At 46.7% G+C, this 374313-nt stretch carries 383 protein-coding genes, 1 tRNA gene, 2 other RNA genes, 3 pseudogenes, 3 riboswitches and 3 other annotated features (1 of these 395 cut by a window edge); of the genes and pseudogenes, 70 read left to right on the top strand and 319 right to left on the bottom strand.

Annotated features, from left to right (window positions below; translation table 11 throughout):
- Window positions 1-756: 756 nt before the first annotated feature.
- The 9 genes from fni to prsW form a co-directional block, all read right to left on the bottom strand.
- Window positions 757-1812, bottom strand: coding sequence for a type 2 isopentenyl-diphosphate Delta-isomerase (gene fni, locus ACQCVH_RS03330; RefSeq protein WP_426834423.1), 1056 nt, complete (start codon window positions 1810-1812; stop codon window positions 757-759).
- A 12-nt stretch (window positions 1813-1824) separates the two neighbouring features.
- Window positions 1825-2982 (bottom strand): 30S ribosomal protein S1, encoded by a 1158-nt coding sequence (rpsA, locus tag ACQCVH_RS03325; RefSeq protein ID WP_426834422.1) that lies wholly within the window; start codon window positions 2980-2982, stop codon window positions 1825-1827.
- A 160-nt stretch (window positions 2983-3142) separates the two neighbouring features.
- Complete coding sequence (locus ACQCVH_RS03320; RefSeq protein ID WP_426834421.1) at window positions 3143-3724, bottom strand: lysophospholipid acyltransferase family protein; 582 nt, start codon at window positions 3722-3724, stop codon at window positions 3143-3145.
- On the bottom strand, window positions 3721-4401 hold the full coding sequence (gene cmk, locus ACQCVH_RS03315; RefSeq protein ID WP_426834420.1) for a (d)CMP kinase: 681 nt from the start codon (window positions 4399-4401) through the stop codon (window positions 3721-3723). Before cmk ends, ACQCVH_RS03320 begins: the two co-directional genes overlap by 4 nt.
- Window positions 4402-4553: 152 nt before the next feature.
- The gene (locus ACQCVH_RS03310; protein WP_224900858.1) at window positions 4554-4733 is read right to left on the bottom strand and encodes a YpfB family protein; all 180 of its coding nucleotides are present in this window, start codon (window positions 4731-4733) and stop codon (window positions 4554-4556) included.
- 61 nt (window positions 4734-4794) lie between these two features.
- Complete coding sequence (locus ACQCVH_RS03305) at window positions 4795-5454, bottom strand: flagellar brake protein (protein ID WP_426834419.1); 660 nt, start codon at window positions 5452-5454, stop codon at window positions 4795-4797.
- A gap of 183 nt (window positions 5455-5637) precedes the next feature.
- Window positions 5638-6987, bottom strand: a complete 1350-nt coding sequence (gene ypeB / locus ACQCVH_RS03300) for a germination protein YpeB (RefSeq protein ID WP_426834418.1) — start codon at window positions 6985-6987, stop codon at window positions 5638-5640.
- Window positions 6988-7001: 14 nt separating this feature from the next.
- On the bottom strand, window positions 7002-7865 hold the full coding sequence (gene sleB, locus ACQCVH_RS03295; protein WP_426834417.1) for a spore cortex-lytic enzyme: 864 nt from the start codon (window positions 7863-7865) through the stop codon (window positions 7002-7004).
- Window positions 7866-8006: 141 nt separating this feature from the next.
- Entirely contained in the window at window positions 8007-8696 is a 690-nt protein-coding gene (gene prsW, locus ACQCVH_RS03290) for a glutamic-type intramembrane protease PrsW (RefSeq protein ID WP_426834416.1), read from the bottom strand.
- Between the two features lie 162 nt (window positions 8697-8858).
- Here prsW and ACQCVH_RS03285 point away from each other — a divergent pair, with 162 nt between their 5' ends.
- Window positions 8859-9836, top strand: a complete 978-nt coding sequence (locus ACQCVH_RS03285) for an asparaginase (protein ID WP_426834415.1) — start codon at window positions 8859-8861, stop codon at window positions 9834-9836.
- A 36-nt stretch (window positions 9837-9872) separates the two neighbouring features.
- Here ACQCVH_RS03285 and ACQCVH_RS03280 read toward each other — a convergent pair whose 3' ends face one another.
- From ACQCVH_RS03280 to ACQCVH_RS03225, 12 genes are all read right to left on the bottom strand, one after another.
- On the bottom strand, window positions 9873-10847 hold the full coding sequence (locus tag ACQCVH_RS03280; RefSeq protein WP_426834414.1) for a YpdA family putative bacillithiol disulfide reductase: 975 nt from the start codon (window positions 10845-10847) through the stop codon (window positions 9873-9875).
- A gap of 153 nt (window positions 10848-11000) precedes the next feature.
- Entirely contained in the window at window positions 11001-12278 is a 1278-nt protein-coding gene (locus ACQCVH_RS03275) for a Glu/Leu/Phe/Val family dehydrogenase (RefSeq protein ID WP_426834413.1), read from the bottom strand.
- A 369-nt stretch (window positions 12279-12647) separates the two neighbouring features.
- Window positions 12648-13232: a genetic competence negative regulator gene (locus ACQCVH_RS03270; protein ID WP_426834412.1), complete on the bottom strand. Its 585-nt coding sequence runs from the start codon at window positions 13230-13232 to the stop codon at window positions 12648-12650.
- 137 nt (window positions 13233-13369) lie between these two features.
- Window positions 13370-14275, bottom strand: coding sequence for a MerR family transcriptional regulator (locus tag ACQCVH_RS03265; protein ID WP_426834411.1), 906 nt, complete (start codon window positions 14273-14275; stop codon window positions 13370-13372).
- A gap of 100 nt (window positions 14276-14375) precedes the next feature.
- The gene (locus ACQCVH_RS03260; RefSeq protein WP_426834410.1) at window positions 14376-15158 is read right to left on the bottom strand and encodes a metallophosphoesterase; all 783 of its coding nucleotides are present in this window, start codon (window positions 15156-15158) and stop codon (window positions 14376-14378) included.
- Between the two features lie 28 nt (window positions 15159-15186).
- Window positions 15187-15510 carry a hypothetical protein gene (locus ACQCVH_RS03255; RefSeq protein WP_426834409.1) on the bottom strand — a complete coding sequence of 108 codons (324 nt, stop codon included), beginning with the start codon at window positions 15508-15510 and terminating at the stop codon, window positions 15187-15189.
- A gap of 111 nt (window positions 15511-15621) precedes the next feature.
- Window positions 15622-16254 (bottom strand): CBS domain-containing protein, encoded by a 633-nt coding sequence (locus tag ACQCVH_RS03250; RefSeq protein WP_426834408.1) that lies wholly within the window; start codon window positions 16252-16254, stop codon window positions 15622-15624.
- A gap of 120 nt (window positions 16255-16374) precedes the next feature.
- On the bottom strand, window positions 16375-16833 hold the full coding sequence (locus ACQCVH_RS03245; RefSeq protein WP_426834407.1) for a YpbF family protein: 459 nt from the start codon (window positions 16831-16833) through the stop codon (window positions 16375-16377).
- A 573-nt stretch (window positions 16834-17406) separates the two neighbouring features.
- Window positions 17407-18135, bottom strand: coding sequence for a LysM peptidoglycan-binding domain-containing protein (locus ACQCVH_RS03240; protein ID WP_426834406.1), 729 nt, complete (start codon window positions 18133-18135; stop codon window positions 17407-17409).
- On the bottom strand, window positions 18113-18739 hold the full coding sequence (locus ACQCVH_RS03235) for a CPBP family intramembrane glutamic endopeptidase (RefSeq protein ID WP_426834405.1): 627 nt from the start codon (window positions 18737-18739) through the stop codon (window positions 18113-18115). The genes ACQCVH_RS03240 and ACQCVH_RS03235 overlap by 23 nt, the downstream gene beginning before the upstream one ends.
- A gap of 9 nt (window positions 18740-18748) precedes the next feature.
- The gene (locus ACQCVH_RS03230) at window positions 18749-20248 is read right to left on the bottom strand and encodes a RecQ family ATP-dependent DNA helicase (RefSeq protein ID WP_426834404.1); all 1500 of its coding nucleotides are present in this window, start codon (window positions 20246-20248) and stop codon (window positions 18749-18751) included.
- Window positions 20226-21290 (bottom strand): YpbB family protein, encoded by a 1065-nt coding sequence (locus ACQCVH_RS03225; protein ID WP_426834403.1) that lies wholly within the window; start codon window positions 21288-21290, stop codon window positions 20226-20228. Before ACQCVH_RS03225 ends, ACQCVH_RS03230 begins: the two co-directional genes overlap by 23 nt.
- 311 nt (window positions 21291-21601) lie before the next feature.
- Here ACQCVH_RS03225 and ACQCVH_RS03220 point away from each other — a divergent pair, with 311 nt between their 5' ends.
- On the top strand, window positions 21602-21850 hold the full coding sequence (locus ACQCVH_RS03220) for a ferredoxin (RefSeq protein WP_009794805.1): 249 nt from the start codon (window positions 21602-21604) through the stop codon (window positions 21848-21850).
- Window positions 21851-22078: 228 nt separating this feature from the next.
- Here the strand turns inward: ACQCVH_RS03220 and ACQCVH_RS03215 are convergent, their stop codons facing one another.
- Both ACQCVH_RS03215 and ACQCVH_RS03210 read right to left on the bottom strand, forming a co-directional pair.
- Complete coding sequence (locus ACQCVH_RS03215; protein ID WP_426834402.1) at window positions 22079-22663, bottom strand: ECF transporter S component; 585 nt, start codon at window positions 22661-22663, stop codon at window positions 22079-22081.
- A 170-nt stretch (window positions 22664-22833) separates the two neighbouring features.
- Window positions 22834-22972, bottom strand: a riboswitch (FMN riboswitch).
- A gap of 181 nt (window positions 22973-23153) precedes the next feature.
- Window positions 23154-23678, bottom strand: coding sequence for a type 1 glutamine amidotransferase domain-containing protein (locus ACQCVH_RS03210; protein ID WP_426834401.1), 525 nt, complete (start codon window positions 23676-23678; stop codon window positions 23154-23156).
- A 192-nt stretch (window positions 23679-23870) separates the two neighbouring features.
- On the opposite strand from ACQCVH_RS03210, the gene ACQCVH_RS03205 reads away from it, so the two are divergent.
- The 3 genes from ACQCVH_RS03205 (at window position 23871) to serA (ending at window position 29033) form a co-directional block, all read left to right on the top strand.
- Window positions 23871-24380, top strand: a complete 510-nt coding sequence (locus ACQCVH_RS03205) for a MerR family transcriptional regulator (RefSeq protein WP_426834400.1) — start codon at window positions 23871-23873, stop codon at window positions 24378-24380.
- A 948-nt stretch (window positions 24381-25328) separates the two neighbouring features.
- Window positions 25329-25549: a binding site (T-box leader), on the top strand.
- Between the two features lie 388 nt (window positions 25550-25937).
- Window positions 25938-27275: a sodium-dependent transporter gene (locus tag ACQCVH_RS03200; protein ID WP_426834399.1), complete on the top strand. Its 1338-nt coding sequence runs from the start codon at window positions 25938-25940 to the stop codon at window positions 27273-27275.
- A 183-nt stretch (window positions 27276-27458) separates the two neighbouring features.
- A complete protein-coding gene (serA, locus tag ACQCVH_RS03195; protein ID WP_426834398.1) occupies window positions 27459-29033 on the top strand; it encodes a phosphoglycerate dehydrogenase in 1575 nt (524 codons plus the stop codon).
- A gap of 51 nt (window positions 29034-29084) precedes the next feature.
- Here the strand turns inward: serA and ACQCVH_RS03190 are convergent, their stop codons facing one another.
- The 18 genes from ACQCVH_RS03190 to ACQCVH_RS03105 form a co-directional block, all read right to left on the bottom strand.
- Complete coding sequence (locus ACQCVH_RS03190; RefSeq protein WP_426834397.1) at window positions 29085-29897, bottom strand: histidinol-phosphatase; 813 nt, start codon at window positions 29895-29897, stop codon at window positions 29085-29087.
- Between the two features lie 66 nt (window positions 29898-29963).
- Window positions 29964-30893: a peptidoglycan DD-metalloendopeptidase family protein gene (locus ACQCVH_RS03185; protein WP_426834396.1), complete on the bottom strand. Its 930-nt coding sequence runs from the start codon at window positions 30891-30893 to the stop codon at window positions 29964-29966.
- 304 nt (window positions 30894-31197) lie between these two features.
- Window positions 31198-32475 (bottom strand): hypothetical protein, encoded by a 1278-nt coding sequence (locus ACQCVH_RS03180; RefSeq protein WP_426834395.1) that lies wholly within the window; start codon window positions 32473-32475, stop codon window positions 31198-31200.
- Complete coding sequence (gene sigX, locus ACQCVH_RS03175; RefSeq protein ID WP_426834394.1) at window positions 32447-32998, bottom strand: RNA polymerase sigma factor SigX; 552 nt, start codon at window positions 32996-32998, stop codon at window positions 32447-32449. The genes ACQCVH_RS03180 and sigX overlap by 29 nt, the downstream gene beginning before the upstream one ends.
- Before the next feature lie 197 nt (window positions 32999-33195).
- The gene (locus ACQCVH_RS03170; RefSeq protein ID WP_426834393.1) at window positions 33196-34968 is read right to left on the bottom strand and encodes an ATP-binding protein; all 1773 of its coding nucleotides are present in this window, start codon (window positions 34966-34968) and stop codon (window positions 33196-33198) included.
- On the bottom strand, window positions 34965-35681 hold the full coding sequence (locus ACQCVH_RS03165; RefSeq protein WP_129612011.1) for a response regulator transcription factor: 717 nt from the start codon (window positions 35679-35681) through the stop codon (window positions 34965-34967). Before ACQCVH_RS03165 ends, ACQCVH_RS03170 begins: the two co-directional genes overlap by 4 nt.
- A gap of 125 nt (window positions 35682-35806) precedes the next feature.
- Entirely contained in the window at window positions 35807-36994 is a 1188-nt protein-coding gene (ccsB, locus tag ACQCVH_RS03160; protein WP_426834392.1) for a c-type cytochrome biogenesis protein CcsB, read from the bottom strand.
- A gap of 2 nt (window positions 36995-36996) precedes the next feature.
- Complete coding sequence (resB, locus tag ACQCVH_RS03155) at window positions 36997-38652, bottom strand: cytochrome c biogenesis protein ResB (protein ID WP_426834391.1); 1656 nt, start codon at window positions 38650-38652, stop codon at window positions 36997-36999.
- Window positions 38653-38667: 15 nt separating this feature from the next.
- Window positions 38668-39195, bottom strand: a complete 528-nt coding sequence (resA, locus tag ACQCVH_RS03150) for a thiol-disulfide oxidoreductase ResA (protein ID WP_426834390.1) — start codon at window positions 39193-39195, stop codon at window positions 38668-38670.
- A gap of 183 nt (window positions 39196-39378) precedes the next feature.
- On the bottom strand, window positions 39379-40119 hold the full coding sequence (locus tag ACQCVH_RS03145; protein WP_426834389.1) for a pseudouridine synthase: 741 nt from the start codon (window positions 40117-40119) through the stop codon (window positions 39379-39381).
- A 166-nt stretch (window positions 40120-40285) separates the two neighbouring features.
- Window positions 40286-40816, bottom strand: coding sequence for a spore maturation protein (locus tag ACQCVH_RS03140; RefSeq protein WP_426834388.1), 531 nt, complete (start codon window positions 40814-40816; stop codon window positions 40286-40288).
- 6 nt (window positions 40817-40822) lie between these two features.
- Complete coding sequence (locus ACQCVH_RS03135) at window positions 40823-41410, bottom strand: nucleoside recognition domain-containing protein (protein ID WP_426834387.1); 588 nt, start codon at window positions 41408-41410, stop codon at window positions 40823-40825.
- A complete protein-coding gene (locus tag ACQCVH_RS03130; RefSeq protein WP_426834386.1) occupies window positions 41403-42554 on the bottom strand; it encodes a D-alanyl-D-alanine carboxypeptidase family protein in 1152 nt (383 codons plus the stop codon). Before ACQCVH_RS03130 ends, ACQCVH_RS03135 begins: the two co-directional genes overlap by 8 nt.
- Before the next feature lie 165 nt (window positions 42555-42719).
- A complete protein-coding gene (locus ACQCVH_RS03125) occupies window positions 42720-43610 on the bottom strand; it encodes a superoxide dismutase (RefSeq protein WP_426834385.1) in 891 nt (296 codons plus the stop codon).
- A 143-nt stretch (window positions 43611-43753) separates the two neighbouring features.
- Complete coding sequence (locus ACQCVH_RS03120; protein ID WP_224900744.1) at window positions 43754-44242, bottom strand: YpuI family protein; 489 nt, start codon at window positions 44240-44242, stop codon at window positions 43754-43756.
- 150 nt (window positions 44243-44392) lie between these two features.
- Window positions 44393-44815, bottom strand: coding sequence for a hypothetical protein (locus ACQCVH_RS03115; protein WP_426834384.1), 423 nt, complete (start codon window positions 44813-44815; stop codon window positions 44393-44395).
- Between the two features lie 134 nt (window positions 44816-44949).
- Window positions 44950-45537 carry an SMC-Scp complex subunit ScpB gene (gene scpB / locus ACQCVH_RS03110; RefSeq protein ID WP_426834383.1) on the bottom strand — a complete coding sequence of 196 codons (588 nt, stop codon included), beginning with the start codon at window positions 45535-45537 and terminating at the stop codon, window positions 44950-44952.
- Between the two features lie 3 nt (window positions 45538-45540).
- Complete coding sequence (locus ACQCVH_RS03105; protein WP_426834382.1) at window positions 45541-46293, bottom strand: segregation/condensation protein A; 753 nt, start codon at window positions 46291-46293, stop codon at window positions 45541-45543.
- A gap of 263 nt (window positions 46294-46556) precedes the next feature.
- On the opposite strand from ACQCVH_RS03105, the gene ACQCVH_RS03100 reads away from it, so the two are divergent.
- Window positions 46557-46658 (top strand): YjcZ family sporulation protein, encoded by a 102-nt coding sequence (locus ACQCVH_RS03100; protein ID WP_129612023.1) that lies wholly within the window; start codon window positions 46557-46559, stop codon window positions 46656-46658.
- Window positions 46659-46787: 129 nt separating this feature from the next.
- Entirely contained in the window at window positions 46788-47318 is a 531-nt protein-coding gene (locus tag ACQCVH_RS03095; RefSeq protein WP_426834381.1) for a DUF309 domain-containing protein, read from the top strand.
- Window positions 47319-47352: 34 nt separating this feature from the next.
- On the opposite strand, the gene ACQCVH_RS03090 is transcribed toward ACQCVH_RS03095, so the two are convergent.
- Entirely contained in the window at window positions 47353-47700 is a 348-nt protein-coding gene (locus ACQCVH_RS03090) for a GNAT family N-acetyltransferase (RefSeq protein WP_426834380.1), read from the bottom strand.
- Between the two features lie 480 nt (window positions 47701-48180).
- Here ACQCVH_RS03090 and ACQCVH_RS03085 point away from each other — a divergent pair, with 480 nt between their 5' ends.
- Entirely contained in the window at window positions 48181-49029 is an 849-nt protein-coding gene (locus ACQCVH_RS03085; RefSeq protein ID WP_426834443.1) for a DUF1002 domain-containing protein, read from the top strand.
- Window positions 49030-49089: 60 nt separating this feature from the next.
- Here the strand turns inward: ACQCVH_RS03085 and lysA are convergent, their stop codons facing one another.
- The 16 genes from lysA to spoIIM all read right to left on the bottom strand — a co-directional run bounded on the left by lysA (window position 49090) and on the right by spoIIM (window position 63754).
- Complete coding sequence (gene lysA / locus ACQCVH_RS03080; RefSeq protein ID WP_426834379.1) at window positions 49090-50409, bottom strand: diaminopimelate decarboxylase; 1320 nt, start codon at window positions 50407-50409, stop codon at window positions 49090-49092.
- 200 nt (window positions 50410-50609) lie between these two features.
- Window positions 50610-52094 (bottom strand): spore germination protein, encoded by a 1485-nt coding sequence (locus tag ACQCVH_RS03075; RefSeq protein WP_426834378.1) that lies wholly within the window; start codon window positions 52092-52094, stop codon window positions 50610-50612.
- Entirely contained in the window at window positions 52081-52656 is a 576-nt protein-coding gene (spoVAEA, locus tag ACQCVH_RS03070; RefSeq protein ID WP_426834377.1) for a stage V sporulation protein SpoVABEA, read from the bottom strand. Before spoVAEA ends, ACQCVH_RS03075 begins: the two co-directional genes overlap by 14 nt.
- A 28-nt stretch (window positions 52657-52684) precedes the next feature.
- Complete coding sequence (locus tag ACQCVH_RS03065) at window positions 52685-53104, bottom strand: stage V sporulation protein AB (RefSeq protein WP_426834442.1); 420 nt, start codon at window positions 53102-53104, stop codon at window positions 52685-52687.
- Window positions 53094-53714 (bottom strand): stage V sporulation protein AA, encoded by a 621-nt coding sequence (locus ACQCVH_RS03060; RefSeq protein ID WP_426834376.1) that lies wholly within the window; start codon window positions 53712-53714, stop codon window positions 53094-53096. The genes ACQCVH_RS03065 and ACQCVH_RS03060 overlap by 11 nt, the downstream gene beginning before the upstream one ends.
- Before the next feature lie 146 nt (window positions 53715-53860).
- Window positions 53861-54619, bottom strand: a complete 759-nt coding sequence (sigF, locus tag ACQCVH_RS03055) for an RNA polymerase sporulation sigma factor SigF (RefSeq protein ID WP_426834375.1) — start codon at window positions 54617-54619, stop codon at window positions 53861-53863.
- 12 nt (window positions 54620-54631) lie between these two features.
- A complete protein-coding gene (spoIIAB, locus tag ACQCVH_RS03050; protein ID WP_129612029.1) occupies window positions 54632-55072 on the bottom strand; it encodes an anti-sigma F factor in 441 nt (146 codons plus the stop codon).
- 2 nt (window positions 55073-55074) lie between these two features.
- On the bottom strand, window positions 55075-55425 hold the full coding sequence (spoIIAA, locus tag ACQCVH_RS03045) for an anti-sigma F factor antagonist (protein ID WP_426834374.1): 351 nt from the start codon (window positions 55423-55425) through the stop codon (window positions 55075-55077).
- 188 nt (window positions 55426-55613) lie between these two features.
- Window positions 55614-56774 carry a D-alanyl-D-alanine carboxypeptidase family protein gene (locus ACQCVH_RS03040; protein ID WP_426834373.1) on the bottom strand — a complete coding sequence of 387 codons (1161 nt, stop codon included), beginning with the start codon at window positions 56772-56774 and terminating at the stop codon, window positions 55614-55616.
- 815 nt (window positions 56775-57589) lie between these two features.
- The gene (locus ACQCVH_RS03035; RefSeq protein ID WP_426834372.1) at window positions 57590-58894 is read right to left on the bottom strand and encodes a pyrimidine-nucleoside phosphorylase; all 1305 of its coding nucleotides are present in this window, start codon (window positions 58892-58894) and stop codon (window positions 57590-57592) included.
- Between the two features lie 23 nt (window positions 58895-58917).
- Window positions 58918-59739, bottom strand: a complete 822-nt coding sequence (locus ACQCVH_RS03030) for a purine-nucleoside phosphorylase (protein WP_426834371.1) — start codon at window positions 59737-59739, stop codon at window positions 58918-58920.
- A 114-nt stretch (window positions 59740-59853) separates the two neighbouring features.
- Window positions 59854-61035 (bottom strand): phosphopentomutase, encoded by a 1182-nt coding sequence (deoB, locus tag ACQCVH_RS03025; RefSeq protein ID WP_426834370.1) that lies wholly within the window; start codon window positions 61033-61035, stop codon window positions 59854-59856.
- A gap of 214 nt (window positions 61036-61249) precedes the next feature.
- Window positions 61250-62143 carry a site-specific tyrosine recombinase XerD gene (gene xerD / locus ACQCVH_RS03020; RefSeq protein ID WP_257991725.1) on the bottom strand — a complete coding sequence of 298 codons (894 nt, stop codon included), beginning with the start codon at window positions 62141-62143 and terminating at the stop codon, window positions 61250-61252.
- A 7-nt stretch (window positions 62144-62150) separates the two neighbouring features.
- Window positions 62151-62378 carry a YqzK family protein gene (locus ACQCVH_RS03015; RefSeq protein ID WP_426834441.1) on the bottom strand — a complete coding sequence of 76 codons (228 nt, stop codon included), beginning with the start codon at window positions 62376-62378 and terminating at the stop codon, window positions 62151-62153.
- A gap of 122 nt (window positions 62379-62500) precedes the next feature.
- A complete protein-coding gene (fur, locus tag ACQCVH_RS03010; RefSeq protein ID WP_224900697.1) occupies window positions 62501-62965 on the bottom strand; it encodes a ferric iron uptake transcriptional regulator in 465 nt (154 codons plus the stop codon).
- Between the two features lie 144 nt (window positions 62966-63109).
- A complete protein-coding gene (gene spoIIM / locus ACQCVH_RS03005) occupies window positions 63110-63754 on the bottom strand; it encodes a stage II sporulation protein M (protein ID WP_426834369.1) in 645 nt (214 codons plus the stop codon).
- A gap of 152 nt (window positions 63755-63906) precedes the next feature.
- Here spoIIM and ACQCVH_RS03000 point away from each other — a divergent pair, with 152 nt between their 5' ends.
- Complete coding sequence (locus tag ACQCVH_RS03000) at window positions 63907-64473, top strand: GNAT family N-acetyltransferase (RefSeq protein ID WP_426834368.1); 567 nt, start codon at window positions 63907-63909, stop codon at window positions 64471-64473.
- A gap of 86 nt (window positions 64474-64559) precedes the next feature.
- On the opposite strand, the gene ACQCVH_RS02995 is transcribed toward ACQCVH_RS03000, so the two are convergent.
- Both ACQCVH_RS02995 and ACQCVH_RS02990 read right to left on the bottom strand, forming a co-directional pair.
- Window positions 64560-65732, bottom strand: coding sequence for an endonuclease Q family protein (locus ACQCVH_RS02995; RefSeq protein WP_426834367.1), 1173 nt, complete (start codon window positions 65730-65732; stop codon window positions 64560-64562).
- Window positions 65729-66283, bottom strand: coding sequence for an NUDIX hydrolase (locus tag ACQCVH_RS02990; protein WP_426834366.1), 555 nt, complete (start codon window positions 66281-66283; stop codon window positions 65729-65731). Before ACQCVH_RS02990 ends, ACQCVH_RS02995 begins: the two co-directional genes overlap by 4 nt.
- Window positions 66284-66356: 73 nt before the next feature.
- Between ACQCVH_RS02990 and mciZ the strand changes: the two are divergent.
- Window positions 66357-66435, top strand: a pseudogene (gene mciZ, locus ACQCVH_RS02985) (Z-ring formation inhibitor MciZ); the annotation flags it as partial.
- Window positions 66436-66592: 157 nt separating this feature from the next.
- Entirely contained in the window at window positions 66593-67513 is a 921-nt protein-coding gene (locus tag ACQCVH_RS02980) for an aldo/keto reductase (RefSeq protein WP_426834365.1), read from the top strand.
- A 40-nt stretch (window positions 67514-67553) separates the two neighbouring features.
- On the opposite strand, the gene ACQCVH_RS02975 is transcribed toward ACQCVH_RS02980, so the two are convergent.
- The 6 genes from ACQCVH_RS02975 to ACQCVH_RS02950 all read right to left on the bottom strand — a co-directional run bounded on the left by ACQCVH_RS02975 (window position 67554) and on the right by ACQCVH_RS02950 (window position 71499).
- On the bottom strand, window positions 67554-68111 hold the full coding sequence (locus tag ACQCVH_RS02975; protein WP_426834364.1) for a GrpB family protein: 558 nt from the start codon (window positions 68109-68111) through the stop codon (window positions 67554-67556).
- Complete coding sequence (locus tag ACQCVH_RS02970; protein ID WP_257991732.1) at window positions 68108-68353, bottom strand: YqkE family protein; 246 nt, start codon at window positions 68351-68353, stop codon at window positions 68108-68110. Before ACQCVH_RS02970 ends, ACQCVH_RS02975 begins: the two co-directional genes overlap by 4 nt.
- A gap of 81 nt (window positions 68354-68434) precedes the next feature.
- Window positions 68435-68806 carry a VOC family protein gene (locus ACQCVH_RS02965; protein ID WP_426834363.1) on the bottom strand — a complete coding sequence of 124 codons (372 nt, stop codon included), beginning with the start codon at window positions 68804-68806 and terminating at the stop codon, window positions 68435-68437.
- Between the two features lie 62 nt (window positions 68807-68868).
- Window positions 68869-69537 (bottom strand): CoA transferase subunit B, encoded by a 669-nt coding sequence (locus ACQCVH_RS02960; RefSeq protein ID WP_426834362.1) that lies wholly within the window; start codon window positions 69535-69537, stop codon window positions 68869-68871.
- A 25-nt stretch (window positions 69538-69562) separates the two neighbouring features.
- Window positions 69563-70252 carry a CoA transferase subunit A gene (locus ACQCVH_RS02955; RefSeq protein ID WP_426834361.1) on the bottom strand — a complete coding sequence of 230 codons (690 nt, stop codon included), beginning with the start codon at window positions 70250-70252 and terminating at the stop codon, window positions 69563-69565.
- 59 nt (window positions 70253-70311) lie between these two features.
- Window positions 70312-71499, bottom strand: coding sequence for an acetyl-CoA C-acetyltransferase (locus tag ACQCVH_RS02950; protein ID WP_426834360.1), 1188 nt, complete (start codon window positions 71497-71499; stop codon window positions 70312-70314).
- 359 nt (window positions 71500-71858) lie between these two features.
- Between ACQCVH_RS02950 and ACQCVH_RS02945 the strand changes: the two genes are divergently transcribed.
- The 3 genes from ACQCVH_RS02945 (at window position 71859) to ACQCVH_RS02935 (ending at window position 74299) form a co-directional block, all read left to right on the top strand.
- Window positions 71859-72779 carry a hydroxymethylglutaryl-CoA lyase gene (locus ACQCVH_RS02945; protein WP_426834359.1) on the top strand — a complete coding sequence of 307 codons (921 nt, stop codon included), beginning with the start codon at window positions 71859-71861 and terminating at the stop codon, window positions 72777-72779.
- Window positions 72780-72852: 73 nt separating this feature from the next.
- Window positions 72853-72984, top strand: coding sequence for a hypothetical protein (locus tag ACQCVH_RS02940; protein WP_009794737.1), 132 nt, complete (start codon window positions 72853-72855; stop codon window positions 72982-72984).
- Between the two features lie 382 nt (window positions 72985-73366).
- Window positions 73367-74299: an alpha/beta hydrolase gene (locus ACQCVH_RS02935; protein WP_426834358.1), complete on the top strand. Its 933-nt coding sequence runs from the start codon at window positions 73367-73369 to the stop codon at window positions 74297-74299.
- Between the two features lie 86 nt (window positions 74300-74385).
- Here ACQCVH_RS02935 and ACQCVH_RS02930 read toward each other — a convergent pair whose 3' ends face one another.
- The 5 genes from ACQCVH_RS02930 to ACQCVH_RS02910 form a co-directional block, all read right to left on the bottom strand.
- Window positions 74386-74934, bottom strand: a complete 549-nt coding sequence (locus ACQCVH_RS02930) for a hypothetical protein (protein WP_426834357.1) — start codon at window positions 74932-74934, stop codon at window positions 74386-74388.
- 193 nt (window positions 74935-75127) lie between these two features.
- Window positions 75128-75454: an iron-sulfur cluster biosynthesis family protein gene (locus ACQCVH_RS02925; RefSeq protein ID WP_426834356.1), complete on the bottom strand. Its 327-nt coding sequence runs from the start codon at window positions 75452-75454 to the stop codon at window positions 75128-75130.
- 140 nt (window positions 75455-75594) lie between these two features.
- Window positions 75595-75741 (bottom strand): hypothetical protein, encoded by a 147-nt coding sequence (locus ACQCVH_RS02920; protein ID WP_224900651.1) that lies wholly within the window; start codon window positions 75739-75741, stop codon window positions 75595-75597.
- 61 nt (window positions 75742-75802) lie between these two features.
- Complete coding sequence (locus tag ACQCVH_RS02915; protein ID WP_148974502.1) at window positions 75803-76138, bottom strand: YolD-like family protein; 336 nt, start codon at window positions 76136-76138, stop codon at window positions 75803-75805.
- A gap of 12 nt (window positions 76139-76150) precedes the next feature.
- Window positions 76151-77410 carry a Y-family DNA polymerase gene (locus tag ACQCVH_RS02910; RefSeq protein ID WP_426834355.1) on the bottom strand — a complete coding sequence of 420 codons (1260 nt, stop codon included), beginning with the start codon at window positions 77408-77410 and terminating at the stop codon, window positions 76151-76153.
- 269 nt (window positions 77411-77679) lie between these two features.
- Between ACQCVH_RS02910 and ACQCVH_RS02905 the strand changes: the two genes are divergently transcribed.
- Window positions 77680-77886: a YqzH family protein gene (locus ACQCVH_RS02905; RefSeq protein WP_426834354.1), complete on the top strand. Its 207-nt coding sequence runs from the start codon at window positions 77680-77682 to the stop codon at window positions 77884-77886.
- A gap of 217 nt (window positions 77887-78103) precedes the next feature.
- Here ACQCVH_RS02905 and ACQCVH_RS02900 read toward each other — a convergent pair whose 3' ends face one another.
- Together ACQCVH_RS02900 and ACQCVH_RS02895 are read right to left on the bottom strand one after the other, a co-directional pair.
- Window positions 78104-78898 (bottom strand): SDR family NAD(P)-dependent oxidoreductase, encoded by a 795-nt coding sequence (locus tag ACQCVH_RS02900; protein ID WP_426834440.1) that lies wholly within the window; start codon window positions 78896-78898, stop codon window positions 78104-78106.
- A gap of 12 nt (window positions 78899-78910) precedes the next feature.
- Window positions 78911-79876, bottom strand: coding sequence for an MBL fold metallo-hydrolase (locus tag ACQCVH_RS02895; protein WP_426834353.1), 966 nt, complete (start codon window positions 79874-79876; stop codon window positions 78911-78913).
- Window positions 79877-80576: 700 nt separating this feature from the next.
- Here ACQCVH_RS02895 and proC point away from each other — a divergent pair.
- The 3 genes from proC (at window position 80577) to namA (ending at window position 83720) form a co-directional block, all read left to right on the top strand.
- Window positions 80577-81422, top strand: a complete 846-nt coding sequence (gene proC / locus ACQCVH_RS02890) for a pyrroline-5-carboxylate reductase (protein ID WP_426834352.1) — start codon at window positions 80577-80579, stop codon at window positions 81420-81422.
- Between the two features lie 55 nt (window positions 81423-81477).
- Window positions 81478-82620 carry a glycosyltransferase family 2 protein gene (locus ACQCVH_RS02885; protein WP_426834439.1) on the top strand — a complete coding sequence of 381 codons (1143 nt, stop codon included), beginning with the start codon at window positions 81478-81480 and terminating at the stop codon, window positions 82618-82620.
- An 83-nt stretch (window positions 82621-82703) separates the two neighbouring features.
- Window positions 82704-83720 carry an NADPH dehydrogenase NamA gene (namA, locus tag ACQCVH_RS02880; RefSeq protein WP_426834351.1) on the top strand — a complete coding sequence of 339 codons (1017 nt, stop codon included), beginning with the start codon at window positions 82704-82706 and terminating at the stop codon, window positions 83718-83720.
- Between the two features lie 383 nt (window positions 83721-84103).
- On the opposite strand, the gene ACQCVH_RS02875 is transcribed toward namA, so the two are convergent.
- From ACQCVH_RS02875 to rnz, 3 genes are read right to left on the bottom strand one after another with little or no spacing between them, the layout of a single operon-like run.
- Window positions 84104-84319, bottom strand: coding sequence for a hypothetical protein (locus ACQCVH_RS02875; RefSeq protein WP_426834350.1), 216 nt, complete (start codon window positions 84317-84319; stop codon window positions 84104-84106).
- On the bottom strand, window positions 84295-84651 hold the full coding sequence (locus ACQCVH_RS02870; protein ID WP_426834349.1) for a histidine phosphatase family protein: 357 nt from the start codon (window positions 84649-84651) through the stop codon (window positions 84295-84297). The genes ACQCVH_RS02875 and ACQCVH_RS02870 overlap by 25 nt, the downstream gene beginning before the upstream one ends.
- Window positions 84648-85589 carry a ribonuclease Z gene (gene rnz, locus ACQCVH_RS02865; protein WP_426834348.1) on the bottom strand — a complete coding sequence of 314 codons (942 nt, stop codon included), beginning with the start codon at window positions 85587-85589 and terminating at the stop codon, window positions 84648-84650. The genes ACQCVH_RS02870 and rnz overlap by 4 nt, the downstream gene beginning before the upstream one ends.
- 431 nt (window positions 85590-86020) lie before the next feature.
- Between rnz and zwf the strand changes: the two genes are divergently transcribed.
- Entirely contained in the window at window positions 86021-87523 is a 1503-nt protein-coding gene (gene zwf / locus ACQCVH_RS02860) for a glucose-6-phosphate dehydrogenase (protein ID WP_257991747.1), read from the top strand.
- An 82-nt stretch (window positions 87524-87605) separates the two neighbouring features.
- Here zwf and gndA read toward each other — a convergent pair whose 3' ends face one another.
- The 6 genes from gndA to mce all read right to left on the bottom strand — a co-directional run bounded on the left by gndA (window position 87606) and on the right by mce (window position 94550).
- A complete protein-coding gene (gndA, locus tag ACQCVH_RS02855; RefSeq protein WP_426834347.1) occupies window positions 87606-89012 on the bottom strand; it encodes an NADP-dependent phosphogluconate dehydrogenase in 1407 nt (468 codons plus the stop codon).
- A gap of 162 nt (window positions 89013-89174) precedes the next feature.
- Complete coding sequence (locus ACQCVH_RS02850; protein ID WP_426834346.1) at window positions 89175-90473, bottom strand: DNA polymerase IV; 1299 nt, start codon at window positions 90471-90473, stop codon at window positions 89175-89177.
- A 208-nt stretch (window positions 90474-90681) separates the two neighbouring features.
- Window positions 90682-91161 (bottom strand): chemotaxis protein CheW, encoded by a 480-nt coding sequence (locus ACQCVH_RS02845; protein ID WP_426834345.1) that lies wholly within the window; start codon window positions 91159-91161, stop codon window positions 90682-90684.
- Window positions 91162-91317: 156 nt separating this feature from the next.
- Window positions 91318-92439 carry a M20/M25/M40 family metallo-hydrolase gene (locus ACQCVH_RS02840; protein WP_426834438.1) on the bottom strand — a complete coding sequence of 374 codons (1122 nt, stop codon included), beginning with the start codon at window positions 92437-92439 and terminating at the stop codon, window positions 91318-91320.
- Between the two features lie 147 nt (window positions 92440-92586).
- Window positions 92587-94137: an acyl-CoA carboxylase subunit beta gene (locus ACQCVH_RS02835; RefSeq protein WP_426834344.1), complete on the bottom strand. Its 1551-nt coding sequence runs from the start codon at window positions 94135-94137 to the stop codon at window positions 92587-92589.
- Window positions 94134-94550: a methylmalonyl-CoA epimerase gene (mce, locus tag ACQCVH_RS02830; protein ID WP_426834343.1), complete on the bottom strand. Its 417-nt coding sequence runs from the start codon at window positions 94548-94550 to the stop codon at window positions 94134-94136. The genes ACQCVH_RS02835 and mce overlap by 4 nt, the downstream gene beginning before the upstream one ends.
- 141 nt (window positions 94551-94691) lie before the next feature.
- Here mce and prli42 point away from each other — a divergent pair, with 141 nt between their 5' ends.
- Window positions 94692-94787, top strand: a complete 96-nt coding sequence (gene prli42, locus ACQCVH_RS02825) for a stressosome-associated protein Prli42 (RefSeq protein ID WP_022544171.1) — start codon at window positions 94692-94694, stop codon at window positions 94785-94787.
- 248 nt (window positions 94788-95035) lie between these two features.
- Here the strand turns inward: prli42 and ACQCVH_RS02820 are convergent, their stop codons facing one another.
- From ACQCVH_RS02820 to ACQCVH_RS02740, 17 genes are all read right to left on the bottom strand, one after another.
- Complete coding sequence (locus ACQCVH_RS02820; protein WP_426834342.1) at window positions 95036-95578, bottom strand: L,D-transpeptidase; 543 nt, start codon at window positions 95576-95578, stop codon at window positions 95036-95038.
- 53 nt (window positions 95579-95631) lie between these two features.
- Entirely contained in the window at window positions 95632-96600 is a 969-nt protein-coding gene (locus ACQCVH_RS02815; RefSeq protein WP_426834341.1) for an aromatic acid exporter family protein, read from the bottom strand.
- A gap of 156 nt (window positions 96601-96756) precedes the next feature.
- Complete coding sequence (locus tag ACQCVH_RS02810; protein ID WP_426834340.1) at window positions 96757-97479, bottom strand: amino acid ABC transporter ATP-binding protein; 723 nt, start codon at window positions 97477-97479, stop codon at window positions 96757-96759.
- Entirely contained in the window at window positions 97472-98131 is a 660-nt protein-coding gene (locus ACQCVH_RS02805) for an amino acid ABC transporter permease (RefSeq protein WP_426834339.1), read from the bottom strand. Before ACQCVH_RS02805 ends, ACQCVH_RS02810 begins: the two co-directional genes overlap by 8 nt.
- A 157-nt stretch (window positions 98132-98288) precedes the next feature.
- Complete coding sequence (locus ACQCVH_RS02800; RefSeq protein WP_426834338.1) at window positions 98289-99092, bottom strand: transporter substrate-binding domain-containing protein; 804 nt, start codon at window positions 99090-99092, stop codon at window positions 98289-98291.
- Window positions 99093-99388: 296 nt separating this feature from the next.
- Complete coding sequence (locus ACQCVH_RS02795; protein WP_224899281.1) at window positions 99389-99826, bottom strand: BrxA/BrxB family bacilliredoxin; 438 nt, start codon at window positions 99824-99826, stop codon at window positions 99389-99391.
- A 255-nt stretch (window positions 99827-100081) separates the two neighbouring features.
- Window positions 100082-101203 (bottom strand): methylmalonyl Co-A mutase-associated GTPase MeaB, encoded by a 1122-nt coding sequence (meaB, locus tag ACQCVH_RS02790; protein WP_426834337.1) that lies wholly within the window; start codon window positions 101201-101203, stop codon window positions 100082-100084.
- On the bottom strand, window positions 101203-103398 hold the full coding sequence (gene scpA / locus ACQCVH_RS02785; RefSeq protein ID WP_426834336.1) for a methylmalonyl-CoA mutase: 2196 nt from the start codon (window positions 103396-103398) through the stop codon (window positions 101203-101205). Before scpA ends, meaB begins: the two co-directional genes overlap by 1 nt.
- Window positions 103391-105250, bottom strand: a complete 1860-nt coding sequence (locus ACQCVH_RS02780; RefSeq protein ID WP_426834335.1) for a methylmalonyl-CoA mutase family protein — start codon at window positions 105248-105250, stop codon at window positions 103391-103393. The genes scpA and ACQCVH_RS02780 overlap by 8 nt, the downstream gene beginning before the upstream one ends.
- Before the next feature lie 192 nt (window positions 105251-105442).
- A complete protein-coding gene (locus ACQCVH_RS02775) occupies window positions 105443-106747 on the bottom strand; it encodes a dihydrolipoamide acetyltransferase family protein (RefSeq protein WP_426834334.1) in 1305 nt (434 codons plus the stop codon).
- A gap of 315 nt (window positions 106748-107062) precedes the next feature.
- Window positions 107063-108046, bottom strand: coding sequence for an alpha-ketoacid dehydrogenase subunit beta (locus ACQCVH_RS02770; protein ID WP_224899266.1), 984 nt, complete (start codon window positions 108044-108046; stop codon window positions 107063-107065).
- Between the two features lie 12 nt (window positions 108047-108058).
- Window positions 108059-109054, bottom strand: a complete 996-nt coding sequence (locus tag ACQCVH_RS02765; protein ID WP_257991761.1) for a thiamine pyrophosphate-dependent dehydrogenase E1 component subunit alpha — start codon at window positions 109052-109054, stop codon at window positions 108059-108061.
- Between the two features lie 292 nt (window positions 109055-109346).
- The gene (gene lpdA / locus ACQCVH_RS02760) at window positions 109347-110768 is read right to left on the bottom strand and encodes a dihydrolipoyl dehydrogenase (protein WP_426834333.1); all 1422 of its coding nucleotides are present in this window, start codon (window positions 110766-110768) and stop codon (window positions 109347-109349) included.
- Window positions 110769-110779: 11 nt separating this feature from the next.
- A complete protein-coding gene (gene buk / locus ACQCVH_RS02755) occupies window positions 110780-111886 on the bottom strand; it encodes a butyrate kinase (protein ID WP_426834332.1) in 1107 nt (368 codons plus the stop codon).
- Between the two features lie 129 nt (window positions 111887-112015).
- Window positions 112016-113110 carry a branched-chain amino acid dehydrogenase gene (bcd, locus tag ACQCVH_RS02750; protein ID WP_426834331.1) on the bottom strand — a complete coding sequence of 365 codons (1095 nt, stop codon included), beginning with the start codon at window positions 113108-113110 and terminating at the stop codon, window positions 112016-112018.
- A gap of 31 nt (window positions 113111-113141) precedes the next feature.
- Complete coding sequence (gene yqiS, locus ACQCVH_RS02745; protein ID WP_426834330.1) at window positions 113142-114044, bottom strand: phosphate butyryltransferase; 903 nt, start codon at window positions 114042-114044, stop codon at window positions 113142-113144.
- A 134-nt stretch (window positions 114045-114178) separates the two neighbouring features.
- Complete coding sequence (locus ACQCVH_RS02740; RefSeq protein WP_426834329.1) at window positions 114179-116257, bottom strand: sigma-54 interaction domain-containing protein; 2079 nt, start codon at window positions 116255-116257, stop codon at window positions 114179-114181.
- Window positions 116258-116404: 147 nt separating this feature from the next.
- Here ACQCVH_RS02740 and ACQCVH_RS02735 point away from each other — a divergent pair, with 147 nt between their 5' ends.
- Both ACQCVH_RS02735 and ACQCVH_RS02730 read left to right on the top strand, forming a co-directional pair.
- A complete protein-coding gene (locus tag ACQCVH_RS02735; protein WP_426834328.1) occupies window positions 116405-116665 on the top strand; it encodes a DUF2627 domain-containing protein in 261 nt (86 codons plus the stop codon).
- Window positions 116666-116827: 162 nt separating this feature from the next.
- Complete coding sequence (locus ACQCVH_RS02730) at window positions 116828-116962, top strand: YycC family protein (RefSeq protein WP_009794970.1); 135 nt, start codon at window positions 116828-116830, stop codon at window positions 116960-116962.
- 6 nt (window positions 116963-116968) lie between these two features.
- On the opposite strand, the gene ACQCVH_RS02725 is transcribed toward ACQCVH_RS02730, so the two are convergent.
- From ACQCVH_RS02725 to accB, 14 genes are all read right to left on the bottom strand, one after another.
- Window positions 116969-118543, bottom strand: a complete 1575-nt coding sequence (locus tag ACQCVH_RS02725; protein WP_426834327.1) for a flagellar assembly protein A — start codon at window positions 118541-118543, stop codon at window positions 116969-116971.
- 345 nt (window positions 118544-118888) lie between these two features.
- The gene (gene spo0A / locus ACQCVH_RS02720; RefSeq protein ID WP_257991768.1) at window positions 118889-119680 is read right to left on the bottom strand and encodes a sporulation transcription factor Spo0A; all 792 of its coding nucleotides are present in this window, start codon (window positions 119678-119680) and stop codon (window positions 118889-118891) included.
- 264 nt (window positions 119681-119944) lie between these two features.
- Window positions 119945-121240 (bottom strand): SpoIVB peptidase, encoded by a 1296-nt coding sequence (gene spoIVB / locus ACQCVH_RS02715; protein WP_426834437.1) that lies wholly within the window; start codon window positions 121238-121240, stop codon window positions 119945-119947.
- Between the two features lie 112 nt (window positions 121241-121352).
- A complete protein-coding gene (gene recN / locus ACQCVH_RS02710) occupies window positions 121353-123044 on the bottom strand; it encodes a DNA repair protein RecN (protein ID WP_426834326.1) in 1692 nt (563 codons plus the stop codon).
- Window positions 123045-123060: 16 nt separating this feature from the next.
- Entirely contained in the window at window positions 123061-123510 is a 450-nt protein-coding gene (ahrC, locus tag ACQCVH_RS02705; protein WP_009794964.1) for a transcriptional regulator AhrC/ArgR, read from the bottom strand.
- Between the two features lie 157 nt (window positions 123511-123667).
- Window positions 123668-124513, bottom strand: coding sequence for a TlyA family RNA methyltransferase (locus ACQCVH_RS02700; protein ID WP_426834325.1), 846 nt, complete (start codon window positions 124511-124513; stop codon window positions 123668-123670).
- A 3-nt stretch (window positions 124514-124516) separates the two neighbouring features.
- On the bottom strand, window positions 124517-126409 hold the full coding sequence (gene dxs / locus ACQCVH_RS02695) for a 1-deoxy-D-xylulose-5-phosphate synthase (protein WP_426834324.1): 1893 nt from the start codon (window positions 126407-126409) through the stop codon (window positions 124517-124519).
- Window positions 126410-126764: 355 nt separating this feature from the next.
- Complete coding sequence (locus ACQCVH_RS02690) at window positions 126765-127661, bottom strand: polyprenyl synthetase family protein (protein WP_426834323.1); 897 nt, start codon at window positions 127659-127661, stop codon at window positions 126765-126767.
- Window positions 127661-127894, bottom strand: a complete 234-nt coding sequence (locus ACQCVH_RS02685) for an exodeoxyribonuclease VII small subunit (protein ID WP_426834322.1) — start codon at window positions 127892-127894, stop codon at window positions 127661-127663. The genes ACQCVH_RS02690 and ACQCVH_RS02685 overlap by 1 nt, the downstream gene beginning before the upstream one ends.
- Window positions 127895-127899: 5 nt before the next feature.
- Window positions 127900-129240 (bottom strand): exodeoxyribonuclease VII large subunit, encoded by a 1341-nt coding sequence (xseA, locus tag ACQCVH_RS02680; RefSeq protein ID WP_426834321.1) that lies wholly within the window; start codon window positions 129238-129240, stop codon window positions 127900-127902.
- Between the two features lie 199 nt (window positions 129241-129439).
- Window positions 129440-129832, bottom strand: coding sequence for a transcription antitermination factor NusB (nusB, locus tag ACQCVH_RS02675; protein WP_426834320.1), 393 nt, complete (start codon window positions 129830-129832; stop codon window positions 129440-129442).
- A 217-nt stretch (window positions 129833-130049) separates the two neighbouring features.
- Complete coding sequence (locus ACQCVH_RS02670; RefSeq protein ID WP_426834319.1) at window positions 130050-130454, bottom strand: Asp23/Gls24 family envelope stress response protein; 405 nt, start codon at window positions 130452-130454, stop codon at window positions 130050-130052.
- Between the two features lie 14 nt (window positions 130455-130468).
- Window positions 130469-131827, bottom strand: a complete 1359-nt coding sequence (gene accC / locus ACQCVH_RS02665; RefSeq protein ID WP_426834318.1) for an acetyl-CoA carboxylase biotin carboxylase subunit — start codon at window positions 131825-131827, stop codon at window positions 130469-130471.
- 12 nt (window positions 131828-131839) lie between these two features.
- Window positions 131840-132337 carry an acetyl-CoA carboxylase biotin carboxyl carrier protein gene (gene accB / locus ACQCVH_RS02660; RefSeq protein WP_426834317.1) on the bottom strand — a complete coding sequence of 166 codons (498 nt, stop codon included), beginning with the start codon at window positions 132335-132337 and terminating at the stop codon, window positions 131840-131842.
- 128 nt (window positions 132338-132465) lie between these two features.
- On the opposite strand from accB, the gene ACQCVH_RS02655 reads away from it, so the two are divergent.
- Window positions 132466-134043, top strand: coding sequence for a methyl-accepting chemotaxis protein (locus ACQCVH_RS02655; protein WP_426834316.1), 1578 nt, complete (start codon window positions 132466-132468; stop codon window positions 134041-134043).
- Between the two features lie 328 nt (window positions 134044-134371).
- Here ACQCVH_RS02655 and ACQCVH_RS02650 read toward each other — a convergent pair whose 3' ends face one another.
- From ACQCVH_RS02650 to spoIIIAA, 8 genes are read right to left on the bottom strand one after another with little or no spacing between them, the layout of a single operon-like run.
- A complete protein-coding gene (locus tag ACQCVH_RS02650; RefSeq protein ID WP_224899202.1) occupies window positions 134372-134935 on the bottom strand; it encodes a SpoIIIAH-like family protein in 564 nt (187 codons plus the stop codon).
- Between the two features lies 1 nt (window position 134936).
- Window positions 134937-135602, bottom strand: a complete 666-nt coding sequence (spoIIIAG, locus tag ACQCVH_RS02645) for a stage III sporulation protein AG (protein WP_426834315.1) — start codon at window positions 135600-135602, stop codon at window positions 134937-134939.
- Window positions 135602-136222, bottom strand: a complete 621-nt coding sequence (gene spoIIIAF, locus ACQCVH_RS02640) for a stage III sporulation protein AF (RefSeq protein WP_426834314.1) — start codon at window positions 136220-136222, stop codon at window positions 135602-135604. The genes spoIIIAG and spoIIIAF overlap by 1 nt, the downstream gene beginning before the upstream one ends.
- A gap of 11 nt (window positions 136223-136233) precedes the next feature.
- Window positions 136234-137433, bottom strand: coding sequence for a stage III sporulation protein AE (gene spoIIIAE, locus ACQCVH_RS02635; RefSeq protein WP_224899195.1), 1200 nt, complete (start codon window positions 137431-137433; stop codon window positions 136234-136236).
- A 38-nt stretch (window positions 137434-137471) separates the two neighbouring features.
- Window positions 137472-137861: a stage III sporulation protein AD gene (spoIIIAD, locus tag ACQCVH_RS02630; protein ID WP_224899334.1), complete on the bottom strand. Its 390-nt coding sequence runs from the start codon at window positions 137859-137861 to the stop codon at window positions 137472-137474.
- A 14-nt stretch (window positions 137862-137875) separates the two neighbouring features.
- Complete coding sequence (gene spoIIIAC, locus ACQCVH_RS02625) at window positions 137876-138082, bottom strand: stage III sporulation protein AC (RefSeq protein ID WP_009794945.1); 207 nt, start codon at window positions 138080-138082, stop codon at window positions 137876-137878.
- A gap of 56 nt (window positions 138083-138138) precedes the next feature.
- A complete protein-coding gene (spoIIIAB, locus tag ACQCVH_RS02620; protein ID WP_426834313.1) occupies window positions 138139-138654 on the bottom strand; it encodes a stage III sporulation protein SpoIIIAB in 516 nt (171 codons plus the stop codon).
- On the bottom strand, window positions 138651-139580 hold the full coding sequence (gene spoIIIAA / locus ACQCVH_RS02615) for a stage III sporulation protein AA (protein WP_426834312.1): 930 nt from the start codon (window positions 139578-139580) through the stop codon (window positions 138651-138653). Before spoIIIAA ends, spoIIIAB begins: the two co-directional genes overlap by 4 nt.
- A gap of 187 nt (window positions 139581-139767) precedes the next feature.
- Between spoIIIAA and ACQCVH_RS02610 the strand changes: the two genes are divergently transcribed.
- Window positions 139768-140493 (top strand): hypothetical protein, encoded by a 726-nt coding sequence (locus ACQCVH_RS02610; protein ID WP_426834311.1) that lies wholly within the window; start codon window positions 139768-139770, stop codon window positions 140491-140493.
- 69 nt (window positions 140494-140562) lie between these two features.
- Window positions 140563-141228 (top strand): SIMPL domain-containing protein, encoded by a 666-nt coding sequence (locus tag ACQCVH_RS02605; RefSeq protein WP_426834310.1) that lies wholly within the window; start codon window positions 140563-140565, stop codon window positions 141226-141228.
- 41 nt (window positions 141229-141269) lie between these two features.
- Here the strand turns inward: ACQCVH_RS02605 and ssrS (ACQCVH_RS02600) are convergent.
- A non-coding RNA gene (gene ssrS / locus ACQCVH_RS02600) (6S RNA) lies at window positions 141270-141452 on the bottom strand.
- A 125-nt stretch (window positions 141453-141577) separates the two neighbouring features.
- Here ssrS (ACQCVH_RS02600) and ACQCVH_RS02595 point away from each other — a divergent pair.
- The gene (locus ACQCVH_RS02595; RefSeq protein ID WP_426834309.1) at window positions 141578-141739 is read left to right on the top strand and encodes a hypothetical protein; all 162 of its coding nucleotides are present in this window, start codon (window positions 141578-141580) and stop codon (window positions 141737-141739) included.
- A gap of 59 nt (window positions 141740-141798) precedes the next feature.
- On the opposite strand, the gene efp is transcribed toward ACQCVH_RS02595, so the two are convergent.
- From efp to ACQCVH_RS02575, 4 genes are all read right to left on the bottom strand, one after another.
- Window positions 141799-142356, bottom strand: a complete 558-nt coding sequence (gene efp / locus ACQCVH_RS02590; protein WP_009794939.1) for an elongation factor P — start codon at window positions 142354-142356, stop codon at window positions 141799-141801.
- Window positions 142357-142380: 24 nt separating this feature from the next.
- Complete coding sequence (locus tag ACQCVH_RS02585) at window positions 142381-143442, bottom strand: M24 family metallopeptidase (RefSeq protein WP_426834308.1); 1062 nt, start codon at window positions 143440-143442, stop codon at window positions 142381-142383.
- A gap of 1 nt (window position 143443) precedes the next feature.
- Entirely contained in the window at window positions 143444-143884 is a 441-nt protein-coding gene (gene aroQ, locus ACQCVH_RS02580) for a type II 3-dehydroquinate dehydratase (protein ID WP_426834307.1), read from the bottom strand.
- Between the two features lie 77 nt (window positions 143885-143961).
- A complete protein-coding gene (locus tag ACQCVH_RS02575) occupies window positions 143962-144477 on the bottom strand; it encodes a YqhR family membrane protein (protein WP_224899174.1) in 516 nt (171 codons plus the stop codon).
- 242 nt (window positions 144478-144719) lie between these two features.
- Here ACQCVH_RS02575 and ACQCVH_RS02570 point away from each other — a divergent pair, with 242 nt between their 5' ends.
- Both ACQCVH_RS02570 and ACQCVH_RS02565 read left to right on the top strand, forming a co-directional pair.
- A complete protein-coding gene (locus ACQCVH_RS02570; RefSeq protein WP_426834306.1) occupies window positions 144720-145664 on the top strand; it encodes a DUF1385 domain-containing protein in 945 nt (314 codons plus the stop codon).
- 47 nt (window positions 145665-145711) lie between these two features.
- On the top strand, window positions 145712-146092 hold the full coding sequence (locus tag ACQCVH_RS02565) for an SA1362 family protein (RefSeq protein ID WP_426834305.1): 381 nt from the start codon (window positions 145712-145714) through the stop codon (window positions 146090-146092).
- A gap of 91 nt (window positions 146093-146183) precedes the next feature.
- Here ACQCVH_RS02565 and ACQCVH_RS02560 read toward each other — a convergent pair whose 3' ends face one another.
- The 4 genes from ACQCVH_RS02560 to ACQCVH_RS02545 form a co-directional block, all read right to left on the bottom strand.
- Complete coding sequence (locus ACQCVH_RS02560) at window positions 146184-147071, bottom strand: patatin-like phospholipase family protein (protein WP_426834304.1); 888 nt, start codon at window positions 147069-147071, stop codon at window positions 146184-146186.
- A 102-nt stretch (window positions 147072-147173) separates the two neighbouring features.
- Window positions 147174-148202, bottom strand: a complete 1029-nt coding sequence (gene splB / locus ACQCVH_RS02555) for a spore photoproduct lyase (protein WP_426834303.1) — start codon at window positions 148200-148202, stop codon at window positions 147174-147176.
- A gap of 354 nt (window positions 148203-148556) precedes the next feature.
- Window positions 148557-151106: a vitamin B12-dependent ribonucleotide reductase gene (locus tag ACQCVH_RS02550; protein WP_426834302.1), complete on the bottom strand. Its 2550-nt coding sequence runs from the start codon at window positions 151104-151106 to the stop codon at window positions 148557-148559.
- 478 nt (window positions 151107-151584) lie between these two features.
- A complete protein-coding gene (locus ACQCVH_RS02545; RefSeq protein WP_426834301.1) occupies window positions 151585-152421 on the bottom strand; it encodes a lipoate--protein ligase family protein in 837 nt (278 codons plus the stop codon).
- Window positions 152422-152661: 240 nt separating this feature from the next.
- Here ACQCVH_RS02545 and ACQCVH_RS02540 point away from each other — a divergent pair, with 240 nt between their 5' ends.
- Window positions 152662-153045, top strand: coding sequence for a rhodanese-like domain-containing protein (locus ACQCVH_RS02540; RefSeq protein WP_224899156.1), 384 nt, complete (start codon window positions 152662-152664; stop codon window positions 153043-153045).
- A gap of 140 nt (window positions 153046-153185) precedes the next feature.
- On the opposite strand, the gene gcvPB is transcribed toward ACQCVH_RS02540, so the two are convergent.
- Genes gcvPB through gcvT form a run of 3 tightly spaced genes read right to left on the bottom strand, consistent with a single transcriptional unit; the run spans window position 153186 to window position 157109 of the window.
- Window positions 153186-154649 (bottom strand): aminomethyl-transferring glycine dehydrogenase subunit GcvPB, encoded by a 1464-nt coding sequence (gcvPB, locus tag ACQCVH_RS02535; RefSeq protein WP_426834300.1) that lies wholly within the window; start codon window positions 154647-154649, stop codon window positions 153186-153188.
- Entirely contained in the window at window positions 154642-155988 is a 1347-nt protein-coding gene (gcvPA, locus tag ACQCVH_RS02530) for an aminomethyl-transferring glycine dehydrogenase subunit GcvPA (RefSeq protein WP_426834299.1), read from the bottom strand. The genes gcvPB and gcvPA overlap by 8 nt, the downstream gene beginning before the upstream one ends.
- Before the next feature lie 14 nt (window positions 155989-156002).
- Window positions 156003-157109: a glycine cleavage system aminomethyltransferase GcvT gene (gene gcvT / locus ACQCVH_RS02525; protein ID WP_426834298.1), complete on the bottom strand. Its 1107-nt coding sequence runs from the start codon at window positions 157107-157109 to the stop codon at window positions 156003-156005.
- A gap of 117 nt (window positions 157110-157226) precedes the next feature.
- Window positions 157227-157304, bottom strand: a riboswitch (glycine riboswitch).
- Window positions 157305-157307: 3 nt separating this feature from the next.
- Window positions 157308-157395, bottom strand: a riboswitch (glycine riboswitch).
- 249 nt (window positions 157396-157644) lie between these two features.
- Here gcvT and ACQCVH_RS02520 point away from each other — a divergent pair.
- On the top strand, window positions 157645-159333 hold the full coding sequence (locus ACQCVH_RS02520) for a DEAD/DEAH box helicase (protein ID WP_426834297.1): 1689 nt from the start codon (window positions 157645-157647) through the stop codon (window positions 159331-159333).
- A complete protein-coding gene (locus ACQCVH_RS02515; RefSeq protein WP_426834296.1) occupies window positions 159311-160105 on the top strand; it encodes a YqhG family protein in 795 nt (264 codons plus the stop codon). The genes ACQCVH_RS02520 and ACQCVH_RS02515 overlap by 23 nt, the downstream gene beginning before the upstream one ends.
- 288 nt (window positions 160106-160393) lie before the next feature.
- Here the strand turns inward: ACQCVH_RS02515 and ACQCVH_RS02510 are convergent, their stop codons facing one another.
- Genes ACQCVH_RS02510 through comGA form a run of 9 tightly spaced genes read right to left on the bottom strand, consistent with a single transcriptional unit; the run spans window position 160394 to window position 165093 of the window.
- Window positions 160394-160588 carry a YqzE family protein gene (locus ACQCVH_RS02510; RefSeq protein WP_426834295.1) on the bottom strand — a complete coding sequence of 65 codons (195 nt, stop codon included), beginning with the start codon at window positions 160586-160588 and terminating at the stop codon, window positions 160394-160396.
- 38 nt (window positions 160589-160626) lie between these two features.
- Window positions 160627-161127: a shikimate kinase gene (locus ACQCVH_RS02505; protein WP_426834294.1), complete on the bottom strand. Its 501-nt coding sequence runs from the start codon at window positions 161125-161127 to the stop codon at window positions 160627-160629.
- A gap of 15 nt (window positions 161128-161142) precedes the next feature.
- The gene (gene comGG, locus ACQCVH_RS02500) at window positions 161143-161532 is read right to left on the bottom strand and encodes a competence type IV pilus minor pilin ComGG (protein WP_426834293.1); all 390 of its coding nucleotides are present in this window, start codon (window positions 161530-161532) and stop codon (window positions 161143-161145) included.
- Window positions 161519-162001 (bottom strand): competence type IV pilus minor pilin ComGF, encoded by a 483-nt coding sequence (gene comGF, locus ACQCVH_RS02495; protein ID WP_426834292.1) that lies wholly within the window; start codon window positions 161999-162001, stop codon window positions 161519-161521. Before comGF ends, comGG begins: the two co-directional genes overlap by 14 nt.
- Window positions 161946-162266 (bottom strand): phosphatase, encoded by a 321-nt coding sequence (locus ACQCVH_RS02490; RefSeq protein WP_426834291.1) that lies wholly within the window; start codon window positions 162264-162266, stop codon window positions 161946-161948. Before ACQCVH_RS02490 ends, comGF begins: the two co-directional genes overlap by 56 nt.
- Window positions 162253-162690 (bottom strand): competence type IV pilus minor pilin ComGD, encoded by a 438-nt coding sequence (comGD, locus tag ACQCVH_RS02485; RefSeq protein WP_426834290.1) that lies wholly within the window; start codon window positions 162688-162690, stop codon window positions 162253-162255. Before comGD ends, ACQCVH_RS02490 begins: the two co-directional genes overlap by 14 nt.
- Window positions 162683-162994: a competence type IV pilus major pilin ComGC gene (comGC, locus tag ACQCVH_RS02480; protein WP_426834289.1), complete on the bottom strand. Its 312-nt coding sequence runs from the start codon at window positions 162992-162994 to the stop codon at window positions 162683-162685. The genes comGD and comGC overlap by 8 nt, the downstream gene beginning before the upstream one ends.
- 13 nt (window positions 162995-163007) lie before the next feature.
- A complete protein-coding gene (gene comGB, locus ACQCVH_RS02475; protein ID WP_426834288.1) occupies window positions 163008-164039 on the bottom strand; it encodes a competence type IV pilus assembly protein ComGB in 1032 nt (343 codons plus the stop codon).
- Window positions 164026-165093 carry a competence type IV pilus ATPase ComGA gene (comGA, locus tag ACQCVH_RS02470; protein ID WP_426834287.1) on the bottom strand — a complete coding sequence of 356 codons (1068 nt, stop codon included), beginning with the start codon at window positions 165091-165093 and terminating at the stop codon, window positions 164026-164028. Before comGA ends, comGB begins: the two co-directional genes overlap by 14 nt.
- Window positions 165094-165219: 126 nt before the next feature.
- Between comGA and ACQCVH_RS02465 the strand changes: the two genes are divergently transcribed.
- Window positions 165220-165291, top strand: a tRNA-Gln gene (locus tag ACQCVH_RS02465).
- Window positions 165292-165343: 52 nt separating this feature from the next.
- Here the strand turns inward: ACQCVH_RS02465 and ACQCVH_RS02460 are convergent.
- Entirely contained in the window at window positions 165344-165724 is a 381-nt protein-coding gene (locus tag ACQCVH_RS02460) for a Spx/MgsR family RNA polymerase-binding regulatory protein (protein ID WP_224899111.1), read from the bottom strand.
- Window positions 165725-165926: 202 nt separating this feature from the next.
- Here ACQCVH_RS02460 and ACQCVH_RS02455 point away from each other — a divergent pair, with 202 nt between their 5' ends.
- Entirely contained in the window at window positions 165927-166628 is a 702-nt protein-coding gene (locus tag ACQCVH_RS02455; RefSeq protein ID WP_426834286.1) for a helix-turn-helix transcriptional regulator, read from the top strand.
- A gap of 84 nt (window positions 166629-166712) precedes the next feature.
- Complete coding sequence (locus ACQCVH_RS02450; protein ID WP_009794909.1) at window positions 166713-166958, top strand: DUF2626 domain-containing protein; 246 nt, start codon at window positions 166713-166715, stop codon at window positions 166956-166958.
- Window positions 166959-167091: 133 nt separating this feature from the next.
- On the opposite strand, the gene ACQCVH_RS02445 is transcribed toward ACQCVH_RS02450, so the two are convergent.
- Entirely contained in the window at window positions 167092-168156 is a 1065-nt protein-coding gene (locus tag ACQCVH_RS02445; RefSeq protein WP_426834285.1) for a class I SAM-dependent methyltransferase, read from the bottom strand.
- Window positions 168157-168183: 27 nt separating this feature from the next.
- Window positions 168184-168816, bottom strand: coding sequence for an MBL fold metallo-hydrolase (locus ACQCVH_RS02440; protein WP_426834284.1), 633 nt, complete (start codon window positions 168814-168816; stop codon window positions 168184-168186).
- Window positions 168817-168930: 114 nt separating this feature from the next.
- Here ACQCVH_RS02440 and ACQCVH_RS02435 point away from each other — a divergent pair, with 114 nt between their 5' ends.
- Together ACQCVH_RS02435 and ACQCVH_RS02430 are read left to right on the top strand one after the other, a co-directional pair.
- A complete protein-coding gene (locus ACQCVH_RS02435; protein WP_426834283.1) occupies window positions 168931-169419 on the top strand; it encodes a hypothetical protein in 489 nt (162 codons plus the stop codon).
- An 83-nt stretch (window positions 169420-169502) separates the two neighbouring features.
- Entirely contained in the window at window positions 169503-169676 is a 174-nt protein-coding gene (locus ACQCVH_RS02430) for a DUF2759 domain-containing protein (RefSeq protein WP_009794905.1), read from the top strand.
- An 87-nt stretch (window positions 169677-169763) separates the two neighbouring features.
- On the opposite strand, the gene ACQCVH_RS02425 is transcribed toward ACQCVH_RS02430, so the two are convergent.
- The 15 genes from ACQCVH_RS02425 to ACQCVH_RS02355 all read right to left on the bottom strand — a co-directional run bounded on the left by ACQCVH_RS02425 (window position 169764) and on the right by ACQCVH_RS02355 (window position 185721).
- Entirely contained in the window at window positions 169764-170084 is a 321-nt protein-coding gene (locus tag ACQCVH_RS02425; RefSeq protein WP_257991805.1) for an MTH1187 family thiamine-binding protein, read from the bottom strand.
- A 95-nt stretch (window positions 170085-170179) separates the two neighbouring features.
- Complete coding sequence (locus ACQCVH_RS02420; RefSeq protein WP_426834282.1) at window positions 170180-171346, bottom strand: YqgU-like beta propeller domain-containing protein; 1167 nt, start codon at window positions 171344-171346, stop codon at window positions 170180-170182.
- Window positions 171347-171470: 124 nt separating this feature from the next.
- Window positions 171471-172658, bottom strand: a complete 1188-nt coding sequence (locus ACQCVH_RS02415) for a M14 family zinc carboxypeptidase (RefSeq protein ID WP_426834281.1) — start codon at window positions 172656-172658, stop codon at window positions 171471-171473.
- 109 nt (window positions 172659-172767) lie between these two features.
- Window positions 172768-174645, bottom strand: a complete 1878-nt coding sequence (locus tag ACQCVH_RS02410) for an LTA synthase family protein (protein WP_426834280.1) — start codon at window positions 174643-174645, stop codon at window positions 172768-172770.
- A gap of 370 nt (window positions 174646-175015) precedes the next feature.
- Window positions 175016-175981 (bottom strand): ROK family glucokinase, encoded by a 966-nt coding sequence (locus tag ACQCVH_RS02405; protein WP_426834279.1) that lies wholly within the window; start codon window positions 175979-175981, stop codon window positions 175016-175018.
- Window positions 175982-175999: 18 nt separating this feature from the next.
- A complete protein-coding gene (locus tag ACQCVH_RS02400) occupies window positions 176000-176203 on the bottom strand; it encodes a YqgQ family protein (protein ID WP_426834278.1) in 204 nt (67 codons plus the stop codon).
- Between the two features lie 315 nt (window positions 176204-176518).
- Entirely contained in the window at window positions 176519-177976 is a 1458-nt protein-coding gene (locus ACQCVH_RS02395) for a spore germination protein (protein ID WP_257991811.1), read from the bottom strand.
- Window positions 177977-178363: 387 nt separating this feature from the next.
- Entirely contained in the window at window positions 178364-179896 is a 1533-nt protein-coding gene (locus ACQCVH_RS02390) for a rhomboid family intramembrane serine protease (protein WP_426834277.1), read from the bottom strand.
- A gap of 226 nt (window positions 179897-180122) precedes the next feature.
- Window positions 180123-180314 carry a hypothetical protein gene (locus ACQCVH_RS02385; protein WP_224899072.1) on the bottom strand — a complete coding sequence of 64 codons (192 nt, stop codon included), beginning with the start codon at window positions 180312-180314 and terminating at the stop codon, window positions 180123-180125.
- Between the two features lie 83 nt (window positions 180315-180397).
- Entirely contained in the window at window positions 180398-181189 is a 792-nt protein-coding gene (locus tag ACQCVH_RS02380; protein ID WP_426834276.1) for a DUF92 domain-containing protein, read from the bottom strand.
- The gene (locus ACQCVH_RS02375) at window positions 181179-181736 is read right to left on the bottom strand and encodes a 5-formyltetrahydrofolate cyclo-ligase (protein WP_426834275.1); all 558 of its coding nucleotides are present in this window, start codon (window positions 181734-181736) and stop codon (window positions 181179-181181) included. The genes ACQCVH_RS02380 and ACQCVH_RS02375 overlap by 11 nt, the downstream gene beginning before the upstream one ends.
- Window positions 181737-181879: 143 nt before the next feature.
- The gene (gene rpmG / locus ACQCVH_RS02370; protein WP_022544192.1) at window positions 181880-182029 is read right to left on the bottom strand and encodes a 50S ribosomal protein L33; all 150 of its coding nucleotides are present in this window, start codon (window positions 182027-182029) and stop codon (window positions 181880-181882) included.
- 113 nt (window positions 182030-182142) lie between these two features.
- Window positions 182143-182718: a hypothetical protein gene (locus ACQCVH_RS02365; RefSeq protein ID WP_426834274.1), complete on the bottom strand. Its 576-nt coding sequence runs from the start codon at window positions 182716-182718 to the stop codon at window positions 182143-182145.
- Between the two features lie 59 nt (window positions 182719-182777).
- Complete coding sequence (locus ACQCVH_RS02360) at window positions 182778-185024, bottom strand: glycosyltransferase (protein WP_426834273.1); 2247 nt, start codon at window positions 185022-185024, stop codon at window positions 182778-182780.
- A 46-nt stretch (window positions 185025-185070) separates the two neighbouring features.
- The gene (locus ACQCVH_RS02355) at window positions 185071-185721 is read right to left on the bottom strand and encodes a DUF4912 domain-containing protein (protein WP_426834272.1); all 651 of its coding nucleotides are present in this window, start codon (window positions 185719-185721) and stop codon (window positions 185071-185073) included.
- A 323-nt stretch (window positions 185722-186044) separates the two neighbouring features.
- Between ACQCVH_RS02355 and ACQCVH_RS02350 the strand changes: the two genes are divergently transcribed.
- Together ACQCVH_RS02350 and ACQCVH_RS02345 are read left to right on the top strand one after the other, a co-directional pair.
- Window positions 186045-186416, top strand: a complete 372-nt coding sequence (locus ACQCVH_RS02350; RefSeq protein WP_426834271.1) for a hypothetical protein — start codon at window positions 186045-186047, stop codon at window positions 186414-186416.
- Window positions 186413-186934, top strand: coding sequence for an endolytic transglycosylase MltG (locus tag ACQCVH_RS02345; RefSeq protein WP_426834270.1), 522 nt, complete (start codon window positions 186413-186415; stop codon window positions 186932-186934). The genes ACQCVH_RS02350 and ACQCVH_RS02345 overlap by 4 nt, the downstream gene beginning before the upstream one ends.
- 94 nt (window positions 186935-187028) lie before the next feature.
- On the opposite strand, the gene phoU is transcribed toward ACQCVH_RS02345, so the two are convergent.
- The 10 genes from phoU to ACQCVH_RS02295 form a co-directional block, all read right to left on the bottom strand.
- On the bottom strand, window positions 187029-187688 hold the full coding sequence (gene phoU, locus ACQCVH_RS02340; protein ID WP_426834269.1) for a phosphate signaling complex protein PhoU: 660 nt from the start codon (window positions 187686-187688) through the stop codon (window positions 187029-187031).
- A 53-nt stretch (window positions 187689-187741) separates the two neighbouring features.
- The gene (gene pstB / locus ACQCVH_RS02335; RefSeq protein WP_426834268.1) at window positions 187742-188569 is read right to left on the bottom strand and encodes a phosphate ABC transporter ATP-binding protein PstB; all 828 of its coding nucleotides are present in this window, start codon (window positions 188567-188569) and stop codon (window positions 187742-187744) included.
- Window positions 188570-188664: 95 nt separating this feature from the next.
- Window positions 188665-189543, bottom strand: coding sequence for a phosphate ABC transporter permease PstA (gene pstA / locus ACQCVH_RS02330; protein ID WP_009794880.1), 879 nt, complete (start codon window positions 189541-189543; stop codon window positions 188665-188667).
- Entirely contained in the window at window positions 189543-190517 is a 975-nt protein-coding gene (pstC, locus tag ACQCVH_RS02325) for a phosphate ABC transporter permease subunit PstC (protein ID WP_426834267.1), read from the bottom strand. The genes pstA and pstC overlap by 1 nt, the downstream gene beginning before the upstream one ends.
- A gap of 52 nt (window positions 190518-190569) precedes the next feature.
- Window positions 190570-191559: a PstS family phosphate ABC transporter substrate-binding protein gene (locus tag ACQCVH_RS02320; protein ID WP_426834266.1), complete on the bottom strand. Its 990-nt coding sequence runs from the start codon at window positions 191557-191559 to the stop codon at window positions 190570-190572.
- Window positions 191560-192020: 461 nt separating this feature from the next.
- Window positions 192021-194189 carry a peptidoglycan D,D-transpeptidase FtsI family protein gene (locus tag ACQCVH_RS02315; RefSeq protein ID WP_483964303.1) on the bottom strand — a complete coding sequence of 723 codons (2169 nt, stop codon included), beginning with the start codon at window positions 194187-194189 and terminating at the stop codon, window positions 192021-192023.
- 143 nt (window positions 194190-194332) lie between these two features.
- Window positions 194333-195550: an MFS transporter gene (locus tag ACQCVH_RS02310; RefSeq protein WP_426834265.1), complete on the bottom strand. Its 1218-nt coding sequence runs from the start codon at window positions 195548-195550 to the stop codon at window positions 194333-194335.
- A 128-nt stretch (window positions 195551-195678) separates the two neighbouring features.
- Window positions 195679-196287 (bottom strand): superoxide dismutase, encoded by a 609-nt coding sequence (locus tag ACQCVH_RS02305; RefSeq protein ID WP_426834264.1) that lies wholly within the window; start codon window positions 196285-196287, stop codon window positions 195679-195681.
- Window positions 196288-196471: 184 nt separating this feature from the next.
- Complete coding sequence (locus tag ACQCVH_RS02300; protein ID WP_426834263.1) at window positions 196472-196954, bottom strand: DUF456 domain-containing protein; 483 nt, start codon at window positions 196952-196954, stop codon at window positions 196472-196474.
- 81 nt (window positions 196955-197035) lie between these two features.
- On the bottom strand, window positions 197036-198670 hold the full coding sequence (locus ACQCVH_RS02295; RefSeq protein ID WP_426834262.1) for a Na/Pi cotransporter family protein: 1635 nt from the start codon (window positions 198668-198670) through the stop codon (window positions 197036-197038).
- Window positions 198671-198895: 225 nt separating this feature from the next.
- On the opposite strand from ACQCVH_RS02295, the gene ACQCVH_RS02290 reads away from it, so the two are divergent.
- Window positions 198896-199669 carry a DUF1189 domain-containing protein gene (locus tag ACQCVH_RS02290; RefSeq protein ID WP_426834261.1) on the top strand — a complete coding sequence of 258 codons (774 nt, stop codon included), beginning with the start codon at window positions 198896-198898 and terminating at the stop codon, window positions 199667-199669.
- Between the two features lie 93 nt (window positions 199670-199762).
- On the opposite strand, the gene ACQCVH_RS02285 is transcribed toward ACQCVH_RS02290, so the two are convergent.
- A complete protein-coding gene (locus ACQCVH_RS02285) occupies window positions 199763-201523 on the bottom strand; it encodes a methyl-accepting chemotaxis protein (RefSeq protein WP_426834260.1) in 1761 nt (586 codons plus the stop codon).
- 168 nt (window positions 201524-201691) lie between these two features.
- Here ACQCVH_RS02285 and ACQCVH_RS02280 point away from each other — a divergent pair, with 168 nt between their 5' ends.
- Window positions 201692-202030, top strand: coding sequence for a hypothetical protein (locus ACQCVH_RS02280; RefSeq protein ID WP_426834259.1), 339 nt, complete (start codon window positions 201692-201694; stop codon window positions 202028-202030).
- Window positions 202031-202176: 146 nt separating this feature from the next.
- Complete coding sequence (gene ispG / locus ACQCVH_RS02275; RefSeq protein ID WP_426834258.1) at window positions 202177-203292, top strand: flavodoxin-dependent (E)-4-hydroxy-3-methylbut-2-enyl-diphosphate synthase; 1116 nt, start codon at window positions 202177-202179, stop codon at window positions 203290-203292.
- Window positions 203293-203368: 76 nt separating this feature from the next.
- Here ispG and ACQCVH_RS02270 read toward each other — a convergent pair whose 3' ends face one another.
- Window positions 203369-203800 (bottom strand): hypothetical protein, encoded by a 432-nt coding sequence (locus tag ACQCVH_RS02270; RefSeq protein WP_426834257.1) that lies wholly within the window; start codon window positions 203798-203800, stop codon window positions 203369-203371.
- A 386-nt stretch (window positions 203801-204186) separates the two neighbouring features.
- On the opposite strand from ACQCVH_RS02270, the gene ACQCVH_RS02265 reads away from it, so the two are divergent.
- Complete coding sequence (locus ACQCVH_RS02265) at window positions 204187-204759, top strand: hypothetical protein (protein ID WP_426834256.1); 573 nt, start codon at window positions 204187-204189, stop codon at window positions 204757-204759.
- 32 nt (window positions 204760-204791) lie between these two features.
- Here ACQCVH_RS02265 and zur read toward each other — a convergent pair whose 3' ends face one another.
- The 3 genes from zur to ACQCVH_RS02250 are packed head-to-tail and all read right to left on the bottom strand — an operon-like array spanning window position 204792 to window position 206914.
- Complete coding sequence (zur, locus tag ACQCVH_RS02260) at window positions 204792-205205, bottom strand: zinc uptake transcriptional repressor Zur (RefSeq protein WP_224899003.1); 414 nt, start codon at window positions 205203-205205, stop codon at window positions 204792-204794.
- Between the two features lie 57 nt (window positions 205206-205262).
- Window positions 205263-206126: a metal ABC transporter permease gene (locus ACQCVH_RS02255; RefSeq protein ID WP_426834255.1), complete on the bottom strand. Its 864-nt coding sequence runs from the start codon at window positions 206124-206126 to the stop codon at window positions 205263-205265.
- On the bottom strand, window positions 206123-206914 hold the full coding sequence (locus ACQCVH_RS02250) for a metal ABC transporter ATP-binding protein (RefSeq protein WP_426834254.1): 792 nt from the start codon (window positions 206912-206914) through the stop codon (window positions 206123-206125). Before ACQCVH_RS02250 ends, ACQCVH_RS02255 begins: the two co-directional genes overlap by 4 nt.
- A 167-nt stretch (window positions 206915-207081) precedes the next feature.
- On the opposite strand from ACQCVH_RS02250, the gene ACQCVH_RS02245 reads away from it, so the two are divergent.
- Window positions 207082-207336, top strand: a complete 255-nt coding sequence (locus ACQCVH_RS02245; protein ID WP_426834253.1) for a DUF2624 domain-containing protein — start codon at window positions 207082-207084, stop codon at window positions 207334-207336.
- A gap of 389 nt (window positions 207337-207725) precedes the next feature.
- On the opposite strand, the gene ACQCVH_RS02240 is transcribed toward ACQCVH_RS02245, so the two are convergent.
- Together ACQCVH_RS02240 and ACQCVH_RS02235 are read right to left on the bottom strand one after the other, a co-directional pair.
- The gene (locus tag ACQCVH_RS02240; protein WP_224898992.1) at window positions 207726-208622 is read right to left on the bottom strand and encodes a deoxyribonuclease IV; all 897 of its coding nucleotides are present in this window, start codon (window positions 208620-208622) and stop codon (window positions 207726-207728) included.
- Between the two features lie 28 nt (window positions 208623-208650).
- On the bottom strand, window positions 208651-209961 hold the full coding sequence (locus ACQCVH_RS02235; protein ID WP_426834252.1) for a DEAD/DEAH box helicase: 1311 nt from the start codon (window positions 209959-209961) through the stop codon (window positions 208651-208653).
- Between the two features lie 379 nt (window positions 209962-210340).
- On the opposite strand from ACQCVH_RS02235, the gene vrrA reads away from it, so the two are divergent.
- Together vrrA and ACQCVH_RS02225 are read left to right on the top strand one after the other, a co-directional pair.
- Window positions 210341-210913, top strand: a complete 573-nt coding sequence (gene vrrA, locus ACQCVH_RS02230) for a VrrA/YqfQ family protein (RefSeq protein ID WP_426834251.1) — start codon at window positions 210341-210343, stop codon at window positions 210911-210913.
- Window positions 210914-211109: 196 nt separating this feature from the next.
- Complete coding sequence (locus tag ACQCVH_RS02225; RefSeq protein ID WP_009791417.1) at window positions 211110-212051, top strand: 4-hydroxy-3-methylbut-2-enyl diphosphate reductase; 942 nt, start codon at window positions 211110-211112, stop codon at window positions 212049-212051.
- A 36-nt stretch (window positions 212052-212087) separates the two neighbouring features.
- On the opposite strand, the gene ACQCVH_RS02220 is transcribed toward ACQCVH_RS02225, so the two are convergent.
- The 28 genes from ACQCVH_RS02220 to rpsU form a co-directional block, all read right to left on the bottom strand.
- Window positions 212088-213203: a Nif3-like dinuclear metal center hexameric protein gene (locus tag ACQCVH_RS02220; RefSeq protein WP_426834250.1), complete on the bottom strand. Its 1116-nt coding sequence runs from the start codon at window positions 213201-213203 to the stop codon at window positions 212088-212090.
- Window positions 213190-213912 carry a tRNA (adenine(22)-N(1))-methyltransferase gene (locus ACQCVH_RS02215; protein WP_426834249.1) on the bottom strand — a complete coding sequence of 241 codons (723 nt, stop codon included), beginning with the start codon at window positions 213910-213912 and terminating at the stop codon, window positions 213190-213192. Before ACQCVH_RS02215 ends, ACQCVH_RS02220 begins: the two co-directional genes overlap by 14 nt.
- 169 nt (window positions 213913-214081) lie before the next feature.
- Complete coding sequence (cccA, locus tag ACQCVH_RS02210; protein ID WP_009791414.1) at window positions 214082-214447, bottom strand: cytochrome c550; 366 nt, start codon at window positions 214445-214447, stop codon at window positions 214082-214084.
- A gap of 66 nt (window positions 214448-214513) precedes the next feature.
- Window positions 214514-214663, bottom strand: a complete 150-nt coding sequence (locus ACQCVH_RS02205) for a hypothetical protein (RefSeq protein WP_426834248.1) — start codon at window positions 214661-214663, stop codon at window positions 214514-214516.
- Window positions 214664-214850: 187 nt separating this feature from the next.
- On the bottom strand, window positions 214851-215990 hold the full coding sequence (locus ACQCVH_RS02200) for an acyl-CoA dehydrogenase family protein (RefSeq protein WP_426834247.1): 1140 nt from the start codon (window positions 215988-215990) through the stop codon (window positions 214851-214853).
- 96 nt (window positions 215991-216086) lie between these two features.
- Complete coding sequence (locus tag ACQCVH_RS02195) at window positions 216087-216608, bottom strand: hypothetical protein (protein WP_426834246.1); 522 nt, start codon at window positions 216606-216608, stop codon at window positions 216087-216089.
- Window positions 216609-216704: 96 nt separating this feature from the next.
- The gene (gene rpoD / locus ACQCVH_RS02190; protein WP_009791410.1) at window positions 216705-217829 is read right to left on the bottom strand and encodes an RNA polymerase sigma factor RpoD; all 1125 of its coding nucleotides are present in this window, start codon (window positions 217827-217829) and stop codon (window positions 216705-216707) included.
- Window positions 217830-217877: 48 nt separating this feature from the next.
- Entirely contained in the window at window positions 217878-219689 is a 1812-nt protein-coding gene (gene dnaG, locus ACQCVH_RS02185; protein WP_426834245.1) for a DNA primase, read from the bottom strand.
- A gap of 43 nt (window positions 219690-219732) precedes the next feature.
- Window positions 219733-220200: a YaiI/YqxD family protein gene (locus ACQCVH_RS02180; protein WP_426834435.1), complete on the bottom strand. Its 468-nt coding sequence runs from the start codon at window positions 220198-220200 to the stop codon at window positions 219733-219735.
- 278 nt (window positions 220201-220478) lie between these two features.
- Window positions 220479-221297 carry a pyruvate, water dikinase regulatory protein gene (locus ACQCVH_RS02175; RefSeq protein WP_426834244.1) on the bottom strand — a complete coding sequence of 273 codons (819 nt, stop codon included), beginning with the start codon at window positions 221295-221297 and terminating at the stop codon, window positions 220479-220481.
- Window positions 221298-221321: 24 nt separating this feature from the next.
- Window positions 221322-221954 carry a transcriptional regulator CcpN gene (gene ccpN, locus ACQCVH_RS02170; RefSeq protein ID WP_009791406.1) on the bottom strand — a complete coding sequence of 211 codons (633 nt, stop codon included), beginning with the start codon at window positions 221952-221954 and terminating at the stop codon, window positions 221322-221324.
- Between the two features lie 188 nt (window positions 221955-222142).
- Entirely contained in the window at window positions 222143-224215 is a 2073-nt protein-coding gene (gene glyS, locus ACQCVH_RS02165) for a glycine--tRNA ligase subunit beta (RefSeq protein WP_426834243.1), read from the bottom strand.
- Window positions 224202-225098, bottom strand: a complete 897-nt coding sequence (gene glyQ / locus ACQCVH_RS02160; protein ID WP_022544204.1) for a glycine--tRNA ligase subunit alpha — start codon at window positions 225096-225098, stop codon at window positions 224202-224204. Before glyQ ends, glyS begins: the two co-directional genes overlap by 14 nt.
- A gap of 590 nt (window positions 225099-225688) precedes the next feature.
- Window positions 225689-226450 (bottom strand): DNA repair protein RecO, encoded by a 762-nt coding sequence (gene recO / locus ACQCVH_RS02155; protein WP_426834242.1) that lies wholly within the window; start codon window positions 226448-226450, stop codon window positions 225689-225691.
- 29 nt (window positions 226451-226479) lie between these two features.
- Window positions 226480-226623, bottom strand: coding sequence for a YqzL family protein (locus ACQCVH_RS02150; RefSeq protein WP_224898955.1), 144 nt, complete (start codon window positions 226621-226623; stop codon window positions 226480-226482).
- Window positions 226624-226779: 156 nt separating this feature from the next.
- Window positions 226780-227709, bottom strand: a complete 930-nt coding sequence (era, locus tag ACQCVH_RS02145; protein WP_224898952.1) for a GTPase Era — start codon at window positions 227707-227709, stop codon at window positions 226780-226782.
- Window positions 227702-228100: a cytidine deaminase gene (locus ACQCVH_RS02140; protein WP_426834241.1), complete on the bottom strand. Its 399-nt coding sequence runs from the start codon at window positions 228098-228100 to the stop codon at window positions 227702-227704. The genes era and ACQCVH_RS02140 overlap by 8 nt, the downstream gene beginning before the upstream one ends.
- A gap of 288 nt (window positions 228101-228388) precedes the next feature.
- Window positions 228389-228784 carry a diacylglycerol kinase family protein gene (locus ACQCVH_RS02135; RefSeq protein ID WP_426834240.1) on the bottom strand — a complete coding sequence of 132 codons (396 nt, stop codon included), beginning with the start codon at window positions 228782-228784 and terminating at the stop codon, window positions 228389-228391.
- Complete coding sequence (gene ybeY, locus ACQCVH_RS02130) at window positions 228762-229232, bottom strand: rRNA maturation RNase YbeY (RefSeq protein ID WP_426834239.1); 471 nt, start codon at window positions 229230-229232, stop codon at window positions 228762-228764. Before ybeY ends, ACQCVH_RS02135 begins: the two co-directional genes overlap by 23 nt.
- The gene (locus tag ACQCVH_RS02125) at window positions 229229-231409 is read right to left on the bottom strand and encodes an HD family phosphohydrolase (RefSeq protein WP_426834238.1); all 2181 of its coding nucleotides are present in this window, start codon (window positions 231407-231409) and stop codon (window positions 229229-229231) included. The genes ybeY and ACQCVH_RS02125 overlap by 4 nt, the downstream gene beginning before the upstream one ends.
- Window positions 231410-231601: 192 nt before the next feature.
- A complete protein-coding gene (locus tag ACQCVH_RS02120) occupies window positions 231602-232564 on the bottom strand; it encodes a PhoH family protein (protein WP_009791396.1) in 963 nt (320 codons plus the stop codon).
- Window positions 232561-233754: a sporulation protein YqfD gene (yqfD, locus tag ACQCVH_RS02115; protein WP_426834237.1), complete on the bottom strand. Its 1194-nt coding sequence runs from the start codon at window positions 233752-233754 to the stop codon at window positions 232561-232563. Before yqfD ends, ACQCVH_RS02120 begins: the two co-directional genes overlap by 4 nt.
- A gap of 73 nt (window positions 233755-233827) precedes the next feature.
- On the bottom strand, window positions 233828-234112 hold the full coding sequence (yqfC, locus tag ACQCVH_RS02110; RefSeq protein ID WP_022544206.1) for a sporulation protein YqfC: 285 nt from the start codon (window positions 234110-234112) through the stop codon (window positions 233828-233830).
- Window positions 234113-234194: 82 nt separating this feature from the next.
- A complete protein-coding gene (locus tag ACQCVH_RS02105; RefSeq protein ID WP_426834236.1) occupies window positions 234195-234662 on the bottom strand; it encodes a hypothetical protein in 468 nt (155 codons plus the stop codon).
- Window positions 234663-234697: 35 nt separating this feature from the next.
- Window positions 234698-235696 (bottom strand): flotillin-like protein FloA, encoded by a 999-nt coding sequence (gene floA / locus ACQCVH_RS02100; RefSeq protein ID WP_224898926.1) that lies wholly within the window; start codon window positions 235694-235696, stop codon window positions 234698-234700.
- 51 nt (window positions 235697-235747) lie between these two features.
- On the bottom strand, window positions 235748-237088 hold the full coding sequence (locus tag ACQCVH_RS02095) for an NfeD family protein (RefSeq protein WP_426834235.1): 1341 nt from the start codon (window positions 237086-237088) through the stop codon (window positions 235748-235750).
- A 223-nt stretch (window positions 237089-237311) separates the two neighbouring features.
- The gene (locus tag ACQCVH_RS02090) at window positions 237312-237755 is read right to left on the bottom strand and encodes a GatB/YqeY domain-containing protein (protein WP_148976513.1); all 444 of its coding nucleotides are present in this window, start codon (window positions 237753-237755) and stop codon (window positions 237312-237314) included.
- A 17-nt stretch (window positions 237756-237772) separates the two neighbouring features.
- The gene (gene rpsU, locus ACQCVH_RS02085) at window positions 237773-237946 is read right to left on the bottom strand and encodes a 30S ribosomal protein S21 (protein WP_009791389.1); all 174 of its coding nucleotides are present in this window, start codon (window positions 237944-237946) and stop codon (window positions 237773-237775) included.
- Window positions 237947-238188: 242 nt separating this feature from the next.
- On the opposite strand from rpsU, the gene ACQCVH_RS02080 reads away from it, so the two are divergent.
- Window positions 238189-239109, top strand: a complete 921-nt coding sequence (locus tag ACQCVH_RS02080) for a Na/Pi symporter (protein WP_426834234.1) — start codon at window positions 238189-238191, stop codon at window positions 239107-239109.
- 51 nt (window positions 239110-239160) lie between these two features.
- On the opposite strand, the gene deoC is transcribed toward ACQCVH_RS02080, so the two are convergent.
- From deoC to gpr, 13 genes are all read right to left on the bottom strand, one after another.
- Entirely contained in the window at window positions 239161-239832 is a 672-nt protein-coding gene (gene deoC, locus ACQCVH_RS02075) for a deoxyribose-phosphate aldolase (RefSeq protein WP_426834233.1), read from the bottom strand.
- A 230-nt stretch (window positions 239833-240062) separates the two neighbouring features.
- Window positions 240063-241415 carry a tRNA (N(6)-L-threonylcarbamoyladenosine(37)-C(2))-methylthiotransferase MtaB gene (gene mtaB / locus ACQCVH_RS02070; protein WP_426834232.1) on the bottom strand — a complete coding sequence of 451 codons (1353 nt, stop codon included), beginning with the start codon at window positions 241413-241415 and terminating at the stop codon, window positions 240063-240065.
- Window positions 241416-241420: 5 nt separating this feature from the next.
- Window positions 241421-242167: a 16S rRNA (uracil(1498)-N(3))-methyltransferase gene (locus ACQCVH_RS02065; protein ID WP_426834231.1), complete on the bottom strand. Its 747-nt coding sequence runs from the start codon at window positions 242165-242167 to the stop codon at window positions 241421-241423.
- Between the two features lie 140 nt (window positions 242168-242307).
- The gene (gene prmA / locus ACQCVH_RS02060; RefSeq protein WP_426834230.1) at window positions 242308-243246 is read right to left on the bottom strand and encodes a 50S ribosomal protein L11 methyltransferase; all 939 of its coding nucleotides are present in this window, start codon (window positions 243244-243246) and stop codon (window positions 242308-242310) included.
- Window positions 243247-243267: 21 nt separating this feature from the next.
- Window positions 243268-244389 (bottom strand): molecular chaperone DnaJ, encoded by a 1122-nt coding sequence (gene dnaJ / locus ACQCVH_RS02055; RefSeq protein WP_426834229.1) that lies wholly within the window; start codon window positions 244387-244389, stop codon window positions 243268-243270.
- A gap of 206 nt (window positions 244390-244595) precedes the next feature.
- On the bottom strand, window positions 244596-246425 hold the full coding sequence (dnaK, locus tag ACQCVH_RS02050; protein ID WP_426834228.1) for a molecular chaperone DnaK: 1830 nt from the start codon (window positions 246423-246425) through the stop codon (window positions 244596-244598).
- A gap of 30 nt (window positions 246426-246455) precedes the next feature.
- The gene (grpE, locus tag ACQCVH_RS02045; protein WP_426834227.1) at window positions 246456-247079 is read right to left on the bottom strand and encodes a nucleotide exchange factor GrpE; all 624 of its coding nucleotides are present in this window, start codon (window positions 247077-247079) and stop codon (window positions 246456-246458) included.
- Window positions 247080-247210: 131 nt separating this feature from the next.
- Entirely contained in the window at window positions 247211-248242 is a 1032-nt protein-coding gene (gene hrcA, locus ACQCVH_RS02040) for a heat-inducible transcriptional repressor HrcA (protein WP_426834225.1), read from the bottom strand.
- A gap of 84 nt (window positions 248243-248326) precedes the next feature.
- On the bottom strand, window positions 248327-249466 hold the full coding sequence (gene hemW, locus ACQCVH_RS02035; protein ID WP_426834224.1) for a radical SAM family heme chaperone HemW: 1140 nt from the start codon (window positions 249464-249466) through the stop codon (window positions 248327-248329).
- A gap of 362 nt (window positions 249467-249828) precedes the next feature.
- The gene (lepA, locus tag ACQCVH_RS02030; RefSeq protein WP_426834223.1) at window positions 249829-251664 is read right to left on the bottom strand and encodes a translation elongation factor 4; all 1836 of its coding nucleotides are present in this window, start codon (window positions 251662-251664) and stop codon (window positions 249829-249831) included.
- Between the two features lie 141 nt (window positions 251665-251805).
- The gene (locus tag ACQCVH_RS02025; protein WP_426834222.1) at window positions 251806-252144 is read right to left on the bottom strand and encodes a YqxA family protein; all 339 of its coding nucleotides are present in this window, start codon (window positions 252142-252144) and stop codon (window positions 251806-251808) included.
- Between the two features lie 14 nt (window positions 252145-252158).
- A complete protein-coding gene (gene spoIIP, locus ACQCVH_RS02020; RefSeq protein ID WP_426834221.1) occupies window positions 252159-253349 on the bottom strand; it encodes a stage II sporulation protein P in 1191 nt (396 codons plus the stop codon).
- A gap of 70 nt (window positions 253350-253419) precedes the next feature.
- Window positions 253420-254544 (bottom strand): GPR endopeptidase, encoded by a 1125-nt coding sequence (gene gpr, locus ACQCVH_RS02015; protein ID WP_426834220.1) that lies wholly within the window; start codon window positions 254542-254544, stop codon window positions 253420-253422.
- Window positions 254545-254835: 291 nt separating this feature from the next.
- On the opposite strand from gpr, the gene rpsT reads away from it, so the two are divergent.
- Window positions 254836-255102: a 30S ribosomal protein S20 gene (rpsT, locus tag ACQCVH_RS02010; RefSeq protein WP_009796269.1), complete on the top strand. Its 267-nt coding sequence runs from the start codon at window positions 254836-254838 to the stop codon at window positions 255100-255102.
- Window positions 255103-255183: 81 nt separating this feature from the next.
- Here rpsT and holA read toward each other — a convergent pair whose 3' ends face one another.
- Window positions 255184-256224, bottom strand: coding sequence for a DNA polymerase III subunit delta (gene holA, locus ACQCVH_RS02005; RefSeq protein ID WP_426834434.1), 1041 nt, complete (start codon window positions 256222-256224; stop codon window positions 255184-255186).
- Window positions 256225-256525: 301 nt separating this feature from the next.
- On the opposite strand from holA, the gene ACQCVH_RS02000 reads away from it, so the two are divergent.
- Window positions 256526-256660: a YqzM family protein gene (locus tag ACQCVH_RS02000; protein WP_009796271.1), complete on the top strand. Its 135-nt coding sequence runs from the start codon at window positions 256526-256528 to the stop codon at window positions 256658-256660.
- A gap of 107 nt (window positions 256661-256767) precedes the next feature.
- Here the strand turns inward: ACQCVH_RS02000 and ACQCVH_RS01995 are convergent, their stop codons facing one another.
- The 3 genes from ACQCVH_RS01995 to ACQCVH_RS01985 form a co-directional block, all read right to left on the bottom strand.
- Window positions 256768-259092 (bottom strand): DNA internalization-related competence protein ComEC/Rec2, encoded by a 2325-nt coding sequence (locus ACQCVH_RS01995; protein ID WP_426834219.1) that lies wholly within the window; start codon window positions 259090-259092, stop codon window positions 256768-256770.
- Between the two features lie 17 nt (window positions 259093-259109).
- On the bottom strand, window positions 259110-259697 hold the full coding sequence (locus ACQCVH_RS01990; RefSeq protein ID WP_426834218.1) for a ComE operon protein 2: 588 nt from the start codon (window positions 259695-259697) through the stop codon (window positions 259110-259112).
- An 83-nt stretch (window positions 259698-259780) separates the two neighbouring features.
- On the bottom strand, window positions 259781-260416 hold the full coding sequence (locus tag ACQCVH_RS01985) for a helix-hairpin-helix domain-containing protein (RefSeq protein ID WP_426834217.1): 636 nt from the start codon (window positions 260414-260416) through the stop codon (window positions 259781-259783).
- An 85-nt stretch (window positions 260417-260501) separates the two neighbouring features.
- On the opposite strand from ACQCVH_RS01985, the gene comER reads away from it, so the two are divergent.
- Window positions 260502-261326: a late competence protein ComER gene (comER, locus tag ACQCVH_RS01980; RefSeq protein ID WP_426834216.1), complete on the top strand. Its 825-nt coding sequence runs from the start codon at window positions 260502-260504 to the stop codon at window positions 261324-261326.
- Window positions 261327-261444: 118 nt separating this feature from the next.
- On the opposite strand, the gene ACQCVH_RS01975 is transcribed toward comER, so the two are convergent.
- Genes ACQCVH_RS01975 through ACQCVH_RS01940 form a run of 8 tightly spaced genes read right to left on the bottom strand, consistent with a single transcriptional unit; the run spans window position 261445 to window position 266483 of the window.
- Window positions 261445-262191, bottom strand: a complete 747-nt coding sequence (locus ACQCVH_RS01975; RefSeq protein WP_426834215.1) for a class I SAM-dependent DNA methyltransferase — start codon at window positions 262189-262191, stop codon at window positions 261445-261447.
- The gene (rsfS, locus tag ACQCVH_RS01970; protein WP_009796232.1) at window positions 262188-262544 is read right to left on the bottom strand and encodes a ribosome silencing factor; all 357 of its coding nucleotides are present in this window, start codon (window positions 262542-262544) and stop codon (window positions 262188-262190) included. The genes ACQCVH_RS01975 and rsfS overlap by 4 nt, the downstream gene beginning before the upstream one ends.
- On the bottom strand, window positions 262545-263114 hold the full coding sequence (yqeK, locus tag ACQCVH_RS01965; RefSeq protein WP_426834214.1) for a bis(5'-nucleosyl)-tetraphosphatase (symmetrical) YqeK: 570 nt from the start codon (window positions 263112-263114) through the stop codon (window positions 262545-262547).
- Window positions 263104-263673, bottom strand: coding sequence for a nicotinate-nucleotide adenylyltransferase (locus ACQCVH_RS01960; protein ID WP_426834213.1), 570 nt, complete (start codon window positions 263671-263673; stop codon window positions 263104-263106). Before ACQCVH_RS01960 ends, yqeK begins: the two co-directional genes overlap by 11 nt.
- A gap of 45 nt (window positions 263674-263718) precedes the next feature.
- Window positions 263719-264009, bottom strand: a complete 291-nt coding sequence (yhbY, locus tag ACQCVH_RS01955) for a ribosome assembly RNA-binding protein YhbY (protein ID WP_426834212.1) — start codon at window positions 264007-264009, stop codon at window positions 263719-263721.
- Window positions 264003-264842, bottom strand: coding sequence for a shikimate dehydrogenase (gene aroE / locus ACQCVH_RS01950; RefSeq protein WP_426834211.1), 840 nt, complete (start codon window positions 264840-264842; stop codon window positions 264003-264005). Before aroE ends, yhbY begins: the two co-directional genes overlap by 7 nt.
- 18 nt (window positions 264843-264860) lie before the next feature.
- Entirely contained in the window at window positions 264861-265964 is a 1104-nt protein-coding gene (gene yqeH / locus ACQCVH_RS01945) for a ribosome biogenesis GTPase YqeH (RefSeq protein ID WP_426834210.1), read from the bottom strand.
- A 3-nt stretch (window positions 265965-265967) separates the two neighbouring features.
- The gene (locus ACQCVH_RS01940) at window positions 265968-266483 is read right to left on the bottom strand and encodes a YqeG family HAD IIIA-type phosphatase (RefSeq protein WP_101550594.1); all 516 of its coding nucleotides are present in this window, start codon (window positions 266481-266483) and stop codon (window positions 265968-265970) included.
- A 417-nt stretch (window positions 266484-266900) separates the two neighbouring features.
- Between ACQCVH_RS01940 and ACQCVH_RS01935 the strand changes: the two genes are divergently transcribed.
- Window positions 266901-267041: a sporulation histidine kinase inhibitor Sda gene (locus ACQCVH_RS01935; protein WP_009796240.1), complete on the top strand. Its 141-nt coding sequence runs from the start codon at window positions 266901-266903 to the stop codon at window positions 267039-267041.
- A gap of 95 nt (window positions 267042-267136) precedes the next feature.
- Here ACQCVH_RS01935 and ACQCVH_RS01930 read toward each other — a convergent pair whose 3' ends face one another.
- Window positions 267137-267967, bottom strand: a complete 831-nt coding sequence (locus tag ACQCVH_RS01930) for a phosphatidylserine decarboxylase (RefSeq protein WP_426834209.1) — start codon at window positions 267965-267967, stop codon at window positions 267137-267139.
- Window positions 267968-268047: 80 nt separating this feature from the next.
- On the opposite strand from ACQCVH_RS01930, the gene pssA reads away from it, so the two are divergent.
- Window positions 268048-268587 (top strand): CDP-diacylglycerol--serine O-phosphatidyltransferase, encoded by a 540-nt coding sequence (gene pssA / locus ACQCVH_RS01925; protein WP_094767014.1) that lies wholly within the window; start codon window positions 268048-268050, stop codon window positions 268585-268587.
- Window positions 268588-268641: 54 nt separating this feature from the next.
- Here pssA and ACQCVH_RS01920 read toward each other — a convergent pair whose 3' ends face one another.
- The gene (locus ACQCVH_RS01920; RefSeq protein ID WP_426834208.1) at window positions 268642-270438 is read right to left on the bottom strand and encodes a M3 family oligoendopeptidase; all 1797 of its coding nucleotides are present in this window, start codon (window positions 270436-270438) and stop codon (window positions 268642-268644) included.
- A 738-nt stretch (window positions 270439-271176) separates the two neighbouring features.
- On the opposite strand from ACQCVH_RS01920, the gene ACQCVH_RS01915 reads away from it, so the two are divergent.
- Entirely contained in the window at window positions 271177-272145 is a 969-nt protein-coding gene (locus tag ACQCVH_RS01915; RefSeq protein WP_426834207.1) for a F510_1955 family glycosylhydrolase, read from the top strand.
- A 44-nt stretch (window positions 272146-272189) separates the two neighbouring features.
- Here ACQCVH_RS01915 and ACQCVH_RS01910 read toward each other — a convergent pair.
- Window positions 272190-272585, bottom strand: a pseudogene (locus ACQCVH_RS01910) (sigma-70 family RNA polymerase sigma factor); the annotation flags it as partial.
- 665 nt (window positions 272586-273250) lie between these two features.
- Here ACQCVH_RS01910 and ACQCVH_RS01905 point away from each other — a divergent pair.
- The 6 genes from ACQCVH_RS01905 to ACQCVH_RS01880 all read left to right on the top strand — a co-directional run bounded on the left by ACQCVH_RS01905 (window position 273251) and on the right by ACQCVH_RS01880 (window position 276675).
- Window positions 273251-273481, top strand: coding sequence for a helix-turn-helix transcriptional regulator (locus tag ACQCVH_RS01905; RefSeq protein ID WP_426834206.1), 231 nt, complete (start codon window positions 273251-273253; stop codon window positions 273479-273481).
- 16 nt (window positions 273482-273497) lie between these two features.
- Window positions 273498-274094: a hypothetical protein gene (locus ACQCVH_RS01900; protein WP_426834205.1), complete on the top strand. Its 597-nt coding sequence runs from the start codon at window positions 273498-273500 to the stop codon at window positions 274092-274094.
- Between the two features lie 85 nt (window positions 274095-274179).
- Window positions 274180-274575 carry a hypothetical protein gene (locus tag ACQCVH_RS01895; RefSeq protein WP_426834204.1) on the top strand — a complete coding sequence of 132 codons (396 nt, stop codon included), beginning with the start codon at window positions 274180-274182 and terminating at the stop codon, window positions 274573-274575.
- Window positions 274576-274627: 52 nt separating this feature from the next.
- A complete protein-coding gene (locus ACQCVH_RS01890) occupies window positions 274628-274960 on the top strand; it encodes a hypothetical protein (protein ID WP_426834203.1) in 333 nt (110 codons plus the stop codon).
- Window positions 274961-274984: 24 nt separating this feature from the next.
- Window positions 274985-275620, top strand: coding sequence for an HNH endonuclease (locus ACQCVH_RS01885; protein ID WP_426834202.1), 636 nt, complete (start codon window positions 274985-274987; stop codon window positions 275618-275620).
- Window positions 275621-276348: 728 nt separating this feature from the next.
- The gene (locus ACQCVH_RS01880) at window positions 276349-276675 is read left to right on the top strand and encodes a YnfA family protein (protein ID WP_426834201.1); all 327 of its coding nucleotides are present in this window, start codon (window positions 276349-276351) and stop codon (window positions 276673-276675) included.
- A 557-nt stretch (window positions 276676-277232) separates the two neighbouring features.
- Here ACQCVH_RS01880 and ACQCVH_RS01875 read toward each other — a convergent pair.
- Together ACQCVH_RS01875 and ACQCVH_RS01870 are read right to left on the bottom strand one after the other, a co-directional pair.
- Window positions 277233-278753: a recombinase family protein gene (locus ACQCVH_RS01875; protein WP_426834200.1), complete on the bottom strand. Its 1521-nt coding sequence runs from the start codon at window positions 278751-278753 to the stop codon at window positions 277233-277235.
- Between the two features lie 278 nt (window positions 278754-279031).
- Window positions 279032-279376 (bottom strand): annotated as a pseudogene (locus ACQCVH_RS01870) (sigma-70 family RNA polymerase sigma factor); the annotation flags it as partial.
- A gap of 192 nt (window positions 279377-279568) precedes the next feature.
- On the opposite strand from ACQCVH_RS01870, the gene ACQCVH_RS01865 reads away from it, so the two are divergent.
- The gene (locus ACQCVH_RS01865) at window positions 279569-279733 is read left to right on the top strand and encodes a hypothetical protein (protein WP_165352526.1); all 165 of its coding nucleotides are present in this window, start codon (window positions 279569-279571) and stop codon (window positions 279731-279733) included.
- 898 nt (window positions 279734-280631) lie between these two features.
- Here ACQCVH_RS01865 and ACQCVH_RS01860 read toward each other — a convergent pair.
- The 6 genes from ACQCVH_RS01860 to ACQCVH_RS01835 form a co-directional block, all read right to left on the bottom strand.
- Window positions 280632-280772 (bottom strand): YrzI family small protein, encoded by a 141-nt coding sequence (locus ACQCVH_RS01860; RefSeq protein WP_009796252.1) that lies wholly within the window; start codon window positions 280770-280772, stop codon window positions 280632-280634.
- 439 nt (window positions 280773-281211) lie between these two features.
- Window positions 281212-281472, bottom strand: coding sequence for a YrhC family protein (locus ACQCVH_RS01855; RefSeq protein ID WP_129612083.1), 261 nt, complete (start codon window positions 281470-281472; stop codon window positions 281212-281214).
- Window positions 281473-281814: 342 nt separating this feature from the next.
- Window positions 281815-282951 carry a bifunctional cystathionine gamma-lyase/homocysteine desulfhydrase gene (locus ACQCVH_RS01850; RefSeq protein WP_426834199.1) on the bottom strand — a complete coding sequence of 379 codons (1137 nt, stop codon included), beginning with the start codon at window positions 282949-282951 and terminating at the stop codon, window positions 281815-281817.
- Window position 282952: 1 nt separating this feature from the next.
- On the bottom strand, window positions 282953-283876 hold the full coding sequence (locus ACQCVH_RS01845) for a PLP-dependent cysteine synthase family protein (RefSeq protein WP_426834198.1): 924 nt from the start codon (window positions 283874-283876) through the stop codon (window positions 282953-282955).
- Window positions 283877-283904: 28 nt separating this feature from the next.
- Window positions 283905-284609: a 5'-methylthioadenosine/S-adenosylhomocysteine nucleosidase gene (gene mtnN / locus ACQCVH_RS01840; protein ID WP_426834197.1), complete on the bottom strand. Its 705-nt coding sequence runs from the start codon at window positions 284607-284609 to the stop codon at window positions 283905-283907.
- 15 nt (window positions 284610-284624) lie between these two features.
- On the bottom strand, window positions 284625-285263 hold the full coding sequence (locus ACQCVH_RS01835; protein ID WP_426834196.1) for a class I SAM-dependent methyltransferase: 639 nt from the start codon (window positions 285261-285263) through the stop codon (window positions 284625-284627).
- A gap of 217 nt (window positions 285264-285480) precedes the next feature.
- On the opposite strand from ACQCVH_RS01835, the gene ACQCVH_RS01830 reads away from it, so the two are divergent.
- The gene (locus tag ACQCVH_RS01830) at window positions 285481-285696 is read left to right on the top strand and encodes a YrzA family protein (RefSeq protein WP_426834195.1); all 216 of its coding nucleotides are present in this window, start codon (window positions 285481-285483) and stop codon (window positions 285694-285696) included.
- 248 nt (window positions 285697-285944) lie between these two features.
- Here the strand turns inward: ACQCVH_RS01830 and ACQCVH_RS01825 are convergent, their stop codons facing one another.
- The 23 genes from ACQCVH_RS01825 to ACQCVH_RS01715 all read right to left on the bottom strand — a co-directional run bounded on the left by ACQCVH_RS01825 (window position 285945) and on the right by ACQCVH_RS01715 (window position 308287).
- Window positions 285945-286643 carry a DUF1510 family protein gene (locus tag ACQCVH_RS01825; RefSeq protein ID WP_426834194.1) on the bottom strand — a complete coding sequence of 233 codons (699 nt, stop codon included), beginning with the start codon at window positions 286641-286643 and terminating at the stop codon, window positions 285945-285947.
- 109 nt (window positions 286644-286752) lie between these two features.
- Window positions 286753-288513, bottom strand: coding sequence for a peptidoglycan D,D-transpeptidase FtsI family protein (locus ACQCVH_RS01820; RefSeq protein ID WP_426834193.1), 1761 nt, complete (start codon window positions 288511-288513; stop codon window positions 286753-286755).
- Between the two features lie 72 nt (window positions 288514-288585).
- Window positions 288586-289062 (bottom strand): transcription elongation factor GreA, encoded by a 477-nt coding sequence (gene greA, locus ACQCVH_RS01815; RefSeq protein WP_009791707.1) that lies wholly within the window; start codon window positions 289060-289062, stop codon window positions 288586-288588.
- Window positions 289063-289228: 166 nt separating this feature from the next.
- On the bottom strand, window positions 289229-289864 hold the full coding sequence (gene udk, locus ACQCVH_RS01810; RefSeq protein WP_426834192.1) for a uridine kinase: 636 nt from the start codon (window positions 289862-289864) through the stop codon (window positions 289229-289231).
- A 4-nt stretch (window positions 289865-289868) separates the two neighbouring features.
- Window positions 289869-291137, bottom strand: a complete 1269-nt coding sequence (locus tag ACQCVH_RS01805; RefSeq protein ID WP_426834191.1) for a peptidase U32 family protein — start codon at window positions 291135-291137, stop codon at window positions 289869-289871.
- Window positions 291138-291181: 44 nt separating this feature from the next.
- On the bottom strand, window positions 291182-292111 hold the full coding sequence (locus ACQCVH_RS01800) for a peptidase U32 family protein (RefSeq protein ID WP_426834190.1): 930 nt from the start codon (window positions 292109-292111) through the stop codon (window positions 291182-291184).
- Window positions 292112-292116: 5 nt separating this feature from the next.
- Complete coding sequence (locus tag ACQCVH_RS01795; protein WP_426834189.1) at window positions 292117-292755, bottom strand: O-methyltransferase; 639 nt, start codon at window positions 292753-292755, stop codon at window positions 292117-292119.
- Window positions 292756-293160: 405 nt separating this feature from the next.
- The gene (mltG, locus tag ACQCVH_RS01790) at window positions 293161-294294 is read right to left on the bottom strand and encodes an endolytic transglycosylase MltG (RefSeq protein WP_426834188.1); all 1134 of its coding nucleotides are present in this window, start codon (window positions 294292-294294) and stop codon (window positions 293161-293163) included.
- Between the two features lie 369 nt (window positions 294295-294663).
- Window positions 294664-294951, bottom strand: a complete 288-nt coding sequence (locus ACQCVH_RS01785; RefSeq protein ID WP_009791701.1) for a DUF1292 domain-containing protein — start codon at window positions 294949-294951, stop codon at window positions 294664-294666.
- A gap of 12 nt (window positions 294952-294963) precedes the next feature.
- Entirely contained in the window at window positions 294964-295380 is a 417-nt protein-coding gene (gene ruvX, locus ACQCVH_RS01780) for a Holliday junction resolvase RuvX (protein ID WP_094766997.1), read from the bottom strand.
- A 6-nt stretch (window positions 295381-295386) separates the two neighbouring features.
- Window positions 295387-295653, bottom strand: a complete 267-nt coding sequence (locus ACQCVH_RS01775) for an IreB family regulatory phosphoprotein (protein WP_009796225.1) — start codon at window positions 295651-295653, stop codon at window positions 295387-295389.
- 129 nt (window positions 295654-295782) lie between these two features.
- The gene (alaS, locus tag ACQCVH_RS01770) at window positions 295783-298416 is read right to left on the bottom strand and encodes an alanine--tRNA ligase (protein WP_426834187.1); all 2634 of its coding nucleotides are present in this window, start codon (window positions 298414-298416) and stop codon (window positions 295783-295785) included.
- 418 nt (window positions 298417-298834) lie between these two features.
- On the bottom strand, window positions 298835-299905 hold the full coding sequence (locus ACQCVH_RS01765) for an AI-2E family transporter (RefSeq protein WP_426834186.1): 1071 nt from the start codon (window positions 299903-299905) through the stop codon (window positions 298835-298837).
- A gap of 74 nt (window positions 299906-299979) precedes the next feature.
- Window positions 299980-300114, bottom strand: a complete 135-nt coding sequence (locus ACQCVH_RS01760; protein WP_022544219.1) for a YrzQ family protein — start codon at window positions 300112-300114, stop codon at window positions 299980-299982.
- Between the two features lie 17 nt (window positions 300115-300131).
- Complete coding sequence (locus tag ACQCVH_RS01755; RefSeq protein WP_426834185.1) at window positions 300132-300323, bottom strand: hypothetical protein; 192 nt, start codon at window positions 300321-300323, stop codon at window positions 300132-300134.
- A gap of 55 nt (window positions 300324-300378) precedes the next feature.
- Window positions 300379-300852: a PRC-barrel domain-containing protein gene (locus ACQCVH_RS01750; RefSeq protein ID WP_426834184.1), complete on the bottom strand. Its 474-nt coding sequence runs from the start codon at window positions 300850-300852 to the stop codon at window positions 300379-300381.
- Between the two features lie 350 nt (window positions 300853-301202).
- Window positions 301203-301364 carry a hypothetical protein gene (locus ACQCVH_RS01745; RefSeq protein WP_426834183.1) on the bottom strand — a complete coding sequence of 54 codons (162 nt, stop codon included), beginning with the start codon at window positions 301362-301364 and terminating at the stop codon, window positions 301203-301205.
- A 61-nt stretch (window positions 301365-301425) separates the two neighbouring features.
- Window positions 301426-303846, bottom strand: a complete 2421-nt coding sequence (recD2, locus tag ACQCVH_RS01740) for an SF1B family DNA helicase RecD2 (RefSeq protein ID WP_426834182.1) — start codon at window positions 303844-303846, stop codon at window positions 301426-301428.
- A 42-nt stretch (window positions 303847-303888) separates the two neighbouring features.
- The gene (locus ACQCVH_RS01735) at window positions 303889-304539 is read right to left on the bottom strand and encodes a tetratricopeptide repeat protein (protein WP_426834181.1); all 651 of its coding nucleotides are present in this window, start codon (window positions 304537-304539) and stop codon (window positions 303889-303891) included.
- A 201-nt stretch (window positions 304540-304740) separates the two neighbouring features.
- Window positions 304741-305853, bottom strand: a complete 1113-nt coding sequence (mnmA, locus tag ACQCVH_RS01730; protein ID WP_426834180.1) for a tRNA 2-thiouridine(34) synthase MnmA — start codon at window positions 305851-305853, stop codon at window positions 304741-304743.
- Between the two features lie 87 nt (window positions 305854-305940).
- Entirely contained in the window at window positions 305941-307083 is a 1143-nt protein-coding gene (locus ACQCVH_RS01725; protein WP_426834179.1) for a cysteine desulfurase family protein, read from the bottom strand.
- A gap of 95 nt (window positions 307084-307178) precedes the next feature.
- On the bottom strand, window positions 307179-307598 hold the full coding sequence (gene cymR, locus ACQCVH_RS01720) for a cysteine metabolism transcriptional regulator CymR (RefSeq protein ID WP_009796213.1): 420 nt from the start codon (window positions 307596-307598) through the stop codon (window positions 307179-307181).
- Window positions 307595-308287 carry a YczE/YyaS/YitT family protein gene (locus ACQCVH_RS01715; protein WP_426834178.1) on the bottom strand — a complete coding sequence of 231 codons (693 nt, stop codon included), beginning with the start codon at window positions 308285-308287 and terminating at the stop codon, window positions 307595-307597. The genes cymR and ACQCVH_RS01715 overlap by 4 nt, the downstream gene beginning before the upstream one ends.
- 247 nt (window positions 308288-308534) lie before the next feature.
- Here ACQCVH_RS01715 and ACQCVH_RS01710 point away from each other — a divergent pair, with 247 nt between their 5' ends.
- Complete coding sequence (locus ACQCVH_RS01710) at window positions 308535-309806, top strand: replication-associated recombination protein A (RefSeq protein ID WP_426834177.1); 1272 nt, start codon at window positions 308535-308537, stop codon at window positions 309804-309806.
- 109 nt (window positions 309807-309915) lie between these two features.
- Entirely contained in the window at window positions 309916-310398 is a 483-nt protein-coding gene (locus ACQCVH_RS01705) for a hypothetical protein (RefSeq protein WP_426834176.1), read from the top strand.
- Window positions 310399-310975: 577 nt separating this feature from the next.
- Here the strand turns inward: ACQCVH_RS01705 and ACQCVH_RS01700 are convergent.
- The 5 genes from ACQCVH_RS01700 to ACQCVH_RS01680 form a co-directional block, all read right to left on the bottom strand.
- On the bottom strand, window positions 310976-311740 hold the full coding sequence (locus ACQCVH_RS01700; protein ID WP_009796209.1) for a tRNA threonylcarbamoyladenosine dehydratase: 765 nt from the start codon (window positions 311738-311740) through the stop codon (window positions 310976-310978).
- A 198-nt stretch (window positions 311741-311938) separates the two neighbouring features.
- Window positions 311939-312126: non-coding RNA, 6S RNA (gene ssrS / locus ACQCVH_RS01695), on the bottom strand.
- A 63-nt stretch (window positions 312127-312189) separates the two neighbouring features.
- On the bottom strand, window positions 312190-313965 hold the full coding sequence (aspS, locus tag ACQCVH_RS01690; RefSeq protein WP_426834175.1) for an aspartate--tRNA ligase: 1776 nt from the start codon (window positions 313963-313965) through the stop codon (window positions 312190-312192).
- Window positions 313966-313968: 3 nt separating this feature from the next.
- Complete coding sequence (gene hisS / locus ACQCVH_RS01685; RefSeq protein WP_426834174.1) at window positions 313969-315243, bottom strand: histidine--tRNA ligase; 1275 nt, start codon at window positions 315241-315243, stop codon at window positions 313969-313971.
- 100 nt (window positions 315244-315343) lie between these two features.
- Window positions 315344-315583, bottom strand: a binding site (T-box leader).
- A gap of 109 nt (window positions 315584-315692) precedes the next feature.
- Window positions 315693-315869 carry a hypothetical protein gene (locus tag ACQCVH_RS01680; protein ID WP_165352527.1) on the bottom strand — a complete coding sequence of 59 codons (177 nt, stop codon included), beginning with the start codon at window positions 315867-315869 and terminating at the stop codon, window positions 315693-315695.
- Window positions 315870-316074: 205 nt separating this feature from the next.
- Between ACQCVH_RS01680 and ACQCVH_RS01675 the strand changes: the two genes are divergently transcribed.
- On the top strand, window positions 316075-317814 hold the full coding sequence (locus ACQCVH_RS01675; RefSeq protein ID WP_426834173.1) for an N-acetylmuramoyl-L-alanine amidase family protein: 1740 nt from the start codon (window positions 316075-316077) through the stop codon (window positions 317812-317814).
- A gap of 70 nt (window positions 317815-317884) precedes the next feature.
- On the opposite strand, the gene dtd is transcribed toward ACQCVH_RS01675, so the two are convergent.
- The 8 genes from dtd to ACQCVH_RS01635 all read right to left on the bottom strand — a co-directional run bounded on the left by dtd (window position 317885) and on the right by ACQCVH_RS01635 (window position 328011).
- Complete coding sequence (dtd, locus tag ACQCVH_RS01670) at window positions 317885-318325, bottom strand: D-aminoacyl-tRNA deacylase (RefSeq protein WP_426834172.1); 441 nt, start codon at window positions 318323-318325, stop codon at window positions 317885-317887.
- A 12-nt stretch (window positions 318326-318337) separates the two neighbouring features.
- Entirely contained in the window at window positions 318338-320533 is a 2196-nt protein-coding gene (locus ACQCVH_RS01665; RefSeq protein ID WP_426834171.1) for a RelA/SpoT family protein, read from the bottom strand.
- A gap of 312 nt (window positions 320534-320845) precedes the next feature.
- Window positions 320846-321358 carry an adenine phosphoribosyltransferase gene (locus ACQCVH_RS01660; RefSeq protein ID WP_022544223.1) on the bottom strand — a complete coding sequence of 171 codons (513 nt, stop codon included), beginning with the start codon at window positions 321356-321358 and terminating at the stop codon, window positions 320846-320848.
- Complete coding sequence (gene recJ, locus ACQCVH_RS01655; protein WP_426834170.1) at window positions 321349-323715, bottom strand: single-stranded-DNA-specific exonuclease RecJ; 2367 nt, start codon at window positions 323713-323715, stop codon at window positions 321349-321351. The genes ACQCVH_RS01660 and recJ overlap by 10 nt, the downstream gene beginning before the upstream one ends.
- A gap of 109 nt (window positions 323716-323824) precedes the next feature.
- Window positions 323825-324145 carry a LapA family protein gene (locus tag ACQCVH_RS01650; protein ID WP_426834169.1) on the bottom strand — a complete coding sequence of 107 codons (321 nt, stop codon included), beginning with the start codon at window positions 324143-324145 and terminating at the stop codon, window positions 323825-323827.
- An 18-nt stretch (window positions 324146-324163) separates the two neighbouring features.
- Complete coding sequence (locus ACQCVH_RS01645; RefSeq protein ID WP_426834433.1) at window positions 324164-325024, bottom strand: cation diffusion facilitator family transporter; 861 nt, start codon at window positions 325022-325024, stop codon at window positions 324164-324166.
- Between the two features lie 169 nt (window positions 325025-325193).
- Complete coding sequence (gene secDF, locus ACQCVH_RS01640) at window positions 325194-327455, bottom strand: protein translocase subunit SecDF (RefSeq protein ID WP_426834168.1); 2262 nt, start codon at window positions 327453-327455, stop codon at window positions 325194-325196.
- 262 nt (window positions 327456-327717) lie between these two features.
- The gene (locus ACQCVH_RS01635) at window positions 327718-328011 is read right to left on the bottom strand and encodes a post-transcriptional regulator (protein ID WP_426834167.1); all 294 of its coding nucleotides are present in this window, start codon (window positions 328009-328011) and stop codon (window positions 327718-327720) included.
- Between the two features lie 129 nt (window positions 328012-328140).
- Here ACQCVH_RS01635 and spoVB point away from each other — a divergent pair, with 129 nt between their 5' ends.
- Window positions 328141-329703, top strand: coding sequence for a stage V sporulation protein B (gene spoVB / locus ACQCVH_RS01630; protein ID WP_426834166.1), 1563 nt, complete (start codon window positions 328141-328143; stop codon window positions 329701-329703).
- 42 nt (window positions 329704-329745) lie between these two features.
- Here spoVB and ACQCVH_RS01625 read toward each other — a convergent pair whose 3' ends face one another.
- Window positions 329746-330393: a DUF421 domain-containing protein gene (locus ACQCVH_RS01625; protein WP_426834165.1), complete on the bottom strand. Its 648-nt coding sequence runs from the start codon at window positions 330391-330393 to the stop codon at window positions 329746-329748.
- Between the two features lie 213 nt (window positions 330394-330606).
- On the opposite strand from ACQCVH_RS01625, the gene ACQCVH_RS01620 reads away from it, so the two are divergent.
- Window positions 330607-330996, top strand: coding sequence for a TIGR04086 family membrane protein (locus ACQCVH_RS01620; RefSeq protein WP_426834164.1), 390 nt, complete (start codon window positions 330607-330609; stop codon window positions 330994-330996).
- 234 nt (window positions 330997-331230) lie between these two features.
- Here the strand turns inward: ACQCVH_RS01620 and yajC are convergent, their stop codons facing one another.
- Genes yajC through ruvA form a run of 5 tightly spaced genes read right to left on the bottom strand, consistent with a single transcriptional unit; the run spans window position 331231 to window position 335454 of the window.
- Window positions 331231-331515, bottom strand: coding sequence for a preprotein translocase subunit YajC (yajC, locus tag ACQCVH_RS01615; RefSeq protein ID WP_022544225.1), 285 nt, complete (start codon window positions 331513-331515; stop codon window positions 331231-331233).
- A 25-nt stretch (window positions 331516-331540) separates the two neighbouring features.
- The gene (gene tgt / locus ACQCVH_RS01610) at window positions 331541-332680 is read right to left on the bottom strand and encodes a tRNA guanosine(34) transglycosylase Tgt (RefSeq protein ID WP_426834163.1); all 1140 of its coding nucleotides are present in this window, start codon (window positions 332678-332680) and stop codon (window positions 331541-331543) included.
- Window positions 332681-332707: 27 nt separating this feature from the next.
- A complete protein-coding gene (queA, locus tag ACQCVH_RS01605) occupies window positions 332708-333736 on the bottom strand; it encodes a tRNA preQ1(34) S-adenosylmethionine ribosyltransferase-isomerase QueA (protein WP_426834162.1) in 1029 nt (342 codons plus the stop codon).
- Between the two features lie 53 nt (window positions 333737-333789).
- The gene (gene ruvB, locus ACQCVH_RS01600) at window positions 333790-334791 is read right to left on the bottom strand and encodes a Holliday junction branch migration DNA helicase RuvB (RefSeq protein ID WP_426834161.1); all 1002 of its coding nucleotides are present in this window, start codon (window positions 334789-334791) and stop codon (window positions 333790-333792) included.
- A 51-nt stretch (window positions 334792-334842) separates the two neighbouring features.
- A complete protein-coding gene (gene ruvA, locus ACQCVH_RS01595) occupies window positions 334843-335454 on the bottom strand; it encodes a Holliday junction branch migration protein RuvA (protein ID WP_224898733.1) in 612 nt (203 codons plus the stop codon).
- 133 nt (window positions 335455-335587) lie between these two features.
- Here ruvA and ACQCVH_RS01590 point away from each other — a divergent pair, with 133 nt between their 5' ends.
- Window positions 335588-336106 (top strand): endonuclease, encoded by a 519-nt coding sequence (locus tag ACQCVH_RS01590; RefSeq protein WP_426834160.1) that lies wholly within the window; start codon window positions 335588-335590, stop codon window positions 336104-336106.
- A gap of 53 nt (window positions 336107-336159) precedes the next feature.
- Here the strand turns inward: ACQCVH_RS01590 and ACQCVH_RS01585 are convergent, their stop codons facing one another.
- The 7 genes from ACQCVH_RS01585 to nadB all read right to left on the bottom strand — a co-directional run bounded on the left by ACQCVH_RS01585 (window position 336160) and on the right by nadB (window position 343944).
- Complete coding sequence (locus tag ACQCVH_RS01585; RefSeq protein WP_426834159.1) at window positions 336160-336684, bottom strand: BofC C-terminal domain-containing protein; 525 nt, start codon at window positions 336682-336684, stop codon at window positions 336160-336162.
- Between the two features lie 270 nt (window positions 336685-336954).
- Window positions 336955-337572 carry a YhcN/YlaJ family sporulation lipoprotein gene (locus ACQCVH_RS01580; RefSeq protein WP_426834158.1) on the bottom strand — a complete coding sequence of 206 codons (618 nt, stop codon included), beginning with the start codon at window positions 337570-337572 and terminating at the stop codon, window positions 336955-336957.
- An 87-nt stretch (window positions 337573-337659) separates the two neighbouring features.
- Window positions 337660-338649 carry a phosphotransferase gene (locus ACQCVH_RS01575; protein ID WP_426834157.1) on the bottom strand — a complete coding sequence of 330 codons (990 nt, stop codon included), beginning with the start codon at window positions 338647-338649 and terminating at the stop codon, window positions 337660-337662.
- The gene (gene safA, locus ACQCVH_RS01570; RefSeq protein WP_426834156.1) at window positions 338633-340207 is read right to left on the bottom strand and encodes a SafA/ExsA family spore coat assembly protein; all 1575 of its coding nucleotides are present in this window, start codon (window positions 340205-340207) and stop codon (window positions 338633-338635) included. Before safA ends, ACQCVH_RS01575 begins: the two co-directional genes overlap by 17 nt.
- 230 nt (window positions 340208-340437) lie before the next feature.
- On the bottom strand, window positions 340438-341544 hold the full coding sequence (gene nadA, locus ACQCVH_RS01565) for a quinolinate synthase NadA (RefSeq protein ID WP_426834155.1): 1107 nt from the start codon (window positions 341542-341544) through the stop codon (window positions 340438-340440).
- The gene (gene nadC / locus ACQCVH_RS01560; protein WP_426834154.1) at window positions 341541-342392 is read right to left on the bottom strand and encodes a carboxylating nicotinate-nucleotide diphosphorylase; all 852 of its coding nucleotides are present in this window, start codon (window positions 342390-342392) and stop codon (window positions 341541-341543) included. The genes nadA and nadC overlap by 4 nt, the downstream gene beginning before the upstream one ends.
- The gene (gene nadB / locus ACQCVH_RS01555; RefSeq protein ID WP_426834153.1) at window positions 342361-343944 is read right to left on the bottom strand and encodes an L-aspartate oxidase; all 1584 of its coding nucleotides are present in this window, start codon (window positions 343942-343944) and stop codon (window positions 342361-342363) included. The genes nadC and nadB overlap by 32 nt, the downstream gene beginning before the upstream one ends.
- A 104-nt stretch (window positions 343945-344048) precedes the next feature.
- Between nadB and ACQCVH_RS01550 the strand changes: the two genes are divergently transcribed.
- On the top strand, window positions 344049-345206 hold the full coding sequence (locus ACQCVH_RS01550; protein ID WP_426834152.1) for an IscS subfamily cysteine desulfurase: 1158 nt from the start codon (window positions 344049-344051) through the stop codon (window positions 345204-345206).
- Between the two features lie 64 nt (window positions 345207-345270).
- On the top strand, window positions 345271-345813 hold the full coding sequence (locus ACQCVH_RS01545) for a transcription repressor NadR (RefSeq protein ID WP_257991936.1): 543 nt from the start codon (window positions 345271-345273) through the stop codon (window positions 345811-345813).
- Between the two features lie 57 nt (window positions 345814-345870).
- On the opposite strand, the gene pheA is transcribed toward ACQCVH_RS01545, so the two are convergent.
- The 29 genes from pheA to ACQCVH_RS01400 form a co-directional block, all read right to left on the bottom strand.
- Window positions 345871-346749: a prephenate dehydratase gene (pheA, locus tag ACQCVH_RS01540; protein ID WP_426834432.1), complete on the bottom strand. Its 879-nt coding sequence runs from the start codon at window positions 346747-346749 to the stop codon at window positions 345871-345873.
- A gap of 156 nt (window positions 346750-346905) precedes the next feature.
- Window positions 346906-347361 carry an ACT domain-containing protein gene (locus tag ACQCVH_RS01535; protein ID WP_035403585.1) on the bottom strand — a complete coding sequence of 152 codons (456 nt, stop codon included), beginning with the start codon at window positions 347359-347361 and terminating at the stop codon, window positions 346906-346908.
- Window positions 347362-347475: 114 nt separating this feature from the next.
- Window positions 347476-348765: a GTPase ObgE gene (gene obgE, locus ACQCVH_RS01530; RefSeq protein ID WP_426834151.1), complete on the bottom strand. Its 1290-nt coding sequence runs from the start codon at window positions 348763-348765 to the stop codon at window positions 347476-347478.
- Window positions 348766-348883: 118 nt separating this feature from the next.
- On the bottom strand, window positions 348884-349432 hold the full coding sequence (locus tag ACQCVH_RS01525) for a Spo0B C-terminal domain-containing protein (protein WP_426834150.1): 549 nt from the start codon (window positions 349430-349432) through the stop codon (window positions 348884-348886).
- 360 nt (window positions 349433-349792) lie between these two features.
- The gene (gene rpmA, locus ACQCVH_RS01520; RefSeq protein WP_009796105.1) at window positions 349793-350083 is read right to left on the bottom strand and encodes a 50S ribosomal protein L27; all 291 of its coding nucleotides are present in this window, start codon (window positions 350081-350083) and stop codon (window positions 349793-349795) included.
- A 12-nt stretch (window positions 350084-350095) separates the two neighbouring features.
- Window positions 350096-350428 carry a ribosomal-processing cysteine protease Prp gene (locus ACQCVH_RS01515; RefSeq protein ID WP_009796104.1) on the bottom strand — a complete coding sequence of 111 codons (333 nt, stop codon included), beginning with the start codon at window positions 350426-350428 and terminating at the stop codon, window positions 350096-350098.
- Between the two features lie 11 nt (window positions 350429-350439).
- A complete protein-coding gene (rplU, locus tag ACQCVH_RS01510) occupies window positions 350440-350748 on the bottom strand; it encodes a 50S ribosomal protein L21 (protein WP_009796103.1) in 309 nt (102 codons plus the stop codon).
- Window positions 350749-350761: 13 nt separating this feature from the next.
- Window positions 350762-350846, bottom strand: a sequence feature (ribosomal protein L21 leader region).
- 82 nt (window positions 350847-350928) lie between these two features.
- The gene (locus tag ACQCVH_RS01505) at window positions 350929-352407 is read right to left on the bottom strand and encodes an Rne/Rng family ribonuclease (RefSeq protein WP_426834149.1); all 1479 of its coding nucleotides are present in this window, start codon (window positions 352405-352407) and stop codon (window positions 350929-350931) included.
- Between the two features lie 53 nt (window positions 352408-352460).
- On the bottom strand, window positions 352461-353327 hold the full coding sequence (locus ACQCVH_RS01500) for a M50 family metallopeptidase (protein ID WP_426834148.1): 867 nt from the start codon (window positions 353325-353327) through the stop codon (window positions 352461-352463).
- Window positions 353320-354096 carry a peptidoglycan DD-metalloendopeptidase family protein gene (locus ACQCVH_RS01495; RefSeq protein WP_426834147.1) on the bottom strand — a complete coding sequence of 259 codons (777 nt, stop codon included), beginning with the start codon at window positions 354094-354096 and terminating at the stop codon, window positions 353320-353322. Before ACQCVH_RS01495 ends, ACQCVH_RS01500 begins: the two co-directional genes overlap by 8 nt.
- Window positions 354097-354557: 461 nt before the next feature.
- Window positions 354558-355361, bottom strand: a complete 804-nt coding sequence (gene minD, locus ACQCVH_RS01490) for a septum site-determining protein MinD (protein WP_426834146.1) — start codon at window positions 355359-355361, stop codon at window positions 354558-354560.
- Window position 355362: 1 nt separating this feature from the next.
- The gene (minC, locus tag ACQCVH_RS01485; protein ID WP_426834145.1) at window positions 355363-356043 is read right to left on the bottom strand and encodes a septum site-determining protein MinC; all 681 of its coding nucleotides are present in this window, start codon (window positions 356041-356043) and stop codon (window positions 355363-355365) included.
- Between the two features lie 479 nt (window positions 356044-356522).
- Window positions 356523-357047, bottom strand: coding sequence for a rod shape-determining protein MreD (gene mreD / locus ACQCVH_RS01480; RefSeq protein WP_009796094.1), 525 nt, complete (start codon window positions 357045-357047; stop codon window positions 356523-356525).
- Window positions 357048-357049: 2 nt separating this feature from the next.
- A complete protein-coding gene (mreC, locus tag ACQCVH_RS01475) occupies window positions 357050-357916 on the bottom strand; it encodes a rod shape-determining protein MreC (RefSeq protein ID WP_224898680.1) in 867 nt (288 codons plus the stop codon).
- An 86-nt stretch (window positions 357917-358002) separates the two neighbouring features.
- A complete protein-coding gene (locus ACQCVH_RS01470) occupies window positions 358003-359022 on the bottom strand; it encodes a rod shape-determining protein (protein ID WP_224898677.1) in 1020 nt (339 codons plus the stop codon).
- Between the two features lie 159 nt (window positions 359023-359181).
- Window positions 359182-359853 carry a RadC family protein gene (radC, locus tag ACQCVH_RS01465; protein ID WP_009796091.1) on the bottom strand — a complete coding sequence of 224 codons (672 nt, stop codon included), beginning with the start codon at window positions 359851-359853 and terminating at the stop codon, window positions 359182-359184.
- Window positions 359854-359922: 69 nt separating this feature from the next.
- A complete protein-coding gene (locus tag ACQCVH_RS01460; RefSeq protein WP_426834144.1) occupies window positions 359923-360498 on the bottom strand; it encodes a Maf family protein in 576 nt (191 codons plus the stop codon).
- A gap of 177 nt (window positions 360499-360675) precedes the next feature.
- Window positions 360676-361791, bottom strand: coding sequence for a hypothetical protein (locus tag ACQCVH_RS01455; protein ID WP_426834143.1), 1116 nt, complete (start codon window positions 361789-361791; stop codon window positions 360676-360678).
- Window positions 361792-361922: 131 nt separating this feature from the next.
- Entirely contained in the window at window positions 361923-362684 is a 762-nt protein-coding gene (locus ACQCVH_RS01450) for a pilus assembly protein PilO (RefSeq protein WP_426834142.1), read from the bottom strand.
- Window positions 362681-363295: a PilN domain-containing protein gene (locus ACQCVH_RS01445; protein WP_426834141.1), complete on the bottom strand. Its 615-nt coding sequence runs from the start codon at window positions 363293-363295 to the stop codon at window positions 362681-362683. The genes ACQCVH_RS01450 and ACQCVH_RS01445 overlap by 4 nt, the downstream gene beginning before the upstream one ends.
- Complete coding sequence (pilM, locus tag ACQCVH_RS01440) at window positions 363295-364269, bottom strand: type IV pilus biogenesis protein PilM (RefSeq protein ID WP_426834140.1); 975 nt, start codon at window positions 364267-364269, stop codon at window positions 363295-363297. Before pilM ends, ACQCVH_RS01445 begins: the two co-directional genes overlap by 1 nt.
- 19 nt (window positions 364270-364288) lie before the next feature.
- On the bottom strand, window positions 364289-365044 hold the full coding sequence (locus tag ACQCVH_RS01435; RefSeq protein ID WP_426834139.1) for a prepilin peptidase: 756 nt from the start codon (window positions 365042-365044) through the stop codon (window positions 364289-364291).
- A 37-nt stretch (window positions 365045-365081) separates the two neighbouring features.
- On the bottom strand, window positions 365082-365504 hold the full coding sequence (locus tag ACQCVH_RS01430) for a type II secretion system protein (RefSeq protein ID WP_426834138.1): 423 nt from the start codon (window positions 365502-365504) through the stop codon (window positions 365082-365084).
- Between the two features lie 142 nt (window positions 365505-365646).
- A complete protein-coding gene (locus tag ACQCVH_RS01425; protein ID WP_426834137.1) occupies window positions 365647-366852 on the bottom strand; it encodes a type II secretion system F family protein in 1206 nt (401 codons plus the stop codon).
- Entirely contained in the window at window positions 366852-367892 is a 1041-nt protein-coding gene (locus ACQCVH_RS01420) for a type IV pilus twitching motility protein PilT (protein ID WP_426834136.1), read from the bottom strand. The genes ACQCVH_RS01425 and ACQCVH_RS01420 overlap by 1 nt, the downstream gene beginning before the upstream one ends.
- 12 nt (window positions 367893-367904) lie before the next feature.
- Window positions 367905-369566: a GspE/PulE family protein gene (locus ACQCVH_RS01415; protein WP_426834135.1), complete on the bottom strand. Its 1662-nt coding sequence runs from the start codon at window positions 369564-369566 to the stop codon at window positions 367905-367907.
- A 21-nt stretch (window positions 369567-369587) separates the two neighbouring features.
- The gene (locus tag ACQCVH_RS01410) at window positions 369588-370973 is read right to left on the bottom strand and encodes a G5 domain-containing protein (RefSeq protein WP_426834134.1); all 1386 of its coding nucleotides are present in this window, start codon (window positions 370971-370973) and stop codon (window positions 369588-369590) included.
- Window positions 370974-370991: 18 nt separating this feature from the next.
- Entirely contained in the window at window positions 370992-371753 is a 762-nt protein-coding gene (locus ACQCVH_RS01405) for a PRC-barrel domain-containing protein (RefSeq protein WP_426834133.1), read from the bottom strand.
- A gap of 54 nt (window positions 371754-371807) precedes the next feature.
- Window positions 371808-373427 (bottom strand): putative sodium/potassium/calcium exchanger, encoded by a 1620-nt coding sequence (locus tag ACQCVH_RS01400; RefSeq protein WP_426834132.1) that lies wholly within the window; start codon window positions 373425-373427, stop codon window positions 371808-371810.
- Between the two features lie 188 nt (window positions 373428-373615).
- Here ACQCVH_RS01400 and ACQCVH_RS01395 point away from each other — a divergent pair, with 188 nt between their 5' ends.
- Together ACQCVH_RS01395 and ACQCVH_RS01390 are read left to right on the top strand one after the other, a co-directional pair.
- The gene (locus ACQCVH_RS01395) at window positions 373616-374032 is read left to right on the top strand and encodes a type IV pilus modification PilV family protein (RefSeq protein WP_170939390.1); all 417 of its coding nucleotides are present in this window, start codon (window positions 373616-373618) and stop codon (window positions 374030-374032) included.
- Window positions 374029-374313, top strand: the 5' portion of a protein-coding gene (locus ACQCVH_RS01390) for a prepilin-type N-terminal cleavage/methylation domain-containing protein (protein ID WP_426834131.1). 213 nt of this gene lie beyond the right edge of the window; the window shows 285 of its 498 coding nt (coding positions 1-285); its start codon is at window positions 374029-374031; its stop codon lies off the right edge, out of view. Before ACQCVH_RS01395 ends, ACQCVH_RS01390 begins: the two co-directional genes overlap by 4 nt.

The following is a 374313-nucleotide window of genomic DNA, read 5'->3' as shown; positions in this document are numbered from 1 at the left end:
CGGAGGCGACTGTTCAGGTGCGACAAGCATAAGACGAGCAGGACGGAAGGTTGTTCTTTAACCTTCTGGCCTGCTTGGCTTATGACTCGAGCACCTAGGAGCCGGAGCTGGACAATAGAAAAGCGGAAAAGCCTTAACCAATAAGGGAACGCAGACTAAAAACGCCACGTCCTGTGGCAATGCCTGCATGACCCGCATCCTTTGGGCTTTGTTCTACCTAGTCTTGAGAATTTCAGGATGGCTGAGGCCATTGTTTTTTTCTTTTGGCAGAATAGTGGTTCTAGCCCTGTTGGCTGGCACCACTATTTTCTTCTTTTGACAGAATAGTGGTGCCAGCTCTGTTGGCTGGCACCACTATTTTTTCTTTTGCCAGAATAGTGGTCCTAGCTTCGTTGGCTGGAACCACTATTTTCTCTTTTTGCCACAATAGTAGTCCTAGCTCCGTTCGCTGGAACCACTATCTTCTCTTTTTGCCATAATACTGGTCCTAGTTCCATTCGCTGGAACCACTATCTTCTCTTTTTGCCGCAATAGTGGTCCTAGCTCTGTTCGCTGGAGCCACTATTTTCTCTTTTTGCCGCAATACTGGTCCTAGTTCCATTCGCTGGAACCACTATCTTCTCTTTTTGCCGCAATAGTGGTCCTAACTCCGTTGGCTGAGACCATTGTTTTCTCTTTTGCCAGGATAGTAGTCGTCTATGTTTTACCTATGTGCAATGCAAAAAAGCTCCCGCCTCAATGAGCAGGAGCCACTTCTTATATACTTCTTTGACTAAAGGCCTTTGTGTCTATCCCCCGTTCAGACAGCCAATGATGGGTTTTGCCTGATAAGATAATTGGGGCTCTCCGAAGATCCTTTATCGATACAGCGCCGAGCGCAGCCATAATAAAGGCAAGCTCCTCATGGAGTGTATGTATTTCATTGATCAGCTGTTCAGGACCTTCGCTCACCAGAATCTTCAGAAAGTATCCGGCCATCGCAACAGCATCTGCACCGCAGGCTATGGCTTTTGCTGCATCAAAAGCTGTCTGGACGCCGCCGGAACCTATGATACTGACTCCAGCTCCTTCTGCATTTACTTCAAGGATAGAGGAGGCAGTGGGTATTCCCCAGCCATTAAAAAACGAAAGGAGCCTTTCTCTTCTTTCATTTTCAATCCTGGCAAAGTTAGTGCCGCCAAAGCCGCCGACATCAATCGCTGAAACACCGGCAGCTGCAAGCTTTGCAGCACTTTCCCTGCTGGTTCCGAATCCAACCTCTTTTACAATTACAGGCACATGGACGTTTTTACAAATAGACTCGATCCTTTTCAGGGCATCCCTGAAGTCCCGGTCTCCTTCTGGCATCGTCAGTTCCTGCACCACATTCAGATGTATCTGCAGGGCATCAGCTTCAATCATGTCGATGGCCCTGTTAGCCTGTTCGGCATCTGCTTCACTTCCGAGGTTGCCGATGACAATCCCTTTTGGATTTTCCCGACGCACAATCCTGTATGACTCTCGTTCAGCAGGATCCTTCAAAGCTGCCATTTGCGAGCCTACAGCCATAGCAAGGCCTGTTTCGGCCGCAGCCAAGGCAAGCTCCTGATTGATTTTAAGTGTTCTTTCACCGCCGCCGCCTGTCATCGCATTTATTAAAATTGGCGAACTTAAAGTAAGTCCGCCAATTTCAGTTTCTATTTTCACTTGATCCACAGCAGAATCAGGCAAGCTTTGGTGAATAAAATCAATATCGTCAAATCCGGCAATGCGCTTTTGTCCTGTTGAAAGGGCAAATTCTATGTGATCCCATTTCCGTTTTGATCTTGACAAATTATATCACCATTATTTTTTTAGATTCTTTAACTGATCGCCGATCATTTCGCCAAGCTGGAAGCCTTTTGTTTCTTCAGGCATCTCATAAGTCGTATCATACTCAGCTTCTTTTTCTTCGAGATCCTTGATGCTTAGAGACAGGCGCTGATCGTTTTCATTTACATCCAGGACCTTTACTTGTACCTGCTGGCCTTCTTCAAGGACCTCATGCGGAGTTCCGATATGCTTATGTGAAATCTGGGAGATGTGTACAAGACCCTCGACTCCAGGGAATACTTCAACAAATGCTCCATAAGATACAAGGCGCCTCACAACTCCGTCAAGAGTGCTGCCTTTCGGAGCCTTTTCTGCAATATCAGACCATGGCCCAGGCAATGTTTCCTTGATGGATAGGGAAATGCGCTCATTATCCCTGTCTACGCTCAGCACTTTCACCTGTACCTTTTGTCCTTCTTCCACTACATCGGAAGGCTTTTCTACATGCTCATATGATAGCTGGGAAATATGGACAAGTCCGTCAATTCCGCCGATATCGACAAACGCGCCGAAGTCAGTAATGCGCTGGACAGTACCGTCAAGAACCTGGCCTGCCTGCAGGTTAGCAAGGATATCCTGCTTCTGCCTGCCCTTTTCTTCCTCCACAACAGCTCTGTGTGAAAGGATCAGGCGGTTTTTCTCCTTATCCAGCTCCACAATTTTGAACGAAAGGGTCCTTCCCTTGTAATCAGAAAAGTCTTCGACAAAATGTGCTTCAACTAGCGAAGCAGGTACAAAGCCGCGAACGCCAAGGTCCACTACCAGGCCGCCTTTGACCACGTCTTTAATTTCAGCGTCAAAAACCTCGCCGCTGTTGAATTTCTCTTCAAGTGTGTCCCAGGCCTTTACTGCATCCACTTTACGCTTTGACAGGATGAGTGCCTCTTCTTCCACCTTGAGTACTTCCAGGTCAAGTTCATCTCCTTCAGCCACAGCATCCTCAGCTTTTTCGATGTGAAGGCTTGAGAGCTCGCTGATCGGGATAATCCCGTCAAGCTTGCTGTCCTGGATATCCACGACAACCTGCTTTTCTTCCACTTTGGTGACTTTCGCGGTTACGCGGTCGCCCACCTCAAAGTTTTTCACTTCAATTGAATTCATTTCTTCTGATTGATTCATCTCTTCTGACATATGTAATCCTCCTTAATCCAATGACTGCTTCCAATTTTTATAGTAGATGTGATATTTTCACAGCGGAAAACAAGGTCCCAAATTAAAGACATAGAATATTCTAAAAAGATGCCTTTCCTCTAACTTCTTACAAATAGCTTTATTTGTCAAGCAAGAAGACTTATCTGTGCTGCTCAATAAGCTGGCGGATTTCTTGCATTATCATCTCCGTCACTTCGTCAGCGGACGCCCTGTTTTTCCGTGCTTCTTCCATGTCCAGAGGCTTCCCGTACACTACCTTCAATCTTTTAAATGGCTTGTAAGGGCCAATGATTGCACAGGGTACTACATGGGCCGGTGCCCTTAAGGCGAAGAAGCCTGCCCCTGCAAGGCCTTTTCCCAATTCCCCTGTTTTACTTCTTGTACCCTCAGGAAAGAGCCCTAAAACATTTCCTTCCTTCAAAAGGGCGATCCCTTTCCTTAAAGCTTCCCTGTCGCTCATGCCCCTTTTTACCGGAAAGGCGTTTAGATTCCTGACTACCTTACCAAGTACCGGCAGGTTAAAAAGTTCTTCCTTGGCCATGAAATGAACCGGCCTTGGAGCAGTAATCCCCACAACGGGGGGATCAAGATTGTCGATATGGTTGCTGCACAGCAGCACGCCGCCTTCAGCGGGAAAGTTCTCTCTCCCGATCACCTCAAACCGGTATATCGGTTTGAGCGCACCGTAAACGGCTGACCTTACAAAAGAATAGAATGTCAAGTCAATCCGATCCTTTCTTCAGCAAGCAGCATGATTTTCTCGACCACTTCCGGAATAGCAAGCGAGGTAGTATCGATTACCACTGCATCATCAGCTTTTTTCAGCGGCGCTACTTCCCTTTCAGAATCCAGCTTGTCCCGGTAAGCAATATCGGTTTTCAGCTGTTCTAGGTCAGACGGGTAGCCTTTCTTAATATTCTCCTGATGCCTCCTCATAGCCCTCTCATCAACTGATGCAAGCAGGAATACCTTTACCTCTGCATGGGGAAGGACATGAGTCCCGATATCCCGGCCGTCCATTACTACACCGCCGCCCACCGAGAACTCTTTTTGCCTTCTGACCATCTCTTCACGGACCTTCCGGTGCTTCGCAACAATGGATACAGAATTGGTGACAGCTGCTGTCCTTATCACTTCTGTAACATTTTCACCGTCCACCAGGATAATTTGCCCCTGGTCACCTGGAAGCAAGTCGATCTGGATGCCTGTGAGGATATCCATCAGCTTATATTCATTTTCAAGGTCGGCGCCTGCTTCTATGGCTTTATATGTCAGTGCCCTGTACATAGCACCTGTGTCTATATAAATATATGATAGCTTTTCAGCTGCAATTTTTGCCACAGTGCTTTTACCTGCTGCTGCAGGGCCATCAATGGCAATTGAGATTTTTTTGATCATATTTCCTCCTGTTACGCTTCCAGTTGGGTTTCTCTAAAACTTACAAGAACCATTTTAACATATTATCCGCTTGTTTTTTATCAATATTTTGTCCCTTAACCAGCTGCTGAAGGGGTTTAAGCATACAAAAAAAGCAGGCCTCTTATGCCCGCTCATTTTCCGCTGAAAGTTTCCAGCAGCTCCTCAAAGCTATTCTTCGCCACACCTTCGTACTGGGCAAGCTGCTTCAGCTCAGGCATGATATCATATTTATGGAGCAGTACCTGGGCTGCGAGCAAAAAGAGCAGTTGAATAATGACTGCTTTCACGATCAGCCGTTCTAGCATCTTCATTTTCATCCCCGCCTGTTGACAATCTTATTATCATTATTGGCATCCAGGCAGGAATTATTCGTTAAGCCTCCAGTCCTTTTTTCTTAAGGGCAAGCTGCCTGTCAAAACAGAAGCGGAGAAGAATCTGTCTGTCGGATGGGCCCAGATCTGCAAATTCAATAGACGCCTTATTTTTCAGTTCATTGTGTTCTATGATTCTCACAATTTTTGCATCTGCTTTCAGATAATGATAGTCTCCATTCTGAAGGGCCAGCACCAGCAATACTTTAATAGATATGCCTGCATCAAGCGGGATGTCTTTATCCACCAGCAGACTTGCCCCGCCGGCACTGATGTCTTCCGTCACAGCCTTAAAGGGCGGGAATTCCCCTCCAATCGGCTGTACTGCTGCATCGATGGATGCTTCGATCCTCACGTACTGCCGCCTCTGGATTTTGATAAGCTGCTTTGAACCCGGAAAGGATAGTATCAATAACGGGATATTCTGCTTGACCCTCCCTTTTACTTCTGTAGTAAATAAGAATACGGACCCGTCATCTGAGACGAATGAGGCTTTAAGCTGTGTGCCGTCCAGCAGGAAGGCTGTTTTACCTGACTTTACATTGACCGGGTAATCAATGAACAGAGTATTTTCTTCCCTTTCAGCCAGCTTGCATCTATATGTTTCTTCTTTATGGCCATTCACTGTTTCAAGTGTTATTGAATCTCCAATATTTATCATGCTGACCCACTCTCTCTTGCTCTCTCTTAATAAAAACTTTCCCCATTCATAAAATCAAAAGGATAATCCTGTCATTTAATTATGACACGGGACCCACGGATGAATCAAGACATTATATAGTTCTAAATACCTGTTTTCTTATGCGGAAAAGCCCGGGATTTTCCCCGGGCCTGCAGCGCTTTATTATACAACATCTTCGTAAACTGGCTCTGCATTCTGCAGCTTATCCACTTTTTCTTCGATGCCTGAATCAGCATTGATATAAATGCGGTAAGTGTCGTCACCCATGGTACCCAGGAATTCATGGCATAATACTTCCTGATTAAGATCATTGACGATGACGGCAAGTCTCGATTCCTGGATCTTCAGATTAGGATTGATCTTGCCCCTGGCCGCTTCCTGGCTTAAATCTGCTTCAGGCAGTTCCCTTATGTGGTGGGACTTAAGATAATCTTCTGCTGAAAAGCCGATCATTTGCCCATTATCAAGGGCTACCTTTACTTTTATTGAATCAGGATAGACCCTGATATCATCCTGTTTGGATACAAAAGTAAATACTCCGACATTATCGTATTGTGTACTTTCAAACATGTCCAAATCCTTAAATCCATTGTCACTGAGGAATTTAATGGCTTTATTCCCGGCATCATTCAAACTGACAGCCTGATCGTTTACATCCCTGCTTAAAATATACCAGATCGGATATCCGCCTTTTTTTGTTATATCCATATTGGCTTCCCTGCCGCTCTTCGGGTCCTGGACAGAGACGCTGTAGAAGCCGAAGTCAGAGCCTTTTCCATTTTCGGTCACTTTTACAGCCGCCTTTTTCCCCATTCCCGCATATTTCACAGCAATAGAGCGGGCTTTATCTTTTGAAATAGCCTCTCCCTCTAAGTATTTATAATTAGAATCTTCTTTCTGCATATTGACCATGGCAGGGCCAAAATCAGTCTCGCCATAGCTTTCAACCGTCTTTTCCACTGTTTTGAACCCGTCAATGATTGTGTTGTCCATTGGCTGTTTATTGGAGGCCAGCGCCATTTCAACGTCCATCCACCTTAGATTATTCTTCAGGACCATATGCTGGACCTTGCGGAGCTCCTGCTGAATATCAGCTGATTCTTTATACAGCCCTTGAAGCGCCTTATACTCTTTATCTGACAAAGGTTCTTTGTCCAGATCCCTGACCGCTGTGCGGTAGCTGAAATCCCCAATCTTCGCCAGGAAATCTTCCGTCTTATTGAATGGCATAAGGGTAAGCGGCAGCTGACCAACATCACTATGGGCAGTGGATGTTATTTTCCAGACGTCAGCAAGCGCCGGTGAAAGGGATTCCCTGGAATTCATGGCTAATGTAGTGCCTATTTTGTCATGCAGCAGGTCGGTTTGGTATGTCAGGTCATGAAAGGCCCTTTGATAGCTGTTTTCTGCATTAATAAGTATCGCATTCTTTTCCCTGTGCTCCTGGTATCCCCAAAAGCCTGCACCAGCAGCTCCAAGGGCGAGTACCGCAATAAGTATCCCTCTAATCACTGTAAACCACCTCTCTATTCACAGAAAATATGTTTTCCGATCTTTTTGATTTGCGGCCGCGTCCAAATCCATCCGCTTGTCGCCGTATCAGGATTGAAATAATAGAGCGCATTGCCGGTTGGGTCCCAGCCGTTCATAGCGTCCATTACTGCTTCTTTGGCAGTTTCATTCGGCGTCAGCCATATCTGGCCGTCTGCAACTGCTGTAAAAGCACGCGGTTCAAAAATCACGCCTGAAACTGTGTTGGGGAAGGTTGCGCTTTGAACCCGGTTCAAGATGACTGCGGCCACAGCCACCTGGCCTGTGTAAGGCTCTCCCCTTGCTTCTCCATAAACTGCGTTTGCCATCAGCTGGATGTCATTCTGCGAGAACCCAGATGGGATATTGGCAGCAGAAGGCTGCTTGGCTTCAGGTTTTGCCGGGGCGCTTTGGCCACCGCCTCCGCCACCGCCTCCGCCCTGTCCAGCACCTCCGGACGGCTTTTTCTGCTTGTCCAGATCAACACCGCCATAGTGGGTGAATTTATTGCCTTTGTTGACTTGTTCTTTTACAAACTGTTCATTGTACTTAGAAGCTTTTGCGAGCTTGGCCTTTGTTTCCTGGCCTGCCAGCCCATCAATCGGCAGCCCGAATTCGTATTGAAAATTACGGAGGGCCCAGTAAGTTCCCCATCCAAATACCCCGTCGATTTTCCCGTTATAAAAACCGAGGTACTGAAGCCTTGACTGAAGTTCAATTACATCATCGCCCACAGCTCCATGCTGGATGACCTGGGCTGAAAAAGCATCTGCTTTTTCCGAAGGCCCCAGCAGCGGGAGTGCAGCTGCAAAAAGCGGAATAAGCAGAACCAGCTTAATCACCAATAATTTGTTTTTCATGGTTAGCAACCCCCAGATGATAATCTAATTAACATTAACTCTATTTTTTTCAGATGCTGGGTTTTTATGCAAATGAGAGCAATTTGACGATAGTAAATATATGGAATTCCGTTCCGTTATCCCAACAAAAAAACCCTTCACCTAGGGGTAAAGGGTTTTCTGATAATCAAAGCTCTCGTCAATCCGTTTCATGCTCATTGCTCTGGCCATCTTGACCTTTTTGAGGCCATACCACCAGAGGAAAATCATGAAGGGAACCATAATAAACTTCCAGTGTTCCTGGGATACGAGAATAAAATCATAGGTTCCATGGAGGATAAAAGGCAAAAAGAGTGAGAGGCTGATCCATTTTTTCCTTGATTCAGCCGTAAACTTGCCTTTTCCAATATAGTAGCCCATTATGACACCGAATAAAGCATGGCTTGATACCGGCAGCAGGGCACGGCCAATCGCATATTCCAGCCCATTGGCAATCAAATAGAGAATATTTTCCGCTGTGGCAAAGCCCAGGGATACACTTGCACCATAAACAATGCCATCATACGGCTCATCAAAGCTTATATGCTGATAAACTGTATAGAATAAAATAAACCATTTAAAAAATTCCTCGAGCATACTTGCGGAAAAGAATGCACTGACAATATCAGATTGGACAATCTGCTCGGTTTCAAGGACATACTGGATGAACATGATCGGGAACACCAGCAGAGCACCAAAAAGAAAAGTCCTGAACACCATTGAAACTGGCTCGGAATCGTATTCGTCCTTTAAATAAAAGTAGCTAAGCAAAGCCAGACCAGGAGCTATTCCGGCAGATAATATTCCCAGCATGAGCTGTCCTCTTTTCAATCTGTTTTCTTAATCGTATCATGATATTATGATAATGAAAATGGATTAATCAAAGATCAAGCTTATTTTATAGGGAAAAGGCAGCGGTACAGGATTCCCATGGATTCTGCCTTTTTCCTGCAAATCATCCTGGAGGCTATAGAAATGACAAAGAAAAAAATACTCATCATCCATACAGGCGGCACGATTTCAATGAGTGAAGATGCTTCAACCGGTGCCGTCGTTCCTACAGAAAAAAATCCTATGACAGATAAAACAAATGAGCTGTTTGAACTGGCAGATATCATTGTAGAAGAGCCCTTTCATCTGCCTTCCCCCCATATTACACCAGTTGAAATGCTTGTACTGAGGGATTTGATAGACAGGCATTACCAGCTTGGGAAAATAGACGGAGCAGTTATCACCCATGGAACTGATACACTCGAGGAAACTGCTTATTTCCTTGACCTTACCCTCCAGGCGCCGATCCCTGTGATTGTTACGGGTGCCATGCGGTCAAGCAATGAGATAGGATCGGACGGCCTGTATAATCTGATTGCCTCGCTGCGGGTGGCTGTAAGCAGCGAAGCAATGAATAAAGGGGTCCTGGTTGTTCTGAATGATGAGATCCACACAGCGGAGAATTGCACTAAAACCCATACCAGCAATGTCTCAACTTTCCAAAGTCCCCAATATGGACCGATCGGGATCGTCACTAAAAGGGGGGTGCTCTTCCACCACTCGCCACTCACCAAGGAAAGCTACCAGATATCCGATGTGTCCAAAAAGGTTGTGATTGTAAAAGCGCATGCCGGGATGGATTCCTCATTGCTGATGGCAATTAAAGACCTGAAGATGGACGGGGTTGTAATTGAAGCGCTTGGACAGGGCAACTTGCCGCCTGCCGCTGCTATTGGGGTCCAAAGCCTGATAGAAGCCAATATACCCGTAGTCCTTGTGTCCAGATGCTTCAACGGGATTGCCCAGGACGTATACGGCTATGAGGGCGGCGGCAAACAGCTGAAAGAGCTTGGAGTTATTTTTTCAAACGGCCTGAACGGTCAGAAAGCTCGCCTGAAACTGTTGATTGCCCTGACCCTCACTGATGAAATGGAGCATATTGAAAGGCTTTTCCAAGTATAAAAAAAGGGGCACCCGCTGGCGGTGCCCCTTTCATATTCAGCTGTCCGATTCACGATTTTTTATAGCTTCCGCAATGATCCCGCCATGGAAACGGCCATTTTCAATGAAAATTTCATTTGCATTATTGCCGGCTGCAATTACGCCAGCTATAAAGATTCCTTTAATATTTGTTTCCATCGTTTCTTCACTAAAATGCGGCCGTCCTGAAGCCGGGTCGATATCGACCCCCATCTTTTTGAGGAAGGTGTGATCGGGATGGTAGCCTGTCATAGCAAAAACAAAATCATTTTTAACAGCAGTCTGTCTGCCGGCTTTTTCATAAATAACTTCGCTCTCGGTAATTTCCTTCACTTCCGCCTCAAATTCCATCTTCACCTGTCCTGACCTTGCAAGGGATTCAAATTCAGGCAGGATCCACGGCTTGATGCTTGGAGAATATTCGCTTCCCCTGTACAAAACCGTTACCCGGGCGCCCGCTTTGTTCAGCTCTATGGCTGCATCCACACTTGAGTTCTTTCCGCCAATCACCACTACATCTTTGTTGAAATATGGGTGGGCTTCCTTGAAATAGTGAAAAACCTTTGGAAGGTCCTCCCCTGGGATATCAAGATAATTAGGATTATCATAGTAGCCTGTTGCGACAATTACATATGGAGCCGTATATATGGCTTTATCTGTCTGGACGATGAAGCTTCCCTCTGGGTCCTTCGTTACCCCAAGGACTTTTTCATACGCACGGATTTTCAATTGCTTCCTTTTTGCCACTTCCCTGTAGTAAACAAGAGCCTGGTTCCTCTGCGGCTTATAATTTTCAGTAACAAAAGCCACCCCGCCGATTTCGAGTTTTTCAGCCGTACTGAAAAAAGTCTGATGGGTCGGATAATGATAGATGGCATTGACGATATTTCCTTTTTCAATAACAAGCGGTTCCTTTCCCGCTTCCTTTAATGCAATGGCTGCTGCAAGTCCGCAGGGGCCTCCTCCTATTATAATCGCATCTTCCGATTTCATATGTCTGCGCTCCTTACTTAAGCATTCTCTTTTTTGCCCCGCCAGACCGGCAGGGTTTCCTTAATATTTATCCTTCACATCGTTAAATAAAAAATCTCCCATCAATTTATGATAGGAGATTTTTATGAAACATTCAATGATATGAGCTTCTTCTTACACCCAGCCGCGGAATCTGGAGGCTTCAGCTGTTTTGCGGACGCCAACCATATATGCAGCAAGCCTCATATCCACTCTTCTTGTCTGGGCCGTATCGTAAATATTATTGAACGATTTGCACATAATCTTTTCAAGTTTTTCTTCCACTTCTTCTTCAGACCAGTAATAGCCCTGGTTATTCTGAACCCATTCGAAGTAAGAAACGGTTACTCCCCCGGCAGAGGCCAGAACATCCGGCACGAGCAGGATGCCCCTTTCTGTGAGTATCTGGGTTGCTTCGAGGGTAGTAGGCCCGTTAGCAGCCTCGACTACGATGCTTGCCCTGATATTATGAGCATTTTCTTCAGTAATTTGATTTTCTATGGCAGCAGGAACAAGGATATCGCAATCAAGTTCCAATAGCTCTTTGTTGGTGATTGTATTATTGAAAAGCTTGGTTACCGTCCCAAAACTGTCACGGCGGTCAAGCAGATAGTCAATGTCAAGCCCCTCGGGATCATGCAGGCCGCCGTAGGCATCAGATATGCCCACAACCTTTGCACCGGCATCATGCATGAATTTGGAAAGAAAGCTTCCGGCATTTCCGAAGCCCTGTACAACGACTCGCGCTCCCTCCAGGTTGATGCCTTTTTTTCTGGCTGCTTCCCTGATGCAGATCGTGACTCCTTTCGCAGTTGCAGATTCCCTTCCATGGGAGCCCCCGAGAACAAGCGGTTTTCCTGTAATAAAGCCAGGAGAGTTGAATTCATCTATTCGGCTGTATTCGTCCATCATCCAAGCCATGATTTGAGAGTTGGTAAATACATCTGGAGCCGGAATATCTTTAGTAGGACCCACAATCTGGCTGATTGCACGGACATAGCCTCGGCTGAGCCTTTCCAGCTCACGGAAGGACATATCTCTTGGATCGCAGACAATCCCGCCTTTTCCGCCGCCATATGGCAAATCGACGATACCGCACTTAAGGCTCATCCATATGGAAAGGGCTTTTACCTCTTTTTCCGTTACGCCCGGATGGAAGCGGATGCCGCCCTTAGTCGGCCCAACAGCATCATTATGCTGCGCCCGGTAGCCAGTAAAGACTTTAACAGACCCATCATCCATTCTGACAGGTATTTTAACTGTCATCATGCGGATCGGCTCTTTCAGCAGTTCATATACCTCTTCGGGATATCCAAGCTTTTCGAGAGCCTTATGAATAACAGTTTGAGTTGACTTTAAAACGTCATGTTTGTCTTCTTTATTTGTGTTTCCAGTACCGTTCTCGGCTACCATTTGTAAACCTCCTAAAAAAATCACTTTGCATTTTGTCCGTATTCATGACATAGTATACACCTTTGTTTAATTTATGCAAGAAGAAAAATGCACTTTTCGGCATTTTTTGATTACTTGTTGAAAACGCTGCCAACACTGATATAATGGGAATTTTCAGTTATTTTCACATTAACACTTTTCCCTTATTCACGTAAAAAAAACACCTTATTTACGATATCTGAAAAATGGGCTCAAAGCTATAGCAAAAAAGTTTATGGAAACACAAAAAGACAGGCTGTCATCAAAGAATCCCAACCTGTCTTCTTCTATTGTATTCTCCCGGGAAAATGGTTCCATTTAAACAACCATCGCCATTCCGACTCAGTACTCTCAGAAATAACGGCTCAGAGTTTCGATTGCGCTATCCGCTATGACTTCCTTGCCATATTCAAGAAGTCTCCAGCGGGTGACAAGAGATGTGCTGCCATATTCAGCAAGCATACTGGCGAGCTTCTCTGCATCTTCTGCCAGGATATCATCGAACAATAAGTAATAGCGTCCCTCCATATGATAGAGGCTTCCGCCATTCAATCCCATACCGGCCAGCCTTCTGGAAAGCTGCATGACATCCTCCACATCATTAAAGACAAAAAGGAGATCTTCGTTGTCATCTATTACAACCTGCATGTCAATAAAGCCTTCAGAATGAAGAAAGTCTTCTTCTTCATCCTCCTGCTCCTGCATAGTCACAATCATAACCATGCCCTGAGCCTGCATAGAGAAAATCTCCACCGCGACAGACCCCTGAATGTCTACACCAAATTCATCACTGGCTTCTTCGAGCATCTCATGAAAAAGCTGATGCCATTTCAGGGAGTCCTTCCAAATATCTTCCTTTGTCAGGCCCCGTTCTGTTAAGTCATCTAAAGTCAGGAAAATCTTGATTTTATTGTAATTTAACCTTTCCAAGCGCATGACAATGCCCCCTGCCGTGACCAACTCTTAGTTTAGTGTATGAAGGTTATAAAAGATGGTGAGTCGTCTTACTATTTATTCAGCCAGTTTCAGCAGAAGATGAGTTACCTGCCGGTCCAGGCCGGCTCGTTTTTAGCTCAGGACATTTGTTCCTTTATCCAATGTTCCCACTCACTTTTACTATTCCCTAAAATATAGGAGGCATATTTGTCTTTCTTTTCCTGCGGCATCCGCCCTACTGCAAAACCTCCGAGCCCGATGCTCAGACCGGAATGCTCCGAATACAGTTTCTCCGCTAATTCAAGAGTGCCTTGAAGATTTTCCTTCATTGTACAGGAAAAGAACAGGAATTTGGGGTTCACTGTTTCAATGACCACATCAATATCTTTCTCGTCAATGCTGGCACCAAGATAGACAACTTCAAATCCCTTCCTCCTCAGGAACAGCGTGAAAATGAGCAAGCCCAGTTCATGCCACTCGTTTGGCCCGCACACAGCCACTGCCTTTGGCAGGATTGAATTATGGGGAAAAGAATGGAGGATGATGCCGATCCTTGACCGCAGGATAGAAGAAGCAAAATGCTCATGGGCAGTGGTGATCTCGCCTCTTTCCCATAAGTCCCCTATCTTGACCAATAAAGAGCCCAGTATATCAACCAAAACCTTATCAATTGTATATAAACTGAATGCCTGATTGATCAGATCATGTGCTTTGGATTCATCGAATTGCAATAATGCGTCCAGGAGCCTGTCCCCCAGGATTTCAGCATGATTCCCTCCATCAGCGGGCTCTTCAGGGTCTGATTCAAGGACATTATTTTCCAGCAGGGATACTGCCTGGCTGATTGTAAATCCCTGGTCGATCTTACTGAGCAGCCATCTCAGCGTCTTGACATGTTCTTCTGTATAAAGGCGATGGCCTGATTCGTTCCGCTTAGGTGCGACCATCTGATAGCGCCTTTCCCAGGCTCTTAAGGTGCCAGGCTGGATGCCGAGCATCTTAGAGACAGCTTTGATGTTATATTTTCCTTCTTGATTGGCCATTTATTATCCTCCGTTTACAGCGTACAGTTCCATACATCCATTATAGGTATCCTCGGGATGTGTGTAAACTTTGTATAGGCTATGGACATCCTTTGTTAAATCAGCCTTTTCGCCCTAGACGGACTAAGTGGGTCTCCGCTCTGGCACCGAGCCTCAAAGGAAGCGCAGTAGTTCCATATCCATTGCTGATGAGCAGAGTTGCCGCATCCATTATTTTTACCTTCCCTTTTTCATAAGGGCTGTAACCTAGAATGTGTATTTGCCCTCCATGGGTATGTCCGCTCAATACCAGACGGATTCTATGTTCTTTCTCAAGTTTGCCAATAATGGCAGGATTATGGCAGGCCAGGATCCTGAAACCTGATGGCCCGGCATCCTGAAGAGCCAGGTCCAGCCGGTCTCTCCCTTTCCCGACATCGTCCACACCCATGAGGGTCATTGTATCCCCATTTTTCGCTTCGAAAGATACAGCTGTGTTATCAAGTATTTTAACACCGCTTTCCAGCAGGAGCGCGTCCAGCTCCCTATGATCAAGCTCATAGTCGTTATTGCCCCAGACAAAGTAAGCCGGACCGACTGTTTTTAGTTTTTCAATATTCTCCTTCACTAAGGAGAAGGGCACTCCTTTTTCAGCCAGATCTCCGCCTATCAGAACCAAATCAGCTTTCCCTTTGACCTGTTCCAGCAGCTTATCTGAAACTTTGCGGCGGTGGATATCGGAAATGAAGAATATTGTGACGCTTTCAAACCCTGCCGGGAAATCTTCAAACTCCAGTTCATTATGTATGACCCTGTCCTGAAAGGCTTCTCTAACCATATAGCCAAGGAGGCAGGCCCCAAATATCATGAGGATTATTATGATTGCAATTATATAAATGTCCATACCCGCTCCCCAAAGTAACAATCTCTTTTTACCGCTTCCGGTAAAAGTCTATAGAAATAATACCATATAAAAAGGAAAAAATGAAAAGCAGGAATCCCTTCCAAAACCCCATAAAGAATAAAGCCAGAAAGCAGACCAGCAAAGCTCCGATTCCGCAAGCGGCCGCAAACCCTGAGGCTGCCCTGCCCTCAAGCCGCCTCCCGTTTTCCAGTACCGCATTCAGGCATGAGGCAAAGCTCAAAAAGCTGATGCTGAAGGCAAATGCAGCGGCCAGGAATTCCCCTGGGCTTAAAAGCAGCTGTGCCAGTGCAGCCCCCGGTTCACCAGGAAGCGAAACAGGCAGCCAAATCATAAATAGGCATCCGCTGGAAAAACCCGACAGGAGCCTGATCATAAAGAAAAGCACAAAAAAATCCCTCCCACACCAATGTATGAAAGAGGGCAGTGTTTGTGCTTTACTTATCTAATCTTCATAAATATCCAAAACCCTGAATCCGGATTCCTCCAGCTTCTTGATGAATTTATCAATATTATCTTTCTTTTCTATTTTCATGACGATCCTGCGGACCAGCTTATCTGTTTCATCGAATGTAACCAGAGAAATGATATGTTCATGAAAATGCCGGGCAATTTCGGAAAGCCGGGCAATCCTTCCCTCCGTTTCGACTGATGTAAACGCGATTCTCACCCCGGGACGGTTGGTTCCGAATGCCGACTGAAACTGGACCATAACATCGAAGCGGGTCACAGCGCCGAGGAATTTGCCTTCTGCATCCACAACTGCAAGCAGAGGGAAGTCTTTAAGGTCAAGAAGGAGCCTTTCAAAAATCTCATTGCCGCGGAGGACCACTTCTTTATGATCCGCGATGTCCCTGACCTTAGTCCCTGCTAAATATGTCTCTTTTTCCTGACTGGAATTAAAATAGCTTTCATAAATTCCGTACCTTGTAATGATGCCGGCATATTTCTCTCCATCCAGAACCGGCAGGCCGTCGATTTGATGCTTTTCAAACTGATCAAGAGCACTTTGCAGCGTCTCCTCACAGCCTATCGTATAGCACGAGTGTTTAGGAATCATAACGCTTTTAACAAACATGGCCATCCCCCCAAAAGTAACTGACATCCATATATATTCCCTGTTTTCCGTCAAATTCCTTTATTTTAGGGTGTTTTTATTTTTAATTAAGGACAATTCGTGCTGTCCATTACTTCCCAGCTATTTATTTTCATGGTAAAGATTAATATCATAGTTTTTTTTCATCATTTCGAATACGATATGACGGTTTTTCCATTCCTCTTCCTTTTTCCAGAGATCCTTGCTTCTGTCAACGATTTCGCAGCGGAGTGCATGATACTCCTTTTCAGCCTTGTCCTTCTTTTGCTTAAAGAGATTCATAGTCCCGTAAAGCCCTCCTGCCAAAAACAGCAAGTATAAATTGGCGCTGTTCGAGGCAAAGGCGGAAAACATGCTTGCAAACGAATACGAATAAGGTTCCATAACCGTGTAATATAAATAGATAAGATAAAAAAAAGACACAAACACGCCAGCCCACATTACTGCCAGGTGCCTGGCTTTGTATTTATCAAACTTGCGTTTCCGCTCCACTACCTTCTGCAGCATCTGCCTCGCTGCCTGATCTGTCCGCCCATCCAGCATTTTTATAGACGTTTCCATACAATCCCCCTCCCCTGACAGTATATGAGCCTGCCGGGGGGATATTCCTATGAAATGCGGAGGGCGCTTGATCAGCCCCGACAAGCTTAAGACAAACAGAGCGAAAGGTTTGCTCTTTAACCTTTTGATCTGTTTGGCTTAAGACCTCGAGGGGCTAGCGCCCGGAGCTGGACAATCGAAATGCGGAGGGCGCTTGCTCAGCCCCGACAAGCATAAGACGCACAAGAATAAAAGGCGTTCTTTGCCTTTAATTCTTGGGTGGCTTATGACTCGAGGGGCTAGCGCCCGGAGCTGGACAATCGAAATGCGGAGGCGGCTATTTAAATAAGGAACAGCTAAGCTATTGGGGTTCGTTTTTTCTTTTTCCCCATACAGAGGATTCGGGTTCTTCTTACTAAGACCCTCTGTTTGCTTTTTTCCCGTACAGAGGGGTCCAGTTCTCCTCACTAAGCCCCTCTGCTTCTCTTTTCCCTAACATTAAATTCGCCCTCCTCAAGCCAATCCGCCAGTACTTCTCCTGATTGGTCCCAGGACTTCCCAAAACAAAAAAACCGGCCCTTAAAGGTACCGGCATTACTGGTTTTGCGGTATTTTCAATACTTGTCCCACGTGGATTTCATTGCCGGACAGCCCGTTTGCCTGCCTGATGATTTCTATCCCGTCCTGTGACTTGAAGTATTTCATTGAAATTCTGAACATGGTTTCGCCTGGCTGTACTGTGTGCGTTACAAACCCTCCAGACGTTTCCTTTTGTTCAGTTGCGGGCTTGGCCTGGGCCTCTCCGGCAGCTTTTTCTTTATCGGCTGTTTTTTCCGGTTCTTTGGAACCTGTTTCAACAGCCGCTGCATCAGATGATTTTTCCGGCTCTGAAGTGCCTGTATCCTGTTTTTCTTCTTGGTTGGCATCTTTATTTGATTTTTCTTTTGCCTGCTCTTCGCCAGCTGAAGCTTTTTTCTCTTCTTCTGCTTTCTGCTCCTCTGATGCCTCCGGTTCATCAGCTGTCTCGCCAAAGTCGACCGTCTCATAGCTCGTTTTGCTTGCTTCTGCAGCTTCCCCGCCAGGCTCATTGCCAATAGAGGTATATATACTGAAAATCGCAATCGGCAGCAGAATAAAGAAGATGGCCAGCAGGCTCATAACCGGATATTTCAGCTTCCATTTAGTCTTTTTCTTCTTCTTATGATGGTGAAGGCTGCTCCTCGGGGGGAGTGCTTCTTTTTTCCTGTCCTTTTGTTCTGTGCCGCCGTCTATTTTCTTGCGCAGGCGTTCAGCCTGGTCTCTATAAGGGTCCTCTCTGTTCATCCAAATCCCTTCCTGTTTCCTCTATATTGTCCTGCTTCCGATATCTGATGGAGATGCCCAGTAAAAAATCAATCAGAAAATGCATAGCGACCGTGACAGCAAGGTTGCCTGTCTTTAAATAAATGATCCCGATTAAAAAGCTCAACACAGTAATATTGATAAACAGGAACCAATTAAATAAATATCGATAATGGACAACTGCAAAGATAATGCTTGAAACCAGCAGCCCGAAATGTGTCTGAATGATTCCCCTGAACAGCAGCTCTTCACAAAAAGCGACAATAGCTGCAATTACAGCAATATGCAAAGGGTTCCGGTTCCGGAATATCCTTTCATTTAGTCCGCCATCATCATAATACGAAGCAGGAACGACTTTCATTAACAGCAGGTCTGCCAGAACAACCGCAATCCCGGCACCTGCCCCTATATATAAAATATTTAAATCTTCCCAAAAAAACAAGTCGAAAAAGGAAGAAAAATCATTAAATAATATAAACCCTAAAATTGCGGATATGACAAGGAGCAGCAGCTGTGTTGCATACAAGTGGAACAAAAGGTCTTTATCGGATAATTCCTTGATTATTTCCATATGCTTTTTTTTCATTATGATCGCTCACTTATTGATTAGCATTCCGGAAAGGAGTTCTTTCCAGCCAGGCCTGGCCTGTCCGGCAGGCTCCTCTGCCTGTCCAAAATATTTTTCCAGATCCAGACCGCATATATCACAGCAGGAAATAGTTTCAGGCTTTTTGCCTTCCTGAAAATATTCTATGATTTTTTCCCTCCGGCATGATTTGGAGTGAATCCAGCGTCCCACTTCCGCAATTTGCCCGTTTTTGATACGAACCCTTCTGCGGAGAAACTCATTGATCCTGACCGGAAGATTGTCTGCCTCCTCACCCCCCAGTCTGTCAGCCAGCTCGGTCAGCACCCGCCACTGAATATCAGTCAGCCCTGCAGGCAGGCGGATTTCACTTTCATTCTTTGCCAGCTCTGAAGCGCCAATTCCCTGAGCTTTAAGCAGAGAAAAAACGTAATCAACCTGATGTTCAGACGGAAGCTCAGCTTCAGCAAGCTGCAGGGGCAGCTGCTCATCACCCGGCGCCCAAAGAAGGACGGCTGCACTTGCCTTGCCATCTCTCCCGGCCCGGCCGATCTCCTGCAAATAGGACTCCAGCTGGAGAGGCATATGGAAGTGGACGACAAAACGGATATCGCTTTTGTTGATCCCCATGCCGAAAGCACTTGTGGCGCAAACGATATCAATCTGGCCATTCACAAATTGCTGCTGGATCAGGATACGGCTTTCCTGATCCATCCCGCCATGGTAGGCCATCACCTTTTTTGAGCCTTTCTCTTTCAGAGACAGAGCTGCCTGCTCGGCCATTTTCTTGCTGGAAAAATAAATGATCCCCGGTCCGCTGAATAGCCGAACAAGTTCTCTCAGCCTTGATGCCTTTGCCTGGTAGCTGCTGTGCTTCTCGACAGTCAGGCTGATATTCGGCCTGTCCACAGAAGAAATAACCTGCTCGCAGTTTTCCACCTCAAGCCGGGCAATGATGTCCCTGACTGTCTCGGGTGTTGCGGTAGCTGTCAGCGCCAGCGTCAGCGGATTTCCAAGCTGTTTTCTAATATCGCCTAGGCGAAGATAATCCGGTCTGAAGTCATATCCCCACTGTGAAATGCAATGGGCTTCATCTACTACAAATAAAGCAATCCTCAGCTTCTTGATCAAATTAAGCACAGAAGCTGCAGTAAGCATTTCTGGGGAAATAAAAATATATTTAAAGCTCTGAAGGCTGTCAAAAGCCCAGCGTTTTTCCTCAAAGCTTAAAAATGAGTTGAGAGCAACGACCCTTTTCTCACCGTTCATCTTCATCTGTTCTACCTGGTCCTGCATTAAGGAAAGGAGCGGCGAAACAATGAGAACAGTGCCCTCAAGCAAATAACCCGGCAGCTGGTAGCAGATAGATTTCCCTGTACCCGTCGGAAGCATTGCCAGTGTATGCCTTCCATCCAGGATGGAAGAAATGGCCTCCCTTTGCCCTTTTCTAAAGGATGAGAAGCCGAAATATCTATTGAGCTCTTCTTCAAGCATCATTTCCGTCGCCATACTTGGCCATCACCAGCCTTATTTCAAAATACTCCGCACCGCCTGCCAGCCGCCTGATATGCTTAAGCTGCCGTGACTCGGCATTCATGGCTGCGCTCCTGATAAGCTCCTGCTTTTCGGCCTTTACATAAGGGTCAATGCTGAACTCCTTTACATTAAGTGCCAGCTCTACAATATGGTCTTCTATTGTGCTTCTTTTAAGTCCCCTTGCCTGAATGATCTTTTCCAGGCCAACCCCCTGCTTCAGCATCATATACGTCTTATGTGCGGACTGCGTAAGCGGAATGGATGACTCTTCGCCGGTAAATAATAACCGTAGGACAGGAAAGCTGCTGCGGTCTTCCATGATATGAACAATCAGATAATGAAGGATAGACAGGAAGCAGAACCGATAATGATCGAAGTCCAAATTCATAGCCTCGGCTGCCTGTTCTGATGTCAGGCCGATATGGCCGGCACCTGTAAGCTTCAGGACCAGGATTGACGGGTCGGCCTCTTTGTAAGATTCCAGTGCAGCCTCCAGTTCACCGTACAGTCCGGCAGCGAGGGCCTTTTTATCCATCTTCGCTTCGCGCAGGGCTTTTTTCAGCCAAATATGGGCGGCCCTTCTTCTTTGGATCGGAATATAATGTGAATTATTATGGTTAAGCTGGGAAACCACCTGGACCAGCAGTGACAGCCTTTCCCAAAAAAGGGCAGACTTGTCATGAAGCCTCCACCCATTCAATGATGATGGAACCGGAGTCTTCTGCAGCTGGGCACCAAGGACTGAAGCTCCCTCGTCCGTGACCATGTAATGAAGCTCTTCCTTCTGTTGAATTAGGCCTTGTTTTTCCAGGTGCTTTATCTTCTCATCAAGATCATCCCTCTCCAGTGAAGGGCAAGTCTGAAATAAAGCGCCAAGCTGGAATAAATGGGCATCCTGGATTGTCTGCGATGACTTTTTTCCATTCAGCAGATGATAGATGGAATAGATGGTCCTCTCGCCGTTCAGCTTGTCCAGACAATATAAAATAATCATTTGCAGATAGTTAATAGGCATAAAATTCACCTTGCTTGTATATTTTTAGCCTTTTTGCTAATATAACACTTTAAAGCGGCAATATATATTACATTTTTTAAGCAGACTGTTCCTTTATATTATTTTAACATGTTTAGAAAAAACCAGGCTGTTTTAAAACATGTACACAGGGTATTAAATGTTGCAAACCCTTTTGTGATAAGCATTCTCAATACATTTTCTATTGAAAAGTAAAGAAAGCACACTTACAATAGGTGTATGAGGAAAGAGTTTCCGTCCGCCAGAAAGCGGAAACCGCGACTATTTCGGTTAATTGATTGGGAGGTTTTTACATGGCAAAGTATACAATTGTTGACAAAGAAACATGTATTGCATGCGGCGCATGCGGAGCTGCAGCTCCAGATATTTATGATTATGATGATGAAGGCATTGCATTCGTTACACTTGATGAAAACGAAGGCATCGTTGAAATTCCTGATGTATTAATAGACGATATGATGGATGCCTTTGAAGGCTGCCCGACTGATTCTATTAAAGTTGCGGATGAGCCGTTTGAGGGCGACGCCCTTAAATTTGAATAGCATACACTGAAAAACAGCCTCCCTTCGAGGCTGTTTTTCTATGTCTTGTGATACATTTTCACTCTTGCGGCTGATGCACCCGAATAAAGGCTTTGGGCCTTGCTGCTGAATCCTAAGGGCCGTGCGTTCTCTGTCAGCATTCCTTAGGTTCAGTCGCTTTTTGCTCTTCCTCTTGCTGACTTTAAATTTTCACAAAAAAAACTGCAGTGCAGGCTGCAGTTTTTTTATTTATGCAGCACTGCGGTATGCAGACTGCTTATTAATCCATGGATTCATTTTGGCAAACAGAAGCATGAAAATCCCGGTGATGATCAGGCCTTTTACGATGTTGAACGGCAGAATGGCTGTTACAACCATTGTGCGCGTTTCAGGCGCTGACATGGCAGGCATGTTCAGGAACAGCGTATAGGCAGGCAGAATGATGAAATAATTCAGGATGCTCATCAGCACTGCCATGATTAAAGTGGAAATGACCAGAGCAGCTGTCATGCCTTTATTTGTTCTCAGTTTATTGTAAATATAATAGGTTGGAAGTACGAAGAGGATTCCGGCAGCAAAGTTTGCCAGATGCCCTACCGGTACGCCGGTGGCGCTTCCAGTCATAAAATAATCAAGTACGTTTTTAAATAATTCAACAAGTATCCCTGCAGCCGGACCAAAGATCAACGCAGCAATCAATGCAGGTATGTCACTGAAGTCAATCATTAAGAATTTCGGAAACGGCGGTATTGGGAAATTCAACAGCATCAGTACGTATGATATGCTGCTCAGCATTGCAATTGAAACCAAAGCTTTAATTGAAAATTTCTTCATGTTGTTCCTCTCTCCTTTTTAGGATCCATCTCACCTAAAGAAGAAAGGTTCGGCAAAAAAAGCTAATGCCATTGAATTAATAATCCCCCAAGCAAACTGCTTGAGGGAGAATATACAAAGGCAAGCTTAATAAACGTTCAAATCCTGCATCTTTTGAACGTTTGCAGAACCTCCATCTTCTCCCATCCAGACTGTACTGTCGGCTTTGGAATCTCACCAAATCCTGCCCAATAAAACAGGCTCGCGGGCTTAGAGCTGACTTGCCTCATCACCGCCGGTCGGGAATTTCACCCTGCCCCGAAGATAGACCGTATTAAATTTTTTGAACCCCTAATGGGAATTCTGAATTTATTATACTGAAAAAAAACCTTCTTGTGAAGAATAATGCTCTAACTTTTTGCAGGAGCCTCTAAGTTCCCAATCAGCACGTCAGCACAAGGACCTTCCCGGCACCATGGACATGGACTGTGCTGAACCGATTTGCACTAAACTACTTCTTCTCGAGAGCCCGAATAAATTCCCGCATATAATCAGGAAGGTCAGGCGGCCTCCTGCTTGATACAATATGGCCATCCGTTACAGCAGGCTCATCAACCCAGATTGCCCCCGCGTTCTCCATGTCATCCTTGATCCCCGGGGTGCTGGTAACCGTGCGGCCTTCAAGGATCTTTGCAGATATAAGCACCCATCCTGCATGGCATATCTGTCCGATCGGCTTCTTCGCTTTATCCATTTCCCTGATGAGTGAAATAACTTCCGGAAACCTCCTGATTTTATCCGGGGCCCATCCGCCCGGCACCAGGATGGCATCATAGCCGTCAGCGGAAATCTCTGAATAGGCATAATCAGATTTAGCCTGGACCCCGTACTTCCCGAGATACGTTTCATTTGCTGTTTCACCTGCCAGATCTACAACTGCGCCTTCTTCCCGAAGCCGCAGAATGGGATACCATAGCTCAAGGTCTTCAAACTCGTGGTGTACCAGGCTGATAATTTTTTTGCCTTCCAATCTCATAAATAAGCACTCCTTTTTACATGGTTACAGCCATTCTAACCCTTATCTGCCTGCATGTCTCCCCTCCTGCCCTGGTCCCCCGGGCAAATTCAGGCTTTTCCTGGCTTTTTTTGCCGAATCCCAACTTGTTTTGTCATGAGGGGAGGAATCTCTTCCTATTTGCGGTATTTGTAAGAAAAAGGAGTGATGAAAATGAATACAAATAAGGCTGCCAGCTCTTTGGGAGTATCGCCAAGCACGATCCAGCGCTGGGTTAAACAGTTCGGTCTTGAAGTCGGAAGGAATGAACTTGGCCACTATTATTTTGAGGAAGATCAATTAGAAATCCTGAAAGATATACAATCCCAAATCCAGAACGGCGCCCTTGTTCATGAAGTAAAGCTTTCGATCCAAAAATCACCGGAAGTGAGGCAGCAGAATGAGGATCACTCTGTTCAAATAAAGGAATTGGCAGATAAGGTCAGCCAGCTGGACTCCCGGCTTGATTCCAAGGCTGATGACGTTGTTTCCTACCAGCTGCTCCAGCACCGCCGCGAAATTGAAGATCTGAAGACTCAGCTGCTCCAGATGGCTGAAAAGATAGCTCAGCTCGAAGCATCACCACAAACTGCCGCTTCTGATCAGCCCCCTGTTTTTGATCATCCTTCCATCAAAAGAAGCTGGAGGAAAAAGAATATAATCAGCCTGCTTTTCGGTTTTTGAGCACGCCATAGGGCAGTGCTTTTTTTAGTTTCAAAGCGGCAGACTTCGCTTGTAAAGCTGCGGCTGCTGAAGCCTTCTTGAAGTCCAGGTCTCGGGTCTTGCCGGTATTGTCAGAGAACAAGGCGCTTCTTTTATGTGCTTTAAGTATGGAATCAGGAATCTGCCGGACCTTTGTATGTATGACTCCCCTGAAAAATGACAGTCATGTACTCCATCAGACTCCTGGGATACATGACTACCACCAAAAATGAGCAGTCATGTACTCCATCGGGCTCCTGAGATACATGACCACTACACAAAATGGACAGTCATGTACTCCATCGGGCTCCTGAGATACATGACTACCACCAAAAATGAGCAGTCATGTACTCCATCGGGCTCCTGAGATACATGACCACTACACAAAATGGACAGTCATGTACTCCATCGGGCTCTTGAGATACATGACCACTACACAAATTGGGCAGTCATGTACTCCATCGGGCTTCTGGGATACATGACCACTACACAAAATGGACAGTCATGTACTGCATCAAGCTTCTGGGATACATGACCACCTCCAAAAATGGGCAGTCATGTACTTCATCAAGCTCCTGGGATACATGACCACCCCCAAAAATGAGCAGTCATGTACTTCATCGGATTCCTGAGATACGTCACCACTCCCAAAATGGACAGTCATGTACCCCATTTGAATATTGGGATACATGAATCACCCACTCCCTTCGCTTCGCTTTAATCATGCACCTGGTAAGCGCCAATCTGCTTTTCTAAATATCCAGCTCCAAATCCTAGTGCCTCGAGTCATAAGCCACACAAGAATTAAAGGCAAAGAGCGCCTTTTATTCTTGTGTGTCTTATGCTTGTCGGCCCTGAGCAAGCGCCATCCGCATTTCTTTTAAAAAACACTTTTTATTTCTCCTAACCTGTGATAATATTGTAAAAAAATATTGGGCATTGAAAAGGTATAGTAATGTATTTCTCCCTGTTGTAGAGAGCCGGTGGCAGGTGAAAACCGGTACAAAGAAATGGCATGAATTTCCCCTTGGAGCATTTTCCGTGAACTCTTGGATAAGAAAGCGGAAAACGGTAGTGTATACCGTTATCAAACAAAGTGGTGAAGATGTTTTCACAAAAATGGGTGGTACCGCGATATAATCGTCCCTGCTGTTAAGCAGGGGCGTTTTTTATTTTCTGTGCCTGGATTCTTCACAATGAGGGTGGTACCGCGGATTTTTTCGTCCCTGCATGAAGTTCATGCAGGGATTTTTATTTGTTGCTTAGGAATTTATAAAATTGTAAGTCTTGTGGATACTTATCTTATCAATTCAATTCTTGATCAACGTCCAGCAGCTGCGCCGGGTCACAAGCCAAACCTCCCAAAAGGGCAAATAACCCCTTTCCGGAAGGCTGGTCTTGAGGCCCCCCAGGAAGCTGGTCATGCAGACGCTGCCACAGGACGTGGCTTTCTTAGTCTGCGTTCCTTAAGTGTTCAAGGCGCTTGCGCTTTTGTTCTTTCAATGCCCGCTGAAATAATGTCTTTAGGAGAGTGATACTATGGAAAAACAAAAATGGGGGACAAAAATCGGGTTTATCTTATCTGCCGCCGGCTCCGCAATCGGCCTTGGCGCCATCTGGAAGTTCCCGTATATGACAGGGATCGGCGGAGGTGGCGCATTTTTCCTTGTTTTTATTCTGTTCACTTTATTCATTGGCCTGCCCATCCTGCTGGCCGAGTTCGTGATCGGCAGAAGCACCCAAAAAGAGGCCGTTGCTGCCTATAAAACGATTGCTCCAGGTTCACTATGGCCATGGGTCGGCAGAATGGGCGTTGCCGCCTGCTTCCTGCTCTTATCTTTTTATAGTGTCATTGGCGGGTGGATCCTTATTTATCTCTGGTATGCCCTTTCCGGAAAGCTGTGGACCGAGGGGCTGAACTTTGAAGCTGTCTTTGGCGAAGCTATTTCCGACCCGATGCTTGCAGCAGGTGCCCAACTGGTTTTCATCCTGCTTTCGGTTCTGATTGTCAGCCGGGGGGTGCAGGGCGGCCTTGAAAAGGTCAACAAATATTTTATGCCGGCATTATTCATCATGTTTCTGGCTTTGATTGCACGGTCATTGAGTTTTGATCATGCCATCGAAGGAGTCAAATTCTTTTTGCAGCCAGACTTTGGCAAGATGACGCCTGATGTGTTTTTATATGCCTTGGGGCAGTCCTTTTTCTCGCTGTCTGTAGGCGTGTCCGTAATGGTGACATACAGTTCCTATTTATCCAAGAAGGAAAATATCACGAAAGCTGCTTTCTCAATCACAGGGCTGACGCTGCTTATCGCGCTTCTAGCAGGACTGGCGATTTTCCCTGCCATTTTCTCTTTCGGCATGGAGCCAGAAGAAGGCCCGGGCCTTCTGTTCATCGTACTTCCGGCCATTTTCAGCAAAATTGCGTTCGGGGAGCTCTTTTTTATTCTCTTCCTTCTGCTGTTCTTTTTTGCTGCTTTGACTTCAGCTATCTCCATGCTGGAGATCAATGTGGCGGCTGCTGGCAAAAAGGCTGGCAGAACAAAGGCAAGCTTCCTGTTCGGCCTGCTTATTTTTGCAGCCGGCATCCCTTCCGCCCTGTCTTTTGGCGTATGGAATGACATCCTGATCTTCGGCAAAACCTTCTTTGATTCAGCCGACTATCTTGTCTCTAATATCCTCCTGCCTCTGGGTGCCTTATTCATTACCATTTTTGTTCCCTGGCGTATGGACAGGAATACACTGGTCAATGAATTGCATGCCGGATCCGGCATGGCCCGAAGGCTGTTTGCTCTCTGGCTGCTTCTGCTGAAATACGCAGTCCCTGCAGCCATAATCATTGTCTTCCTGAACGGGACAGGAATTATAAAATTTTAAATTGGATGCCAGGGTTTCCCCTGGCATTTTCTCATAACATTTAATAAAAAGCATACCTCACACCTTAAAACTTCTTATAAATTAAAGCGTTTACATTTAAACAAGAACGTTTTGCCTCATTGACAGAAAATTGTTCGTCTTGTAAAATTATCAGAAAATTATTATAAGGCAGGTGGATTGGCTATGTTTCAAATTCTTGTCGCAGATACAATCAGCGGAGCAGGATTGCTTCCTCTTACAGAGATGGAAAACGCACGGCTGATACAAAAAAAGACAGATGACCCTGAAGCAGATCTGGAAAATATAGATGCCCTTTTGGTCAGGAGCGCCACAACAGTGGACAGCGAGCTGCTTGATAAAATGCCAAGGCTCCAAATTATTGCAAGAGCCGGTGTCGGAGTCGACAACATTGATGTCGCTGCGGCCACTAAAAGAGGGATAGTGGTGGTCAATGCCCCTGATGGCAACACCATTTCTACTGCAGAGCATACTTTTGCTATGATGGCTTCATTGATGAGAAATATTCCACAGGCCCACCGGACCGTCAAAAATCTGGAGTGGAACAGAAATGCCTTTATCGGGAATGAGCTTTTCGGAAAGACGCTGGGCATTGTCGGCATGGGCAGGATCGGTTCTGAGCTTGCCAAGCGCGCCAAGGCATTTGGAATGTCCATTTCTGTTTATGATCCTTTCTTGACGAAAGAAAGAGCTGCCAAGCTTGCAGTTGAAAGCCTTCCTCTTGAGGAAGTACTGAAAAAAGCGGATATCATCACTGTACATACTCCACTTACCCCTCAGACAAAAGGCCTGATTGACGCCAAAAGGATAGAAATGACTAAAAAAGGCGTCTATTTCCTTAATTGCGCCCGAGGCGGAATCATCAATGAACATGATCTTGCAGAATATATCAGGAACGGGCATATTGCTGGTGCGGCCCTTGATGTTTTTGAGGAGGAACCTCCTTTTGATAATCCGCTCCTCGGGTTTGACAATGTGATTGTCACCCCCCACCTCGGCGCTTCAACAAGAGAAGCACAGCTGAATGTAGCAACTCAGGTAGCCGAGGAAGTCCGGCTTTTCCTGGAAGATAAGCCTGTCTCCAATAGCATCAATCTGCCGGCAATGTCAAAGGAAATCTATGAAAAAATTCACCCTTTTCACCAGCTTTCCAAGCAAATCGGCCTTATTCTTTCACAGTGCGTGACCGAAGGGATCCAGGAGATTTCCGTCACCTATTCCGGGACTGTCACAGAGCTGGAAACTTCTTATCTGACAAAAGCATTATTATCCGGTTTTTTCAAGAACCGCATTGATATTCATGTAAATGAAGTGAACGCCCTTTTAACTGCCAAAGAACGCGGCATTACAATCGGCGAAAAAATATCCGTGTCAGGCTTCGGCTATGCGAACTGCATATCCGTTGCAGCGAGAAACGAAAATAGCGAATTTATTGTCAGGGGGACTTTCATTGAAAATTACGGTCCGCGCATCGTATTCCTGAATGGGTTCAATATTGATTTCCTTCCTGAGGGAGAACTTCTCTATATCCAGCATATGGACCGCCCAGGGGTAATCGGGCGGGTAGGAAAGGTGCTTGGCGACCATTCCATCAATATCGCCACCATGCAGGTTGGGCGAAAAGAGGCTGGCGGCGAAGCCATCATGGTCTTATCATTTGATAAACCTCTGGGCAATAGCTCATTCAAATTGCTTGAAGGCCAGGAAGATATTGTTTCCATCAGGAATATATCACTATAGCAGCACAAAAAGAAGAAGATGGCAGACCTGCCATCTTCTTCTTTTTGTGCTTCAGCCGATCGGATGCTCCACCCTTTCTCCTTTGGAAAAGGTCATGATTTTCTCATACCCTGCTTCTCTTGCCATCAGGAGCGCCTGGTCAAAATCAGCGCCTACATCCTTTGGAAAGTGGGCATCGGATGATAGGACAATCGGGATGTTTTTTTCATAGCATTTCCTTAAGAGCCTCGGGTCCGGGTAAAGCTCTCCTACAGGCTTCCTCAGGCCGGCTGTACTTATTTCGACACAGGTTTTTGATTCAGCGAGGGCATTTGCTGCCCTCTCATACTGCTCCAGCAGGAATTCTTCATCCTGGGGTACATATTTAAATATTTTTACTAAATCAATATGGCCGATGATATCGAAAAGATTGGACTGGGCAAGGGTAACCACCTGGTCAAAATAGGCTCTGTACACTTCATACAGATCCCTTTTGTCCCATTCATGCCTGTATTCGGATAGATCAATCCCAAAATCCCCGATCCAATGGATAGAACCAATTATGTAATCAAAATCATAGTTTGTGATAAACCGCCGCATTTCTTCGTGTTTTCCCGGGGTATAGTCCATTTCGATCGACATTTTTACATCAATGCCGCTGTTCCAGGCCTGCCTGAAAAGAGCTGTATAATCGTTCATATCATAATAGCGCCTTTCATCTACCCAGGGATTCCTCAATATATCCGCAGTCTGATAGAAATGATAGGCGTGCTCTGAGATGCCGAAATGGGCAATACCTTTTTCCTCGGCCCTGTCTGTAAATTGTTTTAAATAATCAAGCGTCAAAGTCCCTTTTTCCAGATGGTTATGGTAATCGGTAAGCAAATTATCCCCTCCCCAATTTTTTTCATTATACTTCGGGAGAGGACAGGCTTCAATAAATTCTGCGAATTATCTGGCAGAAAGAATCTCTCCGGGATGAATGATGTCATCTGCCAGACTGTTTGCTTTTTTAAGCTGTGATACTGTCGTGCCCAACTTGGCTGCTATAGCATACAGTGTATCTCCGGTTTTCACTTCATAGACTGGCTCTGCTGCTTCTTTGCCCTTCTCATGGCTGCTGGACGCAATCATCAGCTGCCGCAGCCTGATCCTTTGCTCACGGGCCTCGGCAGCAGGCACTGCTGGAGTCTTAAAATCGGAGTTTCCCATCGTTTCACTGGCAGCTATACCGCTTTGTATTTTGCTCCTGGCACTTTTGTCTTTTCTGACTGCAGCGGTGAAAGGCTGTCCATTATCATCTGCAAGCAGCAGGCTGGCCGTTTCTATGATCCTGGAGCCTTCTGCAGGCTGCACTGAACTGACCGCCGACCCGATTTCTGTTTCTCCAAGGGCAAGAAATGGATCGACAGCGTTCTGCTTATCGTATGTCCATTCTGATATATGTACTTCAAAATGAAGATGGACACCCGAGGAATCCCCTGTATTGCCCATGGTGCCGATCGTCTGGCCCTGCAGCACCTTTTCCCCTTCTGCTGCCCTTCTATCCTGAAGGTGGGCATAAACAGTCTCTGTGCCGTTTGGATGCTTAATAAATATTACATTCCCATAGGAATCAGAATAATAGGATCTGGTAACGCTCCCCTCCTCTGCTGCATAAACCGGTGTACCTGGATCAGAAGCGATATCAATTCCTTTGTGCGCGCCATTCCGGGTGCCAAAGCAGTCAGACAGGACACCATCCGCCGGCCACTGCCAATTTGAAGCAAACACTTCATCATGCAGTTCTGAAGCCTGCGGATGCTTGCCGCCGATGAACAGCAGGCTAATGAATAGCAGCACAAGCCATGCTATTAAAAATCTTCTTATATAATCTCTCATATTATCCTCCTTGCCATTTCAGCTTTACTTTTCCACCGTATGACAGCATGTCCCATAATAGAACTTCCATGTCCGAAAACCTTATTATTCCCTCTCGATTTCCCGGGAGAAAACACAGCCATTATTATGCAATTACGGCAGGAGGTTTTATACAAGAAAGAATATTAAGGCTATTTAGGAAAGTGCAAATGCAGATGAAGCTGATAGACAGTAATATAAGGAGAAAATATATTTTTTTATCTTTCAAAAATAAAAACAGGTTCAGCCTATGGGCTGATCCCTGTTCCTCGCATTTATATTAAAATTATGGGAGCTGCCGCCAGTTCGGCGCTGCCGGAACATTCAATGCTTCCTGCAGCTGGAAGCTTCCTACCTTTTCAATTTCGGCATTATCCAGCTTTACGGTGCTGTAATTGAATCCTTTAGCCATCAGAAGTATAGCTTCGATGGTATACGACGAAGCAGCATTATCCTCAAGCTTTGTGCCTTCTTCCAGGGTCAGTATCAGCTCGCTGCCTTCGCCGGCAGGCTCTGCTCCGCTTTTTATATTCATATCGCTTGGGATAGAAGACTCCAGCCCCAGCGTGTCCTTATTCAATTTCATTGCCTCGATTGCTTCCTGGACCGAGCTGTAGCTTTCTTTACCAGGCACAATGAATGGCTTAGATCCTTGTTCTGTGTATAAAAAATAATAGGCATGATTTCCGGTGTCTTCCTCAACAGTGAAGCTGTCAACAGCTCCTGTATTTCCATATTCGGCACCCGGTTCGCCTTCCGTTGTCAAAAGCACGGTTTTGGCATCAAGTGAGTCAAGATGATTGGTTAATAACGATTTAAACAATACTTCCCCGGCAGACCCATAAAAGTCCGCATCTTCTTTAATATCAGCAGTCAATGTTTCAGTTTCAGGATCATAAAACAGCTCTGCCTGCGGAATCGGGTATGCTTCGCCCAGGCCCCATTCTTCCTCTGTGAGCTTATCCATAGTTTCTTTATATAAATCAAATTCTGTTTTGCCTTCCTCTGGTGCAGCAAGGACGCTTACAGGCACCAGTGTCTGGATATTTGCATCCGGAATGGCATAGGTAAGGATGGTCTGACCCTGTATGTCTTCTTCATATAAAGCGGTCCGGTAGTCGCTGTCTTCTTCCTCAAAAGAAGCAAGCCCCGCCTTCCCGTCATCCTCCTGCACTTCGGTTTCTGACGGCTCCGCCTCAGAATCATTTTGGACCCCAGCCTCCCCTTCGCTGGTGTCTTCACTCTTTTGGGCAGTCTCATAGCTGTTTTCCTTCTGTTCAGAAGGTTCTCCTCCTGAAGAAGCCTGCTCGCCTTTGTTTTCTGCTGCCTGATCGGCAGATTCCTGCAGCTGCTGCCCGGTCAGGCCCGGAATCAGAATAAAGAGAAGAAGGACAGCCGCAGCAGCTGCCGCTGCAGGAACGACCCAGAATGTGCGTTTCCGCTTCCGCATCCGTCGGGATATATTCTGGTAAATCTCCTGGGGTTCCCGCTCATCCTGTATCTTTGGAAGCTGCCGGAGCAGCCTTTCAAGCTGTTCATCGTTCCACTCTGACTTTTTCACCATCTCTTCCCTCCTTTATCATTAAAGTCTCCATATGGCCCTTCAGTACCTTCAGAGCCCTGTGCTGGGTTGTCTTTACCTTGCTTTCGGTCCAGCGGAGGGCCTCGGCCGTTTCCGAAATAGACAGCTCCTGGATATATCTCATAATAATCACCATCTTCTGGTCGACTGTGCATAAGTCAAGGCAGCGGTAGATCATCTGGATTTCTTCGCGCTGCATGGCGATATCTTCCGGTACGGGGCTGTCGTCCCTGATCTGCTGTTCGGTCCAGTCGAATTTTTCCAGCATCCTCTGTTTCCACCCTTTCTGCTTCCGGAAAGAATCAATCGCAACATTTCGGGCGATAGAGAATAACCAGGTTTTCTCACTGCTCTTTCCTTCAAACCGGTCATAGGATTTAAGGACACGGATATATACTTCCTGCACCAGATCCTCTGCCAGCTCTTTGCTCTTCACCATATAAAATAGGAATTGAAAAACGTCCTGATGATAATTTGTATATAAGTCATCAAAAACGGAGTCCATAGGTCTTCCCTCCCCGTTCATAAATTAGTCGCAGTTTATGTACAAAAAGTTACATCTATAAATATAGTATTTCTCAGAAAAAAAAGGAAGGGACTTTTTGTGTATTCCCTTCCAGCTGCTTCCACTATTGATGAATGATGCTTTATATGGTGTATTTGTTTCTTGTGAATCAAGAATAAACGGCATTTTCCTGTCTTTTATTCAATATTTCGAGGAATGACGAAGGAAAATGTCGTTCCATGCTGCAGCTTGCTTTGTACAGAAATCTGCCCTTTGTGGGCATCAATGATATTTTTTGCGATGGCAAGGCCAAGGCCCGTCCCTGACCGTCCTCTTGTCCGCGCTTTATCTGCCTTATAGAATCGCTCGAAAACGAAGGGAAGGTCCTCCTCCGGAATACCGGATCCGGAATCAGCAACCTCGACCATCAGGCCTTTTTCTTCGGACTTCACCGTTATTTTGACAGATCCGTCTTCAGGTGTGTGCCGGATGGCATTGTCGATCAGATTGGTCAGCACCTGTTCAATTCTGTCAGGGTCAAATACAAAATCATCTTCTGTTATGCTGAATTCACTTTCGAGCTTGATGATCTTCTCTTTGGAAAGCCCTTGAAATTTCCTTGCAATCCTGCTGATGTATGGCTTCAGTTCGACTCTGTCAAGGGTAAGCTGTATATGGCCTGCCTCCATCCTTGCCAGGTCAAGCAGTTCATTGACCAGCCTGCCCATCCTGAGTGACTCGTCATAAATGACGCTTGCCATTTCTTTTTTCTCTTCAACTGTCCCGGCAATATCATCCACAATCGCTTCACTGTAGCCCTGCATCATCGCAATTGGCGTCCTGAGCTCATGAGAGACATTGGCAATGAAGTCCTTCCTCAGCTTATCCAGCTGCCTTTCTTCTGTCATATCCCTCAGAACCGCAACCGCCCCGCGGATAAAAGTATTATTATACAAAGGGCTGACGATGATGACCCAGATCCTGCCCTGGATCGGCATCTCGCCTAATTGCTCTTTTCCTGTATCGACGGCGCGCTGAAACAGCTTCATCACTTCTGAAGGGACTGCTTCAATTTTCGCACTCTCTTCCCCCTGCTCATAATACCAGTTCTGGATGAAGCGCTCAGCCGGAGGATTGGTGACAAGAATGGTCCCATCGCGGCTGAAGGTGATGACACCGTCTGCCATCCCGCTCAATATACTTGCCAGCTGTTCTTTTTCCTGGCTGAGTGCATTGATATTGAATTTCAGCTGTCTGCCCATCTGGTTAAAAGCGGTTGCCAGCTCCCCGATTTCATCATGGGTGAGAATAGGGACCTTTGTATCAAATTTGCCCTTTGCCACTTCAAAAGCCGCCTCCCTCATTTTTCGGAGGGGAGCTGTAATTCTTGTAGAAAGGAAGAATGCAAAGATTGTAGTAAGGACAATGGCGATTCCTGCAGCAAGAATTATGAATTTTGTGGTTGACCTTGTCGTTTTCTGCATTTCTTCAAGAGACTGGTATATAAATACAGCTCCTGTGTCCCCATCGTCAATATACGGCACACCGATAATCAGGATGCGGGAATCTTCCTCAGCTTCACCGGCGGCAGGGTATGGATATACTTTCTTGACTGACCGCCCGGCAAAAGCCTCGGCCAGCCCTTTATCTTCCAGGAAGAATTCACGTGGGAGCTCGATTGGCTCCCCTTTGTCAGGTGAATGATAATATTCTTCATCGCTCTTGATGATAGCAATATTGGTCACATCATCGACCAGCTCCCAGGAGATCTCCAGACCCACATCAAGATCATGCTCCTTGAGGATCACAGAGATCTTATTGGCAGTTTTGGTCAGCCCCTTTTCAATCTCATTGATCTGGTTGTTCTCGAAAAACTCAAGAAGGAGCACCGTAAGGGTAAAAAGAACAAAGGCCACCAGGAAGATGATTGTGATCCAAAGCTTGCCTACTACACTGCGCCAAAACATCATTCATTAACAACCTCGAATTTGTAGCCGACGCCCCAGACCGTTACGATCATCCGCGCTGCCTGCTCAGATACTTTATTCAGCTTTTCCCTCAGCCTTTTCACATGCGTATCAACTGTCCTTAAATCTCCGAAAAATTCATACTGCCACACTTCCTTAAGCAGCTGCTCCCGGTCAAAAACTTTATCAGGCGATTTAGCAAGGAAATACAGCAGTTCATATTCTTTTGGTGTCAGGCTGACCTCTTTACCGTCCGCAATCACCCGGTGGGCATCATTATCAATGGTCAAATGCCGGAATACGATTACATCTTTTGCAGCAGTTTCAGTCTGCAGGTAGCTCGTCGTGCTGGACCGGCGCAAAAGCGCCTTTACCCGGAGGACAACCTCCCGCGGACTGAACGGCTTGACGATATAATCGTCTGTCCCTGCTTCAAAGCCCTGGACCCGATTCACTTCCTCGCCCTTCGCAGTCAGCATGATAACAGGCGTCGCCTTTCTTTCCCTGAGCTCCCGGCATACTTCGATCCCATCCTTGCCCGGCATCATCAAGTCCAGCAGGATGACATCATAATCAGTTTCAAAAGCCTTCTCCAGGGCCTCACTGCCGTCACCGGCCTCTTCGATCACATAGTTCTCCCTCTCCAGGTACATCTTTAAAAGCCGCCTGATTCTTTCCTCATCGTCCACTACCAGGATTTTGGTTTCTCTCTCCATAATAGAATCCTCCTTTAATAGATCAGCTGCGAGGGGTCCCCTGGGCAGCCGGAATGCCGCAAATGTCTGTAAGATTTTAAAAAAAGCCTCCACATAGAAATCGTGAAGGCTTTATGAAATTATTGTCAGGATCCCGCGTATGAGTGAAGACCTGCAATGACAAGATTGACTGCAACCAGGTTAAACATAATGATGGCAAACCCGATGACCGCAAGCCATGCCGACTTTTCTCCATGCCAGCCCTTGGACAGCCGGAGATGAAGGAAAGCAGCATAGAACAGGAATGTGACAAGCGCCCAAACCTCTTTCGGGTCCCAGCCCCAGAATCTCGTCCAGGCAATTTGTGCCCAGATCATCGCAAAGATAAGCCCTCCCAGCGTAAATACCGGGAATCCTATCAATACTGAACGGTACCCGATTTCATCCACAAGGTCCAGTTTGATGTTGCGGACCAGCGGCTGGATGCTTGCGGCAATCCTTTTGCGGAGGATAAGCCTGAGCAATCCGTAAAGGATGAGCCCCGCCCCGATCGACCATATGACAGTATTCAGTTTTTTAGCATTGATGATAGCCGGCATTTCCACCAGCGGCTCAAATCTGCCTTCAGTTGTAAGTGTTCCTTCATGGGGGCCTGTAATGGCAGGCATTGTGTAATCAAGTACTGCTTCCTGGTCCCCTTTGTCTATCCATGTAAAGCTTGCTTTATAATCAGCTGCTGAGAAAATGGATGAGACCGCAATGAAACCAACCGTACAAATAAGTCCGAACATGACTGCTTCAAGCCAGAAGGTCCGTTTGCTGGATTTTGATTGATCCACAGCCTTCACCAGATAGATCAGGCCTGCTGCAAAGCTGACTGAAAGAATCGCTTCGCCGATGGAAACAGTCGTTACATGGATATAAAGCCAGTCACTCTGCAAAGCAGGGATAAGCGGCGAGATATCGCGCGGAAACATGCTTGCATAAGCGATGACAAGCAGCGCAACCGGCATGGTGAATACACCCAGGAGCGGCGTTTTGTACATGAAGTAAATAATAATGAATGCTCCAACAAGGGACATTCCAAAGAATGTCATAAATTCAAAAAGATTGCTGACAGGAGCATGGCCGGAGGCAATCCAGCGGGTGATAAAATAACCCAGCTGGGCTGCGAATCCGGCAATGGTTACGATGATCGCTATCTTTGCCCATCTGTTGGGAGACTTTTGGCCGGCGCCATGTTTTTTATCCCTTATGCTTCCGCCAAAAAATAATGTGGCAATTAAGTATAAAATAAAGGCAGTATATAATAAATTTCCGCTCAGTGCTACCACAATTATTGTCCCTCCTTTTCTGTTTTTTCCAGTTTATCTGTTTTATCTTTTTCCAACTGGTCTTCAGGCATGCTGATGCCTGTATCTTCAAGGGCAAGCTCAATCTCCCTCTTCAGGCCATGCCAGTTCTTATTCGTGTGGCCGGCAACCCAAACTTCACCGTCAAAGCGGCGCAGCCAGATACGGCGATGGTTCCAGTATGCGCCCTGGATGACGCCGATCATAAAGATCGCACCTCCGAGAGCCAGTATCCAAAGAGTCAGATCCTTGCGCACTGTCAGGCCTGAAACATCCTTTGTCTCAACGCCCTGGAAGGCAAGTTTGTATTCATTGTCCCCCATGGGCTCGATTGTCTGCTGAATGGCCACAAAGCTGACTTCACCGTCCGGCTTATCCGGTGTAAACATCTTAAAAACAAATGCCGGATTATTCGGGATGCGCGATTTTGTGGTCGGGTCCCCATTTTCATCAAATTCAAAGTCCGGGAAATAGCTGACGACTTCTACTGAATAGTCATCATTCAGCTTATAATCTGTCTGGGGATCGTACAGATCCACTGTCAGTTCGCCGAATGTTTCCCCTGATTCTTTATTAGTCAGGGAAAATGACATTTTGTTCAGCTCGTTCAGCTTGTAATCCACCTGATAAATCGCAAATGACTCGAATTTCAGCGGCTCATTCACCTTAATGCTGTAATCTTTCACCTTTTCAAGGTCATGTTCTTCACCAGTAACGGTTTCACCCTGCTTCCGGTAAAGCGTCACATCGGATTGATAGTTCTTAGCAACGGTGCCGGCCCTGTCGATTGCATTATCAAAGACTTCATTATCCTTCTCTTTATCATAGACTTCTAGAGTGAATTCTTCATTGGAAAGATAGTATTCCCCTTTTGTATCAGGGATGACTTTCGTTTCGCCTTCCCTGAGCCACAATACTTCATCCACATACATCCCGGGAACGAAACGGAGCATGCCTCCAATCAGGAAAATGATCAGTCCGACATGGTTGACATAGGGGCCCCAGCGGGAGAACCGCCCTTTTTCAGCGAGTACATTGCCGTTTTCTTCACGGATATTGTATTTCCTTGATTTAAGCTTTTCCTTGATCACTTCATACTGTCCGTCAACATTATCAGTCTTTGAAATCCCAAAAAGCCGCTGGCGTTTTAAATAGCCTTCATGCCTTGTAACACGCTGGGTCTTTAAAGCCCGGTATAAAGGGACGGCCCGGTCAAGGCTGGCGATGACCAGCGAAACACCGAGGGAAGCAATCAGGATTAGATACCACCATGAGCTGTAGAGATTATGGAAGCCAAGTTCATAATACAGCTTCCCGAACCATCCGTACTGGTCTTCATAATATTCGGCAGCAGGCATGGTTGGAGGGATATACATTTCCTGAGGGAGGATTGTCCCCAGCGCCGATGCAATCAGGGTGAGTACGATGATCCAAACGCCGACTTTGACAGAGGAAAAGAAATTCCAGATCTTGTCCACAAACGTCTTATTATAGGTCTGTGAGCGCCGCGCTGTCCCCTCATATCTCATATCGATCAGCTTTTTGTCTTTTGCCTGCTCCTCGAGCACCTTCCCGCATGATTCACAAAGTATGGTCCCATGCGGATTGAGATGCCCGCATTCGCATTTTACTTCTTTCATCCTAAAAACTCCCTGTTACTTAGGTTGGATCTGCTCCATAAAGGTGCGGATCGTATCTTCTGTCAATTGGCCTGTATGGATCTTCACCACTTCGCCCTCCGGATTGATCAGGAATGTGGCAGGAAGGGGATCGATGGCATACGCATTCTGCACCTGGCCATCCTTGTCGTTGACGATTGGGAATGCGAGTCCATATCTTTCAGCAAACTTCTTGACGGCAAAATCAGATTCGCCTACATTTACAGCCAGCACCTGGACGCCCTCGTCCGTGAACTGTTTGTACTGGTTATTCATATAAGGCATTTCCTTTTCGCAGGGCTTGCACCAGGTTCCCCAGAAGTTCAGGAAAACCCCCTGCCCTTCATAATCCGACAGCCTGTGCTTTTCTCCATCCATGTCAACCAAAGCAAAGTCAGGCGCTTTCTCCCCGACTGCAACTTTTTTAATATCATCTTTTGTTATGCTTGCATATAGAGTGTATGCAACGGCAGCACCCAGAACAAGCAAAATGACTGTCCTCATAACGAGACGCCGTTTTTTCATAAGTACCTCCCCGATCTTTCATACTGCTTCATCTTTAGCCCTTTGAAGGAGCAGCAGCACCCTGCAAGAATCCGCATACAATCCTTTGCGTGCAGGTATATGCACCTGCCCGGGCAACTGTCTATCATTATACCTTATTCAATATCCCGGCGATGTTAACAAAGCCTTCCAACTGTGAAACTTCTATGAATTTTTCTTTTTGCCGGGGCTGCTCGCAAGAGTCCTAAGCTGTTTTACCTCATGAGCTGTCAGCTCTCTCGCATCACCTGCGCTCAATCCCTGCAGTGTAAGAAAGCCGTAGCGCTCCCTTTTGAGCTTCATGACCGGGTGCCCGATGGCCTCCAGCATCCTTCTGACCTGACGGTTCCTTCCTTCATGGATGACCAGTTCAACGATGGCTGTGTTCTTTTGTTTGTCGATTGAAAGCACCTTGACTCTTGCCGGAGCTGTCTTGCCGTCCTCCAGGCGGACACCCCTTTCAAGGCTTTTCAGTTTTTCCCTGAGTGGTATTCCTTTTATCTTCGCCACATATACTTTTTCCACTTCGTTTTTCGGATGCATGAGCAGATTGGCAAATTCTCCGTCATTGGTCATCAGCAGGAGTCCCGATGTGTCAAAATCAAGCCTGCCGACAGGGTAGACCCTCTCCTTGATCTGAGGGAGGAGATCAGTTACGACCTTCCTTCCCTTTTCATCCGTCACACTTGAAATAACCCCTCTAGGCTTATACAGCAGGATATACACAGGCTCTTCCCTTTCAACCGGGATCCCGTCCACTTCCACTTTGTCTGATGAAGAGACTTTCAATCCTAATTCTTTTACAACTTTCCCATTCACTCTAACATGGCCCTCTGCAATCAGCTGTTCCGCTTTACGTCTCGATGCAATCCCAGCATGGGCAATCACTTTTTGAAGCCTTTCCATTTATGTCACCTCAATAAAATACTTATGGCATTCTTTTGTCCATCTTATGAATTATGACACAAACCAGCCCATTTTCAAAGCAGCCGATATTAAAAGTATGCTGAAAACAGAATGGGGCTTCCCTGGAACCACAAAAAGGGCGCCTTTTGCAGCGCCCTTCCCTTTCTTAACCGAATACAAGCATGACAACTGCTATCGCCGCCATAAAGCCGACAAGATCGGCCAGGAGGCCCACCTTCAGCGCATTCCCCATTTTTTTAATGCCTACTGCCCCGAAGTAGACTGTCAGCACATAAAAGGTCGTATCTGTGCTTCCCTGGAGTGTCGAGGCAAGCCTTCCGATAAAAGAATCCGGCCCATGGGCAGCAATCAGGTCACTTGTCATGCCAAGTGCCGCAGTACCTGATATCGGCCTGATAATGGCGAGCGGGGCAATCTCAGGCGGGACTCCGATCGCTTCCATTGCCGGCCTGATAAAACCCATCATGAATTCAAGCGCCCCTGATGCCCTGAAGACAGTAATGGCCACCAGCATCCCGACTAAAAAAGGGATGATGGAAACAGCAATCTTGATTCCTTCCTTGCCGCCATCCACAAAGCTCTCATATGTAGGGACTTTTTTATAGGTACCGTACAGCAGGATAAAACCAATCAGCACCGGGATAAACCATAATGAGATTAAAGAGACAATTTCCATGCATGCTCATCCTTTACGGGTTCGTCTGTAATAAAAGTACCTGTCGATCATGATTGCCCCTAGTGTTGAGCAAAAGGTGGCAATCAAGGTCGGCCCGACAATTTCAGTTGGGGAGGCAGAGTGATAGTTCATCCTGATGGCAATCACCGTTGTCGGAATGAGTGTCAGGCTTGAGGTATTGATGGCCAGGAAGGTAATCATCGACCTGCTCGCCTCGGTTTTTCCTCCATTCAGAGCTTTCAGCTGCTCCATTGCCTTTATTCCAAGGGGGGTTGCAGCATTGCCCAGCCCAAACATATTCGCCATCATGTTTGATAGAATATAGCCCATTGCAGGATGATCCTTTGGCACGTCAGGAAACAGCCTTGTCACGACCGGCCTGAAAAGAAAAGCCAATTTCTTCAGAAGCCCTGCATCTTCGGCAATCTTCATCATACCCAGCCAGAATACAAGGATGCTGATGAGCCCGATGCAGAGGGTGACCGCTTCTTTCGCCCCGCTGAAGACCGCTTCATTCACTTCTGCCATTGTGCCGTTGAAAATGGCAAAAACAATCCCGATCACGGTCATGGCAACCCAAATGATATTAACCATCAGTTTTCACTCCGGCAATCGTCATGAAGATGCTCTTAAAGAAATCAAAAAAAGATTTTTCTTCTTTCCGGGGCTCTTTTTCAAAGTAAATCGGCAGGCTTTTCACTTGCTTGTTTTCAAAGTAAATATTGGCCCTTCCGACCACATCGGGAAAATCCTTATCTTCCTTCCAGCTTTCTGAAGGCTTCAGCATCTTATATTCGACCCGGAAAAGGTCTTTTTCATCTTCAGAAGCAGGAAAGCTGTAGTCTGTCTTCAAGTAAGCTTTCTTTTCATAGGCAGTATCCTTCAGCTCCCGGACCTCCCCTTGTTCAACAACTTTTTTGAGCGAATATTCCTTGAACCCGCTCTCATACATGCCGATATGGTCGTTCCAGTCATCCGGGCCATTCAGCGTGACTGCAATCAGGTCCAGACCATCCTTTGAAGCAGTTGTGACCAGCGTCCTTTTGGCACGTTTTGTATATCCTGTTTTTCCCCCGGTGCAATATTCATACATTTCAGTGAGAAGGCGGTTCTTATTTTTCCATACCCTGTCCCAGCTTTCATTCGGATTAGGCGCCCGATGCATCTTTGTCCCTGCTATTTTCCTATAGGTTTCATTGTTCATCGCATACCTGGTCAGGACGGCCATATCATAAGCGGTAGAATAATGGTCCTCATGGTCATCCAGGCCGTGCGGATTGGCAAAATGGGTATTCATCATGCCGATTTCTTCTGCCTTTTGGTTCATTAAGTATACAAACCCTTCAAGGCTTCCCCCGACATATTCTGCAATTGCCACCGCTGAGTCATTCCCGGACCTGAGCATAAGCCCGTAAACCAGGTCCTCCAATAGAATTTTTTCTCCCGGCTGCAGATAAATAGATGATCCTTCTGCCCGTACAGCCCTTTCACTCACCTTCGCCTTTGTATCCAGCTTCCCGGATTCAATGGCCAGGATGGCGGTCATAATCTTCGTTATGCTTGCAATCCTTTTCTTCGTATAAGCATCCTTCTCATACAGGATCCTCCCGGTGCTTTGCTCCATCAGTATGGCGCTGCCTGAGCTGGCCGAATAGGCAGCTTGTGCCTTTGCAGGCAGGTTCGCTGCCAGGACAGCTGCTATGCAGGATAATAGCATCCATCTAAACAATCTGTTCATTCTCCAAAACCCCGTCTCCTAATATGTTTGTACAAGTTTATGCGAGTTGGGACAGGTTATGACTAAAAATGAAAAGCGCCCCGGGCATCTCCTTCTGAAGCTGCACAATGGCACCTCTGCCTTACCCAATAAAAAAAGGAATGGCCTCCTGCCATCCCCTTACTCCTAAAAAGGCTTCCATTTCAGCTGGCTTGCTTTTTGGAACCGTTCCTCTGCATCTTTCCAGTTCACAATATTCCACCAGTTATTCACATAATCGGCCCGATTATTTTTATACTGCAGATAGTAGGCATGCTCCCAGACATCAAGTGCAAGAATCGGGATCGTATCCCACTGGGTGAGCAGCATATGCCTTTCCGATTGAAGGATTTCAAGATGCCTTGACCGCGGTGACCAGACAAGGATAGCCCAGCCGACACCTTCCACCTGTTTGGCTGCTTCAGAAAAATGCTTCTTGAACTGTTCAAAGCTTCCAAAATACTTTTCTATCTCTCCAAGCAGGGCACCAGAAGGCTTCCCTCCTCCTGAGGGGCTCATGTTATTCCAAAAAATGGTATGGAGGTAATGGCCTGAGCCATGGAATGCCAGCTCTCTTGACCAATGCTTGACAAGTTTAAAATCGCCCTCTTGCCGTGCTTGTTCGAGCATTTCCTCTGCCCGGTTCAGTCCATCAACGTAAGACTGATGGTGCTTCGTGTGATGAAGTCTCATGATTTCCCCTGAAATATACGGTTCAAGGCTGTCATAGCCATATGGCAGCGGCGGAAGGGAATGACCGCCTGCCGGAATAAAAGGTTCATTGATGAAAATATTGCCGACCGGCTGCCTTCTGGCAAAATACTGTTCAACATCGTTATGAAGTTCATCCACACGGGACTGGAGTGCGTTCAGCTCCTCTACATCAAGCTGCCCGTCAAGCTTCTCAATCACTCCCGAGAATTTATCCAGCTTTACCCATAATTCTGCGTCTTTCTCCACATCCTCCGATTCCAAAAATCTCTTCATGTCCTCATTCCAATTGAATACATCCTTGATATAATCGTGAAACTTGCTCAATCCTTTCCCTCCTATCTATCTCCCTCCTTTTCCAATGATATGTATGATGTTAAAATATTTGCTTATCCTATACGAAATTTGTACAGTTCCAATCCCAGCGGCCTTCGAGCATAAAAAAAGCCGCCTCGCCGGCAGCCTTTGTTTTATTTGGATTGGATCATTTTCGTCCGGTAATCTGTTTCATAGTATTCAAGCTCTTCCCGGATTCTTTGGAACTCACTCTCCAGGCTGTCAAAGATCCCCTTCATGCTTTCAGGGACCTCTCCCTGAAACTTAATGGAGTTTTTCCCGGTATAAGCAGAGCGGCTGTTTTCGAACCATGCATCATTTTTCGGAGAGAAAAATTCGTCAATGCACTGATGGTAGATGCGGTAAAGCGTCTTTTCTGCGGCAGGCTTCGGGAATGGTTCATTTTTCAGCAGTACACTGCAGGCATCAAGTCCTTCCTCACAGAAAACAAGCAGTTTTCTCAGATTCCCCAAAACCATTTTATAATAATTCCGGTCCCCATCCTTTTCCTTTAAGAGGCCCGAAAGTGTTGTTTCATTTAGATATGCTTCCAATTCTGAAACAGTATTTCCCAGGAATTTTTTCACTTCTTCTGTCTGCGATTTAACGATTGTGTTCGCCATTGTTACACCCCTTCAGATTGCAGGCTGATGCCATGCTTTTTCTTGCTTCGCGGCTTGCCTTGCATGCCATTCCAGACAGCTCCAGGCAGCCTCTCAATGTACAGGACTTCCTTATTTTGAATCCAGGCCAGGCTTCATCAGGCTGCTTCATTAAGCTTGCTGATGATTGAAGAAATCAAGAGGCGAAGCGATCTGAAAACCATTCTCCTCTTCTACGCCATGGAAAACCTCCCTTAATCTGCCGAAATCCAGTTTGTCAAAATAGGACTCAAATTCAGCCTTGTTATTTATGTATACTCTTTTTCTGTCCCGGAATCCCGTTTTTTTCAGCAGACATGCAAGCGCCACTAAATCCCTGAAAGCCACTTCCCTGCCGCCTGCCTTGAACACAGGGTCCGAGCCAAATGGTGTGAAGCTTTCCATGGATTCTTCAAAATATCGTACATATAGTACATGGAGGGCCTTCTCCTGCCCTTCCTCCATATACACCACTTCGCTCCTGTTAAAGAAATCCTCAGAAGTGTTCGGCATTTCTTTCTCCAATTCATACCCTCTGCAATGCTTTATAAACAATCCAGACACTCCCCGGCTTATGCCCTGCTGCGGGAGCAGGCACAGCTAAATGATTTAAAGCAGGGTGCTAAAAGTGAGCTTCGGACAATCTAGCTATATTTTATCATAAGGGTCGCCCGAATGTGTCAGAAAAATCAATTATCTAAGGTTTCCTGAAACTTCTCGAAAAATAAATCTGCCTCATCCCGGGTATATTCATCCCCGTCATTTTCTGTCAATGGAGGAAGCTCGTCTATACTCTTCAAACCGAAGTAATCAAGAAATTCCTTTGTGGTTGCATATAAATAGGCCCTGCCTGCCCCCTCTGCCCTTCCGGCTTCTTTTATCAAGGCCTTAGCAGCCAGCGTATGGAGCGGCCTCTCTGTTTTCACTCCCCTGATTTCTTCTATTTCCACCCTTGTGATCGGCTGTTTATAGGCGATGATGGCAAGGGTCTCCAATGCCGCCTGTGACAGGGAGCCTGTCCCTGGGGTCTCCACCAATTTCTTAAGATAGTCTGAGTTCTCCTTCTTCGTGACCAGCTGGTATGTGCCGGCAAACTGGGCCACTGTTATGCCCCTCGTATGATCATCCTCGCAGGACTGGATAAGCTCCTGCAAAATGGTTTCCGCCTGGCTTTCATCCATCTCCAGCACCTCGGCGATCTGCTTCAGGGATAACCCTTCATCTCCGGCTGCAAAAAGCAGGCTCTCTGTTATCCCTTTCCAATTTACGATTTCCAAAACTTATTGATCCTCCCTTGCAGATACAAAAATCTCTGCAAAATTATGTTCCTGATTCAGCTCGATTTGTTTTCTCTTCATCAGTTCCAGCACAGCGAGGAAACTGACGACAAGATGTTCTTTTTCGTCGGAAGGAAACAAATCGTAAAAGCTAGTCTTCACCTTTGCCCGCTGAAGCTGTACAAGGATTTCATCCATCCTTTTCTCAATGGGTATTTCCTGCCTTGCCACCTTTGCGGTAACCGGCTTTTGGAGCTTTTTTCTCCGCATCAGCTTCTGGAATGCGCCCAGCACGTCATACAGCGACACATTCAGATCTGCCTTTTCAGGCTGCACGTCTTTTGCATAATCCGATAAATCGCTTGGCGGTTTTGTAAACATCAGTCCGCGCTCCTGCTCCTTCGTTTTGAGCTCTGCTGCAGCTTCTTTATACTTCTTATACTCTACAAGTCTTTCAACAAGCTCGTCACGGGGATCTTCTTCCCCGTCCTCCATATCAAACCCATCATCCAGCTGCTCTTCCTCATGCTTTGGAAGAAGCATTTTGCTCTTAATGGCAAGCAGGGTAGCCGCCATGACAAGAAATTCACTCGCAACGTCAAGCTCGAGCTCTTTCATTGTATGTATATAAATAAGATACTGTTCAGTAATCTCTGCTACTGGTATATCGTATATATCTATTTCAAGGCGATTGATTAAATGAAGAAGCAGGTCAAGAGGCCCTTCAAACGCGTCAATCTTCACATTATACTGCATATTTCCACCATAATTTCTAATTTTGAATTTTTGCCTGATGCTGCGCCAAACACAGGCAGGTTCCCGGCTGTAAATGACTATTACTAGTATAGAGGATTCCATTCTGTTATCCAATAGAAAAATACAGACAAACTTCCAGAAAGCCGGGGACCTAAATCCCTTCCATTCGGGCTTTTTTTCAGGCGCCCATACATTATGGCCCATTCCTGCATAAGATGCATTTGTAAAGAAAAAACGCAGACTATATAGGAGGTATCGGTTATATGTCAGAAGCAGGTGCAGGTTACGGTTACGGAGGCGGCTTCGCCCTAATAGTGGTATTGTTCATTCTGCTGATCATTGTGGGAGCATCCTGGTGCTTCTAAGACTATAGACTGAAGGCCCGGCATAAGCCGGGCTTTCTTCTTGATTCTTTTGTCCTCCGCACCGTTTCAAGCCGGAATATGATAAAATAGGAGCAAAATGTCAGTCGCCAGGGCAAAGGGGAGGTCAACATGTATCCTGAAGAATATATAAAATATCTTGTCCATTTCCATGCAGACCGCGATTATTTCGAATGCCATGAAGTACTTGAAGAATACTGGAAAGAAGCAGACCCGCGGAATAAGGACTCTGTCTGGGTAGGCCTCATTTTGTTCGCTGTTTCCGCGTATCATCACCGCCGGGGCAACTTTAAGGGCGCAGAACGGACACTGCGGAAATCCCGGTCTATTTTGGACAAGGTCCCCCTGCAGCTAAAGGAGCTTGGGATCAGCGGACGGGAATTCACACTGCAGATCAGCTGCAGATTGGAGGGCATTGCCAAAGGGGAACCTTACTCAAGCCCTTTCATTCCCCTGGCTGATCCGGAGCTTGCCCGTCTATGCATCAGTAAGGCAGAATCCCTTGGCCTTGTCTGGGGAAGCCCAAGCGATCTTTCCGACCTGATGCTCATTCACCGGCATTCGATGAGAGACCGGACGGATGTCATCCTGGAGCGGCAAGCTGCATTTGACGCACAGAAGGAACGCTATGATACCGAATAATAAAAGGCAGAGAACCCAGGTTCTCTGCCTTTTGTTATTCATCCGTGCACTTGTCTACAAACGGTTCTGTATTTTCATTGCTGACGAGCTTCCTGTCAGGATACAGATCCCTCAAAGCCTTGACCATTGCTTTACCGATGCCCTGCTGGCGATGTGAAGGACTTACGGAAATATGCTGTATTTCCATTGCAGGGCCGTCCATGAAAGAAACCCCGATCAGCCCTGTTATATCATCCTGCTTCCATAGGAACAGCTGCCAGTCGTCATCCGACTCATACTGCTTCATCGTCTGCTGCAGCCTTTTCAGATCCTTTTCATTTGGCATAAACGATAATAAGCCCATGGCAATCTTTTCGAATGTCTTTTTATATCGAATTAGCATAATTATCCCTCATTAAATAAAACATTTCCAAACTATCTTTTCCAAATAAGCCATTGTCTAAACTATATGGCGGCTAGTATATGATATGTAAGAAAGCATTTTTGTTGCAGGTTCCACTAATCAATACTATGATACAAAAATTTAAGCCAGGCAGCAATCATATAAATCGAATCAGGATCCAGGCACAATGACCAGCCAGTAGATGAATCCCCAAATCAGCCCGATGGCCAGGAAAAAAGAGAAAAGCAGCCAGTTATTTTTCTTCATTGTCTTCACTTGCCTCCAATCGCCAAACTCCTTTTTTATTCTACACTAAATGCGTTTTTTTATCTATCCCGCCGGGAAAATAGGGACTATTGGATGCGGGGGGATGAATTTTTCCCGAAACTTTTATATCATTATGTACGTCTATTAATATAGGGTCCAGCCTGCGTATACAAGATTAGGAGGAACATTATGCTTAAAAAATGCAAACATATAATGCTGCTTGCCCTTGCTCTGATGCTGGTTCTGCCAGCGGGAGCTTCAGCAGACATGGCCGAAGGAGATATGATCGTCACCCTTGGCGAAAACCTTTCTGAAGAACAGAAAAATGCCCTGCTTGCCGAAATGGAAGCGCCAAAGGATGCGATGACCATCACTGTGTCAAATGAAGAGGAACATCAATATCTGGGCAGCTATATCAGCAAGGCGCTCATTGGCACAAGAGCCATTTCTTCTTCAGCGGTAACAATCGCCAAAGCCGGCTCAGGACTTGAAGTAGAGACGAAGAATATCAACTGGGTAACAGACGAAATGTATATCAATGCTTTGATCACAGCCGGTGTAAAAGATGCTGAAATCTATATTACCGCGCCTTCGCCTGTTTCCGGGACCGCTGCCCTTACCGGTATTATAAAGGCATATGAAATCTCAGCAGATGAGACAATACCTGAGGAAGTCAAACAGGCAGCCAATGAAGAGATGGTCGAAACGGCCAAGCTTGGCGATTCGGTCGGGAATGAAAATGCTGCGGCACTGATAGCAAAAATCAAAGAAGAAATCAGCAAAAATAAACCTGCCAGTGATGAAGAGCTCCAAAGCATCATCGAAAATGCGGCAAAGGACCTTGGCATCACCCTGACAGATAAAGAAATGCAAAGCCTGATTGACCTGTTCAACAAACTGAAAGACTTGAACATTGACTGGAATCAGGTCGGGGATCAGCTTGATAAAGCAAAGGACAAGATTACCAAGTATCTTGAAAGTGAAGAAGGCCAAGGCTTCCTTGACAGCCTGAAACGCTTTTTCTCAAGTGCCATTGACGCTATTAAAGCTTTCTTCTCATAGAAAAATGGAGGTGCTAAAAGCACAGCCTCAAAAAAGCAGCCATTCGGCTGCTTTTTTTTCTTAGTTCTTGATTTTTTCCTGAAGAGGCAGGTCAAGCCGGATTAAGTCTTCGAAGCTTTCCCGTTTGACGACAAGGCGCGCCTCTCCATTTTCTACGAATACAACCGGCGGCCGCGGGATGCGGTTATAGTTGTTGGCCATGGAGTATCCGTAGGCTCCTGTGCAAAATACAGCCAGAAGATCCTCCCGCTCAGCTTTCGGCAAAGGCAGATCCCATATCAGCATATCGCCTGACTCACAGCATTTGCCGGCAATGGAGACCGTTTCTTCCGCTTTCTCCAGCGGCCGATTGGCAAGCACAGCTTCATATTTTGCCTGATAAAGGGCTGGACGGATGTTATCGCTCATGCCTCCGTCCACCGCCAGGTAATGGCGGACATTTGGGACATCCTTCCTTGAGCCTGTCTTATACAGAGTTGTCCCTGCATCGCCGACAAGCGAACGGCCTGGCTCAATCCAGATTTCAGGCATTTCCATCTTGAAGCTGCCGGCCAGCTTCTTCACTTCGCTGATGATTTCTTCAACATATTTTGAAGCCGCAATCGGCGCGTCTTCATCAGTATAGCGGATGCCAAAGCCCCCGCCCAGATTCAGCACAGCCGGTTCATAGGCAAGCTCTTTTTTCCAGATTGACAGTTTTTCAAATATTTTCTCGGCCGCAAGAATAAAGCCGGTCGTTTCAAAGATTTGCGAGCCGATATGGCAGTGTATGCCCAGTGTTTCGAGCCATGGGGATGATATTGCCTGCTTGAGCGCTGCTTCGGCCTGTCCATTTTGCAGATCAAAGCCGAATTTGGAATCCTCCTGCCCTGTCAGGATATAATCGTGGGTGTGCGCCTCGATTCCCGGTGTCACACGCAGCAGAATCTTTGTTTTCGTGTTTTTGCTTTTGCAGACTGATTTAAGCAGCTCCAGCTCATCGAAATTGTCTACAACGATGCAGCCGACTCCATAGTGAAGCGCCATCTCCAACTCTTCCCTGCTTTTGTTATTGCCATGAAAATGAATTCTTTCCACAGGGAACTCTGCTGCCAATGCTGTATAAAGCTCTCCGCCTGAAACCACATCAAGCGACAGTCCTTCTTCTTCAGCCAGCTGAATCATGGCAATGGAAGAAAATGCTTTGCTCGCATAAGCAACCTGGGATTTTACCCCGAGCTCTTCGAATGTCTGCCTGAAGCCCCTTGCCCTTTCACGAATCAGTGCCACATCGTATACATAAACCGGTGTCCCGAATTGCTTTGCCAATTCAACGGTATCCATTCCGCCGATTTCCAAATGAGATTGTCCATTTACTCTTGCTGTCCCATGAAAAAACATGCTTACTCCCTCATTCCCTCTATACTGTTACTCTTATTATAGACTGCCGCGGCCGCTTTTTCACAGCCCCGGAATATTCCTGGCTATATAAAATAGACAGTTCCCGTTTCTGAACTGTCTATTTCAGCTTCTTTAGTCCTTTATTTAGTTAAAAACTTACCATAATTCCCGGAAAACTGCAATTGGTATTAGCATAATATTCAATTTTTAGCCGGCTGTTTAAATCGGTTTTTCGCATGGACGATGCTTGGCCTGATTTTCGAGCCCGGGACAGACCTTCTGATCAGAATCTGCAAAAATGCTTTCGGGCTGAAAGGCAGCAGCGGCCATAAATATGGCGTGTTCAGTGATTTGATGCTCGCCAGCAGGAGGATGAATACTGTTATGCTGATAATGAAACCCGGTGTATGGAAGAGAGCTACAGCAATCAGGATGGCGAGCCTGGCCATTTTATTGGCTATGCTCAGTTCATAGCTTGGAGTCGCAAAGGTTCCGATGGATGCAACAGCCACATAGAGAATGACCTCTGGCACAAACAGCCCAACATCGATGGCAATCTGACCGATCAGGACGGCTGCTATTAATCCCATTGCCGTTGAAAGAGGTGTAGGCGTATGGATGGCAGCAATCCTTAGGAACTCGATTCCAATATCGGCCAGGAAGATTTGTATGACGATAGGTATATTTGTCTTTTCATTGGGGCCGATGAACTTGATGGCATCCGGCAGCAATTGCGGCTCCAGAGTAAATAAAAACCATAATGGCAGCAGGAATAGTGAGGCGAGCACTCCGATAAAGCGGATCCAGCGGATGAATGTGCCGACTGCCGGCGACTGCCTGTATTCCTCAGCATGCTGCAGATGGTGGAAAAAGGTTGTCGGCGTGATGATCACACTTGGCGACGTATCAACGAAAATCAGGACATGCCCTTCCAGCAGATGGGTCGCCCCTACATCGGCCCTTTCTGTATAACGGACGAGCGGGTATGGATTATAGCCTTGCTTTAAAAGAAATTCTTCAACCGTTTTATCTGCCATAGTCAGTCCGTCGATATCAATTGATTGAATTTCCTGCCTGACCACTTCAATCAAATCTGTACTGGCAACGTCCTTAATATAAGCAATCGCTATATCGGTTTTGGAGCGCTCCCCGATCCTCATGATTTCAAAGCGGAGGCGCTCATCCCTGATCCGCCTTCTGGTCAAGGCGGTATTAACAATAATATTTTCTACATAGCCATCCCTTGAGCCCCGCACAACTTTCTCTGTATCAGGCTCCTCCGGTGTTCTGCCGGGGTAGCTTCTGACGTCGACAACAAGCCCAGTTGTCTCCCCCTCGATCAGTATGACGATCAGACCGGACAGTACCTGGTCGACCAGCTCATCCATCGTCTCAATCGGCTGCACCGACTGATTGACAATACGGTTTTTCACGATATTGAAAACGTTTGAAGACAGTTTCTCATGATCATTGATTTCTACGAGCTCTTCTAGGATTTGGGTGATAAAAGACGTATCACATAATCCATTTACATAATATATCTGAATTTCTTTCTTCAGGATCTGCAGCTTCCTGACACCGAGATCAAAGCTGACGCCAAGCCCAATGCGCTCCTTCATGAAGTCTTCGTTCCTGCCGGGTGATTCTGAAATAGGGGTCTTGTTTTTCTTTTTAGTTTCCGCCATAAAATCCGCTCCTTTCCAGAATGAGTTCCACTGCCTTTTTGGTGATAGGAGAGCCTATTTCATAATGATCTCTTCGTGACATCTTGCCGATATCGCCGATTCCGACAATCAGGGGAACATCCAATTCATCAAGACAGTAGACTGTATCCCCGTTCATTTTTCCAATTTCCATTTCAGGAACCCCGAGCTTATCAACACCATACGGAGTAAGCTCACCGTATCTGTCGACACATACATCCACATGCGTCCATTCCGCCTGCCTTGTTTTTGAGGCAACTGCTATTACACCCAGCACTTCAATATCTTCATGCCCTGCCACATATTTAAGGGCTATTTCACCAAGCCCCTCGCCGACATAGCCGGAGTCATCAAACATGACAAGTACTGGGTCATGGGGGGCCTTCTTAATCATCTTTACGATATCGGGGCCTGACAAAACAGATGGATTCCCGTGGGACATAGAGATGCATCTGCCGCCAATATCCTTCGCTACATGCTCTGCAGTCCTTCTTGCATACTCATCGCCATCTGTAATCAGTATGACCTTCCTCCGTTCATCCATTGCTTTGATGTCCTTTCGCTTTACATAGTCAGTCTACAAAATACATCCAGTGAAACAGCGATCCAAATACTTTCCCGAATACGATGGCCATCAGCAGAACAACTATTTTGCCGTCAATCCCAAGCCTTTTGGCCAGCAGCGGCAGGACGTTAAGCACTTCAGTAAGTGCTGCCGCCACCATCCCCACAAAAATCCCGCCTGCCAGACCGAAAAGAACAAGGATAAATCCCGGGAAGTAAAGCCGCGGGTCCTGAAGGCTTGCAGATGTTCCTGCAACCGCCCCGATTACAACCGCCCATTCATAGTGATGGATCATTTTCATTGTCTTTGACAGCTGGGTCAGCCTTGGAATAATCCCCAGCACAGTCAGAAACGCAACAAATCCTGCCCCCACAGAGACGCCCCCCGCAAATCCCAGGAAAATGACGATCATGATGCTAATGGTCATCAAGGTTCTTCATGCTTTCTTTATTTTCATGCATAATGACATAGCGGTCGAGATCCTGCTGGTAATTGAACATTTCTACCTCCAGCGGGCTGGGCTCCTCATTGAGCCTTTTTTTGAAAACATGATTGAAGAAAATGATCATGCCAAGTCCAAGGCCAATAGAATAGGGAATTTGGAACAGCAGGGGCTTTTTCTCCACTTTGCCGGTGATGATTGTATAAATCCGCTGATGCACTGTCTGCATGCTGACATCTTCATGAAAATTCATGATTGTCAGTGCGGCACCAAAAAACAGCAGAAACCAGATTAGCAGGAAAAACGCTGTGGATGCTTTTTTCTTTTTATAGATCACCTCAATGATTGTCTGGGAGGGACCGACAGCCTGTATATCGAGCTGCAGCTTTTCTGCGGCAATGGCCTGGATCACCTGGACAATGTCAATGACAATAATATTCCGGTCATGATCTGAAACGTGATGGATGGAAAGATTCCCTAACCGTTCATAAAGTGTTTCATCTGCAATAATCAAGGCAATATCCTTTAGCTGGACGGAAGCCTGCGGACGCACTTGAATACGGTTCCTGAGCCGGACATAAACCGTTTTTTCCATTATGATCACTTCCCAAACAGTGTTTTCCTTGTATAAATAGTATTCGTAATAAAATTCCAATCATGTTGACCAAAAATTGGGGATAATGGAAAGCCGCATTGGATTGTCCGGAAGCCAGCCAGTGCACAAAAAAAAGACCGATGGATTCACATATCCATCCGGTCTTTCATCTGCTGAAGGATTTTCTTCTCAAGCCGGGAGACCTGCACCTGCGATATCCCAAGCCTTGCTGCCACTTCAGACTGCGTCTGATCTTTATAATATCTTAGGTAAACAATCAATCTTTCCCGTTCATCCAGCTCGCGGATTGCCTCTTTGAGGGCGATCTGGTCAAACCACTTGCCATCATTGCCATCATCGATCTGATCCAGCAGTGTGATAGGGTCGCCGTCGTTTTCATATACGGTTTCATGAATGGAGGATGGCGTCCTGCCTGCCTCCTGGGCAAGGATGATATCCTCAGGAGCGATTTCCAGATAAGCGGAAAGCTCGGTTACAGTCGGAATCCTTCCAAAAGTCTTGGTCAGCTCGTCTTTTGCTTTGCGGATTTTATTTCCCATTTCCTTCAGGGAGCGGCTCACTTTCACAGTTCCATCATCCCGGATGAAACGCTGTATCTCCCCAATGATCATAGGAACAGCATAGGTTGAAAACTTCACATCATAGCTCAGATCAAATTTATCAACCGACTTCAGCAGGCCTATGCAGCCGATCTGGAATAGATCATCCGGCTCATATCCTCTGTTGAGAAAACGCTGGACCACTGACCAGACCAGCCTCATGTTTTTCTGGACAATCGTGTCCCGTGCACCCTGGTCTCCTGCCTGGCTTTTTTGTATGAGCTCTTTTACCTCGTGATCCTTGAGATACGTCTGGGTCTTATCTGTCTTTACCTCCACATCCATAGCATGACTCCCTTAATTGCATAGCATTTTACTGTTTGATAAATGCTTCCTTAAACGGATTTCGGTGCCTTCTCCTGGGTGTGAGCGAACTTCTATCTCATCCATGAAATTTTCCATGATTGTAAAGCCCATGCCGGAGCGTTCCAGCTCTGGTTTGGTTGTAAACAGAGGCTGCCTGGCCTCTTCCACATCCCCGATCCCGAGGCCTTCATCTCTGATTGTCATATCAATAAAGCCGTCCTCAATGCTGACAGAAATATAGACAATCCCTTTGCTGTCATTGTCATAGCCATGGATGATCGAGTTGGTAACTGCCTCTGATACGACCGTCTTGATTTCAGTCAGTTCATCCATTGTCGGGTCCAGCTGGGCGATGAAAGCCGCGACGGTCACACGGGCAAAGGACTCATTCTGGCTCAAAGCGCTGAATTGAAGATTCATTTCATTTTTCATTGTCAGGCAACCCCCAATCGCTGAAGTGCAAATTCCTCAGTCGGCTCAAGACGGATGATTTTAAACAGCCCGGACATATCGAATAACCTCTGTACCGCCGGTGAAATGGCACAGACGACCATCTCGCCGTGAAGCTGCTTAATTTGCTTATACCTGCCCAGGATCACTCCAAGGCCTGAGCTGTCCATAAAGGATAATTGCTCCAGATTGAGGACAATATGGCGAATACCATATGATTCTATGGCGTTTGTTGCCTTTTCCCTTAATTCATCTGCCGAATGATGGTCCAATTCTCCGCTTAAGCGAATGCACAGCACATCATTTTTTACTTCCATTCCAATCATCAGACTCATGACTGTTAGCCTCCTTCTCTGCTGCCGGAACCATTTACAGATCCGGCCGGCTGTCCATGCCCTGATCTCCCTGCATGGATCAAGCCTTACTAGAGAGTCAATTTCGCTGAAGGAGGCCTTTATTCCTTCCTGGAGGCAAAACTAGTGCGGTTTCGCTAAATTTTCCTTGATGCGCCTTTTTTTCGACATTAATCCGATTTCGTGAAAATGCCGAGAGCCCGTTTATAGAGCGTCCACCAGCCGGCTTCTTTCACTTCGCTTTTGGCCACCAGCGGGCTTTCCACGATTGTCTTCCCTTCTTTTTCAACTTTCAGCGTGCCAATTTGATCGCCTTTAGCGATTGGGGCTTTAAGATCTTTTTTCAGGACAACGGTTTTCTTGACTGCCTTTGTATCTTCGCCTTTTTTCGTCAGGAGGGAGATCGGCTCGCTTGTCAAAGCTTCCACCTGCTTTTTCTCGCCTTTGCTGACTTTGGCGGATCCAAGAGCTTCATTCCGCTTGTACATTGGATGTGTCTCATATTGGCCGAAAGCATAATCAAGCATCTTGGTTACCTGGGCATTTCTTTCTTTTGATGTCGGAGCACCAAAGACTACTGCGATTACACGCATCCCATTTTTCTCAGCCGTAGCCGTCAGGCAATATTTCGCTTCATTTGTAAAACCTGTCTTCAAGCCGTCGACCCCTGGATAGAAGCGGACCAGCCTGTTTGTATTGACCAGCCAGAATTTCTTGTCGGTATCTTCCCTCAAATAAGCTTCATATGTTCCTGTAAACTTGGTTATACCTTCATATTTCAGCAGTTCCTTTGCCATGAGGGCCATATCATGGGCTGTACTGTAGTGCTCGGTTACAGGCAGGCCTGTCGCATTCTTGAAAATCGTGTCCTTCAAGCCAAGGTCCTTCGCTTTCTTATTCATCAGCTTGACGAATTCTTCTTCAGAGCCGGCGAGCCTTTCTGCCATGGCAACAGATGCATCATTTCCAGATCCGATGGCAATCCCCTTCAGCATCTGTTCTGTGGTCATCTCTTCACCAGGTTCAAGGAATATCTGCGAGCCGCCCATGGATGCTGCATATTCACTTGCCCTGATCTTTTCATCCATGGAAAGCTTTCCCTTATCAATCGCTTCCATTATTAAAAGCATGGTCATGATCTTAGTCATGCTTGCTGGGGGCAGCTGTTCATTGCTGTTCTGCTCATATAAAACAGCCCCGGTATCCCGCTCAATCAAGATCGCCGATTTTACGTTGTCAACCAGCTTGACGCCGCTCTCTTCGGCTAAGGCTGCCGGTGCCATCATTGCTGATAATAAAACAAACACCATTATAGAAACGATTCGCTTCATCACATAACCCTCCATTCTTTATAGCCTCCATTTTTTCCAAAGGAGACAAATTTATACAATAAATTGGAGGAGGTGCAGTTTTTATTTTACATGAGACGTTTCTGATGGATTTGAGAATTTAAGAGCTTGTATAATGGAGGGATTACCCGAGAGCTGGAGAGGTTAGCTTTTGCTTATTTTTTGGAGTGCTCTAAGAGGTGCGGAAAGGACGCGGGATTCAAGGCATAAAAAAGCTGAACCCCTTTAGGTAGTTCAGTTTTCGTGAGGAAACACCTAAAATAGCACATGAGTCAGCAAACCTTTCAGCGCATAAAACATTTGCTTGCTCTTAGCAGATTCAACAGATGGGAAGCTGAAAAGTGAATAACCAGTGATAGAAAAATAAGGGGAGTTTTTACCGTTAAACGCAGATTAGAAGGGGTTTTGGGTAAAATAAAGGGTGTTTTTCCCTTTATGAAATGAAAACCCCTCTATTTGCACGCTTTCAAGTCCAATAAGAGGTATTTCTCCCTTTATTTAAGGTGTTTTTTTAATGTTATTTATTAAATAAGGGGAATTTCTCCCTCTATGAATTTTCATGAGCAGGAACCTGGTTTCACTATCGGTAACTCGGCTGTTCAACTATTCAGCGATTGAGTCCGTTAATTGAATAAGAACAACCTGTTTAAAAGTAAAAAGCCTGGGATCAATCCCAGGCTTTTTTGGTTTGTTAATTACCGTCCTATTTCCATTACGATAACAGTATGTTATTCGGGTTGTTCTCTCCACATTGTCTGAAGTATTTCCCCTTCAAGATGCAGCTTTTCCATACAGTCTTATTCAGTAATTTCTTCATGCACCAGTACAGGAGCATCTACTTTGGCAGCTTTGACTTTGATATTGCTGTAAAGGCGCTCTTTGACTTCTTCTACGTCCTCGAAGTTGCTGTAGATGGTGGCAAGCGATTCTCCTTTAGAGACAGTGTCGCCGATCTTCTTGCGGAGCATCAGGCCGACAGCAAGATCAATTTCAGACTCTTTTGTCGCCCTGCCTGCACCAAGTACCATGGCAGCCGTTCCCACTGCATCTGCGACGATTTCAGAGACATAGCCGTCCTCTTTGGCATCAAGTTCGTATACATATTTAGCCTGCGGCAAACGGGAAGGATCATCGACAACAGATGCGTCCCCTCCCTGTGAGCTGAGGAAGGTTTTCATTGCTTCAAGGGCGGATCCGTCCTTGATTGCCTGCTCCAGCATTTCACGGGCCTGGGCCGGGCTTTCTGCCTTTTCAGCAAGGACAACCATATGGCTTCCAAGTGTAAGGCACAGCTCAGTCAGATCTTCCGGTCCTTCGCCCCTTAATGTTTCGATTGCTTCCTTCACTTCCAAAGCATTGCCGATGGCAAAGCCGAGCGGCTGGCTCATGTCTGAAATGACTGCCATCGTCTTGCGGCCGACATTGTTTCCGATCCTTACCATTGCTTTTGCAAGCTCTCTTGAATCGTCAAGCGTCTTCATGAAGGCGCCTGCACCGGTTTTGACATCAAGGACAATGGCATCTGCGCCGGCTGCAATCTTTTTGCTCATGATGGAGCTTGCAATGAGCGGGATGCTGTCAACCGTTGCTGTTACATCGCGGAGAGCATATAATTTTTTATCCGCCGGCGTAAGATTACCGCTCTGTCCGATGACGGCAATTTTATTCTGGTTGACCAGCTTGATGAATTCTTCATTCTCTATCTCTACATGGAAGCCTTCGACCGCCTCAAGCTTGTCTATGGTACCGCCTGTATGGCCAAGGCCGCGGCCGGACATTTTCGCCACTGGTACACCAACTGCCGCTACAAGAGGGCCGAGAACCAGCGTAGTTGTATCGCCGACTCCCCCTGTGGAGTGCTTGTCGACTTTAATGCCTTTAATTTTAGACAGATCGATTTGATCTCCAGATTCTACCATGCTCATCGTCAGGTCGGCTCTCTCATTTTCTGTCATTCCCTGGAAAAAGATTGCCATTGTCAATGCACTGATCTGATAGTCAGGAATTGAACCGTCAGTATAGCCTTTTATTATGAATTGGATTTCTTCCGAAGACAGCTCTTTGCCGTCGCGTTTCTTTTCTATCAAGTCCACCATTCTCATATTCGTCACCACTTTTTCTTTATTTAAGCACCAAACTGGCGTACAAGCTCTTTCACATAAGCAAGGAAATTCGCCTTTACTTTTTCAGTCGTTTCAATTACTTCCTCATGGTTAAGCGGCTGATCCAGTATGCCTGCTGCCATATTGGAAATGCAGGAAATGCCGAGCACTTTAAGGCCCGCATGCCTTGCCACAATTACTTCAGGCACAGTTGACATGCCGACTGCGTCACCGCCCATCGTGCGGAGCATCTTTACTTCTGCAGGCGTTTCATATGCAGGGCCGGTATTGCCAACATATACACCCTCCTGGATGCTGATATTCAGCTTGCCTGCAATCTCTCTTGCCTGCTGGCGCAGCTCCCTGGAGTAGGCTTCCGACATATCAGGAAAACGGACGCCAAGCTTGGAGTCATTAGGCCCGATCAGCGGATTGCTTCCCATATTGTTGATATGGTCCGAGATAAGCATTAAATCTCCTGGTGCAAAGCTTTCATTAACACCGCCGGCAGCATTTGTCACAATCAGGATCTCCACTCCGAGCTCTTTCATCACCCTTACAGGGAAAGTGACCTTGTCGAAGCTGTAGCCTTCATAATAGTGGAAGCGCCCTTGCATCGCCACAGCCTGCACACCATTCAGAAGGCCGAATACAAGCTGGCCTGCATGCCCTTCAACTGTTGAAACAGGAAAATCAGGAATTTCATTATAAGGAATTTTTACTGGCTGTTCGATTTCCTCTGCCAGAACACCGAGCCCGGAGCCAAGGATCAGGCCGATTTTAGGCGTTTCTCCATACTTTTCTTTTAAAAATTGTGCTGCATTTTGAATTTTTCCGTAGTCCATTTTATAATCCCCTTTTTATCAGACTGTACCGAGCTGGCTAAATGGCCATGGCCTTCGGCTGCCAATCTCCATTAATGTCTCAGCATGTCAGTTGTTTAAAATCTTGACCCGGGTTTACAATTCACCCAGGAAGCTTTTCCCGAACTTTGGTGCTTCCACAGCAAAGTTCTCGGCTACAGTTGCGCCGATATCGGCGAATGTCTGCCTGACCGGCAGCTCTTTTCCGCCTGCCATACCCTTGGAATAAGCCAATAATGGGACATATTCACGTGTATGATCTGTCCCGGGATGGACCGGGTCATTCCCGTGGTCAGCTGTAATGATGAGCAAATCATCTTCCTTCAGCTTTTCAAACACTTCCGGAAGGCGCGCATCATATTCTTCCAGCGCTTTCCCGTAGCCCTCCGGGTCCCGTCTATGCCCGAAAAGGGCGTCAAAGTCCACAAGATTCAAGAAGCTCAGGCCTGTGAAGTCCATATCCATCGTTTCGAGGAGCTTATCCATCCCGTCCATATTAGAGACAGTACGAAGTGACTTTGTCACACCTTCGCCGTCATAGATATCGGAAATCTTTCCGATGGCCAGTACATCCAGGCCGCCATCCTCCAGCTCATTCATAACAGTCCTGTCAAATGGCTTCAGGGCATAATCATGCCGGTTCGCAGTGCGCTTGAATTCACCCGGCTGCCCGATGAAAGGACGGGCTATCACTCTTCCAACCATGTATTTCTCATCAAGTGTCAGTTCCCTGGCAATTTTACAGATACTGTACAGCTCATCAATCGGTACAATCTCTTCATGGGCTGCAATCTGAAGGACAGAGTCAGCCGAGGTATAAACAATCAGGGCCCCTGTCTTCATATGCTCTTCACCAAGCTCATCAAGGATCTCAGTTCCGCTGGCCGGTTTGTTCCCAATGATCTTTCTGCCTGTGCGGGCTTCAAGCTCGGACAAAAGCTCATCCGGGAAGCCTTCAGGGAATACCCTGAACGGTGTCTCGATATTCAGCCCCATGATCTCCCAATGCCCTGTCATGGTATCTTTTCCGTTTGATGCTTCCTGCATCTTTGTATAAGAAGCGAGCGGCTTCTCTGCTCTTTCAATACCTTTGATTTCTTTGATGTTGCTGAGGCCCAGATTACCCATGTTCGGCATGTTCAGCCCGTTCATCCTTTCAGCGATATGGCCAAGCGTATCAGAACCCTTGTCGCCGAAACGCTCAGCATCCGGCGCCTCGCCAATTCCCACCGAATCCATAACAATTAGAAAGATTCTTTTATATGTATGCGAATTCATGTGATCTCCTCCTAAACATGTACACGTTTTCAATTTATTTTACAAATATATGTTACCCTTTTTCAAAAGTATTAACCTGGAAGAGGTTTATAATCGTCAGAAGTCTGACATCTATATTTTACAAAACTAACAGCCTAAAAAACAAGAAAAAACTGCTATAAATTCAGCAGTTTTATCAGATTTATTTTTTTGCAGAGTTAAAACTCCGGTTTTATCAGGCACGGGGATGGAATTTCGAATATACATCCTTCAGCCTTGTTTTCGTGACATGGGTATATATCTGGGTTGTCGATATATCCGCATGACCGAGCATTTCCTGTACTGCCCGCAAATCTGCTCCATTTTCCAGCAGATGGGTGGCAAATGAATGCCTTAAGGTATGAGGGGTCAGTTCTTTTTCGATGCCCGCATCGCCTGCAAGCTTTTTCAGTATTTTCCAGAACCCCTGGCGGGTCAGCTGCCTGCCATGATGGTTCAGGAACAATGTATCATCTCTGCGGCTTTTCGAAACAAAATTCGGCCTTCCATGCAGAAGGTATCTTTCAATGGCTTCTGAAGCTGTTTTCCCGATCGGGATGATTCTTTCTTTATTTCCTTTCCCGATGCAGCGGACAAAACCCATTGTCAGGTGGACATCGCCTATCTGCAGTCCGATCAGTTCACTGACCCTGATGCCTGTTGCATACAGGAGCTCAAGCATCGCTTTGTCGCGGAGGCTGTAATGGCTCGAATCTGACGGCGATTCCAGGAGGGTTTCCACTTCTGCCATGCTTAGAACCTTAGGAAGGCTTCTTTCCTGCTGCGGCGACTCAATATGTACAGATGGATCATTTTCGCATGCCTTCTCCCTCAGCAGGAACTGATGGAAGGCACGGATGGAAGCAATATGCCTGGCAAGAGTCTTGGCAGATTTCCCCTGTTCCTTCAGCCTTTTCAGAAACTGGACGATATGGACCCTTTGGACTTCATTCAAACTGGCAAGTCCTTCGCTTTTCACAATGAATTTAAGATAATTTTTCAAATCCCGTTCATAAGAGACAATTGTATTATTGGCCAGTCCCTTTTCAATCAATAAAAAGTGCACAAAATCTTTCAGCCTGTCTTCCATTTATGCATTACTCCCCATTCAGGTAAAACAGAATCAGTCTGTCAAACCAGTCGGTTTCATCAGAAACTGAATCACCAGAAACCCTGACGGCGCTGCCTTCCGGCTCATCATAGCGGTGATAGCTCTGATATTCTTCATTTAACCACAAAAGCCCATAATAAAAAAGGATTGTACATCCCGTAAACAGGACAAATACCTTCAATGTTTTAAACGTCATAGTCATCCAGGATCTCATCATTCTTCCTCCAGCTGCATTCTATAATAAAAGATATGCCAAGCTGGACAAGATTTATACCTCCCTGGCTAAAGCTTTTAGGAATAATAAAAACCTTTTCCGGTTAAAAGAAAAGGTTCCAGTCATTCAGCTTCATCTGCGCTGTCTTCTTTATCCTGGCAGCGGTAGCAGATGCCATGAAATGTCAGACGGTGATCTTTTATCTTAAAGTTCCAGTCTCGCTCGACAATCGCTTCGACATCCTCCAGAAGGTCATCCTGGATTTCATCTACTGCCCCGCATTCTATGCATACTAAATGGTGGTGGAAATGGGCGGCGCCTTCCTGCCTGAGGTCATAACGGGAAACTCCATCACCAAAATTGATTTTATCGACAATTTTCAGTTCAGTTAATAGCTCCAGTGTGCGATAAACGGTCGCCAGACCTATCTCAGGCGACTTCTCTTTGACAAGGAGGTATACATCTTCCGCGCTCAGATGATCTTCTTCATTCTCCAGCAGCACACGGACTGTCGCTTCACGCTGCGGTGTTAATTTATAGCTTGACGAATGCAGCTGTTTTTTAATTCTATCTATTCTAGTCTCCATCCCGTAAAGTCCCTCCCTCGCACTGTCAGTTCTCATTATAACAGATAGGGAGATGTTTTCAAAATAAAATCATTATAAATAAGATGATACAAATATTATATTAAATTATATTAATTATCATATTATAATTAATCAAATAATTAATCAAGGCTTTACACTGCTGACAACAGATTTCATCAAAGCCGGGGAAAGATAGGCTTCTATGCCGGCAGCCACTGATAATAATACAACTGCCGCGCAAAACACCGCCAAGTATTTCCCGAACATCGGCACGACTGGCTGGCCGAGATTTTTCATAAATTGCCTCCTGATCATTTTTAAGGACAGAGCCACTGTCATCGCTGCAGTTATTATAAAGATCGGAATAATGATGATATTCTGCGGCATGACTGACACAAAGGAAAGCAGGAATCCATCCCAGCCCATCCTGTTTACAAGAAAGCCGACCGTGAATCCGACAACCATCCCCTTTATAAATAGAAGCACAAGGATGACCGGCAGGCCGATGATCGAGATGCCGAGAAGCCACATCAGGCCGATGAACTTGCTGTTATGAAACAGGCTTTGGATAAAAAGATCATGTGACTCAGCTACAGTGCCGGCCGATACCTGTCCAAAAAATTGCGATAGATAGTAATATAAATCTTCCTTTTGATTGAAGCTCAGGCTGTTCACCACTACGGCACCAAAAATGACCCCCATCAGAAACAGGACGATGACGAATAAGTAAATCGAGGAATGCTCGCGGAAATGATTGGCTGCAAAGTTCTGGTACATACGTTTCTTCATTGCTCTTCCTCCTGTAGAATCTATTACTACATCCTATGCAGGAAAGAGCAGTCTATGACAGGATTCTATCATTTTGCCATTATTAAAAAAATATATTGCCAGTCTTTGTGCCACCCGATATAATCGGAACAATCACAAAGGAGGAATGGAAAATGAATCCAGTTTTAATCGATTTTCCTGAGATCATTGCAGAGACAGAAAGATTGTATATCCGGCCTTGCCTGCCAGGCGATGGGAAAGAAGTGTATGATGCTGTCATGGCATCAAAGAATGAGCTGAAACAGTGGCTGCCTTTCGCCGGCAAGGAGCAGTCCCTCGAAGAAACTGAAGCAGGAATCCGCCGATCTTACGCCAAATTCTGGCTGAGGGAAGATATCAGGCTCCATATATACCGCAAAGAAGACGGCCGCTTCATAGGCTCGACAGGCCTGCATCGCATCGACTGGGAGGCCGGCAGGTTTGAAATCGGCTATTGGTGCGATTCGCGCCATCATAAGAAAGGATATATTTCCGAAGCGGTCGAAGCCCTTATTGAGTTTACATTCAGCAGCCTGTCTGCCAACAGAATTGAGATCCGGTGTGACCCGGAGAACACAGCAAGCAGAAAAATCCCCGAAAAGCTCGGCTTTACTCTGGAAGCTACCTTAAGAAAGAATACCCTTTGCGCCAGCGGAGATGCACTGAGGGACACTTGTATTTTTGCAAAGATAAAAGAATAGAAAAAACCGGATCCGCTCTATGGATCCGGTTCTTGCGAGACATTTACAATTATAGCCCGGCTCTCCGACCGTTCCGGCTCCGGCTGCTATTCCTGCTCAACCTTTCCGTACTTCCCTCCGCCGCCTGCTTTCAAGCTGAGCTGGCCGCTTCTCGCCTTGGCGATCATCACAGCAAGCTTATCTGGAATGACCTCTTTCAGGGCCTCCTTCGGCACTCTGTGGAGTATGTCCATTTCAGTCCCAAAATGATCAAGCAGCCTTCCAAGGATTTTCGGGCCAAGGCCGGGAATGAATTCGAGCGGCACTTGATGGACATATGGCGGCCTGTCTGCCGGTGGATCCACAGCCGTCTTCAGCTCCATAATCCGTTCGGCCACTCCCTTCACCTGCTTTCGGCTTCCGCACTTCCAGCAGCCATTATGCCCGGAAGCGAGGGGGGAATGGCAGTCCATACAAACCGTCTGATGGTATTTACCCAGCTGCGGATCCAGTCCGTAATTGGCGGAAATCCTTCTCCCTCCCTCTCTTTTCAAGGCTAAATGAAACTCATTGAATGAAGGCCCGGCCATTTCAATCTGCTGATATTCCCTGGCTATTTTTCCGAGGGAGTGAGCATCTGAATTTGTGAGAAAAGGGTACTGGTGCAGCTCCTGTATCATATCAGCCATTTCTGTGTCCGAACTCAGACCCAGTTCAATCCCATCGATGAGATCCTTATCGAAGACCTCCTCAAGCGTCCGGTCCACCCCTTTTCCATACATGCTTTTAAAAGGCGTGAAGACATGGGCCGGAATGAATAATCCGCCAAGTGCCTTTACCTGTGACTGCAGTTCTTTCCCGGTTGCATAAATGCGCTGTGAGCTTAAATGGATATTTTTAAGGCGGCCTTTCAGCCATGAAGAGAATTCCTTCATCACATCAAGGCTGGGAAAATAGCAGAGAACATGGATGGGGCCCTTGCAGCTTTCATCATAGATTTCAAGCTCTGACCCTGGGATGATTGCGAGGCCGCCGTACAGCAGACCTCCTTCAGGTGACTGCACAAGCTCGCCCGAGGCCATCAGCTCTTCCATCTCGTCAATTATCTCGGGTGAATGGCAGTCAATTATCCCGATCATATCAAGTCCTTTGCTGTCCCTTGCATGCTCTATGATATTTGAAAACACAAGTGATCTGGCACCGGTTATTTTAACGGCGCGCCCTGACTTTGTCCGGCCGATATGGATGTGCATATCGGCATAATAAGTTTGAAGCATCATCTGCTTTTCAGCTGTTCGATTTGGAGATATTGGACAGCATAGACTGTTTTGGCATCATGGATTTTTTGATCTGCTATATAAGCCTGTGCCTCTTTAAGAGTAAGCTCAATTACATCGACAAATTCATCCTCGTCCGGAACAGCAGGGTTTTCTTTTTTGCTCAGTTCCCTTGCCGCGTAAATATGGAGAATCTCATCAGCGAAACCGGGTGAAGTATAAAAGGAAACGAGCTTTTCAATTTTTCCGCAAACATAGCCTGTCTCTTCTTCCAGCTCCCTCTTTGCACAAAGTTCCGGATCTTCGCCTTTTTCAAGCTTGCCTGCCGGAATTTCCACAATGGCCTTTTCAAGAGGTTTTCTGAACTGCTCTACCATCACGATTTTGTTGTCATCTGTAAGGGGAATGACAGCTACTGCTCCAGGATGCTTGACTATCTCCCGTTTTGAGCTTTTTCCGTTCGGCAGTTCCACATCATCCACCTGAAGGGAGATGATCTTCCCGTTAAAAATCTGCTCTGTTTTTATCGTTTTTTCTTCTAAAGGATGCTTCACTGTTCTATCACTCCAGTTCTAATCCGATTATCTGCTCATACATTTTATCATACTTTATTTGGGGGAGTATGAATTGAAAGTCCACGTCCACTCTAAAGGCGTTATCCTTGCAGGCAAGGCATGGGAGATTCGCGAAAAATTGAGAGAGTACACTTTGAAACATACACTGATCAAGGAATGGATCGATTCGGCAGAAACAGCTGCCAGCCAGAAAAAAGTCCGGCTCCGGAGGGTAAAATAGTCTTTATATTTGTGGCTGTGCCCTTCTTTTCGATACAATGGATGCATTATAAATTCGAGGTGAAAATTATGAAAAAGAGAGAGCTCGGAAAGTCGGGACTGTACGTAAGCGAGCTTGGATTTGGCTGCATGTCGCTTGGCACAGACGCCCTGGAAGGAAAGAAGATCATCGAGGCAGCATTAGAAGAAGGAATCAACTATTTTGATACAGCAGATCTGTACGATTTCGGGGAAAATGAAAAAATCGTCGGCGAAGCACTCAAGGAAGTGCGTGAAAATGTCATTATTGCCACAAAAGCAGGCAACCGCTGGAATGAAGCAAAGGACGGCTGGAGCTGGGATCCTTCTAAGGCTTATATTAAAGAAGCCGTCAAAGGAAGCCTGAAGCGGCTGGGAACTGATTACATCGACTTGTATCAGCTTCATGGCGGCACCCTTGATGATCCGATAGATGAAACAATTGAAGCATTTGAGGAATTGAAGGAAGAGGGCTTCATCCGCCATTATGGGATCTCCTCCATCAGGCCGAATGTGATCCGGGAATACGCGAAAAGATCCAATATCGCTTCTGTGATGATGCAATACAGCATCCTGGACCGCCGCCCGGAGGAGACAGCCCTCCCGCTTCTTAAAGAGAATGCTATCAGCGCCGTGGTCCGCGGTCCGCTCGCCAAGGGGATGCTGAGCGATAAGATGCTGGGCAAAGCCTCGGGTTCTGTAAAGGAAAACGGTTATCTTGATTACAGCTATAAAGAGCTTGAAGACGTTCTCGGCAGGCTGAAAGACGCTGCCGGCAACCGTTCAATGACAGAATTGGCCTTCCAATATGTTCTCTCTAATCCTGCAGTAGCTTCGGTGGCTGCCGGCGCCAGCTCGGCCGCACAGGTCAGGGAGAATGCAAGGGCGGCGGCAGCTGGTCCTTTATCAGCTGAAGAACTGGCGGCCATCCAGTCTATCAGCCTGGCAAATCAATATGGACAGCACAGATAGGCCCTGGCGACTGCCAAATAACCATAAAAAAGGAACAGGATCATAATAGATCCTTTTCCTTTTCTTTTTTTTGCAGGCGCCAATCCAGCGCCTTTTCATCAAGCAGCTTCACCACCGGATCCTTCTCCTTTATATAGGATTCAATATCATAAGGGTATTTCCGGGCGGCTTCCAGCTTTGTCCTGCTGTATAAACCGGCTTCCTGCGGATGCTTCCGAAAATAGTCCCGGAACAGAAGGTGCCTGCCTATTTCTGGGTGCCCCTTTGGATAGCAATGCAGATGGACAAGCCTTTCCCCCGCTTCGGTAAATCTTACAAAATACCTCCGGCCAGGGATGCCATTTTCTCCTTTGGCTATATAGCCCCATCCCTGCAGCTTGGGTGCTGCCTCATCAAAAAGGCCGGCACTGTCCGCTTCGGCCAGGATATCGATGATCGGCTTGGCGCTCATGCCGGGAATGGAGGTGCTTCCGATATGGTGTATGGCTGCTGATTCGCCGAAGACCGCAGCAAGAAGCTGTTTTTCCTCCTGAAAGGAAATGGCCCAGCTTTCGCAGTACGGCACGACCTCCACCTTCCTCGGTCCAGTTTCCATCATTTATACTCTTTCCAGTTTAAATTGCTCTCCTGAAGAAGCTCTTCAAAGCTTTTATTCTTCTCTTTTAAACGCCGTTCCTCTATCTTTCTTTTTTCCTCTTCTTCTGCCTTCTTCAATTCCTCATCTTTCAGCTGCTTCTTTGCTGCCTTCAGCTGATCCATCAGGTCCTGATTCAGCATATCCCCCAGTGTAACCGGCTTGTCGTCTTTTTTCTGCTGTGCTGTTTGGCGTTTTTTCTTCATGTTCTATCCCTCTTTTTGCGTATTTACAGGATATTATAGCATACAAGGAGCAGTGCAGAATTCTTCCCTGCTCAGTAAGGATCAGCTGATAAATTCGAGGAACTCGATTCTGTTCCCAAACGGATCTTCTGTAAAGAAGCGGTTTCTTCCATCAATCGGCGGCTCCTCCCTGATCGCTGCGCCGGCCTCTTTCAGCCTGCTCCGCAGTCCGGCAAGATCCTCGACAGCAAAGCCCGGATGAGCCTTCCTGGCCGGAAGAAAATCTTCCTGGATGCCGATGTGCACCTCCTGGCTGCCGCAGAGGAACCAGCAGCCGCCCCTCTTTTGCAGATTCCCAGGCTTGGGGATTTCCTCAAGCCCCAGCAGCTTTCCGTAGAACTCCCTGGCCTGCTCTTCTGTCCCTTTAGGTGCTGCCAGCTGAATATGATCGATCCCTTTAAAAGTGATTCCCATTTGAATTCCCCTCTCTGTGTACAGAAGAAAGGTACAGCCGCAGAGGCTGCACCCAACTTTCATTAAAATGCCTCTGTTAAGACCGAGTCGTCCACCTGCAGTTCCGGACCGGTCGAGCTGACCACCTCTTCAACCGTAAAGCCTTTCGCCACCTCAACCAGCTTTAGCCCCCCGGCTGTTACATCTATCACGGCACGCTCTGTAATGATGCGGTCCACGACCCCTTTGCCTGTCAGCGGGAGGGAGCAGGACTTGAGTATCTTGCTTTCCCCGTTTTTATTTGTATGCTCCATGATAACAATGATCTTTTGCGCCCCATGGACAAGATCCATCGCACCGCCCATGCCTTTGATCATTTTGCCTGGGATCATCCAATTGGCCAGGTCCCCTTCCTCGGAAACCTCCATGCCTCCCAGAATAGCGACATTGACATGCCCGCCCCGGATCATCGCAAAAGATTCGGCACTGTCAAAATAGGCTGCCCCCGGTATGGCCGTAACGGTTTCTTTTCCGGCATTGATCAGGTCGGCATCCACATCTTCCTTATCCGGATAGGGCCCGATTCCAAGAAGCCCGTTCTCGGATTGAAGGACCACTTCCTTGTTTTCGGAAATATAATTGGCTACAAGTGTCGGCATGCCTATGCCGAGGTTTACATAAAATCCGTCTTTAATTTCTTTCTCTGCCCGTCTGGCAATTTTCTCGCGCACGGCGCCTTTATCGCTGCTCATATCTGCTGCTCCTTTCTCTTCTTAGTTATGATTTGACAGTCAGGCGCTCAATCCGTTTTTCCTGGCTGCCTTTAATGATGCTTTGAACATAAATGCTCGGCGTATGGATGTTTTCCGGCTCCAGCCCGCCAGTCTCTACAAGGTTCTCCACTTCCGCTATCGTTGTTTTCCCTGCGGCTGCGATCATAGGGTTGAAATTCCTCGCCGTTTTCCGGTATACGAGATTTCCCATACGGTCCCCTTTCCAGGCTCGGACAAGGCTGAAGTCTGCGGAAAGCGCCTCTTCAAGCAAATATTCCTTTCCGTTGAAGATCCTGGTCTCTTTTCCTTCCGCAATCGGGGTCCCTACGCCAGCAGGTGTATAAAATGCCGGGATGCCGGCACCGCCGGCGCGGATCTTCTCTGCCAGCGTTCCCTGCGGCAGCAGCTCGACTTCGATTTCCCCTGATAGCACCTGGCGCTCAAATTCCTTATTCTCGCCCACATAAGAGCCGATCATTTTTCTGATTTGCTTATTTTTCAACAGCAGACCGAGGCCCCAATCGTCCACTCCGCAGTTATTGGAGATAACGGTCAGGTCCTTCACCCCTTTTTCCACCAGGGCAAGGATCAGGTTCTCAGGAATGCCGCACAGTCCGAAGCCGCCCACCATCAGTGTCGCTCCATCCTGGATGCCGGCAACTGCTTCCTGGAAGGATGTATGTATTGTTTTCATCGTTTCTCTCCTCTCATATTTTTCTTCATGTGCTGTTCTTCCCTTCAGAGCAGGCTGGACTAGGCAAGCTCAACAACTGTCGCTACTCCCTGGCCGCCGCCGATGCAAAGTGCCGCCAGCCCTTTCTCTGCATTTCTCTTCTTCATTTCATGCAGGAGCGTAACCAGGACCCTTGCACCACTGGCGCCGATCGGATGGCCAAGCGCAATTGCCCCGCCGTTTACGTTCAGAATTTCATTGTTGAAGCCGAGCTCTTTTCCTACTGCGAGGGATTGAGCGGCAAAAGCTTCATTTGCTTCAATCAAATCCAGTTCTTCCATTGAAACTCCTGCCTTCTCCAGCACCTTCTTGACCGCCGGCACCGGACCGATTCCCATGATGCTCGGATCTACGCCGGCACTTGCGTTTGCTTTGATGACAGCAATCGGCTGTATCCCGAGCTCTTCCGCCTTTGCCCTGCTCATCACAACAAGGGCTGCGGCACCGTCATTAATGCCGGAAGCATTGCCGGCAGTAACGGAGCCGTCCTTTTTGAAGGCCGGCCTTAAGCCTGCAAGCTTTTCGGCTGTCGTTCCTTTTTTCAAATATTCGTCACTGTCAAAGATGACCGGATCCCCTTTGCGCTGAGGAATTTCAACAGGCACGATTTCATCCCTGAAGCGCCCGGCCTCCTGTGCTTTCTGCGCTTTTTCCTGGCTCCATGCTGCAAATGTGTCCTGCTCTTCCCTGCTCAGGCCATACTGCGAGCACAGGTTTTCCGCTGTCATGCCCATATGGTAATCATTAAATGCACACCACAGCCCGTCAGAGACCATGCTGTCTACCAGCTTTTGATCGCCCATTTTAAATCCATCTCGGGCCCCTTTAAGCAAATAAGGGGCCTGACTCATATTCTCCATGCCGCCCGCAACGACGACTTCTGCATCCCCTGCCAGGACCGCCTGATAGGCAAGATGCACCGCCTTCAAGCCGGAGCCGCAGACTTTATTGATCGTCATTGAGGAAACGCTTTCAGGAATCCCCGCTAAAATAGCTGCCTGCCTTGCCGGATTCTGGCCCAGTCCCGCCTGCAGCACGTTCCCCATGATAATTTCATCCACCTGCCCTGCCTCAAGCCCCGCCTTTTCCAATGCACCCTTTATGGCAGCCGCCCCAAGCTCCGGAGCCGACACTCCCTTCAGGCTCCCATTAAAGCTCCCGATCGCCGTCCTTACAGCACTCGCTATTACGATGTCTGTCTGCTTCATGCTATTCACCCTTTCTCGCAAGATAAAGAAGTATTTTTTCGACTCTGATAACTGTCCCGCTTCAGCGCCTCCCCACAAGCCAATCCTTCCAAAATGCAAAGAACGCCTATCCGGCAGGAATCGTCTTGAGGCCCCAGGTAGCTGGTCATGCAGACGCTGCCACAGGACGTGGCGTTCTGCGCTTTCGCTTTTCTTCATTGCAATATGTATTAGTTCGAGCCAAAAATGAGAAATTCCTTTTATTTTGTCAAAATTTCTATTATTCTTGCTTTTTATTTTCCTTTCCTCCTACAATATAAGAAAGCCCTTTCATTCATCTTGCAATCTACAAATAAAAATATGTTGTCAGGAGTGAAATCATGACCCTCTGCCTGCCAAAGAAAGCGACCATCATAGAAGTAGGCCCGCGCGACGGGCTTCAAAATGAAAAAACGTTCATTCCCACCCCTGTTAAAAAGGAATTCATATCCGCGCTGAAAAAAGCCGGCTTTGCCGAGATGGAGCTTACCTCCTTTGTCTCCCCTAAATGGGTGCCGCAAATGGCGGACGCAGCTGAAATTGCCGCCAGCTCCATTGGATCAGGGGTGCGCGATATTGTCCTTGCCCCCAACAGGAAGGGGATCGAGCGCGCCTATATGACCGGCTGCGGCGCGATTGCTGTCTTCGTTGGGGTAAGCGACAGCTTCAACAAAAAAAATATCAACAAAACAACAGCAGAAAGCATGGAGGAGATCCTGCCGCTTGTCAGGGAATTGAAGGATAAAGGCTACTTTGTGCGCGCCTGCATCTCGACCAGCTTCTACTGCCCTTATGAAGGCAAAATAGAGGAAGACAGGACTGTGGAGCTTTGCCGCCAATTTACTCTCGCCGGGGCAGATGAGCTGAGCGTGGCCGATACGATCGGCATGGCTGCCCCGCATGAGGCGTACTCCCTGTTCAGCAGGCTGAAGCGCGAATTTCCGGATGTATTGCTGACAGCGCATTTCCATGACACAAGGAAGATGGCTTTAACGAATATTTTTGCCGCCCTCCAGGCAGGGATCGACCGCTTCGACAGCTCTGCAGGCGGCCTTGGCGGCTGTCCGTTCGCCCCAGGCGCGGCAGGTAATGCGGCAACCGAGGATGTTGTGAATATGCTTGAACGGATGGGAATCAGTACAGGCATCAATTTGGACCGCCTTATGGATGCCATCGATATTGTACAGCCCCATCTCAGCCGGCCGATTGAAAGCGCCATTTACCAGCTGCAGCTGAGAGAGGCATCCGGGGAACAGGCATAATCCCGATTATCTGTATAACTTCCGCTTTTGTGAGCACTTTAAGAATTAATGCTAAATCAAAGGAGGAATCTTCATGAGCCAGAAGCGGGACAAAGGGAACAGCCAGAAAGGCAAGCCTGCAAGCGATACTGTCAATCATACGATTGCGGCTGAAGAGCTGGAAAAAGCCATTCACCCGGCAAGGGGCCAGAATTCTCCGCAATAGCCGTCCGGCAGCCGCGATTACCGCGGCTGTTTTTCGTTGTATAGGAATTTATAAATTGTAAGTCTTGTGGATTATTATCAATTCTTGATCAACGTCCAGCAGCTGCGCCGAGGTCACAAGCCAACCCTCCCAAATAGGCAAAGAACGCCTTTCCGGGAGGATTGGCTTGAGGCCCACAGGATGGTGGTCATACAGACGTTGCCACAGCACGTGGCGTTCTTAGTCTGCGTTCCTTAAGGTGATCAAGGCGCTTGCGCTTTTGTTCTTCATCAGAGCAGAATTTTTCTTAACGCAGAAAACGCTGATTTTCGGTTCGTTTTTATTTCGAAGAGCATCTGCTAATGGTAAAATAAAGAAAAAACCTTATTTTGGAGGGATCGTCTTGAGAAAGGCATTCCGTTACCTTTTTTCACTGCTCGTCTTTTTAACCTCGATCGGTGTGTATTTCACCAATCGGATCATGTATATGAAGAAAAAGGATGACAGCTTCATCCTCAACAGGGAAACTGAAGCCGGGAGGGTGGATCCCCTTTCCTTCAGCAGCCTGGCGAAAAGGGAGGTTTTTATCCCATCCCCTTTCGGGTATTCCCTGAAGGCGGTTCTCGCAGAGCCGCACTCCTCTAATAAATACATCATCATCTGCCATGGGGTGACCGAAAATAAAACAAACAGCATCAAGTATATGAATCTGTTTCTCAACCGCGGATTCAATGCCCTGATTTATGACCACCGCCGGCATGGAGAATCTGGCGGCAAGACGACGAGCTATGGCCATTATGAGAAATTCGATCTCCAGGCCGTTGTCCACTGGCTGAAGAAAGAAAAAGGGGGTGACCTGCTTTTAGGCATCCATGGTGAATCAATGGGAGCTGCAACCATGCTGCTGTATGCGGGCATGCTTGAGGATGGTGCTGATTTCTATGTGGCCGACTGCCCATTTTCGGATTTCAGGGAGCAGCTTTCCTACCGGCTGAAAACAGAGATGAAGCTGCCGCCTCAGCTGGTTTTGCCAGTTGCAGATATCTTCCTGCGGCTCAGGGAAAAATATTCCCTTAACGAGGTGTCTCCCATCTCGGTCATCGACCAGATCAAAAAGCCGGTGCTGTTCATCCACAGCACCAAGGATGATTTTATCCTGCCCACCATGACAGAGGCCCTTTTCCTGCGCAAGGCCGGTCCGAAAAAACTGTTTCTTGCCATGAACGGGGTCCATGCCCAATCCTTGAATGAAAACCGCAATGACTATGAAAAAGCCATCGACGAGTTTCTTGAAGACTATATTTTCAAAAAGGGTCCGGTGGCTGCCGGTTCTTAAACAGACCGGAAGGAGGCTCCTTAAAGCCTCCTTCCTTCTTTATGCCTTGGCTCCCGCATTCTCGTCCGCCGTGCATCTTCTGATCCTTATCTGTTTCTCTGCTGGCTGACGGCCTTTCCTTCGGCAGACAGGCCCCTCACGAGTTCGAACTCACCGGCCGCAAAATAAAAGCGCCCCTCTTCCGTCTCTATCAGCTTCACCGGCTGGAATGAATCCTTCTTCCCCGCCTCTACTGCCTTTATGTCATCATTCAGGATCCGTCCAAACACGACCGGCACTTTATGCTTCAAATTGCCTTCTGTGTCATATTGATAGAAGGTTTCCGGATAGACCGTCATATGATCGTTCTGCTCATATTCCCAATGGTTATGGCCCGCGTTCTTCCAGCCGGCTTTCTTGCTTTCCTGCAGATAGGCGGCTGCAACTGCCTGCACCTTTTCCGCCCCATTGTCCGCTTCCCGCTCCTGCTCTGTCAGATACAAAACAACCGTGCCGCCCTTCACCTTTTCTTTATGTATCACCTTCTGCACATTGAAAGGCACTTCTGTGCTCATCGCTTCCTCGAAGGTTTTAGGCTGGCATGCTGCAAGGAAGATGGCCGCCAGCATGATCCATAAGCCTGCCTTTTTCTTCATTCTCCCGCCCCCTTTAGCGTTTCTTTTATCATTAAATGTAGAAACAGCCTGTAACATACATCATACATCGCTATGTTTCTCTAGCCTTATCCCGCAATTTCGAAACCTTTATTGATAAAAATTCCATTTCCCCCATTCGGCGCCGGCTTTTCAAAATGAAAGCACAAAAAAACAGACCGCATTGCGGCCTGCCTCAGGAAATCTTGTTAATGAAGATCATTCTCGGATTCAAATACTGATTCGGGCTTTTCAACTGAAAGCAGCCCGCTTGACTGGAATAATCAATTGTCATACTTTCATCGAAAAAAACTTCTTTGGATTTTTCTATAAAGATGCTGCCGGCTTCGGTGCTGATTTCCCTGTCGCCGGATTCCACTTCATCCACCAGCCATAAGGCGCTTACGCCGCTGACAACACAGCCGCAGCCTTCTGTATCATATTTTAATTTTAAATAGCCTTCTTTTCCTGCTGTCTTTTCCTTGAGCTTTTCCTGTGCTGTTTGAGTGACTGTAATTTTCATGGGAAAATCACCTGCTTTCATTTCATAATCCCATTCTAGCATAAAGCAGGCATTCCACCTTTTCATTTGCTCAGCGCTCCCGCTTTGCCCTGCTGTTAAAGCGGGCCTGGCAGATGCGGCCCCGTCTGCCGGATCAAGGGCTATTTTCCCCCGGCATCTTCCGGACGCGGCTGGTCTTTCCGCTCCATTCCGCTGAGCGAATGGCGGTTAAACTTCCCTTTATCCGCCCCTGCTCCCGGAGCAATATTGGACATGGGCAGCTGCTCAAGCTCTTTGCCTCTTGGCATAAGAAACACCTCCTGCCTTTAAGGTGCTCCCCCTGCGCAAATCCATTCTCTTTTCCTGCCGCTATTCCCCTGCGGCCCTGACATCGGCAACCGCGTTCAGCGGGATGCGGTGGACCTCGCCAAAATGGTCAATGACATGAAGCTTTTGGCCGATTTCATCCCAATAGTGGATGTTTCCGATTACGAGTTCATGGCGGTGACTCCGGAAGTGGGTGATGGCGACCGCCTGGCCGAACTCCATCGCTTCGGCAAGCGTCTCATTCATCTGTTCCAGCTGCTGCTCATCCAGTTCCTTCGGCTTTTCATAGGTGTCCTCTTTCGCCCAGTCGCGAAGCAGCTTTACATGCTCTGGGAGCATCATTGACGTCCATTTTATCCTTCCCCTGTCCCGGATCATATCTCTGCCTCCTTACATTTTATGGCCACCGACCAGTGTGGCCCGATGCTTGGCTGTCCCTGCCGCAGTATACGATATCGCCCGCAGCAGCGCACCGGATCCGAAACGGCGGCGGATGCTGTCGACGGTGTAGCCGAGCTCCCGGCTTTTCCAGCTGTTCAGGTCAAAAAGACTGAGCTGGAATTCATGGTCATCCACAATATTGCCGAGAGCCATTGAAATTTTCCGGACCGTCTTTCCAGAGTAATTTTCCTGAAAAAGCTCCAGGCAGACCCGGTAAATATCCATGGTGACATTGGTAGGCTGATCAATGGTGCGTGACCGGTAGAAGCCCCCTCCGAATTCATCCTGGCTGTACCCGACGCCAAAGCTGACTGTCCTTCCCGCCTTGCGGTGGTTTCTTGCCCTTCTTCCCAGCTCTTCGCACATTTCAAGGATCACCTGCTTGATCTCCCCTTCATCCTTGTAGTCGCGCAGCAGGATCTGGCTTTTCCCAAAGCTGATCTGCCCCTCCATGATGGGTGCGCCGATGTCGGAAAGATCAACGCCCCAGGCATGGTGGTAAAGCTGGTTCCCCATGATCCCGAATTTCTTTTCCAGCGCTTCCAGATCATAGCGGGCCAGCTGTCCGACAGTGAAAATGCCCATTCCGTTCAGGGTCTTTTCCACCCTTCTCCCGATGCCCCACATGTCCCTCAGGGGCGAAACCTTCCAGAGCTTTTCCTTGACGTCATCGTATGTCCATTCGGCAATCCCCTTCTGCTTTGCCTCAAGATCAAGGCAGAGCTTGGAGAGCAGCAAATTGGGGCCGATACCGATGGCACAGGGCAGCTGGAACTTCCTTTCAATATCATCCTTGATTTTCTCGGCAATGGTATACGCGCCGCCCCAAAGCTTTGCAGCTCCGTCCACTTTGATGAAGCTTTCATCTACACTGTAAGTATGGATGGCTTCTTTCGGGACGTAGCGGTGAAATACACGGGTGATCTCGGTGGAAATTCTCAGATAGGTGGCCATTTTCGGTTCTACCACGATAATGCGGGGATCTTTCGGGATTTCAAAATAGCGGGTTCCGGTCTTGACGCCAAATTCCTTTTTCATCCGCGGGGAGGCGGCGAGGACGATGCTCCCTTTCCGTTTTTTATCACCTACTACAGCAAGATAGCATTCAAGCGGGTCGAGGCCCTCCATCACAGCGGAACAGCTTGCATAAAAGCTTTTCATATCCACACATAAAATTTGGTTGTTCGGCATCGTGCTGTAATCGATCATTTCTTTTCTCTCCCTTGGCGCTTGGCTGCATCCCTCTTAGCGGTTCATTAGCTTTCACTTCAGATGCAAAAAGAACATCTGTTCTAATTAATTATACCCACTATATTAAGCGAATATGCGTTCGTATTCAATGGAAATTTTACGACGAATTTCTTGATTACGGTTTGCCTGCCAGCAGATAAGCTGTTTTTCCATTGTTTCGCAGCCTGACGGACCGGGCTTCCATTGGGGGAAAGATTGGCTATAATGGCGAGGAGGGAGGTATCTTGATGGACAGGAAATTAATATATAAAATGGTGGCGGGCTGCCTTGGCCAGTATGGCCATGACGGCAGCTTGATCAAGCCCGGCAGCAGGGAATTTGAAGAGCTTTACAGGAGTATTAAGGAGAAGAAAAATGAAGATGCAGGAGCGGATCTGCACGAAATAGTCGAAGATGCGGTATATGGATTTGTCACCGGGTCTCCTTACTTTTGAGAAAAGAAAGAAATGAAAAACAAACAGGACCCTCTGCTGGAGGGCCCTGTTTGTTGGCGAAAGGCGGATTTTTGACTTTATTAGCAACTTTTTTATTTTATTAGCAACTTTCCCCGTTTATTAGCAGCTTTCCGGTTTTATTAGCAACTCTGCAAAACTGGGAGGCACTATTGCGCGATTCCCCTCAAAAATGAGTACGGGCCAGATAAAACCGCACTCATTTTTTATTGAATGCCCGCCGGCCGGCCTTTTCAAAAAGGCGCGGGAAAAGGGCATAAATGGTGCTGCCGGCATTCATCCAGCGCGGGAGGTTGATTTCCCTCCGGCTGGTCAGCATGCTGTCCACCACTTTTTCTGCCACATAGCGCGGCTGCAGCATAAAACGCTGGACATTTTTTACATACGTCCCTTTTTCATCTGCAATATTAAAGAAATTAGTGCTGACCGGGCCAGGGTTGACTGTTGTTACATGCACCCCCAGATCGGCAAGCTCCATCCGGAGACTGTTCGAGTAGCCCAAAACTGCGTGCTTTGTGGCAGAATATACGCTCGATTTTGGCGTAGCGATCTTCCCTGCCTGGGATGCGATGTTTATGATATGCCCGCACCGCCTGCTTCTCATAGAAGGCAGAACCATGCTCGTGCAGGCCATCAGCCCGATGACATTCACATCAAACATTCCCTTTATTTCCTCGATCGGCGCTTCGTGCGCTTCCCGGAAAACCCCGAAACCGGCATTGTTCACGAGCACATCGACATGTCCCCACTCGCCCAGGATCCGGGCGAAAACAGACTGGACCGCCTCTGTATCAGAAACATCCAGCCGGTCTGTATTTACTTCAGCATCATAACGGGTTCCAAGTGTACCGGCAATCTCCTCCAGCTTTTCCTGATTCCGCGCCAGAAGCCACAGCCTCGCTCCTCTTTCCGCGCAAAGGGCAGCCATTTCCGCTCCGATGCCTCCTGATGCCCCGGTGATGACAATTTTTTTATCTCTAAGACGTCCTGACAGCAAAAAACCACCTCATTCAGCAATTGTATAAAAGAAGGCGCCGTCTTCCTCCTTAATAACAATTTCCCCTAACGACTCCAAATAGTCAAGCTGGGCTACCGTCTCCGAGAGAGTCAGGCTAAACTCACGCTCATAAACAGCCGGAAACAGCCTTTGGCATACTTGGAAGGCAGTAAGCTGCTCTTTCTCAAGCCATCCTTTGACCTGCATTGCCCGGTCATGCTGGCGGCCGAGCCTCTTTTCAATCAGCGGAGGAACTTTGCTCACTTCAGGTCCATGGCCCGAATACACAAGGCTGATAGGGATCTCCAGCAGCTTTTTCAGTGACTCATTATATTGAAGCATCGGTCTTGGACGTTCTGTTTCTCCAGGAAGCGGAGGCTCGAGGAGAGGATTTGGAGAAATCCTGGCAAGCAGATGATCCCCTCCGATGTAAGTGCCGTCCTTTTCGCGGTACAGGCCTATATGGCTTTGTGCATGCCCCGGGGTTTCCACTGCGCTCCAGCCCGGCAGGCCTGGCGGCTCATCGCCTTCACAGATGGAGCCGGTAAGAGAGCGGCTGCAGGAAAATATAAGCGTTTTCTTCATCAGTCCAATGAACGGCAAATAAGCATCCGGAATGCCAAATTCGCGGAAAAGTCCCCTGTAAAAGCGGTCATGCATATCAAAGAAGGCCTCTGTCCTGTTCAGCCAGCGTTCATTTGCAGGATGTCCGTAAACCTCGAGTTCAGGGGAAAAATAATCAAGCAGGCCGGCATGGTCAGGATGGTGATGGGTGAGAATCACCTGTTCAATATCCTGCGGCTTCAGCTTCAGCTCCTGCAGCTGATGGCTCAGCGCTTCCCATGCTTCTTCTGTTTTAGGGCCGGCGTCCACCAAAGTCAGCCTGTCGCCTTTAATCAGGTAAACATTCACATCTCCAACCGGAAAAGGGGTAGGGATGACTAATTTTGCGATATCATTCTTCCATTCAGCCATTTTTCTTATCTCCTTGAAATTATATTTAAATAAAATAATGGATATAAAAAGAATCCTTCAGCAGCACCATCATTTCAGTGAAGGATAAAGAGGGCCGCTGCCGGAAAAAACACAGAATCTATGTATACTTTGGAGAATCAGCAGGCAGTATATATTGTAAGTTTAACTTTATTCTATATAATTGTCATTATTTTCACATAACTTTTCTTGAATGGTTAAAAAAATCATGATGAAAGCCTATTGACAGGGCAGCTCCTTTTCTTGCATAATCACAAAAACATCTTTTTTTATAGTCTTTGTTAAACATTGTTGTTGATTTTGGGCTCATTTCAGCTGTGCTGAAATGGTGTAAAACAAAGTTTTACACGAATGAGCCCAAAATCAACAAAGTACACTAACAAAGCCTTTTTATAAAAAACAAAGCGTTGAATAGGGCCAGTAAATGGGAAATGGCGAAAGAGAGTGAAGCCCGCCGGCTGAAAGGCTTCACCGCCCGCTTGAACATTGAACCTACCTTATGAGCTGTCAGGAAAACCTGACGTCCTGTCCCGGCGTTAACGGGCGCTAAGCTGCACCAGACCTGGATCAATGACGGGCCTGGTGAATGAAGGTGGTACCACGGAAGCAAAGCCTTTCGTCCTTTACTGGACGGGGGGCTTTTTATTTTTAACGGACCAAAAACAGAAAGGATTTGATCATTATGAGAAAACTGGCGGTCATCGGGGCAGGATCCATGGCAGAAGCACTGATTGCAGGAATGATAGAAAACGGGCTTGTGAAAGCTGAACGTATTTATGTGACCAATAAAAGCAATGAGGGGCGGCTTGAAAGAATGGCAGGCACTTATGGCGTACACGCAACCCACAGCATGGAGGAGGTGCTGTCCGGAGCGGAAGCCGTCATCCTGGCCATGAAGCCAAAGGATGCGGCAGAAGCGATGGAGCGGCTTGTTCCTTATCTGAATGAAAGTATGCTGATCATTTCTGTCCTTGCCGGGGTGCCGATTGAGAGCATTGAAAGACTCTCCCGCCTCAAGCCTGCCATCATAAGGGCCATGCCTAATACATCTGCAGCTGTCTGCAAATCGGCCACAGCCCTGGCGGCAAACCTGAAAGCCACCCAGGAACAGGCCGCACTCGCCAGGGACATTTTCGAGACCGTCGGGACGGCGGTATTTGTGGAGGAGGAACAGCTGGACGCAGTGACCGGCCTGTCGGGGAGCGGCCCTGCCTATATCTATTATTTGGCGGAAGCGATGGAGAAAAGCGCAGCCGAGGCCGGCCTTGACCAGCCGGTAGCAAAGGAGCTCATCATCCAGACACTGGCTGGCGCAGCGGCCATGCTAGCCCGCTCTGATAAAGATCCAGAAGAGCTGCGGAGGAATGTCACCAGCCCAGGAGGCACAACAGAGGCCGGGATCCGCGTGCTCGACAGCCATGGCGTCCAGGAGGCCTTCAAATTATGCATTAAAGAAGCTGCCCTTCAGTCCGGGCGCCTTGGTGCAGCGATTACAGAGGAGCTGCGGCAGAAGAATAGCCAAAGTTGAACACCTCTCCCCCTTTCCTTAAAATGGAGCCAAACACAGGGAGGAAGTGAAAGAAATGCTGGCCATTCTTCTGGCATTCTGCATCATCATCTGGATATGCGCCATAGCTGATGCCTTTTGGGGCTTGCGGAGGCTTGACCGGCTTGAGGATGAAGAAGAGCTGGCTTCCGGCCCTCTTTTGTCAATTGTCACAGCAGCACGAAATGAAGCACCCGTGATCGAAGAGAGCATCCGCACCCAGCTTGCACAAAATTACAGACAGCTCGAATGGATCCTTGTTAATGACCGGTCAGAGGATAGCACGGGGCTGATCATGGAAAAGCTTGCCCGGGAAGATGCAAGGGTCAGGGTGCTTCATATCAATGAACTGCCTGATGGCTGGCTCGGGAAAAACCATGCCCTCTGCAGAGGAGCAAGAATGGCAAAGGGAGATATACTCCTCTTTACTGATGCTGACGTGATATTCCGGAAAGATGCCATCGGCAGGTCACTTTCCTATTTCAGGCGCCACGGTCTCGATCATCTTACAGCAGCCCCGGCTTTAAAAGCACACAGCTTCTGGCTTAAAGCGTTCATCGGCTTTTTCCTTTTCGGTTTTTCCTATTATAAGCGCCCCTGGCTGGCCAACAGGCCGAAATCGAAAACGGGGATCGGGATCGGCGCCTTCAACCTTATTTCCAAAAAAGCTTACGAAGATGCCGGCACACACGAATCCATCCGGATGAGGCCGGATGATGACCTGATGCTCGGGATGCTGATGAAGCGTCTCGGGTACAGGCAGAAAATTGCTGCAGCGCTGGAACTGCTTGAAGTTGAATGGTATACAAGCCTGGGGGAAGCATTCATGGGCCTTGAGAAAAATACATTCGCCGGCCTCCATTACCGGATCAGCATGGTGCTTTTGGCCATTGCCGGCACTTTCATTTCCCAGGTGCTTCCCTTCTTTGCCGTTTTTTCGCCAGATCGGCTCGTCATGGGGCTCAGTGCAGCAAACATCATTCTGTTGAGATGCCTTTATACGATGATTTCAAACCGCATGATCCCCTTTTCGCCCGCCCTTTTTCTCGTTTTTCCGTTAACGGCGCTTCTTTTCATCTACAGCATCATGCGCGCAAGTTTCTTGACGCTTAAGAGGGGAGGCATCGTCTGGCGGGGTACAAAATACAGCCTGAAGGAGCTGCGCCAAGAAAATAAATAAGCGTGAGCGCTTTCTTTTTCCTTCCCTTCTGCCCCCTGCTATACTAAAAGTGTTTAGCTGCACGAAATAAGAAGGAGGCAATTATGGACACAAAGTTATTTTCTCCGTACACAGTGAAAGACGTCACACTAAAAAACCGCATCGTCATGGCGCCAATGTGCATGTATTCCAGCCATAATGAAGATGGAAAAGTAGAAAACTGGCATTTGACCCATTATACAAGCAGAGCTGTCGGACAGGTTGGCCTGATCATTGTGGAAGCGACCGCTGTAACTGCGCAGGGCCGCATTTCACCACAGGATCTCGGGATCTGGAGCGATGATCATATCGAGGGGCTGCAGCAGCTGACAGGCATGATGAAGGAGCATGGCACCCGTGCCGGCATCCAGCTTGCGCATGCAGGCAGAAAAGCGGTTATCGAGGGCGAAATCATTGCTCCATCTGCCGTGGCATTCAATGAAAAAATGAAAATGCCGAAAGAAATGACAAAAGAAGAGATTAAAGAAACGATTGAAGCCTTTAAGGAAGGCGCTGTCCGTGCTAAGAAAGCAGGATTCGAGGTTATAGAAATCCATGCGGCCCACGGCTATCTGATCAACGAGTTTCTATCTCCCCTATCCAATCTCAGGGAAGATGAATACAGCGGGAATGCAGAAAATCGCTACCGATTCCTGAGGGAAGTCATCGACAGCATCCAGACTGTTTGGGACGGACCGCTCTTTGTGAGGGTATCAGCGAGCGACTACAATGAAAACGGACTTGATATCGAGGACTATGTAACATTCGGACGCTGGATGAAGGAACAGGGCATCGACCTGATCGATGTAAGCTCCGGAGCACTTGTGCCGGCCCGTATTCACGCTTATCCCGGCTACCAGGTCAAATTCGCGGAAACCATTAAAAATGAAGCAGACATCCCGACAGGCGCCGTCGGCCTGATTACATCCGGCCTGCAGGCTGAAGAGATCCTGCAAAACGACAGGGCAGACCTCATCTTCATCGCACGTGAGCTGCTCCGCGATCCATATTTCCCAAAAACCGCAGCCAAACAGCTCGGCACCGAAATCGAACCCCCGAAACAATATGATAGAGGGTGGTAAGAAAAGCGGAAGCGGCTTGCCCAGAGCCGATAAGCATAAGACGCGGCAGAATAAAAGGCATTCTTTGCCTTTAATTCTGCCGTGGCTTATGACTCGAGGCTCTAGCCGCTGGAGCTGGACAATAAGAAAAGCGGAGGCGACTGTTCAACTAAGGAACGCAGACTAAAAACGCCACGTCCTGTGGCAACGTCTGCATGACCCACATCCTGTGGGCCTCAAGCATAAGACGAGCAGGACGGAAGGTTGTTCTTTAACCTTCTGGCCTGATTGGCTTATGACTCGAGCACCTAGGAGCCGGAGCTGGACAATAGAAAAGCGGAGGGCGCTTGCCCTCCTCAGATACAAAAAGAGCATGCAGCCACATAAGGCTGCACGCTCTTCTTTCATTCTTCCGTCCAAATCCGCTCCAGAACATGTCCCTCGTCACTGATGGCAATCCTGAAAACATCAGGATTGGACATTTTCATCAGTACATCAAAGCCGCTCTGTTCGTCGAAATATCGGAGCAGGAGCGTGCTCAGATTTCCGTGGCTGGCAAGCAGTATGTACTCCTCGGGGCGCTGGAGGGCTTCTTTTAAGATAGATGCAGCCCTTGCCATCCCCTCTTCCTGGGTTTCTCCGTCTTCAAAGCGCAGTCCGAAATCATCAAAGCTCTGCATGAGCTTAGCCTGCCAGTCATCAAAAAATAGAGAGAACTCAGCACCCTTTCCCCAAGCCGGGAATCAGCAGAAACATCAAGCCCTTTAGACTCTGCAAGCGGCCCGACCGTCTCCAGCGCCCTGATGAATGGGCTTGAATAGATAAAATCAACAGGCCTATCCTTAAAAAAACCGGCAAGTTCCACAGCCTGTCTTCTTCCCTCTTCAGTCAGCCGGGATTCAAACGGCTGGCCTTCGGCTTTGGCATGGCGAACGATATAAAGTGTCTTCAAGTTTTTCCCTCCTGATTATTCACCGGAATATGGAATTCCTTGAAATCCTCTGCTAGGTCGGCAGCTGGAAACACAGTGCGCGCTTCATCGGTGAGCATTGCCCAGTCTGCTCTTTCATAGCGTGCACTGATATGTGTGAGGCACAATTTCTTTGCGTTGGCCTGTTTGGCTATTTCCGCAGCCTGCACGGTAGTGGAATGAAAATAGTCGCGTGCCATTGTTTCTTCGCCCGCCTGGAAGGTCGCTTCATGAACAAGCAGATCAGCATCTTTGGCAAGATCAAGGGCGTTTGCGCACATCCTTGTGTCACCCAGGATCGTGATGATCCTCCCTCTGATATCCGGACCGAGAAAATCTGCGGGATTCAGCACAGTGCCGTCCGCCAGCACAGCAGGAATCCCATTTTTGATATCCCTGTAAACCGGCCCCGGCATGACTCCGGCATCCTTCAGCTTATCAGCCTGGAGAGTGCCCGGTTTGTCTTTTTCCACGATCCTGTATCCAAGAGAAGGGATTCCATGGTCAAGAAGCTTTGCCTCCACTTTAAAATCTTCATCTTCAAAAACAACGCCCTCTTCTGCCTCAATGATCTGTAGCGGATACTTTAAATAGGTCCCGCTCACCGAAAGGCTGATTTCAATATAATCCTTCAGCCCTTTGGGCCCATACACCTCTACCTCTGTCTCGCCTCCCTGGAAGGAGCGGCTTGAAAGAAGTCCGGGAAGCCCGTATATGTGGTCGCCGTGCATATGGGTTATAAAAATCTTTTCAATTCTCCGGGGCTTCAGTGATGTATGCAGGATTTGATGCTGAGTTGCCTCCCCGCAGTCAAACAGCCAGACAGTCCCCCGCTCCTCCAGAAGCTTCAATGCCATTGAGGTAACATTTCTAAGCTTGGCCGGAATTCCTGCCCCTGTTCCCAAAAATAGTAAATCCACCTGTGATCCCCCTTTACTGAAAACATGTTTACTTGCCGTTAAATAGCATTTTTATAATCAACACTATATCATAAATGCAGGCAGGAAGGTTTCTCAGGATTCGGGCAGGTTTGCACCCATAAAATACGGATAGTTTTCAGCCCTGCTGCGGAAACTAATCAGGCAGCAGCTAAAGGCAGCGCTTTCGCAGGAGAAAGGCGCATATTATTTGCGATTTCATTGTGAAAGCTATAAAATTTTATACTTGTATGGGTGTTCTTTTAATGGAAGACTTTTTATAGCCTTTGTTTGTGTCAGGGGCTTCATCCGGATTGCCAATCCAGTGAGCCTGCCGGCATAAAAAGAGCTTTTTTAAAGATAAATCCCGCTGCAGGCCTACAGCATAAGAACTTACATATATTGAAATTTTGTTGAAGAGAGGTTTATGTACCGTGAAACAGAACGAAAAACCAACAGGATTAATCATGATTTTCGGAGCTACCGGCGACCTTGCCAACCGTAAACTGTTCCCTTCCCTCTACAGGCTATTTGAAAAGGGAAATCTTTCAGAGCGATTTGCTGTTGTAGGGGTTGCAAGAAGACCGCTTTCCAACGAGGAATTTCAGGAAAATGTAAAAAATTCCGTTCAGACCGCGATCAAGGACAGCAGCAGACTGGATGAGTTTGCATCACATTTTTACTACCACTCCCATGATGTGACAGATTCAAGCTCTTATCTGACCTTAAAATCAATGGCGGAGGATCTTGATAAAAGTTACGGCCTCGAAGGCAACCGCATTTTCTATCTGGCTATGGCACCAGAATTCTTCGGCACCATTGCTGTTCACCTGAAGCAGGATGGCCTGACCGAAACAGACGGATTTAAGCGCCTTGTCATAGAAAAGCCGTTCGGTCATGATCTTGAGTCTGCCAAAGAACTGAACAGCCAGATCAGGCATGCTTTTTCTGAAGACGAAATTTACCGGATTGACCATTACCTTGGTAAAGAAATGGTCCAGAATATTGAGGTAATCCGTTTTGCCAATGCGCTGTTTGAGCCGCTCTGGAATAACCGCCATATTTCCAATATCCAGGTGACATCGAGCGAGGTCCTTGGGGTAGAAGAGCGCGGCCGCTATTACGAAAAGAGCGGGGCCTTAAGGGATATGGTGCAGAACCATATGCTGCAAATGGTGGCACTGCTTGCGATGGAGCCGCCGATCCGTTTGACTACCGATGAAATCCGCTCAGAGAAAGTAAAGGTCCTCCGTGCGATGCGTCCGCTTGAGGGCGAAATGGTCCATGAGCATTTCGTGCGCGGCCAGTATGGCAAAGGCCAGCTTGATGGCGAAAAAGTGCCGGGATACCGCGAGGAACCTATGGTAGACAGCGAGTCCAATACCGAAACTTTTGTGGCAGGAAGATTGACTATCGACAACTTCCGCTGGGCCGGCGTACCGATCTATATCAGAACTGGAAAGAGGATGGCCGTAAAGTCAACGAAGATTGTCATCCAATTCAAGGATATACCGATGAACCTGTACTATGAAACAGGACAGACAGTCAATCCAAATCTGCTGATCATCCACATCCAGCCTGATGAAGGAATCACCCTTCACCTTAATGCCAAAAAGTCAGGAAACCAGCTTGAAGCGAATCAGGTGAAGCTGAACTTCTCGAATAAAAGCGGAAGCGGCATCAACACGCCTGAAGCATATGAGAAGCTTCTGTATGACTGCATGAGGGGCGATGCCACAAACTTTACCCACTGGGATGAAGTTGCATTATCCTGGAGCTTCGTGGACAAAATTTCCGAGGTATGGGAAAACCATAAAGCGGAAAACTTCCCTAACTATGAAGCCGGGACAATGGGGCCTAAAGAAGCAGACCAGCTGCTTGAAAAAGAAGGATTCTCCTGGTGGCCTGTGGCAGACTTAGACGTTGATAATTGCTAATATAAAAATCCCTCCGGCTCCCGGAGGGATTTTTTCTGCATTCAAAAAAGCCGCCTCATCCAGGCGGCTTTTCGCATATAATTTAAATCCAGTTTGTATGGAACGTGCCTTCTTTGTCGGTACGCTGATACGTATGGGCCCCAAAATAATCCCGCTGTGCCTGGAGAAGATTGGCCGGCAGGGTTTCAGTCCGGTAGCTGTCATAGTACGCGAGCGCCGCTGAGAAGCATGGAACCGGAATACCGTTCTGTACGGCAGCGCCAATGATTTCCCGCAAGGCAGCCTGGTAGCTTTCGGCAATCTCCTTGAAATACGGGTCAAGCAATAGATTTTTAAGACCTGGTTCTCTGTCATAGGCTTCTTTGATTTTCTGCAGGAACTGGGCGCGGATGATGCAGCCTCCGCGGAAGATCATAGCGATATCGCCATATTTCAAGTCCCAGCTGTATTCATCGGATGCCGCCCGCATCTGGGCAAATCCCTGTGCATAGGAACAGATTTTGCTCATATATAATGCTTTGCGGACAGACTCAATGAATGCTTCCCTGTCTCCTTCAAAGGGCTTAGCTTCAGGTCCTTTCAGAAGCTTGCTCGCATGGACACGCTCCTCCTTCATGGCGGAAATGAAGCGTGCAAAGACGGACTCGGTGATAATCGGAAGCGGGACGCCCAGATCAAGAGCGCTTTGGCTAGTCCATTTACCTGTACCCTTTTGGCCTGCTGTATCGAGGATAACATCCACTAGCGGCTTGCCTGTTTCCTCATCCTTTTTTGTAAAGATATCTGCTGTAATTTCAATCAGATAGCTGTCAAGCTCGCCCTTATTCCAGTCTGCAAAGACAGTGTGCAGCTCTTCCGCCGACAAGCCGAGTACATTTTTAAGAAGGAAATAAGATTCGGAGATCAGCTGCATGTCTCCATACTCGATTCCATTATGGACCATTTTCACATAATGTCCTGCCCCATCAGGGCCTATGTACGTTGTACACGGCTCGCCATTCACTTTTGCAGAAATATCCTTAAAGATCGGTGCGACGAGGTCATAGGCTTCCTTTTGCCCGCCAGGCATGATTGACGGCCCTTTCAGTGCGCCCTCTTCTCCCCCGGAAACCCCGGTTCCGATAAAATGGATGCCAAGCTCGCTCAGCTCTTTATTTCGCCGCTGTGTATCGGCGAAAAAGGTGTTTCCGCCATCTATCAATATATCGCCTTTTTCAAGATGTGGCTTAAGCTGTTCAATCGTTGCATCCGTAGGACCGCCCGCTTTGACCATCAGCATGATTTTCCGCGGCTTTTCAAGGGAATTGACAAACTCTTCAATAGAGTAGGTTCCTGTAATATTCTTCCCTTCGGATTCTCTGAGCATTTCTTCCGTTTTTTCGGATGATCTATTGTAGACAGAAACAGCATATCCCCTGCTTTCAATGTTCCAGGCAAGGTTTTTTCCCATAACGGCAAGGCCGATAACTCCTATTTCCTGTTTAGTCATTTTATTCTCCCTTTCTGCTTCTGAAGCTGGTTTCTACTGCCGGCAAGCCGTGCCCCAGGAAGGCTGCTGCCAATAATAATGTCTCAAAACGGCAAAAGGAATGCAACTAATCAAACTTGGACTTTCCCTTCTTAGTTTGACGTTCCATTCCTTTTATAAACATTATTCGTGATCTTTTTGAGCCGGATGCTGGATTTGGCGTTTTCCCGCACCGTGGAGAAAATCCTTATTGAAGCTGGTATCTGTCCCAATTACAGGTTTGTCCGCCTCATCGCCCGCAGCTCCGGCAAGGTCGATGATTTTATCCCCGAATTTGGTCCGCAGATCGGCCAGGGTTTTGAAAAGCGGCTCTTTCCTGGCCTCTTTTTCATAAGAAAATAAATCAAGCTGGCGGACAGCCTGGTCCTGTTCCACAAGTTCCTGAGCCGTAACCCCGAGGAGGCGGACGGGATCTCCATTCCAATGCTTAATGAACAGCTTCCGGCTGAAAGAAGCCAGATCTTCCTTTAAGCTGACAGGATTATCCAGCTTCCGGCTCCTTGTAATTGTCTTTCTGTCTTTATAGCGGATGGTGATGCCCAGCGCTGATGCATATACCTTCTTTTTCTTCAGGCGGACAGCTACCTTTTCCGACAGCATATCAAGCACCTTAAAGAGCTCCTGCTGATTGGACACATCCCTTGGAAGCGTAGTAGAATTGCCGACACTTTTAAATTCAGCTGCAGACTCCGGGTCTACCGGCCTGCGGTCGATCCCATTCGCCCTCTCTTTCAGGCGCTGGCCATTGATTCCAAGCAATCCTTTAAGCTGGAGCTCATTTGCTTCCGCAAGGCCGCCGATTGTCTCAATATTAAGGGTGCGCAGCTTCTCACCTGTCTTTTTGCCGACCCCATGCATTTCCTCCACAGGCATTGGCCAAAGGATATTTCTGATATCGCGTTTCCGCAGCACGGTGATGCCCATCGGTTTCTTCATATCAGAAGCCATCTTTGCAAGAAATTTATTGGGGGCAACCCCTATGCTGCAGGGCAGATCAAGCTGATCGAGTATCTGCTTCTGGATACTCCCGGCAATTTCAAGCGGTGCTCCATACTCATAGCTTTCTGTGATATCGACATAGCCTTCATCGATGGAGACCGGCTCAACAAGCCCGGAATACTGGCTAAGGATATTGAACATTCCCATAGAGGCAGCACGGTACCGTTCAAAATTCGGTGTCATAACGATCAGCTGCGGGCACAGCTTTTTGGCCTCCCATAAGGGCATTGTTGTCCTGACACCGAACTTTCTTGCTTCATAGCTGCATGTGACGATTATTCCCCTTCGCTCTTCTGCATTTCCCGCAATCGCCAGAGGCTTCCCTTTCAGCTCAGGATTATAGGCCATTTCGACTGAAGCGTAGAAGCTGTTCATATCGACGTGCAAAATGACCCGCCCGTTCTTTGGATATAGTTCTCTCATGCCTCTGCACTTCCCTGACTTAATGATAGCTTTATTTTATCAAAATTCCGCACCCAAGGCTAAGAAAGCAAAAGGGCCTGCAGCAGCAGGCCCTTCCAGAAATGCGCAAGCTCCCTGATCCCCCTTAAGGAACGAGGGGGCAGGCGCAGCTGCCAGTCAGTAATGACATTGAAAAAGATGTATACTTACTTATCTTTGATAGGAAAGCTTAGACGGCTTCTTCTTTCCTTTCTTTCAGAAACTCTTTGATTTCGCGGATTCCTTCAAGCGCTTGTACTAGCCTGAGAGGATCGATGATAGTGATGAGCCTGCTCTCCAGGGCAGCTACCCCGCTGAAGTAGGTAGTTTTCTGATAGGCAGCCAGTCCCATCTCCTTAATGGCTTCTTTTGGTATGTCGATAATTTCCTTAGCCTCGGCTACCGAGGCCCCAAGGGAAAGCTCTTCTGTCTGCAGCACAATCATCCTGGCTGCATCAGAATCTCCCTGCCTGCGGCCATAAAGAATATGCTCAAAATCGATGACAGGAATCAATTCTCCCCTGACCTTTGAAATTCCCTTCACATATGCCGGAAGATGAGGTATCGGTGTGATATCTTCTGCCTTTTCAATGGAAATAACGAATTCTATCGGGATCGCATATTCTTCTTTGCCTACCTGAAACACAATCATTTTTTTATTTTCATCCATTACTTTTGTCCCTCCGTCCGCTAAAAGTCCCTGGCGGCTATGTATATCTATTACAAATATACCATATTTTTTACGATTCCGGGAGCTAACAGTGTAAAATGTACCTCAGGTTAAAAAGAAAAAAAAGAAAGGACCCGCAGGCCCTCCCGATGATAATTAATTGCCGGATACTTCATTGATGATTGCTACAACCATTTCACCAAGCTTGTTCAGTTCTTCAACAGGCATGCGTTCATTGGTTGTATGGATTTCCTCATACCCTACAGCAAGGTTGACTGTGGGGATGCCGAAGCCGGCAATCACATTCGCATCACTGCCTCCGCCGCTATGGAGAAGCTCGCTGCTGCGGCCAATTTTTGCTGCAGCTTTCTTTGCTACCTCCACCACATGATCCCCTTCCCCATATTTGAAGCCTGGGTACATAACCTGGATTTCTACATCGGCTTTGCCGCCCATTTCTTCTGCTGCGCTTTCGAACGCTTGCTTCATCTTGGCTGCCTGTGCTTCCATCTTTTCGCCAATAAGGGAACGGGCTTCAGCCAGGATGTCAACTCGGTCGCAAACGATATTCGTCTGCTGGCCGCCTTCAAATCTCCCGATATTGGCTGTCGTTTCCTCATCAATGCGTCCAAGCGGCATGCGCGCAACTGCTTTTGCTGCGATGGTGATGGCAGAAACGCCTTTCTCAGGAGCCACACCGGCATGAGCTGTTTTGCCTTGGATAACAGCTTTCACCTTTGCCTGTGTCGGAGCTGCTACAATAATATTTCCAACCTTGCCGTCGCTGTCGAGCGCATAGCCGAACTTTGCCTTCACAAGGGAACGGTCAAGCGCCTTCGCTCCAACCAGACCTGACTCCTCCCCGACTGTGATGATGAACTGGATGGTCCCATGCTCAATGTTCTGTTCTTTAAGGACCCTGACTACCTCAAGCATAACCGCAAGTCCGGCTTTATCATCGGCACCAAGGATGGTAGTTCCGTCAGTCACCACATAGCCGTCTTCAATTGACGGCTTGATGCCTTTCCCGGGAACGACAGTATCCATATGGGAAGTAAAATAAATGGTATCAACGCCATCTTTTGTGCCTTCAAGCGTGCAAATCAGATTGCCGGCTCCATGACCTGTTTCAGCAGTCGTATCGTCCTCAAAAACATCGACTCCAAGATCAGTGAATTTCTTTTTCAGGACTTTGGCAATTTCTGCTTCATGCTTTGTTTCGGAATCTACCTGGACAAGCTCCAGGAATTCATTTAGTAAACGCTCCTGATTGATCATCATTAAAACCTCCAATATGTATGCGTACTAACCTAGTATACCGCTCACATCATTCCACAGCAACCGGAGAGCCTGCCTGCGGAGAGGGCTGCAGACTGGTTCTATATGAAAAAAGGAAGGGCAGAATGCCCCTCCAATCAACAGCACTTATAAAGGGATATTCCCATGCTTTTTGGCAGGCCGCGACTCCTTTTTATTCCGGAGCATCTCAAGCGCCTGAATCAGTTTGATCCTCGTATCCCGGGGATCTATGACATCATCCACCATGCCGCGGCTGGCAGCCACATAAGGATTGGCAAACTTTTCGCGGTATTCTTCGATTTTCTGTTCCCTGACAGCTTCGGGATTGCTGCTGCCCTGGATTTCGCGGGCAAAAATGATATTTGCTGCCCCTTGAGGGCCCATGACCGCAATTTCTGCATTTGGCCAGGCAAACACAAGATCTGCGCCAATGGATTTGCTGTTGAGGGCAACATAGGCGCCGCCATAGGCTTTCCGGAGGATAACGGTCAGCTTTGGAACAGTCGCCTCTGAATAGGCATAAAGGATTTTGGCTCCATGCCTGATGATCCCTCCATGCTCCTGCTTGACGCCCGGAAAGAAACCGGTTACATCTTCGAAGGTAATGAGCGGAATGTTGAAGGAATCGCAAAAGCGGATAAATCGTGAAGCCTTATCGGAAGAATCAATATCAAGCCCGCCTGCCATTACCTTGGGCTGATTGCAGACAAGACCTACTGGTTCGCCTTTGATCCTCGCCAGCCCGACAACAATATTCCTGGCAAAATCCTGCTGGACCTCCATGAACGAGCCTTCATCCACAATCTGTTCTGCTACTTTGCGGACATCATAAGGCCTCAGGCTGTCAAATGGAATGCAGTCAGTCAGATCAGGCCGGTAATCGTCCTCTTCATCTGCTGAAAGCCGCGGCGGCTTTTCCTCGCTGTTCTGCGGAAGATAGCTGAGAAGCCTTCTTACCTGCTGGAGGACTTCCTCTTCTGTCCCGCCCATGAAGTGGGCATTGCCGCTTATTGAATTATGTACCTCTGCGCCGCCAAGGTCTTCTGAAGAAATCTTTTCCCCTGTGACGGTCTCAATCACTTTCGGGCCGGTGATGAACATTTGGCTCGTTTTTTCGACCATAAAAACAAAGTCTGTTATGGCTGGCGAATAAACGGCACCGCCTGCACATGGGCCCATAATGACAGAAAGCTGCGGAATCACGCCAGAATAAATGCTGTTGCGGTAGAAAATGTGGCCATAGCCGTCAAGCGACACAACCCCTTCCTGGATCCTTGCCCCTCCTGAATCGTTCAGCCCGATAAAGGGAGCACCGTTTTTGGCAGCAAGATCCATTACATTGGCGATTTTCTTTGCGTGCATCTCGCCAAGCGCGCCGCCAAATACGGTGAAGTCCTGGGAGAATAAGTAGACAGGCCTGCCGTTTACCTTTCCATAGCCTGTAACAACCCCGTCTCCCGGCCCCTTTGCCCTGTCAAGGCCAAAATCAGTCGATCTATGCTCAATAAAGGGATTCAGTTCCACAAAGGTTCCTTCGTCCAGCAGAAGGTCGATCCGCTCCCTGGCAGTGAGCTTCCCTTTCTCATGCTGCTTCTCTATCCGCTCGTCGCCTCCGCCCAGTTCCACCTCCCGGCGCCGGTCGTACAGCTCATTGATTTTCTCATAGATGTCCGTCATGCTTCTTCCAGTCCTTTCTTCTCGCAGAATTCATAAAGTACGCTTCCGGATGACTTTGGATGGATAAACGCCACCTTCGCACCGCCTGCGCCTTTCTTTGCTTCGTCATTGATCATTCTGATCCCTTTTTCTTTTATCTCTGCTATTCTTTCATTGATAGAGTCCACACCCAGCGCCATATGGTGGATGCCTTCTCCCCGCTTCTCGATGAATTTCGCTATTGGGCTGCCTTCACCAAGAGGCTCGAGAAGCTCAAGCTTTGCATTTCCCGCATGAAGGAATGCCACCCTAACCTGCTCAGATTCGACATCTTCCACACCAAGCAGCTCGAGGCCGAGCACGTCTGTATAAAATGGAAGAGAACTGTCAAGCGAGCTGACAGCAATTCCAATATGATCCACTTTGTTAATCATTTATGAACCCCCCTGCTTGCATAATACTCTTAATATTCGATAAAAATGTCGAAATTCCTTCAAATATTGAGCGGTTGTTCATTTTGAGTTTTCTTAGTAGAATAGAGTAATAGATTAGAATGTCAGAAGGAGGGCTCCTGCTTGTCTAATAAAAAATTCCGCAAGATCATCGTTTATTTAATGATTTTTGCCATGCTCGCATCCACCCTTGCTGTTGGTGCAGCCATGTTTTTATAGAAACGAAAAAAGGATCGCCTTATGGCGGTCCTTTCAAATTATAAATAGATGTGCCTTCCACTCCAATCAACAGGTTTACAAATTTTTATGGCATTATGTGGCCTATTTAAGGGCATCTGATCCTTTATTACAACAACGAATTCAAAAAGGCCGTCTCAGGAAGTGGATCAGAAAGGTTTCTATTGGGCCCGCCTATAAGCACGATCTTTTTATTTGGAGATTTGCCTGCTGCTCTTATTTTAAGTATTTTACTGCTTATAAGGCCATACTGTATTCAGCTCGCTGATGGCACCGTATTCTTTTCCTAGCTCTTCAAAGCTTTGCCCGGTTGATACAACCAAAACTTTAGTTCCGATTGGAATGATTTCATACAGGGACTCGATTGCTTCATTCTGCATGCGGACACAGCCGGAGGAGACATATTTGCCGATGGACCCAGGCTCATTTGTGCCGTGTATCCCGTATATCCGCCCGTCCGTCTCCTCAGCATCAAAGCCGATCCATCTTGATCCGAGAGGATTTTCAGGCGAACCGCCAGGAATGTTTTTTCTCCTGTAATAAGGCTCCTTCGCCTTGACCGTTACAGTAAAAAGTCCCTCTGGCGTCAAATCAGCCGTCTTGCCGGTGGCAGCGCTTATAACTGTCTGGACCCTGTTTTCATCAACAAGCGCAAGCTCATTCGTCTGTTTATTGATGATAACGAAAGGGTCTCCAGGAATGGGATTGGGACCGATTGGCCAGATTGGAGATAGAGAAAAGGAAAGTGCAAGGACCGAGAGCATTTTAAGCATCCATTTCACCAGCCTGTATCATTTTTGAATAGCATCTGCCGGCTGGGCAAGTATTATGCGCTTTTCTCTTTTCTCAATCCTTTAAAAGAGCTTTTAATGACCAGATATTGTTCCATTTCTTTAACGAAATGCAGGAGCGCCGCACGCGCTTCAAACTCCTCCCTTGTTCTTGGAAGGTCGCTCTCTTCGAAAGAAAGTTTCATCCGCAGCAGCTTTTCCAGATACACGATCGCTGTATTGCCGGGATGGATATTCTCTGAAAGCTCTTCAATGAAATCAGCGACAATCTCTCCCTGCTCCACAGTAAGGCTGATCGATGTAACGGTCGGCAGCACCCTTTCAATGATTTCAAATTGCTTTTCCCTCATTTTGAAATAATGGTAGTAGGAGTTTTCATTGCGCAGGAAGTGGTTCTCAACATCCCTGAAAGCAAGGGTTTTGGCTTCCGAAATCAGCCTCTCAGTACCGGTGATTTCACTGCCGTCCCAGTCGCTTTCATTGGTGCGGAGATAGGTGATGATTTCATCAAATATCTTCTTGAAGTTATCTTCAATCTGAAGCTGATACTTTTCAAGCCTTCTGTCAAGGCTTGGCATATACAGATTCGCCAGCAGAGCCACTCCTATCCCGACAGTTATGATTCCAAGTTCATTCAAAAGCAGGCTGCCAGTAACCTCGCCGGCAGAATAAATATGCAGGGTGATTACACTGCTGGACACCACCCCTTCACTTGCTTTCAGCATCACAGCCGTGGGGATAAAGAATAACAGCAGCAGCCCGATGACAGCCGGATGGTAAGCAATGCCTTCAAAGAATACGGTGGAAAAAATCATGGCAAGCAGACAGGCCAGGAATCTGGCCCAGGAAGCTGTAAGCGACCTTTTTTTTGTCACCTGGATGCATAAAATCGTCAGTATTCCTGCAGATACAAAGTTATTAAGCCCAAGCATTTGTGCAATGATAATGGAAACAGCTGTCCCGGCAGCAGTTTTAATCGTTCGGTATCCTATTCTGAATTTCATATCATGCACTCCTATACATGTGCAGCCATTCAGCAGTTATGAATCCCCCTGAGGCTGCAAATAAACTTATGTAAAGCCTTCCGGGGATATCATGGGAAAAGCCGGCCAATTGAAAAAGAAGATGATCTGAGACCATCTTCTTCCTAATTATACGTTTTAAAGCACTTTTTGCAAGAAGTCTCTTGCCCTCGGACTTTTGGGGCTTGAGAAAAACTCTTCCGGAGGAGAATCCTCTACGAGAACCCCGCCATCCAGAAAGAGGACCCGGTCTGCCACTTCCTTGGCAAAGCCCATTTCATGGGTTACGATCACCATGGTCATCCCGCTGTGAGCGAGGGATTTCATGACGTCCAGCACTTCCTTGACCATTTCGGGATCCAGGGCAGATGTCGGCTCATCAAACAGCATCATCTCCGGCTGCATGGCCAATGCCCTGGCAATGGCCACCCTCTGCTTTTGTCCCCCTGACAGACGGTTCGGGTATTCATTCGCCTTCTCAGAAAGGCCAACCTTCTGCAAAAGCTCCATGCCGATTTTTTCCGCTTCATGCCCGGAAATACCTTTTACCTTCATTGGGGCATATGTCAGATTCTCAAGCGCTGTCTTATGCGGGAAAAGGTGGAAGTGCTGAAAAACCATACCCACTTCCTGCCTCACCTTCATAATATCCGTTTTCCGGCCGGTTACTTCCTCTTTGCCTATGAATATCCTGCCGTCCGTCGGCTGCTCGAGCAGGTTCAGGCAGCGCAGAAATGTTGATTTCCCGGAGCCTGAAGGGCCGATGACTGCTACCACTTCACCGTCCCGGACTGTGGTGCTGATCCCTTTCAATACCTCCAGGCTGCCGAAATTCTTATGCAGATTCTCTACCTTAATCACTTCGCCTCATCCTCCTTTCAATCGCTTTGCCGATAATCGTCAATGTGATGACCATTACATAATAAATCAGGCCGGCAATCAGAAGGGGCTCAAAGAAGGAATATTTCTGGGCGCCCACCTGATACGAACGGCGCATAATATCCATGACTCCTATCGTTGTAACGATTGCTGATTCCTTCGTAAGCGTAATAAATTCATTCATCAGGGCTGGAAGGATGTTTTTCAGCGCCTGCGGGAGGATGATGTCCCACATCATCCTTTTATAAGGAATCCCAAGTGCCATCGAGGCTTCCCGCTGCCCTTTGTCCACCGCTAGTATCCCGGCTCTGATGATTTCTGAAATATAGGCTGCGGAATTGAGCCCGAAAGACAGCACTGCCGCTGCATACGGCTCTATCTGGAAGCCGATGATCTGGGGGGAACCATAATAAATGAGCATCAATTGAAGCACCAGCGGCGTTCCTCTAAAGATGGAAGTATACGCATCCGCCAGCCAGCCAAGATACTTTAAAGAGCTTATCTTAAATAATGCAAGAATAATTCCGAGTGCGAAGCCAAGAAGGCCGGCAAGCAGCACAATCTGCAGGGTAACGCCAATCCCTTTTAATATATATGGCATTGACGGGATAAATTGAGCAAAATCCAAATTCATAACCTGTCTCATTCCTCTCTTTCTGAGGCGCACTCAATGGCAGCCTGCTTATCTAAGGCAGCTTGTCCATTCGGTGCACTTGCCTGGACTGAAAGGCTGTCCATTCCAGCGGATGCAAAATGTCCAGCAGGAATTCCTGCTGAACATCCGCCACAAATTACTCTTCTCCGCCAAACCATTTCAGTACTAATTCTTCAAGCTCGCCGCTGTCCTTCATTTCCTGAAGGGCTTTGTTGAAATCGTCTGTCAGTTCGCTGTCCTTCGGAAGGGCAATAGCAGATCCAAGCTCCTCTTCATCTTCAATGACAAATCCACTGAGATCTTCATTTGATTCAAAATAGCCTGTTGCTACAGTGTCTTCAATAACGGCAGCATCAAAGCGGCCGGTCATCAGCTCCTGAACAATCTCAGGGATGCGGTTGCGGTTTTCAACTTTGATATCGATCTCTTCAGCAATGTCGTTTGCTTTGCCTTCCTGAATGGATCCCAGCTGGACGCCGACTGTCTTGCCTTTTAGATCCTCAAGCTTTTCAATCCCGCTGTCCTTCTTTGTCACAATCATATGTCTCGCAGTGTAGTAGATATCTGTAAAGTCAATATTCTTTTTGCGGTCTTCAGTCGGAGACATTCCGGCCAATACAATATCAACCTGGCCGGATTTCAGCGCTTGAACAAGCCCGCTGAATTCAATATCCTCAACCTGAACTTTATAGCCAAGCTTTTCTGCCAATGCATTTGCAAGATCAACATCGAAACCGATGATGTCATCGCCTTTTGCTGTATCGATGTACTCGAATGGCGGATAATCAGCCGATGTGCCCATAATCAGCACCTTTTCATCATCAGAGCCAGAATCGCCCGCTTCCCCGCCGCTTGAAGCCGGCTGTTCACTCGCCCCGCAGGCTGCCAGGATTCCAGCTGCCAATATACTTACTAAAAACAGCAACATACTCTTCTTCATTTTACTTTCCTCCTATAATTTTTAGAAAATTAATTATTTTCATAATTAGTAGTATTTTATAGTGTTATATCCTTCTATTTCAAGTAAAAACACTATGCTAATACATATTCACTACAATGAATTTTAACACATATTAATATTTATGCAATAATATAATTAAATATAAATATATTTTTCGACTTGATTAATGTTATTTAATAAAAGTTTTATAGAGTTTATCCAGAAGAAATCAAGGTTTGCCGGTTTACTGCACAAAAAAACTCCCTGCGCTCAGCAGGGAGTTCCTTGTATGATAATCAAACTTCTTCACAATATTTATCAAAAGCATCCTGAAGCTTTTGGACTACTGCCATCGGTTCGTGCCCTTCGATTTCATGACGTTCCACCATTTTGATGATTTCTCCGTCCTTCATAAGTGCGAAGGATGGTGATGATGGAGGGAAACCGGTGAAATAGGATCGCGCCTTTTCTGTCGCTTCCTTGTCCTGCCCAGCAAAGACCGTCACAAGCTGGTCAGGGCGCTTATCATAATGCAGAGAGTGAGCTGCAGCAGGGCGAGCAATCCCGCCGGCACAGCCGCAGACAGAGTTGACCATTACTAGCGTAGTGCCTTTCTGGGACAGCGCATTATCCACATCCTCCGCAGTGGTAAGCTCTGTATATCCGGCTGCCACAATTTCCTGGCGGGCCTGGCGAACGACATCGTTCATAAACAAATTAAAATCCATATTCATTCTTTATCGCCCCTCATATTAATAATTAGACTTATATCTCTTCTAATAATAGCAATTTCATGCTGCTCTTTTCAATGCATTCAACTCAGGAGAGCTTGCTTAGGCAAGTAATCATAAAATCCGCCAGTATAATCCAATAAAATTCTAAAATAAAGTTTATTAGCCAGATATTGGGGAATGATAACAGTACAGCTAGATCCATACCCCTAAACTCCCTAGATATGGCCGGTGTTCCGTTGAACACCGGCCCCTTTTTTATTCTCTTGCCTCTTTATAGAGAGCAAATAAATGCTCGACGGCAGAAGCAACTGTCCTTCCGCCGGATATAACTTCATTTTCCATTTGCGGCAGCTCGTTTCTGACATCAGGATGCTGGAAGAAGCTATACTGAAGCTGATCCAATATCATGCTGTTTATCCACTCCTTCGTCTGCTCCCGCCTTCTCTGGCTGAACACGCCGGAATGGGAGGAAGAGCCCTTAAAACTCTCAATGTCTTCCCAGATTTCCATGATGCCTTTCCCGGTCAGGGCAGAGCAGGCATGAGCTTTCGTTTCCCAGCCCTTTGTAGCCGGCTGGAGAAAATGGACAATGCGGGAATATTCTTCTCTTGTCTTCAATGCCTGGGGTTCATTTGCACCGTCTGCTTTATTGACGATTATGGCATCTGCAATCTCCATGATCCCTTTTTTCATTCCCTGGAGTTCATCCCCGGCCCCGGTCAGGACAAGCAGCATAAAGAAATCGACCATTTCTCTGACAATGATTTCGCTCTGGCCAACTCCTACTGTTTCAACGATGATCACATCATAGCCTGCCGCCTCGCACAAAAGCATGGTCTCCCGCGTTTTCCGGTGCACGCCGCCAAGCTTCCCCCCTGCAGCTGAAGGCCTGATAAAGGCATTGGGATTTCTCGAGAGATTTTCCATCCGCGTTTTATCGCCAAGAATGCTTCCGCCGCTGATGCTTGAGCTCGGATCGACCGCAAGCACTGCCACTGAATGCCCTTGACCGCACAGAAGGCCCCCGAACGCTTCAATGAAAGTGCTCTTCCCTGCCCCGGGCACTCCAGTAATGCCGATTCTGATGGAATCACCGGTATGGGGAAGAATCTCCTGCAGCAATTCCTGAGCAAGCCTGAAATGACGCTCTGCATTGCTCTCCACCAGCGTGATCGCTTTTGCCAGGAGGCTCCTGTTTCCTGAAAGAATCCCCTTCTTCAGCTCATCCACCGACAGATGATCCGCCTTCTTTTTTTTGAATTTCGGGCCCTTCTGCACAAAAGACGGGGGGCCGGCCATCTCTTTCCCCTCACGAAGGGAAGTGGAGAAAAGGTCAGGCTGACCGCCATCATGCCAGCTCGGCTTCTTGTCCTTCATTATTCAGCCACTTCCTCATAGCCAAGCTTTCTGTAGATCTCCTGCACGACCTTTTGGGCAGCGGCAGGAATGACCGTCCCGGGACCGAAAATGGCTGATGCTCCGTTATCGTATAAATATTGATAATCCTGAGCTGGTATCACTCCCCCGATTATGACGAGTATATCCTCCCTGCCCAGCTTTTTAAGCTCTTCAACCAGCTGTGGAAGAAGTGTTTTATGGCCGGCAGCAAGTGAGCTCATGCCTATCACATGAACATCATTCTCCACTGCCTGAAGAGCTGTTTCGGCCGGGGTCTGGAAAAGCGGTCCGATGTCCACATCAAAGCCCAGGTCAGCAAATGCTGTGGCAATTACCTTCGCTCCCCTGTCATGACCGTCCTGGCCCATCTTGGCAATAAGGATCCTCGGGCGCCTTCCTTCATTTTCAAGAAACCCGTCCGTAAGGCTCTTCACCTCGGCAATTTCTTCTTCATTGGTAAAAGCTGAACTATACACGCCGCTGATGGAACGAATGACTGCTTTATGGCGCCTCGCTGACTTTTCGATTGCAAAAGAGATCTCCCCGAGAGTCGCTCTGGCCCTGGCAGCCTTCACCGCAAAATCCAAAAGGTTCCCATCTCCTGTTTCAGCAGCTTTAGCAAGGGCTTCAAGCGCCGCGGCAGCTTTTTCACTGTCCCTGTTGTTCTTCAGTTTTTCAAGCTTATCTAATTGCTTAAGCCTTACTGCTGTATTATCAATATCCAGTATGTCAATCGGATCTTCTTTTTCAAGCCTGTATTTATTCACTCCGACGATTGTTTCTTTCCTGCTGTCAATCTGGGCCTGCCTCCTGGCAGCCGCTTCTTCAATCCTCATTTTCGGAAGACCGGTTTCAATCGCTTTGGCCATTCCTCCAAGGCTCTCAATTTCTTCAATATGCTGCCATGCCTTTTGAATCAGCTCGTTGGTCAAAGATTCTACATAGTAGGATCCTCCCCATGGGTCGATCACATCTGTGATGCCTGTCTCTTCCTGCAGGTAAAGCTGGGTATTGCGGGCAATCCTTGCGGAAAAATCAGTCGGAAGGGCAATGGCCTCATCCAAAGCATTCGTATGCAGTGACTGGGTATGACCCATTGCAGCTGCATGTGCTTCTATCAGCGTCCTTGTTACGTTGTTGAATGGATCCTGCTCTGTAAGGCTCCACCCCGATGTTTGGGAATGGGTCCGCAAAGCCATCGATTTCGGATTTTCCGGATCGAAGGATTTCATCATTTTAGCCCAGATATACCTTGCCGCCCGCATTTTGGCCACTTCCATAAAATAGTTCATCCCAATTGCCCAAAAGAAGGAAAGGCGAGGGGCAAAAGAGTCAATGTCAATTCCGGCCTTCAGACCGGTCCTGACATATTCAAGCCCGTCTGCCAGCGTATAGGCAAGTTCGATGTCTGCAGGCGCCCCCGCCTCCTGCATATGGTAGCCTGAAATACTGATAGAATTGAACTTTGGCATATATTGTGATGTGTATTCAAAAATGTCGGCAATGATCTTCATTGACATTTCCGGCGGATAGATATATGTATTGCGGACCATATATTCCTTTAGAATATCGTTCTGGATTGTTCCTGACAGCTTTTCCTGGCTTACCCCCTGTTCCTCGGCCGTCACGATGAAGAATGCCATGACAGGCAGGACAGCGCCGTTCATTGTCATCGACACAGACATCTGGTCAAGCGGAATCCCGTCAAACAGGGTCTTCATGTCGATGATCGAATCAATGGCCACCCCCGCTTTTCCAACATCCCCTACCACGCGCGGATGGTCAGAATCATAGCCTCGGTGTGTAGCCAGATCAAAGGCAACCGATAATCCTTTTTGGCCCATTGCCAGGTTTCTGCGGTAAAACTGATTGCTTTCTTCTGCCGTTGAAAAGCCTGCATACTGGCGGACCGTCCATGGCCTGTTGACATACATGGTCGCATAAGGGCCCCTGGTATAAGGAGGAAGGCCGGGCTTATCATCCAGATGGTCCAATCCTTTAATATCTGATTCTGTATACAGCGGTTTGATCGCAATATGTTCATTGGTCTCGAACCGCAGGCTGCCGGCATCTCCTTCAGCCAGCCTGTCTGCCTCCTGCCTCCAGTCATTTTCCGGTTCTTTCTGGCTTGCGCCGAACAAACTGATGCTCTTGAAATCAGGTTTTTTAGCCATTCATTTTCACCTCTGTTTCTTCTAGTAGCTTTACAAGAATTGAACAGACATTGCTTTTGGCGGTAATAAAGTCATGAATGCCAAGCTCTCTCCATTCATCCGCCGGTGAATCGGGAAGCCCCGCAAGATAAACAACCGAATCCGGATACTTCTCCTTTAATTCTTTTAGCAGCTGTTTTCCAGCCGCTTCATACTGCTGATTGGTGCCGCAAATGCAGTAGCAGGCATATCCCCTTTCCAGAAGCTCTTCTGCATCAGAAAAGCCATGGACACCCGGGCTGTGTACGGCAGCGATTCCCCCGGCAGCGAAAAAGCCGGAAGCAAAGTCGGACCTTATTTTATGCTCCTTTAATTCCCCGAGCGAAATCAGCCCTGCCTGCATATGCGCGCCGCCGCGCCCCAATTCCTGGGCCTTTGTCCTGAGGGTTTCAAATGTCACTGACAGCCTCTCCTGGTGAAGCGGCCTGATTATCCAGCTGAGGGAATCTTCCTTTTTAGACTGGCTACCCCTCTCAGGCAGCTTATCCTCAAGATTGGCATATACATTTGTGCCAATTATACTTTTCTTCCTCGTCTCGGCATCATACTTCTTTTTCTCCAGGACCTCTCCTGTCTGTTCCTGGATCCATCCTTGCTCCAGGGCATCAGCCATACCGCCGAACGATTCAATTTTAAGGAAGATATTCCACGCTTCTTCCGCCAGTTCATTTGTAAGGCTTTCAATATACCAGGAACCCCCTGAAGGGTCTGCCACCTTCAGGAGATGCGCCTCTTCTCTGAGAAGCAGCTGTATATTGCGGGCAAGCCGCTGTGAAAAAGATCCTGAATCTCCCAAAACTTCATCGAATGCTCTTACCTGCAGGTATTGGACTCCTCCAATCACCGCGGCAAACGCTTCATTTGCTGACCGAAGCAGATTGACATAAGGATCTGCCATCGTTTTTGTAAAATAAGATGTTTCTGCCGAAATGACCATCTTTTGCAGTTCTTTTGGAGCTCCAAAGGCTGCTGCGATTTTCCCCCATATAATTCTGGCGGCCCGCAGCTTGGCAATTTCCATAAAAAAGTTTCCTCCTGATGCAAAGCTGAAGACCAATTTTGAAAGTATATCCTCAAGGGAAAGATGGCGGTCCAGAAGTCTGCTCACATGTTCTGTCGCTGCAGCGGCTGCAGCTGCGACTTCCAGCGCAGCATGGGCTCCCCCGTTATGATAAGGGACAGCATCGGCGATAATCGTCTTGAGCTTCGGCATTTCAGCAGCCGCTTTCTCCAACATAACCGCCCAATCATCATAAAGCCCTTCTACAGCCTGGCCTGCAGGAAGACCATTGGATGCCGCTTCAGCCAGCGGGTCCTTTCCTATGTAACCGTGTATGTCCTTAGAGTGCGGCAGGTTTTCCAGAACAGCAAGCATGCTGGATTGACTCCCTGCAGCATTAATGGCAAAAGGAAATTCCTTGTGAGCTCCATCCAGTATTTCCGGGAATCTTTCAAGGAAATGCTTCTCAACAGGAAGAACAATAGCATTTTGGCCTTTCTCCAGCGCCCGCTTTAACTCATGCTTCAGTTCTTCTGCAGTTTCTCCAGAAATCCTCTGGGCAATTTTCCAGTCATTTTTGCTGTAGCCCAGCGGGTGGATGCCCCGGCGGTAATCCTCCTGACCCGGATATTGCGATATTGGAGCCAGTGCCGAAGTTTCTGCTGAATAAAGCGGTTTCAATTTTATGTTTTCATATGTAAGCCGGTCTAATGATTCTGCCGCCCTTCCTTTTAAAGCGGATTCTGCTGCCCGCTTCCAATCTTCCATCGTTTTTTCGGGAAATGATATTTTCTCCATCTCTTGATAACTCATAGAACGCTGCTTGTGACAGCAGCTTCCCTCCTCCCAGGAACTGAAATTCATCAATATTCTAAATTATTTTTCTAATATTATTGTAGTATACAAGAGCTCAACTGGCAATGAAGGACAAAAGGACGATCTCCCTTTTCAAATAAAGCTAAAAAACGCTGCAGCTTGATTAAACTGCAGCGGATTTCGTTCTTCTTAATAGACAGATGTATTTTCTTTTGATGTGTTCTCAAGTATCTCCTTAACCCTCTGCAGAAACCGTCCGCACACAAGGCCATCAAGGACACGGTGGTCCAGCGACATACAAAGGTTGACCATATCCCGGACTGCAATCATGCCATTGTTCATGACGACCGGGCGTTTAACAATTGATTCAACCTGCAGGATTGCAGCCTGAGGATAGTTGATGATGCCCATTGACTGGACAGATCCAAATGAGCCGGTATTATTGACTGTGAATGTGCCGCCCTGCATTTCTGCTGAAGTCAGCTTGCCGCTGCGCACTTTGCCGGCGAGCTCTGCGATTTCACGGCCGATGCCTTTGATCGTTTTTTCATCAGCATGCTTGATTACTGGCACAAACAGCGCATCGTCCGTTGCGACTGCAATGGAGATATTAATATCTTTTTTCTGGATGATCTTGTCCCCTGCCCACATTGAATTAATCTGCGGATATTCCTTAAGTGCCTGGGCTACCGCTTTAACAAAGAATGCAAAGAAAGTCAGGTTGAATCCTTCCTTTGTTTTGAATTCATTTTTGATGGAGTTGCGGTAGTCGACAAGATTTGTAACATCCACTTCCATCATTGTCCACGCATGCGGCGCTTCATGCTTGCTTCGAAGCATATTTGCGGCAATTGCCTTGCGGACACCTGTTACCGGAATTTCTATATCACCAGGCATGACTGGAACATTTGGCGCAGCAGCTGGCTGCTTTGCTACCGGCTCAGCTTGAACCTGAGGCTGTGCAGCAGGCTCTTGTGCTTTCTGTGAGGCTGCCGGCGCTTCCTGCCTTGCCTCGGCCTGAGGAATATTCCCTGAATCAATCAGCTTCTGGAGATCCTTTCTTGTAATGCGGCCTCCTGCACCTGTCCCGTTCACGAGGTTCAGGTCGATGCCGTGCTCCTGGGAAAGCTTTAGCACTGCAGGCGAGTATCTTGCCTTTGATGGACTGCTGTCTTCCAGCTTAGTTTCTGAAGGGGCTGCCTTTTCTTCTGTCTTAAAATTCTCTTTACCTGCTGCCTCGTCAGTGTTCCCTCCTTCAACTTCAATCGTCAAAATCACTTCACCGACAGCGAGTGTGTCTCCCTCGCCGGCAATCAGTTCTTTGATTACACCGGTAAAAGAAGATGGGACTTCTGCATTCACTTTATCTGTCATGACCTCTGCTAAAGGGTCATATTTATTTACTGTATCGCCGACAGAAACAAGCCACTTGGAGATGGTGCCCTCTGTCACACTTTCACCAAGCTGCGGCATTTTTATTTGTTCAATAGCCAATTGGCATAACCTCCATTGCTATATATATTTTTATGGGCGGCGCTGCTGAGGCAGCGCCCTCCGCTTTTCTCTTGTCCAGCTCCTGGCGCTGGGTGCTCGAGTCATAAGCCATGCCTGGATTAAAAGCAAAGAACGCCTTTTATTCTTTCGCGTCTTATGCTTGTCGCACCTGAACAGTCGCCTCCGCTTTTCTTTTGTCCAGCTTCGGCTCCTAGGTGCTCGAGTCATAAGCCACTCCTGGATTAAAGGCAAAGAACGCCTTTTATCCAGGAGCGTCTTATGCTTGTCGCACCTGAACAGTCGCCTCCGCTTTTCTTAATACTCAGCGAGTTCTCTCATGGCTTTTTCTACTTTGTCAGGGTTGACCATGAAGTATTTTTCCATTGTTGGCGCATATGGCATAGCCGGGATATCAGGCCCTGCAAGGCGCTTGATTGGCGCATCCAGTTCAAACAGGCAGTTTTCGGCGATAATGGCGGACACTTCGCTCATGATGCTTCCTTCTAAATTATCTTCTGTAAGGAGAAGCACTTTTCCCGTTTTGGAAGCAGCTTCAATAATTGCTTCTTTGTCAAGCGGATACACAGTCCTCAAATCAAGGATATGTGCAGAAATGCCGTCCTTCGCAAGTCTCTCTGCAGCCTGGAGGGCGAAGTGCACACAAAGGCCGTAAGTGATGACTGTGATGTCTTCGCCTTCCCTTTTCACATCTGCTTTGCCGATTGGCAGTACATAATCATCATCAGGGACTTCTCCCTTAATCAGGCGGTATGCCCGCTTATGCTCGAAGAACAGGACTGGATCTTCATCACGGATAGCTGCCTTCAGCAGCCCTTTTACATCATACGGTGTAGAAGGCATGACAATCTTCAGTCCTGGCTGATTGGCAAATACGGCTTCTACGGACTGGGAGTGGTAGAGGGCACCATGGACTCCCCCGCCATATGGGGCACGGATGACCATCGGGCAGTTCCAGTCATTGTTTGAACGGTATCTGATTTTGGCAGCTTCCGAAATGATCTGGTTAACGGCAGGCATGATGAAATCAGCAAATTGCATTTCTGCAATCGGGCGCATTCCGTACATCGCTGCACCAATTCCAACACCCGCGATGGCAGATTCAGCAAGCGGGGTATCGATTACGCGCTCCTCGCCAAATTTTTCATACAAGCCTTGAGTCGCTTTAAATACGCCGCCTTTTTTCCCAACGTCTTCCCCTAGAACAAATACTTTTGGATCTCTTTCCATTTCTTCCCGGATTGCCATAGTTACGGCATCAATATAAGAAATTACAGCCATTTTCCTTCCCCCTTACTTCTCAGCATAGACATATTTCATCGCATGTTCCGGATCGGCATACGGTGCGTTTTCTGCATATTCAGTTGCTTCATTAACCAGTTTCATCACCCGGTCATTGATTTCTTTTTCCAGCTCATCATTCATCAGGCCTGTTTCCTTCAAATAAGCGCCAAAAGTGATGATCGGATCCTTTGTCTTTGCTTCAGCCACTTCATCCGGTGCACGGTAGCTGCGGTCATCATCATCTGAGGAGTGCGGAGTCAGTCTGTATGACACTGTTTCAACCAGTGTAGGGCCTTCTCCGCGGCGGCCGCGGTCGGCAGCTTCCTTCACAGCCTTGTAGACTTCGAGCGGATCATTTCCGTCAACAGTCACGCCAGGCATTCCATAGCCAACAGCACGGTCGGCAACATTCTCACATGCCAGCTGCTTTTCAATCGGGACAGAAATAGCGTATTTGTTGTTTTCACACATGAAAATGACAGGGAGCTTATGGACTCCTGCAAAGTTTGCACCTTCATGGAAGTCCCCCTGGTTAGAGGATCCTTCTCCAAAGGTAGTGAAGGTTACAAGATCCTTTCCTTCCATCTTTCCAGCAAGGGCAATTCCTACAGCGTGAGGGACCTGAGTTGTAACTGGGGAAGAGCCCGTTACGATTCTGTTTTTCTTCTGCCCGAAGTGGCCTGGCATCTGGCGGCCCCCTGAGTTCGGATCCTCCGCCTTTGCAAAGCCTGACAGCATCAGCTCTGTTGCCGTCATTCCGAATGTAAGCACCACGCCCATATCCCGATAGTATGGCAGTACATAATCCTTATCAGTGTCAAGGGCGAAAGCAGCGCCTACCTGTGCTGCCTCTTGTCCCTGGCAGGAAATAACGAAGGGGATTTTGCCTGCACGGTTTAAAAGCCACATCCGCTCATCGATCCGGCGGGCCAGCAGCATGGTTTCATACATTTCCATTACCCTATCATCGCTTAACCCTAAATCTTTATGACGATTTTCAGCCATTTGTTTGCCTCCTCAAATTTCAATATGTAGCAAGAGCGCGAAGCTCTTTTGAGTTGTTAATAAACTTATAATGTTAGAAATACAGCGGGCAAGCCGCCTCCGCTTTTCTTTTGTCCAGCTCCGGGCGCCAGCCCCTCGCGTCATAAGCCAATCCGGCCAGAAGGTTAAAGAGCAACCATCCGTCCTGCTCGTCTTATGCTTGAGGCCCACAGGATGTGGGTCATGCAGACGTTGCCACAGGACGTGGCGCTCTTAGTCTGCGTTCCTTTATTGTACAGTCGCCTCCGCTTTTCTAGCCATGTATAGCTTTGCCGTCTACTGCGAGGGCTGCTTCTCCGATGGCTTCGGAAAGGGTTGGGTGCGGGTGAATGGTATGGGCTACTTCCCATGGTGTGGCATCCAGCACTTTTGCCAGTCCGGCCTCGGATATCATATCTGTGACATGGGGGCCGATCATATGGACTCCAAGGATATCATCTGTTTCCTTATCAGCGACGATTTTGACGAAGCCGTCCGATTCCCCGAATACAAGGGCTTTGCCGATGGCGCGGAAAGAGAACTTACCGGTCTTAACTTCATAGCCCTTTTCCTTTGCCTCATCTTCAGTAAGCCCGACGCTCGCTGCTTCCGGGGAGCTGTAAATGCATTTGGATATCAGGCTGTAATCCAGCGGTGAAGGATTTTCATTTGCAATATGCTCTACTGCAGTGATTCCTTCATGGGAAGCCACATGGGCGAGCTGCAGTCCGCCGATTACATCGCCGATCGCGTAAATATGCGATTCTTTTGTCTGGAAATATTCATTGACCGAAATAAAGCCTTTTTCAAGCTGGATGTCGGTGTTTTCCAGGCCAATGCCTTCCGTATTAGCCTGGCGGCCCACAGAAACGAGGATCTTTTCAGCAGAGAATTCCTTCTGCTCGCCTTTAATTTCAGCAGAAATTCTTACTTCTTCTCCTTTTTGGAGCGTTTCTGGAAGGACCTTGGCTCCAACGGCAAACTTAACGCCTTTTTTCTTCATCAGCCGCTGCATTTCCTTGGAGATTTCCTTATCTTCTGTTGGAATGATGCGGTCTGCATACTCGATGACTGTAACCTCTGAACCGAAATCGGAAAGCATGGAAGCCCACTCGATCCCAATAACCCCGCCGCCTACAATAATAATAGACTTTGGAATTTCGGTCATCTCGAGTGCTTCGTCAGATGTCATCACCTGGGTACCGTCAATTTCGAGCCCAGGGAGCGTCCGCGGGCGGGAACCCGTTGATACGATGACGTTTTTTGGAATCAGCATTTCATTCTCGCTGCCATTGTTCATTTCAACTGAAATTGTTCCCGGCATAGGAGAAAAAATGGATGGGCCCAGGATTCTGCCAAGACCTTCGAAAACATCGATTTTCCCTTGCTTCATCAGGTGCTGGACACCTTTATGGAGCTGGTCGATAATCTTGTTTTTCCTTTCCTGCACCCTGCCGAAGTTGACCGAGACATCTCCGGTCAAAACGCCGAATTCTTCAGAATTCCGGGCAGTGGCATATACTTCTGCACTTCTGAGGAGCGCCTTGCTCGGGATGCATCCGTTATGGAGACAAGTGCCCCCCAGTTTCCCTTTTTCGACAACTGCCGTCTTAAGGCCGAGCTGTGAAGCGCGGATTGCGGCTACATAGCCCCCTGTGCCTCCGCCGAGTATGACTAAGTCGTATTCTTGTGCCAAATCTATTCCTCCTAAACCGTTGCTTTATTTTTTTCCGAGCCAGGATAATTCTTTTCCGCTTCTTCGCCGAGCAGCACCCTGAGGGCTCCTTCAGCCAATGCCTGAAGCTCGTTCTCGCCAGGCTGCACAATGACATCCGCTATCCAGTTGATCCGGCTGCTTATATCCTTGATAAATTCCTTCCCGTAGGCAAGTCCGCCTGTCAAGATAATGGCATCCACCCTGCCGGAGAGGGCTGCGCCAGCCGATCCAATTTCCTTGGCAACCTGATAGGCCATCGCGGAATAGACCAGCTTTGCTTCTTCACTGCCCTTTTCAATCATCTTTTCGACCTCGACGGCATCGTTTGTCCCCAAATAACCGACAAGTCCGCCTTGGCCAACAAGCTTTTTCATGATTTCATCGCGATAAAAGTTCCCTGAGAAACAAAGGTCCACCAGATCCCCTGCCGGGACTGTGCCTGCCCTTTCCGGGCTGAATGGGCCATCTCCATGAAGCCCATTGTTCACATCAGTGACTCTCCCCATTTTATGGACGCCTACAGTGATCCCGCCGCCCATATGGGCAACAATCAGATTTAAATCTTCATATTTTCTGCCCAGCTTTTTAGCGACCCGTCTGGCTACCGCTTTCTGATTAAGAGCATGGAAGATGCTCTTTCTTTCAATCAGGGCAAATCCTGAAATCCTCGCAATATCTTCAAGCTCGTCCACTACAACAGGATCTACTATATAGGAAGGAATGTTCAGGCCTGACGCTATCTCGAAGGCAATGATCCCGCCGAGATTGGATGCGTGCTGGCCTGAATAGCCTTCCCTCAGGTCGCGGAGCATCATTTCATTGACTCTGTATGTGCCCCCCTCGATCGGCCGCAGAAGGCCGCCGCGCCCGCAGACGGCATCAAGCTTGGAGATATTCATGCCTTCTGTGTCCAGCGCTTCGAGGATTGTCCTTTTCCTGAAGGCATATTGATCGATGATTTTTTCAAACGAATTGATTTCCCCGGAATCATGGCGGATCGTCTTTTCAAAAATGGATATATCATTATCGAATACTCCGATTTTCGTGGAAGTTGAACCCGGGTTGATTACGAGAATTCGATGGTTGTGTACCTGCAAGATTAAACCTCCAATTCAGATGGTCTCTTTCTACATTATAGCCGCAGGACCTGCAGCTATATCATTAAAATCAAAGAGGCTGAATAAATTATTCAGCGCTCTTGTTGTCTTGTTTCAGCAGCCAGCGGATTAGCGCCTGCTAAGGATGTGGTGCCCGTTCTGAAGGAATTGGCTCCGTGAATTCCGCATTCTTTCAATTCTTTCTTCAGCCATACGGTCAGCTGCCTTATAAGTAGGGATAGCATCCCTTTTGGCGATTTCGATTACCTTTTCAATATTGTTGTAAATAGTCTCAACTTTTTTCATAGCCCTGTCGCGATTGTATCCGTACAGTTCGTCAGCTACATTGATGACCCCGCCGGCATTGATGACATAATCAGGAGCATAGACGATTCCCATTTCATGGATCAGATCGCCGTGAGCAGTATCCTTAAGCTGGTTGTTGGCCGCACCGGCGATGACCTTCGCCTTCAGCTGAGGAATGGTTGAATCATTGATGACAGCTCCGAGGGCGCATGGTGCATAAATATCGCACTCTACTCCGTAAATTTCTTCCGGATTCACTGCCTTTGCACCGAACTCATCCACAGCACGCTGAACTGCCTCTTTATTGATATCCGTCACAATAAGCTGTGCACCTTCTTCATGCAGATGGCGGCACAGGTTGAATGCAACATTTCCCACTCCCTGAACAGCAATGACTTTGCCTTCAAGAGAATCGCTGCCGAAAGCTTCTTTTGCAGCTGCCTTCATTCCGCGGTACACGCCGTATGCAGTGACCGGGGAAGGATTCCCGGAAGATCCGAAAGCCGGTGATATGCCCGTGACATAATCTGTTTCCTCATGGATCATATCCATATCTGCTACCGTTGTGCCTACATCCTCTGCAGTAATATAACGGCCGTTCAGCCCTTGGATATAGCGTCCGAACGCACGGAACAGCTCCTCATTCTTATCCTTGCGGGGATCTCCGATGATGACCGTTTTGCCCCCGCCCAGATTCAGGCCGGCTGCTGCATTCTTGTACGTCATCCCTCTTGCAAGGCGAAGGGCATCTTCAATTGCCGCCTCCTCAGACTCATACGTCCACATGCGCGTCCCGCCGAGAGCCGGTCCAAGGGTTGTATCATGGATGGCGATGATTGCCTTCAGTCCTGATTGTTTATCCTGGCAGAATACAAGCTGCTCATAATCATAAGTCTCCATATATTTGAATAATTCCATTTTAATATTCCTCCCCGGTTTTTCATAAAAATTAAGATGATGCAGAGCAAAGGGCCAAAGCGAGTGAATTCAGCTTGCTTTCTGCCGAATCGGCCCGTGATGTCAGGACGATCGGCGCTTTAGCGCCTGCAATGACTGCTCCGACCTTCGCGCCTGCGAAATACATCAGCGATTTATATAAAGCATTGCCAGTCTCAATAGCAGGGACAAGCAGTATATCTGCATTTCCTGCCACATCGCTGCTGATTCCTTTATGCTCGGCTGCCGCTGGCGAAATCGCATTATCCAATGCAAGCGGGCCGTCAACAATGCAATTTTTGATCTGGCCCCTTTTATTCATCATGGCCAGAGCGGCAGCATCCAAAGTTGACTGCATAGCAGGATTGACCGTTTCAACGGCAGCAATCGGAGCCACCTTTGGATTGTCGATGCCTATACTTCTCGCAATCTTGACTGTATTATTAATGATTTGCTCTTTTTGCTTCAAATCCGGCGCAATATTCATAGCGGCATCCGTAATGATGATGAGCCTGTCGTAGCCAGGCACTTCAAAGACAGCTGCATGGGAAAGGACACTGCCCGTTCGAAGCCCATATTCTTTATTAAGGACTGCTTTTAATATAATCGAAGTTGAAAGATTGCCTTTCATCAGCACGCTGGCTTCTTTTTGGCTTACTGCCCTTACAGCCATTTCAGCTGCTGCTTCTGCTGTTCCTGTATGGATGACTTCTATCTTCCCGGCTTCAATCTCCAGATTGTTATCATGGAGCAGTTCTTCAATCGCTTCTCCGTCGCCGAATAATTTAAAATGAGCCAAATTGCGCTTGGCCGCTTCCGCTACTGCGTCCATTACTTCATGGTCTTCTGCTGCGGCAACTGCGACTGTCTGTTTTCTGTTTCCTGCTGCTTTTTCTATGAGCGAGCTCAACCTCAATTTGTTTTCAACCCCTTTAATCAAATGCTGCGACACCAATATTACATTATGCAAGAACCGTGCCAGCCCACATTTACTGAAAACGCTTTATTCACCACACTAAAGAGCCTGCAGGATCTTTCACACTATGAAAATTATTGCATGCTATTATTTGCAAGATTATATTTTTCAAGCTTATAATACAAATTCCGGACTGACAGCCCCAGACTTTTGGCAGCTGCCGTTTTATTGCCCTTATGCTTCTCCAGGGCCCTTTTTATCATAGATGCTTCAAAGCCTTCCACAAGCTCGGCAAGCGAGGCATCATTGCCGCCATATTCTTCCGGAACTGAGCTTGCATTCGTTTCTGCCCTATGCTGCTTAAGAATCATTTCAGGAAGATGCCTTACCTCAATTTCTGTTTCATGATAGCCCATAAAAATAATGGCGCGGCCGAGAATATTATCCAGTTCCCTTACATTGCCAGGCCAGTCATAGGAAATCAGTGCTGAAATGGTTTCCTCGGAAGCTTTATCCACATTGCGGCCATATTCCTGGTTGATTTTCTGGATCAGCCTGCTGCAGAGCTGGGGAATATCCTGTTTCCGATTCCTTAAAGGAGGGATATGTATCGGCATCCGGTTTATCCGGTAATATAAATCCTCCCGGAAAGTCCCTGCAGCAATTCCCTTCTCCAGATTAACATTGGTTGCCGCAATGATCCTCACGTTTATCGGAATCGGCTTAGTGCCGCCAACTCTTGTGATTTCATTCTCCTGCAGCACCCTGAGCAGCTTTGCCTGTGTATTGGCTGTCATTTCGCCGATTTCATCGAGGAAGATGCTGCCGTTATTGGCCTCTTCAAACAAGCCGCGCTTTCCTCCCCGCTTGGCACCTGAAAAGGCACCCTCCTCGTAGCCAAAAAGCTCGCTCTCCAGCAGGGATTCCGATAAAGCCGCACAATTGACCCTAATGAATTTATTGTATTTTCTCCCGCTTGCATTGTGGATGGCATGGGCAAACAATTCCTTACCCGTACCGGACTCTCCTCTGAGAAGAATGGTTGCCGGCGTTTTAGCCCCCAGCTTGGCCTGTTCAATCGCCAAGGTCATTTCTTCGGATGTGCCGATGATATCCTCAAACGAATACTTCGCTTCGAGCGTACGGATAATTTGCCGTGCCCTTGTAAGCTCCCTGTTCAGGCTTTTGATTTCAGACATATCATGGATGACACCGACGCTTCCCTTCAGCTTGCCGTCCACAATTACCGGAGCGACATTAACAACCACTTCTTTTTTGCCCGGGCCGACCCTCATCGCCGCTCCCCTTACTGCCCTTCTGGACTGAAGGACCTTCATATGTACACTTTCCCCTTCAGAAATATCCGCCGTAGCCGGCTGTCCGATTACCTGTTCCTCCGTCAGCCCCGTGATCCTTGTATAGGCTGGATTGATCAGCAGCCCCTTCCCATTTTCGTCCACCACCGAAATAGCTTCATCGCTTGACTGGATGATAGCCTGGAGCATGGTCTGTATTTCTTTCAGGTTTGTGATTTCTTCGGCCAGATTGACCACTTCGGTAATATCCTTAAAAACGGAGAACGCACCGATCAGCTCTCCCTTTTCTCCGATCATCGGAATTCTGGTGGTTATGATTTCCAGCCCGTTGGCAAGCACAAGTTCCTGATTAAGCTCTGTCCTTTTCGTTTCCAATACCCTCGGAAGGCAGCTGCCAGGTATTACATCAAGAACGTGCTTTCCGATTGCCTTTTCCCCATGGATGCCTGTCATCCTTTCGGCGCTGCGGTTAAAGAGAATGATCAGGCCTTCCCTGTTGACGACAACCATCCCGTCATCTGTGGAATTGAAAATCAGGTCATGCTTATATGTTTCATTTTTAAATTCCTCGATAAGCTCTTCTTTCTCCTCGAGAAGTTTGCTGATGAGAAAGGCTACACTTCCGGGTATAAGCACTGTATTTTTCGAACGTGCTTCCCTTAGGTCAATAAAAACCTTCTCTTCTCCTGTCACTTCAATGATGATATCAGGATCATCTTTTATGTATTCTCTCCAATCCGGACCGGTCCGAATCCCTTCCAGGCGGGCAAGCAGGATACCCGGGGCATTGTCATTAATATCGACAACCGCTGATACATCAAGGACCGCGGTTTCTCTCAGTAGCTGCAAAATGGCCGTTCCGCCTTTCCCGGCACCGACTATCAAAACTGTCTGCATGGCTATCCCTCTCTTAGTACGAAGATTTCTTCACTGATAGTCTGCAAGATCTTTCAATACTATTGTAATTATTTTCTCCACGCTTGACAAATTTCTTCTATAATTTATCATTACCGATGAAGAGACTTTTTTTATGAGGGGCAAAATATGATAAGAATCGCTGCATTAGTCATTTTATTGATACCCGGCTTTATTGCTGCCATTGGTGTTAAACTGATGAGGGATATGGTATTTGGCATTCTCCAAAGTCCTTTCCCATATTTATGGCTTCAATTCCTGGCTGGCCTGCTCTTCTTTTTGCTGGGGCTGGGGTTTGTTGCCGGCTTCATACTTTACCGCGACCGCAAAAGGAATAAGGTGCAGGACCGCTTTAGAAGAGAGAGGATTCAGGCGAAAAAGGCTGATTGATTATATACTATAGGCTTTCCCGCAGCGCTGAATATTTCGATCAAAGCCTTATCATAAAAAGAACAGCACCCCGTTCGCTGCCGGGGTGCTGTTCTTTGCAGGTGAGCATTTTTATTGGAAATTAATATGTTGCAGCAGACCTTTCAGAAGGGAGGGACGGAGATGAAACCTTTGCAGATTTCTCCCGAAACGGCAATCAAGCTTGCCGAAAAGCTCAATGTTCCTTTAGAGCAAATCATGCATATGCCGCAGCACATTTTAATCCAGAAGATGATGGAACTTGAAAAAAAGAATTAATGAGGACTATTCGAAATGCATGTTGTTCCTGACAGCATAGAAGGTGCCCCTGACTGAAGTATCCAGCTTTCTTGATTGGCTTTTGATCTGGAGCTGCGTTTCCGGATAGGCAACCTGCAGGATGGATACTTCCCCTTCTCCCTTCGTCTCAAGCAGGCTCATCAATATCTTCCTTTGATGGTCCAGTACGGCGATCTCTTCCATCTGCCTCTCAAAAAGACCTAATGCCTGTTCATATTGCTTATGCTGTTTTTCGCTCAGCTGATTTATGTATTGTTCGAAGATTTCAAGCTGCTTTTTGCTCTTTTCCATTTCAGCGGCTTTTTTTCTATATGTAAGAAGGAGCGCCTCAAGCTCTTCATTGACTATATTCCTGTCAAATCCTTCAATTTGAATAATGGTTTTCCTTTCCAGCCTGTTGCCGATGATGCCGGCCTGAACTCTGCCTTTTGCCTCGATCACGCCTCCAATCAGCTTTCCCTTTTTTTCATCCGCAAAGATGTTTCTTCCTTTCAGAATTCCGCCTATCGAATAGTAGCCGATATGAATATCCCCGCCCGCTGTCAGGCTGCATTCATTAGAATGCTTAATATAAATGTTTTTTCCTGCACTTATCCTGCCGGAGCCCTGGCCGAACGCGCCTCCTTTAATGAAAATGTCCCCTTTTTTGGAAACGATCTCTTCAAACCCGCTGACGCCTAGTTCTCCCAATATAGAAATATCAAGTGAAGCATTGACGCTGTAGCCTGCCTTGACAATACCCCTGACTGTAATGCTTCCATCAAACTCGATATTGCCTGTTTCAGGGCCTGCATCACCTTCTATGACCAGATGGCGACCTACAGAAATCCTGCCGCCCTGGAATGTAACAACACCATCGCATAACGCCCTCAGCACCGTTTTACCGTCTTCTTCACACTCTTTTACTGTTTTTTTATCATATAGCAGTTTTTTATCTTTTCCTTTTAACGGAGGAACCGGTTCTCCTGTCAGCGTCTCACCATAAATCCCTTCTTCTGCAGGGATTTTTTCGCCGAGCCAGTCACCTTCCTGAACCTCATCAATGAAATTCATATCAAAATAATTGGCGGTGCCGTCCTCCCTTATGGCTGGCTTCCTTTCGCTCTGCTCATAATAGCAGACGACAGCATCGCTCCCATGCTGGGGAGGGTGCCCAGCTGCAATGACAGCTTCATTCTGCACAGGGACATTTCTCAGCACATCCTCCTCAATCGTACGTTCAACCCCAAGTTCCTGAAGCTGCAATGATATTTGATCGGCTATATCCTTGAACTCTTCTTTAAAATAAGCTTCCGTGCAATTCAGCCGCAGCCTTGCCTCCATCTTGTCCCTGGAAAGGCTTACAGCTGCCAGGGGTTTCAGCTCGCCAATGAGCTTCCTTCCTGAATCCGCCAGTTCAAGCGCCTCTTTCAGCACCATAAATTTTGTAACTGAGAGTCTCGGGTAATCAAACAGTTCTTTTTCCAGTCTTTTTAAAGAATAGCCTTTTTTGAGGACAGTTATATAAACTTGATCTTCCTCACATTCAATTCTTAGTGACTCATTAGAAAATATTTCCATAAGACTATTCCCTTTCTAATAGGCATTTGTATTAAGTATAGCGGAAAAATAGGTATTTTGGCAGGTCCCTACCATAAAATTAACAGAATTTTTGCCATTATCCCGCCCTTCTTTATTCAAAAGGCTGTGTTAGTGTACCTTGTTGATTTTGGGCTCATTCGTGTGAAACTCTGTTTCACACGAATGAGCCCAAAATCAACAACAATGTTTAACAAAGCCATTCAAAAAATAAAAAGCACCCCAGAATGGAATGCTCAACTTTAAAAGAATATGATTTCATTTTTAAGGTCTTCTGTCAGGCAGCCGCGGCATAAATTAAAAAAACCTTAAAAATGCCTAACCCTTTCAAGAAGCTTTATGCTCGAGGCGCAGTTTATCAGCGACCATCGCGATGAATTCTGAGTTGGTGGGCTTTGCTTTTGTCATGCTTACAGTGTAGCCGAAAAGAGAAGAAATGGAATCGATATTCCCCCTGCTCCATGCCACCTCGATTGCATGGCGGATCGCCCTTTCTACCCTGCTGGCAGTTGTATTATACTTTTTGGCTATATCCGGGTAAAGGACCTTTGTAATGGATCCGAGCAGTTCAATATCGTTATAGACCATGGATATTGCTTCGCGCAAATATAAATACCCTTTAATGTGGGCAGGTACGCCAATTTCATGAATGATGCTAGTGATGCTTGCATCAAGATTCTTAGGCTTGGATTCCGTTTGGCTTCTGTAGGCGGATGACTGGGATTTGCGGATGACCGGGTTGGATTTGCCGCTCACCTGGCGGATATGACCGGCGAGATTCTCCATATCAAATGGTTTGAGAATGAAATATGAAGCCCCAAGATCCACTGCTTTTTTCGTAACATCCTCCTGGCCGAAAGCAGTAAGCATGATGACATTCGGCATTGTTGACCTCCGCGATTCACGCAGCTTTTCAAGCACTCCCAGCCCATCCAGATGAGGCATGATTATATCAAGGACAAGAACGTCCGGTTCAGTTTCTTCGAGCACTTCCAGGCATTCCTGGCCATTATGGGCCACCCCGCTCACTTCCATATCCTCCTGGGAAGCGATATATTCTTCCAGAAGCCCGACAAGCTCGCGATTGTCATCCACGATACATACTTTTATTTTTCTCACGTATTGTTTCCTCCTCAAATCCATTTGTGGTCTCTTTTTCTATCTAGTTCTATTCTAAATGACAAATTCGACAATGCAACCGAAATTCCTTTTGTTTTTTGAACTTTTCTTAAAAACCTGATAAAACCTTTATTTTTCTTCTGTTTTCTCCCACATTCGACTTTATTCGCAAATACTTTTTTGATTTAGGTTGATTTTGTCGATTATTCTTTAAATTGGACAAAAAAAAGAAGGCCTGGTGCATGCCTTCTTCATCGATGCATTTCAGCTTGCTTTTTCTTCGCTTTTTTCATAAATGTCTATTCCTGCTTCATTAAGCATCCACTCGATATGGACGCCGTATCCGCTGGTAGGATCATTTACGAACACGTGTGTGACTGCCCCGACAACCTTTTCGTTCTGAATGATCGGGCTCCCGCTCATCCCCTGGACAATTCCGCCGGTCTTATCGAGCAGCTCAGGATCTGTAACTTTAATGACCATCCCTTTTGTAGCCGGAAACTTCTGCGGTATAGTGCTGACAATCTCAATATCAAACAGGTCTACCTCGTCATCATCTACAACCGTAAGGATCTTGGCGGGCCCTTCTTTTACCTGATGCGAAAGCGCTATAGGCATCGGCTTATCAAGCACGCCGTTTTTCATGCCCCTGTTCAGTTCGCCAAAAATGCCAAAGGGGCTGTTTCTTTTGATATTTCCAATCACCTGTTTATCTGAAGAAAATCTTGCGAGCTTTTCGCCCGGATTTCCGTTGCTTCCTTTTTCAATGGATGTAACAGTCGAACGGACAATTTGCCCATCATCGACAACGATTGGTTTTTTTGTATCCATATCACTAATAACGTGGCCCAGGGCTCCATATTTCATAGAACCTGGATGATAAAAGGTCATGGTGCCGATTCCGGCTGCAGAATCCCTTATATACAGGCCCAGTTTAAAGTTATTTTCCGACTTATCTTTAAGGGGCGTCAATTCTGTGCTGATTTTTCCGTTCTCCCTTGTAAGTGTAAGCTTCATTGCCTTGCCAGTTTGTCCGGCTTCCTGGACAAAAGGCGCCACATCGGACATCTTCTCAATATCTTGGCCGTTTATCTGTGTGATGATATCTCCTACTTTGATTCCTGCAGTTTCGCCGGGGGACGCTTTTCCGTCTTTTGCATCCACAAGGTGATGACCTACAACCAGCACTCCGACCGTATTCAGTTTAACCCCGATTGACTGGCCTCCGGGAATGACCTTAAAATCCTTTAATACATTTACATCAACTTTCTTTACTGGAAATCCTGCCAGTTCAAGCAGCATTTCGTCTTTTCCAATTTTTTTTCCCTGTACGGCAACCTGGCTTCCCTCCTGCTTAAGAGCTGCCGCCGCTTCTGTTTTCATTGATGCTGATACAGGTGCCGCCTTGCTGAAATTGTATGTTTCACCTTCAAATAGGGTAATCTCTTTGGGAATGCTGATATATTCTTGAAAGGGTTTGGAAAACCCTGCTGCAATTAATGAAACAAGGAGAATTCCACCAATTATTTTTCTTAGTAGCTCTAAATTCAAAACCTTCACTCTCCTCGCTTCTAGTCCACTCGTCAAATGGCTACATCTTTAATTTTGCCTCCTTAGTGAGCATTTATAACCTTTGCCCATATAAAAAAAGCTACCCTCTTTGGATAGCTTTTCAAGTTATTTTTATTTGCTGGGCAAGCTGAAGCAATTCTTTTGCATGCTCTTTCGTCAAATCAGTAATTTCCACCCCGGATATCATCCGTCCGATTTCCTTGATTTTATCCTCGGAATTGAGCGGTTTCACTGTCGTCTTGGTTCTGCCGTCACGTGTAGACTTTGCGATGAACAGATGTGTATCTGCCATTGCAGCAACCTGGGGAAGGTGTGAAATGCAAAGAACCTGTGAATCCCTGGAAACATGATGGATTTTCTCCGCAATGGCCTGTGCGACGCGGCCGCTGACTCCTGTGTCAACCTCATCGAAGATAATCGATGTGACCCCCTGATGCTTTGAGAAGATGCTTTTCAGGGCCAGCATGATTCTGGACAGCTCACCGCCTGAGGCAACTTTGGAAAGGGGCTTGAGCGGTTCGCCCGGATTGGTGGATATATAAAATTCTATCTTGTCAGCACCGTTGCGGTGGTAGCCGCGGCTGGACAATTCCTCGAAATTCACTTCGAACACCGTCTTCGACATATACAGCTCTTTCAATTCCTTATGAATGAGAGAGGTGAGCTTCTTTGCACTCTTTCTCCGAAGCCTGGTTAATTGTTCAGCTTCAAGGCTCAGGTCCTTCTGAAGGGAGGAAAGCTCCCTTTGAAGCTGGTCAATATGTGTTTCCTTATTCTGCAGTGTCTCGATTTCTTCTTCTATCCCTGATGCATATTCGAGGATTTCCTCGATTGTCTTGCCATATTTCCTTTTCAGCTGGTTGATTTCTGTCAGCCTTTCTTCAATTTCATTCAGCCTTGCAGGATCATATTCAAGAAAATCGAGCTTGCTCCTCAGACTGCTTGAAACATCCTCAAGCATATAGAAACTGTTGGATACGGCATCGGCCATTTCCTTATATTCAGAATCCAATTCAGCAGCCTCCTGCAGGTGCCCCATGACAAGGCCGATCCAGTCCAGTCCCTTTTGCTCCCCATGCAGTGCTGTGTAGCCAGCCTGCATGCTGTCATATATCCGTTCAAAATTTCCGAGCTTCGTTTTTTCTTCATACAGCTCTTCGTCTTCGTTGATTTTCAGCCGGGCTGTCTCAATTTCCTCCAGCTGAAATTGAATCAGATCAAGCCTATGGGCCATCTGCTGTTCATTCTCGCTCAAATTCCTGAGCTTTTTAGCTGTTTGTTCATACGATTGGAATACTTCCAGGTATTCGTGCAGGGCCGGCATGATTTCCTCAGAGCCGAACTGATCAAGCAAAGATAAATGAAGGGTTTCATCCATCAATTCCTGGTGCTCATGCTGTCCATGGATGTCGATGATGGTCGACCCGATCTCCCGGAGCGCAGCAATCGTCACCAGCTTCCCGTTCACCCGGCATACACTCTTGCCTGTACGTGAAATATCACGGCGAAGGACGACCATCCCTTCCTCAATGTCAATCCCGAACTCCCTTGATTTTCTATAGCAGGGATGATCCGGGCCGTCAATTTGAAAAAGCCCTTCGATTTCAGCTTTCTGTTCGCCGTGCCGTACAAACTCTGAAGAGCCCCGGCCTCCCACTAAAAGGTGGATAGCATCGATGATGATTGATTTGCCTGCACCCGTTTCCCCCGTCAATACAGTTAAGCCCTTTTCAAAAGAAACAGAAAGGGCCTCTATAATAGCGAAATTTTTAATGGATAATTCACTTAGCAAAGATTTTCACCCCAATTTAAAGCATATCGATGAAGCGGTTGGATATCACTTCAGTATCTTCAGGTGTTTTGCAGATAATCAGGCAAGTATCATCGCCGCATATCGTACCGAGAATTTCTTCCCAGTCAAGATTATCTATCAGCGCGCCGATTGCCATCGCATTCCCGGGCAGCGTTTTCATAACCAGCAAATGGCCGGCAGTATCAATCCGGACAAAAGCATCCATTAAATTGCGTTTTAGTTTCTGCAGCGGATTGAACCTTTGATCCGCCGGCAGGCTGTATTTATATCTTCCATCCATTAAAGGAACTTTTACAAGATGCAATTCTTTTATATCCCTTGACACAGTTGCCTGCGTCACATTAAAACCGGCATTTTTCAGCTCGTCTACAAGATCATCCTGTGTTTCAATATCGTTATTGGCAATGATGTCTCTTATTTTGATATGGCGTTGTCCTTTATTCACTTTATCACCTCTATAGGCAGTCGAAACCTGATTTCTATCCATATGTTAGCCGATTTTCTGCTGAATGTACAATTTTTTCTGCAATAGGCAGCAGGAATAGCCAGGAATCGCCAAGATTCGAAGGCCCGGCGCCGAAAAAAAGGAATAAGCCTGATGCTTATTCCTCTTCTTTCTGCTGCTTTGATTTCAGCTCAGTATGAGCTTCCTTGACTACTTCATCCACAGAAGCAGAAAGTCCATTTTCGCCTGTTTCCTTTTCCCCTTCCCACCTCAGGTGAAGAAGGAACTCAATATTGCCGTCCCCTCCTGTTATGGGGGAATAGGAAAGGTTTCTGACATCATAGCCCTGTTCCAGGGAAAAGCGGATCATTCGCTCAATGACGTCTGCATGGACCTTAGGATCGCGGACAATCCCTTTTTTTCCGACCTGCTCACGTCCTGCTTCAAACTGCGGCTTTACAAGCGCAATAATATCACTCCCGGAAACCAGCAGAGTTTTCAGAACAGGCAAAATAAGCTTCAAGCTAATAAATGATACATCAATCGACGCAAAGTCAGGCATCTCCCCTGCCAGATCGGCAGGAGTCACATAGCGGAAGTTGGTCCTTTCCATTACCTCCACCCGCTCGTCCTGCCTGAGCTTCCAGGCAAGCTGATTATAGCCCACATCCAATGCATATGACATTTTCGCCCCATTCTGAAGCGCACAGTCAGTGAAGCCGCCGGTTGATGCCCCAATATCAAGAAGCACCTTTCCTGAAACGTCCACATCAAACTGTTTGATTGCCTTTTCCAGCTTCAGTCCGCCGCGGCTGACATAGGGGATCAGCTTGCCTTTAACTGTCAGCGGTATATCAGCGCCGACCTTTTCACCAGGCTTATCGAGGCGGTTTTCATTCGTATATACAAGCCCGGCCATGATGGCTCGCTTTGCTTTTTCCCTTGTCTCGATAAGCCCTCTTTCTACCAGCAATACATCTAAACGTTCTTTCTTACTTTTCATCTGTTAAGCCCTTTTTTGTTTTTTTCTCGCCAGCTTTGCGAGCTTTTGAACGGCCATCTCGGAGGTCAGGCCGATTTCTTCGAGCAATTCCTTTACGCTTCCATGTTCAATATACTCATCAGGGATTCCCATGCGTTCGACAGCTGCCTGATGGAACCCGTTTTCATGGGCAAACTCAAGGACGGCGCTTCCGAATCCGCCCTGCAGGATAGCTTCTTCTATAGTTAGTATCGGCATATTCAAACTTAATATTTCTGACAGCATCTTCTTGTCAAGCGGCTTGATGAACCTGGCATTGACGACTTTTATTGAGTAGCCCTGCCTTTCCAGCTGATCTGCTGCTTCCATCGCCATCGGGATCGTTGTACCAAAGGTAAGGATTGCAGCATCGTCCCCTTCCTTCAGCACTTCCCAAGTGCCGATAGGAATCTTGATCAGTGTCTCATCCATCGGTACACCAATTCCGTTGCCTCTTGGGAAGCGCATCGCAATCGGGCCGTCATCATATGCAAGAGCTGTGTTGACCATATGCTGGCCTTCATTTTCATCTTTTGGCATCATCATGACCAGATTCGGCACATGCCTCATGAAGGCGATATCAAAGACACCCTGATGGGTTTCACCGTCAGCGCCCACAAGGCCTGCCCGGTCGATACCGATGAAGACATTCAGGTTCTGGCGGCAGATGTCATGCACAACCTGGTCATAGGCGCGCTGCAGGAAGGTCGAATAGATAGCCAGGAACGGCTTCATATTTTGTGTGGCAAGCCCTGCTGCGACAGTTGTTGCATGCTGCTCCGCTATCCCCACATCAAACATGCGGTCCGGGAACTCGCCGGCAAAGCCCTCAAGCTTTGATCCGACAGGCATGGCAGGAGTGATTGCAACGATCCTGCTGTCCTCTCTCGCCAGCTTCCTCACAGTTTCACTGACAAGCTTGCTCCAGGCAGGCGGAGGGTTGATCGGTTTGACAAAGTCACCTGTGTCAATTTTGTATGGGCCTGTCCCGTGCCAAGTCCCGACTTTATCCTTTTCAGCAGGGGAATATCCTTTCCCCTTCTTGGTGATCACGTGCAGAAGGACCGGGCCTTCTGTTTTCTTTGCATAGCTGAGCGTTTCAAACAGTTCTTCGAAATTGTGGCCATCGATCGGGCCTAAGTACGTAAAACCCATTTCCTCAAAAAACATGCCTGAAACCAATAGATATTTCAAACTGTCTTTTACTCTTTCAGCAGTTGAAGCAAGCTTTCCGCCGACTGCAGGGACTTTTTTGAGCAGAAGCTCGAGCTCATCCTTCACCCACTGGTATTTGCCGGCTGTCCGGAGTTTTCCGAGAACATTGTGCAGGGCCCCGACATTTGGTGCGATCGACATTTCATTATCATTGAGGATAACAATCATATTCTTTTGCTCATGTCCGATATGATTGAGCGCTTCAAGAGCCATCCCGCCTGTCAGTGCACCATCCCCGATGATCGGGACGATATGGGAGTCCTCTTTTTTCAAATCCCTCGCAATAACCATGCCCATGGCTGCTGATAAAGAAGTCGAGCTGTGCCCGGTCTCCCACACATCATGCTCGCTTTCAATCCGCTTCGGAAAGCCGCAAAGGCCTTTATATTGCCTGAGCGTATCAAATTCGCAGGCTCTGCCTGTAAGGATCTTATGGACATAAGACTGGTGGCCCACATCCCAAAGAAACTTATCCTTCGGGCTTTCAAAGCATTTATGAAGGGCAATCGTCAGTTCGACGACACCCAGGTTGGGTCCGATATGTCCGCCTGTTACTGAAAGTTTTTCTATAAGAAAATTTCTGATATCCTGGCTGAGATCTTCCAGTTCTTTATTTGAGAGCCCTTTTAAAAATGAAGGGTCCTTAATTGATAATAGATCCATGTCTTGGATCACTCACTTTCATTTCTTTTTAAAACTCTGTTGTTATGGATTCTCTTTTATTATAACGATATGACAAGTTTCCACAACAAAATAAAGCATATTCCCTGCATTGTACCATAAGAGTAACGCATTGCACCCGTTTTTCCAACTGATTTCCCTTTTGCGGCATCTACACCTGCTGAAAGGCAGGGGCAGTTTAAATAACAAAAGCTTAAAGCTGCAGCATGCAAACAGGGAACTCTGCACTATCAACAAGCTGCAACATCAATACATCCTATCCAAAGAAAAAGCCGTCGGCCCGATGCGGCAAACGGCTTCCATCTCATATCCGGCATTTACCGGAAATGCCAATAAATCAGTGATCTCTGTTCGCCACCAGATTGGTTATCTCCTCCAGCAGCTGGATTTCAAGGCCTGTTTCCTGCAGCCGGGCCTTTGCCATCCTTATATGATGTTCAAGCGCCTGGTTTGCCCCTTCCATTGTAAGAATGGATGGGTAGGTGCTTTTATTGTTGGTCTCATCGCTGCCAACCGGCTTTCCAAGGACCTCTTCATTTCCTTCCAGGTCAAGGATATCATCCCTGATTTGGAAAGCAAGGCCAAGATGGTGGGCAAATTCATTCAGGCTATTCAGCTTGCTTTCCTCTGCACGCGAGAGGAGGGCTCCTGCCGCAACACTGAATGCAAGGAGCTTGCCTGTTTTGTGCACATGTATGTATTCAAGCTCTTCAAGGTCAAGGTCTTTGTCCTCTCCTTCAATATCTGCCGTCTGCCCGCCGACCATGCCTTCAGCACCCGAAGCCCTGGCAAGCTCATTGATCAGAGCCAGTTTCACTTCCGCATCAGCATGCTCAGGAGCTATCTGTGCAAGAAGCTGGAAGCTGTATGTGAGCAGTGCATCTCCAGCAAGGATGGCATTTGCCTCGCCAAACACCTTATGGCTGGTCGGCTTCCCCCTCCTGAGATCATCATCATCCATGCTTGGGAGGTCATCATGTATAAGAGAGTAGGTATGGATCATCTCCACAGCAGCGGCAGCCTGCAGGCCTTTTTTTGTATCTTCCCCAAAAGCCTTCAGGGTAGCGAATACGAGGAGCGGCCTGATCCTTTTGCCCCCTGCCTGGAGGGAATAATGCATGGCCTCCTTCAGCACCTCCGGGGCGGCAAGCCTGCCGATACTTTCCTCAAGCTCACGCTCAAGCATCTTTATATGGACCTCTGAAAAAGAATCAAGCTGTACATCCGGCACCATTATTCCTCCTCCTCAACGACAAACGGTTCTTTCTTGCCTTCTTCAGTCAGAACCTCCGTCAGCTGTTCTTCCACCCTTTGCAGTTTATCATGGCACAGCTTTGACAGCTCCATGCCCTGCTTATAGATGGTAATGGCCTCTTCGAGCGGCACATCGCCTTCTTCCAGCTTTTCTACAATTCCTTCAAGCTTATTCATCGCTTCTTCGAATGTGAGTTTTTCTTCTGCAGCCATTTTTATCACTCCTCTTTGCCTGTCACCTTGCAATTAAAAGTTCCATCTGCCAATTTCACTTGGACATCATCGCCCTTTTCAACCTGGGAGACACTCTTCAGGAGCCTGCCTTCCCCGCTGTAGGCCAAGCTGTAGCCCCTGTCCATAATCTTAAGCGGACTCAGTGCCTCAAGGGTAGAAACCATACCGCCGAATTCCTTCTGCTTCTTGGTCAAAACCTCTTTCATAGCTCTGCCGAGTGCACGGTTGCCGCGTAAATGAGTTTCCTTCGCTTCGTTGTACAAATCTTTCGGATGATTCCTCAGAAGCCTTTGCAGCAGCCTGTCCCGCTCCTCGCTTTTCAGCTCTGCAAGCCTGCCTGCGCTTCTTTTAAGCTGTTCTGTCATCCTGTCTGCCTGTTCAAGCTTTTGTTCATACAGCCGCTGCGGGTAGCGGAAGGCATAAGATTTCTGAAGCCTGCCCAATCGTTCCCTCTGCAGAACTGCCCTTTCCTTCATCGCCCTGATAAGCCTGGACTGGCGGTTTAAAATCCGTTCAGCCAATTCATCGATATGCGGAACCGCAATTTCGGCCGCCCCGGTTGGTGTGGGCGCCCGGCGGTCGGCGGCAAAATCGGCAATTGTAAAGTCGGTTTCATGCCCCACAGCCGATATGACCGGAATGGAAGATCCAACGATCGCTCTGGCTACCTGCTCTTCATTGAAGGCCCACAGCTCTTCGATCGAACCTCCGCCCCGCCCGGCAATCAGGACATCAGCCTCGGCCTGCCGGTTTGCAAGTTCGATGGCACCAGCGACAGAAGGAGCTGCCTGAGCGCCCTGTACAAGTGCCGGATAGATCAATATATTGGCAATCGGAAAGCGCCTTTTTATTGTTGTGATGATATCTCTTACTGCAGCTCCTGTCGGAGAGGTTATAACTCCGACTGTTTTCGGGAATTTCGGGATGGGCCTTTTGCGTTCTGGAGCAAACAGCCCCTCTTTCTGGAGCCTTTCCTTCAGCTGCTCAAAGGCCAGGAAAAGATCCCCTACTCCATCCGGCTGCATCTGCTTGACATAAATCTGATACTGCCCGCTCGGCTCGTAGACGGAGATTTCACCGCTGATCAGGACCTTCATTCCGTTCTCAGGTTCAAACTTCACTGAACGTGCAGAACTGGAAAACATGACTGCCAGGATCCGGGATTTCTCATCCTTCAGCGTGAAGTACATATGTCCGCTTGAATGCCTCTTGAAATTAGAGATTTCGCCTTTGACAAAAATCTCCTGCAGATGCGGATCATGGTCGAATTTTCGTTTTATGTATTTAGTAAGAGCGCCTACGGTCAGATAACGCTTTTCCTTCATAGCATACTCCTTTTAAAGGGCTGGGTATCCAAATGCAATTTGCCGTTTGTGTATAATAATCTAAACAGCGTAAAAAGCCCTTCCCTATTATAAGTTTAAATAAGGCCATCCGTCACGCCAAAACGGCTGCATATCGCACATTTAAACTGGATAGAGACAGGGCAATTAATGCTTACGTAAAGCCTGGAAAGGCAGAACATTAAGCTTCCAGGCTATCCTTCACCTTCGAGAGAACGCCGTTGATGAAACGGCTGGACTGGTCATCGCCAAATATCTTCGCAATTTCAATCGCCTCATCAATGACAACATTTGCAGGGACGTCTTTGCTGTATTTCAGCTCATAGACCCCTTGGCGGAGAAGGTTGCGATCAACTGTTGCAAGGCGTTCCAGCTTCCATTTTTCAAGATACTGTTTGATCATATTGTCAATTTCCTCTTTATTTTCCAGGACACCGGTTACCAGAAGTGTGAGATAGTCGTCGCTTTCTTCTCCCTCGAGCACATGGTCGATTGCTTCCGAAGGGTCTGCCTGGCTCACATCAATCTGAAACAGGGCCTGTAATGCTTTTTCTCTCGCTGTTCTTCTTTTCATTATATTCTTTAACTCCTTTTAGGCATCTTTGTCCAAATAAACATAAGAAGATAATAGCATAAGTAAAGCAGGTTCGCACAGCCTTCATCAATATTTTTGCCATTATGCCTTAGATTCATAGGTGTTTTTTGATACTATCTGCAAGAAAGTTCCATATCCTTCATCAGGTCCAGTAATGGAAAGAGCCAAAGACATTAGCTGTCTTTGGCTCTTCTGATCAGATTTCCTGTTCAACTTCCGGCTCAAGCTTCTGGTTCTCGAATAAAATGCCCACCACATGAATATTGATTTCCTGTGCTTCAAGAGCAGTCATATTCAACAAAGCCTGGCGGATATTATCCTGGATTTCCTGGGCCACGGCAGGGATGGAGATGCCAAATTTCATCAGACAGTACACCTCGACCTTGATGCCCTCCTCAGTCAATTCAACCTTGACGCCTTTACCATGATTTTTCTTGCCTAAACGCTCGACGACTCCTGAGGCGAAATTGCCGCGCATCTGTGCAACTCCTTCTACCTCAGAGGCAGCGATTCCTGCAATCACTTCAATCACTTCAGGAGCTATTTCTACTTTTCCATGCCCAGTGTTTCCCTGGCTCATTTCCAAAATGTTCTCGCTCATTACAGCACCTCCGGTTAATCTTCAGACTTCATCACTTCGTACATCTCAAGGAACTTGGTATTGAACTGTCCTTCCACAAATTTCTCGTGGCTGAGCAGCTTAAGATGGAATGGAATGGTCGTGTGTACGCCTTCGACCACAAATTCGCTTAAAGCCCTCTTCATGCGGGAAATGGCTTCTTCCCGGCTGCTGCCATAAGTAATGACCTTCGCAATCATGCTGTCATAATAAGGCGGAATCATATAGCCCGGATAGGCTGCAGAATCGACCCGGACACCAAGGCCTCCTGGAGGCAGATACATACTGATCCTCCCGGCTGAAGGCATAAAGTTCTTCTCCGGGTTTTCCGCATTGATCCTGCATTCGATCGCCCAGCCATTGAAAGTAACTTCGTCCTGGCGAAGGGCAAGTTTTTCACCGGATGCCACCTTGATCTGTTCTTTGATCAGATCCACTCCCGTCACCATTTCTGTGACAGGATGCTCTACCTGTATCCTGGTATTCATTTCCATGAAATAGAACTTTCGGTTCTGATAGTCATATATAAATTCTACAGTGCCGGCGCCTGTATAATCAACCGCTTTTGCAGCTTTAACGGCGGCTGCCCCCATTTCTTCACGGATTTCTCCGTCGAGTGCAGGAGATGGCGTCTCTTCAAGGAGTTTTTGAAGCCTTCTTTGAATCGAGCAGTCCCTCTCGCCTAAATGAAGCGTATTGCCATAATTATCAGCAAGCACCTGAATTTCCACATGGCGAAAATCTTCTATATATTTTTCAATGTAAACGCCAGGATTGCCAAAAGCAGTCAGGGCCTCCTGCTGGGTGATATTGATTCCCTTCACCAGCTCTTCCTCGGTGCGGGCTACACGGATTCCTTTACCTCCACCGCCGGCCGTCGCCTTGATGATAACGGGATAATCAATTTTTTCGGCCAGTGCCTTGGCATCATCCACATCCTTTATGACACCCTGTGAACCAGGGACAATCGGCACTCCCGCTTCTCTCATTGTTTCACGGGCAATATCCTTTGTGCCCATTTTATTGATGGCTTCGGGAGTCGGGCCGACAAAGATGATGTTGCATTCACGGCACAACTCTGCAAAAGCAGCATTTTCCGCCAGGAATCCATAGCCGGGATGGATGGCATCACACCCTGTCAGTTTAGCAACACTAATGATATTCGTAAAGTTAAGATAGCTGTCTTTGGAGGCTGTCGGACCGATGCAGTATGCTTCATCAGCCAATTGTACATGCAATGCTTCTTTATCAGCTTCCGAATAGACAGCAACAGATTCTATGTCCATTTCTTTGCAGGCACGGATGATCCGTACAGCAATTTCCCCTCTGTTTGCAATTAGTAATTTTTTTATCATCGAAAGCTCTCCTTACTCAGGCTTCACCAAAAATAATGGCTGTCCGTATTCGACCAGCTGGCCGTCTTTCACCAGTATTTCCACAATTTCCCCATTCACTTCTGCTTCAATTTCGTTGAACAGCTTCATTGCTTCAACAATGCATACGACAGAATCCTTGGAAACTTTTGAACCTGCCTTGACGTATACATCAGCATCCGGAGACGGAGAAGCATAGAAAGTCCCCACCATTGGCGAAGTGATTTTATGTAAGCCAGCATCCTGTACAGTTTCTTTTGGAGCTTCCTGAACGGCAGCCGGGGCTGCCTCCTGAATTGGAGCTGCAGGCGCAGCAGGCTGCTGGACAGGAATCTCAACGGCTCTTTGGACTGCTGCAGGCTGAACAACAGCCTCTGCCAGCGCGCTTTTTTTCATTTTTATTTTTGATCCTTCATGCTCATATTCAAATTCATCAATTGTAGACTGATCAACCAGTTTAATCAGCTCGCGTATTTCTTGTACTTTTAACATACCATTCGGCACCCCTTGTCCTAAATAAATTATGACTAGATACTAATATCATACGATAAGACCACACCAAAGTTCAACCGGCTTCTTTCAAGCTGCAGGACCTTTTTGCATTCTGCCCTTCTATTTTAATGTTTTTTTCAATTTTTGTGAAATTCCGCAGAGGAAATATGCCTATGCACAGCGAAACTTACAGCATTAGACTTTTTTCGACGGAGGAAACCATAATGGAAAAGCTTGAGAGCATAAAAAGGGAAGATTTGGCCCGGAAAAATTCACTGATTGTCAAATCGACTTTTGTAAGCGTTATACTGGCTGCTGCTGTAGATATTATAATGAAAAAGGAACTGGCTGTCATCCTTGCCATTCTGATTGCCGGGGGCATAGGCTTCTGCGTTGTCTGGATGCTGCACCGCATTCCATCCGCCATTCATATCGTTCCGTACACAAGCATGATCCTGATTACTGCCGTCATGTTCATCATCATGGAAAACAGCGTCTCGCCAACAGCTTTTTTCCTCGCATATTTCATCATTGCTGCGGCAGCCATCTATATGGATACACTCTTGCTCTGGCTGGCTTTTTTGCTTGGAATCTTACTCATAACAATCTTTGCAGCACTACACCATGACATCCTTCCATTGGAAATGAAAAATTATGTGACTGTTTATCTGCTTTATCTATTAGTAACTGTACTACTTTCATTTCAATTCTCCATTTCGCGCAAGCTGGCCGAGAACATTGTTCTTTCTCAGGAAAAGACAGCACAGCTGCTGAAAATCGACCAGGAGATCAGGAAGGCCATAGGCAAGAGTACAGCTGATATTTCTGAAATGATCGAACAGGTGAAAGAGAGGAGCGGCCAAAACTTTGAGGCTGCATATTCCATGTCCCACTCGATCGCCGAGGTTTCCGCCGGAATGCAGACCCAGGCCGGGGCAATCATGGGAATCAACCAATCATTGGCAGTTGCAAACAAGCAGGCAGAAGATACTACCACCCTTTCGGAAAAACTCCATCAGGATGCAGCTGCTGCCGAGCTGATCACCCAAACAGGCGATGCCCTGGTAGGCAGATTGGCTGAAGAAATGAGCATATCTTATGAGGAGATGCAGAGTGCAATTGTGAAGATGAGCAGCCTTTCACTGCGGATACAGGATACCGCGGCGTTTACCGATTCAATCCAGGAAATAGCATCTCAGACAAATATGCTTGCATTGAATGCATCCATTGAGGCTGCCAGAGCAGGAGAACGCGGGAAGGGATTCGCAGTAGTGGCAGATGAAGTCAGAAAGCTCGCCGACCTGACAAGGAAAACGGCCATCCTGATTTCTGAAAATCTGCAGGAGGTAATTTCAGAGACAGAAGCCGCCAAAGAAGACCTGGGAGCTGCAGGAAAAACCATTACCGGCAACCTGACACTCACTTCAGATACCCAGCAGGCGTTTGAGGAGATTTTCACAGCCTTCATCAGACTGAAAGAGGATATTGCAAGATACAGCTCCATGACTAGGCAAATCAAGGAATCTTCCCATTCGATCGGGAATGCAGTCACAGAATTCAGCTCTGTGATCGAGCAGGCAAGCTCCGCCCTCGAAGAGCTTTCCGCCTCTGTCGGAGAGCAGGCAAAACAAAACGAAAACATATTCTCATCGATAAAAAAGGCGCATCATTCACTGGAGGAACTAGTGGAGTTTCAGAAAAAGTAGGCTGATACTCAACAAATTCCACCTCTCCCTGCATGCTTATCATATGTCAAAGGAAATAAAAAGGCAGCACACCACTGGATGCACTGCCTTTTTATAGTGGACCTGCAAATCGGGCAAGAGGGCTGCAAGCGCCTCCCGCTTTTCTTTTGTCCAGCTCCGGCTCCTAGGTGCTCGAGTCATAAGTCACTTTGGAACCGAAGGCAAAGGACGCCTTCAATTCCAAAGCGCCTTATGCTTGAGGCCCGCAGGATGCGGGTCATGCAGGCGTTGCCACAGGACGTGGCGCATTTAGCCTGCGTTCCTTGTTGGAACAGTCGCCTCCGCTTTTCTATTTCCCAGGTTCAAATTCTACTGATGCTACCTGGAGCTGCGGGATTTCGCCTTTTACCATTTGAATGATTTCGTTAGCGGCTGTTGGCGAGTGTTCTTTTGATTTGATGGTGATGCGGACTTTTTCTCCGTCTGCCCTTACAAGGACGTCCTCATAGTCCATGGCTTTGATGACTGTTTCAAGGAGAATTTCTTTTTGGGCAACATCTCTAAGCTGATCGATTTTTTCCTTCGCTTCGTTTCGTTCCTCAGCGGAAAGATCTGTGGATGCCATGACATTGGTCAGTTCCTCTTCCATCCGGCTGCGCTCATCCTCCATCTGCATGCGGAGCGTTTCGAACATTTCATCGCTGGAAACCCCGGAGATAACTGTTTCGCCATCTTCTGAAGCAGTTTCTTCAGCTGAGGACTCTTTTGCCCCTGCGGTTTCTTCATTTGCCTTTTCCTCGACTGCGGCCAGATCATTGCTTTTTTGTTCAGGTGTAGTAATGTAGTAGACAGAGAGCACGACGACTAAACTTAGCATAGTTAAAAGCCAGACTGTTTGTTTTTTCAATAGCATTTCAGGATTCCCCCTTAGATTTTTTTGGCATTACAGCTACACGGTGGCTTGGCACATCCAGCGACCGCGTGACAGCCTCAATGATCCACTTTTTTACTTGTATGTTATCGGCCCCTTTAGCGACGACGAGTACTCCCCGTATAACAGGCTTCTTCGTTTCAACCACTATCGGAACCTCTTTTTCTCCATCTCTGATAATCACCAGCTGGTCTTCCTTGGACAAATCCTCCACTTTCCTTTTTCCGCCCTCCCGATCCGTTTCATCGGTCGTTTGGGACTTCGTTGTGGAGTTCTTTTCCAATACCTTCTTCTCGGTCGCATCCACATTGACAACAACAGTAACATCGTCCACACCAATAATGGAATCGAGCGCTTCCTTCAGCTGGGCTTCATAAGCTTTTTCGTAATCAGTAATAGACACGTTCCCGCCGGTATTCTTCTGGCCAAAGGCCGGGACATCTTCAGCTTCCTTCCCTCCCTGGCTGCTGAAAGCCGGAAGCACCCCGCCAGCTGCTTCCTCCTTGAAAAAGGAGCTGCTGATGAGCATGATCGCTGCCCCGAACAATAAGGCAATCAGCAAATATTGATATTTTCCCTGCTTCTTATTTTCACCGCTTCCCATCAGGTGTTTCTTTATCCAAGCCAGCGGCCCCTTTTCATTGTCCATTAATCCTTGTTCCCCCCTTCTATCATGACTTCGATAGATTCTTCCTTTATATTCCATTTTTGAGCAAGAAGTGAAGCGATATTGTTTGATTCATCTGTTTCTGTGCTAGATGGAAAGGGTTGATTCGTATTGATTTCTACCATGGAGACCACTTCGACTGCTTTTTCTTCAGGAACATGCTGCCTTAGCTGGATGGCGACCCTCTCAAGATTTTCCGGGAAGGCACTCTGATCATTTTCATCCACGATTAGACTGACATCTTCAATTTCCAATCCGTACTGGTCCATCAGCTCCTTTTCTGCGTCCGTTTTCATTTGGACAGCCATTTCTTCTAAAATATATGCACTGGTTGAAGCTTGTATTTCTTTTTTCTTCATTTCTATTAAATTTTCCATATTATCATCTTCCGCTGTTTCAAAAACATTGATTTTCCCAATGGCTTCTTCAAGATCCTGCGTAAACAGCTTGAGGACCGGAGACAGGATGATTGTGATCAGCAGCAGCCCGGTTACCATCTTCGTATACTTCTGCAGGCTTGAATTCGGCAGGAGCATGTCCACAACAGTAGCCAGCAGAACAAATAATATGATGTTTGTAACCCACTCTTTTATAAAATCCATATCGGTCACCCCTATCTCATCATCATGGTCAGATTTCCTGCAGCGATTATGACGGTTATGCTTAGGAAAAACATAAGAGACACAAGGGCGAGTGCCGCAAATACGTAAATGACGCTCTTGCTGATGATGTCGAGGCAGGCGATGACCGGGCCCCCGCCGAGCGGCTGGAGAACAGCTGCTGCAAATTTATATATAAAAGCAATCATAAGAATTTTGATTGCCGGAAACGCTGCGATGATCAGCAGAATCGCGACTCCCGCGATCCCGACTGTATTTTTCAAAAGCACTGATGCACTGATGACCGTATCTGTAGCATCCGTGAACATCCTTCCGATTACGGGGATGAAATTTCCTGTGATGAATTTCGCTGTCCTCAAGGTCACCCCGTCCGTGATTGCGGCAGAAGCACCCTGCACTGAGATGACTCCAAGGAAAATGGTCACGAACAATCCCAAAAGGCCTATGCTCCAGTTCCGCAGAAGATTGGCAAGCTGCGTCACCTTGTAATTCTCTGAAAGGACACTCACAATGCTGAGGACCGCCGAAAGAAACAGAAGGGGCAGCACCGCATACTGAATGAACATACCGCTGATATTCATCAAGAACAGTATGACAGGGTGAAAAAATGCAGCTGACACCAGGCCGCCTGACGAAGCGATCAGAGCCAAAAGGAGCGGGACAAGAGCCAGGATGAAAGATGTCATCGTGCTGATGGCTTCGATGCTGTAATCAACCGCAACCCGGAAGCTGTTCAGTGCGATGATCACCAGAACCATAAAGATGATGGAATAGGCGGCCTTGCTGACAGAGCTCTTTTCAAAAGAATTCTGAAGGGACTGCAGAAACATGCTGAAGACTGTCAGGATGATGAGAGACCCGAGAAGCTTCCCATTGACGAGAAACTCATGAAAGAGAAACTTCATTCCCCCGAGCATCCACTCTTTCAGGGAAAACTCTTTATCTCCCTTAATAAATTCATATAAACTGCCTTTCTGGCTTTCCGGCAAAAAGCCGCCATATTCAGTTGAAACTTTTTCCCAAAAACCTTTCAGCTCATCAAGCTCAAGGGTTTCAAGCTGGGCCTCAACCAGCGCCTCAGCCCCCCTGGGCCCGTTCTCTCCTTCGTTTTCCCCGGAGGCTTGTACAACTGGCATCACACAGAAGGTGGCGAGAAATAATACTAGAAAAATAAACGGCAGCCGCTGCTTCATCTTTTCACCTCATTTAAAGAAACATGATTGCTGGGACATCAACTGGGAATCAGCTGAATGATCGTTTCTATCAGAACAGTCAGGATTGGGATAGCCATCGCCAGGATCAGTATTTTGCCGCCGAGCTCAATCTTTGATGCGATTGCACCCTGTCCTGCATCCTTCGTTATCTGAGCGGCAAATTCAGCTATATAAGCAATCCCGATGATTTTAAGGATCGTTTCTACATAGACAAGATTCACCTTGGCATTAACTGCAATTTTCTCAAGCATGTGGATGATGGCATAAATCTGGTCAACGAGAAACAGGAAAATGCTGCATCCGGTAAAGACAACGAGCAGAAAGGCAAAGTTGGGCTTCTGCTCTTTTACTACAAGGGCTAGGAATGTTGCTACCAGCGAGATACCTGCTATCTGAAAGATCTCAATCGCTGAGCCCTCCCTTATCCTTGAAATAAAAAGACCGACTTAATTTTCTGGAAGAGATCGTCCACAATCGAGGCGACCATAAACAAGATATAGATAAAACCGAATAAGGTGACCCACTGTGCGTACTCTTTCTTTCCGACCTGGTCCAGAATGGTGTGCAAAAAGGCGACTACAATGCCGACCCCGGCAATTTTAAAAATAATATCAACCTCTAATCCCATCATTTCTCCTCCTATACGCTGCTTTAATATTCCTTGCATCGTGTGCGAGCCCTGATTTAAATCAATAGAATGATCAACAGGAGACCTGACAGGAATCCAAGGCTTTTTACCATTCGTTCGTATTTTGCCTGTCTTTCATAGGCATCAGCTTCTTCCCTTTCCAAATGGGAGAGTGCCAGCATGATTTGTTTTTGCTGGGAAAACCGGTCATGGCGGCCGAGTGTCTCCCCGAACTGCTTCATGATCTCAAATTCTCCCTGCTTGAAGGCCGTCAGCTTCCATACCTCTTTCAGGCTTTCTTCCCAGGCAGCCTTGACTGTTGTTTCCGAATCTGTAAGCTTCTTTGAGAAAGATTCAAAAAACCAGGACAGCGGCTTCGAAAGCTGGGCAGCCAGCCTTCTTGCCGCTTCATGGAGCGGTGTATGGCCGTACATGATTTCAGCTTCCAGCGATTGAAGCGCGGATTTAAGCTGCCGCAGCTGGCGCGGCCTTTCGTTCAAATGCTTTGATGCCTCAAACCCCGCCCATGTAGTGGCCAGGATAATGAAACAGGCGCCGATGATCTTCATCATGCCAGGTTCACCGCCGCTTCCCTGTGGATTTCCCTGCCTGACTTGTCCAGGATTGATGCAATATTCCCCGGGCCGCCTGTCCGGTCCAGAATCACATATCTTTCAAAAATTCCGCTTTCAAGGATTTGCTTTAATGTCGGCCTGTTCTTTATTTCCTCCCATGAACGTCCATGGGTTGTCATCATCAGCTTGATGCCCGCATGGACAGCCTCCATGATGGCCTCCCCATCCTCTTGCCTCCCAATTTCATCAACGAGCAGGACATCCGGGCTCATGGAACGGATCATCATCATCATCCCCTCCGCCTTTGGGCAGGCATCAAGGACATCCACCCTCGGGCCAAAGGTCATCTGGGGAATGCCGCTGACACTTCCGGCAATCTCGGACCGCTCGTCCACTATGCCGGCCTTCTGTGCCGGAATAGCTGGTTTCGGTGCACCAGAGGAGACGATCCGGGCAATATCCCTGAGCAGCGTTGTCTTGCCTGTCTGCGGCGGGCCGACGATCATAGTGTGGAGCCAGCCGCTGCTATATAAATAGGGAATCAGCCTGTCTGCTGTCCCGATTTTCTCTCTAGCCACCCTGATATTAAAGGAAGAGATATCACGGATGGCCTTGACCTTCCCTCCATCCAGAATGACTTTTCCGGCAAGCCCGACCCGGTGCCCGCCCTCTATTGTGATATAGCCCCTCTTAAGCTCTTCTTCCAATGTGTAGATTGAAAAATGGCTGATTTTATTCATTAAATGGACAGCATCTTCTGCACCAACTGTATAGGGCAGGAAGCAGGGGATTCCTTTGGCTGTCACTTCAAGCGGCCTGCCAATCCTGATCCTGATTTCCTCAAGATGCTCCATCATTTCAGGAGGGACATTTTTCAGCTTGTCTGATAGATTTTTTGGCAAAAAGGCTGCAACTGTTTCCACAAAAATCCTCCTTATAGCTTTACTGTCTTTTATTTTCGCTACTAAGAAATGTATGTCGTTCCAGGAGCAATATGACAATATTTGTCCCTTTTCTATAAATGGATTATTCAGTGGAAACAAAGGAAGAGATTCTTTATCAAGCAGAAAATATGGGTATCATGAATAATGGCAGGGAAAGGAGAGGAATATGCTGTTTACTAGGTATAAAGAGGAAATTCAGAAGCTTCCTTTTAAAAATATATATACAAAAAAAGATCTGCTGCATCCAGGATTGCTGATTGAAGAATATGGTGCTCTCCAGATCTATTACTCGCCCCATAATGAATATGTGAATAGCAGGGCTAAAGTGTTGATACTTGGCATTACGCCTGGATGGGCGCAAATGAACAAAAGCATCACGCTCGCAAGGCATTTGATTGGAAAGGTTCCTGACTCAGAGGTGCTGAAGAGGGTGAAAGCAGAAGGGCGCTTTTCAGGGCCCATGAGAAAAAATCTGGCGGAAATGCTGGACAGCATCGGCCTGCCGGAGCGGATGGGACTTGATCATTCGATGATGCTTTTCCACGAAGCGGATACACTCCTCCATACATGCTCACTTGTGAAATATCCTGCTTTTTATAAAGGAATGAACTATACTGGCCATAGCCCCGAATTGAGCAAAAGCCCTTTTCTGACTGGCTATGCTGAGGAAACACTCAAAACTGACATCATGCCGCTTGATTCCCCCCTGATCATCCCCCTGGGAAAAGCGGCAGACAGCATATTGGCTGGATGGATTAAGATCGGACTGATTAATCCTGAAAATTGCCTGTACGGATTTCCCCATCCATCAGGAGCAAACGGACATCGTTTCAGGCAGCTGGAGGAGAGAAAAGAAGAACTCTCAGATAAAATCAGGCGGTATTTTCGTTGATGATTTTGTTCTGCCGCCCGGCATACTCCAATAACTTAAAGAAAGAATAGCTTTTGGGGAGGAGAGTAAATGTATAAAAATCATGGAATATCAGGACAGCCCGTACAGAAACAGGGCCGGAATACGATCAGGGTTGCAGGAAAGGGAACTGTCGAGGCAAAGCCGAATAAGGCGGAAACTATCTTTGGCGTATCAGCCGAAAGCAGTTCCTTGGCAGAGGCACAAGCTGAAGCCGCCCATACAATCGCCGGTATAAAGGCTGGATTGATCAGGATTGGGATACCGGAAGAAAACATCCAGACAAAGGACTATTCCGTTTTTCCGCAATATGATTTTCAGGATGGCAAGCAGATTTTCAGAGGATATAAAGCAGAGCATTTATTGAGGGTGATTGTATCGCCTGTTGAAGCTGCCGGCAGGGTATTGGATACTGCTGCAGAAAATGGAGCAAATATCATTTCTTCTGTCAGGCTTTTAGCGGACGATGGAAAGTGGCAGAAGCAGGCATTGTCTCTCGCAGTCATTGATGCCTATGAGAAGGCTTCTGTCATCGCAAAAACTCTGAATGTACAGCTGGTTAAAACACCAGTGTCAGTCACTGAAGGAAACATTGCCCCCGGCCAGCCAATACCATGGGAAGCCGGCCAGTTTGTCAAAAGTGCGGCCGCTGGTACTTCAATAGAACCTGGCACTACGGAAATTACTGCCTATGTGACAGCGGAGTTTGTTTATTAAAAAAAGCAACAGCCGATTGGCCATTGCTTTGGGATAACCTTATTAGGGCCGCAGTTGCCGCCGATTTATATGGAGTTTCAAACCTGCTCCAACAGGTGGGTGTCCGCAGGAATTCTTTCCGTATGTCCTCCATGCAGAGGCATGCCGTCCTGATTCCGATATAGGGCTCCCTATTACTACATAAAGGTTGAAACTTCATATACAAACGAACAACGCAGCTTGCAATAATTATATTACAATAACATTACCAAAAAGGCAATAGCTTTAAGCCATTTTTTCATATGCTGGAGTAGAATAGCACATACTAAAGAGAGCGCGGCAAATAGAGGACCGAAAGGATGGCTACTGAATGGTAAATGAAAATCATGATAAATTTTTAAAAGAGCAGCGGGATCTGGATCAGTATCTTGGCGGAACAAAAAGCAACAGGAAGCAGGCATCCTCTGACCCGGAATATAATAACCCGGGGAATACCGATCAATCTCCGGGGACAACCGGAAGGAAACTTTAACTGGATGCAATAAAAAATACCCGCCGGCCTGAAGCCATGCGGGTATTCCTTTTCACCGATTATGCCCTGGATACATAAGAGCTTTCAGTTGTGTTGATGATCAGCACATCTCCCTGGTTGATGAAGAAAGGAACCTGTACAATCAGGCCTGTTTCAAGTGTGGCAGGCTTAGTTCCGCCAGAAGCAGTATCACCTTTGATTCCAGGCTCAGTTTCTGTCACTTCAAGCTCAACAGTGTTTGGAAGTTCAACACCAAGCGTTTCTCCCTGATACATCATGATCTGTACTTCCATATTTTCTTTCAGGAACTTCAGCTCATACTCGATTGAGTTTTCAGGCAGTTCAATTTGCTCGTAGGACTCGTTGTCCATGAATACGTGCTGATCCCCGCTTGCATACAAATATTGCATCCTGCGGTTGTCAATCTGGGCCTTTCCTACCTTCTCGCCGGCACGGAAAGTTTTTTCCTGGATAGCGCCGGTTCGGAGATTGCGGAGCTTTGAACGAACAAACGCTGCGCCTTTCCCTGGCTTAACATGCTGGAAATCCATTACTCTCCAAATGCCGTTATCTACTTCGATGGTCAATCCTGTACGAAAATCATTTACAGAAATCATGTGTTATGTCCTCCTAATATGCAATTACAGAATGATTAGTTCTTTAGTTGAATGAGTCAGCTTTTCGTTATGGTCCTTAGTAATGATTGTATCATCCTCAATGCGCACCCCGCCTAGCCCAGGGATATAGATGCCTGGTTCGACTGTAACAACCATTCCTTCTTCAAGAATGACATCAGATCTGGATGCAAGCCCAGGCCCCTCGTGGACCTCAAGCCCGATTCCATGTCCTGTGGAATGGCCGAAATACTCGCCATAGCCTTTGCTGCTGATATGGTCGCGCGTAAGGGCGTCGGCTTCCTTACCGGAAATGCCCGGTTTGATGCCCTCGAGCCCCTTCAGCTGTGCTTCAAGGACAATATGGTATATGTCCTTCAGCTTGCTGTCCGGCTCACCCACAGCAAGGGTGCGGGTAATGTCGGATACATAGCCATTATAATAGGCGCCGAAATCAAGTGTAACCATGTCCCCTTTTTCAATCACCTTATCGCTTGCCACTCCGTGCGGAAGGGCAGATCTGTATCCGGAAGCAACAATGATGTCAAAAGAAGAAGAGGCTGCACCTGCTTTTCTCATAAAGAATTCCAGTTCATTCGAAACCTCCAGCTCTGTCCTGCCGGGGCGTATATAGTCCAGAATATGAGTATATGCCTTGTCGGCAATGCTCGCAGCTTCCTTTAATATCTTAATCTCTGAATCCGTCTTAATCAAGCGTAACTTTTCAATTGCTCCGCTTACTGGAACAAGCTCTGCTTCCACTGCTGCTTCATAGGCTTTGAAGGAGGCAAATGATACATGTTCCTGCTCAAAGCCAAGCTTCTGGATCCCAAGATTCCTGGCCTGCCTGGCCGCCTCTTCAACGATATTGCCTGAATGCTGAACGATTTCAAATCCTTCACACTGCTTCCCCGCCTGTTCGACATAGCGGAAATCGGTGATGAACTGTGCTTTTTCCCCGCTGATCAGCACCAGTCCTGCAGAGCCGGTGAAACCGGTTAAATATCTTCTGTTATAATTGCTTGTAACCAGCATCCCATCAATTGAATGCTGTCCAAATGCGGCGCGAAGCTTCTGTAGTTTCTCCATCCTAATTTCTCCCCTTTTCCAGTAGTGCGGCAAATGCCAGCTCATATCCCTTGAGCCCCAAGCCGACGATCTGACCCGCCGTAACCACTGCTGTGACAGACACATGGCGGAATGGCTCACGGGCATGGATATTCGATATATGTACTTCGATGACAGGCACGCTTATGCCTGCTATGCAGTCCCGGAGGCTGTAGCTGTAATGTGTAAATGCCCCGGGATTAAAGATCACGCCATCGACTCCGGCTTCGTTCGCTTCGTAAAGCTTGTCGATAAGCACCCCTTCATGATTGGACTGGCAGGCTTCCAGTTCTGCCCCGTATTCGCGGGCCAGCTCTGCAATCCGCTCTTCCAGCTGCTTCAGTGTGGTCTCTCCATAAATACCGGGCTCCCGCTTGCCCAGCATATTCAGGTTCGGCCCGTTTAATAGTAGTATTTTTGTCATAATCAGGCTCCCGTGAAAAAAGAATGTCCATAAGAACATTCTATCACAATTGAAAACGGCAGCACACCGAAACCATATTATGTTGCAGCTTCTTTTTCCTTATCTTCCCTGAACCTGATCTCATTTTCTTCATAAGAAATGGAGAAGCCGACGAATACTCCATAAAGAATATAAAAACAGACAGAGGCAATGATTGTATTTTTATCCAGGTCCCTCAGCGGGCTTATGCCTGGAAAAATGGGATTCAGCACAAGAAAGACCAGCAGGAAAAGTGCAATTCCGTAGGCTGCCCCCGCAAAGATGCTTTTGATCTTTCTAAGCAGGGCATAATAGATGATTGCTGCCCCGATGGAGACAATCCCGATGAATACAAGCGAAATGACCGTACCAAGCCACGTCTTCTTCCATCCCCCTATAGCCCATGGCTCCAGGATAACCCTCGGATGGATTTCAGTCAGGTTAAAAACGTAAGCCAGGTAAGCCAGCCCGCTCCAAAGCACTCCCCCGACAAATCCAGTGATGATGACCATAGCCATGAAGGACATCGGCTTTTCCCTCTGATTTTGTTCAAGCTTTTCATGTTCTTCCTTCATTTTTCCACCTCCATTGCTTAGTATGCCCATGGTTATTTTTTCAATCACAACTAAACCAAAAATTGAAGGTTCATCTGCCGCGGGAAAAAACCTTACTTTTGCTCAGCTCTAGAGGTTTTATCCGTTTTTTAGTAGAATAAATATAGGTACATTCAGCTTATGCAAAAAGTGCCTTGCAGGCACGATCCACTTTTTTCAATATGCTGTTTCGGCCCAGTACACAATAGGTTGGTGTTACATATATGTCTAAAGATCAAAAGCCCGTTTATGGCGGCCAGGCAGTTGTTGAAGGCGTCATGTTTGGCGGCAAGCATCATTATGTTACAGCTGTCAGAAGGAAGGATGAATCTATCGAATACTTCCATCTGCCGAGAAAATCAAACCCATCCCTCCGGACAATCAAGAAAATCCCCTTTCTGAGAGGGATAGCAGCAATCATTGAAGCCAGTGCGAACGGTTCGAAACACTTGAATTTCTCAACAGAGAGATTTGATCTTGATCCAAGCGAGGATCATACCTTAAAAGAACAGGAGCCATCCAAGCTCACCATGTGGCTCGGCGTGGCAGCCATCGGGGTCATTTCCTTCCTGTTTGGAAAATTTATCTTCACCCTTGTTCCCGTATTCCTGGCGGCCTTGACAAAGCCGGTTTTTCCAAGCGATTTTGCACAGGTATTGGTAGAAGGATTTTTCAAGCTCATTCTTCTCCTTGGCTATATTTATTTCGTTTCATTGACCCCGATTATCAGACGGGTGTTTCAGTATCATGGTGCAGAGCATAAAGTAATAAATGCTTTTGAGAACGGCAAGGAGCTGACGGTCGAAAATGTTCAGGCCCAGTCCAGACTCCATTATCGCTGCGGCAGCAGCTTTATCCTCTTTACCGTCATTGTCGGCGTTTTCATTTATATGTTTGTGCCGACGGATCCGCTTTGGGTCAGGATTTTAAACCGCCTAGCCCTGATTCCCGCCGTTCTCGGCATTTCATTTGAGGTCCTGCAGCTGACGAATAAGGTCAGGCATGTGCCTGTCCTGAAATGGCTCGGCCTTCCCGGACTCTGGCTTCAGCTATTGACGACCAAAGAACCGGATGATAAACAGACAGAAGTTGCCATTCTTTCGTTTAACGAACTGTTAAAAAAGGAAAAGGAAACCGAGGACACTAATAAAACAGAAGAAATTGTATAAGATATAGTTTAAAAGCAAGTGAAAATGCTCATCATGCTCATAGGGAGGTGGCTTTTTTGAATAACCGGACTTCATTGTATATTGTTGCCGGCCTCATCGGCCTCGCAATAATCGGAATAATAGGCAGATTGGTAAACGACCCTGCCGGTTTTTTGCAGAGCATAGCCGTAATAGCCCTCATTGGTGCTGCCGTATATTTTCTGTTTCGCCGTTTCTACAAAGCTGGCCCTATGAAAAAAGAGCAGCAGGCATTTGTTAAAGCAGCTAAGAAATCTAAAAGGAAATATCAGAAAGAACCTGCCAGCACCAGGAAGGCAAGTGTCGGTTCGCTCACATCCTTAAGGAAAACAAAAGCTCGCAAATCTCCATCTCATTTAACCGTCATTGACGGGAAAAAAGGCAAAAAAAAGAACCGGGCCACTCTCTGATGACCGGGGCTGTTATTTCAAGCTCATTGCCGGCTGTACACAGCCGGCCATTGGAAGGCACTGCCAATTTAGGCAGTGCTTTTTCATTCCCTCAGTATGTCCATAAAGAGAAGAACTTCCTCGCTGACCGCCTCCCAAGCTCCAGCAGCTCTTCTTTTCTTTCAGCGGTAAGGCCAAATTCTGTAGAGACGATGCCTTCTGTCGGAACAAAGATGATATTTTTTGCGTGCTTCCGGGAAATATAGCGTGCGTCATGGGCATCCTTCATTGTCTCAAAGAGTGCCTCATACAGCTGGATCGCATTATTGATTTTATTTTTCTCCCTGTTCAAGACATCATGGCTCAGCTTGATCCCAAGTACTGGCCGGACCTTTTTAACATTTTCCTTATCAAAAAGCCACATCGGAAAATTGCTCAGCACTCCTCCATCAACTAAGAGACTTGTTTCCCCTTCAAATGACTTCAGTTTGACCGGTTCAAAAAAATAAGGCAGACTGCAGCTCATCCGGATAGCCTTCGCTACTGAGAATCGGCCAGGGTCGACCCCATAGCTCATTAAATCATCCGGAAGTACGACAAGCCGGCCGTTCGTCAGATCTGATGCAATAACCCTGAGCTTCTGGGGTGCAAGATCGCCAAATGTACGGATCCCCCTTGCGGCAAGCTTTTCTGCAATCCACTTCTCCAGCTCGTTTCCCTTGTACAATCCAAGGCGCCAATACAAAAGCAGCCACTTAGCTGCCGAAAAAGGCAGCAGTGTCCTCCTGGCATCCAGCAGCTTCTTCAAATCAAGTTCATTCATCAGCTCAAACAATTCCCTGCTTGTGTATCCTGCAGCAGAAAGTCCGGCCACAATGGAGCCAGCGCTCGTGCCGGCCACCCTTTCAAAGCGGAATCCTTTCTCCTCAATGACCTCCAAAGCACCGATCAGCGCAAAGCCTTTAATGCCGCCGCCTGAAAAAACGCCGTCTATATACATGCAAGCCACTCCCGTCGATGATACCTGCTTGATACATCTTTAATCGGGCAGCTGCAAAAATAGTACGGCGGACAAATTAATTATTCAGGATAAAATATCAGATTACGTAAAATACTGGACTTCTGCTTCTGGAAAAAAGGAGTGGACATAGCTTCGAATGGTTTCTTCCATTTCCTTTGCTTCATCATTCTGGTATACATATTTTCCTATTCCGTAGCGGCCCCACTTATATTTCCGCTTTTCCTCATCCATTTCAAGCTTTGTTTTCGGATAGCGTTTTTCAATGACCTTCTTGGCAGGCTTTGTGAAACGGTGCTGAATAAGTTCAAAAGTGAGATCTTTCAGTTCTATGCCATCGAGCGACTGCTTCAGCCTTTCAAAAAGCTCATAATAGCCTTCCTTCCAGTTTTCATGAAGATAGATCGGCGCAACGATAAAGCCTAATGGATATCCTGCCCCTGCAACCTTCCTGGCCGCTTCGAGCCGTTCATCGAAAGTGGATGTGCCTGGTTCAAAATTCTTGATCACATATCGCGAATTGACGCTGAAACGGAATCTTGTTTTGCCGTTATGCCTGGCATCGAGCAGATGGTCAACATGATGGTACTTAGTTACAAAGCGGAGTCTTCCATACTCTGTACCGCCAATGAATTCAATTGTCTTTTTCAATGAGTGTGTTAAATGGTCCAGCCCTACAATATCCGAGGTACAGGCAGCTTCAAATCGGGTGACTTCAGGCGCCCGCTCCTCCATATATTTTTCAGCCTGGGCAAAGATATCCTCAAGGTTTACATATGTGCGGATATACGGCTTGCTCCCAAGGGTTGTCTGCAGATAGCAGTAATGGCAATGCCCCATGCATCCAGTTGCCAGCGGGATTGCATACTCAGCAGACGGCTTGGACGTATCAAATTTTAGCGTTCTCCTGATTCCTACTACGAGTGTAGATTTTGCATTCCGATACTGCTGAAGCTCATTATTCCCCGGTATGCCGCGCACCTGGTTATGGGAAGTGGTTTCGCGTATTTCAATGCCAAGCTCCTCAAATTTTTCCTTCAGCTCCTTCCCCAAAGGATACTCGAGTGCTTTCGGTTCAATATATACAAGCTGCGGCATGAATGGTTTCATCATTATAACCCCGTTTCTATTTTTGCTTGCCTGCCGGCATGTCGCCGGCACTTTTTTATCAAGATAAGAAAGTATATATTTTTTCTAATTTGATCACTGTCTAGCAGCTGCGCCTACCCCCTCGAGGTCACAAGCCAATCCTCCAAGGCAAAGAACGCCTTTCTGGGAGGATTGTCTTGAGGTCCCCAGGATGGGGGTTATGCAGACGTTGCCACAGGACGTGGCGTTCTTAGTCTGCGTTCCTTTGGGTGACCAGGGCGGTTGCGCTTTTCTAATAGTATGAGCCTTTTTGGGAAGAAACCGAAAAAAAGAGGACGGAAAAATTTTTCCATCCTCTTTTTACTGTTTATGAAAATTTTACAAGCCGCATTTCAATTGGGCATTACAGTTTGTGCAGGTATTGCAGCCGCCGATTTCTTTTACCTTGCCCTGTCGGCATACCGGGCAGGTGTTGCCTACTTCTGAACCGATAGTTACATCTGTCGATCTGAGGTCACTGATTGTGTCAACCAGCACAACACGCTGCTTCGGCTTTTCTTCTTTAGCTTCTTCCTCATCAAAGGTGTTTTCTTCCGCTTTTAGCGTAAGGACCTGCGAGTCGCGGGAACCGTCGACATATACTGTTCCGCCTTTCGCTCCGCCGCGGTACAGGCGTTCATACACAGCTTCCACCTGTTCAACGCTATAGCCCTTCGGTGCATTGACCGTCTTGCTTATAGAACTGTCAATCCAGCGCTGGATGACACATTGAACATCGGCATGTGCTTCAGGGGAAAGCTCCATAGCGGAAATAAACCATTCCGGCAGGTTCTCAGGATCTGCATCAGGGTTGCGGTCCAGATACTCTTGTACGATATCTGCCTTCACCTCAATGAACTTTCCTAATCGGCCGCTCCTGAAATATGAGAAGGAGAAGTATGGTTCAAGCCCTGTTGAAACCCCGACCATGGTACCTGTAGATCCTGTCGGTGCGACAGTCAGCAGGTGGGAATTGCGGATTCCTTTTTCAAGGATGGACTGTCTCACATCTTCTGGCATTTTCTGCATAAATCCGGTTTCTGTGAAGTTCTGGCGGAGCCTGTTTGTTTCTTCTTCCGTCTCACCTGTCAGGAACGGGAAGCTGCCTTTTTCGCCGGCAAGCTCAACTGAAGCTTTATATGCTGTTACAGCAATCGTTTCAAATACTTTATCGATCAGTTCATTGCCTTTTTCTGAACCGTATTCAGTCTCACAGTAGATCAGCAGATCATGCAGTCCCATGACGCCAAGTCCAACACGGCGCTCTCCCAGAGCCTGCTTTTTGTTTTCTTCAAGGAAATATGGCGTAGCGTCAATGACGTTATCCTGCATGCGGACACCAACTTCAACAGTGCGGGCCAGCTTTTCAAAGTCGACTGTTTTGTTTTCCTTGTCAGCCATTTCAGCAAGATTGACAGCGGCAAGATTGCAGACAGAATATGGCGCCAGCGGCTGCTCTCCGCAAGGGTTCGTCGCTACTACCTTCTGTCCGTAGGCTTGTGCATTTGTCATATCATTCGCATTGTCGATGAAGAAAATGCCTGGCTCTGCGGAATATGTCGCACAGATATTGATCAGGTTCCAAAGCTCTTTTGCCTTGATTTTGCGGTAGGTGCGCACTTTATGGCCAAGCTTTTCCCATTCTCTGACATCGCCGATTTTATGCCATTCTTCATTGTAGATCTTCATAGTTTCGGCATCATATGACTCCACGTCAGGGAAGCGCAGCTCATATTCTTCATCTTTTTCGACTGCATCCATGAAGTCCTTTGTCAGGCACACTGAGATATTGGCGCCTGTCAGGAACTCCGGATTATGGACAGTATAATTGCCTCCGGCAGCAAGCTTATTTTCCGCATCTCTGATGATCTTCTCGTTGAAGCCGCCAAGTCCGGGGATTTGTTTATAATTGATGATTCCCTGATACATATTGGTCTCCTGCTCAGTCAGCGGAGTGAATTTCAGCTTTTCGCTTGCATACCGTTTAATTGTTTCATCCTGTGTGTTTTCAAGCAGGAAACGGAGGATGCGCGGGTTCTGCATTTTTGAGATGATGAATTCGATGATATCAGGATGCCAGTCGGTGAGCATAATCATTTGCGCACCTCTCCTTGAACCGCCCTGCTCAACCAGATGAGTCAGTTTCGCAATGTCATCAAGCCATGAAACCGAACCGGAAGATTTGCCGTTCACTCCGCGGGCCAGCGTGTTGCGCGGCCTTAACGTCGATCCGTTTGTTCCGACTCCGCCGCCCCTGCTCATGATTTCCATTACCTGCTTGCGATGCTCTGAAATCCCTTCGCGTGAATCCTGCACAAACGGCATGACATAGCAGTTAAAGTAAGTAACATCCGTATCCGCACCAGCGCCATAAAGCACCCTTCCGGCAGGGATAAAATTCAGGCTGACAAGCTCGTGGTAAAATTTCTCAAACCATTCTTTGCGCTTCTCTTCTGTTGCCTCTGCTGCTGCCAGGCCTGTCGCATTGCGCTTTGCAATCTGCTCATAATAGATTTCAAGCGGCTTTTCGATCACATCCAGCGATTTTGTGATCACCGGCTCATCCGGATTATCAAGAACGCCGCGGAATTCTTCCTCCACCAATACTCTGGCTGTCTTGTTCTCCCAGTCAATCTCCTGGATGAAGCCAAGGCCGCGGGCAGGGAATTTTGGATCTTCTTTGACAGTCAGGACGACGAAGTCCCCGTTTGCCAGAGTGATCTTTTCTGTATCCTTGAACGTATAGCGGTCCAGCATGACCAGACGCGAAACCCCTTTATGGGTGATTTTCATATCAGGGGTGATCGGATGCACCTGGGGGAATAGGCGGATATCCTGGTTTAATTGTTCGATGTTCACTTTTGCTTTTTGTCCTAGCACGACAGACATACACACAGCTCCTTCAATGTATCTTTCTATTTTTAATAGAAAGCCAAGCTTCTATTTGTTTTTTTGAATACCCTTAAGTTATCATATCCAAAACCTCAAAATCAATATATAGTATATAAAATATTTTCGACACCACTATATATTGTATCGGAGGTCAAATCAATTTAATTTTGTCAAACTCAGAAAAAACTAGATTTTAGAGATAAGAAGAGATATTGCCCGATTAATGACAGTAAACGATTATTTTCGGCAAATTTCGGGGTTTGCGTTTTGAGTATGAATCCCATGGAAAAATATTCATAAATTGGATGTGCGAAATTCCGCATCAAACAGAAAAAAAGCGACAGGGCCGCTTTTTTTCTGTTGGCTTTGTTAAACATTGTTATTGATTTTGGGCTCATTTCAGCTGTGCTGAAATGCGTGTGAAACTCTGTTTCACACGAATGAGCCCAAAATCAACGAGGTACACTAACACAGTCTATCTTTTAAAATTCCATTCATCGTTTTCATATCGGTCTTTTGCAATTTTGTTCACATATTCCATTTCTTCAGCGGAAAGCTCATAAGGTTCAAGCTGAATGTCAAGCCCTTCCTCAAAGCCCTTTCTGAAGGCTTCCTTGGCCTGTCCGATTGTGACTTTGTCCCGGCTCAGCTCGTTGATGGCAACGGCTTTGCTTTTGAACGCTCTCTGCATCCTTTCCTTCACACGGTCATTCGGATACTTGAACAGGCTGAAAAGCTTATCTTCATCAAGGTCGAGCAGGATGGATCCGTGCTGGAGTATGACACCCTTCTGCCTTGTCTGGGCACTTCCGGCAACCTTTCTTCCCTCGACAACAAGCTCATACCAGCTTGGTGCATCAAAGCAGACGGAAGAACGCGGATTCTTCAGCGACTCCCTCTCCTCGGCTGTCTTCGGGACAGCAAAATAGGCATCCATTCCAAGATTGTGGAACCCCTTAAGAATCCCTTCAGAGATCACCCGGTAGGCCTCGGTAACGGTTTTCGGCATTTCAGGATGGTCCTCTGAAACGATGACACTGTACGTAAGCTCATGCTCATGCAGGACGCCCCGTCCGCCTGTCGGACGGCGAACAAACCCCAGACCATGTTTTTGGACGGCGTCCATATCGATTTCCTTTTCCGCTTTTTGAAAATAGCCAATGGAAAGCGTTGCCGGATCCCATCCGTAGAAGCGGATGACAGGCGGAATCTTCCCCTCGCTGTTCCACTCGAGGAGTGCCTCATCCAAAGCCATATTGAAAGATGGGGAACCAAAGCCCGAATCAATAAATCTCCAAGTTTCTTTTGCCATATGTAACCCTCTTTTTCATGTTATGAGTCTTGCACATGTTTTCTAGTCTATCAAAATGGGCGGAAAAAACAAAGCAAACAGCCCTTTCCTAATATTTCAAAATCCCGTCTCGCCCGCTTTGTCTGCAGCAAATCCGAAAACGTGAGAAATACGTGAATTTTGCACGAATTCCTTTACTCACATGCCTGCCGGCTTATATAATAAAAGCTGGCGTAGCTATACGTGAAAGGAGAAGTCACATTGGATACACTTTATATTCTTTTAATCATTATCGGGGGCTTTGTTACCTATTCTGTCGTATCATGGCTCTATCAGCGCAAAGTCGTCAAGACCTTGACAGAGGATGAATTCCGCGCAGGATACCGGAAGGCCCAGCTGATTGATGTCCGGGAGCCGAATGAATTTGATGCCGGCCACATCCTGGGGTCCAGGAATATCCCGTTATCACAGATGAAAATGCGCATGAAGGAAATCCGCCCGGACAAGCCTGTATACCTGTACTGCCAAAGCGGAATGCGCAGCGGACGCGCAGCCCAGTTCTTATACCGCAGAGGCTATAAAGACCTCCACCAGCTGCAGGGCGGCTTCAAAAAATGGTCAGGCAAAATAAAAGCGAAGAAATAAGGGATGACTCCCTTCTATACATGAGTAAAAAAGGGTCCAGCCTTATGGCTGGACCCTTTTTCCGTGTGATCATATTAAACCATAATAAAGGGCGAAGCACAGCGCCAATGCCGTGTTTCGCCCTCCAATGCCAATCTGAACTAAGCTTCTTTCTTATACCGGAGGACCGGTTTTCTTGCAGCCAGGGTCTCATCCAGGCGGCCGATGACTGTTGTATGCGGCGCTTCCTGCACGATCTCAGGATTTTCCTCCGCTTCCTTGGCAATCTGGATCATTGCTTCAATGAAGCTGTCCAAAGTTTCTTTTGATTCTGTTTCAGTCGGCTCGATCATGATGCACTCCTCTACATTCAGCGGGAAGTAGATGGTAGGCGGATGATAGCCGAAATCGAGCAGGCGCTTCGCAATGTCAAGCGTTCTGACGCCAAGCTTTTTCTGGCGCTTTCCACTGAGTACAAACTCATGCTTGCAGTGCCTGTCGAATGGAAGATCATAGTATTCCGCCAGGCGCCTCATCATATAATTTGCATTCAGGACGGCGAATTCTGTTACATTTTTCAAGCCGTCCGGCCCCATTGTGCGAATATAAGTATAAGCGCGCACATTGATGCCGAAGTTTCCATAATACGGTTTGACCCTTCCAATCGATTGCGGACGGTCATAATCAAGGACAAATTCCTCACCGCGCTTAGCAACGATTGGTTTAGGCAGATATGGTATCAGGTCTTTCTTTACGCCGACCGGACCTGACCCGGGCCCTCCCCCTCCGTGAGGACCTGTGAATGTTTTATGGAGATTCAGATGGACAACATCGAATCCCATATCTCCAGGCCGCGCTTTGGAAAGGACCGCATTCAGGTTGGCACCGTCATAATAAAGCTTGCCGCCGGCACCGTGGACAATCTCTGCCATTTCAAGGATGTTTTCTTCAAACAGTCCAAGAGTGTTCGGATTCGTCAGCATCAGGGCAGCTGTATCGGATCCGACTACACGGCGAAGATCCTCAAGGTCCACAAGGCCATTTTCATTCGATTTAACGGTGACGGTTTCAAAGCCGGCGACCGTTGCTGATGCGGGATTGGTCCCATGCGCTGAGTCAGGGACGATGACCTTGGTCCTCTCTGTATCCCCGTTCGCTTCATGGAAGGCCCTGATCATCATCAATCCCGTCCATTCCCCATGTGCACCCGCAGCAGGCTGAAGTGTCACTTCGTCCATTCCGGTAATTTCAATCAGATGCTCCTGCAGGTCATACATAAGCTCCAATGCACCCTGCACTGAGCTTTCCTCCTGAAGAGGATGGATATGGGCAAAACCGTTGAAGCGTGCCACATTTTCATTGATCTTGGGATTGTATTTCATCGTGCACGATCCAAGCGGATAAAAGCCAGAATCCACACCATGATTTCTTTTGGACAAAGCGGTATAATGCCTCATGATGTCCAGTTCCGATACTTCCGGAAGCTCAGGCTCTTCTTCACGCAGATATCCTTCAGGCAGCAATTCAGCCAAATCCACTTCAGGTACATCCAGATCCGGAAGGCTGTAGCCTGTTCGGCCCGGCTTGCTTATTTCAAAAATCAGCGGCTGGTCTTGATTATGCATGGTAATCCCCCAATTCTTTAACAAAAGTATCGATTTCTTCTTTCGTGCGAAGCTCTGTCACGGCAACCAGCATATGGTTTTCCAGTGAAGGATAGCTTCTGCCGAGATCATAGCCGCCGATGATTTCTTTATCGAGCAGGCTCTTATTGATCTCCTTGACTGGTGCATTCAGCTTTACGACAAATTCATTAAAGATCGGGCCTTCGAAGGCAAGCTCGAAGCCGGCCTTCTTGAACTGATCCCTGGCATAGCGGGCTTTCTGCATATTCTGGACTGCAATATCCCTGACGCCCTTTTTGCCGAGGGCTGTCATGGCGACAGATGCAGCAAGAGCATTCAAAGCCTGGTTGGAGCATATATTGGAAGTCGCTTTATCACGGCGGATATGCTGTTCCCTTGCCTGAAGGGTAAGTACGAAGCCGCGGCGGCCTTCTTCATCGACCGTCTGCCCGACAAGGCGGCCCGGCACCTTTCTCATCAGTTTAGAGGTTACAGCAAAATAACCGCAATGAGGTCCCCCGAATGCCGTCGGGATTCCGAATGGCTGCGCATCGCCTGCCACAATATCAGCGCCGAACTTTCCTGGAGGCGTCAAAGCACCAAGGGAAAGCGGATTGCTTGATACGACGAACATGGACTTATGAGCGTGGATGACCTCCTCCAGCTCTTTAAGCGGCTCTATGCGGCCGAAGAAGTTAGGGTATTGGACAATGACTGCAGCTGTATCGCTGTCCATTTGTTCTTTCAGTGCATCCATATCTGTGATTCCGTCACTATGCGGGATTTCCACAACCTCAATATATTGCCCCTTGGCATAGCTCCTGACAACATCCTTCGATTCAGGATGTACAGCCTCAGAGATCAGGATTTTCTTGCGGCGCGTCTGGCCGGCTGACAGCATGGCTGCCTCAGCGAGGGCAGTCCCTCCGTCATACATGGAAGAGTTGGCTACATCCATGCCTGTCAGCTCGCAGATCATCGTCTGGAATTCAAAGATGGCCTGCAGCTCTCCCTGGGAAATCTCCGGCTGATACGGGGTATAGGCCGTATAGAATTCCGAGCGGGAAATGACGTGATCCACAATCACCGGCATATAATGATCATAAACACCGGCTCCGAGGAAGGAAGAATTGGACCTGAGGTCCGCATTCTTTCCTGCCAGCCTGGTAAGCTCCTTCAATAATGCCGTTTCCGGCTTTGCCGGTTTTATATTGTACTCTCCCTTAAACCTGACAGCTTCAGGTATATCACTGAACAGTTCGTCAATCGAACTTGCCCCGATCTTCTCAAGCATTTCCTTTTTGTCTGTTTCCGTCATAGGCAGATAGCGATGCGTCATGTTTTTCCCCTCCGTCACTTCTTATCTCTTTTATAAAAAGGTGTGGCAGCTACAGCAGCTTTCAGCCGTTTGCCGCGGATTTCAATTTCTACCTCATTGCCCAGCTCTGCATATTGGGTCTTGATCAGGGCAAGGCCGATGTTCTTCTTCAGGGTCGGTGATTGTGTACCTGTCGTCACTTCGCCGATCTGCTCACCATTCGCCAGCACCGGATAGCCGTGGCGCGGGATTCCCCTGTCAATCATTTCAATTCCGACCAGCTTTCTAGGCACACCGTTTTCTTTTTGCTGCTTAAGGACGGGCTTGCCGATGAAATCTGCTTCTTTATTAATCTTTACAGCAAAACCAATTCCGGCTTCAAGGGGGGTAATGTCAGGCGACAGCTCCTGCCCGTACAGCGCAAGGTTGGCTTCAAACCTTAGAGTGTCGCGGCAGCCAAGCCCGCAAGGCAGCACGCCTTCTTTTTTTCCGGCTTCAAGGATATTATTCCAGAGGCTTGCGGCATCACCCGAATGGCAGTAAATTTCGAATCCATCCTCACCCGTATAGCCGGTGCGGGAAACCAGCGCTTTTTTTCCATTCAGATCCACATCATTGCTGAATTTAAAAAAGCCTATTTCGCTTAAATCCTTTTCGCCTGCCAGCTTCTGGAGGATCACTTCAGCTGAAGGACCCTGCAAGGCAAGCTGGGCAGTCTGATCGGAAATATTTTTGATTTCAGCGCCCTCAATCAAATGATCTTCAAGCCACTGATAATCCTTTTCTATATTTGCCGCATTGACAACCAGCAGATAATGATCGTCCTCGAATTTATACACAAGCAAATCATCCACAGTGCCGCCGCTTTCATAGCACATCGCGGTATACTGTGCACCGCCGCTTTTCAGCCTGGAGATATCATTGGTCATCATTTTTTGCAGGAAATCCAGGCTGGCTTGCCCTTTCACTTCTATCTCGCCCATATGGGAAACATCGAACAGACCTGCTTTTGTTCTGACCGCTTCGTGCTCATCTTTGATGCCTGTGAACTGCACTGGCAGGTCCCAGCCGCCAAAATCGATGGTTTTTGCTCCAAGCTTCCGGTATTCCTCATATAATGGTGTTCGTTTTAGCTGCGACATTCACTTGTCCCCCTTGATCCAAATAATAAATACAAGATTGCTAACCATGAGGCTCTAGCGCCTGAAGGTTTTGGGCACGAAAAAAGGACAGAGCAATCCCCCGTTCCTAACGAGGGTCTCTGTCCTGGCACCTGAAAGTTTACCTTTTACCGGTTTTCCCCTTTGGTGGCTTCCTAAATGAAGCACTCTCCAGAGCCGCGTCCAACAAGGGTTCTTTTGCCTGAGAGATTCACATGAATGCTTGCTCCTTCGGCGCTGTATACACAGTCTCTCCCCTTATTCTCATCCGCATTTATAATTTTTTCCAATATGGCCATACTATTCAATGAAGAATCAGCAGCTTCACGCTGCAGATGGCCGTTCGGAGCCAAAATTTGTTTAATGACAAATTTCTAAACATTCAAAGCTATTATCATCCTACCATCCTATTTCAGATTGGGCAATATATAATTTGAGACGCTTCTTTTTACCTGCAAGACTCCCCGGATGGCTTTGCCCAGAGGGGCTTAACTACAAGCAAAGGAGCTGTTTTTCCATGCCAGTTCAGATCGATTTTGATTCTACATGGCAAACCGAGTTTCTATCAAGAATATCCAATGACGGACCATGGGGGAATTGGGAGCTTTACAGACTTGCAGCAGAGGTCGAGCAGCATACCATCATTCCCGAATTCAATGGCCTCCAGGCTCCCGGGCATTTGCCTGACCTGACGCCGCTCCCCCACCAGCTGGAAGTTGCCAGGCAGGTAGTTGAAAATATGAACGGAAAAGCGATACTGGCCGATGAGGTCGGGCTCGGAAAAACGATTGAAGCGGGACTCATTTTAAAAGAATATATGATCAGGGGTCTCGTGAAAAAAGTCCTTATCCTGGTTCCAGCCTCTCTTGTCACCCAGTGGGAAATCGAGCTGAACACAAAATTCTACATACCAGCAGTTGCCCAGCGCAAGGCTTATGTGTGGGAGCAGTGCGACGTAGTGGTCTCTTCCATTGATACAGCCAAAAGGAATCCGCATCGCGATATCATTTTCTCCCTTGATTATGATTTAATCATCATCGATGAAGCACATAAGCTGAAAAACAGCAAAACGAAAAACTATGAATTTGTCCAAAGCTTGAAAAAGAAATTCTGCCTGCTCCTAACTGCTACACCGATCCAGAACAGGATAAGCGAGATTTTCAACCTCGTTTCACTGTTAAAGCCAGGCCATTTGGGAAATGAAACAGCTTTTTACGAAAAATATAAAAAGGATTCACGCTCGCTTGATGACAATGCCCACCTGAAAGAGCTGGTCAATAAAGTGATGATCCGGAACAGGCGGGCTGATACCGGGATTGAATGGACAAAACGCCATGTAGAGACCATTCCGATTGAATTTACTGCGGAAGAAAGAGATCTGTACGAGTCTGTCACAGAATTGAGGGGAGAAGGAGATTGGGTCAATTCAAGCCAGTTCTCCGTCATGACCCTGCAGCGGGAGGCCTGCAGCAGCCGGGAGGCAGTCTTTTATACGCTCCGCAATATGGCTGCCCGCCAGGAAGCACCTTCCGATATGTTTCAAGAACAGATTCAGTTCCTGGTCAGCAAAGTGGAGAAGGTACAGAGAAATTCCAAAGCAGAAAAAGCACTCGAGCTCATCAAAGGCATCGACGACAAGGTCATCATTTTCACGGAATACAGGGCGACCCAGCTTTACCTTCAATGGTTTCTAAAGCAGCACGGCATCAGTTCAGTCCCCTTCAGGGGCGGCTTCAAGAGGGGAAAGAAGGATTGGATGAGAGAGCTGTTCAAGAACAATGTCCAGGTCCTGATTGCCACAGAGGCTGGGGGTGAAGGGATCAACCTCCAATTCTGCAACCATATTATCAATTATGACCTGCCATGGAACCCGATGCGCCTTGAACAGAGGATCGGAAGGATCCACCGTTTGGGCCAGGAAAAAGATGTGATGATTTATAATTTCGCAGTTAAAGATACTGTTGAAGAACATATCCTCAAACTGTTGTATGAGAAGATTCATCTGTTTGAAAAAGTCATCGGGGAGCTTGATGATATCCTCGCCAAGCTTGATTTCGGAAGCATTGAGGACCATCTGACAGATATTTTCGGAAGGTCGGCTTCAGAGGGAGAGATGAGAATCAAAATGGAGAACTTGAATAGCATGATTCAGCTTGCTGAAGAAATGAAGGAGGATGGCGCACATGCAGCAGCAGGAAATACGTAAATTCCTGGCACGCTATTTTACCGCAAACGGCTGTGATATTACTGAGGAGGGGCCAGGCTATATGACGGTCCAGCTGACCATTGAGCTTGATAAAGAGCTGATGAACCGTCCTTTCTACTGGCATTATCTCGAGAAAACCGGCGGCATTCCGAACCCGATGAAGCTGACGTTCATTACTAACCGGCAGCTTGCGCCTCCTGATTTAAAGGGGGAAACCATTCATTTCGGTTCTCCGCGCCTGCATCAGATATTTCAATCAGCACGGAGCCTTGCAGGCTACATCCGCCTGTACGAACAGCATACTTCCCCGCCGGGCAGGCAGACGCCTTTAAGGCCATGGCTTTGCATGAATGTAAGAATTTCTTATCAATGCGACAGGAAAAGAGATGTATTCAAATCGATCGGACTGCAGCTCCTCAATGGCCAAATGGTGGAAGACTTCCATGACCGCCTTCTCCAGCTGCAGCTAACACCAAAGATTCCCGACTATTCGTTTACATTGTCGCCTCTGATCATGCCAAAGAGCGGCATCAGCAGGATTGAAGGGTTCCTGAAGTCGCAGATTGATTCAGAGGAGCACGGATGGGCTGACGAGGCAAGGGAACGGTGGAAAAAGGATCTTGATCTTCTTGAACATTTTTATGAAGATATGGAAGAGCCGAACGAGACATATGAAAATGAAAAAGCCGCCCTGCAGGAGCAATATGAGCCAAAAGTTAATATCAGCATCGTGAATGGCGGGCTTTTCTATCTGACAGATGCGGCCGTTTAGGCTGAAACAGCATGGCTTTTACACATTTTCAATGCTTGTCCGGTATTCGCCGCTCCCCTTCTCCTGCTGCAGCATAAGCTGGTACAAGATAAGGGAGTATCTTAAGGCTGTACTTCCTCATCATCACCCCTTGATAGTTTCCAGTATATCTCTCTTTATCTCCCGAAAAAAAGAGAAGTGCAGGCCCGGCCCGCACTTCTCTTCTTTTATTACAAGCACTTTCATTGCCTGCTCCCGGGCTGGCATGCTTTCCTGATTTCTCAGGCAAGCCAGCTCATACAGCTTTTTCTACTGCCGTTTTGCCTCTTTTCTTTTTTTCAGCCCAGCCAGCAGTGCATATGGAATAATTCCGAACCATTTAAACAGGAACGGCTCTTTTTCATCCTTGCGGCTTTCCTTCTGTTTTTTCCGCTCATCCTTCGGCTGGTCCATATACTTCACGAAAGTCTGGGTGACATATTTCACATAATCATTGGTCTTCATCGTACACACCTCGCTTTAGTCAAAGTATGTCCCGGCCGTCAGCTTTTCAAACACAGCTCCGCTTCTGCAGCGATGGAACCAATTGTCCTCCCATCAGTCTCAATGATATGGTCGGCGGCTTCCTTATACAATGAAAGCCTCGATTGATAGAGAACTTTGACTTTCTGTTCAAGCCCGCCTTCGAGCAGCGGACGTGCCGTATCGGCAGCAAGCCTTTTAATGGTTTCCTCAGGCGAGGCATGCAGGAACAGGACAGTTCCTGTGTTTTTTAGAAGCTCGCGGTTTTCCTCCCTTAAGACGACACCGCCCCCTGTAGTGACGATAATATCCCTTGCCGACAATCGCTCGAGCATTTGCGTCTCCAGCTTCCGGAAATAATCCTCGCCTTTTTGGGCAAACATCTCCTTGATGCTAATACCTGCTTCCTTTTCTATTTCCTCATCCATATCAAAGACAGGCTTTCCAAGGGCCGAGGAAAGCTCTTTGCCGACAGTTGTCTTCCCCGCTCCCATAAAGCCGATTAAGTAGATTGTATTCATCAGGCGGATCTCCGTTCACTTTTTTTCTGTCCATTTTATCATTTTTCCGCGGTCTCTGTCATAAAAAGCATACGAAACGATCGGTGTCTGAGATCCTATAACCAAGGTAAAAGAGATTTCAAAGAGTGAGCCCGCCAGTTCTGTCATTGTATATGTCACAGTCCCTTCCTTAAAGGTAAAGCTGCCAGGCTGAAGGGTCTCTTCCTCCCCCATATCCGCCAGGTGCCTCTCAAGCCTTTTGACAGAGCTGAGCAAATAATAATCCTGTTTGAGAATTTGTTCTTTTTCGTTCAGTAACTTTGCTTCTGACACATTCTGTCCCAGCAGGATAAGAAGAAATAAGCATGAAGCCAGAAGAATGCTCAGAGACAAAGGAAAAGCAAACCCTTTTTCATTCCGGAGCATTCTGGTTCACCTCGATAAATGGCACAATCACTGTGTAAAACTTCTCCCCGCTGCGGCTTTGTGCTTCTACGAGCAGGCTCTTGCCCTGAAAGGAAAAAGAGGCGGCCTGGATATTCTGTAAAACCACTTCATGCCCTTTCCCGTTAACCCTCCTTCTGAGATTGCTGCCGTATTTTTCGAAGCTGACAGACTCGCCGCTCCCCGCGAGCGTAAGCCGCCCTTCATTTACTTGAATATTGCCGCTCATATGAACCTCTTTTTTCAGCTGTGCAGAAAAGATTTCCCATTCCATTCTTTGCAGCCTCATTTCTGAAGCATCCCCATCAGCCAGAAATCTGAGCGAAAGGGGGAGCAGGGAAGCTATGATGATGAAGATGCTGAAGCTGAAGAGCATCTCAGCCAGTGTAAAGCCGTTACTCTTTAAAATAAATGTCACAAATTTTTTCTTTTTGCCTGTTCTTTTTCTCATAATGAACACAAACCTCCACGGCCAGAGCAGCCAATTCCAATTCCTCTATGGGATAGGCTTCATGGTCAAGCATAGAAGGGGCTGATCCAGCAGCTTTCATCTGAAGATATTCATATAAGATCTGAGCCGCTTCAGAGCTTTTTCTGTGTTCCTCCGCCTGGTCTGACGCATGCAGGAACAGCGGAAACAGCACACAGGCTGAAACAAGCCAGGCAGACAGGCTGAGGATAAGCTCCGCAAGAAAGAAGCCTTCATTCTTTAACAATATAAAACCTTCCTTTCCCTATTAAAAACGTAATCCTGTATGTGTCCCCTCCGACTTCGGCATACATTGAACCGAAACTGCTTAAATTCCCGCTTGGAAGAAAACGGAAGGATAATTTCATTGTATCTTCGTATAGGGTGATATCCTCCTCATAGCTTCTGTCGATAATGGCGGCAGAATCGGGCGGGACGGCTATATAACGGTTTTCGTCCGGAAAAACATAAAAGGAAATGGTCTGCTGGCGGGTAATCGCGTACTGCTGTGCGAAAAAGAGGTCTGATTGAAGCTGAGACAAGAACAGCCTGCTTTCAAGCCGGCTTGCCTGAGGGCCGATATATGCAGCAGCCAAAGAAGAGATCAGAAGGAATATTGAGAAGACAAGCAGTGTTTCAACGAGTGTGAATCCCCTTTCCCCTTTAGCCATTATTCAGCTGTATGACCTCCCCATCCTCACTGATAGAGATGCTGCTGCCGTTCGGACAGGAAGTTTCGCCTTCTTTTAAATATCCCTCGCTAACAAGCTCCTCCATTCCTGAAGGATATTTTTTATGCTCTATCTCATATGACTGGACCTGGGCCTGGACCATCTTGATGAATGCTTCGCAGCCTTTGCTGTTGATCTTGGAATTATGCTTGGTGATATTCGGCACGGTTATGATGAGCAGCACAGAAATGACAAGCAGAACGATCATCATTTCTATAAGGGTAAAGCCTTTTTCGTTTTTCATTTGTTCCTCTCCTTTATAATCCATTTAGTAAATGAAACATGGGAAGCATCACGGCCAGGTACATGGATATCACGAGCGCGCCGATGAGGGAGAATAATACTGGCTGGACGATTTTGAGGCCTGCAGTGATCTTCTGCTCGAATGCCTCCATGCAGTGGATACTGTAGAACCTCAGCTCCTGTCCGAGCTTCCCGTTTCTCTCGCCATGGCGGATGATCCGGGGGAGATCTTCCTGAAAAAAAGGAAAGCCGGACAAAATATCATCCAGTTTCTCCCCTGTTCTAAGCCTGATTTTTAAGGATTCTCCCAGTTCACTGTAAAAAGGCTGCTGGGGATTTCGCTGGAATAAGAGAAGAGCTTCAGAGACTGAGAGCCCCCCTCCCAATAGATAGCCAAGCTGGGCCGTGAAATACTGGGTGTAAAACAGCCGGAGCAGAGGGCCGGCTGCAGGGAGCATGGCCAGGCGCCGTTTCTGGTCAATCTGGGGGAGATGCCTGAACTTAAAGCAATAATACATAAATGTGGCTGCTGTGATGGCAAGGAAGAGGACAGCAAAAATAGGGGCCGCGGCACCTGCAAGCATTACCGCTTCAGTAAAGAAATTGGTTTCTAAATCCATGGAAGAAAACAGAGAAGTAAATCTGGGGAGGAGAGTCTGATGCACAAAGAAAAAAAGAATAGATGTGGCTGACATCAGGAAAAGCGGATAATAGAGGATTTTTCTGAGGCTGCTGATATCCCTGCTTCTTCTTTCCATAATAGCGCTGCCGTCTATAAAGGCTTCTGCAAGACCGCCATGCTGCTCGGCAAAATAGACATAGCCGATTAAAGTGGGGTTGAACTTGAGGTTTGTGAGGATCCGGAAAAAAGGATGCCCCTCTTTCAAATCATTGAGACTATCTGAAATTGCGGTTTTTCTGTAATCAGGCAGATGATAGGCAAGGGATTCAATTGCTTCGCTGAGCGGGTAGCCCCTCTGCAGCAGTTCGCCTGTCCGTTTCAGGAACCCCGCCTGTTCATCCAGCGTCCATTTACGAGTCCTCATTATACACCCACCGATCCATTTCCGTCTTCTTGATATAACCAAGCGCAATTCCTTTGAGGATGGCATTCCTCAGAGTAGGATACTGATAGGGGCTCCCTTCCCCCCTGGCCTCCTTCATGACCGCAGAAAGGGCTTTGCCTGTTAATAGCTCAAATACACTCGCCCTTTTTCCCGCTGAGGCACCCTGGCAGTGCGGCGGGCAGGTGCCGCTGCAGTACGGGCATGACAGTTCCACGAGCCGCTGAGCTGTTACTGCTATCAGGGTCTGCTCAATCTCCTGCCATCCAATCCCGAACTCACTCAGCCGGTATATGGCACCCCTGGCATCCCGGGTGTGCATTGTACTCAGCACCAGATGGCCTGTCAGCGCAGCCCGTACGGCAATTTCCGCCGTCTCTGCATCGCGAATCTCACCGACCATAATGATGTCCGGATCATGCCTCAGGATGGCCTTCAGCCCTGATGCATATGACACTCCTGCTTTTTCATTTACCTGCACCTGAAGCACGAGGTCGCTGTCCTTCTCGATCGGGTCCTCAAGCGTGATGACATTTCTTTTGAATAACGATGAAGTTTCATGAAGGAGGGAATAAAGGGTCGTCGTTTTTCCGCTGCCGGTCGGACCGGTAAAGAGAACCAGTCCATGGGCATGCTTCAGCAGTGCCAGGAGCTTATTCGACATAGCCGGGAACAGGGAGATCTTTGAGATGTGGATATTGTCTTCCTGGGGAAGGATGCGGATGACCAGGCTTTCATGGCGGGAAGAAGGAAGGGTGGACAATCGGAGGCCGATCAGCTTCTGATCAATCTCCAGTGAATACGCGCCGCTTTGCGGCCTTCTGCGGTCGCCGATATCCATTGAAGCAGAGAACTTGAAATGGGAAATCAGCCTCTCACATTCATCGGTCGGCAGCACCTGCCGCGATAAGAGCCTGTCAGCGATCCTGAGCTGGACCAGAGTGTCATGCCTGCGCGGGAGGATGTGAATATCCGAGGCATTTCTCCTGACCGCATCACATACAATGCTGTCGGCCAATCTTTCAATTTTACTCAACCATATAACACCGCCTTTCTTTGGGATAATACTTATTTCGACAGAACCTGCAAATTTCCTCCTTATATTTTTATTTTTTTGCATAGGATCTCCGCTTTTCCATATACTATGATTACACAGCAGCAGTGGGCTATAGCCAAGCGGTAAGGCAACGGACTTTGACTCCGTCATGCGTTGGTTCGAATCCAGCTAGCCCAGTTTCAAGCGGCAGAAAAAGGGGAATCAGCATGGCTGATTCCCCTTTTCCTGTTCAGCTGCTCAGCTTCAGCGTTTCTTTCCTGCTGGCAATCCCTTTTAATGCATCGGGATTATAGCCGACGACCAGCTTCTTCCCGTCAGTCAGGATGGGCCTTCTCAGCAGCTTAGGCTCTTCCACGATCATTTTAACAACCTCTGACAGAGAGAGTTCATTCACATCGATGTTTAAATTTTTAAAGGTGCTGCTGCGGGTTGCCAGAACTTCATCCAGGCCTTCTGTTGTCAAAGACAGGATTTCAAGCAGCTCTTTGCTGGATGGTGTTTCACGGAACAGATGCCTTTCTGAAAAGTCAATTGAGTTTGCCTTGAGCCAGCTTTTGGTCTTTCGGCATGATGTACAGCTCGGGTAGGTGAAGAAAGTCAGTTCATTCATTTATATCCCTCACTTTTCTGGTTTTTAGTAGTTAGTTAGTTTGTTGTTAAATGAATTGTACATCATTTGTATAACCTTTGTACAGTAAATTACACCTGTTATTCTATACTTTTTTGTGAACTTTTTTCTAACATTCATTTTTCCCTTCTCTATTTCTGCTGCCGCTGTATTATAATGGAAGTGGTTGGGTGGAGGTGATGGAATGGATCAAATACTAAAGGTGACTAATGTGCTGGCTGATCCAACCCGCTATCATATTTATCAGTTCATAACAAAGAAGCACAAGGATGTCACTGTCCAGGAAATGGCTGAAAACTTCAGCATCCATGCAAATGTTGCCCGCCTGCATCTGTCAAAATTGGAAGATGCCGGTTTATTGGTTTCCGAATCAGGCAAGACGGGAAAAGGGGGAAGGCCAAGCAGGCACTATAAGCTCTCTGATGAATTGATACAGATGAATTTCCCATTCCGGGATTTCCAGCTGCTTGCAAGAATCAGCATTGAATCAATGATGGATCTTGGTGATGCCGGCAAAAAAGCCCTGAAGGAGACCGGAAGGAAATTTGGCAGAGAGCTTCTTATACAAGAATTGAACAGGCAGGGAAAAAAAGAGGAAGACCTTTCTTTTGATGAAAGATTCTTCATGTTAAAGGGTGCGGCCATGGCGGCTGGATTTTTCCCTGAGTTCAGCATGAATGCGGAAAAAAACAAAATATACTTCCAAATTTACAACTGCCCTTTTAAAGAGGTGGCAGCCAAGCATCCGGCCGCTGTGTGCGAAATGCACTTTGAATACCTGGAAGGAATGCTCGGTGCACTTTTTCCTTCGGCCGAACTGGCTGAAACGGAGAACATGATGAATAACTGCAAATCATGCTCATACTATGCAGCGGTTACAAAGTAACAGCAAAGAGTTGTTTACTTTTTAATAAGAATTACTTTATAATATGGTAGTGATTGAACTGCTTGCTTTAAAGGAGGGATACATATGGATCGCATGTACAGAGTATTGGGATTCTGGACGGGCATTTTTGCTGTCATGTTCTTCTTGGGGGACATGTATACAACGTCTCTAATCTTCTTCGGCCAAACAGGATTTTTCCTGCTTCTAAGCTATTTAAAGCTTTCCGAACGTATGTATATTTATATTTTTGGCGCTTATTTAACCGTTTTCTTTGTTGGCTTCACCTACTGGTCAACCTTTATGATGACCCCAGGAGCCGGAGGGCACTAATGTGCGCAAAAAAAAAGCGATGGATACCCATCGCTTTTTTTTATTTCAAGATAAAAAAGTATATTTTTTTAAACTTGATTTACTGTCCAGCAGCGTCTGCGTTCCTTAAGGGAGCAATGCGCTTGCGCTTTTCTTATCCTGCACCCAGCCCTTTCGTCTGCACGATGCTATGAAAGGCAGCACTCATCCCGGAAGGCATGATCAGCTGCCTGATCGCCCGGTTCCGCCTGCTGGCTGCAGAAAAGGGATCAGGATCATCATGATTTTGCAGAGCCCTCAGGATGCCGCAGGAAAGGAGGAATTCATCCTGCCTGTACTTTTCTTCAAACTTCAAGTCCCGCTTCTCTCCTTCACGGATAAAAGAATCGAAATGGACATGGCTGGTTATGTCCATTTTGCCGGGACTGCTTAAGAAATCCTCGATCAGCTTATGATTTGAATAGCCCCTTAAGCTTCCTCTTTTCCTGGCAGGCTCCATCAATTCTTCATCTGTATATCCATAATCCACAGTCAGGACAATCCCCTTCTGAAGCATTGCAGAAATGGAGGAAATCAATTCAATCATCCTTAGAGGGATCTCCAGGCGCTGATTTTCTTTTAACTTAAGACCGTTATCCCTTATGTAGGCAAGGACAGCAGAGTCCTCAAGGGGAACAGCTTCCTCCTTAAGCTTCCCGTTTTCCATTGCAACCATAATTTCCATCATGCTCCCCTGCTGTTTTTCGACCACTCTGACCGGCAGGGCATCGAATAATTCATTAGAAAAAATCAAACCGCAAAAAGGCATAATTTCCCCGAGCGAATCGATTTGCTGAACACGGGCTCCTAAAAGAGAGGACTGCAGGCATATATGATATGGGCTTTCTTCTTTGATAAAATAGGTGACAGGCTCCCCTGACAGTTTATTCCACTCGTCAATGAATGCTAAAGCAAAACGGCCGTCACCGGCCCCGATTTCACATACACAGGAAGGGAGCCCCCGCTCCTGTGTTTGGCGAAAATACCACATGGCAACAGCCCTTCCATAGATATCAGAAATATTTACTGTAGTGATGAAATCCCCATTGCGGCCGACTTTCGGCCCGGGAACCATATAATAGCCTTTGTTTTCGTCGTATAGTGCGATATCCATAAACTGCTCAGCCGTTATCCTTCCCGATGGGCTGCGGCTGATGATTTCAGTCAAAAGTTCCAGCACCCTTCATCCCCGCCTTTATGTAATAGCTCAGAATCCATTAAGGAATGGATTGGAGTCCATTTCCTGTCCGATATAAGTAGCAGGCCCGTGTCCTGACAGGACCAGGGTATCCTCCGGCAGAACCAGAAGCTTGTCGTGGATGCTCTTCAGCAGCTTTTCATGGTTTCCGCCGGTAAGGTCTGTCCTTCCTATGCTTCCGCTGAACAAAGCATCCCCTGAAGCTACCAGGCCGGACTCGGGGAAGTAGAATGAAACACTTCCAGGCGAATGGCCGGGCGTCTCAAGAATTTTGAATGAAAACGCGCCGATTTTCATTTCCTGATCTCCTGAAAGAAAATTCTCCGCAGGCTTGGCAGTGACCTTGCCCATCCTGAAAAACTGTGAGCCGTTCAGGGAAGGGTCACGCAGCCATGAAGCTTCCTTTTTATGAAGATAAGCAGGACAGCCGAATTCTTCCCTGATTTCATCCAATGCTCCAATATGATCAAAATGGGCATGCGTCAGCAGCACAGCAAGCGGCTTCAGCTTATTGCCTTTAATATATCCCGCCAGCTTTGCCGCCTCTCCGCCCGGATCTATGACCAGGCAGGTTCCATCCTCTCTTGAAAGAACATAGCTGTTTGTCTGAATCGGACCTAAAGGTATCTGTTTCCACTCCATTTAAAAAGCCTCCAGTTGAACATTTATTTACGTATATTTTACACTATTACTAATACCGACTAAAGCTGATTGCATACGGCTGTAAAAATAAACCTGGGGGTTGGGGGTGCTGAAATGAAGATTGTTTATGCGGCAGAGGCTTCAAGCCTTATAGAGGAATTGCCGGAGTTTGATTTACTGCTCAGAACTGAAACAAACCTGAAGGATACAGCAGGCACCATATATTTGTACGACTCTGCACAGGATAGGGAGACAGCGGTCTTTTTGCTGAAAGAAGGGCATCTGCTCGAAGACCAGCACTTCCTCATAAGCCTGGAAGATGCCATTATAGGGGAACATTTTGATGATTGCGGAACCATTTCTGAAAACGGGGGATACTATCTTTGGCTGGAGCTTGTTCTCCCATTTGCCATAACTGTCGGGGATCCGACCCAGCGGGAGATGGCCCTGCTGCAATTAGAAGAGCATCTGGCGGCATCCTCTTCCCCGGCATGCGGGCACGTTTATTTTATCGGGGTGCATCTGAAGGAGCTGGCTTCAGGGATTGCAAGGGCATACGACATAGAAGTGTCATTTTTAGACCTCGACAAATTGGGTATATAAAATATATAATAATAACGAATGTAAACCATTACTTACATACGGATTTTACTAATCTGATCATACGATAAAGGGGGCTTTTCAACATGGGCTTGGTCATTGTCTTTGCTTTAGTTTCTCTGCTGGCAGCATACGGCACCTTCTCTGCGCTTAAAAATAAGAATCTCCTAGGAATTGTGTTCGGGGGAGGCTCTTTTGCCGTTTTCGGCTGGTTTGCAGTTATGACTCTTATTCACCACGGTTTTCCGGCGGCGCACTAATGCATTGAAAAAAGCTTCTGCCCTGCAGCAAGCTTTTTTTATTTTCACAGAAAAACAGGACTGCTTGAAAGCAGCCCTGTTTTTCTCTTATTCCAATTCCTCCAGGCGGCTTTGCACCCTAGCCACCTTGTCTTCCATCTTTCTTGCAACATCGCGCCTGTCATCTATCCGGATGTTGGTTGCAGCACGTGCAAGCCCTTTTTCAAACGGCACTTCATGCATCGCTTCGATAACCTTGAATAAATCCGGCAGCTCTCCTTCAATAAGCGTGCTCATAGGGGTCAGCTGAAACCTGATCAGCCCTTCGCTTTCAAACTTCTGCAGGACTTTTTGAATATCTGCCACATATGCACTGACACTTGGCGAATCAGTTCCGATCGGAATGATTGTTACATCTGCAATAGCCACTTACATCACTCTTTCAATCATATTCAAAGCCTCTATAGAGCAAAGAGGTTTCATTTTGTATTGTAGACCTTTCCTTATTTAAACGAAAGGGAAAACTATTCTTTGTTCACAAGATCAACCGTTGTTTTATCAGTCATATTCAGAAGCTTTTCAAAATAAAACCCGTACAGGCACCAGCTGCCTTCAGGAGAGCAGCTCAAAGGCTCGTTTTCCATCTCCTCGAATATAGTATCCCTGGTCTGTTCATCAGGGTTGTAGCTGATCAGCCTGAAACCTTCTGCGTAGGCATCTGCTTCTGCACTGTAAAGCGGTTCAAAGGTATAAAAATTACCGGCAGATTGATCATATGCATAGTAAGGAACCAGCCAATCCGAATATCTTGTCAAATGAGGCATTGAAAAAGAAGATACAAGCTGGAAGCTATCGTCATAGAAGGTATACTCTGCCATCCCTTCCTGCTCCTGATCGACAGAAAGAGCCACAATGCCTTCAGGCAGGGCTTCTGCTTTAATCAGATCATCAAGGACAGTTTCGGCCTCTCCATTCAAAAGCCCTATCGCTTTCATAGGAGCAAAGAGAGAAGGGCTTTGCTCGCTCCAATCCAGGTAAAACAAATTATCCTTGGAGATCCATTGGGCAAAAGGCTCAGGCAGTTTAATCTTTTCAAGCTTCTTCTCGCTGATCTGGAGGCGGTACACCTGAAACTCCCAATCCTCATTGAACACTGAAAGCAGGAGGCTGTTCTCGTCAAAAGGATTCCATTCAACTGCAAGCTCATACAGCTCCATGGTTTCTTCAGCTAATTGGGCTCCTTTGTGATCAATGATGGTTATGGTACTTTCATTGCCGGCATGCGGTGACTGGATGAGCAGAAATTTCCCTGATGGGCTGACTGTTACAGCAGCGATCGAATCTTCACCCTCATAGATTGTTTGCTGTTTCCCTGATTTAATATTATGGGTAATCACTTTTGTTCCTTCCTGTCCCGCGACAGTAAAGGCAAGTATGTTCTTTCCAACCCATCCGTTGATGGACTGGATTTCCCCCTCTTCGACGGTTACAGGCTTCACTTTGAATTTTTCTTCCTGTTCTCCCTGCCCCTTATCAGCTGTCTGAGGCGCCGATTGATCTTTCCCATTTTCCCCGTTATCCCGGCTGGCAGGTTCGGGGCTGCACCCGAAAAGGAAGAGTGTGGATAAAGCAAATATAAACAGGAATGGGCCTAGAAACTTAAAAAATTGGTGAGAGTCTTCATATTTCATTCCACACATCCTTTTTCCCTTCTGAGGCTATAAATGGTTTCCAAGTAAATTTATCTTTTATGTTACAAATATATTATATTTTAATAACAATAAATTTTAAACCGATAATCGGCGAATATATAAATTACATATATATGGAAGCGAGGAAGATGCCGAGCGTTTCTTCATAAATTTCATCAAACTGTGACAAAGGAAGCGGATTGATCCCTTTTCCCAATTCAATCGTAAAACCGGGTCTGTCGAATTCTTTTATAAACCAATCCTTGTATCCTGCAAAACTGTCTACATACTGGATGGGCTCATAGCCGCTCACCCTCTCAAACTCGCTGGCAAGCACGGCAGATTCAGGCGGCTCCAAGCCCTCGTATCCCCAATAAAATTCTTCGCCCTGGGTATGATATGCAAGCATCCTGCCAAAGTCCCGCTCCCGCGCGAGTGCCGCCATCGCTTGAGCCTCAGGTTCTGTCAGAGGTGCGGTTCCCGGAAAATCCCTTGGTGCTGGCCCCTTCTCTTCCTTCCTCTCCTTTTCAACCTCCCACTTGGCCGGAAATTGATTATTCAGGTCAACTCCCCGTATATTCGCTTTCCAGCCTGTAAAATCCAGGCTGCCCCTGTTGATTTCTGCCAGTTCTCCTTCCATTCCCCCGGGAGGCCCTTGCAGGACCAGGTTCACCCCATCCGGGTTTACCATCGGTACGATGGATAGATCGACTGAATCATACAAAGGAAGTGTCATGATGCCCCTTATCGGGGTGCTGTTGGTTAGAGACAGCAGGAATGCGTTCAGTTGGAGCATCAATACAGATGATGTAATCCATTCATTAGCATGGAATGAGGCATTCAGGTGCACCTTCTTGCTCCCATTGCCCAGCCTGATTTCATAGAGGGTCTTCCCGAGGACACTTTCCCCTGCTGAACCTACCTTTATGAAGGGAAAGATGTCTGCAAGCTCCCTGATATCAGTTTCAAGCTGCCCAAATGTATATTTTCTCCGCCCATCTACAACCGGGGAAACTGCTCTCACAGGAATCAGTATTTCCTCTCCGGGCTGAATCCTGTTTGGGTTGACATCCTGGTTCAGGAGAAGCAGGGCATCCACTGAAAGGCTGCGGGAGGCGCTTATTTTCCAGAAGGTATCATTTTCGCGGATTATATAGGATTGTACAGTAAAGCCGGGAATCGCTATTTCCTGGCCGATCTGCAGCCTCGCTGGATCCACCCCGGGGTTGGAATCAGCCAAAAGGCCTGCGGGCACCATAAAAAGACTGCTGTAATACCAAAAAGAATCGCCTGATCGGACTGCTACTTTCATGAAGATCCCCCTTTCCATCTTCTCATATGTATGACGGAAAGAGGCCAATCATTACAGTCCATAAAAGAAGGAGCTGCATTTTCACTGGCAGCCCCTTTTTTCTTGTGATTCAATTATTGCCCTTGTGTTTGATATACGGAGAATCCTCATAAAACCTTAATAGGTCACCATAAATAATTTTATCGGAATATTCAAGTTCATTTTTCGCTTTCTCTATATATGGCTCACAGGCTGCTGCGTCCGCCGGTTCGGCGGTTTCCTTGCTGTAGCAGGTGTCCCGGGTATAAATGTAGTCTTTTGTAATGAAGCTGCCATCCCTGAGCACTGTAAACTCCTGGCGGTCATTTGCAAACAGATCTGCCCCAAAATCGATGTCATTCCTGGTATCTATGCCGAGGAGATGGAGTATGGTCGGCTTTAAATCGATCTGACCAGACACTTTCGAAATCGTTTTTCCCTCCTGGCCGGGAATGTGAATGATGAGAGGGACCCTCTGCAGCTGGGTGCTTACAAACGGAGTAACCTCTGTACCGAGGAATTCTCCCATCGCTTTATTATGGTTCTCTGATATCCCGTAATGGTCACCGTATAGGATGATGATGGAATCTTCATATATGCCCTCATCTTTAAGCTTCTGAATGAAATTTTTAATGGCTTCATCAGTGTAGCGGACAGTCGGGAAATAGTTATCAACTGTCTTGTTGCCGGACGTATACGGTTCAATGAACTGATCTTCTTCCCCAAGCTCGAAAGGGAAGTGGTTGGTCAGTGTGATGAATTTTGCATAATAAGGTTCAGGCATTTCCTTTAAGTGCTGTATCGACTGTTCGAAGAAATCGATATCTTTCATCCCCCAGCCGACTGAATTGGTCTCAGTCACCTCATAATCCGGAAGAGAATAAAAACGCTGGTACCCAAATGAGTCATACATGATATCCCTGTTCCAGAAGCTCTTATTGTTGGCATGGAGTGATGCTGTATAATATCCGTTCTGATTCAGAATTTCAGGGGCAGCGGCAAATTTATTCCCGGAATGTGTGAAAAATACTGCTCCCCTGCTGAGAGGATAAAGGGAATTATCCACAAGGAATTCAGAGTCAGATGTTTTCCCTTGTGCTGTCTGATGGTAAAAATTATTGAAATAGTAGCTTTCTTTTATGAAGTCATTTAAAAAAGGTGTGATTTCCTGCCCGTTGACCTTTTCATTGATGACAAAATTCTGGGTGGATTCCATTGAAATAAGGATGACATTCTTCCCTTTGGCAATGCCGAACATATCATCCTCCGGGGGAACATAGCTGGCGCGCGCATAATTGCCTATGTCTGTCAATTCGCTTCCATCAGCCAAGGCCCGCTGTGCTGACGATTTTGACTGCAGGAAAACGTCGTAAATATGATAATTATAGGTGCCGATATTCTTGACCAGCATTTCCCTGTCAAAGGTTCGTGTCAGCAGCTGGGGACGCTCGGTTTCTGCAAGCCCTAAATTAAAAAAGGCAATGGCGACGGCCGCCAGGAAAAATGCCCTACGGTTCTTTTGGGAAGGTTCGCGGTACACCAGGCTCTGAGGTCTGAACATCATGATGATGGCCAGAATAATGAAATCTGCAAAATAAAGCAAATCAGTCAAGTTAAGCAGCTCGCTCACACTGCTTCCAAGATCGCTCATATTGCTCGTTTGAAACAGGACCGGGACCGTCAGAAAATCATTGAAAAACCGGTAAAAGACCACATTTGCAAAAAGGACCGCTGATATAATGAAGCTGGAAATAATAATATACCTGACCTGGTTTTTCTTCTTCATAAAAAGCCCGAATCCCAGTACAAACATCAAAAAGCTAAGTGGATTGATCAGCAGGATCAATTCCTGTTTGAAATTCTCAATTTTTATATCGAAGCTAGTTTTATAGGCGATATAGGTTTTAAGCCAGAGCACTGCTACCGCAAATCCAATCAGGTGGAGTGCAGGCCATCTTTTATTCCCCATGATATACCTCCCTGCATTGCCGAATGAAAGACAAGCATCTGCTAAATTATGGAAACAACAAAGATAATCTTAATGCTTTCTCAATAAAAAATCAATTTTACCTTTACATTTTGAATGTATAATAGGTTATTGGCTGATCCCTTCTTACCCATCTTATTAGACGTTTCAAACAATGAAAGGTTTCTGGTTTGTCCTGTTCCGCCAAAAATGCTTCTATAGTCTGATGACTGTCTCCCGCCATAAGGGGACTTTTTACTTTGATTTTATGGTTTCCTTTTTCCCCATCCTTAAATCGCAGAAATTCTTCCTGTATCTCCTGTTTTCATCACAAAAAAAAAGCCTTCTGCAGAGGCAGAAGGCTTTTTTTTGATCATTTGTTTTTGATAAGCCAGGCAGCGCCAATGACCCCGGCGTCATTGCCAAGAGTGGCAATATCGATCGACGTGGACTCGGCAACCCTCGGAAAAGCAAAGCGGGTAAAATGGGCTTTGACCGGATCCAGCAGTATGCTTCCGGCTTTGGAAACGCCGCCCCCGAGTACGATTTTCTCCGGATTGAGTGTATTGGCTATATTGGCCATTACAAGCCCCAGATGGAAGGAGACTTCTTCAATAACCTTGCCGGCTGTATCATCGCCCTGTCTGGCTGCATCGAAGACATCTTTAGCAGATAAGGATCCATTATTCCTGTGCAATTCATGCAGCATGCCTTCATCTTGTCCCTTTTTCATCTTGTACAGCGCAATCCTCACAATACCAGTAGCAGAAGCGATCGTCTCCAGGCAGCCGGTTTTGCCGCAATTGCAGGGGGCACCGCCTTCAGGAATGGCGGCAATATGACCGATTTCCCCGGCTGCTCCGCTTGTTCCCTGGACTATATCCCCGTTGGCGATCACCCCACCGCCTACTCCAGTTCCAAGTGTGACACACACAAGGTCTTTAGCGCCATCCCCGGCACCCTTCCACATTTCACCCAAAGCGGCACAATTGGCATCATTGTCTATGATGACCGGCAAAGAGGTTTCCACTTCAAGCAAATCCTTTAAAGGATAATTATCTTTCCAGCCAAGATTCACAGTATTATAAACGACACCTGAAGCGAGATCTACCGGGCCAGGGGCTCCCATGCCGATACCGGCAACATTCTCCTTGCTGTGATCCAGTTCTTCAAGCTTTTGGTCGATTGCTTTGGCAATATTAATGGTAATATTCTTGCCAAAATTAGAATTATCAGTCGGGATCTCCCATTTGTGAATGATTTCTCCGTAAAAATTTAAAAAAGCCAATTTGGTTGTCGTTCCTCCCAAATCCACTCCGATCAGCCATTTTTCAGCCATTTTTGTCACCTTTTCCTTCTATCGTTTGTTTTTATGAAGCAGCTGCCTTTCATGCCTGACGAGCAAAATGGCAGTCTGAAAATCCTTTGGGTCAATCAGCTGGGACTGGCGGAGCTCCATCAGCTCCTCTTCCATCAGCTCAAGGTCAGCCGACCTGTCGCCAATGTAAATGAATGTCCCATACTTTTTTAAAAATTGCTGTACATCATAAATGCTTTTCATTCTCAACCCTCTTACTATTGGTTTGCTTTCATATTTTTGCAGCGGTTACATCACTAAAAGTATAATCGAAAAACATGGCTATCTCAATGGAAAACCGCAGCTTGAGGTCTTTTTAAGATGGAACAGGACAGTTAGTGGCACGGCCAGCAGTTCAGGGTGCCTTGCAGACCTGACGGCACGAGATAAAGTTTCCCATTTCGTCTCCCAAACCATTAGGTTTATTCATTCGGCTGCGGTAACAAAGTTTCACACAAAAAAGCCAACTAAAAAAGCCCCTCCAACTAAGAGGGGCTTTTGCCGGTATCCCTGCATCCTTCAACGATCAGGATCTTTAGGATGGAGAAACCGCGGACGCCTGTTCTTCAGAGGAATCGGCGATCTGAGCAGGACATCCCTGAATGCCCTTAAATTAAACGGAAGAAACGGCCATAAGTATGGGACGCCAAATGAATTAATTCTCGCGAGCATAAAGATCAGCAATGTTACAGCAAGTATGAAACCATATTCATGGAATGCTGCTGTGGCCAGCAGCAGAAATATTCTAACAAGCCTGTTGGCAAGGCTCATTTCATAGCTTGGAGTTGAAAAGGTGCCGATTGCCGCGATGGCGAGGTACAATACAACCTCATTAATAAACAATCCCACCTCCACTGCCACCTGTCCGATCATCAGTGCTGCAACAAGCCCCAGGGCTGTTGCAAGTGCGGAAGGCGTATGTATGGCCGCCATCCGGAGCATATCGAGCCCAAGCTCTATAATCAGGAACTGCAGGATAAGGGGCAGCTCCCCCATTTCATTCGGACCGATATAGGCGAGGCCTTCCGGAAGCAATTCAGGCTTTATGGCCAGCAGATAATAAAACGGAAGCAGGAAGATTGATGCCCAGACAGCCAAAAAACGGACGAAACGCAAATATGCCCCAATCATTGGCTTGTTCCTGTACTCTTCTGCATGCTGAAGATGGTGCCAGAAGGTGGTCGGGGTGATCATCACGCTTGGCGAGCCATCGATCATAATGCATACATGGCCTTCGAACAAGTGGGTCGCTGCTGTGTCGGGGCGTTCAGTATATCTGACCATGGGGAACGGGTTCCAGTGCCTGCCTGAAATGAACTCCTCAATTGTTTTTTCTGCCATTGGGAGGCCGTCCGTATCAATCTTTGATAGTGCTTCCTTTATTTTCTTCACCGTATCCGGATCGGCAATGTCCTCGATATAGCTGACCACAATATCAGTCTTTGACCTTCTCCCTACCTGCATATATTCCATGCGCAACGTACGGTCACGGATCCGCCTCCGTGTTAAGGCTGTATTGAAGACGAGTGTTTCAACGAATCCATCCCTTGATCCCCTGACAACCCTTTCCGTATCAGGCTCTTCCGGCCCCCTGACAGGATAGGTCCGCGCATCAATCAGGATCGCTTTTTCCACTCCATCTGCAAGCAAAGCAGTAGGGCCTGACAGTACAGCATCCACAACCTTATCCAGATCATCCAGGGTCTCTACCTCAACATACGGGATGTAGGTTTTGACAAGCTTTGCCAGGGTGTCCCCTTCCAGCTGTTCTTTATCCAGGCTTGAAAGCAATTTCATCAGATAATGGAGAATATCATCTTTTACAAACCCATCAACCAGATACAGTGCCATTTCCCTTTCAGCATATTCCACATTCAGCTGAATCACATCAAAGCTTTTATCAACCCCAAGCGCCTCTTTCAGATAGGCTGTATTCTCCCGGAGAACGGGGCTGACACGCTTTTTCGTTTCTTCCATCTTCAACACATCCTGACAATATGAACATATTATTCCAAACAATAGTCTCATCATAGACAATGGTTGGAAAAAACATACTATGCCGGAAAATTATCCACTTTATCTTTAAGAAAGACTCACTTGTGCAGTTATCCTGACAGGCTGTACTGCAGAAACAAAAGCGCAAGCGCCTTGATCACCCCTTAAGGAACACAGACTAAAACGCCACGTTCTGTGGCAACGTCTGCATGACCAGCTTCCTGGGTGACTCAAGACGGAACTCCCGGAAAGGCGTTCTTTGGGAGATGTGGCTTGTGACCTCGGCGCAGCTGCTGGACTTTGATCAAGAATTGATAAATCCACAAAACTTACAATTTATAATTTCCTATACAACAAAAAAGCACAGCTTTATTCAAGCTGCGCCTCAGTCCTGCTGATTTCAAGCAGGCGTTTATAATCCTCTTGGGAAGGGTTCAGTTCAATAGCCTGCTCTGCATACTCTTTAGCCTTTGCCGGATCCTGCTCATTATAGGATATAACGGCAAGGTAATAATACGCCCCATCCAGATCCGGATGCTCATTGACAAGCTCCTCGAGCCTTTTCTTCGCTTTTACTGCTTCTCCTCTTTCCAGCTCCAGATAGGACAGAAGGAGCTGCATTTCAGCAGAAGAGCTTTCGGAGCCTTCCACCTTTTCACTTACAAGGCTGTATGCTTTTTCATATTCCCTGTTCTTGGTATATTCCTGTGCCATTATGAATACAGATTCCTCATCAAGCTCCCTGTCAGGACTGTAGCCGTATGAAAGCCCGGTATAAATAACGGCAGAAGCCAGAACAAGGAAAAGGAGCTGTATACCGTATCTTCTTTTTCGGGGCAAATTGACCATTCCCGCTGCAAGGAACCCTCCTGCAAGGCCGCCAAGATGACCGGCATTATCAATGCCCGGTACAGAAAAACCAAAAAGCAGATTGATGCCGAGTACAATCAGGATGTTCAGCCCCATGGTCCTGAAAAAGAGTTTGGGCTGAATCAGGCCAAAATAGAGAAGTGCCCCGAAACAGCCAAAAATGGCCCCGCTTGCACCAGCAGAAACACTTGAGTTGAACAGAAAGCTGGCCAGGACGCCCATGAAGCCGGCCAATATATAAATGAACAGGAATCGTGTGCTTCCATATATCTTTTCTACAGCTGTTCCCAGATAATAAAGGGCCAATGTATTCATGACAAGGTGCAGCAGCCCGATATGAAGCACAATCGGTGTGAAGAAACGCCACCACTCCCCTTCTAAAATGAGCGGATTGTATTTTGCCCCATATTGAATCAGCACAGAGGTTTTCTCGCTTCCTCCATTGGCTTCCAGCCAAAAGAACATGGCTGCCTGGATAAAGATAAAAAGGTAAGTGAAAATCGGCCTCCCCTGATTAAAGACTGCCTTTTCTGCTTTAACTTTATCAGCTGCTTTTCCCAGGGCAGCACGCTTTATGCTTTCAACTTCAGCTTCTTCATATTCCTGCTTTAAATCAAATGAAATGGAAGTCTTGAGAAAATCCCCTGCTTGCTTCAGTCCCTCTTCATAGCCTGCCCGGTCAATCAGAATATTGGCCACCTTCGTTTTGTCTCCTGCACCGGAAGGCAAATCAAGCCTGAATGTATAATCATCAACCGGGGGATAAGCTGTTACATATATATTTAGGATAGTCAGCTCTCTTTTTCTGACTTGCTTCCTTATGTTTTCTCCATTTGCTGCAGTGAGATCAATATCGCGCTGAAGTGAATTTCCCCAATCCAGATTTCTCCGCAGCAGCCTGACGACCTGTGTATCCTTGCTTTCCAGCTTTTCGAGCCAGATTTCATTCTGGCTCTTCGACATCTGCACAAGCCTGTAATCTTTTTCGGCTATCAAAAAATAGGCCAGCCTCCAAAATAAATAATCTTCCATGTATACCAATGCTTCCCCTACTTTCTTTGGCAACTCCGGCGCAATTATCCTCTTACACTATAGGCAATGCCCTCTCCTTTTGTCTAGCACCGGCCCCTGAACGTTCAGCAGTTATACATTTTTTCCTTATTTCCCCCCATCCTAAACAGACTTAAACAAATTGAACGGCATTTTCCCAAAATAAAAAGGCCCTTACTGGACCTTTTTCCTGACAATTCCGGCAAGCTTACCAGCTTGTATTTCCGGAGAAAACCGATTTCATCATTTTATTCCTTACGCCTGGTACATTCATCAATGAAGTAACAAACAGACGGCGCAGGACAGAGCTTCCCAGCACTATATTCACCACGCGAAAACGGTTTTGATAAAGGTAATATCCCCCTACGCCAATGGCTAATATGGAAATAATCCGTGACATACATCATCCCTCCTGAGATTATTTTTAACGAAAAACTCCATATTATCCATCCATTCAATGATTGCAGCGGGTTCCTGTATGTACTATGACAGCCAAAGCAGGCAGCCGATCCCCAGAAGGGCAGCAGCTGACCCGCTTGCAAAATTGACGGCATCGTTGGTCATCCACCTGAACCCGGTAAGCAATTCGGCCCGGCTTCCGCAATGTTTACTTTTTTCCATATCGGCCCCGCAGAAGGCACATCTGTATGAAGCCTGCCAATAGGCGCCAATAAAGGTATCCAGTATATTCCCGATGCATCCGAACAGAAAGATGGCTATCATATGCCCTGATGGAATAGAAAAAAGCAAAAATGCTCCGCCAGCTATAATAAGCGAGCCTGCTGCACCTGCAGCCGATCCAAGGACGCTGACTGCTCCGGATGTCCCTGCTGCTGCTTTTCTCCATGTCCTGATGGAGATTGGGGAGGACTTGCTCAAAGCCCCTATTTCAGAAGACCAGGTATCAGAATTGGCACTGGCCAGGGAAATAGAAAAGGCGGAAAGCCACAATATCTGCGGGTCAAACGCGTATATGATGCTGAAAACCGCAGCAAGCCCCCCATTGGCTGCGACCTGAAGCCAGTTTCTCCTCGCTCCTTTTCCCTGTTTTTCTTCCATCGCTGTTTTTTGATTCTTTTTATAAACCGACCATAAGCTGGATGTTAAAAAAAACAGCCCCAATAGAGCAAGACCCTGCCAGCCGGTTCCAAATGCTATGCATATCCCCGCTGCTGCGGCTGCAGTGCTCCCTGATGGAGCCAGAAGCCGCAGTTTCAGGCTTAGGATAGATGCAAGCAGCACAAAAGCTGACAGCCATAAAAAATCAAACATCATCAGGAGCTGTAATGATCATATCAATTTTTTTATCATGGGGCTCAACAGGCAATTCAGCAACCATTTGCATGCGGAAGGCAAGGGCAATGGTGTTCCCGTCATATCCAGCGAGCCAGCGGTCATAGTAGCCTCCCCCGAAGCCAAGCCGCAGGCCGCCGGAAGAATAAGCAAGGCCAGGGACAATCGTCAGGCCGATTTCCTCCGGCTCAATCTTTTCTGTCAACGATTCAATCGGTTCCAATAAGCCATAGTACACGGATTCCAGCTCAAGGAAGGAAGACAGCATCCTGAATTCCATCCTTCTATCCGCAGGAAAGCACTTAGGGACTGCGACTCTTTTCCCTTCCTCCCAGGCGCGGCGGATAATCTGCAGGGTATCCGGTTCAGGAAACCTGGAAACAGTTATCCCGATTGTATCTGCCTTTTTCCAGTTTTCTTCATTATATAGCCTTTGTGCGAGCTGATAGGAATATTGTTCATATTCCTGTTTAGCTATTTTCGAAAGCTTCTCTTTTACTTCATTTCTAAGCTTGTTTTTATCTGCCAAGTGAACCCCTTCCTTTCCCAGCCATTTTCTTCATCATAGCATAATCAAGGATATGGGGAGGATTATAAGATGAAGAAAAAAAGCCCGGACAAGTCCGGACTCCTGAAAATGGGCAGAAAAAAAACAGTGGAAGAATCCACTGTTTATTTTGTTTCGCGGTGCAATGTAACACGCTTCAATCTTGGGCTGTATTTCTTAAGCTCAAGACGATCTGGGTTGTTACGTTTATTTTTTTTAGTAATATAGTTACGATCACCAGTCTCTGTGCAAGCCAACGTAATGTTCACACGCATGTAATTTCCCTCCAAACTATGTTTCATCCTAGTTCGTTCATACGACTTTTCTATAATATCATTAATTCAGCTTAAATGCTAGTCCGTTTTTTCATGACTTTATAATTTTTGATTTAAACATTTCTATCCAGCGGCCTTATCGAAACAGCAGCCCCTTCATGAACCATTTCTTTTGCTGGTACAGAGATCTCCAGAAGCAGCACACTGGAACACTCCCCCCTGATCATCGGGACATAATTCAATATTCCCCTTTTTTCATGCTTCCAGATTTGGCCGTCTAAAGCAGCATTCAAAGACAGGGCCGAAAGCTGTGTCCGATTCCTGCCTGGCGAATCTGGAGAGATCAGGAACAGTTTGTTATTACATGCGTGGTAAATCGCCTCTCTTGAAGGTGAAACAAACGAAAAAGCTTCGCCCCCTGCTTTCTGATAAAAAGCAAATAATAATTTAACGGAGACAGATGATGCTTGGTCATTCACCACTTTTGCAAAAAACTCATCAGATTCTGTTTCACGCTTTTTATGGCCAAAAGAGACAGAAACTCCTTTTTCAAGATAAATGTCCCCGCCATATCCCTTTTCCTGCCAGCAGGTCCGGCCTTCCAGCCATACTCCCTGCCTGACGAGCAGCCTCCCGCCTGCCCGTCTGCTATCTTGATCTAAATCATGCAGATTGGCTGATTGTCTCATTTCCTCGCACCTTTATCCCTTCTATGTAGTTAATAGTCTGCGAAATGTACGATAGCCCGCTAAATTCTGCAGCCCAGTACACAGTCTTCCATCACCCTTTTGGTTTCTTCAGCGATCCTGTCCCAGCTGAACAGCTGCAGAGCTGCAGTTCTTCCCATGCTTCCGATCCGTTTGGCCTCTTGTTCATTGCAAAGGAGGAAAGCAGCCTGTTCCTTAAAGCTTAGAGCACTTCCCGGCTCCATCAGCAGACCTGTCCTTTTATGGCTGACAATCCCTTTTAGGCCTCCTGTGTCTGACACGATGGTTGGTTTGCCATGCATCATCGATTCCAGCGCCACTATACCAAAAGGCTCATATTCACTTGGAAAAACCGCGATATCACATAGTGAAAATAAAGCGTTGCGCTGCTCATCACCAATGAATCCTATAAAGAATACGGTCCCGGACAGCCCCATTTCTTCCGTTTTCCTTCTATAAAAATCCAATAGAGGACCTTTTCCGGCTATAAAATAATACACATCCGGAAACTCGTCTTTCATGAGGGCCGCTGCATCCAATAGGGTATCAAAGCCTTTTTCCTTCACCATTCTGCCAAGGGAGAATACAAGCCTTCTGTGCGGGTCAACTGGCAGCTGGCTTAAAACATCTTTATCCGGCTGGCGAAAATCACCAGGATGAATTCCATTGGCTATGATGTGTACAGGCTTTCCTTCGATATGAAAGATCTTTTGGATCTCCTCTCTCATATATCTGCTGCAGACAATCAGCATGTCTGCAGCTTCAGCCAGCCTGCTTTCCTTCTGATGGATAAACTTCTGGATTTCCGTATATATGCCATTATTCCTTCCATGTTCTGTTGCATGTATCGTTGCCAGCAGCGGTATACCGAGCTCAGATTTAAGTGATTCTGAAGCTGGCCCTGCAAGCCAGTCATGTGCATGAATGAGAGAGAAGCGGTGGATGCGTGCCAGCTCAAGTCCTTTTTCAGCCATAGCCAGATTCAGGCTCCCTACCCAGTACAGAAAATCTTCTTCTGCAGCAGCAAGCGGTCTCACCCGATGGACAGTGACCCCATCAGCTTTCTCCTCCATTGGCCCCCTGTCTGTTCCGGCAGTAAGAACATGAACGTCAAAGCCTTTCCCTGCAAGGCTCGAGGCTAGTCCATGAACATGACGGGAAAGGCCGCCGACAATATTTGGCGGGTACTCCCAGGACAGCATCAGGATCTTTGGCAAACTGCCCGTTTCGGCAATCTGCCCTCCTCCTCCAATTGCTGCAAGGATGGGTGATTTCCCCTCCAGTTCTTCCAGGAAGGCCTCTCCTCCCTCTCCAGCCGCAAACAGCCTCTCAAGCTTCCGGAATGCCTCAGCATGCTTCTCTGATTCCCCCCGGTAATCGGGGTGTGCTCCGGCGGTATTCAAGAAAAACATCCATTCTCTTGTCATTTGTTTATAAATCCTAAGCTCCCGGCTATTCTTCAAAGATTCTCCAATCTTCTCAAGCTTCCTTTCCTGGAAGAAGCACTCCTCCCATAAGCCGGATATCTCTTCAAAGGGAATTCCGCCAGCTTCTAAAAATGATGAGGAAAGGTGGACCCTTTCCAATTCCTCAGCTCTATCCTTGGCGGAGGAGGCTGATAGAGCAGATAGTTTCTCAAGGTTAGAAACATTGAGATCATGCAGGCTGACCGCCGGCATACCGTCATCCTTATCTTCTGTCCCCCGAAACGGATAGACAGGGACCATGATTACCCCGTGGGTAGACAAGACTTCTCTCTTCCTTCCACCCTTTGGCGCCGGGTCTGCATAGCCGATTGTCCTGCCGTTTATATAGCTGTAAAGGATGCCAGCTTCCGCAAGATAAAGGTCAAGTCCTTGCTCATAAGCCCCCTTAGGGAACCAGAATCCTTCCGGATGGATGGAAAAATAATCATTCATGATGGATATTCCAGTATCTATCTGCATTCTTATTCCATTATGAGTCGAAAGAAAAGGGAGGATTGCTGAACATGACGGGGAAGCAAGGAGCTCCAGCCGGCCGCTTTCGGCAAGCTGGCGCACAAAGAGATTCAGCCTTCCCTGATGCTTCTCCCAAATACGGAGCGCCATATCAGCCTGCTTGTCCGCTTTTAAATAGTCAGCCATTTTCTGCTGAAAATCAGGCTGATCAAGAAGCTCGAAGTAGATGGGCGTCACCGCCAGCTTCACTCCATGTTTTTCCTGTGCAGATTCGAGAAATAGAATGAACTTTTCAGTAAATGAAAAAATTTCATCCTGCATCACCCGGCTATCAGAATAAAAGTTCATGACAGGCGCTTCTGCGTATATGATGAATCCTCCTGTAGCGGCCAGTTTAAACGCCTCCCTTATCATTGGTATAAAAGCTGTAGGTGCTTACATGTTCAATCCAATTTGGCGGGAATCCAGCTTCGTGTGCTTTTAGATCTTCCTTTAGACGCCCTGACTGTTCCGCGGAATTCCTTGGTATTTGAACTGAATTGGATCTCATGAAAGGGATGAACCTACCATGGACCCTGGCTCCTGCCTCGATGCAGTATGACCGGTCAGGAGCCAGGCCTTCAAACATAATGGAGGTCTGTCCTTCAGCGGGGGCATGTTCCTGAAAGCTGTGTGCATTGCTGCCATTGAAAATAATACTGGTGATATCATAAAGCCTGATTACATCCTCCAGCTCACTTTCATGAACTTCAAAATATGAAGCAGCAAGGGTTTTCTTCATGGCTGCCGTCCTCCAAAAGGAATAGATGCTTCCATCCTGCACCTGCCAGGCAGATATCCCCTCTTCTTTCATCAAATAACCTGCGGGTACCCGGGCAGCTTCCATCACTCTATGCTTCTTTTCCTTCTCTTCCGCTTTTGAATCCGCCTCTTTCAAGTGCTTCATCCACTGATACTGAACTTTTCCGCGCGTTGTACCAAGCTCTTTTGCAATTTTTCTGAAAGAAAGCCCTTTTTCCCTTAATCTGATAATTTCAGATTGCATGGTGCACCTCCTGCCAGCCAACCTGCCATTATATGCCCTGCCGGCCCGTCTTATTACTTTCATGTTATCATTGAAACTGCGCCCCCACAATGAACGCATTTTGTCGTAATATGCGGGTCCTTTGAGCCCCTTGCACACAAGGTAAAAATATTTTCTCTGCATGAGTTTAGAACCAGTCATTACAGCCGGATTCTATTTTAAACTCAGCCAAAAGTACGGATTATGCAGATAAATACTCTTTTCCTGCTAGATGGAGTCGAATTTTGTCACGTGTAGTGGTAAAATTACTAGGGCACTAAAAAATTATTATTGAGGTGAATATAATGGGTTATGTAATGATCAGCCTGATAGCTGCGGCAATATTGCTTCTCATACTCTCGTTTTTCCTGAAAGATCCATATAAAAGCATTCGTGAAGAAATTGACCAGGTATCAATCCATCAGATACAGGAACTTTACTTAATCAAGAAAAAGCTGAAGGTGCTTGAAGAAGAGCTATTAGTAGACGGAGCTGCTGCCAAACCGGCAGGCCAGCCGATCTCTTCCGGGCAAATCAATCCCATATTGAAGAATCAGGTTCTCTCCCTTTCACAGCAAGGGCTGTCCATCGACCAGATTTCAAAGCAGTCCTCCCTTTCCAGAAACTCAGTACAGGAGATCGTCAATGAATTTTCTGCAAGGAGAGAGTACTCATGAACAGACTGACCTTGCGGGCATTTTCACTTGGGATGCTGATTACAGCCGGACTCATCGGTGCGTTTTATTTCTTTTCAAAAGACGATTATATCAATCTTTCGGATTCGAAGGCTGCCAAAGCAAGCGTGAAGGAAAACGGATATATCCTTTTGTCGGAAAAAGAATATAATGAACTAAAAGGCAGTACGGCAGAGGTAACTGAAAGCACCCAGGCAGAGGATAAGCCTGCCAAAAAAGGCGATAAGAAGGCAGACGCAGAGGAAAAGCCTAAACAAGACGAGCAAGAAAACAAAGCTGAGCCAAAAGTGATCACCTATAAAATCACAATTTCAAGCGGAATGGATACAGGTGAGATCGCAAGCCAGCTGGCTGCAGCCAAAATCATCACCAATGAGTCTGCATTTAAGCAGTACCTCATTTCCAGCGGCATGCATACAAAGATCCAGCTTGGCACATTTGAGCTGAACAATGAAATGACTTCCCAGCAGATTGCAACAGTCATCACAAAAGGCAGATAAAGAAAGGAGGATGAAGCATGGCTTCATCCTCCTTTCTTTATCTAGTAAAAGCAAAACCCTGCAGAATACAGAATTTTCTGCAGGGCTCTTTGATTTAGCTATTCAAATCATAGTGCCTTCCTTTAACGAGGTAAAACACACTTTCGGATATGTTGGTCACATGGTCTGCTGCCCTTTCAAGATAGCGGCAGATAAAGGACAGCTGAGTGATCTGCGGCAGGTATTCAGGTTTCTGCAGATTGATCTGCAGAAGCTCCTGTATCGTCTGGCCGTACAGGTCATCAACCTGATCATCCATTTCTGCCACTTCTTTCGCTTTCCTGACATCTTCTTCATTGAAAGCCTCAAGTGACATCTTAAGCATCCTGGAAGTGATTTCATACATCTCTTTAATATGGACGATCGGCTTAACATGATCCTCGCTTCCGATGCGGATGGTTGATTTCGCGATATTGACGGCAAAATCGGCTATCCTTTCAATATCAGTGGCGATTTTAATCGCCACTATGATTCTTCTTAAATCAATTGCGACCGGCTGCTGCTTTGCTATCAGAAGGATGGCAAGGTCATTGATTTCTTCATATAGCACATCAGCTTTCGTATCGTCCTCCATGATTTCAAGTGACGATTCAATATCCTTGCTTTCAAGGGCATTAATCGCCCGGAGCAAAGCCTGGTCGGCAAAATTGCCCAGTTCCATCAATTTATTCTGCAGCTCTTTCAAATCATAATGAAATTTTTCGCGGATTGTCATTTTATAAGCTCCCTTCTTTTCTTGTAAAGTGTGTTTTCCTTATTTACCGGGCATCAGCCAAATCGGCCGGTAATATAATCTTCTGTCCTCTTGTCGACAGGATTGGAGAAGATTTTATCTGTATTGGAAAACTCAATCACTTCACCATTCAAGAAGAAGGCAGTCTTGTCTGAAATACGGGCAGCCTGCTGCATATTGTGGGTAACGATGATGATACTGAATTCTTTCTTCAGCTCCTGTACAAGCTCCTCAACCTTCAAAGTAGAAATGGGATCCAGGGCAGAGGTCGGCTCATCCATCAGGATGACATCCGGTTCAATGGCGAGGCAGCGGGCGATGCAAAGCCGCTGCTGCTGGCCTCCTGAAAGTCCAAAGGCATTCTGGTTCAGCCGGTCTTTCACTTCATCCCAAATGGCTGCTCCCTTCAAGCTCTTTTCCACAATCTGATCAAGAATTTTTTTGTCGCGGATCCCATGGATCCTTGGCCCGTAGGCGACATTTTCATAGATGGATTTCGGGAAAGGGTTAGGCTTCTGAAACACCATGCCTACTTTTGTGCGCAGCTCTTCCACTTTATAAGACTTGTCAAAAATATTCCTGCCCCTGTAAGCAATTTCCCCTGAAGTCCTGACTCCGGGAACAAGCTCAATCATCCTGTTCAGCGTTTTGATATAGGTCGACTTCCCGCAGCCTGAAGGGCCTATGATGGCTGTTACTTCATTTTCATAGATATCCAGATCAATATTTTTCAGTGCATTATTATCGCCGTACCACAAGTTCAGCTGATTCGTTTTGTATACGATGCTCTTTTCATTAACAGACCCCTGGGTGCTGCCTTTTCTAACAGCTGGTGCATTCACTTTATCTTTTGTTGCATTCATTATGAAAAACTCCCCTTCATCCTATATTATTAGCTCGCCTGATTTGCTGCTCATAATAATGGGCAGGCTGAAATCCTATCAAACACTTAAGAGCCTTAATATCTTTTCTGAAATTTATTCCTGATCAGGACGGCAACAGAGTTCATGCCGATAAGAAGCACGAGCAGAACAATGATTCCTGCAGCTGCAAGCGCCTGAAACTCTTCCTGCGGCCTTCCGGTCCAGTTATAAATCTGCATTGGCAGTACAGTGAACATATCAAACACAGACCTAGGCAGGAACGCCAGGAACAGCGGCAGTCCCAGGACGACCAGCGGAGCTGTTTCCCCGATTGCCCGTGAAAGTGCCAGAATGCCGCCTGTCAGGATGCCGGGCACCGCAGCAGGCATAACAACACGCACAATGGTCTGCCACTTGGTGGCACCCATTCCGTAGGAGGCTTCTCTAAGCTCCTTGGGAACAGAGCGGATTGCCTCCTGGGAGGCTACAATGATGATTGGCAAAACAAGCAGGCTCATAGTCAGCCCGGCTGCAATTACACTTGTGCCAAACCCTGCCGCTCTTACAAATACAGTAAGACCGAGCAGCCCGAAAACGATCGAAGGCACCCCTGCAAGGTTTGAGATATTCACTTGAATGAAGTCAGTAAACTTATTTTTCTTTGCATATTCTTCCAGGTAGATCGCCGTTCCCACTCCAAGCAGAAGTGATACCGGGGCCACGACACCCATGAGCCAAATGGTCCCGATCAGAGCTGTTTTAACGCCAGCCAGTTCAGGCTTCCGGGATGGAAGGCTTTGAAGGAACTGCATATCAAGATAGCCGGCTCCTTGAGTGAGTATCCGATACAATAAGATCCCCAAAATCAATAATCCAAACATGGTGGCTGCCAGGAATATCAATTTAAACAGTACATTCTTATACAGCCTCGGTTTCATTTTGTTAACGACAGAAGTATGGTCAATCAGCTTCATCAGTATTCCTCCCTAAAGCGGCGGGAAATGAACTGGGCGAACAGATTCATTACTAGAGTGAACAGGAAGAGTGTAAATCCAACCGCGTATATGCTGTAATAGATCGTTGTCCCGTAGCCGGCATCACCCTGGCTGACCTGGACAATATAAGCTGTCATGGTTTGGATGCTGTTTGTCACATCCCATGAAAGGTTCGGGGTCGATCCGCCTGCCACTGCTACAATCATTGTTTCTCCGATTGCCCTTGATACAGCAAGCACAACTGAAGCAATAATACCCGATAATGCTGCCGGCAGGACAACCTTGAAGGCCACTTCAAGCTTAGTCGATCCCATGGCAAGAGCCCCTTCCCGCATCGCACGCGGAACCGAAGACATAGCGTCCTCTGAAAGCGAAGCTATCATCGGCGTAATCATGATGCCGATCACTATTCCCGGACTCAGGGCATTAAAGATTTCAAGAGAAGGAATCATATCCCGAAGGATTGGCGTTACAAATGTCAGTGCAAAAAAACCGTAAACAATCGTCGGTATGCCTGCCAGCACCTCAAGGATCGGCTTAATGATCCTTCTGGTCCTGTCAGATGCATACTCACTCAAAAAGATGGCTGATGCGAGGCCGATCGGCACCGCAACTATAACCGCAATGGCGGTAACTTTCAATGTTCCTGAAACAAGCGGCAGGATGCCATATGATCCCTGTGATTCAGAGAAAGGATACCATTTCCGGGCTGTCAGAAATTCTCCGAGGCTTACCTTGTCAAAGAAGATGAATGTTTCTACAATAAGAGTCATGACAATGCCGATTGTCGTCAGCACTGAAACTGCAGCTGTCAGCAGCAGAAGCCATGGTACGAGTTTCTCTATAATGTTTCCTGCATTTTTCTTTTGCTTTTTCGCCTGAATCATTTCCTGGACGGAAAATGTGTCCGATGACTTTAATAGTGCCAAAATGAAAACCCCTTTCATCCGCATAGCAAGATGAGAAGCACAGGTGACGCGCTTCCCATCATAAAATTGTTAAATATTATTTAAGGCCTTCTAATGTTTTCATTGCCTCATCATATTCTTCATCCTTCAGCTTTACATAGCCTACATCTTCAGAAAGGACGCCGGCATTTTCAATCGTATATTTTACAAACTCATAAACTTCTTCATTTTTAAGCGATTCGTTTTTCACATAAGTGAAGAGCGGCCTTGACAATGGTGCATATTCTCCGCTTTCTACTGTTTCATTGTTCGGTTCAACCGGGCCGTTTCCGCCGTCGATCGGAACAACCTTCAAGCTGTCTTTGTTTTCAGCATAATAAGCATAGCCGAAGTAGCCGATTGCGTTCTTGTCGCCTGTTACACCTTGAACCAGTACATTGTCATCTTCAGAAAGCGTAGCTTTTTCAACGATAGGCGCTTCATCTAGGATTACTTCATCAAAGTAGTCATATGTGCCGGAATCTGTACCTGGTGAATAGAATTTAATTTCCTCTTCAGGCCAGCCTTCACGGATATCGGACCATTTTTTCACAGACCCATCTTCAATCCACATCTTCTTCAGTTCTTCAACAGTCAGGTGGTCAACCCAGTCATTGTCTTTGTTCACTACAACAGAGAGGCCGTCATTGGCAAGCTTGAATTCTGTGTATTCAATTCCTTTGCTTTCTAGTTCTGCTGCTTCTTCTTCTTTAATTGGGCGGGATGCGTTGCTCAAATCTGTGTCCCCGGCGATGAATGCCTTAAAGCCTCCGCCGGTGCCTGATGATGCAACAGAAACTTTTACTCCAGGCTGTTCCATTCCGAATTCTTCAACGACAGCTTCCATAATAGGATATACAGTAGAAGAACCATCGATATTGATTTCGCCTTGAAGCTGCTTATCTTCATCACTTGCTTGCTCTGTGCTGTTGCCTCCATCTGTTTGGGAACCATTTGTTGTTCCTTCTTCAGAGTTGCCGCAAGCTGCTGTGAATGCTAGCACTGCCCCGATCATTGCTGATAGTGCTAAGTACTTAAAGCTTTTCATTTCTTTATTCCCCCTAAGAGATTTGGTTGTTTTGTCCTACGAGTATTAGAATAAGGCTTTTCTATTAATCTGGTTTTAACTAAATGTAAAGCTTTTGTAAATGAGGTCTCCTTTTGTGTTAAAAAGTCGGATTTGAGGGAATGATGATATATTTGAACATACAAAAAAGCCTGTCCCCGGAGAAGACAGGCTTTGGATTATATTGAAAAGCTATGTGGCTGCTGATTTTTGTTCCAGGCACTTCGGCTTCCGCGGGGCGGAGTTAAGCCTCCCGCAGGACGTTGAATCTGCTTCTTCGAATTGCCTCGCACGAGAAAAATGCGCATGCATTTTATGAGGAGTCTTCGTGCCTTGCACTCCAATCAAGATGATTTAAAATATTCATGAACAAGCCAGCAAATGATTCTGGCTCAATTGTTTAAAACTCTTTCTGAATCCGCTGTAATGAACTTAACCCGTTATTACAGGCCAGCTTCTTCACGGTCAGCTTCCTGGCCTTCTTTTACGTCTTCAATATTCTCCACTTTTTGGACTGCTTCTTCTTTATCTTTATTTTCTTCTGCACGCTTCTTCTTTAGATCGAAATAGGCATCAAGTACACGCTCGCCGATTTTTTTGTTGGCTCCATGATCGACGCTTCCCTGGTAGGCCCATGGGACCAGAACAGCCAGGGCTACCTCAGGATTGTCTGAAGGCGCATAGCTTACAAGGCTCAGGTTCATGGTTTCAGGCGGTTCTTTGCCGAAATCCTTCCTTCTAGGTCCATCGTAGAAGGCCTCCGCTGTCCCCGTTTTCCCTGCCGGCTTATATGTTTTCCCTTTTCCTCCAAAGTTCCCGTATGCTGTGCCGCCCGGCTCCTGCATGACCCTTCTGAAGCCTTCCTGGACGCGTTTCATCCAGTTTTCTTCTATATCAAGCCTGTTCAAGACCTTCGGCTTGATTTCCTCGAGAATGGGACCGAGCTCACTATTGTCCATCAGAGGCTCTCGGATTTCCTTGACGATATGAGGCTTCATCCGGTTGCCGCCGTTGGCGATGGTGGAAACATACTGGGCAAGCTGCATATTGGAATAGGTGTCATACTGCCCGATTGCAAGGTCAAGCATGAAACCAGGCTTGTCGCTCATCCCCTTGAATCCGGTCTGCTCATTCGGCAGATCGATTCCGGTCCTTACCCCCAGGCCGAACTGCGCAAAGGAATCCCGGATTGTATCAAACCCTTCCTCATTGAGCGGGAGCGGCCTGTCCGGCTTATAGACACCGCCACCGATCCTGATGGCTGTCTGGAACATATAGACGTTGGAGGAATATTTCAGCGCATTAATATCATCAAGCGGCCCTAAGTTCTTCCATGACTTTTTAATAGGAGTGCCTTTAATTCGCAGAGGCCCGTCGAAGATGACTGACCCCGGCTGGATGACCCCTTCTTTATAGCCTGTAAGGATGGTGGCCCCTTTTACGGCAGATCCGACATTATAGGTTGTCGTAATATTCCCCAGGGCATCATCCTGCATCTCGCCATCAGCGATTTTCTTGCCGGCCATGGTCAGAATTTCCCCGGTCATTGGATCCATCAGGACTGTATATGCCCGGTCAAGAAGTGCGGTTCCAGGGGAACGCTTGGCAGCCCTGAGCTCTTCCTCAAGGATTTTCTCCACTTCCTTCTGAAGTTCCATATCGATGCTTAGGACCAGGTCCTTGCCCCTTTGGCCCTCGCTGATTGTTTCAGTCTTTAGAAGGTTTCCGCCTTTGTCGGTAATATTTTTAACCTTTGCTTTCTGGCCATGAAGAACATCCTCATATTGCAATTCGATATAGCTTTTCCCGACCCTGTCGTTGCGGCTGTAATCGCGTGCCAGGTAATAATCCACCTTTTCCGCAGGCAGGCCTTCATCTGATTTTGAGATCCTTCCCAGCACCGATTGCAGCGTGCTGCCAAAAGCATAATATCTTTCCCAGTCGGTTGTCGTGTCCACCCCGGGAAGGAATTGAAGATTTTCACTGACAACTGCAAATTCTTCATTGGTAACATCTTTATTTTTCACGATCTGCGGAGTCAATGCATATCCGCTTGTGAAATCTCTGTAGATCGCCAGGATTTCAAGATCTTTATCTGTAAGGGAGTTCAGCTCTTCCTCCGTGATGCGATCCAGTTTCAGATCATATACTTTTTTATTGAACTCTTTATCATCTTCATATTTTTCCTTTAAGGCATCAAGCTCTTTTTGTGATACTTTCGCATCTGCCTTCTCCTGGTTCTTCATGATCCAGTAGTCTTTCTTATCCCTCTCCTGGACTTTTTCTGTATCCTTCTGAATCAGGCTTGCCAGATTTTCCGCTACCTTGAGCATTTCCTCCTGGCTTGCGCCTTTATTAGTGTAAGTGATGGCATTCTGCGGCGTATTGTCGACAATCACCTTGCCGGTGCTGTCGAACATCTTGCCCCGGGGAACAGGGTTATTGACTGTCACGTCCTCCGTTCTCTCAATTTCCCTTTTGTAGTCATCCCCATACACAATCTGAACGACGCCAAGGCGAAGGATCAGCATGGAAAACAGCAAAAATACAGCAAAGAACAGCATGTTCAGCCTCATAGGCACATGGTTCTTCTTTTTTCTCTTTTTATTCAAAACAGCAGCACACTTCTTTCCTTATGAATTGTCTTCTTATATTGTAAAAGAAAGTAGAAAATATTTCTATAAACAGGCTGCTGGTTTTCACAGGAAATAATTAGCTTTCAGAACTCAAATAAGAGGGGGCTCTCGCTCCCCCCCTATGCAGGCTTGATTTGAATTTTCCGATAGAAGAAGTAAATCACTGAATGGCCTGCCCCAACAAACAGCAATAAAATGGGAATGCTCTTTTCCTCGCTGAAAAAAGTGACTGCACCGAGGAAGCAGAGAATGGATACCACCCTGCCCATATTCAGGAATACTTCCCTTACGACAATATACTCAATCCTCATCTCAGCTGCACGCCAGCCTGTTCCTATAACATCGTAGGTCATGGAAACATAGGGAACAAGCAGCAGCGGGTAAGCAATGGCAATCGAGGCCGCATACATAAGCAGCCTTGCGTACGTAACATCAATGATGATAAAAAAGATGCTGGCATATAGAATCAGTCCGCCAGCCAGGATCGATCTTTTGCGGTACTTCTTTTTTATGAGCCTTGATGCAAGATAATACGCGACAAAGGCAATGCCTGAATTGATCAGCCCGAATGTCCCGAGAGCCATTTCACTGCCTGTAGATATGAAAACGAAGACAGAGATGACAAACACAAAGGTTCCTTCACGGAGCCCCTGAAAAAAGTGGGCATTGGTGACAAGCTTCCAGTTGGGATTATTATCTCTTTCTTTAAAAATGCGGACAAACCAATAGGCCCCTTCCGCAGGACGGCGCTTCAGGAAAAAGCTTAAAAAGACAGCAAGTGAGAAAAGGACCAGAGATAGCCCAAAAACAATCGAATATCCTGTGAATTTTTCCAGCCTGGAAATGATGAAGCCAGCTGAAATGGGCCCAATCATCCCTCCGACAGAAGAAAGGATTCCAAGAAATCCATTAAAAAAATCCCGCGTATCCGGCTCGGTGATTTCAAAGGTAAGCACATTAAAAGCCAGCCAATAGAACCCATATCCCATTCCAAGCAGCGCTCCAAGGAGCAGCAGGAATTGCGATGCCTTAGTGCCGATGATCAGGACAGTCAAATAAAAAAGAGCCAGGCATATGACGCCGATCCGCAGGACGATGACCCTGTCAATTTTTTTTGCCCATCTTCCTGCAAGGATAAAGGTTAGCGGCTGGATGATGACAATTGATAAATTATACAGGCCAAGATCCCTGAATTCCCCTGATTGCTTCCATAAATAAATATTTACGAAAGTGTTTGAAAGAGCAACACTCAGAGAATAAAGCCCCCCGATTAAAAGCAGCAGAGTCAGGTCTTTATTCAGCTCTATATTTCCGATCAGCTTATTCATTTTGCTCATATTATAAAAACTCCCCTTTGTTTCTAAGGGTAGTCTTCTACAATGGACAGCTGCTTATTCATCCCGGAACGCTTTGATTGCATGCAAAAAGGCAGCAGACGAATCTGCTGCCTCTCCGGATGGAAAGATTATTTTGCTGAGCTGTAGCGCTTAGATACTTCTTCCCAGTTAACTGCGTTAAAGAAGTTGTTGATATATTCAGGACGGCGGTTTTGATATTTAAGGTAGTATGCATGCTCCCAGACATCAAGGCCAAGGACAGGCGTTTTGCCTTCCATCAGTGGAGAGTCCTGGTTTGGAGTGCTTGTTACTTCAAGCTCGCCATTGCTGACTACGAGCCATGCCCAGCCAGAACCAAAACGTGTTGTAGCAGCTTTTGCGAACTCTTCTTTGAAGCTTTCGAAGTTGCCGAATTTGCTGCTGATCGCATCTGCAAGCTCGCCAGCCGGCTCGCCGCCGCCGTTTGGAGAAAGGATCTGCCAGAATAAAGAGTGGTTGGCATGTCCTCCGCCATTGTTTCTTACTGCTGTGCGGACTGATTCAGGAACAGCGTCAAGATTTGAAACGACTTCCTCAACTGTTTTAGAAAGAAGCTCTTCATTGCCTTCCAATGCATTGTTTAGGTTTGTTACATATGTGTTATGGTGCTTCGTGTGGTGGATGTTCATTGTTTCTTTGTCAATGTTTGGCTCCAGCGCATCATAAGCATAAGGTAATTGCGGTAATTCAAATGCCATAATAAATTCCTCCCTATGTATCATTATTTAGCTTCCGAACGGCATCTATTCCATTTTTCAGAAAATAGAATCGTTCTAAAAGACTTTAATGTTAGATTACCAAACTTGGGTAATCCTTTCAAACAAAAAGCTTTGCCTGACAGATATACAATACCCCCCCATCTCCCTTTTATGCAAGGAGCGGTCATAAAACGAGAAAAAGGAAGTACACGATCATGACTGTCTGGATGAACCCCTTTGCCGCGATGCTGCTGACAAAGCCGACAACCGACCCCATACCGATTTTCGCAGCTTCCTTGATGCCCTTCTTATGGACAATCATTTCAGCGGCGATGGCGCCAATGAAGGGGCCGATCAGTATCCCCAAAACCGGGATGACAAAAGGGCCGGCCAGGATGCCGATCGTGCTTCCCCAGATACCCGCCTTTGTCCCCCCGTATTTCTTGATGCCAATCATATTGGCGGCATAATCGGCGCCGAAAAGAAGAAGGACGAACATCCCCTGTACGAGCCAGAACAGCCACCCGAAGGGCTCAAAAGAATAGGAAAGCCCATAAACAACAAATCCTCCGATGATGAAAAGGACGCTTGGAATGATAGGCAGAAAGAGGCCAATAAAAGCAACCGCAAATAAAATAATGATTATCGTCCAGTATACGTATTCCATTAGACCAGCACCTTCGATTTTTATTTTTCTTTCCCGTCTGAAAAGGAAAAAGCAAGAGGTTTCCCTCCTGCTTACTATACACTAATTGTCTTCTCCTAAAACGGCCTCTGCGATGTTTACAGCATGATCACCGATACGCTCCAGGTTGCTGATGATATCCACATAAACAATTCCCGCCTGCCCGGTGCATGTCCCTTCATTCATCCTGATGATATGCTGCTTTCTAAGCTTTCTTTCCATCTTGTCAATTTCCTCTTCTTTTTTGACAACATGCCTTGCAGCTTCCTTATCATTATGGTCAAGCGATTCGAGTGATTCCTTCACCGTTGAAATAGTCAAAGCAAACATATCCTCAAGGTCATTCATCGCTGAATCAGTGATTTTCACTTTATTGGCCTGCTGATATTCAATCAGTTCAATGATGTTTTCAAAGTGGTCGCCGATCCGCTCGATATCCCTGACTGTATCCATCAGCACTGTATGCTCTTCAGATTCATTTTCTGAAAGTGAGCTTGTCGATAGATTGATCAGATAATCTGTAATTTTTCGGTCAAGATTATTGATGGCTTCTTCAAGCTGGTAGGTGCTGTCAGAATGCTTTTTCAGCTTCGTCTTTAAAAACAGGTTTGTTTCTTCAAGGCCTTTAACCGCAAACGATCCCATTCTGAGCACTTCTTCCTTCGCCTGGCCAAGGGCAATTGAAGGAGACTGTTCTATAAATACCGGATCAAGATGTTTTGCTTTATAGTCAACAACTGAATCCTCGCCAGGAATCAATTTTGTAACTATGAAGGCAAGTGCTGCCACAAACGGAAGCTGAATCAATGTGTTGGACGCATTGAAGATCCCGTGCGCAAACGCAATCGTCATTTCCGGATTGAGATTCAGCGTATCCTGTATAGCAGAAATCAACAGATTGAACGGATGGAGCAGAATCAGGAATATGGTTGTACCGATCAGATTGAAAAGGACATGGACAGCTGCAGCTCTCCTCGCTGCGACAGATGCCCCAATGGCTGCCAGCACGGCAGTAATGGTTGTACCGATATTATCCCCGAAAAGAACCGGGAGAGCTGCATCAAGATTGATCAGATTCTCAGAGAACAAGCCCTGCAGGATCCCGATCGTCGCACTCGAGCTTTGGACAATGACCGTGAACAATGTTCCGACCACTACACCAAGGATCGGGTTGGAGCTCATATTGACAGTTAATTCGTGGAATGCCTCAAGCCCCCTGAGCGGCTTCATCCCGCCGCTCATAAGCTCGAGTCCATAAAATAATGCCCCGAATCCAAAAACGATCTGACCGACATTATGTACCTTTTTATTTTTAAAGAAGAATAACATGATTGAGCCCAATGCAATGATTGGGAGTGCGTATTCTCCTACATCAATACCAATGATGAACGCCGTTACCGTCGTTCCAATATTCGCACCCATAATGACGCCAATTGCCTGGCGCAGGGTCATGAAGCCGGCACTGACAAGGCCGACGGTGATGACTGTTGTAGCAGAGCTGCTCTGGATAAGGATCGTGACAATGATCCCCGCGAGAACACCCATGACCGGATTGGTAGTAAACTTGTCCAATATATCCCTAAGTTTATCACCGGCCGACTTTTGAAGGCCGTCGCCCATGAATTTGATACCGTATAAGAAAATACCAAGGCCGCCCAAAAATTCAAAAAGCATTTGCTGGATGTTTAGTTCCACCATTTTTCAACCCCTATAACTTTTTAGATTCGACATTAATCTCCAAACCCCACATCATTATGTATGATGGGTAAATAAAAAGTAAAGATTCCTTTAGCCAAATTTACAATAGCTTAACATTTAAGCTTAATGTTACAATTATGTTACAAAACTGATTATCGATCATACTTGTACATATGGGGCGCTGCGGCTAAAATAAATGGTGAATCTTTTTAAGGGTGTGTCAAAATGAATGTATTTAAACAGTTTTTTAAAAGTCTTTATTCCCCAAGGGATATAGCCGCCTTCCGTTTTCAGGGAATCGGGAAGACAATTCTATATGTTTTCCTCCTTACCCTCCTATCCGTTCTGCCAACCATCTATTATTTCAGCACGGCCATCATGTCAGGAGCAGATGCCGCCCGTGAGAGCCTGGCAGAGGATATCCCTGATTTCACAATTGAGAACGGGGAACTGCATTCCGATCAAAAAGCTCCCATCATCATCAATAAAAACAGCTTTACCATTGTATTTGACTCAACAGGCACCGCCAATAAAGAAGAGCTGGCCGATTCCAATATGGCCCTTGCTATGCTTAAAGATGAATTTATGTTTGTTGCCGGCGGGCAGGTTCAAAGTTATTCATATTCAATGGCTGGCGATCTGACTTTGACGAAGGAAGATGCAGTATCCTTCCTGGATTCCATTGATTCAGTTCTGGTGATTTTCATCATTATAATGGCTTTAGTCATTTATTTGTTCAGCACCGCGGTTAAATTCGTCGAAGTTTCCGTACTGGCGCTGATCGGCCTCCTTCTCCGCAGCATTGCTGGCCGCCGCCTGCAATACAGGCACTTGTGGCGAATGGCCGCATACAGCGTCACGCTGCCGACTGTCTTCTTTGCGGTCATGGGCGTTTTGCAGACAAATGTGCCAAGCGGCTTTATGATTAACTGGTTTGTGTCCATCATCATCCTGATGCTGGCAATTAAGGAAGTGCCTATGCCAAAGAGCAAGCAATAAGCTGCAGTGATCAAGCTGTATTCTCAGCGGGATAACCATTTCAATTAAATGCATTGAAAAAGGCGGACCATTTGGCCCGCCTTTTTTCATCCATTAATATTTAAACAAGGAAATGGTTTTTGCAAGCGACCCGGAAAGGGAGATAAGGCTCTCCCCCGCATCATGGCTTCTTTTGGTCTTGGCTGCCTGCTCATGGGAAGCTGAAATCATCTGTTCAGCACTTGCAAGTGTTTCCTGGGAGACGGACGCGAATCCTTCTGCTGAAGCCTCGGCTTCAGGCAATATCCCATTCAGGATGGCCAGGCCTTTCTCGGACTCTTTGATCATCATGCTCACGGATGAAATTTCGTGCATGAGTACATCAAATGTGGTCATGCTTTTCTCAGCTGCCCCCAGATGAATCTCAAAGTTACCCTGCATCTCCTGGAAACCATCTGAAGCCTTTGCAGAAATGCTTTCCATCTCTGCAATTGTCCCTGTTATATTTTCAGCCGCTTTTGAGGATTGGTCTGCCAGCTTCCTCACCTCATCAGCCACGACCGCGAACCCTTTGCCTGATTCCCCTGCCCTTGCTGCCTCTATGGCCGCATTCAGGGCAAGAAGCTTTGTCTGTCCGGCTATATCCTGAATGAGTGTGACCACCTGTGCGATTTTATCTGAATAGTCCCTTACCTCCTGTACAGAAGCAGAAACTGCTTTAAGTTCTTTTTCATAACTTCTCACGGTAAACACAAGCTCCTTGATGCTTGCTTCTCCTTCTGATGCTGATATATTCATAGAGCTAGCGCTGATAGTCATGCTTCCCATCAACTGAGAAATGCCTTCAATCGAATTTTTCATTTCCTGAAAAAGCTGAATGCTTTTCTCTGAGCTTCCTGCGGTTTCTTCTGCCCCGGCCCTTACCATGCGGATGGCTTCATTAAGATGTTCCTGCTCCTCCAAAACCAGGCCGGAAATTTCCTGCAGATCCGCACCTGTCCATGTCAAGTCCCTGGATGTATCCGAAATGCGGACGATCAGTTCCCTCATCTGATGCATCATACTATGAAAGCTCTTTATCAGAGATGTAATCTCCGGGATAGTGGTCCGTGATTCTGCTTTCAGGTCAAGACTCCCTGTCCTGGCCTGCTTCATAATATCCCTTAACGAATTGAGCGGGCCTGTGATGCTTCGGACCAGCAGCAAGATGAGGAGGGCGGCTGCCGCTATGCTGGCAATCGCAGCAATGAGTATGTATTTTGCCATATCATAAACACTGTGAAGATATTGCTCCTGTGGAATGGCTATTAAAAATACCCCATTAAGTTCCTGGACATTGTGATAGGAAAGGGTATATTTTTGTCCTTGTAAATTTTCATGGGCAATCCCGGCTTTCTTTTCCTGGATGCCGGCCAAAAGCTTCTCCGGAAATTTCAAAGAAGATTTTTTGCTGACATCAAATGCTGCCGCCTTTCCTTCCGAAATCAGAAAATACTCACCGTGCAGCCCATCCTTTGCCAGCTCCGCTTCCTGTCCCTTCAGCACCTGGTTCACCTTTTTGCTGAATCCGTCTTCATTTCCCACGTAAATGAGCATCAAGTTCTGTGCAAGCTGGTAAAAGGTTTTTGTTTCTCTTTCCAGCCTTTGCTCCATAAGCTCTATTGCTGTATCTTTTGATTTTTCATATGAGATATAGGCAACAGCTGAAATGGCTGCAATAAGCAGTCCCAGAGTCAGGAACAGAAGCCTGAATTGCAGCGGCATCTTTGCCATGAGACGTTTCCACGCTGCGCTTAATTTCATATTCTGCAAAGGTTTGGCAATTCGTCTGCCGGCCTTTTTGAGTTTCATGGAATACTGTGATGTTTTTGCCAAAATGCATCCCTCCCCCTCTATTTACCCTTCATTATAGGGAGGTATTGTTAAGCATTTGTAAAGAAGTAGTAATTTTTTCCTAAATGATGTTTCGTGTGAATGGCTTGTTCTATTTTTAAATGTACAGGCATACATTCAGAAAAAAACTGCCGATTGGAGGCTGTGCCCATGAAACGGATTGCTGCGCTGCTGATTACTGTCCTTGCTATATATATTATATTTTATGATCTGAGCCGCGGGACCCTTCCTGCCCCTGATCAAGCTCCAGCCCTTGAAGCCTCTACCACTGTTGAGCCAGCTGAAGATTCTTTGGCTTATTTTGAACAAAAGGCAGTACCCGGGGAAACTGTCCTGACAATCGTAGAGAGGCATATCGACAGTTCAGTCCCCGTTTCCATCTCCCAGGTAGCAGCAGATTTTGAAAGGCTTAACAGCGGTGTGAAGGCCGGTAGGATCCAGGCAGGGAAAATTTATAAATTTCCGGATTACGCAAAAACTAACAATTGAAAAGATAAATGCCAGAACCCTCATTCTTGTCAACTCAGCAGGTTCATTGATACAATAGGATATAGTTTGACAGCGGCAGGACTTTGCAATGCGCTGCTGAAAATTCATTTTTGTTCCAATTCCATATTTAAAGGAGCGAATCACCATTGAGTGAAATTATACATCGTACCAAAACCCGTCAGGTCAAAGTAGGCAACCTGACCATCGGCGGCAATAATGAACTTGTTATCCAAAGCATGACGACCACTAAGACGCATGATGTCGAAGCTACAGTCGCTGAAATTATGCGGCTTGAAGAAGCAGGCTGCCAAGTCGTCCGGGTGGCGTGCCCTGACGAGAGAGCGGCAAATGCGATTGCTGAAATAAAAAAACGGATCAATATCCCCCTTGTAGTGGATATCCATTTTGATTATAAACTGGCTCTTAAGGCTATCGAGGGCGGAGCTGACAAAATCAGGATCAATCCCGGTAATATCGGCCGCCGTGAAAAAGTGGAAGCAGTTGTTAAAGCCGCTAAAGAAAAAGGGATCCCTATCCGGATCGGTGTAAATGCCGGTTCACTGGAAAAGCGGATCATTGAGAAATACGGCTACCCGACTGCTGATGGTATGGTGGAAAGCGCCCTTCATCATATCAAAATTCTTGAAGACCTTGATTTCCATGACATCATCGTTTCCATGAAGGCTTCTGACGTCAACCTGGCCATCGAGGCTTATGAAAAAGCAGCCATGGCGTTTGATTACCCGCTTCACCTTGGAATTACAGAATCAGGGACCTTGTTTGCCGGCACAGTGAAAAGCGCCGCGGGCCTTGGTGCCATATTAAGCAAAGGCATCGGAAATACTTTAAGGATTTCCTTGAGTGCCGACCCTGTCGAGGAAGTAAAAGTCGCCAGGGAACTTTTGAAGTCATTCGGACTTTCATCCAATGCTGCTACACTTATTTCCTGCCCGACCTGCGGCCGGATCGAGATCGATTTGATCAGCATTGCCAATGAAGTGGAAGAATATATCCAGAAGATCAAAGCACCTATAAAAGTAGCTGTGCTAGGCTGTGCTGTAAACGGCCCTGGAGAAGCCCGTGAAGCAGATATCGGCATCGCCGGCGCCCGCGGGGAAGGCCTATTGTTCCGTAAAGGGAAAATAGTCCGCAAAGTCCCTGAAGATACAATGGTCGAAGAATTGAAAATCGAGATCGATAAAATCGCTGAAGAATACTATGCTAAACAAGAAGCTGAAAAGCAGCTTCAAATGAATGATTAAGCGGCTTGCCGCCCCTTCAGCTGAAGCAAATAAAAGACCGGCTCAATTGTGAGCCGGTCTTTTTTCCCGTTTCCGCCTAAAAGAACGGAAGGATAAAGATTCCGATGATAATGGAGACGGCACCGATGCCGATTGCCCAGGCCCCGGTTGTGCGTGCCCCTCTTCGGCGCGCTATAAAGCCGAGAATGATGCCGGCAGCGCCAAACAGAATTGGCAGGACAAACAGTGAAAGAATCGAAAGCGCTAAAGCTCCATACCCCATCATACCGCCAGAAAGGTCCATCCCGGCATTTTCTTCCCCGCGGTAGTCCTCCCCGCTGCTGCCTCTTCCCAGCGAAACAGGCGCTGCGATTTCGGCGGCTGTTTCTTCTGTATAATTCCTTGACCCATATTCATTTTTTTCGCCAATCTCTTCGCTGTGGCGAAGGTCTTGATCTTGCTGAGAGCGTTCTTGATCTGCCAATATAATCCCTCCGCTTTCAGAAGCCTGATTTGTTAGTAATGGCAAATTAGCTGCCCCCTTCTATAGGAGCATTATTTATTATCTGCTCTCTCCCCCTGTTTTACGATGCTAATGTATGGTAAGAAAAGCGCAGCTTCTCTTGCTCCCTTAAGGAATGCAGACTAAGAACATGTGCTGCGGCAGCGTCTTCATTACCAGGTTCCTGGGGGACTTATGACGATCCTGCCGCAAATACGCTCTTTGCCCTTTTTGGCAGATCGGCTTGTGACTCTAGGGATATGCGTGCTGCTGGTCAGTAATCGAAGTTAAAAATATACTTCTTTATCCAGATAAAAACAGGCAAGTCTCCTGCTTCTTCACCTGCAATCCTTTTTGGAGGGCACAAGTTCTGTTAAGATGGTATGAGACATCCATATAAGGAGAAAAGACATATGAAAAGATTCGGCATTGATATCGATGGGACAGTGACATGCCCTTCCTCGATCATCCCCTATTTGAATGAAGCGTTCCAATTAAACCTGACCCTGGAGGATGTAAAAGAATATGACTTAAATCCCCTGGTTGACATAGACGAAGAAGAATTTGCAAAATGGTTCCTTGACAATGAACCAAAGATTTATGCCAATTCCCCGTTGGCTTCAGGAGCAAAACAGGTTCTGAAAGAATGGGAATCAAAGCATGAGCTGTACTTTATCAGTGCACGCGGCTCTTATCTGCAGGAATTGACCGAAGAATGGTTCCTGGAAAACGAGCTTAATTTTCATCATGTAGAGCTGATTGGCTCTCATGATAAAATCAGTACGGCTAAGAAGCACAAAGTGGATATATTCTTTGAAGACAAGCATGATAATGCAGTTGCGATCCATGAAGAGTGCGGCATACCCGTCATCCTTTTTGACACACCTTATAATCGCGACCCTATCCCTGAAGGGGTTGTCAGGGTGAACAGCTGGTTTGAGGCGAAGGCAGCAGTGGAACAGTTGCTGAAAGCTGAAAAAAATTAAAAAAACCGGCCCCAAGGCCGGTTTTTCCTATATCAATGTAAACAATCCGGACAGCGGCCATAGATTTCAAATTTGTGGCCGGATACATCGTAGCCTTTCAGATTTTCCTGGAGCTCATTCATCGGGCATGTCTCAATTTCCTTCGTTTTGCCGCAGTCAAGACAGATAAAGTGATGGTGGTGATGATGGTGCGAGCATGTAAAACGGAAATGTTTTTCTCCCGAAAGCTCGGTCATTTCAAAGATCCCCAAGTCAACGAATAAAGAAAGATTTCTGTATATCGTATCAAAGCTTAATCCCGGGTAATCGTCCTTCAATTTATCAAGCACATCTTTGGCAGTGAGATATTTATTGCTGTCAGAAAAGAACTGCAGCATTTCCTCGCGCTTTCCTGTATGTTTATATCCTTTTTCTTTTAAAAGAATCAAGGCTTCTTCAACATTCATTGCAATCACCTCTTTAAATCGCGCTGCTTGCTTCCTGGCAGCTTTTCCAGGCCCCGCCTATGCCTCGGCTTTTTCAGCGCCGGAAGCAAATTTCAGGAACAGGGATTTTATCAGGATGGTTAAAACAAGAATAAGGACGCTGATCATTACAATCGTCCCCCCTGGAGCAAGGTCCAGGTAATAGGAAACCGACAATCCTCCAAGGACAGAAACTTCCCCGAAGATCACCGAGAAAAGAATGGTTTGCTTAAACCCTTTGGCAATGCGGATGCTGGCAGCAACAGGGAGGGTCATCAGGGACGAAACAAGCAAAATCCCGACAATTCTCATGGAAGCCGCAATGACAAGGGCAACCATCACAATGAAAATGAAATGGACGCTCTTTGCGGCGATGCCGGACGCCTTAGCATGCTCTTCATCAAAGGAAAGCAAAAACAGTTCTTTATATAATAATACTATAAGAATGGCCACAATGGCGCTAATGATTAAAATTATCCAAAGGTCTGTCCTGCTGACCGCACTTACACTTCCAAACAGGTAGCTGAACAGATCTGTATTGAAGCCATCTGCCAGAGAAATGAAGATGACCCCAATCCCGATCCCTCCCGAAAGGATAATCGGGATGGCCAGTTCCTGATAATGCTTATAAACAGCTCTCAGCTTTTCTATGAAAAGGGAGCCTGCAACAGAAAACAGCATTCCCATATACATCGGATTTAGGCCGCTGAATGCTATGAACTTTTTTTCCAGCAGCAGGCTGGCTGCAATCCCTGCAAGCGTGACATGGCTCAAGGCATCTGCTATCAGCGACAGTCTGCGCACCACGATGAAAACCCCAAGGACAGGAGCAATGATGCCGATGATAATGCCAGTCAAAAAGGCGTTCTGCAAGAATTCATATTCAAGGATAGCCGAAATCATAATGCGCCTCCTTCATGATGATGATGGTGGCCGTCATGATTAAGGACGTGGAGCCCGTGTCCGTAAAACTCTGAAACCTCATTCTGATCGAAGTCTTCAAATTCTTCTGTCCTGCCGTGAAAATGAAGATGCTTATTCAGGCAGGCTACATGTGTGACCTTATCGGTTATCGTGCCGATGTCATGCGTTACCAGAACCAGCGTAATGCCCAGCTTGGTATTTAAATCCCCAAGCATCTGATAAAACGACTGTACATTCTGAGCATCGACTCCGACCGTCGGTTCGTCAAGTATCATCAGCTTAGGACTGCTGACAAGCGCCCTGGCAATGAAGACGCGCTGCTGCTGGCCTCCGGAAAGCTCGCCGATATTGCGGCCCGAAAAGGCAGTCAAGCCGACAGATTCAATCGCTTCCGCAACTTTCGCCCTTTCCTGCCTGCCTGCAAACCGGAACAGTCCCAGCTTTTTGGTCAGTCCGCTGGAAACCACCTCAAATACAGTAGCAGGAAACCCGGTATTGAAGGAGTTTGCCTTCTGGGAAACAAAGCCGATTTTTGACTGCTCCCTGAATTTTCCGATTGGCTGTCCGAACAGATAAATTTCGCCTTTCTGCGGCTTCAAAAGCCCAAGGATCATTTTAAGGAGAGTTGACTTCCCTGAACCATTCGGTCCTACTATTCCAAGGAATGCTCCTTCAGGAATGGTTAAATTAATATTTTCCAGCACATTTTCTTTTTCATATCTATAAGTGAGATTGGATATCTCAATAATGGGTTTTTGGTCTTTCATTTTTATCACCTTTTAATATAAGAATGATTCCGATTTAACTTTAGTAGTATAACGGAACTCCACCACAATGTAAAGAAAACCGGATTCGTTGGCTTAATTTTCTTCTGAAAGCACTTTTCAGTCACATTTCCGGGCTTTTGTACATAAGGTACAGAGGAGGTGGGAAAATGAAAATATTTGAGAACATCATCAATCATAAAGTCAGTACCATTACGACCGAAGAGCTTTTAAAATACGCGAAGCAATTCCAAATATCCATAAATCATGTGCAGGCAAAGCAAATTGCCAATTACTTAAACGGTAAACAGGTAAATATCTTCCAGGATTCAGAACGCTCCAAGATCATTAAGGAAATTGCCAAAATTGCCGGACCCGACACAGCAAGGGAAGTAAATAAGCTGTTTATGCAATTTACGAAATAGAAATGCGGAAAAGCCTTGCTCAGCCCCGACAAGCATAAGACGAGCAAGCCGGAAGGTTGTTCTTTAACCTTTTGGTTTGCTTGGCTAATGACTCGAGGGGCTAGGCTTTGGAGCTGGACAATAGAAATGCGGAAGAGGCTTGCCCTATTAAAGAACGCAGGCTAAAAAATGCCACGTCCTGTGGCAACATCTGCATGACCCCAATCCTGGGGGCCCCAAGACGAACCTCCCGGAAAGGCCTTCTTTGCCTTTTTGGGAGGTTTGGCTTGTGACCTCGGCGCAGCTGCTGGACGTTGATCAAGAATTGATATTTATCCACAAAACTTATAATTTATAATTTCCTTTACAATAAAAAAATACAGCTGCAGCACCCTGCAGCTGTATTTCATTTATTTGCCTTCCATGATGTCCGCAAGAAGGTTTTCGTTGAATTCCTTGTTCCTGAGCATCTCAATTTCATATTTGTATGGAGGCATCTTGCTGTTCTTATCTTCCCCGACAAATGGCGTTTCAAGGATTTTCGGAATTTCTGCAAGCTGCGGATGATGGACGATATAGCTTAAAGCGTCAAAGCCGATATGGCCGAAGCCGATGTTTTCATGACGGTCCTTTTTCATTCCTCGCTCATTTTTGCTGTCATTGATATGAAGCACCTTCAGGCGGTCGAGCCCGACAATTTTGTCGAACTCATTCAATACCCCATCAAAGTCTTCTACGATATTATAGCCTGCATCATGCGTGTGGCATGTATCAAAGCAGACGGATAGATGATCATTATACTTGACTCCATCGATGATCATGGCCAGCTCTTCGAAGTTTCTCCCGCATTCAGAGCCTTTGCCTGCCATTGTTTCCAGCGCAATCTGGACATTTTCCTCGCCATTCAGGACTTCATTCAGTCCTTCAATGATTTTTTTGATGCCCTCTTCTGTTCCTGCACCGACATGCGCACCGGGATGAAGAACGATCTGGCGGGCGCCGATTGCTTCCGTCCGGTCTATTTCCGAACGCAGAAAGTTGACTCCCAGCTCAAAGGTCGACGGATTTGTCGTATTTCCAATATTGATGATATAAGGGGCATGGACAATGATATTGTCGATTCCATTGGCCTCCATATGGCGCCTGCCTTCCTCAATATTTAAATCCTCAATCTTTTTCCGGCGTGTATTTTGAGGGGCCCCTGTGTAAATCATGAAAGTGCTGGAGCCATAAGATACAGCTTCCTCACTTGCGGCAAGGAGCATTTTTTTCCCGCTCATCGACACATGCGAACCAATTTTAAGCATTCTATTCTCTCCCTCCGGCAGCCTGCCTTTATTTCTTTTTAAGCCTTCTTTGGCGTTTCTTGATGCTCTCTACTTCTCTTTGTATTTTCTTTTTATAACCAGGCTTTACATTCTTCGGTTTTTTCACACGGGATTGGGCATGGGCATCAATCTCGTCTGTCTGCCTTTGCCGTTTTTTCCGTCTGTTGCGGTCGCCTAAATCAATCCATTCGCCCTTTTGAAGATCAACATGCCTGAACTCGATTCCCAGCTTTTCCAGCCTGTTCAGCGCATCTTCATCTGACGTATCATAAATCGTGAGAGCGATGCCGGAAGATCCCGCTCTTGCCGTCCGGCCTACACGGTGGATGTAAAAGTCCAGATCTGTCGGCAGCTCATAATTGATTACATGGCTGATTCCCTGAATATCAATGCCCCTGGCAGCAAGATCGGTCGCAACGATATACTGGAATTCCAGATCCATGATCTGCTTCATCATTTTTTTCCGTTCACGCGGGCTGAGGTCCCCGTGAATACGGCCTACCTTTAGGCCTTTTTGCATAAGAGCATCCGCGACCTCATCAGCCTTTTTCTTTGTATTTGTAAAGACGATCGCCAAATACGGATTGAAGGCTTCCAGAGCACGGAAGACAATTTCCGTCTTATTTTTGTGCTTTGAAGGGAGCAGATAATGCTCAATTTTTGCAGCTGCAATCTGCTTGGGCTCTATTTGGACGAACTTAGGATTTTCCAGATATTTCTTCAGGAATGGCTTCAGCTTTTCCGGGATTGTCGCCGAGAATACAAGCATCTGAAGCTTTTCAGGCATCTTGCCTGCAACCTGGTCCACATCCTCAAGGAAGCCCATATCAAGCATCAGATCAGCTTCATCCACGACCAGCATTGAAGCGGTATGGACGAGCAGCGCATTTTCCTTGACCAGGTCGTTGATCCGGCCTGGAGTTCCAACTACTACCTGGGGCTGCACTTTCAGCTTCTCTATTGTCCTCTGTTTATCTGTCCCCCCTATAAGCAGTTTGGAGCTGATTTCCTCTTCGCCGTCAGCCTGCTCTGTTACTTTGAGGACTTCCTTATGGATCTGGGTGGCCAGCTCCCTTGTCGGAGCGGTTATGACAGCTTGTACCCCCTGCCTCGAAGGATCAATTTTCTGAAGGATCGGCAAAATATAGGAATGGGTCTTCCCGGTGCCTGTCTGGGACTGTCCAATCGCACTATCCCCTTTAAGGATGATTGGAATCAGGCGTTCCTGAATTTCTGTGGGCTCATAGAACCCGAGCTTTTTGACAGCTTCTATAATAAATGGCTTAAGATCGTATCGTTCAAATTTCGTTTCGGTCATAATTAACTCCTTATAGTTAGTGGCCGCAGCCTGAGTGGACAACATGTCTCACCAGTCTTTGTCCATCATATTATTATAATAAAGTTTCATACAAAAGACCACCAATACCGCAGATATAATTATTTTAGCCATTAAGGGTGTTTTTAATAGGCTCTGGTTCCCATGTTATTTTGGGATCCCTTTGCCAGATATGCTGAAAAGCGTGTATAACTCTGTTTTTACACGGATGAGCGCCCATTCAAAAGCAGTGTTGAACAAAGCCTTTTAATAAAATGCGGCAAAACAAGAAAATAGGGAAACATCCGCAGAAACCTAAACCAATTTCATGACAGGTGCATAGCTTACATAAAGAGAAACAATTAAATAAAGGAGGCATATTATGCAGCCTAGACCCCGTTTTCCGATGCAGGGCGGAGGAATGCCGCCGCAATTCAGAGGACCGATGCAGGCCAGGCCCAGCTTTGGCCCTATGATGGGACCGATGCAGCAGACACGCCAGGGAGGCGGAGGACTGCTGGCCAAGCTGCTGGGCAAAGGCAAGAATCCAGCATCAGCAGCGGGCGGATTGAATGCCATGCGCGCCGCAGCTCCGGGCGCTGCCAATGCAGCAGGTTCAGGCGGATTCCTGAAGTCGATCGCCAATCCGTCCAGCATATCGGGATTCTTGTCAAATACACAGAAAATGCTCAATACAGCCCAGCAATTCGGACCGATGGTACAGCAGTACGGACCGATGGTCAAAAATCTTCCGGCCATGTGGAAGCTGTACAGAGGATTGAAGAGCTCCGGAAGCGAAGAAAGTGAAAAGGAGGCAGCTTCTGAAACAAAAAAAGCCCCCTCCCCGCCGGAGCAAAGAAAACCTGAATCAGCCGGATCCCACCAGCCTTCAGAAGCTCCCAAACGTGCCAAAGCCCCCGGAAAGAGCAGTTCCTCACCCAAGCTATATATATAGAATCTGTGAAGAATGCAGCTTTTGCGCATTCTTTTTGTTTTGGCTTTCCCCTTCTCAGCTGTTGAAAAGAATCAATGATTTTTTTTGCCAATTGAATGCCCCCTTTTGTAATATCTCAATAAGTCTTATATAATGTAGGGGCAGTTGATTCTCTTAAAAATAAGTTTCAGTTCCACTGCAATGGGAGGATTGGAGAATGGATGTTTTAAAAATTTCGCCGCGGGGCTATTGCTATGGGGTTGTTGATGCAATGGTCATAGCAAGGAATGCCGCTTTGGATAAAAACCTGCCGCGGCCGATTTATATACTTGGCATGATTGTCCATAACAAACATGTCACCGATGCATTTGAAGAGGAAGGCATTATAACGCTGGATGGAGAAAACCGTAAAGATATTATTGAAAAAGTCGACAAAGGCACTGTCATATTCACAGCGCACGGCGTCTCCCCTGAGATCCGCGAAATTGCTAAGTCAAAGGGCCTCGTAACAATTGATGCAACCTGTCCTGATGTGACAAGGACCCATGATCTTATCAGGGAAAAAGATGCAGAAGGCTATCAGATCATTTATATCGGCAAAAAAGGCCATCCCGAGCCTGAAGGCGCCCTTGGGGTTGCTCCGCATGCAGTATCACTTGTACAAACTGCAGAAGATGTCGGCAAGCTCACCCTGGACAGCAGCAAGATCATTGTTACCAACCAGACGACTATGAGCCAATGGGATGTTGTCACTGTCATGGATAAGATAAAAGAGAAATATCCACACGCAGAGTTCCACAAAGAAATCTGCATGGCTACCCAGGTAAGGCAGGAAGCGGTCGCTGAACAGGCAGGAGAAGCCGATGTACTGATTGTAGTCGGTGATCCAAAGAGCAACAACTCCAACCGCCTTGCCCAGGTATCCGAGGAAATTGCGGGCACTACCGCTTATCGGATCGCCGATCTTTCAGAACTGAAGATCGAATGGCTGAAAGATGCCAAAAAGGCGGCTGTCACAGCAGGAGCTTCGACTCCAACACCAATAACAAAAGAAGTCATCACTTTCCTTCAGCAGTTCGATCCTAATGACCCGGAAACGTGGAAAACCGAGAAAAAAGTGCCTCTCAGCAAAGTGCTTCCAAAAATCAAGAGAGCTTAAACAAAAGAGCTGCAGCAATCGCTGCAGCTCTTTCCTTTATATAAATTTGAAAGGATCTGTATGCACTTCTGAGGAAATAAAATTCACATCATATCCCTTTTCCCTGGCCATTTTTCTAAGGATGTGGGCCACACCCTTCTTCATGACCTTTTCTACATTATGGCCTGGATCAATAATGTTCAGGCCCATCATCATTGCATCATGCGCAGTATGATAATACATATCCCCTGTTACATACACATCCGCGCCTTTGAACTTGGCGTGGGTAAAATATTTATTTCCATCCCCGCCCAGGACAGCCACTTTCCTGACAGGAGAGTTCAGATCTCCGACTACCCGGACCCTGTCAAGCCCGAATGCCTCTTTAATTTTTCCAGCAAATTCTTCAAGCGTTGTTTCAGGAACTGTTCCGACCCGTCCAAGCCCAAGTGATTGGCCTTTATTATCAAGGTGATAAATATCAAAGGCAGGCTCTTCATATGGATGGGCTTTAATCATTGCAGAAATCACTTTCTTTTCCAGATGATCCGGAAAAATTGTTTCCACCTTGACTTCCTTTACCTTTTCCAAGCGGCCTCTGGTCCCGATGTAAGGGTTGGCTGAGTCCCCGGGCATAAACTGTCCGGTTCCTTCCGAAGAGAAGGCACAGAAGCTGTAATCTCCAATTGCCCCGGCACCTGCCCTGCCCAGCGCCTCTCTCAGAGCCTCAGCTGCTTCAAGCGGTACGAAAACAGCCAGTTTCTTCAGGCTGGTTTCATGTGTGGGCACAAGCACTTCTGTGTTCTCTAAACCAAGAGCTTCCGCCAGGAGGTCATTCACGCCGCCCTCAGCCACATCAAGATTCGTATGAGCCGCATATACGCTTATATCATGCTTTATGAGCTTCTCGATAATCCTTCCGGCTGCTGTATCCGTATTGATTTTCTGCAATGGCCTGAAGATCGGGGGGTGATGGGCGATGATGAGCTGCACATTCTTTTCGATGGCTTCATCAACGACCTCCTCCAGCACGTCAAGAGCAATCATGACATTTTGCACCTTATTATTCAGCCCGCCAATCTGCAGTCCGATTTTATCGCCTTCCATTGCCAGGTTCTTTGGAGAGAACTCCTCAAACAAAGAGATGATTTGATGGCCGTTAACTTTTTTCACTCTTTACTGCCTCCTCTGCCATAGAGATTTTTTGACCGAGCTCCAGCCTCCTTGTCCGTGTTTCTTCCGAGTCTGCAGCTTTATCCAGTTCCTGCAGTATCCTTTGCCAATTTTTCATTTCATGCTGCCATTTTTTCTGGAAGGTATCCGTTTTTTGCGCTGTAAGAAAGGGGCCAAAAAGAAAGGCGCTATTCTCATCCTTCCCCTTGTAGGGACGGAGCGGCTCTCCATGCTCTGCAACCAGGATTTCGTATATCTTTCCATCCTCTTCAAGGATATCCTCTTCTATAAGCTCCCAGCCGTTTTCAACCAGCCATTTACGGATTGAAATGGCGCTTATATTAGGCTGAAGGACAAGCCTTTTCACTGAAGACAGCTTTTCTTTTCCCTCTTCAAGGATACTGGCAATCAAGGCGCCTCCCATACCCGCAATGGCTACGCAATCGACTTCCCCTCTTTCAACTACTTCCAGCCCATTCCCTTTCCTGACAGCTATCTTATCGCCCAGCCCTTCCTGGATGACTTGATTCCTTGCAGACTGAAAAGGGCCCTCTGCCACTTCGCCTGCAACTGCGAAGGGCACTTTGCCCTTAGAGACTACATGGCATGGAAGATAGGCATGGTCTGAGCCTATATCAGCAAAGGCTGCACCATCAGGTATATATTCGGCGACCTTGGCAAGCCGCTGCGATAACTGTTCTGTATTCATCTTTTACATCACACCACTTTACATAGATTCAGATTAACAATATTCTCTTAGTATAAGAAAGCCGGAAAGCAATGTCCAGCCGCCCTGCAAGCTAGTCATTGAATGCTTGCATTGAATCCCAAAATAAAGAAAAGCCTTTCAAAAGAAAGGCTTTTCTTTAACTGTCACATTATTTCAGGCCTGCCAGCCATTCAGCCATTTCGCCTGCTTTTTCCTGCGGAACAAGCCCTGGCGGCATGGAACCTTTACCGTTAACAACGATGTCAGCGATTTCATCCTGTGAATAGCGGTCACCAACGCCTGTCAAAGCAGGACCTACCCCACCCTGGTACTGGTCGCCATGGCAGCCGATACAGGTTTGTTTATAAATGTCTTCCGGGTTAGCTGCAACCTCTTCAGTCTGTTCTTCTCCGCCGCCTTCCTGCTCGGCCGCAAGGTCCTTTGCATCGCCCAGCCCCTTGAAGGAAACGAGGAACATTGCCCCGATGCCTAACACAGCAATCAAGAGAAACGGAATTAATGGATTACGGTTCATGTTTTAACCTCCCTTATGTAAGAACATCTCAGTCAAGTATATTATATAATACAAACAATCTCTATTTTACTTGAAAACCCCTGGAAGGAAAAGCCCTAAACTGAACTTTGTCACAGTATGTTCGAAATTGGAAGAATCCGCCTCTGTTTTGACAGTACAGAACAAAAGCGCAAGCGCCTTGATCACCTGAACTCCACTTCCGGTGCCAGTCTGCATGATCCACTTCCTGATTGCCTCAAGACGCACCTCCCGGATAGGCGTTCTGTGCCTTTTTGGGAGGTTTGGTTTTTAACCTCGCGGCAGCTGATGGACGTTGATCAAGAATTGATAAATATCCGCAAGACCTACTATACATAGATTTCTAAACAATAAAAAAAGCCCCATGTTAATGGAGCTATAGCCTTTAACAGCCGATCTGCCGCGCAATCACCATACGCTGTATCTCTGACGTGCCTTCACCGATCTCCGTCAGCTTTCCATCCCTCATATAGCGTTCTACATGATAGTCCTTCATATAGCCGTAGCCCCCATGGATCTGGACTGCCTGGTCTGCAATCTCCATACAGATTTCTGAAGCATACAGCTTGCACATAGATGCTTCTTTAGTAAATGGCCTTCCCTGGTCCTTGAGCCATGCTGCTTTATAGACCATATTCCGGGCAAGCTCGATCTTCATTGCCATATCGGCAAGCTTGAACTGAATTGCCTGGAACTGGGACAGCGAGCGGCCGAACTGAGTCCTTTCTTTTGCATACCGCAATGCTTTCTCATAAGCTGCCTGGGCAATACCGACGGCCATGGCGCCAATCCCTATCCGGCCTCCATCCAATGTGATCAGAAATTGCTTGAACCCTTCGCCTTTTTTGCCGAGCAAGTGCTCAGTCGGCACACGCACATCTTCCATCACAAGCTCTGTGGTATTGGAAGCATTCAGCCCCATTTTTTCGTAGTTATCTATTACCTTAAAGCCTTCTGCATCTGTCGGCACAATGATGGCACTGATTTCTTTATCCGCCCCGCCTTCGCTGGTAACTGCTGTAATGGCCAGATGCTTTGCATAGCTCGCATTTGTAATATAGCATTTACTGCCATTTATGATGAACTCCCCATCATTTTCTACCGCGCTCGTCCTTGTACCGCCTGCATCTGATCCCGCGTTCGGCTCTGTTAGCCCAAATGCCCCGAATGATTCTCCTGTGCAGATCGGAACCAGATACTTTTGCTTTTGCTCTTCAGTCCCAAACAGGTAAAGGGGCGCCCCGCCAAGGGAGATATGGGCAGAATACGTAATCCCCGTCGAACCGCATGCCCTGCTGAGCTCTTCTGTCACAATTGCGAAACTGACAGTATCCGCTCCTCCCCCGCCGTATTCTTCAGGGAACGGCAGTCCCATCACACCCATCTCCGATAATTTATTAAATATTTCCTTAGGGAATTCTTTCGTCCTGTCCCTTTCCAGTGCGCCGGGAGCAACTTCTTCATCAGCAAACTCCCTGATCATTTTTAAAATCATATTCTGTTCGGCAGTCAATTCAAAATTCATGCAAATCCCCCTCGAAGTTTTGTATACGCTTTCATTACCATTATACGGGGAAGGAATAAATTTTCTCAACATTTAAAAACTTTAAAATTTAATTTATTATATGAAAATAGAAATAGCAATGATGATTAGCCCAACTACGCCGGATATCCCAAAATAGTGCTGACGGAATTTCCAGGCAGCTGCTATCCAAAGCAAACAATTGAGCATTAAAGCCCCATACAAGGCTGTATTGTGATGCGGGAAAAAATGAGATGCCAGTTCAACCGACATCAAAAGCAATATCAAAGCCGAAACAGCCAAAGGGAGTTGCGGTGCAATTCCTTTATTAGTAAAATAAATGGCAAGAGAAACTCCAGTAATTGTAAAAAAAATTAGGAGGGCCATTTGCAAAATGAAAGATAATTCAGTAAAATAAATGAATAACAGCGATAGAGGAATCAGCAGCAAGAGAATGATATTGAGAAAATAAAACCCTTTTGCCTTTCGAGCTTTATCCTTCGGCCGATTCCCTTCTGTATACAAAGCAAGCAGATAATCACAATAATGCTCAGGAAGCATGCGGTTATCCTTCCAGTATAAAATTTCTTTTACAATAATGTCTTTTCTCTCTTTATCCATATTCACCCATCCTGTCCGGAAATCCAAAGGCATTTTTTTCAAAAAAAATAGTTTACCTCTATTTTAAGAAGTAAACTATTTTCTGACAATGTTTTTTTATTCTAGGAAGTCTTTAAGCCGCTTGCTTCGGCTTGGATGCCTCAGTTTGCGCAGTGCCTTCGCCTCGATTTGGCGGATACGCTCCCTGGTTACGCCGAAGACTTTTCCGACCTCTTCCAAAGTGCGCGTACGTCCGTCATCAAGCCCGAAACGCAGCCTCAGGACATTTTCCTCACGGTCTGTAAGCGTATCAAGGACGTCTTCAAGCTGTTCTTTCAGGAGCTCATATGCCGCATGCTCAGATGGCGAAGTCGCATCCTGGTCTTCAATGAAGTCGCCAAGATGGGAGTCATCCTCTTCCCCGATTGGCGTTTCGAGTGAAACAGGCTCCTGGGCAATCTTAAGAATCTCCCTGACTTTATCCGGGGTCAGATCCATGTCTTCCGCAATTTCTTCAGGAGTCGGTTCGCGGCCGAGATCCTGGAGAAGCTGACGCTGCACCCTGATCAGCTTATTGATTGTTTCCACCATATGAACAGGGATTCGGATTGTCCTTGCCTGGTCGGCAATCGCCCTTGTAATGGCCTGGCGTATCCACCATGTTGCATACGTACTGAATTTGTAGCCTTTACGGTAATCGAATTTCTCAACTGCCTTGATCAGGCCCATGTTCCCTTCCTGGATCAGGTCAAGGAACAGCATGCCCCTTCCGACATACCTTTTGGCAATGCTGACTACGAGCCTCAGGTTGGCTTCCGCCAGCCTTCTCTTGGCCTCTTCATCGCCTTCCTCGATCCGCTTCGCCAGAGAGATTTCCTCCTGTGCAGAAAGAAGATCCACACGGCCAATTTCTTTCAGGTACATGCGGACGGGATCATTAATTTTAACTCCTGGAGGAACACTTAAATCGTTTAAATCAAATTCCTCTTCACCCTTGGCAAGCTCCTGGACATTAGGGTCCGCATCATCGTTGTCGCCGACAAGCTCTACCCCCTGATCTCCTAGAAACTCATAAAACTCATCCATCTGATCGGAATCCAATTCAAAGTTGGAAAGCCTTTCCGCGATATCGTCATATGCGAGCACCCCGGTTTTCTTTCCGACTTCCGTTAATTGTTCCTTCACTTGTTCCATGGTTAACTCTGAATCAACCTCTTTTGAACGGGCTGACTTTTCAGCCATAAGTCCCCCTCCTTCCAAAAATCACAAACCAATCGTATAAAAGCTTATCTATAGCAATTTACGCAGTTGAATAATTTCCATTGCGATTGATGCCGCCCTGGCAAAGTCATTCTGCCGTTCTGCTTCCTTCCCTTCAGCCTGCTTTTCCTTTATCATTAACATCTTTTGATAATTCAACACCTGCTTAATATAGTCATTGAGCTCCTGCTCTGTCAGCTCATCATTGACCGACATCATCTCGATATCCGCAATGATCCGCTTAAGCTTTGCATCTTCAACGAAATTTAAGAAGGCACTTGGATCGGGACTATTCCCCTTCTCATAAAAAGCAAATAAATAAGTAATGATAGCCTGATGATCATCAATGTTAAAGGTGCTGCCTCCGAGAAGCTCCTGAACCTTATAAGCGGTATCGCTGTTTCTCAGCATATGGGCAATCAATCTTCTTTCAGCTGTATGAAAAGCAGGCTTCAGCGAATCCTGGCGCCGTGAAACGATCATATGCTTCTTTTGTGCTGGGGCAGAACTGCCCTGGTTTTTTCGTTTCTCGGCAAAGTATATCTGCTTTTGCTCCTGCTTCAGCGCTTCCAGTGACAGAGAAAATTCATTTGCCAGCTGGCGCATGTAATGATCTCTTTCAACAGCCTTTTCAAGAAGGCTGATTTCCTTAAGTACTTCTTCTATATATAGAAGCCGATCTCCTTCATCCTGGAGCTTTTTGCCTCTTCTATAATAAAGAAACTTGAACGCCATGTGGGTGATGCTGGATTCAATTACATCATTGCGAAACTTTTCTGCTCCGTGCTGTTTGATGTAATCATCCGGGTCCATGCCATCAGGCAGCATTGCAACCTTGATGCCGCAGCCAGCCTCAGACAGCATTTTAGCGGCTTTAAAGGCCGCCTCTATTCCGGCATTATCGGAATCATAGCAAATGGTGACAGACTCTACATTTCTCCTGAGCATTGCAACATGTTCAGGCGTCAATGCAGTCCCCATTGTGGCAACCCCGTTCTCAACAGAGGAACGGTCGGCAGCAATGACATCCGCGAATCCTTCAAAAAGGACCGCCTGGTGTGTCTTGCGGATTGCCGGTCTTGCCAGGTGGAAATTATATAAAATTTTACTTTTATTAAAGATTGCTGTCTCCGGACTGTTCAGATATTTGGGCTCATTTCCGGCCCCGAGCGATCTTCCGGAAAAAGCAATCGTGTTTCCTTTGCGGTCAAAGATCGGAAACATGATCCGATCGCGGAAGCGGTCAAAATAACTGCCATCTCTGTCCCTCTTGATGATAAGCCCAGCTTTTTCCATGAACTCCGGATTGAATTTCCTTTTTGCAAGAAATTTGCATACAAAATCCCAGGAATCCAGGGAATAACCGATCTGGAACTTCTCAATCGACTCTTTTGTAAAGCCTCTGTCAAGCAAATACTCCAGTGCGTGCTGGCCATCCTTTGTGTTCATTAACAAATGATGGTAGAATTTCCGGAGAAGCTCATGCGCCTCTATCATCTGCTGGAGATTTTCGGGCAGCGAGCTTTGTTTTGCAGATGCGGCTTCAATATCAAGCTGAATCCCCGCTCTTTCTGCAAGTTTGACGGCTGCTTCCTGAAAGGAGTAGCCTTCATGCTCCATCAGGAACGAAAACACATTCCCTCCGGCTCCGCATCCGAAGCAATGGTAGATCTGCTTTTCCGGGGAAACAGAAAAAGATGGCGAGTTTTCTCCATGGAATGGACATAAGCCAAAATAGTTCCGCCCCTGTTTTTTGAGCTGAACATGATCACCGATTACATCGGCAATGTCTGTAGCCTGCCGGATTTCATCCAGTTTCGCTTCGGAAATTCGCTCTGCCATGAGAACAACTCCATTTTACTTATGAGGTATTCGTGATAAAAAGCTATTTTCCTGCAAGATTCGACAAAATCTTTGTCAATTGCTTCACAAACCTGCTCCGGTCTTCCTGGGTGAAAGGCTTAGGGCCTTTTCCATATTGCCCCCGGCGCCTTGCTTTGGCACTGAGATACCTCATATCCAGAGCGGTATGGATATGCTCTTCTTCGTATAAGGTTCCCCTGGGAGAAAGAACATAAACCCCTTTAGGCAGCAGGGTTGAGGCAAGGCCGATATCCTGTGTGACCGCAACGTCACCCTTTTTCACATGATTCATGATGAACAGGTCTGCTGCTTCCTTGCTTGAATCAACAAACTTCCAGACAGCCCCGCCAAAATCATTTACCATATGTGCATAAGAAGCGACGAATACCGGTTCAATTTCATAGCCTTTGGCAATTTCGACAATTTCCATCTTAACAGGACAAGAATCAGCGTCAACAAGGATGCTTCTTTTCCCTAATGTACTAGTAATTCTACATCACTCCGCATATTCCTTCTTTAATAGAGCAACTTTTCATAAGAGATTCATGTCGAATTTTTTTTAGATGCCTGCCTTGACTTCTCACAATAAATAGTTTATTCGTTATGTGGTAAGTCTAAACCTAATGATGAATATTTTTATCACAATTTTTTATTATAGTGCATAAAAGTCAGTTTTGCCATTATTTTTTACTGTACACTCCTAATTTTCTAATTATCCGGAATGCACTGCCCAAAAATAGAAAAAGCACATATTCTCAAGAGTATGTGCTACTTTGCGGAAATATTTCTGCGGTAAAGATCAAAAATAACGTTTGCCGTTTCTTCCACTGCCTTATTCGTAACATCGACGACAGGACAGCCGATCTTGGTTACAATCCGGTCGAAATAGCCTATCTCACTTTTGATCCGTTCAAGATTGGCATAGCTGGCGTTGTCGCTCAAACCGAGTGAAATAAGCCTTTCCCTCCTGATATTGTTCAGCTTTTCAGGGCTGATCTTTAAGCCAAAGCACTTGGAAGGCGATACCTGGAACAGCTCCTCAGGCGGATCAACTTCCGGGACTAGCGGGACATTCGCTACTTTAAGCCGCTTGTGAGCGAGATATTGGGATAAAGGCGTCTTGGAGGTCCTTGAAACGCCGACAAGCACAATATCAGCCTTTAGAATTCCACGTGGATCGCGGCCGTCATCATACTGCACAGCAAACTCAATCGCTTCCACTTTTTTAAAGTAGTCATCATCCAGCTTTCTGACAAGGCCTGGCTCATACAAGGGGGTTTCGCCGCAGATGGACTGGATCCTGTCCATCAATGGCCCGATGATGTCGATTGCATGAATATTTTCCCTGGCGGCTGCTTCCGCCATATAACTGCGGATTTCAGGCTTTACCAATGTAAAAGCAATCATTCCCTGGTCCATTTTCGCGAGCGATAATACCTCATCAATATTAAATTTATCTTCAACATAAGGAAATCTTTTTATTGTCAGATCGCTGCCATTAAACTGGCTGATGGCCGCTTTCGTCACTAATTCTGCTGTCTCCCCCACTGAATCGGAAACAACATAGATGATCGGCACTGTACCCATTGCTCATCCATCCTCTCTTCAAAATCACCTTTGTTCTGCAAGAGCCAGGAATGCCCTTGTCAAATTGGTCTTTGTAATCCTGCCAGTTACTTCAAAGCCCTTATCGGTTTCTTTCACGACCGGTAAAGCGTCTATCTGTTTTTCAATCAGCAGATTCGCTATTTCAATCAGCAGATCATCTTTTTTGCAGGTAGTAATATTCGGCATCCTCGTCATAATGATATTTACCGGAAGGGCTGTAAGCTCCTGATTCCCGATGCTTGCCCTCAGCAGATCCTTTCTGGACAAGACGCCGACCAGCAGAGAAGATTGATCGACAACAAATAAGGTGCCGACATCCTCCAGGAACATAGTGACGATCGCATCATAGACAGATACATTTTCATTCACCACTACGGGGATGGACTGATAATCCTTCACCAGCAGCTTCTGCAGGCTTTCAGTCAAAAGCTGGGCACCTGTCTTGCCTGTATAAAAATAGCCGACCCTCGGCCGTGCATCCAGATAGCCCGCCATGGTTAATATGGCCAGATCAGGCCTTAAGGTTGCCCTTGTCAAATTCAGCCTCTCTGCAATATGTTCACCTGTGATCGGACCATTTTCTTTCACGATATCCAATATTAGTTCTTGCCTTTTATTAAGCTCTATTGTCCTCACCACCTTGCTTGCCAGCTAATAATGTCATACTTTTATAAAAATATTATATACTATTTGCTATAAATGAAAAGAATGATTTAACACTTAACCTGGCATACAGGAAAAAATTTCAAAGAGCCTGTCGGAATTTTTGACAGGCTCTCTGCATAATCATATCTTTTAGCAAGCTAAAAAGCAAAAATTACTTCTTACTTGACCACTATTTCATTCACTTTGGCAAATGCCTGGATTAGTGTTGCGATTTCGGCCATCATGCTCAAACGGTTTTCCTTCAAAGCAGTATTATCGGCCATGACCATAGTATTTTCGAAATAGGCACTGATCTCAGGTCTCATAGATACAAGCAGCCTATAATATTCTTCTGCTTCGACACCCTTGCCGATTACCGCGGAAACTTCCAGGAAACGGCTGTACAGCTCAGCTTCTTCCTTATTTTCAAAAAGCCCCTGATCAACCGCCGCAGGATTCTCTGCTTTGGAAGCAATATTCAATACACGGCTCAAAGCCTCCATGCTCTCTTTAAAGCCATCTTCACCTTTATGGGCATTTAATACTTCCGCTCTCTTGATTAAAGAAGCCATTGAACCGATTTGTCCTGATAAGACGGCATCAATAATATCGTACCGGATGCTGCGCTCCTGCAGAGTATGCTTGATGCGGAGTTTAAAGAAGGACAGCAGTTCTTCATATACCTGCTCTTCCTCTTTCTTGCCGACGCCTGACTGTTTGACAAGTGCAAGCGACTTATTGATCACTTCTTCAAGCTCAAGCTTCCATTCCTTAACAGCGAGAATCTGGACAATGCCTGCTGCCTGCCTTCTTAAAGCGTATGGATCCTGCGAGCCGCTTGGAATCATGCCAATCGCAAAAAAGGAAGAGATCGTATCCAGTTTCTCTGCCACAGCAAGGACAGCACCTTCATTGCTTTCAGGTGCCGAATCCTCTGCATTACGGGGCATATAATGTTCATTGATTGCTTTGGCAACAGCGGCATCCTCACCTTTTTGGAGAGCATATTTTTCACCCATGAACCCCTGCAATTCAGGGAACTCGTATACCATCTGCGACACGAGATCAAACTTGCTGATTTCTGCGGCACGGTCAACATTTTTCTTTTCTTCGGAGTTCAAGGAAAGCGATTCTGCCAGCCCATTGGCAAGCTTTCTAACTCGTTCAACTTTCTCAGCAAGCGTGCCGATATCTTCATGGTAGACGATGCTGCCGAGCTTCTGCAGCGCTGACTCAATATCCATCTTCTGGTCTTCCCCGTAAAAGAATGCTGCATCAGCGAGTCTGGCGCGAAGCACTTTCTCGTTCCCCTTTGCAACTTGTTCGAGATGATTGTGGTCACCATTGCGCACAGTGACAAAGTAAGGCAGCAGCTTTCCTTCTGCAGACTTGACAGGGAAATAGCGCTGATGCTCTTTCATGCTAGTGATCAGCACTTCCTCAGGAATTTCAAGAAACTCTTCCTCAAATTTTCCGAAAAGGGCCGTTGGGTACTCCACAAGGTTTGTTACTTCCTCGAGCAAAGCCTCATCCACTGGAATCACCCAGTTATTTTCCTCTGCCAAGCGTTCAATCTGGCTCCGAATGCCATTTTTCCTTTCCTCTGCATTGACAAGGACGAACTGGCCAAGCATGCTTTTTTCGTATTCAGCAGGCTCAGTGATCTCAATTTTCTCTCCAAGGAAACGATGCCCCAGAGTCCAGTTGGATGCAGGCACCCCGGCAATTTCAAACGGAATGACATCCTGGCCGAAGAGAGCCGTAATCCATTTAATCGGCCTTACATACCTCATATCCCTGTCTGCCCAGCGCATATTTTTAGGGAAAGTAAGGCTTTCGGCAATATCCTTCAGCTCCGGCAGGATAGAAGCAGTCTCGGCTCCTTTGATGAACTTATTTACATGTGCATATTCAATGCCGTTTATTTCTTTGAAATAGATATCATCCACGCCCATGCCTTGGCCGCGGGAAAAGCCGATCGCAGCTTTTGACCACTCTCCTGCATCGTTCTGGGCGATTTTTCTGGCCGGACCTTTCGCCTCTTCATGGATATCCTCCTGTGTTTCACTTACATCCTTTACAAGGACAGCAAGACGGCGGGGAGTTGAAAAGGCGCTGATTCCTCCATGCGGCACCTTCTTTTCTTCCAGCCACTTTTCCACTTTGGAAGCAAGCTGGTTCATGGAATCTGTTACAAATCTTGCCGGCATTTCCTCAAGGCCGATTTCAAGCAATAAATCACGCTTCGCCATTTTCAATCTCTCCCTTCCGCTGTAAAATCGGGAAGCCTAATTTTTCCCGTTCTTCATAGAATGTTTTGGCGACCTTCCTCGCCAGGTTCCGGCAGCGTCCGATATAACCGGTCCTTTCTGTTACAGAGATGGCTCCCCTTGCATCGAGCAGGTTGAAAACATGGGAGCATTTCAGCACATAATCATATGCCGGATGAACCAAGCCTTCTTCCATCTGTCTATGGGCTTCTTTTTCATAAATATTGAACAAGTTAAAAAGCATATCAGGATCAGAGGTTTCGAATGTGTACTTGGAATGCTCATATTCAGGCTGCAGGAAGATGTCCCTTACAGTAAATCCTTCGGTCCATTCAAGGTCAAAGACATTTTCTTTGTCCTGGATGTACGAAGCAAGGCGTTCGATACCGTAAGTGATTTCCACAGAAACTGGCTTACATTCAATGCCGCCGACCTGCTGGAAATAGGTGAATTGCGTGATCTCCATTCCATCAAGCCACACTTCCCAGCCCAATCCGGCGCACCCGAGGGAAGGATTTTCCCAGTTATCCTCGACAAAGCGGATATCATGCTCCAAAGGATTAATCCCAAGGGCACGAAGAGAATCAAGATACAGCTCCTGGATATTATCAGGAGACGGCTTCATGATCACCTGGAACTGATGATGCTGATAAAGACGGTTTGGGTTTTCACCGTACCTTCCATCCGCAGGGCGGCGTGAAGGCTCTACATAGGCCACATTCCATGGCTCAGGCCCAATCGCACGCAAAAACGTGTACGGACTCATCGTCCCTGCACCTTTCTCGACATCATAAGCCTGCATAAGGATGCAGCCCTGCTCTGACCAGTGCTTTTGCAAAGTCAGAATCATATTTTGAATATTCATCCTGGCACCTCCAATAGGTATTTGTGTAATCAGAGCATTGGGAAAAAGCACAAAAAAACTCCCGTCCCTATGCTCCAAAAAGCATAGGGACGAGAGTTACCCGCGGTTCCACCCTATTTGCTGCCATTCAATGCAGCCACCTTATGTGCCCAAAGCACGCAATCCGCTCAGGAACGCCCTTCATCCAACACCCATAATCCGGCTCACACCATCCCGGACTCGCTTCTACAGATCATTCGGACTACTTCTTTCCGTCATAGCAGAACTATTAATTATTGAGAATCATAAAACAAAACAAAATAAAAGTCAATATCGAAATGCGGAAGGCGTTTGTTCAGCCCCGACAAGCTTAAGACGAGCAGAGCGGAAGGTTGTTCTTTAACCTTCTGATCTGATTGGCTTAAGACTCGAGGGGCTAACGCCTGCAGCTGGACAATATCGAAATGCGGAAGGCGTTTGCCCAGCCCCTACAAGCTTAAGACAAGAAGGACGGAAGGTTGCTTTTTACCTTCTGGCCTTCTTGGCTTAAGACGCGAGGGGCTAGGCTTTGGAGCTGGACAATCGAAATGCGGAAGGCGTTTGCCCTTAGACTAGCCTTTTTCAAAGAAACCGCCCATCTTGTCCATCTGGTCCAGGAACTTTCTCGTTTTCAGGCTGAGGCCTGAATATTCATTATAGTAGGCTGAGATGATTTTTTTCAGCTCAGCTTTGGTTTCCGGCTTAACTGAAATATTTCCTAGCCTCGACAGATCAAAATAATAAAAAAGACGCAGGAGTTTTAAAGCTGCCGGCGAAATCTTATAGTGATATGGGTCCTTTTCAAGGCATCGGTGGCAAAGCAGACCGCCCTCCCTGATGGAAAAAGAAAAATGCCCATCAGACCTTCCGCAGACGGAGCATTTATCCAGGACCGGATAAAGACCAAGGGAATTGAGCATTTTCATTTCGTAAATATTCACCATTATCTCAGGGTCATAGCCTTCGTTTATATAATTCAATGTCTGGTGAAGCAGTTCAAAATGGAACGGATTCGGCTTTTTCTCTTCAACTGTTTTATCCGTAAGATCAACAATATAACTGGCATATGCCGTCAGGAAGATATCCTCCCTGATCGAGCGCATGGAGGAGACCATTTCCCCCTGCTGCATAAGCCCCAGCCCGCTGCTTCTCTGAACAAGGAAGTAGCCATAAGTAAAAGGCTGGGTGACAGCCGAAAGCCTGCTGTTAGGCTTTTTTGCACCTCGGGCCATCACGCCAACCTTACCCCATTCACGGGTATATAAGGTAACTATTTTATTGGATTCTCCATAATTGACAGTTCTCAATACGATTCCTTCGCATTTTTCAAACATTTATGCCACCATCCCTGAAAGAGACAAACCTATGAGATGGGAAAATCAACTTCTGCTAGTTCTTGTTCACTGCTTCCGGGCAAATCCTGAGTTTCTTTTTCAAGCTCCTTAAAAAGAAGATATGTGTCAATATTACCTGTCTGCTTGAAGACCTTCCAGGTAAAATCCAACATTGGAAACCCCACCTTTCAATTTTTAACTAGCAATTATTAATTCCATACCTTTATCATAGCCTGTCATTAAAAAATCATAAGACGTAATAATTGTTAATAAAAAGTCTGCATAATTCCTGTTGAGGTGAAATAGGTTAGTTATGGCTGAATCGCCCTTTAATATTCATCATCTCTGAATCCGAAATCACGCAGCTGGCTCATTTTGTTGCGCCAATCCTTCTGCACCTTTACCCATAATTCCAAGTAGACCTTTGAGCCCAGCAGATTTTCAATATCTGTCCTGGCACGCTTGCCAATTTCCTTGAGCATAGCGCCCTGCTTCCCAATGACGATCCCTTTTTGGGAATCGCGTTCTACAATGACAGTAGCCATCACATTTATGACATCCTTGTCTTCGCGCCTCTCCATCTTGTCAATCACTACAGCAAGAGAATGCGGGATCTCCTCCCTGGTCAAGTGCAAAGCTTTTTCCCTGATCAGCTCAGATACAATGAACCTTTCAGGATGGTCTGTCACCTGGTCAGCCGGATAGAATTGCGGCCCTTCCGGTATATACTGCTTGATCTGCTCCAGCAGAGTATCCACATTGTTCCCTTCCAGCGCCGATATCGGGATGATTTCCTTAAAGCCGTATTTCTCTTTATATGATTCAATGATGGAGAAAAGCTTATCAGGGTGAATCTGATCAATTTTATTTATGACAAGGAAGATGGGAGTCTTCACATTTTGAAATTTCTCGATGATGAACTCCTCGCCGCGGCCGAAGCCTTCTTCGGCATTCACCATAAACAGGATGAGGTCCACTTCTTTCAGTGTATTCTGGGCTATTTTCATCATAAAATCGCCCAGCTTATGCTTTGGCTTGTGGATCCCTGGTGTATCAATGAATATAAACTGAGCATCATTGGTTGTAAGTACACCCTGAACCTTATTCCTTGTGGTTTGGGGTTTATCGCTCATGATGGCAATTTTCTGGCCAATGACTCTGTTCAAGAATGTTGATTTACCAACATTGGGCCGTCCGATAATAGATATAAATCCAGATTTATGAGTTTGTTCGCTATTGCTATTCCATTCTTTATTCATTAAGGTCCTCCGGTGAAAAAGCTCCAGGCAGCAGCTCTTCTACTGTTAATTCATTTATATCCCCTTTTAAATTCGTCAAAACCACTTTCATCGTATTTGGGCACAATTCTGAAATAACCTGGCGGCAGGCCCCGCATGGGGAAACCGGACGCTCTGTATCAGCTACGACTGCCATTGCTGTATATTTTTTGTCTCCTTCGGAATATGCTTTGAAAAGGGCGGTGCGCTCAGCACAATTGCACATGCTGTATGCCGCGTTCTCAATATTGCAGCCATGGTATACTTTGCCGTCTTCAGTCAGGAGGGCTGCTCCCACCGGGAAATTGGAGTATGGCACATATGCTTTGTCCCGTGCTTTTTTTGCTTCTTCAATTAACACTTCCGTATTCATCAGTCATTCTTCCTTTCGAAGGAGAGGAGTATTCTCCTTCTTATATTTTACCTTATTTTTGCAAGATTTTCATTGGTTGTAGCAAAATCGTAATAAAAAAATTGAATTTTCTAAAAATGGACATGCTATTCAATTGCATTCTCTGTCATTTTAACCAAATCAGACAGCGTTTTCAAGAAAGTCAAAAATCGAATTCCAGCAAGTTCGCAAATACCTGTGTTCTATTGTTCATATACATGAATTTCATTATTTCCCAACAAAAAAAAGAACGGCAAGCTTCAGCCGCTCCTACTGGAAAAGTGCCCATATCTTCGGGAGAAATATGATAGCACCGAGGGCTGCTGACGCAAAAGCGAACACCAGCACAGCACCTGCTGCAGCATCCTTGGCCTGCTTTGCCAGCGGATGCCATTCTTCTGTTGACAGATCCACAGCTCTTTCAATGCTTGTGTTGATCAGTTCCAGGGCAAACATCCCGCCAATAGCCAATATGATGAACATCCACTCCATCCGGCTCAAGGAAAAGCAGGCACCTGCTGCAATAACCACAGCTGATGAAAGGGCATGAATCCTCATATTCCTTTCCTGCTTCAGTGCATTGCCGATTCCGGCAAAAGCTACGGCAAAAACAGGCCACAAGCTTTTGCCGGCACCCGGCTTCTTATCGCGTGAGCCCGTACTCATCAAGGATGTCCTTCTGCCGGCCGAACATTTCTCTTTCTTCCTCATCTGTTTCATGGTCATATCCAAGGAGATGGAGGAATCCATGAACAGCAAGGAAGCCCAGCTCGCGTTCAAAAGTATGTCCATACTCACCGGCCTGTTCTTCTGTCCTTTGGATTGAAATGATGATATCGCCAAGCACCCTTGGAATACCTTCCCCGGCAATTTCTGTTTCGCCTTCCCCAAGTTCTTCCATGGCAAAGGAAATAACATCGGTAGGCTTGTCTTTATCGCGGTATTCCCTGTTTATTTCCTGTATCCGGTCATTCGTTACAAAGGTCACTGACAATTCAGAACCAGCATCGACATCTTCCTTTAGTGCTGCAAAATTGAGCAGCTTTTCAACCTGCTCAATATGGCTGCTTTTTACTTCATTCGTTTCATCCATAAAATCAATATTTAAGCTCATGCTTGTTTCACCTTCTGTTTCGTGGATTCTGGATATTCTATTCTGGAATGGAAGATCCCCTTTAGTGTTTCACAAAATGTGTGTGCAACAATTTCCAATTCCTTCAGTGTTAAGTCACATTCATTCAGCTGTTCATCCTGAAGCCTGTCTGAAATGATGTTCCTGACAAGCCCTTCAATTTGTTCAGGAGTCGGATTGGACATGGACCTGACCGCTGCTTCGACACTGTCGGCTATGCCGATGACGGCAATTTCCTTCGACTGTGCTTTTGGCCCCGGATACCGGTAGTCGTCTTCATTGACATCCATGCCGTTTTGTTTGGCCTTATGATAAAAAAATTTGAGCAAAGAAGTGCCATGGTGCTGTTCGGCAATATCAACTATTTCCTTCGGCATCTTGTGCTTCCTCAGCATTTCTGCCCCGTCGACAGCATGGGCAATAATGATATTTTTACTAGTCTGCGGCGGCAGCCTGTCATGCGGGTTTTCAATATTCATTTGATTCTCAATGAAAAAATGAGGTCTCTTTGTCTTCCCTATATCATGATAATAGCAGCCTACCCTGGCAAGGAGGCCGTTTGCCCCGATAGCTTCACATGCTGACTCAGCCAGATTAGCAACCATTACACTATGATGGTAGGTCCCTGGCGCCTCAGTCAGGATTTTGCGGAGAAGCGGATGGTTCGGGTTTGACAGCTCGATCAGCCGCATGGCTGAAAGGATGCCAAAGCTCCCCTCAAAGAATGGAAGCAGGCCGATGGCCAGCACAGATGAAGCCACTCCGGAAATCAATGCTGTCACTAGGTGGAAGCTGTATTCAACCGCCTCGAAATGAGTGTTTCTAAGCAGCATGAGGGAGATGATCACAACAAGGTTCACACCCGCTGCAAACAGTCCCGCCTGAAGAATCTTGGACCTGTTGTTTTGCTTGTTTAAAAATAATATACCCGCAAAGCCTGAGCAAATGATATAGATGCCCATATTTATATTCAATGTTCCGGCAGTGCCTTCATTGAACATGACGCTTCCGCATATGGCAAGGACAATCGTAATCAGAATGGCAAGCCTTTCATTGATCAGGATCCTGATCAGCATGGCTGCCATTGCAGCCGGAAATATAAAGCCAATTTCCGGGTACTGGAGCAGCTGAAGGAGGCTTACGCACTTCATCAGCAAAAGCGAAAGGATGAAAATAAGACTGAACAGCAGGAGGAAATTCTGTTTCAGCTCCTTCTGAACATTAAGCTCATAAAAGTAATAATAGAGCGCAGCCAAAATGATGGCGACAATCAGGCCCAACCCCAGAAACGGCTGTATGCTGTTCTGGTTGTCCAGAAGCCCTGTAAGCTCCAGCTGCCTGTATATTTCCCTGTTAATCAGCTGGCGCTCTTCCGCGATGATCTGGCCCTGGAGGATTTTGACCGGTTCTACATTCTCTACTGCCTGCTGCCTGAGCTCTTCAGTCGCAGCCGGGTCATAGAATTCGTTCTGGATGACTGCATATCTGCCAAGCTCAATCGCCGAGCTTTTCAAATTCGAACTCAGGCTGGTATACTTCAGCTCTTCTTCCACCCTTTTCTTGCTGTTTTCTACTTCATCAGCAGGGATTTTGCTGCCCATCACATTGTTGATCGCAGTTACAGTAAGATCCCTTGCAATCGTAAGCTCGTCCTTGGATGCCTGCAGAAGCGGTGACAGGACCGCATCAGATACTTCCTTCGTCACATTATCTGTCAGCTTTTCCTTGAGCATTTTCAGCTTTTCCGAAGAAGAAGGCGGAACATATGCTGTTTCCTGGTCTCCATCACCTTGATCATTTCCGCTTTGTGCCGCGTCCTCGTTTATCTCTTCGTTTACTTCCGCTGCGGAATCAAAGATCGAAGTAACCAGATCGACACGGTTCTGATTGATTTCCTTTTTGACTATGTATACATCGGTCACCTGGTCAGCGGCTGCCTTCTTTTCCTTCTCGGTGCTCGCCTTGTCTTCTATCGTAATCGGTGAGCGGATTGTCTGTTCAGCCACAGAAAAAAGGCCTATGTCGAGCTTTTCGGGCTTTACATTGCTGTACATGGCAGCATATAGCACGATGCCGAGCAGAAGAAATAAGACGACTCTAAAGAATGTCATGTCCAACAGGTTTCTGACCTTTGCCAACTGGCGCTGTAATTTTTCCATGCTTCCCCCTCCTATCCGGGCATAAGCAGGGCCGGATAAGCTCACGTTTAATTTGAACTATGATTATGTAAAATGATAACAGTTTTTCCGTCAAGTTTCACCCTCTATTCGCATATCCTGCCAAAACAGAGGGTTCGGCTGTCCGCATTCCTTCTATACAGAATAAAAACCGCCCACTCAGGACGGTTTTTATCATTGGTCTGTTTTTTCGTAAGCTGATATGATCCGGGCTACAAGCGGATGGCGGACGACATCGCTTTGCTCCAGATAAGAGAAGGAAATTCCTTTTACAGCTGACAGGATATCCTCTGAAGCAATCAGCCCTGAACGGACGCCCTTCGGAAGGTCGACCTGGGTGCGGTCCCCGGTAATGACCATCTTGGAGCCAAAGCCCAGCCTGGTCAGGAACATTTTCATCTGTGCCTGTGTCGTATTCTGGGCTTCATCAAGAATGACAAATGCATCATCAAGCGTGCGGCCCCTCATATAGGCAAGGGGGGCAATTTCAATGGTACCCCTCTCGATCAGCCTTTGAGTATGCTCGGCGCCAAGAATGTCATGCAGGGCATCATACAGCGGCCTCAGGTAAGGATCGACCTTTTCCTTCAGATCCCCTGGGAGGAAGCCGAGGCTTTCGCCTGCTTCAACAGCCGGCCTTGTCAGGATGATTCTCTTTACATTTCCATTTTTCAGTGCATTGACTGCCATCACAACAGCCAGATATGTTTTGCCTGTCCCTGCAGGGCCAATTCCAAACACTAAATCATTTGTTTTAATTGCATTTATATATTGGCGCTGCCCAAGCGTTTTTACCCTGATGGACTTGCCTTTTGCATTCTTCGTTATTTCCTCTTCATACAGGTCGCTGAAATATTCAAGTGTGCCTTTTTTGGCCATCTGGATGCTGTACATAACATCCCTGCCGCTGATATTAATGCCTTTGCGGATAACATAAATGAGTTTGTCCAGGATCTGGCCGGCAAGCTCAACCGCATCTGCCTCGCCGGATACAAAAATCGTTTCTCCCCGTGTGACGACAGACACATTCAGCTCCTGTTCAATTATTTTCAGGTTGGCATCCGAATTCCCGATCAGTGCTATTGCTTCATTAGGATCTTCCAGATGAACATTCATGGTTTTTAAGTCTTCTGTCATTCTGTGTCTCCTTGGATAATGGATTGTCCTTCTGCAATATTCTCAATAATTTGGAAATGTATTGCTATAAATACTTTACCATTCTCGGCGGATTGGTGCAAAATTTTTTCTCCCTTGATCTTAGCATCCTCACTCAAGCTGTTTTTTATATCTTTTCTTGCCAATTCTTTTGCCACTTCAAAGGCCTCCTCATTGGAGTAAATCCTTGTAACGGTTTCACTTTCCCGCATGGTCCTGCTTGTAAAGCCGAGAGGGAGGCTCCATTTCAGGAATTTGATATCTTTTCTGTTCTCCTCTATTTCATATTCACTGAATTCCGGCTTGCCAAACCCCCAGACAGGAATTGAAAGATTTCCTATGTCAATATAATATTTCCGTTTTTCACTTCCGCTGAACACCTGGAGTGTGCTTTTCAGCGGAAGCTTCACCTCAGATTTATACCAGGTCTCCCCCCAGATTTCCCCTTTTGCCGGGACTGTCTGTGTTTGGCCATCCTGGCCAATGATGCCTGAAACCAGAAGCTGGCCCGGGATGACATGGTCATTTATGCTGACGACAGGCTTGCCTTCTTCTACAAACATGTCCAAAATAACAGCCTTCTTTTTGGCAACCAGGTGCCTTGGACTCAAAAGCTCCGGCTTATCCGGCTCGTTTTTCTCCACTACCTGGAAGTGGTAGGTTGTCCCCTTGAGCTCCACACCTACCCAAGTGATTTCCTCCACTTCGTTGGATAGCTCACGCTGGATTCCTTCTACATTCTTGACAAAAAACTGAAGCTTTCCTCTGTGGATGCCCATTTCGTCAAGCTGCTTGCGGATTTTATATTCAGTAGCAGGATCTGCCCCTTTGATTTCAATTCCCCATACCATATTGGACAAAAGGATGAGAATAACCAGGAAAGAGGCGCCCCCAAAAAGGAACCCGCTGTTTTTGAGGCTTCTTTTCAGCAGAAAGGGCAGGCCGGCACGCTGAAGGAATTCAATCCTGCATCCGCTTTTCCTCACTGACGCACGGAGACGTTTCACGTCCGTCAGCTTTATTTTGAAGGTAACCGCTTGCTCTCCATGCCTTTTTACCTGCCAGACCATGATGCGGTTCCGGGTCAGTGAGTTGATCAGCCGTTCAATGCCGGAGCCTGCAGCCTTTACAGTGATTATTCCAGAATAAAAAGCAATCCATTGATTCTTCATTTATCTTCCCTCCGGATCCTCTTTTTCTGCCAGCCCTGCGGTCCAATAAAACTACCCGCATGACGGCTGGCCATTATTCGTCTATATACTGCACCTGATCGATTTTGCCTTCCAGCAGTATCTCTTCAGGGAGGATTGTCTTAATGACAAAGGTGCTTCCTTTGATGAGCAGCTGCCCTTGCTTGAGCAGAAGCCTGAGCTCTTTGTCGCTAAAAGCAATCAGTCCGCGGTGGTTCTCAATATATATATGAATTTGCCCAATCATTGTTATCCGGGGTAAATCCATCATGACATCTTGAGGAAGCTCCATTTGGTTGGTCATCCAGCTGCGAATGTATTGTCCCCACTTTTTAGCCATAAAAAAAAGAACCCCCTTTCATCTCATATGTATGAGATGGAAGGGGGTTCTAGCACTCTTTTTATTCGTTAATGCCGCCTGTTCAGCGTCTGTGCAGCCTGCGCGGGTTCTTGGAGCGTGGCGGACCCAGGATTTCTGACCAGACTATTGCGTCCGCAAGCTTCTCCCGGCTTACAGCAGCCCTTCCGGCAGGTTCAGCACTCTTGCTCTTCTCAGGGTTTCCAGCAGCGCTGCGCGCATTCTGAACCCTTCTTTCCAGCAGATCCTGCCTTTCAGAAAGCCTCCTTGCACGTTCTTCCGCCTGCTCTTTTCTTTCCTGGTAATAAGACTCCATGCTTTCGGAAGCTTGCCGTCCTGCTTTCTGAACCGGCGCAGCCGCTTTTTCCTCAGGCTCATATCCAGCATCCTCGTATGGGCCCGATTCCAGCTCCACATTCCCCGGCTGCTGTACTGGACCAGAACTGCTGCCGCGTTTCGCCTTGCTGAAAAGTGAGGAGATGATGCCGATCAGTACAACTAGAATAAATGGGTTTTCCAATAAGAATTCCAAGGAGAATCCTCCTTTCCCAGCATATTCCCGGCTAATTAGTCATTATTTTTCCCGTCCATGCCTGGATCTGTCGTTCGTCCAATTGAACCCCTCATATCCGTATCGGCAGATATATTCTGGATGTTCATGTAATCCATCACTCCAAGATTCCCTGACCGGAGAGCTTCTGACATGGCAAGAGGGACTTTGGCTTCTGCTTCGACAACCTTTGCCCTCATTTCTTCTACTTTTGCTTTCATTTCCTGCTCTTGGGCAACGGCCATTGCACGCCTTTCCTCAGCCTTAGCCTGTGCGATCTTTTTATCTGCTTCCGCCTGCTCAGTCTGAAGCTCGGCACCGATATTCTTGCCGATGTCAACATCCGCAATATCAATGGACAGAATTTCGAATGCCGTGCCTGCATCAAGGCCCTTGGACAGGACTGTCTGAGAGATCATGTCAGGGTTTTCAAGTACTTTCTTATGATTATCAGAAGAACCTATAGTGGAAACAATCCCTTCGCCTACACGGGCTACAATTGTTTCTTCCCCGGCTCCCCCTACAAGACGCTCGATATTTGCCCGGACCGTGATCCGCGCTTTTGCTTTGACTTCTATGCCATCCATTGCCACACCGGCAATGAACGGTGTTTCAATCACCTTAGGATTGACGCTCATCTGAACGGCTTCAAGAACGTCACGTCCCGCAAGGTCGATGGCAGCAGTTCTCTCAAAGCTCAATTCAATATTGGCCCTGTGTGCGGCTATCAGTGCGTTGACAACCCTATCCACATTACCTCCAGCTAGATAATGGCTCTCAAGCTGGTTTGTTGTAACTTCCAGACCCGCTTTATGGGCTTTAATCAATGGATTGATGACCCTATTCGGGATGACCCGGCGGAGCCTCATCCCAATCAATGTGAAAATGCTGACCCTGACGCCTGCCGCCAGGGCGGAAATCCACAGTGCCACTGGCACGAAAGTAAACAGCACCGCCAGCAGAATAACCGCCAGAACCACGGCCACTAAAATAAATACAGTTCCTTCTCCTAACATTTTGTTCCTCCTTAAAATCTATTTGTCTTCCCTTGTTTCACGGGAATCCATTCATTGATCAGCTTTTTTATCCATATTAAGCATTTCCCTAACAACAATTCGGGAGCCTTCTGCTTTTACGACCCTTATCCTGGCCCCTTTCTGGATAAAGCCGCCTTCGCTGACAACATCTATCCGCTCATCCTCGAGCACAGCCGTCCCGGCCGGCCTCAAGGCGGTTAAAGTATAGCCTTCAAGCCCGATAAGCTCTGCACGCGTCTTGTTTGAGACATACCCTTTCTCAGTGCTTGTCGAATCGCTCAATATAATCTTCCTGAAGAATTTCATTTTTTTACCAAACACCTTTATCATTAAGATGGATGCCAAAATGGAAATGCCAATGGCAATTAAAATGGAAACGGCCGTATGGACAACGTTATCAGTTGCAAGAAACAAGCTTCCAACAACCGAAACAAGGCCTATTGCCCCGGCAATCCCTCCTGGAAGGAAAAACTCCAGTATAATCAGCCCCAGGCCGACCACAAACAAAACGATGGACTCATACCCTGCCAGGCCTGCAACCATATGCCCGTAAAAAAACAGCAGGAGGGCAGCAAGTCCCATAGATCCCGGGATGCCGAATCCCGGCGAGTAAAGCTCAAGCACAAGGCCCAGGCTGCCGACGGACAAGAGAATCGGCACGACAACCGGATGGGTGATAAAACGGGCTATTTTCTCTGCAAAGCTTTCATCAAGGCTCCTGACCTCTGCCCCTGAATAGCCAAGAGTTTCCAGCAGTTCATCAAGAGAAGAAACCGTCCCTTCAGAATAACCAGCCTGTTCTGCCTGTTCAGATGTCAAAGTGAGAAGCTTCCCTTTTGGGGCGCCATATTCAGGCAGATCAACCGACTCATCCGCCATTGCCAGTGCTATCTCCTGATCCCTGCCCGACTGGTTAGCAGCACTCTTCATGGCACTCAGCCAATAGGATTCGGCTTTCTTTCCTGCGGTGTTCCCTGATTGGTCGATAATGGCAGCAGAGCCCATTACAGCTCCCGGAACCATATATATTTCATCCATATTCAAAGAGATATAGGCACCGGCCGATAGGGCCTGATTATTGACAAATGACACAGTTTTCAATTCTGTTTCCGCGAGCAGCTTGCCTATTTTCCCGGCAGCATCAACTGCGCCTCCAGGTGTATCCATTTCAAAGATTATGGCAGAAGCCCCGTTCTCTTCAGCTGTACTGACAGCCCTGTTCAGAAATGCATAAAGGCCCTTTTCCACTGTTTCTTCAATGGGGACAACGTATACCACTTCATTATCAGCATTCCCTTTTTCGGGAATCAGCATAATCAGCAGGATACCTAAAAACGCCAGCAGAGTGACTGCCCTTCTGAGAGCCACCATTTCCTCCTCCTTTCACAAACAAAAGTCAATCTCCTTTTACTTACGTTTCAAAAAGAAAAAAGATTCATTTTTAGCACATTTTCTGTTTTTGCCTTTATTTCCTATGTAGTAGTTTTAAACAGCGATACACCTTCCATACGTACCCAGAAAATTATTGCCGCATGCCGCATTTATGCAATAAAAAGACCGCAGGCAGATGCTTGCGGTCTTTTGGCATACTTTTTCATGAAAGGTGTTGTTGTACAAGTTTATTTACAAGTGAGCCGTCCGCTTTGCCTTTTACTTTAGGCATAATGGCAGACATCACTTTTCCCATATCGGCTTTTCCTGATGCTCCAGTTTCTTCAATTGTCTCCTGGACAATCTTTGATACTTCATCTTCAGACAGCTGCTTGGGCATATATAGCTCGACGAATACTAATTCGTTCCGCAATTTTTCAACAAGGTCTTCACGACCTGCTTTTTCAAATTCATGGAGGGAGTCCTTGCGTTGTTTCACTTCGCGAGAAAGGACAGTTAACTCCTGCTCTTCGTTAAGCTCTCCGCCAAGCTTGATGGCTTCATTCTGCAGAGATGCTTTAATCATCCGAATGACAGTGAGTTTATCTTTTTCTTTGTTTTTCATCGCTTGTTTCATATCATCATTTAAACGCTCGAGAAGACTCATAGTTGATACACCCTCTCTTAGAACTTACGTTTTCTAGCAGCTTCGGACTTCTTCTTGCGCTTTACACTAGGTTTTTCGTAGAATTCGCGCTTTCTCGCCTCTTGTAAAGTACCTGTTTTAGATACAGAACGTTTGAAGCGACGAAGAGCATCTTCAAGCGATTCGTTCTTTTTAACGACTGTTTTAGACATTCTCTTTCCCTCCCTCCGAGCACAACACACTTACATCAGAAACATAGATTTCCATGTACCTTGCAATTATAATATAACAGTGATACAAGGTCAACTGTAATTCATCACGGGCAGGTGCAGTTTTTTTTGCAGGCTCTGTCTCCTTAAATATAATTTACCATAAAAGCGGTGAAATTAAACCCTATTCTCCAGGCATGTCCAGTCCCGCTCCTTCATAGAGTTTAAATGAAGGAGTGAGAAATATGCTGCTGATTTGCCTCTTTTTATTCTTGATTATCTTTTTCATATATGGAATGACCCTGTTAAGATCAGGATTATTCGGACTGTCCGGTGATTCATTCAAGCGGAAGATCGCCGCTTACACCCATCTTCCCTGGCAGGGAATGCTTGCCGGAATCCTGATTACAGCTGTCCTGCAAAGCAGCTCTGCTGTCATGGTACTGACGATCGGCCTGATTTCCGCCCGAATCCTGACCTTTCCCCAATCGATCGGCATCATCCTGGGGACAAATATAGGAACTACTTTTACGACAGAATTCATCACTTTCAATATCGAGTCTCTCATCATCCCCTTGGCAGCAGCCGGGTCCTTCCTCATCTTATTTGGAAGAAAGGCACTGAAGCATATCGGCATGGGAGTCCTTGGCATCTCCATTGTTCTTTCCTCCATGAAAGGCTTTGAATTTCTTGCTTCCCCGCTGAAGGGTGTCCCATTTCTGACCGGTATTCTCGAGTTTATGGAGAACAGCCATCTCACTGGGGCAGCAGTTGGCATGGTGCTGACAGCCATCATCCAATCCAGCACAGCCGCAGTAGGGATTATCATGGGGTTTCTGAACGGCGGGATCATAGAACTGGATACAGGCATAGCTTTCATGCTCGGAGCCAATATCGGGACCTGCCTTACTGCCTACCTTGCATCCATTGGTGCAGGGAAGGAGGCACGCCTTACTGCCTTTGCACATATTTGGCTGAATATTGCAGGGGCAGCCCTATTCCTCCCTTTCACAGGCTTCCTTGCCTCATTTGGTGAATGGGCAGCTGCCGAGCCGGATGTTCAGCTGGCACATGTGAGTGTGCTATTCAATGTGCTGACTTCTTTAATGGTTCTTCCTTTTGCTGAACAGTTTGGAAAGTTCATTATGAAGTTCCATAGCAGATAAAAAAAAGACAGGCACCAGCGCTGGAGGCTGTCCTGTCATTTTTATTAGCAATTAATAATCCGAATCGCCCGTTAATCCATTAACAATTGCCACACCGGAGCTTGCGCCGATTCTTGTAGCTCCTGCCTCGATCATCTGCTGGGCATCCTCTGTGCTGCGGACACCGCCTGATGCTTTAACACCGATCTCAGGACCGACTGTTTTTCTCATCAGCCTGATATCTTCAACGGTTGCGCCGCCGGTAGAGAAGCCTGTAGAAGTTTTTACAAAATCAGTACCAGCTTTCACAGCCAGCTCACATGCCAGGACCTTCTCATCCTCTGTAAGGAGGGATGTTTCAATAATAACCTTTGTAAGTGCCTTCCCTTTTGCCGCCTCAACGACTGCACGGATATCAGCTTCTACAAGATCACTGCTGCCGCTCTTTAATGCGCCGATATTAATGACCATATCTACTTCAGTTGCGCCGTTTTCAATGGCATTATTAGTCTCAAATGCTTTTACCTCAGAAGTTGACGCCCCCAGCGGGAAGCCGATGACAGTGCAGACATCTACGCCTGACCCCTTCAGCAGTTCACTCGCGTAGCTGACCCACGCAGGGTTAACACAGACAGACGCGAAACTGTATTCTTTAGCTTCTGAACAAAGCACCTCAATCTGTTCTTTTGTCGCATCCGCTTTCAATAATGTATGATCGATCATTTTTGCTACATTGGTTGCCATATCAATGGTTCTCCTTTCAAACAAACAAGTTGTCCGTACCTCTACATCATACCATTGTCTTTCCGAAAAATGTACCTCAAATTACAGGTTTTCATAGTTTTTTGCAATCGTTTTCTTTAAACCTTTTTATTTTTTAAATTTTGAAGGGGAAATATGTATGTGAAGGACTGTCCCAATCAGTTTTTGGCATAAAAAAGGAATGGGAGACTCCCCATTCCTCATTAGTCTGCTTAGACTGCAGCTTCCTCGAAAACTGCATCCTCATCAATGACCCGGACAAACTGTCCTTCATTATAAGGATAGCCTGCCTTGGATATCTTAACTTTTACGATTTTCCCTATCATCTCTTCTGATGCAGGGAATACGACTTTCAGGTAATTGTCAGTATATCCGACATAAAGGCCGCTCTCAGGATCTTCCTTGTAAATTTCCTCAGGAATGACTTCAAGCACCTCATTTTCAAACTGTGATGCATATTCCTTTGCCAGCTGATCGGAAAGGGAAATAAGGCGGTGCACCCGCTCATTCTTGACTTCCTCATCAATCTGGTCTTCCATCCGGGCTGCAGGTGTACCGGTCCTTTTTGAGTAAGGGAATACATGCAGCTCAGAGAATTTATGCTCTTTGATAAAATTGTACGTTTCCATGAACTCTTCCTCAGTTTCACCAGGGAAGCCGACAATAACGTCAGATGTGACGGCAAGGCCGGGAAGCGCCTCTTTTAGGCGGTCCAGACGCTCGGCAAAGAATTCCATTGTGTACTTTCTTCTCATCCTCTTAAGTACAGTATTAGAGCCTGACTGCAGAGGTATATGCAGGTGTCTTACGACCACTTCGGACTTGTCCATTACCTCAATCACTTCATCAGTGATCTGGCTTGCTTCGATAGAGGAAATGCGCAGACGCTTCAGGCCTTTTACCTGTGCCTCAAGATCCCTTAGCAGCATGGCAAGGTTGTAATCCTTCATGTCTTCTCCATAGCCGCCTGTGTGGATGCCTGTCAGGACAATTTCCTTATAGCCGGCATCGACGAGCTGCTGCGCCTGGCGGATGACTTCCTGCGGATCGCGGGATCTCATCAAGCCCCGCGCCCACGGGATGATGCAGAATGTACAGAAGTTATTGCACCCTTCCTGTATCTTCAGGGAAGCGCGGGTCCTGTCCGTGAAGGCAGGTACATCCAGTTCTTCGTACACACGATTCTTCATAATATTCCCGACCGCATTGATCGGCTGGCGTTCTTGTTTATACTGTTCAATATACTCCAGCATCTTGACCCTGTCCTGTGTACCCACGACGATGTCCACACCAGGGATGGCCATGATTTCTGCAGGCGAGGTCTGGGCGTAGCAGCCCGTTACACAGATAACGGCATCAGGATTCTTCCTGATCGCCCTTCTGATGACCTGGCGGCTTTTTTTATCGCCCGTGTTCGTTACTGTGCAGGTATTAATAATATATACATCGGAAGCAGATTCAAAATCTGTCCGTTCGTAGCCTTCTTGCTTAAACAATTGCCAGATTGCTTCTGTTTCATAATGGTTCACTTTACATCCAAGTGTATGAAAAGCAACTGTTGCCATTGTATTCACCTCATTAGTTCAAAATGATAAGAAACAGCCGCAAGCGCATATAGCGGCGCTGTTTCAGTACGCAATATCCTCGGGCCAAGTCCGCATGACACAAAACCATTGTCCTTTAAAAGTGCAGCTTCCTTTTCCGAAAAGCCGCCTTCCGGGCCAAACACCATGAGAAGGGACTGCCCCTCTTCCATGCCAGCCAAAAGAGATGCAAAAGCAGAGCTTTCCCCATCTTTGGCATCTTCCTCATAGGCGATCACTTTATGGTCATAGACCTCGCCAAGTTCTATCAGCTCTTTCATGCTCACAGGCTGCAGCACATCAGGCTGCATGTCTCTATGAGACTGCTCGGCCGCTTCTTTGGCGATTTTCTGCCAGCGTTCTGTTTTCTTTCCCGCTTTCTTTTCATCCCATTTTACAATCGAACGGGCTGCAGTAAAAGGGATAAACACTGAAGCTCCAAGCTCTGTCCCCTTTTGGATGATCAGCTCGAGCTTATCCCCTTTAGGCAATCCGCTCGCTATTGCAGCTTTGATTGGAAGCTCTGAGCTCGCTTCCTTCCATTGTACTACTTCCGCAATCACTTGTTCATCGGTAATTTCTGCAATCCGGCATACCGCACTCCTGCCTCCGCGGACCGCACAAATAATACTGTCCCCTTCTTTCATGCGCATGACCCTTGTAATATGGTGAAAGTCGTCGCCTGCTATGCTGAATTTTCCCTCTGTATCCCGGTCTGTGAAATAACGCTGCATGGCTGCACCTGCCTACCTTTCATATTTGCAAATGCCGTATGGCTGCAATCCGCCAAACGGAAAAAAGGGACTTTGAAGGACATGGGGTGTATCCCAGCTTCAAGTACTCCCGTTTTTTCCCGCCCAGTCAGATATTTGTCTTATTTATTTCTGGCAATGATGGCAACCCAGTCTTCCATTTGCAGGATTTCTTCAATTTCGAACCCGGCCTGGATGATTGCATCTTTGACCTGCTGCTTTTTCTGCTGGATGATGCCTGATGCAATGAAGCATCCGCCTTTTTTCACTGTTTTGGCCACATCATCGGTAAAGCGCAGGATAACCTCGGCCAGGATATTGGCAACCACGACATCGGCCCCTTCCTGCACTCCGTTTAACAGGTTGTTCTGCGAAACACTTACGGTCTCATGGACCTTATTCAGCTTGATGTTAAGTCTTGCAGACTTAACAGCCACTTCATCAAGATCAAGGGCTTCCACTTTTTCCGCTCCAAGCATGGCAGCAGCAATGCTGAGCACACCTGAACCTGTTCCAACGTCAACCACTCTGTCCCCTTTTGCCACTGTACGCTCCAGCGCCTGGATGCACATGACTGTCGTCGGATGTGTTCCAGTGCCAAAAGCCATGCCCGGATCAAGCTCGATAATCAATTCATCGCTGCTTACAGGAGTATAATCCTCCCAGGTTGGTACAATGGTGAACCGTTCAGATATTTTAACAGGATTATAATATTTTTTCCAGGCAGTAGCCCATTCCTCTTCGTTCACTTCACTGATCGTCACTTTATTAAGCCCGATATCAATATTGTAAAGGATAAGGCCATTGATGGCTTCCTTAATTTCATCGACCGTCTCGCCCAGGAAGCTGTTGACCGGAAGATAGGCTTTCACAATAACGCCTTCTTCTGGGTAATCTTGGGGATTGAGCTGGTAGATTTCACCGAATTGATCTTCTCTGTCTTTAATCAAGTCAAACGGGTCCTCAATGACTACTCCGCTTGCTCCGGCTTCATGCAAAATGTTTGAAATCGGTTCAATCGCCTCATTCGTTGTATGAATGCTGATTTCTGACCATTTCATTCTCTACCAACTCCCATTCCTTTATTCACCCTTAAAGGCTCTTTTTACCTTTGCAAAAAAGCTTTCTTCCTGTTCACCCTGCGGCACTTGGCCGCTCACTTCACCAAACTCCTGCAGGAGCTGCTTCTGTTTTTCTGTCAGTTTTGTCGGTGTGACAATCCGTACAAGTATGTGCTGGTCGCCATTTCCGTAGCCTCTGACATTCGGCACGCCTTTTCCTTTCAGACGGAAGCGGGTGCCTGTCTGCGTCCCGGCAGGAACCTTCAGTTTCACTTTCCCATGAAGGGTCGGCACCTCGATTTCATCCCCAAGGGCTGCCTGGACAAAAGTGATTGGCATTTCACAATAAATATCGTCGCCTTCACGTTCAAAGAATTCATGTCCTCTGACATGGAATACTACATAAAGGTCTCCCGGAGGGCCGCCGTTTATGCCGGGTTCACCCTGTCCGGTCACGCGCAGCTGCTGTCCGTCATCAATGCCGGCAGGAATTTTCACATGGATTTTCTTCCGCTTGGTCACTTTGCCTGAGCCGCCGCATGTTTGGCATTTTTCTTTGATCTCTTTGCCTGTTCCGCTGCAGTACTGGCATACCCTTCTGTTGACAATCTTGCCAAACGGCGTATTCTGCTCAACATTCAGCTGGCCTGAGCCATGGCAATGCCGGCATGTCTCAGGCTTTGTACCAGGCTTGGCCCCTGACCCGTCGCAAGTCTCGCATGTTTCTTCCCTTGGTATTTCAATATCAGTTTCTTTTCCAAATACCGCTTCTTCAAAGGAAAGAGACATTGTATATTGAAGATCGGCCCCCTGCCTTGGTGCATTCGGATCTCTTCTCCTTCCGCCGCCTCCAAAGAAAGTGCTGAAGATATCTTCGAAGCCGCCGAAGCCGCCTCCGAAATCTCCTCCCCCAAAGCCCTGGTTGGGATCTGTATGGCCAAACTGGTCATAATGGGCGCGCTTCTGATCATCACTCAAAACTTCGTATGCTTCTTTTACTTCCTTGAATTTCTCATCTGCATCCGCTTCTTTATTAATATCAGGATGATACTTTTTTGAAAGCTTGCGGTAGGATTTCTTTATTTCATCCTTGCTGGCACTTTTGCTGACCCCCAGGACCTCATAATAATCCCGTTTGCTCATGAATTTCACACTCCCCGGTCATTTCACATAAAGATTATTGTATCACTCTACAAAGAAAAAGCGCAATAACAAACTAAAAGCGGAGGGCGCTTGCCCTAATAAGGAACGCATGCTAAACAGCTGTGCCTGTGCACTGCTCCAGATAAAGAAAAAAAGCCAAAGCCAAGTGAAACCTGACTTTGACTTTTATATCCTGCTGCCTGCTATTATTTTTTGTCGTCGTCGTTTACTTCTTCGTATTCTGCGTCAACGACATTGTCATCTCCGCCTTGGCCTTCAGCACCCTGGGCTGCCTGTGCCTGCTTCGCTGCTTCTTCGTAGAGCTTCATAGAAAGATTCTGGACGATTTCCTGAAGGGCATCCTTCGCAGAGCGGATTTCTTCCAGCTCGTTCTTTTCGATTGCTGCCTTCAATGCATCCTTAGCTTCGTTCGCTTTCGCAACTTCCGCTTCATCCACCTTGCCTTCAAGATCCTTTAGAGTCTTTTCTGTAGTGAAGACGAGCTGGTCTGCCTCATTGCGAAGCTCCACTTCTTCTTTGCGCTTTTTATCTGCTTCTGCATTTTCTTCTGCTTCCCTGACCATTTGCTGGATTTCATCGTCAGAAAGGCCTGTGGAAGATTTAATTGTGATTGTCTGCTCTTTGTTTGTTCCAAGATCTTTGGCGCGTACATTGACGATGCCGTTTTTGTCAATATCGAAGGATACTTCGATTTGAGGAACGCCGCGCGGTGCCGGCGGGATATCAGTCAACTGGAAGCGGCCAAGTGTTTTATTGTCTGCTGCCATTGGGCGTTCACCCTGAAGCACATGGATATCAACAGCAGTCTGGCTGTCAGCCGCTGTAGAGAATACCTGGGACTTGGAAGTCGGGATTGTTGTGTTGCGCTCGATCAGCTTCGTGAACACACTGCCCATTGTTTCGATTCCCAGTGATAATGGCGTTACATCCAACAGGACTACATCTTTAACATCTCCGGAAATGACTCCGCCCTGGATCGCTGCGCCCATAGCAACAACTTCATCAGGGTTCACGCCTCTATGAGGGTCTTTTCCAACTTCCTTCTTGATTGCTTCCTGAACTGCAGGAATACGGGTTGAACCGCCGACAAGGATGACCTTATCGATTTCTGATGGAGAAAGGCCGGCATCTTTGAGCGCCTGGCGCGTAGGTCCCATTGTACGTTCTACAAGGCCCGCTGACAGTTCATCAAACTTCGCTCTGGACAGTGTAACCTCCAGGTGAAGAGGACCTGCATCCCCTGCAGTGATGAACGGAAGGGAGATTTGTGTAGAAGTGACGCCGGACAAATCTTTCTTCGCTTTTTCAGCTGCATCTTTCAAGCGCTGAAGCGCCATTTTGTCTTTTGAAAGGTCGATGCCGTTTTCTTTCTTGAACTGGTCTACTAGATAATCAATGACTACCTGGTCGAAGTCATCCCCTCCTAGACGGTTGTCGCCGGCAGTTGATTTAACTTCAAAAACTCCGTCGCCAAGTTCGAGTATGGATACATCAAATGTACCGCCGCCAAGGTCATAAACAAGGATTGTCTGGTCTTCGTCCATTTTGTCAAGACCGTATGCAAGAGCCGCTGCTGTAGGCTCGTTGATGATGCGCTCTACTTCCAGGCCGGCAATCCTGCCTGCATCTTTTGTCGCCTGGCGTTCAGCATCATTGAAATATGCTGGAACTGTGATAACAGCTTTCTCAACCTTTTCACCAAGATAATCTTCTGCATAGCCTTTAAGATACTGAAGGATGATAGCAGACATTTCCTGCGGCGTATATTCCTTGCCTTCTGCTTCCACTTTATGGTCTGTACCCATATGGCGTTTAACAGAAATAATCGTGTTTGGATTTGTAATGGATTGGCGCTTAGCTACCTCGCCAACCTGGCGTTCGCCGTTTTTAAATGCGACAACTGATGGAGTTGTACGGTTTCCTTCCGGATTCGGAATTACTTTAGGCTCTCCGCCTTCTAGAACGGATACACATGAGTTTGTAGTACCCAAGTCAATGCCAATGATTTTGCTCATGTTCCTTACCTCCCGATATATGTAGTTTTATTATTGGTTTACTTTTACCATTGCCGGACGGATGACCCTGTCCTTTAGCATATAGCCTTTTTGGAACTCTTCCACAACTGTGTTGGATGCGAAATTTTCGTCTTCAACCTGCATGACAGCCTGGTGCAGATGGGGGTCAAATTCTTTTCCGACAGCCTCGATTGCTTCGGCGCCTTCTTTTTTGAGTGCCTCTGCCAGACTGCGGTAAACCATTTCCATTCCCTGCTGGAGCGTTTTGGCCTGCTCATTGTCAGTTTCCATTTTCAGTGCTCTCTCAAAATTATCAAGGGCCGGAAGCAGTTCAGTAATCAGTTTTTGTGCTCTATATTTTTCAGCCGCCTCTTGATCAAGCTTTGCACGGCGCCTGGAATTATCAAAATCTGCCTGAAGACGGAGATAGCGGTTTTCAGCTTCCCCCAGCTTAGCCTCAAGCTCAGTAATTTTTTCATGCGCAGCCTTCAGCTCTGCGGAGTCTTCCTGGCCCATTGATGGCTCTTCACCATTTTCACCAGTTTCAGATGCTTCAGCTGATTCGCCAAACACTGCTTCAATCGGCTCATTGCTTTCTTCTGCAGCGGCTGCTTTCTGTTCTTCTTCCTTTAAAAAGTCCTTATTGTCTGCCAACTAGTTCACCTCCCTTAAAGGTTAAGCATGCCTGGCCTGACTTGCATGCCTAGGACGCTGATTGGATATAAATATTTAAACGCAATGAAAGGGATGGAAGACAGCTTCCACCCATATCAATATTACCCGCGTCAGCCTTTTTGATACAGCTTCGTCAGGACGTCAGTGAGATCTGTGCTGATGATCTGCAGCAGGCTGATCACCCTGGAATATTCCATCCTCGTCGGGCCAAGGACTGCAATGGTCCCCAGCTGCTCTGCACCCATTGAATAGGTAGCAGTTATAAGGCTGCAGTTTTCCATGGCCGAGTTCTCATTCTCCCTGCCAATCTTAATATTGATTCCTGATTTGTCTTTGCGTATTAAATCATAAATGCTCTCTTCCTGCTCAATCATATTCATCAAATTCCTGATCTTCTCAATATCATGGAATTCCGGCTGGCTGAGCATGTTCGTCTTGCCTCCGAAAAAGAGCTTTTCATTCGCTGACAGCTTCAGTATGTCGGCAAAAGAATAGAGCAGGAGATCATAGTGATTAACATGCTGCCTGAGCAGGACAGCCACTTCTTTATAGATTTTATCGTTGAGATTATCTATAGGCACACCGGCTAGCCGCTCATTGAGGATATTGACCAGTTTTTCTATTTCCCCAGGATGGATATTCTCAGGTATGCTGAACATTTTGTTTTCCACATGCCCTGTATCAGTCACAATGATGGCAATGGCCGTATCCTTGTTCAAAGGAACAATCTGAATTTTTCTCAGTTTGTTTTCTTTTACGGCAGGACCAAGGACAATTGACGTATAGCTCGTCAGTTCGGACATGATTCTGGCAGATTTCTGCACAATCTTTTCAAGCTCATAGATCCGCTCTGCAAAGAGGGACTTGATTGTGAAAATATCCTGCTGATTCAGCTTCTGGGGTGATAATAGATGATCAACATAATAGCGGTAGCCTTTTTCAGAAGGAACCCTTCCGGAAGAGGTGTGTGTTTTCTCGATAAAACCCAATTCTTCTAAATCAGCCATTTCGTTTCGGATTGTTGCCGAACTGAAAGAGATTTCTTCTTTTTTCGACAGGCTTCTCGAACCGACTGGCTGGGCAGACCGAATGAAATCATCAACAATCACCTGGAAAATCAATAATTGACGATCTGTTAACACGTTTATCACCTCTGTTAGCACTCTTCAAGAGCGAGTGCTAAATCTAATAATAAATTATCAAATTTATAGGCGCGATGTCAATCATTAGATTACACCGATAAAGGATTGAAATACTTCATTCCCAAGAAGCCGCCCTTTCCGCGTCAGGCGGATTGACTTCCCGCCCGCTTCGATCAGCCCTGATTTCTGAAGCCTTTCCAGCTCGCTCTTAAACAGCTGGAGCGGATCCTCTTCAAATTTCTCCAAAAAGCGGGAAACTTCAACACCTTCTGCCTTTCTGAGTCCCAGGAACATTTCCTCTTCCATCATTTCAGCTTTTGTCACAATATGCGATTCCATAACAGGAAGTTTGTTTTCCGACAGCGGCTCCATATATTTTTTCAGCGGGCCGTAATTAGCATTCCGGCTTCCCTCTGCATAGCCATGGGCTCCTGCTCCAAATCCATAATACTCTTCATTATTCCAGTATGTCAGGTTATGCCTGCTTTCAAAACCGGGAAGCGCAAAATTGCTGATCTCGTATTGCCTGAAGCCCTCCAGCTCCATCCTTTCCATAAGAAGCTCATACATAGCCGCTTCTGCATCTTCACCTGGAGAAGGAAGCTTTCCTTTTCTCATAAGATTATAAAAAACCGTCTTCGGTTCTATGATCAGGGAGTAGCCGGAATAGTGCTGGATATCCAGTGTAAAGGCAGTATCCAGCGTTTCCTTGAAGTCAGCAATGGTCTGGCCCGGCAAACTGTATATAAGGTCTACGCTGATGTTCGTGAATCCTGTTTTTTTCGCAAGTTCAATTGATGCAAACACATCCTTGGCCCTGTGTGTCCTTCCAATCCTCTTCAGCAATTCTTCATTGAAGGTCTGGACTCCAAAGCTCAGCCTGTTCACCCCGGCATCATAAAGTGCCTTCAGCTTATCTTCAGAAAGATCGCCCGGGTTCGCTTCGAAAGTAAATTCTCCCCCTTCTTCCAGTGGCATATGCTTTCTGATAGATGTGCACAGCATCTCAAGCTGGCGTGCGTCCAAGGCAGTCGGAGTGCCTCCGCCAACAAAAATTGAACGAAAAGGGCTTGAGGCACGACCTTGAAGGGTCAATTCCATTTCTTTTTCAAGGGCCTGCAGATATTCATCGACCGGCTGGCCTTTGAGAAACACTTTATTAAAATCACAATAATGGCATATATGTTCACAAAACGGTATATGGATATAAGCCGCATTTATCATACGTCGTCACAACCTTTAATAATTTGCTCAAGAGCAGATGCTTTTTTCAACAAAAGCGCAAGCGCCTTGATCACCCTTAAGGAACGCAGACTAAGAACGCCACGTCCTGTGGCAACGTCTGCATGACCCCCATCCCGGGGGCCTCAAAACGAACCTCCCGGAAAGGCGTTCTTTGCCTTTTTGGGAGGTTTGGCTTGTGACCTCGAGGGGGTAGGCACTGGAGCTGGACGTTGATCAAGAATTGATAATGATCCACAAGACTTACAATTTATAAATTCCTTCCTAAACAATGAAAAAAGAGGCTAGAGCTGCTTGTATGCAAGCATATCTAACCTCCGGCAACAAATCAAACCTGGAGCCTGTTACTTTTTGGGGGTTGTATCGTCCATTTTCAGGACCGCCATGAATGCTTCCTGCGGAACTTCGACAGAGCCGACCTGCTTCATGCGCTTTTTCCCTTCTTTCTGCTTTTCAAGCAGCTTTCTTTTCCGGGAAATATCTCCGCCGTAACATTTGGCCAATACGTTCTTCCTCATCGCTTTAATTGTTGAACGCGCAACGATCTTTTGTCCGATTGCAGCCTGGATCGGCACCTCGAACTGCTGGCGGGGAATCAGGTCCTTCAGTTTCTCTACAATAACTTTTCCGCGCTCATAAGCGAAATCTCTATGGACGATAAAGCTTAGCGCATCAACTTTTTCAGCGTTAAGCAGGATGTCCATTTTGACAAGCTTGGATTCTTTATAGCCAATCAGCTCATAATCGAATGAGGCATAGCCTTTGGTGCTGGATTTCAGCTGGTCGAAAAAGTCATACACAATTTCCGAAAGCGGAATTTCATACACAATGCTGACACGGGTCTCATCCATATATTGCATATCAATGAAAATACCGCGTTTTTCCTGGCATAGCTCCATGATAGCACCGACATAATCATTTGGCGCCATCATCGTCGCCTTTACATAAGGCTCCTCGACACGGTCAATTTTCTGTGCATCAGGCATATCTGAAGGATTGTCCACTTTCAGCAGGGTGCCGTCAGTCATGACAACATCGTAGATAACGCTTGGTGCAGTTGTGATCAGGTCAATCTTGAATTCCCGCTCAATGCGTTCCTGGATGATTTCCATATGAAGCAGTCCAAGGAAGCCGCAGCGGAATCCGAAGCCCAATGCCTGGGAAGTTTCCGGCTCAAATTGAAGAGCAGAATCATTCAGCTCCAGCTTTTCAAGCGCTTCGCGCAAATCATTGAATCTGGCGCTGTCAATCGGATACAGGCCGCAGTATACCATTGGATTCAGCTTCCGGTAGCCTGGAAGCGGTTCAACGGCGCCATTCTTCGCACTTGTGATCGTATCGCCGACACGCGTATCGCCGACATTCTTGATCGCAGCAGTCAGGAAGCCAACGTCACCGACAGAAAGCTCAGGCAGCGGAGTTGATTTCGGCGTGAAAACACCTACCTCCGTGACTTCGAATTCTTTGCCGGTCGCCATCATCTTTACTTTATCGCCGACCTTCACTGTTCCTTCAACAACCCTGATATAAGCGACAACGCCTCTGTATGCATCATAAAGGCTGTCAAAGATCAGCGCCTTCAGCGGGGCATCAGGGTCTCCCTGCGGAGCAGGCACCTTTTCAACAACTTGTTCCAGAATCTCCTCAATTCCGATCCCTGCTTTTGCAGATGCCAAAACGGCCTCACTGGCATCAAGCCCGATGACGTCCTCGATTTCGCCGCGCACCCGTTCAGGATCTGCACTTGGAAGGTCGATTTTGTTGATGACCGGTACAATTTCAAGGTCATTATCAATGGCAAGGTACACATTTGCCAGAGTTTGGGCTTCAATGCCTTGGGCAGCATCCACCACAAGCACTGCTCCTTCACATGCGGCAAGACTTCGGGACACTTCATAAGTAAAGTCGACGTGCCCTGGGGTGTCAATCAGATGGAAGGTATAAATCTCTCCATCCTTTGCCTTATATTTTAATTGTACAGAATTCAATTTTATTGTTATCCCGCGTTCCCTTTCCAGGTCCATGGAATCGAGCAGCTGATCCTTCATTTCCCGCGCCGTCAAGGCATTCGTTCTTTCCAGAATCCTGTCAGCCAGCGTGGATTTCCCATGGTCAATATGGGCAATGATTGAAAAATTCCGGGTTTTCGATTGTCTTTCTAGTCTGTCTTCTCTATTCATAGCGTTCACTCCTACTATACTCGCGCATATACACTATTTTTGATTATATCAGCAGGGGTTGGAACATTCAAGGAAAAGCGGAAGCACCAAGCAGTCCTCTAAAATAAAACAGCCACCCCCTGGATGGCCGATTTCTCCCTATTATTTTATCAGATCAGAAACTTTCTGTATGGCGCTGTCTGCAGCCTTTGAAAGCCCTTCGGCAAGATTCCTGCCGGCAGAGGAGAAGAAATTATATGCCTTCATTTCCTCCAGCTTTTCTCTTCTCTTTTCCAGGTCATGTGAAGTTACGTCCTCCCCGAGTATGGAGGCCTCCAGCTCCCCTGTGCTGCTTTCATTGATGGAGAAAGCAGGATTCAGCCCTTTCTCATCATAGCCTCTCATAGCCCTCGTCCCCTCATTGGCATGCTGCATGCCGAAAAGGACCGCAATGAACATCAATGCTGCTGCAAGAAAAGCTTTTACCATAAACATTTTCATCGCAATCACCTTTTTCATTCTTTGCCGGCAGGAATGTTTCCGGAGGAATCCACTTTCTCTGCCTGCCAGTAATATTCACTGAACACTTCTGCCAGAGCTTCAGCTGATCTGTTAAGCTCCCCGAACGTATTGTCCACCCCTCCGATTTCAACCAGTACTGCATGTTCAGACAAATCCTGATTGAATTTACCGTTCGTCATGATTCCTTCCTTTATGAATGCTCCCCTGCTCAAGCCTTTATATTTTTTTTCCATAAGTTTATGAAGCTGATTGGCAAACGAGAGATTCTGCTCATAGCCTTTATGCTCTGCGCCAATGATAAAAGCGATTTTAGCAAAATTGACACCGTCTATTTCTTTTGTAGTATCACTTTTTCTTTTGGCATCCCGATGGATATCAATTAAATAAGCCAAATTATGATCAGCTGCCAGGGCAGTTTCCACGGCTTCTCTTGACTGGTCATATGACTGTGAATATCCCCAGCCTTTTCTGCTTAAGTCAGCCTGTATGTCAGCCTTGTCCACCGCGGCGCCAATCCCCTTTGCCTCCAGGGCTGATTTCAGGCGGTCCCCCACTTTGGTGATATTCTGTTCAGGATGAAATGCCTGATTAATATCTTTCACTCCATCCAAGTAAGGAAGGAAAGATTCACGATTATGCGAAAAATAAATATATACGATCTTTTTGCCTCCGGTCGTCATCCTTGCTTCTTCACTGATACCCGCCGCCATGCCGCCATTTAGCAGGGAAGCTTCCTGTTCGGCCCGCAGCACTTCAACTGGCGGCGTGGATTCGATTGGCATATTGGGATTATTCGTTCCTTCACCTGCTGTAAGGAGTGCGCCTTCATAACCTCGAAAGGCAGGCATTTCTCTTCCAAGCAGACTGCGCAGGTCATTCAGGCGTATATTCGTGGACAGCTCGAATATTAGGCCGGAAAAAGGCGGATGCAACGGTTTTTCCGGCAGCGCCGCATGGAAATGGTGATTCTCCAGGCCAATCAGCCGGTACAGCCCCTCTGCTTTCATATTGGACAGTGCAGCCCTGATAGATTCAGGTAAAACCCTATATTCATTGGCTAGAGAGGCAGCAGCCCCGCTGACTGCAAAAACCAGGCAGGAAAACAGCAGGCAGACGGCACTTGCCTTCAGAAATCCAGTCCTTTTCATGCCCGGGCACATATCATTAGGTTTCGCTGTTTTCATCGGTCCACCTCTTCAGCTTAAGTCTAGTAAATCTTATGACTATGCTAGAGTAGATAGAACCTCAAGAAGGCTACCTCGTATAAAACCCGGAATTTTCCTGGTTGATTCTGCTATGGAGGGCAGCGTTCAGCCCATTGGCTATCAGATTGGACATATCCTCCATAAAGACATCCACCTCTTTCGGAGTTACCATCAGATTATGGCCGATAGGAGAAAGTACCTCATAAATCAGCTTTCTCTTTTCTTCCTCTGGAAGTGTGCCGACAATGCCAAGGAAAGTCTGCCGCTGTTGTTCTTCAGGCAGGTCTTCCTCTGTAAGCTTCTTCCTTTTCCCAAAATTCATGCCTGCAGGGGCGAGCGCCCGGGATGGCCTGTCCCCTTCCTTAAGCTCCCTGCCGAAATGCTTTAAAATGAAATCAATCGTATCGCTTGTGATGCTGACTGCGTCCACGACGGTCGGCACCCCAATCGCAATCACCGGAATCCCGAGAGTTTCCTCGCTGAGCTCCTTCCGCTTGTTCCCGACCCCTGAACCAGGATGGATACCTGTATCAGAAATTTGGATGGTAGAGTTCACCCTTTCAATTGAGCGGGCGGCCAGAGCGTCAACTGCAAGCACAAAGTCCGGCTTCGTCTTCTCCACTACCCCAAAGATGATATCGCTTGTCTCGATCCCGGTCAGCCCCATAACGCCAGGGGCAAGGGCACTTACCGGCCTGTAGCCTTCCTCAACATTTTCCGGCTGAAGCTGATAAAGGTGGCGTGTGACCAAAATATTCTCACAAACCTGGGGTCCCAGTGCATCGGGAGTAACATTCCAGTTTCCCAGGCCAACGACAAGGCAGCTTGCATCTTTCTTAATCCCCATTCCCTCAATGAATCGGGCCAATTCGTTTGAAAATACATTTTCGACCTTCTGCTGAAGCTCTGTGTCCTGCTGCCTGATACCCTGGACCTCAATGGTTAAATACTTACCTTCTTTCTTCCCGAGGGATTTGGCGCCCTCTGAAGTTACCTCAACATAAGAAATCTTAAGGTCATCTTCTTCTTTTTCTTTAATTATGACTCCTTCAAGCTGCGAGAGATCCTCTTCCTTCTGGAGGTTTTTTGAGCGTTCATCCATTACAATCTCCCTGGCCTCAATGGCAAGATCGGTTCTTATCGAATAATTGCTAAGATCTAAAGGTTCTTTCACATCTCTACCCTCATTTCTCCATTCCGGCTTTAGCCGGTGCTTTTTCCTAGTTTTGCCTGAAGCCTGCCAATTCATTCAGAGGCAGGCAATAAGCTTAAGCTAAGCCCTTCCTTTAGGAATTTAAAAGCCGGCTAATAGTGCTGACCTCTAAAAAAAATGGATTTTAAACTACAGTATTGCATTATTGGCATGCCTTTGATAAAATAGCACTTGTTCTTAATTATTGTTAATGAATGATATGAAAGTCGAGTTAATATAATCTCGATTGCTTTTTTCTAGGAGGTGAATGGAATGCCAAACATTAAATCTGCTATTAAACGCGTAAAAACAAGCGAAGCCCGCAATGCTCAAAACGTGACTGTTAAGTCTTCAATGCGTACTGCTGTCAAGAAAGCTGAAGCTGCAATCGTGAACGAAGATACAGCTGCTGCTAAGACTGCATATGCTAACGCAGTCAGCCAGCTTGACAAAGCTGCTGCAAAAGGCCTTATCCACAAAAACGCTGCTGCACGCAAGCAATCTCGTCTTGCTAAAAAACTAAACTCTTTGAACGCGTAATCGTTTAAAGATTCCCGGCTATCTTCCCAGATAGCCTTTTCTTATATCGTAAAATAAAAAAAATGGCCTTATGGCCATTTTTTATTTTGTCTGGTTGTGGAGGGCATGGTCGTGGAGCCTGAACAAAAACATCTCAATAAGCATTTCCTTATTCATCCCCCCGGTTTTCATCTCATAATCCGCTTCTGCCAGAAGCTTCATGATGCGGGACAGTTCTTCATCGCCGAAAAGCTGGGCTTGTCCGGCTGCAAGGTTGACCCTGAAAGGATGGACCTTTAAGTATCCGGCCGTCTGCTGCTGGCCGTATCCCCTTCTCGACAGCTCCTTCACCTGGTAGATCAGCCTGAATTGGCCGGTCAGAATGGAAAGAATTTTAATCGGCTCTTCATTTTGCTTTAAAAGATCATAATAAATCCGCAGGGCCTCGTCGATTTTTCTGTGGACCACCTTGTCGACAAGGGTGAAAATGTTCTGCTCAAGCGACCTGGCAACCAGCTTGTCAACTGCCTCGGCATCTATCAGCTTTTCTTCATCGGCATATAAGGCCAATTTATCAATTTCACTTGTCAGCATAAAGAGGTTGGTACCTGCCAAAGTCAGCATAAGCTGTACGGCCTCCTCCTCAATCTGGACGCCGTTCTGGGCAGCCCTTTCCCTGATCCAGACTTTCAGCTCCTGCTCTCCCAGCTTTTTGGCCTCAAGGACACTTGCTTTCTTCTTCAGTTCCTTTGTAATCTTTTTTCTTTCATCCAGCTTTTCATAGGGTGCCGCAAACACAACAATTGAATAGGGCGACGGCTCTTTTAAATAGGATTCCAGCTTGGCCAGATTATGCTCAGTCTTCCCCTTTGTTTTTTCGGAAGTCAGAAAAGAGGGGTTGTGAAGAAAGATGAGCCTCTTATCCCCCATGAAAGGGAAGGTTTCTGCATCCTCAAGTGCCGCTTCTATCGGTGTTTCCTCCAAATCATATGTAGACAGATTAAAATCGCTCTCATCTTCAGCCAGCACATTGTTGATAAGCAGCTGTTTTGTTTCATTAATCAAAAAGCCTTCTGTTCCGTATAATAAATACAGCGGGGTAAATTGTTTGTTATTTATTTGCTTCCACACATCTAAAACCAAATGTCTCGCTCCGTTCAATACTTTTTTTCCTACTCCTATCCTAAAGAAGACCGGACGATTTGACAAGCATTCAAAGGAACCGGGCTCGCCGATGCCCAGTCCCCCATCTATATTGAACGTCGCCAGCCAAGGCCTAGGATACTTGATTGGCGGCGGTGCGAAAACATTGTAATACTATTTTTTGCAGCACGAAATCAAACTATTTGTGACAACTCCTTCTAGTCCAGGAAAACGCACACAGGAATTGTGGATTTTTTTTAATATATCGCTTATACTAAAAATGATATAGGAGGGGTAGACTGTGAACGAATTTGAAAAGAACGTCCAAAGCAAACGCAACGATGCTGTTGATTCCGGCGTAGGGTTTGCCGTATCTTTCGGCTTTTTCGCATTATTGTTTGTTATTGCAACAGTCATTAAATTCATTGGAGCGTAAAAACAGCTACATAGCGTAAATTTATGGAGACTGCATAGACATGCAGTCTCTTTTCATTTCTGCTTATGAAGCCTGCGGTGAATGGGAAGGGCTTTCTTAATCTTATATTATGGGAGCTTGAGGGAAAACGTTCCTGCCTTTTCGGTAAATGTATAGGTAATTGCCCCATGAAGATCAGTTCTTAAGATTTTTATTTTCTCTGAACTCAATCTTGAAAGGACTTCTGGATGAGGATGCCCGTATCGATTATTCCTCCCGGCAGAGATAACTGCCGCTTTGGGCTCAATATGGCGCAGAAACCGGCTTGAACTGGAGGAATTGCTTCCATGGTGTCCAGCTTTAAGTATATCAGCCCGTAGATGAGGGTAGTTTTGGATGATCCAGCTCTCTCCCTCCTCCTCAAGATCGCCTGTAAAGAGCCATCTTAATCCTCCGGCTTTCGCCAGGATGACAAGCGAGCCATCGTTTTTACTTCCATATTCCCTGCCCTGGATCGGGGAGATGATTTGAAAGCTGCTGCTGCCAATCTGCCATCCGCTCCCTGATCCTGCATAGACCACTGGTATGGACAGTTCCTCGGCCCTCCGGATCAGCAATTTTTCAAGCTCTCCGCTCTCAGCCCCTGAAGGGAAGACAATTTCATCGATTTTAATCTCATCCAGCACACCAGCTGCACCCCCTATATGATCCGCATCCCCATGTGTCAGGATCAGTCTGTCCAGCCGGGAAATCCCTTTGCTCTTCAAGAATGGCACCACAATATCCTTCCCTGGATCAAATATTTCTTTTCTTTTTTCCCATTCCTCGGTCTCAAAATGAAGCCTGCCGCCTGTGTCGATCAAATAATTCCCCTTGCCATACGGCAGGGAAACCAGAATGCTGTCCCCCTGCCCTACATCCAGAAAGGTAATTTCCCCTTTTGGAGAGATTCTTTGCTCCAATGGCTGAAAGGATAAAAGCAAAAGCATGCCTGCGGCCATTTTTATGTAAAAGTGCTTTTTCTTCTTTTCCCAGATAACCAATAATGCCGGCACTACTGTCATGTACAGGAACAAAGCAGGCCCAGAAGGCTTCCCCAGCACCATTACAGCTCCAGGCAATGATCCAAGCTTTCCGGCGGCGATATTAGCCATGTCAGCGCTCCAATCAAGCGCGTTCAGGATTAACCCCGCATTTTCCCCTGAAAGTATATGGAAGAGGAATCCGAACAGGATGCCAGGCAAGAGAACAAATGAAAAGAAGGGGATATACAGAAGATTGGCGAAGAGAGCGAAAATCGATATCTCATAAAAGAAGATCAGGATGATCGGGGCGGATGCAAGCTGGGCAACCAATGAAACTGCCATACTTTGGGATATCCAGTGGTTCAGATTTTTGAAGATAGAGGGAGCAGAAATAATGAGGGCAAAACTGACGCAAAAAGACAGCTGAAATCCAGGTTCGAAGACGATATAAGGGGAAAAGAACAGGCAAGCGGCAAAAACAGAGCTAACGGCATCAATAGGCTGAAACTTCTTCTTTCCTCTGGCAGCCAGCGAATAAATCAGCATACTCATCAGCATCAGCACGGCCCTGGTGACAGAGGGAGACCCGCCAGTCAGAACAGCATAAACCGGCAAGAACAGCAGCAGCAGGAGCTTCATCCTTTCGCTGGTAAGGCCTGCTCTTTTCCCTGTATATAGGATCATGCCTGCAAGGAGGCCTACATGAAGGCCTGATATTGCCAGAAGATGGACAATGCCGAGCTTCTGGTAGTCCTCCAGCAGGCTGGTGTCCATCAGGCCCCTTTCTCCAAAAACAAGGGCGGCTGCAAGCGGTGCAAGGCTTTCTGGGAATTGTGCTTCAATATAAGCTATCCCTGACTGCCTCAGCCTCTTTAATTTTGCCACAGGATGGCTATTCGGACCGGAACAGCGGCTGAGCAGCAGCGAATCGGCTTCAAGAAGCCAGAACGTTTTCTTTCTTTCCAGATAGAGCCTGTAGTCAAATCCATTCGGATTGCCAGCCTTCATGGGCTTTTCCAGGGTGCCATCCACACGGCATACCAGTCCTGGAACCAGATACTTCCTCAGCAGCAGTTTGTCTTTCTCGGAATCCAGCTTATAGACAAGAAGCAGCTTTTCCCCCGTCTTTCTGTCACGGGAGTTTATAGAAACGCGGTTTCCATCAATCTTCATTTCAGCAAGCTCCAGCTGAAACGTTTTCTCGGCTCCGCTTAGTACACTGTGATTCGCCTTGCCTGCAAAATAGCCTCTGCAGGCAAATATCAGCAGCGTTAAGAATAAAAGAAGTATCATCATTTTTGAAAATCGTTTTATTATGGCAAATGTACTGAACAATACGGCAAACAGCAATAATGCCATGTTCCCTTCCAGCACGATTACCAGTCCGGCCAGGGCAGCAGCAGCAAAATAAAAAGAATTTCCTCTCACTGATACCTCCTGTCCAGTTATTTAGCTGTAATGCCAGCCGCAGTTCCAAACAGCCTCTCGGCTTCTGCCTGAAGTTTATCCATTCGTCCACGGTCTGTCCCGTTTTGCTTCATCTCTTCCAAAAGGTTTTTAATATATTCAGCCTTTTCCGCACGGTTGAATTCAAGGGAAATGTCTTTATGCTTTACCTGCTCCACCCTGACGCCGGCCTGTTCAAACAGCTCAATCGCATACGGATGGTTTTTATAAGCTTCAGCATAATAGACTGTTGCAATGCCAGCCTGAATGAGGGCCTTGCAGCATTGAAGGCATGGGAAATGTGTAACATAAATGTCAGCTCCTGCCGTCGGGACACCGAATTTGGCGCATTGAAGAATGCTATTCATCTCAGCGTGGATTGTCCTGACACAATGATTGTCAATGACATAGCAGCCATGGTCGATGCAATGGTCTCCTCCCGCGATTGAACCGTTGTAGCCGCCGGCGATAATGCGTTTGTCGCGAACGATTGTAGCTCCGACTGCCAGCCTTGTACAAGTGCTCCTTAAAGCAAGCAAATGGCTTTGAGCCATAAAATATTGGTCCCATGATAAACGCTGTTCCATTTTTCTCCTCCTAAAACCTCTTTGTCATAGAATAATCTCCTGCTACAAGTTTAATCTCTTTTTCAAAAGCCCGTCAATGAGGCTCATTTCAATTTTATATGAGATTTAAGCTTTTCAAAGGTTTTTTCACCTATCCCGCTTATCTGCATCAAGTCCTCAAGCGACTGGAACGGACCCTCTGTTTCCCGGTACTCAATGATAGCGGCGGCTTTTGATGGGCCAATCCCCGGAATATCCTGAAGCTCCTCACTTCCCGCACTGTTGATATTTACCATTCCATCCTCTCCCGAGACTGCACTTATAGTCTGTGCCGGTTCAATTTCCCCTGACAATTCCTCCCCTTCTTCCGGTACGTAAATAACCATTTCGTCGCCCACTCTCTGGGCAAAGTTAATCCGGGCCTCATCTGCATTTTCTGTCAGCCCCCCTGCCTTCTGAATAAGATCGGCCACACGCTCTCCTTCGGCAGCTTCATACAAACCCGGGTTCCTCACACTCCCCTTCACATCGACCTTAATAACAGGCGGAGCAGTTTCTTTTTCCTCTTCTTCCTCAACCTCCCCCTGGCCAGGCAATGACACCAGTTCCTCCTCCATATGCAGGCTGTCAAGCGGGTCCTCCTTTCCGCTGTTTCCCTGAAGAAAAAAATAAAACAGCAAAATTGATATTAATATCGCCCCAATCCCGGCCAGCGGGCGGTGCCTGATCCATTCCAGCATGCTCGGCATCCCCTTTCAAGGTATATTTGAGTTTTCAATTTCATATCGTTATATGAGATATCTTGCTGTCAAAGGAGGGTTATTTATGAATGTAGGATTTATCGGTACAGGGAATATGGGGAAAATTCTTATTCAGGCCATGCTTGATGCAAAAGCCGTTCCCCCCTCCTCTGTGACCATAACAAACAGAACTTTGGAGAAAGCGGCAGAGATACAGAAGGAATATAGCGGTCTGAGACTTGCGGAGGGAGCAGCCGAAACGGCTGCCAATTCGGATTTGATTTTCATTTGTGTAAAGCCTCATGATTTTGCGGATGTGATCCAGGAAATCCGGCCATATTTAAGTGATGAAGATTGCGTGATTTCAATAACAAGCCCTATCAGCGCCGAACAGCTTGAATCTTTTGTCCCCTGTTCAGCAGCGCGTGTGATTCCAAGCATTACCAACAGGGCACACGCGGGGGTGGCTCTTGTTACTTACGGGGAGCATTTCAGGAATGAGTGGAAGCATAAGCTCATGCCGCTTATCGAGGCCATTGCCAAGCCTGTGGAAATAGAAGAAGACATAACAAGGGTATCATCTGACATCGTCAGCTGCGGACCTGCATTTTTCAGTTATCTGACACAGCAATTCATTAATGCGGCCGTTGCGGAAACAAAAATAAACCGGGAGACTGCCACCGTTCTTGCAAGCGAAATGCTGATCGGAATGGGAGAGCTGCTGAAAAAAGGCCATTATACCCTTCCTGCCCTTCAGCGGAAGGTCTGTGTTAAAGGAGGAATAACCGGTGAAGGAATAAAGGTGCTGGAGAAGGAATTAGGTGATGTTTTTCGGCATGTGTTCCAGGCAACACATTCTAAATTCGAGGAAGATCTCACACAGGTCAAAAAACAGTTCACTGTCCATTAACATTCTCTGTTGCCTTTTAAAATTCCTGCTTATTCCTGTGCTGCTGCCGACTTTTTTTAAACAGCCTTACGGGAATGCCAGGAAAAGCAAAAGCCGCCCCCATCGGGAGCGGCTTTTGCTAGTTTTTGCGGCAAATGAAAAAGATTCTTTCCGACTCTTGCGCCGGAAGTTCGGTCTCAAAGTCTGCTGTTATTTCCAGCAGGGTAAAGCCTGCTTTTAAAAGCCAGTCTTTATAGATATCAATAGGGTAAGTGCGCTGCAGATGCAGCTCATCATATCTGTCATATTTCATGCTCGAAGGGTCCAGCTGAAAGAAAGTCAATTCATGTTCAACGCTGAAAGGATGCTCACCAGGAAAACATTCCCAGATATAAGAGATTTCATCTTCATTCAGGGCAAAGGTCTGATCCTTGAAGATATGCTCCATCTTATAGACTGAATGCACATCAAAGATGAACAAACCGCCTTCCTTCAGGTGCCTTCCCACACTTTGGAATGTCTGCTCAACCTCTTTTTCGCTCTGAAGATAGTTCAGGGAGTCACAGAAGATCCCTGCAATATCATACTCGCCAAGCCCCTCGAGTTCTGACATGTCCTGCTGATAGAAAGAGATATCCGCCCCCTGCTCCATCGATTTTGCCTGGGCGACAGCGAGCATATCCTCCGATAAATCAACTCCGGTTACATTGTATCCGGCTTGTGCGAGACGGACAGAAAGCTCCCCGGTGCCACAGGCAAGATCAAGAAGTCGCTTCCCTTCGATGCCGTACTTCTCCGCACTGTTTTTTACTGTTTCCACCCAGCCTTCATAAGGCACATCCTTCATCAGTGCATCATAAAGGTAGGCGAACTTCCCATAGGTCATTGTCCGAGCACGCTCTGGACATCCACTGAAGGTGCATCGCCCCACAGGCGTTCTAAGTTATAATAGCTTCTTTCATCCTTATGGAAGACATGGGCTACGACATCACCGAGGTCAACGAGTATCCATCTCGCCTCGTCGAATCCTTCCATACGGTTGACTGTATAGCCAAGCTCTTCGCTTTTTTCTTTCATTTCACGGGCGATTGCCTGGACCTGTTTATCAGAATTACCGTGGCAAATCAGAAAATAATCTGAGATTAGGGATATCCCTTTCATATTCAAAACCACAATATCTTCTGCTCGTTTATCATCGGCTGCTTTTACAGCCATATCTAATAAGGCGCGTTCACTCATTTAATCAGTCTCCTTTTTCATAACAAGATCATTATACGACAGAAAAGTCAGCGGAAACACCGGCTGATTCTTCTTCATTAAAAACGTGATAGTATTCTGCATTGCTTTTATTAAGGCTTGATCAAGATCTGCTTCAGCCAGTTTCCGGACTTCATCCACCCCTGGAAAATGCCTGCCGGGTTCAATATAGTCGGCGAGATAAATGATTTTATCAAGCAAAGGCATATGCGGCCTCCCTGACGTATGATACCGGATTGCTTCCAGGATTTCAGGATCGGTTACACCTGCCTCTGTTTCTGCAAGGTAGGCACCAGCAGGGGCATGCCAAAGCTCGCTGTTATACATAAGGAGCTCCTCAGGCATTTTTTGTTCTATGATGATCCTCTTCATTTCTTCCTTGGGGCGGAACTTGGCATAATCATGGAGAATAGCTGCCGTTTCGGCCTTTTTAATATCAGCCCCGAAGATCCGGGCAAGGCCGATTGCCGTTTCCATCACACCGATTGTATGCTGGTAGCGGTGTTCCGTTAATTGTTTCTTTACTATTTTTAGATAAAATTCACGATCCATACAAACGATTCTCCTCAATATACTTCCTGACGCTTTCCGGAATAAGATAGCGCACGGTCTCCCCCTGGCTGAGCCTTGCTCTGATCATGCTCGATGAAACATCCATCTGCGGCACATCAACCGGGACAACCGGATAGTCAGTACGGCTGTTATAGGAAGGCCTGCCGACGCCAGCAAAGACGGCAAGTTCAAGGAGTTCATTAATTTTATACCACTTCGGCAGATACTCAATCATATCAGCCCCGATGATAAAATAGAATTCGGTATCCTCATTCTGCTCTTTAAGCAGCTTCATTGTATCATAAGTGTAGGACGGCCCCCCGCGTTCCATTTCAATCTTCTGGATTTCAAAGCGCGGGTGCCCCTCAATCGCAAGCTCCAGCATTTCTACCCTTGCTCGATCAGATGCAGCTGAAGACTTCTTTTTATGCGGGGGATCCTGGTTTGGCATAAACCAGACCTTGTCCAATGAAAGGGAATGGAGCACCTCATTTGCAATCAGCAGATGGCCATGATGGGGAGGATTGAATGTACCTCCAAGAATCCCGATTCTCTTCATCTGCAGTCCTCCTTTTGCCGCCTCTTGGCCGCAATCAAGCCTTCATTAAGGCAGCTGGATTTGTTGGTTTTCTTTTGATTCTTTATAAAGGACGATCATATTGCCGATGATCTGCACCAGCTCTGCTTTAGTCCCTTTAACGAGCTTCTCAGCCACTTCGTCTCTATCTTCATCACAGTTCTGCAGGATGCTTACCTTAAGCAATTCCCTTGCCTCGAGCGCTTCCCCGATCTGTGCGATCATATTTTCGTTTACCCCGCCTTTTCCAACCTGAAAAATCGGGTTCAAGTGATGTGCTTTTGAGCGCAGTAATCTTTTTTGCTTTCCTGTTAACATGTTTGTCCTCCCAGTTGTGTAATAACGCCTGCTTCCATCCTGTCTGTATCCGGAAAGGTTCCAGTCCACCTTTCAAAGGCCAATGCCCCTTGGAATACAAACATTTTCAGGCCATTCTGGATGGATGCACCTTTGTTTTTAGCTTCCCGCAAAAATTTGGTTTCAAGCGGGTTATATATAATATCGCTGACAAAAGCATCGGCCTTCAGATTATACAATCCAAAGGGCAATGTATTTATGCCGGGCAGCATGCCGATCGGTGTTGTCTGGATGATGATATCATACTCAGCCAGTTTTTCTTCAGCCTGCTGAAAGCCAAAAGCATCCGTTCTGACAGGAAAGGGGCATTTATCTGCAAGAGCCTCCGCCTTCGCGGCTGTCCGATTGCTTATATCTATTGCCTGAACGCCTTTTTGCGCTAGCGTATAGTAGATTGCCCTTGCCGCTCCTCCTGCTCCGGCAATCAGGATTTTTTTCCGGCTGAAATCAGGCACCTCAGAAGCGAGGCCTCTTACAAAGCCCTCCCCATCCGTGTTATACCCGATCAATTTCCCATCTTTATTAAGGACAGTATTCACTGCACCAATCGCCTCTGCCAGCGGATCGATTTCATCCAGAAAAGGCATGATTTCTGTTTTATGGGGTACAGTGACATTAAAGCCGGCAATCCCGATTGCCAGCAGCCCCTTCACTGCGTCCCCTAAGTCTTCCCGGCTGACTTTAAGCGGAACATAGCAGGCATCCAGACCATATACATTAAACAAATCATTATGCATCGCCGGCGACATTGAATGGCCAATCGGATCGCCGATTACAGCAAAGAGCTTTTTCAAGTCCCTCTCCCCTTTCTGTTAAATCAGGGATTTTCTTACCATCGCCTGCACTCCTTTAGGTACATAAGCGGCAACCTTCGTTCCCGGCTCACTCACTGTAACCCAGCCCAGACCAGAAATCACAATATCGGTTTTCCCTTCTTTGACAGTGAATTCATGCCTGACCAGCTCAGGAAATTCATCCATCTGTTCAGGGCGGGGCGGCGTCAGCATTTCCCCTGCATGCTTCTCATACAGTTCCTCTGCATTTTCAAGCTTTGTGCGATGAATATTGATTTCATTGGATACGTGGCAAATGAATGCCTGTCTGCTTCCACTGATAAAATCAAAGCGCGCCAGGCCGCCAAAAAATAAGGTCTGCCCTTCATTAAGCTGATATACCTTTGGCTTGATTTCCTTCTTAGGCATAATCACCTTAAAGTCACGCTTATCGACAAAGTGGGCCATCTGATGATGGTTGATGATGCCCGGTGTGTCAACAAGAGCTTTGCCATCCTCTAAAGGTATCTCGATAATATCCAAAGTTGTCCCTGGAAAATGAGAAGTTGTGATGATATCCCCTTCTCCTGTTACTTCCTTCAGGATGCGGTTGATGAAGGTTGATTTGCCGACATTTGTACAGCCGACCACATATACGTCCTTGCCTTCCCTGTATTCATCTATCGCAGAAGCCACCTCCTGGATCGACTGCCCTTTCGCAGCACTGACAAGGAACACATCTTCCGGCCGGAGCCCCAGATTTTTCGACTCCTGCTTCATCCAGTTGATCAGTTTATTCCGCTTCACTGATTTTGGAAGCAGATCTGCTTTATTGCCGACCAAAAGAACCTTGTTGTTCCCAGTAAAACGATGCAGCCCCGGAAGCCAGCTTCCATTGAAATCGAAGATATCGACAATCTTGACGATCAGAGCATCGCTTCTTCCGATTTCATTCAGGATTTTAAGAAAATCATCATCAGTTAAGCTGACATCCTGGACCTCATTATAATGCTTGAGGCGGAAGCAGCGCTGGCAGACAATCGCCTCTTTCTCTAAAGCTGATTTTGGTGCGTAGCCGAGCTCCTCCGGATTATCTGTCTGGACCTTCACTCCGCAGCCTATACATACAAATTGTTCACTCACGCATTAATCCTCCCATTGAATCTTGCCTTTTTTTCTGAACCAGTTTAGGATCCGCCTTTCAACTTTGCGGTTAAATCTTGTAACAAAACCGTCCGTCTGGGCAACCGGGACAACGAGGATTGTATGGAACCCGCTCCTGTTGCCGCCAAGAACATCGGTAAGCAGCTGGTCACCTATGACAACCGTTTCTTCTTTTTTCAGGCCCATTTCACCCAAGGCCCTGTTAAATGCCCTTGTCATCGGCTTGCGCGCCTGGAAAATGAACGGTATGCCCAAGGGCTCAGAAAAGGCCTTTACACGGTTTTCTTTATTATTCGAAACAATTGTCACCTTGATATTCTGATGCTTCATTTCCTCAAACCATTTGATAAGCTTCGGGGTAGCCAGAGGCCTGTCCCACTCAACAAGCGTATTGTCCAGGTCAGTGATGATCCCCTTTACTCCCTTTGCCTTAAGGCTTTCGGGTGTTATTTCAAATATATTCTTAACATGCTGATCAGGCAAAAAATGCTTTAACATTGAAAACACCTCATTATTTTCATCCATTTTTGCAATGTATCCATCATACCCAATTTTAACCGCCAGTTCAAAATAAATCTTGCAAAGTGTAATCCATTTCTAAAAAGATCCCTGACAGGCTGTAAATAGATATTCAGCTTTATTCCAAAAGATAACCAAATATTTTTCGACAAAATTCAAAGCGCTTCCAGCATGTGGATAACTTTATTCACAAAACCCACTATGTTTTATATAATATTTTCCCCTTTATAAACAAAATAATCACAGGTTATCCACCGGTCTATGTGGATAACCAGAACGGTTGTTCCTGCCGTTTATTTCTGATAGAGTAAGGGTACAACAAAACATCTTACATTATATGTATATAAATATGCTTTTTAGAACCGTTATTTTACCGGACAGGAGGTACGGATTTATATGCGCAAGCTGTCGGACGAGCTGCTGATCGAATCTTATTTTAAAGCCAGGGAACTGAACCTCAGCCCGGACTTCATCCGCCTGATTGAAACCGAAATCCACAGGCGTTCATTGACACATAAGATAAGGGTTTCCTCTTAAACAACAATGATACATATACATTCCAGACGGCATGAAAGAACAGAGGGTGAGCTCAGGGCTCACCCTTTTGCTTTACTCTCTATTCAAACCCGTAATTACTGCTGCACAAATTCCCCTATTGCTTCCCCGACCTTGATATGCGCCGGAAGCTGAAGATTGTCCGCAGGCTTGAAGGTGCCTGCTTCAAATAGAAGGACCACGGTCGACCCAAAGGAGAAATAAGCCATTTCTTTTCCTTTTTCAAGCTGTTCTCCTTCATGTGTCGCTTCAATAGTATTGACAAACATCGCGCCAACTTTAACAATGGCCAGATGGCCAAAAGAGTGGGCTACCTCCGTAACAGTGCGATAATTTTTGGATAGGGGGGCTTTACCATATTTCAGTCCATGCTTATTGACTGGATAGGATTTGCCGCCCAGGGTCCATTGCCCTTCTACAGTCCCTGTCACAGGGCTGTGGATGCGGTGATAATGGCTCGGGCTTAAGTAAAAAATCATATAATGCCCATTCCTGTATTTCCCCAGGGCATCCTGATTGCCAAGCATTTCTTCAATGGAATAGACCTTTCCTTTTACGGTGATCATGTGGTCATCCTGAATGATGCCAATATCTTCGATCACTGCATCAACCGGGCTGCCCGCAGCAGCCGGACTCGGATCCGCCGGGCGCAGCCCCCCCTTCAGCTGCCGGATGAAGAAGTCGTGAAGTGTAGGATATTCGTCGATGGACTTGTCCATTTCTTCCATATTAATATTATAGGCATTTGAAAATGGCCGAATCATGATGCGGCTCTTTTTCGAACGTGCAAACCTGCGCAGAAGTGCAGAGGTTCCTTTGCCGTTAGTAAGTTCAATGAACATTCGATATATTGGACGAATCAAGGTTTCAGCCTCCAGTGTTTGAGAATGCTCTTTACGTACATGCATAAAAGACCTAAAATAAAATATTATTATATAACAAATCGAAAATAAGTTGTATCCTTTCCGGCTTATAAGGAGTGAAGAGATTGTTCTTATTGGAGGTTTTTGACAGCACTGTCAAAAAACTAAAGACCCAGACAGCGAATGCTTTAACGCTTCTGAACCTTTCGCTCGGCGGTTTTGCCATCATCTACAGCCTTAAGGGCAGCCTGAATCTTAGCCTTTTGCTTATTTTTATAGCGGCGCTTGCCGACCGCTTTGACGGCATGCTGGCCAGAAAGCTGAATATCGAATCAGAGCTTGGCAAACAGCTGGATTCCATGAGTGATATTATATCATTTGGCGTGGCTCCGGCGTTACTCATTTATCAATCTGTTCTGTTTGATTTTGGGGCTCCCGGCTCCTTTTTCACCGTCTTCTATATAGCATGCGGCGCTTTCAGGCTGGCACGCTTCAATATTTCCGAGAATACCGGCTATTTTACCGGACTGCCAATCACTGCGGCAGGCTGCCTGGCCACACTCAGTTTTCTTGCTGTCCCATACTTCCCGCAGCATTTTTATTTATACCTCATGATGCTCCTCTCCCTTCTGATGATCAGCCCATTCAGGCTGAGGAAAATGTAAAAGCTAAGATTGCATTTAAAAAACCGCACAGCATATGTGCGGTTTTCTTTGTTATCACTTTTCAGTCAGGCTCAGGAATTCTTCGACATCATCCATACACAGCTTTACACCTTTTTCCCAGAAATCAGGCTTAGTCAAATCCGCATTCAAATGCTTCATCGCCAGATCCTCGACTGTCATGGAAGCTGTATCTTTAAGAAGGCTGATATACTTTTCTTCATATCCTTTGCCTTCTTCCAGTGCACTGGCATAAATGCCAAGGGAGAAAAGATACCCGAATGTATAAGGGAAGTTATAGAACGGAACCCCGGTAATATAGAAGTGAAGCTTCGATGACCAGAATGATGGATGATACTCATCCAGGGCATCAGCGTAGGCCTCTTTTTGGGCATTGAGCATCAGTTCATTAAGGCGCTCGCCGCTTACCATGCCATTTTTGCGCTCATTGTAAAAGCTTGTTTCAAAAAGGAAGCGGGCATGGATATTCATCAGGAGCGCCACAGAACGCTGAATTTTGTCCTCCAGCAGGGCCAGCTTTTCCTCTTCCGCTTGCGCATTTTTAACAGCTGCGTCAGCCACGATCATTTCAGCAAATGTAGAAGCTGTCTCCGCGACATTCATGCTGTAATTCCTGTTAAGCGGATGCAGATCTTTCATGGCATAAGTATGGAATCCATGGCCCAGTTCATGCGCAAGTGTGGACACGTTTGAAGGAGTCCCGGAATAGGTCATGAAAATCCTGGACTGGCTGCTTTCAGGGAAATAAGTATGGAAACCTCCTGGACGCTTGCCGGGACGGTCCTCGGCCTCAATCCATTTATTTTCGAATGCCATTTTTGAGAATGAGGTCATTTCCTCGCCAAATTTTGAGAAATGATCCAGGATGAATTCCGCTCCCTCCTGATAAGGCACCTTAGTCTCTGTAGAACCAAGCGGAGCATCAAGATCATACCAGCTGAGCTTTTCAAGCCCAAGCAGGCTTGCCTTGCGGTTCAGGAATTTTACCAGCGGCTGTTTGTTTTTGGAAATAACACCCCACATTGCATCCAGTGTTTCTTTTTTCATCCTGTTGATTTCAAGCGGCTCTTTCAGAACATCATCCCAGCCGCGCATTTTGTAAACATTCAGCCTGAAGCCGGCAAGATGGTTAAGTGTCTTCGCCAGATAATCCTGTTCTTTGTCCCAGGCATTTTCCCACTCTTTAAATACATTCTTCCGGACACTTCTTTCCGGGCTTGAAAATTTATTGGCTGCCTGGCCGACAGACAAAAGCTGTTCCTGCCCTTTATCACTGAAAGGAATCCTGATTTTTCCAACGATTACATCATACATCTGTCCCCAGCTGTGGTACCCGTCAATACCGAGTGCATTGATGAGGGATTCCTCCTGCTTGGACAGCTTCTCGGCTGCCCTTTCACGGCGCTCTGTCAGGACGAACTCAAGCTCTGACAATTTATCATTCTGCAGGAGCTCCTTCCAGTCCTCATCAGAAAAACCGGCCAGCTTCTCGTCAAAATCAGTCAGCGCATTCTGAAAGCCTGCACTTAGTACTGTGACTGCAGCACGGAGCTCATTGGCTTTGCTGTCATCCATATTCTGCGCTTCAAGGCAGCTTACAAATGCTCCTGCCTGGCGCAGCTTCTTGGTGGTTCCTTCAAATTTCCCGATCAGGTTCAGCAGGGTCTGCTGATCCTGCTCTGCCGATGATGGCTGCCAGCCTTCTGTCAAGGCGATAAATTCATCGATCAGCTCTTTAGTTTGCTCTATATGTACTGCAAAATCCTTGGAGGAGCTGCCCCCTTCGAAAAAAACATCCAAATCCCAAACCTCTGAATATAAAGATGTTGCCATTGTTAGTCCCCCCTTATGTATTCTAGTCTATTATAAGTTTATTTTTCCGAAATTTCTATCAATACGCATGATAACAAGGGATGGCCGGTACACCATCCCCCTAGCTGCTGCTAGCAGTTGGCGTTATAGTTCCAACCCCCGAACACGATCAGCAGGATCAGAAGTACGACAATCAGCGCATACCATGCGCCCCCTGCCCTGTAATAGGGCACTGGCGGAGGCGGCGGATAGTAAGGATATGGATAATACACTTCTCCCTTACCTCCTTTCAGACTAAGGCTTCCAGATGAAAATTTTTAGACTATCTGATTCTATTTTATGCAGTACAAACGCCCCTGTTTGGGCAATCCTGCCGGTTTCCGCGAAAAAGAGCACAAATTTGTAGCAATTCATTCCCGGGTGAATACCCTGCATTATAGCATTGGAACGGAGGGATTCCATGAAGATCATTTCAATTTGCCGGAGATGCAAAGGAACAGGCCGTGCTTCAGCATTCAGGCTGTTCAAGAAAAGCTGCTCTCTTTGCGGAGGATCCGGAAAAATAAAAATCACTATTTCTGAACAGCAAAAAAGCACTGGGCACTCTTGAAAATTTTTCTTCCCTTAGATTACAGATTTTGAAATGGACAAGCATATGGTATACATAGGCTCTTATGTGTCTTTTCTGATATAATATTGTCAGCGCACAGGCTTTTTAAGAAGCCGGATTGCTGACTATACATAGCTGGAGTGAATACAATGAGGTTGAGAATAGCAAAAATTTCCCTGCTTTCCTTCACCCTGCTCCTTATGCTGGCAGGATGCACCCCTGAAAAAGAGGAGCAAAAAAGCAGCCAGGAGAAGGAACAGGCCGGGAAAGAGGAAGCATATGAGATTGAAAAGGCGGAAATACAGCAGATCAGCAATATTTATGGCCTTGGCTATCCTGGAAATGATGACGCGCTTTATACAGCAGAAGAAGATGGCCTGAAAATCTATAAAGACGGCCAATGGCTTGAGCAAAATAAAAATAAGCATATGTATACAGGCTTCCAGGCCGTCGAAAGCGGATTTATCGCAAGCGGAAAGCCTGCAGAAGGAGCAGGACTGAGAAGCCCGCTCGGCATTATCAAGAGCGATGATAAAGGAGCTACCCTCTCACAAATCAAGTTCTATGGCAAAGACCAGTTTTATTTCCTGGCCGCAGGCTTCAGCGGAGAAACCTTATACGTCATCAGCCAGGAGCCTGAATCAGAGCTTGGTGCCGGGGTTTTCCGTTCCACTGATAAAGGAGAGAAATGGGAGCCAGCGGAATTGGAAGGAATTGAGTCCGATACTCTTGGGATGATAGCTGTTCACCCTTCAAAGGAGGGCGTGATGGCTATGTCTACCCGCTCAGGGATCTTCCTGTCCAATGATTTCGGAAAAACGGTCCAACGAGTCTCAGATCCTGTTATGACCACTGCACTGGCATTTACGGAGGACAGCCTGATCTATTCCTCGGTGGAAAATGAAAAAATCCTTTTAAAAAGCCTTGACCTTGCCAGTTTGGAAACTGAGGGGCTTGATATCCCTTTTCTGAGTTATGACAATCCGATCACTTATATTGCTGCAAATTATAAAAAAGCTGGCACCATCTCATTTTCCACCTATTTATATGATATCTACGAATCTGCTGATTCCGGAGGTCATTGGAACCAGCTTTTGAAAAACGGAAGAATTAAATAATGAGGAAGGGCACTATCCCTAGTGCCCTTCCTGTTAAACAGAGATTATTTATCCCCGCTTTTTCTTTTCTCTTTTTCTGCCCGGTAAAATTCATGGAACATTTTCATGAGCGCCCGCTTTTCGATTCTGGATACATAGCTCCTCGATATCCCGAGCTCCTTGGCAATTTCTCTCTGGGTCTTTTCTTTTTTCAGATCAAGCCCAAATCTGCCTATGATAACTTCTTTCTCCCTGTCATCCAGCACATCAATATACTCCTTAACCTTCTCCAGTTCCATATTCAGCTGAATCGTGTTAATAACATCCTCTGACTCAGACTTAAGCACATCAATCAGGGAGATTTCATTTCCTTCTTTATCCTGGCCGATCGGATCATGGAGAGAAACATCCTTCTTTGTTTTCTTAAGGGCCCTGAGATGCATGAGGATTTCGATTCTAATGTCAATAGAGTGCATAGTCAAGCCTTCTTAATGTTACAATTGTGTTACTTTATATTACAATTATATTACAAATTATCAATGTCACTTGTCGGCTATCTATTCAGTCGAATTAATTATTGAAAAACGCTATAACGCTAGTATTTCGCTTATATCCACGATATAACGAATAATACTTCGACTTAAATAAAAAGTCTTTATTCGTAACAAAAGATTGTTACTCATAAAGCCTTGCAAGCATAGCTTGCTTGGCAATTGAGGTCTTTAAGACCGAAATTGACAAAATGATAACGACAAAGATAATCGAATTCATTGACACGATCAATTCCACGAATTGACGAATATAAACGGTATCATACGGATACTACGATATAAACGTAAATCTTGCCGCTTCCTTCCTAGCGGTATCCCATATAAATCTTCGTGTTACGGCAGGTCATTCGACTTGTCGTAATTTTTTTATAAATTTAGTTGTATTTTACTACCGCAGACCAATTACATATATGAAGGCGGCAATTGACCGCATTCTACAACTGAATATTTCGCTAGCTGTCCAAGTGTTTGTTTGACCGAATGGGGAAGTCGATTTTCAATGCCCGTCAATTTGGCGGGTCTTCTCTTTTTGGTCAAGTAGTTGTATTTTACTACAAGTATTCGGGGGTGATTGAATGGAAGGTTTTGTAGTTAAGGCGTTAAGAATGAATCTTGGTTTAAAACAAACCGAATTTGCGAATGAAATTGGCGTTTCTCAACAAGCAATTTCGGCGATTGAGAACGGGAATCGTCCCGTTACAAAGCGGGTAGCAAACCGAATCATATATCGTTTTAACATCAAACAAGAAGAAATTGACGCCATTCGAAAATTTAAACGTTGGTCTGATAAAGAGGATTTAAACTAAACGGGGGTTGATTTATATGGTAAACGAATTGGAAGCGGTGAAAAGTAAGATTGCAGAATTGGAAGCGAAGAAGAAGGAACTTGAACGTCAAGTAGTTGAAATAACGCAAGCAATCGAAAATTCTATTGAAGATTTGTTGATTGGACGTGTAAGCGAAGAAGACGTTGAAAACGTCAAGGAACTTTTAAACGACAAACAAAAGGAACTTTCCAAAACAACCGAATTACTTGAACGTGCCTATGCGATCAAAAAGAAATTAGCGGTTGAAAAGTTTGTTCCATTCGCCAAAGAACGTCGTAAAAAGAAAATCGCAGATATTCAAGAACGCTATGATGAACAAGTCGAAGTAGTTCGTAAGGCGATAAGAAATTTACTTCACGAACAAGCGAAGTTAGGTCAAATTAAAGCGGAAATCGGCGAAGCTAACGCCGAGTACAACGAAACATTATCCAAACTTGGTCTTCCAACTGAAACGTATGGTTCAATGATTAATGAGATTGTTGTCATACCAGAAGGAATAACCAAAGATGAAGACGCAATCGGTATAAAAGAAAAGATTCAGAAAGAAACGTATAAAAGCGGGAACGTTCCAAAGTGGACGGGTGATAGATAATGTTGTCCGTCTTTACGCTTGTTCATGTCGGTATTATCACTTGGTCGTTGGTTAAAATTCAAAAGCTAAAAAGGGGTGCATTGTAATGAATGAATTCTCTAAAATGACAAAGGAAGCGGAAAACAAATTAACACCGATAGATATGTTTGCAGCTTGGTACAAGGAAAACGGAAAGACCGCAGAACCACCAAAGAAAAACGACGAACAATACGAAACTTTGAAACAACGTTATCTCCAAGACCCTAATTCATTAAGTGCGGTTGAATTGACGATTTTAGGTCAATATGAATTGGATTTAAAGCGTAAAGAAGAAGGTAAAGAAAAGCAATCGGCGGTAAATGAATATATGAAGCCGTATAATGAAGCAAAAAAGGAAGACAAAGAAATGATTTCGTCTAATAGCGAAGAATATAAGCAACTTGCACGACAAATGGAAGAATTGTCAAAAGCGTTTCAAGAACTGAATAACTTTAACGATTAAGGCGTCCAAATTCGGGCGTCTTTTTCATTTTAAATCGAAAGGGGGGCATAGCTTGAAGAACAAATATAAACAAATAAGCGAAGGTCGTTTTGAAGTCTTTTTCAATGAAGTCGTTTATGACGGTCGATCGTTCGCAAATGACGGCGAAAGAAAGATTGTTCGAATAGTTGAAAATCAGACGTCCAAAGTCTACACGAAAAAAGATTTTGAAAAGCTGAATAATACAGATTGTGAATTCGTGAAAATTTCATTGCCAATCTTTGCGACAAAAGGATTTTACCTTGTACCAACTGGAAAATATTTTAATGAAATCGGGTTTTGGACTATCGACGTAAATGACGGTAGACAACGCTTTATCTCATTAAAGAAACTTCTCAACAAATAAAAACTTGGAAAGGGGGTTATATTCATGTTTGTAGAAAATAGCGGTATTATCCGCTTTGAACCTAAAAACGAAGGGGAACAAAAGTTGTTAGATTATATTAAGCGTAAAAACGGTTGGCATGGTGGTCGCCGATTTAATTCGATAAAGGATAATTATGACGGAACGGTGACGTTATTTCTAAAAGACGGTTACGAAACAATGATATCGAAGCATAGATTGTCCGAAGTAATTCAAGCGGGAAAAGTTACCCCATTATCTTCGCCATTTGGTTTTTACGTTGGTTTAAATTTCAATGGAAAGATGATGACATTACAACGTTTCCTTATGAGGAATGAATTGGCTAAATACGAAGGATTTGAAGAAACAACGGGGTTAAAATTACAAGTGAATCATATCGACGAAGACACCCTTAATAATGAAGACGAAAATCTTGAAGTCGTAACAGAACAAGAAAATAAATTAAAGAACCGTCTAATTCATTCAAAAGGATATTGCAAAATTCCAAACGGAAAACTTCGAGTATTAGTTTGTAGAAAGCATATCGGAACATTCGAAACAGAATCCGAAGCACGTCAAGCATACGTCAAAGTGGTAAAAGAAGAAATAAAACGTTATGAACGTATTCGTCACGATTTCCTAAAAGATAACGGTCGGCTATAACAATACTTGGACGTAGGGAAACGAATTCCTATCGTCCGATACATAAACGATCAAATACCCGTAGTTGTGGCAATTTATGTCCGATATTGAAACTTTCACTTTGTTTGTTTAGTGCGTTAAAGTATTGATACGCAAGGGATTGAACAGTCTGTCGTTATGTCTCATTTAAGTCGAATCGGACATTGGATTTTTACCCCGCTTTTATCCGTATTCATTTAACCGTGATTTTGTGGTATTTGTATATAGAATCAGAATTCGGCAATTGACGAGTAAGTAACGAGAATGTAACATAGTATCGAATACAATACACGCCTACAAAGTAACTTCTGCTTTATGTTGAAGCGATAAAAATTCGGCATATAATTAGAATTATGCGACGAATCACTTTTTCAATGACCGCTTTAACCCTCATTCTTACGTTGGTAATTCGTCGTATAATCTTCTTCGTCAAAATCCATTCGTCGTATAATGTAACAATTCAATATTGCCTTATAAATTATGCGTATATTTTTCGCCCCCCACAAGGCGGGGACGCCCCCATGCTAACGCTACGACATAGTATTCGTACATATACGATATATTCTCAAAAAACGAAAGTTGTTCAACAAATTTTTATGTTAATATTTAGTTATATGTGAATGTTTGTACTTAAACAAAGGGGCAGGTTATTACAAGAATGATACGTTATAATAATTATATTGATTAATTGTTCAGGGAAGTGATTTTAAATGTTTTATACAATTGTCTTATTTCTATTTGCAGGACTTGCTGAAATTGGTGGAGGTTATCTTATTTGGCTATGGCTAAGAGAAGGTAAGCCGTTTTATTGGGGTATCTTTGGAGGTGTAGCCTTAGCTTTATACGGTGTTATTGCTACATTTCAAACCTTTCCATCATTTGGGAGAGTTTATGCAGCTTATGGTGGGGCGTTTATCATTCTTTCTGTATTATGGGGTTGGGGTATTGATAAAAAAACACCTGATTTATACGATTGGGTAGGTGCAGGAATTTGTTTAGTTGGGGTTTCAGTAATGTTATTTGCACCACGCCAATAAAAAACTGTCTTCATGTAACGGGTGCTTTAGTTCAATACCGAAATTAAATAATCTTCAAAAACGTAATTAAATTCGCTATAATCAACATAGAAGGACGTTCCCCTAACATTTGAACGTTCACCCCCGTTAAAACTATACGAACGGGAAAGAAGCGTTAATTTCGCCCTAGCCAAGCGAAGTTGACGCTTTTTATTTGTAATCTTATCGTTCAGCTTAATTATAAAATGCGAAGGATATAACCGCCCACCTATTCTTCGCACCTATTTGACGGATTGCCCCGTATTGGGGCGACTACATAACGCCCGTAAGGTTAAACGCCTTGCGGGTCTTTTTTGTTTTACATAACGATCGCTTATTATAACGTCCATTCGTAGGGATATGGGACGGGGGACGGCTATGTAATTTTTCCGTCAAATATATTCGAATTCATTGCCGTTTGTTGTTGGAATAAATTAGGTTAAGTACGTTTTACAACGTCCATATGGTACGGTATGGGGGCGGTATAGGGGTGACGGCTATAAATGAAAAGACGCCCCGTTTTGAACAAACAGAACGCCTTATAAACGAATAAATTCAATTTTGCCGTCTGAATAAACTCTTATTTCACGGAATACACCTCGAAGTAAATCTTGTTTTTCTTCAATCGGTAATTTATCAGGGTCTTCAATTTGAAGAAATCGTTCCATTGCTTCGGCAGTTATTTCTTCGGATATATCGTCCGCTTCTTTATCGTTAAGGGATTGTAAAAGTTCTTCCCGTGAATTCTTCAATCGTTGTTCTTTGTCTTTTATTTCTACCAATTGATTTCGAATTTCTTCTTCGTCTACAATATCCGCATTGTTTGCAAGGAATTGAAGAAGTCGCTTTCTCGATACCTTTATTTGTTCTAATTGGTCGTCAATTCGTTCTAATTCAGATTCTTCGAATGAAAGCGGAGTTTCTTCAATTGTAACGGCTACTTCGTCAAGAACTTGAGTTTTCATTTTCATTATATCAACATAAGTCTTCCAAACAATGTTATCTAACGATTCGCACTTGATTTTATTACCACAACCTCGATTTTTTGTACCCGCAGTATTTTTTATATCGCTATATTCTAATATATACGTTCCCCAGTTCTTCGATCGTCGCCCCGTCATGGTATTGCCGCATTCTCCACAACGTACCAACCCGCTTAAAAGATAAATGTTTTTAGAATGACCCGCCCAACGGCGACGGGATTCTTTCAACAATCTTTGTGCCTTTTCAAATGTTTTCTTTTCGACAATTGCGGGAACATCAACGGGAATCCATTCTTCTTTAGGTCTTTTAGTCATTGGAATTTTTTCGTCCCTATCTTGTTTGTATTTGTTTCCAAGCATTCCTTCGGTATTCCATTTATTATGAAAGTAAACGCCCGAATAAGTTTCATTCATTAGGATTTGGCGAACAACTTGCCTATGCCATACACCTTTACCTTTCTTTGTTGGAATGCTTTTATCCATTAAATAATGAGCAATTCCGTTAATACCTTTGACACGCCCCATAGGGTTGGTGAAAAGGTCGAAAATTAAGCGAACAACCTTTGCTTCGGGTTCGTAGATTTCTAATTCATGCGTTTCTTTGTTGTATTTATAGCCGTAAACCTTTGCGTCCTTTACGACTTTACCTTGCTTTGCCTTTTCACGACGCCCCCGTGACATACGTTCATTGATTTTCGCTTTTTCGAATTCGGCGACCGCCCCCCGTAGTTGGTAGAATAACATTCCTTCGGGGGTCTTTTTATAGTCGCCGTTGACGAAGATCAATTCCGCTTTCTTTTCGATTTCTTCGGACAAAATAAGTTGATTCATTAGTTTACGAGATAGACGGTCGGGGTCATATACGATAACTTTATCAATTAAACCTTCCCTAACGTCATTTCGAAGTTTTATCAACGCTGGACGTTCGAGAAATTCCCCCGAATAACCGTCGTCTATATATTCCATTGAATCAGCATTGTTACCCGCTTTTTGACGACATTGGCGAATTTGGTCTTTTAGTGAATAGCCGCTTTTAGCTTGTTCTTCCGTTGATACCCTTGCATAAAGTGCTATCATTCTTTCGCAACTCCTTTCGCATTAGTTCCTTTATTCGTTGGTATGATTGAATAATTGCGTCGTCGGTTGCGTTGTCTTCAATAATCACGGCGTATAATTTACTTTCGGGAATATAACCTTTTTTTCGATTGTTATGCGTACTCATAAACAACGTCCCCCCATACACTTTTCTTGTTGCTTACATTCGTATATGTGTCGTGTAGTTGGTCGTTTGTGACGTTGTTTATTAGATTTTGTGTTAGATAGTTTAGGAAATTACTTACGCAACCTATTGACTTTACAATCTCATTTTCGATGCAGCGTGCGGCATAGGTTGCAAGCTTTGTGCCTTTTCCTTCTGAATAACTTTCAATCGCCTTGATCAGGCCGATGGTGCCTATAGAAATGAGATCTTCTGAATCCTCTCCCGTGTTTTCAAATTTTTTCACAATATGCGCCACAAGCCGCAGATTATGTTCAATCAGCATATTGCGTGCATGGGCATCGCCTTCCGCCATGAGCCGCAGATACTTCCTCTCGTCGGCAGCTGAGAGCGGCTGGGGAAAAGCATTGTTTTTTACGTAAGAGACAAGGAAAACAATCTCCTTCACCAAATAGCCAAGTGCTGTTGCAATTCCTGACATAAATGCACCCCCGCTTTCTAGGACTATTGCCTATAACTAATTTCTATGAAAGCACAAGCCATGTTTTGTCTGTCCCACATATATTTTTCCAAACAATCATGCCGGGCAGTGCTTCCGGATAGCTGTACAGCATTAGACAAAACAGCTTATTCTCTATAGAATGTAAGGACATGATATGAAAGAGGTTACGTTATGCTACCGCAAAAATTAATCATTTTATTGGTTCTGATTATAGTCTTATTATCCACCGCAGCTGAGTTTATCTTTGAAGGGCTTTCTGCGAGGGGACTGTTTCTGCTGGCAGCGACAGCCGGCTTGACTTTTTATCTGTGGAAGCGTCCGGAAAGAGAAAAATAAGCGGGGATTTTTTACGGAAAGAAGCAGAATAGAGGTTTTTGCTCATTTCGCTGGAGCTACTATTTCCGGGATGAAGCAAGATAATGGTTCTTGCTCACTCCTCTGGAACCATTATTTCCGGATTGGAGCAGAATAGGGGTCCTAGCTCACTCCTCTAAAACCACTATTTCCGGAAGGAAGCAGAATAATGGTCCTAGCTCACTCCTCTGGAACCACTATTTCCGGAATGAAGCAGAATAGTGGCCCTAGCTCACTCCTCTGGAACCACTATTTCTGGAAGGATGCAGAATAATGGTCCTAGCTCACTCCTCTGGAACCACTATTTCCGGAATGAAGCAGAATAAGGGTCCTAGCTCACTCCGCTGGAACCATTATTTCCGGAAAGAAGCAGAATAGGGGTCCTAGCTCACTCCTCTGGAACCATTATTTCCCGGTAGAAGCAGAATAGCGGTCCCGGCTACAGTTTCCAAATCGCTATTCCAACAAAAAGAAGCACAAGCAGGTTCTGAGATTACCCCCATTCCCGCTTGTGCTTCTTTTCTGTCATTCCGCCCCTACCTCGGCTGAGATGATCAGGCCGGCTGCACAGCAGACTACCAATCCCATTACAATCATGAACATAGTCAGCACTCCCTATGGTTAGTCACTTCCTGACTTGAATGTACCATATGAAAGCAGCATGGCTGCGCCCTTGTTGTGAAAGTTTTGTTAACCTTGTTTTTTGGCGGCCTTTTTCCTAAACGGCAGTGTCAGCAGCAATACGTTCAAAAGCATCATTCATTCCTCCCAACCGATCAGTTAGGTGGAGTCCTTCTCCACCCAGAAGATTGCCTCACGGCCCTGCATTAAGTAAATCATCTAAAATTCCACCTTTCGCGAAGTATTTTTTCAAAACAGATTAAAATGGACGGTACATAGAATATTGGCGATCCTTGTTTTGATCATGAATCTTTTTGGCTTGCTCCTGCATCATAATTTCTTCTGCAGTCATTGTTCGCTTTCTGATCGTAATTGATAAAAATAGAATATTAAGTGTCATAATGTCTCACCTCCCTTGCCATATCCTGCGGGCACGCAAAAAGGCCGCAGAGGATTATCCCCTGCGCCTTTAAATGGACATAAAAAGCCGCAGGGCACGATTCACCCTGCGGCACGGATATGCTAATTAATGCTATGCATTGAAATTAAGCGTTCCATTCCTTAAAGGCTGAATACGTGTTAAATTTAGTTGTTTTTGACTTCATCACCATTACATTGATCATTTCGTTCAGCCTCCTTCTCTAGAAATATTCGCTTACATTGGTAAGTATATCCACTTTTAATCCATTTGTAAACCTAAAATCTGCCTAATTTTTATTTTTTTCATATCTGACAGCTGTAAAAAAGCATGAAAAATAGCTTCGGAAGTATCATGCCATGCTTTTTAAAAAGAACAGGGTTCGGAGCATATCGCTCCGAACCCTGCTATCTATGAATCTTTATTTTTTCATCAAGAAATCTTCGCCTTCATCCATTTCGCTGAGCCTGCTGCGCAGCTTTTTGGAAACAGAGAAGAAATATATAGAACCAAGCAGAAACACCATTGAAGCAGCAGCCATGATATTAAGGCTGAAAGCTTCCTTCGCTTCCTGCGGAATGATAACACCCAAATAGAAAAACGCGCCGACTGCCAGTAAAGCAATTGCAAACCTCTTATAATCTACCATTTTCTGATAAAGCTGTTTTGCATGGGTCTTCAATGCGTTTCACCTACTTTTCTAAGCTATGCATCTACCATAACATAATTGAGGCAAGCATTCGATGTAAATATTTGTTAAATCACTTTCTAAGAACAAAAGCGCAAGCGCCTTGATCACCTTAAGGAACGCAGACTAAGAACGCAACGTCTGCATGACCCCCATCCTGGGGGCCTCAAGACGAGCCTTCCGGAAAGGCGTTCTTTGCCTTTTTAGGAGGTTTGGCTTGTGACCTCGGCGCAGCTGCTGGACGTTGCTTAAGAATTGATATTTACCCACAAGACTTACAATGTATAAATTCCTATACAGTAAAAAAGGAGAGCCCTCTTCAGGCTCTCCGCTGTTTTACTTTTCCAGTGCGTTTTTCAAGTCTTCAATTAAATCTTCACTATCTTCAAGTCCGACAGAAATACGCACAAGCCCGTCTGTAATGCCGAGTTCAGCACGGCGCTCCGCAGGGATGGATGCATGCGTCATCCTGGCCGGCACTGAGATCAGGCTTTCAACTGCCCCGAGGCTTTCTGCCAGGGTGAAGTACTTTACCTTGCTGAGGAGCCTGTCGGCATTCTCTTCGCTGCCGACATCAAATGAAACCATGCCGCCAAAGCCCTGTGCCTGTTTTTTAGCCACTTCATGATTTGGATGGGATTCAATGCCAGGATAGTAAACCTTGCTTACAGCAGGGTGGCCTTGCAGGAATTCAACAATTGCTTTTGTGTTTTCTTCTGTTTCTTCCATGCGCACCCCAAGTGTCTTGATACCGCGCATCAGCAGCCAGCTGTCCTGCGGGCCAAGCACCCCTCCTGTGGAGTTCTGGACAAAATGCAGCTCCTCTGCCAGCTTGCTGCTGTTCACAACTACGAGGCCGGCTACTACGTCACTGTGGCCGCCGATATATTTGGTGGCGCTGTGAAGGACAATATCCGCCCCAAGACTGATCGGTGTCTGCCAGTATGGAGTTGAGAATGTATTATCGACAATTGTCAGCAGGCCATGCTTCTTTGCAGCTGCTGCCGCCCCTTCAATGTCTGTGATTTTAAGAAGAGGGTTCGTCGGAGTCTCAAGATAGACCGCCTTTGTATTGGGCTTAATTTCAGCTTCAATGTTGTCAAGATTGCTTGTATCAACAAATGAAGACTCTATCCCAAAACGGTTAAGTACTTTGGACATAACGCGGTAGGTGCCTCCGTATACGTCATCTGTCATGATGACATGGTCACCGCTGTTGAACAGCATCATCACAGCTGTAATGGCTGCCATGCCTGAACCGAAGGCAAATCCTGCTTCGCCTCCTTCAAGGTCCTTGATCAGCTCTTCAAGCGCATGCCTTGTCGGGTTTCCTGTCCTGGAATATTCAAAGCCTTTATGTCCGCCGACACCTTCCTGCTTATACGTGCTGACCTGATATATTGGAATATTGACGGCCCCAGTGTGCGGATCGCCCGCAATCCCGCCATGTATGAGTTTTGTTTTTCTTTTCATATTAAATGCCTCCTTCGTAAATCTTCTTGCTCAAATAGCGTTCGCTGCTGTCAGGGAATATCATGACGATATTCGTCCCCGGCCCCGCTTCCCTTGCTTCTGCCAGTGCTGCATGGAGGGCGGCACCTGAGGAACTGCCGACAAGCAGACCCTCTTTTTCTGCCGCCTCCTTTACACGCCTGAATGCATCTTCATCAAGGACAGTATGGATGCTGCTGAAATAGGCTTCATCCATATAATCCGGCAAAAATTCCATGCCGATGCCCTCCGTTTTATGCGGTCCTGATTCTCCGCCGTTCAAAATAGATCCCTCAGGCTCCACAATGACGGTTTTGATTTCAGGATTTTGTTCCCTTAAGTATCTTGCCGTTCCCATGAAAGTACCGCCAGTGCCTGCTCCTGCCACAAATACATCAACATTTCCGGCCATCTGCTCCCACATCTCAGGGCCAAGCGTCTTATAGTAGGTTTCAGGGTTTGCCGGATTGCCAAACTGTCTTGGACAATAGGAGCCCGGTATTTCCTCCAATAGTTCATCAGCCTTTGCGATTGCGCCTTTCATTCCCAGCTCAGTCGGGGTATTGATGACCTCTGCCCCCAAAGCTCTCATTAGGTCCTGTTTTTCCAGGCTGAATTTTTCAGGCACGATCACTTTCACGTTAATGCCTTTATTCAGGGCTGCCAGCGCAAGGCCAATACCGGTATTTCCTGCTGTAGGTTCAATCACCGTACCGCCTTTTTGCAGCTTTCCGCTTTCAAATGCTTCATTCAAGAGCTCCATCCCAAGGCGGTCCTTCACACTGCCTCCCGGATTCATGAACTCCAGCTTGGCAAACAGCCTGACTCCTTCAGGCACATCGAATTGCTGAAGCTCTATGATTGGTGTATTTCCAATAAGCTCATGGACACTTTTAAAAACTTTCAAAGAGTCTCTCTCCCTTTTTTCGCTTTCCTTATGCTTTCTCTATAAGCGAAGAAACGATTTTCATAACGAGATTTGCTGAATGCAGGGCCGCTTTCTCCAGGAACTGGTCGAATGAAACATCAGATTCTTTCCCGGCTATATCTGATAAAGACCGGATGACCACAAATGGAGTTCCGAATTGGTATGAAACCTGTGCGATTGCTGCGGCCTCCATTTCTACAGCCTGCAGGTCCGTAAATTTCGTTCTGATAGCCTCGACACGCTCATGATCACTCATGAAGGAATCGCCGGTAGCAATCAGGCCCCTTACAGTCTGTATATCGCTGATTTCCCTGGCGCAGTCCTCGGCAATATTGATAAGCTCCTGATCTGCCTTAAATGCTGCAGGCAGCTGCGGCACCTGTCCGTATTCGTAGCCGAACGCCGTAACATCGACATCATGGTGGCGGACTTCAGTTGAAATGACCACATCCCCGACATTAAGCTCAGGGTTAAAGCCGCCGGCAGATCCTGTATTAATAATATAGTCGGGCTTGAAGCGTTCGAGGAGAATGGCACTGGACATTGCCGCATTTACTTTGCCGATCCCGGAGCGAAGAAGGATAACCTCGGCCCCATCCATTTTTCCTGAAGTGAATTCACAGCCGGCGATCGTTTCTGCTGCTGCTTCTGAAATATTTTCCCTTAATAGAGTCACTTCTTCTTCCATTGCTCCGATGATTGCTATTTTCATGATAGAACCTCTTTCTTAAATTTTTTCACCTTCCATCAGCCAGACAAAGTCATTGCAGCGGGAAAAACTTGCCTTAAAACCATTCTGTTCCAATATCCCTCTAAGGACCGGGATGGTTGTGTAATATTCACGCTGCAAATCCTCTGCAAGATTGTGGAAGCCTTGTTCTTCTGCATCTGATATCGCTTTCTTATAGGCTTCTTCAGACTCATACATTGTATCCGCAAAAACTATTTTACCACCTATCGCAAGCAGGTGGCTATATGATGCAACTGCTTCATTCTTTTCTTGATCCGTCAAATGGTGGAAAGCATAAGTAGATACAATTGTATTGACCGGGTCCTTATCAGGATAGGACAGGAAATCTCCCTCTACGATAGAAGCCTGCTCCCCAAGCTTTTCCTTCGCAATCTTCCTCATGGCTGGAGAAGGCTCAGCACCAGTTACCCGGAGCCCTTTTTCCAGCAGCTTCGCAGTCAGGTTCCCTGTCCCCGGGCCAAACTCCAGTACATGGCCCGATGCGCGGCCGGCCACTGCATCCAGGATCCCCTCATAATTTCTGAAAACCTCTTTATATTCAAGATCATGGCCAGTCACACTGTCATCATATGAATCCGCCCATTGTTCAAACAGCTCAATAAACTCTTTCCCCATTTTTTTTCACTCCTGTTTTTGTATACTCATAAATCCTATAAGTATACTATGAATTAAAAAATGACTTGTTCTCAATTTATCACAGTCTTTTTTTATATTCAACTCCGAGCACAGAAGAAATTTCTTCAAAATTCGATTCAACCCCCGGGCTGTCAGGTACAAAACAGGCAGAACTTCCTGTAAAATAAAGGGGAAAAAGCAAGAAGGGAAGATTTGCATGAACTTTCAATTTGATATGATTGAAGACAAAGTTGAATTTTTTGAGGCTGCAGATTTAAAGGCTCTGGAGAAAAAAATAAATGATCAGATTGAAGTGAACAAGGCGATCCTGCTGACTGTCCACCATGTCTCCCATCAAATGCATGTGGATGAGAACGGAAGGACTTACTATACTGCCGTTGTTCTTTTCAAGTCAAAGTCAAAACATAAATAAAAACTGGCCTGCCGGCAATCTGTATTCCACAGATCGTCTGGCGGGCCAGTATTTATTTTGGGCTGTTTTCGTATAGATTGTTGCTTTCGGAAAAATCCCTAGAGCCGGATTTTTCCCCTTAATACAAAGACTTTCTCTTTGAAAAGAGCAAGCAGCTCTTTTCTTATCATGATATTACATGGTAAGCAGGATGATATCTGTATAAATTTTTATTAGAAAACAACAAAGTATAAGAAAAGAGCCTTATTTTATTGAATGCTGTTCAGCTGTTCCATTTTGACAGGCTTCCACCCTTGTCCGTCTACCCATTCAATATAGACGCGGTATTTTTCCTGCTGGTCTTTAGTGGAGACGGTCCCTACCGATTGATTCGGGCCGTTATTTCCTAAGAACCAGATGGTCATATTGCTCTCTGGTATTCCAGTGGCATATGTAATGGCCTGAACCATTTCATTCCAGTCCACACCTTCATAGACGGCTGTATGCTCGCCTGTCTGGGAAGTGCCGACCGGCTGCCATGATGGATTTACAATGGTCTTTTCGACATCAGGAGCACTGCCGCCGTCGGTGACCTCAGCATCTTCCTCTATATCCTGGTCTCCTTCTCCTTCTGCTTCTTCCCCATTATCCTCATCTGCACTTTCAGCATCCCCGCCGTCCTGGGCAGATTCCTCAGCCTGGTCTGTTTCTTCTTCCTGGCCTGCTGTATCATCAGCTGTATGATTATCATTATCCTTATCGTTATTTTCTGGATCGGCTTTTTCAGACACCGGTGCCTGCTCGGCTGCTTCATCATCATTGCCGCCCAGGAATATCGCGGCTGAGACAATAATGATTAATAAGAGCACAACCCCGATCAGCGTATTTAGTATAATATTGGTTTTTCTTCTTTTAGCACGTTTCCCTGAGCGGGAAGACCCGTTTGATTCTTCGAAATTGCCATTCACGTGTTTTTCTCCTCCCCATATATATGGTTGTCAACATTCTACCATGACTGCCGGCAAAACATGAAGGAATTTGTTGCTAGAAAAACTTGCCGGCTGCGGCGGCCCTCCACTATTCCATTCCAGCATCAAGCCCATGGACGAGTTTAACCATATCCGCAAAAAGCGGATTGACTCCCCCCTCGTTCTCTTTAACTCCAAGATTAACTGTGACCAGGGCGTATTTTGGTTTTTCATAGGGAAAATATCCCGCAAACCATTTGTTGTGCAGCTGCTCCCCATCTGCAAACTGCCCTGTTTCAGCTGTTCCTGATTTTCCGGCAACTGCGTACGGAAGCTCCTTGAACCATCTGCCTGTGCCTTCCTCATTGACTATAACTTCCCGCAGAAGCTTTTGAAGCTTCATAGCCGTATAAGGGGATATTTTGCCGCCCCCTAAATCTTTGGACGGAAATTTCAGCAGCGAGGTTTCATTTTTATATTCAATTTCCGAGGCAACACGGATGCTTTCTTTCTTTCCCCCTTTTGCAATGGTTCCCATCATATTCGCCACCCCAAGCGGAGTTGCCCTCACTTCATGCTGCCCAATACCGGTCAAGGCGGCAAAATTGCTGTCCTTTTTAGCTTCCTCTGAAAAAAAGACCCGTCCCTCATCCTCCCGCGGGAGCTGATGGAAATCAGTGAAATGATAGATATCTCCTTCCCAGCCAGCTTTTCCGGTCAGAGACAGCTTTCCGGCGTACTCTTCAAGAATAGCAGGGTCAATATCCTTCAATTCTTTTGCAATCGTAGCAAATGTATTATTGCAGCTTCTGGCAAAGCTGTCTGTAAAATTAAGCATTCCATGCTGGTAAACCGTGTCAGGCTGCCCGTTGATTTTCCTGCTGCAGTCAAACTGCCTTTCCGGGCTGTCCAGATTGTAATCAATGGCTGCAGCTGCCACCACTGTTTTAAAAACGGATCCGATGATCTGCTGTTTGATCATTGCGTTTACCAGACCGCCGTCTTTATAAGGGGCCGTTTTATTGACTTCCGGTCTGGACACCATGGCAAGGACGGTATTTGTCTCTATATCCAGTAAGACAACCCCCCCATTCCGGATTCCATGTACATCTGCCAGCCGCTCTGCTTTCTCCTGAATGGCGGCATCCAGAGTGGTTTTGATGTTGACAGGATAAAAAGGGTTTGCTGGCTCGACGTATTTGACGTTTATCCCAAACAGCGGGCCTCCTGCCGCGTCCACATGGTAGACGAGCTTGGATTCACCGTCTGGCAGCAAAAACTCATCGAAGCTTTCTTCAAGACCGGAAACACCGATTACGGTATCTTCGGGAAGGTTTTTGCCGGGATAGCGCTTTTGCACCGCCTCTTTATTCTGTCCGGTGATGCCGATTAGCTGTTCAGCCAGATTATTGGCAAGGCCGTATTTCTTTTCAACTGCAAATACACCCGGTATCTTCAATGAATTGATTTGTTCCACCTGTACATCCGTTAATTCGAGAGGCTTCGGCGTTCCATAGGCAAACGGCTCTTTTGCTCCTTTGATGCTATATAAAAGAGCGGTTTCCGATATGCCTGTGATGGAGGCGACCTTTTGCGAATCCCAATCCATATTTTTCAAAAACGGAAATAAAACCAGCACAGGTATTTCCTGATGGGTCAGGGGCTCGCCGTTTCTGTCCAGAAAAGAGCCTCTGCCGCTGTCGATCACCATCTCCTGGGAACGCTGTCTGACGCTTGCATCCAGAAGATTGATATTATGGGCAGAAAAATGTTCTGCTGAAACAAGCTGGATCTGGATGAGCCGCCCGATCAGCAGAACAATCCCCAGCATGAATATACTTATGACAATGATGGCCCTTTTTTTCCACATAAAAAACACCTCGTCAAAAGTGTTGACGAGGTGTGCCCATTTCAAACCATATTTATGAAAAAGACTGGTTCCTTATTTAATGCTTGTAATGCGGACGCTCATATCCCCGCCCGGTGTCTGAACTGTCACTTCATCCCCGACCCTTTTGCCCATCAGGCTTTTCGCAATTGGAGAATCATTGGAAATCTTCCCTTCAAACGGATCTGCCTCTGCACTTCCGACGATTGTGTAAGATTCTTCTTCTCCATCCGGAAGTTCAACAAATGTAACAGAGCGTCCCAGTGTCACTGTATCGCCGCTTGCTTCATCTTCTTCGATGATCTTTGCATTGCGGATCATATTTTCAAGGGTAGTGATGCGCCCTTCTACAAATGCCTGCTCCTCTTTCGCTGAATCATATTCAGAGTTCTCGGAAAGGTCGCCGAAGCTGCGGGCGATCTTAATGCGCTCTACAACATCTTTACGCTTCACTGTTTTTAAATGTTCCAGTTCCTGCTCAAGCTTTTCTTTACCAGCCTGTGTCATTGGGAATACTTTTTCTGTAGCCAATATCCTTCACTCCTTCTAGAATCACAACCCCCATTTAGATTGTGCATTGGTAAGTATGTAAGCATCTGCTTTATTCGCAAATGCACAGGAGCGCGTCCTTTTGACAAAGGGCGCGCATGCTTTCTGTTCATTAGACTTATCTTAACATTTTTTCTATGCTATTGTTTCATAAAAATGACTTTTGTTCAAGAATTGTATGAATTTTTGTTACCATCAGATCAATGGCCACATGGTTATGGCCGCCCTCAGGAATGATGATATCTGCGTATCTCTTGGTCGGTTCGATGAACTGGTTGTGCATCGGGCGTACAACATTGACGTATTGCTCAATGACAGAATCCATCGATCTGCCCCTTTCCTTAATATCCCTGAAAAGGCGGCGGATGATGCGCAAATCTGCATCTGTATCGACAAAAAGCTTCATATCCATAAGGCTGCGGAGTCTTTCATCCTCCAGTACAAGTATGCCTTCCAGAATGATGACATCCTTTGGCTCCACTTGGATGACGTCATTGGATCTTGTATGCATGGCATAATCATAGACAGGCTTCTCAATGGGTTCATAGCTCTGCAGCTTTTCGATATGCTCAATCAGAAGGTCATTATCAAATGCAAGCGGATGATCATAGTTGGTTTTCAGCCTTTCTTCAAACGGAAGATGGGTCTGATCTTTATAATAATAATCCTGCTCAAGCATTAAAATTGAATGACCCTTAAAGCTTTCGTATATCGCTTTTGTCACACTTGTCTTACCAGAGCCGGATCCGCCGGCCACACCAATAACAACAGGTTTGCGATTCATTATGTTAAAACTCCTTCCGCATCATGTTGTTAGGGTATACCGGCTTGTCCAATTTAAACTGGACGATTTGCATCGGGTGGCGGGCAGCATCCAGTTCGTTGCCTTTTTCATCCCAGATTTTATCGACCACCTGTGTAAAGTTTTCGATTTCCGGGCCGAAAAATTCCACTTCCTGTCCCGGTGCAAATTTATTGCGCTGCTGGAGTGTAACGATTTGCGTTTCTTCATCATATCCAAGGACCAGGCCGGCAAAATCATTGGTCGTCTTTTTGCTATGATTTCCAAACATCTGCTCTTTATACCCTGGAATCCCTTCAAAGAAGGCTGGCGCTGTTTCCCTGTTCGCACACTTGTCCAATTCTTCCAGCCATTCCTGCTTGATCACGAAATTGTCGGGATCCGCACAGTAAGCATCAATAACTTTGCGATAAACACTGACAACTGTAGCAATATAATGGATCGACTTCATGCGGCCTTCAATCTTGAGGCTGTCGATGCCCAATTCGATCATGCGCGGGATCGATTCTATCAGCTTCAGATCCTTAGGGCTCATGGCAAATGGTGCATCCTGTTCCTGGAATAACGGCACTTCCTCAGAGCCTTCCAGCTTGTATAAATCATAATCCCATCGGCATGACTGGCAGCAGCCTCCCCGGTTGGAGTCCCTTGCCGTCATGTGGTTGCTCAGCGTACAGCGGCCTGAATAGGCGATGCACATTGCGCCATGGATGAATGTTTCAATTTCAATATCCACTTTTTCCTTCATTTCACGGATTTCTTCGGCACTTGTTTCCCTTGCAAGCACAACCCGCTCAAGCCCTTCTTCCTTCCAGAACTGGACGGCCTTCCAATTTGAAAGTGACTGCTGGGTGCTCAGGTGAACCTCGATTTCCGGAGCAACCCTGCGGCAGGTTTCAATAATAAGCGGATCAGCTACGATAATTCCAGCCACTCCTGCTTCCTTGAGGCCGAGAAGATAGTCCTCAAGTCCATCGATATTTTCGTTATGGGCAAAAATATTAGTGGTAACATAGATTTTTGATCCATAATTTTTGGCGAACTCTACGCCTTCCTTCATTTCGTCAAATGTAAAGTTGCCGGCATTTGACCGGAGCCCATACTCCTGGCCGCCAATGAAAACGGCATCTGCGCCATAGTGTACGGCAATCTTCAGCTTTTCCAGGTTCCCGGCCGGAGCAAGAAGCTCAGGCTTTTTTACGATTACCCTTTTGCCGTTCACTATTTGCGAGATATTATCTTTAACTGCGTTCACGATAAAACCTCCTGATTATAAGTCAAAATAGGCTTATAGTTGAATTAATATACTGTTTCTTTGAAGAAGAAGCCTGTATCCAGCGGCCTGCTGTCCGGCTGGATTTCTTCGGCTGCGTTCAGCAGATCATCTTTCACTTCTTCGTATTCTTCCGGATTTTCTGTGCACAAATCGATCGCTTTGCGGTAGAGCTTTGTGATTTCCAGGATATATTCTGCTGATTTCATGATACCGTCAATCTTGAATGAATCTACACCGGCTTCGACCATTTCCTGGAGCTCATCGATAATGCAGATATCATTAGGGCTCATGATATGGGTCCCGTTTGCGTCTTCAAAAATCGGATATTTATTTTCCCGTTCTTTGTCATGAAGGAACATATTCTGTTCTTTCGCCCGGTTTTCAACCTTCATCGCTTTTCCCTGGTATTCATAATAGTTCCCGAGAAGGGAGCGCTTAGACTGGAACATGGCGGTCATGCCGTGCACCTGAACTTCGATTTCAACGTCTGCGTTTTCCTTGATTTCAATAATGGAGTCCATATTGATTTCACGGGCAAGCACAGAACGCTTGGCGCCTTTTCTGCCCCAGTAGTTGCATGTATACCAGTTTGTGGCAGTTGTTTCTGTATTCCAGTGGAGCTTCATGTCAGGTGCTGCCTCACGGGCTGCCATCAATACAGCCGGATCACCGAAAATAACTGCGTCCCCCCCGGCTTCCTGTGCAAAACGGATATAATCGCCAAGCTCGTCAACTGTTTCATTATGGAAGATGGCGTTCATGGCCACATATACTTTTTTGCCTTTTGAATGGGCCAATCTGATTGCCTCTGCTACTTGCTCCCTGTTGAATTCGCCGGCCAGCCTCAGGCCGTATCTCTGCTCGCCAACAACAAAAGCGTCTGCCCCTGCTTCCGCAAGCGGGATGATATCTTCTGTACCTGTTGGGGTAACAAGCAATTCAGGTTTTTTCATTATGGTCACCTCTTTTTACTGATTGCAACGCCGTCGCCGACCGGAAGGATAACAGTATCATAATCCGGATGGTTCATCAGCCATGCATTGAACTCGCTGATTTTCTTCACAAGACTGCGAATGCGTTTATTCTCAATCTCACTTTCACAGACAAGCCCTTTGAACAGGACATTGTCCGTTATGATCAAGCCGCCATCTGAAAGCTGGCGTGCATATATCTCAAAGAATTTTTTATACTGGCCTTTTGCCGCATCAATGAATACCGCATCATATGGGCCATATTTTAATGTTTCTCCCTCGAGCTCAAGGGCGTCACCCTCAAGCAGGGTGATCTGCTCTTCCCGGTCTGCAGCACTGATATATCCGCGTGCCGTTTGAATCCGCTCTTCATCCCTTTCAATTGTCACAATCTGTGCATCAGGAATGGCGAACGACATCCGGAGAGCAGAATAGCCTATTGCTGCACCAACTTCAAGTATCCGCTCCGGCTTTTGAATCCTGAGCAGCTGGAGAAGCGCTTCTATCCCCGGCAATTCCATGATGGGTACACCATTCTCTTTTGCATACTCCTCCATCTCATGGAAAAGTTCCGGCCGTTTCGGAATCAGTCCCTCTATATATCCATGTACTTTATCAGTCAGCAAGCAGTCTCCCCTCCATCCTTTAAACGCCTGCGGCCTCCATTTCAGGCATGAAAAAAAAGCGCACAACAGAGCGGATGTCTCGCAAAGCCTTAGAGGGCCGTACAGAAAAGGGCTTAAGTGAAGCCAATCCATGCTTGTCTGTGGTTCACGCTATCACACATGCGTATGAAGGATGCACAGGCTTACTGTGCAGAAAGATAATAATCGCTATACAGGCAGCTGCCGGCATTTCCGCTGCAGCGTGCCGGGCCGATTGAATCAGCCAATTAAACAGTCTGTTTAAAACACTTGAACTATTTTACCATAAACAAAAAGGGAATGCGAGTGTTTCCACATTCCCTATTTCTGGCCTCCCGAAACGCTTCTGAAGCAAGTGCAGCAGGCGCCTGGAGCATTGAGTCATTTCTAATTATTTGTTATATGTTCTGCTTTCTTCTCATTATGCTCATCAAGTGTGTTGGAGAATAGGACTTCTCCCTCCGGTGTGGCAAGGAAGTATAGGAAATCCGTGTCTTCCGGGTTAAGGGCCGCTTCAATTGACATGGTGCCCGCGTTGGCGATCGGGCCAGGCGTCAATCCGGTATTTTTATAAGTATTATACGGCGAGTCCACTTCAAGGTCCTTATAAAGGACTCTGGATTTGTGCTCGCCCTTTGCATAAAGGACTGTCGGGTCAGTCTGCAGCGGCATGCCCGCTTCAATCCTGTTGTAGAATACGCTTGCGATTTTATTGCGGTCCACCTGCTGTGTAGCCTCTTCCTCGATGAGGGAAGCCATTGTCAGAAGCTGATGCGGCGTCATATTCTGCTCTTCTGCCTGGGGGCTGTACTGGGCCAGCACCTCTCTTGTCTTATCGAGCATAACCTTTACAATCTCTTCTAGAGTTGGATTTTCTTTATAAAAAGGGTATGTTGCAGGGAAGAGGTATCCTTCCAGCGGATATTTGATATTATCATTCAGAATTTCTTCTGTCAGCACCTCTGGATATTGTTCCATCAAAGTGCTGATGAATTCCTTATCATTAAGCTTGGCAAAAACATCCTCCTGCTTCTGTCCGGTTTTATCCGCAATAATGCCGGATATCTGGTCAAGCTGATTGCCTTCAGGGACAGCCAGCTTAAACACGGCTTCCTGCACGACCTTTCCAGTCTTCAGACTTTCAATAATCTCCGGGATCGTCATCGACGGATTCAGAGGATAATCCCCTGCCATGAATCCGGACTCGTTTTTAAGCTTGACATAATACTTGAAGACGCGGGCATCCTTGATGAGCCCTTTATCCTCCAGCAGACGTGCGATCTCGCCAACGGAAGACCCGATCGGCACTTCAACGGGAATTTTCTTCTTATTGCCCGGATCGGAAGGCTCGAGAGCCGACTTTATGTAAAAATAGCCTCCTCCGGCAACCAGACCGACTGAAAGCACAAGGACAGCCGCTATGATGAGCACAATTTTGCGGACTACCTTTGCCTCACTCTGACGCTCCAGCATCTTTTGCCGAATCAGGTCTTTTTTAGAATTCTTTTCTTCAGCAGACATCTAATCCCCCTCAGTGTACAGGATTCTAAGGCTGTTTGGCCTGTTCCTTTATATAATCTCGCATTATTATACTATACTTTCAAAATCAGCGTGCGAAATTTAGCGAAAAACCGGAAATTTTCCACTCTTTTCCTTATGAAAAGCGCAAGCGCCTTGCTCACCCTTAAGGAACGCAGGTTAATAACACCACGTCCTGTGGCAGCGCCTGCATGCCCCCCATCCTGGCGGCCTCAAGACGATCCTCCCGGAAAGGCGTTCTTTGCCTTTTTGGAAGGATCGTCTTGTGACCTCGAGGGGGTAGGCGACGCTGCTAGACAGTGATTAAGTTAGAACAGAAAAACCGGCCCCTCTAAAGGACCGGTTCAGCTCTTATTCTTCGCCTTCTTCTTCATCAAGGAAGGTATTGAGCATTTCCTCAATCATATCCCACTCTTCGTCTGTTTCAACCGGCAGCAGGTCGCCTTCTTCACTTTCCCCAGGCACATATGCAGATGCATGGATCTCGATGTCATCCTGATCATCTTCATCTGCTCCTACAGGGTAGTATAATACATAAGACTTGCCGAACTCCTCAGAGTCGAATGTGAAGAGCACCTCACATAATTGTTCGTTGCCGTCTTCGTCTACGATTGTAATGTTCTTTTCTCCGTGTTCCATTATGCCACCTCATCATTTCCGGCTGTCCAGGTATCCTTGAAGGATCATGCTGGCAGCCATTTTATCGATTACTTTTTTCCTTTTTTTCCTGCTTACATCAGCTTCAAGCAGAACGCGTTCTGCTGCCATTGTAGTCAGGCGTTCATCCCAAAGGACGACAGGGAGCCCGAAGAGCCTTTCAAGCTCGCCGGCAAAAAACTGGCTTGCTTCTCCCCGGGGACCGATCGTCCCGTTCATGTTCTTCGGGAGGCCTACCACAATGGTGCTGACATCGTACTCTTTAATTATTTTACCTAATTGATCAAAGCCAAACTCTTTTTCTTCTTCATTAATGCGGATGGTCTCCAATCCCTGCGCAGTCCAGCCAAGCTCATCGCTCAGCGCTACGCCTACAGTCTTGGAACCCACATCCAGCCCCATGCTTCTCATAATAGTCTATCCCTCTCGCTGCTGCTTTAAATACGATTTGACCAATTCTTCAATTATCTCGTCCCGTTCAAGTTTGCGGATGATATTTCGTGCATCTTTATGGCGCGGGATGTATGCAGGATCTCCTGAAAGAAGGTACCCGACAATCTGGTTAATGGGGTTGTACCCTTTTTCTTGAAGTGCTTCATAGACTTGCAGAAGAACATCATTTACATCATGTTCAAATGGCTCCTCAGGAAAATTGAATCTCATTGTCTTATCAAATGAGCTCATCACATTACACCTCGCTTTTCTGCATTGCGGCCGGAGCCGGCACATCTGCCAAGAAGCTTGTACCGGCTATTCGGCCCCGCACAGCAATTGTTAATAGTTACCTACATTCTACACTACTTTCAAACGATATCAAACGGATTTTACCCATTCTTCCACAAATTGAAGCGCACTTTCCAGTTTTTCAGGATCTTTTCCGCCCGCCTGTGCCATATCCGGACGGCCGCCGCCTCCTCCGCCGCAGCGTGCTGCCACCTCTTTAATGACTTTTCCGGCATGATAGCCTTTTTCGATATAGTCCTTTGTCACAGCTGCGATGAGATTTACTTTCCCTTCATTTACACTTCCAAGTACGACGACTGCTGAACCGAGCTTCTGCTTCAGGTCATCAGCCATATTGCGGAGGTTGTTCATATCCGCTGCCTGAACCTTTGCAGCCAGATAAGTGATCCCATTCTCTTCCTTCGCTTTTGAAACAAGGCTTCCAGCTTCAATATTGCCCAATTTGGCTGAAAGGGATTCATTTTCGCGCTGAAGCTGCCTCATTTCGCCGAGAAGTGAATCCACCCTGGAAGCCACATCCCGCGGGCTTGATTTCAGTAAAGCTGCAGCTTCAGACAGGATATTGACCTGTTCCTTAAGTAGCTTGTAGGCTGCTTCGCCAGTCGCTGCTTCAATCCTTCTTGTCCCGGCGCCTATTCCGCTTTCTGATACGATTTTGAACAATCCGATGGCCGACGTATTGCGGACATGGCATCCGCCGCAGAGCTCAAGGCTGTAATCGCCGACTTGGACCACCCTGACAATATCACCGTATTTCTCGCCGAATAATGCCATTGCCCCCATTGCCTTCGCTTCATCGATCCCTTTATTCTCTATGACGACATTCAGGCTGTTCCAGATCTTTTCATTGACGATTTGTTCGATTTTTTCCAGTTCATCTTCCTTCACTTGCCCAAAATGGGAGAAGTCAAAGCGAAGGCGGTCCGGACCTACAAGTGAGCCGGCCTGGTTTACATGTGTGCCAAGCACATCCTTAAGAGCCTGGTGCAGAAGATGGGTAGCAGTATGGTTCTTAATAACTTTGCTGCGGGAATCCGGGTCGACTTTCGCCGTGACGCCGGCTCCGGTCTCAAGGATGCCGCTTTCCACGACTGCACTGTGCAGGTTCTGGCCGTTTGGCGCTTTTTGGACATCTTTAATAATGACCTTTACCCCATCCCCTTCAAGTACGCCTTTATCGGCAATCTGCCCGCCGCTTTCTGCATAGAAAGGCGTCTGGTCAAGAATCAGCTGCACTTCTTCGCCTGCCCCGGCTGCATCGGCCACTTGCCCGTCCTTGATGATGACAGCGACGGCAGATTTTGTTTCAAGCCCCTCATAGCCGACGAACTGACTTTCAGTTTTGATATCGCCAAGCACACCTTCCTGGACCTTCATAGAGCCTACGTCCTGGCGCGCTGTACGCGCGCGTTCACGCTGGCCTTCCATTTCAGCTTCAAAGCCGTCCTGATCGATCTTCATGCCTTCTTCTTCGGCATATTCCTCTGTCAGTTCAACAGGGAAACCGTAAGTGTCATACAGGCGGAATACGTCCGTGCCCGGAATGATATTGCTGCCCTTTTCTTTTTCCTTCTTAATGACGGAGGAAAGAATGGAAAGGCCGTCATTCAAAGTCTCGTGGAAGCGCTCTTCTTCATTTTTAATGACCTTCTTAATGAATTCCGCCTTTTCATTCACTTGCGGGTAGAAGTCTTCCATGATTTCTCCAACAACATCCACCAGTTCAAACATGAAAGGGCGGTTGATATTGATCTGCTTTGCATAGCGGACTGCCCTGCGCAGAAGCCTGCGAAGTACATAGCCCCTGCCTTCATTAGATGGTAGAGCGCCGTCTCCGACTGCGAAAGCGACAGTTCTGATATGGTCGGCAATGACCTTGAAGGCAGTATCCTGTTCAGCGCTTTCTCCATACTTGCTTCCTGAAATCTTTTCAACTGCAGTGATGATCGGCATAAATAGGTCTGTATCAAAATTGGTTGCTACGTTTTGGACAATGGAAGCCATCCGCTCAAGTCCCATGCCTGTATCGATGTTCTTCTTCGGAAGCGGTGTGTAGGTGCCGTCCGGATTATGGTTGAACTCGGAGAATACCAGGTTCCAAACCTCCAGATAACGCTCGTTTTCCCCGCCAGGATACAGCTCAGGGTCGTTTTGATCATCCCCGTACTCTGGTCCCCTGTCATAGAAGATTTCGGTATTCGGGCCGCTTGGGCCTTCCCCGATATCCCAGAAGTTGCCCTCAAGACGGATGATCCTTTCTTCCGGCACTCCAATTTTATTCGTCCAGATGCTGAAGGCTTCTTCGTCTTCCGGATGGATGGTGACTGACAGCTTTTCTTTGTCAAATCCGATCCAGCGCTCATCCGTCAGGAACTCCCATGCCCAGTCGATTGCTTCTTCCTTGAAATAATCGCCGATCGAGAAGTTCCCCAGCATTTCAAAGAAAGTGTGGTGGCGCGCCGTTTTGCCGACATTCTCGATATCATTTGTCCGGATTGACTTTTGGGCGTTAGTGATCCTTGGGTTTTCCGGAATCACCCTGCCGTCAAAATACTTTTTCAAAGTCGCCACACCGCTGTTGATCCATAGCAATGATGGGTCATCATGGGGTACAAGAGGCGCACTCGGCTCTACAGAATGGCCCTTTTCCTTGAAAAATTCCAAAAACAGCCTGCGTATTTCTGAACCTGTAAGATTTCTCATTAGAATTTCCTCCTGATCTTAATTTTCCGCCATTGCTTTATATATGCAGAGCAGCGGGAAGTCTAAAAAACAACAAAAAAAGCCCTCATCCCTGGACAGGGACGAGAGCTTGCTCGCGGTACCACCCTGATTACGAAAGTAAACTTTCGTCTCTCAAGCTCCTTAACGCGGAGAACGGCAGGGATTAGCTGCACTCAGGATTAGCGTTCTGTTATTCTTCATCCGGAATCCTTTCAGCCTCGGGATTCCTCTCTGGTGCGCCCCTAAAAAAAGAGATGCCAGGATGGTCTATAACATACTCGATCCTTCTTCATGTTGTTCTTTTCTTCAATTATCGTATAGTCGCATTATACTGATATAAAAATTGATTTGTCAATCTGTTCTTTTCGGACAGCTTCATTTTCATCCTGCCGCCAGGCTATTCGGCTGCCGGTCTTGATGCAAAATGCCTTCTCGCATGGATAGCGCCTACTTTAAGGACGGCCAGTACCGGAACAGCCAATATAAGGCCGGCAACACCGGCAATTTCTCCTCCTGCCAGCAGGGAAAACATGATGAGGAGGGGATGCATATGCAGGCTCTTGCCTACAATCAGCGGAGACAGGATGTTTCCTTCCAGGAATTGAAGCACCATGACGATGACTGCAGCAAAAATGATCATTTTCACTGACATGGTAGAAGCAATCAATACAGCCGGCACCGCCCCGATGATCGGGCCGAAATATGGGATTACATTCGTCGCCCCGATGATTGCCCCTAATAGAAGCGGATATTTTATGCCGGCAATCCAGAAGAACAGGGAACTTAATGCACCGATGACTGCACATACAAGCAGCTGCCCCCGTATATAGCTGCCCAATGATTTGTCAGCATCCCGCAGGAACAGACTTCCGCTTTCCCTCCACTTTTTTGGCGTGAGATACCAGACGGCTTTCTTCATCAGGAGAAAGTCCTTCAGCATATAAAAGGATATAAACGGAATAATGATAAGAATCAAAGCAAAGTTCAGGATAGCCCCGGCAAATGCCATTGCCCTTGAGAGAAGCCTGTCAAGAGATGCTTCGAGCGACTGGATTCCTTCATCAATCCTCAGCTGCACAGGCTCAGGCCATTGGGACGTCTTTGCCTGAAGAAGAAGGAGCCACTCCCGGTACTGATCGGCCAGCTGCGGAGCATGCTCAGCCAGATCCCTGATCTGGGCTATAATGGCCGGAAGCCCCTTGTACAGCGAATAGCCTGCTCCCCCAAAAAACAGGGTATAAATGATAATCACTGCCAGCCCGCGGTGGAGGCCTGCTTCATGGAGCCGCTCAACTACCGGATGAAGAAGATATGTAATAAACGCTGCAGCTGCAAATGGAAAGATAATAATGAAAAGCGTCCTGATGATTGGAAGCCATAACGGCTGAAGCTTTAAAAATGTGAATAAGACAATGAAAAGCAGCAGAAGGAAACCAAGCCTGTAAAACCATTTCAACCGGATATCCATTTTTCCCACCTCTTTTGTAGTGTGAAGCAGGAAGCTTAAAATATGCAAAAAATCCCCCGGAATGGGGGATAGAATCATGAAAATGAACGGACAATCCTGTTCTGCAGTTTCTTCATCTGCCTTGAAGACATGATATCATTTTTTTGTATATAGTTTTGGGCTGCCATGCCGGCGCCGATGAGAAGAGCTGTTGTCATTAACCTGTTCATGCTGTCACCTCTTCATTTCATAGTATATAGCGGCGGTCATCTTCATCAAACAGATCATCCAGGGAGCTCAAGGTTCCGTCTTCCTCTACCTGATGGGTGCTGATGACTCCTTTTGACAAGGACAGCTCAATGAAGCAGCTCCAGCAGTAATATTGGTTGATGCCGATTTTCCCAATATCTTTGCTATGGCAGTTAGGGCATTTTAACATATGATGGACACCTCGCATTGTTTGGCAAGCCAGCCTGTTCAGAAAGAGCAAACGGCTATTTCTTAGCGTTAACAATGATGGCATCCTTTCCAAATGCAGGCGGTTCATCTGAATTGATTACCTTTTTTCCTTCGGTTATATCCGAAAAGAAGCCATCTGATAACTCATACCCTACAATGGTGCCCAATTCTTCCAGAAAATATACATCCTCCAGAAGGCCGAGCTGCTCCCCTTCACGGGAAATCATCATCTTACCGCAGATCCGATGCTGATTTTCAAAGGTATACCCGGAAAGGCGTTTGACCGGAGAAAGCCCGGAAGCTGTTTTGATCATGACTCCGCCGCTGCCAAAGCTTGCAATGGATGCAAAGGGAATCAGAAAATTTTTCTTCAGGAATGCGCCTTTGCGGAGGAGAAGGCCGGTGATGCTGCCTTCCGGAGAAATGCATATATCATGCACTTCACCGACTGAAGCCCCGTTCTCCATGTCAAAGACAGGCATCCCTTTCAGCAAGGAAAAAGTCCGCAAAGATCGTCCCACCTTCCCGAACATTATTATTGTCTGCCCCCGCCCTTGAATTATGAGGCAAAAAATTTACCTTAACTAACAGGAATAAAAGCGTAAGCGCCTTGATCACCTTAAGGAACGCAGACTAAGAACGCCACGCCCTGTGGCAACGTCTGCATGACCCCCATCCTGGGGGCCTCAAGACAAACCTCCCGGAAAGGCGTTCTTTGCCTTTTTGGGAGGTTTGCCTTGTGACCTCGGCGCAGCTGCTGGACGTGGATCAGGAATTGGAAATTTTCCACAAGTCTTTCAAATTGTAAAATCTTTAACAGAAAAAACCTGCCAGGCGATTGCGCCGGACAGGTTCATTCTCATTCTTTTTCAGCTCTTTCAATGAATTCATTTCTTTCTCCGCCATCTGAAAGCTCTTCAGAAAATTTCAGTTCGTCACTGTTTCCGATCAGCATGGATGATTTCATTTCTGCTGCGGGGAGATTATTGTTCGGAGCGCTTTCCTGATTCCATTTTCTCATTATTCTGCACCTCTATGACTGAAATAGTGATATCTTTCAGTCTGTTCAGGAATCTGCCGTATTATGCTTTCTCTTCCAAAAAGTCATAAGGGGTGATGGAGCCCATGCCAATCATTGGATCAGCATTCATGAGCTTTACCTCGTATGGAACGTCTTCGCCCTCTTCGCCTGCTTCCTCCTGTTCACCCTGTTCAGAAGCTTCCCCCAGTGCATCCTGAAGCCGTTTTGTCAGCGACGTCAGCCTTGCCTGTTCATCCGCCCTCTGTACCCCTGATCTCAAGGCTGATTCTTCACCGCAGAGAATGAGAAACTGCCTGCTTCTCGTAATAGCTGTATAGATCAGGTTTCTTCTGAGCATGCGGTAATAGCTCCGGACGATCGGCATAATGACAATCGGAAACTCGCTTCCCTGTGATTTATGGACAGAGCAGCAGTAAGCAAGCGTAATCTGGCTGAGGTCCTGTCTCGTATAGGTTGCCTCGTTTCCATCAAAAGAAACAACGATCATATCCTGCTTTTCGGTGTTTTCCTTCGCATAAAAAACTGATACAATTTCGCCCATGTCGCCGTTAAATACGTTATTCTCCGGCTGGTTGACCAGCTGAAGGACCTTATCGCCCACCCTGTATTTCACATCGCCGAACGAAAGCTCCTTCCTGTTGCCATCAGGGTTGGGGTTTAAAATTTCCTGCAGGATCTTATTCAGGTTATCAATTCCTGCCGGCCCCCTGTACATGGGCGCGAGAACCTGAATGTCTTTGGACCTGTAGCCTTTTTTCCTGGCATTCAGGACTACCTTTTCAACCACATCGGCAATTTGGGCAGGGCTGCACTTAAGGAATGATCTGTCGGCCTGCTGAACCGCGATATCATCAGGAAGACCGCCTTTCTTGATTTCATGCGCCAGCTCAATGATGGACGAGCCTTCTGCCTGCCGGTAAATATCTGTCAGCCTGACAGTGGGCACTTTTTCTGAAAGAAGGAGATCCTTCAGCACCTGGCCGGGTCCTACTGACGGCAGCTGGTCTTCATCTCCTACCAGGATGACCTGGATGTTTTCCGGCAAAGCCTTGAACAGCTTGTTCGCCAGCCATATGTCTACCATGGAGGTTTCATCGACAATAAGGATTTTCCCTTCCAGTGGATTGTCTTCATGGTGATCAAAGCCCTCAGTTCCATTCCAGCCGAGCAGCCTGTGGATCGTTACAGCAGGCAGGCCGGTTGATTCGGACATCCTCTTGGCTGCCCTTCCTGTCGGGGCGGCCAGGAGAAACGGGAAAGGCTCTTCCTTTTTATAATCCTTTGGTTCCAGTGAGCAGCCATGCAGCTCAGCATACAGCTCGACTATGCCTTTAATGACTGTCGTCTTTCCCGTTCCCGGTCCTCCTGTCAGAATAAGCATCGGGCTCATCAGGGCAGTCTGGATCGCCTCCTTTTGCGAAGGGGCGTACTGCACGCCTATCCGGTCCTCAAGGCTGCCAAGAGCAAGCAGAAACTCCGACTCAGGGAATTGTTCATCATACTCCGTCTGCTGCAGCAGCCGCTTGATGCTCGTTACAAGCCCCTTTTCAGCAAAGTAAAGAGAAGGAAGATAAATCTGCTTATCTTCTGCCATGATCTTGCCTTCTTCTTCGAGCTTGATGACTTCCTGCGATATGGAGCTGTATTCAATCTGATCGCGTTTATTTTCTTCAAGAAGGGCCCTCGCTTTTTCCAGGAGGGTGCGGGCGTGCACATAAACATTTCCGTTCTGCATGCTTTCTGTTTCCAGGATATACAGGCATGCCGCCTTGATGCGGTCGGGATGGCTCCCTGAAATGCCAAGCTGGTAGCCAAGCTCATCCGCCCTGCCGAAACCGATGCCTTCAATATCCTCAACCAGCTTGTATGGATTGGTCTGCAGAAGCTGGACGGTCTCATCCTTGTACATCTGGTAAATTTTCATGCTCAGCTGGGGGCCGAAGCCATACTGATTCAGTGCAATCATTGCCTGTTCCAGACCCTGATGCTCCATGAGTGTGTCATAAAGGAGCTTTGCCTTTTCAGAAGGGAGTTTCGGGATCTCGTCAAGGAGGGAGGGCTGGTTGAGGATTCTGGAAATCGCATTCTCCCCAAGTTTATCTACGATAGATTCAGCCGTCTTTTTTCCGATGCCTTTAAAGAGCTCGCCGGAAAGATAACTGACTACGCCCTGCTCGGTCTGGGGGATATCCTTCCGGAAATGATTCGCCAGGAATTGAAGCCCGAATTTCGGATGCTCCTTGAATTCCCCGTAGAAAATATACGATTCATGATCATGCACCTTTGGAAAATAGCCTGTGATGACTGCTTCCTTGTCTTCATATTCATGATTGGTCTCTTCCACCCGGATCCTGAGAACCGTATATAAATTTGATTCATTATGAAAAATGGTCACAAGATGCTTCCCTTTGATGAACTTGCCCTGTTCGGCAAACAGATCAAGAGAATCCTGCTTCTCCATATTTATTCCCCCTTCCTTAAAGCAGGCTGATTTTTCGGTTTATCAGCTTTTTTCAATCAATTTTTTTCCATATCCTGCAAGCATGTGATCCGGCTGGATTTCCAGTGCTTTATCGAACATAGAAAGCGCCTTTTCAGCTTCTTCCTTGAATCCATAGGCTACCCCGAGATTGTAGTAACCGTCAGCATGATCAGGGTCAATTTCCACACAGCGGCTGAACTGGACGATTGCCTCGTCAATTAATTCCTGCTGGGCAAGGCATAGTCCGTACTGGAAGTGTGCTTCAGCATCTTCCCCATTCAATTCAGTGCTTCTTTGCAGGTACGGCAGAGCCAGCCTGGCCTGATCCAGCTGCATCAGTGTGAGTCCCAGCATGAAATAGTTATCGGCTGATTCGAGCCCCTTTCTCATTGCCTGTTCAAACATGTTTTTAGCAGAGTCCAGCTGATCTGCTTCAAAATAAAGATTGCCTGCGCTGTAATAGGCAGCAGCGGCATTTTCATCAATTTCAATGGCCTTTTCATAGAATTTAAGGGCTTGTTCGTTTTCCCCTGCTGCGGCGAGAACATTGCCTAAATTAATATAAGAAACAGGATCAGCAGCATTTTCACTGATAGCCTCCATGAAGACCTTGGCCGCTTCCTCCCATTTCCCTTCCCTCATAAGCTCAATTCCATGCTGATTTTTGTCCATATAAACCACTCTCCATCTATGTAATGCAAGGAGGCACGCACTAAAGGCGTCCACCCTGTCCTTTAAAAAGCAAAACTGCACCTTAAAGGTGTCTGCAGAAATTATATCATAATGAGGCGGCTGATTTCCGCTTGGCCAAAGCACCATTACGATCCTTCATTCCAAAAGAAAGCCCCGATTCCAGCTGGACCGGGGCACTGCTTAGCCGACATATGTCAGCATTTGTTCATTGTTGTATACGCGGTCAATCGTGCCGCCTCCAAGGCAGACTTCGCCATCATAAAATACGACAGCCTGGCCTGGTGTAACAGCTCTGATAGGCGAATGGAAAGTTACCTTAGCCTGTCCATTCTCAAGCAGTGTGACCGTTACTTTATTGTCCGGCTGGCGGTATCTGAATTTTGCCGTGCACTCAAAGGTTTCGCCTGGCGCTTTTGAAACCCAGCTGACCTTGTCAGCAATGATTGAATCTGAGTAGAGCTTTTCATTGTCGAAGCCCTGCCCAACGTATAAAACATTGCGCTTCAGATCCTTCCCGATCACAAACCAGGGATCACCCGCACCGCCGATGCCCAGTCCATGGCGCTGGCCGATGGTATAGTACATCAAGCCATCATGCTTGCCGACCGTTTCGCCTTCCATCGTTTCCATGCTTCCAGGCTGGGCAGGCAGATAGTTGCCAAGGAACTCTTTAAAATTGCGTTCGCCAATAAAGCAAATGCCTGTACTGTCCTTTTTGGCAGCTGTGGCAAGTCCGGCCTTCTTGGCAATTTCCCTGACCTCGGATTTCTCGATGCTGCCGATCGGGAACATGACCTTGGAAAGCTGCTCTTCAGTGAGCTGGTTCAAGAAGTAAGTCTGGTCTTTATTTTCATCAAGTCCGCGCAGCATCTTCACGCCATTTTCCCCATGCTCCACCCTCGCATAATGCCCTGTTGCGAGATAATCGGCGCCAAGGCTCAGTGCGTGCTCAAGAAACGCTTTGAATTTGATTTCCTTGTTGCACATCACATCAGGATTTGGCGTGCGGCCTGCTTTATATTCATCAAGAAAATACGTAAATACTTTATCCCAATACTGTTTTTCAAAATTGACAGCATAATAAGGGATGCCAATCTGGTTGCAGACCCTGATGACATCTTCATAGTCTTCTGTTGCGGTACAAACTCCGTTCTCGTCCGTATCATCCCAGTTTTTCATAAAAATGCCGATAACATCATACCCCTGCTCTTTAAGAAGCAGGGCGGCCACTGATGAATCGACACCTCCTGACATTCCGACGACTACCCGGGTATCCTTAGGAGATTTTGCCATCTTCCTCACCTCTCTTGTGTTTCGGCTTTTATCGTAAAGGCAGAGAAGTTTTTTCTCCCCTTTTGCTATTGCCAATAAACAGATAGCTTATTTCCTAAGCCTCTGGATGATTTTTGCCGTTTCTTCCCCGGCTTTTGCAATCTGCTCCACGGAATTTGTAAATCCGAAGCTGAAGCGGATTGAATTGGCCAGCCTGCCGGAATTCTTTCCAAACATGGCTACCAGGACATGCGACGGATCGATCGATCCGGCTGTGCAGGCTGAGCCGCTTGAAGCGGCAATCCCTGCCAGATCGAGATTGACGAGCATGCTTTCGACATTGGTTCCGGGAAAGCTTAAGTTTAAAACATGGGGGAGCGTGTTATCAAGTAATCCGTTCGGGCAGAATTCCACACCGGCTTCCTCAAGCTTTGACATGAAGACCCGCTTGAATTCACGGTATTTCCGGACGCTTTCCTCCCTGTTTTCGGAGACAATTGCAGCAGCTTCCTGAAAACCGGCTATGGAAGCAACATTCTCAGTGCCTGCACGGCGCTTCCTTTCCTGCTCTCCTCCATACATCCTTGGTGAAAAAAGCTTTGCATCCTTGTTTTTGTAAAGGAAGCCGATTCCTTTTGGCCCATTGATTTTGTGTGCTGATACTGAAAGGAAGTCCACATTCAGTTCACTTACATCCAGTTTTTCCAGCCCGTATGCCTGGACAGCATCGGTATGGAAATAGGCAGGATGATCCTTGAGGAGTGCACCAATTGCCTTGATCGGCTGGATGGTCCCAACCTCGTTATTCCCGTACATGATCGTCACAAGGATCGTGTCATCCCTCAGCGCTTTCCGGACATCTTCCACTTTTATAATCCCGGTTTCATCTACAGGGAGATAGGTGACTTCAAAGCCCTGCTGTTCAAGCTGCCTGCAGGTATGGAGGACAGCATGATGCTCAATTTCCGTTGTGATGATATGCCCTCCGTCCGGTCTGCCTGCAGCAGTTCCAAGGATCGCCAGGTTATCAGCTTCCGTGCCCCCGCTCGTAAAGATAATATCAGCTGCATGTGCGCCGATGCTCCTGGCAAGTGATTCCCTTGCTTCATCGACAATATTCCGTGCACTTCTTCCATAATAATGGATACTCGACGGGTTCCCGAAATCTGACTGCATTACTTCAAGCATCCGCTCAATGACGCGCGGATGCATGGGAGAGGTTGCAGCATGATCAATATAAATTCTATCCAATCCATTCACCTTCTAATTGAATTCCTTTTATACAGCTATGCCCAGCTGTGTGTTTTTTAAAATCATGGCCCGCTGGCAAAAAGCTGGTGCCGGGACTAGATATAAAACATATAAGCATCAGATTCGCCGCTGTCTGTATGGTTTGCCAGATCCTCAAGCGTCGTGCTGTCGAGTACTTCCTTGACAGCATCCCTGATCCTCATCCACAGCTCTCTTTTCGCAGGCTCTTCGTCTTCAATGCCTTCGACGGGGCTGATCGGCCCTTCAAGTACTCTGATGATATCGCCTGAAGTGATATCGGCTGGCTCATGGCCCAGCACATATCCGCCATAGGCACCGCGAATGCTTCTGACGAGTCCGGCGTTGCGAAGCGGAGCAATCAGCTGCTCCAGATAGTGCTCCGAAAGGTCATTTGTCTGGGCGATTGATTTCAAGGAGATCGGCCCTTCTCCGTGTTTTTTAGCCAATTCAATCATAATAGTTAAGCCATAGCGGCCTTTAGTCGAAATCTTCATGAACTTGCACCTCGATCTTGTTCTTTTAATGAAGGAGCGCCAATGCCTCCCTTTTTGCTGCGCAGCTTTTCAAGCCATTTATCTGTAAGTGTCTGGCATTGCGGCAGGGCAAGCCCAACCAGCGGCCCGATGACAAGCGTATACAGAATTGTCGCCCAAAAAATCGGTCCGCCGAGCAGCCAGCCTGCAGCCAGGACCAGCAGCTCCATAGCACCGCGGACATCGCGGATCTTCCAGCCTGTCTTGGCTGCCAGGGCAATCATCAGGCTGTCGCGCGGCCCTGCCCCGAATTGGGCGGAGATATAAAGCCCCATTCCATAAGCATTAATGATGATGCCGGCGCCAAGCATAACCATTTTGCCAGCCAGGCTGCCAGGAGTCTGCATGAAAGGCAGCATCATATAGAAATCAATGAACACTCCGATCAAAAGCATATTCAGGAATGCCCCGAACTGGGGGATCTCCCCTGAAAGCAAGGCAGCAGCCGTCAGAATGACCAGCCCCACAATGATTGACCAGCTTCCGATCGTCAGGCCAGCCTGATAGAAAAGGCCGACATGGAGGACATCCCAGGGTGTTGCCCCAAGCTCCGCCTTAATAAGGAGCACGATGCCAAGGGCCATAATGAGAAGGCCTGAAAAAAACACTGCAAAACGGGGCCCTGTCTGCCCTTTTCTATTTCTTATCATTGGTTTCTTCTGCTCCCTGTGCCAGAATGGCATTTTATATTAAATTTTACCAAAATGCTTAGTAATTATATAGACTTTTGACATTATAGCATATTTTCCTGTCTTCATGCAGAAAGCTCCCGCCCGTCTGCATCCGGCAGGAGCTTTCCTTTTTCCTTTAGAATCTCATTTGCGGTACACTAATAATAAGAATCGGATCGGGAAACCACTCATCCGCTATCAACTAAATTGGCTGGAGAGATGCATAATGAATACCAAGCCGCTTGCCTTCCGCATGAGGCCTAAATCAATTGAAGAGATCATCGGCCAGGAGCACCTGGTCGGCGAAGGGAAAATCATATACAGAATGGTGAAGGCAAGGCAGCTTTCTTCCATGATCCTGTACGGGCCGCCGGGAATCGGTAAGACTTCGATAGCAAGCGCCATTGCCGGCAGCACACAATTTGCCTTCCGGACTTTGAATGCTGTAACCAACAATAAAAAAGATATGGAGATTGTGGCTGCTGAAGCGAAGATGTCCGGTAAAGTCATTCTCCTCCTTGATGAGGTTCACCGCCTCGATAAAGCCAAGCAGGATTTTCTCCTTCCTTACCTGGAGAATGGGATGATCGTGCTGATCGGCGCCACAACAAGCAATCCTTACCATGCGATCAATCCCGCAATAAGGAGCCGCTGCCAAATCTTTGAGCTTAAGCCGCTTTCTGAAGAGGATATCAAGAAAAGTCTGCTCAGAGCCCTCCAGGACAAAGAAAACGGCTTTGGACATGAAAAAGTCGAAATAGACGAAGATGCCTTGTCACATCTCGCTTCTTCTTCAAACGGGGACGTCCGCAGCTCCCTGAATGCCCTTGAGCTGGCTGTCCTGTCAACAGAAAAAGACGAAAATGGAGTCATCAGCATTTCTCTCGGAACTGCCGAAGAATGCCTGCAGCGAAAAAGCTTCACCCATGACAAGGACGGGGATGCCCACTATGATGTGCTGTCAGGATTCCAGAAAAGCATACGAGGCAGCGATGTGAACGCCGCCCTTCATTATCTGGGACGGCTGATCGAAGCCGGGGATCTTGTGAGCATCAGCAGACGGCTGCTTGTCATTGCCTATGAAGATATCGGGCTTGCCAGCCCGCAAGCTGGCGCACGGACGCTCGCTGCCATTGAAACCGCGGAGAGGATCGGTTTTCCAGAGGCGCGCATCCCCCTTGCCAACGCTGTCATAGAATTGTGTTTATCTCCGAAATCGAACTCAGCTTATTCTGCCCTTGATGCCGCACTTGCCGATATCCGTGCAGGAAAAAGCGGCGAAGTGCCGCAGCATCTGAAGGATGCCCATTACAAAGGGGCAAAAGAGCTTGGAAGAGGAATCGACTATAAATATCCGCATGATTATCCTGGAGGCTGGGTGAAGCAGCAGTACCTTCCCGATAAAATAAAAAATAAAACTTATTATGAACCTAAAACGACCGGGAAATTTGAGCAGGCCCTCGCCGCTATTTATGAAAAACTCAATAAAAGCAAATGAAAGACTTACCACACAAAGAAGGCTGTCCACACTCGGGGACAGCGCTTTTGTTGAATAAGATCATTTGTGCAGGTGACGATAAAGGAAAAAAGGAAAAGGAGGACGGAGCATGACAGCCAAAAATAAAAAGTGGACTGGCGACGAAGACCGGCTCCTGATGGAAGCAATGGAAGAAGGAACGAACCAGGGTCGAACGAAACAGGCCTGCTATGAGGATGCCGCCCAAAAGCTTGCAAGAACGGCTACTGCCTGCAGGGCAAGATATAACAGTCTGCTGAAATATCAGGACGCTCCTTCTGTAAAGCAGGATGATCGTGAAGATTCTGCTCCTGGAGATACCCTGGACCTCAGCAAGAGAATAGCATTCCTTCAAAAGCTGCAGTCCCTGATTCCGCTCATAAATGAACAAAAAGAACTGCAGGAAGAGTCGGCCAAACTCGCAGAAAGAAAAAAGCTCCTGGAAAAGGAATTAGAAGACAAACATCTTAAATCTCAGGAATGCGTTCAGAAATATGAGGAAATGTTCCGGATACTGAAGGAAGCAGGGATCATGGCTGCGGAAGCCGGCGTTGGGGTTAAAGTGATTCATTGAATAATGCCTAATCAAATGGAATGGATTGCAGATCTTTTCATTGCCGAATAAAGTTATCAAACCCTGTTGATTGGAGTGCAAGGCACGTAGACTCCTGCGGGAAATAGCGGAAGAGTTGAGACCCCGCAGGAGCACAGCGAAGAGGAGGCTCAACTCCGCCCCGCGGAAAGCGAAGTGCCTGGAACGCAAATCAACAGCCCCCTCTAAAAAGGAGAATTTATTCTCAAATGCTCTCTCAACATTATACTTCATTTGCTAATGCCTCCAACTGAAGAACCAAAAGACTGAGATCATGACTTATTTGTATGCACTAAAAGACTTTAATTTAGGATCTTAGCACTGCCAAATGAAGTTAAAAACCCTGTTGATTGGAGTGCAAGGCACGTAGACTCCTGCGGGAAATAGCGGAAGAGTTGAGACCCCATAGGAGCACAGCGAAGAGGAGGCTCAACTCCGCCCCGCGGAAAGCGAAGTGCCTGGAACGCAAATCAACAGCCCCCTTCAAAGTGGAAGGTTTCGTCTTGAACCCATATAAAAGAGCACCACAGTAACTGCAGTGCTCTTCAACAAGGCTTCCTTATTTATCATTAACCCTAACAATCTTAATATCCTTCAGCAGATCCCTCACCACATAGCTTGCCATGACCAGTCCGGCTACAGAAGGAACAAATGCGTTCGAAGAAGGAGGCATTTTCGCTTTGCGGATTTTGGCATCATCCTTGCCCACTTCCTTCCTTACCTCCTCACGGATCACAATCGGGCTTTCATCCGAAAATACAACCGGAATTCCCTTGCGGATTCCTTCCTTGCGCAGGCGGGTGCGGATCACCTTGGCAATCGGATCGGTATGCGTCTTGAAGATATCGGCAATCTGGAACCTGGTGGGATCCATTTTATTGGCTGCCCCCATGCTCGAAATCATCGGGATATCCCTTTTCAGGCACTCCTTGATCAGGTGTATCTTATAAGAAATCGTGTCACTGGCATCTACTACATAATCAAGCCCGTAAGCAAAAATCTCCTCATACGTTTCTTCTGTATAAAACATCTTTAAGGCAATCACTTCACAGTCAGGATTGATATCCTTGATGCGTTCCTTCATTAAATCCGCCTTCGGTTTCCCTACAGTCGAAACTAAAGCAATGATCTGGCGGTTAACATTGGTGATATCAACATCATCCTTATCAATCAGGATGAGCTTGCCGACTCCTGAGCGGGCCAATGCTTCAGCAGCAAATGAGCCGACGCCTCCAATCCCAAGGACTGCCACTGTGCTGTTTTTCATCGTTTCAAGGCCTTCCTGGCCAATTGCAAGTTCATTTCGTGAAAATTGATGCAGCATATATCTCAACTCCATTAAATTTATTTGCCAGTATCAGGGACTTTTTTAGCGGATATGGCCCCTTATCTCTTATGTATCTATTACCCGATAATGAATATATCATACTTCTTTATAAAAACAAGTATTTCTATAGGAATTAGGGGCAGTGAACAATAAAAAAACCATGCCAGCCAGCATGGTTTACCATTCGTATGTAGGAAGAGTCCCAATTGTGCCGTCGCCTTGGATGCCTTCGTTTTGAACCCGCACTCAGCAGGTGGGTGCCCTATTCCTGCTTTTGTAAGTCCCCTAAGCCAGAGGCATTTACGCCGCAAGGAAATCCGGGCTCCCGAAGGAATAATGTTAGGTCAAAATGTCAGGTGAAACAACGAACACATTAGGACTCTTCTGTTATTGATAGTATAGTATCATATCCCGCCTGCCAGCATCAAGGAATAAGGGATAGGTAATTACTCACTTTTTTTCAGCTTAAGCTGCAGATGAAGATCGTTCAGCTGGGCCTCGCTTACTTCGCCAGGCGCATTGGTCAAGAGACAGCTTGCACTTGCCGTTTTCGGGAAAGCGATCGTATCCCTTAGGTTCGTGCTTCCGGCAAGCAGCATCACAAGGCGGTCGAGGCCAAGCGCGATGCCGCCGTGCGGAGGGGTGCCATATTCAAACGCTTCAAGCAGGAATCCGAATTGCTCCCTTGCCTCCTCCTTGCTGAATCCAAGGACAGAGAACATTTTTTCCTGGATCTCGCGTTCAAAGATACGCAATGAGCCTCCGCCGAGCTCATATCCATTCAGCACAAGGTCATAAGCCTGGGCCTTTATCTTTGAAGGATCTGTATCAAGGTATTCCAGATCTTCGCGGTTTGGCATTGTAAATGGATGGTGGGCAGCATAATAGCGGCCTTCTTCTTCGTCAAATTCAAGCAGCGGCCATTCTGTCACCCACAGGAAGTTAAAGAGGGTCTGGTCAATAAGCCCAAGCTCTTTGCCAAGCTTCAGGCGCAGGGCTCCAAGGGCGTCAGCGACGACGCTTTTCTTATCGGCCACAAACAGGAGCAGGTCTCCTGTCTCGACTCCCAGCAGTTCTTTGATAGCTGCCTGCTCTTCCTCTGCAACAAATTTCGCGATAGGACCCTTAAGGCCTTCTTCTTCTGCTTTCAGCCAAGCCAGACCCTTAGCTCCGTATCTTGAAGCAAATTCGGTCAGCGCATCGATGTCCTTGCGGCTGTATTTGGAGGCAGCCTTTTTCACATTGATCGCTTTGACTTCCCCGCCGGAAGAAATCGCGCCTGCAAATACTTTGAAGCCTGAATTGCTTAGTGTTTCAGAGAGGTTGACAAGCTCCATTGCAAAACGGGTGTCCGGCTTGTCAGAGCCATAGCGGTCCATTGCTTCCTGGTAGGTCATGCGCTGGATCGGCAGTGTAATATCAATGCCCTTTACCTCTTTCATGACCTTCGTCATCATCTGCTCTGTCATGGAAATGATGTCTTCCTGGCTCATGAAGCTTGTTTCAATATCGATCTGCGTGAATTCCGGCTGGCGGTCTGCACGAAGATCCTCATCCCGGAAGCAGCGGGCTATCTGATAGTATCTTTCGATTCCGCCGACCATCAAAAGCTGCTTAAAGATTTGGGGCGACTGCGGCAAAGCATAAAACTCGCCTGGATGGACCCTGCTAGGAACAAGATAATCGCGGGCGCCTTCAGGCGTGCTCTTCGTCAGGATAGGCGTTTCAATATCAAGGAAGCCTTCACTGTCCAGGTAATCGCGGATTGCCTTTGTCACCTGGTGGCGCATCTTGAAGGTTTCGAACATGACCGGGCGCCTGAAATCGAGATAGCGGTATTTCAATCGCACATCTTCTGAGACATCTGTCTGGTCAGCGATCACGAACGGAGGTGTCTTCGCTTCATTGATGATTGTTACTGCTTCTGCACTGACTTCAATTTTACCTGTGGGCAGGTTTTCGTTAATTGTGCCAGGTTCCCTGGCAACAACCTTTCCTTCCACACTCAGAACATATTCATTTCTGATTTTTTCAGCTGAAGCGAGAGCCTCAGGTGAAGTTTCAGGATTGAACACGACCTGGACCAGCCCTGTGCGGTCTCTTAAATCAATGAAAATCAATCCGCCCAGATCACGGCGCTTCTGAACCCAGCCTTTAAGTGTAACCTTTTCACCAATGCTTTTTTCTGTTACTTCTCCGCAGAAATATGTTCTCCCAAACATACATTAACCCCCTATAAGTTCTTTTAATTGGTCTATGAATGAATCCAGGCTGACTTCGGTCTGATCACCGGTTTCCATGGACTTTACATTGATCTTGCCTGCTTTCAATTCATCTTCCCCAAGGACAGCTACATATTTTGCGTTCATGCGGTCAGCTGCCTTGAATTGTGTTTTGATCTTTCTGTCCAGATAATCCCTTTCTGCGGAAAAACCGGCCATGCGCAGCTTATGCAGGAGGCCGACGGAATAATCCTTCGCCTCTTCCCCAAGCGCCACGAGATAGCAGTCGATTCCTTCATTAACGGGAAGCTTGATATCTTCTGCCTCCAGAGCTGACAGAAAGCGCTCAATGCTGAATGCAAAGCCGATGCCTGGAGCTTCCGGGCCGCCGATTTCCTCAGTCAGGCCGTTATAGCGCCCTCCGCCGCAAAGGGTCGTTATTGCCCCGAAGCCTTCAGCATCACTCATGATTTCGAAGGCAGTGTGATTATAATAATCCAGGCCGCGCACGAGGTTGGGATCGACCGTAAAGTCGATGGAAACATCCGCCAGGTACTGCTGCACTTTATTAAAGTAATTACTTGAACCTTCATTAAGATAATCCAGAATGGAAGGGGCCGTCTGCATCAATTCATGCTCCCTGTCCTTTTTGCAGTCCAGGATCCTCATCGGATTTTTTTCCAGCCTGTTTTGGCAGTCAGAACAGAATTCCCCGATCCTCGGCTTGAAATGAGCAATAAGGGCCTCGCGGTGGCTGTTCCTGCTTTCTTTATCGCCAAGGCTGTTGATAACCAGTTTTAGCTTCTTCAGTCCCAGTTCTTTGTAGATGCTCATAGCCAGGGCAATTACTTCTGCATCAATGGCAGGATCCGAGCTCCCAAGCGCCTCGACCCCGAATTGGACAAATTGCCTGAAGCGGCCTGCCTGAGGGCGTTCATAACGGAACATCGGACCTGTATAATAAAGCTTTACAGGCTGATTGGCATAGCCATGCATTTTATTTTCTACAAATGACCTTACAGTTGGTGCAGTGCCTTCAGGTCTCAGTGTCAGGCTGCGCCCGCCTCGGTCCTCAAAGGTATACATTTCTTTTTGCACAATGTCCGTTGTATCTCCGACCCCTCTCAGGAAGAGCTCGGTATGCTCAAATATCGGCGTCCTGATTTCCTGGTACTGAAACCTGCTGCACAGCTCCCTCGCTTTCTCTTCAATATACTGCCATTTTTCCGATTCTCCAGGAAGGATATCCTGCGTACCCCTCGGTATATTCATTGCCATATCCTGTTTCCTCCTAGCATTCCTATGTATACTAACAGGGCACACCGGGGACATGCGGAGCTTTCTAAATGCAAAAAACTCCCGTCCCTTGTATTCCCATACAAGGGACGGGAGTTAGATCCCGTGGTGCCACCCTAATTGAAGGCATAACCATCATGCACTTCCACTTTTACAGTTAACGCCTGTCAACGTTCAGCCCCTACTAAAACGGTCTGCTTTTTCAGGGAGAATCCTACGGAGTGTTCATTCATTAAGCTGCCATGCAGAAATGCTTTCAGCCCAGGGCATTTCCTCTCTTTTCACACATTTCTCAACTACTGTTCTCCATCATCAGTGTTCAATATGAATAGTGATTTTATTTATCTAATCATAAAGACCATTTCAGCCCTTGTCAAGGGGTAAAAGAGCCTTTCCGGAAGGCCCGGTCTCCCGGAAAGGCTGCACCCGCTCTAGGAACGCTCAAGCTTCCTCTTCAGCTTCCTGACATCCCCTATGCTGAGACCGAATTCCGAAGCAAGTTCATACATGCCGGAACCCTGCTCCTTCTGGATGAAATCGTGGAAGTCCACACCAAACAGCTGATTTCCGTTTTCATGGGCATGCATGCCCTTTTCTCCAAATCTCATCAGACCACCCTACCCGAAAAGTTTTTTATTCTTTCAGTATGCCTTGAAAGCCCGGGGAACATTCCCTTATCAGCTAATTAATTTTCCTTTTCAGGCAATGGCTAAAATTGGACTGCAAAATTCCGATATTAACAGCAGGGGTTTTATGTTCTAAAATAGAACTTATATTTATACACTCCAAGATTTCGCAAAAGGAGGGGACTTTTTGTTAAAAAGCAGCAAAATACTACTGTTTCTATGCTTCATCCTTTTAGCAGGAGGAGTATGGAGGCCATCAGAAAGCACTGCCGCATCCGGCGGAACAGCACTGATTGCTGACAGCGGAGTGAATATCCGCAGCGGCCCGGGGCTCAGCTATCCGATTGTCAAACAGGCCGGCAAAGGGGACCGGTATCCGATCCTGAAAGAAAGCGGGGACTGGCTGCAGCTCAGCCTTTCCGGGGGATCCAAAGGATGGGTTGCAGGATGGCTGGCAGTGAAGGAAACTGGCAAGACAAACGCTGCCCCTGTATCTTCCGGCGGGACAGTCACAGCCGATGGATTGCGGGTCAGGTCTAATCCCGGAACAGATGCCACTGTCATAGCTGTCCTGAATAAAGGGCAAAAGGCCGGCATTGTTGAAAAAGAGGGAAATTGGGTCAAGATCACCGGCTCATTCGGAAATGGCTGGGTTTCCGCAGATTTTATTGCGGAGGGAAGCAGCAAAGCCGATGCGGCTGCTGAAGGAACGGTCACAGGCGATTCAGTGAATGTCAGGAGCGCTCCGGGAACACAGGGTACGGTCCTGGGGAAGCTTCAAAGCGGTGACAGAGTCAGCATGGTATCCAATAACGGGAGCTGGACGGAAATTATCTTCCGCGGCAGTCACGCATGGGTGAGCAGCGAGTTCATTTCTTCTTCCAAAAGCTTAAACCCGAAGCCAAGTACCGGCAGCAGCGCGAAAGCTTCAGGAGGATTGACCGGAACGGTTACTGCCCAGACCCTTAACCTCAGAGATTCAAGTTCGTTAAATGGGAAAGTTCTCGGATCGGTGTCAAAAGGCGAAACCTATTCAATTATTGAAGAAAAGAACAACTGGGCAAAAATTGAGTACAAGCCCGGTTCTTATGGCTGGATAGCAGCATGGTATCTCGATAAGTCCGAGATTTCCTCTGCAAACGGCAGCAAACCGGCAAAAGGCAGCACCATCACCATACTACATAACGGAACAAATATCAGGAAAGACGCCAGCACTGGAAGCTCTGTGCTCCAATTGGCAAACGCAGGGGAATCCTTCGAGGTGCTCGGCCGTGAGAATGACTGGTACAAAATCAGCCTGGATGGGAAGGCAGGCTATGTGGCCGGATGGATCGTTTCCTTGAGCGGAAGCTCGCCCCAGATTGAAAAGCCGGGGGCAGAGCTTCACCTGCAGGGGAAAACCATCGTCCTTGACCCCGGACACGGCGGCCGCGACAATGGCACAACCGGAGCGCGGGGCACCCAGGAAAAATCCGTCACCATCAAAACAGCCCAGCTTCTGTACAGCAAGCTGAAGGCTGCGGGTGCCAATGTAATCTTAACAAGATCCACTGACACCTATATCCCGCTCAGCTCGAGGGTCGGCACAGCATCATACCATAATGCCGATGCTTTCATCAGCCTGCATTATGACAGCATAAATGACAAAAGTGTCCGCGGAATGACGGTTTACTATTATCATGGATTCCAAAAGCCTCTCGCCGAGAGCGTCCACAGCTCCCTGGCCGCCCAGACGAAGCTGAAGGACCGCGGTGTGCGGGCCGGCGACTATTTTGTCATCAGAGAAAATAATAAAAATGCCATTCTCCTTGAATTAGGCTATCTGAGCAACCCGGCAGAAGAAATGCTCGTTACCTCCCCGCAGTATCAGGAGGCAGCTGCAGCCGGCATTTATCAGGGCCTTGCCCGGTATTTTAAAAGATATTAATGCGATAGAGAGATCCTTCAAATTGAAGGTCTCTCTATTTTTTCAAAAAAAAAACAGCCTTCTCAGACTGTCATTTGCTTTCTATTATCAGTGTGACCGGGCCGTCATTCACAAGGCTGACGTCCATCATGCTGCCAAACTGCCCTGTTTCTGTTTTGATGCCCTTTTCCCTGAGAAGCCCATTGAACGCCTCATAGATTTGAAGGGCATGGTCAGGCCTGGCTGCTTCCATGAAGTTAGGCCTTCTCCCTTTACGGCAGTCGCCGTATAGAGTGAACTGGGACACAGAAAGGATTTCTCCCCCCACATCCAGCAAAGAGTGGTTCATCTTGCCTTCTTCATCTTCAAATACGCGGAGATTGGCAATTTTTTCAGCCAGATATTCAGCATCTTTTACCTCATCCTCATGGGTGACACCCACAAGCAAAACAAATCCGCGGGAAATGCTGCCTACAGTCTTTCCTTCTACAGTCACACTCGCTTCTTTGCTTCGCTGAACAACTACTCGCATTTCGTATTCCCCTTAGTTCATGATACGTCTGACAGAATAGATATCAGGAATCTGCTTGATGCGGTCCACAACCTTCTGCAGATGGCTTACATTTGTAATGCTGATTGACATATTAATAGTAGCCATTTTATTGCGGTCCGATTTGCCTGAAACTGCAGATATATTTGTTTTGGTTTCATTAACGGCCTGCAGCACTTCGTTCAGGAGGCCGCGGCGGTCATAACCGTTGATTTCAATCTCAACATTATATTCTTTTTTATCATTGAGGCCTGTTTCCCATTCAACAGGGATGAGCCTTGCTTTGGCATCGGCAGTATCTATATTGGTACAGTCTGAACGGTGGACAGATACACCTCTGCCCTTAGTGATGAAGCCGACAATTTCATCTCCCGGCACAGGATTGCAGCAGCGGGAAAGACGGATCAAAAGGTTATCAATCCCTGAAACCCTTACACCTGATTCCCGTTTCTTGACGGACGGGAAGGATTTCAATTCTGAAACGGCATTGGAAATATCGTTTACCTGCTCCATATCGCGCTTTTTCCGCCATTTTTCGGTCAGCCGGTTTGCGACCTGGAGAGCAGTTACGCCATTATAGCCGACAGCGGCATACATATCCTCTTCACTGGCAAAATTGAATTTTTCAGCCACTCTTCGGACATTCTCGGCAGTCAGGATTTCCTTGATGTCAAAATCCATATTGCGGATTTCTTTTTCAACCATCTCTTTGCCTTTTTCGAAGTTTTCGTCCTTCTGCTGCTTTTTGAAAAATTGGCGGATTTTATTTTTCGCCTGGGTCGTCTGGGCAAGCTTCAGCCAATCCTTGCTCGGCCCATAGGAATGCTTGGACGTGAGGATTTCAAGAATATCCCCGGTCTTCAATTTATAATCCAGAGTGACCATTTTTCCGTTAACCTTTGCACCGATTGTTTTATTGCCGATCTCTGAGTGAATCCGATAGGCAAAATCAATCGGGACAGACCCTGATGGCAGCTCGATGACGTCTCCCTTTGGTGTGAATACAAACACCATATCAGAGAAAAGGTCAATTTTCAGCGATTCCATGAATTCCTCTGCATTCACGGCATCATCTTGAAACTCGAGGATTTCCCTGAACCATGTCAGCTTTTCTTCAAAGGAAGAGCCTTCATTGACAGTTTTGCCTTCTTTATATGCCCAGTGGGCCGCAATCCCGAACTCTGCGATCTGATGCATTTCGGTTGTGCGGATCTGCACCTCAAGCGGGTCGCCCTTTGGACCGATGACCGTTGTATGCAGAGACTGGTACATATTCGCCTTTGGCATGGCAATATAATCCTTGAACCGCCCAGGCATAGGCTTCCAGCAAGTATGGATGATGCCCAGGACAGCATAGCAGTCTTTGATGCTGTTAACGACAATACGGACGGCAAGCAGATCATAGATTTCATTGAACTGCTTATTCTGAAGCGCCATTTTCCTGTAGATGCTGTATATATGCTTCGGCCGGCCGGAAAGATCGGCTCTGATGGACACTTCATCCATCTTGCCTTTCATTTCTCCGATGACTTCCTCCAGATAGAGCTCTCGCTCGGCACGCTTTTTCTTCATCAAGTTGACAATCCGGTAATACTGCTGCGGATTGAGGTAGCGGAGCGCCGTATCCTCAAGCTCCCACTTGATTTTCGAGATACCGAGGCGGTGGGCGAGCGGCGCAAAGATTTCGAGCGTCTCATTCGATATCCGGCGCTGCTTTTCAGCAGGAAGGTGCTTCAGCGTCCTCATATTGTGGAGCCTGTCAGCAAGCTTGATCAGGATGACCCGAATATCCTGGGCCATGGCGACAAACATTTTCCGATGGTTTTCGGCCTGCTGCTCTTCCTGTGATTTGTACTTGATTTTCCCCAGTTTTGTCACGCCATCGACTAGCATCGCAACTTCCGGATTAAAGGCTTCTGAAATATCAGCCAATGTGACTTCCGTATCTTCTACAACGTCATGGAGAAAACCGGCAGCAACTGTCGATGGGTCCATTTCAAGATCGGCCAGGATCCCTGCCACCTGTATTGGATGGATGATGTATGGCTCCCCGGATTTCCTATATTGTTCGCGATGGGCATGTTTCGCAAATTCATAGGCCTTCCGTACGACTCCGGCATGCTCCTCATTTAAATATTCTTTTGTCCTCTCGATGACTTGATCGGCGGTCAAAACCTGGTCGTTCGCCATAGAATCACCTTTATCTATATAAAGTTTAATAAGAATCCAAGCTTGCCCGGATTCTCCCTAAAATCTCCGTTTACAACCATTCCATTAATGATAGAACAGAAAAAAGAATGATTGTTACTATTATCGAAAAAAAAACCATGGATGTAAAGGGATTGGAAGTTATTTTTATATGGAATTGAAGATTTTTGTCGAAAAAGCTCTTTTTTTGCGGGATTTTACTCTATATATCGTAGAAAACTTTGCAGAAAAGGAAAAGCGGGGCACTATACAGTGCCCCGCTTCTTTCAACAAAATTTTTTCAAAGGCTTAGCCTCAGTAATTCATTAACGTAAGGATATCATATCCGTCAAGCTTGCTCCGGCCGTCAAGGTAGGTTAATTCAATCAGGAAAGCAATCCCCGCGACAACCCCGCCAAGCTCTTCGACAAGCTTGATTGTTGCGTCAATAGTGCCTCCCGTTGCCAGCAGGTCATCTGTGATCAGAACGCGCTGCCCAGGCTTGATGGCATCTTTATGGATGGTCAGTACATCTTTTCCATATTCAAGGCCATAGTTTACCTTTACCGTCTCGCGCGGAAGCTTCCCTTCTTTTCTGACAGGCGCAAAGCCTACACCAAGAGAATATGCAACAGGGCAGCCGATGATAAAGCCGCGTGCTTCCGGCCCGACTACAAGGTCAATTTGCTTTTCTTTCGCATATTCAACGATCTGGTCAGTCGCATATTTATAAGCATCGCCATTATCCATAAGCGTTGTGATATCTTTGAATCTAATCCCGGGCTTCGGCCAGTCTTCCACTATTGTTATATATTGTTTCAAATCCATTCTTCCATTGCCTCCTCAGTATGAACCGCCCCTTGAAGGACTGTATCGAACCAGTTTTTCAGCTCCTGGTATGAAGAATACAGCAAATCGTTTTCAAGGGTGTATTGTGCATGCTTCCTTTGATATGTCGGGGATTCTGTCAGGTCCCGCTTGTTTGCCTCTTTATTAAGGGCCAAGAGCCCATTTTCCATTTTAGCAAAGTCCAGCTCAAAAAACACCTTTGACATAAAATCAATCGTTTCTCTGCTCCAGCCTTTATGCTTGGCCAGCTGGTCCCCGAATTTTCTTATGTCGAATTGGCCTCTTTTGGCCAGGAATGAATAAAACCATTTAAAATGGTCCCTGTTTGGGAGCGTGCTGAAATACTCGCTTTCTTCCTTATAGAAGTGGGCATAGATCCTGGCAGGGGCTTTGCCCTGAAGCAGCTTTTCCAGCATCTGTTTCGAAGGAGGCAGATCTACAAGGACTATATGCTCTTCTTCAATAGCCAGAGCTTCCGCTTCCGTTTCGGAGCTTATGAAGAAAGTTGAGTCTTCCGGCAATGGAGAAATCTTTTCCCGGCTTTGGCCGTCAAAGCAAATCCACTTCGTCCGGCTTTCAGGAAGGAGTTCCTTCAGCTGATCAAATCTCTTGATCCCTCTCATGTCAAAAAGCTGCCATTCATCGACAGATAAATCGTGCAGGAAAATTTGCGGTTTTCTTATATTATTCCATTCATTTATAGATAATTCACCAATTACGGATATCCGGGAATCTGCCGCGATATGATGGAACAGCTCCCCAAGGCCGAAGCCGATTCCGTCCAATGCGGACGAACCTTCACCAAGTGCCATTTTAAGATGATTCTGGCCGGAGCCTATCTTTTTCATGCTGGCAATCGGAGCATCCTTGATCAGGACGCGTGGTTTAGGATTGTCCATTCCAAAGGGGGAGAGAAGCTGCATTTGTTCAATCGCAGACAGGCTGACATCTTCAAGGCATACCTCGGCGTCGAGACTTGCGACCGGTATGAAATCCTCGGCGCTGAGCTGCTCATTAGCGAGGCTGTTGAGCCTTTCCCGCAGTTCTTCCACGTCGCCGAGCCCAAGCGTCATCCCCGCAGCCATCGGATGGCCACCAAAATGGGGCAGAATGTCTCTGCAGGCTGACAGATTTTTATACAAATCAAACCCCGCTATGCTTCTGGCAGATCCTTTTGCCGTACCCTTTTCCTTATCAAAGCTGAGGACGATGGCCGGCCTGTAGAATTTATCGACAAGCCTTGACGCTACAATGCCAATCACCCCGGCATTCCAGCCTTCCTTCCCAATAACGAGGACAGCATTTTCCCCAGCAGGGTATTTTTCCTCTACTTCTTTGATTGCCTCTTCGGCAATCTGGCTGACAATTGACTGCCTCTCTTTGTTCATGCTGTCAATTTCTTCAGCGATCATAGCGGCTTCTTCCCGGTCTTCTGTCAGCAGCAGCTGAACGGCCGGATCTGCGCTGTCCAGCCGGCCGGCCGCATTCAGCCTTGGAGCCAGCATGAATCCGATCGTTTCCTCATCCACTGCAGCCTGCTCCACATTGGCCAGCTTGAATAGTGAGAGCAGGCCTGCCCTTTTAGTTACCTTCAGCTTCTTGATCCCTCTCTGGACAAGGAGCCTGTTCTCTCCTTTCAGAGATACCAGGTCGGCCACGGTTCCTATAGCGGCAATTTCCAGGAGCTCCTCGGGAAGATTTCCCAATAGGGCGTGAGCTAGCTTAAAGGCCACTCCCACTCCGGCAAGCTCGCGGAAAGGATAAAGGCTTCCCTCTAGCTTTGGATGGATGATAGCCAGGGCCTCCGGGAGAAGCGGACCGGGTTCATGGTGATCCGTAATGATCAGGTCCATGCCCAGCTCTTTGGCAATTGACGCCTCATGGACTGCCGATATGCCGGTATCCACCGTAATGAGCAGCTTTATGCCAATTTCAGCCGCATGCCTGAATGCTGCTTCATTCGGGCCGTATCCCTCCGTAAACCGGTTAGGTATGTAGAAATCTACATTCGCACCAAGGCTGCGGAGCGTTATCATCATAACAGAGGTGCTTGTGACACCATCTGCATCATAATCCCCATATATTAAAATCGGTTCATTTTCGTTTATCGCTTTATTAATTCGTGAGACTGCGGCATCCATCCCGGCCAGTAGGAAAGGATCGTGGAACTCCCCATTCTTTCCATACAGGAAACCCTGTGCCGATTCAGGAGTATCGAGACCCCGATTCACTAATAATGATGCCACAATTGGACTGATTTTCAATTCGCTGATCAGTGTGTCAGCTTTATCTTTATCCGATTGACGAACAATCCATCTTGTTTTTGACTTTAACATACGTTCACCCCTCAGCTTTTCTATTATACAAGAGGGAGTACCGGGATTCAATGAATTCCTGGGGTGTACAATCAGCAGAAAATAAAGGAAGCAGCGAGGCTGCTTCCTTCTAATGAATATCCCTTTTTAAATAATCTTCGTCACTGTCTGCTGCAGATTCGGCGCTTTCCTTATCAGCGCCAGCTTTAAGAGCGGCGTTCTCTTTTTCAAGGGACCTGACCTTCCGCTGAAGGGCAAATACCCTGAATACACCGACAAGCCCGACGATAAGGCCGCCCATCAGCACTGAACCAAGGATGACCAGAATAAGCGGCCATTCACTTTCTCCAAAAACATAGTTGACTGTAACAGGATCCACATTAATAACAGCAAATACCGCGACAATAAGTGCAAATAGAATTCCGAATATCAATGCCCACTGAACTTTCACTCCACATCTCTCCCATCTTTATTCTGGATTGCCGGGATTGTAAGGGTTGATATGCACAAAGACATTATGCACATTTTTCTCTTGCATCAGCTTCTCTTTTACTTCCTTTCCTACCCGGTGCCCCTCCTCGACTGTCATATGGGGATCTACTGCAATCTTCAGGTCTATGATGACATAATGGCCATGCTCCCTTGCATGAAGCTGGTTGATCTCTTTCACTGCCGGAACAGACAAAACTGCTTTGCGCAGCCCTTCCGTGTCCTCATCATGAAGCACATGGTCCAAAGTATTGTGAATCGATTCTTTGCCGAGTGACCATGCCATTTTTATGACAAGCAGCGAGACCAGCAGCCCTGCAACAGGATCTCCGTATTCCAGCCATCCGATCCCGGCTTTCCCCCCAATGACAGCGGCCCCGATTCCCGCCAGGGCGGCAATGGAGGAATAAACATCAGAACGATGCTCATATGCATTGATGATTAATGCATCGCTATTAAGCTTTCTTCCCAATTTATACTTATATCGAAACATTGCCTCTTTCACAACAATGGAAATTAGGACAGCGGCGATAGCAATAGCCTTGGGCGGCTCAATTGGATGGAAAAAAGCCTCAAAGGAGGATTTGCCGATTTCAAACCCCACAAGCATCAGCAGGACGGCAACGATGATGGCTGCAATCGATTCAGCCTTTCCATGTCCATAAGGATGGTCTTCATCAGGCGGCTGCTTGGCAGCCCTGAGCCCTATATAAACGGCAAATGACCCCGCAATGTCTGAAGCAGAGTGGACCGCATCCGCGATAAGTGCACGGCTGTTGGCATAAACCCCTACTGCATACTTGAGGATTGCCAGAACAATATTTCCCACAATCCCGATCATGGCCGCAAATTCTGCCTGTTTAAAACGATCTTTGTTAGTATCCAAATCTCAACTTCCTTCCCCGCAGTTTAATACTTATAGTGTATCCGAAAATCAGCAATCAAAAAGCACTTAAGGATTAAAACAGAAAAAACACAGGAAAGGTTTTCCTGTGTTTTTCTTCAGCAGATCAGACCTGCGGCTCGTCTGATGCTTTGCGTTTTACTTTTTCTGTTTTGATGACGCCTTTTTTCTTCAGCTCTTTATTTTTCCATACCAGCCACAGCTGGGAGGCAATGAAGAGCGAGGAATAGGTTCCGGCCACAAGGCCGACAAGCAATGCGAATGAGAAGCTGCGGATCGACTCACTGCCGAAGATCAGCAGGCCTATAACGGCAATGACGACCGTTATTACAGTGCTGACAGAACGTCCGAGCGTCTGCCTCAAGCTCTTGTTGACAACCTCTGCAATATCATCGAAGGTTTTGAGCCTTTTCTTTTTGTGCATATTTTCCCTGATACGGTCAAACGTAACGATCGTATCATTGATTGAATAACCGACAATTGTGAGTACCGCTGCAATGAAGGTGATATCCACCTCAAAGCGGATGATACTGAACAGGGCGATGATGAAGAATGCATCATGCAGCAGAGCAATGACGGCTGCTAGCGCCATGTATATTTCAAATCTGATCGTCACATAAATGATGATGCCGACAGCGGCAATCAGCAGAGCTTTGAAAGCATTCTTCGCCAGCTCTTTTCCGACTGTAGGAGATACTGTGCTGACATTAGGCTCTCCGCCGTATACATCTGTAAAATGGGATTTCAGCTCAGCGATCTTATCTTTGCCAAGGGGATCTTTGAATCGGGCTACCCCAATCTCCCCATCGTCTCCTGAAATAATGACATCATCGGTTTTAAGATCGACTTTGCTGAGCTCATCCTGAATTTCACTTTTTGTCAAAGTCTGTTCAGCCTGGATTTCAACCCTTGTACCCGCTACGAAATCAATGCCGAGATTCAGCTTGAAAACAGATAGGGCAATGATGCCGGCAACAGCCATTGCAATAGAGAAGATGAAAAACTTCCTGCGGTGACCGACAAAGTCAAACCGGTCATATTTGGTAGGCAGGTCAAGCGTATCATAGTTTTCAGCAATATCTTTGATTTCGCTTTTCTTGACCCCAAACCAGGCAGGCTTTTTCGTGAAAATCCTGCTGTTTACCCATAATCCAAGCAGCAAACGTGAACCGTAGACAGCCGTAATGAAGCTTGCCAGGATGCTGAGGATAAGCATTGTGGCAAATCCTTTGACTGAGCTTGTCCCGTACAGGAATAGAACGATCGCCGCAAGAATGGTAGTGATGTTGGCATCAAGGATCGTAGACAATGAATTTTTATTTCCTGCCTGGAAGGCCGATTTGATTGACTTTCCGACCTTCAGCTCTTCCTTGATCCTCTCATAGGTAATAATGTTGGCATCGACTGCCATGCCGACCCCAAGGATCAATGCGGCAATGCCCGGGAGTGTCAATACACCATTCATCCAGTCGAAGACAAGCAGTACCAGATAAATGTAAATAGACAATGTTATGGTTGCAATAAAACCCGGGAATCGGTAAAACGCAATCATGAACAGGAAGATGACCAAAATGCCGATGATACCGCCAGTAATGGTCTTCTGCATGGCATCTTCACCGAACTTGGCACCGACACTGGTGGAATATTCCTCCGTGAGCTCAACTGGAAGCGCGCCCGCCTTCAGCAGGGAAGCAAGTGTTTTTGCTTCTTCAAGAGAAAAATTACCGACGATCGAAACTGTATCCTGATTGAATACCTGGCTGACCTGAGGTGCAGAAAGGTATTTTGGATCTTCTTTTTGTGATTCTTCTTTGAAAGAATCGCCTTCTTCATAGTCGAGCCAGATAACCAGCAGGTTATTCGGCGCTCCCATGTTGACAATTTCCTGTGTGACTTCCTTGAACTTCTCGGCACTCTTTAGCGTCAAGGAAACGCTTGGCTTGCCGTTTTCATCGAAAGTCTGTTTTGCTCCGCCTTCTACAAGGTCAGACCCATTCATCATTTCACGGTCATTGACATCTCTGAAGGAAAGATTGGCTTCAGTGGAAAGCAACTCACGGGCTTTATTCTGATCATCGACACCTGCCAGCTGGACGCGGATCCGATTATCGCCCTCGATTTGGATGCTTGGCTCACTGACGCCCAGGACGTTGATACGTCTGTCCAGCGCTTCTGCGGTGCTGTTGAGCACTTCTTTCGTCGCTTTCTTCCCATCCTTGGTCTTTACATCATAAAGTACCTCGAAACCGCCCTGAAGATCCAGGCCGAGCTTGATATTATTCAGTATGTTTTTCGTTGTGCCCCCCATCAGACTGCCGATCAGAATGACAATCAGGAAGAAGGCAACAATCCTGCTGCGCTTTACCATTGTGCTGTTATATCCCCCTTAAACTTCCGGCCCCTGCAGAAAGCCCCTGTACAGAGCCTGCTGCAGCGCCGGGTGCTGCTTGCAATCTTTAAGCCTGCTCCGCTTTCCCGCGGGCAGTTTTTTTCTATAAATAGACCGGAAAAACCAACATATCCATTATGAAATAGAATGGAATGGCTGTCAATTTGTCCCTTCATAATAAAATGGTTCTTAATAAAAAAAAAGAATTGTATATACAGTAAGCGCTGCTTACAGCTTGTCCCTATTCAAGCAGCTTCCTTCTGTCTTCCTCGCTCAACTCACCAAGGCCTTTTCCTTTAAACGCCTCGACCGTTGCATAGCTGAAATAATCAGCCGCTTTGACTTCCAGGATGCCGCTGACTATTTCAAATAGTCTGGCATCTTCGTCCGGTTTCCGCCATTTTTTTTCAGTCAGATACCTCCAAAGCTCTTCTTCTGCAACATCTCCATAATTCAGCAGCCTGAATTCCTCCAGCTTGCTTTGCAGTGCAGGCTGCACCTGCCGGCGAAACTTTTCATATACATGGCCTTTCATCACTAAGGCTCCTCCCCCGCTATTCTATTCGAAATAGAAAAATCAAGATAACTTGTCATGCTTTGTCCTAATCGCGGCATATAGTTAATTGTATATGATTATACCTATTTTGAGAAGGCAGGGAACAGGATGTCTAAGTTTTTAAAAGGAACGATTATTTTACTGGCTGCCGGCCTGGTGACAAGGGTTCTCGGATTCATAAACCGTATTGTGATTGCCCGCTTCATCGGTGAAGAGGGTGTCGGCTTATATATGATGGCATTTCCCACTCTGATCCTTGTCATTACAATTACACAGCTTGGCCTGCCCGTTGCCATCTCCAAAAATGTAGCGGAGGCAGAAGCCAGGGGAGATACGGCAAAAATCAAAAAGATTCTGGCTGTATCTCTTGCTGTAACCATTTCTCTTTCTGCCATTTTCACGCCGGCCTTGTTTTTGCTCGCTCCCATACTGTCTGAAACTCTTTTCACTGATCCAAGGACACATTTGCCCTTGCTTGCGATTGCCCCCATTGTGCCGATTGTAGCTGTTTCATCAGTCATAAGGGGATATTTCCAGGGAAGGCAGCAAATGAAGCCCGCAGCATATTCACAGGTACTTGAGCAGATTGTGCGGATCGGGCTCATCGCCTTGCTGACGAAGGCTTTCCTGCCGTATGGGATCGAGTATGCCGCCGCAGCTGCAATGTTTGCTTCTGTGATCGGGGAACTGGTTTCACTGGTTTATCTTGTGGCAGCCTTTAAACTGAAGAAAAGGTTCAGGCTTAGAAAAAATTTCTTCGGCTATGTCCAGTCCGGGAAAAGCACCTTCAGCGATTTAATGAAGATTGCACTGCCGACAACCGGCAGCAGGATGATCGGATCGATTGCCTGGTTTTTCGAGCCTATCGTTGTCTCGCACAGCCTTGCCCTGGCCGGGGTGGCTGCCATCGCAGCCACCAAGCAATACGGGGCCCTGACAGGCTTTGCCATGCCGCTGCTGCTGCTGCCGTCTTTTGTCACCCACTCCCTTTCCACCTCTCTGGTGCCGGCAATCAGCGAGGCCAACTCAAGAAAGGATATGAAGCTGATTGAACACAGGCTCCAGCAGGCGCTCCGATTCTCTTTTATTACAGGGGGGATGGCAGTCGTTCTTCTCTATGTCCTTGCCAGCCCTTTGATGGAGGTTATGTATGGAAGTTCGAGCGGAGACCAGTTCATTAAGCTGATGGCTCCTTTCTTTCTGTTTTACTACTACCAGGGGCCGCTTCAAGCCACCTTGCAGGCACTCAACCTTGCGAGGGCCGCGATGATCAACAGCCTGATCGGATCAATTGTAAAAATTGCTGTCATTTTTATCCTTGCCAGCCAGCCGGCATTCGGCATCAACGGGGTGGCTCTCGGCATCCTGGTCGGATTTGTTCTAGTTACTCTGCTCCATTTTGCAACCGTGCTTAAAACAATATCATTCACTTTTTATATTATGGATTATGTTAAAACCTTTGCTGTCATGGGCCTGGCCGGCTGGGGGGGCCATGTCTCATTCAGCCTGATGCCTGAGGGGATGCTTCTGGCTTTTAAGGTTGTGATATCCACGATGATCATGGGAATGCTGTATCTGATTTTCCTGCTCCTCTTCAGGCTGATTACAAAAGAAGATGTACTGCGGATCCCGGTGATCGGTCCGCCACTTTCAAAGTTTGCCTTCAAATGATGAAAAATAAAAATGGCGTCCTGAACGCCATTTTTTGTCCATCTATTTTTCATCGATGGGATCAATATAAAGGTTTCCATTGGAATAGCTGCAGAAGGAAATCTGCCTGATCTCATCATAACCTTTTTTCTTCAGCTGCTCTGTCAGCCACTGGCGCGATTTATGGAGCGAGGCGAGATTTGCTTCCTGTAAGTTTCCGTCTATGATAAGAGGATGATCAATGTCGCTGCCTTTCCTATTATCTTTTTCAAACACAGACAGCTTGCCTGAAGGTTCCAGGATTGCAAATTCGACGTCCGCAATATTTTTGATATCTTTATCCCTCAGCTGAGTGAGGAGATCATCGAAATTATAGCGCTGCTTCCTCATCGTATTTTCATCGATTTTCCCCTGATTGATGATAATGGAAGGCTTTCCGTCCACAATGTCCCTGAATTTTTTGCTTTTGAGAGAAAGGATGGCCAGAACGATTTGTATAACCATCAGGAGCATCATTGGAAGTATATTTTTCACAAGGCTGCTGTCAGGATTTTCAATCGCAACCACTGCCATTTCGGCAATCATGATATATACCACTAAATCCAGCACGCTCAGTTCGCCAATTTCCCTTTTGCCCATCAGCCGAAAAATCAGGAGGATGACCCCATACAATAAAAGTGTCCTCGCAATGATTATTATATATTCTGCCAAAACTGCCTCCTCCTCTTCATTACATTCCAACATTAGTATGCTTCACGTCCAGGACTGTCATTAAGAAAGCTTTTTCCATATGGCTCTGATGCTTACCACACACTTCATCCTGGAGGAAAAAGCCCGCCCTCATGCTAAAAATTTTTATTCTAAAAGGATACGGCTGCGAATATGCTTGTACTAGGATTTATCGTTTGAAGGGAGAGGAAATGAATGGAAGAATCCAAACATATGGGGAGTGCGGTGCTATACGGGATAGGGAGCATCTTTATCATTGCGATTGCCAGCAGCCTGGTGTTCTCGCTGCTCTTGAAATTCACTTCAATGGACGAGTCATCCATAAAGCTTCCCGCAGAAATCCTGGCTTTCATTTCACTGTTTGCCGGCGGCTTCATCTCCGGGGGAAAAGGAAAGCAGAAAGGATGGCTGCTCGGGGGACTGACTGGCGCCATCTTTACACTGATCATTTTCCTGTTCCAATATCTCGGGCATGACAGCCTGTTTTCCGCTGAACAGACGATTTATCATACGTGTTTCCTGCTGGTCTGTATGATGGGCGGGATCCTGGGGGTTAACATGTCATCAAAATCAAGGGCAGCATAGAAGCCCAAACCAAAACGCTATAGTTTTACAAAGGCAATAAAAAAGAAGCAGCACGATGTGTCTGCTTCTTTTCTTAAAAGAAAATATTTATTTTCTCTAACTTAATCACTGTCTAGCTCCAGCGCCTACCCCCTCGAGGTCACAAGCCAATTCTCCCAAAAAGGCAAAGAACGCCTTTCCGGGAGGATTGGCTTGTGCTTGTCGGGGGTGAGCAAGGCGCTTGCGCTTTTCTTATTATGATTTCGCCAATGTTGTTTCGGCTGCTGCCCGTACTTCCCTGATCGCTGCACGATCATATGTAAGTCTGCTGCCGTCACCGCATTTGATGACGATCTTATCTTCATCGATAGCATCGACAATGCCATGGAGGCCGCCGATCGTTACAATCTTATCTCCCTTTTTCAGATCCGACTGCATCTGCTGCACAGATTTCTGGCGCTTTTGCTGCGGACGGATAAGCAGGAAATAAAATAAGATGAACATCAGTAATAATGGTCCTAATGTACCTAAAATATCCATTCCTTTTTTTCACCCCTTTCATGTATCAGAAATTTTTCGCATCCGGTTTATTGAAACCGTAACGTTCGAAAAATTCTTCTCTAAAATCACCCAGGCGATCTTCGCGGATTGCTTGTCTAACCTGTTCCATTAAGTTTACCAGAAAATAAAGGTTATGGTAAGTTGTAAGTCGTATGCCGAATGTTTCGTCAGATTTAATCAGGTGGCGGATATAGGCCCTGCTGTAATTACGGCAAGTATAGCAGTCGCAATTTTCATCAATCGGTCCAAAATCGCGGGCAAATTTGGCATTTTTAACGACAAGGCGCCCATTGCTGGTCATCAGTGTCCCATTGCGGGCAATCCGCGTCGGCAGGACGCAGTCGAACATGTCGATGCCCCTGATGCTGCCATCAATCAAAGAATCCGGAGATCCGACCCCCATCAGATAGCGCGGCTTATCCGCAGGAAGAAGCGGCGTCGTAAATTCCAGCGCCCTGTTCATGACGTCCTTTGGCTCGCCGACAGAGAGGCCGCCGACTGCGTAACCCGGGAAGTCAAGCGATACAAGGTCACGGGCGCTCTGCTTCCTCAATTCTTCGTATTCTCCGCCCTGGACGATCCCAAAGAGGCCCTGGTCATCCGGGCGTTCATGGGCATTCAGGCAGCGCTCTGCCCAGCGTGATGTCCGCTCAACTGATTTCTTCATATATTCGTATGTAGCCGGATAAGGAGGGCATTCATCAAAAGCCATCATGATGTCAGAGCCGAGTGCGTTCTGGATTTCCATCGCTTTTTCCGGCGAAAGGAACAGTTTGTCTCCATTCAGATGGTTCCGGAAGTGGACTCCTTCTTCTTCAATCTTTCTGAATTGGCTGAGGCTGAATACCTGGAAGCCCCCGCTGTCTGTCAGGATGCTGCCATCCCAATTCATGAATTTATGGAGGCCGCCTGCTTCCTTGATGATATCGTGCCCCGGGCGAAGCCAAAGGTGATAGGTGTTGCTGAGGATGATCCCGGCACCCATGCCTGCCACTTCCTCCGGCGACATTGTCTTAACTGTGGCCAGTGTTCCTACTGGCATAAAGACAGGCGTTTCAAATGATCCGTGCGGGGTGTGCACCCGGCCCAGCCGCGCCCCTGTCTGTTTGCATGTTTTTATCAATTCATACCGTATTGCTGTCAAGTTATTCGTTCTCCTTCCGTTTCCATGCTAGATGATCAGCATGGCGTCTCCAAAGCTGAAAAAGCGGTAGCGCTCCTTCACAGCTTCATTATAGGCGTTCAGCACATTTTCCCGGCCTGCCAGTGCACTGATCAGCATGATCAGCGTCGATTTGGGCAGATGGAAATTGGTGACCATCCCGTCAATCGCCTTGAACTCATAGCCAGGGTAGATGAAAATGCTTGTCCATCCGCTTCCAGGCTCGAACCTGCCTTCATTGGCGTCTGCAATCGTCTCAAGTGTGCGTGTTGAGGTGGTGCCGACAGTGATGATCCTGCCTCCGTTTTCCCTGACCTCATTCAACAGCCTTGCGGTTCCTTCAGTGACCTGATAGTACTCGGCATGCATACTGTGCTCCTGAATATCCTCGACACTGACTGGCCTGAAGGTCCCAAGCCCTACATGCAGGGTAATAAAAGCGATATGCACACCCTTTTCCCTGATTTCATCCAGCAGTTCTTCGGTAAAATGAAGTCCGGCGGTCGGTGCGGCAGCTGATCCCCTTTCTTTTGCGTAGACAGTCTGGTACCGTTCACGGTCATCCAGCTGCTCTTTGATATAAGGCGGAAGGGGCATCTCTCCAAGCTGTTCCAGCACTTCATAAAAAATGCCCTCATAATCGAATTTCAGCAGCCTTCCCCCCTGGTCTTCCGTACCAGTGCAGACAGCTGACAGAAGGCCGCCCCCGAACTCGATCCTTGTTCCTTCCTTAACCCTTTTTGCCGGTTTAATGAGCGTTTCCCATACATCGCCTTCCTGCTGTTTCAGCAGCAGGACTTCAATTTTCGCGCCGGTTCCTTCCTTGGCGCCAAACAGCCTTGCAGGCAGCACTCTTGTATCATTGAGCACAAGGCAGTCACCCGGATTCAAATATTCGGGCAGGTTTTTAAATGTTTCATGCTGCAGTGCTCCGTTTTCCTTGTTGAGCATCATCAGCCGGCTGCTTGTTCTATCTTCTAAAGGAGTCTGGGCAATCAGCTCCTCAGGCAAATGAAAATCAAACATTTCTACTTTCATGGTGTTTCACCCTATCTGTTTTATTACTCAATTTTATTATTTCAATAACAGCTTCAAGCCTCTGGCAGCTCAAGGTTAAGGTGATGGTAGACAAGCTGCGTCACAATCCTCCCCCTTGGGGTCCTTTGCAAAAAGCCGATCTGAAGCAGGTACGGTTCATAGACATCTTCAATTGTATGAGACTCTTCCCCGATTGTAGCGGCTATCGTCTCCAGCCCGACAGGTCCGCCGCGGAATTTCTCTATGATTCCTCTTAATAATTTATGGTCAATATGATCAAGGCCTAAACGGTCGACCTGCAAAAGTTCGAGAGAATCATGGGCAAGAACTGCATCGATGCTGCCGTCGCCTTTGACCTGGGCAAAGTCTCTTACCCGCCTCAGAAGGCGGTTGGCGATCCGCGGCGTCCCCCGGGATCTCCTGGCTATTTCAGAAGCCGCCAGATCGTCTATGCCCGTTTCAAGGACATCGGCCGTCCTTGAAACAATATCTTTGAGCTGACTCTCATTATAATACTCAAGGCGGCAGAGGACACCAAATCTGTCTCTGAGCGGCGCTGATACTGAACCCGCTCTTGTCGTTGCCCCCACCAGAGTGAATGGGGGAAGGTCGAGCCTCACAGACCGCGCACTCGGGCCTTTGCCGATGACGATATCAAGGCAGAAATCCTCCATCGCCGGGTACAGCACCTCTTCTATCGAACGCGGCAGCCGGTGGATTTCATCGATGAAAAGAACATCACCCGGCTCCAGCGCAGTCAGTATGGCGGCAAGATCCCCCGGCCTTTCAATGGCAGGGCCGGCGGTTGTCCTGAGATTGACCCCCATCTCATTGGCTATGATTGCGGCCAGCGTCGTTTTTCCGAGCCCCGGGGGACCGTAAAGCAGGACATGGTCCAAAGTCTCTCCGCGGATTCGCGCAGCCTGGATGAAGACCTCCAGGTTTTCCTTCACTTTATCCTGCCCGATATATTGCCTCAGCGTCTGCGGCCTCAGGCTCTGTTCAAAGGAGACGTCCTGAAGGTCCGCTTCACCGGAAATAATCCGATCTTCCATAAGCTGTATTCACCCCTTGGCTGCCGAGCCCTGCAAAAGAAGACTTCCGTCCTACTTAAGCAGCAGCTGCAAGCCTTTTTTAATATATTCATCTGTTGTAAGTTTCTCTTTTTCCAATGCCGGTTTGATGCGCTTGACCTCTTTTTCGGAATAGCCAAGCGCCCTGAGTGCCAGGATGGCTTCCTCAAGAAGAGCTGCACTTCCTGTGGCAGCAGGCTTGGCCGCATCAGGATTGAACAGATTGGGAAAGAAGTCCGGAATGGCATCCTGCAGCTTGCCTTTCAGATCAAGGATCATCTGGCGCGCTGTTTTTTTGCCAACGCCCGGGAATTTGACCAGGAACGCTTCATCTTCATCCTCAATCGCCTGGACGACCTGAGCCGGCTCTCCGGAAGCAAGAATTGCAAGGGCTCCTTTTGGCCCGATGCCGGAAACGTTCAGAAGCTTTGTAAACAGCATTTTCTCCTCGCGGGAATGGAAGCCGTACAGGGCGAAAATATCTTCCCTTACATAATGATAGGTGAAAATCCGGATTTCCCCTCCCTGCTTATTTGAATAGCTGAACGGGTTGGGTGTGGCAATTTGATAGCCTATCCCATTATTTTCAATCACTATGTACTCAGGGCCGATAAATTCGACCGTGCCTTTTATATATTCAAACAAATGTCTCGCTCCCCAAATTTTCTGTACCTCATTCTATCATACTACAAAGATTTGCCGAAGAAAAAAGTTGCAATTTTCAGCGTTATTTCTATATAATGGGAGAGGTTTTAAAAAATGACTGGGGGTCAGTGAATTGAAGAAACTATTATCTCTTTTAGCAATTTTCACACTATTATTTGCCGTTGCAGGCTGCTCTTCAAATGAAGATGAGGGCAAAGAGGAAAAAGCTTCTGAAGAAAAGACAGCTGAACTGAATGAGGCTGCTGAATCAAAAATCTATAATAGCGTCCGCATTGCAGAGCTGAAGGTAAACGAGGTATTCAACAAAGAAACAGCTGCTGATGAAGAAACGATCGTCATTAACTCAAGCTTTGCTGATGAAAGCTCTGCATCCGCATTCCTTTCAAAATACTACAGCGAAGATTTGGCAAAAGAAATGTATGCACACTATGCTACAGACCAGAAATCTGAAGATGGCAAGATGATTGTCAATACTGATCCGTTCTTCAACCCTTCATTCCTTGATACAACGCAGGAAGACGTCAAGATTGAAGGCGATGCAGACAAAGCCACTGTGACAACTGCTGAAAATGCAGTATATACAGTGGAAATGAAAGACAAAAATTATATTGTAACCGGCTATGAAAAGTAATGAAGCCGGCCCTGGCCAATTGGACCAGGGCTTTTTTATACACTCTGCTTATGCTACTGGCCGCTTCCGCTTATTGAATAGGACTGAAAGGCCTCCAGCACCTCCGCATATCTGTTCTTCGTCATGATTGGGATGCCCTTTTCAAGCTGTTCCCTTTTCTTGCTTTCAAGCTTCCTTATATCAATCTGAAAAAAAGACTGGATAATGCGGCTTTTGTCCGGCCTGCCGTTATAGATGGTCAAGATGCCTTCATCCGTCAATCCAAAATACCCGTTCGATTTTAATAAAGGTGAAATGTCGTCCACCGACTGCCGGAAAACCATTTGGCCCTCATCCATTTCAACCAGCTGCCACTCGTCATACTTGGACCAGAAATCCTCCAGGGACCAGACGGTTTCCTGAATTTCCTCTTCGCTCATTTCCCCGTCGAGATACACTCTCTCCAGTATAACTGAAAGCTCGAGCGGGCCGCTTTCAGATGCCTGCACCGGGATTCCTGTTTCTGTACCTGCAATTACAGCAAACCATACAGCTATCAGGAGAAATGAGGCAAGCAGCCGGATTGGATTGGTTCTCATAACAGATCACCCCTGGTTTGGATTCCAAAACTTTATTTCTATTGTTTCCAGCTTCACATTAAATATGCCAATTTTTTTAGGGGTATACCGGAGCAGGGATTTTAGAAAAACAGCCTCCTCAGCATGGACAACATTAAAAGGAAAGCGACGGTGAATAAAATTACGACCAGAATTTTTTCCTGCTTATTCTCTTTTTCAACTCCTTGTCCTCCCTTTTTGCCTTTATCTATGTATTGAAAAAGCAAAGCCGCAGCTCTGCTTTTCCAAAAATCAGCGGCCATCGCCATTGAGCCTGTGCCTGAGCGAATGGAACATATCCTTCATGTCCAGGTCGATCTGCTCTCTTGGCCCGCCATCCCTCAGGTCATTGTCTATATTGCGGATGCGGCTGAAGGTGCCTTCATCTGTAACCACTGTACAGGACCTCCCCCGCAGATAAGGGGACACAGCCTGCCGTATGTCCTGCTTTGTCTGCTCTTCCCTGCTGTAGTCGGACAGATCGACAGCAATCAGCACATCGCTTCCGTAAACGACAGACCGGACATCTTCCACATTGCGGACAGCTGCCGTTTCATCGCCTATCTTTTCCGCAAGCTGCCCTTCGTAAGCCGTATAATAGGATCTTTTTGCTTCCTTTGTATTATCATCCAGATGCCCGTGATAATTGGCATCACTGTGGCTGAAACGATTATCATGCTGATAAAAATTCTTGTCATAGGCTGCAAGCGGACTGGATGGATTCTTATCCCGTTCCCTGCCGGCTCCCAGCGACTCTGTGCGGTGTCCCGCTTCAGAAGCTGTATCTTTGCCGCTTCCTCCCATAGCGCAGCCTGTGAGGCCAAGACTTAATAATGCTGCAAATGGTACTGCCAGAAATTTTTGGTTCAAGCGGCTGACCCCCTTCGCCAATTTTGAGCTAGGCTCCTTAATAGCTTACCGGCGAAGGTTCGATTTCATCCTGAAAGTTTTGTCCAGCTAATCCGGGAGATTTTTCTCAAGCTCCATCAGTTCTTTGATAAAAGCCTTCCTTTCGGTAAACTGCCCTGCTGTCATGTCAAGCAGCTGCCTTGTTTTATAAGGTTCATTATATGTCCCTTCTCTGACTAATCTGTTCCATTCCCGAAAAATGTCGGAGGGAAACGCCAGGGCATAAATAAATCCCTTTTTCCTAAGGTACGGAGATAAAACATCATACTTTGCCAGCTCTTCGGCAGACCAGCCGATAAACGGCAGGATCCGGTTGGCATATTGAAGGTAGTCCATACAAACTGAGCCAATGCTTATTAAGTCAAAGTCGATCAAATGAACCTTACCGGTTTCATCTCTTAGAAAATTATGGTGGGCTACATCCCCATGAAGAACTGTTTCATTTTCAGCTTCGAAAAATGCCTTTTCCCGCTCCATACCTTTCAGGGACCAATCCGCCCAGCCCATTAGCTCTTCAATCAATTCTTTCTGGACGAAAAATTTAACCACTGGCTGATTGTTCAAAAACAGCGCTGCCCTTTCACGCCATTTTTCAATCTGGCTGAAACGCGGCAGGACACGATCATAGCGTCCGGCCACCTTCGCTGCTGTATGGTGGTACTGGCCTAACAGGTCAAGCCCGGCGCTGCGGTCAGCTTCATTAAGATAAGAGAAAGAGGCGCCAGGGACAATGTACTCCATGACTCCATAATAATACCTCCCATCATAAAGCGGCTGGACGGAAGATACTGTTTCAAAGCTGCAGGCAGAATCAAAACCTTCTTTTTTGAGGGAAGAGGTGAAGGCCTCCTGGATTTTAAGGCGCTGGTAAGAGGAATACCCTTTCAACACATACATGTCCTGCCCGGCATCAATCAGCATGACATTGTTTCTGACCGGCGAGAGTTTCTTAACAGGAAAAGGGAGGGTTTGGCGCAAATAGGAGAGGAGACGATTGCAATAAGAATCGTCTCCCCAGCTTTTAACCATTAAATTCATAGCTCTCATCGTCAAAGCGCGGCATTCCGAATGCCTGGCCGCCCATCGGGCCATAACCCTGCGGCTGTCCCATGTATGGCGATTGGCCGTAGCCCATCTGCTGTCCATACTGAGGCTGGTATGGGGCTCCATACCCCATTTGCGGCATGCCCATCCCCATATGGTGCATTCCCTGCTGCATTCCATAGTGCATGCCCGGCATCATCTGCGGCATGCCTGAGCCGCAACCGCAGTCATCAGACACTCCCTGGACACCCTGCTGAGGCATGAGCGGCATCTGGGCTTCAGAAGGCATAAGCGGCATTTGGCTTTGCGAAGGCATTAATGGCATCTGGGCCATAGAAGGTGACTCATATTCCTCCATTGCTCCCTGTACCATAGGCTGCTGAGGATATCCGTATGGCATCCCCGGTTCACAGGCACCGTAGCCAGGGCCAGGCATTACCGGTGAAACCGGGTGAAGGCAGGCTGGGTATGGAGGAAATGGATATTGCTGCTGCATGGCAGGCATCGTCTGGGTCGGCTGGAGCGGAAGCTGCTGCTGGGACATAGGAGACAATGGCAGCTGCTGCTGCTGATCTGATATTCCCATAACACCTGTCGGCTGGGCATACATCGGATTTGTGTTGGCCATAGGCATAAAGGATGAAGATTCTTCATATTGGTGGTGCATCTGGCCGGCACCTTCCATTCCAGGCATCATGCCATGCTGGTACGGCATCTGCTGCTGATATGGCATCTGCTGCTGATATGGCATGGAAGCCCCCTGAACCTGCGGATATTGGCCAGGCTGCTGATAACCATGCCCCGGGTTCACCGGAGATCCTTGATAATAGTTTGGCTGATAAGGGTACATAGGCTGTTTATAACCTCCTTGCAGCGGCATCTGCGCTGTTTCTGGACTTTCCATTTCAGGGCTTTCTTCACCAATCTGCTTAATGCCGGGAAGAATATTCATCGGCTTTGGCGGCAGCTGCGGCTGCTGCTTTGGCATGGTGATCGGCATCTGGGCTGCCGGCTCTTCTATCGGCTTCGGCTTGTATTCCTGTTTCGGCATGGCCTTTGGCTTTGGCTGCGGCTTTGGCTGCGGCTTTGGCTGCGGCTTTGGCTGCGGCTTTGGCTGCGGTTTAGGGGCAGGCATGTTCATCATATAGTAATTATTGATATCAATATCCGGAATGATCGGCTGCGGCATTTTTGGAACAAAAGGTGCTTTCGGCTGTTCCATCTTTGGAGCCGTCACCTGCGGCTTTGGTGCTTCTTTCTGTGGCTGCGGCGCTTCCACAGCCTGCATTGGCTTTTCTTTTGCAAAAGGATGCTCTGCTTTTGGCATTTCCTTCTTCGCGCCCATATTGATTTTTGCTTCAGGAGACATTCCCATCGGGGCTTCTTTCTTTATACTTCCCCCTGCTGTAGGAACTTTTATCTTCATCCCGGGCATAATCATATCAGGGTTGCTGAGCTGCGAATTCATCTTCTTCAGCTCTTCAAAGTTCACGCCGTACTTCTTGGCGATCTTCCAAAGAGTATCCCCTTTCTGTACGATATGGATCTTCACTCTGATATCCCTCCTATGCATAAGTCCATACATTGTATGACGGAATGGGCAAATTGCTAATCATTATTAAAAAAACATATGCGGTTCCGGATAAACTTTGCTTCTATTGAAAAAAATAAAACAGTCCCTTCGTCTTCAATGATATGACTGGCAGGCTTGCCATATAACACAGAAGAAAAGGGACTGCTGAAAAGCTCTGATATTTATTTGTTTAATTTACTTCAAAAGGATCAGGATCGTGCAAGCATCCTCTCAAGGGCAAGCCTCGCATTGGATGCATCAGGCTCCGGCACTGTGATCCTGTTCACGCCATTCCCTTTCGCTGCCATCTCAAGCGACCAGGCCAGATGCGGAAGGTCGATTCTGTTCATTGTCAGGCATGGGCACATATTCGGGTTGAGGGAGATGATCTTTTTGTCCGGATGGGATTGGATGATTCTGTTCACAAGATTCATTTCGGTCCCGATCGCCCACTGGGTCCCCGGAGCAGACTTTTCGATTGCCTGGATGATGTAATTGGTTGATCCGGCAAAGTCAGATCGTTCGACTATCTCTCTCCGGCATTCAGGATGCACGATGATTTTCATGTCAGGATAGTCTGCCCTGACCTGCTCGATGTTTGCCATGGTAAAGTTTTCGTGGACAGAGCAGTGCCCTTTCCAAAGGATAACCTTCACTTCCTCCAGATTGCCTTCGTATTCAAGAACTTCAGAGATGGGATTCCAGACGGCCATTCTGTCGAGCGGGATAGCTAGATTGAAGGCTGTATTCCTCCCAAGATGCTGATCAGGCAGAAAAAGCAGCCTTTCTTTTTGCGTAAACGCCCACTTAACCATTTCTTCTGCATTCGAAGAGGTAACGGTGGCTCCTCCATGTGCACCTACAAACGCCTTGATCGCGGCTGTTGAATTCACATAAGTCAGAGGCAGCATCGTTTCGCCGAACATGGCAGACAGCCGGCTCCAGGCTTTCTCAGTCTGGCGGATATCGGCCATATCAGCCATGGAACAGCCGGCCCTCATATCAGGCAAATACACTTTTTGACTTTCTGCGGTCAGGATATCTGCTGTTTCTGCCATGAAATGGACCCCGCAAAATACAATATGCTCTGCTTCTTTGTTCTCAGCAGACAGCTGGGCAAGCTTAAGCGAATCTCCAGTAGAGTCGGCAAATTGGATGACTTCATCTTTCTGATAATGATGTCCGGGGATGAAGAGCTTCTTTCCAAGCCTGCTTTTTACAGCCAGGACCCTTTCCTCAAGCTCTTCCGTTGACATCGTTTTATATTTTTCCGGCAGCAGCTTTGCACCTTGCTCCGCTATCTCAAAAATATTCATCCATTTACCTCCTGAAGCATTTTGACTTTCACACTGATATCCAGCGATTTGACAGAATGCGTTAGAAAACCGAGCGAAATATAATCTACATTTGTTTCCCCATAAGCGGCAAGTGTCTCCATCGTAATCCCGCCTGATGCCTCTGTTGTGATTCCTTCTGGAACGTGCGGCAGCCATTCGCGGATTTCTTCGGGTGACCGGTTATCAAACATGATAACATCCGCCTTTGCTTCGACCGCTTCGAGCACCTGATCCTTCGTTTCTGTTTCAACCTCTATTTTCACCATATGCCCAAGTTTTGACCTGACCGCCTCAACTGCGTTTGAAATACTGCCTGCAAAGGAAATATGATTATCCTTGATCATGACAGCATCATACAAACCATATCGGTGGTTAAAGCCCCCTCCTGTACGGACTGCATATTTCTCCAGCATCCTCAAACCAGGGGTCGTTTTTCTTGTATCCGTGATCCTCGTGCGGCTTCCGGCCATTAACTGTACGGCCTTATTTGTGCTTGTCGCGATCCCGCTCATACGCTGCAGCAGATTAAGGATGACTCGCTCCCCTTTCAGGAGGCTGTGAACCGGCCCGCTCACCCTGGCAAGAGTCTGGCCGGCTCTTATCTGCCCGCCGTCTCCCGCAATCAAATCAACCGAAATAGTGCTGTCCAGTAAAGGGAAGCCTGTCAAAAGGATATCTGCTCCGCAAAAAATGCCATCTTCCTTGGCCAAAAATACGATCTCACCCTGCTCTTGTTCGCCAAATATCAATTCACTGCTCACATCCCGGTCCCCGATGTCCTCGAGAAAAAATTGCTCAAGTAGCAGCCGCAGCTTTAATCTGTTCATTCTCCCCATCCTCTTCTTTTTGATCTTTCTGCTGGATTATTTGTACCCTCAGCCATTTCTGGTCATCCTCAAATGGAAAGTCGCTTCGGAAATGCCCCCCGCGGCTTTCGGTCCTTCTTAAGGCCGCTTCTGTGATAAGCCAGGAGGCAATGAGCATGAAGATAACCTTTACCTCCTCCTGACGATACCCTTCAAGCGAGGCACTGACCCACTTTTCCGTCCCATAACCCTGCAGCCATTCCCTTTGTGCAAGAAGGCCGGAGGCGGTGCGGACAATCCCGGCATTCTGCATCATACGCTCTTTTATTTCCTTGATGGGGGGCAGGCATGGCGAAGGACGGGATCCCCCTTTCTTTATACTCCTCCCCGCCTCATTGCGCTGCATCGGACTGGATAAGATATACCGGGCAAGCTGCCTTCCAAAATAAAGCCCTTCGAGCAAAGAATTGCTCGCCAGCCGGTTCGCCCCATGGACACCTGTACAAGCAGCCTCCCCTATGGCATAAAGGCCATTGACTGAGGTCCTGCCGTCCAGATCGGTCCTTATACCGCCCATCAGGAAGTGGCTGCCGGGAATGACCGGCAGCAGCCCCCGCTTCAGGGATATCCCGTTTTTCCTGCACATCTCCGTTATCGTCGGGAACCGGGCACCGAAATTCCCGATAGAGGTAATATCAAGAAAAATCTCAGTTCCGCTGTTTATATACTCGAAAATGGTTTGCGACACGATATGGCGCGGAGCCAGATCCTTCAATGGGTGGACGTTCTCCATGATGGTGCTGCCATCTGCCGTGACAAGCCTTGCTCCTTCACCCCGTACAGCTTCAGATATCAGGCCTGCGCCTTTGCCGCCAATTGACAATAATGTCGGATGAAATTGAATGAATTCCATATCCGCAACCTCTGCCCCGGCCCTGTAGGCTAAGGCAATTCCATCCCCCGTGACAGTTTCGGCGTTGGAAGTGAAACTGTACAGCTGACCGCAGCCCCCTGTTGCCAGTACAATGTGATCTGAGCAATATTCAGACCGTTTCCCATTCTGCCCTATGCCCCTCACCCCATAGCAGCCGGAGTCATTTGTCAAAAGCTCATACACAAAAAAATCTTCAATGATTTCGATATTCTCATTTCCTTGTCCCATTAAAAACCCGACAAGCTTTTGTCCGGTCGCGTCACCGCCCCCATGGACAATCCGCTTCTCACGGTGCGCACCTTCCATTCCAAGGAGCAGTTCCCCTGATGGACTGTTATCGAAAGGGCATCCTGATGCTCGCAGTTCATTGATTATACCGGGAGCCGCTTCTATCATAAGCCTTGCTGCCCTTTCGTCATTATGCCAGCGGCCCGCTTCCAATGTATCTTTTAAGTGGAGAGAAGGGCTGTCCTGACTGCCGAGAGCTGCCGCTATGCCGCCCTGGGCCATATAGGAATTGCTATCTGTCACCTTTAATTTTGTGAAAATAATCACATTCATATCACGGCTGAGCTCCTTTGCCATTTGCAAAGCTGCCACTCCGCTTCCAATGATGATCACATCGGTGCGATTTGCCATTTTTTCTCCCTCCTGTTTTACAGGTGTCTTGACACCTATATTTACATAGATTTAAACTTATGACAAGTGATTTTTAACATTCATAGATTGGAAGCTGGTTTACGATGAAATATTTTGATTATGCTGCAACGTCTCCATTAGATCCTGATGCGGCAAATGTATATCTGAAAGCGTCAGGTGATTTTTTCGGCAATACTGGCAGCCTGCATGACACCGGGAGCCAGGCAGCTTCCCTGCTCGAAAGCTGCCGTGCCCAGCTTGCCCTCATGCTCGGGGCCGAAAAAGAAGGGATTTATTTTACAAGCGGGGGAAGTGAGGGAAATTTCCTTGCCATCCATGCACTGCTCTCTGCTGCGGACAAGAAAGGAAAGCACATCATAGCGGGCAGGGCAGAGCATTCTTCTGTCCACAGTACACTCAGGCGGCTTATGGAAGACGGCTTTGATATAACCTTCCTTCCTTTCGATGAAAAAGGAAGAATCAGAATCTCCGACTTTGAAGCTGCCATAAGAAAAGATACAGTGCTCGCTGTCATCCAGCACAGCAATTCAGAAATTGGCACCATCCAGCCTTTGATGGAAATAAGCGCTCTTTGCCGGAAGAATGAGATTCTGCTGCACAGCGATATGGTCCACTCCTTCGGGAAAATGGATCTGGCCGGCATTCTTGATCATGCAGACAGCCTTTCTATCTCGGCCCACAAATTTTACGGGCCTAAAGGGGTTGGCGCTGTATACGTCAAACCTGCTCTTTCCTGGAAGCCATACTATCCAGGCAGTTCGCACGAGGATGGTTTCAGGCCCGGCACAGTGAATGTCCCAGCCATAGCAGCTATGATAGAAGCAGCAGGAAAGGCATACAGCTCCCTGGCTGACTTTTCGGTGCTTGCTGCCAGGCAGAGAGAAGTATTTCTTGGAGTGATGAAAGAGGCGGGCCTTCCCATTACAGTATACGGTTCCGACTTACCCGGGGAGCAGCTTGCGTCTACGGTCGGACTTGGGATCAGGGGAATTGAAGGACAATGGATGATGCTTGAATGCAATCGGAGAGGATTTGCGATATCAACAGGAAGCGCCTGCCAGACAGGGATGCAGAATCCTTCCAAGGCCATGAAGGCGATGGAGATGGAGGATGCTGCAGCAAAAGAGTTTATCCGGATTTCCTTTGGCCGGGATTCTGCCTTGGAGGAAATCCACGGGCTTGGCTGCACAATTGCGGGCATCGTCAGGGAATACAGCCGCCACAAGCCTGCTGCTGAATGATCGCTTTCAGGAAAATGCTGTGTTAAAATTGGTTCATTATAGAAGGTGTTAGGAGAGTTTAAGTATGAACGGACAGAAAAAAGTGCTGGGGGATGAACGGCGCACTATGCTGCTTGATCTCCTGAAATCCCGCCAGGAGCCTGTTACAGGGAGCGAGCTGGCCAGAAAGGCGAATGTAAGCAGGCAGGTCATCGTCGGCGATATCACGCTTCTTAAGGCAAAGAATGAACCGATTATTGCCACAAGCCAGGGATACCTCTATCTTCAGCAGGTCCCGCCCGCCCAGCTGTTTGAACGGACGGTCGCCTGCTCCCACTCTCCAGACAAGACAGAAGATGAGCTGAATCTGCTTGTAGATCATGGGGCAACTGTTAAAGATGTAAAGATTGAGCATCCTGTGTATGGAGACCTGACAGCCTCCATCATGGTCTCCAACCGGCGGGAAGTCAAACAGTTCCTGGAAAAAATCAGGAAAACCAATGCTTCCTTCCTCTCAGAGCTTACCGGAGGCTTTCACCTCCATACAATCACCGCTCCATCAGAAGCGATTCTGGATGCAGCAGAACAGGCACTTGCGGAAGCAGCTTTTCTTGTTGACCTTCCATAAGTGCCGGAAAATACAAAAGGCCAGGCTTCAGCAAGCCTGGCCTTTCTTTTATGTTTGTTAATGCACATTGGACGCCTTATCTCTCGCTTTCCTGCCAATCTGGAAATACGGATAGCTTCCAAGTATTTTCACCCCGCAGCCCAGCGCTTCCAGCTCTGCTACCGCTCCGGGTATCAGAATATCATCAGCTTCCATATCAATATCAATGATGAAAAAATAATTGCCAAGCCCCGTTTTCATCGGCCTTGACTCAATCTTGGTCAAATTCAGTTTTCTCCAGGCAAATGCAGATAAAACCTGATGAAGTGCACCCGCCCGGTCTGAAGGCAAGGTGGCCATAACGGTTGTCTTATAGCCCAGCGCCTTTGTTCTATCAAGCTTGACAGGATTTTTCGAAATAACAACAAAGCGGGTGTGGTTATATTGAAAATCATGAATATCCCTCTTCACAATAACCAATCCGTATTCCTCTGCAGCCAGTTCATTGGCAATAGCGGCTGCCTTCATTTCCGGATTCTCTTTAACAAATTGAGCGGCGGCAGCTGTAGAGGTCATATTTTCAGAAGGGATGCCCTTCAAATCCTGGTGCAGGAATTTATGGCATTGCGCAATCGCATGAGAATGGCTGTAAATAATTTCAGTATCCTGCCACTCTTGTGCATGCTCCGGATGCACCATCAGATGCTGGCTGATCGGAGCCGTTATCTCCCCGCAGATCGGCAAATCCACTTCATGAACCAAATAATCCAGTGTAATATTGACAGATCCTTCAAGCGCATTTTCTATTGGAACAACCGCAAAATCAATTTCTCCATTCAAGACTGCGTCCATGCAGCCCGGAATCGTGCGGTAAGGGGTGGATTCCGTCTCCGGAAACATCGCTCTTACTGCCAAGTCAGTGAATGTAGCCTTTGGCCCAAGATAGCCTGCTTTCATAGTCAATATTCCTCCCAAACAGATCCACAGTCCTTTTTATATACTTTAACACTTTACACTATGTATGTCCTTAGTTTTTATGGCTTGGAATGGATAAATCTGAACAAATCGTGCTGACAAGGACGCCCAATTTTAAAAAAAGGAGCCGGAAATCGGCTATGCACCTGATCCCAGCACCTCTACTTTTTCAACAAATTCCAATTTTCTCAGCCTGGCCAAAAGCTCATCAATCTCTATCCCCATCCCGCTCGTATTGAGCGACATGGTAACATTCGCCCTGCTCTGCAGAGGGATGGTCTGATGGATCGTTAAAACATTGCAGCCTGAGGATGCAACAATCCCAAGGAGCTGTGATAATGTCCCTGACCTGTCCTCCAAATGGAAAAACAGGGTGATGAGCCGCTCTTTGATCACTGTATGGAAAGGAAAAACCGTATCCCGGTACTTATAAAAGGCACTTCTGCTTAAGTCGACCTTCTGGACAGCGTCCCACACCGATTCTGCTTTCCCTCTATCAATCATTTCCTTCGCTTCAAGCGTTTTTTTCATGGCTTCCGGAAGGACATCTTCACGGACCAAATAAAACTTCCTATCTGACTTATCCTGTCTCATTCCTTTCACCCCTTCGCGTAAAGCAGTGTCCACTTATATGTATGTATATTGATCCCTGAAAAGCCATGAAGCCTGCACCGGCCCATCAGGGATCCGGCGCAGCGGCTTTATAGGCTATTCAACAAATTCGAATTCAAACTCAAGCAGCTTGATCGTGTCGCCATCCTTGGCTCCGCGTTCTCTCAGTGCCTCGTCCACGCCCATGCCTCTCAGCTGGCGCGCGAAACGGCGGACAGATTCTTCCCGCGAGAAATCGGTCATCTTGAACACTTTGATGACTGCATCGCCGGAAAGGACGAAACTGCCGTCCGGATCCCTTGTGATCACAAACTCAGTCTGAGGTTTTTCATGCTTGTAGATAACCCGGTTAATGCCGTTATCCTCTTCTTCTTCCATGAGAGGGAATTCAGGTGTTTCCTCGATCTTGTCTGCAACAGCAAACAGCAGATCCCTGAGGCCCTGCCTTGTAAAAGCGGAAATCGGGAAGATCGGATGATCATCAGTCAGCCTGCTTTTGAATTCCTTCAGGTTTTCTTCAGCTTCCGGCATGTCCATTTTATTGGCTACAATGATCTGCGGACGCTCTGTCAGGCGCAGATTATACTCTTTCAGCTCTTTATTGATCGTGAGGTAATCCTCATACGGATCACGGCCTTCCACTGCTGCCATATCAATGACATGGACAATGACACGGGTCCTTTCAATATGGCGGAGGAATTGATGTCCCAGTCCAACACCTGAGTGCGCCCCTTCGATCAGCCCAGGCAGGTCTGCCATTACAAAGCTTCTTCCATCTTCTGTTTCAACCATCCCTAAATTCGGGGCGATCGTTGTAAAATGGTATTCAGCAATCTTAGGCCTTGCTGAAGAAACAACCGAAAGCAGAGTCGATTTCCCGACACTCGGGAAGCCTACAAGCCCAACATCAGCAAGAAGCTTCAGTTCAAGGACTACTTCACGCTCCTGGCCAGGCTCGCCATGCTCTGACAGCTCAGGCGCAGGGTTGGCAGGAGTAGCGAATCTGGTGTTGCCCCGCCCTCCGCGTCCGCCTTTTGCGATGATGGCCCTTTGCCCATGCTCAGTCAGATCAGCTATTACCTCTTTTGTATCCGCATCGGTCACAACCGTTCCCGGCGGAACCTTGATGATCATATCCTTTGAATTTCTGCCATGCTGATTTTTGGACATTCCATGTTCCCCGCGGGATGCTTTGAAATGGCGGTTATAGCGGAAATCCATAAGAGTCCGCAGACCTTCTTCCACCTCAAATACAACATCTGCACCCTTGCCTCCGTCCCCGCCGGCAGGGCCGCCCTTTGGCACGTACTTTTCACGGCGGAAAGCAACCATTCCGTTGCCTCCGTCGCCGCCTTTCACATATATCTTCGTTTGATCGACAAACATACTAAAAAACTCCTCCTGTCTGCTGTATGTACACAAAACCGTGAAGCTACAGCAGTAAAAATCTGCTTAAGGCACAGCGGCATTTTCCGCTGCATATCCCCTTTCAGGGCCCACCCAGCTACTCCAATCCCCTGCTGAATGGCATAAACACTTCCAGGGCCAGCTCCTGCTCTGACAGCTCCTCCATCTTCATCCTGATGGCCTGGTGCTGCTCTCCCAGATAAGATCTGATCGATTCTCTCTCTGTTATTATTCCGCTAAAATCAAAAAACAAACGGATTCCATCCTCCTGAGGCTCTATCAATACCGATAAATGGTTATCATGAAAGGGTTTAACCGAACCGTCCAGCCTTGCAAAAAAAGACCTTGTCCAGCTCTCAAGGAACTGGTCATCCAGTTTTCTGCACTTGACGTCATCCAGCACCTCATAATCAATCTGGAACGAATGGTTTTCCCAATTGTAGGTAAACATCAGGGAGGCAAATTGAGGAATATTCAAGTTGGAAAGCTTTGCTTCATTCTGGGCTTCTACAACGATTTCATCGATGATTTCCTTGGCCCTGTCATATTTGCATAGGGAAAGATTTCCTTTAATTAATTGTATTTTATTCATCCAGTCATGGCGTGCATGCCGCAAAACCTCAACTGTGCTCCAATCTTTTTCCATAAATGCACTCCTACACAATTATTAGTGTCATAAGATTGCCTGCTGATAGTATATCAAAAAAGAAGATGGGAGTAAGCAATTTCCTTTCAAAATTGGCTATGTTCAACATTGTTGTTAATTTTGGGCTCATTTTAGCCAGATATTCAACTTTGCTGAAATGCGTGTGAAAACAAAGTTTTACACGAATGAGCCCAAAATCGACAAGGTACAAGCCGGCGAACCGCGGAAAAGCCACGGCAGCCCGTTTGGGATCCATGCCCTTTCCGCGGTCCACGCTTGATCATCAGCCCTATAGCAGGAATCGCATATAAAGGAAAAAAGAAAACTCTAACCTGTCGGTTAGAGTTTTCTGTAGTAAGCTTAAGCTTCTTGAGCAGCTGGATAAACGCTCACTTGCTTGCGGTCACGGCCTACACGCTCGAACTTGACAACTCCGTCCACTTTCGCGAAAAGAGTATCGTCGCCTCCGCGTCCAACGTTCACTCCAGGGTAGATCTTTGTACCGCGCTGACGGTAAAGGATAGAACCGCCGGATACGAATTGACCGTCTGCACGCTTAGCGCCAAGGCGCTTAGAGATTGAGTCACGGCCGTTCTTTGTAGAACCTACTCCTTTTTTAGAAGCGAAAAACTGAAGATCTAATCTTAGCATTTGTTTCACCTCCTATTTTTTGAAGGTTATTTTTATGTGCTTACCATACTCGCGCTCAATCGTCTCCAATGAAACAATCATGCCTTCCAGCAGAAGCTGGACTTTCTCTTGCGTCTCTTCAGGAAGGTCCTGCGGGATGTCGCATCGGAGAAAGCCGCTGTCTCCCTGTTCGATGTCAGGCTCGACTCCTGTCAGCGCCATGATGCTGTTGATGGCACCGATGGACACTGCAGAAACGCCTGCACATACGATATCTTTGCCATGGTTGGCAAAAAGGGCATGCCCGCTCAATGAAAAGGATCTGACGCGGCCGGCTTCAGTACGAATAATCGTCGTATGGATCATACAGCCAAACCTTATGCGTTGATCTTTTCGATTACAACTTTAGTGAACGGCTGACGATGACCTTGCTTTTTACGATAGTTTTTCTTCGCTTTGTATTTGAAGACAATGATCTTCTTTGCACGGCCTTGTTTTTCAACTTTAGCCGTTACAGTAGCGCCTTCAACTACAGGGCTTCCTACCTTTACATTGTCGCCGCCTACGAATAAAACTTTGTCAAAAGTAACTGTTTCGCCTTCTACAGTGTCCAGCTTTTCGATGAAGATAGCTTGGCCTTCTTCAACTTTGATCTGCTTTCCACCAGTTTCGATAATAGCGTACATGAACTGCACCTCCTTATAGACTAAGACTCGCCAATTGCAGGCGTTTTGCAAAAAAGAGCAAAAGCTTGAATACCTGCTCTGAGCGGTTGTAGCTTGGTGCGCTACAAACATAACATAAGAATACTATCATATATTCAAAGAGTGTGTCAATACATTATCCCAGGTTTAAATCAGGGAGCTTCATTGCTTCTTATGTTTTGATTCAATTTCCATCAGGCTTCCCAGCTGGCGGATCTCATAAAAGGGAGTCCTGGAGTCTTCTGCGGTAAAAAACAGCCTGAGGCCGCATGTTTCTTCCAGTCTTTTCCGGTGGATTCCCTGTTCGCCGGAAAAAACGTCCAGGACATCGGCTGAAAGCCTGACAAGGGCAGCCTCATAATCGCTCCCCCTATGCTCCCAGAGCTCCCGCTCAAGCCGGAAGGCCGCTGTCTCTGCACTGATCATCCGCCCGGTCCCTTCACAGGCCGCACACTTGACTGTGAGCGATTCAGAAAGGGCAGCCCGCGTCTTTTTCCTTGTGATCTGCAAAATGCCAAGCGGGGTGAACCCGACGATCCTCGTTCTCCGTTCATCTTTGCGGAGCTCTTTTTCCATCACCCGTGAAATATGCTGCCGGTCCCTCTCCTCTTTCATATCAATGAAATCAATCAGGATCATGCCGCCAATGTCCCTGAGCCTGATCTGCCTTGCAGCCTCTGCCGCAGCCCATTCATTGGTCCTGAGAACCGTGTCGCGCAGATTTTCCCGGCCGGAATATTTTCCTGTATTCACATCGATGACAGTCAGTGCTTCTGCTTCATCAAAGATAAGATAGGCCCCGTTATCAAGCCAGACGATCCTTTTGAGCGCTTTATCGATTTCCTGGTCAAGATTATAGGCAGAGAAAATGCTTTCCTTTTTATTATAAAAACGCACTTCAGACCCTGCAGCTGTTTTTTCCAGTTTCTGCTTTACAGCGAGGTCGTCAACCAGCACCTCTCCGGCTCCAAGCCTGGCCATCTCAGCGGCTGCTTCCTCCAGAAAGGTTTCTTTTTCAGCAAGCTTTGCAGGCTTTTTTACAGAAGCAGCCGCTTTAGAAAGCTCCCTGTGTTCAGCACGAAGATCCTCCAGTTCTTTTTGAAGCTCTTCTAATGAAGCTCCTTCAGCAGAAGTGCGGAAAATGAGCCCTTCTTCTTCTTCCTTCAGCTTCATCCCTAGAGTCCTCAAATCTTCCCGTACGGATTCATCCCCTATTTTCCTTGAAACGGCCACATACCGGCCAAAGGGCATATAGATTAGCTTCTCGCCCTGGAATTCTATGATATTGGTAAGCCTGGGACCTTTTGTCCCGGCAGCATCTTTTTCAACCTGTACAAGCAGCTTTTCACCTTCACGGACAAAAGAGGAGATTGATTTTCTGTCTTTCACCTCTTTGTCTTCGGTTGAACGCACAAACGATGCGAGCCTGTCGCGGTGCAGAAATCCGCTCTTTTCCTCGCCAAGTTCAACGAATGCAGCATTCATCCCTGGCAGCACCTTTGCGACCGTCCCGAGATAGATGCTGCCGACTGCTGACAGATTTTTGGGCTGGTCGATGATCAGCTTTTCAGGCTTGCCCGATTCATTCAGCACAGCATAGCGTTTTTCCCTTGTTGCATAATTGATGACTAATTTTTTCAACTTTATTCCCCGCTTTAATATATCTAAAAATCTTTGTCTATTATTATCAAGCTTTAATAGGCATAAAGCAAATCAGCCATCCGTGCTGTAGTAAGCTTTTCGGAAAAATAAGCATGCAGGAGCTCATTCTCATCAAGTGCTGCATGCTCCTTCCCATCCTTTTCAACGATGATTGGATGCTTGGTGCCGCGCTGGAAACGCTCCAGCACTTCGACAATCATCTCATCCTCCTTGACGATCAATGGCTTCAATACTTTGAATTCATTCCGGTTCCCATAATAACGCTCCAGCAGGAATCGCATAAAAATAAATCGCCGCTGCTTCCATTCAAAATGCAGGGAAAAAAGCAGGAAGCCGAGCACAATCCAGATATTTGGATTAAGGGGTGCTGCCAGCAGCATAACCGCAGCAAAAATAAGGGCAGCCGCAAGTGAAATCCTTAAGGCCTGTTTGTGGGCATCTGGGAACGCCTTCTTTTGGGAAAGGTATAAAAACAGCAGCTTCCCCCCATCAAGCGGCCAGATAGGCAGGAGATTGAAAATCAGAATCATGATATTATATTGAAAAAAAAGCTCAAACAGTGCCCCGTCCACCACTGACATACTATAAAGAATGTAAGAAAGGGCAATCAGCCAGACATGCTGGAGAGGCCCGGCCAAAATAACGGCCGCTTCTTCCTTCAGCGGCCTGTTTCCATGCTCATCCATTTCGGCTACCCCGCCAAATGGAAGCAATGATATTCTTTTGATTCGCCATGAAAAGCGGGCTGCCGCCCAAGCATGACCCATTTCGTGCACAAAGACAATCAGGAGGAGCATCATCACCTCCTGAAAACGGGCTGTTGCCACTGCCAGCCCGATGACAGCCCACAGCAGGGGATGAATGTGGATATACCGGAATAGACTGAGCATTTTAGTCAAATTGCATCACCTGGATCGGATCGATAAAATCATCGCCTTGCTTTAACGCAAAATAAAAAGACCCTTTGCCGCTCTCCGGCACTTCGGCGGCTGTTCCCACTGCGACACCTTTGCCGATATAATCATAAAGATTGACCTTGATCTCGCTCAAATTCCCATACCATGTCTCAGTTTTATCAGCATGCTGCACAATGACGGTTTTTCCGAATCCTTCTTTATTGCTGGCAAACTTAACAAGCCCCTCTTCTACTGACTCCACATTTGCATCGATTGAGACCTCAATCGTCACCCTCTGGCCTGTCTCATCGAACTCCTCAAGGATTTTGCCGGAGGCTGGGAGAGCATATTCCTGGGCGGGAGCTGACTCGTTCCTCTCCTTTTTTGAATCCGTAAAAGGCACCAGCGCCAAAGGCTCCCCGAACTGCTCTTCATACCATTCCGACACAGCCGCAAACTGAAAATCAGTCTCCATCGTTTTGGCCACAAAGCTTTTGGCCGGCTCAAAGGCTGCCGACGGGTTTTTGAAAAGGATGGCGGTGACCAGCACCAGGCATGCAGAGGCCAGCAGCTTAAAGAAGAATACTTCTTTTTTAAAAAGGGGATGCTCTCCTTCGGGAGAGGTGCCTTCATAGGAAGGCAGCTTTCCAAACCCGTGCTTTTCCTCCTCATCTGCCCAGGGAAGCCTGTGCTGAATCTGTTTATTCATCCGCTCCTGGTCTTTTTTCCGCTTTTCAATTCTTTTGCGTATTTCATCTGCTCTTGAACGCATAATCTCCCCACCTGTCCCTTGACCTGATTTGTACAAGTCTATGAGGTGTTTGAGTGGAGTATGACATTTTGGGGGAGAAAGAGGCGGAGAGATTGGGAGAATATCAACGATTGGGAACAGTTAAAAAAAGCAAACAAAAAAAGCCGGAGATTACCGACTTTTTTGACTGAAGACCAATCGTAAAAAATAGATTTTTTGTTGCGCTTAAGTATGAGGCTGTTGATTTGCGTTCCAGGCACTTCGCTTTCCGCGGGGCGGAGTTGAGCCTCCTCGCGCTGCGCGCTGTGGGGTCTCAACTTTTCCGCTATTTCCCGCAGGAGTCTTCGTGCCTTGCACTCCAATCAACAGGGTTTTTAAACTTTTATGGCACCAAAGTGCTAGGTCATAAGATCATAAACAAATAGAATATCTAAAATTAAAGCTCTTAATAACTTTTGTATTCGAAGCTAGCTTTCTCGCTCCTATTTCACACCAAAGAATTTTTTCAATTTGGTGAACATGCCTGTGTTTTCTTGTTCCAGCTGCTGCAGCGGAACGGCTTCGCCGAGGATGCGGCGGGCGATGTTGCGGTAGGCGACGGATGCTTTGCTGTTTGGGTTGAGTGCAATCGGCTCGCCATGGTTTGATGCTTTGATGACTTCGTCGTCATCGGCTACAATTCCGATCAGGTCGATTGATAGATGGGCGGTGATTTCATCGACATCCAGCATATCGCCATTCTTCATCATATGGCTGCGGATCCTGTTGATGACAAGCCTTGGAGCCTCGACATTCTCTTCCTTTTCAAGCAGGCCGATGATCCTGTCGGCATCACGGACGGCTGAAACCTCCGGAGTCGTCACGACAATCGCCTTGTCTGCTCCGGCAACGGCATTCTTATAGCCCTGTTCAATCCCTGCAGGACAATCGATAATGATATAATCATAGTCCTGCTTCAGCTCTTCTACCAGCTTCTTCATCTGTTCAGGATTCACAGCGGTTTTATCACTTGTCTGGGCAGCAGGCAGCAAATAAAGAAGATCTTCAAAGCGCTTGTCCTTCACAAGAGCCTGGTGGACCTTGCAGCGGCCTTCAATCACATCCACCAGATCATAGATGATGCGGTTCTCAAGCCCCATCACCACATCCAGGTTGCGCAGGCCGATATCTGTATCGACAAGACAGACCCGCTTGCCCTGCAAAGCCAAAGCCGTACCGATGTTGGCGGATGTGGTCGTTTTGCCGACACCGCCTTTGCCTGAAGTAATTACAATAGCTTCTCCCACACTAGTGTCCCCCTTCCAATCTCGTTAAGTTTGGTCTGAGATGCATCAAAACCTGTAATCTATCAACTATCATTTGTTCATTTTCGTCTATGTAGGCACATTCCATTTCCCTCATGTCCTCATCCTTGCTGTGATCAGGCGCCCGGTTGATGCAGTCGCTGATCCTTAGCTGGGAAGGCCTCATCATGCTTGCCGCAATGACAGCCTGCCGGTTTCCGTAGCATCCGGCATGGGCAATTCCCTTCAAGCTTCCCATGATGAAAATGCTTCCTCCCGCCATGACAGTGCCGCCGGGGTTTACATCCCCAATCAGGAGCAGATCGCCTGGAACTTCAAGGACCTGGCCTGAGCGGATGATCTTCGCCACAGACATAATCCCATTTTCTTTTTTCTCCCTGTCAGCTTCTTCCTTAGTCAGGACATTTGAGCTGACAGAATCAACGACAAAATTCTTCTTTGCCCTGATCAAGTCCTTCAGCTCTTCCTCCTGATCAGCGTTAAGATAGCGGTTTCCCGCCTGCACCCTTACAGACATAAGGGGACGGTCAACATTGGTCCTGGCGCTTTCGGAGAGCTTTCTATCCAGCTCCTTTTTCAGGTCCTCATAGGAACAGGAGTCGTCCAGATGAAGAGTCAGGCCGTCCTTTGTCCCTTTTATTGTCACATTCTGAGTTTTCTTCATTGCAAGATGTTCACCTCAATAAGAAAAGCGCAAGCGCCTTGGTCACCCCAAAGGATCGCAGACTAAGAACGCCACGTCCTGTGGCAACGTCTGCATGACCCCCATCCTGGGGGCCTCCGATCCTCCCGGAAAGGCGTCCTTTGCCTTTTTGGGAGGATTGGCTTCTGACCTCGAGGGGGTAGGCGCTGGAGCTAGACAGTGATCAAACTAGAAAAAATATAAACTTTCTTATTTTGATAAGAAAAACCTGGCACTCTGCCAAGTCATTGCCGGCTGACCGGCTCTTCCCATCCCCTTCAGGACAGCTGCGCTGCCTCTGTCAAGGATACAAGCCGTACGCCATACATAGATTCAATGTATGCCTTTTCTGCGGCTCCACATAATACAATTCGACATGAGCTCACAAAATCCTTTTTCGCCTGTGCAGTTTTACCTGCTGTTTCACTATTTTTATCGGCTGGCCACCAGCACTTTCCACATTACTGGCCGTATTCATCAAGCTCGCGTGCGAACTTTTCGAAAAACTTCTTAAAAGGAAAGGACACCACAACGATGAAAGCCAGATTGAGCACAAGCGTCGGCAGGAGCCTTTGCTGCAGGAACACTGAAAACTCCATGTTAGTGCGGTGGATCAGGAAATTCATCTCGTACACACCCAGTTCCAGAAGCGCCAGTTCAAACAGAGTGATAAGGGCAACCACAGCAAGATTGGTATGCAGGATCCGGATGATTTTGGACGCAATATAGGCCAGCAGCGGCAGCATGAATAAATAGATGCCGATGATATCTGTATACACAATATCAAACAGCAGGCCGAAAATCAGTCCATAGATGATCCCATGTTTTTTACTGCCGTAGATGGTCAGGAAAATGATGATGACCGCCAGGAAATGCGGGACCATGATCCGTTTGCTGTTATACAATTCGGCAGACAGCAGCTGGACAAAAACGCTGTCCAGGACGAAAAAGAATAAAACGAGAAGAGGGAGAAGAAACCGTTTCATCTCTATTCCTCCTCTTCTTCCAATATATCCAGGTCAGGCTTCTCCATAGAAAGCTTTGCAACCATCACATGCTCTATATCATAAAAATCCGCCCCAGGCTTCACATAAGCAGTCTGGTTCAGGCCGAACTCATCAGGAACGACTTCCTCTACTACACCGACAGGCAAGCCTGATGGGAATACGCCGCCAAGTCCGGAGGTTGATACAATCTCTCCTTTTTTAATTTCGGCATCATAAGGAATCCGCTTTAGCAAAAGAAGTTTCTTTTTAGTATCATACCCTTCAATCGTCCCATAGATCTTTTCATTAATGACAGCAGAAATCCGGTTGGCAGGATCGGTGCTGCTGAGGAGCTGAACACTGGCGGAAAGAGGGCTTGTATTCTTCACTTTGCCGATCAAGCCGCCGGAGGTTATAACAGCCATATCTTTTTCCAAGCCGTCTTTTTCACCTTTGTTGATGATCAGCGTCTCTTCCCAGCGATCGGGATTTCTCGCAATCACAGTCGCCTGGATGGGCTTATACTTGCTTAAATCACCTTTTTTATCGAGTATCGTCTGCAATTTTTCATTTTCATCCTTCAAGCGCTGGACATCGGCCTCAAGCATAGCAAGCTCATCTAGCCTGCCCTTCAATTCCTTGTTTTCTTCATATGTATTCTGCAAATCTTTTACATTTTCGAAGAATCCGGCAACATAGCTTGCCGGCCTGGAAACGATGGTCTGCGCCCAGCTTGCTGTATCTTTGACAAATTGCTCTGCCCATGAAAGCTTTTCCCTTTCCTTCAGGGAAAAGCCAATTAATGCCACCAGAATAATGATACTGACAAGCAGGATGATCAGGCGTTTATTCAGGAAAAACTGTGGCATGGTTCACACCTCTATTTCTTTAAAAAGAAAGGACTCCAGGATAAAAGCGAATGACTGCTTCATGCCCGGAGCCGCCCTTTTTGTTATTAATAAGAATCTTTGGATTTGTTTTTGAATAAGTGGATATGGTCAAGAGCCTTCCCTGTTCCGATTGCCACACAGTCAAGCGGATTTTCAGCGATGAGCACAGGCATTTTTGTTTCCTCTGCAATCACCTTGTCCAAATTGCGGAGAAGCGCTCCTCCTCCAGTCAGCACAATCCCCCGGTCCATGATATCAGCAGCCAGTTCAGGCGGCGTCTTTTCCAGGGTCACCTTCACGGCATCTACAATGCTATAAACAGTATCACGAAGGGCAGCAGCAATTTCCTCTGCCGTAATTTCGATCGTTTTCGGCAGTCCTGTCAAAAGGTCGCGGCCGCGGATTTCCATGTTTTCAATGCCTTCAGGCTCACCGGCGGAGCCGATCTCCATTTTAATGGCTTCAGCCGTCCGGTCGCCAATCATCAGGTTATAAGTTTTGCGGATATAATTAATGATTGCATCATCCATTTCATCCCCCGCAATACGGATTGACTGGCTTGTAACGATGCCGCCAAGTGAAATGATGGCCACTTCAGTCGTCCCGCCGCCTATGTCGACAACCATGCTTCCTGTTGGCTCCCAAACAGGAAGATTTGCACCGATTGCAGCAGCAAACGGCTCTTCGATCGGATAAGCATCACGTGCACCAGCCTGGCGTGTTGCATCAATGACAGCACGCTGTTCTACAGCTGTTATGCCTGAAGGCACACACACCATCACATAAGGCTTGCCGGCAAAGAAGCCCTTCTTGACAGCCTGTCTGATATAATATTTCATCATAGTAGCAGTTGTTTCATAATCAGCAATGACGCCGTCCTTCATAGGGCGCATCGCTACGACATTCCCCGGCGTACGGCCAATCATATTCTTCGCATCATTGCCGACAGCGACAATACTTTTAGTATCCGTCTGCATGGCAACGACAGAAGGCTCCCTTACAGCAATTCCTTTTCCTTTTACATAAACGAGTGTATTGGCAGTCCCCAAGTCGATCCCAAGATCCCGTGTTCCGATTCCAAACATAGCTGTATCTCCCTTTCTGATACGAAATGCAATTTTTTTAAGGTGATTTTTATATTCGAAGAAGGCTGAAAAAGCAGCCTATTTAGCAGTTGGCAGACTTATTCTAGTCTAAAAAATCATAAATTATATTATATCCTAACAAACGGTAAAATCATAGTGTTATAAATAACCTTTTTCCTTTAAGCTGACATATTTGTTTTCACCGATAATCAAATGATCCAGAACATCAATGCCAATGATTTTCCCGCACTCCGCCAGCCTCTTAGTGACTTCTATATCCTCCCTGCTGGGGGCGGGATCGCCGGAAGGATGGTTATGAATGCAGATAATAGACGCAGCCGACCTCCTGAAGGCCTCCTTAAAAACCTCCCTTGGATGGACAATCGAAGCATTCAGGCTGCCGATAAAAATCGTCTGCTTATGGAGCACCTGATTCTTTGTGTTCAAGTATAGGCAGACAAAATGCTCCTGCGAAAGGAAGCGCATGTCATTCATGACATATTTGGCGCCGTCCTCAGGTGAACGGATCACAAAGCGGTCATCATAGGAGAGGCTGGAAATTCGCCTCCCGATCTCGACCGCGGCCAGCACCTGAATGGCTTTTGCCATGCCGATCCCTTTGATGCTGGTCATCTCATCAAGCGTCGCATCCTTCAGGAGGCGGAGGCCTTCAAAATGGGTGAGAAGCCTGTTTGACAGCTGGAGCACAGACTCCTCTTTAGTCCCGGTCCTGAGCATAAGAGCAAGAAGCTCATGATTGGACAGACTTTCCGGGCCATTCTGGATAAAGCGCTCGCGCGGCCTTTCATCCTGCGGGAAATCACGGATCATCAATGATTCAGTTTTCAATATGGTTCCTCCCTTGCCGGCGGGAAAGGGAGGCAGATGAGCTTGAAGTAATTAAAAAGGCAGTTGGAACCCGGCCTTTTTCAACTCTCTTGCTGTTCTTGAAAGCGGGAGCCCGACGACCGCGAAGTAATCACCGCTGATCCGCTTCACAAGCGTAGCACCGAGACCCTGAATTCCATATGATCCGGCCTTATCGAAGGGCTCGCCGCTTTCGATATATGCCGACTTTTCGTCATCTGTCAGCTCCCAAAATTCCACATCCGTTTTTTCGTAAAATTCAATTTTGCTTTTTTGCGGAGTAAAAATCGATACTCCCGTATAAACCGAATGGACCCTGCCGGACAAACGCGACAGCATATCAAATGCCTCGCCATGCCCATCCGGCTTCCCTAAAATAAGACCGTCTGCAAAGACAATCGTATCCGAACCGATGACAAATGAAGCTGGATTCTTCCTGGCGACAGACTCCGCTTTTCTGGAAGCAAGCTCCATGACAACTTTTTCAGGAAGCATCCCCGGTTCGAATGTTTCGTCCACATCACTGCTGGAGACTTCAAATTTCAGCTGAAGATTTTCAAGAAGTTCTTTTCGCCGCGGAGAAGAAGAGGCTAATATGAGGTTCTGCAAAAAAATCACCCTATCCTTTACTTGTATCATTTTGGGAGATACAAACTAATCGTACCAAAATTTATAGGTTCTAACAATTTTTAAAAGAGTTTTGTCAAAAAAAATAGGAGCTTGTCGAATGATTTCCGACAGCCCCCTATAATGTGCGATATTTCCTGGAAAATATTCACCCTTTTATTAAAGTGCAGTATACGCTGCTATGAATGACAGCAGATGCTGCTGAATTGCGTAGTAGCCTTTTTCATCCGGGTTTTGCTGATAGCTTGCGATCAGCTCTGCTGCTTCTGAAAGCTCCTTCTGCATAACCGCCACACGATCCGCTGAAAGCTTTGATTCATCAAACCCTGCAAGCTGTGCTGATATATCTGCCGCCTGCTTTAATGCTTCTTCCGGTATCGCAGCTCCTGGTGAAGCAGCCCCAACCCCTGAAGCCATGGACGAATATATCCCTGGAGCCGCTTGCAGGAACTTTTTCTCCTCCTCCTGCAGCTTCTCCAGTGTTTTTCCGCCGGCAGCCAATTCCTTGGCGAATGCATCCATGCCCTTGCTCTTATAATCGGTTCCCAGCTGTTTCGCGTCTTCAAGCGACCCTGCAGCCCCAAGGAAGAGATATGATTTTCCTTCCATCTCCAGCAGCTGTGCCGGTGCACCTTTCTCAAAAATCGTGCTTTGGATCTTTTCAGCCGCATCCTTCGTTGAAAAGACACCGCCCTGAACAACGAAAACCGTAAGAGGCTCGAGGGCCAAAGTTCCGCTTCCCGCTTCGCTTTCCTGATCGCTGCTGCTCACACTCCCTGCTGCTGTCTGCGCTGCTTCTTCAGGCTCTTCAGTGCTTCCGTCATGGATCACCATCTTAAGCATCAAAAATCCAAGGCTTGTCCCGAACAGCACAGCAAAGAATACAGAAATCACCACTGATCGGACCAGTGCTTTCTGATTGGAAGGCTTCCCAGGCGAGCTGAAAATACTCCCTTTCTTTCCGCTTCCTTTTTCGGGCTTTTCGGCAACCTTATATTCCTTCGGTTCTGGATCTTCCTCCATGATCTCCGGGAGAATCCAGTCAAACTCATCATCTGCAGCTTCCCTGGCTGGAGCCGCCTCCAATTCAGCCAGGTCTTCGTTTGCTGTCAGAGCCTTCCCCTCTGCCAGCTCTTCTTCCACAATCTCTATGTGCGGCACTTCTTCTACAGAATCTCTTTCCTTTTGAGCCGTTTTGTCTATCACATGCACGGCTTCCCGATCCTTGCCATTCAGCTTGATCGTAATGGTCCGGCCGTTCCCTCGGTTTTCCACAGCTTGTCCTCCCCGTGTCGATTGCTGGATTTGCCTTCATCCTAACACAGGGGCAAAAAAAAATAACAAGACTTTTGTCGTCTTGTTATAGGATGATTTCGTCAAATTTTTCGCAGATGATTGAAGGGCCGCTAGAGATCTCCCTCATCTTCGCTGTTCTTTTTTACTTTTACATCTGCGAAGCTGTTCAACGGATTGCGCTTATTGCCCGGCGGCGGAGAGTCAATCGCTGGAAGCTGCTTCTCCAGCTCTGCCAGTTCCGGCATATAAAAAGCCGAGACTGCTATATTGTAATTGAAAGGCTGTGAATCATTTTCTACAGTGCTGATTTCTTCCTGGCCCTCAAATTCAATCGACTCTACAAGGATGATTCTTTTATTATTTTCCAACGATTCAATAAATCTTTCAAATTCATAATAAGTTGATGACCGGGCAGTTAAGGCCACCGTTATTTTCCTGACTCCTTGAGGCAATGCAGCTGGAACTGTCTCTCCATCAGCAGCAGCCTCAGCAGTTTGGTCTTCGGCAGACTCTACTTCTTCAGTAAGAGTGTCAGCAGCCACTTCTCCTTCTTCAAACTTCATTTCAGCAACAAAGCTGCCGGATACAACTTCAGCTTTTTCGATATCAAGCAAAAGCTGCTCAATCAGCGGCTTGACAGGCACTCTTTTCTGCAGTTCAACAGTACTGCTGAAGCTGTTTGCCTGGCGGCTCGCTGCGTTATTTTCAATTGCAGCAAGAAGCTGCTGTTCCGTTTTAAGTTCTGTTTCTTTTCTATCCAATTCATCGAGCTTCGGACTAAGGAACAAAAAGTACAGGGAACCTGCAGCAATCGCTGCGATCACAACCGATATAGCCAACAGCAGTTTAGGCTTCATATTAATTCGGCTCATATGCCCCCGCTCCCTTCATCAAGGGAATTTTCTGCGTTCTGATCTTCTTCAAAATTGTTATTGATGATAATTTCAAATTCAGCCAGGTATCTAGGCAGAAAACCGGGACCTTCAGCATCAGGAAGTGTATCCTGATCCCCGGTTGTCACGCTGCTTATTGCCGCATCTTTTATCCACGGCGATCCATGGAGCGAATTCAAGTAATAAGCAGCTTCCCTGCTCGAATCAAACTGTACAGCCAGCTGGACAATGCCAGACTGTTCATAAGTAAACGCCTGGATGAAACCTCTTTCCGGCAGCAGCTGGGTCAGTTTCCTGAGGAGGGGAACAGATTTAACTGGATATTCCTTCGCCCACTCTACCGATTGCTGCAGGATTTGGGCAGAGTTGGAGGACTCAAATTCATTAAGCTGTGCTTCAATCGCTGATGCGGTTTCTCTTGCATCATTAATTCTGCTTTGGGCTGATTCAATTTTGCTGCTATAGTGATTTCCAATAAAATAAAAAGCGGCAAAGATCAGACAAACAACTAAAAGAAGTGCCATGGCGGTTATCAATAGGAAAGATCTCTGCTGTTCCTTCTTTTGGAAAAGGTTAATTTCTACTAACATCAGTCCACCTCTTTTAATGCCAGGCCGAGTGCCAAACTATGGGTGCGCGGAATCTGCCCGAATTCTCCCATTTCCATCAGCGGGACAGAAAAACGCCTTTCCATTTCTTCATGGATGCTATTAAGCATAGGATGGTCGCCGCTTAGGAGAATCCTGGTAACTTCCTCTTTTCCTTTAGTGACAGAATACCGATAGAAATCCATCAGTTTGCTGATTTCTTTGTAAATGTCCTCAAAGGAAAACTGTAAATCTTCTATTTCCCCGCTGTATGTAAATTGGGATTTCCCTTCTTTATCCATCTGCCCTTCCCAGGCCCCGTCCGCATTTTCAAGGGGCAGGTGATGCATAAATAAAGGAAACTGCTTGTCAAATATGCTGATATTGACTTTAGTCATATCAAACTGGACAAGCATCAGCTTCTCATCTTTGATGGCAGGATGCGTTTTCCGGTACAGCCTGTACATCGCAAGAGGCGAGATATCGGCTGCCGAGGGCCGCAATTTGGCATCTTCCAGGACATCTGCATAGTCTTTTACCACTTCTTCCGGGGAAGCAAAAATCAGTATTTCTTTGCCTTCTTTCCCTTCCGCCAGGGTCACTGTATCAAAAACCGGATTCTCAAACGGCAGGTGGATGCTTGATCCCAGCTCTAGAAACAGATGGCCTTTTATTTCATCATCATGGATTTCAGGCGGTATGGCGACCTTCCGGATAATCACTACTGAATCAGGGACTGTGAAACGCACTTGCTTCTTATGTATTTTCCAGTCATCAATGCAGTCCTCAAGGATAGACTGGAGGGCCCCTTTATCAAGGATCTTCCCATCTCTAATCACTCCAGCAGGAAGCAGTCGTTCTCCCCATTGCTGGATGTCAAGCGGCTCTATCGCTTTTAATTCAATCATACGGATAGAATAATCATTGATGATGAGGTTGCATATTCGGTTCTTCTTTGAAAAAAAGGATAGAGCCATGAACGATACTCCTTACATATTAAATTCCCAGTGATAAAAATTCCAGGTAAGCGCCGATCAGCTTATCTCCAAAGAAATAAGCCGAAAGGGTCCCGAGGCCAATAAAAGGACCGAAAGGAATCGGCTTTCCTTTTTTGACGATACCGGCAGCCAGACCAATCATGCCAAAGACAGCTCCATAAAGGGTTGCCAGGAAAAAGGACAGAACCACAAGTTTAGTGCCGACAGCAAAGCCGACAAGGGCCATCAGCTTGATGTCTCCTCCGCCCATACCCCCTTTGCTGATCACAGCAATGAACAGAAGGGCAAGGAAAGCAGCGGCACCGCCAAGGAGTCCGTCCCACCATGGAGTCAAAGGTACGAATATCCGTACAAACAAAAAAATTCCTGCAAATACGAGCAGAACTTTATCAGGTATAATCATATACTTTATATCGGAGACAAAAACAATCATAAACAGTGAAATCAGCGTCCAGGCCGCAAAAAGCTCAGATGTCCATCCAAGGACAAGGGGCGCTGCCAAAAAGAGCAGTCCGGTCATCAGCTCTGTCAAAGGATAAATAGGAGAAATGCCCGCCTTGCAGCGGCTGCACTTCCCCCTCTGGAACACATAAGATAATACTGGCACCAGTTCCTTTGCCGTCAGCTGATGTCCGCAGTTCGGACAGGCTGACCGTGGCCGGACAATTGACTCTTTCAGCGGCACCCGGAGCCCTACGACATTGTAGAATGAGCCGAGGACCAGGCCGCAGATGGTGATGTAGGTTAGGAGCACAGTTTACTTCCCCCAATTAAACATTTTAATTGTTATATTATGGAGTTGCAGTTGTACCAATAGATTTTACTCCTTTATCAGCAGCATCAATCTGTTGTATTGTTACATTAGTAAAGGTAACTGTTGTACCACCCTTCTCGCCATCACCATTAATTGTAAACGCTGGTAAAGCGACTGATACATCATCATCAAAAGTTGTTACATTATCAATATACCCAGGCTTTAGATCAGCAAGTGTTACAGTTGTTGCCTCACCGTGTTCAGTATAGTATACCTTAGCTGCATTAATAATTTGAATCGCGTCAGCCTTCACCGCATCAATTTTCGAATTCTCAATAATTTTCCCAATACTAGGAATCGCAATCGCCGCTATAATCCCCAAGATAACAATAACTGCTAAAAGCTCAATCAATGTCAGACCGCGCTGATCTTTTAACTTCTTTTTCAACATTTTTAACATTATTTTCTCTCCTTTAGTAAAAAATAACTATTATATTTGTACTCTATCAGATAAAACTGTTAAAATAAAGACATTTTTTGACAAGTTTTTTAAATTTTCAGGTACCTTGTACCTGGTAACAATTTCATTAGTTTTCTATTACTCACTGCACCTGATTAAAGATATCAAACATCGGAATCATAATTGAAGTCACAATCGTTCCGACCAGTCCAGCCAGAAGGACTATCATCAGCGGTTCAATCAGTGATTTTAGTCTTTCAGTGCTGTTTTCCACTTCTCTTTCATAAAAATCGGCCACTTTGCCAAGCATCGCATCCAATGACCCGGTTTCTTCGCCGATGGCGATCATATGAGAAATAAGAGGAGGAAAAGCCCAGTGGTTCTTCATCGGCACTGTCAATGATTGCCCTTTTTCGAGTGAGTCTCTCGATTGGCGGATGACCCTTGCGATAACCTCGTTTTCGACCACATTTTCTACGATGCCCATAGCCTGGAGGATCGGCACCGAGCTTGTGAACAGGGAACTCAGCGTCCTTGTCATGCGGGCAAGGGCTGCCTTTTGCAGCATCTTCCCAAAGATTGGGACACGAAGCAAAAAGTAATCCAGATAGTATTTTGTTTCTTTATTCTGCCTGATCAGCATAATGCTCCCTGCAAAAAGGATCGCAAGCAGAACAATCACCCACCAGAATCCCTGCATAAAGGTGCTGGCATGCAGCACAAACTGCGTGATGGCCGGCAGTTCACCGCCAAAGTCCGCGAACATTTCCACAAAAGTTGGGACGACTGAAACGAGGAGAAAAATGACTACTCCTATTGCAATGAAAAGCAGGATGATCGGATACGCCATCGCCGAAATGATCTTCTGCCTTGTCTGGTGCTGCTTTTCAAAATGCTCGGCAAGCCTTTCAAGCGTCTCATCAATAGTCCCGCTTGCCTCCCCCGCCCTCATCATATTGATGAAAAGCGGGGTGAATATTTTCTTATGCCTGCTTACAGCACTCGAGAAAGGATTTCCTTCCCTAAGATCCTGCTCTACGTCCAGCAAAGCTTTCCTGAGCGGCTTGCTCTCAGTCTGATCTGCCAGAATCCTTGTGGATTCGACCACAGATACCCCCGCCCTGAGGAGAGTGGAGAATTGCCGCAGATAGATGACGAAATGCTGAAGCTTCACTGGATTTCCGATCGAGATATCTTTTGTCAATGCTGTTTCCTGGACTTCGGTTATATCAACGACACGGATATTTTCTTCTTTAAGCTTGATGATTGCTTCGCGTTTAGATGAAGCGGAGAGCGTTCCGGTTCTTGTTCCGCTCCGGTCCCTGCCGCTGTATTTAAATCGTGCCATTAGCCTGATATCTCCTGTAAGAATGGATCTGCACTTTCTTTAGTAATGACTCCTGCCTGCACCAGTTCCCTGATGCTGGAATCAAGCGTATGCATCCCCTGTGCTCTGGAGGTTTGCATGATATTCGCAATCTGATGGATCTTTTCGCTTCTGATCAGATTGGCGGCAGCCGGATTGTTGATCAATATTTCTGTTGCCGCTTTTCGCCCTTTTTTGTCTGATCTTGAAAAAAGCCTCTGCGAAATGACAGCAACCAGCACAGTCGCCAGCTGCAGCCTTATCTGGGGCTGCTGGGAAGGCGGGAAGACATCAATGATCCGGTTAATAGTTGAAGGGGCACTGGATGTATGCAGTGTGCCGAGGACAAGATGTCCGGTTTCTGCAGCGGTCAGGGCGGTCTGAATCGTTTCCAGGTCCCTCATTTCCCCTACAAGGATGACATCAGGATCCTGGCGCAAGGCCGCACGAAGCCCATTTGCAAAATTATGGGTATCAAAGCCTACTTCCCTTTGGTCAATGATCGAATTTCCATGTTTATGCAAGTATTCAATTGGATCCTCGAGCGTGATGATATGCTTCCTCATCGTCTGGTTCATATATTGAATGAGGGAGGCAAGCGTGGTAGATTTCCCGCTTCCTGTCGGCCCTGTGACAAGCACAAGCCCCTGGGGCTTTTCAGAGATTTTTTTGAGTACGGGAGGAAGCTCCAGTTCTTCAATTGTTGGAATAACCGTCGGGACTACCCGGATGGCTAATGAGGTGCTGGCCCTCTGCAGGTAGGCGTTTACCCTGAAGCGGGAAACACCGATAATCCCATAGGAAAAGTCAAGTTCCCCCTTATCCCTGAATTTATCCCACATGTTTTCTGGAATGATGGATTTTGCCATCATTTCTGTCTGCCCTGGATTAAGGATGTCCCTGCCGTACTTTTTCAGCTCTCCATTGATTCTCATGATGGGCGGCACGCCAACTGTAAGGTGGATATCAGAGGCGCCGAGGTCGAATCCCGCTTTCAGCAATTGGTCTATTCTGTTCATCATTTTGATCTTCCCCTATTCAGGTATGGCAACCCTTAGTACTTCTTCCGTCGTTGTCAGCCCCTGCTTCACCTTTAGAAGGCCGTCATCTATAAGAAACACTGTTTTATGCTTAACAGCAAGCTCCCTGAGGCTTGAGAGGGATTCACCATTCATGATGACCCGCCGGATATCATCATTGACCATCAATACCTCATGGATAGCCATTCGTCCTTTATAGCCTGTCATATTGCAGGAGGAACATCCTCTGCCCCTGGTGATTTTTTCAATTTTCATGCCTCTTCTGGCGAATATCTCTATCTCCCTTTTGGAAGGGGCCTCTTCTTGTGCACAGTCGCGGCAGACCTTTCTCACGAGCCTTTGCGCTACAATCCCGCTGACTGAAGACGCAACCAGAAACGGCTCCACTCCCATATCAATCAGCCTGGTTATTGTTCCGATCGAATCGTTCGTATGGAGGGTGCTCAAAACAAGATGGCCTGTCAGCGAGGCCCGTATGGCAACCTCGACCGTTTCTTTATCCCTTATCTCCCCTACCATAATGATGTTCGGGTCCTGCCTCAATATGGAGCGCAGCCCCTTTGCAAAAGTCATGCCGACATTGGAGTTTACCTGAATCTGGTTGATCCCTTCGACCTGGTACTCCACCGGATCTTCAATCGTGATGATATTGACTTCTTCAGTGTTCAGCTTGTTTAAAGCCGCGTAAAGAGTTGACGATTTACCCGATCCTGTCGGCCCTGTAATCAAGACGATTCCGGTAGGCTTTTCTATCAGGCTGCTGAATCTTTTGAAATTCAGGGAGTTAAAGCCCAATTTGTTCAGGTCATTGAGGGAGCTGCCAAGATCAAGTATCCTCATGACAATCTTTTCGCCGTAAACAGTCGGAAGAGTGGAAACCCTTAAATCAACCGGGTAAAAGTCCAGGTTGATTTTAATTCTGCCGTCCTGTGGGATGCGATGTTCTGTAATATCGAGGTTGGACATGATTTTTATCCGCGCAGAAAGTACACTCTGCATATGTTTTGGAAGAATCCTTTCAATTCTTAGAACTCCGTCGACCCGGTATCTGATCACCACTTTCGTTTCCTGAGGGTCTATATGTATATCGCTGGCTTTCAGCGATACAGCATTGGAAAGAAGCTGGTTGACCAGTTTAACTACAGGAGAATCCTGATCCAGCATTGCTTCTTCTTTCACTGTTTCCGGCTGGGGGAGGTCGCCGATCAGCTCTTCAAATCCTTCGTCAATATCGTAATATTTGTTGATTGACCTTAAAATATCATCTTTAGAAGCAATTGCCGTTTCTATCTGAAATCCTGTGGAAAGCCGCAGATCATCAATCGTAAAAAAGTCCATCGGATCGGCCATGGCAACAAAAAGCCTATCCCCCTCTTTTTTTAAGGGGATAAGAAGCTTTCTTTTGGCTGTTTCTTTAGAGATTACATTGAACAACTTTGTATCAAAGGGGTATCTGTATAAGCTTATATGTGGGATTCCAAGCTGGAATTCCAGCACTTCAATCAGCTGCTGTTCAGTGATATATCCCCTCTGGAGAAGGGCATCCCCCAACTTTTGCCCATCGCTTTTTTCCCTAAGTGCAGCCTGAAGCTGATCTTCAGATATGAGGCCGGACTCCACCAGCAGGTCTCCCAGCCTTTTCCGGGTTTGCTTCATGATTATTCCCCGCTTTACCTTTTATTTCGGTTCTTCATTGGGCTTGCCCCATAAAGAGTCATCTTCACTTTCAGAACTTCCGCCTTCTTGATCTGCCGATGTATTTTCCTTATCGCCGGTTTTCTTTGGATCTTCAGGAGAAATATCACCTATACTGCTTCCGCCGGATTCCTGTCCCTCTGCCGATTCAGAACTTGTTCCCGATTCTTCATCCACAGCTTCTTCGGAATCTTCAGTTTCCAGCAGCGGCTCCTCATCTTCAGCCAGGTCCTCCAGCCCGTAGACTTCTATACGGTGTACAGGCGGATAGAAATCTTCCGAGATGGACTCTCTTTCAAGAAGTTCCCCTTTCTCATCATAGACTTCACGAATTACCCTGATTAATTTGCCATTCTTGCCTTCTTGCTTGACTTTTACTTCGTTTGGCCCCAGCAGGGGATTATACTGCTTAATAATCCTTGGCTTGAAGGATTCCTGGTCTGCCGTATTGACAATATACTTATTCAGGAAGCTTTCGCCTTCAAGGCTGACGGTGACTCTGGACGATTCAATCACTACTTCAAGGAAGTAGCTTGTCTTATTGGGATTTGCAATGACCAGATCTTCGTTCCGCCCTGGATCGACTTTTGCCTCAAATCCCGGCTTTGCATATTGAGGAAGCTTTTCTCCAATATGCCTTTCAATTATGGCAAAATTCGCAGGAAGGACTGCCCCATAAATTCCCGTTCCGATGGCACTATAAAGAAGGGCATTCAAAGGCTGGCCTTCTTCTCGCGCATCAAGAAATTCAAGAAGTGAAAAATTGGACTCTGCCAGCACCTCCGCCTTAAACGTTTCAGGCTGGGCTTTCACCCCTTCAGGAAGGCCGACCACCACACTATTGATTACACCGCCGCCATCTGCTTGATTCAACAGATAGTTTTCCAGATTGATAGTATGGATGCCCGGATTCAGATTTTTTGCAAACAGCAGCAGATCAGATTTCAACCGCTGCAAATCAGTCTCCCCAGGCTGCAGTGCAGGGGATATATTAAGCAGGAAATCTGTCAGGATATCATTATCAATATCTGCAAAAAGAAAGTTCTGCTGTCCATCTTCAATCTGCTGGATAGACTGCTCAACCGAAAAGTTTATGAGTGACAGATCAAAAGGTACCGTTTTCTCTTTATAAACCATAAGCAGCTCTGCGGTTTCAAGCCAGCTTGTAATCTGCTTGTCCGCCGCTTCCATGGCCCCGGACTCAGTGCTCCCCGCAAGGTCTACAGAGGCAATGGCTGTTCCGCTGGAAAAAAGATTCCTTGTCTGCAGCGAGTCGACTGCCATTGCCCCAAACCGGGAAAAACCGTATATAAAGAAGGTGCAGGCAATTAAAACGAGGAACAGCTTAACTCCATGCTGATTCTTCATTAAAGCACACCCCTTCCATTATGCTTCCACATTGAAAGATAATTCGACGACAGTGCTGGGGCCTTCCTCCTGGGCCTTTTCAATATCTTGAGAAGTGAGGATTGTTCCTGCCGGTATAAGAATATCCCCTGATTTTGCAAGAATATCCTCAGTAACCTTCCTTCCATTTAAAAGCTCTACTTGTTTTTCTCTCAGTTCCCTTAAATCTCCTTCGCTTTCCATAACAGCACTGAGTGACTCAATAGTTTCCCGGCTTTCCGGCAGTTCTTTATCCTTTGCAGGAGAAAGCTCTCCGGCGTTTTCAAGAAAATGGGAAGCTGCATCCTCTTTTACAATGATAATATCTTTCCCGAACGTGACTACTATTTCAGAGGATAAAACAGCTTCCCGGCTGGAAAGCTTAAGCTCCATTCCCAAAATCTGCCCCGTGTCCTGGTTCACATAATACTCCTGAACTTCTCCCAGCAGTTCCCCTTTCCTGGTCATAACACGCGTATTCGTTATTTTGATTTTCTTATTGACAAGCTGATTGGCAATAGGGATCTCATTTAAGTCGATCACGGCATTTTCGCTTTCAACTGTAACAGCATACTCCCCGATTCCAACTACCTTTTTAAAAGGAATAGCCTTCACACTCACTTGAAAATCTTCGTGTTCAATTGTGAGAAAATCTACTGAACCTTTATCTGGATTGATAACCAGGGATTTTACTATGCCAATTTGATTGCCGTCAGAAATGCTAATAATCGGAAGCCCGCTTATTTCAATACTTTTCTTCATTATTTTCACCATACCTATTTAGAATTCCACGAATCTGCAAGAACGGATTGCGGTTTATTGATTGCTGTATTTCTGGACCAAAAAGTTAATTTCTTCTTTAATTAAAGGAACTCCGCCAGACTTTGAAGACAGATCCTGAAGAAGCTCCTGCAGCTTATCAAGCTCTTTGGTTTGTATATAATGTTCAATCAGGAGGCTGGCAAAAGAGTAGTAATGCTTAAAATCGAGATTAGGCTTCAGCTGCTCTTTTAGAATACTCTCGTATTCATATTGCCCAATGCTATGTCTGGAGAGCCGGAGCTGCGATACGACCGACAGAATCATTTGCTGCTGAAGCTCAATTTTGCCCTTCTTCCTTCTTAGCAGATCCTCTTTTTCCCATGCCGATTCAGGCTCTGTTTCAGCGGAACCTCCCGATTCTGCATCCCCTTCTATCGGCTCATGGGTATAGGCCTCACCTGATTGGCCTGGCAGTTCTTCCATCTCGCTTTCATTCTGACCGAATGGAGCTTCGATTATTTCAAGCTCTTCCCATTCACTCTGTTCCTGAATAAAGGCTTCAGAATGGCCGGATGGTTCTGCTTGTATTATTTCCCCATTAGGCTCATCTATTTGTTCATTTTCCGTTTCTTGACCATCCAGTACCGGTGCGGTGGCTATAGAATCTTCATGTTCTTGCGCTGATACATCTGCTGCTTTCACTTCAGTTTCATCATCACCAGGCAGCGCAAGCCCTTCTATTTCTGTCAGGTTGCTGCCGTTAAGGACATCCGCCGGTTCAGAAGTCTTATCAAGCTCTTCTGCATAATTGCTTTCACTGCCTGTCTCTGCGGAAGGTTCATCTTCACCTTCAAGTTCCATAAGCTCTTCTATTTCTGAGAGATGGCTGCCGGAAAAGACATCCGCTGGTTCAGAAGTCCTATCTAGCATTTCCGCATCATTTCCTTCACTGCCTGTCTCTGCGGAGGAGGCGTCTATACCATCCATAAGTTCTTCTATCTCTGAGAGATAACTGAAGGAATCTTCCGAAAGGTTTTCTTCGTTTTTTTCAAAGGCTTCCTGTTCTTCATCTCCCTTTGCCATCTGATCAATCTTTTTCTCCAAAAATTCCAGATCATCAAGCAGCTCGGCTGCTTCTTCAGCTTCACCTGGATATTCTGTCCCACTTTCACTGACTTCTTGGCTGTCTTCCATCTCCAATTCATGGCTTTCTTCCAGTTGCCATGAATCCAGAATATCCGTTGTTTCTTCTGTTACAGAATCCGCTGGCGCCTGGAAAGATTCATATTCTTCCGTCTCTGAATTTAAACTGCCTTCAATGTCTGACCCGGCACCCTCTTCAGAGCTGTTTCCCAATTCTATGTAATACTCATTATTTTCTGGCTGATGGTCCTGTTCTCTTTCCCTTTCTTCTCCGGAGCTTTCATACCCCAGCTGAAAAAAGCTTGCCAGCTTCTTTTCCAAAAGATAAGCAGTTACCAAAGCCAAGAGGCACACAAGCAGCAGTGACTGCCATACATGAAACTGTACGCTTGCCAGCATTGCCAGCAAAGACAGAAAAAAAGAGGCAGCAATCAGCAAAATCTTCCCTTTTCCTGAGATGCCCAGCGGCAAAAAATAAAAAATGGGCAATAACAGCAATAATGAGGCCAGAGCAAATACAAAAGATTCCAAACCTTCACCTCTTTTTGATAAAATAATAGGAAAAAATGCACTTTCATTATAAGAATCTGCAGCATTTTACTTATATAGACAAATTATGACTATAAATTATTGTATAATATTCTTAGGTATAAGGAAAGACAGTGAAAAAAACAAACGAAAATCTTTTCATTCATATGGGGCGGAAGAGGAGCATGCAAATGATGAAAAAATTTCTTAACAATAAAGGATTTACTCTTATGGAGGTGCTGGCCTCAATTGTCCTCATTTCCATAATTTTTGTTATAGTCGGCGCTTATTTTACAAACAGCTTTAAAACTTCTGCTTCCATCAGCACTAAATATTCGGCAGTCCAGCTCGCAGAAAGCTTGTTGGACCAATACCAGTCTATGAAATTTACAGACCTGGAAGCTAAAGCTGGACAAACTGAATCAATTGACATAGAAAACACATTAAATGCTGATGCTGACTTTTCAGCGTACGATGCAGAAATAACCATAACAAGGCATTCCAGCCCTTCATTGGGGCATAGGCTGCTCTTGTTAAAGGTTGTGGTTTCATCAGGAAAAGAAGGGCTCGGCAAACAAACCGCACTGGAAGGATATATACGTAAATGAAGAATGAAAAAGGCTTGACTCTTGTAGAAACCCTTGTTGTCCTGGCCATATCTTCCGCATTTATCATCATTGCCTTTTCCATCCTGGCATCCATGTCCAAAGCTGCTGAAAAATCTATGAACGATGCACTTTTGAGAAATGAAACCATCTATATCACCCAGCAGCTTGATAAAGCAATGGACAATGTTGATGCCGCTGAAATCTCCGGCAGCCAGCAGGCTGACGGCTCTTTTAAAGCTTACACTGCTGTTGATAAAAGAATGGATGAAACATCTCCAGGG

Source organism: Bacillus infantis, from assembly GCF_050107595.1.
Lineage (GTDB): Bacteria > Bacillota > Bacilli > Bacillales > Cytobacillaceae > Bacillus_AB > Bacillus_AB infantis_C.
This window is presented reverse-complemented; position numbering and strand designations above follow the sequence as displayed.

Coding starts and splice junctions, on each gene's coding strand:
- rpsA (WP_426834422.1), bottom strand. CDS start 2,982: ATGTCAGAAGAGATGAATCAATCAGAAGAAATGAATTCAATTGAAGTG.
- cmk (WP_426834420.1), bottom strand. CDS start 4,401: ATGATCAAAAAAATCTCAATTGCCATTGATGGCCCTGCAGCAGCAGGT.
- ACQCVH_RS03310 (WP_224900858.1), bottom strand. CDS start 4,733: ATGAAGATGCTAGAACGGCTGATCGTGAAAGCAGTCATTATTCAACTG.
- ACQCVH_RS03305 (WP_426834419.1), bottom strand. CDS start 5,454: ATGATAAATATTGGAGATTCAATAACACTTGAAACAGTGAATGGCCAT.
- sleB (WP_426834417.1), bottom strand. CDS start 7,865: ATGAAAAACAAATTATTGGTGATTAAGCTGGTTCTGCTTATTCCGCTT.
- prsW (WP_426834416.1), bottom strand. CDS start 8,696: ATGCTGGGAATATTATCTGCCGGAATAGCTCCTGGTCTGGCTTTGCTT.
- ACQCVH_RS03285 (WP_426834415.1), top strand. CDS start 8,859: ATGACAAAGAAAAAAATACTCATCATCCATACAGGCGGCACGATTTCA.
- ACQCVH_RS03280 (WP_426834414.1), bottom strand. CDS start 10,847: ATGAAATCGGAAGATGCGATTATAATAGGAGGAGGCCCCTGCGGACTT.
- ACQCVH_RS03275 (WP_426834413.1), bottom strand. CDS start 12,278: ATGGTAGCCGAGAACGGTACTGGAAACACAAATAAAGAAGACAAACAT.
- ACQCVH_RS03270 (WP_426834412.1), bottom strand. CDS start 13,232: ATGCGCTTGGAAAGGTTAAATTACAATAAAATCAAGATTTTCCTGACT.
- ACQCVH_RS03265 (WP_426834411.1), bottom strand. CDS start 14,275: ATGGCCAATCAAGAAGGAAAATATAACATCAAAGCTGTCTCTAAGATG.
- ACQCVH_RS03260 (WP_426834410.1), bottom strand. CDS start 15,158: ATGGACATTTATATAATTGCAATCATAATAATCCTCATGATATTTGGG.
- ACQCVH_RS03255 (WP_426834409.1), bottom strand. CDS start 15,510: ATGATTTGGCTGCCTGTTTCGCTTCCTGGTGAACCGGGGGCTGCACTG.
- ACQCVH_RS03250 (WP_426834408.1), bottom strand. CDS start 16,254: ATGTTTGTTAAAAGCGTTATGATTCCTAAACACTCGTGCTATACGATA.
- ACQCVH_RS03245 (WP_426834407.1), bottom strand. CDS start 16,833: ATGGAAACGTCTATAAAAATGCTGGATGGGCGGACAGATCAGGCAGCG.
- ACQCVH_RS03240 (WP_426834406.1), bottom strand. CDS start 18,135: ATGAACAGAGAGGACCCTTATAGAGACCAGGCTGAACGCCTGCGCAAG.
- ACQCVH_RS03235 (WP_426834405.1), bottom strand. CDS start 18,739: ATGAAAAAAAAGCATATGGAAATAATCAAGGAATTATCCGATAAAGAC.
- ACQCVH_RS03230 (WP_426834404.1), bottom strand. CDS start 20,248: ATGGCGACGGAAATGATGCTTGAAGAAGAGCTCAATAGATATTTCGGC.
- ACQCVH_RS03225 (WP_426834403.1), bottom strand. CDS start 21,290: ATGCCTATTAACTATCTGCAAATGATTATTTTATATTGTCTGGACAAG.
- ACQCVH_RS03220 (WP_009794805.1), top strand. CDS start 21,602: ATGGCAAAGTATACAATTGTTGACAAAGAAACATGTATTGCATGCGGC.
- ACQCVH_RS03215 (WP_426834402.1), bottom strand. CDS start 22,663: ATGAAGAAATTTTCAATTAAAGCTTTGGTTTCAATTGCAATGCTGAGC.
- ACQCVH_RS03210 (WP_426834401.1), bottom strand. CDS start 23,678: ATGAGATTGGAAGGCAAAAAAATTATCAGCCTGGTACACCACGAGTTT.
- ACQCVH_RS03205 (WP_426834400.1), top strand. CDS start 23,871: ATGAATACAAATAAGGCTGCCAGCTCTTTGGGAGTATCGCCAAGCACG.
- ACQCVH_RS03200 (WP_426834399.1), top strand. CDS start 25,938: ATGGAAAAACAAAAATGGGGGACAAAAATCGGGTTTATCTTATCTGCC.
- serA (WP_426834398.1), top strand. CDS start 27,459: ATGTTTCAAATTCTTGTCGCAGATACAATCAGCGGAGCAGGATTGCTT.
- ACQCVH_RS03185 (WP_426834396.1), bottom strand. CDS start 30,893: ATGAGAGATTATATAAGAAGATTTTTAATAGCATGGCTTGTGCTGCTA.
- ACQCVH_RS03180 (WP_426834395.1), bottom strand. CDS start 32,475: ATGGTGAAAAAGTCAGAGTGGAACGATGAACAGCTTGAAAGGCTGCTC.
- sigX (WP_426834394.1), bottom strand. CDS start 32,998: ATGGACTCCGTTTTTGATGACTTATATACAAATTATCATCAGGACGTT.
- ACQCVH_RS03170 (WP_426834393.1), bottom strand. CDS start 34,968: ATGATGTTTTGGCGCAGTGTAGTAGGCAAGCTTTGGATCACAATCATC.
- ACQCVH_RS03165 (WP_129612011.1), bottom strand. CDS start 35,681: ATGGAGAGAGAAACCAAAATCCTGGTAGTGGACGATGAGGAAAGAATC.
- resB (WP_426834391.1), bottom strand. CDS start 38,652: ATGAAAGAAGTAAAATGCGAATGCGGGCATCTCAATCCGCATGGGACC.
- resA (WP_426834390.1), bottom strand. CDS start 39,195: ATGAAAAAACGGCGTCTCGTTATGAGGACAGTCATTTTGCTTGTTCTG.
- ACQCVH_RS03145 (WP_426834389.1), bottom strand. CDS start 40,119: ATGGAAAGGCTTCAAAAAGTGATTGCCCATGCTGGGATTGCATCGAGA.
- ACQCVH_RS03140 (WP_426834388.1), bottom strand. CDS start 40,816: ATGGAAATTGTCTCTTTAATCTCATTATGGTTTATCCCGGTGCTGATT.
- ACQCVH_RS03135 (WP_426834387.1), bottom strand. CDS start 41,410: ATGGTTAATATCATTTGGGTTGCCATGACCGTGATCGGGATTGTTTTT.
- ACQCVH_RS03130 (WP_426834386.1), bottom strand. CDS start 42,554: ATGAACAGATTGTTTAGATGGATGCTATTATCCTGCATAGCAGCTGTC.
- ACQCVH_RS03120 (WP_224900744.1), bottom strand. CDS start 44,242: ATGGCGAACACAATCGTTAAATCGCAGACAGAAGAAGTGAAAAAATTC.
- ACQCVH_RS03105 (WP_426834382.1), bottom strand. CDS start 46,293: ATGCAGTATAATGTGAAGATTGACGCGTTTGAAGGGCCTCTTGACCTG.
- ACQCVH_RS03100 (WP_129612023.1), top strand. CDS start 46,557: ATGTCAGAAGCAGGTGCAGGTTACGGTTACGGAGGCGGCTTCGCCCTA.
- ACQCVH_RS03095 (WP_426834381.1), top strand. CDS start 46,788: ATGTATCCTGAAGAATATATAAAATATCTTGTCCATTTCCATGCAGAC.
- ACQCVH_RS03090 (WP_426834380.1), bottom strand. CDS start 47,700: ATGCTAATTCGATATAAAAAGACATTCGAAAAGATTGCCATGGGCTTA.
- ACQCVH_RS03085 (WP_426834443.1), top strand. CDS start 48,181: ATGCTGCTTGCCCTTGCTCTGATGCTGGTTCTGCCAGCGGGAGCTTCA.
- lysA (WP_426834379.1), bottom strand. CDS start 50,409: ATGTTTTTTCATGGGACAGCAAGAGTAAATGGACAATCTCATTTGGAA.
- ACQCVH_RS03075 (WP_426834378.1), bottom strand. CDS start 52,094: ATGGCGGAAACTAAAAAGAAAAACAAGACCCCTATTTCAGAATCACCC.
- spoVAEA (WP_426834377.1), bottom strand. CDS start 52,656: ATGGATGAACGGAGGAAGGTCATACTGATTACAGATGGCGATGAGTAT.
- ACQCVH_RS03065 (WP_426834442.1), bottom strand. CDS start 53,104: ATGACCATTAGCATCATGATCGTCATTTTCCTGGGATTTGCGGGGGGC.
- ACQCVH_RS03060 (WP_426834376.1), bottom strand. CDS start 53,714: ATGGAAAAAACGGTTTATGTCCGGCTCAGGAACCGTATTCAAGTGCGT.
- sigF (WP_426834375.1), bottom strand. CDS start 54,619: ATGGATGTGGAGGTAAAGACAGATAAGACCCAGACGTATCTCAAGGAT.
- spoIIAB (WP_129612029.1), bottom strand. CDS start 55,072: ATGAAAAATGAAATGAATCTTCAATTCAGCGCTTTGAGCCAGAATGAG.
- spoIIAA (WP_426834374.1), bottom strand. CDS start 55,425: ATGAGTCTGATGATTGGAATGGAAGTAAAAAATGATGTGCTGTGCATT.
- ACQCVH_RS03040 (WP_426834373.1), bottom strand. CDS start 56,774: ATGAAGCGAATCGTTTCTATAATGGTGTTTGTTTTATTATCAGCAATG.
- ACQCVH_RS03035 (WP_426834372.1), bottom strand. CDS start 58,894: ATGAGAATGGTGGACTTGATAGAAAAGAAACGCGACGGCAAAGAGCTG.
- ACQCVH_RS03030 (WP_426834371.1), bottom strand. CDS start 59,739: ATGGACTACGGAAAAATTCAAAATGCAGCACAATTTTTAAAAGAAAAG.
- deoB (WP_426834370.1), bottom strand. CDS start 61,035: ATGAATTCGCATACATATAAAAGAATCTTTCTAATTGTTATGGATTCG.
- xerD (WP_257991725.1), bottom strand. CDS start 62,143: ATGGAAGACAGGCTGAAAGATTTTGTGCACTTTTTATTGATTGAAAAG.
- ACQCVH_RS03015 (WP_426834441.1), bottom strand. CDS start 62,378: ATGAGATCCTGGATGACTATGACGTTTAAAACATTGAAGGTATTTGTC.
- fur (WP_224900697.1), bottom strand. CDS start 62,965: ATGGAGACTAGAATAGATAGAATTAAAAAACAGCTGCATTCGTCAAGC.
- spoIIM (WP_426834369.1), bottom strand. CDS start 63,754: ATGAAGAAACGTATGTACCAGAACTTTGCAGCCAATCATTTCCGCGAG.
- ACQCVH_RS03000 (WP_426834368.1), top strand. CDS start 63,907: ATGAATCCAGTTTTAATCGATTTTCCTGAGATCATTGCAGAGACAGAA.
- ACQCVH_RS02995 (WP_426834367.1), bottom strand. CDS start 65,732: ATGATGCTTCAAACTTATTATGCCGATATGCACATCCATATCGGCCGG.
- ACQCVH_RS02980 (WP_426834365.1), top strand. CDS start 66,593: ATGAAAAAGAGAGAGCTCGGAAAGTCGGGACTGTACGTAAGCGAGCTT.
- ACQCVH_RS02975 (WP_426834364.1), bottom strand. CDS start 68,111: ATGATGGAAACTGGACCGAGGAAGGTGGAGGTCGTGCCGTACTGCGAA.
- ACQCVH_RS02970 (WP_257991732.1), bottom strand. CDS start 68,353: ATGAAGAAAAAACGCCAAACAGCACAGCAGAAAAAAGACGACAAGCCG.
- ACQCVH_RS02965 (WP_426834363.1), bottom strand. CDS start 68,806: ATGGGAATCACTTTTAAAGGGATCGATCATATTCAGCTGGCAGCACCT.
- ACQCVH_RS02960 (WP_426834362.1), bottom strand. CDS start 69,537: ATGAGCAGCGATAAAGGCGCCGTGCGCGAGAAAATTGCCAGACGGGCA.
- ACQCVH_RS02955 (WP_426834361.1), bottom strand. CDS start 70,252: ATGAAAACAATACATACATCCTTCCAGGAAGCAGTTGCCGGCATCCAG.
- ACQCVH_RS02950 (WP_426834360.1), bottom strand. CDS start 71,499: ATGAAGCAGACAGACATCGTAATAGCGAGTGCTGTAAGGACGGCGATC.
- ACQCVH_RS02945 (WP_426834359.1), top strand. CDS start 71,859: ATGACCCTCTGCCTGCCAAAGAAAGCGACCATCATAGAAGTAGGCCCG.
- ACQCVH_RS02940 (WP_009794737.1), top strand. CDS start 72,853: ATGAGCCAGAAGCGGGACAAAGGGAACAGCCAGAAAGGCAAGCCTGCA.
- ACQCVH_RS02930 (WP_426834357.1), bottom strand. CDS start 74,934: ATGAAGAAAAAGGCAGGCTTATGGATCATGCTGGCGGCCATCTTCCTT.
- ACQCVH_RS02925 (WP_426834356.1), bottom strand. CDS start 75,454: ATGAAAATTACAGTCACTCAAACAGCACAGGAAAAGCTCAAGGAAAAG.
- ACQCVH_RS02920 (WP_224900651.1), bottom strand. CDS start 75,741: ATGCCAAGAGGCAAAGAGCTTGAGCAGCTGCCCATGTCCAATATTGCT.
- ACQCVH_RS02915 (WP_148974502.1), bottom strand. CDS start 76,138: ATGATCCGGGACAGGGGAAGGATAAAATGGACGTCAATGATGCTCCCA.
- ACQCVH_RS02910 (WP_426834355.1), bottom strand. CDS start 77,410: ATGATCGATTACAGCACGATGCCGAACAACCAAATTTTATGTGTGGAT.
- ACQCVH_RS02905 (WP_426834354.1), top strand. CDS start 77,680: ATGGACAGGAAATTAATATATAAAATGGTGGCGGGCTGCCTTGGCCAG.
- ACQCVH_RS02895 (WP_426834353.1), bottom strand. CDS start 79,876: ATGGCTGAATGGAAGAATGATATCGCAAAATTAGTCATCCCTACCCCT.
- proC (WP_426834352.1), top strand. CDS start 80,577: ATGAGAAAACTGGCGGTCATCGGGGCAGGATCCATGGCAGAAGCACTG.
- ACQCVH_RS02885 (WP_426834439.1), top strand. CDS start 81,478: ATGCTGGCCATTCTTCTGGCATTCTGCATCATCATCTGGATATGCGCC.
- namA (WP_426834351.1), top strand. CDS start 82,704: ATGGACACAAAGTTATTTTCTCCGTACACAGTGAAAGACGTCACACTA.
- ACQCVH_RS02875 (WP_426834350.1), bottom strand. CDS start 84,319: ATGGCAAGGGCTGCATCTATCTTAAAAGAAGCCCTCCAGCGCCCCGAG.
- gndA (WP_426834347.1), bottom strand. CDS start 89,012: ATGACTAAACAGGAAATAGGAGTTATCGGCCTTGCCGTTATGGGAAAA.
- ACQCVH_RS02850 (WP_426834346.1), bottom strand. CDS start 90,473: ATGAGAGAACTATATCCAAAGAACGGGCGGGTCATTTTGCACGTCGAT.
- ACQCVH_RS02845 (WP_426834345.1), bottom strand. CDS start 91,161: ATGGATGAAAATAAAAAAATGATTGTGTTTCAGGTAGGCAAAGAAGAA.
- ACQCVH_RS02840 (WP_426834438.1), bottom strand. CDS start 92,439: ATGATCAATCAGGAGCGTTTACTAAATGAATTCCTGGAGCTTGTCCAG.
- ACQCVH_RS02835 (WP_426834344.1), bottom strand. CDS start 94,137: ATGACGGACATCTATGAGAAAATCAATGAGCTGTACGACCGGCGCCGG.
- mce (WP_426834343.1), bottom strand. CDS start 94,550: ATGATTAACAAAGTGGATCATATTGGAATTGCTGTCAGCTCGCTTGAC.
- ACQCVH_RS02820 (WP_426834342.1), bottom strand. CDS start 95,578: ATGCTTAAAATGCTCTCGGTCCTTGCACTTTCCTTTTCTCTATCTCCA.
- ACQCVH_RS02815 (WP_426834341.1), bottom strand. CDS start 96,600: ATGAAATTCAGAATAGGATACCGAACGATTAAAACTGCTGCCGGGACA.
- ACQCVH_RS02805 (WP_426834339.1), bottom strand. CDS start 98,131: ATGAATTTGGATTTTGCTCAATTTATCCCGTCAATGCCATATATATTA.
- ACQCVH_RS02800 (WP_426834338.1), bottom strand. CDS start 99,092: ATGAAGAAGAGTATGTTGCTGTTTTTAGTAAGTATATTGGCAGCTGGA.
- ACQCVH_RS02795 (WP_224899281.1), bottom strand. CDS start 99,826: ATGAATATGGATTTTAATTTGTTTATGAACGATGTCGTTCGCCAGGCC.
- meaB (WP_426834337.1), bottom strand. CDS start 101,203: ATGAAGGACAAGAAGCCGAGCTGGCATGATGGCGGTCAGCCTGACCTT.
- scpA (WP_426834336.1), bottom strand. CDS start 103,398: ATGGCTAAAAAACCTGATTTCAAGAGCATCAGTTTGTTCGGCGCAAGC.
- ACQCVH_RS02780 (WP_426834335.1), bottom strand. CDS start 105,250: ATGAGTTATCAAGAGATGGAGAAAATATCATTTCCCGAAAAAACGATG.
- ACQCVH_RS02770 (WP_224899266.1), bottom strand. CDS start 108,046: ATGGCTGTAATTTCTTATATTGATGCCGTAACTATGGCAATCCGGGAA.
- ACQCVH_RS02765 (WP_257991761.1), bottom strand. CDS start 109,054: ATGGCTGAAAATCGTCATAAAGATTTAGGGTTAAGCGATGATAGGGTA.
- bcd (WP_426834331.1), bottom strand. CDS start 113,110: ATGGAATTATTCAAATATATGGAGACTTATGATTATGAGCAGCTTGTA.
- ACQCVH_RS02740 (WP_426834329.1), bottom strand. CDS start 116,257: ATGCAGACAGTTTTGATAGTCGGTGCCGGGAAAGGCGGAACGGCCATT.
- ACQCVH_RS02735 (WP_426834328.1), top strand. CDS start 116,405: ATGATAAGAATCGCTGCATTAGTCATTTTATTGATACCCGGCTTTATT.
- ACQCVH_RS02730 (WP_009794970.1), top strand. CDS start 116,828: ATGAAACCTTTGCAGATTTCTCCCGAAACGGCAATCAAGCTTGCCGAA.
- ACQCVH_RS02725 (WP_426834327.1), bottom strand. CDS start 118,543: ATGGAAATATTTTCTAATGAGTCACTAAGAATTGAATGTGAGGAAGAT.
- ACQCVH_RS02700 (WP_426834325.1), bottom strand. CDS start 124,513: ATGAAAAGTAAGAAAGAACGTTTAGATGTATTGCTGGTAGAAAGAGGG.
- dxs (WP_426834324.1), bottom strand. CDS start 126,409: ATGGATCTATTATCAATTAAGGACCCTTCATTTTTAAAAGGGCTCTCA.
- ACQCVH_RS02690 (WP_426834323.1), bottom strand. CDS start 127,661: ATGGTGCCGGATGTACAGCTTGATTCTTTTTCAGAGGTCCATATAAAG.
- ACQCVH_RS02685 (WP_426834322.1), bottom strand. CDS start 127,894: ATGGCTGCAGAAGAAAAACTCACATTCGAAGAAGCGATGAATAAGCTT.
- xseA (WP_426834321.1), bottom strand. CDS start 129,240: ATGAAGGAAAAGCGTTATCTGACCGTAGGCGCTCTTACTAAATACATA.
- nusB (WP_426834320.1), bottom strand. CDS start 129,832: ATGAAAAGAAGAACAGCGAGAGAAAAAGCATTACAGGCCCTGTTTCAG.
- ACQCVH_RS02670 (WP_426834319.1), bottom strand. CDS start 130,454: ATGAGCGAGAACATTTTGGAAATGAGCCAGGGAAACACTGGGCATGGA.
- accC (WP_426834318.1), bottom strand. CDS start 131,827: ATGATAAAAAAATTACTAATTGCAAACAGAGGGGAAATTGCTGTACGG.
- accB (WP_426834317.1), bottom strand. CDS start 132,337: ATGTTAAAAGTACAAGAAATACGCGAGCTGATTAAACTGGTTGATCAG.
- ACQCVH_RS02655 (WP_426834316.1), top strand. CDS start 132,466: ATGTTTTTTTCAATTTTTGTGAAATTCCGCAGAGGAAATATGCCTATG.
- ACQCVH_RS02650 (WP_224899202.1), bottom strand. CDS start 134,935: ATGCTATTGAAAAAACAAACAGTCTGGCTTTTAACTATGCTAAGTTTA.
- spoIIIAG (WP_426834315.1), bottom strand. CDS start 135,602: ATGGACAATGAAAAGGGGCCGCTGGCTTGGATAAAGAAACACCTGATG.
- spoIIIAF (WP_426834314.1), bottom strand. CDS start 136,222: ATGGATTTTATAAAAGAGTGGGTTACAAACATCATATTATTTGTTCTG.
- spoIIIAE (WP_224899195.1), bottom strand. CDS start 137,433: ATGAAGCAGCGGCTGCCGTTTATTTTTCTAGTATTATTTCTCGCCACC.
- spoIIIAC (WP_009794945.1), bottom strand. CDS start 138,082: ATGGGATTAGAGGTTGATATTATTTTTAAAATTGCCGGGGTCGGCATT.
- spoIIIAB (WP_426834313.1), bottom strand. CDS start 138,654: ATGATGAAGATCATCGGCGCCTGTTTCATTATCCTGGCCACTACATGG.
- ACQCVH_RS02610 (WP_426834311.1), top strand. CDS start 139,768: ATGCTGTTTACTAGGTATAAAGAGGAAATTCAGAAGCTTCCTTTTAAA.
- ACQCVH_RS02605 (WP_426834310.1), top strand. CDS start 140,563: ATGTATAAAAATCATGGAATATCAGGACAGCCCGTACAGAAACAGGGC.
- ACQCVH_RS02595 (WP_426834309.1), top strand. CDS start 141,578: ATGGTAAATGAAAATCATGATAAATTTTTAAAAGAGCAGCGGGATCTG.
- efp (WP_009794939.1), bottom strand. CDS start 142,356: ATGATTTCTGTAAATGATTTTCGTACAGGATTGACCATCGAAGTAGAT.
- ACQCVH_RS02585 (WP_426834308.1), bottom strand. CDS start 143,442: ATGGAGAAACTACAGAAGCTTCGCGCCGCATTTGGACAGCATTCAATT.
- aroQ (WP_426834307.1), bottom strand. CDS start 143,884: ATGACAAAAATACTACTATTAAACGGGCCGAACCTGAATATGCTGGGC.
- ACQCVH_RS02575 (WP_224899174.1), bottom strand. CDS start 144,477: ATGAAGGAAGAACATGAAAAGCTTGAACAAAATCAGAGGGAAAAGCCG.
- ACQCVH_RS02570 (WP_426834306.1), top strand. CDS start 144,720: ATGTCTAAAGATCAAAAGCCCGTTTATGGCGGCCAGGCAGTTGTTGAA.
- ACQCVH_RS02560 (WP_426834304.1), bottom strand. CDS start 147,071: ATGTATATAGACGGCGTTTTTTCAGGCGGCGGCATTAAAGGCTTTGCG.
- splB (WP_426834303.1), bottom strand. CDS start 148,202: ATGATGAAACCATTCATGCCGCAGCTTGTATATATTGAACCGAAAGCA.
- ACQCVH_RS02550 (WP_426834302.1), bottom strand. CDS start 151,106: ATGTCTGTCGTGCTAGGACAAAAAGCAAAAGTGAACATCGAACAATTA.
- ACQCVH_RS02545 (WP_426834301.1), bottom strand. CDS start 152,421: ATGGCAAAAGAAACTTGGAGATTTATTGATTCGGGCTTTGGTTCCCCA.
- gcvPB (WP_426834300.1), bottom strand. CDS start 154,649: ATGCATAATCAAGACCAGCCGCTGATTTTTGAAATAAGCAAGCCGGGC.
- gcvPA (WP_426834299.1), bottom strand. CDS start 155,988: ATGACGCATCGCTATCTGCCTATGACGGAAACAGACAAAAAGGAAATG.
- gcvT (WP_426834298.1), bottom strand. CDS start 157,109: ATGTCGCAGCTAAAACGAACACCATTATATGAGGAATACCGGAAGCTT.
- ACQCVH_RS02520 (WP_426834297.1), top strand. CDS start 157,645: ATGCCAGTTCAGATCGATTTTGATTCTACATGGCAAACCGAGTTTCTA.
- ACQCVH_RS02515 (WP_426834296.1), top strand. CDS start 159,311: ATGCAGCAGCAGGAAATACGTAAATTCCTGGCACGCTATTTTACCGCA.
- ACQCVH_RS02510 (WP_426834295.1), bottom strand. CDS start 160,588: ATGAAGACCAATGATTATGTGAAATATGTCACCCAGACTTTCGTGAAG.
- ACQCVH_RS02505 (WP_426834294.1), bottom strand. CDS start 161,127: ATGAATACAATCTACTTAATCGGCTTTATGGGAGCGGGGAAGACAACT.
- comGG (WP_426834293.1), bottom strand. CDS start 161,532: ATGCTCCGGAATGAAAAAGGGTTTGCTTTTCCTTTGTCTCTGAGCATT.
- comGF (WP_426834292.1), bottom strand. CDS start 162,001: ATGAGAAAAAGAACAGGCAAAAAGAAAAAATTTGTGACATTTATTTTA.
- comGD (WP_426834290.1), bottom strand. CDS start 162,690: ATGGCTAAAGGGGAAAGGGGATTCACACTCGTTGAAACACTGCTTGTC.
- comGC (WP_426834289.1), bottom strand. CDS start 162,994: ATGAAAAACGAAAAAGGCTTTACCCTTATAGAAATGATGATCGTTCTG.
- comGB (WP_426834288.1), bottom strand. CDS start 164,039: ATGAGGACTCGTAAATGGACGCTGGATGAACAGGCGGGGTTCCTGAAA.
- ACQCVH_RS02460 (WP_224899111.1), bottom strand. CDS start 165,724: ATGAATGAACTGACTTTCTTCACCTACCCGAGCTGTACATCATGCCGA.
- ACQCVH_RS02455 (WP_426834286.1), top strand. CDS start 165,927: ATGGATCAAATACTAAAGGTGACTAATGTGCTGGCTGATCCAACCCGC.
- ACQCVH_RS02450 (WP_009794909.1), top strand. CDS start 166,713: ATGGATCGCATGTACAGAGTATTGGGATTCTGGACGGGCATTTTTGCT.
- ACQCVH_RS02440 (WP_426834284.1), bottom strand. CDS start 168,816: ATGGAGTGGAAACAGATACCTTTAGGTCCGATTCAGACAAACAGCTAT.
- ACQCVH_RS02435 (WP_426834283.1), top strand. CDS start 168,931: ATGAAGATTGTTTATGCGGCAGAGGCTTCAAGCCTTATAGAGGAATTG.
- ACQCVH_RS02430 (WP_009794905.1), top strand. CDS start 169,503: ATGGGCTTGGTCATTGTCTTTGCTTTAGTTTCTCTGCTGGCAGCATAC.
- ACQCVH_RS02420 (WP_426834282.1), bottom strand. CDS start 171,346: ATGAAATATGAAGACTCTCACCAATTTTTTAAGTTTCTAGGCCCATTC.
- ACQCVH_RS02415 (WP_426834281.1), bottom strand. CDS start 172,658: ATGAAAGTAGCAGTCCGATCAGGCGATTCTTTTTGGTATTACAGCAGT.
- ACQCVH_RS02410 (WP_426834280.1), bottom strand. CDS start 174,645: ATGGGGAATAAAAGATGGCCTGCACTCCACCTGATTGGATTTGCGGTA.
- ACQCVH_RS02405 (WP_426834279.1), bottom strand. CDS start 175,981: ATGGCTGAAAAATGGCTGATCGGAGTGGATTTGGGAGGAACGACAACC.
- ACQCVH_RS02400 (WP_426834278.1), bottom strand. CDS start 176,203: ATGAAAAGCATTTATGATGTACAGCAATTTTTAAAAAAGTATGGGACA.
- ACQCVH_RS02395 (WP_257991811.1), bottom strand. CDS start 177,976: ATGGAAGAAACGAAAAAGCGTGTCAGCCCCGTTCTCCGGGAGAATACA.
- ACQCVH_RS02390 (WP_426834277.1), bottom strand. CDS start 179,896: ATGGAAGATTATTTATTTTGGAGGCTGGCCTATTTTTTGATAGCCGAA.
- ACQCVH_RS02385 (WP_224899072.1), bottom strand. CDS start 180,314: ATGTCACGGATTATTTCCATATTAGCCATTGGCGTAGGGGGATATTAC.
- ACQCVH_RS02380 (WP_426834276.1), bottom strand. CDS start 181,189: ATGATGTTTGATTTTTTATGGCTGTCAGCTTTTGTGCTGCTTGCATCT.
- rpmG (WP_022544192.1), bottom strand. CDS start 182,029: ATGCGTGTGAACATTACGTTGGCTTGCACAGAGACTGGTGATCGTAAC.
- ACQCVH_RS02365 (WP_426834274.1), bottom strand. CDS start 182,718: ATGAGACAATCAGCCAATCTGCATGATTTAGATCAAGATAGCAGACGG.
- ACQCVH_RS02360 (WP_426834273.1), bottom strand. CDS start 185,024: ATGAACTTTTATTCTGATAGCCGGGTGATGCAGGATGAAATTTTTTCA.
- ACQCVH_RS02355 (WP_426834272.1), bottom strand. CDS start 185,721: ATGCAATCTGAAATTATCAGATTAAGGGAAAAAGGGCTTTCTTTCAGA.
- ACQCVH_RS02350 (WP_426834271.1), top strand. CDS start 186,045: ATGGGTTATGTAATGATCAGCCTGATAGCTGCGGCAATATTGCTTCTC.
- ACQCVH_RS02345 (WP_426834270.1), top strand. CDS start 186,413: ATGAACAGACTGACCTTGCGGGCATTTTCACTTGGGATGCTGATTACA.
- phoU (WP_426834269.1), bottom strand. CDS start 187,688: ATGACAATCCGCGAAAAATTTCATTATGATTTGAAAGAGCTGCAGAAT.
- pstB (WP_426834268.1), bottom strand. CDS start 188,569: ATGAATGCAACAAAAGATAAAGTGAATGCACCAGCTGTTAGAAAAGGC.
- pstA (WP_009794880.1), bottom strand. CDS start 189,543: ATGAAGCTGATTGACCATACTTCTGTCGTTAACAAAATGAAACCGAGG.
- pstC (WP_426834267.1), bottom strand. CDS start 190,517: ATGCGGATGAAAGGGGTTTTCATTTTGGCACTATTAAAGTCATCGGAC.
- ACQCVH_RS02320 (WP_426834266.1), bottom strand. CDS start 191,559: ATGAAAAGCTTTAAGTACTTAGCACTATCAGCAATGATCGGGGCAGTG.
- ACQCVH_RS02310 (WP_426834265.1), bottom strand. CDS start 195,550: ATGAGCAAAATGAATAAGCTGATCGGAAATATAGAGCTGAATAAAGAC.
- ACQCVH_RS02305 (WP_426834264.1), bottom strand. CDS start 196,287: ATGGCATTTGAATTACCGCAATTACCTTATGCTTATGATGCGCTGGAG.
- ACQCVH_RS02300 (WP_426834263.1), bottom strand. CDS start 196,954: ATGGAATACGTATACTGGACGATAATCATTATTTTATTTGCGGTTGCT.
- ACQCVH_RS02295 (WP_426834262.1), bottom strand. CDS start 198,670: ATGGTGGAACTAAACATCCAGCAAATGCTTTTTGAATTTTTGGGCGGC.
- ACQCVH_RS02290 (WP_426834261.1), top strand. CDS start 198,896: ATGAATGTATTTAAACAGTTTTTTAAAAGTCTTTATTCCCCAAGGGAT.
- ACQCVH_RS02280 (WP_426834259.1), top strand. CDS start 201,692: ATGAAACGGATTGCTGCGCTGCTGATTACTGTCCTTGCTATATATATT.
- ACQCVH_RS02265 (WP_426834256.1), top strand. CDS start 204,187: ATGAAAAGATTCGGCATTGATATCGATGGGACAGTGACATGCCCTTCC.
- zur (WP_224899003.1), bottom strand. CDS start 205,205: ATGAATGTTGAAGAAGCCTTGATTCTTTTAAAAGAAAAAGGATATAAA.
- ACQCVH_RS02255 (WP_426834255.1), bottom strand. CDS start 206,126: ATGATTTCGGCTATCCTTGAATATGAATTCTTGCAGAACGCCTTTTTG.
- ACQCVH_RS02250 (WP_426834254.1), bottom strand. CDS start 206,914: ATGAAAGACCAAAAACCCATTATTGAGATATCCAATCTCACTTATAGA.
- ACQCVH_RS02245 (WP_426834253.1), top strand. CDS start 207,082: ATGAAAATATTTGAGAACATCATCAATCATAAAGTCAGTACCATTACG.
- ACQCVH_RS02240 (WP_224898992.1), bottom strand. CDS start 208,622: ATGCTTAAAATTGGTTCGCATGTGTCGATGAGCGGGAAAAAAATGCTC.
- ACQCVH_RS02235 (WP_426834252.1), bottom strand. CDS start 209,961: ATGACCGAAACGAAATTTGAACGATACGATCTTAAGCCATTTATTATA.
- vrrA (WP_426834251.1), top strand. CDS start 210,341: ATGCAGCCTAGACCCCGTTTTCCGATGCAGGGCGGAGGAATGCCGCCG.
- ACQCVH_RS02225 (WP_009791417.1), top strand. CDS start 211,110: ATGGATGTTTTAAAAATTTCGCCGCGGGGCTATTGCTATGGGGTTGTT.
- ACQCVH_RS02215 (WP_426834249.1), bottom strand. CDS start 213,912: ATGAATACAGAACAGTTATCGCAGCGGCTTGCCAAGGTCGCCGAATAT.
- cccA (WP_009791414.1), bottom strand. CDS start 214,447: ATGAACCGTAATCCATTAATTCCGTTTCTCTTGATTGCTGTGTTAGGC.
- ACQCVH_RS02205 (WP_426834248.1), bottom strand. CDS start 214,663: ATGCAGACTGGCACCGGAAGTGGAGTTCAGGTGATCAAGGCGCTTGCG.
- ACQCVH_RS02200 (WP_426834247.1), bottom strand. CDS start 215,990: ATGAATTTTGAATTGACTGCCGAACAGAATATGATTTTAAAAATGATC.
- ACQCVH_RS02195 (WP_426834246.1), bottom strand. CDS start 216,608: ATGGATAAAGAGAGAAAAGACATTATTGTAAAAGAAATTTTATACTGG.
- rpoD (WP_009791410.1), bottom strand. CDS start 217,829: ATGGCTGAAAAGTCAGCCCGTTCAAAAGAGGTTGATTCAGAGTTAACC.
- dnaG (WP_426834245.1), bottom strand. CDS start 219,689: ATGGCAGAGCGAATTTCCGAAGCGAAACTGGATGAAATCCGGCAGGCT.
- ACQCVH_RS02175 (WP_426834244.1), bottom strand. CDS start 221,297: ATGGGTACAGTGCCGATCATCTATGTTGTTTCCGATTCAGTGGGGGAG.
- glyS (WP_426834243.1), bottom strand. CDS start 224,215: ATGGCGAAGCGTGATTTATTGCTTGAAATCGGCCTTGAGGAAATGCCG.
- glyQ (WP_022544204.1), bottom strand. CDS start 225,098: ATGAATATTCAAAATATGATTCTGACTTTGCAAAAGCACTGGTCAGAG.
- recO (WP_426834242.1), bottom strand. CDS start 226,450: ATGTTTGAAAAATGCGAAGGAATCGTATTGAGAACTGTCAATTATGGA.
- ACQCVH_RS02150 (WP_224898955.1), bottom strand. CDS start 226,623: ATGTTGGATTTTACCTGGAAGGTCTTCAAGCAGACAGGTAATATTGAC.
- era (WP_224898952.1), bottom strand. CDS start 227,709: ATGAATAAAGAATGGAATAGCAATAGCGAACAAACTCATAAATCTGGA.
- ACQCVH_RS02140 (WP_426834241.1), bottom strand. CDS start 228,100: ATGAATACGGAAGTGTTAATTGAAGAAGCAAAAAAAGCACGGGACAAA.
- ACQCVH_RS02135 (WP_426834240.1), bottom strand. CDS start 228,784: ATGAGTACGGGCTCACGCGATAAGAAGCCGGGTGCCGGCAAAAGCTTG.
- ybeY (WP_426834239.1), bottom strand. CDS start 229,232: ATGAGCTTAAATATTGATTTTATGGATGAAACGAATGAAGTAAAAAGC.
- ACQCVH_RS02125 (WP_426834238.1), bottom strand. CDS start 231,409: ATGGAAAAATTACAGCGCCAGTTGGCAAAGGTCAGAAACCTGTTGGAC.
- ACQCVH_RS02120 (WP_009791396.1), bottom strand. CDS start 232,564: ATGACAGAAGACTTAAAAACCATGAATGTTCATCTGGAAGATCCTAAT.
- yqfD (WP_426834237.1), bottom strand. CDS start 233,754: ATGAAGAATCAATGGATTGCTTTTTATTCTGGAATAATCACTGTAAAG.
- yqfC (WP_022544206.1), bottom strand. CDS start 234,112: ATGGCTAAAAAGTGGGGACAATACATTCGCAGCTGGATGACCAACCAA.
- floA (WP_224898926.1), bottom strand. CDS start 235,696: ATGTTAGGAGAAGGAACTGTATTTATTTTAGTGGCCGTGGTTCTGGCG.
- ACQCVH_RS02095 (WP_426834235.1), bottom strand. CDS start 237,088: ATGGTGGCTCTCAGAAGGGCAGTCACTCTGCTGGCGTTTTTAGGTATC.
- ACQCVH_RS02090 (WP_148976513.1), bottom strand. CDS start 237,755: ATGAGTCTTCTCGAGCGTTTAAATGATGATATGAAACAAGCGATGAAA.
- rpsU (WP_009791389.1), bottom strand. CDS start 237,946: ATGTCTAAAACAGTCGTTAAAAAGAACGAATCGCTTGAAGATGCTCTT.
- ACQCVH_RS02080 (WP_426834234.1), top strand. CDS start 238,189: ATGCTGCTGATTTGCCTCTTTTTATTCTTGATTATCTTTTTCATATAT.
- deoC (WP_426834233.1), bottom strand. CDS start 239,832: ATGGCAACCAATGTAGCAAAAATGATCGATCATACATTATTGAAAGCG.
- mtaB (WP_426834232.1), bottom strand. CDS start 241,415: ATGGCAACAGTTGCTTTTCATACACTTGGATGTAAAGTGAACCATTAT.
- ACQCVH_RS02065 (WP_426834231.1), bottom strand. CDS start 242,167: ATGCAGCGTTATTTCACAGACCGGGATACAGAGGGAAAATTCAGCATA.
- prmA (WP_426834230.1), bottom strand. CDS start 243,246: ATGAAATGGTCAGAAATCAGCATTCATACAACGAATGAGGCGATTGAA.
- dnaJ (WP_426834229.1), bottom strand. CDS start 244,389: ATGAGCAAACGGGATTATTATGAGGTCCTGGGGGTCAGCAAAAGTGCC.
- dnaK (WP_426834228.1), bottom strand. CDS start 246,425: ATGAGCAAAATCATTGGCATTGACTTGGGTACTACAAACTCATGTGTA.
- hemW (WP_426834224.1), bottom strand. CDS start 249,466: ATGATAAATGCGGCTTATATCCATATACCGTTTTGTGAACATATATGC.
- lepA (WP_426834223.1), bottom strand. CDS start 251,664: ATGAATAGAGAAGACAGACTAGAAAGACAATCGAAAACCCGGAATTTT.
- ACQCVH_RS02025 (WP_426834222.1), bottom strand. CDS start 252,144: ATGAAAATGTTTATGGTAAAAGCTTTTCTTGCAGCAGCATTGATGTTC.
- spoIIP (WP_426834221.1), bottom strand. CDS start 253,349: ATGAAAACAGCGAAACCTAATGATATGTGCCCGGGCATGAAAAGGACT.
- rpsT (WP_009796269.1), top strand. CDS start 254,836: ATGCCAAACATTAAATCTGCTATTAAACGCGTAAAAACAAGCGAAGCC.
- ACQCVH_RS01990 (WP_426834218.1), bottom strand. CDS start 259,697: ATGGAACAGCGTTTATCATGGGACCAATATTTTATGGCTCAAAGCCAT.
- ACQCVH_RS01985 (WP_426834217.1), bottom strand. CDS start 260,416: ATGCTGGAATGGATCAGGCACCGCCCGCTGGCCGGGATTGGGGCGATA.
- comER (WP_426834216.1), top strand. CDS start 260,502: ATGAATGTAGGATTTATCGGTACAGGGAATATGGGGAAAATTCTTATT.
- ACQCVH_RS01975 (WP_426834215.1), bottom strand. CDS start 262,191: ATGACCTATGGGAAGTTCGCCTACCTTTATGATGCACTGATGAAGGAT.
- rsfS (WP_009796232.1), bottom strand. CDS start 262,544: ATGAGTGAACGCGCCTTATTAGATATGGCTGTAAAAGCAGCCGATGAT.
- yqeK (WP_426834214.1), bottom strand. CDS start 263,114: ATGGATCGTGAATTTTATCTAAAAATAGTAAAGAAACAATTAACGGAA.
- ACQCVH_RS01960 (WP_426834213.1), bottom strand. CDS start 263,673: ATGAAGAGAATCGGGATTCTTGGAGGTACATTCAATCCTCCCCATCAT.
- yhbY (WP_426834212.1), bottom strand. CDS start 264,009: ATGTTAACAGGAAAGCAAAAAAGATTACTGCGCTCAAAAGCACATCAC.
- ACQCVH_RS01940 (WP_101550594.1), bottom strand. CDS start 266,483: ATGTTAAAGCATTTTTTGCCTGATCAGCATGTTAAGAATATATTTGAA.
- ACQCVH_RS01935 (WP_009796240.1), top strand. CDS start 266,901: ATGCGCAAGCTGTCGGACGAGCTGCTGATCGAATCTTATTTTAAAGCC.
- ACQCVH_RS01930 (WP_426834209.1), bottom strand. CDS start 267,967: ATGCATGTACGTAAAGAGCATTCTCAAACACTGGAGGCTGAAACCTTG.
- ACQCVH_RS01920 (WP_426834208.1), bottom strand. CDS start 270,438: ATGGCAACATCTTTATATTCAGAGGTTTGGGATTTGGATGTTTTTTTC.
- ACQCVH_RS01915 (WP_426834207.1), top strand. CDS start 271,177: ATGAGGTTGAGAATAGCAAAAATTTCCCTGCTTTCCTTCACCCTGCTC.
- ACQCVH_RS01905 (WP_426834206.1), top strand. CDS start 273,251: ATGGAAGGTTTTGTAGTTAAGGCGTTAAGAATGAATCTTGGTTTAAAA.
- ACQCVH_RS01900 (WP_426834205.1), top strand. CDS start 273,498: ATGGTAAACGAATTGGAAGCGGTGAAAAGTAAGATTGCAGAATTGGAA.
- ACQCVH_RS01895 (WP_426834204.1), top strand. CDS start 274,180: ATGAATGAATTCTCTAAAATGACAAAGGAAGCGGAAAACAAATTAACA.
- ACQCVH_RS01885 (WP_426834202.1), top strand. CDS start 274,985: ATGTTTGTAGAAAATAGCGGTATTATCCGCTTTGAACCTAAAAACGAA.
- ACQCVH_RS01880 (WP_426834201.1), top strand. CDS start 276,349: ATGTTTTATACAATTGTCTTATTTCTATTTGCAGGACTTGCTGAAATT.
- ACQCVH_RS01875 (WP_426834200.1), bottom strand. CDS start 278,753: ATGATAGCACTTTATGCAAGGGTATCAACGGAAGAACAAGCTAAAAGC.
- ACQCVH_RS01865 (WP_165352526.1), top strand. CDS start 279,569: ATGCTACCGCAAAAATTAATCATTTTATTGGTTCTGATTATAGTCTTA.
- ACQCVH_RS01860 (WP_009796252.1), bottom strand. CDS start 280,772: ATGACACTTAATATTCTATTTTTATCAATTACGATCAGAAAGCGAACA.
- ACQCVH_RS01850 (WP_426834199.1), bottom strand. CDS start 282,951: ATGAAAAGAAAAACAAAACTCATACATGGCGGGATTGCGGGCGATCCG.
- mtnN (WP_426834197.1), bottom strand. CDS start 284,609: ATGAAAATAGCAATCATCGGAGCAATGGAAGAAGAAGTGACTCTATTA.
- ACQCVH_RS01835 (WP_426834196.1), bottom strand. CDS start 285,263: ATGGGGAAAGAGTTTATTGAGCTGTTTGAACAATGGGCGGATTCATAT.
- ACQCVH_RS01830 (WP_426834195.1), top strand. CDS start 285,481: ATGAACTTTCAATTTGATATGATTGAAGACAAAGTTGAATTTTTTGAG.
- ACQCVH_RS01820 (WP_426834193.1), bottom strand. CDS start 288,513: ATGTGGAAAAAAAGGGCCATCATTGTCATAAGTATATTCATGCTGGGG.
- udk (WP_426834192.1), bottom strand. CDS start 289,864: ATGAATCGCAAACCTGTTGTTATTGGTGTGGCCGGCGGATCCGGCTCT.
- ACQCVH_RS01800 (WP_426834190.1), bottom strand. CDS start 292,111: ATGAAAAAACCTGAATTGCTTGTTACCCCAACAGGTACAGAAGATATC.
- mltG (WP_426834188.1), bottom strand. CDS start 294,294: ATGTCTGCTGAAGAAAAGAATTCTAAAAAAGACCTGATTCGGCAAAAG.
- ACQCVH_RS01785 (WP_009791701.1), bottom strand. CDS start 294,951: ATGGAACACGGAGAAAAGAACATTACAATCGTAGACGAAGACGGCAAC.
- ruvX (WP_094766997.1), bottom strand. CDS start 295,380: ATGAGAAGCATGGGGCTGGATGTGGGTTCCAAGACTGTAGGCGTAGCG.
- ACQCVH_RS01775 (WP_009796225.1), bottom strand. CDS start 295,653: ATGAGCTCATTTGATAAGACAATGAGATTCAATTTTCCTGAGGAGCCA.
- alaS (WP_426834187.1), bottom strand. CDS start 298,416: ATGAGAAATCTTACAGGTTCAGAAATACGCAGGCTGTTTTTGGAATTT.
- ACQCVH_RS01765 (WP_426834186.1), bottom strand. CDS start 299,905: ATGGATATCCGGTTGAAATGGTTTTACAGGCTTGGTTTCCTTCTGCTG.
- ACQCVH_RS01760 (WP_022544219.1), bottom strand. CDS start 300,114: ATGAACAGGTTAATGACAACAGCTCTTCTCATCGGCGCCGGCATGGCA.
- ACQCVH_RS01755 (WP_426834185.1), bottom strand. CDS start 300,323: ATGTTAAAATGCCCTAACTGCCATAGCAAAGATATTGGGAAAATCGGC.
- ACQCVH_RS01745 (WP_426834183.1), bottom strand. CDS start 301,364: ATGAGAAAATGGAATCAGGAAAGCGCTCCGAACAATAATCTCCCCGCA.
- recD2 (WP_426834182.1), bottom strand. CDS start 303,846: ATGGAGAAGCAGGATTCTCTTGATCTGTTTGCCGAACAGGGCAAGTTC.
- ACQCVH_RS01735 (WP_426834181.1), bottom strand. CDS start 304,539: ATGGACAAAAATCAGCATGGAATTGAGCTTATGAGGGAAGGGAAATGG.
- mnmA (WP_426834180.1), bottom strand. CDS start 305,853: ATGGCAAAATCTCCTAAGGATACCCGGGTAGTCGTCGGAATGTCAGGA.
- cymR (WP_009796213.1), bottom strand. CDS start 307,598: ATGAAGATTTCGACTAAAGGCCGCTATGGCTTAACTATTATGATTGAA.
- ACQCVH_RS01715 (WP_426834178.1), bottom strand. CDS start 308,287: ATGATAAGAAATAGAAAAGGGCAGACAGGGCCCCGTTTTGCAGTGTTT.
- ACQCVH_RS01710 (WP_426834177.1), top strand. CDS start 308,535: ATGAATACCAAGCCGCTTGCCTTCCGCATGAGGCCTAAATCAATTGAA.
- ACQCVH_RS01705 (WP_426834176.1), top strand. CDS start 309,916: ATGACAGCCAAAAATAAAAAGTGGACTGGCGACGAAGACCGGCTCCTG.
- ACQCVH_RS01700 (WP_009796209.1), bottom strand. CDS start 311,740: ATGCTGCATCAATTTTCACGAAATGAACTTGCAATTGGCCAGGAAGGC.
- aspS (WP_426834175.1), bottom strand. CDS start 313,965: ATGTTTGGGAGAACATATTTCTGCGGAGAAGTAACAGAAAAAAGCATT.
- hisS (WP_426834174.1), bottom strand. CDS start 315,243: ATGGCAATGAATATACCGAGGGGTACGCAGGATATCCTTCCTGGAGAA.
- ACQCVH_RS01680 (WP_165352527.1), bottom strand. CDS start 315,869: ATGAGATTTGGAGAAAAGGGCATGCATGCCCATGAAAACGGAAATCAG.
- dtd (WP_426834172.1), bottom strand. CDS start 318,325: ATGCGAGTAGTTGTTCAGCGAAGCAAAGAAGCGAGTGTGACTGTAGAA.
- ACQCVH_RS01665 (WP_426834171.1), bottom strand. CDS start 320,533: ATGGCGAACGACCAGGTTTTGACCGCCGATCAAGTCATCGAGAGGACA.
- ACQCVH_RS01660 (WP_022544223.1), bottom strand. CDS start 321,358: ATGGATTTGAAACAATATATAACAATAGTGGAAGACTGGCCGAAGCCC.
- recJ (WP_426834170.1), bottom strand. CDS start 323,715: ATGTTAAAGTCAAAAACAAGATGGATTGTTCGTCAATCGGATAAAGAT.
- ACQCVH_RS01645 (WP_426834433.1), bottom strand. CDS start 325,024: ATGATCGGGATTGTGGGAAATATTGTTCTGGCAATCCTCAAGTATGCA.
- secDF (WP_426834168.1), bottom strand. CDS start 327,455: ATGGTAAAGCGCAGCAGGATTGTTGCCTTCTTCCTGATTGTCATTCTG.
- ACQCVH_RS01635 (WP_426834167.1), bottom strand. CDS start 328,011: ATGAAAGGCCATGTATATGAAAAGTTTCGCCGGCAGGTGCAGCCTGCA.
- spoVB (WP_426834166.1), top strand. CDS start 328,141: ATGTCTAAGTTTTTAAAAGGAACGATTATTTTACTGGCTGCCGGCCTG.
- ACQCVH_RS01620 (WP_426834164.1), top strand. CDS start 330,607: ATGGAAGAATCCAAACATATGGGGAGTGCGGTGCTATACGGGATAGGG.
- yajC (WP_022544225.1), bottom strand. CDS start 331,515: ATGGATATTTTAGGTACATTAGGACCATTATTACTGATGTTCATCTTA.
- queA (WP_426834162.1), bottom strand. CDS start 333,736: ATGAAAGTAGAAATGTTTGATTTTCATTTGCCTGAGGAGCTGATTGCC.
- ruvB (WP_426834161.1), bottom strand. CDS start 334,791: ATGGAAGATCGGATTATTTCCGGTGAAGCGGACCTTCAGGACGTCTCC.
- ACQCVH_RS01585 (WP_426834159.1), bottom strand. CDS start 336,684: ATGAGAACCAATCCAATCCGGCTGCTTGCCTCATTTCTCCTGATAGCT.
- ACQCVH_RS01575 (WP_426834157.1), bottom strand. CDS start 338,649: ATGAATTTAATGGTTAAAAGCTGGGGAGACGATTCTTATTGCAATCGT.
- nadA (WP_426834155.1), bottom strand. CDS start 341,544: ATGAATATTTTTGAGATAGCGGAGCAAGGTGCAAAGCTGCTGCCGGAA.
- nadC (WP_426834154.1), bottom strand. CDS start 342,392: ATGAACAGATTAAAGCTGCGGCTGCTACTTGAGCAATTTTTTCTCGAG.
- nadB (WP_426834153.1), bottom strand. CDS start 343,944: ATGGCAAATCGCACCGATGTGATCATCATTGGAAGCGGAGTGGCAGCT.
- ACQCVH_RS01550 (WP_426834152.1), top strand. CDS start 344,049: ATGAAATATTTTGATTATGCTGCAACGTCTCCATTAGATCCTGATGCG.
- ACQCVH_RS01545 (WP_257991936.1), top strand. CDS start 345,271: ATGAACGGACAGAAAAAAGTGCTGGGGGATGAACGGCGCACTATGCTG.
- pheA (WP_426834432.1), bottom strand. CDS start 346,749: ATGAAAGCAGGCTATCTTGGGCCAAAGGCTACATTCACTGACTTGGCA.
- ACQCVH_RS01535 (WP_035403585.1), bottom strand. CDS start 347,361: ATGAGACAGGATAAGTCAGATAGGAAGTTTTATTTGGTCCGTGAAGAT.
- obgE (WP_426834151.1), bottom strand. CDS start 348,765: ATGTTTGTCGATCAAACGAAGATATATGTGAAAGGCGGCGACGGAGGC.
- ACQCVH_RS01525 (WP_426834150.1), bottom strand. CDS start 349,432: ATGGAAAAAGATTGGAGCACAGTTGAGGTTTTGCGGCATGCACGCCAT.
- rpmA (WP_009796105.1), bottom strand. CDS start 350,083: ATGCTAAGATTAGATCTTCAGTTTTTCGCTTCTAAAAAAGGAGTAGGT.
- ACQCVH_RS01515 (WP_009796104.1), bottom strand. CDS start 350,428: ATGATCCATACGACGATTATTCGTACTGAAGCCGGCCGCGTCAGATCC.
- rplU (WP_009796103.1), bottom strand. CDS start 350,748: ATGTACGCTATTATCGAAACTGGTGGAAAGCAGATCAAAGTTGAAGAA.
- ACQCVH_RS01495 (WP_426834147.1), bottom strand. CDS start 354,096: ATGCGTTCAAGAGCAGATGAAATACGCAAAAGAATTGAAAAGCGGAAA.
- minC (WP_426834145.1), bottom strand. CDS start 356,043: ATGAAGAAAACTCAGAATGTGACAATAAAAGGGACAAAGGACGGCCTG.
- mreD (WP_009796094.1), bottom strand. CDS start 357,047: ATGAAACGGTTTCTTCTCCCTCTTCTCGTTTTATTCTTTTTCGTCCTG.
- mreC (WP_224898680.1), bottom strand. CDS start 357,916: ATGCCACAGTTTTTCCTGAATAAACGCCTGATCATCCTGCTTGTCAGT.
- ACQCVH_RS01470 (WP_224898677.1), bottom strand. CDS start 359,022: ATGTTTGGAATCGGAACACGGGATCTTGGGATCGACTTGGGGACTGCC.
- radC (WP_009796091.1), bottom strand. CDS start 359,853: ATGATCCGTGATTTCCCGCAGGATGAAAGGCCGCGCGAGCGCTTTATC.
- ACQCVH_RS01450 (WP_426834142.1), bottom strand. CDS start 362,684: ATGAGCCGAATTAATATGAAGCCTAAACTGCTGTTGGCTATATCGGTT.
- ACQCVH_RS01445 (WP_426834141.1), bottom strand. CDS start 363,295: ATGTTAGTAGAAATTAACCTTTTCCAAAAGAAGGAACAGCAGAGATCT.
- pilM (WP_426834140.1), bottom strand. CDS start 364,269: ATGGCTCTATCCTTTTTTTCAAAGAAGAACCGAATATGCAACCTCATC.
- ACQCVH_RS01430 (WP_426834138.1), bottom strand. CDS start 365,504: ATGTTAAAAATGTTGAAAAAGAAGTTAAAAGATCAGCGCGGTCTGACA.
- ACQCVH_RS01425 (WP_426834137.1), bottom strand. CDS start 366,852: ATGGCACGATTTAAATACAGCGGCAGGGACCGGAGCGGAACAAGAACC.
- ACQCVH_RS01420 (WP_426834136.1), bottom strand. CDS start 367,892: ATGATGAACAGAATAGACCAATTGCTGAAAGCGGGATTCGACCTCGGC.
- ACQCVH_RS01415 (WP_426834135.1), bottom strand. CDS start 369,566: ATGAAGCAAACCCGGAAAAGGCTGGGAGACCTGCTGGTGGAGTCCGGC.
- ACQCVH_RS01410 (WP_426834134.1), bottom strand. CDS start 370,973: ATGAAGAATCAGCATGGAGTTAAGCTGTTCCTCGTTTTAATTGCCTGC.
- ACQCVH_RS01405 (WP_426834133.1), bottom strand. CDS start 371,753: ATGAAGAAAAGTATTGAAATAAGCGGGCTTCCGATTATTAGCATTTCT.
- ACQCVH_RS01395 (WP_170939390.1), top strand. CDS start 373,616: ATGATGAAAAAATTTCTTAACAATAAAGGATTTACTCTTATGGAGGTG.